The organism is Pseudomonas sp. SK (genome assembly GCF_012975065.1).
Taxonomy (GTDB): domain Bacteria; phylum Pseudomonadota; class Gammaproteobacteria; order Pseudomonadales; family Pseudomonadaceae; genus Aquipseudomonas; species Aquipseudomonas anuradhapurensis.
Genome location: NZ_CP051857.1, coordinates 3,071,542 through 3,521,946, shown reverse-complemented (window position 1 = coordinate 3,521,946; position 450,405 = coordinate 3,071,542). Strand labels below are relative to the sequence as shown.

435 protein-coding genes, 6 tRNA genes, 6 pseudogenes and 1 riboswitch (2 of these 448 cut by a window edge) are annotated in these 450,405 nt (G+C 63.4%); of the genes and pseudogenes, 248 read left to right on the top strand and 199 right to left on the bottom strand.

What is annotated here, in order from left to right; genetic code table 11:
• The 4 genes from HG549_RS16365 to HG549_RS16350 form a co-directional block, all read right to left on the bottom strand.
• On the bottom strand, positions 1–288 hold the 5' portion of the coding sequence (locus HG549_RS16365) for a hypothetical protein (RefSeq protein ID WP_170030525.1). The gene continues 255 nt to the left of window position 1, outside the view; 288 of the gene's 543 nt are visible here — the first part of the coding sequence; its start codon is at positions 286–288; its stop codon lies off the left edge, out of view.
• Between the two features lie 7 nt (positions 289–295).
• The gene (locus HG549_RS16360) at positions 296–859 is read right to left on the bottom strand and encodes a siphovirus Gp157 family protein (RefSeq protein ID WP_170030524.1); all 564 of its coding nucleotides are present in this window, start codon (positions 857–859) and stop codon (positions 296–298) included.
• Complete coding sequence (locus HG549_RS16355) at positions 856–1,587, bottom strand: hypothetical protein (RefSeq protein WP_170030523.1); 732 nt, start codon at positions 1,585–1,587, stop codon at positions 856–858. The genes HG549_RS16360 and HG549_RS16355 overlap by 4 nt, the downstream gene beginning before the upstream one ends.
• 198 nt (positions 1,588–1,785) lie before the next feature.
• On the bottom strand, positions 1,786–2,022 hold the full coding sequence (locus HG549_RS16350) for a hypothetical protein (protein WP_170030522.1): 237 nt from the start codon (positions 2,020–2,022) through the stop codon (positions 1,786–1,788).
• Here HG549_RS16350 and HG549_RS26365 point away from each other — a divergent pair.
• Positions 1,936–2,121, top strand: coding sequence for a hypothetical protein (locus HG549_RS26365; protein ID WP_372241527.1), 186 nt, complete (start codon positions 1,936–1,938; stop codon positions 2,119–2,121). The genes HG549_RS16350 and HG549_RS26365 overlap by 87 nt on opposite strands.
• A gap of 80 nt (positions 2,122–2,201) precedes the next feature.
• Here the strand turns inward: HG549_RS26365 and HG549_RS16345 are convergent, their stop codons facing one another.
• The 6 genes from HG549_RS16345 to HG549_RS16320 all read right to left on the bottom strand — a co-directional run bounded on the left by HG549_RS16345 (position 2,202) and on the right by HG549_RS16320 (position 4,382).
• Positions 2,202–2,468: a hypothetical protein gene (locus tag HG549_RS16345; protein WP_170030521.1), complete on the bottom strand. Its 267-nt coding sequence runs from the start codon at positions 2,466–2,468 to the stop codon at positions 2,202–2,204.
• Complete coding sequence (locus HG549_RS16340; RefSeq protein ID WP_170030520.1) at positions 2,465–2,656, bottom strand: hypothetical protein; 192 nt, start codon at positions 2,654–2,656, stop codon at positions 2,465–2,467. Before HG549_RS16340 ends, HG549_RS16345 begins: the two co-directional genes overlap by 4 nt.
• Positions 2,653–3,081 (bottom strand): hypothetical protein, encoded by a 429-nt coding sequence (locus HG549_RS16335; RefSeq protein ID WP_170030519.1) that lies wholly within the window; start codon positions 3,079–3,081, stop codon positions 2,653–2,655. Before HG549_RS16335 ends, HG549_RS16340 begins: the two co-directional genes overlap by 4 nt.
• A 20-nt stretch (positions 3,082–3,101) precedes the next feature.
• The gene (locus tag HG549_RS16330) at positions 3,102–3,293 is read right to left on the bottom strand and encodes a hypothetical protein (RefSeq protein ID WP_170030518.1); all 192 of its coding nucleotides are present in this window, start codon (positions 3,291–3,293) and stop codon (positions 3,102–3,104) included.
• Positions 3,294–3,319: 26 nt separating this feature from the next.
• On the bottom strand, positions 3,320–3,598 hold the full coding sequence (locus HG549_RS16325) for a hypothetical protein (protein WP_170030517.1): 279 nt from the start codon (positions 3,596–3,598) through the stop codon (positions 3,320–3,322).
• A 535-nt stretch (positions 3,599–4,133) separates the two neighbouring features.
• Positions 4,134–4,382 (bottom strand): hypothetical protein, encoded by a 249-nt coding sequence (locus HG549_RS16320; protein WP_170030516.1) that lies wholly within the window; start codon positions 4,380–4,382, stop codon positions 4,134–4,136.
• Positions 4,383–4,858: 476 nt separating this feature from the next.
• On the opposite strand from HG549_RS16320, the gene HG549_RS16315 reads away from it, so the two are divergent.
• The gene (locus HG549_RS16315; protein ID WP_170030515.1) at positions 4,859–5,185 is read left to right on the top strand and encodes a DUF1654 domain-containing protein; all 327 of its coding nucleotides are present in this window, start codon (positions 4,859–4,861) and stop codon (positions 5,183–5,185) included.
• A gap of 68 nt (positions 5,186–5,253) precedes the next feature.
• Positions 5,254–5,862, top strand: a complete 609-nt coding sequence (locus HG549_RS16310; RefSeq protein ID WP_170030514.1) for a hypothetical protein — start codon at positions 5,254–5,256, stop codon at positions 5,860–5,862.
• A 50-nt stretch (positions 5,863–5,912) separates the two neighbouring features.
• Here HG549_RS16310 and HG549_RS16305 read toward each other — a convergent pair whose 3' ends face one another.
• The 4 genes from HG549_RS16305 to HG549_RS16290 all read right to left on the bottom strand — a co-directional run bounded on the left by HG549_RS16305 (position 5,913) and on the right by HG549_RS16290 (position 8,559).
• Positions 5,913–6,404: a hypothetical protein gene (locus HG549_RS16305; RefSeq protein ID WP_170030513.1), complete on the bottom strand. Its 492-nt coding sequence runs from the start codon at positions 6,402–6,404 to the stop codon at positions 5,913–5,915.
• Positions 6,405–6,590: 186 nt separating this feature from the next.
• Positions 6,591–7,310 carry a hypothetical protein gene (locus HG549_RS16300; protein ID WP_256665929.1) on the bottom strand — a complete coding sequence of 240 codons (720 nt, stop codon included), beginning with the start codon at positions 7,308–7,310 and terminating at the stop codon, positions 6,591–6,593.
• Positions 7,303–7,617, bottom strand: coding sequence for a hypothetical protein (locus HG549_RS16295; protein WP_170030512.1), 315 nt, complete (start codon positions 7,615–7,617; stop codon positions 7,303–7,305). Before HG549_RS16295 ends, HG549_RS16300 begins: the two co-directional genes overlap by 8 nt.
• Positions 7,618–7,716: 99 nt before the next feature.
• Positions 7,717–8,559, bottom strand: coding sequence for a S24 family peptidase (locus HG549_RS16290; protein WP_170030511.1), 843 nt, complete (start codon positions 8,557–8,559; stop codon positions 7,717–7,719).
• 96 nt (positions 8,560–8,655) lie between these two features.
• Between HG549_RS16290 and HG549_RS16285 the strand changes: the two genes are divergently transcribed.
• The 12 genes from HG549_RS16285 (at position 8,656) to HG549_RS16230 (ending at position 14,708) form a co-directional block, all read left to right on the top strand.
• Positions 8,656–8,904 carry a Cro/CI family transcriptional regulator gene (locus HG549_RS16285; RefSeq protein ID WP_170030510.1) on the top strand — a complete coding sequence of 83 codons (249 nt, stop codon included), beginning with the start codon at positions 8,656–8,658 and terminating at the stop codon, positions 8,902–8,904.
• Positions 8,905–8,934: 30 nt separating this feature from the next.
• Positions 8,935–9,129 carry a hypothetical protein gene (locus tag HG549_RS16280; RefSeq protein ID WP_085598710.1) on the top strand — a complete coding sequence of 65 codons (195 nt, stop codon included), beginning with the start codon at positions 8,935–8,937 and terminating at the stop codon, positions 9,127–9,129.
• A 371-nt stretch (positions 9,130–9,500) separates the two neighbouring features.
• Positions 9,501–10,301 (top strand): Rha family transcriptional regulator, encoded by an 801-nt coding sequence (locus tag HG549_RS16275; protein WP_170030509.1) that lies wholly within the window; start codon positions 9,501–9,503, stop codon positions 10,299–10,301.
• 50 nt (positions 10,302–10,351) lie between these two features.
• A complete protein-coding gene (locus tag HG549_RS16270; protein ID WP_256665928.1) occupies positions 10,352–10,594 on the top strand; it encodes a hypothetical protein in 243 nt (80 codons plus the stop codon).
• Positions 10,591–11,496, top strand: coding sequence for a helix-turn-helix domain-containing protein (locus HG549_RS16265; RefSeq protein WP_170030507.1), 906 nt, complete (start codon positions 10,591–10,593; stop codon positions 11,494–11,496). Before HG549_RS16270 ends, HG549_RS16265 begins: the two co-directional genes overlap by 4 nt.
• Positions 11,483–12,289, top strand: a complete 807-nt coding sequence (locus HG549_RS16260; protein WP_170030506.1) for a hypothetical protein — start codon at positions 11,483–11,485, stop codon at positions 12,287–12,289. Before HG549_RS16265 ends, HG549_RS16260 begins: the two co-directional genes overlap by 14 nt.
• Positions 12,286–12,504, top strand: a complete 219-nt coding sequence (locus tag HG549_RS16255) for a hypothetical protein (protein ID WP_170030505.1) — start codon at positions 12,286–12,288, stop codon at positions 12,502–12,504. The genes HG549_RS16260 and HG549_RS16255 overlap by 4 nt, the downstream gene beginning before the upstream one ends.
• Positions 12,501–12,971 carry a hypothetical protein gene (locus tag HG549_RS16250; protein ID WP_170030504.1) on the top strand — a complete coding sequence of 157 codons (471 nt, stop codon included), beginning with the start codon at positions 12,501–12,503 and terminating at the stop codon, positions 12,969–12,971. The genes HG549_RS16255 and HG549_RS16250 overlap by 4 nt, the downstream gene beginning before the upstream one ends.
• Entirely contained in the window at positions 12,968–13,567 is a 600-nt protein-coding gene (locus tag HG549_RS16245) for a recombination protein NinG (RefSeq protein ID WP_170030503.1), read from the top strand. Before HG549_RS16250 ends, HG549_RS16245 begins: the two co-directional genes overlap by 4 nt.
• Positions 13,564–13,710: a hypothetical protein gene (locus HG549_RS16240; RefSeq protein WP_170030502.1), complete on the top strand. Its 147-nt coding sequence runs from the start codon at positions 13,564–13,566 to the stop codon at positions 13,708–13,710. Before HG549_RS16245 ends, HG549_RS16240 begins: the two co-directional genes overlap by 4 nt.
• Positions 13,707–14,396 (top strand): hypothetical protein, encoded by a 690-nt coding sequence (locus HG549_RS16235; RefSeq protein ID WP_170030501.1) that lies wholly within the window; start codon positions 13,707–13,709, stop codon positions 14,394–14,396. Before HG549_RS16240 ends, HG549_RS16235 begins: the two co-directional genes overlap by 4 nt.
• A 108-nt stretch (positions 14,397–14,504) precedes the next feature.
• Entirely contained in the window at positions 14,505–14,708 is a 204-nt protein-coding gene (locus tag HG549_RS16230; RefSeq protein ID WP_170030500.1) for a hypothetical protein, read from the top strand.
• 153 nt (positions 14,709–14,861) lie between these two features.
• On the opposite strand, the gene HG549_RS16225 is transcribed toward HG549_RS16230, so the two are convergent.
• Entirely contained in the window at positions 14,862–15,251 is a 390-nt protein-coding gene (locus HG549_RS16225; protein WP_256665927.1) for a hypothetical protein, read from the bottom strand.
• Between the two features lie 56 nt (positions 15,252–15,307).
• On the opposite strand from HG549_RS16225, the gene HG549_RS16220 reads away from it, so the two are divergent.
• Together HG549_RS16220 and HG549_RS16215 are read left to right on the top strand one after the other, a co-directional pair.
• Positions 15,308–15,634, top strand: coding sequence for an MFS transporter (locus HG549_RS16220; protein WP_170030499.1), 327 nt, complete (start codon positions 15,308–15,310; stop codon positions 15,632–15,634).
• Positions 15,631–15,942: a hypothetical protein gene (locus HG549_RS16215; RefSeq protein ID WP_170030498.1), complete on the top strand. Its 312-nt coding sequence runs from the start codon at positions 15,631–15,633 to the stop codon at positions 15,940–15,942. The genes HG549_RS16220 and HG549_RS16215 overlap by 4 nt, the downstream gene beginning before the upstream one ends.
• 156 nt (positions 15,943–16,098) lie before the next feature.
• On the opposite strand, the gene HG549_RS16210 is transcribed toward HG549_RS16215, so the two are convergent.
• The gene (locus HG549_RS16210) at positions 16,099–16,341 is read right to left on the bottom strand and encodes a hypothetical protein (protein ID WP_170030497.1); all 243 of its coding nucleotides are present in this window, start codon (positions 16,339–16,341) and stop codon (positions 16,099–16,101) included.
• A gap of 122 nt (positions 16,342–16,463) precedes the next feature.
• On the opposite strand from HG549_RS16210, the gene HG549_RS16205 reads away from it, so the two are divergent.
• Genes HG549_RS16205 through HG549_RS16185 form a run of 5 tightly spaced genes read left to right on the top strand, consistent with a single transcriptional unit; the run spans position 16,464 to position 21,335 of the window.
• Positions 16,464–17,072 carry a putative metallopeptidase gene (locus tag HG549_RS16205; RefSeq protein ID WP_256665925.1) on the top strand — a complete coding sequence of 203 codons (609 nt, stop codon included), beginning with the start codon at positions 16,464–16,466 and terminating at the stop codon, positions 17,070–17,072.
• A gap of 31 nt (positions 17,073–17,103) precedes the next feature.
• Positions 17,104–17,565 (top strand): DUF2280 domain-containing protein, encoded by a 462-nt coding sequence (locus HG549_RS16200; RefSeq protein WP_170030496.1) that lies wholly within the window; start codon positions 17,104–17,106, stop codon positions 17,563–17,565.
• A complete protein-coding gene (locus HG549_RS16195) occupies positions 17,552–18,850 on the top strand; it encodes a terminase large subunit domain-containing protein (protein ID WP_170030495.1) in 1,299 nt (432 codons plus the stop codon). The genes HG549_RS16200 and HG549_RS16195 overlap by 14 nt, the downstream gene beginning before the upstream one ends.
• Before the next feature lie 2 nt (positions 18,851–18,852).
• Positions 18,853–20,259, top strand: coding sequence for a DUF4055 domain-containing protein (locus HG549_RS16190; RefSeq protein WP_170030494.1), 1,407 nt, complete (start codon positions 18,853–18,855; stop codon positions 20,257–20,259).
• Positions 20,259–21,335, top strand: coding sequence for a hypothetical protein (locus HG549_RS16185; protein ID WP_170030493.1), 1,077 nt, complete (start codon positions 20,259–20,261; stop codon positions 21,333–21,335). Before HG549_RS16190 ends, HG549_RS16185 begins: the two co-directional genes overlap by 1 nt.
• 32 nt (positions 21,336–21,367) lie before the next feature.
• On the opposite strand, the gene HG549_RS16180 is transcribed toward HG549_RS16185, so the two are convergent.
• Entirely contained in the window at positions 21,368–21,778 is a 411-nt protein-coding gene (locus HG549_RS16180) for a hypothetical protein (RefSeq protein ID WP_170030492.1), read from the bottom strand.
• 260 nt (positions 21,779–22,038) lie between these two features.
• On the opposite strand from HG549_RS16180, the gene HG549_RS16175 reads away from it, so the two are divergent.
• The 24 genes from HG549_RS16175 to HG549_RS16060 all read left to right on the top strand — a co-directional run bounded on the left by HG549_RS16175 (position 22,039) and on the right by HG549_RS16060 (position 41,605).
• Positions 22,039–22,785 carry a DUF6651 domain-containing protein gene (locus HG549_RS16175; RefSeq protein ID WP_170030491.1) on the top strand — a complete coding sequence of 249 codons (747 nt, stop codon included), beginning with the start codon at positions 22,039–22,041 and terminating at the stop codon, positions 22,783–22,785.
• Between the two features lie 9 nt (positions 22,786–22,794).
• Positions 22,795–23,763, top strand: coding sequence for a major capsid protein (locus HG549_RS16170; protein WP_170030490.1), 969 nt, complete (start codon positions 22,795–22,797; stop codon positions 23,761–23,763).
• Positions 23,764–23,805: 42 nt separating this feature from the next.
• The gene (locus HG549_RS16165) at positions 23,806–24,102 is read left to right on the top strand and encodes a hypothetical protein (RefSeq protein WP_170030489.1); all 297 of its coding nucleotides are present in this window, start codon (positions 23,806–23,808) and stop codon (positions 24,100–24,102) included.
• Positions 24,102–24,470: a hypothetical protein gene (locus HG549_RS16160; protein WP_170030488.1), complete on the top strand. Its 369-nt coding sequence runs from the start codon at positions 24,102–24,104 to the stop codon at positions 24,468–24,470. Before HG549_RS16165 ends, HG549_RS16160 begins: the two co-directional genes overlap by 1 nt.
• Position 24,471: 1 nt before the next feature.
• A complete protein-coding gene (locus tag HG549_RS16155; protein ID WP_170030487.1) occupies positions 24,472–24,858 on the top strand; it encodes a hypothetical protein in 387 nt (128 codons plus the stop codon).
• A gap of 2 nt (positions 24,859–24,860) precedes the next feature.
• Positions 24,861–25,532 (top strand): hypothetical protein, encoded by a 672-nt coding sequence (locus tag HG549_RS16150; protein ID WP_170030486.1) that lies wholly within the window; start codon positions 24,861–24,863, stop codon positions 25,530–25,532.
• On the top strand, positions 25,529–25,957 hold the full coding sequence (locus HG549_RS16145) for a phage tail terminator-like protein (protein WP_170030485.1): 429 nt from the start codon (positions 25,529–25,531) through the stop codon (positions 25,955–25,957). The genes HG549_RS16150 and HG549_RS16145 overlap by 4 nt, the downstream gene beginning before the upstream one ends.
• Before the next feature lie 39 nt (positions 25,958–25,996).
• Positions 25,997–26,656, top strand: coding sequence for a phage tail protein (locus tag HG549_RS16140; RefSeq protein WP_170030484.1), 660 nt, complete (start codon positions 25,997–25,999; stop codon positions 26,654–26,656).
• Positions 26,657–26,665: 9 nt separating this feature from the next.
• Positions 26,666–27,049 (top strand): phage tail assembly chaperone, encoded by a 384-nt coding sequence (locus HG549_RS16135; RefSeq protein ID WP_170030483.1) that lies wholly within the window; start codon positions 26,666–26,668, stop codon positions 27,047–27,049.
• Positions 27,050–27,141: 92 nt separating this feature from the next.
• Complete coding sequence (locus tag HG549_RS16130; RefSeq protein ID WP_372241525.1) at positions 27,142–27,363, top strand: DUF1799 domain-containing protein; 222 nt, start codon at positions 27,142–27,144, stop codon at positions 27,361–27,363.
• 3 nt (positions 27,364–27,366) lie between these two features.
• Positions 27,367–30,804, top strand: coding sequence for a phage tail tape measure protein (locus HG549_RS16125; RefSeq protein ID WP_170030482.1), 3,438 nt, complete (start codon positions 27,367–27,369; stop codon positions 30,802–30,804).
• On the top strand, positions 30,804–31,142 hold the full coding sequence (locus HG549_RS16120) for a phage tail protein (RefSeq protein WP_170030481.1): 339 nt from the start codon (positions 30,804–30,806) through the stop codon (positions 31,140–31,142). The genes HG549_RS16125 and HG549_RS16120 overlap by 1 nt, the downstream gene beginning before the upstream one ends.
• Positions 31,143–31,151: 9 nt before the next feature.
• Positions 31,152–31,901 (top strand): phage minor tail protein L, encoded by a 750-nt coding sequence (locus HG549_RS16115; protein WP_170030480.1) that lies wholly within the window; start codon positions 31,152–31,154, stop codon positions 31,899–31,901.
• 2 nt (positions 31,902–31,903) lie between these two features.
• The gene (locus HG549_RS16110; RefSeq protein ID WP_170030479.1) at positions 31,904–32,659 is read left to right on the top strand and encodes a C40 family peptidase; all 756 of its coding nucleotides are present in this window, start codon (positions 31,904–31,906) and stop codon (positions 32,657–32,659) included.
• A 29-nt stretch (positions 32,660–32,688) separates the two neighbouring features.
• Complete coding sequence (locus HG549_RS16105) at positions 32,689–33,039, top strand: hypothetical protein (RefSeq protein WP_170030478.1); 351 nt, start codon at positions 32,689–32,691, stop codon at positions 33,037–33,039.
• 42 nt (positions 33,040–33,081) lie between these two features.
• Positions 33,082–33,711 (top strand): tail assembly protein, encoded by a 630-nt coding sequence (locus HG549_RS16100; protein WP_170030477.1) that lies wholly within the window; start codon positions 33,082–33,084, stop codon positions 33,709–33,711.
• A gap of 57 nt (positions 33,712–33,768) precedes the next feature.
• Positions 33,769–37,761: a phage tail protein gene (locus tag HG549_RS16095; protein WP_170030476.1), complete on the top strand. Its 3,993-nt coding sequence runs from the start codon at positions 33,769–33,771 to the stop codon at positions 37,759–37,761.
• The gene (locus HG549_RS16090) at positions 37,758–38,072 is read left to right on the top strand and encodes a hypothetical protein (RefSeq protein WP_170030475.1); all 315 of its coding nucleotides are present in this window, start codon (positions 37,758–37,760) and stop codon (positions 38,070–38,072) included. Before HG549_RS16095 ends, HG549_RS16090 begins: the two co-directional genes overlap by 4 nt.
• Positions 38,072–38,944, top strand: coding sequence for a hypothetical protein (locus HG549_RS16085; protein WP_170030474.1), 873 nt, complete (start codon positions 38,072–38,074; stop codon positions 38,942–38,944). Before HG549_RS16090 ends, HG549_RS16085 begins: the two co-directional genes overlap by 1 nt.
• 12 nt (positions 38,945–38,956) lie before the next feature.
• Positions 38,957–39,736 (top strand): phage tail protein, encoded by a 780-nt coding sequence (locus tag HG549_RS16080; protein ID WP_170030473.1) that lies wholly within the window; start codon positions 38,957–38,959, stop codon positions 39,734–39,736.
• The gene (locus tag HG549_RS16075; protein ID WP_306092889.1) at positions 39,736–40,329 is read left to right on the top strand and encodes a tail fiber assembly protein; all 594 of its coding nucleotides are present in this window, start codon (positions 39,736–39,738) and stop codon (positions 40,327–40,329) included. Before HG549_RS16080 ends, HG549_RS16075 begins: the two co-directional genes overlap by 1 nt.
• Before the next feature lie 56 nt (positions 40,330–40,385).
• Positions 40,386–40,829, top strand: coding sequence for a structural protein P5 (locus tag HG549_RS16070; RefSeq protein ID WP_170030472.1), 444 nt, complete (start codon positions 40,386–40,388; stop codon positions 40,827–40,829).
• Positions 40,826–41,338 (top strand): DUF2514 family protein, encoded by a 513-nt coding sequence (locus HG549_RS16065; RefSeq protein ID WP_170030471.1) that lies wholly within the window; start codon positions 40,826–40,828, stop codon positions 41,336–41,338. The genes HG549_RS16070 and HG549_RS16065 overlap by 4 nt, the downstream gene beginning before the upstream one ends.
• Positions 41,339–41,380: 42 nt before the next feature.
• Complete coding sequence (locus HG549_RS16060; protein WP_170030470.1) at positions 41,381–41,605, top strand: hypothetical protein; 225 nt, start codon at positions 41,381–41,383, stop codon at positions 41,603–41,605.
• Here the strand turns inward: HG549_RS16060 and HG549_RS16055 are convergent.
• Complete coding sequence (locus HG549_RS16055; RefSeq protein WP_170030469.1) at positions 41,599–42,264, bottom strand: SOS response-associated peptidase; 666 nt, start codon at positions 42,262–42,264, stop codon at positions 41,599–41,601. The genes HG549_RS16060 and HG549_RS16055 overlap by 7 nt on opposite strands.
• Positions 42,265–42,374: 110 nt before the next feature.
• On the opposite strand from HG549_RS16055, the gene HG549_RS16050 reads away from it, so the two are divergent.
• The 5 genes from HG549_RS16050 to HG549_RS16030 all read left to right on the top strand — a co-directional run bounded on the left by HG549_RS16050 (position 42,375) and on the right by HG549_RS16030 (position 45,447).
• Positions 42,375–42,668, top strand: coding sequence for a hypothetical protein (locus tag HG549_RS16050; protein ID WP_170034212.1), 294 nt, complete (start codon positions 42,375–42,377; stop codon positions 42,666–42,668).
• Positions 42,668–42,877, top strand: a complete 210-nt coding sequence (locus HG549_RS16045) for a hypothetical protein (protein ID WP_170030468.1) — start codon at positions 42,668–42,670, stop codon at positions 42,875–42,877. The genes HG549_RS16050 and HG549_RS16045 overlap by 1 nt, the downstream gene beginning before the upstream one ends.
• A gap of 223 nt (positions 42,878–43,100) precedes the next feature.
• The gene (locus HG549_RS16040; RefSeq protein ID WP_256665923.1) at positions 43,101–44,738 is read left to right on the top strand and encodes a diguanylate cyclase; all 1,638 of its coding nucleotides are present in this window, start codon (positions 43,101–43,103) and stop codon (positions 44,736–44,738) included.
• A gap of 366 nt (positions 44,739–45,104) precedes the next feature.
• Positions 45,105–45,230: a hypothetical protein gene (locus HG549_RS26135; protein WP_306092888.1), complete on the top strand. Its 126-nt coding sequence runs from the start codon at positions 45,105–45,107 to the stop codon at positions 45,228–45,230.
• 130 nt (positions 45,231–45,360) lie between these two features.
• Positions 45,361–45,447, top strand: a tRNA-OTHER gene (locus HG549_RS16030).
• Between the two features lie 88 nt (positions 45,448–45,535).
• On the opposite strand, the gene HG549_RS16025 is transcribed toward HG549_RS16030, so the two are convergent.
• The 4 genes from HG549_RS16025 to HG549_RS16010 all read right to left on the bottom strand — a co-directional run bounded on the left by HG549_RS16025 (position 45,536) and on the right by HG549_RS16010 (position 49,231).
• Positions 45,536–45,721 carry a hypothetical protein gene (locus HG549_RS16025; RefSeq protein ID WP_170030467.1) on the bottom strand — a complete coding sequence of 62 codons (186 nt, stop codon included), beginning with the start codon at positions 45,719–45,721 and terminating at the stop codon, positions 45,536–45,538.
• A gap of 294 nt (positions 45,722–46,015) precedes the next feature.
• On the bottom strand, positions 46,016–47,059 hold the full coding sequence (locus HG549_RS16020) for an alpha/beta fold hydrolase (RefSeq protein ID WP_170030466.1): 1,044 nt from the start codon (positions 47,057–47,059) through the stop codon (positions 46,016–46,018).
• A 149-nt stretch (positions 47,060–47,208) separates the two neighbouring features.
• Positions 47,209–47,787, bottom strand: coding sequence for a cysteine hydrolase family protein (locus tag HG549_RS16015; RefSeq protein WP_170030465.1), 579 nt, complete (start codon positions 47,785–47,787; stop codon positions 47,209–47,211).
• Between the two features lie 538 nt (positions 47,788–48,325).
• Positions 48,326–49,231: a LysR family transcriptional regulator gene (locus HG549_RS16010; RefSeq protein WP_170030464.1), complete on the bottom strand. Its 906-nt coding sequence runs from the start codon at positions 49,229–49,231 to the stop codon at positions 48,326–48,328.
• A 98-nt stretch (positions 49,232–49,329) separates the two neighbouring features.
• On the opposite strand from HG549_RS16010, the gene HG549_RS16005 reads away from it, so the two are divergent.
• Positions 49,330–50,091 (top strand): TSUP family transporter, encoded by a 762-nt coding sequence (locus tag HG549_RS16005; protein ID WP_170030463.1) that lies wholly within the window; start codon positions 49,330–49,332, stop codon positions 50,089–50,091.
• A 1-nt stretch (position 50,092) separates the two neighbouring features.
• On the opposite strand, the gene HG549_RS16000 is transcribed toward HG549_RS16005, so the two are convergent.
• The 5 genes from HG549_RS16000 to HG549_RS15980 form a co-directional block, all read right to left on the bottom strand.
• On the bottom strand, positions 50,093–51,517 hold the full coding sequence (locus tag HG549_RS16000) for a GGDEF domain-containing protein (protein WP_170034208.1): 1,425 nt from the start codon (positions 51,515–51,517) through the stop codon (positions 50,093–50,095).
• A gap of 139 nt (positions 51,518–51,656) precedes the next feature.
• Positions 51,657–53,486, bottom strand: coding sequence for an SLC13 family permease (locus tag HG549_RS15995; protein ID WP_170030462.1), 1,830 nt, complete (start codon positions 53,484–53,486; stop codon positions 51,657–51,659).
• A gap of 138 nt (positions 53,487–53,624) precedes the next feature.
• On the bottom strand, positions 53,625–54,011 hold the full coding sequence (locus HG549_RS15990; RefSeq protein ID WP_170030461.1) for a glycine zipper domain-containing protein: 387 nt from the start codon (positions 54,009–54,011) through the stop codon (positions 53,625–53,627).
• Between the two features lie 71 nt (positions 54,012–54,082).
• The gene (locus HG549_RS15985; RefSeq protein ID WP_170034206.1) at positions 54,083–54,277 is read right to left on the bottom strand and encodes a hypothetical protein; all 195 of its coding nucleotides are present in this window, start codon (positions 54,275–54,277) and stop codon (positions 54,083–54,085) included.
• A gap of 132 nt (positions 54,278–54,409) precedes the next feature.
• Entirely contained in the window at positions 54,410–54,700 is a 291-nt protein-coding gene (locus tag HG549_RS15980) for an RcnB family protein (protein WP_170030460.1), read from the bottom strand.
• 114 nt (positions 54,701–54,814) lie between these two features.
• On the opposite strand from HG549_RS15980, the gene HG549_RS15975 reads away from it, so the two are divergent.
• Positions 54,815–55,165, top strand: coding sequence for a hypothetical protein (locus HG549_RS15975; protein WP_170030459.1), 351 nt, complete (start codon positions 54,815–54,817; stop codon positions 55,163–55,165).
• Positions 55,166–55,358: 193 nt separating this feature from the next.
• Positions 55,359–56,180 (top strand): bifunctional 2-polyprenyl-6-hydroxyphenol methylase/3-demethylubiquinol 3-O-methyltransferase UbiG, encoded by an 822-nt coding sequence (locus tag HG549_RS15970; protein ID WP_170030458.1) that lies wholly within the window; start codon positions 55,359–55,361, stop codon positions 56,178–56,180.
• On the opposite strand, the gene HG549_RS15965 is transcribed toward HG549_RS15970, so the two are convergent.
• The 4 genes from HG549_RS15965 to HG549_RS15950 form a co-directional block, all read right to left on the bottom strand.
• On the bottom strand, positions 56,181–56,948 hold the full coding sequence (locus tag HG549_RS15965; protein ID WP_170030457.1) for an SDR family oxidoreductase: 768 nt from the start codon (positions 56,946–56,948) through the stop codon (positions 56,181–56,183).
• Between the two features lie 35 nt (positions 56,949–56,983).
• Positions 56,984–58,051: a phosphotransferase family protein gene (locus HG549_RS15960; protein ID WP_170030456.1), complete on the bottom strand. Its 1,068-nt coding sequence runs from the start codon at positions 58,049–58,051 to the stop codon at positions 56,984–56,986.
• Positions 58,052–58,400: 349 nt separating this feature from the next.
• Positions 58,401–58,718, bottom strand: a complete 318-nt coding sequence (locus HG549_RS15955; RefSeq protein ID WP_003257405.1) for an SCP2 sterol-binding domain-containing protein — start codon at positions 58,716–58,718, stop codon at positions 58,401–58,403.
• A gap of 56 nt (positions 58,719–58,774) precedes the next feature.
• Positions 58,775–59,485 carry a histidine phosphatase family protein gene (locus HG549_RS15950; protein ID WP_170030455.1) on the bottom strand — a complete coding sequence of 237 codons (711 nt, stop codon included), beginning with the start codon at positions 59,483–59,485 and terminating at the stop codon, positions 58,775–58,777.
• Positions 59,486–59,682: 197 nt separating this feature from the next.
• On the opposite strand from HG549_RS15950, the gene sohB reads away from it, so the two are divergent.
• Positions 59,683–60,708, top strand: a complete 1,026-nt coding sequence (gene sohB / locus HG549_RS15945) for a protease SohB (protein ID WP_170030454.1) — start codon at positions 59,683–59,685, stop codon at positions 60,706–60,708.
• A 154-nt stretch (positions 60,709–60,862) separates the two neighbouring features.
• Positions 60,863–60,936: transfer RNA gene (locus HG549_RS15940), tRNA-Cys, on the top strand.
• Between the two features lie 97 nt (positions 60,937–61,033).
• Here HG549_RS15940 and HG549_RS26040 read toward each other — a convergent pair.
• Positions 61,034–61,147 (bottom strand): annotated as a pseudogene (locus tag HG549_RS26040) (integrase); the annotation flags it as partial.
• Between the two features lie 326 nt (positions 61,148–61,473).
• Between HG549_RS26040 and HG549_RS15935 the strand changes: the two are divergent.
• Positions 61,474–61,902, top strand: a complete 429-nt coding sequence (locus HG549_RS15935) for a hypothetical protein (RefSeq protein WP_170030453.1) — start codon at positions 61,474–61,476, stop codon at positions 61,900–61,902.
• 435 nt (positions 61,903–62,337) lie between these two features.
• On the opposite strand, the gene trbK is transcribed toward HG549_RS15935, so the two are convergent.
• The 6 genes from trbK to HG549_RS15905 form a co-directional block, all read right to left on the bottom strand.
• Entirely contained in the window at positions 62,338–62,583 is a 246-nt protein-coding gene (gene trbK / locus HG549_RS15930) for an entry exclusion lipoprotein TrbK (RefSeq protein ID WP_170030452.1), read from the bottom strand.
• A 127-nt stretch (positions 62,584–62,710) separates the two neighbouring features.
• The gene (locus tag HG549_RS15925) at positions 62,711–62,947 is read right to left on the bottom strand and encodes a hypothetical protein (RefSeq protein WP_170030451.1); all 237 of its coding nucleotides are present in this window, start codon (positions 62,945–62,947) and stop codon (positions 62,711–62,713) included.
• A 418-nt stretch (positions 62,948–63,365) separates the two neighbouring features.
• Positions 63,366–63,602: a hypothetical protein gene (locus tag HG549_RS15920; protein ID WP_170030450.1), complete on the bottom strand. Its 237-nt coding sequence runs from the start codon at positions 63,600–63,602 to the stop codon at positions 63,366–63,368.
• 51 nt (positions 63,603–63,653) lie between these two features.
• Complete coding sequence (locus HG549_RS15915; RefSeq protein ID WP_170030449.1) at positions 63,654–63,875, bottom strand: hypothetical protein; 222 nt, start codon at positions 63,873–63,875, stop codon at positions 63,654–63,656.
• A gap of 157 nt (positions 63,876–64,032) precedes the next feature.
• Positions 64,033–65,043 (bottom strand): alcohol dehydrogenase AdhP, encoded by a 1,011-nt coding sequence (gene adhP, locus HG549_RS15910; RefSeq protein WP_170030448.1) that lies wholly within the window; start codon positions 65,041–65,043, stop codon positions 64,033–64,035.
• A gap of 223 nt (positions 65,044–65,266) precedes the next feature.
• Positions 65,267–65,941, bottom strand: coding sequence for a polysaccharide lyase family 7 protein (locus HG549_RS15905; protein WP_170030447.1), 675 nt, complete (start codon positions 65,939–65,941; stop codon positions 65,267–65,269).
• A 259-nt stretch (positions 65,942–66,200) separates the two neighbouring features.
• Here HG549_RS15905 and HG549_RS15900 point away from each other — a divergent pair, with 259 nt between their 5' ends.
• Positions 66,201–66,398 (top strand): hypothetical protein, encoded by a 198-nt coding sequence (locus HG549_RS15900; RefSeq protein WP_170030446.1) that lies wholly within the window; start codon positions 66,201–66,203, stop codon positions 66,396–66,398.
• A gap of 1 nt (position 66,399) precedes the next feature.
• Here HG549_RS15900 and HG549_RS15895 read toward each other — a convergent pair whose 3' ends face one another.
• Together HG549_RS15895 and HG549_RS15890 are read right to left on the bottom strand one after the other, a co-directional pair.
• Positions 66,400–66,813, bottom strand: coding sequence for a DoxX family protein (locus tag HG549_RS15895; RefSeq protein ID WP_170030445.1), 414 nt, complete (start codon positions 66,811–66,813; stop codon positions 66,400–66,402).
• 104 nt (positions 66,814–66,917) lie between these two features.
• Positions 66,918–67,002, bottom strand: a tRNA-Leu gene (locus HG549_RS15890).
• A gap of 200 nt (positions 67,003–67,202) precedes the next feature.
• Between HG549_RS15890 and HG549_RS15885 the strand changes: the two genes are divergently transcribed.
• The 4 genes from HG549_RS15885 to HG549_RS15870 all read left to right on the top strand — a co-directional run bounded on the left by HG549_RS15885 (position 67,203) and on the right by HG549_RS15870 (position 70,551).
• Positions 67,203–67,478: a hypothetical protein gene (locus tag HG549_RS15885; protein ID WP_170030444.1), complete on the top strand. Its 276-nt coding sequence runs from the start codon at positions 67,203–67,205 to the stop codon at positions 67,476–67,478.
• A gap of 98 nt (positions 67,479–67,576) precedes the next feature.
• Positions 67,577–68,734: a nitrogen regulation protein NR(II) gene (locus tag HG549_RS15880; protein WP_170030443.1), complete on the top strand. Its 1,158-nt coding sequence runs from the start codon at positions 67,577–67,579 to the stop codon at positions 68,732–68,734.
• 5 nt (positions 68,735–68,739) lie between these two features.
• Positions 68,740–70,185: an ATPase domain-containing protein gene (locus HG549_RS15875; RefSeq protein WP_170030442.1), complete on the top strand. Its 1,446-nt coding sequence runs from the start codon at positions 68,740–68,742 to the stop codon at positions 70,183–70,185.
• Positions 70,186–70,197: 12 nt separating this feature from the next.
• Entirely contained in the window at positions 70,198–70,551 is a 354-nt protein-coding gene (locus HG549_RS15870; RefSeq protein WP_170030441.1) for a response regulator, read from the top strand.
• 45 nt (positions 70,552–70,596) lie between these two features.
• On the opposite strand, the gene csrA is transcribed toward HG549_RS15870, so the two are convergent.
• The 8 genes from csrA to HG549_RS15830 all read right to left on the bottom strand — a co-directional run bounded on the left by csrA (position 70,597) and on the right by HG549_RS15830 (position 76,458).
• Positions 70,597–70,794, bottom strand: a complete 198-nt coding sequence (gene csrA / locus HG549_RS15865) for a carbon storage regulator CsrA (RefSeq protein WP_004375914.1) — start codon at positions 70,792–70,794, stop codon at positions 70,597–70,599.
• A 253-nt stretch (positions 70,795–71,047) separates the two neighbouring features.
• The gene (locus tag HG549_RS15860) at positions 71,048–72,070 is read right to left on the bottom strand and encodes a DNA topoisomerase IB (protein WP_170030440.1); all 1,023 of its coding nucleotides are present in this window, start codon (positions 72,068–72,070) and stop codon (positions 71,048–71,050) included.
• Positions 72,071–72,128: 58 nt separating this feature from the next.
• Positions 72,129–73,220 (bottom strand): molybdenum ABC transporter ATP-binding protein, encoded by a 1,092-nt coding sequence (gene modC, locus HG549_RS15855; protein WP_170030439.1) that lies wholly within the window; start codon positions 73,218–73,220, stop codon positions 72,129–72,131.
• Position 73,221: 1 nt separating this feature from the next.
• Complete coding sequence (gene modB / locus HG549_RS15850; RefSeq protein WP_170030438.1) at positions 73,222–73,902, bottom strand: molybdate ABC transporter permease subunit; 681 nt, start codon at positions 73,900–73,902, stop codon at positions 73,222–73,224.
• Positions 73,902–74,660: a molybdate ABC transporter substrate-binding protein gene (gene modA / locus HG549_RS15845; RefSeq protein WP_170030437.1), complete on the bottom strand. Its 759-nt coding sequence runs from the start codon at positions 74,658–74,660 to the stop codon at positions 73,902–73,904. The genes modB and modA overlap by 1 nt, the downstream gene beginning before the upstream one ends.
• A gap of 185 nt (positions 74,661–74,845) precedes the next feature.
• Entirely contained in the window at positions 74,846–75,934 is a 1,089-nt protein-coding gene (locus HG549_RS15840) for a nitronate monooxygenase family protein (RefSeq protein ID WP_170030436.1), read from the bottom strand.
• A 43-nt stretch (positions 75,935–75,977) separates the two neighbouring features.
• Complete coding sequence (locus HG549_RS15835) at positions 75,978–76,148, bottom strand: hypothetical protein (protein WP_170030435.1); 171 nt, start codon at positions 76,146–76,148, stop codon at positions 75,978–75,980.
• A 7-nt stretch (positions 76,149–76,155) separates the two neighbouring features.
• A complete protein-coding gene (locus HG549_RS15830; RefSeq protein WP_004375922.1) occupies positions 76,156–76,458 on the bottom strand; it encodes a DUF1883 domain-containing protein in 303 nt (100 codons plus the stop codon).
• A 160-nt stretch (positions 76,459–76,618) separates the two neighbouring features.
• Here HG549_RS15830 and HG549_RS15825 point away from each other — a divergent pair, with 160 nt between their 5' ends.
• The 11 genes from HG549_RS15825 to HG549_RS15775 all read left to right on the top strand — a co-directional run bounded on the left by HG549_RS15825 (position 76,619) and on the right by HG549_RS15775 (position 88,049).
• The gene (locus HG549_RS15825) at positions 76,619–76,978 is read left to right on the top strand and encodes a hypothetical protein (RefSeq protein WP_170030434.1); all 360 of its coding nucleotides are present in this window, start codon (positions 76,619–76,621) and stop codon (positions 76,976–76,978) included.
• Positions 76,979–77,055: 77 nt separating this feature from the next.
• Complete coding sequence (locus HG549_RS15820) at positions 77,056–77,706, top strand: cytochrome c (RefSeq protein ID WP_170030433.1); 651 nt, start codon at positions 77,056–77,058, stop codon at positions 77,704–77,706.
• The gene (locus tag HG549_RS15815; protein WP_170030432.1) at positions 77,703–78,617 is read left to right on the top strand and encodes a c-type cytochrome; all 915 of its coding nucleotides are present in this window, start codon (positions 77,703–77,705) and stop codon (positions 78,615–78,617) included. Before HG549_RS15820 ends, HG549_RS15815 begins: the two co-directional genes overlap by 4 nt.
• A 298-nt stretch (positions 78,618–78,915) precedes the next feature.
• Positions 78,916–79,755: a UTP--glucose-1-phosphate uridylyltransferase GalU gene (gene galU / locus HG549_RS15810; protein WP_013973181.1), complete on the top strand. Its 840-nt coding sequence runs from the start codon at positions 78,916–78,918 to the stop codon at positions 79,753–79,755.
• Positions 79,756–79,851: 96 nt separating this feature from the next.
• Positions 79,852–81,207: a glutathione-disulfide reductase gene (gene gorA / locus HG549_RS15805; RefSeq protein ID WP_170030431.1), complete on the top strand. Its 1,356-nt coding sequence runs from the start codon at positions 79,852–79,854 to the stop codon at positions 81,205–81,207.
• Positions 81,208–81,404: 197 nt separating this feature from the next.
• The gene (locus HG549_RS15800; protein ID WP_170030430.1) at positions 81,405–81,929 is read left to right on the top strand and encodes a fimbrial protein; all 525 of its coding nucleotides are present in this window, start codon (positions 81,405–81,407) and stop codon (positions 81,927–81,929) included.
• A gap of 60 nt (positions 81,930–81,989) precedes the next feature.
• A complete protein-coding gene (locus HG549_RS15795) occupies positions 81,990–82,727 on the top strand; it encodes a molecular chaperone (protein WP_170030429.1) in 738 nt (245 codons plus the stop codon).
• A gap of 63 nt (positions 82,728–82,790) precedes the next feature.
• Positions 82,791–85,220, top strand: a complete 2,430-nt coding sequence (locus HG549_RS15790; RefSeq protein WP_170030428.1) for a fimbria/pilus outer membrane usher protein — start codon at positions 82,791–82,793, stop codon at positions 85,218–85,220.
• A 139-nt stretch (positions 85,221–85,359) separates the two neighbouring features.
• Positions 85,360–85,923, top strand: coding sequence for an alkyl hydroperoxide reductase subunit C (gene ahpC / locus HG549_RS15785; protein ID WP_054884952.1), 564 nt, complete (start codon positions 85,360–85,362; stop codon positions 85,921–85,923).
• 126 nt (positions 85,924–86,049) lie between these two features.
• Complete coding sequence (ahpF, locus tag HG549_RS15780; RefSeq protein WP_170030427.1) at positions 86,050–87,612, top strand: alkyl hydroperoxide reductase subunit F; 1,563 nt, start codon at positions 86,050–86,052, stop codon at positions 87,610–87,612.
• A 248-nt stretch (positions 87,613–87,860) separates the two neighbouring features.
• The gene (locus HG549_RS15775; RefSeq protein WP_170030426.1) at positions 87,861–88,049 is read left to right on the top strand and encodes a hypothetical protein; all 189 of its coding nucleotides are present in this window, start codon (positions 87,861–87,863) and stop codon (positions 88,047–88,049) included.
• A gap of 4 nt (positions 88,050–88,053) precedes the next feature.
• On the opposite strand, the gene HG549_RS15770 is transcribed toward HG549_RS15775, so the two are convergent.
• The 3 genes from HG549_RS15770 to nhaR all read right to left on the bottom strand — a co-directional run bounded on the left by HG549_RS15770 (position 88,054) and on the right by nhaR (position 91,049).
• Positions 88,054–88,701, bottom strand: a complete 648-nt coding sequence (locus tag HG549_RS15770) for a YceH family protein (RefSeq protein WP_170030425.1) — start codon at positions 88,699–88,701, stop codon at positions 88,054–88,056.
• A gap of 136 nt (positions 88,702–88,837) precedes the next feature.
• On the bottom strand, positions 88,838–90,049 hold the full coding sequence (gene sstT, locus HG549_RS15765) for a serine/threonine transporter SstT (RefSeq protein WP_170030424.1): 1,212 nt from the start codon (positions 90,047–90,049) through the stop codon (positions 88,838–88,840).
• A gap of 106 nt (positions 90,050–90,155) precedes the next feature.
• Positions 90,156–91,049 (bottom strand): transcriptional activator NhaR, encoded by an 894-nt coding sequence (nhaR, locus tag HG549_RS15760; RefSeq protein ID WP_170030423.1) that lies wholly within the window; start codon positions 91,047–91,049, stop codon positions 90,156–90,158.
• A 131-nt stretch (positions 91,050–91,180) separates the two neighbouring features.
• On the opposite strand from nhaR, the gene HG549_RS15755 reads away from it, so the two are divergent.
• Together HG549_RS15755 and HG549_RS15750 are read left to right on the top strand one after the other, a co-directional pair.
• Positions 91,181–91,420, top strand: coding sequence for a hypothetical protein (locus HG549_RS15755; RefSeq protein WP_170030422.1), 240 nt, complete (start codon positions 91,181–91,183; stop codon positions 91,418–91,420).
• Positions 91,421–91,448: 28 nt separating this feature from the next.
• Complete coding sequence (locus HG549_RS15750) at positions 91,449–92,201, top strand: TerC family protein (protein ID WP_170030421.1); 753 nt, start codon at positions 91,449–91,451, stop codon at positions 92,199–92,201.
• A gap of 128 nt (positions 92,202–92,329) precedes the next feature.
• Here HG549_RS15750 and HG549_RS15745 read toward each other — a convergent pair whose 3' ends face one another.
• Positions 92,330–92,506 carry a hypothetical protein gene (locus HG549_RS15745; protein WP_170030420.1) on the bottom strand — a complete coding sequence of 59 codons (177 nt, stop codon included), beginning with the start codon at positions 92,504–92,506 and terminating at the stop codon, positions 92,330–92,332.
• A 222-nt stretch (positions 92,507–92,728) separates the two neighbouring features.
• Between HG549_RS15745 and HG549_RS15740 the strand changes: the two genes are divergently transcribed.
• The gene (locus HG549_RS15740; protein WP_170030419.1) at positions 92,729–93,415 is read left to right on the top strand and encodes a peptidase C39 family protein; all 687 of its coding nucleotides are present in this window, start codon (positions 92,729–92,731) and stop codon (positions 93,413–93,415) included.
• A gap of 121 nt (positions 93,416–93,536) precedes the next feature.
• On the opposite strand, the gene HG549_RS15735 is transcribed toward HG549_RS15740, so the two are convergent.
• A complete protein-coding gene (locus tag HG549_RS15735; protein WP_170030418.1) occupies positions 93,537–94,820 on the bottom strand; it encodes an FAD-binding oxidoreductase in 1,284 nt (427 codons plus the stop codon).
• Positions 94,821–95,023: 203 nt separating this feature from the next.
• On the opposite strand from HG549_RS15735, the gene HG549_RS15730 reads away from it, so the two are divergent.
• The 4 genes from HG549_RS15730 (at position 95,024) to HG549_RS15715 (ending at position 96,691) form a co-directional block, all read left to right on the top strand.
• A tRNA-Val gene (locus tag HG549_RS15730) sits at positions 95,024–95,100 on the top strand.
• 189 nt (positions 95,101–95,289) lie between these two features.
• Positions 95,290–95,366: transfer RNA gene (locus HG549_RS15725), tRNA-Val, on the top strand.
• A gap of 131 nt (positions 95,367–95,497) precedes the next feature.
• On the top strand, positions 95,498–96,067 hold the full coding sequence (locus tag HG549_RS15720; protein WP_170030417.1) for an SPOR domain-containing protein: 570 nt from the start codon (positions 95,498–95,500) through the stop codon (positions 96,065–96,067).
• Between the two features lie 198 nt (positions 96,068–96,265).
• The gene (locus HG549_RS15715; protein WP_170030416.1) at positions 96,266–96,691 is read left to right on the top strand and encodes a GTP pyrophosphokinase; all 426 of its coding nucleotides are present in this window, start codon (positions 96,266–96,268) and stop codon (positions 96,689–96,691) included.
• 21 nt (positions 96,692–96,712) lie between these two features.
• Here the strand turns inward: HG549_RS15715 and HG549_RS15710 are convergent, their stop codons facing one another.
• Entirely contained in the window at positions 96,713–96,955 is a 243-nt protein-coding gene (locus HG549_RS15710) for a DUF1654 domain-containing protein (RefSeq protein WP_170030415.1), read from the bottom strand.
• Positions 96,956–97,355: 400 nt separating this feature from the next.
• On the opposite strand from HG549_RS15710, the gene HG549_RS15705 reads away from it, so the two are divergent.
• From HG549_RS15705 to HG549_RS15675, 7 genes are all read left to right on the top strand, one after another.
• Positions 97,356–98,312 carry a sugar ABC transporter substrate-binding protein gene (locus HG549_RS15705; RefSeq protein WP_170030414.1) on the top strand — a complete coding sequence of 319 codons (957 nt, stop codon included), beginning with the start codon at positions 97,356–97,358 and terminating at the stop codon, positions 98,310–98,312.
• A 21-nt stretch (positions 98,313–98,333) separates the two neighbouring features.
• A complete protein-coding gene (locus HG549_RS15700) occupies positions 98,334–99,887 on the top strand; it encodes a sugar ABC transporter ATP-binding protein (protein WP_170030413.1) in 1,554 nt (517 codons plus the stop codon).
• Positions 99,884–100,879 (top strand): ABC transporter permease, encoded by a 996-nt coding sequence (locus HG549_RS15695; RefSeq protein WP_170030412.1) that lies wholly within the window; start codon positions 99,884–99,886, stop codon positions 100,877–100,879. The genes HG549_RS15700 and HG549_RS15695 overlap by 4 nt, the downstream gene beginning before the upstream one ends.
• 4 nt (positions 100,880–100,883) lie before the next feature.
• Entirely contained in the window at positions 100,884–101,906 is a 1,023-nt protein-coding gene (locus tag HG549_RS15690) for a LacI family DNA-binding transcriptional regulator (protein ID WP_170030411.1), read from the top strand.
• Between the two features lie 15 nt (positions 101,907–101,921).
• A complete protein-coding gene (rbsK, locus tag HG549_RS15685; RefSeq protein ID WP_170030410.1) occupies positions 101,922–102,830 on the top strand; it encodes a ribokinase in 909 nt (302 codons plus the stop codon).
• Complete coding sequence (gene rbsD, locus HG549_RS15680) at positions 102,827–103,225, top strand: D-ribose pyranase (RefSeq protein WP_170030409.1); 399 nt, start codon at positions 102,827–102,829, stop codon at positions 103,223–103,225. The genes rbsK and rbsD overlap by 4 nt, the downstream gene beginning before the upstream one ends.
• 167 nt (positions 103,226–103,392) lie before the next feature.
• On the top strand, positions 103,393–104,394 hold the full coding sequence (locus HG549_RS15675; RefSeq protein WP_170030408.1) for a nucleoside hydrolase: 1,002 nt from the start codon (positions 103,393–103,395) through the stop codon (positions 104,392–104,394).
• Here the strand turns inward: HG549_RS15675 and HG549_RS15670 are convergent.
• Positions 104,366–104,578, bottom strand: coding sequence for a hypothetical protein (locus tag HG549_RS15670; protein WP_170030407.1), 213 nt, complete (start codon positions 104,576–104,578; stop codon positions 104,366–104,368). The genes HG549_RS15675 and HG549_RS15670 overlap by 29 nt on opposite strands.
• A 272-nt stretch (positions 104,579–104,850) precedes the next feature.
• Between HG549_RS15670 and HG549_RS15665 the strand changes: the two genes are divergently transcribed.
• A complete protein-coding gene (locus HG549_RS15665; protein ID WP_170030406.1) occupies positions 104,851–105,171 on the top strand; it encodes an I78 family peptidase inhibitor in 321 nt (106 codons plus the stop codon).
• Positions 105,172–105,383: 212 nt separating this feature from the next.
• Here the strand turns inward: HG549_RS15665 and HG549_RS15660 are convergent, their stop codons facing one another.
• Entirely contained in the window at positions 105,384–105,596 is a 213-nt protein-coding gene (locus HG549_RS15660) for a cold-shock protein (RefSeq protein WP_003250656.1), read from the bottom strand.
• 162 nt (positions 105,597–105,758) lie between these two features.
• Positions 105,759–106,064 (bottom strand): hypothetical protein, encoded by a 306-nt coding sequence (locus tag HG549_RS15655; protein WP_170030405.1) that lies wholly within the window; start codon positions 106,062–106,064, stop codon positions 105,759–105,761.
• Between the two features lie 337 nt (positions 106,065–106,401).
• Between HG549_RS15655 and thrS the strand changes: the two genes are divergently transcribed.
• The 15 genes and pseudogenes from thrS to glsB all read left to right on the top strand — a co-directional run bounded on the left by thrS (position 106,402) and on the right by glsB (position 124,041).
• Complete coding sequence (gene thrS / locus HG549_RS15650; RefSeq protein WP_170030404.1) at positions 106,402–108,324, top strand: threonine--tRNA ligase; 1,923 nt, start codon at positions 106,402–106,404, stop codon at positions 108,322–108,324.
• A complete protein-coding gene (gene infC / locus HG549_RS15645; protein ID WP_170030403.1) occupies positions 108,324–108,875 on the top strand; it encodes a translation initiation factor IF-3 in 552 nt (183 codons plus the stop codon). The genes thrS and infC overlap by 1 nt, the downstream gene beginning before the upstream one ends.
• Positions 108,876–108,936: 61 nt before the next feature.
• Positions 108,937–109,131, top strand: coding sequence for a 50S ribosomal protein L35 (gene rpmI / locus HG549_RS15640; RefSeq protein WP_003250667.1), 195 nt, complete (start codon positions 108,937–108,939; stop codon positions 109,129–109,131).
• Positions 109,132–109,158: 27 nt separating this feature from the next.
• Complete coding sequence (gene rplT, locus HG549_RS15635; protein ID WP_003250671.1) at positions 109,159–109,515, top strand: 50S ribosomal protein L20; 357 nt, start codon at positions 109,159–109,161, stop codon at positions 109,513–109,515.
• Between the two features lie 109 nt (positions 109,516–109,624).
• Positions 109,625–110,641, top strand: coding sequence for a phenylalanine--tRNA ligase subunit alpha (pheS, locus tag HG549_RS15630; protein WP_170030402.1), 1,017 nt, complete (start codon positions 109,625–109,627; stop codon positions 110,639–110,641).
• Between the two features lie 33 nt (positions 110,642–110,674).
• Positions 110,675–113,056 carry a phenylalanine--tRNA ligase subunit beta gene (pheT, locus tag HG549_RS15625; protein ID WP_170030401.1) on the top strand — a complete coding sequence of 794 codons (2,382 nt, stop codon included), beginning with the start codon at positions 110,675–110,677 and terminating at the stop codon, positions 113,054–113,056.
• A gap of 4 nt (positions 113,057–113,060) precedes the next feature.
• Positions 113,061–113,363, top strand: coding sequence for an integration host factor subunit alpha (gene ihfA, locus HG549_RS15620; protein WP_003250679.1), 303 nt, complete (start codon positions 113,061–113,063; stop codon positions 113,361–113,363).
• A complete protein-coding gene (locus tag HG549_RS15615) occupies positions 113,344–113,700 on the top strand; it encodes a MerR family transcriptional regulator (RefSeq protein ID WP_170030400.1) in 357 nt (118 codons plus the stop codon). The genes ihfA and HG549_RS15615 overlap by 20 nt, the downstream gene beginning before the upstream one ends.
• Before the next feature lie 100 nt (positions 113,701–113,800).
• A tRNA-Pro gene (locus HG549_RS15610) sits at positions 113,801–113,877 on the top strand.
• Positions 113,878–114,422: 545 nt separating this feature from the next.
• On the top strand, positions 114,423–116,216 hold the full coding sequence (locus tag HG549_RS15605) for a DNA methyltransferase (protein ID WP_256665916.1): 1,794 nt from the start codon (positions 114,423–114,425) through the stop codon (positions 116,214–116,216).
• Complete coding sequence (locus HG549_RS15600) at positions 116,213–118,339, top strand: N-6 DNA methylase (protein WP_170030399.1); 2,127 nt, start codon at positions 116,213–116,215, stop codon at positions 118,337–118,339. The genes HG549_RS15605 and HG549_RS15600 overlap by 4 nt, the downstream gene beginning before the upstream one ends.
• A 1,254-nt stretch (positions 118,340–119,593) precedes the next feature.
• A pseudogene (locus HG549_RS26360) lies at positions 119,594–119,662 on the top strand (hypothetical protein); the annotation flags it as partial.
• A gap of 2,042 nt (positions 119,663–121,704) precedes the next feature.
• A pseudogene (locus tag HG549_RS15590) lies at positions 121,705–122,066 on the top strand (DDE-type integrase/transposase/recombinase); the annotation flags it as partial.
• 57 nt (positions 122,067–122,123) lie between these two features.
• Complete coding sequence (locus HG549_RS15585; protein WP_170030397.1) at positions 122,124–122,918, top strand: NYN domain-containing protein; 795 nt, start codon at positions 122,124–122,126, stop codon at positions 122,916–122,918.
• A 214-nt stretch (positions 122,919–123,132) separates the two neighbouring features.
• Positions 123,133–124,041: a glutaminase B gene (gene glsB, locus HG549_RS15580; RefSeq protein ID WP_170030396.1), complete on the top strand. Its 909-nt coding sequence runs from the start codon at positions 123,133–123,135 to the stop codon at positions 124,039–124,041.
• Positions 124,042–124,138: 97 nt separating this feature from the next.
• Here the strand turns inward: glsB and HG549_RS15575 are convergent, their stop codons facing one another.
• Positions 124,139–124,402: a DUF3077 domain-containing protein gene (locus HG549_RS15575; protein ID WP_170030395.1), complete on the bottom strand. Its 264-nt coding sequence runs from the start codon at positions 124,400–124,402 to the stop codon at positions 124,139–124,141.
• 85 nt (positions 124,403–124,487) lie between these two features.
• Positions 124,488–124,730 (bottom strand): hypothetical protein, encoded by a 243-nt coding sequence (locus tag HG549_RS15570; protein ID WP_170030394.1) that lies wholly within the window; start codon positions 124,728–124,730, stop codon positions 124,488–124,490.
• A 366-nt stretch (positions 124,731–125,096) separates the two neighbouring features.
• Here HG549_RS15570 and HG549_RS15565 point away from each other — a divergent pair, with 366 nt between their 5' ends.
• The gene (locus tag HG549_RS15565) at positions 125,097–125,759 is read left to right on the top strand and encodes an HD domain-containing protein (protein ID WP_170030393.1); all 663 of its coding nucleotides are present in this window, start codon (positions 125,097–125,099) and stop codon (positions 125,757–125,759) included.
• A gap of 48 nt (positions 125,760–125,807) precedes the next feature.
• Here HG549_RS15565 and HG549_RS15560 read toward each other — a convergent pair whose 3' ends face one another.
• Positions 125,808–126,530, bottom strand: coding sequence for a FadR/GntR family transcriptional regulator (locus HG549_RS15560; protein WP_170030392.1), 723 nt, complete (start codon positions 126,528–126,530; stop codon positions 125,808–125,810).
• Between the two features lie 1,098 nt (positions 126,531–127,628).
• Positions 127,629–129,362 (bottom strand): IlvD/Edd family dehydratase, encoded by a 1,734-nt coding sequence (locus HG549_RS15555; RefSeq protein ID WP_170030391.1) that lies wholly within the window; start codon positions 129,360–129,362, stop codon positions 127,629–127,631.
• A 181-nt stretch (positions 129,363–129,543) separates the two neighbouring features.
• Here HG549_RS15555 and HG549_RS15550 point away from each other — a divergent pair, with 181 nt between their 5' ends.
• From HG549_RS15550 to HG549_RS15530, 5 genes are all read left to right on the top strand, one after another.
• Positions 129,544–130,851 (top strand): MFS transporter, encoded by a 1,308-nt coding sequence (locus HG549_RS15550; protein ID WP_170030390.1) that lies wholly within the window; start codon positions 129,544–129,546, stop codon positions 130,849–130,851.
• Between the two features lie 28 nt (positions 130,852–130,879).
• Positions 130,880–131,869 (top strand): AraD1 family protein, encoded by a 990-nt coding sequence (gene araD1, locus HG549_RS15545; protein WP_170030389.1) that lies wholly within the window; start codon positions 130,880–130,882, stop codon positions 131,867–131,869.
• 209 nt (positions 131,870–132,078) lie between these two features.
• Complete coding sequence (locus tag HG549_RS15540) at positions 132,079–133,653, top strand: aldehyde dehydrogenase (NADP(+)) (protein WP_170030388.1); 1,575 nt, start codon at positions 132,079–132,081, stop codon at positions 133,651–133,653.
• 189 nt (positions 133,654–133,842) lie between these two features.
• The gene (locus HG549_RS15535) at positions 133,843–134,142 is read left to right on the top strand and encodes a hypothetical protein (protein ID WP_170030387.1); all 300 of its coding nucleotides are present in this window, start codon (positions 133,843–133,845) and stop codon (positions 134,140–134,142) included.
• A 91-nt stretch (positions 134,143–134,233) separates the two neighbouring features.
• Complete coding sequence (locus HG549_RS15530) at positions 134,234–134,398, top strand: hypothetical protein (RefSeq protein ID WP_170030386.1); 165 nt, start codon at positions 134,234–134,236, stop codon at positions 134,396–134,398.
• A 44-nt stretch (positions 134,399–134,442) separates the two neighbouring features.
• Here HG549_RS15530 and HG549_RS26035 read toward each other — a convergent pair whose 3' ends face one another.
• The 4 genes from HG549_RS26035 to HG549_RS15510 all read right to left on the bottom strand — a co-directional run bounded on the left by HG549_RS26035 (position 134,443) and on the right by HG549_RS15510 (position 140,723).
• A complete protein-coding gene (locus tag HG549_RS26035) occupies positions 134,443–135,234 on the bottom strand; it encodes a DUF6708 domain-containing protein (RefSeq protein ID WP_256665915.1) in 792 nt (263 codons plus the stop codon).
• A gap of 13 nt (positions 135,235–135,247) precedes the next feature.
• Positions 135,248–138,472 (bottom strand): T6SS effector BTH_I2691 family protein, encoded by a 3,225-nt coding sequence (locus tag HG549_RS15520; RefSeq protein ID WP_170030385.1) that lies wholly within the window; start codon positions 138,470–138,472, stop codon positions 135,248–135,250.
• A 144-nt stretch (positions 138,473–138,616) separates the two neighbouring features.
• Entirely contained in the window at positions 138,617–139,381 is a 765-nt protein-coding gene (locus HG549_RS15515; protein WP_170030384.1) for a hypothetical protein, read from the bottom strand.
• Positions 139,382–139,445: 64 nt separating this feature from the next.
• A complete protein-coding gene (locus tag HG549_RS15510) occupies positions 139,446–140,723 on the bottom strand; it encodes a bifunctional O-acetylhomoserine aminocarboxypropyltransferase/cysteine synthase (protein WP_170030383.1) in 1,278 nt (425 codons plus the stop codon).
• Positions 140,724–140,960: 237 nt separating this feature from the next.
• Here HG549_RS15510 and HG549_RS15505 point away from each other — a divergent pair, with 237 nt between their 5' ends.
• Both HG549_RS15505 and HG549_RS15500 read left to right on the top strand, forming a co-directional pair.
• Positions 140,961–141,866: a LysR family transcriptional regulator gene (locus HG549_RS15505; RefSeq protein WP_170034200.1), complete on the top strand. Its 906-nt coding sequence runs from the start codon at positions 140,961–140,963 to the stop codon at positions 141,864–141,866.
• Between the two features lie 149 nt (positions 141,867–142,015).
• Positions 142,016–142,777, top strand: a complete 762-nt coding sequence (locus HG549_RS15500) for an SDR family NAD(P)-dependent oxidoreductase (RefSeq protein ID WP_170030382.1) — start codon at positions 142,016–142,018, stop codon at positions 142,775–142,777.
• A gap of 36 nt (positions 142,778–142,813) precedes the next feature.
• On the opposite strand, the gene HG549_RS15495 is transcribed toward HG549_RS15500, so the two are convergent.
• The 3 genes from HG549_RS15495 to HG549_RS15485 form a co-directional block, all read right to left on the bottom strand.
• Positions 142,814–143,713 (bottom strand): AraC family transcriptional regulator, encoded by a 900-nt coding sequence (locus HG549_RS15495; protein WP_170030381.1) that lies wholly within the window; start codon positions 143,711–143,713, stop codon positions 142,814–142,816.
• A 96-nt stretch (positions 143,714–143,809) separates the two neighbouring features.
• Positions 143,810–144,064 carry an Atu4866 domain-containing protein gene (locus HG549_RS15490; RefSeq protein ID WP_170030380.1) on the bottom strand — a complete coding sequence of 85 codons (255 nt, stop codon included), beginning with the start codon at positions 144,062–144,064 and terminating at the stop codon, positions 143,810–143,812.
• A gap of 27 nt (positions 144,065–144,091) precedes the next feature.
• Positions 144,092–144,829 (bottom strand): SDR family oxidoreductase, encoded by a 738-nt coding sequence (locus HG549_RS15485; protein ID WP_170030379.1) that lies wholly within the window; start codon positions 144,827–144,829, stop codon positions 144,092–144,094.
• 275 nt (positions 144,830–145,104) lie between these two features.
• On the opposite strand from HG549_RS15485, the gene HG549_RS15480 reads away from it, so the two are divergent.
• The 5 genes from HG549_RS15480 (at position 145,105) to HG549_RS15460 (ending at position 149,220) form a co-directional block, all read left to right on the top strand.
• Entirely contained in the window at positions 145,105–145,536 is a 432-nt protein-coding gene (locus HG549_RS15480) for a DoxX family protein (protein WP_170030378.1), read from the top strand.
• A gap of 52 nt (positions 145,537–145,588) precedes the next feature.
• On the top strand, positions 145,589–146,512 hold the full coding sequence (locus HG549_RS15475; RefSeq protein ID WP_170030377.1) for an NADP-dependent oxidoreductase: 924 nt from the start codon (positions 145,589–145,591) through the stop codon (positions 146,510–146,512).
• A gap of 366 nt (positions 146,513–146,878) precedes the next feature.
• The gene (locus HG549_RS26030) at positions 146,879–147,280 is read left to right on the top strand and encodes a phage infection protein (RefSeq protein ID WP_372241579.1); all 402 of its coding nucleotides are present in this window, start codon (positions 146,879–146,881) and stop codon (positions 147,278–147,280) included.
• A 132-nt stretch (positions 147,281–147,412) separates the two neighbouring features.
• Entirely contained in the window at positions 147,413–148,327 is a 915-nt protein-coding gene (locus HG549_RS15465; protein WP_170030375.1) for an AraC family transcriptional regulator, read from the top strand.
• Positions 148,328–148,368: 41 nt separating this feature from the next.
• Positions 148,369–149,220, top strand: coding sequence for a LysR family transcriptional regulator (locus tag HG549_RS15460; protein WP_170030374.1), 852 nt, complete (start codon positions 148,369–148,371; stop codon positions 149,218–149,220).
• A 14-nt stretch (positions 149,221–149,234) separates the two neighbouring features.
• Here the strand turns inward: HG549_RS15460 and HG549_RS15455 are convergent, their stop codons facing one another.
• Together HG549_RS15455 and HG549_RS15450 are read right to left on the bottom strand one after the other, a co-directional pair.
• Positions 149,235–150,689 (bottom strand): MFS transporter, encoded by a 1,455-nt coding sequence (locus tag HG549_RS15455; protein ID WP_170030373.1) that lies wholly within the window; start codon positions 150,687–150,689, stop codon positions 149,235–149,237.
• Positions 150,690–150,865: 176 nt separating this feature from the next.
• Positions 150,866–151,831 carry a DMT family transporter gene (locus tag HG549_RS15450; RefSeq protein ID WP_170030372.1) on the bottom strand — a complete coding sequence of 322 codons (966 nt, stop codon included), beginning with the start codon at positions 151,829–151,831 and terminating at the stop codon, positions 150,866–150,868.
• A 74-nt stretch (positions 151,832–151,905) separates the two neighbouring features.
• On the opposite strand from HG549_RS15450, the gene HG549_RS15445 reads away from it, so the two are divergent.
• Complete coding sequence (locus HG549_RS15445; protein ID WP_170030371.1) at positions 151,906–152,760, top strand: LysR family transcriptional regulator; 855 nt, start codon at positions 151,906–151,908, stop codon at positions 152,758–152,760.
• A 97-nt stretch (positions 152,761–152,857) separates the two neighbouring features.
• On the opposite strand, the gene HG549_RS15440 is transcribed toward HG549_RS15445, so the two are convergent.
• A complete protein-coding gene (locus HG549_RS15440) occupies positions 152,858–153,217 on the bottom strand; it encodes a hypothetical protein (RefSeq protein ID WP_170030370.1) in 360 nt (119 codons plus the stop codon).
• Between the two features lie 284 nt (positions 153,218–153,501).
• On the opposite strand from HG549_RS15440, the gene HG549_RS15435 reads away from it, so the two are divergent.
• Together HG549_RS15435 and HG549_RS15430 are read left to right on the top strand one after the other, a co-directional pair.
• A complete protein-coding gene (locus tag HG549_RS15435; RefSeq protein WP_170030369.1) occupies positions 153,502–153,834 on the top strand; it encodes a hypothetical protein in 333 nt (110 codons plus the stop codon).
• A gap of 223 nt (positions 153,835–154,057) precedes the next feature.
• On the top strand, positions 154,058–154,375 hold the full coding sequence (locus HG549_RS15430) for a hypothetical protein (RefSeq protein ID WP_170030368.1): 318 nt from the start codon (positions 154,058–154,060) through the stop codon (positions 154,373–154,375).
• 1,054 nt (positions 154,376–155,429) lie between these two features.
• Here HG549_RS15430 and HG549_RS15425 read toward each other — a convergent pair.
• Positions 155,430–156,086 carry a hypothetical protein gene (locus HG549_RS15425; RefSeq protein ID WP_170030367.1) on the bottom strand — a complete coding sequence of 219 codons (657 nt, stop codon included), beginning with the start codon at positions 156,084–156,086 and terminating at the stop codon, positions 155,430–155,432.
• A 325-nt stretch (positions 156,087–156,411) separates the two neighbouring features.
• On the opposite strand from HG549_RS15425, the gene HG549_RS15420 reads away from it, so the two are divergent.
• From HG549_RS15420 to HG549_RS15405, 4 genes are all read left to right on the top strand, one after another.
• Entirely contained in the window at positions 156,412–157,032 is a 621-nt protein-coding gene (locus HG549_RS15420; protein WP_170030366.1) for a tyrosine-type recombinase/integrase, read from the top strand.
• Between the two features lie 466 nt (positions 157,033–157,498).
• Complete coding sequence (locus HG549_RS15415; protein WP_170030365.1) at positions 157,499–158,707, top strand: MFS transporter; 1,209 nt, start codon at positions 157,499–157,501, stop codon at positions 158,705–158,707.
• Positions 158,708–158,862: 155 nt separating this feature from the next.
• Positions 158,863–159,468, top strand: coding sequence for a TetR/AcrR family transcriptional regulator (locus HG549_RS15410; RefSeq protein WP_170030364.1), 606 nt, complete (start codon positions 158,863–158,865; stop codon positions 159,466–159,468).
• Positions 159,469–159,769: 301 nt separating this feature from the next.
• On the top strand, positions 159,770–160,225 hold the full coding sequence (locus tag HG549_RS15405; protein ID WP_170030363.1) for a hypothetical protein: 456 nt from the start codon (positions 159,770–159,772) through the stop codon (positions 160,223–160,225).
• A gap of 220 nt (positions 160,226–160,445) precedes the next feature.
• On the opposite strand, the gene HG549_RS26025 is transcribed toward HG549_RS15405, so the two are convergent.
• A complete protein-coding gene (locus HG549_RS26025; protein ID WP_256665914.1) occupies positions 160,446–160,913 on the bottom strand; it encodes a hypothetical protein in 468 nt (155 codons plus the stop codon).
• A gap of 251 nt (positions 160,914–161,164) precedes the next feature.
• On the opposite strand from HG549_RS26025, the gene HG549_RS26020 reads away from it, so the two are divergent.
• The gene (locus tag HG549_RS26020) at positions 161,165–161,404 is read left to right on the top strand and encodes a hypothetical protein (protein ID WP_256665913.1); all 240 of its coding nucleotides are present in this window, start codon (positions 161,165–161,167) and stop codon (positions 161,402–161,404) included.
• 517 nt (positions 161,405–161,921) lie between these two features.
• Here the strand turns inward: HG549_RS26020 and HG549_RS15395 are convergent.
• The 3 genes from HG549_RS15395 to HG549_RS15385 form a co-directional block, all read right to left on the bottom strand.
• A complete protein-coding gene (locus HG549_RS15395; RefSeq protein ID WP_170030362.1) occupies positions 161,922–162,938 on the bottom strand; it encodes an alpha/beta hydrolase in 1,017 nt (338 codons plus the stop codon).
• A gap of 31 nt (positions 162,939–162,969) precedes the next feature.
• Positions 162,970–163,215 carry a DUF2790 domain-containing protein gene (locus tag HG549_RS15390; protein ID WP_170030361.1) on the bottom strand — a complete coding sequence of 82 codons (246 nt, stop codon included), beginning with the start codon at positions 163,213–163,215 and terminating at the stop codon, positions 162,970–162,972.
• Between the two features lie 167 nt (positions 163,216–163,382).
• Complete coding sequence (locus HG549_RS15385) at positions 163,383–163,901, bottom strand: carboxymuconolactone decarboxylase family protein (protein WP_170030360.1); 519 nt, start codon at positions 163,899–163,901, stop codon at positions 163,383–163,385.
• 129 nt (positions 163,902–164,030) lie between these two features.
• On the opposite strand from HG549_RS15385, the gene HG549_RS15380 reads away from it, so the two are divergent.
• Positions 164,031–164,855: an AraC family transcriptional regulator gene (locus tag HG549_RS15380; RefSeq protein ID WP_170030359.1), complete on the top strand. Its 825-nt coding sequence runs from the start codon at positions 164,031–164,033 to the stop codon at positions 164,853–164,855.
• 12 nt (positions 164,856–164,867) lie between these two features.
• Here the strand turns inward: HG549_RS15380 and HG549_RS15375 are convergent, their stop codons facing one another.
• Entirely contained in the window at positions 164,868–165,746 is an 879-nt protein-coding gene (locus HG549_RS15375) for a LysR family transcriptional regulator (RefSeq protein WP_170034196.1), read from the bottom strand.
• A gap of 106 nt (positions 165,747–165,852) precedes the next feature.
• Here HG549_RS15375 and HG549_RS15370 point away from each other — a divergent pair, with 106 nt between their 5' ends.
• Positions 165,853–166,854, top strand: a complete 1,002-nt coding sequence (locus HG549_RS15370) for a zinc-dependent alcohol dehydrogenase family protein (RefSeq protein ID WP_170030358.1) — start codon at positions 165,853–165,855, stop codon at positions 166,852–166,854.
• Between the two features lie 80 nt (positions 166,855–166,934).
• Entirely contained in the window at positions 166,935–167,900 is a 966-nt protein-coding gene (locus HG549_RS15365) for a LysR family transcriptional regulator (RefSeq protein ID WP_170030357.1), read from the top strand.
• A 16-nt stretch (positions 167,901–167,916) separates the two neighbouring features.
• Here the strand turns inward: HG549_RS15365 and HG549_RS15360 are convergent, their stop codons facing one another.
• A complete protein-coding gene (locus HG549_RS15360; RefSeq protein ID WP_170030356.1) occupies positions 167,917–168,384 on the bottom strand; it encodes a RidA family protein in 468 nt (155 codons plus the stop codon).
• Between the two features lie 229 nt (positions 168,385–168,613).
• Between HG549_RS15360 and HG549_RS15355 the strand changes: the two genes are divergently transcribed.
• The 4 genes from HG549_RS15355 (at position 168,614) to HG549_RS15340 (ending at position 173,298) form a co-directional block, all read left to right on the top strand.
• On the top strand, positions 168,614–169,300 hold the full coding sequence (locus HG549_RS15355) for a hydrolase (protein ID WP_170030355.1): 687 nt from the start codon (positions 168,614–168,616) through the stop codon (positions 169,298–169,300).
• 161 nt (positions 169,301–169,461) lie between these two features.
• Positions 169,462–169,866 (top strand): helix-turn-helix transcriptional regulator, encoded by a 405-nt coding sequence (locus HG549_RS15350; RefSeq protein ID WP_170030354.1) that lies wholly within the window; start codon positions 169,462–169,464, stop codon positions 169,864–169,866.
• A 178-nt stretch (positions 169,867–170,044) separates the two neighbouring features.
• Positions 170,045–172,753, top strand: coding sequence for an AAA domain-containing protein (locus HG549_RS15345; protein WP_170030353.1), 2,709 nt, complete (start codon positions 170,045–170,047; stop codon positions 172,751–172,753).
• Positions 172,754–172,905: 152 nt separating this feature from the next.
• Positions 172,906–173,298 (top strand): YkvA family protein, encoded by a 393-nt coding sequence (locus tag HG549_RS15340; protein WP_170030352.1) that lies wholly within the window; start codon positions 172,906–172,908, stop codon positions 173,296–173,298.
• A gap of 99 nt (positions 173,299–173,397) precedes the next feature.
• Here the strand turns inward: HG549_RS15340 and HG549_RS15335 are convergent, their stop codons facing one another.
• Complete coding sequence (locus HG549_RS15335) at positions 173,398–174,612, bottom strand: aldose 1-epimerase family protein (RefSeq protein ID WP_170030351.1); 1,215 nt, start codon at positions 174,610–174,612, stop codon at positions 173,398–173,400.
• A gap of 299 nt (positions 174,613–174,911) precedes the next feature.
• Here HG549_RS15335 and HG549_RS15330 point away from each other — a divergent pair, with 299 nt between their 5' ends.
• Both HG549_RS15330 and HG549_RS15325 read left to right on the top strand, forming a co-directional pair.
• On the top strand, positions 174,912–175,472 hold the full coding sequence (locus HG549_RS15330) for a hypothetical protein (RefSeq protein WP_170030350.1): 561 nt from the start codon (positions 174,912–174,914) through the stop codon (positions 175,470–175,472).
• On the top strand, positions 175,472–175,858 hold the full coding sequence (locus tag HG549_RS15325) for a hypothetical protein (protein WP_170030349.1): 387 nt from the start codon (positions 175,472–175,474) through the stop codon (positions 175,856–175,858). Before HG549_RS15330 ends, HG549_RS15325 begins: the two co-directional genes overlap by 1 nt.
• 230 nt (positions 175,859–176,088) lie before the next feature.
• On the opposite strand, the gene HG549_RS15320 is transcribed toward HG549_RS15325, so the two are convergent.
• Positions 176,089–176,466 (bottom strand): histone-like nucleoid-structuring protein, MvaT/MvaU family, encoded by a 378-nt coding sequence (locus HG549_RS15320; protein ID WP_170029410.1) that lies wholly within the window; start codon positions 176,464–176,466, stop codon positions 176,089–176,091.
• 467 nt (positions 176,467–176,933) lie between these two features.
• Here HG549_RS15320 and HG549_RS15315 point away from each other — a divergent pair, with 467 nt between their 5' ends.
• The 9 genes and pseudogenes from HG549_RS15315 to HG549_RS15275 all read left to right on the top strand — a co-directional run bounded on the left by HG549_RS15315 (position 176,934) and on the right by HG549_RS15275 (position 185,685).
• The gene (locus HG549_RS15315; RefSeq protein ID WP_170029411.1) at positions 176,934–177,137 is read left to right on the top strand and encodes a hypothetical protein; all 204 of its coding nucleotides are present in this window, start codon (positions 176,934–176,936) and stop codon (positions 177,135–177,137) included.
• Positions 177,134–181,810 carry an RHS repeat-associated core domain-containing protein gene (locus tag HG549_RS15310; RefSeq protein ID WP_170030348.1) on the top strand — a complete coding sequence of 1,559 codons (4,677 nt, stop codon included), beginning with the start codon at positions 177,134–177,136 and terminating at the stop codon, positions 181,808–181,810. The genes HG549_RS15315 and HG549_RS15310 overlap by 4 nt, the downstream gene beginning before the upstream one ends.
• Positions 181,811–181,900: 90 nt before the next feature.
• Positions 181,901–182,230 (top strand): hypothetical protein, encoded by a 330-nt coding sequence (locus HG549_RS15305; protein ID WP_170030347.1) that lies wholly within the window; start codon positions 181,901–181,903, stop codon positions 182,228–182,230.
• A gap of 256 nt (positions 182,231–182,486) precedes the next feature.
• Positions 182,487–182,771: pseudogene (locus HG549_RS26355) on the top strand (hypothetical protein); the annotation flags it as partial.
• A 321-nt stretch (positions 182,772–183,092) separates the two neighbouring features.
• Complete coding sequence (locus tag HG549_RS15295) at positions 183,093–183,425, top strand: hypothetical protein (RefSeq protein ID WP_170030345.1); 333 nt, start codon at positions 183,093–183,095, stop codon at positions 183,423–183,425.
• Between the two features lie 205 nt (positions 183,426–183,630).
• Entirely contained in the window at positions 183,631–183,936 is a 306-nt protein-coding gene (locus HG549_RS15290; RefSeq protein ID WP_256665910.1) for a hypothetical protein, read from the top strand.
• Positions 183,937–184,200: 264 nt separating this feature from the next.
• Positions 184,201–184,746 carry a hypothetical protein gene (locus HG549_RS15285; protein WP_170030344.1) on the top strand — a complete coding sequence of 182 codons (546 nt, stop codon included), beginning with the start codon at positions 184,201–184,203 and terminating at the stop codon, positions 184,744–184,746.
• A gap of 194 nt (positions 184,747–184,940) precedes the next feature.
• Positions 184,941–185,288: a hypothetical protein gene (locus tag HG549_RS15280; protein ID WP_170030343.1), complete on the top strand. Its 348-nt coding sequence runs from the start codon at positions 184,941–184,943 to the stop codon at positions 185,286–185,288.
• Complete coding sequence (locus tag HG549_RS15275) at positions 185,254–185,685, top strand: DUF4265 domain-containing protein (RefSeq protein ID WP_170030342.1); 432 nt, start codon at positions 185,254–185,256, stop codon at positions 185,683–185,685. The genes HG549_RS15280 and HG549_RS15275 overlap by 35 nt, the downstream gene beginning before the upstream one ends.
• Before the next feature lie 365 nt (positions 185,686–186,050).
• Here HG549_RS15275 and HG549_RS15270 read toward each other — a convergent pair whose 3' ends face one another.
• From HG549_RS15270 to tssB, 10 genes are all read right to left on the bottom strand, one after another.
• Positions 186,051–186,560, bottom strand: coding sequence for an Hcp family type VI secretion system effector (locus HG549_RS15270; protein ID WP_170030341.1), 510 nt, complete (start codon positions 186,558–186,560; stop codon positions 186,051–186,053).
• Between the two features lie 128 nt (positions 186,561–186,688).
• Complete coding sequence (gene icmH, locus HG549_RS15265; RefSeq protein WP_170030340.1) at positions 186,689–187,558, bottom strand: type IVB secretion system protein IcmH/DotU; 870 nt, start codon at positions 187,556–187,558, stop codon at positions 186,689–186,691.
• Between the two features lies 1 nt (position 187,559).
• Complete coding sequence (tssK, locus tag HG549_RS15260) at positions 187,560–188,897, bottom strand: type VI secretion system baseplate subunit TssK (protein ID WP_170030339.1); 1,338 nt, start codon at positions 188,895–188,897, stop codon at positions 187,560–187,562.
• A 51-nt stretch (positions 188,898–188,948) separates the two neighbouring features.
• A complete protein-coding gene (tssJ, locus tag HG549_RS15255; protein ID WP_170030338.1) occupies positions 188,949–189,743 on the bottom strand; it encodes a type VI secretion system lipoprotein TssJ in 795 nt (264 codons plus the stop codon).
• On the bottom strand, positions 189,740–190,300 hold the full coding sequence (locus HG549_RS15250) for an FHA domain-containing protein (protein ID WP_170030337.1): 561 nt from the start codon (positions 190,298–190,300) through the stop codon (positions 189,740–189,742). The genes tssJ and HG549_RS15250 overlap by 4 nt, the downstream gene beginning before the upstream one ends.
• Positions 190,297–191,313 carry a type VI secretion system baseplate subunit TssG gene (gene tssG, locus HG549_RS15245; RefSeq protein WP_170030336.1) on the bottom strand — a complete coding sequence of 339 codons (1,017 nt, stop codon included), beginning with the start codon at positions 191,311–191,313 and terminating at the stop codon, positions 190,297–190,299. The genes HG549_RS15250 and tssG overlap by 4 nt, the downstream gene beginning before the upstream one ends.
• Positions 191,277–193,043, bottom strand: a complete 1,767-nt coding sequence (gene tssF / locus HG549_RS15240) for a type VI secretion system baseplate subunit TssF (RefSeq protein WP_170030335.1) — start codon at positions 193,041–193,043, stop codon at positions 191,277–191,279. Before tssF ends, tssG begins: the two co-directional genes overlap by 37 nt.
• Before the next feature lie 3 nt (positions 193,044–193,046).
• Positions 193,047–193,457: a type VI secretion system baseplate subunit TssE gene (tssE, locus tag HG549_RS15235; protein ID WP_170030334.1), complete on the bottom strand. Its 411-nt coding sequence runs from the start codon at positions 193,455–193,457 to the stop codon at positions 193,047–193,049.
• On the bottom strand, positions 193,454–194,944 hold the full coding sequence (gene tssC / locus HG549_RS15230) for a type VI secretion system contractile sheath large subunit (protein ID WP_170030333.1): 1,491 nt from the start codon (positions 194,942–194,944) through the stop codon (positions 193,454–193,456). Before tssC ends, tssE begins: the two co-directional genes overlap by 4 nt.
• Before the next feature lie 16 nt (positions 194,945–194,960).
• Positions 194,961–195,464, bottom strand: a complete 504-nt coding sequence (tssB, locus tag HG549_RS15225; RefSeq protein WP_170030332.1) for a type VI secretion system contractile sheath small subunit — start codon at positions 195,462–195,464, stop codon at positions 194,961–194,963.
• 362 nt (positions 195,465–195,826) lie between these two features.
• Between tssB and vasI the strand changes: the two genes are divergently transcribed.
• From vasI to tssM, 3 genes are read left to right on the top strand one after another with little or no spacing between them, the layout of a single operon-like run.
• A complete protein-coding gene (vasI, locus tag HG549_RS15220) occupies positions 195,827–196,447 on the top strand; it encodes a type VI secretion system-associated protein VasI (RefSeq protein WP_256665905.1) in 621 nt (206 codons plus the stop codon).
• Complete coding sequence (tssA, locus tag HG549_RS15215) at positions 196,435–197,901, top strand: type VI secretion system protein TssA (RefSeq protein ID WP_170030330.1); 1,467 nt, start codon at positions 196,435–196,437, stop codon at positions 197,899–197,901. The genes vasI and tssA overlap by 13 nt, the downstream gene beginning before the upstream one ends.
• Positions 197,898–201,518 carry a type VI secretion system membrane subunit TssM gene (gene tssM / locus HG549_RS15210; protein WP_170034194.1) on the top strand — a complete coding sequence of 1,207 codons (3,621 nt, stop codon included), beginning with the start codon at positions 197,898–197,900 and terminating at the stop codon, positions 201,516–201,518. The genes tssA and tssM overlap by 4 nt, the downstream gene beginning before the upstream one ends.
• Before the next feature lies 1 nt (position 201,519).
• On the opposite strand, the gene HG549_RS15205 is transcribed toward tssM, so the two are convergent.
• The 4 genes from HG549_RS15205 to HG549_RS15190 are packed head-to-tail and all read right to left on the bottom strand — an operon-like array spanning position 201,520 to position 206,103.
• Positions 201,520–203,220, bottom strand: a complete 1,701-nt coding sequence (locus HG549_RS15205; protein WP_170030329.1) for an FAD-dependent oxidoreductase — start codon at positions 203,218–203,220, stop codon at positions 201,520–201,522.
• 31 nt (positions 203,221–203,251) lie between these two features.
• On the bottom strand, positions 203,252–203,572 hold the full coding sequence (locus HG549_RS15200) for an NIPSNAP family protein (protein WP_170030328.1): 321 nt from the start codon (positions 203,570–203,572) through the stop codon (positions 203,252–203,254).
• Entirely contained in the window at positions 203,557–205,290 is a 1,734-nt protein-coding gene (locus HG549_RS15195; RefSeq protein WP_170030327.1) for an FAD-dependent oxidoreductase, read from the bottom strand. The genes HG549_RS15200 and HG549_RS15195 overlap by 16 nt, the downstream gene beginning before the upstream one ends.
• A gap of 3 nt (positions 205,291–205,293) precedes the next feature.
• Positions 205,294–206,103, bottom strand: a complete 810-nt coding sequence (locus HG549_RS15190) for a shikimate dehydrogenase (RefSeq protein ID WP_170030326.1) — start codon at positions 206,101–206,103, stop codon at positions 205,294–205,296.
• 150 nt (positions 206,104–206,253) lie between these two features.
• Between HG549_RS15190 and HG549_RS15185 the strand changes: the two genes are divergently transcribed.
• On the top strand, positions 206,254–207,024 hold the full coding sequence (locus HG549_RS15185; protein ID WP_170030325.1) for an IclR family transcriptional regulator C-terminal domain-containing protein: 771 nt from the start codon (positions 206,254–206,256) through the stop codon (positions 207,022–207,024).
• Between the two features lie 74 nt (positions 207,025–207,098).
• Here the strand turns inward: HG549_RS15185 and HG549_RS15180 are convergent, their stop codons facing one another.
• The 7 genes from HG549_RS15180 to HG549_RS15150 are packed head-to-tail and all read right to left on the bottom strand — an operon-like array spanning position 207,099 to position 213,616.
• Positions 207,099–208,142, bottom strand: coding sequence for an ABC transporter substrate-binding protein (locus tag HG549_RS15180; protein ID WP_170030324.1), 1,044 nt, complete (start codon positions 208,140–208,142; stop codon positions 207,099–207,101).
• The gene (locus HG549_RS15175) at positions 208,139–209,275 is read right to left on the bottom strand and encodes an FAD-binding oxidoreductase (RefSeq protein ID WP_170030323.1); all 1,137 of its coding nucleotides are present in this window, start codon (positions 209,273–209,275) and stop codon (positions 208,139–208,141) included. The genes HG549_RS15180 and HG549_RS15175 overlap by 4 nt, the downstream gene beginning before the upstream one ends.
• Entirely contained in the window at positions 209,272–210,630 is a 1,359-nt protein-coding gene (locus HG549_RS15170; protein ID WP_170030322.1) for an NAD(P)/FAD-dependent oxidoreductase, read from the bottom strand. The genes HG549_RS15175 and HG549_RS15170 overlap by 4 nt, the downstream gene beginning before the upstream one ends.
• Positions 210,627–210,917, bottom strand: coding sequence for a (2Fe-2S)-binding protein (locus HG549_RS15165; RefSeq protein WP_170030321.1), 291 nt, complete (start codon positions 210,915–210,917; stop codon positions 210,627–210,629). Before HG549_RS15165 ends, HG549_RS15170 begins: the two co-directional genes overlap by 4 nt.
• Before the next feature lie 14 nt (positions 210,918–210,931).
• Entirely contained in the window at positions 210,932–211,726 is a 795-nt protein-coding gene (locus HG549_RS15160) for an ABC transporter permease (RefSeq protein ID WP_170030320.1), read from the bottom strand.
• Positions 211,727–211,730: 4 nt separating this feature from the next.
• The gene (locus tag HG549_RS15155; RefSeq protein WP_170030319.1) at positions 211,731–212,600 is read right to left on the bottom strand and encodes an ABC transporter permease; all 870 of its coding nucleotides are present in this window, start codon (positions 212,598–212,600) and stop codon (positions 211,731–211,733) included.
• Entirely contained in the window at positions 212,597–213,616 is a 1,020-nt protein-coding gene (locus tag HG549_RS15150) for an ABC transporter ATP-binding protein (RefSeq protein ID WP_170030318.1), read from the bottom strand. Before HG549_RS15150 ends, HG549_RS15155 begins: the two co-directional genes overlap by 4 nt.
• A 250-nt stretch (positions 213,617–213,866) precedes the next feature.
• Here HG549_RS15150 and HG549_RS15145 point away from each other — a divergent pair, with 250 nt between their 5' ends.
• The gene (locus HG549_RS15145; protein ID WP_170030317.1) at positions 213,867–214,694 is read left to right on the top strand and encodes an IclR family transcriptional regulator; all 828 of its coding nucleotides are present in this window, start codon (positions 213,867–213,869) and stop codon (positions 214,692–214,694) included.
• 148 nt (positions 214,695–214,842) lie between these two features.
• On the opposite strand, the gene HG549_RS15140 is transcribed toward HG549_RS15145, so the two are convergent.
• Positions 214,843–216,696 carry an ABC transporter ATP-binding protein gene (locus HG549_RS15140; RefSeq protein ID WP_170030316.1) on the bottom strand — a complete coding sequence of 618 codons (1,854 nt, stop codon included), beginning with the start codon at positions 216,694–216,696 and terminating at the stop codon, positions 214,843–214,845.
• 377 nt (positions 216,697–217,073) lie between these two features.
• Here HG549_RS15140 and katG point away from each other — a divergent pair, with 377 nt between their 5' ends.
• The 12 genes from katG to HG549_RS15080 all read left to right on the top strand — a co-directional run bounded on the left by katG (position 217,074) and on the right by HG549_RS15080 (position 241,147).
• Positions 217,074–219,332, top strand: coding sequence for a catalase/peroxidase HPI (gene katG, locus HG549_RS15135; protein WP_170030315.1), 2,259 nt, complete (start codon positions 217,074–217,076; stop codon positions 219,330–219,332).
• A gap of 113 nt (positions 219,333–219,445) precedes the next feature.
• On the top strand, positions 219,446–220,774 hold the full coding sequence (pssA, locus tag HG549_RS15130; RefSeq protein ID WP_170030314.1) for a CDP-diacylglycerol--serine O-phosphatidyltransferase: 1,329 nt from the start codon (positions 219,446–219,448) through the stop codon (positions 220,772–220,774).
• A 114-nt stretch (positions 220,775–220,888) separates the two neighbouring features.
• Positions 220,889–223,438 carry an EAL domain-containing protein gene (locus HG549_RS15125; RefSeq protein ID WP_170030313.1) on the top strand — a complete coding sequence of 850 codons (2,550 nt, stop codon included), beginning with the start codon at positions 220,889–220,891 and terminating at the stop codon, positions 223,436–223,438.
• Positions 223,439–223,549: 111 nt separating this feature from the next.
• Positions 223,550–224,332 carry an efflux RND transporter periplasmic adaptor subunit gene (locus HG549_RS15120; protein WP_170030312.1) on the top strand — a complete coding sequence of 261 codons (783 nt, stop codon included), beginning with the start codon at positions 223,550–223,552 and terminating at the stop codon, positions 224,330–224,332.
• Positions 224,329–225,648: an efflux RND transporter periplasmic adaptor subunit gene (locus HG549_RS15115; protein WP_170030311.1), complete on the top strand. Its 1,320-nt coding sequence runs from the start codon at positions 224,329–224,331 to the stop codon at positions 225,646–225,648. Before HG549_RS15120 ends, HG549_RS15115 begins: the two co-directional genes overlap by 4 nt.
• Positions 225,645–227,741, top strand: coding sequence for a biotin/lipoyl-binding protein (locus tag HG549_RS15110; protein ID WP_170030310.1), 2,097 nt, complete (start codon positions 225,645–225,647; stop codon positions 227,739–227,741). Before HG549_RS15115 ends, HG549_RS15110 begins: the two co-directional genes overlap by 4 nt.
• A 24-nt stretch (positions 227,742–227,765) precedes the next feature.
• Positions 227,766–228,566, top strand: a complete 801-nt coding sequence (locus HG549_RS15105) for an aspartyl/asparaginyl beta-hydroxylase domain-containing protein (protein ID WP_170030309.1) — start codon at positions 227,766–227,768, stop codon at positions 228,564–228,566.
• Positions 228,554–229,552, top strand: coding sequence for a sulfotransferase family protein (locus HG549_RS15100; RefSeq protein WP_170030308.1), 999 nt, complete (start codon positions 228,554–228,556; stop codon positions 229,550–229,552). The genes HG549_RS15105 and HG549_RS15100 overlap by 13 nt, the downstream gene beginning before the upstream one ends.
• A 155-nt stretch (positions 229,553–229,707) precedes the next feature.
• Entirely contained in the window at positions 229,708–230,211 is a 504-nt protein-coding gene (locus tag HG549_RS15095) for a GNAT family N-acetyltransferase (RefSeq protein WP_170030307.1), read from the top strand.
• Positions 230,212–230,277: 66 nt separating this feature from the next.
• A complete protein-coding gene (locus HG549_RS15090; RefSeq protein WP_170030306.1) occupies positions 230,278–230,868 on the top strand; it encodes a phage tail protein in 591 nt (196 codons plus the stop codon).
• 124 nt (positions 230,869–230,992) lie between these two features.
• Positions 230,993–239,581, top strand: coding sequence for an Ig-like domain-containing protein (locus tag HG549_RS15085; RefSeq protein WP_256665903.1), 8,589 nt, complete (start codon positions 230,993–230,995; stop codon positions 239,579–239,581).
• A gap of 69 nt (positions 239,582–239,650) precedes the next feature.
• Entirely contained in the window at positions 239,651–241,147 is a 1,497-nt protein-coding gene (locus HG549_RS15080; RefSeq protein WP_170030305.1) for a TolC family protein, read from the top strand.
• Between the two features lie 6 nt (positions 241,148–241,153).
• Here the strand turns inward: HG549_RS15080 and cysC are convergent, their stop codons facing one another.
• On the bottom strand, positions 241,154–241,765 hold the full coding sequence (gene cysC / locus HG549_RS15075) for an adenylyl-sulfate kinase (RefSeq protein ID WP_170030304.1): 612 nt from the start codon (positions 241,763–241,765) through the stop codon (positions 241,154–241,156).
• 856 nt (positions 241,766–242,621) lie between these two features.
• Between cysC and HG549_RS15070 the strand changes: the two genes are divergently transcribed.
• The gene (locus HG549_RS15070; protein WP_170027521.1) at positions 242,622–242,825 is read left to right on the top strand and encodes a hypothetical protein; all 204 of its coding nucleotides are present in this window, start codon (positions 242,622–242,624) and stop codon (positions 242,823–242,825) included.
• A gap of 5 nt (positions 242,826–242,830) precedes the next feature.
• Here the strand turns inward: HG549_RS15070 and ppnN are convergent, their stop codons facing one another.
• Together ppnN and HG549_RS15060 are read right to left on the bottom strand one after the other, a co-directional pair.
• Entirely contained in the window at positions 242,831–244,204 is a 1,374-nt protein-coding gene (gene ppnN / locus HG549_RS15065; protein ID WP_170030303.1) for a nucleotide 5'-monophosphate nucleosidase PpnN, read from the bottom strand.
• Between the two features lie 192 nt (positions 244,205–244,396).
• A complete protein-coding gene (locus HG549_RS15060; RefSeq protein ID WP_170030302.1) occupies positions 244,397–245,458 on the bottom strand; it encodes a YeiH family protein in 1,062 nt (353 codons plus the stop codon).
• Positions 245,459–245,569: 111 nt separating this feature from the next.
• Between HG549_RS15060 and HG549_RS15055 the strand changes: the two genes are divergently transcribed.
• On the top strand, positions 245,570–246,457 hold the full coding sequence (locus HG549_RS15055; protein WP_170030301.1) for a LysR family transcriptional regulator: 888 nt from the start codon (positions 245,570–245,572) through the stop codon (positions 246,455–246,457).
• Positions 246,458–246,569: 112 nt separating this feature from the next.
• Here HG549_RS15055 and pncB read toward each other — a convergent pair whose 3' ends face one another.
• Both pncB and HG549_RS15045 read right to left on the bottom strand, forming a co-directional pair.
• A complete protein-coding gene (gene pncB / locus HG549_RS15050) occupies positions 246,570–247,769 on the bottom strand; it encodes a nicotinate phosphoribosyltransferase (protein WP_170030300.1) in 1,200 nt (399 codons plus the stop codon).
• A complete protein-coding gene (locus HG549_RS15045) occupies positions 247,766–248,416 on the bottom strand; it encodes an isochorismatase family protein (RefSeq protein ID WP_170030299.1) in 651 nt (216 codons plus the stop codon). The genes pncB and HG549_RS15045 overlap by 4 nt, the downstream gene beginning before the upstream one ends.
• Positions 248,417–248,557: 141 nt before the next feature.
• Between HG549_RS15045 and HG549_RS15040 the strand changes: the two genes are divergently transcribed.
• On the top strand, positions 248,558–249,262 hold the full coding sequence (locus HG549_RS15040; RefSeq protein ID WP_170030298.1) for an NUDIX hydrolase: 705 nt from the start codon (positions 248,558–248,560) through the stop codon (positions 249,260–249,262).
• 46 nt (positions 249,263–249,308) lie between these two features.
• Here HG549_RS15040 and HG549_RS15035 read toward each other — a convergent pair whose 3' ends face one another.
• Both HG549_RS15035 and HG549_RS15030 read right to left on the bottom strand, forming a co-directional pair.
• Positions 249,309–250,721, bottom strand: a complete 1,413-nt coding sequence (locus HG549_RS15035; RefSeq protein WP_170030297.1) for a cytosine permease — start codon at positions 250,719–250,721, stop codon at positions 249,309–249,311.
• A 388-nt stretch (positions 250,722–251,109) separates the two neighbouring features.
• Positions 251,110–251,562 carry an Lrp/AsnC family transcriptional regulator gene (locus tag HG549_RS15030; protein ID WP_170030296.1) on the bottom strand — a complete coding sequence of 151 codons (453 nt, stop codon included), beginning with the start codon at positions 251,560–251,562 and terminating at the stop codon, positions 251,110–251,112.
• Between the two features lie 113 nt (positions 251,563–251,675).
• Here HG549_RS15030 and HG549_RS15025 point away from each other — a divergent pair, with 113 nt between their 5' ends.
• Positions 251,676–252,290 (top strand): LysE family translocator, encoded by a 615-nt coding sequence (locus HG549_RS15025; protein WP_170030295.1) that lies wholly within the window; start codon positions 251,676–251,678, stop codon positions 252,288–252,290.
• A gap of 70 nt (positions 252,291–252,360) precedes the next feature.
• The gene (locus tag HG549_RS15020; protein ID WP_170030294.1) at positions 252,361–252,993 is read left to right on the top strand and encodes a LysE family translocator; all 633 of its coding nucleotides are present in this window, start codon (positions 252,361–252,363) and stop codon (positions 252,991–252,993) included.
• 42 nt (positions 252,994–253,035) lie between these two features.
• On the opposite strand, the gene HG549_RS15015 is transcribed toward HG549_RS15020, so the two are convergent.
• From HG549_RS15015 to HG549_RS14975, 9 genes are all read right to left on the bottom strand, one after another.
• Positions 253,036–253,599 (bottom strand): NUDIX hydrolase, encoded by a 564-nt coding sequence (locus tag HG549_RS15015; RefSeq protein ID WP_170030293.1) that lies wholly within the window; start codon positions 253,597–253,599, stop codon positions 253,036–253,038.
• Positions 253,600–253,601: 2 nt separating this feature from the next.
• Positions 253,602–254,354 (bottom strand): GntR family transcriptional regulator, encoded by a 753-nt coding sequence (locus HG549_RS15010; RefSeq protein ID WP_170030292.1) that lies wholly within the window; start codon positions 254,352–254,354, stop codon positions 253,602–253,604.
• A 90-nt stretch (positions 254,355–254,444) separates the two neighbouring features.
• Positions 254,445–254,834 carry a carboxymuconolactone decarboxylase family protein gene (locus HG549_RS15005; protein ID WP_170030291.1) on the bottom strand — a complete coding sequence of 130 codons (390 nt, stop codon included), beginning with the start codon at positions 254,832–254,834 and terminating at the stop codon, positions 254,445–254,447.
• A gap of 140 nt (positions 254,835–254,974) precedes the next feature.
• Positions 254,975–255,460 (bottom strand): flavin reductase family protein, encoded by a 486-nt coding sequence (locus HG549_RS15000; RefSeq protein WP_104881861.1) that lies wholly within the window; start codon positions 255,458–255,460, stop codon positions 254,975–254,977.
• 13 nt (positions 255,461–255,473) lie between these two features.
• Complete coding sequence (locus HG549_RS14995; RefSeq protein ID WP_170030290.1) at positions 255,474–256,955, bottom strand: aldehyde dehydrogenase; 1,482 nt, start codon at positions 256,953–256,955, stop codon at positions 255,474–255,476.
• Positions 256,952–257,785 carry an alpha/beta fold hydrolase gene (locus HG549_RS14990; RefSeq protein WP_170030289.1) on the bottom strand — a complete coding sequence of 278 codons (834 nt, stop codon included), beginning with the start codon at positions 257,783–257,785 and terminating at the stop codon, positions 256,952–256,954. The genes HG549_RS14995 and HG549_RS14990 overlap by 4 nt, the downstream gene beginning before the upstream one ends.
• A gap of 63 nt (positions 257,786–257,848) precedes the next feature.
• A complete protein-coding gene (locus HG549_RS14985; protein ID WP_016715710.1) occupies positions 257,849–258,445 on the bottom strand; it encodes an amino acid synthesis family protein in 597 nt (198 codons plus the stop codon).
• A 515-nt stretch (positions 258,446–258,960) separates the two neighbouring features.
• Positions 258,961–260,001, bottom strand: coding sequence for an LLM class flavin-dependent oxidoreductase (locus HG549_RS14980; protein ID WP_170030288.1), 1,041 nt, complete (start codon positions 259,999–260,001; stop codon positions 258,961–258,963).
• 84 nt (positions 260,002–260,085) lie between these two features.
• On the bottom strand, positions 260,086–260,571 hold the full coding sequence (locus tag HG549_RS14975; RefSeq protein WP_170030287.1) for a flavin reductase family protein: 486 nt from the start codon (positions 260,569–260,571) through the stop codon (positions 260,086–260,088).
• A gap of 319 nt (positions 260,572–260,890) precedes the next feature.
• Here HG549_RS14975 and HG549_RS14970 point away from each other — a divergent pair, with 319 nt between their 5' ends.
• Positions 260,891–262,297, top strand: coding sequence for a cytosine permease (locus HG549_RS14970; RefSeq protein WP_170030286.1), 1,407 nt, complete (start codon positions 260,891–260,893; stop codon positions 262,295–262,297).
• Between the two features lie 55 nt (positions 262,298–262,352).
• Here HG549_RS14970 and HG549_RS14965 read toward each other — a convergent pair whose 3' ends face one another.
• Positions 262,353–263,264 (bottom strand): AraC family transcriptional regulator, encoded by a 912-nt coding sequence (locus HG549_RS14965; RefSeq protein ID WP_170030285.1) that lies wholly within the window; start codon positions 263,262–263,264, stop codon positions 262,353–262,355.
• A 102-nt stretch (positions 263,265–263,366) separates the two neighbouring features.
• Here HG549_RS14965 and HG549_RS14960 point away from each other — a divergent pair, with 102 nt between their 5' ends.
• From HG549_RS14960 to HG549_RS14940, 5 genes are read left to right on the top strand one after another with little or no spacing between them, the layout of a single operon-like run.
• Positions 263,367–263,927, top strand: a complete 561-nt coding sequence (locus HG549_RS14960; protein ID WP_170030284.1) for a carboxymuconolactone decarboxylase family protein — start codon at positions 263,367–263,369, stop codon at positions 263,925–263,927.
• Positions 263,928–263,976: 49 nt separating this feature from the next.
• Positions 263,977–265,041 carry an acyl-CoA dehydrogenase family protein gene (locus tag HG549_RS14955; protein WP_170030283.1) on the top strand — a complete coding sequence of 355 codons (1,065 nt, stop codon included), beginning with the start codon at positions 263,977–263,979 and terminating at the stop codon, positions 265,039–265,041.
• A complete protein-coding gene (locus HG549_RS14950) occupies positions 265,038–265,859 on the top strand; it encodes an ABC transporter ATP-binding protein (protein WP_170030282.1) in 822 nt (273 codons plus the stop codon). The genes HG549_RS14955 and HG549_RS14950 overlap by 4 nt, the downstream gene beginning before the upstream one ends.
• Positions 265,846–267,051: an ABC transporter substrate-binding protein gene (locus HG549_RS14945; protein ID WP_170030281.1), complete on the top strand. Its 1,206-nt coding sequence runs from the start codon at positions 265,846–265,848 to the stop codon at positions 267,049–267,051. The genes HG549_RS14950 and HG549_RS14945 overlap by 14 nt, the downstream gene beginning before the upstream one ends.
• Entirely contained in the window at positions 267,051–267,806 is a 756-nt protein-coding gene (locus HG549_RS14940) for an ABC transporter permease (RefSeq protein WP_170030280.1), read from the top strand. The genes HG549_RS14945 and HG549_RS14940 overlap by 1 nt, the downstream gene beginning before the upstream one ends.
• Before the next feature lie 48 nt (positions 267,807–267,854).
• Here HG549_RS14940 and HG549_RS14935 read toward each other — a convergent pair whose 3' ends face one another.
• The gene (locus HG549_RS14935; RefSeq protein ID WP_170030279.1) at positions 267,855–268,541 is read right to left on the bottom strand and encodes a GNAT family N-acetyltransferase; all 687 of its coding nucleotides are present in this window, start codon (positions 268,539–268,541) and stop codon (positions 267,855–267,857) included.
• A gap of 79 nt (positions 268,542–268,620) precedes the next feature.
• The gene (gene argC, locus HG549_RS14930) at positions 268,621–269,562 is read right to left on the bottom strand and encodes an N-acetyl-gamma-glutamyl-phosphate reductase (RefSeq protein ID WP_170030278.1); all 942 of its coding nucleotides are present in this window, start codon (positions 269,560–269,562) and stop codon (positions 268,621–268,623) included.
• Positions 269,563–269,674: 112 nt separating this feature from the next.
• On the opposite strand from argC, the gene HG549_RS14925 reads away from it, so the two are divergent.
• Positions 269,675–270,556, top strand: a complete 882-nt coding sequence (locus HG549_RS14925; RefSeq protein WP_170030277.1) for a LysR family transcriptional regulator — start codon at positions 269,675–269,677, stop codon at positions 270,554–270,556.
• A gap of 23 nt (positions 270,557–270,579) precedes the next feature.
• Here the strand turns inward: HG549_RS14925 and HG549_RS14920 are convergent, their stop codons facing one another.
• Both HG549_RS14920 and HG549_RS14915 read right to left on the bottom strand, forming a co-directional pair.
• Entirely contained in the window at positions 270,580–270,786 is a 207-nt protein-coding gene (locus HG549_RS14920) for a 4-oxalocrotonate tautomerase family protein (RefSeq protein ID WP_063913650.1), read from the bottom strand.
• 18 nt (positions 270,787–270,804) lie between these two features.
• Positions 270,805–271,539 (bottom strand): SDR family NAD(P)-dependent oxidoreductase, encoded by a 735-nt coding sequence (locus HG549_RS14915; protein WP_170030276.1) that lies wholly within the window; start codon positions 271,537–271,539, stop codon positions 270,805–270,807.
• A 124-nt stretch (positions 271,540–271,663) separates the two neighbouring features.
• Here HG549_RS14915 and HG549_RS14910 point away from each other — a divergent pair, with 124 nt between their 5' ends.
• Positions 271,664–272,584, top strand: a complete 921-nt coding sequence (locus HG549_RS14910) for a LysR family transcriptional regulator (RefSeq protein WP_170030275.1) — start codon at positions 271,664–271,666, stop codon at positions 272,582–272,584.
• On the opposite strand, the gene HG549_RS14905 is transcribed toward HG549_RS14910, so the two are convergent.
• Positions 272,585–273,235, bottom strand: a complete 651-nt coding sequence (locus HG549_RS14905) for a TIGR04211 family SH3 domain-containing protein (RefSeq protein ID WP_170030274.1) — start codon at positions 273,233–273,235, stop codon at positions 272,585–272,587. It lies immediately after the preceding gene.
• A 225-nt stretch (positions 273,236–273,460) separates the two neighbouring features.
• Here HG549_RS14905 and HG549_RS14900 point away from each other — a divergent pair, with 225 nt between their 5' ends.
• Positions 273,461–273,940 carry a VOC family protein gene (locus HG549_RS14900; RefSeq protein ID WP_170030273.1) on the top strand — a complete coding sequence of 160 codons (480 nt, stop codon included), beginning with the start codon at positions 273,461–273,463 and terminating at the stop codon, positions 273,938–273,940.
• Positions 273,941–274,025: 85 nt separating this feature from the next.
• Here the strand turns inward: HG549_RS14900 and HG549_RS14895 are convergent, their stop codons facing one another.
• Positions 274,026–275,774, bottom strand: coding sequence for a BCCT family transporter (locus HG549_RS14895; RefSeq protein ID WP_170030272.1), 1,749 nt, complete (start codon positions 275,772–275,774; stop codon positions 274,026–274,028).
• A 313-nt stretch (positions 275,775–276,087) separates the two neighbouring features.
• On the opposite strand from HG549_RS14895, the gene HG549_RS14890 reads away from it, so the two are divergent.
• The 4 genes from HG549_RS14890 (at position 276,088) to HG549_RS14875 (ending at position 278,240) form a co-directional block, all read left to right on the top strand.
• The gene (locus tag HG549_RS14890; protein WP_170030271.1) at positions 276,088–276,405 is read left to right on the top strand and encodes a hypothetical protein; all 318 of its coding nucleotides are present in this window, start codon (positions 276,088–276,090) and stop codon (positions 276,403–276,405) included.
• Between the two features lie 8 nt (positions 276,406–276,413).
• Complete coding sequence (locus tag HG549_RS14885; protein ID WP_010954468.1) at positions 276,414–276,614, top strand: DUF1289 domain-containing protein; 201 nt, start codon at positions 276,414–276,416, stop codon at positions 276,612–276,614.
• Between the two features lie 53 nt (positions 276,615–276,667).
• The gene (locus HG549_RS14880; RefSeq protein ID WP_170030270.1) at positions 276,668–277,309 is read left to right on the top strand and encodes a LysE family translocator; all 642 of its coding nucleotides are present in this window, start codon (positions 276,668–276,670) and stop codon (positions 277,307–277,309) included.
• A 139-nt stretch (positions 277,310–277,448) separates the two neighbouring features.
• Entirely contained in the window at positions 277,449–278,240 is a 792-nt protein-coding gene (locus tag HG549_RS14875; protein WP_170030269.1) for an ABC transporter substrate-binding protein, read from the top strand.
• Between the two features lie 126 nt (positions 278,241–278,366).
• Here the strand turns inward: HG549_RS14875 and HG549_RS14870 are convergent, their stop codons facing one another.
• From HG549_RS14870 to HG549_RS14855, 4 genes are all read right to left on the bottom strand, one after another.
• Complete coding sequence (locus HG549_RS14870) at positions 278,367–279,386, bottom strand: XdhC family protein (RefSeq protein WP_170030268.1); 1,020 nt, start codon at positions 279,384–279,386, stop codon at positions 278,367–278,369.
• 151 nt (positions 279,387–279,537) lie between these two features.
• The gene (locus HG549_RS14865) at positions 279,538–280,881 is read right to left on the bottom strand and encodes a cytochrome c (RefSeq protein WP_170030267.1); all 1,344 of its coding nucleotides are present in this window, start codon (positions 280,879–280,881) and stop codon (positions 279,538–279,540) included.
• Positions 280,882–280,898: 17 nt separating this feature from the next.
• Positions 280,899–283,148 carry a molybdopterin cofactor-binding domain-containing protein gene (locus HG549_RS14860; RefSeq protein WP_170030266.1) on the bottom strand — a complete coding sequence of 750 codons (2,250 nt, stop codon included), beginning with the start codon at positions 283,146–283,148 and terminating at the stop codon, positions 280,899–280,901.
• Complete coding sequence (locus HG549_RS14855; protein WP_170030265.1) at positions 283,148–283,603, bottom strand: (2Fe-2S)-binding protein; 456 nt, start codon at positions 283,601–283,603, stop codon at positions 283,148–283,150. Before HG549_RS14855 ends, HG549_RS14860 begins: the two co-directional genes overlap by 1 nt.
• 245 nt (positions 283,604–283,848) lie before the next feature.
• On the opposite strand from HG549_RS14855, the gene HG549_RS14850 reads away from it, so the two are divergent.
• The gene (locus HG549_RS14850; protein ID WP_170030264.1) at positions 283,849–286,035 is read left to right on the top strand and encodes an OsmC domain/YcaO domain-containing protein; all 2,187 of its coding nucleotides are present in this window, start codon (positions 283,849–283,851) and stop codon (positions 286,033–286,035) included.
• 229 nt (positions 286,036–286,264) lie between these two features.
• Positions 286,265–287,068 carry a class I SAM-dependent methyltransferase gene (locus HG549_RS14845; RefSeq protein WP_170030263.1) on the top strand — a complete coding sequence of 268 codons (804 nt, stop codon included), beginning with the start codon at positions 286,265–286,267 and terminating at the stop codon, positions 287,066–287,068.
• A gap of 111 nt (positions 287,069–287,179) precedes the next feature.
• Here the strand turns inward: HG549_RS14845 and HG549_RS14840 are convergent, their stop codons facing one another.
• On the bottom strand, positions 287,180–287,479 hold the full coding sequence (locus HG549_RS14840; protein ID WP_170030262.1) for a hypothetical protein: 300 nt from the start codon (positions 287,477–287,479) through the stop codon (positions 287,180–287,182).
• Between the two features lie 155 nt (positions 287,480–287,634).
• Between HG549_RS14840 and HG549_RS14835 the strand changes: the two genes are divergently transcribed.
• Both HG549_RS14835 and HG549_RS14830 read left to right on the top strand, forming a co-directional pair.
• The gene (locus HG549_RS14835) at positions 287,635–288,063 is read left to right on the top strand and encodes a DUF2231 domain-containing protein (protein WP_170030261.1); all 429 of its coding nucleotides are present in this window, start codon (positions 287,635–287,637) and stop codon (positions 288,061–288,063) included.
• Positions 288,060–289,352: a sorbosone dehydrogenase family protein gene (locus HG549_RS14830; protein ID WP_170030260.1), complete on the top strand. Its 1,293-nt coding sequence runs from the start codon at positions 288,060–288,062 to the stop codon at positions 289,350–289,352. The genes HG549_RS14835 and HG549_RS14830 overlap by 4 nt, the downstream gene beginning before the upstream one ends.
• A 163-nt stretch (positions 289,353–289,515) precedes the next feature.
• On the opposite strand, the gene HG549_RS14825 is transcribed toward HG549_RS14830, so the two are convergent.
• Positions 289,516–291,645, bottom strand: a complete 2,130-nt coding sequence (locus tag HG549_RS14825; protein WP_170030259.1) for a TonB-dependent siderophore receptor — start codon at positions 291,643–291,645, stop codon at positions 289,516–289,518.
• A 225-nt stretch (positions 291,646–291,870) separates the two neighbouring features.
• On the opposite strand from HG549_RS14825, the gene HG549_RS14820 reads away from it, so the two are divergent.
• Positions 291,871–292,452 (top strand): hypothetical protein, encoded by a 582-nt coding sequence (locus HG549_RS14820; protein WP_170030258.1) that lies wholly within the window; start codon positions 291,871–291,873, stop codon positions 292,450–292,452.
• A gap of 2 nt (positions 292,453–292,454) precedes the next feature.
• Here HG549_RS14820 and HG549_RS14815 read toward each other — a convergent pair whose 3' ends face one another.
• Entirely contained in the window at positions 292,455–293,246 is a 792-nt protein-coding gene (locus HG549_RS14815; protein ID WP_372241523.1) for a hypothetical protein, read from the bottom strand.
• Between the two features lie 145 nt (positions 293,247–293,391).
• On the opposite strand from HG549_RS14815, the gene HG549_RS14810 reads away from it, so the two are divergent.
• Positions 293,392–293,910, top strand: a complete 519-nt coding sequence (locus HG549_RS14810) for a DMT family transporter (RefSeq protein ID WP_170030257.1) — start codon at positions 293,392–293,394, stop codon at positions 293,908–293,910.
• Here HG549_RS14810 and HG549_RS14805 read toward each other — a convergent pair whose 3' ends face one another.
• On the bottom strand, positions 293,911–294,819 hold the full coding sequence (locus tag HG549_RS14805; protein WP_170030256.1) for a LysR family transcriptional regulator: 909 nt from the start codon (positions 294,817–294,819) through the stop codon (positions 293,911–293,913).
• 602 nt (positions 294,820–295,421) lie between these two features.
• Positions 295,422–295,751 carry a hypothetical protein gene (locus HG549_RS14800; protein ID WP_170030255.1) on the bottom strand — a complete coding sequence of 110 codons (330 nt, stop codon included), beginning with the start codon at positions 295,749–295,751 and terminating at the stop codon, positions 295,422–295,424.
• Positions 295,752–295,946: 195 nt separating this feature from the next.
• Between HG549_RS14800 and HG549_RS14795 the strand changes: the two genes are divergently transcribed.
• Positions 295,947–296,696, top strand: coding sequence for a FadR/GntR family transcriptional regulator (locus HG549_RS14795; RefSeq protein WP_170030254.1), 750 nt, complete (start codon positions 295,947–295,949; stop codon positions 296,694–296,696).
• 88 nt (positions 296,697–296,784) lie between these two features.
• On the opposite strand, the gene HG549_RS14790 is transcribed toward HG549_RS14795, so the two are convergent.
• The 11 genes from HG549_RS14790 to HG549_RS14740 all read right to left on the bottom strand — a co-directional run bounded on the left by HG549_RS14790 (position 296,785) and on the right by HG549_RS14740 (position 309,728).
• Positions 296,785–298,365 (bottom strand): aldehyde dehydrogenase (NADP(+)), encoded by a 1,581-nt coding sequence (locus HG549_RS14790; protein WP_170030253.1) that lies wholly within the window; start codon positions 298,363–298,365, stop codon positions 296,785–296,787.
• Between the two features lie 180 nt (positions 298,366–298,545).
• On the bottom strand, positions 298,546–300,099 hold the full coding sequence (garD, locus tag HG549_RS14785) for a galactarate dehydratase (RefSeq protein WP_170030252.1): 1,554 nt from the start codon (positions 300,097–300,099) through the stop codon (positions 298,546–298,548).
• 76 nt (positions 300,100–300,175) lie between these two features.
• Entirely contained in the window at positions 300,176–301,537 is a 1,362-nt protein-coding gene (locus HG549_RS14780; RefSeq protein ID WP_170030251.1) for an MFS transporter, read from the bottom strand.
• 101 nt (positions 301,538–301,638) lie between these two features.
• Complete coding sequence (gene kdgD / locus HG549_RS14775) at positions 301,639–302,550, bottom strand: 5-dehydro-4-deoxyglucarate dehydratase (protein WP_170030250.1); 912 nt, start codon at positions 302,548–302,550, stop codon at positions 301,639–301,641.
• A gap of 566 nt (positions 302,551–303,116) precedes the next feature.
• Positions 303,117–303,926 carry a gamma-glutamyl-gamma-aminobutyrate hydrolase family protein gene (locus HG549_RS14770; RefSeq protein WP_170030249.1) on the bottom strand — a complete coding sequence of 270 codons (810 nt, stop codon included), beginning with the start codon at positions 303,924–303,926 and terminating at the stop codon, positions 303,117–303,119.
• Between the two features lie 492 nt (positions 303,927–304,418).
• The gene (locus HG549_RS14765) at positions 304,419–305,201 is read right to left on the bottom strand and encodes an amino acid ABC transporter ATP-binding protein (protein ID WP_170030248.1); all 783 of its coding nucleotides are present in this window, start codon (positions 305,199–305,201) and stop codon (positions 304,419–304,421) included.
• A 23-nt stretch (positions 305,202–305,224) separates the two neighbouring features.
• Entirely contained in the window at positions 305,225–306,469 is a 1,245-nt protein-coding gene (locus HG549_RS14760) for an FAD-binding oxidoreductase (protein WP_170030247.1), read from the bottom strand.
• A 17-nt stretch (positions 306,470–306,486) separates the two neighbouring features.
• The gene (locus tag HG549_RS14755) at positions 306,487–307,197 is read right to left on the bottom strand and encodes an ABC transporter permease (protein ID WP_170030246.1); all 711 of its coding nucleotides are present in this window, start codon (positions 307,195–307,197) and stop codon (positions 306,487–306,489) included.
• Positions 307,194–307,913 carry an ABC transporter permease gene (locus HG549_RS14750; protein WP_170030245.1) on the bottom strand — a complete coding sequence of 240 codons (720 nt, stop codon included), beginning with the start codon at positions 307,911–307,913 and terminating at the stop codon, positions 307,194–307,196. Before HG549_RS14750 ends, HG549_RS14755 begins: the two co-directional genes overlap by 4 nt.
• 168 nt (positions 307,914–308,081) lie before the next feature.
• The gene (locus HG549_RS14745; RefSeq protein ID WP_170030244.1) at positions 308,082–308,834 is read right to left on the bottom strand and encodes a transporter substrate-binding domain-containing protein; all 753 of its coding nucleotides are present in this window, start codon (positions 308,832–308,834) and stop codon (positions 308,082–308,084) included.
• Between the two features lie 21 nt (positions 308,835–308,855).
• Positions 308,856–309,728 carry a MurR/RpiR family transcriptional regulator gene (locus tag HG549_RS14740; protein ID WP_170030243.1) on the bottom strand — a complete coding sequence of 291 codons (873 nt, stop codon included), beginning with the start codon at positions 309,726–309,728 and terminating at the stop codon, positions 308,856–308,858.
• Between the two features lie 143 nt (positions 309,729–309,871).
• Between HG549_RS14740 and HG549_RS14735 the strand changes: the two genes are divergently transcribed.
• The 9 genes from HG549_RS14735 to HG549_RS14695 all read left to right on the top strand — a co-directional run bounded on the left by HG549_RS14735 (position 309,872) and on the right by HG549_RS14695 (position 326,003).
• Positions 309,872–310,897 carry an Ldh family oxidoreductase gene (locus HG549_RS14735; protein WP_170030242.1) on the top strand — a complete coding sequence of 342 codons (1,026 nt, stop codon included), beginning with the start codon at positions 309,872–309,874 and terminating at the stop codon, positions 310,895–310,897.
• Between the two features lie 215 nt (positions 310,898–311,112).
• Positions 311,113–312,309 carry an amino acid aminotransferase gene (locus HG549_RS14730; protein ID WP_170030241.1) on the top strand — a complete coding sequence of 399 codons (1,197 nt, stop codon included), beginning with the start codon at positions 311,113–311,115 and terminating at the stop codon, positions 312,307–312,309.
• 326 nt (positions 312,310–312,635) lie between these two features.
• Positions 312,636–313,916 (top strand): serine/threonine transporter, encoded by a 1,281-nt coding sequence (locus HG549_RS14725; RefSeq protein WP_170030240.1) that lies wholly within the window; start codon positions 312,636–312,638, stop codon positions 313,914–313,916.
• Between the two features lie 167 nt (positions 313,917–314,083).
• Positions 314,084–314,584, top strand: coding sequence for a thiol peroxidase (gene tpx, locus HG549_RS14720; RefSeq protein ID WP_170030239.1), 501 nt, complete (start codon positions 314,084–314,086; stop codon positions 314,582–314,584).
• A gap of 230 nt (positions 314,585–314,814) precedes the next feature.
• On the top strand, positions 314,815–316,128 hold the full coding sequence (locus tag HG549_RS14715) for an MdtA/MuxA family multidrug efflux RND transporter periplasmic adaptor subunit (protein WP_170030238.1): 1,314 nt from the start codon (positions 314,815–314,817) through the stop codon (positions 316,126–316,128).
• Positions 316,125–319,223: an MdtB/MuxB family multidrug efflux RND transporter permease subunit gene (locus HG549_RS14710; protein ID WP_170030237.1), complete on the top strand. Its 3,099-nt coding sequence runs from the start codon at positions 316,125–316,127 to the stop codon at positions 319,221–319,223. Before HG549_RS14715 ends, HG549_RS14710 begins: the two co-directional genes overlap by 4 nt.
• Positions 319,220–322,327 carry an efflux RND transporter permease subunit gene (locus tag HG549_RS14705; RefSeq protein ID WP_170030236.1) on the top strand — a complete coding sequence of 1,036 codons (3,108 nt, stop codon included), beginning with the start codon at positions 319,220–319,222 and terminating at the stop codon, positions 322,325–322,327. Before HG549_RS14710 ends, HG549_RS14705 begins: the two co-directional genes overlap by 4 nt.
• A complete protein-coding gene (locus tag HG549_RS14700; RefSeq protein ID WP_170030235.1) occupies positions 322,324–323,811 on the top strand; it encodes an efflux transporter outer membrane subunit in 1,488 nt (495 codons plus the stop codon). Before HG549_RS14705 ends, HG549_RS14700 begins: the two co-directional genes overlap by 4 nt.
• Positions 323,812–323,912: 101 nt before the next feature.
• Positions 323,913–326,003, top strand: coding sequence for a bifunctional diguanylate cyclase/phosphodiesterase (locus HG549_RS14695; RefSeq protein WP_170030234.1), 2,091 nt, complete (start codon positions 323,913–323,915; stop codon positions 326,001–326,003).
• Here the strand turns inward: HG549_RS14695 and HG549_RS14690 are convergent.
• Both HG549_RS14690 and HG549_RS14685 read right to left on the bottom strand, forming a co-directional pair.
• Positions 326,000–326,260 (bottom strand): DUF1652 domain-containing protein, encoded by a 261-nt coding sequence (locus HG549_RS14690; protein WP_170030233.1) that lies wholly within the window; start codon positions 326,258–326,260, stop codon positions 326,000–326,002. The two genes, HG549_RS14695 and HG549_RS14690, sit on opposite strands and share 4 nt — an antisense overlap.
• Positions 326,261–326,534: 274 nt before the next feature.
• Complete coding sequence (locus tag HG549_RS14685; RefSeq protein WP_170030232.1) at positions 326,535–327,182, bottom strand: DUF1345 domain-containing protein; 648 nt, start codon at positions 327,180–327,182, stop codon at positions 326,535–326,537.
• A 234-nt stretch (positions 327,183–327,416) separates the two neighbouring features.
• Between HG549_RS14685 and pgm the strand changes: the two genes are divergently transcribed.
• Positions 327,417–329,054 (top strand): phosphoglucomutase (alpha-D-glucose-1,6-bisphosphate-dependent), encoded by a 1,638-nt coding sequence (gene pgm / locus HG549_RS14680; protein ID WP_170030231.1) that lies wholly within the window; start codon positions 327,417–327,419, stop codon positions 329,052–329,054.
• A gap of 151 nt (positions 329,055–329,205) precedes the next feature.
• On the opposite strand, the gene HG549_RS14675 is transcribed toward pgm, so the two are convergent.
• Positions 329,206–329,622 (bottom strand): RidA family protein, encoded by a 417-nt coding sequence (locus tag HG549_RS14675; RefSeq protein ID WP_170030230.1) that lies wholly within the window; start codon positions 329,620–329,622, stop codon positions 329,206–329,208.
• Entirely contained in the window at positions 329,622–330,941 is a 1,320-nt protein-coding gene (locus HG549_RS14670) for an NAD(P)/FAD-dependent oxidoreductase (RefSeq protein WP_170030229.1), read from the bottom strand. The genes HG549_RS14675 and HG549_RS14670 overlap by 1 nt, the downstream gene beginning before the upstream one ends.
• Positions 330,942–331,246: 305 nt before the next feature.
• Between HG549_RS14670 and HG549_RS14665 the strand changes: the two genes are divergently transcribed.
• Together HG549_RS14665 and argE are read left to right on the top strand one after the other, a co-directional pair.
• On the top strand, positions 331,247–331,924 hold the full coding sequence (locus tag HG549_RS14665) for a DUF1028 domain-containing protein (protein ID WP_170030228.1): 678 nt from the start codon (positions 331,247–331,249) through the stop codon (positions 331,922–331,924).
• A complete protein-coding gene (argE, locus tag HG549_RS14660; RefSeq protein ID WP_170030227.1) occupies positions 331,917–333,077 on the top strand; it encodes an acetylornithine deacetylase in 1,161 nt (386 codons plus the stop codon). The genes HG549_RS14665 and argE overlap by 8 nt, the downstream gene beginning before the upstream one ends.
• Positions 333,078–333,117: 40 nt before the next feature.
• Here argE and HG549_RS14655 read toward each other — a convergent pair whose 3' ends face one another.
• The 3 genes from HG549_RS14655 to HG549_RS14645 all read right to left on the bottom strand — a co-directional run bounded on the left by HG549_RS14655 (position 333,118) and on the right by HG549_RS14645 (position 337,480).
• Entirely contained in the window at positions 333,118–334,386 is a 1,269-nt protein-coding gene (locus HG549_RS14655; protein ID WP_170030226.1) for a carbohydrate porin, read from the bottom strand.
• Positions 334,387–334,496: 110 nt separating this feature from the next.
• Complete coding sequence (locus HG549_RS14650) at positions 334,497–336,914, bottom strand: glucose/quinate/shikimate family membrane-bound PQQ-dependent dehydrogenase (RefSeq protein ID WP_170030225.1); 2,418 nt, start codon at positions 336,912–336,914, stop codon at positions 334,497–334,499.
• A gap of 215 nt (positions 336,915–337,129) precedes the next feature.
• Positions 337,130–337,480, bottom strand: coding sequence for a cupin (locus tag HG549_RS14645; RefSeq protein WP_170030224.1), 351 nt, complete (start codon positions 337,478–337,480; stop codon positions 337,130–337,132).
• Between the two features lie 117 nt (positions 337,481–337,597).
• Between HG549_RS14645 and HG549_RS14640 the strand changes: the two genes are divergently transcribed.
• Both HG549_RS14640 and HG549_RS14635 read left to right on the top strand, forming a co-directional pair.
• Entirely contained in the window at positions 337,598–338,503 is a 906-nt protein-coding gene (locus tag HG549_RS14640) for a LysR family transcriptional regulator (protein WP_170030223.1), read from the top strand.
• 105 nt (positions 338,504–338,608) lie between these two features.
• Entirely contained in the window at positions 338,609–339,808 is a 1,200-nt protein-coding gene (locus HG549_RS14635; protein ID WP_170030222.1) for an MFS transporter, read from the top strand.
• A gap of 34 nt (positions 339,809–339,842) precedes the next feature.
• Here HG549_RS14635 and HG549_RS14630 read toward each other — a convergent pair whose 3' ends face one another.
• The 9 genes and pseudogenes from HG549_RS14630 to HG549_RS14595 form a co-directional block, all read right to left on the bottom strand.
• Entirely contained in the window at positions 339,843–340,454 is a 612-nt protein-coding gene (locus tag HG549_RS14630; RefSeq protein ID WP_170030221.1) for a LysE family translocator, read from the bottom strand.
• 179 nt (positions 340,455–340,633) lie between these two features.
• A complete protein-coding gene (locus tag HG549_RS14625) occupies positions 340,634–341,485 on the bottom strand; it encodes a CAP domain-containing protein (protein WP_170030220.1) in 852 nt (283 codons plus the stop codon).
• A gap of 194 nt (positions 341,486–341,679) precedes the next feature.
• Entirely contained in the window at positions 341,680–342,285 is a 606-nt protein-coding gene (locus tag HG549_RS14620) for a cell wall hydrolase (RefSeq protein ID WP_170030219.1), read from the bottom strand.
• Positions 342,286–342,318: 33 nt separating this feature from the next.
• Positions 342,319–343,236, bottom strand: a complete 918-nt coding sequence (locus HG549_RS14615) for an AEC family transporter (RefSeq protein ID WP_170030218.1) — start codon at positions 343,234–343,236, stop codon at positions 342,319–342,321.
• Between the two features lie 241 nt (positions 343,237–343,477).
• Positions 343,478–344,341: a LysR family transcriptional regulator gene (locus tag HG549_RS14610; protein ID WP_170030217.1), complete on the bottom strand. Its 864-nt coding sequence runs from the start codon at positions 344,339–344,341 to the stop codon at positions 343,478–343,480.
• A 100-nt stretch (positions 344,342–344,441) separates the two neighbouring features.
• Positions 344,442–345,458 (bottom strand): ABC transporter substrate-binding protein, encoded by a 1,017-nt coding sequence (locus tag HG549_RS14605; RefSeq protein ID WP_170030216.1) that lies wholly within the window; start codon positions 345,456–345,458, stop codon positions 344,442–344,444.
• A 109-nt stretch (positions 345,459–345,567) separates the two neighbouring features.
• A pseudogene (locus HG549_RS26350) lies at positions 345,568–346,080 on the bottom strand (methyl-accepting chemotaxis protein); the annotation flags it as partial.
• Between the two features lie 393 nt (positions 346,081–346,473).
• A pseudogene (locus HG549_RS26345) lies at positions 346,474–347,391 on the bottom strand (chemotaxis protein); the annotation flags it as partial.
• 387 nt (positions 347,392–347,778) lie between these two features.
• Entirely contained in the window at positions 347,779–347,970 is a 192-nt protein-coding gene (locus HG549_RS14595; protein WP_170030214.1) for a hypothetical protein, read from the bottom strand.
• A gap of 72 nt (positions 347,971–348,042) precedes the next feature.
• Between HG549_RS14595 and HG549_RS14590 the strand changes: the two genes are divergently transcribed.
• Complete coding sequence (locus HG549_RS14590; protein ID WP_170030213.1) at positions 348,043–349,362, top strand: Na+/H+ antiporter family protein; 1,320 nt, start codon at positions 348,043–348,045, stop codon at positions 349,360–349,362.
• An 8-nt stretch (positions 349,363–349,370) separates the two neighbouring features.
• Here the strand turns inward: HG549_RS14590 and HG549_RS14585 are convergent, their stop codons facing one another.
• From HG549_RS14585 to HG549_RS14575, 3 genes are all read right to left on the bottom strand, one after another.
• Positions 349,371–350,378 (bottom strand): FecR family protein, encoded by a 1,008-nt coding sequence (locus HG549_RS14585; protein WP_170030212.1) that lies wholly within the window; start codon positions 350,376–350,378, stop codon positions 349,371–349,373.
• A 235-nt stretch (positions 350,379–350,613) separates the two neighbouring features.
• A complete protein-coding gene (locus tag HG549_RS14580; protein ID WP_170030211.1) occupies positions 350,614–352,383 on the bottom strand; it encodes an acyl-CoA dehydrogenase C-terminal domain-containing protein in 1,770 nt (589 codons plus the stop codon).
• A gap of 133 nt (positions 352,384–352,516) precedes the next feature.
• Complete coding sequence (locus tag HG549_RS14575; RefSeq protein ID WP_170030210.1) at positions 352,517–354,139, bottom strand: acyl-CoA synthetase; 1,623 nt, start codon at positions 354,137–354,139, stop codon at positions 352,517–352,519.
• Positions 354,140–354,333: 194 nt separating this feature from the next.
• On the opposite strand from HG549_RS14575, the gene HG549_RS14570 reads away from it, so the two are divergent.
• The 6 genes from HG549_RS14570 (at position 354,334) to HG549_RS14545 (ending at position 360,730) form a co-directional block, all read left to right on the top strand.
• On the top strand, positions 354,334–355,740 hold the full coding sequence (locus HG549_RS14570; protein WP_170030209.1) for a sensor histidine kinase: 1,407 nt from the start codon (positions 354,334–354,336) through the stop codon (positions 355,738–355,740).
• Positions 355,737–356,381 carry a response regulator transcription factor gene (locus HG549_RS14565; protein WP_170030208.1) on the top strand — a complete coding sequence of 215 codons (645 nt, stop codon included), beginning with the start codon at positions 355,737–355,739 and terminating at the stop codon, positions 356,379–356,381. The genes HG549_RS14570 and HG549_RS14565 overlap by 4 nt, the downstream gene beginning before the upstream one ends.
• A gap of 219 nt (positions 356,382–356,600) precedes the next feature.
• Positions 356,601–357,074, top strand: coding sequence for a MarR family winged helix-turn-helix transcriptional regulator (locus tag HG549_RS14560; protein WP_170030207.1), 474 nt, complete (start codon positions 356,601–356,603; stop codon positions 357,072–357,074).
• 30 nt (positions 357,075–357,104) lie between these two features.
• Positions 357,105–358,298, top strand: a complete 1,194-nt coding sequence (locus HG549_RS14555) for an HlyD family efflux transporter periplasmic adaptor subunit (RefSeq protein ID WP_170030206.1) — start codon at positions 357,105–357,107, stop codon at positions 358,296–358,298.
• Positions 358,295–359,830, top strand: a complete 1,536-nt coding sequence (locus tag HG549_RS14550) for a DHA2 family efflux MFS transporter permease subunit (protein ID WP_170030205.1) — start codon at positions 358,295–358,297, stop codon at positions 359,828–359,830. The genes HG549_RS14555 and HG549_RS14550 overlap by 4 nt, the downstream gene beginning before the upstream one ends.
• 153 nt (positions 359,831–359,983) lie before the next feature.
• Positions 359,984–360,730: an SDR family oxidoreductase gene (locus HG549_RS14545; RefSeq protein ID WP_170030204.1), complete on the top strand. Its 747-nt coding sequence runs from the start codon at positions 359,984–359,986 to the stop codon at positions 360,728–360,730.
• Between the two features lie 7 nt (positions 360,731–360,737).
• On the opposite strand, the gene HG549_RS14540 is transcribed toward HG549_RS14545, so the two are convergent.
• From HG549_RS14540 to HG549_RS14520, 5 genes are all read right to left on the bottom strand, one after another.
• Positions 360,738–362,804: a PAS domain-containing protein gene (locus HG549_RS14540; RefSeq protein ID WP_170030203.1), complete on the bottom strand. Its 2,067-nt coding sequence runs from the start codon at positions 362,802–362,804 to the stop codon at positions 360,738–360,740.
• Between the two features lie 62 nt (positions 362,805–362,866).
• Positions 362,867–364,522 carry a PAS domain-containing sensor histidine kinase gene (locus HG549_RS14535; protein ID WP_170030202.1) on the bottom strand — a complete coding sequence of 552 codons (1,656 nt, stop codon included), beginning with the start codon at positions 364,520–364,522 and terminating at the stop codon, positions 362,867–362,869.
• A gap of 57 nt (positions 364,523–364,579) precedes the next feature.
• Positions 364,580–365,989: a GntR family transcriptional regulator MpaR gene (mapR, locus tag HG549_RS14530; RefSeq protein ID WP_170030201.1), complete on the bottom strand. Its 1,410-nt coding sequence runs from the start codon at positions 365,987–365,989 to the stop codon at positions 364,580–364,582.
• A 50-nt stretch (positions 365,990–366,039) separates the two neighbouring features.
• Positions 366,040–367,443, bottom strand: coding sequence for a cytochrome c oxidase accessory protein CcoG (gene ccoG, locus HG549_RS14525; protein WP_170030200.1), 1,404 nt, complete (start codon positions 367,441–367,443; stop codon positions 366,040–366,042).
• Positions 367,444–367,707: 264 nt separating this feature from the next.
• Positions 367,708–367,947 (bottom strand): DUF3203 family protein, encoded by a 240-nt coding sequence (locus tag HG549_RS14520; protein WP_170030199.1) that lies wholly within the window; start codon positions 367,945–367,947, stop codon positions 367,708–367,710.
• Positions 367,948–368,130: 183 nt separating this feature from the next.
• Here HG549_RS14520 and HG549_RS14515 point away from each other — a divergent pair, with 183 nt between their 5' ends.
• Positions 368,131–368,655, top strand: coding sequence for an MgtC/SapB family protein (locus HG549_RS14515; protein ID WP_170030198.1), 525 nt, complete (start codon positions 368,131–368,133; stop codon positions 368,653–368,655).
• A gap of 531 nt (positions 368,656–369,186) precedes the next feature.
• Here HG549_RS14515 and HG549_RS14510 read toward each other — a convergent pair.
• The 3 genes from HG549_RS14510 to HG549_RS14500 all read right to left on the bottom strand — a co-directional run bounded on the left by HG549_RS14510 (position 369,187) and on the right by HG549_RS14500 (position 371,486).
• A complete protein-coding gene (locus HG549_RS14510; protein WP_170030197.1) occupies positions 369,187–370,086 on the bottom strand; it encodes a hydroxymethylglutaryl-CoA lyase in 900 nt (299 codons plus the stop codon).
• Between the two features lie 19 nt (positions 370,087–370,105).
• Complete coding sequence (locus tag HG549_RS14505) at positions 370,106–370,504, bottom strand: MerR family DNA-binding transcriptional regulator (RefSeq protein WP_013972930.1); 399 nt, start codon at positions 370,502–370,504, stop codon at positions 370,106–370,108.
• 103 nt (positions 370,505–370,607) lie between these two features.
• Positions 370,608–371,486, bottom strand: coding sequence for a helix-turn-helix domain-containing protein (locus HG549_RS14500; RefSeq protein ID WP_170030196.1), 879 nt, complete (start codon positions 371,484–371,486; stop codon positions 370,608–370,610).
• A gap of 172 nt (positions 371,487–371,658) precedes the next feature.
• Here HG549_RS14500 and pobA point away from each other — a divergent pair, with 172 nt between their 5' ends.
• From pobA to HG549_RS14480, 4 genes are all read left to right on the top strand, one after another.
• Positions 371,659–372,846 (top strand): 4-hydroxybenzoate 3-monooxygenase, encoded by a 1,188-nt coding sequence (gene pobA, locus HG549_RS14495; RefSeq protein ID WP_170030195.1) that lies wholly within the window; start codon positions 371,659–371,661, stop codon positions 372,844–372,846.
• Between the two features lie 221 nt (positions 372,847–373,067).
• Positions 373,068–374,858 carry a gamma-glutamyltransferase gene (gene ggt / locus HG549_RS14490; RefSeq protein ID WP_170030194.1) on the top strand — a complete coding sequence of 597 codons (1,791 nt, stop codon included), beginning with the start codon at positions 373,068–373,070 and terminating at the stop codon, positions 374,856–374,858.
• A 70-nt stretch (positions 374,859–374,928) separates the two neighbouring features.
• On the top strand, positions 374,929–375,810 hold the full coding sequence (locus tag HG549_RS14485) for a LysR substrate-binding domain-containing protein (protein WP_170030193.1): 882 nt from the start codon (positions 374,929–374,931) through the stop codon (positions 375,808–375,810).
• A gap of 192 nt (positions 375,811–376,002) precedes the next feature.
• Positions 376,003–376,239 (top strand): hypothetical protein, encoded by a 237-nt coding sequence (locus tag HG549_RS14480; RefSeq protein ID WP_170030192.1) that lies wholly within the window; start codon positions 376,003–376,005, stop codon positions 376,237–376,239.
• 71 nt (positions 376,240–376,310) lie between these two features.
• Here the strand turns inward: HG549_RS14480 and HG549_RS14475 are convergent, their stop codons facing one another.
• The 4 genes from HG549_RS14475 to HG549_RS14460 all read right to left on the bottom strand — a co-directional run bounded on the left by HG549_RS14475 (position 376,311) and on the right by HG549_RS14460 (position 380,328).
• On the bottom strand, positions 376,311–376,910 hold the full coding sequence (locus HG549_RS14475) for an START domain-containing protein (RefSeq protein ID WP_170030191.1): 600 nt from the start codon (positions 376,908–376,910) through the stop codon (positions 376,311–376,313).
• Between the two features lie 88 nt (positions 376,911–376,998).
• Positions 376,999–377,835 (bottom strand): bifunctional allantoicase/(S)-ureidoglycine aminohydrolase, encoded by an 837-nt coding sequence (locus tag HG549_RS14470; RefSeq protein ID WP_170030190.1) that lies wholly within the window; start codon positions 377,833–377,835, stop codon positions 376,999–377,001.
• A gap of 136 nt (positions 377,836–377,971) precedes the next feature.
• Positions 377,972–379,333, bottom strand: a complete 1,362-nt coding sequence (locus tag HG549_RS14465) for an LLM class flavin-dependent oxidoreductase (protein ID WP_170030189.1) — start codon at positions 379,331–379,333, stop codon at positions 377,972–377,974.
• A 14-nt stretch (positions 379,334–379,347) separates the two neighbouring features.
• A complete protein-coding gene (locus HG549_RS14460; RefSeq protein ID WP_170030188.1) occupies positions 379,348–380,328 on the bottom strand; it encodes an aliphatic sulfonate ABC transporter substrate-binding protein in 981 nt (326 codons plus the stop codon).
• 228 nt (positions 380,329–380,556) lie between these two features.
• On the opposite strand from HG549_RS14460, the gene HG549_RS14455 reads away from it, so the two are divergent.
• Positions 380,557–381,228, top strand: coding sequence for a TetR/AcrR family transcriptional regulator (locus tag HG549_RS14455; RefSeq protein ID WP_170030187.1), 672 nt, complete (start codon positions 380,557–380,559; stop codon positions 381,226–381,228).
• A 30-nt stretch (positions 381,229–381,258) separates the two neighbouring features.
• Here HG549_RS14455 and HG549_RS14450 read toward each other — a convergent pair whose 3' ends face one another.
• Positions 381,259–382,266 carry a GlxA family transcriptional regulator gene (locus HG549_RS14450; protein ID WP_170030186.1) on the bottom strand — a complete coding sequence of 336 codons (1,008 nt, stop codon included), beginning with the start codon at positions 382,264–382,266 and terminating at the stop codon, positions 381,259–381,261.
• 160 nt (positions 382,267–382,426) lie between these two features.
• On the opposite strand from HG549_RS14450, the gene HG549_RS14445 reads away from it, so the two are divergent.
• Positions 382,427–382,897 carry an FAD/FMN-containing dehydrogenase gene (locus HG549_RS14445; RefSeq protein WP_170030185.1) on the top strand — a complete coding sequence of 157 codons (471 nt, stop codon included), beginning with the start codon at positions 382,427–382,429 and terminating at the stop codon, positions 382,895–382,897.
• Positions 382,898–382,998: 101 nt separating this feature from the next.
• Positions 382,999–383,211 carry a PLDc N-terminal domain-containing protein gene (locus tag HG549_RS14440; RefSeq protein WP_170030184.1) on the top strand — a complete coding sequence of 71 codons (213 nt, stop codon included), beginning with the start codon at positions 382,999–383,001 and terminating at the stop codon, positions 383,209–383,211.
• 43 nt (positions 383,212–383,254) lie between these two features.
• Here HG549_RS14440 and HG549_RS14435 read toward each other — a convergent pair whose 3' ends face one another.
• Positions 383,255–383,575, bottom strand: coding sequence for a hypothetical protein (locus HG549_RS14435; RefSeq protein ID WP_170030183.1), 321 nt, complete (start codon positions 383,573–383,575; stop codon positions 383,255–383,257).
• Between the two features lie 190 nt (positions 383,576–383,765).
• Here HG549_RS14435 and HG549_RS14430 point away from each other — a divergent pair, with 190 nt between their 5' ends.
• Both HG549_RS14430 and HG549_RS14425 read left to right on the top strand, forming a co-directional pair.
• Positions 383,766–384,176 carry a RidA family protein gene (locus HG549_RS14430; RefSeq protein WP_170030182.1) on the top strand — a complete coding sequence of 137 codons (411 nt, stop codon included), beginning with the start codon at positions 383,766–383,768 and terminating at the stop codon, positions 384,174–384,176.
• Between the two features lie 108 nt (positions 384,177–384,284).
• Complete coding sequence (locus tag HG549_RS14425) at positions 384,285–385,157, top strand: DMT family transporter (protein WP_170030181.1); 873 nt, start codon at positions 384,285–384,287, stop codon at positions 385,155–385,157.
• Here the strand turns inward: HG549_RS14425 and HG549_RS14420 are convergent.
• Both HG549_RS14420 and HG549_RS14415 read right to left on the bottom strand, forming a co-directional pair.
• The gene (locus HG549_RS14420; RefSeq protein WP_170030180.1) at positions 385,154–385,873 is read right to left on the bottom strand and encodes a TorF family putative porin; all 720 of its coding nucleotides are present in this window, start codon (positions 385,871–385,873) and stop codon (positions 385,154–385,156) included. The genes HG549_RS14425 and HG549_RS14420 overlap by 4 nt on opposite strands.
• A gap of 81 nt (positions 385,874–385,954) precedes the next feature.
• Positions 385,955–386,206, bottom strand: a complete 252-nt coding sequence (locus HG549_RS14415) for a hypothetical protein (RefSeq protein WP_170030179.1) — start codon at positions 386,204–386,206, stop codon at positions 385,955–385,957.
• 129 nt (positions 386,207–386,335) lie between these two features.
• Between HG549_RS14415 and HG549_RS14410 the strand changes: the two genes are divergently transcribed.
• The 3 genes from HG549_RS14410 (at position 386,336) to HG549_RS14400 (ending at position 389,520) form a co-directional block, all read left to right on the top strand.
• Positions 386,336–386,995 carry a hypothetical protein gene (locus HG549_RS14410; RefSeq protein WP_170030178.1) on the top strand — a complete coding sequence of 220 codons (660 nt, stop codon included), beginning with the start codon at positions 386,336–386,338 and terminating at the stop codon, positions 386,993–386,995.
• 171 nt (positions 386,996–387,166) lie between these two features.
• Positions 387,167–388,630, top strand: a complete 1,464-nt coding sequence (locus HG549_RS14405) for a DUF3300 domain-containing protein (RefSeq protein WP_170030177.1) — start codon at positions 387,167–387,169, stop codon at positions 388,628–388,630.
• Positions 388,627–389,520, top strand: coding sequence for a DUF2950 domain-containing protein (locus HG549_RS14400; protein WP_170030176.1), 894 nt, complete (start codon positions 388,627–388,629; stop codon positions 389,518–389,520). The genes HG549_RS14405 and HG549_RS14400 overlap by 4 nt, the downstream gene beginning before the upstream one ends.
• A gap of 250 nt (positions 389,521–389,770) precedes the next feature.
• Here HG549_RS14400 and HG549_RS14395 read toward each other — a convergent pair whose 3' ends face one another.
• A complete protein-coding gene (locus HG549_RS14395) occupies positions 389,771–390,625 on the bottom strand; it encodes a LysR family transcriptional regulator (protein ID WP_170030175.1) in 855 nt (284 codons plus the stop codon).
• Between the two features lie 93 nt (positions 390,626–390,718).
• Between HG549_RS14395 and HG549_RS14390 the strand changes: the two genes are divergently transcribed.
• The gene (locus HG549_RS14390; RefSeq protein ID WP_170030174.1) at positions 390,719–391,174 is read left to right on the top strand and encodes a multidrug/biocide efflux PACE transporter; all 456 of its coding nucleotides are present in this window, start codon (positions 390,719–390,721) and stop codon (positions 391,172–391,174) included.
• Between the two features lie 80 nt (positions 391,175–391,254).
• On the opposite strand, the gene HG549_RS14385 is transcribed toward HG549_RS14390, so the two are convergent.
• Complete coding sequence (locus HG549_RS14385; protein ID WP_170030173.1) at positions 391,255–392,274, bottom strand: branched-chain amino acid aminotransferase; 1,020 nt, start codon at positions 392,272–392,274, stop codon at positions 391,255–391,257.
• Positions 392,275–392,654: 380 nt separating this feature from the next.
• Positions 392,655–392,868, top strand: a riboswitch (cobalamin riboswitch).
• A gap of 99 nt (positions 392,869–392,967) precedes the next feature.
• Here HG549_RS14385 and cobW point away from each other — a divergent pair.
• From cobW to HG549_RS14365, 4 genes are all read left to right on the top strand, one after another.
• Positions 392,968–394,035 (top strand): cobalamin biosynthesis protein CobW, encoded by a 1,068-nt coding sequence (gene cobW / locus HG549_RS14380; protein ID WP_170030172.1) that lies wholly within the window; start codon positions 392,968–392,970, stop codon positions 394,033–394,035.
• Positions 394,036–394,038: 3 nt separating this feature from the next.
• Positions 394,039–397,800 (top strand): cobaltochelatase subunit CobN, encoded by a 3,762-nt coding sequence (cobN, locus tag HG549_RS14375; protein ID WP_170030171.1) that lies wholly within the window; start codon positions 394,039–394,041, stop codon positions 397,798–397,800.
• A 1-nt stretch (position 397,801) separates the two neighbouring features.
• Entirely contained in the window at positions 397,802–398,824 is a 1,023-nt protein-coding gene (locus tag HG549_RS14370) for an ATP-binding protein (RefSeq protein WP_170030170.1), read from the top strand.
• Between the two features lie 101 nt (positions 398,825–398,925).
• Positions 398,926–399,492: a VWA domain-containing protein gene (locus HG549_RS14365; protein ID WP_170030169.1), complete on the top strand. Its 567-nt coding sequence runs from the start codon at positions 398,926–398,928 to the stop codon at positions 399,490–399,492.
• Between the two features lie 109 nt (positions 399,493–399,601).
• Here the strand turns inward: HG549_RS14365 and HG549_RS14360 are convergent, their stop codons facing one another.
• Positions 399,602–399,868 carry a hypothetical protein gene (locus tag HG549_RS14360; RefSeq protein ID WP_170030168.1) on the bottom strand — a complete coding sequence of 89 codons (267 nt, stop codon included), beginning with the start codon at positions 399,866–399,868 and terminating at the stop codon, positions 399,602–399,604.
• Positions 399,869–400,210: 342 nt separating this feature from the next.
• Between HG549_RS14360 and HG549_RS14355 the strand changes: the two genes are divergently transcribed.
• Positions 400,211–401,536 (top strand): sigma-54 dependent transcriptional regulator, encoded by a 1,326-nt coding sequence (locus HG549_RS14355; protein WP_170030167.1) that lies wholly within the window; start codon positions 400,211–400,213, stop codon positions 401,534–401,536.
• Between the two features lie 64 nt (positions 401,537–401,600).
• Here HG549_RS14355 and HG549_RS14350 read toward each other — a convergent pair whose 3' ends face one another.
• Entirely contained in the window at positions 401,601–403,601 is a 2,001-nt protein-coding gene (locus HG549_RS14350; protein ID WP_170030166.1) for a U32 family peptidase, read from the bottom strand.
• Between the two features lie 234 nt (positions 403,602–403,835).
• Positions 403,836–404,216: a RidA family protein gene (locus HG549_RS14345; RefSeq protein WP_170030165.1), complete on the bottom strand. Its 381-nt coding sequence runs from the start codon at positions 404,214–404,216 to the stop codon at positions 403,836–403,838.
• Between the two features lie 137 nt (positions 404,217–404,353).
• On the opposite strand from HG549_RS14345, the gene HG549_RS14340 reads away from it, so the two are divergent.
• A complete protein-coding gene (locus HG549_RS14340; RefSeq protein ID WP_170030164.1) occupies positions 404,354–405,046 on the top strand; it encodes a tRNA (adenine(22)-N(1))-methyltransferase TrmK in 693 nt (230 codons plus the stop codon).
• A gap of 1 nt (position 405,047) precedes the next feature.
• On the opposite strand, the gene HG549_RS14335 is transcribed toward HG549_RS14340, so the two are convergent.
• Complete coding sequence (locus HG549_RS14335) at positions 405,048–405,308, bottom strand: DUF2790 domain-containing protein (protein WP_170030163.1); 261 nt, start codon at positions 405,306–405,308, stop codon at positions 405,048–405,050.
• Between the two features lie 119 nt (positions 405,309–405,427).
• Between HG549_RS14335 and HG549_RS14330 the strand changes: the two genes are divergently transcribed.
• Positions 405,428–406,360: a LysR family transcriptional regulator gene (locus HG549_RS14330; RefSeq protein WP_170030162.1), complete on the top strand. Its 933-nt coding sequence runs from the start codon at positions 405,428–405,430 to the stop codon at positions 406,358–406,360.
• A gap of 157 nt (positions 406,361–406,517) precedes the next feature.
• Here HG549_RS14330 and HG549_RS14325 read toward each other — a convergent pair whose 3' ends face one another.
• Positions 406,518–407,669: an acyl-CoA dehydrogenase family protein gene (locus tag HG549_RS14325; RefSeq protein WP_170030161.1), complete on the bottom strand. Its 1,152-nt coding sequence runs from the start codon at positions 407,667–407,669 to the stop codon at positions 406,518–406,520.
• A gap of 16 nt (positions 407,670–407,685) precedes the next feature.
• Complete coding sequence (locus HG549_RS14320) at positions 407,686–408,756, bottom strand: enoyl-CoA hydratase/isomerase family protein (protein WP_170030160.1); 1,071 nt, start codon at positions 408,754–408,756, stop codon at positions 407,686–407,688.
• A gap of 299 nt (positions 408,757–409,055) precedes the next feature.
• On the opposite strand from HG549_RS14320, the gene mdcA reads away from it, so the two are divergent.
• The 13 genes from mdcA (at position 409,056) to HG549_RS14255 (ending at position 422,278) form a co-directional block, all read left to right on the top strand.
• Entirely contained in the window at positions 409,056–410,717 is a 1,662-nt protein-coding gene (mdcA, locus tag HG549_RS14315) for a malonate decarboxylase subunit alpha (protein ID WP_170030159.1), read from the top strand.
• Positions 410,717–411,619, top strand: coding sequence for a triphosphoribosyl-dephospho-CoA synthase (locus HG549_RS14310; RefSeq protein WP_170030158.1), 903 nt, complete (start codon positions 410,717–410,719; stop codon positions 411,617–411,619). Before mdcA ends, HG549_RS14310 begins: the two co-directional genes overlap by 1 nt.
• A 1-nt stretch (position 411,620) precedes the next feature.
• Complete coding sequence (locus tag HG549_RS14305; protein WP_170030157.1) at positions 411,621–411,920, top strand: malonate decarboxylase subunit delta; 300 nt, start codon at positions 411,621–411,623, stop codon at positions 411,918–411,920.
• On the top strand, positions 411,913–412,761 hold the full coding sequence (locus tag HG549_RS14300) for a biotin-independent malonate decarboxylase subunit beta (protein WP_170030156.1): 849 nt from the start codon (positions 411,913–411,915) through the stop codon (positions 412,759–412,761). Before HG549_RS14305 ends, HG549_RS14300 begins: the two co-directional genes overlap by 8 nt.
• Positions 412,758–413,549 (top strand): biotin-independent malonate decarboxylase subunit gamma, encoded by a 792-nt coding sequence (gene mdcE / locus HG549_RS14295; protein WP_170030155.1) that lies wholly within the window; start codon positions 412,758–412,760, stop codon positions 413,547–413,549. The genes HG549_RS14300 and mdcE overlap by 4 nt, the downstream gene beginning before the upstream one ends.
• Before the next feature lies 1 nt (position 413,550).
• Complete coding sequence (locus HG549_RS14290) at positions 413,551–414,165, top strand: malonate decarboxylase holo-ACP synthase (protein WP_170030154.1); 615 nt, start codon at positions 413,551–413,553, stop codon at positions 414,163–414,165.
• On the top strand, positions 414,162–415,082 hold the full coding sequence (gene mdcH, locus HG549_RS14285; protein ID WP_170030153.1) for a malonate decarboxylase subunit epsilon: 921 nt from the start codon (positions 414,162–414,164) through the stop codon (positions 415,080–415,082). Before HG549_RS14290 ends, mdcH begins: the two co-directional genes overlap by 4 nt.
• Positions 415,083–415,172: 90 nt before the next feature.
• Positions 415,173–415,592, top strand: coding sequence for a malonate transporter subunit MadL (gene madL, locus HG549_RS14280; protein ID WP_170030152.1), 420 nt, complete (start codon positions 415,173–415,175; stop codon positions 415,590–415,592).
• 2 nt (positions 415,593–415,594) lie between these two features.
• A complete protein-coding gene (gene madM / locus HG549_RS14275) occupies positions 415,595–416,359 on the top strand; it encodes a malonate transporter subunit MadM (protein WP_170030151.1) in 765 nt (254 codons plus the stop codon).
• A gap of 321 nt (positions 416,360–416,680) precedes the next feature.
• Positions 416,681–418,591 carry a sigma-54-dependent Fis family transcriptional regulator gene (locus HG549_RS14270; RefSeq protein WP_170030150.1) on the top strand — a complete coding sequence of 637 codons (1,911 nt, stop codon included), beginning with the start codon at positions 416,681–416,683 and terminating at the stop codon, positions 418,589–418,591.
• A 1-nt stretch (position 418,592) separates the two neighbouring features.
• Positions 418,593–420,326 (top strand): ABC transporter ATP-binding protein, encoded by a 1,734-nt coding sequence (locus HG549_RS14265; RefSeq protein ID WP_170030149.1) that lies wholly within the window; start codon positions 418,593–418,595, stop codon positions 420,324–420,326.
• Positions 420,316–420,993: a peptidase S8 and S53 subtilisin kexin sedolisin gene (locus HG549_RS14260; protein ID WP_170030148.1), complete on the top strand. Its 678-nt coding sequence runs from the start codon at positions 420,316–420,318 to the stop codon at positions 420,991–420,993. The genes HG549_RS14265 and HG549_RS14260 overlap by 11 nt, the downstream gene beginning before the upstream one ends.
• Positions 420,986–422,278: an NAD(P)/FAD-dependent oxidoreductase gene (locus tag HG549_RS14255; protein WP_170030147.1), complete on the top strand. Its 1,293-nt coding sequence runs from the start codon at positions 420,986–420,988 to the stop codon at positions 422,276–422,278. The genes HG549_RS14260 and HG549_RS14255 overlap by 8 nt, the downstream gene beginning before the upstream one ends.
• 126 nt (positions 422,279–422,404) lie before the next feature.
• Here the strand turns inward: HG549_RS14255 and HG549_RS14250 are convergent, their stop codons facing one another.
• Complete coding sequence (locus HG549_RS14250; protein WP_170030146.1) at positions 422,405–423,898, bottom strand: aldehyde dehydrogenase; 1,494 nt, start codon at positions 423,896–423,898, stop codon at positions 422,405–422,407.
• 493 nt (positions 423,899–424,391) lie between these two features.
• Between HG549_RS14250 and peaA the strand changes: the two genes are divergently transcribed.
• The 5 genes from peaA to HG549_RS14225 all read left to right on the top strand — a co-directional run bounded on the left by peaA (position 424,392) and on the right by HG549_RS14225 (position 430,706).
• The gene (gene peaA, locus HG549_RS14245) at positions 424,392–425,957 is read left to right on the top strand and encodes a quinohemoprotein amine dehydrogenase subunit alpha (RefSeq protein WP_170030145.1); all 1,566 of its coding nucleotides are present in this window, start codon (positions 424,392–424,394) and stop codon (positions 425,955–425,957) included.
• Positions 425,958–426,004: 47 nt separating this feature from the next.
• Positions 426,005–427,435, top strand: a complete 1,431-nt coding sequence (gene peaB / locus HG549_RS14240) for a quinohemoprotein amine dehydrogenase maturation protein (protein ID WP_170030144.1) — start codon at positions 426,005–426,007, stop codon at positions 427,433–427,435.
• A 1-nt stretch (position 427,436) separates the two neighbouring features.
• A complete protein-coding gene (gene qhpC / locus HG549_RS14235; RefSeq protein WP_004375838.1) occupies positions 427,437–427,760 on the top strand; it encodes a quinohemoprotein amine dehydrogenase subunit gamma in 324 nt (107 codons plus the stop codon).
• Between the two features lie 32 nt (positions 427,761–427,792).
• Entirely contained in the window at positions 427,793–428,914 is a 1,122-nt protein-coding gene (gene peaD / locus HG549_RS14230; protein ID WP_170030143.1) for a quinohemoprotein amine dehydrogenase subunit beta, read from the top strand.
• A 118-nt stretch (positions 428,915–429,032) separates the two neighbouring features.
• Complete coding sequence (locus tag HG549_RS14225; protein WP_170030142.1) at positions 429,033–430,706, top strand: fatty acid CoA ligase family protein; 1,674 nt, start codon at positions 429,033–429,035, stop codon at positions 430,704–430,706.
• Positions 430,707–430,835: 129 nt separating this feature from the next.
• Here the strand turns inward: HG549_RS14225 and mobA are convergent, their stop codons facing one another.
• The 3 genes from mobA to HG549_RS14210 form a co-directional block, all read right to left on the bottom strand.
• Positions 430,836–431,411: a molybdenum cofactor guanylyltransferase MobA gene (gene mobA / locus HG549_RS14220; protein WP_170030141.1), complete on the bottom strand. Its 576-nt coding sequence runs from the start codon at positions 431,409–431,411 to the stop codon at positions 430,836–430,838.
• Positions 431,412–431,472: 61 nt separating this feature from the next.
• Positions 431,473–434,601 (bottom strand): efflux RND transporter permease subunit, encoded by a 3,129-nt coding sequence (locus tag HG549_RS14215; RefSeq protein WP_170030140.1) that lies wholly within the window; start codon positions 434,599–434,601, stop codon positions 431,473–431,475.
• A gap of 11 nt (positions 434,602–434,612) precedes the next feature.
• On the bottom strand, positions 434,613–435,788 hold the full coding sequence (locus tag HG549_RS14210) for an efflux RND transporter periplasmic adaptor subunit (RefSeq protein ID WP_170030139.1): 1,176 nt from the start codon (positions 435,786–435,788) through the stop codon (positions 434,613–434,615).
• 209 nt (positions 435,789–435,997) lie between these two features.
• Here HG549_RS14210 and HG549_RS14205 point away from each other — a divergent pair, with 209 nt between their 5' ends.
• A complete protein-coding gene (locus HG549_RS14205) occupies positions 435,998–436,699 on the top strand; it encodes a response regulator transcription factor (RefSeq protein WP_170030138.1) in 702 nt (233 codons plus the stop codon).
• Between the two features lie 6 nt (positions 436,700–436,705).
• Entirely contained in the window at positions 436,706–438,004 is a 1,299-nt protein-coding gene (locus HG549_RS14200) for an ATP-binding protein (protein ID WP_170030137.1), read from the top strand.
• A 115-nt stretch (positions 438,005–438,119) separates the two neighbouring features.
• Here the strand turns inward: HG549_RS14200 and HG549_RS14195 are convergent, their stop codons facing one another.
• From HG549_RS14195 to nrfB, 4 genes are read right to left on the bottom strand one after another with little or no spacing between them, the layout of a single operon-like run.
• The gene (locus tag HG549_RS14195) at positions 438,120–439,211 is read right to left on the bottom strand and encodes a diguanylate cyclase (protein ID WP_170030136.1); all 1,092 of its coding nucleotides are present in this window, start codon (positions 439,209–439,211) and stop codon (positions 438,120–438,122) included.
• A 36-nt stretch (positions 439,212–439,247) separates the two neighbouring features.
• Positions 439,248–440,087, bottom strand: coding sequence for a DUF4434 family protein (locus HG549_RS14190; RefSeq protein ID WP_170030135.1), 840 nt, complete (start codon positions 440,085–440,087; stop codon positions 439,248–439,250).
• Entirely contained in the window at positions 440,087–443,092 is a 3,006-nt protein-coding gene (locus HG549_RS14185; RefSeq protein ID WP_170030134.1) for a phage receptor, read from the bottom strand. The genes HG549_RS14190 and HG549_RS14185 overlap by 1 nt, the downstream gene beginning before the upstream one ends.
• Positions 443,089–445,263, bottom strand: a complete 2,175-nt coding sequence (gene nrfB / locus HG549_RS14180; RefSeq protein WP_170030133.1) for a cyclic di-3',5'-guanylate-activated glycosyltransferase NrfB — start codon at positions 445,261–445,263, stop codon at positions 443,089–443,091. Before nrfB ends, HG549_RS14185 begins: the two co-directional genes overlap by 4 nt.
• Positions 445,264–445,455: 192 nt before the next feature.
• On the opposite strand from nrfB, the gene HG549_RS14175 reads away from it, so the two are divergent.
• Positions 445,456–445,887, top strand: coding sequence for a PACE efflux transporter (locus tag HG549_RS14175; protein ID WP_170030132.1), 432 nt, complete (start codon positions 445,456–445,458; stop codon positions 445,885–445,887).
• A gap of 184 nt (positions 445,888–446,071) precedes the next feature.
• A complete protein-coding gene (gene ilvA / locus HG549_RS14170) occupies positions 446,072–447,634 on the top strand; it encodes a threonine ammonia-lyase, biosynthetic (protein ID WP_170030131.1) in 1,563 nt (520 codons plus the stop codon).
• Positions 447,635–447,764: 130 nt separating this feature from the next.
• Here ilvA and HG549_RS14165 read toward each other — a convergent pair whose 3' ends face one another.
• The 3 genes from HG549_RS14165 to HG549_RS14155 all read right to left on the bottom strand — a co-directional run.
• Positions 447,765–448,946 (bottom strand): hypothetical protein, encoded by a 1,182-nt coding sequence (locus HG549_RS14165; protein ID WP_170030130.1) that lies wholly within the window; start codon positions 448,944–448,946, stop codon positions 447,765–447,767.
• Between the two features lie 63 nt (positions 448,947–449,009).
• Positions 449,010–449,477 (bottom strand): VOC family protein, encoded by a 468-nt coding sequence (locus tag HG549_RS14160; protein ID WP_170030129.1) that lies wholly within the window; start codon positions 449,475–449,477, stop codon positions 449,010–449,012.
• A 111-nt stretch (positions 449,478–449,588) separates the two neighbouring features.
• Positions 449,589–450,405, bottom strand: the 3' portion of a protein-coding gene (locus HG549_RS14155; RefSeq protein ID WP_170030128.1) for an NADP-dependent glyceraldehyde-3-phosphate dehydrogenase. Its footprint extends 803 nt past the window's final position; 817 of the gene's 1,620 nt are visible here — the last part of the coding sequence; its start codon lies off the right edge, out of view — the gene reads right to left on this strand; the stop codon is at positions 449,589–449,591.

Here is a 450,405-nt window from a genome sequence, read left to right as displayed (position 1 = left end):
TGCTGCTCGGAATAGGGCCTGCTTGGATATACCTGTGGCCTCGTGGACCTGCTGGCAGGTCATGGTTTTGGCCATCTCGGCAACCTGGTCGGCGCGGGCTTTCATTTTTTCCTTGCTGGGCGATGGTGCGGCTTTCTTGGCAGCTACCTTTGCGGCCGGCACTGGCTGCGCTTCAGGGCCTTTGTGCGGAGGCAGCGGGCGATAGGTAAAGCCCTCCAGCACGACGAGTTGGCCGCCAGACGCGAAGAAGGCCGCTTTGGCGGCCTCCAGGTCGATGGATTGGTTCATGCTTGCCTCACTTGATGCGGATCGAGCTTTCGCCGCGCTCAAGGTGCGCCCAGGCTGGCTCGGGGATGAGTTCGTCTTCACAGTCTTCGCCGGCAGCCATGCGCTTGCGCACGGCTTCGTTGTGCTCGCGCACGGCCTTGAGCTTGGCGGCGATGGCGTTCTTGTCCGGTGCGATCTTGGTCACCACAGACGTCAGTTCATCCGGTACCGCCTGTTCGTTGTCCACGATTACCTTCTCTTTGCCGGTGACCAGGCTGATGGTGAACAGCGGGCGCTTGATCGTCTTGATGTTGGCCGCGTCCATGTTCCGGCGCAGGTAGTCGGTGATGGCCGTGACGCTGTTGGCCTTGATGCGCTTGAGTTCGTTGAGGCGGTCGATTTCCGCGTCGATCGCGCTGATGTCGCCCTCGATGTTCCGGCGCAGCATGACGATGTTGTCGGCCTTCACCTCGAACTCGCCCTGGATGCCGGCCATGGTGTCCTGAATGGCCTGTTTCAGGCCTTCATCGTCGGTATCACACATGGCGGCCAGTTCGGCCATCTGGCCGGTGAGTGCGTAGAGTTGGGTCATGCTGCAGCCTCCTGTGGCTTGCCGGCTTCGAGGTTCTTCAATTCAAGGGAGATCCGGGCGGCGCCTTTCTCGTCCTTGCGACCGATGAGCTTGCGCACAGCGTGGTCGTGGATCTTTTTGCGCTCATGCGGCGTCACCGCCTTCTGCATGGTCGCGATCGTGTCCTTGATGTAGTTCAGGCGCTCTTCCTGTTGGCGCTCAATCTCGGCCTGCCGGTCTTCGGCCTGTTCGATCGCCTGCTCAGCCTGCAGCTGCTGCACGTAATTCACGTCATCGAACATGCCCAGGAACACGTCGGCGCTGAAGCCCAGCATGGACAGGGCTTTCTTGATGGCATCGGTCAGGGACTTTTTCGGCGCCTCGCCATCAGTGGTCATGCCGTACTTGGTCTTGTACTGGTACCGGGTGCACCCGTACTGCTCGACCTCGCCGCGCTGGCCTTCCTGCATGAACCAGAGCTGGATCTTGACGGTGTGGCCGATCTCCCGGCCCAGGGAGATTCGCTTGTCGCCTTCACCAGCAAACACCTCGTGGCCGTCGTCAAATCGCTCTTCGAGAACCTTCCAGCCCCAGCCGATACCGACCGGGCCGAACATTTCGGTTGCCTTCATTACCATCGCAGTGCCGTTCAGGCTGGTGATCTTCTGACCGCCGACCTCGGCGTTCTTGGTGTAGCGGGTATCGGTGGTCTGCACCTGCTCCCAGATGCGCATGTTGGTAGTGGACATTGGTACACCTCGCGCCAGGCTGGCGCTGTCAGTTGGAATAGGGGAAATGCCAGGTCACGCCCGTGATGTAGGCCAGGCAGCTTGGGGGCGGCTATGGTTGTGCGCTCTTGCGGGCTTTTGTGCCTCGCCGAGACGCGAAGAAAAGCGGCGATTAATTTCTTGCAAATGCAGCGTTACAGCGTCGGCGGATGGTTAGGCTCACGGATGTACAAACAGAATTTGCAGAATTTTGTATTCATTCTGATGGTATTTTTCAGTATCTGGCTCTAATTGCCGCGTGCGCTGCAAATTCCCTGTATATTGACTGCGTAGCCGTTTTCTGCGGCTTCCCACTAAGAGGTAGCTTTTATGCACCAGGCCATATCCCCCGAGACGCAGCGTGCCCATGAGCGCTTGAACGAACAGACCAAGTTGTTCATCAAGCAGGGAGGCCAAATTGAAAGCGTTCCTTCTGGAGTCAGCGGGGTGCTAGCGAGCAAGCCGAAGGTCGTTTGGACGAACCCAAACACGGCCAAACCGATGCAGAAACGATAGCAATTCAAAATGCACTGCTTGGTCGCGGTTCGCATACGATCTGACGACGCAAACTCCCAAGCCTTGTCTCGTTGCGTCGCTCATACCCGCACCTCATACCCGACCGTCCACTCTCCGCAAATGCAGGCCCGGCAGTTCCAGGCCTGCGGATTCTCGATGCTGGCCAGTTCGGCCTGGTGCACCGCAGCGGCAAAGGTTGGCCCCTTGAATAGCATCAGGACGCGGTCGTTCGGCATTCCCATGGACTCGGGAAGCTCATGCGAAACGCCAGCCCCAACATTGGCCAAGCTGCGCTCGATCTGTTCGAGCTGTTCGTCAATCAGGGATTTAACGGGTGCCGTGCTCATGCAATATCCTTGCGCCCATCAACGATCTTGTTGAGGCGCCCGCAGTAGTGGTTGAACTCTTCGATGGTGATGCGCTGGTCGGCCATCATTTCGGTGAGCTGCTTCTGGATCATCACGGACCAGCTCAGTGGGGTTGATGGATGGGCAAGGGCATCAAGCTCTTCGTCGAGCAGAACGTGCGGGCTCAAAACCCGCACTCCAGAATCTCGCGCTCGCGGTCCTGCTCGGCTGCGACGGCCTTGGCCGCTACCGGGCGCAGCAGATCGGCAGCGATCTCCTTGAGGACCTTCGGACCGCCAAGCAGGTAGGTGCACAACTCCATGATGAAGCCCTTGTTGCCGGTACCCATGCCAGCCATGACCAGCTTGCCGAAGGCGTCCTGCTGGTCCAGGCCGTCGATCTGGCGGTTGTTCAAGTGGTCCTGCACCGCCCGAGCGAAGTCGGCCTGGGTGATTTCTCCACACTCGCCGCGGTAACCCCAGCTGACCCGGTAGCCCAGGACCAGCTTCTGCGCGTTGGATTCGATCCACTCCACCTGGTCGGCGTCATCGTCGCTCACCGCCGGCGGCATCCGGTTGTCGTACTCAAACTGTGCTGCTCGAAGTGCGCCCATGGTCGCCTCCAGGTTGTGGGTTACTCGGTGGGTGGAGTGAGGTGTGGCTGCCAGTGCGTCACGCGATGCTCGAAGCGAGAGCCATCGCCGTAACGCCAGTCGATGCCATTCCAGTAGAGGAAGCGGGCGCCGTTGAAGGCGCTTTGCGCTTTTCGCGCTGGTGTGTAGGCGATTACCCAGGCCTTTCCGCCACCCTTAGGCAGCTTAGGCATGCGCTCGGAGCACTTGATCCACCCGCTCATGCTGCCTCCGGCCAATGGTGGTTGATGCTCTCTTTGGCGTAGGGCGAAAGTCGCTCGAAGCTGTTCACTCCGCCACATCCGGGCATGGTTCCTTCCAGCTCGACGCAGGCCTTGATGTCACAGCGCCGGGAGCACACCCAGCCGCCGTAGTGGCAGCGGTGAACTTCTCCTTTCGGGTCGGGGTGATAGGCAAGGCCTGCTTTCCACGACGGCGAGCCGCGCAGCTTAAGGCCGCACCCACGGCATACAGCCTGGGTTTCGGTGCAGTGGTGCATTTTGGTGATCCTCGGCAACCGCATTGGCCAGGAGCCAGGCGCGGGTGACCAAACCCACCGTGAAAGGTGGCCTGGCGCCTGCCAATGCGGTCGTATGTGAAGGGAGGGGGATGCGGGATGCATCGGGAAGCGCATGGCCGGTAACGACATTTGATCCGGACGATTCCATGCGCTTTCCGATGAACCCCGATAGGGAACATCGGGCCTGCTTTTGGCTCACTGCAGGCTGGTGATTGAGATCCGCTGTTCCACCAGCGGACGCCGTGCTCGAAGCTTCCAACATCGAGCGTTTCCCGTTGCTGATACCCGCCGGGATTAGGGCTAGAGAACAGGCCGCTTATGGCGGGGCGGCCTCACTGATCAGCTCAGTGCGATCGGGATGCATCGGGGTGTGATCTGTCGCGTCCAAGCCAGCCGCCGGGTTTAACGCCGCGTAACCGGTTTTCATCTACCCCCGCGCTGGGGCAGCTACTTTCTTAGCAGATCACACACCGATGCAGCCTGCGATGGGGAGCAGGGCATCGGGCAGTTAACGTCAGGCTGACGAGGTGTTGGTTGTAGTTTCGAAGGCATCGAGAACCGCTAGGTGCTCGGTGTCTCGAACGTCCACGCTGTTGGTAGACATTCCTTGCTCACGAATCAGGCGCAGACATTCCTTGCTGCCGGTCTCCAGCATCAGGCGTTCGTGTCTGCCGAAATGGTTGAACTGGCCGGAAGCCAGGTCAGCTAAGCGTTTCTCGTGGTGCAGTCGGTCGTAATGACGCTGCTGCTGTTGAAGGAGCATGGTCTTGCCCTCCAGGGCGGTTGGTTTCCCGGCAGCCACTCGTGGGAATGGCTGCGAGTGAAACCTGCCGCGACCCGCTACTGGCGTCAGTTGCGCGGCAATCTTCTGGTTGTTACTCCAGCCGCGGGCCTCTCGGCATTTCTTCCCGCTGGATAACTGTCTCGGCGCTTTACGCTGCACGCCCGGGGCAGTTGCCACCCCTCTGGACTGTTGAGGCCTGTCCATCGCTGCCTTTGAATTTCGGCCGGTGTCGATCCGGCAAGGTGTGTCACTAAAGAGCGGTGAGGCTTTAGGGCCTCCGCAGTCCTTCGTGAGCGACTGCTTGAGATGAACGATAAGCCAATGCCTAATTCTTGTAAATAGGTAATGCCTAACTTTTTCATGCGTGCCTAATCTGCTATCCGGGCTTGCATCATTCGATGGCTCGGGTAAGCTCTGTCTAATACTGGATGGATGTACAGTTAACGGAGGAAGGAATGGCCAAGCAGAAGAAGTCGGCGTCGCAGGCGCGCCAGGAGATGACCGGGCTGGAACGCTTGGGGCTGCGGGTCTCGTCGATGATCAATCACCCGATCGCGCAGACTCAGCGCTGGGTGACGATCCATCGCCTGGACACGGACGGCGACATGGAGTGGGAGGAGGTGATGGGCCTGCTGGCCGAGACACCCGAGTTGGAGCTGACGTTCAACGACGGCGAGAGCGTGACCGTTCGGTGGGAGCCGCAGAGCGCGGACGACCGAGACGACCCGGTCGCGGAAATGGACTGGGAGGAGGAGAGGGCGGAGGAGGAGGCGCCTTTCTGATCGAAAAAGGCCCTCTGAATGGTGACGGCGCACTGCTACAATGCGTCATCTCAAAACGGAGCATTGCAATGAAAAGGATTGCTACTGCAGCGTTTGTCGCCATGTTACTCAGCGGATGCGCAGCGGGCCCTACCTGGCAAGCAACCGGAAGCACGGATGAGTTCACCGACAAGACCACCATGATGGTTACCACAAGTGAATTTCCATCGTCCGGCTCAATCGTGACCAGGTCGCTCCATTTCTATCCAGTGGTGCGCAAGGAAGGCGATGAAATCTTCGTCGGGCTCATGTCCGGGGGCCGGTTCAAGATCCCAGTTGGGACAGTTCAACTGCGCATTGATCAGAATGAAGCCTGGACGATCACGCCACAGGAAACGCCCATTAGCATGATGCCTTCAGCGCCTCAATATGCCCTGAATCTTCCGCCCGAGCAGGCTGCCCTCGTTAAGCAGGCCCAGGATCAGGCAATGCTCAACGTGACCCAGCTGATGAGTCCATACACAGTGACTGGGGGCGAGAAGGCCAAGAAGATCCTGAAGCAGATGCTGGCCGGAAAAAACCTGAAGTACCGGACTGTAGGTATAAACCAGGCCGCATCAACCACTGGCGAGACTGTGATCGACCCATCGCTAGCCGAGTCTCTACGGCTGATCGGTATCGATCCGGCTTCTTTATAAAGCAGACAGCGAAAGCCCGCTTCGATAGCGGGCTTTTACTTTATGCAAGGCTACTTCGTCAGCATTTCTCGGGCTTGGGTACCATTTGAGATTGTAACGATTTTGGCAACCACCCCGCCTTGTGGCAGCAGGCCGTATTGAGAGGGGGCTTGCCAAGTGACGGTTGAGCTCAGGAAGTACTTCCCCGGTGGTACGTTGGAAAAGCTGAAGTTACCGCTGCCATCAGCTTGCGTAGTCAGCAGCCCTTGAGATGCACGCGGATCTGGGGCGGCGAGAGGCTGGCCGCCTAGATAATTCACGTCATACCACTGCTGGGTGTACGAGGTAACTGGCTGGAGGTGGACATCGCTTCCCGCGCCAAATTTAACGTCGCCGCCAACAGTTCGCATGAAGACCTGGCCGGTCAGTGAGCCGGTTCCGGTTTTGGGAAGCGCATCGTACTCGGCTACAGGAAATGGGACCCGTGGCACGGCTTGCTGCTGAGGAATGGCACATGCGGACAGGGCAAGAGTCAGTACCAAAGGTATCCATACTTTTTTCATCGTGAAGCAGACCTGTGTTGGTTTGGCCCATATCCTAACACTCTGGCCATCCGCCATCACGCAGGCAAAGAAAAGCCCGCACTGCTATGCGGGCTAACGTAGGGAAGCGGATGAGCCTTCACTGTGCAGAGTAGGGCATGAAAAAAGCGTGAAGGCATGAAAAAGCCCACCGAAGCGGGCTTCTATTCACTTTGCAGGTGCAGCTTTTTGAGCGGGATCTTTCACTGCCGACTGCTGCTGGACTTGTATTTTCTGAAGAAGCTTGAAGGTCTCCTCGCTTTGCAGCTTCGAGGCCTGGACTAGCTTTTCGATTCCTTGTTGGGTTTCGACTGAAGCCTTACCTGCATCGAAGAAGCCAGTAACGCTGCCAATAATCGTCGAGTTCACGCCCCAAATGCCGACTACCGTGGCAGCAGCTATAGCAAGCATCGCCCAAGCAGCGTTCCGGTTGGAGCTTTTAACTTCAGCCAATTTGCCATCGAGCTGCTTTTCGAATCCGTCAACTTTTTCGCTCATTCGGAGAACAGAAGAGCTCATAGCATCTAGCTTTGCATCGATGACAGTGTCACGGTCTTCGATGCGCTTATGCATCGCTTCAAAGCGCTCAGAGTACAGCTTATCCCGGGCCTCTTGCTCGCGGCGATAGGCGGCCTGCTCGCGTGCATTTGTATCAATCATCTGACTGATACGCCTATCCATCCGCTCTTCAAGGGCGGTTAGGGTGTTGCGAAGCTCTTCTGGGGTGATGTCTGTCATGCGAGCAGTATCTGCCTTCCTCTCCCGACTGTCACCAGCGTTTTGACGACCCTCATAAATCTCGTCATTCCCCACTGTATATCGGATTTGAGGGGTGTGCGCTTCAAAGCGCCGCTTGATATCCCCCTCCATGCTTGAGAATTTACTCATCGCAGCCCTCAGGTTGCGAGCTGGTTCCAGTGTCCGTTTTTGCCCGCTGAGTTGCCACCCACTCATCCACCACGATTGCGTTGTGAGCTCTCAAATACCCACATTTTTCGCAAAACATCATGTACATAGGCATAGCAAGCTCACGATTCATCACGTCCACTTCGAATCGCCAAGCGCCATGCGAATCAGATGCGCAAACCTTGAATTGGTCATGTTTGCAGCTGGGGCAGCTACCCTCGACTGTAACTTCGTTCAGGAACGAAATTAGCTCGTCAGAACTTGTTGCCCTGTCTTTTTCGTCTTCCATCGTCACTCCTTGGGCATAGATCGTCAGATAGGAATTGGCAGGTCATGAATCACCGGCACGCCAGACCACCTTGCCAATGATTTAGTGCCAGTTCCCAAATCAAACCAGGTGAGCATTCCAGACCAGCAGTACCCTGGCCTGGATGTAGGTCATGTCACGACGGATCATCCGATCCTTGTGCCGCGGGTTGTCCGAAATCATCTCGTAGTGCTCCTCATCAGCCACCTGCAGGCGCTTGATGTAGAGCAGGTCATCCCAGACGAAGAGGTAAATCCCGTCGCCCACGAATTCGCGAACGTTGATGTTCACGATCAGCGGGTCGCGGTGCTTGATGGTGGGCTCCATCGACTGGCCCCAGCCGGTGACAACCTTCAAGTGGAAGTGCTCTTCGAACTCAACACCCAGCTCGCGGAGATGGCTCGGGCTGACGCGGATGTCCTTGAGCATTTCCGGGTAGTCGTGCGTGGCCTGGCCGTTGCCCATGGCCGCACGCACGTCGTAGTGGGCAATCCGAACCTCATCCCCAACGAGCCCAGGGCGTGAGAAGTCGACGGTGATTACGTTGCCCTGGTCGGAAGCTTCAGCAGCTGCCATCAGCTGCGCACGAGCACTTTCCGGAAGGTTCTTTCCCTGCTTGGCGAGCATGTTGCGAACCATGTCCGCGGCCGAGGTTGGTGCCTGTTCTTCAACCACTACCGAGGCGACGTCCGGCAGGCTCTCGTAGGTAAAGCCTGGGCGCAGTCCCCAATGTTCAGGGCCTACAACGTCAGCGAAGTAGGCGATGACATCCATCAGCTTCGACTTGTCGATCCGGCCGTTTTTCACCCAGCCCTGTACCGACGGAGGCTTCACCTGGAAGTCGTCTGCGAGTTGTTTCTTCGATACGCCCTTGGCGATCCGCGCTGCCTCAATGGCTGCGCCTAATTCTGGTCCGGTAAGCATTGCCTAATTAGGCCTATCACGTTGCTGATTAGGCAATGACTTGTGCGCGATAAGGTAATGCCTTATATTCATCGATAAATCTCCAGGAGAGAACTCATGAAATCAGCAGAAGCAGCCAAGGAAGCATCCCGCGTGCTGGGCAGCCAGGCGGAATTGGCGCGCCGGCTGAATGTGGCGGCGCCGACCGTCAACCAATGGTGTTCAGGAGAGCGCACGGTCCCAGCCAAGCGCGCACTCCAGATTGAGGTGCTTACGAATGGCGCCGTGAATCGTGCCGACCTGTGTCCTTCGTTTCCGTGGAACCAGATCGACAGCAATTCGAACCACGCGCTTTCCGCCGCTTAACCACTTTCCCATGCAAGGAGCCACCACTCAATGAGCTACGACGATAGCCGCCATCTGAAAGACCGGGAGATTAAGTCTCGTTACGACGAGGACACCTACGAGGCTGTCAGGGCGGTTGCAAAGCTGCATCGCCTTCAACCAGCGGTGTTCGTGCGCATGTGTGTAGAGGAGAAGCTCGCTCTGCTGATTGCTCAGGATGATAACGAGACTGCGCACACGGCCTGAAGGCCCGCAAGGGGGACTCATGGCCGAAACGTTGATTTGTCACTGCCTCGAGGAGCGCTTCCACCGAAAGCTTGAAGAGATGGCGAGCAAAGCCGGGGTGACCCCCGAGCAGTACGCCGTCCAGTTAGTACGGGAAAGCCTCCTCGAGAAAACGAGGCCTAAAGGCGCCGGGAAACTCCGGCATCTGCCTCGGCCTTAAAAGGCCCTGAAAAGGGTAGGCCTGGCTACAGGCAGCGCAACCGGAATGGCGTCATTTTTCCGCGCATGCGCGGATCGGTGCCCATGGGCTTCGCACTATCAAAGTACGAACCCCGGGCACAAAAAAACCGCCTGGCGGGGCGGTTTCTTCTAATACTGCTTCGAGGACGATTATGCATACCTCCTTCCCTCATGTACAGGCCCTCTCCAGGGCCGCTCCACAAAATGCGAACCACGATTTTGTGGCGCGCACGATGTCGTCGCGTGAAATCGCCGAACTGACTGGTAAGCAGCATCAGCATGTCAAGCGTGACATCGAGAAGATGCTCGGCGACCTGAAAGAAGATGCGTCCAATTTTGGACAGATCTATTTCGACTCACAAAACCGGGCTCGGCGCGAATACTGTCTGGACCGCGAGCACACCGACTGCCTGCTCACAGGCTACAGCGCCGCTATGCGCATGGCCGTCATCAAGCGCTGGCGAGAGCTCGAAGCCCAGAATGCGCCTGCCGCCCCCGCCGACCTCAGCAAGCTGGAAATCCTCCAGATGGCCCTGGAGTCGGAGAAAGCCCGCGTCCTGCTCACCGTCCAGGTCGAGGCCCAGGCCAAGAAGATCGACCACCTGGAGAACCTGTTCAAGGAAGGCATGAGCCACGTCCAGTTCTGCAAGGGCCTCAATGGGGTCAACGTGATGCAGGTCGGCCATTTCCTTGAGCGCCGCAACTGGCTCTTCAACGAGAGCAAGTCCGGTACCCGATACCGCGTCGCCGCCTATGCCCGCGACAAGTACATGACCGAACACCAGCAGGAGATCACCCCGCACGGGAAAGAGGCGTTCATCACCTACACGCCCATCCTGCTGCGCAAGGGCGCCGTGCGCCTGTACGAGCTGTACCTGGCCGGCGAGCTGCCCATGAAGAAGAACTGGAACGGCCTGCACACCCACGACAAGGCCGTGCGGGGTGCAGCATGAAGACCTACCCGCTGAGTATCGAATCGGTAGGTGAGGACACTTACATCGTCATGAGTCGTGGCCACCACGACCTGGGACTTTTCATGGCCGAGGCGGTGAAGGAGCGGCCGCGCTGGTGCTTGGGCGGCCCTGAGCACGTATGGGTCAAAACTCTTCCTGGCCGGGGTAGCTACGTCAGCTTCTACCACTTCGTGCCGCAGAGTACTCGAGGTTCGTGGCCGGCGACCTACTGCTACGAGTACGGCGAGGGCTACGAGCGCTACAACGGCATGGCCGAGGAGCGTGCCCAGTGAGCATGGAACTGATGGTCAAGGCCATGAAGACCAAGGTGGGCAATCCGCTGCGCAAGCTGGTGCTCATCAAGCTGGCCGACAACGCGAGCGACCAGGGAGAATGCTGGCCGTCGTATCAGCACATCGCCGATCAGTGCGAGATCAGCAAGCGCTCGGTCATGAACCACATCAGCACCCTGTGCGGTGCCGGCCTATTGCGCAAAGAGATCCGCAAGGGTGGCCCTAAGGGTAACTCCTCGAACGTCTACTACCTGACGTTGAGTGGTGCAGCAGATTCACTAGGGGTAGTGCAGGAGATTCACCAGGGTAGTGCAGCAAGTTCACCCCCTAGTGCAGCAGATTCACTAGGGGGTAGTGCAGGAGCTGCACCCAGAACCAGTCACTCTTTTGAATCAGTAAAGGAACCAGTCACTGAACCAGTTGCGACCCAGGCTGAAGCCGTGGTCGCGGAGGGTATCGTGGTTCCGTTTACGGCTCAGCAGCCGCGCTGCGAAATCCCTGCAGATATGCCAGGGCCGAAGGACCAGTCCTGCAAAACGTTCAAGGCCTGGGCGAACTATGCCATGGCCTACCGCAAGCGCTACCACGCATGGCCGGTATGGAACGCCAAGGCAGGCGGGCAGGTTGGGCAACTGATCAGCCGGCTCGGCATTGACGTTGCCCACCATGTGGCCGCGTACTTCCTGACGATTAACGACGCACGCTTGATTAACGGCTGCCACAACCTGGGCGACCTGCTGGCTAAGGCCGAGGCCTACCACACCCAGTGGGTGACCAACCGCCAGATGAACGCCACGATCGCCCGCCAGCAGGAGCAGACCCAGGCCAATATCAACGCGGCCCAGGAAGCGGCTGATGCTATCCGCAACCGTCAGCGAGGTAAGCGCAATGCTTTCCTCTGACGAACAAGCCGAACTGGCCGTAGCTATCTGCGCTACTGCCGAGGCAATGGGGCAGGCAATCAGCGCTGGAGGCGCTGAGCTGATCGCTGAGGACCTTTCGGCCTACGAGCCGGACGTGATCATTGGTGCACTGCGCGCATGCCGTAGAGAGCCTGCCGGGCGCCTTTCGCTCGGCATGGTCCTCAAGCACATCCACGCGGCCGACACGCGTCCAGGGAAGGATGAGGCGTGGTCAATTGCTCTGGCTGCCAGTGACGAGCATGAAACCGTTGTGCTCACCACTGAAATCCGCCAGGCCATGATCGCCTCCGAGCCAATCCTTGAAGCCGGCGACAAGGTCGGCGCACGGATGGCGTTCATGAGCGCCTACGAGCGCCTGGTCAGCTTCGCTCGCGCCGAGGACCAGCCGGCCAAGTGGGAGGTGTCGCTGGGATATGACGCTGGGCGCCGAGTGATGGCTATCGAATCCGCCGTCCGCGCGCAGCTCATCACCCAGGAAACCGGGGCCAAGTACCTGGCCGACCTACGCATAGCGCCAATCACGGATGACGGCCAGGCCATTGCCGGCCTGCTGACTGGGGAGGTGCAGCCGCAGGCCAGCGCCAAGACACGTGAAAAGCTCGCCGAGGTGCGCTGCATCCTCAAAGCGGCCAAGGCCAAGAAAGACCGCGAGTGCGCCAAGGAAGACCAGCGCCGCCGCATCGAAACCTATCTGCGCAAGCGGCAGACACGCGTCGCCATTGCTCAGTTGAACATCAAACGCGCCGGGCAGCCGGCCGGGGAGGGCGTATGACCGTCGACAAGAAAAAACTCCAGCCCTTGCTTTGGTCCGTTGTGGCGTCCTGGCGGTCGGGTAGTGATGCCTTTGAGCGACACACCGATGCGCTGGACAAGTTCCTTGGTGAGACGACGGTTGAGGAGGTCGCCCTTGGCCTGCTCGACGAGATCAGCCAACTCACCGCTCGGGTGCGCGCCGCGGAGAAGCAGCTGCAGGAGGTGGCGGCATGACGGAGAAGATCAGCGTCAACAGCCAGGCCAAGCTCTCCGAGGCCGTAACCATGCTCACCCGTATGTTCCGCGAGAAGAAGTTCGTCGTGGTCAGCATGCGCCCGGGCAAGGACCGCACCCTGGACCAGAACGCATTGTGGTTTGCGATGTACGACCGCATCGCCAAGAGCACTGAGATGGGTGACATCGAGGACGTCCGCCGTTACTGCAAGCTGCACTTCGGCGTGCCGATCATGCGCGCCGGCTGCGAAGAGTTCCGCACCGGCTGGGCCGAGTCATTCATCCACCTGCCGTATGAGGTGAAGCTTCGCCTGATGGGACCGTGCGCGATGTTCGGGCCGGATGGCTTCCCGGTCACCCGGCTGTTCGACCGGGCCCAGGGCTGCCAGTACACCGACCGCATCGTGGCCGAGTTCGCGCCGCAGGGCGTGGTGTTCAGTGACCTGCTGAGCGAGGAGGCGGCATGACACTGGCCAAGGAAATCAAACCGAAGAAGTGCAAGGCCCCAGGTTGCGGCAAGCACTTCAAGCCGGCCATGACCACGCAGAAGGTGTGCAGCATTGCCTGCGCCAAGGCCATGGCCAAAGATCCGAAGCTGCAGAAGATCGCGGCCAAGGCCATCACCAAGCAGGCCCGCCAGGACCTGCAGGAGCGCCGGGAGAAGCTGAAGACCAAGGGTGACCACCTGCGGGAGGCTCAAGCCAGTTTCAACGCATACATCCGCGAACGGGACCGCCTCGCCGGGTATCCATGCATCTCCAGTGACCGCCCGCTCGACTGGAACGGTAACGCCGTAGATGCCGGGCACTATCGCAGCATAGGGGCGGCGCCACACCTCCGCTTCGATGAAAACAACTGCCACGCCCAGTCGAAGCACGACAACCGGTACCTGTCGGGCAACGTGGCGGAGTACCGCATCGGGCTCATCAAACGCATCGGCCTGGAAGCTGTAGAGGCCCTGGAAAGGGACCAATCAGTCCGGCGCTACACGATCGAAGACCTGCAGGCCATCAAGGCCCTGTACAGGCAAAAACTCAAAGACCTACGGAGGGCAGCAGCATGACACCAGCATGGGCATTTCTGATTTTGGCGGTGCTGATCGTGGTGTCGGGCGGTGCGCTGTCCTGGGCCGGTGCGGTACGGCGCAAGCGCAGCTCCGAAGACTTCATCACGAAAAAGGACAAGCGAGCAGGGGGTAAGCCATGAAGTACCAGAGCGTTTTGGCGGCGGTAGTGCGTGCCCTTGCGGCAGAGACCATGAGTGGCGTATGTGGCGGCGACTTCGAGCCGAAGGTCCAGGCCTCGAAGCTGAAGGGGGAGATCGCCGGCAAGGATGCGGCGATGCTGGTGGATTGCTGGGTGCACGCCCGCCTGCACAGCAAGCTGATCCCGCGGCACTGGAATGCACTGACGGCCAGGTTCTCGACCCACAAGGCCAAGAAGGTGGATGCGATCGGCAAGCTGGTGCCGCTGATCGCTACCCAGGCGCCGAACCTGTTCCGGTACAAGGCGGTCACCGCCTGGGCCATTCCGCCGGTGAAAGGCGTGCAGGCGCAGTCGGGGCATGAGGTGGCCAGTCGGGCCGCCCGCGAGCGTGCAGAGTTCGATTCGCTGCACGCTGGCCTGATCCAGCACTTGGCGAATGGGGTGATGCCCGAGGATGCTGGCCAGGCGCGCCGGGAACAGTACGTGAAGCGCTCCACCGACATGATCGTCCTGCCGGCCGAGTTCTACGACATCAACACCTGGGACAATCAGGGACTCAATAGGACCACTTACTGGCGCTGGAAGAAGGCGATCGAGAAGGTGTTGGATGAGATGGTTGCAGAGGCCCTGGCCGCAACTGGCAAGATTCTGGAGGACGAAGGCATTTTGATGGCAGATGCCGCTTGACACCCGTGCAACGATGCAACATCATTTGTTCATCCTGTCATTCCTGCGTGTGTGAGGAATGGTGACCGAGCACTGGCATGCGGTTATGTCACACCCGGGTGGTTGTTGATGGTAGTGGGTCTTTTGGTTCTGTTCGTTATCTGGTTCCTACAAGCACTCACTGATTCACCTAAAGCAGTACAACAACTTGGACAAGAAGGGGAAAAACGTATGTGTGAGGCTATTACTAAAGCAAGTGTCAATCTCGCAGCAAATGCTTCTACAGCCTACTACGTCAACAACCTGCCCGCAGTAACCATTGGGGCCGACTGAGAGTTCTCAGGGGCCCAGAAGAGCACCAAGCCACTTGTCCGGCTGCCTCAATACGAAACCCGGCTTCAAAAGCCGGGTTTTTTATTGTCCGAAAAAGCCCTGATGAGGGCCTGCACCTGGCATCTTCTTCTGACCGGAACCGCTTCCGCGGATTCAGAAATCTGATTTTCTGAAGGTTTGGTCGCCCGACTGGTCATTTCGGATCGTTAGTTCGCCACCCGACACCGAGTAGGTGGTTGTGGCGTCGCCTTCTGAATAACGGTTCCGCCAGCGCCCCCAGGTCCGGGTGTCGTTCAAGAACGTTGACCAAACGACACTGTCGGCGCTCACCTGGCATCGGTATCTGAACGAGTCTCCGTCAGGACGCTTGTAATAGATCTCGGGTACCGCGCCCTGCGATCTGGTCTTCATGGCTTTGGTGGGTCGGCTCATTTCCACGGAAATCGCAGCCTTGCAAATTTCTACGCTTGTGAAGTCGCTTGCTTGCGAGCTCGAAGCCAGGCCCAGCGCTGCGAGCGATACAGCCACCATATACTTTTTCATGCCCTTGTCCTCAGAGTTGGCGAAGGGATTCTACATGCCCCTACGGAGTCGAGCGCATGGAGCTTTTTCACCGCCTGCTCGATAAGCTCGACTGGGCTATTGCGGGCCTACTGGGGGCCTTGGTTGCCACCCGGTGGCATAAGGACGATCTGACGGACCGGAAGGCCTGGATTCTGTTCTTGCTCACCGGCATGGCCTGCGCCCACTACCTCACCGGCATGGTGAGCGGGTACTTCGGCATCACCGAGCCTCGTAGCGTGGCCGGGGTAGGGTTCCTGCTCGGCACCTTCGGAGGCTCGCTCATCGCCGCCGTTACCCGAGCGATCAAAGCCGCCGATCTGTGGTCTGTCATCAGGTCCAAGTTCGGAGGGCCTACCCCATGATTCTCGAATACATCAACGCGATCGCCGCCGGCATCATCGCGCTGTGGGCGTCCTGGGCAGTCCTGAGTGGGAAGGTGCGAGACGGGGTGATCGGCAAGATCCTGTACTCGATCATCGCGCTGAGCGGCTACGCCATCCTGGCCCGCTCGGATCGGATGTTCTTCACGCCAAACACTGCAGGCGTAACGATGCACGTTGCCTTGGCCCTCGCTGGGGTGCGCCACATGTTTGTGGTCACCTACTGGCCGCGGGTCAAGCGCTGGATCTGCCGGCGCCTGGCGTGCGACATGTGCAAGCCGGCTGAGTGATCCGCGCCTTGAAATCGAGTGGATTCATTTCGCGGCGCGGGGTGCCAGTCACCACCAAATGACCAGACTCCGAGGTAATGGTTGTATGCCCCGGGCTTATACCGTCGAGTCATTTGATGGTGTTGGTGTGCCGCAGTCTATTGCGGCATACCTTGATCAGACAGCGGCAGGGGGTCGGTTAATCATGTCGATGACTGCCACGATGTCGAAAGCAGTGCGGCTTTCATGGCTGTTGCCTTGGAAGTTCACGGTCCCTGTCGTGACAAAAATATTCATGATCAAGCCGCATACGAACTTGAACTGATGCTGGGTGGCGGTTGGATGGCTCTCTTTAACGTCCGGGTGCTTCTGCCTGACGACGCTGATGAGAAAATTCGGGTCATTACACTTGATAGCCATTTTTATTACTCATTGGTTGGTTGGGGTGCAGACCAACGAGCGGCGTAACGCTTGAGCCCTCCTTGGCCGGCTATCTATACATGATGGCACACAGACACTATTTCAAGCGCAGAGGCATATAAATGTTCAGGCCAATGCCGCCGGCCGATCTACTCGAATCACTATGGCTCACCCTACGCCCGGCTCCCGAGATATGGGGCTGGATAGGCCAAGAGATCCTGGCCACCGCAGGCAGGATTCACAACGAAGACCATGCGCACCTTATCGACGCCAACATCGGCGTGCTCTGGGCATCCACTGGTTTCGCCAAACAGGGGCGGGTAGTTCTCGGCCAGGCTGAGCAACTGATGTTCCGTGCTGGCGGATGGCAGAAGGCTCGGCAAGAACAGCAGATGCGGCAATGGTTCGGCGAGGAGCCGGACTACCTCATAACTCTGGCCGCCGACTACTGCTCCCAGTGCACCGATGCTGAGTTTTGCGCCCTGGTCGAACACGAGCTGTACCACATCGCCCAGGCGACCGATGAGTTCGGCGCTCCCAAGTTCAGGCAGGACGGAATGCCCAAGCTCTACCTGCGTGGCCACGACGTCGAAGAGTTCGTCGGGGTGGTGAGGCGCTACGGTGCCAGCGAAGAAGTTCAGCAGCTGATGGACGCTGCAAGCCGGCCGCCTGAGGTGGCCAAGATCAACATTTCGAGGGCCTGCGGAACCTGTCTGCTCAAGTCGGCCTGATGTGAGACAGGCATGAGACGGAATCCAACCTATGGCAGCCCTGACAAGCGATGTAAAAGCCTTCATCGTTCAGGCTTTGGCGTGCTTTGACACGCCTACCCAGGTCTCACAAGCCGTCAAGCAAGAATTCGACATCGACGTGACCCGTCAGCAGGTCGAGCAGCACGACCCAACCAAGCGTGCTGGGGCGAACCTGGCGGCCAAATGGCGAACGCTATTCGAGGACACCCGCAAGCGTTTCCGCGAAGAAACCTCTGAGATTCCCATTGCCAACCGGGCATTCCGGCTGCGTGTGCTTGGGCGGATGGCCGAGAAGGCCGAGAACATGAAGAACATGGCCCTGACTGCCCAGCTTCTGGAGCAGGCGGCCAAAGAGGTCGGCGATGTCTACGTGAACCGCCAGACCAAGAACGAGAATCCCCACGATAACGTGCCGCCCACCCGGGTGCAGGTCGATGTGGTGGATGCGAGGAAGCCTGATGCCGTCGCTTAACGTGCCCCAGGCCAACTTCCTCCGGATGGAGAACAAGTTCCGCGGCTTCGTGGCCGGGTTCGGCTCGGGCAAGACCTGGGTCGGCTGTGCCGCGCTGTGCAAGCACGTGTGGGAGTGGCCCCGGATTGACTCCGGCTACTTCGCCCCGACGTACCCGCAAATCCGCGATATCTTCTTCCCGACCATTGAGGAGGTCGCCTTCGACTGGGGCCTGAAGGTCAAGACGAAGGAGAGCGACAAGGAGGTCGAGTTCTACAGCGGCGGCCAGTACCGCAGCACGACCATCTGCCGCTCGATGGAGAAGCCGCAGACCATCGTCGGCTTCAAGATCGGGCACGCCCTGGTCGACGAACTCGATGTCCTGCCCGCGCTGAAGGCCGAACACGCCTGGCGCAAGATCATTGCCCGGATGCGCTACAACGTGCCTGGGTTGAAGAACGGCGTGGATGTGACGACCACCCCCGAGGGGTTCAAGTTCGTCTACCAGCAGTTCGTGAAGCAACTGCGCGAGAAGCCGGCCCTGCAGGGCATGTATGGCCTGGTGCAGGCCAGCACGTTCGACAACGAGCTGAACCTGCCGCCCGACTACATCCCGTCGCTGATGGAGTCGTACCCGGCCCAGCTGATCCTGGCCTATCTGAACGGCCAGTTCGTCAACCTGAACTCCGGGTCGATTTACCACGCTTACGACCGGAAGCTGAACTCCTGCTTCGACACCGTAGAGCCTGGAGAGCCCCTGTTCATCGGCATGGACTTCAACGTCGGCAAGATGGCGGCGATCGTCCATGTCAAACGGCCTGACGGCAAGCCCAGGGCAGTGGATGAACTGATCGATGGCTTCGATACCCCGGACATGATCCGGCGGATCAAGGAGCGCTACTGGCGGCACAACGGACGGGACTACGCGAAGACCTGCGAGATCAGGATTTACCCTGACGCCTCTGGCGGGTCGCGCAAGTCGGTGAACGCCAGCGAGACCGACATCGCCATCTTGCGCCAGGCCGGCTTCAGCGTGATCGCCCCCGACGCCAACCCGCCGGTGAAGGACCGTATCAATGCCATGAACGCGATGTTCTGCAACGCGAACGGCGAGCGCCGATACCTGATCAACCCGCTGCGCTGCCCTACCTATGCGGACGGGCTGGAGCAACAGGTATGGGCCGCCAACGGCGAGCCTGACAAGAAATCCGGCGTGGACCACGCGAACGACGCGGGCGGCTATTTCATCCACCACGACTACCCAATTGAACGACCGATCTTCACGACCCAGTCCCTGAGAATGTGAATATGAGCGATAACCCGAGCATCACGCTGCCCGCTGTCGACGCGATGCGCGCCTACTGGGCCGTGATCTCGCCGCTCATGGGCGGAACCATGGCAATGCGCGCCGCGGGCAAAGCCCTGCTGCCGCAGTACCCAGCCGAAGACGACGAAGCCTACAAAGAGCGCCTGCGCCTTTCAACGCTGCTGCCGGCGTACTCCGAGACCGTGGGCAACATGACCTCCCGAGTGTTCGCCGAGCCGCTGCAGGTGGGCGACGATGTGCCAGAGGCCATTGTCCAGATGACCACGGACATTGATCACGCCGGCAACGACCTGAATTCCTGGGCGGTTGGCTTCTTCACCGAGGGGCTGAGCCACGGTCTGTGCCATGCCTTCGTCGATCACCCGCCCGCGGGCGAACTGAAGACCCAGGCCGACGAGCAGGCCGCCGGTGTTCGCCCCTATGTGGTGATGGTGAGGCCTGAGCAGGTGCTGGGATGGCGCTCTAAGGGCGGCGTGCTGACCATGGTCCGCTACATCGAGGTGGTCGAGGAAGAGGATGGGGAGTTCGGCGCCAAGTGCATCGAGCAGATTCGCGTGCTGGAGCCAGGATCATGGCGAACCTATCGCAGGTCGGCCAAGGCCGTACGGGGCAAGCAGTCCGCAGATGGCGGTACCTGGGAGCTGCACGAGGAAGGCACCAACAGCCTGACCGCGATCCCATGGGTCACGTTCTACACGGGCCGGACCGGCTTCATGACGGCCAAGCCGCCGCTGATTGAACTGGCACACCTGAACGTGAAGCACTGGCAGAGCCAGAGCGACCAGGACAACATCCTCCACGTTATCCGCGTGCCGATCTTGGTGCGCATCGGCATCCAGACCCAGTACGACAACCAGGGGAAGGTGATCCCGCCAGAGTTCAAGGTGGGCACCGGCCAGCTGACCGATCTGCCCAAGGATGGTGACCTCAAGTACGTCGAGCACACCGGCCAGGCCGTTGAATCTGGCCGCACGGCACTGCAGGACCTGATCAACGAGATGCGCATGACCGGGGCAAAGCTGCTGACGCCGGACAAGACGTCCACCAAGACCGCCACCCAGGCGGAGGATGAGGCGGCGCAGGAACTGTCCCCGCTCGCACGCATGGCGCACCACTTCGCCGACTGTCTGGCGCAGCTGCTCCAGTTCATGGCCGATTATCGCGGCTTGGGCGATGGCGGAACCGTCGAGATGCGCGGCAATTTCGATGTCGACTACATGCCGGAGGTGTCGCTGCCGACGCTGGTGTCCATGGCCAATGCCGGGATGATCAGCAAGGAGACGCTGTTCACCGAGATGCAGCGGCGCGGAGTGATCAGTGATGAGTACGACTGGGAAGAGGAGCTGGCGAAGATTGAGGCCCAGGGCCCGGCCCTCGGTACGCTGTGATGAAGACGGCCAACGAGAAGCTGCTGGACGAGCTAATCGGCCATGAGGTTGACCTGTCCAGGCTGAGCAACAGCCAGGTCGTGGCGATCATCAGGATCCTGAACAGCAAGGATGCCGATCTGCGGGCCGCCCTGATTGAGGCGATCGAGAACCTGGGGGCGGATCTCTCGGCTGCAGCCGTGGATATCGCACTGTCAACGGTACTGCGGATCAACCAGCAGACCTTCGTCGAGATCCGCCTGGCTATGTACCAGGTGACCGACGGGCTGATCAGCTACGAGTTGGCGTTCCAGCAGAGCGCGCTGCGGGCCGTTCTCCCGACTCTGGTGCAAGAGGCATATCCGGTCGTCTCCCCGGCGTTCAGTGTAGTGAAGGCGATCGCACAGGCGCGACCGTTCCAGGGTCGCCTGCTGAGGGAGTGGATGGCCGGCATCGAGTCCAGCCGTGCTGCGGCAGTGCGCGACGCTGTACGCTCGGGCGTGGTCGAGGGGCGTACCACTGCCGAGATCGTGCGCACGGTCATGGGCAGCCGGGCTCAGCAATACGCCGACGGCGCCCTCCAGAAGGCCAGGCGCGACGTTCAGGCGGTAGTGCGGTCTGCGGTATCCCACACGGCTGAGACAGCCAGCGACGCAGCGTACGAGGCAAACAGCGACATCATCAGCCACGTTGAGTGGCTGAGTACGCTGGACAACCACACATCAAGCGACTGCCGGATACGTGACCGACTGCCGTACACGCTGGGCAACTACAAGCCCATCGGCCACACGATCCCGTGGCTGGCCGGGCCTGGGCGCATCCACTTCTGTTGCCGGTCATCCAAGGTTCCAGTGCTCAAGAGCGCCAAGGCCTTGGGCTTCAGCGACGGCGCAACGCGGGCGAGCATGGACGGGCAGGTTCCGGATTCGACCACTTATGCCGAATGGCTGAGCAAGCAGTCAGCAGCGCGCCAGGATGAGATCCTAGGCCCGGAGCGTGGCCGGCTGATGCGTGAGGGCGGGCTGAAACTCGGCGCGTTCTACAACGACAAAGGGAAGTTTCTTACCCTTGACCAACTGCGTGAGCGCTTGAAGTAGCCCGCATTACGATTTCGTGTGGCTATGCCAAGTTATCGTAAACAAGCCGTTCTTCTCTCGCTGTATTTGCTCATCAGGTCGTAGTACGCCTTGGGCCAGCCTGACATTGCAGTAGTCGCTTGTTCTATTGACGCAAGCTTTTGCTCTGTCGTGCGAGCCATCAACCCGAGCTGTATAACCCCGGCCAGCTTGTAGGTTGGGGCCGCAAGCTCGACCGGCGAATACGCAGTAAAGCGCATGGCCTTATCTAGAACGTCTTGAGCCAAAGAGTGAAAACCCTCTGGTGTTAAGTTCGGGGCCTGAGACTTGCTGCCCATGGCTGCAATGCTTGCCAAGAGCAGTTCGGCTTTCTGTCGAATGAGCATTTCCTGCTCGTCTACGCGTTTTATGCAGCTTTCAGCGGCAGCTTGCTTTGTCGACCGATAGCTGGCGTACCAGGTCATAACGCCGCCAGAGAGAGTCACAACTAGTCCCAACACAGTAATGAGTGTGGGCCATCTAACGCTCGTTGCATTTTCAACCATCAAACCATCCTCTTGAATCCGGCTGTTTTGGACGGGCAGAAGGCTAGCTCTGATTTTTTTAAGTGACTACCACGCAGCCTCGGTTAGTTCCGGGGTTTTTTATGCCTGCAGTCCGGATGGGCGGGGCGCAACTGGGGCCGGATGGCTCACCAACTGGCCGGATGGCCCAGAGAGACGACATGAAACTCAAAACCGTTGAAGTGGATGGCAAGCAGTACGCCGTGATCGAAGATGGCAAGCCGGTCTACGTCGAGGACGATGGCAAGGAGGTCGCCTTCGACGCTGTAGGCACCCGCAACACTATCACCCGGCTGAATGCCGAAGCGAAGTCGCACCGCGAGCGCGCCGACGGCTTCGAGAAGACCGCCAAGGCGTTCGAAGGTATCGAGGATGCCGCGGCTGCCAAGAAAGCCCTGGAGATCGTCGCCAACCTCGACGCCAAGAAGCTGGTGGATGCCGGCGAGATCGAGAAGGTGAAGGGCGAGATCAGCAAGGCCTTCCAGACCCAGCTCGACGAAGCCAACACCAAGGCGCAGGGCTTCGAGCAGCAGTTGTATGCCGAAAAGATCGGCGGCAGCTTCGCCCGCTCCCAGTTCATCGCCGAGAAGATGGCGGTACCGGCCGACATGGTCCAGGCCACCTTTGGCAGCAGCTTCAAGATCGAGGAGGGCAAGGTCGTCGCTTATGACGCCCAGGGCCAGAAGATCTTCAGCCGCAGCCGCCCAGGCGAGCTGGCCGACTTCAACGAAGCGCTCGAAACCCTCGTCTCGCAGTACCCCCATCGCGACCACATCCTGAAGAGTTCCGGCGCCAATGGTGGCGGCGCTCCGAATGGCGGTGGCAGCACCAAAACCACCAAGGGCAACTTCGGCGGCACCAAGGCAGAGCGCCTGGAAGCCATGAAGGGCCTGATCGCAAGCGAATAAGGAGGCCCAATGGCCCTTTCGAACATGAAGGTGTTCAACGAATACCTTCGCCACGCCACCATCGAAACCCTGACCCAGGATGTCGACAAGTTCAATGCCGCCTCGGCTGGATCGATTCGCCTGACCACTCAGGGCATCGACGGTGACTTCCTGCAGGAATCGTTCTGGGCAGGCTTGCACGGCGCTCAGCGTCGCGTTGACCGCTACGCCGCGAACGGCAGCCAGGCGGCGACCCCGCTGTCGCAGAAGCAGTACGACTCGGTGAAGATCGCCGGAGGCTTCGGCCCGATCCTGTGGGAGCCTGCACAGCTGTCCTGGGTGCAGAAAAACCCCGAGGAAGCGCTGGAGGTCATCAGCCGCAACCTGTCCGAAGCAATCGTCTCGGACCAGCTGAATACTGCCATCGCCGCCTTGGTCGCAGCCATCGGCAACCAGCCGGGCGCGCTCAACGACGTGTCGGCAACCGCTGGCGTCGATTACATCGCCATCAACGGTGCCCACGCGCTGTTCGGCGACGCTTCGGCACGGCTGATCGCTCAGGTCATGACCGGAGCCCAGTACCACGCCCTGATTGGCAAGAACCTGGCCAACAGCCAGCAGCTGTTCCAGGCCGGTGGTGTTCTGGTCGTCGACGTCCTGGGCAAGGCGGTCATCGTCACCGACGCCCCGGCGCTGTACGAGGCCGGCACCCCGAACAAGCAGAAGGTGCTCAGCCTGGCCGACGGTGCGGCCATGGTTATGGATGGTTCCGACCTGATCACCAACATCGAGACCTCCAACGGCAAGGAGCGCATCGAGACCACCATGCAGGCCGACTACACCTTCGGCCTGGGCCTCAAGGGCTACACCTGGGACACCGCCAACGGCGGCAAGTCGCCGACCAACTCCGAACTGTCCACCGGCACCAACTGGGACCTGGTGGCGAGCAGCATCAAGGGTTCGGCCGGCGTCATGACCATCGGCGACGCCACCAAGTAACCGGTACTGCGCCCTTCGGGGCGCCATCCTAAGGAGATCGCCATGAGCGAGAGCATCATTTACGAGCGGCACCCGGTCTCGGCAGAGCGCAAGAACTACCTGCGTCGCAAGGGCTACAAAATCATCGACGCCAAGTTCGCTCCGGAGGGCTATGAGCATCCCGAGCCGATCAAGGAGGGTAAAGCCTCCAAGGCCAGCAAGTCCGCTGCTGAAAAGAAAGCTGTTGAAGAAGCCGAGCTGAAGGCAAAGCTGCAGGCCGCGCTGACCGATAAGGGCATCCAGTTCGCCCCTGACGCCAGCCTGGAAGACCTGCAGAAGCTGCTGGGCGAGGCCGCGTAATGACGACCTACATCGGCATCGAGCAGGTGGACGCACTGCTGGGCCAGACCTGGGCGCCGGATGAAAAGAAGGCGCGCGCGGTGCTGATGGCCAACACCTGGCTTACCAACCAGGGCCTGCCCGAGTTCGACACGGTTCCCGCCGATGTCGTGCAGGCAGGCGCGGAGGTGGCGGTGGAGGCGGCAGCAGGCAACCTGTACCAGGCGAAGGAAACCGGCGTGCTGAGCAAGTCCGTAGATGCTGACGGCGTGTCGAGCAGCAAGACCTACTCGAGTACGTCCAAGGCCATCAGTGCGGGCGAATCCTTCGCCTTGGCCCTGTTGGCGCGGTATCTGGGTACCGGTCAGGTCAAGATCGTCAGGGGGTGACATGGGGCTTCGAAGCGAGTTGCAGGCCGATCTGGGGCGAGCCTTCGATACGGACCTGGCCGACGCGGTGACGGCGGTGGATGGCAGCCGGTCGGTGCCTGGGGCGTATGACCCCGAGAAGGGCGGGAATACGCCGGCGACGACGCTGCACTATGCCGGCCGCGGTGTCTTCGGCCAGTACAGGGCCCGGGAGATCGACGGTACACGCATCCTGGCGTCAGACGTGCGCCTCAAGGCGCTGCAGAACGAGTTGCTCATGAAGGATGGCGACGCGGTCACGGAAGAGCCTGCCACGCCCGCCATGGGTGACCGCATCAGCGGCTACCGGGTGATGGATGTCGGGCAGGACGCGGCCAAGGCCACCTGGACCATTCAGCTGAGGAAGTGACCATGCCCCGCGGCTCGAATATGACCAGCCGCTACGGCGGCCTGGACGGAGGATTCACCGCGCAACTGGAACAGTTTGCAGAGGCGGCCAAGGAGGCGATGGACCTGACCTTCCGCGAGGTTGTGATCATGGTTGGCCGCAGGTTGGTGACCATGTCGCCGGTCGGCAATCCTGATCTCTGGAAAGTGAACGTCGAGGCTCAGGGCAGCGCAGCTGAGCAGATCGCGGCCTACAACGCGAAGGCGGCGGCCATCAACGCCGGCATTACGTCCGACCAGGCTAACTACACCAAGAGCGGCAACCTGAAGGGCGGCCTGCGGTTACGCAAGCCACTGACCAAGCGGGAGGAGCGCGAGAACTTCGGGTTTGGCGTTCGAAGGGTTGGCCAGGGCTATGTGGGTGGACGCTTCCGCAGCAACTGGCAGCTCACCACCGGCGTCCCCGCTGTAGGCGAGATCGAGGACGTCGAAAGCGCCGGAGAGACGCTGGACAGGCTTCTTCTGGCTGCCGGTGATCTCTCCGCTGGCGAGGTCGCCTACATCGTCAACAACCTGCCGTATGCCATCCCCCTGGAGTACGGCCACAGTTCACAGGCGCCTGGCGGCATGGTGCGCGTCACCGTCGCCGACTTCCAGCGCATCGTCGAAGAAGCCATCAGGACACATCGAGCATGAGCCAAGCACGTGCCAGACAGGCCATCGAGATCAAGTTGATGGCCTGGGCCTCGGCGCGCCCTATTCGGGTCGCGAACTTCGAGCAAGGATTCGAGGCCGGGCCCGACGAAACCTATCTGCAGGCATTCCAACTGCCGGCGGGCACCACCTGCCGCTACCTGGGCGGCGAGGCCTACGAATACACCGGTGTCTACCAGGTGAGCATCGTCTGCCCTGCGGGCCAGCCACTGGCAACCGCGGAGACACTGGTCGATGAGCTTTCGAGCCTCTTCCGGGTTGATTCGTCGCTCAGTCGCAACGGCTTCGAGGGCCTGGTCACCGAACCGGTTGACCAAGGCCCAACCATCACCGAGTCGGCAACCTACACGGTTCCGGCCAGCTTCACCTACCGCGGTGTCGCGGAGCAACCGCCCGCTGGGGCATAACCAACCGCCGCCCGGCGGGCTATCAAGAGGAAACACAACATGGCCGCACGCTTCCCGCTGCCAAACGGCGCCGTGCTGGAAATCGCACGCGTCATCGGCGCCGCCGTCCCGTTCACCGCGCTATCCAACGCAAAGCCGCCGGTTGCTACCGCAGTCGGCCACAACATCGCGAACGGCGACATTCTGCTGGTTAACTCCGGCTGGGCGCTGATCAACGACCGAGCCGTCAAGGCTTCCGGTGTCGCCGCCGACGCCTTCTCTTTGGCCGGCCTGGACACCAGCGACGCCGAGTTCTTCACCGCTGGCGCAGGCGTCGGCTCCGTTCTGCCTGTGTCGGACTGGGTGCAGATCTCCAAGGTGACCGGTTTCAACTCCGCAGGTGGTGAGCAGCAGTACACCACCGTCGGGTATCTGGAGGATGACGACGACAAGCAGTATCCGTCGAACCGCAACCCGCGGTCCCTGACCATCTCGGTTGAGGACCAGCCCAGCGCTGCCTACGTCGAAACCGTGGAGGGCTACGACGCCTCGAAAGAGCTGACGGTGATCCGCATGAAACTCCGCAACGGCGACCAGATCCTGTACCCGGGCTATGTCAGCATCACGCCCGACCCAACCATGGAGCGGAACAACGTGATGACCCGAACCATCAGCGTCGGCCTGTCGGCTCGCTCGCTTCGTTACCTGGCCGGCGCGTAAGGAGTACTCATGGCGAAGATCAAGATCGCGCAGAACCCCACGTTCACGGCGGTGGTGCAGGTTCCGCGCATTGGCGCCGATCCGGCGCCCGTGGAATTCCAATTCCGCTACATGGACCGCGTGGCCCTGTCCTCGATGTTCGATCGTTGGAACAAGGCCCGCGACGCCTGGGCGGAGAAGGCCCAGAAGGGCGGGGCAACCTGGGAGGAGGTCACCACCGGTGAAATCGCCCTGCAGGCCGAGCAGTTGGGCGAGATCGTCACTGGCTGGGATCTGGAGGACGAGTTCAGTGCCGAGGCCATCGCAGATCTGGTGCGCACCTGCACCGGCGCTCCGAAGGCGGTCGTCGATGCGTTCCAGGCCGCCTACAGCCCGGCCCGCCTGGGAAACTGAGGGCGGCGGCCCGGGCATGCTATGAGCGGGGTCCCTCCATCGAGCAACTGGCGGCGCTGGGCCTGACGCCTGATGACATCGAGGAGGAGGTGGTGGAGGTCTGGCCAGACGCATGGTCAGCCTTCCGCCTGTTCGATGCCCTGGGAACCCAGTGGAGGGTGTCTTCTGGCGGCCCGTCTGGCCTGGACTACACCGCTATCCCAGCAACTGCTTCGATGCTCGGCATCAAGCGCCGCAACCTCACTGACATTTTTCCCGATCTCCGCGTCATGGAGGTTGAGGCCTTGGCCGTCATGGCCGAATCGATGGAGTAGATCATGACCACCATTGCCTCTCTCGGTCTTCAGATCGACTCCGGTGATGCCGTTGAGGCCAAGGACAACCTCGATCACCTCACGGACGCCGGTAAGCGCAGTGAGGAGTCGGCTGGACGAACCGGGCGTGCCTGGGAGGCTGCCCTGGGCAGCCTACAGGGTGACACCCGACAGATCGTTCAAGAGCTGCAGGCGCTCAACGCCAAGCAGACCGAGCTGGCGCAGCAGATGGCTACGGTGGGGCGCGCTGTTACCAGCGCCTCCACGGCGTTCAGCAGCGCCGCAGCGAACATGGTGGCGTTTCGGACTGAGGCCGCGCAGGCGGGCAAGGTGCAGGAGGCGCTCACCAGCGCCACGGATGCTGGCGCTCAGGCCGGCCGGCGTGCCGCCGAATCCGCCGACGAGCAGCAGGCCAGGATCCTGGCCGTGGCCAAGGCCTCGCTGGAAGCCAGCCAGTACGTCCAATCCCTGAACCGGGCGACCGAGCAGAGCGCCGAGGTCACCGCCCAGGCAAACGCCGTTCTGTCGGACAGTGCCAGCCGTCAGGCGGCTATCAACAGCCGGGCCCAGGCCCTCATCGCTACAGAAGAGCGCCAGGCGGAGGCAGCGAAGAAGGCCGCCGGCGCGCATCGTGAAGAAGGCCAGGCGCTGGAAGAGCTGCTGGGCAAGATCGATCCTACCGTCGCAGCCATGAGCCGCCTGGATCAGATGGAGCAGAAGCTGAAGGGCTTCCGCACCAGCGGCGCGCTCGATGCGGAGACGTTCGGCGAGTACCAAGCGAAGATCGACCAGGCTCGCACAGCCTTGGGCGGCGCCGACACTGCGCTGAGCAAGACTGGAATGACGGCCAAGGCCACGGCTGCTGCATTGCGCGGCGTGCCGGCGCAGTTCACCGACATCGTCGTGTCCCTGCAAGGCGGGCAGGCCCCGCTGACAGTTCTTCTGCAGCAGGGCGGCCAGCTCAAGGACATGTTTGGAGGCGTCGGACCGGCCGTTAAGGCCCTGGGCGGCTACGTCTTGGGGCTGGTGAATCCCTTTACTGTCGCGGCTGCCGCGATGACTGTCCTTGGCTACGCCTACTACTCGGGCAGCGAGGAGGCGGTCGGGTTCCAGAAGGAACTGATCAAGACTGGCAATGCCGCCGGCACGACGGCAGACCAGATGTCAGGAATGGCGCGTCAGGTCGCGGCGACCGTCGGCACCACTGGCGCCGCGGCGGAGGTGCTCACCCAGCTGGCCGGTAGTGGGAAGATCGCCTCTGACAGCTTTGTTGGAATCACTGAGGCGGCCCTGGAATGGCGCTCGGCGACAGGCAAGGCGGTCGAGGAGACCGTGGCCGAGTTCGTGAAAATCGGCAAGGACCCGGTGGCTGCTGCCAAAGACCTCAACGAGCAGTACAACTTTCTCACCGCTGCGACCTACTCGCAGATCGTTGCCCTAAAGGAGCAGGGCGACACCATCGGGGCTACAAAGCTCCTCACGGATACCTACGTCGACACAATCAAGTCCCGCAGTAAGGAGGTCACCGAGAACCTTTCGCTGTGGGAGCGCGGGTGGAAGTCGCTGAAGGGCGAGGTTGCCGCAACTGTCGACGCGCTGAATGATGTGGGCCGGGACCAGGACATAGCGAGTCGGATCGTAGAAATGCAGCGCCAGGTCGCAGCGGCGCAGAGCGCAGTAAATGCCGACGCTGACGACATCGACGCCCAGAAAAAGCTCACCAACGCCAGCCTTGAGCTGAAGGGGCTGATCCAGCAGCGCGACACACAGCAAGCGATTGCCAGGGCCCGGGAGCTGGATGTTCAGCAGCAGCAGGCAGCCGTCATTGCGATAGGCAAGATCGATGCGTTGGAAAAATCAGCGAGGACAAACGCCGAGAAGCGGGCTGATGCTCTGAAGGAGTACAACCGGTCGCTGGACGCGATCCGGAAGGTCAGCCCGAACGACGAGCGCCTGAAGCCCGAGAACATCGCCCGGGTGCAAGCCGACATCGCCAAGCAGTTCAAGGATCCGGTCGGGCGCACAGGGTCTGTCGACCTCTCGGGGTTCAACGATCAGAAGAACGCGCTCAGCGCCATCCTGGCAGAGTACAAGAACCACCAGAAGGAACTGGAGGCGGCGCAGAAGGCTGGGCTGATATCCCAGGAGTCCTACGCCTCCCAGCGGGCGGCGATCATCGAGCAGCAGAAGGCCGAGGTCACGAACGCCTACGAGGCTGAGATCAAGGCATTGGAGGAGGCCAAAGGGCGTAGCAGCACCACCGCCCAGCAGCGCATCCAGTTGGATCAGAAGATAGCCGATGCTAGGACAGCCATGGTCAAGGCTCAAAAGGACGCCGACACCGAGCTTGCTGTGCTGGCGACCAACGAGCAGGGCCGGCTGGCCAAGCAGGCCAGGGCAGTGCAGACCTACACCGATGCTCTCGACCAGCAGGTCCTGGCGCTGAGGTTGCAGGGGCAGCGCTCCGCTGACGGTCTTGGGCTTGGCGACCGCCAACGCGGCTTGCAGGATCAGCAAAACGGCATCACTGATCGGATGAACCAACAGCGCCTGGACCTGGCCAACCAGTACGGCGACGGCTCGCGCGGCATGAGTCTCGATGAGTACAACCAGAAGCTGGCGGCCCTGAGCAAGACCGAGAAGGACCTACAGGAAACCACCATCGCCAACTACGACCAGATGACAGCCGCGCAGGGTGATTGGCGCAAGGGTGCGTCGTCGGCCTTTCAAAACTACCTGGAGCAGGCTCGGGATGTTGCCGGGCAGACGCGATCCCTGTTCACGAATGCCTTTAGTTCGATGGAGGATGCGGTCGCGAACTTCGCCATAACCGGCAAATTCTCGTTCGCTGATTTCACTAAATCGGTACTGGCCGACATGGCCCGGATTGCTACGCAGCAGGCTGCTTCTGGCCTGTTGGGTAGCCTTGTGAACTTTGGCGCATCGGCAGCGGCCAGCTACTTCGGTGGCGGAGCAACCTCGGCAGGTTCGACCCAGGCGGGATACAGCCCAGAAATCATCAATGCCTGGGGTGCTGCACAGGCTGACGGCGGCGCATGGAGTAACGGGGTGCAGCTGTTCGCCAATGGCGGCGCCTTTACCAACTCGATCGTGAGCACTCCGACGGCCTTCGGCATGGCCGGAGGCAAGATAGGCGTGATGGGCGAGGCAGGCGACGAGGCAATTATGCCGCTTACTCGAACTTCGGGCGGGCAGCTTGGGGTTATGGCGGTCGGAAGGGGGGGCGGTGGCACCGCGATAAGCGTGTCCGCGCCGGTCAGCATAGTCGTTGAAGACCGTAGCAACGAAGGCATGGAACTCGACCACACGCTTCTACAGCAGAACTTGCAGAAGCAGGTTCAGCTCGCTGCGGAGAAAGCCGTGACGGACTCTTGGCGGCCTGGCGGCGTGAGCTACCGAAACACTAAAGGAGGGCGCTGATGGCTATCGAGACGTTCACCTGGCCGACGCAGCGCGGCGAAACGCCAGACATCACCTACCGGGTCCGCGAGTCCAAGTTTGGCGGCGGGTACCGGCAGGTGGTTGGAGATGGTCCCAACAACAAAGAGGACAGCTACCCAATCACCGTAACCGGCACGAAGGCCCAGGTCCGCAAAATCATGGAATTCTTCGACCGGCACGGCGGCGCCAAGGCCTTTCTATGGTCTACGCCGCTTGGCGATCTGGGGCTGTTTACCTGCGCCGATCCGAAGCCCACCCCCGTGGGGGGCGGTCGGTTTAAGGTCTCCGCAACCTTTGCGCGGGCATTCCACCCGTAAGGAATACGCATGTCATTGATCAAGGACATCCAGACCCTGGAGCCTGGCAGCGAAATTCTACTGTTTGAGCTGGATGGCTCGGACTTCGGTGCCGATATTCTTCGGTTCCACGGACATGCAATACCGCACACGCCAGAAGAGCTGGCCGCAGCCGGCGTCGATGCGGATCAGCTTCCAGCCAAGTCGATCTGGTGGCAGGGCAATGAGTACGGCGCCTGGCCGATGCAGATCGAGGGCATCGAAGCGAACTCGGACGGTACCGCCGTGCGCCCCACGCTGACCGTGGGCAACGTCAACGGCCGGATCACAGCCCTGTGCCTGGCCTTCGACAACCTGCTCGAGTTCAAGCTGACCATGCGCCACACGATGGCGCGGTACCTAGATGCGGTGAATTTTCCGGCAGGCAACCCAGAGGCCGACCCGACCGAGGAAGCCATCGAGGTCTGGTACATCGACCAGAAGGTTTCCGAGAACGGCACCACGGTTTCTTGGGAGCTGGCCAGCCCTGGCGATGTGGGTGGGGAGACGATCGGCCGACAGATGACCCAGCTATGCCACTGGGCCATGACCGCTGGCTACCGTGGCCCGAACTGTGGATACACCGGCCCCTATTACGACTTGGACGGCAACCCCACGGATGACCCGGCCAAGGATCAGTGCAACGGTTGCCTCGACTCAGGCTGCACCGTCCGGTTTGGCCAGGGCAACCAACTGCCCTTTGGCGGCTTTCCGGCCGTTTCCCTCATCGCACGGAGCTGAACATGCGCAAACACATCTTGGCCGCCGTGCAAGCGCACGCCGCGGCGGAATATCCGCGGGAGTGCTGCGGGCTGCTCATCGCCGTGGGACGCACCCAGCGGTACATCCCGTGCGAGAACACCGCGACCGATCCGGCGGAGGAGTTCCGCATTCCGCCCGAGCAGTACGCCGCAGCCGAAGACCAGGGCGAGGTGATCGGCATCGTGCACTCGCATCCGGATGCCTCCAGCAGGCCGTCACCCCGTGACCTGGCCATGTGCGAGGCCACTGGGCTGCCCTGGTACATCCTGTCCTGGCCGGAGGGTGACCTGCGCACTGTCACGCCGACCGGTCACGCACCGCTGCTTGGGCGGCCGTTCGTGCACGGCGCCTGGGACTGCTGGCAGGTCTGCGCGGACTGGTACAAACGAGAGTGGGGCCTGGATTTCCCGGCCTATACCCGGGAAGAGGGCTGGTGGGAGCAGGCGGACGGCCCGAGTCTCTACGAGCAGGCCTATGAGGCAGCCGGCTTCTACCAGGTCAGCCAGCCGCAACGCGGCGACATGATCGTCATGGCCGTGGGCCGCACGGCTCACCCGAATCACGCCGGCATCTACTTGGACGCTGACGCTCGGCTGCCGGAGGAAGCGGCGGAAGTCTTCGGGCCTGGCCCGTTCCTGCTGCACCACCTGCTGGGGCGGCCATCAGAGATCGTTGTTTTCGGCGGGCCATGGCTCGATAGAACGCGGATGGTGCTGCGTCACCGCGGCGCCAAGTGATACATTCCGCCTTTTCAAGGAGTGATGCCATGCGCGTAATGGTCACGATACTGAGCCTCGTGCTCTTGGGTGGGTGCGCTTCGATGAATGAGAAGCGGGCTACGGGGCCGGCCTTTACCGCCAACAGTTCGAAACCCGTAGACAAGGTCGCAGAATGCGTCTTGTTTGCCTGGCAGAACCAGTCTTTGATGGGGGCTCATTACGCTGCGGCATTACAGCCATTGGCTGGTGGAGGGAAAACGGTCATCAGCGCTGGAGAGGTTGAATTCGCGGACTTTGAGGCTGCGAACGGCAAAACTCAGGTGCGCCTTTACTTCCAGACTGGCTTAATGGACTGGAGGAAAAATCGACGAATTGAGGCAGTTCAGAGCTGCCTTTGATCAAACCGCCTTCGGGCGGTTTTTTATTGTCCGGAGGCAGGTATGTCTGGCTCAGCTATCTACTACACCCCCATGACAACCATTATGTTGTCCGGCTCCTTGGCTCAAAAGTTTGGCCGTATCCACCGCCGGCAGCTGGATACTGGCGATACCTGGGAGGCGTTCCAGGCGTTGAAAGCCACACTATCTGGATTCGAAGACGAAATCCGCCGCCTTGATGGCTTGGGCTTGCGGTTCGCGATATTCCGGAATCGACAGAACGTCGGGACGGATGCGTTTGACCGCGGTGGTGTTCGCGAGCTGCGTATTGTACCGGTGATCGGCGGGAGCAAGCGCGGTGGCTTACTGCAAACCGTTGTTGGAATAGCCCTTATTGCTGCAGCAACATTCGCGACTGGTGGGCTCGGTGCGGCCTTTGCTGCCGGTGCTGGTGGTTGGGGGGTTGTAGCCGCGGTGGGCGCATCGATGGCCATCGGCGGCGTCATTCAGTTGCTCAGTCCCCAGGCCCAAGGCCTGTCATTGAGCGCTGCGGCTGAAAACAAGCCGTCCTATGCCTTCGGCAGTGCCAGGAACACGACAGCCAGCGGCAACCCTGTGCCGATCTGTATCGGCAAACGCCGTTGGGGCGGAGCGATTATCTCCGTATCAATCGAAGCGCAAGACAAGGCCTGAAGCCAATTCAGTAAGCAGACCGCCCCCGGGGCGGTTTTTTTATGTCTGGAGGAAAGCATGGGAGCAGCAGCTCACTTGGATATCAGCGGCGCCAAGGGCGGCGAGAGCAAGCCGAAGACGCCGGTAGAGGCGCCGGACAGCCTTCAGTCAACGAACATCGCGAAGATTCTCCTGGCGGTCGGAGAGGGAGAGTTTGAAGGTAAACCGACTGCTCGCGATATCTACCTCGACAACACGCCAATCATGGACGCCAGTGGCAACGTGAACTTCCCAGGTGTGAAGTGGGAATGGCGCCGTGGCAGCGTCGAGCAGGACTACATCCAGGGCATTCCTTCGGTAGAGAGTGAGAATACCGTCAACGTCGAGCTGCGCAGCGACAGCCCATTTACCCGCTCGCTGAGCAATACACAGCTATCGGCGGTGCGCGTGCGCATGTCCTGGCCTCGCCTGGTTAAGCAGGACAGCGGCGGTAACACCAATGGCTACCGCATCGAGTATGCCATCGACATCGCAACCGACGGCGGGGCTTACGTGGAGGCCCACCGGGGCGCCGTAGACGGGAAGACAACCAACGGCTACCAGCGCTCTGTTCGCGTGAACCTCCCTCCGGCCACTTCAGGCTGGATGCTGCGTGTCCGTCGCATTACCCCAAACGCCAATAGCGGTACCGTCGGCGACACGATGACCATCGCCGGTTACACCGAAATCATCGACGAAAAATTGCGGTACCCGAACACCGCACTTCTGTACGTCGAGTTTGACGCCCAGCAGTTCCAGAACATCCCTGCGGTGACCGTCGATTGCAAGGCCAAGCGTTGGCCGGTGCCCAGCAACTACGACCCCGAGACGCGCACCTATACGGGCGTGTGGGATGGCACCTTCAAGCAAGCCTGGACCAACAACCCGGCGTTCGTCACCTACGGCCTGTGTGTCGAGGACCGTTTTGGCCTGGGTAAGCGCATCAAGTCGTGGATGGTGGACAAGTGGGAGATGTACCGCATCGCCCAATATTGTGATCAGTTGGTGCCGGATGGGCGCGGCGGGCAGGAACCGCGCTACCTGTGCGACATGAACCTGCAGGGGCGTGCCGAAGCCTGGACGCTGCTGCGCGACTTGTCGGCCATCTACCGGGGCATGGTGTACTGGGCCCACGGATCGCTGTTCATGCAGGCGGACATGCCGCGCGCCCAGGACATCGACTACGTGTTCACCCGTGCCAACGTCATCGACGGTGAGTTCGTGTATGGCGGGGCCGAGCGCAACACCCACTACAGCCGCGCCCTGGTCAGCTACGACAACCCGGCCAACAACTACGACACCGACGTTATCCCTGTAACCGACCCGGCGCTGCAGCGCCGGTACCGTGACCGGCCAATCGAAATATCGGCCATCGGCTGCACCCGTGCCTCCGAAGCCCAGCGCCGCGGGAAGTGGGCTTTGCTGAGCAACAGCCAGGACCGGACTGTCACCTTCAGGACCGGCATGGAGGGCCGTATTCCGCTGCCTGGGTTCGTCATCCCGGTGGCAGACGAGCTGGTGGCGGGGCGCCCCAATGGAGGCCGGATATCTGCGGCTGCCGGGCGCGTCGTGACGCTCGATCGTGACACGCCCATCAAGGCTGGCGACCGGCTGATCCTGAACCTGCCGAACGGTACCGCCCAGGCCCGGACGGTCCAGTCGGTCAGCGGCCGTGCCGTCACGGTGACCGTGGCCTACAGCGTGCAACCAGAGCCGGAGCTGCAATGGGCGATTGATTACGACGACTTGGCTGTTCAGCTGTTCCGTGTACTCAAGACCACTCGCACCCAGGAAGGCGAGTACGAGATCACCGCGCTCGAGTTCAACCCGAGCAAGTTCCCAGCGATCGATACCGGCGCGAAGCTGGATGAGCGCCCGATCAGCGTGATTCCGGTGACCACAGTGCAGCCGCCGGCCAGCGTGTCGCTGACTTCAGCCTATGCCGTGGATCAGGGGATCGCCGTCAGCACCATGACCATCGCCTGGCCTGCAGTACAGGGTGCCGTGGCGTATGACGTGGAGTGGCGCAAGGACAACGGCAACTGGGTTCGACTGCAGCGCACCGGTACGACTTCTGTCGACGTCGTCGGCATCTACGCCGGTGCCTACTTGGCCAGGGTGCGGGCTGTCAGCTCTTTCGATATCACGTCGACCTGGCGTGATTCGCAGCTCACTGAGCTGAAGGGCAAGGAAGGTGCACCGCCGTCGGTAACCTACCTGCGGGCCGATCCGCTTATTTTTGGTATTTCGCTTAAATGGGGCATCCCACCAGGTGCCGAGGACACTCAGCGGACAGAGATCTGGTACGGCCCAACGAACAGCCTGGAGGCAGCAACGAAGCTGGCCGACCTGGCTTACCCGCAGACCGAATACGTGATGCAAGGCCTGAAGGCCGGCGTCTCGTTCTTCTTCTGGGCGCGCCTTGTGGACCGGACCGGCAATGTCGGCCCATGGTATCCCGTCGATGGCGGCGTGCTTGGCCAGTCTGGGGCGGATGCCAGCCCGGTATTGGAACTGATCAGTGGCCAAATCACCGAGAGCGAACTGGGGCAGGAGCTGCTGGAGGAGATTGAGAAAATCTCCGGCGACTTCCCGGGCTCCGTGAACGACCGGATCAACGAGGCCAAGCAGGAGCTGGAAGGCCTGATCACCGAGTTGACTGATCCGCTGGAGTACGTGCCCACCAACGCCTATGCCAAGAACGATGCGGTGCGCAGCGGCCACCGCCTGTACATGGCGATCGCGCCGGTGCCGGCAGCAGCTGACGGGAGCAACGCGCCGCCGAACCCAACTTACTGGGTCGACATCGGCAGCATTGCCGAAACCGCAAACGGTCTGGCACAGGCGGTAGCGAAAAACACCACGGACATCGCGACGGTAGACGGGAAGGTGACGGTGAACGCGGCCATGCTTCAGGCCGTGCAGTCGGCGTACCGCGACGAAAACCCGGAAGGCGCGCTCACTGATGCGCTACGGGGCTGGGATACGCTTGCCAAGGTGTCCGAAGAGTCGCGCACCAGGGCGACACAGAACGAGGCGATGGCCACTCGGGTGACAGGTGTGGAGGCTAGAGTCGCGGACAACACCGGCAGTATCCGCAGCCTTGAGCAAACCGTTGTCACGAACGAGCAGGCCACGGCCAGCAGGTTCACGGACGTCAACACCAAGGTTGGTACCAACTCGGCCAGCATCTCAGCGCTGGAGAAAACGGTCACCGACAACGAATCGTCTACGGCATCCAGGCTGCAGCAGGTCAACGCCCGGGTCGACGACGCGGAAACGGCGATCAGCGAGGAAGAGCTAGCGCGGGTATCCGCGGATGAGGCCTTGGGGCTGCGCGTGGGCTACATGGAGGCGTCTTTCACCTCGCCACAGGGAGAACGCGACGACAACGGCGAGGGAGCGCTTGCTGGCGCACTGAAGGGTTGGGAGAACACCGCCAAGATCGCCGAGGAGGCCAAGGTCCGGGCATCCGAGATCGAGGTCCAGGCGAAGAAAACGGAAACGCTGGAGGTGTCGTTCAACTCGGCACTGGATAAAACCAACGGCGAGGTGCAGAAAAACAGTGCGGCAGTACAGACCACCAGCCAGGCCCTGGCGGCGCTTGATGGCACGGTGCGCACCATGTGGTCGGTCAAAATGGAGGTGCATTCATCGGGCAAGTACGTACTCGCCGGGCTTGGCCTAGCCATCGAGAACGGCAAAAGCCAGATGGTGGTCCTGGCGGATCAGTTCGCTGTGACCAGTAGCCTCAACGGCGAAATCAGAACGTTCTTTGCCGTGCAGAACGGCCAGGCGTTCATGGATTCGGCTTTCATCCAAGACGGCACCATCACCAACGCCAAGATCGGCAGCTACATCAGCTCGACGAACTACGTGGCCGGCCAGCAGGGCTGGATCCTGAACAAGAGCGGGACGTTCGAGATCAACGGCACGGTAGCGGGGCAAGGCCGCTTGCTGATCAACAACCAGCGCCTGCGCATCTACCACGCCAACGGCAACCTGGCGATCGACCTAGGAGTGAACGTATGACGGCAGGCCTGAAGGTCTACGACCCGAGCGGCCTGGCGCTGCTGGATATGACCAGCTCGATCAGCCAGATGATGGGCTATGTGGACACGGGAGCGGCCAATGGGTCGCTCTCGATTCCCCTCGCCCCCGCTGGAAAGACGCTGTTCTACGCCATCACCGAGCTTTCGGTCCAGAACAAGTACCTCGGGAAGCGGCCTGGGGTCACCCTGACGGAGGGAGCCTCCACGGCGACCTTGTCCTGGCAGTACTCCTATCCGAGCGGCTGGGGGTTCTATTCGCTCAACTGCAGAATTCACTACGGATACTACTGATGTCAGCCGGACTGAAGGTGTACAAGGAGGACGGAAGCCTCCTGTTCGACACCGAGAAAATCACCTATGGACTACTGAAGAGCGGCTACCTCTCATACATACTGAACTGGCCACGGCTGGACCATAGGTCGATCCAACTACCACCCAATGAAGGGAGTAGTTTCGCCGAGTCTTCCATCACTGACCCTATCCATGGTTTCAGCGTTACGGGGGCAATAGCGCCGCTCGTTTTCATAACGGGGTCAGGGATTTCTTGCGGGTCGTCAAAGTCGGGTGACACCACGACGTTCTACTTCATCGGGGCCAGTCCTTCGACCAAGTTCTACTACTTCGACACCATGCGCGACACGCTCAATGGCGCTGGGTTGAAGTGCTATGACGAAAGCGGCGTACTCACATTCAACTCGTTGCAGTACCCGTTGAATATCGTCGACACGATCAGTGCGCCGGCGCCGCCCACGCCCATAGTGTGGAACGGGATAAAGCTCTACGGCGTGCCTTTCGCGGGGGCCACCAAAACCGGGACGCGGTTTATCAACAGCGGCCCCTATTACTGCGTAGCACGCCTATTCATCGCCATTGGGTCTGGGGAATTTGCGGTCAGCACCACGTTTTCAAGGTCGTTCGGGCAGGGCGTTATGGACAACATGTCTGCACCTGGAAATCCGTTCCCTGCAAGGGTGTACATGCAAGCCCACATGGATGGCGCCTATGGCGCCACTGGCGGGATTTACTTCATGTCCTGCGATGCAGCCCGGACAACGATGGTGCAAAGCACGACTGCGGCACAAAGCTACTTCGACATTCCCACCAATCGGTATCCGCAGGCGATCGTCATCAAGACGGACAACCTGCCATTCCCATTCAACTAATCGGAGCATCCTATGCCTTGGTACAGGACAGGCACGGTCGCGATCACGGCTGGCCAAACAACGGTGACCGGTACCGGCACCAACTTTTCCGCAAACGCCCGGGTGGGCGATGCGTTGATGGGGCCGGACGGCAACTGGTATGAGGTGACAAACATTGCCAGCGGCACGGTGTTGAGCATCTTGCCTGCGTACAAGGGGGCAACCGTGTCCGGCGGTACCTATGCGATCACGCCGGTGCAGGGCTACACCAAGACCTTGGCCGACAAGTTCAACGACATCGCGAACAACTGGGGTTCGACGCTGGCCGGATTGGGCTCGGTGTCGACCGAAAACGTCGTACCGGTATCAAAGGGTGGTACCGGGGGCACGACCCAGGCCACGGCCCGAAATGGTCTCGGCCTGAAGACGGCGGCCGTGGCTGACATTCTCGGGACAGTCAGCCAGAGCGGTGGGGCGGCAACTGGCGCAATCATAGAACGCGGCAGCAACGCCAACGGCGAGTACGTCAAGTTCGCTGATGGCACCATGATCTGCACCAACAAGTTTGCTGCAACTGTGGCGGCCACAGCGAACGGATCGATCTTTCGAGATGCTGCGCCCACTCCGTCCTCTTGGGCCTATCCTGCGACATTTGCCGCCGCTCCATCGGTCATGTACACGAGCGCTCATGGCTCTTGCTGGTGCGCGACTTTCTCGCCAACCACAGCTTCAGCTCCGCTAATTATCTACGCATCTTTCGCATACAGCGGCTCGGCAAACTTTCACGCTATAGCCATAGGGCGGTGGTTCTAATGATTATCAAGCTTTCTCCAGTCCGGTCTGATCTGCTGCTCGCAGTGGTCAAGGTTGGCGAAACTCTAGAAGTGAACGGCGTGGGGCTGGACCTCTCCCGACTGGCTGAGGGCTCGACCCTGCCTGCAGAAGCGGTCGGATGCGGGTTCGTGATTGCTCCCGTTGAGCGCATCAACGGTGACCTGGTGCTGACTCTCATGCTCCCGCACTCGGCCGACGCCCCTCAGGCGGCGCGCTTCCCGGTCGACCTGTACCCGGCTGATGGCCAAGTCCAACTTCCGGGCCTGGATCTTGGCGAACGTCCGCCAACGACTGTAGGCATCATCGATTGGTCTCAGGTGATTACTGCCGAGGCTAAGGCCCAGGCCGCCGCCGAGCAGTTGCTAGCCGCAGTGGTTTCCGACATAGCCCACCGCCGCGCTGTTGCTGATACCGCTATCGCTCCGCTGCAGGATGCCTTCGATATTGGCGAAGCAACGCCTGACGATGAAGCGCGTCTCAAGCTCTGGAAAAAGTACCGCGTTGCGCTGAGCCGGGTGCCAGAGCAGGAAGGCTACCCGAACGAGATCGACTGGCCAGCGCCGCCGGCTTGACCCGAACAGAACACACCGACCGCCGCCTGGCGGTATTTTTTTGCCTGGAGAAACCCATGACGCAATCCCAGCCCCGGGGCGTACGCAACCGCAACCCCGGCAACATCGATTTCAACCCCCGCAACGACTGGCAGGGCCAGATAGGCAAGGAACCTGGTGGCCGCTTTGCCATCTTCGACACTCCCGAGAACGGCATCCGCGCCCTGGGCAAGCTGCTAATCAACTACCGCGGCAAAGACGGTATGCCTGGGGTAGGCGGGCAGGGCATTGATACCGTGCTGGAGACCATCAGCCGCTGGGCGCCGAGCAGCGAGAACGACACCCAGGCCTATGCAGCTGCTGTAGCCAAGCGCATCGGCGTTCGCCCAACCGACCCAATCAACATCAAGGACCCGGCCACGCTGCGCGGGATGGTGGTCGGCATCATTGTGCATGAAAACGGTGACAACCCGTACCCGGACCTGGTGATTGACGAAGGTGTGCGGAGAGCGCTGGCATGAGCTGGCTCGGCGCGGTACCGGTTTGGTGCTGGTGGCTGATCATCCTGGTTCTGATCTCCGGTGGCCAGCAGTACCGGGTGGTGGTTGCCCAGGGCGACGCCGAAACTGCCCGGATCGAGTTGTCCGACTACCGCCTGCAGGTGGCTGAGCGTGACCGGCGCGCCGCGGCCCAGGCCAGAACCGAAGAACAGCGCCGCCAGGCCGTGGCGGACAAGGAGGGTGAGAGTGCACGACAACAACTGGAGCTGGCCCAAGGCCGCGCCGCTGCTGCTGAGTCTGCTGCTGGCGGGCTGCGCGGGGAAATCGCCAGACTGCGGGACGGCCACCGAGACACCTGTGGTGCCATTGCTGCCCAGCAGCGCCAGGCAGGAACCTCTGCCGTCGTGGTGCTCGGGGGATTGCTTGAAGAGTCTGACCGAATGGCGGGAGACCTCGCGGCAGCGCTTGAGCGAAGCCGAATAGCTGGGCTGGCGTGCGAAGCAGTGATCGACGGCATGAATAGGCCGTAAATCCAGCCTATAGTTGTCTGCTCATCGACACGGAGCAGGGAAGTGGAAAAGCGCAGCTTTATAGGGCTGATTGAGGCAGGCGAGCCGCTGATTCAGCAGGCCGTCGACGCCATGCGGGAGTACCACCAGGCCCAGGACCGTGGCGCGCCGCCTGAGGAAATCGAGCGCCTGCGGCTATTGGCCGAATCTCTATTCCAGGCGGTCTCCGATTACCAGTTGCGCGCTGTTGCCAAGGCGCGGGGAAAGGAACTTCCACTCCTTCACTGAACCGGTTCGATTAGCTCGGCGCCTTGGTTGCGCACATTGCCAACGGCCGTGTTGACCCGGTACCACTCGAATGCGTCGGCCGGCTCGCCTAGGTTAAGCACCAGTTGCTCGGCATGCTCGCGTGGCATCTCTGCTCCAATCCACTCGTAGGCCAGTTCTGGCGACAGCACGACAGGCCGACGATCGTGAACATCGACCATGCCGCCCTGGGCATCAGCGGTGATGATGACAAACCCGTCGTGCTCGCTGCCGGTGAACTGGCCGATGCTGGCGCATAGGGCAGCGCGCCCGTCGCGGCGCCGAATGTAGTACGGCTGCTTCTTCGGCCCGCCTTCGTCCACCCATTCATACCAGCCGTCGATAGGCGTGATGGCCCGGTTTGGCCAGATCGACCGGAAGAACGGGCCGTGTGCCACTTTCTCCAACCGAGCGTTGATCGGCGCAGCCCGGTCGGTTGCCCAGTGCGGCCGCCATCCCCACCTCACCAGGTCCGCTCGAGGGCCTGCCTCATCCACCCGCAGCACTGCCACTGGCGAGGTCGGCGCGACGTTGTACCGGCCAAGCGGCTGGTCGCCTACGTTGTTCCGCCAGGCCTCTGGTAGGCTCAGGGTTTCAACGAAGTCGCGTATCCCCCGGTACTGGCTCAACCTTCCACACATGTGCCGCCCTCCTGCCTGAGCAAACAAGCATAGTCCGCCGAGCGGTACTGGCGCGTTTGCGTTTCCTGATGCTGAAATACTGTATCCATATACAGTATTTCGGTGCAGGTATGTACTATTTCCTCGTTCGCCGCCGCTTGAAGGGCGTGGCCATCCCTTCCGATCAGCTCAGGAAGGTCCAGCCCATGCGGGCCGATATTCACATCGGTGATAACCACAGTGAACCGCTGGGGCGAGTGTCCACCCAGGCCTGGGTGTTCAACCCGACCCCTGGCCCTGATCCCATTCCTCGGCTGCATGATGCCAAGGTCAACGGCATGGCCCAGCTCGGAATGAACATCAACGGCATCGAAGAGATCGACGGCGTGCTTTACGCACAGTCGTGGTGGTGCAGGTTGGAATGATGGACGGGCTACCTCTGGCCTGGCTGGCCGAACTCAATGATCAACCCGCTCTGATAGCCGATCCGGATGGCCGAGCCGGGGTGCTTGCCGAGCTCGCGATTTCTGCGCACCGACGCGGGGACGTTGATTCGAGCGAGTTGGCCGACATGCTGGAGTTTGCCGAGGCGGCTAGGCTGTGGGCGTTGATTGAGGCTGAAGTGGTAGCGTGAGCCGCTCGATGCGCCCGGCGACTAAGGAACGTTAGTTGCCGGGCGTGAATGGCTTCTTTCGACCCTTAGCTATCGTCCGCGGGTAACAGATTCCTAGCAGATGCGCATATAGTTAATGATGTCAGAATGGTGGCCAACGAAAAAATGTGAGATCATCGACTCGAAACCTTCTGTGGTTTGATGTAGGGGCTTCATCGGATACGCCATCAGGCGCAAGGAAAGCGTGTTTAGCCAATGGCGACGCCGCTTCACCAAACCGCATGCCTACAGCATCCGGACACATCCAATGCCTACTCGGCCACGCCCCAAGCTCAATCTACGCATCCTCCTGCTGGCGTTCGCCCTCATCGCAGCTTTCTCAACGCTGGCTAACACATTCTGGGTAATGCTCTCGACTCAGAGAGCTGAACTGATTGAAAACGCTCTCCAAACCAATGAGGCCTACGCCGCTCGGGTCGCTGATAGCCTGGAAGGGGTACTAGCCTCAGACCTCGACCGCTTGCGTTACGCAGCCACCTCGATTGGAGAGAGTTTCACCGACCAACGCAGTTTAACAAAAGAGGCGCATCGCCTTCTGAGCCAGGACCGTAGTTTCAACTCGGTACTCATTGCAAATGCCGAAGGAAAAGTCGTCGTCTCCGCTCCCGACAGTATGCGGCTGGACGGGCGGCTGCTTCAAGATCGATTGCCTCTGTCGAAGCGGGAACCCATGATTAGCGATGCCTTCCAATCATTGGCTGACCATCTGGTGGTATTCGTTTCACATCCCGTTTTCGGTCCTAATAAGCAATATCTCGGTTTGGTGGGCGGAAGCATTAGACTGGAGCAGAAGAATACCATCCAAGCGCTGATGGACCTGAACGTACGCGAGGACGGAGCATATATTTTCCTCGTTGATAGCCAGCGCCGAATACTGTATCACCCCGATCCGAAGAGGATTGGAGACGTCTTGATTGATAACCGTCTTGTCGATGCCGCGCTAGCGCACAGCAACGGATCGATACAAGCGCTCAATGAAAGTAGCAATGAAGTGCTGGCGGGATACGCCAGAATTCCTAGTAGTAACTGGGGGGTAGTGTCTCAGCAGCCGCTCGCAAGTATACAGGCGAGCTTGATGACCACCGCGAAGAGAGTAGCAAAGGGTGTTGCGCCACTGGGTCTCTTTGGCCTTCTAATGGTCTGGTGGATAGGACGGAAGATTTCTGTTCCCCTTTCATGCTTGGCCGAGAACGCTAGGCGCCTGGACGCTCCAGAATGCTACGAACGCATTACAGCGATACCAACCGATTATATTGAAAGCTGGCAGATTCGCCGTGCTTTGCTCTTAGCGGCCAATCTCCTTCAGGAGAAGATTGGCAGGCTTAATCTTGAGGCTCAAAGCGATCCCTTGACCGGCCTAACAAATCGTAGGGGAATGGATGAAGCGATAGGTTTATGGCAAGAAACCCTTAAGTCATTCGCAGTGATCTCCGTAGACATAGATCACTTCAAAGTCGTCAACGATACTTATGGCCACGGAGTTGGTGATGAAACTCTACGCGAGGTGGCCAGGCTGATGAAACAAGCTTCGCGGCCAGATGATTTGGTCTGTCGAATAGGGGGTGAAGAGTTTGTATTGTTACTGCCAAATAGCACGACCTCTGTTGCAGCGGAGGTTGCGGAAAGACTACGAGCGGTTGTAGCATCGGCGCAGTTCGATACTGTTGGCCATCTAACAATATCGCTAGGCGTCGCCATCTGGAAAACGGGTGAGTCAGTGACAGCGACCTTTGAAAAGGCAGATCAACTTCTTTACCGAGCCAAGTCTCTGGGCCGTAATCGTGTTGTTTGTGAAAACATAAACTTACAAATAGCAGGTTGATGAGAAGGCGCTATAGTGCAGTTGCGCCGCCCATATGCTGGAACATCTCCAGCTAGGCTGCGAAGTCTAGGTCATGACTCGCAGAGCGTCGTTGTTAGCTAGTCAAGCGACCTCCGAGCCGGACGCTTAAGTGGTGCTGTGGATAGATGCGTAATAGAGACCAGATGTTTCCTCCGGGCTCTAGCAATATGAATGGACGTCTGCTGACTGCGGAACGTCCGCTATGGAGCAAAAGCGGACGGTGGTCTGTGGGTGATTTTGGTGAGAGAGGAGTGATGGCCGGGCAACTTTGTGCTTGGCTGGCCGAACAGAGCACCAGGTTGCCTTGGTTGCGGGCCCTGATGGACGCGCAGCCGTCTCAGCGAGATGGCCAATGCCGCGCACCGGCGTCAGGAGATCGACGAGGGCGACCTGGTGGACATGCTTGAGCTGGCAGAGGCGGCCAGGCTATGGGCGCTCGAGCATGAGGGGCTGGGCGAGGTGTCAATCTGAAGGGAAAGTAGGTCGGCAGAACGCCAGAGTAGGGCGAAAATCGATTCCAAAACCGAAACGGCGACCCTTGCAGTATGCGGCCTGTAGCCGTGCCGTTTCGTCTTTGTTTTGGAATCGATTTTGCCTTGCAGGCAGCATGGGATGAGGGTTTATAACGCGGTCTTGAAAACCGTCGATGGGCAACTATCCTAGAGTTCGAATCTCTACGCTTCCGCCATATTCCTTCAACAAAAGCCCCGATCATTCGGGGCTTTTGTTTTTCTGCGGCCGGGAAAACCGGCCCCCGCACGGGTACCTCCCGCCGCCTATTGCAAGGTCATCGGCTTCATGTCGTCGGGTAGTTTGCGCATCGTCTCTTCTATACGGGCAATCGTTTCCGCGAGTTCGTCCGCTTCCTTGTCCTTGCCCTCCCTCCTCAGGCGATCACGCTCCAGGCGCAGGTTGAGTAGATTTTTCTGCAGTTTCAGGGCCGAGGCATTGAATGGGTCCATGCTGTTCTCATGCTGTAGGCCTCCTTGCCGTTGTAGGAAAACTGGACCGTAGCAGCTCGAATTTGCTGGAGAAACTGATGTTTCATACAGGCGTTGCTTATTGATGGGAAACGTCCTACACCGGCTGGGAAAGTATCCTGCAACCTTCGTTTCAACCCGTGTCTAACCAACCTGTCTCCACCCCCCGTACTAGCTGGCCGCCATCGGTTGCGAGCAGGGCAGGCCATCCACTCGGCTCAATCCTCGGCCTGCCGTGCTTTCTGAAACGTTCTGTAGCAATTGCTGGCCGTGACGTTAAAGGTGATCCGCATCCACTACCGCCTGGGTGAACGCCTGCGGTGCTTCCTGGGGCAGGTTGTGGCCAATGCCGCCGCTGATCAGTCGGTACTGGTACTTGCCGGTAAAGCGCTGTGCATACGCTTCGGCCGGTGGATGCGGGGCGCCGTTGGCGTCGCCCTCCAGGGTAATGGTCGGCACGCCGATGCTAGGCAAGCGGGCCAGCCTGGCTTCAAGCGGGTCGTAGCGTGTTTCGCCTTGGGCCAGCCCCAACCGCCAGCGGTAGTTGTGCACGGTGATCGCCACCTGGTCGGGGTTGTCCAGGGCCTTGGCACTGCGCTCGAAGGTGGCATCGTCGAAGGCCCACTTGGGTGAGGCGGTTTGCCAGATCAGTTTGGCGAAGGCATGGCGGTTCTGCTCATAGCCGGCCTGGCCGCGCGCGGTGGCGAAGTAATACTGGTACCACCATTGCAGTTCGGCGCTGGGGGGCAGGGGGGCCTTGGCGGCTTCCTGGCTGCTGATCAGGTAACCGCTGACCGACACCAGCGCCTTGACCCGCTCGGGCCACAGTGCCGAGACGATGTCGGCCGTGCGTGCGCCCCAGTCGAAGCCGGCGAGCACGGCACGCTGGATGTGCAGCGCGTCCATCAACGCGATGACGTCGCTGGCCAGCGCCGCAGGCTGGGCGTTGCGTGGGGTGGCGGCAGACAGGAAACGGGTCTGGCCATAGCCGCGAACGTAGGGCACCAACACCCGGTAGCCTTTGGCGGCGAGGGCAGGTGCGACATGTTCGAAACTGTGGATGTCGTAGGGCCAGCCATGCAACAGGATCACCACCGGGCCGTCGGCCGGGCCTTGCTCGACATAGGCTACGTCGAGCACGCCGGCGTTGATGTGTTTCAGTGGGCCGAAGTCATCCGCCACGCTGGTGGCTGGCTGGGCCTTCTGTGGCGCAGCCGTGGCGGTATTCGCCGCCATCGGGCCAAGCGGCAGCAGGGCACAGGCAAGCAGCGTACGGCTGAAACGGCGTGGCAGGGCAGTGCTCGAGTGGCGGGCAGGCATTGGGCATCTCCTTGGCGAAGCCATCGGTGCGGGTTGATGGTTACCAGTAAAGATGAAGGCTGTATCAGGGATATGTCCGCACGGCCTGCAGGCGCATGGTTGTGTATCAGCGTTCAGTCTGTACACATGAAGATACAAACACTGGAGGGTCAGCGGCCGCCCGCAAGCCTGCTGCCAGCCAGTACCTGTTCCGTGCGCAAGATGCGTGCATAATCCAGGGCCAGGTTCGCCAGCGAAAGCGCATGCACGTCCTCCGCAGGCCACAGCCGGCCTTGCAGGTCGCGCTGGTCAAAGGTGAAGCAGGCATCTTCGACCACCACCACGTCGAAACCGAGGTTGCCCGCCGAGCGGGCGGTGGACTCCACGGAGTTGTTGGTTATCACCCCGGCGATCACCAGCTGGTTGATGCCGCGGGTGTGCAGCCAGCGCTCCAGCCCGGAGTTGGCGAAGGCGTCGGGCACATGCTTGTCGAACACCGTTTCGCTCGCCAGTGGCGTGAACGCAGGCTGGAATTCGCAACCGGACTGGCCTGGCCAGAACACCGAATCCACCGCGCGTGACAGGTGGCGCACATGAACCACCGGGCGCGCTGAGTGACGCCAAGCAGCCAGCAGCTCGCCCATGCGCAGTTCGGCTTCCGGGTTGTTGCGCCGGCCCAGGCGTGGGTGGTGAATGCCCGCCTGAAGGTCGATCAGCAGCAGGGCTGTGTTGTCGGCGAAAGCGATCATGACGGGGTGGCACTCCTTGGCGGGTTCGAGCGGTTGACCCTAGCACAGCGTGAATGCCTGGGCAGCCTTCCGAACCTCGGGATCCGGGCGCTGCTGCGCAACCAGCGACACAAAGCAGGGCTGGGCATCTGATCCGCTTTTTTTCCACAAACCTGAATCTGTAACCGTATCAGCCCAAGCCGGACAATAGGCCCATTCCCGCATCCACACTGTTGAGGTTCCGATGGGCAAGCTCGCGCTGTTCCTGGGTGGTTTTCTGCTGTTGACCCTGCTGATAGGTATTCTTGGCACCATCCCGCCAAGCTGAACTCGATTCCTGCACACCCCACATCTGCGCGGCCTGCCCGGCTTTCGGGCGGGCCTGTCGCTGTTGTCGTTTGGCCGATTCACCCTACCGATTTGTACGATAAGTCGTTCTTTACGCTGGGAAATCTGTCCACAAAAAACGTGGGTAGATCTGTGGATAAAGTGCTGCAAGCCAAGCGTACGGCGGGCTCTGTTAAATTGAGCAGAATTTGAACAGCCGTTTCCAGGTGTTTCAATAGGCCATGCCGGCGCGGCGCAGCGCCGCGAGCAAGTCTCGTACCCGTGCCGGTAGTTCGCCGGCAGGGTAGACGGCATGCATCTGTGGGTCCTGGCCGCTGCTGGAGGTCAGGCGGTAATGCGGGCATACCCGCACCAGGCGCCCAGCCCTGACCTGCGCTTCGCCGACCCAGGCAGCCAGGCGGGCGATACCGGCACCGGCCAGCGTGCAGTGATACACCGCGTCGCCTGAATCCAGGCGCAACCTCGGCCTGGGCCGCAGGCTGGTGATCTGGCCGTCACGGCAAAAGTGCCAGGCTTTGAGGATGCGTGGGGCGGTGTGCAGGATCAATGCATGCCCTTGCAGCTCTTCGGGGTGCTGTGGCGCACCTGCCGCTGCCAGGTATGCCGGGCTTGCATACAGGTGGCGCTGGTAATCCCACAGCGGGTAACCGATCAATTCGCTCGATTGCGGAAAGGCGCCGCGCACCACGAAGTCGAATTTGCCCTGCAGCGGGTCGAGCGCCCCGTCGCTGTACTGCACGTCCAGTGTCACCTGGGGGTGGCGGCGGGAAAACTCGGCCAGTACCTGAGGCAGCACATGTTCACCCAGCAGCTGGGGCACGGCGAAGCGGATCCAGCCCTGTGCACTGCCGCTGAGCGCGGCCAGCTCATCGGCGGCGTCACGTTGCACATCCAGCAAGCGCTCGGCGTGGGGCAACAGGCGCTCGCCGGCTTCGGTCAGGGTGACGGCGCTGGCGTTGCGGTTCAGCAGCTTGCTACCGGCGTTGTCTTCGAGGGCCTGTACTGCGCGTGTCACCGCGCTTGGCGAGCGGCCCAGCGCGCGGGCGGCAGCGACGAAACTACGCTTGTGCGCCACGCTGACGAACGCCTGGATTTCCCGCAGCATGTCCAATGCCATTGGCTGTTCCTTGTTGCAGTTTTCGCAATGCGGCATTTCAACACAAGCGCAGCACTTTGATTAGCCTTGCGGGCGTCTTCACTGCCTGGAATCGCATCATGCTGGATATCGCTGTGCTCTCCGTGTTCGCCTTTGCCGCCGGGCTGATCGACGCTGCCGTCGGCGGCGGCGGGCTGATCCAGATTCCGGCCTTGTTCAACGTGCTGCCCACCGCGCAACCGGCGGCACTGCTCGGCAGCAACAAGTTGGCGTCAGTCTGTGGCACGGCCTTCGCGGCCCGTTCGTTCATCCGCAAGGTGACCCTGGACTGGGGCCTGATCGTGCCGGCGGCGCTCAGTGCCTTTGTCATGTCGTTTGCCGGCGCTGCCACGGTGTCGCGGGTGCCACCCAGCGTGATGCGCCCGGCGGTGCTGGTGCTGATCGTGCTGATGGCCATCTACACCTTCTGCAAGAAGGATTTCGGCACCTTGCACACACCGGCGAAGATCGGCCGCAAGGAGCAGTGCCTGGCAATACTGATCGGCGGTGCGATCGGCTTCTACGATGGCCTGTTCGGGCCGGGCACCGGCAGCTTCCTGATCTTCCTGTTCATTCGCTTCTTCGCCTTGGACTTCCTGCACGCCTCGGCGTCGGCCAAGGTGGTCAACATCGCCACCAACCTGGCGGCGCTGGTGTTCTTCGTGCCCTCGGGGAATGTGCTGTACGCCATCGCCCTGCCCATGGCCGCGTGCAACGTCCTTGGCGCGCTGACCGGTACCTGGCTGGCGGTGCGCAAGGGGGCGGGTTTTGTACGCGGGCTGTTCCTGGTGCTATTGTGCGTGCTGATCGCCAAGCTGTCATGGGACTTGCTGGCCGGCTAGCTCAGATCACCTGGCGCTGGGCCTCGGCTTGCTCCACGCGGTTGCGGCCATGCGCCTTGGCCCGGTACAGCGCCTGGTCGGCGCGCGCCAGCAGTTCGTCCAGTGTGGGTGCTGGCGTGTCGGCGGCACAACCGGCCAGGCCAATACTCACGGTAATCTGCAGGCGCTGGTCGGCCTGCAGCACATGCAGGTCCTGCACCGCGCGGCGCAGGCGTTCGGCAGTGAACTTGGCGCGGTCGGGCGCCAGGCCCGGAATGATCACCACGAACTCCTCGCCGCCCAGGCGGGCGAACAGTTCGCTATCGTGCAGCTGGTCTTGCAAGGCAGCGGCGAACTGGCGCAGCACCTGGTCACCCACCGCATGGCCATGGGCATCGTTGATCGCCTTGAAGTGGTCGATGTCCAGCATCATCAGGGTCAGGGGCAGCGCCTGGGCGTGTTGCTGACGGCTGTCCAGCAGGGCATTGGCGCGGCGGGTGAAGGCACTGCGGGTGAGCACGCCGGTGAGGTGGTCGATGCTGGCCTGATGCGCCAGGCGCGCCATGAGGCTGCGGTTGGCCTGGCTGACGCAGGCGACCACCAGCGGCCCGAGCACCAGCATGGCGATGCCCAGGCGCGCAGACATCAGGGTGGTCACGCCCGGCTCGCTCTGCGGCACGATGAAATGCATGAGGTTTTGCGCCACTGCGACAATCAGCGTGCTGCCCACGGTAAGCGTCAGCAGGGCAACCAGAAACGGTGAATACGTCCAGGCGCACCACAACAGCGCGGCAATCGGGAACGCAATGGCCCCGGGGCCGCCGAAAGCAATGCCGAGCGCCAGCGAGGCGAGCAGTACCAGCAACGGCGCCAGGCGGATCGCCTGGGCGCCGCCACGCACCAGGGCACGCGCCGAGGGGGCCGTGAGCAGCACCGGCAGCACCAGCACGCTGGTAGAGAACTGTTCGCTGAACCAGGCCAGCCAGGTAGCACGCAAGGACTGTTCGAACCAGGGGGCAGCCATCACGGTTGCCATGCTGGCCGCTACCATGGCGCCGGCGGCACAAGCGGCGAACACGCTGACCACGCCGTGGGGGGTACGCATGCGCTGGTGCAGGCGTGGCAAACGCGAGAGCAACAGCCACAGCGTGACCACCATGCCCAGGTTGCACAGGTTGAACCACAGGGCCGGTACCCAGGCGCTGCCGCACAGCAGGTCGGCGCCAACCATGGCCAGCCAGACCAGGGCGAAGCCCGCCAGCGTGGCCTGCCGGGGGAAGCGCAGCAGCACCCCGGCCAGTACCGCATTGACCGGCCAGAACAGCGACAGCGATTCGATCGGGCGGGCCAGGATGCCGCCCAGGGTGAGGGCGAAGGTCAGGGCAAGCAAGATGACGACGTGCAACAGGCGCGATTGGGCTGGAAAAACCATGGGCTCGACCGGCAGAGCGGAAACGAAATCCAGGACAACGGCTTGAAGCACCTGGGGCAATGACGTATCAGTGTGTTTCGTCAGGGTACTTGATGTCAATCTGCCGCGATCGGCCGGGATAATGTCAAACTGCCTTCATTGCGTGCCAGTTGCCTCACAGCCCGAACAACCACGGCACCATCAATACGGTCACCAGCATCACCAGTAGCGTGAATGGCACGCCGACCTTGACGAAGTCGGCAAAGCGGTATTGCCCGGGGCCCAGCACCAGTGTGTTGACCGGCGAAGAAACCGGGGTCATGAACGCGGCCGAGGCGGCCAGCGCCACGGTCATGGCGAACGGGTAGGGTGACATGCCCAGCTGTGCGGCGGTGCTGACGGCTACCGGGGCCATTAGTACCGCAGTGGCGGTGTTGGAGATGAACAGGCCGATCAGCGCGGTGACCGCGAACAGGCTGGCCAGGATGGCGCCTGGGCCGGCACCGCCGAGTAGGCTGACCAGCCCGCTTACGGCCAGGTCGATGCCGCCGGTTTTCTGCAGCGCCTGGGCAAAGGGCAGCATGCCGACAATCAGTACCAGGCTTTGCCAGTGGATGGCCCGGTAGGCGCTGTTCATGTCGATGCAGCGGCCTGCGCCCATCAGCAGGCAGCCGATCAGCGCGGCGATGACGTTGGGTACCGCGCCGCTGACCATCAGGCCGACCATCACCGCCAGGCTCAGCAGCGCCTGCGGTGCGCGCCTGCGCGCGGGCGCGACCAGGTCGATTTCCGCAGGCAGGCTCAGGACCAGGAAGTCCTTGGGCCGGCTTTGCAGCTGGCGCACCGCCTTCCATGGGCCGACCACCAGCAGGGTGTCACCCAGGCGCAGCTTCTCTTCCACCAGTTGCGCGTCGATCGCCGCCTGTTCGCGGCGCAGGCCAACCACGTTGAGGTCGAAACGGGTGCGAAAGGCCAGTTCGAGGATACTCTTGCCGATCAGTTGCGAGCCGGGTGGTAGCGACACCTCGGCCATGCCCAGCTCCTGGGACTGGTCGATGAAGTACGCTGCCTTGAAGTGCAAGGGCTCCAGCTGCATGGACTGGCACAGGCTGCGCAGGTCGTCATGGTTGGCAAACAGGTCCAGCAGCAACACGTCACCCTGCTGCAGCACGCTAGCCGAGTCGGCAGCGATCACCCGCGTGGTGAACTTGTGCAGGCGCTCGATGCCGATCACGTTGGCGCCATGCCGGGTACGCAGTTCCAGTTCGCCCAGGGTATGGCCGATCAGCGGCGAATGCGGGCGGATGCGCAGGCGCCGTTCGCGGCCATTGAGCTTGTAGTCCAGCACCAGGTCGAGCAAGGTGCGCCGGCTTTCCACCCGGCCATCCTTGCGCACCTCGCCATTCAGCCAATGCCGGGTCAGCAGCATGTAGCCGATGCCCAGCACCAGCACCACCAGGCCGAACGGGGTGAAGCTGAAAAAGCTGAAGCCTGCTTCGCCATGGCGCACCAGCTCGCTGTGCACCACCACGTTGGGCGGCGTGGCCACCAGGCTGAGCATGCCGCTGATCAGGCCGGCGAAGGCCAGTGGCATCATCAGCCGGCTGGGCGAAAGCTGCAGGCGCGCGGCGATGCTCAGCACCACCGGAATGAAGATCGCCACCACGCCAGTGGAGCTCATGATCGACCCCAGCCCCGCCACGGCCACCATCAGCAGCACCAGCAGGCGGGCTTCGCTGTTGCCGGCGCGCTCGCTCATCCACTCGCCGATGCGGTAGGCGATGCCGGTGCGCACCAGGCCTTCACCGATCACGAACAGGGCGGCGATCAGCACCACGTTGGGGTCGCTGAAACCGGCCAGCGCCTGCTCCACGCTGAGGATGCCCGACAGCGGCAGGGCGAGGATCACCAATAGCGCGACCACGTCCATGCGCGGGCGGTTGATGACGAACAGGACGATGACGATGGCCAGCAGGCCGAGGACCCAGAGCAGCTCTTGGTTCATGGGGAGGGGGTGTTCCTTCACACAGGGGCACGTTAGACAGTAGCAGGCAGTGTGCCGGATTGTGCTGAAGGGGGTATTGATGTACTGCAGGGTTTGCAAAACAGAAGGGGCCGCATTGCGGCCCCTTGGTCACCGGGATCAGTGGCGGTGACGGCGGTGGTGCCTGCCGCCATTGTCGCCCAGGTGGTTGCCGATGGCGCCACCGGCCGCGCCGCCCAGGCCGGCGCCCACGGTGGAGCCGGTCTTGCCGCCCACCGCGCCGCCTAGCAGCGAACCGCCAGCCGAGCCCAGGCCACCGCCGATGGCAGCTTCGGTACGGTTGCCTTTGCTTGCGCCTACCGCACTGCCGGCTGCGCCGCCGAGGCCGGCGCCAATGGCCGCCCCGGTGCGGCCGCCGATCTGTTGGCCAACAACGTTACCCAGAACACCACCCAGGCCACCGCCAATGGCGGCAGTACCGTCACCGGCGAAAGCGCCCTGGCACAGCAGCAGGCCAAGGGCAAGGGAAGGCAGAGTCACACGCATGATACGAACCTCGAAGGAATCATCAGGTAAAGGTGCCGCGCACGGGCGGCGAATCTGGGGGAGAAGACGCTTCAGCGGTAGTAGCGGTCACCGCGGTAATCACGATCGTCATCATCATCGTCGTCATGGCGATCATGCCGATGGTGGTGACGGTGCTCATGGTCGCGGTCCCGCCAGCCATCGTCGTCGTCATGGTAGCGATGGCTATGGCAGCCTGCGGTGAGCAGGACAACGGCGATCAGCGAAAGGCTTGCAAGACGGGGTATCACGATATAGGTCCTTGATCCGCAACGGTTTGCGGCACACCTCCTGAGACTGGAAACGCTCCATTTGGTTTCGCTGGCAGGCAAAAATATTTGCCATGCCAGCGCTGAGCGGAAGGCCTGATGCGGGCAGGTTCAGCGCGCTGGCCGGATCGCCAGCACGACACCGTTGGTAATCTGCACCAGTACGTAGTGATCGCCCATGCGCACCCAGTGGCTTTCCTTCTCCGGTGCCGGCAGGCCTTTGCCTTTCCAGTCCTTCAGGGCCTGGTCATCGCGCTTGTACTGGTCAGGCGCCTTGTCGCCGACCTTGAGTTCGCGGTTGTGGGTTTCCGGGGCAGTGATGCTTTCTTCGCTGGACGGCGCGGCGCCGACAGCCAGGGGCAGGCAGGGCAGTGCAGCAAGTAGCAGGTAGTGCAGTTTCATGACGATTCCTCGTGGCGGCATGTCTTAGCTGCGACAGCGGTTTGCGCCAGGCAATTCACTCGCGATGCCTGCCAGTGCTAGAGTCGCCTTCTTTTTTTACCCTGAGGATGGAACATGCATGCGATTCTGCCGATGGCCGCGGCACTGATGCTGGTGGGTTGTGCTTCTGCAACCATGGAAACGGCCCGCGGCGGCAAGCCGACCGCGCAGCTCGACTCGCACAAGGCGCCGGAGCTGGTGGCCCAGTGCATCCAGTTCAGTTGGCAGGAGGAGAGGGTGTTCGGCGACGACGCCAGCGGCTATCTGGAACCGCGCAAGCAGGGCGGCTTCACGGTTTATACCCGTGAAGCCGAAGCATTCGTGGATGTGTACCCGCAAGCCGGTGGGGCACGGGTGGATTTCTACGCGCAGAAAAACGATGGCGTGGCGCTACAGCGCCGGGCCGCGGCGGCGACTTGCCTGTAACCAGCGGACAGCACAATCGCAGCCTCTGTGGGAGCGGGTATGCCCGTGCCTGCGCCAGTACCGGCAATGCCGCCTTCGCGGCTGCACAAGCTGCCACAGGACCGCGTTGGCTTTACAATTTTTCGCAAGGTGGTCCTGTCGCCGTGAGCCTGGTGGAGGCTAGCATGAGCGCCTGCCACTCAGGGAAAACAGCATGGACCGCTCACTGCAACTCAACCGCGCCAGCTGGGACGAACGCGCGCCGCTGCACGCCGCCTCGAAGGACTACCAAGTCGAACGGTTTGTCCAGCATCACGACCACCTGTCCGATACCGTGCGCTTTGATCTGCCATTGCTCGGCGACATCAACGGGCTTGATACCGTCCACCTGCAGTGCCACATTGGCACCGATACCCTGTCGCTGGCGCGCCTCGGCGCCAAGGTCTGTGGCCTGGACTATTCGGCGGCATCGCTGGCCGAAGCGCGGGCTTTGGCCGAGCGCTGTGCTGCACCAATCAGGTATGTCGAGGCCGAGGTCTACGCCGCCAGCGAGGTGTTGCCGGCCGGCACCTTCGATCTGGTCTACACCGGCATAGGTGCGCTCTGCTGGCTGCCGCGTATCGAGCCATGGGCGCGTACCGTCGCTGCGTTGCTGAAACCGGGCGGGCGCCTGTTCCTGCGTGACGGTCACCCGGTGCTGATGGCGGTCAATGAAGACCATCAGGACCGCCTGCAGCTGGAATACCCCTACTTCGAGCAGCAAGCGCCGACGGTCTGGCATAGCGACCAGACCTACGTCGACACCGAGCAGCGTCTTATCCACTGCGAAACCCACGAATGGAACCACGGCCTGGGCGAAGTCATCAGCGCCTTGCTCGGCCAGGGCATGCAACTGACTGCTCTGGTCGAGCACCAGAGCATTCCGTGGGAGGCGTTGCCGGGGCAGATGGCCAAGGGTAACGATGGCGAGTGGCGCTTGCGTGACCGGCCTGCGCGCCTGCCACTGAGCTATACGCTGATGGCAATCAAAGCCTGATCAGGACAGATACCCGCCATCGACATTGAGCGCTGTGCCGGTGGTATAGCTGGAGGCATCGCTGGCCAGGTACAACACGGCGCCGGCCATTTCCTTGGGGTCGGCTACGCGCTTGAGCGGGATCTGCTGCAGTGCGGCATTGCGGATAGCGTCGTTCTTCACCAGTGCCGAGGCGAACTTGGTGTCGGTCAGGCCCGGCAGCAGCGCGTTGCAGCGGATGCCGAACGGCGCGCATTCCTTGGCGAAGACCTTGGTCATGTTGATGACCGCGGCCTTGGTCACCGAATAGATGCCCTGGAACAGGCCAGGTGAAACCCCGTTGATCGACGCGACGTTGATGATGCTGCCGCCACCCTGCTCGCGCATCAGCTTGCCGGCCTCCACCGACATGAAGAAGTAGCCACGGATGTTGACGTCCACGGTCTTCTGGAATGCGCCCGGGTCGGTGTCCAGTACGTTGCAGAATTGCGGGTTGGTGGCGGCGTTGTTGACCAGGATGTCCAGCCGACCGAACTGTTCGCGGATACCGGCGAACACCTGCTGGATCTGCTCCAGTTCGCCGATGTGGCAAGCCATCGCCGTGGCCTTGCCTCCCGCGGCGATGATGGCCTCGGCAACCTGCTGGCAGCCGTCGAGCTTGCGGCTGGACACGATCACATGGGCACCTTGCTGCGCCAGCAAGTGGGCAATCGCCTCGCCAATGCCGCGGCTGGCGCCGGAAACGAAGGCGATCTTGCCGTCGAGGTCGAACAGGTGGGTCTTGGACATGCTGTTTTCCTTGTTATCCGTTGTCGAGGTCGGGCTCAGAGGCTGGACTTGGCAATGACCTGCAGGGTCATGTGCTCCAGCAGGCGGTTCATGTGGATGAACTGGGCGAAACGCTTGTCCTGGGTCTGGCCGTGGTAATAGCGGTAGTAGATCTGCTGGACGATGCCAGCCAGGCGGAACAGCCCATAGCAATAGTAAAAGTCAAAGTTGTCCAGGCGGATGCCGGCGCGCTCGGCGTAGTAGTCGACGAACTGGCGGCGGCTGAGCATGCCCGGTGCATTACTGGGCTGGCGCCGCATCAGTTGCACCGGCGCCGGGTCATCGGCCTCGATCCAGTAGGCCAGGCTGTTGCCCAGGTCCATCAGCGGGTCGCCAAGGGTGGCCATTTCCCAGTCCAGCACACCGATGATGCGCATGGGGTTGGCGGCATCGAGGATCACGTTGTCGAAACGGTAGTCGTTGTGCACGATGGCCGCGCGCGGGTGGTCGGCAGGCATCTTTTCGCGCAGCCAGGCGGTTACCTGTTCCCAGCGCGGGGCATCCGGGGTCAGGGCTTTTTCGTAGCGGCTGGTCCAGCCTTCGATCTGGCGCTGTACATAGCCTTGTGGCTTGCCGAGGTCGGCCAGGCCGCAGGCGTTGTAGTCCACCTGGTGCAGCTCCACCAGACGGTCGATGAAGCTTTTGCACAGGGCCTCGGTGCGCGGGGCATCGAGGTCCAGTTCGGCCGGGATGTCCGAGCGCAGGATGATGCCGTTGACCCGCTCCATGACGTAGAACTCGCCGCCAATCAGGCTGATGTCGGTGCAGTGCACATAGGCCTTGGGGCAGTACGGGAAGCCGCTGTTCAGTTGGTTGAGGATACGAAATTCGCGGCCCATGTCGTGGGCCGACTTGGCCTTCTGGCCGAACGGCGGGCGGCGCAGCACGAAGTCGCGGTCCGGGTAGCTGACCAGGTAGGTGAGGTTGGAAGCGCCGCCGGGGAACTGGGTGATGCGCGGCAGGCCGTCCAGGCCGGGAATATTGGCCTTCAGGTAAGGGTCGATGACGGCTGCATCGAGTTCTTCGCCGGGGCGTACCTGGGTGGACTGGTCGGTGAGCGTCATGCGTTTTCCTTATTCTCGATCGCAAGGACTATTGGCTAATCTAATGCGCTGCTGAGGTTGGAACAAGCGTGCCAGATGCCAAATAGGTAAGGGTGTTGCAGCTTGATCAACTGCCTTGATGAAGCTGCACTGTTCGCCTGGCGCGCAACCGTGCAGGAGCGGCCTTGTGTCGCGATGGGGCGCGAAGCGGCCCCAGGATTGCTGCGCTGATACAAGATCGCCGGGGCCGCGGTGCGCCCCATCGCGACACCAGGCCGCTCCTACAAAAAGCCAGCGCCGCCTGCCGGGGGCAAAAAAAAAACCGAAGCCATTCAGGCTTCGGTTTCTGATCAGCCGGTATCGCCAGCCCTCAGGACGGGAACAGCTCGCTGAGCTTCATCGACAGCATCATGTCGCCTTCAACGCGCAGCTTGCCGCCCATGAACGCCTGCATGCCGTCGGTTTCGCCGCTGACGATACCCTTGAGGGTTTCGCTGTCCATCACCAGCGTGCAGTTGGCATCCGGGTTTTCGCCTTCCTGCAGGTCGCAGGTGCCGTCCTTGACGATCAGCGCGTAGTGCTTGTCTTCGTCGGTGATGTTGAAGCCGAACACCAGGTCCAGGCCGGCGGCAGCGGATGGGTTGAACTTCTCTTGCATCTTTTTGACGGCATCAGCTACGGAGGTCATGGCGCATTCCTTATAGAGTGATTTACACGTCCCCGCAGGGACACAACAAGCCGGGCTCATCGATAGGTGACAAGCTCCGGCGCCTTCAACAGCTGCACATGGGCCTGGCTGTTGAAGGAAGCCAGTGCCACGTCGCGGCCGCGGAACTTCAGCTGGCTGAGCGACGTGTTGATGATCTGCCAGTTCAGCGCGAACGCCTGGCCGGGGGTAATACGGGTAACCAGGTGGAGCAGGGCGGCAATGGTGCCGCCCGAGGTGAAGATGGCGATATTCTCGCTGCCGGCGGCGCCATCGAGTACGCGGTGCAGGCCATCGCGCACCCGAGTGGTGAAGGCCTGCCAGGTTTCCAGGCCATCGTCGGCATGCTCGCCCTCGTACCAACGCTGTACCATCAGTGCGAACAGGCGCTGGAATTCGCTGCGATGCTGTGCACCATTACGCAGGATGTGCAGGGCATCAGGCTCGTCCGGCAGCAGCCCGGGTAGCAAGGCGCGGATCACGCCGTCGGCATCGAACTCATTGAACGCGGCATCGGTCTCAATAGCCGGCACCGCGCAGCCACTGACGTGCAGGGCTTCCAGGGCCAGGCGCGCGGTATCCTGCTGGCGGCGCAGGTTGCCTGCCACGCAGCGGTCCAGGCGCACGCCGAGCTGGGCCAGGTGTTCGCCGAGGGCCTGGCTTTGGCGCACGCCCACCGGCGAGAGGACGTCGTAGTCCTCGGCGCCGAAGGAGGCTTGGCCATGTCGGATCAGGTAGAGGTTGCCCACGGAAGGTTCCGGCCTGTTGGAGGTTGCTGCGAGGTTAGGATGCGGCACACGGGCTGTCAACGAAAAAACATACAAGCGTTTGAAAAGCTTGTTTGAAAGATGTTGCCAGCGTTTGCACCGGCTGGCAGCACCTCAGGCGCAACGGTATGCTTGCTACAGTTACGCGCCGTTGTGGCGCAGGTATTTAAGGAGTCAATGTGGAGTTTCTTGCCGAATACGCAAGCTTTCTCGCCAAAACCGCCACCCTGGTCATCGCCATCCTGGTGGTGCTGTCGGCCATCGCCGGGCTGCGTGGCAAAGGGCGGCGTAAACCGGGCGGGCAATTGCAGGTCACCCGTCTGAACGAATTCTACAAGGACCTGCGTGAGCGCCTGGAGTCCGGCCTGCTCGACAAGGCCGAACTCAAGGCGTTGCGCAAGCAGCAGGCCAAGGCGGAAAAACAGCAGCAGAAGAAGAAAGGCAAGGCCGAGGAAAAGGGCCGGGTCTTCGTCCTGGACTTTGACGGTGACATCAAGGCCTCCGCCACCGAAAGCCTGCGCAACGAAATCACTGCGCTGCTGACCCTGGCCACCCCGCATGACGAAGTGGTATTGCGCCTGGAAAGCGGGGGAGGCCTGGTACACAGCTACGGCCTGGCCGCCTCGCAACTGGCGCGCATCCGCCAGGCCGGCATCCCGTTGACCGTGTGCATCGACAAGGTGGCTGCCAGCGGCGGCTACATGATGGCCTGCATCGGCGAAAAGATTGTCAGCGCACCGTTCGCCGTGCTGGGCTCCATCGGCGTGGTGGCGCAATTGCCCAACGTCAACCGCCTGCTGAAAAAGCACGACATCGATTTCGAAGTGCTCACGGCCGGCGAGTACAAGCGCACCCTGACCGTGTTCGGCGAGAACACCGAGAAGGGGCGGGAGAAGTTCCAGGAAGACCTGGACATCACCCATCAGCTGTTCAAGGATTTCGTCGCCCGTTATCGCCCGCAGCTGCACATCGACGAAGTGGCCACCGGCGAAGTCTGGCTGGGCGTTGCGGCACTCAACCGCAAGCTGGTGGACGAATTGCAGACCAGCGACGAATACCTCAGCGAGCGTGCACGCACGGCCAACCTGTTCCACTTGCACTATGCCGAACGCAAGAGCCTGCAGGAGCGCATCGGCATGGCTGCCAGCGGCACGGTGGAGAACACCGTGGTGGGGTTATGGAGTAAACTCGGCCGCCTGCGCTAACACCTTGAACCCGTTGAAATTTTTTTTCGTTCAGGGGGTTGCAAGGTTAAACGAATGCAGACATAATGGCGCCCATCGAAACGCAGCAAACTTTGAAAAAGGTTCAGCGTTTCAAGGAGATAGCGAAGCGCAAGCAGCTAGATCCGAACTTTGAGGCCGAGTAGCAAAGTGGTTATGCTCCGGATTGCAAATCCGTCTACGCCGGTTCGATTCCGACCTCGGCCTCCACCATTCGAAAGCCCCGCAGATTAACGTCTGCGGGGTTTTTCTTTATGGGTCAAAAAAGCCAAGAGTTCCGAAATAAAAGGCATGGAGTTCCGAAACTTCAGCCTTTCGAGGGCTTGGCAATGGCTCCGACGCGCCGGTAAACGCGCTCGGTGATTCCCTCTTTCGAGTGGCCGAGCAGCACGCTTGCATCGCTCAGATCGTTGATTTCCGAGCGGAGCCTCCTCATACACAGCCAGCCATACCGGTTCGTTGGCGTAGTCAGCCCACTTCAGCTGTCAAAACCGAAACAGAACTGCAAGTTTCGGGTGCATATTTCGCAGCAGCGCTTGAGCTGGGTAAGGCCGGTGTTGCTGCGGCGAGTACACTCACTACCTGGATAGGGTCGTCAAGCCAGCTGCAGAGATTGCTGACAGATGATCGTAGCGCGACGCAAGCGGGCGTGACGGTAGGCCCAGCCTCGTGCTGGGCTTTTTGCATCCGACAGCGCGCGGATGGCGCTTGTGATATCGTTTTGCCTCTAAGCGATGGAGGCGTTCGATGAAAGTCAAAAATTGGGACGGCTGGGAGCCAGAGTGGCTGAAGCTCGTAGATCATTATCAGAGCGCGCCGGCAGTACCTGGTGTGTACATCATCTGTGCAGACCGTGCTATCACGCGAGCGGTGGGCATTGACGATAACGGTATTTTGACTGTTGGAGAGTCGGATAACCTCAAGCGCCGTCTTGCAGCATTCATTCGATGTGCTCGTACGAAAGGCGCTACCGGCCACATGGCAGGATGGCGGTTCAGCTTCGCGTCGTTCGAAAAAATGTTCCCACTGGACACGCTTTGGGTGAGCTGGTATCCCACTGTCGACAAAGCAGCGGCATACGTGAAGGAAGGCGAGATGCTAGGCCTGTATCTGGCAGAGCACTACGAACTACCTCCGTTGAACTACAAGTTCAATTGGTCTCCCCAGGAGCAGTGATTTATAAGCCCAGCCTCGCGCTGGGCTTTTTTGCATCTCGCCATTCTAAATCCGCGCCCTGAGAGTCTTTCACCCACACTGGATGTTTCGTATCTATGTCGATGGTGAAAGCCCCGCAGATCAACGTCTGTGGGTTTTTGAGGGAATGAAATTATGACGCTAAGCGCTTTTCTGCTTATCTCTACTGCGATGCTATCGACGCCCATCATGGCCGCCGATGATCTGAACTATTCCGTGTCGGAAGAGCATTGCACGCCTGAATATTGGGAGAAGCTCCCGGATAACGATAAGGCCGATGACTTGATCGACAGATGTGAGGATTTGAAACCATCCGAGTAGTGGGCGCCTGTGAAGCGCGCTGACTAATCGCCGAAGCTGGAAAAGGAGCCGTCAGGCTCCTTTTCCAGAGGGGCGCGCCTCGACATGCTGAAGGATTCAGTATTTGTCTTCGGCGCTTTTTTCAAACTTCCATGAAGTCATTTTTTTGGCGGCCAGGAAGCTCTTGCAGTTCGCAGTGAACTCGTTCCGGTTCGATTCTTTTGACAAACTAGCGAGGTTTTTCTGGTACATCTCAGGGGCGCAATTGTCTGCCGTTGGTTCAGGCACCTTCTCTTCCGTGCAACCTGCCAAGATCACAGCCAGTCCTAGAGTTGCAGTAAGCTTGGCCAATCTGATGTCCATTTTTCGGTCCTTGTAAATAATATTCCGTCTACATCATTTAGGGGCGATTGCGGATTGCCGGCGACAGCGTCCAGTTGATACCAGTTTTGATAGCAATTATATGGCACTCGCAGGCGAGCACACTCAGTTATCTGATGATGCCCTTGGTTGCAGTGCTCGGCACGAAGCCTTCACTGCCTTGGTTAGGGCATTTGTCTCGCAATTGACGCATGAGCTCTGGATACTTGACGTCCTGTTTCTTCAGCATTTCCTGGTCATTACGCTTTAGATCTGAGCACGTTGGTTCCTTGATATCTTCCGCGCACGCAGAAATCGAGCATGTCGCAATAGCGATAGCGGTGAAACAGAGCATTTTTTTGAGCATGGAATCTATCCTTGAGCGTTAACTTTCGCTACAGAGCACATGTTGCGGTGCACTCGACAGTCAATTCCTCGGCCTGAGGTTTGCGTCCTATCAAGCCCCACCTCCGCTGAACAGCAACCTGCTGGCCCAGTGGCGGCAAATCTGCAGTGGCTGGGTGACGCAGCCGAACCGCTGCTCTGGATGAGAGCAGCGGGGGCGAAATCATATCTCATGTTTTACGAGTCAAGCGCGGGCGCTGCCAGTTTCCAGAGCATCATCGTGGAAAACCACACTCAAGAACATTGCAGGTCCCGGCCAACGCACCCAGAGAGAGGGCATCATACGTTCAATGCTATGGACTAAGTGCCGGCGGGCTGCTCAGGCTGATCGGCAAGATGTAAGGCGGGGCGGCCCCGCGGCCTCGCCTCATGAGCAGGCGCTAGCCTTCAGGCGGGTTTACCCCACAGATGAATTCATCCGACCCCAAGCGGTGCGAACCGAACTCCACAACGTAGCCATGACCACGGCGCTGTGCCTCGGCCCTGGCCGTCTTCTGGTCGGCATAAACATCGACGAAATGCCAAGGATGGCGGTCTCTCAGCACACCCCAACCGAGCACCCAACCTTCATTGCCTGGGTCGGGTGGCAGGTTCTTCGCCAAGCTGCGGATGCTCATGTCTGTACCCCGATTAACTGACCAGTCGCCTGTTCGCGAAGGCGCTCCGACTCACGGCTTGGACATTACCGTGAAGGAAGCATCGCATTTCGGCTGCAGTAACACTGGCCTATCGAACAGCACACCGCCACTGGTGATGAAGCCGCTGGTCTTTTCCAGATAAGCCCATAAGCCCAGATCGTGGATGACGATTTGTGTCGCAGTGTGCGGCTGACCAAGGCTGAGCTCGTATTCGATCCGCTCGAGCACGTCTTTTGCTTCTTCTTCCGTCATGCTGTCCACCCCTTCAAACCACCGTTCATCTCAGGCCCGGCAGGTTGCCAGGCAGAAATTCCTGCGCCTACCAGCAACTAGAGCCCAGGCGGCACCGGTTGGTTCGCTTTTATCAAGGGGTAGCGTGCGCTGCAGTCACAGCCAGCGCACGTGTACGTCAACCTTCGAACTGAATCACCATCCGCCCTTTGATCTTGCCCTCCAGCATTTCCTCGAAGATGTGGTTGATATCTTCGATAGGGCGCAGCGTGACCTTCGGCACCACTTTCCCTTCTGCGGCAAACTGGAAGGCTTCCTGCAGGTCCTGGCGGGTACCGACCAGCGAACCGACCACTTCGATACCGTCCAGCACCAGGCGGGGGATATTCAGGTCCATGGCTTCCGATGGCAGCCCGACTGCCACCAGTCGTCCGCCGGCGCGCAGTGCGTCGACCGCCGAGTTGAAGGCAGCCTTGGCCACTGCGGTAACCACCGCCGCATGGGCGCCTCCGGTCTTTGCCTGGATGACCTTGGCAGCATCTTCGGTACGCGGATTGATCACCAGGTCGGCGCCCATCTCGCTGGCGAAGCGCAGCTGCTCGTCATTGACATCGATGGCGATCACTTTGGCGTTGAACACGTTCCTGGCATATTGCAGCGCCAGGTTGCCAAGGCCACCGAGGCCGTAGATGGCGATCCACTGGCCGGGGCGGATGTTGGAGACCTTCACCGCCTTGTAGGTGGTCACGCCGGCGCAGGTAATGCTGCTGGCAGCCGCGGAGTCGAGCCCGTCGGGCACTTTGACCGAGTAGTCGGCCTTGACGATGCAGGCTTCGGCCATGCCGCCGTCTACCGTGTAGCCGGCGTTCTTCACCTCGCGGCACAGGGTTTCATTGCCGCTGTTGCAATACTCGCAATGCCCGCAGCCCTGATAGAACCAGGCCACGCTGGCGCGGTCGCCTGGCTTGAGCGAGGTGACGCCCGGCCCGACCTCCTGGACCACGCCAATACCTTCGTGGCCCAGCACCACGCCGGTCTTGTCACCGAAGTCGCCGTTTTTCACATGCAGGTCGGTGTGGCACACACCACAGCATTGCATCTTCAGCAGCGCCTCGCCGTGTTCGAGTGGGCGCAAGGTCTTCTCCACCACCTCTACGCGACGGCCTGGGGCAACAACAGCAGCTTTCATATGAGCCTCCGTATCCTGTTCCGAATGGGCTTGCTTATCGCCGGCTAAGCATAGCCCCGGGCCGCTACGGTAAAACTGCTTCAGGTCATGCTCAGGGGCGCTGCGTATGCCGCAAAAAGAAAAGCCCGCGGCAAGGATGCGGCGGGCTGTAAGAACATTAGGGAGCAGGGTCAGTGTGCCCAGCCGGATGTCAGCATTTTGTGAAGCTCAGGTGATGGGAGTGTCACGCATGGCTCAGGTCAAGCTGGCTGATCACGCACACCGAGCCGTCCTCGGGCGGCGTGGTATCGGTGTAGTCCACCTGGTTGTACACCCCGCCATGGAATTTCAGCGTGCGCGTGGCCCAGGTATTGTTCAGTTGGAGGCCCGAGGTCGTGCCGGTGCGGCCATTGCAGCTGGCGCTGACCGTGCAGGCGCCGGCCGCCGTTACCTCGATGGTGATGTCGAAGCGCGCCCCCAGCGGGACGTCGGTCAGTACCGTGCTGCTGCTGGTAGTGAGCTGGTTGAATTCGGTACGGAAACCGACGGTTATTCTGGCCTTGTTCCAGAACACCTTGATAGGTGGGCTGTCATCGTCTTTGACATGCAGCTGGGAAATCACCACTTTCTGCGCCAGGTTGACCTTCTCCAGGACCATGGTCTGGTGGTTGCGGTGCCGGGCAGCGCTGTTCAGTGCCCAGTAGACGGGCTCCTTCCACTCGCAGCGGGTGCGGTGGGTGCTTTTGCTGGAGGCGCCCTTGGTCGGGGCGGTCAGGCGCACCGAGCCATCACTCAGGCGGGCAACCACCTCGGGCAGCGTGGCCAGCGCCTGGGCGCCGGTCAATTCCAGGGCGACCGGGTCGGTGGCGGATTTGGCTACGGGGGTGGTAATGATCAGGGTGTCGATGTTTACAGTCATGGATGCTCTCCTTGAAAAACAAAGGTCCTGCATCATTTGCGAGCGTGGCCAGCATGGGCCGGGTTCCCTGTGATTTTCCTGCATTGGACAGGGGGAGAGTGGCAGCCATAAAAAAGCCCGCCGGGAAAGGCGGGCAAGCAACGTTTGAAGGGAGAGCCTGCAGGTTGGACTCGGCCGGTTAACCCAGCATTAAACGGTAATGCATTGACCTGTGCGGTTGATCAGCCTATACAGGCCTGCCACGAGCCCAGGAGCCAGCATGCGCGACGAAGACGACCTGCACGAACCCGAGCATGATCACCTGCTTGATCACGAATTCCTGTACGACGACAGTGAAGCAGAAGCCGATGCCCGAGGCATCGAGGATGACATCGAGGAAGACGAAGAATCGCTGGATGACCTCGATGACGAAGAGCGCGATCACCCAGCGTGGTTCGACGACTGCGAAGAGGAGTGATTCAGCGACCGTCTACTGAAAAACGCCCGGGGCCGCTGACGGCCAGCGCCAGCAGACCGCCCATGATGCTGAGGTTTTTCAGGAACTGGGTCAGGTTGGCACTGCGCTCCGGGTCGACCATGTTCCAGAACGGGTGGCCCAGCAACGCGGTGCCCAGCACGAACAGGGCGAACAGGAACGCCAGTGGCCGGGTGTAGAAGCCGAGGATCAGCAGGATGCCGACAACGAATTCCATGAGCACGGCAACTGCTGCTGCCAGCATCGGGGCAGGGGCACCCAGCGAGGTCATGTAGCCGACCGTGCCATCGAAACCGGTCAGCTTGCCCCAGCCAGACAAGAGGAACAGGATCATCAGTGTCACTCGGGCGACCAGCAGGAGTATGTCGCGTTGACCATCGAACAGTGAGTAGCGCATGGCAGCGTTCCAGTGGACCAGTACATGCTCCACTCTAGCAGCTGCGCCGAGGCTTGCTGGCGCGCAACAAAAAGGCGCCTTGAAGGCGCCTTTTCAAAGGAATTTGGTGCGAGTGGCGGGACTCGAACCCGCAAGGCTCACGCCGACAGATTTTAAGTCTGCTGTGTATACCAATTCCACCACACTCGCACGCTTGAAGGGGTCGTGAGGACCGGCTCGCTTCTAAGCAGAAGGGCTTCGCATTCAAGCGCGCTTTATAACCCATCGTTATAGTTGAGTCAACCGCAGCACCTATGATCAACAGAGAAGGGGTCGATCGAAGGGGTAATTGACACCTTGCTGTCAATGCGCCACTGTCCCTTTTCATTGGATCCAATGAGTGTGCGGCGATGACTCAATCCGAAGCTTCGCAGCGTATCCTGTACCAACGGCTTTTGTGGCGGCTGCTGTTCGCGCACGTGCTGGTGTTGGGCGCCTTTCTTTATGTTTGCCTGATCAGCCTCGGCGTGTACTTGGTGATGCTGGGGTTCGATGCCGAACACGCGCAGTCGCAGCAGCTGATGGCTTTGGCCGGTGGTGGCTTTATACTGCTGGTCAGCCTGTGGCTGCTCAAAGTGACGATGCCGTGGTGCATCGGCTCGGTATCGGTTGACGCCGAGCACTGAGCTTCGCTCACCCTGCGGGCCCAGCCACGCGCGAGCAGGCTGGTGGGTTCGTTCGGCCGCGTGTATTTTTCCTTTCCTGCCGTACCGGTGGAGTTTGCATGGTTTCAGCCGACTGTCTCGACCCCGTCATGCCTGACCACCGCTATGAGCAATTGGTCCAGTCGGTGGTGGATTACGCCATCTATATGCTCGACCCGACCGGCCATGTGGTGTCGTGGAATGCCGGTGCGCAACGCATCAAGGGCTACCGCGCCGATGAAGTGATCGGCCAGCATTTCTCGTTGTTCTTCACCACCCAGGATTGTGCCGAGGGCCGCCCCGAGCATTTGTTGCGGCAGGCATTGGAGCAGGGTAGCGCGCAGGACGAAGGCTGGCGGGTGCGCAAGGATGGCACGCAGTTCTGGGCCTTGGCCGTGCTGCATGTGATCCATGATGACCTTGGCCAGGTTGTTGGCCTGGCCAAGGTCATCCGCGATATCACCGATCGCCGCGAGGCGGCGCTGCAACTGGATGCGGTACGCGCCCAGCTGTTCCAGGCCCAGAAGCTGGAAGCACTGGGCCAGTTGACCGGCGGTCTGGCCCACGATTTCAACAACCTGTTGACCATCATCATCAGCTCGGCGCACCTGGCCCTGTCCACCAAGGACCCGGCACGCGCCCAGCGCATGCTGCAGCACATTCTCGACGCCGGGCAGCGGGGGACTGAACTGACCCAGCAGTTGCTCAGCTTTGCCCGCCATCGCACGTTCGATGTGACCCGCGTCGCCCCGGCCAGCCTTGTCGCCGCCACGCGCGGCCTTCTGGAGCATGCGCTGCCGGGTTCGATCGAGCTGAAGGTGCTGCTGCAACCGGACCTGCCGCTGATCGAGGTGGATGCCGGGCAGTTGCAGATGGTGCTGCTCAACCTGCTGTTCAATGCCCGCGATGCCATTGCCGGGCAGGGCCGGATCGGCTTGACCGTCGATGTGGTCGAGCTGGCTGGCGAGGTGGAAGGGCTGCACGGCGGTTTTGTGCGTTTCGAGGTGGAGGACAGCGGCGAAGGGATTGCACCGGCGGTACTGCCGCGGATCTTCGAGCCGTTCTTCACCACCAAACCCTTTGGCAAGGGTACCGGCCTGGGCCTCTGTCAGGTATACGGCTTCGCCAGGCAGAGCGGTGGCGCGATCCGTGTCGAGAGTGAACCCGGCCAGGGAACTTGCATGCAGCTTTACTTGCCAATCTATCAGGACCAGACACACAGCCAACTCGACAGGTAGATACCATGGCTCAGGCACTCAGGCGGCTGGTGACGGGCATCGAAGGGCTCGATGCGTTGTTGAAGGGTGGCCTGGTGGCCGGTGCGTCCTATATCGTGCAGGGCCCGCCGGGGGCCGGCAAGACCATTCTTGCCAACCAGCTGGCCTGCGGGCATGTGCGCGGCGGTGGCCGGGTACTGGTGGCGACCTTGCTCAGCGAGTCGCACGAGCGGCTGTTCCAGTACCTGGCGACCCTGGAGTTCTTCGACCCGTCGCTGGTCGGCGACCCGATCCAGTTCGTCAGCGCCTTCGACACCCTGGAGCAGGAGGGCCTGGACGCGGTGGTGCGGCTGCTGCGCCAGGAAATCGCCCGGCAACAGGCCAGCCTGTTGATCGTCGATGGCGTGCTCAATGCCCGCGTGCGCGCAGAAACCACGCTGGATACCAAGAAGTTCGTCTCCGAATTGCAAGGCCATGCGGCGTTTGCCGGCTGCACCGTACTGCTGTTGACCAGTGCGCGCCTGGAAGAGGGCAGCCCGGAGCACACCATGGTCGACGGCGTGATCGAGCTGGGCGAGCAACTGTTCGGCAGCCGTGCCGTGCGCCATATTCAGCTGCGCAAGACGCGCGGCAGTGCGGCGCTGTCGGGGCGCCACGAATGCCTCATCGATGAAGCCGGCCTGCACGTCTACCCGCGCCTGGAGTCGCTGTTCGGCCACCCCAGCTCTGCGGGCACTGCCACCCGGGAGCGGGTCAGCTGCGGCGTGGCAACCCTGGATGAAATGCTTGGCGGTGGCCTGGCCACGGGCTCGGTCAGCCTGCTGATCGGGCCCTCCGGTATTGGCAAGACCTCATTGGGCCTGGCCTTCCTCGGTGCCAGCAGCCCGCAGGCGCCGGGGCTGCATTTCGGCTTCTACGAAACGCCGGAACGCTTGCGTGTCAAGGCCGCGTCGTTGGGGCACGATTTTGTCGCGATGGAGCAGCGCGGCAGCCTGCAGCTGTGCTGGCAGCCAACCACAGAAGGCCTGCTCGATCAGGTCGGGGCGCGCCTGCTGGAGCGGGTCGAGGCACAAGGCAGTAAGCGCGTGCTGATCGACAGCCTGGGGGCGTTCAGCCGCCTGGCCATCGACCCGGCGCGGCTCAATGCATTTTTCCGCGCCTTGACCGGCGAGCTGCGCGCGCGTGACGTCAGCGTGATGCTCACCTGGGAAATGCGCGATATCTTCGGTGCGGAAATCAGCGCCCCGGCGCCAGACCTGTCGAGCATCGTCGACAACCTGATGCTGATGCGTTTCGTCGAGCTGGATTCGCAGCTGCGGCGCATGCTGTCGATCCTCAAGGTGCGTGACAGCCATCACGACCCGGCCTTGCACGAGCTGCAGATCGGGCCACAAGGCCTTACCTTGCGCAAGGCGTTCGAAGGCGCCTGTGGAGTGCTTTCAGGAACGCCGGTGCCACAGGGAAGTGGCTGACGGGGCGGGCCAATGAACACCATCCTGATCGTCGATGACGAATACCTGATTGCCGATATCCTCGGTTTTGCCCTGGAGGACGAAGGCTTTCTGGTAGAAAAGGCCAGCAATGGCCTGAAGGCCCTGGAAGCGCTGAAGGAAAAGCGCGTTCAACTGGTAATTACCGACTACATGATGCCGCTGCTCAACGGTGAGGAACTGGTGCGTTCGATGCGCCAGGACCCGGACTTGAGCGACCTGCCGGTCATCCTCATGAGTGGGGCGCAAGCCAACCAGGGGCGCCCGGAACTGTTCGCCGCGGTGTTCGACAAGCCGTTCGACATGGACGGTATGATCGCCAAGGTGCGCGAACTGCTCGGCACCTGAGGCGCGGGGCGGTCAAGCGCGTCCGTGCGGCTTGAGGCGGGTCGCTCAGTGCGAGTCGTCGTGCTTTTCCGGGGCCGGGCTGCCGGCCTGGATACGCTTGAAGATCTCTTCACGATGGACCTGGACATCTTTCGGTGCATCGATACCGATCCTCACCTGCATCCCCTTGACGCCCAGAATGGTGACTTTGATGTCATCATTGATGACGATGCTTTCGCCAACCTTACGGGTGAGTATCAGCATGTAGTTCTCCTTGGTGATGTAAAAGTCCGTCGGGCTAGTTGCCACGGCGGCGGGAGCTTGTCCCTCTTCCTTCTCATTAAAGACGCTTTCGGCGGATAGTAATTCCCCGACAGACAAATTCTGTTGCGTGTCTTCAGTCGCAGGTGCCGAAGCAAACCGCCAGGGGTTTGTCGGCCAAGGTGCTCGGTGGCAAGAATAGGGGGCTTGGCGCCCAATGGGAAATTTCTTCGCATCATGGGCTGAATAGACCAGGTTAATGGTCCGGCTGTTCCTCAAGTGCCTGAAGAAATAGCAATAAAGCCACTTCTTCTCGGTCCAGGCCCTTGCGCACGCGGCTTTTTGGCAAGTTGGCCAGGCGCCCTGCGGCAAAGTGTTCCAGTACTGCCGGGTGGATATAACAGCGCCTGCACACCGCCGGTGTGTTGCCCAGGCGCGTGGCCACCTGGCGGACGATGGCGCTGACCTGGCGCCGGGCTTCGCTCTCGGGCTCCCAGGCCAGCGGCCGCAGCAGGTCCAGGGCCAGGCGGCTGCCGGCCCAGGTGCGGTAGTCCTTGGCGGTGAAGTCGGCACCGGTCAACTGTTGCAGAAACTGGTTCACCTCGCTGGAGCCGACGCTATGGCGTTGGCCGTCTTCATCCAGGTACTGGAACAGCGCCTGGCCGGGCAACTCCATGCAGCGCTTGAGCAGGCTGGCCAGGCGCCGGTCGTTGAGGGTGACGTTGTGTTCGACGCCACGCTTGCCACGGAACTGGAAGCGAATGGTGCTGCCTTTGACTTGCACGTGGCGGTTGCGCAGGGTAGTCAGCCCGTAGGACTGGTTGTCACGCAGGTAGCGTTGGTTACCGATGCGGATCAGCGTGTGGTCGAGCAGGCTGACCACCAGGGCCATGACCTTTTCCCGATCCAGGCCCGGGCGGGCCAGGTGCGCCTCCAGTTGTTCGCGCAGCTTCGGCAACGCCTGGGCGAAGGCCAGCATGCGCCCGTACTTGTGCTGGTCGCGCAGCTCTCGCCATTGGGCGTGGTAGCGGTATTGCTTGCGGCCACGGGCGTCGCGCCCGGTCGCTTGCAGGTGGCCCTGTGGGTCGGCGCATATCCACACGTCGGTGTAGGCCGGGGGAATCACCAGTGCGGCGATACGTGCCAGGGTGTCCGGGTCACGTACCCGCTGGCCTTCGGCGTCCAGGTAGATGAAGCGGTCCCGCCAGTGTCGGCGGCTCAGGCCAGGCTGGCTGTCATCGACGTAATGCAGCGTTGCGGGGAGCGGGCAGTCGGGCATCGGCAGCAGGCCTCGATCAGGTTGACTGATCAATGGACAGCGGCCACGCGGTGGATGCTCAGCCCAGCAAGGCCACCGACTTGATCTGGGCGAACAGCAGCTGGCCCGGGTGCAGGCCGAGCTGGTCTGCCGAGAAGCGGGTGATACGCGCCAGCAGGGCATTGCCGTCGGCATCCAGGCTGACCAGCACATGGGCCGGGTTGGCCGCCGGCTGGCTTTGGCGCACGCGCACCGGCAGGCGATTGAGGATACTCGAGGTGCCATCGGCGGTCAGCGCAAGGCTGATGTCACGCGCCTGCACCTTGACCCGCAAGGTGCTGCCCATCACCTGGGGCGGGTGGGCGATGCGCAGCAGCGGCCCATTGGCGCCGGGCAGGCGCAGGGTGAGCAGGTCGTAGTGTGGGTCGTGGCCCACCACCAGGCCGTCGAACACCACGCCGGCGTCCTCGCCCTGGGCCAGCGCCAGGTCGAGGCGGGCCAGGGTTTCGCCGACCGGGCCGCTGGCCACCGCCTGGCCTTGCTCCAGCAATACCAGGTGGTCGGCCAGCCGCGCCACTTCGTCCTGGGCGTGACTGACGTACACCAGGGGGATGTCCAGCTCGTCGTGCAGGCGTTCCAGGTAGGGCAGGATCTCGCGCTTGCGTGGCCCGTCGAGGGCCGCCAGCGGCTCGTCCATCAGCAGCAGGCGCGGGCTGCTGAGCAGTGCGCGGGCGATGCCCACCCGCTGCGCCTCGCCACCGGACAAGGTCGCAGGCCGGCGTGCCAGCAAATGGCCGATGCCGAGCAATTGGTAGGCCTGGTCGAGGTTGACCTTGCGCTCGGCAGGGGCCACCCGGCGCCAGCCGAATTCCAGGTTGCCGCGCACCGTCAGGTGGGCAAACAGGCTGGCCTCCTGGAACACATAGCCTACCGGGCGCAGGTGCGGGGGGCGGAAGTAGCCGCGCGCGCTGTCTTCCCAGACCTCGCCGTTGACCTCGATATAGGCACTGGCGGCCCGTTCCAGGCCGGCCAGGCACCGCAGGCAGCTGGTCTTGCCAGAGCCCGAGTGGCCGAACAGTGCGCTGATGCCACGCCCGGGCAGGTGCAGGTCGACCGCCAGGGTAAAGTCGTCGCGGGCCAGTTCCAGGCGCGCCACAATCGATTTGCTCATGTCAGCTCCAGCCAGCTTTGCCGCGCCGTCCGGCGTACAGCATCAGCAGCACCAGGAAAGAGAACAGCAGCATGGCGCCAGCCAGCCAGTGCGCTTGCGAATAGGCCATGGCCTCGACATGGTCGAAGATCTGCACCGAGACGACCCGGGTCTTGTCCGGGATATTGCCGCCAATCATCAACACCACGCCGAACTCGCCCACGGTATGGGCAAAGCCGAGGATGCTGGCAGTGATGAAGCCTGGGCGGGCCAGTGGCAACACCACGTGGACGAAGCTATCCCAGGGGCTGGCGCGTAGCGTGGCAGCCACTTCCAGCGGGCGCTGGCCGATGGCGGCGAACGCATTCTGCAACGGCTGGACCACGAACGGCATGGAGTAGATCACCGAGCCGATCACCAGGCCGCTGAAGCTGAACACCACGCTGCCCAGGCCCAGCGCCTGGGTCGCCTGGCCCAGCCAACCTTGCGGGCCAAGGGCGATCAGCAGGTAGAAGCCGATCACCGTGGGCGGCAGCACCAGCGGCAAGGCCACCAGCGCGCCCACCGGGCCGCGCAGCCACGAGCCCGTGCGCGCCAGCCACCACGCGATCGGCGTGCCGACGATCAGCAGGATCAGGGTGGTCAGGCTGGCCAGTTTCACGGTCAACCAGATGGCCCCCAGGTCAGTGGCGTCCAGCGGCATCAGATTTCATAACCGTAGGCTTTGATGATCGCCGCGGCCTTCGGGCCTTTCAGGTACTCGACCAGGGCCTTGGCGGCGGGGTTGTCCCGGCCTTTTTCCAGGACCACTGCGTCCTGGCGAATGGGCGCGTGCAGGGACGATGGCACGATCCACGCCGAACCGCTTGCAAGCTTGCCATCCTGGTAGATTTGCGATAGGGCGACGAAGCCCAGCTCGGCGTTGCCGGTGGAAACGAACTGGAACGCCTGGGTGATGTTCTGCCCCTCGACCAGCTTGGGCCGGGTGGCCTCGGTGAGTTTCAGCTTGTCCAGCACCTGGACGGCGGCTAGGCCGTAAGGCGCGGTTTTCGGGTTGGCGATGGCCAGGTGCTGGTAGGCGTTGTGCTGCAGCACCTGGCCTTGGCTGTCGACATAACCAGGCTTGGCTGACCACAAGGCCAGGGTGCCGATGGCGTAGGTGAAGCGCGAACCTGGAACGGTGGCCTGTTCCTGTTCGAGCTTGGCCGGTGTGCTGTCGTCGGCGGCGAGGAATACCTCGAACGGGGCGCCATTGCTGATCTGGGCGTAGAACTGCCCGGTGGCGCCATAGGCGGCGATCAGCGTGTGGCCGGTGTCGTGCTGAAAGTCCCGGGCGATAGCCTGCATGGGGGCGGTGAAGTTCGCTGCGACCGCAACCTGGACCTCGGCGGCCCAGGCTGTGTTGAGGGTGAACAAGCTGGCCAGGGCGGTGGCAGCCAAGTGGAGAAGGCGGGTACGCATGAACGCAGCTCCTTGGGCTTATCGTTATATCCTCAACTATATAGCGATAGGCAGTGGGGCTGGAAGGGGGCATCGGCAGGCCCGGCCTGTTCGCCGGTAGATCCGCCCCCACAGGTACTGCACAGCGTCCGAATGTTGTGATGGCCCTGTAGGTGCGGGTTCAGCCGCAATGAGGCCGAGCCTGCCTACGAGAAGGCCGGCCGCCCGACCACGGCCAGCGCTTTCTCGGCAATTTCGCGGGTCAACTGGCCCGCCGGGTGGTGCCGGCCCAGGCGCAACGCTTGCCCCGACCACAGGTTGCTGAAGTCGCTGTTGCCCTGTGGCTCGGTGATCGCCCGTAACGGCATCAGTGCACCACCGGCCAGCGGGAAGCGCGGTGCCAGTTCGCTCATCGGCCCCAACTCGCGCATGATGCGGTTGTTGATGCCGCGCGCCGGGCGGCCGGTGAACAGGTTGGTCAGCGCTGTGTCGCTGGCGGGTGCGCTGTCCAGTGCCTGGCGATGCGCCGGCGAGACCTTGGCCTCGGGGCAGAACAGGTAAGCCGTCCCGATCTGCACCGCCGAGGCACCCAGGGCCAGCGCTGCGACCAGGCCGCGGTGGTCAGCGATGCCGCCAGCGGCAATCACCGGTACGCTGACCGCATCGGCCACCTGCGGCACCAGGGCGAAGGTGCCGATCTGGCTGGTGATGTCGTCGCTGAGGAACATGCCGCGATGGCCGCCCGCTTCATACCCCATGGCGATGATCGCATCACAGCCATGGCCTTCCAGCCATACCGCTTCTTCCACGGTGGTGGCGCTGGACAACACCTTGGCACCGCTGGCCTTTACCCGTTGCAGCAGCTCGCGCTGGGGCAGGCCGAAGTGGAAGCTCACCACCTCCGGGCGCAATTGCTCGACCAGTTGGCAGCTCTGCTCATCGAAAGGCGCGCGGTTGGACACGGGGGTGGCGGCTGCGAAATCCGCACCCACTTCCTGGTAATACGGCTCGAGTGCCTGCTTCCAGCGTGCATCGCGCTCGGCATCGGGCGCTGGCGGCTGGTGGCAGAAGAAGTTCAGGTTCAGCGGCCGGCCCGGGCAGCCGGCACGGAAGGCGGCGATTTCGGCGCGCACCTGGTCACCCGTGAGCATGGCGCAGGGCAGGGCCCCCAGCCCACCCGCAAGGCCCACGGCAATGGCCATGGGCGCACCGCTGGCGCCCGCCATCGGCGCCTGGAGAATGGGCAGTTCAATGCCCAGCAGGTCGAGGATACGGCGGTCGGGCCAGTGGCTCATGCGGTTCTCCTTGCGCGGGCGAGCGGTGCGGCGGGGGCGGGGGTTACAAGGCTTTGCTGACCTGGATGTCGCTGATCTTCTCGGCGTCTTCGCCGTGGATCTTGCGCAGGGCTTCCAGGGCTTGCTCGAGGGAGGCGTCGGGCATCTGCGCGAAGTCCCAGCGGCGCTGGCCGTCGAGTTTGTATTTGATGACGTACTTGATGGTCTGGGTCATGGTGGCCTTACCTGAGTTTCGACGACGAACGACGGACGATCTTGATCTTGTGGGTCAAGGTTGGCTTGCGGGTCACCGAGATCGGGCGCGTGGTCACGGTATCGATGGTGATGTTCCAGAAGCCGGTACTGGGCACGGTGATCTTCGCCGGGAACTTGTCGAAATGGCCGCCGTGGTAGGTGTGACGGCCGCCGTTCTTGAAGCTGCGGAAGTTGGCGTCGTTCATCAGGCGGATGTTGCAGCGCTGGGAGCACTCGATGACGACGATGTCGTCCTCGTTCAGGTGCTCGCGCTGGTGTACGAATTTCATGTGATGCTCCGCAAGGATTGGTTCTGCAAAGGCAAACGATACCACGATGTCGGGTTACACTGCCGCGCTGTTCGGCCAGGCGCAGATAAATCTGCCAAAGCAGGGAGCAAAACCGCCTGGTCGTGGTCGAAGCGGATTCTTGATGGCAGAGGTGCTGCAAATGAAGTGGATGGTGGCGGCGTTGTCGCTGACGCTGGGTGGCTGCGTAAGTGTCGCGGAGCTGGAACAATCGCATGAGACGCTGGACGTTATTTCTGGCAAGTCTCCGCGCGCCTATGCCGATTGCGTCAAGCACAAGCTGGCCGATACGCGTGACCCGCTGCAGGAAGAGCAGCGTGGCGATGGCCTGCGCCTGATCGTGCCGCAGAAGCTCAGCGCGGGCGCGGGCCCGGCGGCGCTGGTGGACATCGACAAGCGTGGCAGCGGCAGCAGCATCAAGCTGCACGAACGGCTGAACAACTTCCCGCTGCGCCTGGGCGACGTGCGCACCGCGGCCACCCAATGCATCTCCGGGAGTTGATCCAGGGCAACTGATCGTGCTCCTTTTGCTTATATGTTTTAGGCCTAAGCATATAACAATAGAAAAGGAGATTCGTGATGACACCCTTGGGACGTGTCGTGGTCGGCAGCCTGCTGATCCTGGCCTGGCCTGCGGCGCATGCCGCCGATGGCCAGAAGGTGTTCACCCAGGGCGGGGCCAACCCCGCCGCCATGGCTTGCCTGGGTTGCCATGGCCCGGACGGCAAGGGCATTGCCGCTGCCGGCTTTCCGCGCCTGGCCGGGCTGCCGGCCGGCTACCTGCGCAAACAGTTGCATGACTGGCGCAGCGGCAGCCGCAAGCAGCCGGTGATGGAGCCGTTGGCCAAGGCGTTGAGCGATGACGAGATCGACGCGGTCAGCAGCTACCTGGCCAGCCTGCCGGCCAGCCCTGCTGGCGAACTGCGCCGTCAGCAGATCGCCAATGACCCCACCACCCGCATGGCCCTGTACGGCGACTGGAGCCGGCAGATCCCCGGCTGCGTGCAATGCCACGGCCCGGGCGGCAGTGGCGTTGGCGAGCACTTCCCGCCCTTGGCTGGCCAGCCCGCCAGTTACCTGATGGCGCAGCTCAACGCCTGGCGCGATGGCAGCCGCAGCAATGACCCCAACCAGTTGATGGTCGGTGTGGCCAAGGCCATGACCGATGCCGAGGTCAAGGCCATTGCCGAGTTCTTCGCCCGCCCCGCCAGCCAGGAGGTCACGCCATGAAACCGCTGCTGCCAAGCTTGTTGCTGCTGGCCATGGGCAGCGCCCAGGCTGCCCAGATCGCCATGGAAGACCAGTCGCAATTGAAAGTGCCAGGCGTGCAGGCCGCGCCGCAGTTCGTGCCGCCTGCCGAAAGCGACTTGCCCGACAATGCCTTCGGCAAGATGGTGCGCGAGGGGCATGCATTGTTCGTCGATACCCGCCGGCTGATGCCTGAGGCCGTGGGCAACGGCATGAACTGCAGCAATTGCCACCTCGACCAGGGCCGGCTGGCGCATTCCGCGCCGATGTGGGGGGCGTACCCGATGTACCCCGCGTACCGCAAGAAAAACGACAAGGTCAACACCTACGCCGAACGTATCCAAGGGTGTTTCCAGTTCAGCATGAACGGCAAGCCGCCGGCCGCCGACAGCCCGCAGATGACTGCGTTGGCAGTGTATTCGTACTGGTTGTCGACCAAGGCGCCGACGGGCGTGGAGATTGCCGGGCGCGGTTACCCGGAGGTGGCGCAGCCCAAGGGCGGCTACGACTTCAAGCGTGGCCAGCAGGTGTACCGCGAACAATGCGCGATCTGCCATGGCGACAATGGCGAAGGGCAGAAGGTGGCCGGCGAATACGTGATGCCGCCGCTGTGGGGCAAGGACTCCTACAACTGGGGGGCCGGCATGCACCGCATCAACACGGCGGCGTCGTTCATCAAGTACAACATGCCGCTGGGCCAGCCGGGCAGCCTCAGCGACCAGCAGGCCTGGGACGTGGCAGCCTGGATCAACCGCCATGAACGGCCGCAGGACCCGCGGTTGGTGGAAGGCTCCATCGAGAAGACACGGCTGAAATTCCACGCCAATGACGGCGTGAACCTGTATGGGCAGAAGGTGGACGGGGTGCTGATCGGCCAGGGCAGCGGTAGCTGATGGCCTGTACCGGACTCGTCGCGGGTGGGCCTGCTGCGACCAGGGGCTGCACAGTTTCGAAGGCTGTTGCAGTACCCTGTGGCAGCGGGTTCAACCGCGAAGAGGCCGGTGCGGTCGAACGCCACGGCTGTCATCCAGCGTTCATGTATGACAGCAATATTTACCTTCCCTTGGAACTATCTACACTGGGTTATCTCTATCTTCCCAACGGTCGGCCAGCGGTAGGGCATTGTAAGGTGCCTGCCGCCTGATTAGACTGCGCCGAATTCCACAGGCCTAGCCTTTTGTAAGGACGTATATGATCAAAAAATGCTTGTTCCCGGCAGCCGGTTACGGCACCCGCTTCCTGCCCGCTACCAAAGCCATGCCCAAGGAAATGCTGCCGGTGGTCAACAAGCCACTGATCCAGTATGGCGTTGAAGAGGCACTGGATGCCGGTCTGAACGAGATCTCCATCGTTACCGGGCGCGGCAAGCGTGCCCTGGAAGACCACTTCGACATCAGCTACGAGCTGGAAAACCAGATCAAGGGCACCGACAAGGAAAAATACCTGGTCGGTATCCGTCGCCTGCTCGACGAGTGCTCGTTCTCCTATACCCGCCAGACCGAAATGAAAGGCCTGGGCCACGCCATCCTCACCGGCCGCCCGCTGATCGGCGACGAGCCGTTCGCCGTGGTGCTGGCGGACGACCTGTGCGTCAACCCGGAAGGTGACGGCGTGCTGACCCAGATGGTCAAGCTGTACAACCAGTTCCGCTGCTCGATCGTCGCCATCCAGGAAGTCGACCCGCAGGAAACCAACAAGTACGGCGTGATCGCCGGCGACATGATCCGTGACGACATCTTCCGGGTCACCAACATGGTCGAGAAGCCGAAGCCGGAAGACGCCCCGTCCAACCTGGCGATCATCGGCCGCTACATCCTCACCCCGGATATCTTCGATATCATCGCCAACACCGAGCCGGGCAAAGGTGGCGAGATCCAGATCACCGACGCGCTGATGCAGCAGGCACAGAACGGCTGCGTGATTGCCTACAAGTTCAAGGGCAAGCGTTTCGACTGCGGTGGTGCCGAAGGCTACATCGACGCGACCAACTTCTGCTTTGAGAACTACTACAAGACCGGCAAGGCTTACTAATAAGCCTGCTGGCCGCAAAGCCACCCTTCGGGGTGGCTTTTTTGTTTGCGGCCGCCAACGGCGTTATGCTGGGCGCCTGCCTAGGAGACTGAATACATGGCCTACGATTTTGATCTGTTCGTGATTGGCGCCGGGTCCGGCGGTGTGCGCGCGGCGCGCTTTGCTGCTGGCTTCGGGGCGAAAGTGGCAGTGGCCGAGAGCCGCTACCTGGGCGGTACCTGCGTCAACGTCGGCTGCGTGCCGAAAAAACTGCTGGTGTACGGCGCCCACGTTGCCGACGAACTGGAGCAGGCGGCAGGTTTCGGCTGGACCCTGGAGGAAGGGCACTTCGACTGGGGAACGCTGATCGCCAACAAGAACCGCGAAATCGAACGCCTCAATGGCATCTACCGCAACCTGCTGCTAAACAGCGGGGTCACCCTGTTGCAGGGCCATGCGCGGCTGACCGGTGCCAATGAAGTGGAAGTGGAAGGCCAGCGCTACAGCGCCAAGCACATTCTCATTGCCACCGGTGGCTGGCCACAGGTGCCGGACATCCCCGGCAAGGAGCTGGCCATCACCTCCAACGAAGCGTTCTACCTCAAGGACCTGCCTCGCCGGGTGCTGGTGGTCGGCGGCGGTTACATCGCGGTCGAGTTCGCCGGCATTTTCCACGGCCTGGGCGCCACCACCAGCTTGCTGTATCGCGGCGATCTGTTCCTGCGTGGCTTTGACGGCTCGGTGCGCACCCACCTCAAGGAAGAGCTGGAAAAGCGCGGCCTGGACCTGCAGTTCAACGCCGACATCCAGCGCATCGACAAGCTCGAAGATGGCAGCCTCAAGGCCACCCTCAACGACGGCCGCGAGTTGCTCGCCGATTGCGTGTTCTACGCCACCGGCCGCCGCCCGATGCTCGACAACCTGGGCCTGGAGAACACCGGCGTGGAACTGGACGCGCGCGGCTTCATCCGGGTCGATGATCAGTACCAGACCACCGCAGCGTCGATCCTGGCCATTGGTGACGTGATCGGCCGCGTGCAGCTCACCCCGGTCGCCCTGGCCGAAGGCATGGCCGTGGCACGGCGCCTGTTCAAGCCCGAGCAGTACCGCCCGGTGGATTACCGCAACATCCCCACGGCAGTGTTCAGCCAGCCACCGATCGGCACCGTGGGCCTGAGCGAAGAGCAGGCCCTGGAAGCCGGGCACAAGGTGCAGATCTTCGAAAGCCGCTTCCGCGCCATGAAGCTGACCCTTACCGACATCCAGGAGAAGACCCTGATGAAGCTGGTGGTCGATGCCGAGACCGACAAGGTGCTGGGCTGCCACATGGTCGGCCCGGACGCCGGCGAGATCATCCAGGGGCTGGGGATTGCCCTCAAGGCCGGCGCCACCAAGCAGCAGTTCGACGAGACCATCGGCGTTCACCCGACTGCCGCCGAAGAGTTCGTTACCCTGCGCACCATCACCCGCTGATGGCAACCGGTGGGAAGCATGGTCTCGTCTGCATGAGGTCATGTTTCCTACGTCGGGGGGGTGGTTTTCAACTGCCCGACTGCTGAGTCACCCTACATTCTTCCCGCGTCACCTTACTGATACTGCACCGCGCCGCATCCAGCGGCAGGGGCCCGGCAGCCAATGCCTGGCTATTTTCACGAGTAAAGAAGGTGACTATGAACTCGAAGTCGTTGTTTGCAGGCTGCTGCATGCTGTTGTTCTGGGCGCAGGCGGCACACGCTGATACTGGCGTAATCAGTTTCGATGGCCGCGTAGACGCACCAACCTGTCAGGTCAATGGTGGTAACGGCGACCTGGCGGTTTCGTTGCCTCCGGTGAACGCGACACGGCTTGTCAAACCCGGCCAAACATACGGAGACACGCTCTTCCAGCTGAATCTCAGCAACTGCTCCCCAGGCGTTACCAGCGTGTCGACCTATTTCGAGTCTGGCTCGACCATCAGCCCGGAAGGGCGCCTCATCGTGGATGCGGGCGGTAGCGAGAATGTCCAGGTGGAACTGCTCAACGATCAGCAGGCACCGATGAACCTGGCGGCGCCGAAGGGCGCGCAGAACTCGCAGTGGGTGGCGATCGTCAGCGGCAATGCCACATTGCGTTACACCGCGCGTTACTACTCCACCGGTGGCACTACGCCTGGTTTGGTGGCTACCCGCGTGGCGTACTCGCTGGACTACAAGTGACATTTCCCTGAAGGCAGCCCGCTCCAGGGCTGCCTCTTCTTCGTTCCAGAGCACCTACTCATGCGATTTCTCTTCACCGCCTTGCGGCGCGGCTTGCTGCTGGCCGTCTGCCTGGCATCGCCGCCGCTTGTCGCCGATGTGGTCATCGCCAACACGCGGGTGGTCTTCCCTGCCGATCAGTCGGAAGTCACGGTCAAATTGAGCAATGTCGGCAGCAAGCCCTCGCTCGTGCAAGCCTGGGTCGACGATGGCCGGCCCCAGGCCCAGGTGCTGGATCTGCAAGTGCCGTTCAACGTGATGCCCGCCATGTTCCGCCTGGATGGCGACAAGGGCCAGAGCCTGAGGCTTTTTCATGACGGTGATGGCATGCCGGCGGACCGCGAAAGCCTGTACTGGCTCAATGTCCTTGAAGTGCCGACCAAGCAGTCGGGTAATGCCATGCAGGTGGCTATACGTTCGCGCATCAAATTGCTGTATCGGCCGGTGGGGCTGCGGGGGAAAGCCGTCGAGGCCCATCAACGGGTCACCTGGCATTTGCGCCCTGATGGCAAGCAATGGGTACTGATGGCCGAGAATGCCAGCCCTTATGTCGTCAACCTGGCCAGCGTGAGCCTGCAGCAGGACGGCAAAGCCCCGCTGGAGCTGGAACCTCACCATCTGCTGCCATTCGCCAGCACCCGCTTTGACGTCGAGCGCCTGGCTGGCCAGGCAACCGTTCGCCTGCGCTATGCGTTCATCGATGACTACGGCGCGGTGCGTGATGCGTCGCAAGCGGTGACCGTGCGCCAGGGAAACTGAGGTCGGTGTACGATGCGTCAGCAAGTGCGATCCAATTGTCATTACCCTGTGGCCGTAGCTGTGTTGAGTGGTCTGCTCGCCACCCCGGCAAGCGCCGTCGAGTTCGATGCCGGGCTGCTGCGCCAGGGAACCTCAGCCGACCTGAGCCGTTACGAGCACGATGCAATAGTGCCAGAGGGCACCTACTCGCTCGATGTGACGCTGAACCAGCAGTGGCTGGGCCGCCACCTGGTGCCCTTGCGAGTGCAGGGGCAAAGCGATCAGGCGACACCTTGCTACAGCGAAGCGTTGCTGCAAAAGCTCGGCGTCGACCTGCGCCGCCTCGGCCGGCAGAGTGCCGATCGGCTCGCGCAGGACGGGGCCTGCGCAGGCCTTGGCAGTATCGTTGCAGATGCCACGGAAGCGCTGGACTTCGCCGACCTGAAGCTGGACCTGAGCATCCCGCAGCAAGCCCTGCGGCGCCTGCCCAGCGGTTACCTGCCAGCAGAGAACTGGGACAGCGGGGTTACTGCCGGCTTCTTCGACTACCGCCTGAACCTGTATGAGCAGCATGATCTCGAGCAAGGCGATGCCACCCGCCAGGCCTATCTGGGCGTGCGCTCCGGCTTCAATATTGGTGCTTGGTACTGGCGGCACGAAGGCAGTTGGCAGGCGTCCTCCGGCATCCCTTCGCGTTATCAGGCCACTGCAACCTCGTTGCAGCGGGATATTCCCGCCTGGGCTGCGCAATTGACCATCGGCGACAGCTATAGCCGCTCGGACGTATTCGAGAGCAGCGCCATGCGCGGCCTACTGCTGGGAAGTGACCAGCGCATGTTGCCGGAGCAGCAACGCGGCTTTGCCCCCGTGGTGAGAGGGGTCGCGAACAGCGTCGCGTTGATCAGCATTCGCCAGCGCGGCGTGCTGATCCATGAGTCCACCGTTGCGCCGGGCCCGTTCGAGATCGACGACCTGTACGCCAACGACTTGCAGGATGACCTCGAGGTGACGCTGCGCGAGGCCGATGGCAGCGTACGCACCTTCATCCAGCCCTACGCTGCCGCGCCGCTGGCATTGCGCCCTGGCGCGAGGCGGTTTGAACTGGCCAGCGGCGTCTGGCGTCAAGCGTATGGGCGCTCAGGCCCAGGCTTTGTGCAAGGCAGTTGGCAGCAAGGCCTGGACAATCATTTGAGCGTACACGGCGGTACCTGGTTGGCCGAGGATTACCTGGCCAGTGCCATGGGTGTCGCGATGAACACCGGGCTGGGTGCCCTGGGCCTGACCGGGTATCACGCCAGCGCCGAGCCTGCCCGCCATCGCCAGGTGCGTGGCCAGGCCTGGCGCTTGAGCTGGCGTCAGCGCTTGAGCGCTACCGATACCGACCTTAGCGCGACGCTGATCCGCAGCGAGGGGCCAGGCTATTACAGCTTCAACGACTATGCCCGCGCGGTGGAGGGTGCGCGGATCGACCCGCTACGTTGGCAGGCCGGCCTGGGTGTGGATCAGCCCGTAGGGGCGCGCGGCGGTCGTTTCACCTTGCGCGCCAGCCTGCGACAGCGTTGGGCCAGCAGAGGCCGTAGCGAAAGCTACAGCGTTGGCTACAACAACCACATCGGGTCGCTCAGCTATGGCATCAACCTGAGCCGCGAGCAGGCTGTGGCGGGCCATGCCGTCGACGCCCTCATGTTGAATGCCAGCCTGCCACTTGGCGAGCGCCGTCGGTCCTCGCTCAGTACCGCGCTGAACAGCGACTCTCGCGGCCACGGCAGCACCAGCGTTCGTTGGCGAGGCGTGTCCGGTGAGCATGGCCAATGGGGCCATGGGCTGGCGCTGGTGCGCCAGGAAGGCGAGCGGGCCGACAGTGGTTTCGACGCCAACCTGCAGCACCGCGGGGCGAGTGGCGATATCCAGGGGTCGTTGTCGAGCCGGCGTGGCTATCGCCAGGCGACGCTGGGCGCGCAGGGGGCCGTGGTCGCCCATGCCGGTGGCCTGATCAGCGCACCGCCGTTGGGCGAGAGCTTTGCCATCGTGCATGCGCCTGGCGCCGATGCTGCGCGCCTGCGCCAGCACACGCAGGTCAGCCTCGACCGGCGCGGTTACGCGGTCATGCCGGCGCTGGTGCCTTACCAGGTCAATACGGTCGAACTTGACCCCAAAGGCATGTCCCGCGATACCGAGTTGCAGCTGACCGCCCAGTCGGTGGTGCCACGCGCCGGTGCTGCCTCGTTGCTGCGTTACCCGACGCGCAGCGGTCGCCAGTTCACCCTGCGGGCGCGTTTCGAGGATGGCAGCGCGCTGCCGTTCGGCGCGCTGGTGTTTGCCGGGCAGGCCACTGGGCAGGATGAGTTGGGCATGGTCGGGCAGGGGAGCCGGCTGCATGTGCGCACCGACAGGGATGCCGGCACGCTGCTGGTCAAGTGGGGGGACGCACCGGATGAGCAATGTTCATTGGCCTACCAGCTGGCCGACAGCCAGCCGCAGCGGGTGCACACGTGCAGGCGCGGGGAGGCTTAGAAGGCAAAGCCTCTATCGAGGCCGGCGCTTTATAGCCAAAACCAATGACGCGCATGAGCTTTGCCAATGAGCCTAATCACCGACCAGCGGTTAGGATTCTCTCCGTCAACTGATTCCAACCCATGAAGGAGCATCTCTCATGCCTATCATCAACAGCCAGGTCAAACCGTTCAACGCCACCGCCTACCACAAGGGCGAGTTCGTCCAGGTCAGCGAAGCCGACCTGAAAGGCAAGTGGTCTGTCGTGTTCTTCTACCCGGCCGACTTCACCTTCGTCTGCCCGACCGAACTGGGTGACCTTGCTGACAACTACGCCGAGTTCCAGAAGCTGGGCGTGGAAATCTACGGTGTGTCCACCGACACCCACTTCACCCACAAAGCCTGGCACGACACTTCGGAAACCATCGGCAAGATCCAGTACCCGCTGATCGGTGACCCGACCCACGTCATCTCGCGCAACTTCGACGTGCTGATCGAAGAAGCCGGCCTGGCCGATCGCGGTACCTTCGTGATCAACCCGGAAGGCCAGATCAAGATCGTCGAACTGAACGACGGTGGTGTAGGCCGCGATGCTGCCGAACTGCTGCGCAAGGTGAAGGCTGCCCAGTACGTTGCCGCCCACCCGGGCGAAGTGTGCCCGGCCAAGTGGAAAGAAGGCGAAGCCACCCTGGCGCCGTCGCTGGACCTGGTCGGCAAGATCTAAGTCCGTGAGCAAGCCGTGGGCGGCGAGCAGCCGCCAAAGCTGAATGCTCTACCGCCCCGTATAAACGCCCGGGCGCTATCGCCTGGGCGTTTTTGTATCCGAGTTTTGAAAAAGGAATCGCCCCGTATGTTGGACGCCACGCTTAAATCGCAACTGAAAACCTACCTGGAGCGGGTCACCCAGCCGATCGAGATCGTTGCTTCCCTCGACGACGGCGCGAAGTCCCGCGAATTGCACGACCTGCTGGTGGAGATCGCCGGCCTGTCGAACCTGATTACCCTGCGCGTGGATGGTGATGACGCCCGTCGTCCATCGTTCTCGCTCAACCGCCCGAATGGCGAGATCAGCCTGCGCTTTGCCGGCATCCCCATGGGCCACGAATTCACCTCGCTGGTGCTGGCCCTGCTGCAAGTCGGCGGCCACCCGTCCAAGGCCAGTGCCGAAGTGATCGAGCAGATCCAGGCACTGGAAGGCGAATTCACCTTCGAAACCTACTTCTCGTTGTCGTGCCAGAACTGCCCGGACGTGGTCCAGGCGCTGAACCTGATGGCCGTGCTCAACCCCAACGTGCGCCACGTGGCGATCGACGGTGCGCTGTTCCAGGCCGAAGTGGAATCGCGCAAGATCATGGCGGTGCCGAGCATCTACCTGAACGGCGAAGTGTTTGGCCAGGGCCGCATGGGCCTGGAAGAAATCCTCGGCAAGATCGACAGCAACGCCGGTGCTCGCCAGGCCGAGAAGATCAACGCCAAGGATGCCTTCGACGTGCTGGTGGTCGGTGGTGGCCCCGCCGGCGCCTCGGCAGCCATCTATGCCGCACGCAAGGGCATCCGCACCGGTATCGCCGCCGAGCGGTTCGGCGGCCAGGTGCTCGATACCCTGGCCATCGAGAACTTCATCTCGGTGCAGGAAACCGAAGGGCCGAAACTGGCCACGGCCCTGGAAGAACACGTCAAGCAGTACGACGTCGACATCATGAACCTGCAGCGCGGTGAAGCGCTGATCCCGGCCACCGATGGCGGCCTGCATGAAGTCCGCCTGGCCGGCGGCGCCTCGCTCAAGGCCAAGACCGTGATCCTGGCCACCGGTGCGCGCTGGCGCGAAATGAACGTACCCGGCGAGCAGCAATACCGCGCCCGTGGCGTGGCCTACTGCCCGCATTGCGATGGCCCGCTGTTCAAGGGCAAGCGCGTGGCGGTGATCGGTGGTGGCAACTCGGGCGTGGAAGCGGCCATCGACCTGGCCGGTATCGTCGCCCAGGTGACCTTGATCGAATTCGACAGCCAACTGCGCGCCGATGCGGTATTGCAACGCAAGCTGCACAGCCTGCCGAACGTCAAGGTGATCACCAGCGCGCTGACCACCGAAGTGTTGGGTGATGGCGAGAAAGTCACCGGCCTGCGCTACCAGGACCGCACCACGGAGCAGCAGCACGAGGTGGCGCTGGAGGGTATCTTCGTGCAGATCGGCCTGCTGCCGAACACCGACTGGCTGAAGGGCACCGTCGAGCTGTCGCCGCGTGGCGAGATCATCGTCGACGCCAAGGGCCAGACCAGCATCCCGGGGGTGTTCGCTGGCGGTGACGTGACCACGGTGCCGTACAAGCAGATCGTGATTGCCGTGGGCGAGGGCGCCAAGGCTTCGCTGGCGGCCTTCGATCACCTGATCCGCACTTCGGCACCGGCGTAAGCCTGGGCCGGCCTCTTCGCGGGCAAGCCCGCTCCCACAGGTACTCCACACTTTTTCAATGCCAGTGGAAAACCTGGTGGGAGCGGGCATCTCTTCGCGGGCAAGCCCGCTGCTACAGGTACTCCACACTTTTCCAATGCCAGTGGAAGACCTGGTGGGAGCGGGCTCGCCCGCGAATGCGTCAGAACTGGCAAAGCTCATCTTGAGGGTGTCTATGATTACTGCAGACACCTTCAGGAACCCGACCCATGACCCTGATCAGCCGCGAACCCTGGTGGCTAGTCCCGCCCAAGCCCGGGCAACAAGAGCAGGACCTGCACTGGGGCTACCTGGAAATCTACGCCGACGGCCGCACCGTGTTCGTCGACCAGCGCCCCACTGACCGGGAGCTGGCCGAGCGCAAGAGCTGCCGTAACTTCCCCGACCCGGAGCCGTGACGGCTCAGCCTTCCAGCGCGGCCAGGCGCGCCTCCAGCGCTGCAATGCGGGCTTCGAGGGCTTCGATACGTTCTTCCGATACACTGCCGGCACTGCTGCGCGGGCTGCCTTCCTGCTGCCGCGCGGCCAGGATCGCCTCGATTTCCGCCGGGTCGCCCAGCGCGTGGGTGTAACGGTCTTCGCGCTGCCCGGCCTGGCGTGGCAGGTGCAAGGCCAGGCCGCGGGCGATCAGGCGCTCCAGCTGGTGCTGGACCTGTTCAATGTCGTCGAAGTCATGCAGGCGGTTGCTGCGGGTCAGCAGTTCGTTGAGGGTTTGCGGGCCGCGCAGGAACATCAGGCCCATCAGCACCAGCTGCGCCGGCACCAGCTCCAGCGCCTTGTCCACCCTATGTTCCCAGCGGTCGGCGCGGCTGCCCATCTGCAGCCGGGCCATGTCTTGCCCTTCGAGGGCGCGCAAGGCCTGGCCGACCTGGCCTTGGGTAAGGTTCATCACCGGCTCGCGGCTGGTTTTCTGGTTGCACGCCAGCACCAGGGCATTGAGGGTCAGCGGGTAGCTTTCCGGGCTGGTGGCCTGCTTTTCGATCAGCGCGCCGAGAATGCGGATCTCGATGCTGTTGAACCGGCCTTCGCCTGCGGTTTGGTGTTCTGACATGGCCCTGCCTCGTTGCTGGGGAAAGGCCACTAGGGTAGGTAATGCCACCGTACAAGGCAATTGGGACCGCAGTGCGGTCCTTCGCGTGCAGGAGCGGCCTTGTGTCGCGAAGGGCCGCAATGCGGCCCCGGCCAGCTCAAGCGTTGCGCCGATCTTCGGCCTGGCACGCCGCCGCGGTGAACAGCACATCGGTCGAGGAATTCAGCGCCGTCTCGGCCGAATCCTGCAGCACGCCGATGATGAAGCCTACCGCCACCACCTGCATGGCAATCTCGCTGGGGATGCCAAACAGGCTGGCCGCCAGCGGAATCAGCAGCAGCGAGCCGCCAGCCACCCCAGAGGCGCCGCAGGCACAGACTGCAGCCACCACGCTGAGCAGCACGGCGGTCGGCATGTCGACCACGATCCCCAGGGTGTGCACCGCCGCCAGGGTCAGCACGGTAATGGTGATGGCCGCACCGGCCATGTTGATGGTCGCACCCAGCGGGATCGACACCGAGTAGGTGTCTTCATGCAGGCCAAGGCGTTCCGACAGGGCCAGGTTGACCGGGATGTTGGCCGCCGAGCTGCGGGTGAAGAACGCGGTGATGCCGCTTTCGCGCAGGCACAACAGGGTCAGCGGGAAGGGGTTGCGGCGAATCTTCCAGAACACGATCAGCGGGTTCATCACCAGCGCCACGAACAGCATGCAGCCGATCAGTACCGCCAGCAGGTGCAGGTAGCCGAGCAGGGCGTCCAGGCCGGACTGGGCGAGGGTGGCGCTGACCAGGCCAAAGATGCCCAGCGGGGCGAAGCGGATGACCACGCGTACGATCAAGGTGACGCCGGTGGACAGGTCTTCTACCACCTTGCGGGTGGTTTCGCCGGCATGGCGCAGGGCTACGCCCAGGCCGATGGCCCAGGTCAGCACGCCGATGAAGTTGGCCTTGAGCAGCGCGTTGATCGGGTTGTCGACCGCACTCAGCAGCAGGTTCTGCAGCACTTCGCCGATACCGCCCGGGGCGCTCAGCGAGGCCTCGCCGGCGCTCAATGCCAGGGTCGAGGGGAACAGCATGCTGGCGACCACGGCAACTACCGCGGCGCCGAAGGTGCCCAGCAGGTACAGCCAGAGAATCGGCCGAATGTGCGTTTCCTGGCCGTGGCGGTGGTTGGCGATCGAGGCCATGACCAGGATGAACACCAGTACCGGCGCCACCGCCTTGAGGGCGCTGACGAACACCTTGCCGAGGAACGCCATGTCACCGGCGATGGCAGGCGCAAGCAGGGCCAGGGCGATACCGGCGATCAGGCCGATGACGATCTGGGTCACCAGGCTGGTGCGGTTGATGAAGCGGAGGACAGGAGTCATGTGCAGCGGTATCCCGGCATGTTCGAAAAAGGCGCGACTTTACCATAGACCTTGGTCGAGCAGGGGCGGCCCTTTCGCAGGCTTGCCCGCGAAAGGGCTCTCATGGCTACCAATGAAACAACTCCCGCCGCGCCCCCTCGGTAATCGCCACGATCCCTGGGTGCTTGACCTTGCGCTCCACGGAAATGGCATAGAACGATTCGTGTACGGCCTCGGTCTGCCCGACCAGTTGCACACCGTACTGGCGGCACACTTCCTCGGCGATCACGCTCGGGGCGACGAAGATGCCGCTGCCCGATTGCCCGAACGCCTGCATCAGCGCGCTGTCATCGAACTCACCGACGATCCGTGGCTGCACCTGCTGCTCGCCCAGCCAGCGCAGCAAGCGGCTGCGTACCACGGTCTCCTGGCCGGGGATCAGCAAGGGCGCATCCTGCAAGCAGCCAGGGAAGGGCCCGGCATGCTGGCGGGCCAAGGCCGGGGTGGCGAAAAAGCTCAGCCCGCATTCGCCCAGCTTCTGGCTGTAGCCCTTGATGTCCAGGTGGCTGGGCATGGGGCTGTCGGAGATGACCAGGTCCAGGCGCTGGATCGCCAGGTCGGCCAGCAACCGTTCCAGCTTGTCTTCACGGCAATTGATGCGCAGCACATCGTCCAGCTCCATGGTCGGCGCCAGCAAGCGGTAGACGATCGACTTGGGCACCACGTCCGCGACGCCGACGCGGAACAAGATCTGCTCCTGCGGGCCGGCCTGCAGCATGGCCTCCAGTTCGCTACCCAGCTGGAACATCTGCTCGGCATAGACCAGCGCCTGGCGCCCGGTTTCGGTCAGCTCCAGCTGGCGCCCGACGCGCTGGAACAGTTCCAGGCCGTAGGTCTGTTCGAACAGGCTGATCTGCCCGCTGATGGTTTGCGGGGTCAGGTTCAACTGTTCGCTGGCGCGGGCGATGCTGCCGGTCTTGGCCACGGCCCAGAAGTAGTGCAATTGCCGGTAGTTGAGCATCGGTGCGTTCCGGATTCGTAAAAACCGAAGTATAACCGCTGAAAAAACGAATTTTCCTGATGTATTGCGCTCTTTAGAATGCGCTCCATCAGGCGCCCTGTGCGCCACCGGAACACACAAGCGAGGAACCCATGCTGCAATTCAAATCCATCGGCACGCCGCTGGTGCTAGCCTTGGCCCTGTTCGCCCTGGCCGGTTGCGAGCAGGCCGAGAAGTCCGCCCAGCAGATGCTCGACCAGGCCGCGCAGTCGGCCAAGCAGGCGATCGACGACACCAACAAGGCCGCCCAGCAGGCGTTGAGCGAGGCCATCGGCAGGGAAGGGCATGCGCCCGAGGATGCCGACAAGCACAAAGACACCCAGGAAATCTGACCCCAACCGCTGCTGCAGGATGTGAACAATGGAATATTTGCTGGAACTCGTCGCTAGCCCTACTGCCTGGGTTGCCTTGGCTACGCTGGTGGCCATGGAAGTTGTACTGGGCATCGACAACCTGATCTTCATCTCCATCCTGACCAACAAGCTGCCGGTGGAATATCGCTCCAAGGCGCGCCGTATCGGTATCAGCATGGCCCTGGTCATGCGCCTGGCGTTGCTCAGCACGGTGGCCTGGATCGTCCAGCTGACCGACCCGGTGTTCGAAGTGTTCGGCAACGCCTTCTCCTGGAAGGACGTGATTCTGATCGCTGGTGGCCTGTTCCTGCTGTGGAAGGCGACCAAGGAAATCCACGAGAACGTCGACCCGCATGGTGCCAAGGAAGAAGCCAAGATTTCCTCGACGGTCACCCTGGGCTTTGCCGCGGCGATCTTCCAGATCCTGTTGCTGGACATCGTCTTCTCGGTCGACAGCATCATCACCGCCGTGGGCATGACCGAGCACTTGCCGATCATGATCATTGCCGTGATCACCGCAGTAATCGTCATGATGGTGGCCGCCGACCCGCTGGCCAACTTCATCAACGACAACCCGACCGTGGTAATGCTGGCCCTGGGCTTCCTGATCATGATCGGCATGACGCTGATTGCCGAAGGTTTCGGCGCCCATGTACCGAAGGGCTATGTGTATGCGGCCATGGCGTTCTCGACGGCGATCGAGATCCTCAACATCCTGGCCCGCCGGGCGCGGTTGAAGCGCGAAGCGGCGCAAGGGTGATGTATCGGGGGCGCTTTGCGCCCCCATTCGCGGGCAAGCCCGCTCCCACAGAACAGCACAGGCATTGAAAACTGTGCAGCATCTGTGGGAGCGGGCTTGCCCGCGAATGGGGATAAGGAAATTGCTGCTCAGTGCACCCCGGCATGCCGCCGGGCCCGGTGTGCAGGCTGCGCTCTGGCAGGGGCCTGCGGCGGCAGGTGATGGTGGGAATGGCGCCGCACGATACGCATCACACCCCACAGCATGGCGGCTGCGACGCTCAGCCACATGCCCACCAGCATGAGAATTGCCACGGTCAGGCTCATCTGTGCCTCCAACTCTACGGGCTGCGCTCGGCCAGCCCGCGCTTGCCCTACAGACACTGGTTTAGTCTAGCTGTTCGCCTGTGACGTTCCATTGACCGAAGGTCTACTGCTTGGTCCGTTTGGCTCCTAGCCGGTGCCGGGCTATACCCGCGCCGCCGTCCGCCCTATGATCGCTGGCAGAGCCGGGCGCTGCCTGCCTGGCGTTGGAACAAGCGAGTGTCCATGGAGCAAGATTCCTTCAAGTCGGCAATCCTCAGCCCGCGCCGGTTGCTGCTGGCCTGCCTGATGGCAGCCAGCCTGGCCGGCTGTGCCGGCACGCCGTCCGCCAGCCTCAATGGCCTGCCGCAGCGGGTCGAAATCAGCAGCGTGCCGTTCTACCGTGGCAACGCCAACCACAGCGGGGCCATGGCCCTGGCGGCAGTACTGTCGCAGCAGGGTGCGCCTATTACCCCAGGGCTGCTGGACAAGCCGTTGAACCTGCCCCAGGGCGCCGACGCACTGGACAGCAGTATCCCTCGGGTGGCGCGTGACTACGGCATGGTGGTGTATCCGCTGGACAAGCAGCTGGACGCGCTGCTGACCCAGGTGGCGGCGGGCAACCCGGTATTGTTGCGTTATGAGGACGGCGCGGCCTGGTGGGGTGAGCCACGTTACGCCGTGCTGATCGGTTATGACCGCTACAAGCAGCGTGTGCTGTTGCGCTCGGGCATGCACCGGCGGCAGCTGATGGCGTTCGATGACTTTGCTTCGGCGTGGGCCAGCCAGGGGAGTTGGGCGGTGCTGGTGCAGCCACCGCGGCAACTGCCGGCCCAGGTTGACCGCCAGCGCTGGTTGCAGGCTGCCGATGAACTGGCCCGGGCGGGCCAGGAGATTGCGGCGAAGCAGGCTGTGAGCAGCCTGAACAAATAGCGTTTATCTGTACCGGCCCTTTCGCGGGTGAACCCGCTCCCACAGGACACCCGCTGCCCTCAGGTCCAGTGATGTCCCTGTGGGAGCGGGTTTACCCGCGAAGAGGCCAGGCCTAGCTACATCAGAAGCCCAGGCGATCGCGCAGGCTGTAGTACCAGGCACCCAGGGCGCTGAACGGCACCCGCAGCATCTGCCCGCCCGGGAACGGGTAGTGCGGCAGGCCGGCGAAGGCATCGAAGCGCTCGGCCTGGCCACGCATGGCCTCGGCCAGCACCTTGCCTGCCAGGTGGGTATAGGTCACGCCGTGGCCCGAGCAGCCCTGCGAGTAGTAGATGTTGTCGCCGATGCGGCCGACCTGTGGCAGGCGCGACAGGGTCAGCAGGAAGTTGCCGGTCCAGGCGTAGTCGATCTTCACGTTCTTCAGCTGCGGGAAGGCCTTGAGCATCTTCGGCCGGATGATCGCCTCGATGTTGGCCGGGTCACGCGCGCCATACACCACGCCACCGCCGAAGATCAGGCGCTTGTCACTGGTCAGGCGGTAGTAGTCGAGCAGGTAGTTGCAGTCCTCGACGCAGTAGTCCTGCGGCAGCAGGGTGCGCGCCAGTTCCTCGCCCAGCGGCTCGGTGGTGATCACCTGGGTGCCGCATGGCATGGACTTGCTGGCCAGCTCCGGTACCAGGTTGCCCAGGTAGGCGTTGCCGGCGACGATGATGAACTTGGCGCGGACCTTGCCCTGCGGGGTGTGCACTACCGGGTTGGCGCCACGCTCGATACGCACGGCCGGGGTTTGCTCATAGATGATGCCGCCCAGCGACTCGACCGCCGCCGCCTCGCCCAGGGCCAGGTTCAGCGGGTGAATGTGACCACCGCTCATGTCCAGCATGCCACCCACGTAGTTGTCGCAGGCAACCACTTCGCGGATACGCTTCTGGTCCATCAGCTCCAGCTGGTTGTGGCCAAAGCGTTCCCACAGGCGTTTTTGCGACTCCAGGTGGCCCATCTGCTTGCTGGTGAGGGCCGCGAACACGCCGCCGTCCTTCAGGTCGCACTGGATGTTGTACTTGGCCACGCGCTCACGAATGATGCGCCCGCCTTCGAAGGCCATGTGGCCCAGCAGTTGCGCCTGCTTGGGGCCGACCGTGCGTTCGATCACGTCGATGTCACGGCTGTAGCTGTTGACGATCTGGCCACCGTTACGGCCCGACGCGCCGAAGCCGACCTTGGCCGCTTCGACGATGCTCACCTTGAAGCCGTTCTCCAACAGGAACAGGGCGCTGGACAGGCCGGTGTAGCCGGCACCGATGATGCACACATCGGTTTCCACCTCACCCTGCAGCGCCGGACGTGGCGGCACCGGGTTGGCCGAGGCGGCGTAGTAGGACTGGGGGTAGGGGGTGTTAGCCATGCTGCAGGAACCTCGTGTTTTATATTTTTAACGAATGTACCGATGCTATCAATAATAATAAACACCCGCTAGTCGTCCGTTGAAAATCCTTTACTCGGCCCTTGCCCGTGCACCTTTCTATAAAGAGTTTATGATTCAGTAGCTTAGCGCGAAAAAAAGTGTTGACAGGGTTTTTGGAATGAGTAGAATGCGCACCACACGACAGGCACATAGCTCAGTTGGTTAGAGCACCACCTTGACATGGTGGGGGTCGTTGGTTCGAGTCCAATTGTGCCTACCAAATCGAAGAAGGGGTGATCCGCAAGGGTCACCCCTTTTTTCATTGCGATTCTACCTGGCGCCAGGCGGCTGTGCTGGCGCTTGCGACGCGAGGCTGCCTCGCCCTGGGCGGCTCCCGAAAGTTTTTGATTTTTCTGAAAAAAACGCTTTACAGGTGTGTGTTTGATCTCTAATATGCGCACCACACGACAGGCACATAGCTCAGTTGGTTAGAGCACCACCTTGACATGGTGGGGGTCGTTGGTTCGAGTCCAATTGTGCCTACCAAATCCGAAAAGGGCGATCAGCAATGATCGCCCTTTTTGCTGTGCGCGCGAAGCAGGCTGTAACGTTTGGTCGCGCTTCGGGGCATTGCCCGGCGTGCTAGAATCCGCCCCTTCGAATCTGGAGGTACACGCGTGCGCAAACTGGCTGTGGTAATGGCAGTGCTCGCCCTGGCGGGCTGTGAGAACGAGGTCGAAGGCGTGCACAAGCAGGTGGCCGAACACCTGCACAACCCCAACACGGCCAAGTTCGGCAACGTGCGGATCGACACCCAGGGCACCATCTGCGGCCAGGTGCGCGGCAAGGATGATGCCGGGCAGTACGAGCCCTACCGCAGCTATGTGGCGATCAAGCGTGATGGCCAGTACGAGATCATTGTCGATGACAGCGGCAACAACCTGCGCATCCGCGAGATGTGCGGCGGCGCCGACCTGCAGCGCCGCGCCGAGGCCCTGGCTGGCCAGCCGGCCCCGCAGGGCTGGGACGTGGAAGTGATCCAGGGCGCCAACATGGGCGCGCTCAGCGACATGACCGCACGCCTGATCGAAAAGGGCATTCCGTCCTCGGTGGAGTACCGCAACGGCAAGCCGGTGGTGCTGATGGGGCCGTTCCCGACCCGTGAAGAAGCCGAAGCCCGCCAGGCCGAAGTCATGGCCAAGCTGGGCACCGATTCGGTGGTCATCCAGCACGGCGCAGCCCGCTGACTGCACAGCCTTGCACGGCCTCTGTAGGAGCGGCCTTGTGTCGCGATGGGCTGCGTAGCAGCCCCGCAGAGTCTGCCGTGACGGCGAACCCCTGGGGCTGCTACGCAGCCCATCGCGACACAAGGCCGCTCCTACACGGACCGCGGTGGCCCAAGTTTGGCTATGCTTGGCAGGAAGAAGCCGAACGGGGAGGGCCTCATGTCTACACTGGAGCGGGCCATTGCCGTGGCCGCCAGGGCGCATGAAGGGCAATACGACAAGGGTGGGGCAGCGTATATTCTCCACCCGCTACGCGTGATGATGCGGGTTTCCACACCTGAACAACGGATTGTCGCGGTGCTTCACGATGTGATCGAAGATACCCCGCTGACCCTTTCCGACCTGGCGCGCGAAGGTTTCGCGCTGAAAATCCTTGCCGCCTTGCTGGCGCTCAGCCGCCGCAAGGGCGAGGCTTACCAGGACTTCGTGGTGCGCCTGGGCGATGACCCGCTGGCGCGCACCGTCAAACTGGCCGACCTGGCCGACAACAGCGACCTTTCGCGCATTCCTTGCCCAGGCCCTGCCGACCTGGCGCGGTTGGCCCGTTACCGCGAGGCCAGTGCCTACCTGCAGGCGCTGGCCTGAGGGCGGCGGGCGCCTGTGCGGTCAATCTTCCTTGGGCACGGTCCAGAAAATCTGCACGCCGCCATCGTCGCGATGGGCGAGGGTGACGTTGTCGTTTTCGGCGATTTCCTCGAGCAAGGTTTCCCAGTCCTCGGGGGTTTCCTGTTCCAGGCGGAAGATCAGCGCCGCCCGGCTGCGCTGGGCGGTGGGGCTGTTGATGATCTTCTGGATGCGCATACCCAGTTGTGCGTAGCTGTCGGGGGTGGCGGAGGCAGTGTTGGACACAAGCGTTTCCTTGTTATTGCTGTATGTGCGTACAGTATTTGAGTGTAAGTTATTTCGCAACAGGTTGCCGATAGCTTAACGGGCCGGAACAGCGGTTTTTGTAAGAGCGGCCTTGTGTCGCGACGGGCTGCGCAGCAGCCCCCTTTCCCTGGCTTGGTAGAAATTGCCGGGGCTGCTGCGCAGCCCGTCGCGACACAAGGCCGCTCCTACAACCGGGCAGTTTCCGGCCCAAGCGTGGGAAAGGTATTCGGTTTTGCACAAGTTTTCGGGATAATCCTCCCGGCAGTTCGTTGACCTCCGACAGCCAAACGGATTTGACAAACCCCGGTACTGTTTCCATAGTTAGGTACCGCAAACGTTTGCTATCCGATAAAAACCACAAGATTCGGAGTCATCGTCCATGAAACTGCCGTTCCCCGGCCGTCTGTTGGCCCTCGCTGTCGTTACCTCGCTGTCCTTCGCCACGCCATTCTCCGCAGCCCACGCCGAAGACAAACCCAAGGTTGCCCTGGTGATGAAATCCCTGGCGAACGAGTTCTTCCGCACCATGGAAGACGGCGCCAAGGACTACCAGAAAGCCCACCCTGACGAATTCGAGCTGATCGCCAACGGCATCAAGAACGAGACCGACACCGGCGAACAGATCCGCATCGTCGAACAGATGGTCAATGCCGGCGCCAAGGCGCTGGTGATTGCCCCGGCCGATTCCAAGGCGCTGGTCTCCGCAGTGAAAAAAGCCATGGACAAGGGCGTGGTGGTAATCAACATCGACAACCGCCTGGACCCCAAGCTGCTCAAGAGCAAGGGCATCAGTGTACCGTTCGTTGGCCCCGACAACCGCAAGGGCGCGCGCCTGGTTGGCGACTACCTGGCCAACGAGAAGCTCAAGGCCGGCGACCAGGTCGGCATCATCGAAGGCGTGCCGACCACCACCAACGCCCAGCAGCGCACCGCCGGCTTCAAGGACGCGATGGACGCCGCGCAGATCAAGATCGTCTCGGTGCAGAGCGGCAATTGGGAAATCGACAAGGGCAACGCCGTCGCCGCCTCCATGCTCAATGAATACCCAGACCTGAAAGCCCTGCTGGCGGGCAACGACAGCATGGCCCTGGGCGCCGTGTCGGCGGTGCGCGCCGCTGGCAAGACCGGCCAGGTGCAGGTGGTGGGCTACGACAACATCAATGCCATCAAGCCCATGCTCAAGGATGGCCGTGTGCTCGCCACCCTCGACCAGGCGGCCAGCCAGCAGGCGGTGTACGGCATCCAGGCGGCGCTGAAAATGGTCAAGGGCGAGAAACCCGACGTGGATGCCGACAACGTCATCCAGACCCCGGTCCAACTCATCACCAAACCCTGATTGCTGGCAGGAGAAACGGCCATGCCTGCATCGGCCAACGAAGTGGTACTCGCCGCCAGCGGCCTGGGCAAGACCTACGCCCAGCCAGTGCTGGCCGAGGTCAGCCTGAGCCTGCGCGCCGGCGAAGTACTGGCCCTGACCGGCGAGAACGGCGCGGGCAAGAGCACGCTGTCCAAGCTCATCAGTGGCCTGGAAACCCCCACCAGCGGGCACATGAACTACCGCGGCCAGGCCTATGCGCCCGGCAGCCGCAGCGAGGCCGAGCGCCTCGGCGTGCGCATGGTCATGCAGGAGCTGAACCTGCTGCCCACCCTGACCGTGGCGGAAAACCTGTTCCTCGACAACCTGCCCAGCCGTTTCGGCTGGATCAGCCACAAACGCCTGCGCCAGCTGGCCACGGCCGCCATGGCCCAGGTCGGCCTCGACGCCATCGACCCGGATACCCCGGTGGGCGAGCTGGGCATCGGCCACCAGCAGATGGTCGAGATCGCCCGCAACCTGATCGGCGACTGCCATGTGCTGATCTTCGACGAACCCACCGCCATGCTCACCGCGCGTGAAGTGGAGCTGCTGTTCACCCAGATCGAGCGTTTGCGCCGGCGTGGCGTGGCCATCGTCTACATTTCCCACCGCCTCGAAGAGCTGCAGCGCGTGGCCCAGCGCATCGTCGTGCTGCGCGACGGCAGGCTGGTGTGTGACGAGCCGATCCAGCGCTACAGCAGCGCCGAACTGGTCAACCTGATGGTCGGCCGCGAACTGGGCGAGCACATCGACCTGGGCCGTCGGCAGATCGGTGCGCCGCTGCTCAGGGTCGACAAGCTCAGCCGCGCTGACAAGGTGCGTGAGGTGTCGTTCGAGGTCAGGGCAGGAGAGATCTTTGGCATCTCCGGCCTGATCGGCGCCGGCCGTACCGAGCTGTTGCGCCTGATCTACGGCGCCGACCGGGCCGACAGCGGCAGCATCGCGCTCGGCCAGCCACCGCAGGCGGTCACCATCGACTCGCCCAAGGCCGCCGTGCAGGCCGGTATCGCCCTGATCACCGAAGACCGTAAAGGCGAGGGCCTGCTGCTGACCCAGTCGATCAGCGCCAATATCGCCCTGGGCAACCTGGGCGCGGTGTCGCGCGCCGGAGTGCTCGATAGCCAGGCCGAGCAGGCCCTGGCCACCCGGCAGATCCAGGCCATGCGCATCCGCAGTGCCGGCCCGCAGCAGGTGGTCGGCGAGTTGTCCGGTGGCAACCAGCAGAAGGTGGTGATCGGCCGCTGGCTGGAGCGTGACTGCCAGGTGCTACTGTTCGATGAGCCTACCCGTGGCATCGACGTCGGTGCCAAGTTCGACATCTATGGCCTGTTGGCCGAACTGGCGCGCCAGGGCAAGGCCCTGGTGGTGGTGTCCAGCGACCTGCGCGAGCTGATGCTGATCTGCGACCGCATTGCCGTGCTCTCGGCCGGCCGCCTGATCGATACCTTCGAGCGCGACCATTGGAGCCAGGACCAGCTGCTGGCCGCCGCCTTTGCCGGTTATCAGAAACGTGACGCACTGCTGCACGATGCAGCCCCCAGGATGGACGCATGAAAACCACCCCGCTCGACAGCCAGGGCGCCGCACCGCTGCGCCGCAGTGGCACCTACTTTGGCCTGGGTACCTACCTGGGCCTGGCCGGCGCGTTGCTGGCCATGATCGTGCTGTTCTCGTTCCTCAGCAGCCACTTCTGGTCATACAACACCTTCAGCACCCTGGCCAACCAGATCCCCGACCTGATGGTGCTGGCGGTGGGCATGACCTTCGTGCTGATCATCGGCGGCATCGACCTGTCGGTGGGCTCGGTGCTGGCGCTGGCCGCCTCGACCGTCAGCGTGGCGATCCTCGGCTGGGGCTGGGGCATGTTGCCTGCGGCCCTGCTGGGCATGGCCGTGGCGGCGTTGGCCGGCAGCATCACCGGCGGCGTTACCGTGGCCTGGCGCATCCCGTCGTTCATCGTCTCGCTTGGCGTGCTGGAAATGGCCCGTGGCCTGGCCTACCAGTTCACCGACTCGCGCACCGCCTACATCGGCGATGCCTATGCCTGGTTCTCCAACCCCATCGCCTTTGGCATCTCGCCGGCGTTCATCATCGCCTTGCTGGTGATCGTGCTGGCCCAGCTGGTGCTGACGCGTACGGTGTTTGGCCGCTACCTGATCGGCATCGGCACCAACGAAGAGGCGGTGCGCCTGGCCGGTATCGATCCGCGCCCGTATAAGGTGCTGGTGTTCGCCCTGATGGGCCTGCTCGCCGGGCTGGCCGCGCTGTTCCAGATCTCGCGCCTGGAGGCGGCCGACCCCAACGCCGGCGCCGGCCTGGAGCTGCAGGTGATCGCCGCCGTGGTGATTGGCGGCACCAGCCTGATGGGCGGGCGTGGCTCGGTGATCAGTACCTTTTTCGGCGTGCTGATCATCTCCGTACTGGCCGCCGGCCTGGCGCAGATCGGCGCCAGCGAACCGACCAAACGCATCATCACCGGGGCGGTGATCGTCATCGCCGTGGTGCTCGACACTTACCGTAGCCGGCGCGCGGCCCGGCGGAACTGAAAACATGGCAACCATCAAAGACGTCGCGGCACTGGCGGGCATTTCCTACACCACCGTGTCCCATGTGCTGAACAAGACTCGCCCGGTCAGCGAGCAGGTGCGGTTGAAAGTCGAAGCCGCCATCGTTGAACTCGACTACGTGCCCAGCGCCGTGGCGCGTTCGTTGAAGGCGCGCAGCACCGCCACCATCGGCCTGCTGGTGCCCAACAGCGTCAACCCGTACTTTGCCGAACTGGCGCGGGGTATCGAGGATGCCTGTGAGCGCAACGGCTACTGCGTGATCCTGTGCAACTCCGATGACAACCCGCAAAAACAGCGCAGCTACCTGCGCGTGCTGCTGGAAAAACGCATCGACGGCCTGGTGGTGGCCTCGGTGGGCCAGGACAGCGACCTGCTGCAGAGCCTGGCCGGGGTGCGCACGCCGATGGTCATCGTCGACCGCGAACTGGAAGGCGTGGACGCCGACCTGGTGCGCATCGACCACGAACTGGGCGCCTACCTGGCCACCCGCCACCTGCTGGAGCTTGGCCACCGCGACATCGCCTACATCGGCGGCCCCGCCGAAACCGGGGTGTCCCAGCTGCGCCTGAGCGGCTTTCGGCGCGCCATGGCCGAGGCCGGCGCAACGGCCGCGGGCAACCGCGTGCTGCACTGCGACTTCACCAGCCTGGGCGGTTATGCGGCGGCGGCGCAGGTGCTGCAGGGCCAGCGGCCAACGGCGATTTTCGCCGGCAACGACATGATCGGTTTCGGCGTGCTGCGCGCTGCCGCCGAGCGCCAGCTCAACGTGCCTGCCGAGCTGTCGGTGATCGGTTTCGACGATATCGAGCTCAGCCGTTATGTGTATCCGCCGCTGACCACCGTCGGCCAGTCGATCCGCGAGCTGGGCGAAAGCGCCGCCTCGCTGTTGCTGGCGCGCATCGGTAGCCCTCGGCAGGGGGCGCCGGAGCAGCGCATCGTCACCCCGCGCCTGGTGCTGCGCGAGTCCACCGGGCCACGCCCGGACCTGTTCAATGATTACCGCTAACGCTAAGGAAATGTCATGAGTGCCAAGGTCGTGGTGGTCGGGAGCCTCAACATGGACCTGGTGGCCCGCGCCCAGCGCCTGCCCCGGGCCGGCGAAACGCTCCCCGGCGACAGTTTTTTCACCGTGCCCGGCGGCAAGGGCGCCAACCAGGCCGTGGCCGTGGCGCGCCTGGGCGGCAGCGTGGCGATGATCGGCAACGTGGGTGACGATGCCTACGGCCAGCAACTGCGCCAGGCCTTGTATGTCGAGGGCGTCGACTGCCGGGCGATCGAAACCTGCCCGGGCGTGTCCAGCGGTGTGGCGCTGATCACCGTGGATGCGGCCAGCCAGAACTGCATCGTCATCATCCCGGGGGGCAATGGCCTGCTGACACCGCAGTCGGTGCAACGCTTCGATGCGCTGCTGCAGGCGGCCGAGATCATCATCTGCCAGCTGGAAGTGCCGGCCGAGACCGTCGCCTGGACCCTGGCCAGGGGGCACGAGCTGGGCAAGCAGGTGATCCTCAACCCGGCGCCCGCCACCGGCCCGCTGCCCGCGGCCTGGTTCGCGCATATCGACTACCTCACCCCCAACGAAAGCGAGGCCGAAGCCCTGAGTGGCGTGGCGGTGACCGACCTGGACAGTGCCCGGCGCGCCGGCGAGCGCTTGCTGCAGCTGGGCGCGGGCAAGGTGATCATTACCCTGGGCGCGCAAGGTGCGCTGCTGGTCACCGCCCAGGGCCACCGGCACTTCCCTGCGCCGGTGGTGCAGCCGCTGGATACCACCGCTGCCGGTGACACTTTCATTGGCGGCTTTGCCGCCGGCCTGGTGCGCGGCCTGGAGGAGGGCGAAGCCATCGCCTTTGGCCAGCGCGCCGCAGCGTTGTCGGTTACCCGTGCCGGGGCCCAGCCGTCGATTCCCTACCTGGCGGAGCTTGCGCCATGAAGAAAACCCCGCTGCTGAACGTCGCCCTGTCACGCACCATTGCCGGCATGGGGCATGGCGACATCCTGGTGATTGGCGATGCCGGCTTGCCGGTACCGCCGGGTGTCGAACTGATCGACCTGGCCGTAACGCCAGGCCTGCCGGATTTCGCCAGTGTGCTGCGCGTGGTGCTGAGCGAGCTGCAGGTAGAGCGCCACGTGCTGGCCGAAGAAATGCAGAAAGTGGTGCCGCCGGCGCTGGTCGAGATCGAGCGGCTGAAAGGCAAGCTGGGCAAGCGTGAGTGGCTGAGCCATGAGGAGTTCAAGGTGCTGTCGCGCAGCGCCCGTGCGATGGTGCGTACCGGCGAGTGCCAGCCCTACAGCAACATCGCGCTGATTTCCGGCGTCACGTTCTAACCGTCAGGACACGCTGTTTTTTGTAGGAGCGGCCTTGGGTCGCGATGGGGCGCGAAGCGGCCCCGGCAATGTTGGTTGCGAAGCTGAAAAACTGGGGCCGCTTTGCGGCCCATCGCGACGCAAGGCCGCTCCTACAGACGTTCGCTTTGGCAACAGGAGTGCCAACCATGCTCAAACCCCTGCTACAAGGAATCGCTTTCATGGTCACCGCCGCCACCGTCCAGGCCGCCCCGATCGACCTGATCATCGACACCGACCCCGGCGCCGACGACGTGGTCGCGCTGTTCCTGGCCATGGCCTCGCCCGATGAACTGAAAATCCGCGCCATCACCACCGTGGCAGGCAACGTGCGCCTGGAAAAGACCGCGCGCAACGCCCGCCTGGCCTGCGAATGGGCTGGCCGCGACGACATCCCGGTGTACGCCGGTGCCGGCCGCCCGCTGGTGCGCAAGCCGATCTACGCCGCCGAGGTGCATGGCGAGGAAGGCCTCACCGGCGTCGAGGTCAAGGAGCCGAAAACACCCCTGGCCCAGGGCAATGCCGTGCAATACCTGGTCGACACCCTCAGCGCCGCCAAGCCGCACAGCATCACCATCGCCATGCTCGGCCCGCAGACCAACCTGGCCCTGGCGCTGGTCCAGCGCCCGGACATCGTCAAGGGCATCAAGCAGGTGGTGGTCATGGGCGGTGCCCATTTCAACGGCGGCAACATTACCCCGGCGGCGGAATTCAACCTGTACGCCGACCCGCATGCGGCCGAAGTGGTGCTGGCCAGCGGTGTGCAACTGACCTACCTGCCGCTGGATGTCACCCACAAGCTACTGACCAGTGACGCCCGCCTCAAGCAGCTGGCGGCAGTGAACAACCAGGCCAGCAAGCGCGTGGTGGACATCCTCAACGCCTACATCACCCACGACATGGACCTGTACGGCATGCCCGGCGGCCCGGTGCACGACGCCAGCGTCATCGCCTACCTGCTCAAGCCCGAGCTGTTCAGCGGCCGGCGTATCCACATGAGCATCGACAGCCGCGAAGGCCCTACCTTCGGCCAGACCATTGCCGACTGGTACGGCGTGCTCAAGCAGCCTGCCAATGTGCTGTGGGTGCAGGAGGGCGATGCCCAGGGCCTATTCGACCTGCTCAGCGCCCGTTTGGCCCGATTGGAATAGCCGCATGCGGCGCGTAGCGTTCGAACACCTGGTCGATGAAGCTGCGCGCCGCCTCGCTGCCGCGGTCGCGCACCAGCAGGTCGATGGCAATCAGTAGCAACTCTTCCGGTGTGCCGGGGCTGTACGCGCTCTGGCCTTCGGCCCATTTGACCTTGATATCGGCAACAATGCTGTGGCTGCTCATTAACGCTCTCGTTGGGGGCCCGGACGAAGGACGAACACTGACCCTGGTGTTCGATGGAGGCGGGGTGCGCTCCACTTCTTGCACTAAATCATGACTTTGCGTCATTGACCTTGCGACTTAAGCATATGGCAAATGCGGCGGCTTGTGCAAAATCCGGTCACGATTGCGTTTTCGCCTGTGCCGCTTGGTTGAGGCAAACTTGACCGGTTTTGCAACAAAAGAACAGTGGAACTGTCGGATCAGGCAGTTCCCGGACCGATTTAGGAGGCTTCATGTTCCGTACCCGTGCTTACCTGGCAACCCTGGCGGTGGCTGTAGTCCTGGCTGGTTGCAGCACTGGTGGCAATGCTGGCGGTGGCGCTACGCCGGCCGCGCCGGCTGGCAACGATGGCCGCTGCGACGCCAGCGGCGCCGATTTCACCATTGGCAAAGTGGCCAGCGCCGAACTGCTGGAGCAGGCGCGCAAGGCCAGTGGCTCGCAGATGGCGCGCATTCTCAAGCCGCACGATGTGGTCACCCTGGAGTACCGTTCCGAGCGCCTGAACCTGAATGTGGACGAGCAGGGCAAGGTGACCCGGGTCAACTGCGGCTGACCTGCTCGCCGCGGTCCGTTGTAGGAGCGGCCTTGTGTCGCGATGGGCCGCGCAGCGGCCCCGGCAATCTTTGCTGCAGGGCTGAGAATCTGGGGCCGCTGCGCGGCCCATCGCGACGCAAGGCCGCTCCTACAGGAAGCGAGCGGGGCTGGCCTGGCAAGCGGCCATAAAAAAACCCGCCACGAGGGCGGGTTTTTTTACAGCTATCCGAATTACTCCGGACGAACCTGTGCAGCCTGCATGCCCTTCTGGCCGCGCTCGGCGACGAAGGAAACAGTCTGGCCTTCTTTCAGGCTCTTGAAGCCGTCGGATTCGATGGCCTTGAAGTGAACGAACAGGTCGTCGCCGCCGCCTGCTGGGGTGATGAAGCCGTAGCCTTTCTCATCATTGAACCATTTGACGGTGCCTTGTTGGCGATTGGACATGGGTGAATCTCCAGAACATTTAGTTTTTTCAGTGGTGCAATGCGGCCGAGGCTACGGAGCACGGGACACATCATAGTCTAATTCTGCGCATCTAGCGCCTTTTACCTTCGCAGGATATTGATCCAGGGCAAAGATTGGCTCATCCGCTCTGGCTGCAAGGTTTCAGCTCTTCGGTGCGCAGGCTTGTTTCACCACGGTCTGCGCCTTCTGCATCAGCTTGGCATCAACACCATCCTTGCTGTCCAGGTCGGCGATTTCCGCGTCGGTGAAATTCTTTTTGATGGCTTGGGCACCGCAATCGCAGTGCTTTTTCGCGGTTGCGGCGTCAACGCCCTGGCCGCTGGCCACCTGGGTGCACTGGGTCATGTAGGCGGCCTCCTTCCCGGCTGGGAAGTTGCCGGCGTTCGCAGCCACGGGCAGCAGCAGGGCGCCAGCGGCCGCCAGGGCCAGAAGAGACGGAACTCGCATAACCAGTTACTCCTTGGGTTAAGGTCTCATCAAGAGTAGGTTGCTTCCCAAGGTCTGATAGGAATTTTTCCGTGTAAGTTCACCCAAACACTGTAATTTCCAAATATTTCTGCGTGGCCCACAAGCCGCGTGCTAGCATGCTCGGCTTGTGGTCACGCCGTTGCGCGCCCGCAGCTATCTTTTTTCTTTCCAGTCACTCTGGTTCGTCCCCGCAAGCCGAAAGGCTTCTGCCACTGTGAGGCAGGCTTCCTGTACAGGAAGGCAGGTCGGATCTTGTACTGGCTCATCCCAACCCACGTGACCTTTGGTAGGGGTCACCACTAGGAGAGGAGGCGCCATGCCCGTTATTACTCTTCCCGATGGCAGTCAACGTTCGTTCGATCATGCCGTATCCGTAGCCGAAGTCGCCGCTTCCATCGGCGCCGGCCTGGCCAAGGCCACCGTGGCCGGCAAGGTCGACGGCAAGCTGGTCGATGCCTGCGACCTGATCCACAACGACGCCACCCTGCAGATCATCACCCCTAAAGATGAAGAGGGACTGGAGATCATTCGCCACTCGTGCGCCCACCTGGTCGGCCACGCGGTGAAGCAGCTGTACCCGAGCGCCAAGATGGTCATCGGCCCGGTCATCGACGAAGGCTTCTACTACGACATCGCCTACGAGCGCCCCTTCACCCCTGAAGACATGGCCGCCATCGAAAAGCGCATGATGGAGCTGATCGACAAGGACTACGACGTGGTCAAGAAGATGACCCCGCGTGCCGAGGTCATCGACGTGTTCAAGGCCCGTGGCGAAGACTACAAGCTGCGCCTGGTCGAAGACATGCCGGACGAGCAGGCCATGGGCCTGTACTACCACGAAGAATACGTCGACATGTGCCGCGGCCCGCACGTGCCGAACACCCGCTTCCTCAAGGCGTTCAAGCTGACCAAGCTGTCCGGCGCCTACTGGCGCGGCGATGCCAAGAACGAGCAGCTGCAACGCGTGTACGGCACCGCCTGGGCCGACAAGAAGCAGCTGGCCGCGTACATCCAGCGCATCGAAGAAGCCGAAAAACGCGACCACCGCAAGATCGGCAAGCAGCTTGACCTGTTCCACCTGCAGGAAGAAGCCCCGGGCATGGTGTTCTGGCATGCCAACGGCTGGACCGTGTATCAGGTGCTCGAGCAGTACATGCGCCAGGTGCAACGCGCCAACGGCTACCAGGAAATCAAGACCCCGCAGGTGGTCGACCGCATTCTCTGGGAGCGTTCCGGCCACTGGTCCAACTACGCCGAGAACATGTTCACCACCTCGTCGGAAAGCCGTGACTACGCGGTAAAACCGATGAACTGCCCGTGCCACGTGCAGGTGTTCAACCAGGGCCTGAAGAGCTACCGCGACCTGCCGCTGCGCCTGGCCGAGTTCGGTGCCTGCCACCGTAACGAGCCGTCCGGCGCCCTGCACGGCATCATGCGCGTGCGTGGCTTCGTGCAGGACGACGCGCATATCTTCTGCACCGAAGAACAGGTGAAGAAGGAAGCCGCCGACTTCATCAAGCTGACCCTGGACGTGTACAAGGACTTCGGCTTCACCGACATCGCCATGAAGCTGTCGACCCGCCCCGCCAAGCGCGTCGGTTCCGAAGAGCTGTGGGACCGTGCCGAAGGTGCACTGGCCGATGCCCTGAACGAATCGGGCCTGGAGTGGGAATACCAGCCGGGCGAGGGCGCCTTCTACGGGCCGAAGATCGAGTTCACCCTGCGCGACTGCCTCGGCCGTAACTGGCAGTGCGGTACCCTGCAGTACGACCCGAACTTGCCCGAGCGCCTGGATGCCAGCTATATCGCCGAAGACAACAGCCGGGTGCGCCCGGTCATGCTGCACCGCGCCATCCTCGGTTCGTTCGAGCGCTTCATCGGCATGCTGATCGAGCACTACGCCGGTGTGTTCCCGGCCTGGCTGGCGCCAACCCAGGCGGTGATCATGAACATCACCGACAAACAGGCCGATTTCGCCCTCGAGGTGGAAAATACCCTGAACGGTAGCGGTTTCCGTGCCAAGTCGGACTTGAGAAATGAGAAGATCGGCTTTAAAATCCGCGAGCATACTTTGCTCAAGGTCCCGTACCTTTTGGTTATAGGGGATCGCGAAGTCGAAACGCAGACCGTCGCCGTACGCACCCGTGAAGGCAAAGACCTCGGCTCCATGCCGGTGGCTGAATTCACGCAGCTGCTCAACAGCGCTGTTGCCCAGCGCGGTCGCCTAGAATCGGAGTAATGACTATTAAGCGTGAAATGAGAAACGATAAACGAACTGCACCGAAAGCCCCGATCAACGAGAATATCTCGGCACGCGAGGTTCGGTTAATTGGCGCTGACGGCGAGCAGGTTGGCATCGTCTCGATTGATGAAGCGCTTCGTATCGCTGATGAAGCGAAGCTGGATCTGGTAGAAATTTCTGCCGACGCGCAGCCGCCCGTCTGCAAGGTGATGGACTACGGCAAGCACCTCTTCGAGAAGAAGAAGCAGGCCAACGAAGCCAAGAAGAACCAGAAGCAGATCCAGATTAAAGAAATCAAGTTTCGTCCAGGGACGGAAGAAGGGGATTACCAGGTAAAACTACGCAACCTGGTACGTTTCCTTACCGATGGGGACAAGGCCAAGATCTCTCTGAGATTCCGCGGCCGTGAGATGGCCCACCAGGAGCTGGGCATGGAGCTGTTGAAGCGGGTCGAAGCCGACCTCGCCGAATACGGCTCCGTTGAGCAGCATCCGAAGATGGAAGGACGCCAGCTTATGATGGTCATCGCCCCCAAAAAGAAGAAGTAATCTCCCGGGCACGGCAGGCCTGATGATTATTGTGTAATTTTATCGAATGCGGAGTTCCAACATGCCAAAAATGAAAACCAAGAGCGGTGCTGCGAAGCGCTTCCTGAAGACCGCTTCCGGCTTTAAGCACAAGCACGCTTTCAAGAGCCACATCCTGACCAAAATGTCGACCAAGCGTAAGCGTCAACTGCGCGGTGCCAGCCTGCTGCACCCGTCTGACGTGGCAAAAGTCGAGCGCATGCTGCGCGTACGTTAATTCTGGTTTAGATAGAGGAAGTTACTCATGGCTCGTGTTAAGCGTGGCGTCATCGCTCGTAAGCGTCACAAGAAAATTCTGAAACTGGCTAAAGGCTACTACGGTGCACGCTCGCGCGTATTCCGCGTTGCCAAGCAGGCGGTCATCAAGGCTGGTCAATATGCCTACCGTGACCGTCGTCAGAAGAAGCGTCAGTTCCGCGCACTGTGGATCGCTCGTATCAACGCCGGTGCCCGCACCAACGGTCTGTCCTACAGCCGTCTGATTGCTGGCCTGAAAAAGGCTTCGATCGAAATCGACCGTAAGGTTCTGGCCGATCTGGCAGTGAACGAAAAAGCGGCGTTTGCTGCGATTGTCGAGAAAGCTAAAGCCGTTCTGGCTTAAGTACCCGCGACAATCACCCGGCGGCGCTAGCGCCGTCGGGCATTGAACGTCATCGATAGGGGAAGAGCCTTCAAAGCTCTTCCCCTATTTTCGTATCTGGAGTCTGTACATGGAAAACCTGGATGCGCTGGTCTCCCAAGCCCTGGAAGCTGTGGAGCGCGCTGAAGACATCAATGCCCTGGAACAGATCCGGGTTAATTATCTCGGCAAGAAGGGCGAACTGACCCAGGTGATGAAGACCCTGGGCAACCTGCCAGCCGAAGAGCGGCCGAAAGTCGGCGCGCTGATCAACGACGCCAAAGAGCGCGTTACCGTGGTGCTCAATGCCCGCAAGGCGGCCTTCGAAGAAGCCGAGCTCAGCGCTCGCCTGGCGGCCGAATGCATTGACGTCACCCTGCCAGGCCGCGGCCAGGCCACCGGTGGCCTGCACCCGATCACCCGTACACTCGAGCGCATCGAGCAGTTCTTCACCCACATCGGCTACGGCATCGCCGAAGGCCCCGAGGTGGAAGACGACTACCACAACTTCGAAGCGCTCAACATCCCCGGCCACCACCCGGCGCGGGCGATGCACGACACCTTCTACTTCAATGCCAACATGCTGCTGCGCACCCACACCTCGCCGGTGCAGGTGCGCACCATGGAGTCCAGCCAGCCGCCGATCCGCATTGTCTGCCCGGGCCGCGTGTACCGTTGCGACTCGGATATCACCCACTCGCCGATGTTCCACCAGGTCGAAGGCCTGCTGATCGATCGCGACATCAACTTCGCCGACCTCAAGGGCACCATCGAAGAATTCCTGCGGGTGTTCTTCGAGAAAGAACTGGCGGTACGTTTCCGCCCATCGTTCTTCCCGTTCACCGAGCCGTCCGCCGAAGTCGACATCCAGTGCGTGATGTGTTCCGGCAAAGGCTGCCGCGTGTGCAAGCAAACCGGCTGGCTGGAAGTAATGGGTTGCGGAATGGTGCACCCGAACGTGCTGCGCATGTCCGGCATCGACCCTGAAGAATTCCAGGGCTTTGCCTTCGGCATGGGCGCCGAGCGCCTGGCCATGCTGCGCTATGGCGTCAACGATTTGCGTCTGTTCTTCGACAACGACCTGCGCTTCCTCGCGCAATTCCGCTAGGTCAATGCCCGACGCAACTTTCAGGAGAACAGCATGAAATTCAGTGAACAGTGGCTGCGCGGTTGGGTAAACCCGCAAGTCTCCCGTGATGAACTGGTCGCCCGCCTGTCCATGGCCGGCCTCGAAGTCGACAGCGTCACCCCCGCTGCCGGCCAGTTCAGCGGCATCGTCGTGGGCGAGATCCTCGCCACCGAGCAACACCCGGACGCCGACAAGCTGCGCGTGTGCCAGGTCAGCAACGGCCAGGAAACCTTCCAGGTGGTGTGCGGCGCCCCTAACGCCCGCCCAGGCATCAAGATCCCGTTCGCCATGATCGGCGCCGAACTGCCCGGCGACTTCAAGATCAAGAAGGCCAAGCTGCGCGGCGTCGAGTCCTTCGGCATGCTGTGCTCGGCTGCCGAGCTGCAGATCAGCGAAGAGAACGACGGCCTGCTGGAACTGGCCGTCGACGCCCCGGTCGGTGAAGACATTCGCCAGTACCTGAGCCTGGACGACGCCAGCATCGAGATCGGCCTGACCCCGAACCGCGGTGACTGCCTGTCCATCGCCGGCCTGGCCCGCGACGTCAGCGCCCTGTACGACACCCCGGTCACCCGCCCGGCGGTGCCAGCCGTAGCGGCTGCCCACGACGAAGTGCGCCCGGTCGAAATCAGCGCCCCGGCGGCCTGCCCACGCTACCTGGGCCGCGTCATCCGCAACGTCGACCTGAGCAAGCCGACCCCGCTGTGGATGGTCGAGCGCCTGCGCCGCAGCGACGTGCGCAGCATCGACGCTGCCGTCGACATCACCAACTACGTGATGCTCGAACTCGGCCAGCCGATGCACGCCTTCGACCTGGCAGAAATCAACGGCGGCATCCGCGTACGCATGGCCGAAGAAGGCGAGAAGCTGGTCCTGCTCGACGGCCAGGAAGTGGCCCTGCGCGCCGACACCCTGGTCATCGCCGACCATACCCGCGCCCTGGCCATCGCCGGCGTCATGGGTGGCGAGCACAGCGGTGTGAACACCGAAAAAACCCGCGACCTGTTCCTGGAAAGCGCCTTCTTCGAGCCGATTTCCGTCGCCGGTAAAGCCCGTTCCTACGGCCTGCACACCGATGCCTCGCACCGCTACGAGCGCGGCGTCGACTCGCAGCTGGCCCGCGAAGCCATGGAGCGCGCCACCCAGCTGCTGCTCGACATCGTCGGCGGCGAAGCCGGCCCGGTGGTCGAAGCCGTCAGCGAACAGCACCTGCCGCAAGTCGCCCCGGTGACCCTGCGCGCCGAACGTATCACCCAGATGCTCGGCATGGAAATGGACCCAGCCCAGGTCGAGCAACTGCTCAACGCCCTGGAACTGACCACGACTCGTAACGGGGAAGGGCAGTGGACCGTCAACGTCCCAAGCCACCGCTTCGACATCAGCCTGGAAGTGGACCTGATCGAAGAGCTGGCCCGCCTGTACGGCTACAACAACCTGCCGGTGCGCTACCCGCAAGCCCGCCTGGCGCCGCAAGGCAAGCCAGAAACCCGCGGTGACCTGCCGACCCTGCGCCGCCTGCTGGTTGCCCGCGGCTACCAGGAAGCCATCACCTACAGCTTCATCGACCCGAAACTGTTCGAACTGTTCAGCCCGGGCGTAGAGCCGCTGCTGCTGGCCAACCCGATCTCCAGCGACATGGCCGCCATGCGCGCCTCGCTGTGGCCGGGCCTGGTCAAGGCACTGCAGCACAACCTGAACCGCCAGCAAGACCGCGTGCGCCTGTTCGAAAGCGGCCTGCGCTTCGTCGGCCAGCTCGGCGACCTGCAGCAGCAACCGATGATCGCCGGCGTGGTCACCGGCAGCCGCCTGCCGGAAGGCTGGGCCAACGGCCGCGACGGCGTCGACTTCTTCGACGTGAAGGCCGACGTGGAAGCCCTGCTGGGCTACTCCGGCGCGCTGGGCGACTTCACCTTCAGCGCCGGCAAGCACCCCGCCCTGCACCCGGGCCAGACCGCCGCCATCGAGCGTGACGGCAAGCTGGTCGGCTACCTCGGCGCCATCCACCCAGAGCTGGCCAAGGCCCTGGGCCTGGACCGCCCGGTGTTCCTCTTCGAGCTGGTGCTGGGTGACGTGGTCGAAGGCCGCCTGCCGAAGTTCAGCGAGCTGTCCAAGTTCCCGGAAACCCGTCGTGACCTGGCTTTGATCGCAGGACGTGATGTAGCTTCTAGCGCGGTGCTTGAAGTAATTCGTGACAATGCAGGCGAATGGCTCACAGACCTCAGGCTGTTTGATGTCTACCAGGGTAAAGGCATTGATCCTGATAGAAAAAGCCTGGCCGTCGGCTTGACCTGGCAGCATCCATCGCGCACTCTTAACGACGATGAGGTGAACGCCGCACTGCAAAACATCCTCACCTCGCTCGAACAAAGGTTGAACACCACGTTAAGGAAATAACGGCATGGGTGCTCTGACGAAAGCTGAGATGGCCGAAAGGCTGTACGAGGAGCTAGGGCTTAACAAGCGTGAGGCCAAGGAGCTGGTCGAGCTGTTTTTCGAAGAAATTCGGCACGCACTTGAAGAGAACGAGCAGGTCAAGCTGTCCGGTTTCGGCAACTTCGACCTTCGCGACAAACGCCAGCGGCCGGGCCGCAACCCCAAGACTGGGGAAGAAATCCCGATCACTGCACGGCGCGTCGTCACCTTTCGTCCAGGGCAGAAGTTGAAGGCCCGGGTTGAGGCCTATGCTGGAACCAAGCCATAACGACGAACTGCCCCCCATACCGGGCAAAAGGTACTTCACCATTGGTGAGGTGAGTGAGCTTTGTGCGGTAAAACCGCACGTGCTGCGGTATTGGGAGCAGGAGTTCGACCAGCTCAATCCCGTGAAGCGGCGGGGGAACCGGCGGTATTATCAGCGCCAGGACGTGCTGATGATTCGCCAGATTCGTGCGCTGCTTTATGACCAGGGCTTCACCATTGGTGGGGCGCGGTTGAGGCTCTCCAGTGAGGAGGCCAAGGATGAGTCAAGCCAGTACAAGCAGCTGATTCGGCAGATGATTGTCGAGTTGGAGGATGTGTTGGTGGTGTTGAAGAAGTGACCTGATTGGCGATGAGTGAAAATTTTTTGAGAAAAAGCTTTCATTTATCAGGAGGTTAGGGTAAATTCTTCATCGTTCTCAGAGGTTGTGAGAATGTAGTCGGGGCGTAGCGCAGCCCGGTAGCGCACTTGCATGGGGTGCAAGGGGTCGAGTGTTCGAATCACTCCGTCCCGACCAAAAATCCCTAAAAATCCAGTCACTTAGTGGTGGCTGGATTTTTTATGCTTGATGGTTTTCGTTCTCGATGCGAGGGTGGTCGTTTTTTAGTTGCCAAATGGTTGCCAATTGAGATTCACTGGCCTGAAGTGTGGAGAAATCTGAATCTCGCTTTTTACCGTTGCGTCAATGCTACGCCTATGAGGGTGGCCAATGCCTTCCAACATTGCATTGAGCTGTGTATTGAGGTGCTGGGGCACCATAAGGCGCTTGCTCGGACAATTGTGAGGCAATCATGGAATTTCGGCTATTGGAACGAAACCCTGGGCATCTGATTGCTGCCTTTTTTAGCTTGCTAGAGGGCGACTGCTGCGCATGAGCAGTGCAGCATTTGAACATCCTGAGGTGTTCGCCACTAATTGCTGCGTGCCAAGGGGGACTCTTGAAGAAGAGGTGGTCTATGGGCGGAGCTCGAAGGTAAGCGCCTGAGCAACCATGAGTTTTGAATTTGAAGCGACCTGCACGACGTGCGCGTGCCAGAGGTTTGCATTGAGAACACTCCAGCTGTGACCAATATTGCCGAGCTTTACGCGACCCCTCTACCTTCCACACGTACGGGGCCGCTCTACAACGCCTTTTCATATCCGACAAAGATATCGCCAGAGGCTATCGCAGTCTACATCGCTGTTCATACCGAGCCCGGCGCAACGGTGCTGGATGCTTTCGCAGGTAGCGGAACTACAGGGCTTGCTACCTTGCTTTGCGACAAGCCAACTCCAGAGATGGAAAAAATGGCAAACGCGCTGGGTGTAGTTCCGAAGTGGGGCCCGCGTACGGCGCATTTATTCGAGATTGGTACGCTGGGTTCCTTCGTTTCGGAAACGCTTTGCCATCCTCCTGCCTCAGATGAGTTTCGGGCAGTTGTAGATGAGTTTTGCAGGCAAGCTGAGGCCCGAATTGGGTGGCTCTATGAGACGCATGATGCTTCCGGCCGGCCGGGCGTGCTTCGACATACCATATGGTCAGATGTTCTCATCTGCCCCTACTGTAAGGCGCAGATTTCTCTTTGGGATGCCAGCGTTAAGACGAACCCGCTGGTCATGGCAGACTCGTTCCACTGCGAGGCTTGCCGCAGCCAGGTTGCTATAGACGCCTGCGAGCGAGCTACTGAGACGGTCACGGATGCATTTGGGTACAAGTCCCTCACAAAGAAGCGGGTATTAGTGCGGGTCCATGGCCGTACTGGCACATCGAAGTGGCAGCGGCCGCCCGCCGACGAGGATTACAAGCTTTTAGCAGCAGTATCCAAGACGAAACCGCCCTCATCTGCGCCGCTTGCGGACATTGAGTGGGGAGAGCTGCGTCGCGCAGGCTACCACCTCGGTATTGAAAAGCTCCATCACTTCTACACGAAGCGTAACTTCATTGTAATGGCGACGTTGATGGAACTCGCTTCGGAGTTCCCTGCTGAGATGCAGGCTCCGCTGCGCCTCTTGATTCTGAGCTATAACGCCAGCCACTCGACCCTAATGACTCGAGTGGTACTAAAAAAAGGTCAAAATGATTTTGTCCTGACAGGTGCGCAGAGCGGCGTTCTCTATATCAGTGGCTTACCCGTCGAAAAGAACATCCTGGAAGGGTTGCGAAGAAAGTCGAAAGCTTTTGTCGATTCCTTCCATATGCTGCATGGGAGCCGAAGCAATATCGTGGTTCACAATAGCAGTAGTGAAAGAATTGCGCTTAAAGCGGGCTCGGTAGACTATATCTTCACCGACCCGCCCTTCGGCGATTACATTCCCTACGCCGAACTAAACCAAATCAACGAGCTGTGGCTTGGGCGCACAACTGATCGCTCGCAGGAAGTAATTGTGAGTCCATCGCAATCGAAGGGTGTAGCTGAATACGGCGCAATGATGGGGGGCGTATTCAAGGAAATGGCGCGAGTGTTGAAAGCCGACGGTAAGGCTACGGTCGTTTTTCATTCGGCGCACTCAAAGATCTGGCGAGCGTTGGTGCAGTCATACGCTACCGCTGGTTTCACCGTTGAGGCGACCAGTGTCTTAGATAAGATCCAGGCGAGTTTCAAGCAAGTGGTTTCCTCGGTGTCGGTAAAAGGCGATCCATTGCTCCTTCTTTCAAAGCGAGAGGCGGAGCGATCCACTTCGATTCCCTGTTCGAAGATTGCCGAAGAGGTGATCCGTAGCGCTCGCAGCGGCGGAAAGGTTGATCCCCAACGTCTCTACTCGCAATTTATCGGCAGATGTCTCGAGCTCGGGCGCGATGTGGATATTGACGCAAAGACGTTTTATGCGCTAGCTAAGGTTCGGGCGGACTCTGAGGAGGCCTTTCCGTCGTCATGAAGGAAGCGCATAAGCATTCTCTCGAGCTGGACCTAACTGCAAGCGCGGAACTGCGCAAAAGACTTGGTCAGTATTTTACAGGGCTTGGTCTTGGACGGGTACTGGCCTCCCTTGCTCAAGTGGACCGGGCGAAAACTATAATAGATCCAATGGTCGGCTCTGGCGACCTGCTCGCTTCGTGCCTCGATATCGGCGCGAAGCCTGAAGTCTTGGCAGGCATTGAGATTGATGCGACTGCTCATAGTGTATGCCTCCGCCGTTTGCCAAGCGCCGATATCCTGCTTGGCAACGCTTTCGATCCAGATGTCCTGTCTCGCTTGCCAGCAAAAGCGTGGGATGTCGTCATTGCTAATCCTCCTTATGTTCGATATCAGTCGTTCTCAGATAAGTCGGAAGCGGCGCATGCATTGCCTAATGCGGAGCAGATTCGCTCGGGATTACTAAAGGCTATTCAGATTCTTCCCTCGCTCGAGGCTGAGGATAAGCGACTCTTTTCGCACCTCGTCGAGGGATACTCGGGGTTGTCGGACCTTGCTGTGCCCTCATGGATCCTTTGCGCAGGACTTGTCAAGCCTGGCGGCAGGCTCGCCTTGGTCGTTCCCGAGTCCTGGCTTAGCCGAGACTATGCCATAATCGTCCACTACCTGCTTTTTCGTTGGTTCGAGATCGAGTTTGTCGTAGAGGACGAACATGCAGCCTGGTTCGGGGATGCTCAGGTTAAGACGACTCTTATTGTGGCAAGGCGAGTAAAGCGCAGAGCGATAGCGCTCTCTCAGCCTGAGGGTGCTGCTTACTGCCATATTGCGATATCCGCAGCAGCTGCTACTCCCGAAAGCCCAATCGGCAGAATTGCTTTGCCGGGGCAAAGCGTCGAGGAGATCTTCGCCACACAGGCTCAGTCTTGGTTGCGCAACGCGTCTTCCCACTCGACTGGGCTCGTTCGGGCGCACCCCGTCTACTTGGCGCGCGGACACGCTAATGTCATTGCTTGTGCGTCGCGCCAGAAATGGTTCGCGGCAATGGGTGAAGAGCCTGTAGAGAAGGGTGATGGTGTATTTATTCCGCATTCGATCCACGAATGGCTTTCTCGCCAATGCATCGCGCCAGCTTTCAAGACTTTCGAATCCCAAGGGGTTGCAATTGGTCAGGGATTGCGGACTGGGGCTAATGGCTTCTTCTACGCTGATGGCGAGCGGCAAGGGAACATGGTTCGGCTAACTTTCTCGGGGCCGCTGGCAGGGCACGTAGCCAATGTATCGCTCGAAATCGCAAGGCCAGTTCTAAGGCGTCAGGCAGAATTGCCGGCAGGTTTCGTCGTCTCGCCTGAGATCACGACAGGTTGGGTGTTGGATCTGCGTCGACACGCTCTCCCAGAAGACAGAGGGGCAGGTGACTTACTCTCGCCGCCGTATGAGGAAATGCCCACCGAGTTAGCAGACGTGGTTCGAGCCGCGGGGTTGGTAAATTTTGGTACCGATACGAAACAGCAAAAAGTGTGGGAGCTAACGGCGGTCGCGCCCAACATTAGGTCTGCCGCTCATGGTACACCGGCCCGGCACTGGTACATGCTGCCGAGTTTCGCTCCACGACATAGGGCTGACGTCATCTTGGCGCGCGTCAACTCGGCAACTCCTACTGCCTACCTGAACCGAGAACGCGCCTGCCTGATTGATGCGAATTTTTCGACTATGTGGACGCTACCCGCAACCAATTGGAATGCGCTAGGCCTGTTCGCCTTCATGAATAGCGCATGGTCGCAAGCCATAATCGAGTGCTCTGGGGCTGTGATGGGCGGGGGGGCACTTAAGGTAGAGGCTACCCATTTGCGCCGGCTCCCTGTCCCTGTGTTTACCGAACAGCAGTTGCGGCTACTTGGCGAGCTGGGCGAGCAGCTCACTGCAGCGGTAGTGGAGAGGGCAGAGGAAACAATTAACCAGATTGATGTTGTCGTCGCCGATGCTCTCGGTAGCGACAAAGTAAACATATCAAGTCTTAGAGACATTGCACGTGCGGGACAAGCACAGCGGACAAAACACAAGGGAAGAAAGGGGAAGAAGCATGGGGGCAACTTATGTCGAGGTGCAAGGCCAAGCATTCCTGAAGGAAGCGGTTTCCCTCATTAATCAGGGCAAGGCGGAGGACACACTGCGCCATGCGCTCTCAGCCAAGTTGCCACTGATGTTTCCCGAGCAACCGTGGTGGATCAGGTCCCACGTAACGGGCACAGAGGCGTTGGCTAAGTTCCACGAAAAAGGTAAGAGCCGGCATGGTTTCGTGGACGTGCTGGTAGGATCCACGGTAATTGAATATGAACGCAATTTACAGGTGATCGGCACCTTCGCCCATGGTATGCACCAAGTCAAACAGTACTGCGCAGCCCAGTTGAATGCTGGCGCTCGCGCCGACTTGCTGTTGGGTGTGCTGTCCGATACTGTGCGGTGGCACGCGTTCTGTGTCTCCAATGTCAAGGAACTCTCTACTGTTTCTGGCGCAACTAGCTATGGCCCTGAACACATTGGGCTTACGGAGTTGGATTCTTGCGACTTGTCAGCAGCAAGCGAAGCTGACAGCAAGCGGCTAGGAGAGTTTCTAACCAAATATTTAGGACGCGAAGGAGGTCGGACACTGGCGGCCGATATGCTATCGGCCGACTTGGGCTTTGGCAGTTCTTTCTGCAGCTCGCATCTCGATCCCATCAAGAAGCTCGCTGAAGCTGCGTTTGCGGCAGATCCGACCTACGCGAAACTGATCACGAAGCTTTGGGCAGATTTCGTTTCCTATCTCGGAGGCGAGTCAGCAGCTGGGAAATTTGACATGGAGTCTTATGTTGGCGAGCTCTACATTCTCACCCTTGCTAAGCTCATTTGCGCAAATGTCCTGACTGAAAGCGGTCTTGTCAGCGAGGATGCCGAGTTAAGAGCCATTCTTGATGGAGCATTCTTCAAGGCGAGAGGACTACCCAATCTCGTTGAGTACGACTACTTTGGCTGGCTCAATGACAGCCCCTATGTCCATGATTTGGTTAAGGTGGCTCGAGAAATCCAGGACGACATTCGCGCCTACGACTTCGAAACTTCTCCCGCTGAAGACCTGTTTGGAGCTTTAATGGCGCAGTTGGCGGCTCGGTCGCAACGTATCCTCTTGGGCCAGGAGTGGACTCCGTCATGGCTCGCAGCAAAGCTGGTAGGCGTCGCGATGTCCATGCTTCCGGTAGACGAGCAGCCCCGTTTTTTAGATATGTGCTGCGGTTCGGGTGCGATGGTTGTCGAAACGGTTAAGTGCGCTCAAACGCGATTGCTGGCTGCCGGACGCTCTCCCGGTGATGCAGTAGCGTTGAACGAGCTCTCGAGTTCGATCACTGCTTTCGATATCGATCCCCTGGCGGTGATGCTTGCGAAAGTTGGTTGGGTATTAGCAAGCAAGAAATGGTTGGTCGCGGGCCATGAAGTACAGATCCCTGTTTACCATGCAGACTCGCTCTTCGCGAACACCCCTGTCACGAAAGTTTTCGGCACAGCGGGCGAAGAGCATAGGGAGTTGCTCTTGGACACCGAGCAGGTAGATTTACCCCAGTTTCTAATCAAGTCAGGTAGTCAATCACTCTTCGATGCGTTGCTGTCGCGTGGCTACGCAATGGCGATGAGCAGCGCCAGCTATCCGCAAACAGTATTAACCGGTGACGACATCACCTTTATGGTAGATGCAGTCGTTGCTGAAAGCGGTGCAACGCTTACCGCGGAAGAGAGGATGGCTGTAATTCAATTTAGCTCTGCCCTGCTGAGTGCACTCGAAAAACTGCAACGAGCAGGCCGCAATGGAATTTGGGCGTTCGTGCTAAGAAACAGCTTTCGGCCTGCGCTAGTTGCCGGGCGCTTTAACGGTATGGTAACGAATCCACCGTGGCTTGCCCTCAGCAAGATCGGCAGCAATCCCTACCGAGATGCGCTGAAATCCAAAGCTGCCACATACGGAATCAAAGCTCCGGGGGCGTCACACCTCCATGTCGAAATAGCCACTATATTTCTGCTCCATGCGATTGATCGTTACTTGGCATCGGGAGCCATAGTTGCCTGTGTTCTTCCAAATACCGTTTTGAATGGCTCTCACCATGAGCCATTTAGAAGAGGTGGGTATTTATCTGCGTCGCGGTCCGTCCCATTTTCACCACAAGAAATTTGGAAAATCGAATCGCAAACCTTTAAAAACGAAGCAATTGTCTTGCTTGGGAGAAAGGTTCTTCCGGCGAAGCCAATCAACTCCTTTGTAGGACGGACTATTGGCAGATTGGTGGAAGTGCCTTCGACTTACCATGTTGTCAGTTCTGGCGGCAAGACTGCGTGGTCAACAAAACCTCCGGCCGCTACTGCGGCAATGGTCGCTACAGACATTTCCGTTGGGCGGCTATTCCGTCAGGGGGCGGACGTGATGCCCCGGGGAGTCGTATTCCATGCCGCGACGAAGAGTGGCACAGGATGGAATTTAAGGCCGATCCCAGCCGGCTCAGGTCTTTACTTTCTTCGCTCTGAAGGCAAAGTTCTCAAGAACTTCAAGCTAACGGCGAATGGTGTCAGTGACCAAGTCATGTTCGATGTATTGCTTTCTAAGCATTTGGCGCCCTACGAATTGGCCGCAGGATCCAAAGGCCTATTGCCGTTCAAATATGGCGCGAGCGGGTGGGAGTCCCGGACAGGTCCAGCAATTGCGGCGCTTGGCGCAGCCACTAAGGAAGCTATCGATGCCTCACTTGCTGCAGTATCGGAAACTGAGATGCAGTTCTTCACTCGGGTAGAGACGGACCGAAAAAAATTGACCAGCCAAGGCTGGAGTAGTGATGAATGGCTGGTGTTCGCTTCCGCTGGCGGCAAACTGCCTTGTGCCGCATATGTGCGCGGCGACCAGATTCCATGCAAGAAGACTGTGATCGACCAAACACTTTATTGGGGCAGGGTGGGGAGCGAGGATGAGGCAATCTATATCACCGCCCTGATCAACAGTCCCGCAGTCATCGATGTGATCCAGGCTCACCAGCCGCGTGGATCATTCGGGGAGCGCCATATCCACAAGCTAGCCTTCAATCGGATTCCTACTTATGTCCCTAGCAATCCGAAACACATGGCACTAATTGACGCTGCGAAAGCTTTGTTGTCGCAGTGGGCTGACCGCCGAGCGTCGATGGATCTTCAGCCATTTCTAAGCGCAGAGAAGCACTTGATCACCCGCCGCAAGAAGATCCGAGTCGCGCTGGAGGCTTTACCTGCATGGGAAGGCTATGTGAACGCGGCCGTAGCCATATATGCTAAATAACTTGATGTGAAATACTGCCTGCAATGGCCGACCCAGGACCTCTAGATTTGGATGCTACAAGACGTTGGGGGCCTGATTTTTATCCGTTGGTATGAAATCGCTCTTGGCTTCGTGGACACCTCCAAGCCTTTTAAGGAGGCCCAAAAGGAGGCGCCATAAGTCGTCAGCGTTATGCCAGAGAACTCAAGAGCTAGGAGAAATCTGTAGGTGAAATCGTGTCGGTCGCTTGATGCACACAGAGGGGCTGTGTTCGCAAATGGATATCGCCGTCGTCCTGGGTTTCACGGCGGAAAGACAACAGTGCCATCTCTCTACCACCGGTCCCGGCAGTTCAAGGTCAGTGAGCCGAATAATGTCTGGATGACCGATATCACCTACGTTCGCACCTATGAAGGGTGACTGTGCCTGGCGGTAGTACTGGATCTGTTCTCTTGCCAAGTCATCGGTTGGTCAATGAAGCCCAGGATGACCAGCGAATTGGCCATCGACGCCATACTGATGTCAGTATTTGCCGGCTTTGGAAGTCCCGTAAGCCGATCGGATTGGATTAAAAGGGGCGGATTTCTGCAGCCGTTCAAGTTATGGTTTTTTTAAGGACAGACCATGGCCACTCACAGCGCGAATCATACCCAAAAACACCTAGCTGTACTGATTGACGCCGACAACGCCCCAGCCGCCATCGTTGAAGGTTTGTTCGAAGAGATTGCCAAATACGGCGTGGCCAGCGTCAAGCGTATCTATGGAGACTGGACCGGCCCCCAACTAGGTGGCTGGAAAAAGGTCCTCCTCGACTACTCCATCCAGCCCATCCAGCAATTCGCCTACACAAAAGGCAAGAACGCAACCGACAGCTCGTTGATCATCGATGCGATGGACCTGCTCTACACCCGACGTTTCGATGGTTTCTGCCTGGTTTCGAGCGACAGCGACTTCACCCGCCTAGCTTCGCGCCTGCGTGAGGAAGGCCTGACCGTTTATGGGTTTGGTGAAGAGAAGACGCCGAAGCCATTCGTGGCCGCCTGCGACAAGTTTGTCTACACCGAGCTGTTGCGCGAGGAGGTGTTGCCGCCTGTTTGCGAGCAAGTGGCAGGTGACGCTGACGCCGCTTCCGGCGCCGGCAAGCCGAACAAAGACGTAGTTGCTCGCAAAAAGCCGAAAGTCCCGGTTGGCTTCATCAACAAGATTCTGGACGACCTTGCTGACGAGGAGGGCTGGGCGAGCTTGGGGATGCTGGGCGCAAACATAACAAAGCTCCGACCGGAGTTCGATCCGCGCACCCATGGTTTCAAGAAGCTGAGCGATTTGATCAAGGGGCATCCACATGCGTTCGAGCTGCAGGCACGGCACCTTTCAGGTGGTGCGAGTGCGCTTTACGTTCGCCACAAAACCGCCCGCTAGGTGCGACCTGCATCGAGCCGTTTGCGTTGTATCCGCCGAAGACTTGCCCAGTGCCACCTGGAGGCACAGGGCTGGCTGATCCTGCTGGCCCCGTGGCCGCAGCCCACCATGGTAGTCTCGGCCATTTCTTGTCGAATGTGTGATTTCTCCCGCTTGACCTTCGTCAAGAACACTACCCCTAAGCCGTCGTCTGGGGATTGATACAGGGCCCTCCATGCAAACGCTGTTGAACGAGATTCTCGAAGAAGTACGTCCCTTGATCGGCAAGGGCAAAGTGGCTGACTACATCCCTGCGCTGGCCGACGTGCCGGCGAACCAGTTGGGCATCGCCGTCTACGGCAACGATGGCAGTTATCACTGCGCAGGCGACGCCCTAGTGCCGTTTTCGGTGCAGAGTATTTCCAAGGTGTTCAGCCTGGTTCAGGCCATTGGCCACTCGGGCGAGGCCATTTGGGAGCGGCTTGGCCATGAGCCCTCCGGCCAGCCGTTCAACTCGCTGGTGCAGCTGGAGTTCGAACGCGGGCGCCCGCGCAATCCGTTCATCAACGCGGGTGCGTTGGTGATCTGCGATATCAACCAGTCGCGTTTTGCAGCACCTACCTTGTCGATGCGCGATTTCGTGCGGCGGCTGTCGGGCAACCCGCATATCACGATCGATGCGCGTGTCGCCGATTCGGAGTACCAATTCCGCGCGCGTAACGCGGCCATGGCGTACCTGATGCAGTCGTTCGGCAACTTCCATAACGAAGTCGAAACGGTACTGCGGAGCTATTTCAGCTACTGCGCGCTGCAAATGAACTGCCTCGACTTGGCCCGGGCGTTCTGTTTCCTGGCTAACGATGGTTTCTGCAAGCACAGCGGCTCGCAAATTCTCACCCCGCGCCAGACCCAGCAGGTGAACTCGATCATGGCCACCAGCGGGCTGTATGACGAGGCGGGCAATTTCGCCTACCGTGTGGGGCTGCCGGGCAAGAGTGGTGTGGGCGGTGGCATCGTGGCGATCGTGCCGGGGCAGTTCACTGTGTGCGTGTGGTCACCTGAGCTGAACGCTGCGGGCAACTCTCTGGCCGGGATGGCGGCGCTTGAGCTGTTGAGTTCGCGGATCGGATGGTCGGTGTTCTGATCAGCAGCATTGCTGACTAGCCATGTGGCAGGGCTTGCGAATTGCCTTCAAGTCTGTGTTTCGCTCCAGATCTTGAAGGCAATTCAGTGAGTGATGTTCAGCGCATCATGCCCAGCTCGGCATCATCCATCAGCGCCTTGGCTAACGCGCTCAGGTAGTGCGAGGCCCATATCAGCTGAGGCTTGTTTTCCATCAAGCCGTCCAGGGTCAGGTCCCGAGCGTAGCCCATCAATTCCGAGGCCTGTTCGCGGGCGCTCTGGCAGGGGATGCCGGCTTCGATGCGGAAGAGGGGATGGGTCTGGTTTGCACCTTGGTAGAAGGTGGTCTGGCCGACGGTGCATTTGGTTTCTTCAGTGGGCATTGTTCAATCTCCCCGAAAATCTTTAGTGCCTGCGCTGGCCCTATCGCCGGCAATAAGGCAGCCCAGGCGACACATCGTTAAGGCCTTAGTGCAAGGTCCGTGGCTCAGAAGGCATTTGCACCTGGATCAGCGCTTGCTCAAGCAGGGCTCGCAGCGTCTCCAACTCATGCATCGAGGCCATCATGAGAATTGACGCCGATGACTTGGGATGCAGCAGCATTGCCTGATGTACGACAGTCGATGCGCACAATGCGTAGTCCGTTGCCTGGATCAGGGTGTCTTCAAGGGATTGGTGGGTGTGGGGCGGATCGGGGACGATCTTGAGCATGATGGACTCCAACGTAGTAGATGGAGCTGCCTCGTCCTTGCTGTCAAACAAGAGGGTGGCAGCTGTACGCGGGTTGACAGACCGAGACGTTGGCACTCGGCGCACCAGAGGTGCCCGCACGTACAGCCGCCATGAAAGCGTGCACATGAGGACAACGTCAGCAGTCTGTCAAAACCGGTCGCTGAATTTGCAGCGACCAGCCGAGACTAAAATCCACGTTGCCCCTGTGCAACGAAAAACAGGCGCAGGGAGTATCTTTGGGAAACGGCCTACATGGAAGTGCCTGTTTCTGATTTTTCGCACGTTATCCTTCACAGCTTGTAGCGCTTGCTGCAGCGCATTCAACCGAAATGGAACGCACCAGCGATGACCAGCGAAGCTTTCGCCCCTTTTCAACACCTCGCCGCTCAACTGCTGAAACATCTCCCACCAGACCACCACGATGGCTCCCACGACCTCGCCCACATCCACCGCGTATGGGTAAACGCGCAGCGAATCCAGCGGGCACAGGGCGGCGACCTGGAAGTACTGTTGGCCGCGACGGTACTGCATGACTGTGTGCCGGTCGAAAAGAACTCACCTTTGCGCAAGCAGGCGTCGAGCTTGTCGGCCGAAAAAGCCACCGCCATCCTCACCGCGCTTGGCTGGCCGTTGCCGCGTGTCGAGCGAGTAGCCCATGCGATCAAAACGCACAGCTATTCCGCAGGTTTCGAGCCAGCGAGCCTCGAAGCCCGAATTCTGCAGGACAGTGATCGCCTGGACGCCATCGGTGCGGTGGGTATTGCCCGCTGTTTCTACGTTTCCGGGCGGATGGGCTCGGCGCTGTACGATTTCGAGAATCCCGCTGCGCAGGGGCGGGGGTATCAGGATACGGCCTACGCCATCGAGCACTTTTATACCAAGCTGCTCAAGCTCGCATCGGGCTTCAAGACCCCCGAAGGGGCGCGCCTGGCTGCCGAACGGCATGCGCGGCTGGAAGCCTATCTTGCGGATTTCATGGAGGAGGTCGGGGCTAACGGCGTTGGCTGACGCCAGTGGAACCTGGCTAAACGTCTACGCCCCCGTTCAAGCGCCGCCTCAGCTAGCCGGGTCCTGGCCCAGCACCTTGGCCAGGGCCACGCGGGCATCCTCCAGTTGCACCAGTGAAGCATGCCGCGCGCCCAGCGCGTCGCCGTTCTGGATGGCGGTGAGGATTGCCTTGTGCCGGGGCAGGGCGAGTTCGTCGAAATTCGCCCGTTGGTTGGAATAGCGCACCGACTCGCGCAGCGCCATCGACAGCATGTTGCACAGGTAGGCCAGCAGGTCGTTGTGGGTGGCGTCGGCGATGCGGGCGTGGAAGTCCAGGTCGGGTTGCAGGCGCTCTTCATGGTTGCGTGCGGCTTCCATGCGCTGGTAGGCCTCGGCGATCGAAGCGACGTCCTCGGCGCTGGCGTTGGTGGCGGCCAGCGCGGCGGCGGCGGGCTCGATAACCCAGCGCACGCTGGACAGCATGTTGAAGAATTCCTGCTGCGGCGTGGCCTGCATCAGCCAGTGCAGCACATCGGGGTCGAGCATGTGCCAGTCGTGCCGGGGCCGCACTAGGGTGCCTGTACGCGGGCGGGCTTCGATCAGGCCCTTGGCGGTGAGGGCGCGCATGGCCTCGCGGAATACCGGCCGGCTGATCGCGTAGGTTTCGCACAGGCTGGCCTCGGAGGGCAGCTTCTGCCCGGGTGCGAGTTGGCCGGATACGATCTGTACGCCAAGGTCCTGGACCAGGGTGGCGTGCATGCTCTTGCGCGTGGTGGGCTGGCGGTAGTTCATGTGCGGCGGGGGCGATCCTTCGGGCGGGGGCAGCATCATAGCATTAGCGCGTCAACGCGGTGCATGGCACCGGCTTTGCCGGTGTTCGCGGCCACGGCGGCTCCCACAGGTATAGCGTCAACGCGAAGCCAGCGCAGTACCTGTGGGAGCGGGCATGCCCGCGAAGCAGGCGGAGCGGAGGATGGCACCGGCTTTGCCGGTGTTCGCGGCCGCGGCCGCTCCCACAGGTGTGGCGTCAACGTAAAGCCAGCGCAGTACCTGTGGGAGCGGGCGTGCCCGAGAAGCAGGCGGCGCGGAGGATGGCACCGGCTTTGCCGGTGTTCGCGGCCGCGGCCGCTCCCACAGGTGTAGCGTCAACGCGAAGCCAGCGCAGTACCTGTGGGAGCGGGCATGCTCGCGAAGCAGGCGACGCGGAGGATGGCACCGGCTTTGCCGGTGTTCGCGGCCACGGCCGCTCCCACAGGTGTAGCGGCAACGCGAAGCCAGCGCAGTACCTGTGGGAGCGGGCATGCCCGCGAAGCAGGCGGCGCGAAGGATGGCACCGGCTTTGCCGGTGTTCACGGCCGCGGCCGCTCCCACAGGTGTGGCGTCAACGTAAAGCCAGCGCAGTACCTGTGGGAGCGGGCATGCCCGCGAAGCAGGCGGCGCGGAGGATGGCACCGGCTGCGCCGGTGTTCGCGGCCGCGGCCGCTCCCACAGGTGTAGTGTCAACGCGAAGCCAGCGCAGTACCTGTGGGAGCGGGCATGCCCGCGAAGCAGGCGGCGCGGAGGATGGCACCGGCTGTGCCGGTGTTCGCGGCCGCGGCCGCTTCCACAGGTGTAGCGGCAACGCGAAGCCAGCGCAGTACCTGTGGGAGCGGGCGTGCCCGCGAAGCAGGCGACGCGGAGGATGGCACCGGCTTTGCCGGTGTTCGCGGCCGCGGCCGCTCCCACAGGTGTAGCGTCAACGCGAAGCCAGCGCAGTACCTGTGGGAGCGGGCATGCCCGCGAAGCAGGCGGCGCGGAGGATGGCACCGGCTGTGCCGGTGTTCGCGGGCACCTGATGCCAGTCAGTCAAGCGATTTGGGACTGCGCAGCAGCCCCAAATGACCTCAGGCCTCAGTGCGAGTGCTTGGGCACCGCCGCGCCGCGGCAACCGACCAGGAAGTCGAAGTCGCAACCTTCGTCGGCCTGCATAACGTGGTCCAGGTACAGCCTGGCGTAGCCACCGCTGATCAGCTGCGGCGGGGCTTGCAGGTCGGCCAGGCGGCCGGCCAGTTCCTGGTCGGAAATGTCCAGGTGCAGACGGCCTTCCTTGCAATCCAGTTCGATCCAGTCACCTTCACGCACGGCCGCCAGTGGCCCACCCGCCGCAGCCTCCGGCGCCACATGCAGCACCACGGTGCCATACGCCGTGCCGCTCATGCGCGCGTCGGAAATGCGCACCATGTCGGTCACGCCCTGGGCCAGCAGCTTGGCCGGCAGGCCCATGTTGCCGACCTCGGCCATGCCCGGGTAGCCCTTTGGCCCGCAGTGCTTCATCACCAGCACCGAATTGGCGTCCACCTCCAGCTCGGGGTCGTTGATGCGGGCCTTGTAGTCCTCGAAGTTCTCGAACACCACCGCCCGGCCGCGGTGCTGCATCAGCGCCGGGGTGGCCGCCGACGGCTTGAGCACGGCTCCCTTGGGCGCCAGGTTGCCGCGCAGGATGCAGATGCCGCCATCTGCCACCAGCGGCTTGTCGATCGGGCGGATGACCTCTTCGTCATACAGCGGCGCAGCCTGGCAGTTGTCCCACAGGCTCTTGCCGTTGGCGGTCAGCGCGCCGGGGTTGGGCAGCAGGCCGTGTTCGCCCAGTCGGCGGATGACCGCGGGCAGGCCACCGGCATAGTAGAACTCTTCCATCAAAAAGCGCCCCGAAGGCTGCAGGTCGACCAGGGTCGGCGTGCCGCGGCCGATGCGGGTCCAGTCTTCCAGTTGCAGGTCCACGCCGATGCGCCCGGCGATGGCCTTGAGGTGGATCACTGCGTTGGTCGAGCCACCGATGGCGGCGTTGACGCGGATGGCGTTTTCGAACGCTTCGCGGGTGAGCAGCTTCGACAGGCGCAGGTCTTCGCGCACCATGTCGACAATGCGCATGCCCGACAGGTGGGCGAGCACGTAGCGGCGTGCATCCACCGCCGGAATGGCGGCGTTGTGCGGCAGCGAGGTGCCCAGCGCCTCGGCCATGCAGGCCATGGTCGAGGCGGTGCCCATGGTGTTGCAGGTACCCGCCGAGCGCGACATGCCGGCTTCGGCTGAGAGGAATTCGTTGAGGTCGATCTGCCCGGCTTTGTAGGCCTCGTGCATCTGCCAGACGATGGTGCCGGCGCCAATGTCCTTGCCTTTGTGCTTGCCGTTGAGCATCGGCCCGCCGGTGACCACGATCGCCGGCACGTCGCAGCTCGCCGCCCCCATCAGCAGCGCCGGGGTGGTCTTGTCACAGCCCGTCAGCAGCACCACGGCATCCACCGGGTTGCCGCGGATCGCTTCTTCCACATCCATGCTGGCCAGGTTGCGGGTGAGCATGGCGGTGGGGCGCAGGTTGGATTCGCCGCTGGAAAACACCGGGAACTCCACCGGGAAGCCGCCCGCTTCCAGCACGCCTTTCTTGACGTGCTCGGCAATCTTGCGGAAGTGCGCGTTGCACGGGGTCAGCTCCGACCAGGTGTTGCAGATGCCGATGATCGGCTTGCCCTGGAACTCGTGATCCGGGATGCCCTGGTTCTTCATCCAGCTGCGGTACATGAAACCGTTCTTGTCAGCGGTACCGAACCATTGGGCGGAGCGCAGCGGGCGTTTGTGATCAGACATGGGGACACCTAATTAGTATTACTATTTGTCGTTGTGCAGCTGACTGTATCGACAAAAATGCGCTATGTGAAGGCTTGTTGTTTTAAATAGTAATACTATAAGATCGATTTTCCGGTCGATGGCCTGCCAAAAAGCCCGACCAGGTGCTCTGCCCATTACAAGAACAATCGGAGACATCGCCATGATTCAGGAGCAGCGGCTCGTCCGCCTGATCACACTGAAACTCATCCCTTTTCTGGTCCTGCTGTACCTGGTGGCCTATGTCGACCGTTCTGCGGTGGGCTTTGCCAAGCTGCACATGGGCGCCGACATCGGCCTGGGTGACGCGGCCTATGGCCTGGGCGCCGGGCTGTTCTTCATCGGTTATTTCCTCTTCGAGGTGCCCAGCAACCTGTTGCTCGACCGCTTCGGCGCGCGCCGCTGGTTCGCCCGCATCCTGGTCACCTGGGGCGCGATCACCGTCGGCATGGCGTTCGTCAGCGGGCCCAACGGCTTCTACCTGATGCGCTTTCTGCTGGGGGCGGCCGAGGCGGGCTTCTTCCCGGGGGTGCTGTACTACATCACCCAGTGGTACCCGGTGCGCCATCGCGGCAAGATCCTCGGCTTCTTCATCCTTTCCCAGCCGCTGGCGATGCTGATTACCGGGCCGCTTTCCGGCGCGCTGCTGGGGCTCGATGGCAGCTACGGCCTGCATGGCTGGCAATGGCTGTTCATCTGCATCGGCACCCCGGCGGTGCTGCTGGCCTGGCCAACCCTGCGCCTGCTGCCGGACGGCCCGGCCAAGGTGCGCTGGCTCAGCGACGAGCAACGCAGTTGGCTGCAGGAGCAGCTGGCCAACGACCTGCGCGAGTTCGGCCAGACCCGCCACGGCAACCCCCTGCATGCCCTGAAGGACGGCCGCGTGCTGTTGCTGGCGCTGTTCTACCTGCCGGTCACCCTGAGCATCTACGGCCTGGGCCTGTGGCTGCCGACGCTGATCCACCAGTTTGGCGGCAGCGACCTGGTCACCGGCTTCGTTTCGGCGGTGCCGTACCTGTTCGGCATCATCGGCCTGCTGATCGTGCCGCGCAGTTCCGACCGCCTGAATGACCGCTACGGCCACCTCGGCCTGCTGTACGCCCTGGGGGCGCTCGGCCTGTTCCTCAGTGCCTGGCTGAGCGTGCCCGGCCTGCAGCTGGCGGCGCTGTGCCTGGTGGCCTTCGCGCTGTTCTCCTGCACGGCCATCTTCTGGACCTTGCCGGGGCGGTTCTTCTCCGGAGCCAGTGCCGCTGCCGGCATCGCGCTGATCAACTCCATCGGCAACCTTGGCGGCTACCTCGGCCCGTTCGGCATCGGCGCGCTCAAGGAGCACACCGGGCAGCTGTCGTCGGGCCTGTATTTCCTGGCCGTGGTGATGCTGTTCGGCTTGCTGCTGACCGGGGTGGTCTACAACCGCCTCGAACGCCGCCAGCGCCTGGCTTCCACGCGGGTAGCCCCGGCCCCCCGCTAATTTTCGCAACCGAAAAGCGAGCACAAGCATGCGATTGATTCAATTCGAAACCGCCACCGGCGCGCGCCGGGTGGGCGTGGTGGAAGGCGAGTACGCCCTGGAAGTACGTGGCGCCGGCAGCACCCGTGAGCTGGCCTTGCAAGCCATTGCCGCCGGCCGTGACCTGGCCGCCGAAGTGCAGGCCGCCGGCCTGGGCGAGCGCCACGACTACCTGGCCCTGCTGGCCGAAGGCCGGGTATTGCCACCGCTGGACCATCCGGACCCGGCGCACTGCCTGGTCACCGGCACCGGGCTGACCCACCTGGGCAGCGCCGCCACCCGCGACAAGATGCACCAGCAGCAGGCCGAAGGCACCGTGACCGACAGCATGCGCATGTTCCAGTGGGGCCTGGACGGCGGTCGACCGCCGGCAGGCGAGGAGGGCGCGCAGCCGGAGTGGTTCTACAAGGGCGACGGCGGCATCGTCGTGCGCCCGGGCGCCGACCTGCCGCTGCCGGCGTTTGCCGAGGATGCCGGCGAGGAGCCGGAGCTGGTCGGGCTGTACCTGATTGCTGCCGACGGCACCCCGTATCGCCTCGGTTATGCGCTGGGCAACGAGTTTTCCGACCATGTGATGGAGCGGCGCAACTACCTGTACCTGGCCCACTCCAAGCTGCGCGCCTGCAGCTTCGGCCCCGAGCTGCGGCTGGGCGCGCTGCCGGCCCACCTGGAAGGCACCAGCCGCATCCTGCGTGACGGCAAGGAGCTGTGGCGCAAGCCGTTCCTGTCGGGCGAGCAGAACATGTGCCACAGCTTCGAGAACCTGGAATACCACCACTTCAAGTACGCCCAGTTCCTGCGCCCTGGCGATATCCACGTGCATTACTTCGGCACCGCCACGCTGTCGTTCGCCGACGGTATCCAGGCACGCCCGGGCGATACCTTCGAGGTCAGCCTCGACGCCTTTGGCCAGCCGCTGCGCAACGGTATTGCGGCCGCACCCGGACAGGTCCGCCCCGGGGTGGTGAAAAGCCTTTGAGCAGTCAGGCGAGCAGTGTGTCAGGTTCGCCCGCATACCTGTGGGAGCGGCTTTAGCCGCGAAGGGCCCGGCGCGGTGCATGGCACCGGCTGCGCCGGTGTTCGCGGCTGAAGCCGCTCCCACAGGGGTTCTGCTGACGTGGCGGGGCATGTGCACTCCATGGCTGACATGAACCTTTGAATCTTCTTTCCTCATTACAGGAGTCAACCATGACCGGAAGCAACTTCATTGGCGGCCAGCGCAGCGCCGCCGGCAGCGTGCGCCTGCACAGCCTCGATGCGCGTACCGGCGAAGCCTTGCCGCTGGCCTTTGCCCAGGCTACACCTGAAGAAGTGGACGCCGCCGCGCAGGCAGCCGAAGCGGCGTTTGCTGAATACAACGCCATGGCGCCGCAGCGCCGTGCGCACTTCCTCGATGCCATTGCCGACCAGCTGGATGCGCTGGACGACACCTTCATCGCCACTGTGTGCCGCGAAACCGCGCTGCCGCCCGGGCGCATCCAGGGCGAACGGGCGCGCACCAGCAACCAGATGCGCCTGTTCGCCACGGTGCTTCGCCGTGGCGACTTCCTCGGCGCGCGCATCGACCGCGCCCAGCCACAGCGCCAGCCGCTGCCACGCCCGGACCTGCGCCAGTACCGCACCGGTGTCGGCCCGGTGGCGGTGTTCGGCGCCAGCAACTTCCCGCTGGCCTTCTCTACCGCTGGCGGTGACACCGCCGCAGCGCTGGCCGCCGGCTGCCCGGTGGTGGTCAAGGCGCACAGCGGGCACATGGCCACCGCCGAGCAGGTGGCCGAGGCGATCGAGCGCGCCGTGCTCGCCACCGGCATGCCTGCCGGTGTGTTCAACATGATCTACGGTGCCGGTGTCGGCGAAGCGCTGGTGCGCCACCCGGCGATCCAGGCGGTGGGCTTCACCGGCTCGCTCAAAGGCGGCCGAGCCCTGTGCGAGCTGGCGGCGGCACGCCCGCAGCCGATCCCGGTGTTCGCCGAAATGAGCAGCATCAACCCGGTGCTGGTATTGCCGGCGGCCCTGCAGGCCCGGGGCGAGCAGGTGGCCAAGGAACTGGCCGGCTCGGTGGTGCTGGGCTGCGGGCAGTTCTGCACCAACCCCGGGCTGGTGCTGGGTATCGCTGGCGAAGCGTTCAGCAGCTTCCTCACCGCGCTTGGCGCGCAACTGGCCGACCAGCCCGGGCAGACCATGCTCAATGCCGGCACCCTGCGCAGCTATACCCAAGGCGTGCAACGCTTGCACCAGCACCCGGGCGTGCGCCATCTGGCCGGCGCCGAACAGGCGGGTGAGCAGGCCCAGGCACAGCTGTTCCAGGCCGACGTGAGCCTGCTGCTGAACGGTGACGCCTTGCTCCAGGAAGAGGTGTTCGGCCCGGCCACGGTGGCCGTCGCCGTTGCCGACGAAGCCGAACTGCGCCGCGCCGTGCAAGCCCTGCATGGGCAGCTGACCGCCACCCTGATTGCCGAGCCGCAAGACCTCCAGCGCTTCGCCGCGCTGGTGCCGGTGCTGCAGCGCAAGGCCGGGCGACTGTTGGTCAACGGCTACCCGACCGGCGTGGAAGTGTGCGATGCGATGGTGCATGGCGGGCCGTACCCGGCCACGTCCGATGCGCGTGGCACCTCGGTCGGCACCTTGGCCATCGACCGCTTCCTGCGCCCGGTGTGCTACCAGGACTACCCCGATGCGCTGCTGCCCGACGCCCTGAAAAACGCCAACCCGCTGGGCCTGCAGCGCCTGGTCGATGGCCAGCACAGCCGCGAGGCGCTGGCCTGACCCCAGCCCCATCAGCTTGCCCCCGCCAGGCTCGGCCTGGCGGGCTTTCCCGAGCCATCCGCCAAGCGGGCCCCGCACACCCAGTGCCCCGGCTTTTCGCGCCGCCGGTCGAACCCCAGGCACTCCAGCAGGCAGCGTTCCCTCACAGCTGTAAGTGCGCCTTCGTTGCGCCAAACCAGGAGAACGCTCATGGCAATCGACCAGAACGGCCCCGAGGCATCTGCACCCACCGCGCCCGACACCGGCGTCGGCGAGGCCTGGTCCAAAAATCGCCCCGTCGATTGGGACCCGCCACCTGGCAACCCCGGCTCGGACCAGGACGGGCAGCTGGATCGGGACAATGGCAGCGCAAGGACCCAGGACGAGCAAGCCGGCAGCGGTGACGGGGAAGTCCCGCTACCTGCGGATGACGAGGGCCCTATCGAGGAAGAGATGCACGACGTGGAGGCCAACAATTCGGTGTCTGCCGAGCATCCGCAATCGCGTTGATGGGTGGCCCGAAAATGGTTCACACAGTTTTCTTGAGAGGTATGCAGCGATGAACCCCGATCCGAGTGCACAAGGCGGTACGAACCCTGGCTTGCCCACTTCACCCGACCCGGCAGTTGACCCCGATCGGCCGACCGTCCCCGACCCTGATGACGACCCGCTCATGAACGAAGAGGAGGGCGGCGATGGCCAGGCGGATGATGGCAGGCAGAGCGTGGAGCAGCCTGCCGTAGGGACGGACCAGCGCAGGGAATGATTGGTTGGGCAGGCGAACAGTAAGGCTGCCCAACCGCGGCAAGATCATTGATCTTCTACCTCAGAAGGGGCAGTGCGGGATTCACGGTCAATGTCTTCCGGCCAATGAACCTTTGGTGCCAGGCAATGCATGTGGCTCAGGCCATTGTCGTCGTTCCAGTCACGGGATGGGTGGACGAATGCCGGCAGGGCTTCGGGCCCTTGCTGCATGAACAATCGCGCAATGGCCCAGTAGGCTTCGCCTCGGTGAAGGTCTTCGGTGAAGAGCACGCGGTCGATGACTTCGTCGGTTTCCGGGTTACGGACCGAAAGCATGACGTTTTCAATAAGCCCACCGTGACCGGGGGCGTAGACTCTGTAAACTTCGGCGGTTATGTCGTCCCAGTTGTAGGCGACCGGTTTAACACCCCAGTGTCTACGGCTGAGCAGGTACAGGTAGTGGTACCTGAATTTATACACATAGATTTTTCGGCGTAAGCGATTAAAACGTATTGGCTCGTCCCGTGGAAGTGTTAAATCTAGCCTGACAAATGCGCTGACGACCCATATGCAAATCAGAGGGCCGAATATTGAAATTATCACCATCATCCAATCGAAGGTATGGCCGTAATCAATGAGGCTCCAGTACACTCGTGCCGCTATACCAAACAAGAACAACAGCGTCGGAACACCAAGCAAAGCCAATACGCCGCGTAGAAGTACAGTGGAACGAGGTAGCTCCATGTACACGCCATTGACACGATTGGGAGGCGGGTTGACGCTGTCCAGAATAAGGTCGGATACGGGGGCTTCGTTAATGCTCGGTAGATCGTAGCTCCAGCCTAGCGCTCGTTTCATTATTGCCCTTGAATCACGCGTCCTCATTTTCCCTCCATTGACATACCTCAATATACGCACTTTCAATTTTTCGGTCTGGCCAATACATTACCAGCAATGTTGCTGCGGCAATGGAGTGTGCTCCAATCGTTGGCAGGAGTTCTATAAGCCCAGAGATGGTCAGTTGGAGCAGGTCATTGTGTTCTGAAAGAGAAGCGTATTCCTTGTTAATGTTAAAATCGCTCTTATAGTCAGGCAGTTTCGGCGGAAAAAAACTAGGGAAGTTGACCGATTTGGAAACGCTCGTTGACCGAGGTGCATAAAACTCATCCACAATCAGCGTCTCCCCGCCCGTATAGTCTGGGAACTCGCCATCACCTCGGCGATGAACTATTAGGCACCACCGATACGCCGATACTCCATCTCTATAGTGAGGTAGCGCGATTTTGAATTTGAGTTTCTGTTCCCGTTCAAGACCGATCAGCCCTCCTATACGCGGAACCGCAGGGTCGCTCAACTTCGACTCAAAGTGGAATTCTGCCTGTACACCCAGCGTGGCGGCGTTGAGCTCTGCAAATGCAATGTCTGCATATTCCGGACTATTCCAGTGGATGACTGGCGTCTCATCGGCCTTTCCAAAACAGCATCGTCGAGCCCACCGCTCCAGAGCGGATGACTCATTTTCTTCAGCGCTTTTGCTTAGCGCGTATGCATTCAGCGCCAGCATCACAGCGAGGCCTATGGGTCCCAATACAGTGGACGTCACTACTGCTCCAGCGAAGGCAATGGCACTGGCACCGTAAAAGCCCACAGCCAACCAATATTGCGTCGCTGCTGGACCATCTCCCGCAGCCGCTGAGCGTTTAGCAGCAGAAATTGTTTGTGCTGCTTCAACGAAGCCGACGACAGCGCCTACCACAGCGCCGATCCTCATCAAGGTCTTGCCTGTCGCAGTAGCATCGTTAGCCCATGGCATACCGCTGTAAGCACTTGCCCTCAGAATGAGTCCCACCAGCTCAATCTGCCCACCCAACACGCCCAACTGAGATCCTTGCAACGCCAACTTGGCCTCATGCGCCTTCGGCCCAACTTCCTCTTCCGCCTTTTCCTGATTCCTACCCAGGCTGTCCTGCTGCAGATACAACCCACCTATCGCCAGCAGGAGTTCCCAGCTGCCAGCCACCCCGCGCAACCCGGAAAACCCAGTCCTTACCAATCGCGCCGCCTGCTGCGAGGTGATCTTCATCCCGTGCAACAACCTGCGCGCATCGCTTTCCAACGTCCCCGCCGCCACCGAGATATCCACCAGGGCAAGCTGCGCCGCGCTGCTCGCCTGGTTCACGCCCATGCTGGCTTCCTTGAACAACCGCCCATGCACCTCCTCGGCCGTGCCCTCGACCCACACCGTCACGCTAATCATCGTGTGGGTGAAGCGCGGGTCGAGCACGGCCAGGCTCATCAGCCCGTGCTGGATGATCGGTCGCACCTTGCGCATCGACTTCATCGAGCCAAACTCGAAATCGTCGATGTTGCGCTGCATCCGGTCCCGCGCCGCGGCGATGGAGGCATTGGCCTTGTGCTGCAATTCCCGTAGGTGCTGGCTCTGCAGGGCGTAGTATTCGCCCAGCTTCATCTTCACCTCCAGCTCGATCAGCTGTACGCCGTTGTAGAGATACTGCGTGGCGCTGTTCAGATGCCGCACGGCTTTCTGGATGCCAGGCGACAGGCAGGGCGCCAGCCGCTGACTGGCCGCATTGAGCGCGCTTTGCGTTTCGGCGATGGCCTGCTTGAGGGTCGTGCGCAGGCGCAAGCCGGCGTCGTCGCTGGCAATGATCTTGCTCAACATCGCGTAGAGTTTGTCGCTGTCATTCCAGCTGATGCCTTCATCCGCGGCAAAGCTCGGCAGCAGCCCGGCCAGCAATGCCCGGTCGCGCATCAACAAGGCGCGGTAGGGTGGGCTGTCAGGGTCCTGCAGCCATTTCAGCCAGAGGGCCTCGCTGGTTCCGGCGGCGGGAATACGCGGCTCGGTGGCCGGTAGCATGGCTTCGGTAACGCCGCCACCCAGGCACAGGGCCATGGTCTTGGTGTAGGCCACCCCGGACTCACGATCGTTTCCGTCGTAGTCGTACGCCTCGACCACCTGGAACATGGGCGTATCGAACAAGGCAACGTACGCCTGCGCGTCCTGGTCGATGTAACGCTGAAACTCGCCTTCCTGCTGGTCGTAAGCCGCCTGGAACGCCGCGCGCTGCGGTTCGTGGTAGCGCTGTTCAAGCCGCTCGTCACTCTCCTGCTGCTTCCGCTCGACCAACTGTTGTCGCGTGACTGCCGGGTCGGTGAACACCGGCGGGCCATCACCGGTCATCGGCTCCAGCGACGGTACTTCCTGCGCGGCCCGTTCCCTGTTGGTGGCACGAATGATCTGCAGGATCTGCGAGGTCTGCAGCTGATAGGCCCGCATCGGCTCTTCGCGCCAGGCCTGACGCTTCAGTACCCAGTTCAGGCGTTGGTGGTTGTACTCCTGGATCAGCCCGACGGTGTCGTCGAGCACCACCGCCAGCGCGCCGTTTTCCAGCTGGTGGCGGTTCATCGCATTGATCAGGTAGCCACGCAGGGCGAACCGGCGCAGCCAGCGGCTATGGAAACCGTGCGCGCTGTCGAAGGGTGAACACGCCTGCTGTGCGTACTCGAATACCTGCTTGTCGACCTGCAAGTTGTCAGGCGTCATGGCGATGCCCAGCAGTTCGGGATGGTTAAGCGCCTGGCTCAGGTCCAGCCCTTCGAAGCGTTGCGCCGGTGCCTGGCCCCGCTTGTAGGCGTTCAGCACACTGACCGGCCAGGCGTCGCTGGAAAAGGCCAACCAGGCGCTGCTGTATCGATCGGTATCGATGTTGAGAAAGGCCGAGGGTATGTCGTGGTCTTCATGCACGCACTTTTCTGGCAGGGGTGCTGGCGGGCCATCCGGTGGCTCGTACGGGTTGAAGCGGCGCAGGTGGCCCTGTGCGCTGACGGCGTAGGCCTGCCAGACCTGCTGGTCGAGCAGCACGTACAAGTAGCCCATGCGCAAGGTGCGCAAGCCGATCTTGGTCGAGATATGCAGGTTATCCGCCACGGTAACGACACACTCGGGGCGGGGGTCTGGCACCAGCGCGCGGCGCAGCGGCAGGATCGGCAGGCCCTGCCGCTCACAGGACATGCACTGATCGTGCGGCAGGCCGGCTTCGGCCGCCGCAATGGCGATGCGTTGACTGATGCTCATGAGCGTTCCTCGTGTTGGCCTGGGCCTTGTCGGCCTCTAGACACTAACGGGGAATCGCTTTCCAGCGCGGCTTTGGTCTTCCTAAAAGGTTGTAGGAAACTTCTCTAAGTGATGGATGCCGCTCGGGCAGGCGCGTCGGATGGCTCAGCGCTGTCGCAACGCAGCCGCCAACCCGATGGTCAGCCCCACGGCACAAACCATGGCCAGGCTGATGGCAATGGCTACACCCCAGGCCTCCAACAGCCCCGCGACCACCAGATAAAACGCAATCACGCCCACCGCACCAATCGCATTGCCGCGCACCATCGCCGCCATCCCGGCGCGGCCATGCTGCACATGGGCAAACACCACCAGCGGCCAGGCAATGACCGGGATCGGCGCCAGCATCCCGCTGGTCGCCGGCCCCAGCCAGCCGGCCAGGCGGGTGGTGAGCATCAGCAGCGCGGTTGCCGACACCATGCGCAGGGGGATCTCCCAATAGCGATGCCGGGAGCGGGCCAGGGTATCCGGTTTTGGCTCGCGGCCGCTGGCGCGTATCAATACGCCGATCAGCAACAGCGCCACGCCAATGGACAAGTACAGGCTGCCCCAGTGGGTAAACGCGTAGGCAGCCAGGCCGTAGAACAGGATTGCCAGCAACACGGCCGGGGCAATGCCGAGCCGGCGCGTGGCGAACAGGTAGAACGTGTAGGTGGCCTGCACCGCGGCCAGGCCGCCCAGCGCGCCGGGCACCGCGCCCAGGGCAAAGGCCGTGCCTTGTTCCAGGCACAGGAAGGTCATCACCAGCGCCGAGGTCACCGGCAGGCCGGATAGCAACCCGCCCAGCAGGCCACCCCAGCGCCGCGAGGCGAGGGAAATGGCCCACATCAGCAGCGGGGTCACCATGAGTTTCAGGTAGAACAGGGTCATTGCAAGGGAATCCGCTGTTGCACAAGGTGCGCCCGCCGTCGGCATTGGGTGGGGCGCGGAAGGGTCAGCCGCGGCTGGCCTCGAGGGCCTGGGCCAGGTCGGCGATGATGTCGTCGCTGTGCTCGATGCCGATCGACAGGCGCACCATGTCGCGGGGCACGCCGGCCTTTTCCAGCTCTTCGTCGTTGAGCTGGCGGTGGGTGGTGGAGGCGGGGTGGCAGGCCAGTGACTTGGCATCGCCGATGTTCACCAGGCGCACCACCAGTTGCAGCGCATCGATGAAGCGCGCCCCGGCCGCCTGGCCGCCCTTGATGCCGAACGACAGGATCGATGCCGGCTTGCCGCCGGTGTAGCGCTGCGCCAGGGCATGCTCGGGGTGGTCGGGCAGGCCGGCGTACTTCACCCAGGCGACCTGCTCGTGGGCCTGCAGGTAGCGGGCGACCTTGAGCGCGTTCTCGGTGTGGCGTTCCATGCGCAGGGCCAGGGTTTCCAGGCCTTGCAGGATCAGGAAGGCGTTGAACGGCGACAGTGCGGCGCCGGTGTTGCGCAGCGGCACCACGCGGCAGCGGCCAATGAACGCGGCCGGGCCGAAGGCTTCGGTGTAGGTGACGCCGTGGTAGGACGGGTCGGGGGTGTTGAGCAGGGCGAAACGCGCCTTGTGTTCGGCCCAGGGGAACTTGCCCGAGTCGATGACGATACCGCCGATGCTGGTGCCGTGGCCGCCGATGTACTTGGTCAGCGAGTGCACGACAATGTCCGCCCCATGCTCGAACGGCCGGCACAGTACCGGGGTGGCCACGGTGTTGTCGACGATCAGCGGCACCCCATGGCGGTGGGCGGCTTCGGCCAGCGCGGCGATGTCGACGATGTTGCCGGCGGGGTTGCCGATGGACTCGCAGAACACCGCCTTGGTGCGCTCATCGATCAGCGCTTCCAGGGCGGCGATGTCGTCATGCGCGGCGAAGCGGGTGTGGATGCCCATGCGCGGCAGGGTGTGCGCCAGCAGGTTGTAGGTGCCGCCGTACAGCTTGGCCACCGAGACGATGTTGTCGCCCGCTTCGGCGACGGTCTGGATGGCATAGGTGATGGCCGCCATGCCCGAAGCCACCGCCAGCGCACCGACCCCGCCCTCGAGCGCCGCCATGCGCTGTTCGAGCACGTCGTTGGTAGGGTTCATGATGCGTGAGTAGATGTTGCCGGCGACCTTCAGGTCGAACAGGTCGGCGCCGTGCTGGGTGTCGTCGAAGGCGAACGAGGTGGTCTGGTAGATCGGCACGGCCACGGCCCGGGTGGCCGGGTCGTGGCTGAAGCCTGCGTGGATGGCGAGGGTTTCCAGCTTCATGCAATCGTTCCTTGAGCGTGGGTGGAGTGGCCGAGCATGTGGCGCGCGGAGGGCGTGGGTCAAGGGTGAGTGGCTAGATGTCATGACGCTGGGCCCGATAGTGGCTGATAGAGCCCGTGGACGGCAGATCACCCCCCGGTGCCAGCGAGTTGCTGATAACTGGCGATCACCACGTTATCGACATAGGGTTGAGCCCCAAATAGGATGCTGCAATCCAACATGCTCGAGCGGGTGAAAATGATTTCGGACCCTGGCACCCCGACCCTGGACCAGTTGAAAGTGTTCCTGACGGTTGTAGAGGTGGGAAGCTTCGCCGGTGCGGCAAGAACACTGCACCGCGCTACTTCGGTAGTGAGCTATGCCATTTCAAACCTGGAGATGCAGCTTGGCGTATCGCTTTTTGACCGCAACACCACACGCAAGCCACAGCTGACTGAGGCTGGACGAACCGTGCTTGCCGAAGCACGAACGATCATCAACGGCGTTAACGGGCTGCGCTCGAAGGTGTCCGGGCTATTGCATGGGCTTGAAGCAGAAGTTCACCTTGCGCTAGACGTGATGTTACCTGCAGAGCGGGTGGTAGATGCGCTCAAGACCTTCAGCCAGGTATTTCCAACGGTGACCTTGCACCTTCACATGGAAGCACTGGGTGCGGTCACTCAGCGGGTTATCGAAAAGCAAGCTGTGATCGGGATCAGCGGCCCGCTGGACATCGGGCGTGATGGCCTTGAGCGTGTCGGCGTGGGTAGCGTGCAGTTGGTACCCGTCGCTGCCCCCGCGCACCCACTCGCCAGCGGCGGCGGCAATGAACCGGGTGCGGCGCGAAATTTCGTTCAGCTGGTGCTATCAGACCGATCAGCGCTGACCGGCGACCGAGATTTTGCCGTGGTGAGCCCGCACACGTGGCGGCTCGCGGACCTGGGCGCGAAGCACATGTTGCTCAAGGAAGGCATCGGCTGGGGCAATATGCCGGTCGCCATGGTGCAAGCGGACCTCGATGCAGGGCACCTGGTCGAACTCGATCTGCCTGATTGCAAAGGCGGCGCTTACGCATTTGATGCTATTTACCGCACTGACTCACCGCCTGGGCCGGCGGGGCGGTGGCTCATCGAGCGCTTCAGCCAGCAAGCTGGCGAACTCTGAGGTGTCCACCTGAGTGGAACCAGTCCTCCCAGGTCGAAACAAGCAAAACTCCGACAGCCAGAGCAAGGTCGCCAGGGCGGCCTACGTCGAAAAGGAAGAAATTGGCACCGTCGAAAGCGACAACCCATTCCTGACTTGGAGACGAGAAAATGACCGACTTCACCCCAACCCCAAACGAAGTGGCAGGCAAAGTCGTGCTGGTCACCGGCGCGGCCAGCGGCATCGGCAAGGCCACCGCCGAACTCCTTCACGCTCGCGGTGCGAAGGTGATCGCCGAGGACATCGACCCCGCAGTCAACGCACTCGAGCGTGCTGGCCTTGTTCCGTTTGTCGCTGACATCACTGTCGACGGTGCTGCCGAGCAGGCAGTGGCGCTTGCGATCGAGCACTTTGGCAAGCTGGACGTGCTGGTCAACAACGCCGGTCGCATTCTGTACAAACCGCTGATCGAGATGACCCGCGAAGACTGGGAATGGCAGATGCAAACCAACGTGACGGGGGCGTTCCTGCATTCCCGGGAAGCGATGAAGGAAATGATCAAGAACAAGAGCGGGGCGATCGTGAATATTGCCTCCTACGCCTCCTATTTCGCCTTCCCCGGTATCGCGGCCTACACCGCGTCCAAGGGCGCACTGGCGCAATTGACCCGCACCCAGGCGCTGGAGGCGATCGAACATGGCATCCGGGTCAACGCCATTGGCGTCGGCGACGTGGTGACCAACCTCTTGAACCATTTCATGGAGGATGGTCGCGGCTTCTTGCAGGAGCACGGCAAGTCTGCGCCTATCGGCCGAGCGGCAGCACCGCAGGAAATCGCCGAAATCGTCGCCTTCCTGGCATCGGAGCGCGCCAGCTTCATTGTCGGTTCGGTGGTCATGGCCGACGGCGGCATGAGCGTCGCGGTGGGGTGATGCTCGCCGGAACCTGTGGATGGCGTTGCCCACTCACTACTTGCGGTATTGAGTGGGCGTAACGCCAACCTCTCGTTTGAACACCTGGGAAAAATGGCTGGGGCTGCTGTAGCCAACCTCAAGCCCTATATCAATGACGCTCCGGTCCGTTTCCACAAGCAGTTGCCGCGCCCTTGCCATCCTCAGCCGGATAAAGAACTGGGAGGGCGAGTAGCCCGCAGCCTTCTTGAACAGCCGGCTGAAGTGGTACTCGCTCATCCCGGCTATCTCGGCCAGCTGCCCGAGCTGGAATTCCCCGGCCAGGTTGGCTTCCATCGCCGATAGTACGCGGCGTAGCTTGTAAGCGGGTAGGGCGTTGCGGCACACGATATCGTCCGCTGAACTGTCCAGGTAGTTGCGCGCAAGGTGAATGGCAAGGCACTGGGCCAGCCCCTGAAGATAAAGCGGGCTGGGCCGTTGCCCGGTCAGTTCCCGCTGCACTTGTTGCAGCAGAACGGACAAACCTTCATCGCGCCCGCCCGAGACTTCACGCAGGCGAAGCGCTTGCACAACGCCGCCCAACACCTCGTGAATGGCTTTCTCCAGCAGCGGAATGCCGAGGTAGATGTGCATCACTTCGAAGGGTGCTGTGCCGTCCACTTTCCAGCGCATTTCGTAAGGTTGTGCCGAGGTCGTCAGGAAGAAATCACCCCTGGCCACCCGGCTGCTTTGCCACTCGCCGCCAAGCTCGCGTTCCTCCACGGTAGCGTCTCCAGAGATGATCCATACCAGCAGGGGCTCGGCAACTGCGGGGACGATGAAGCTACGTTGTTCGCGCTCACGGTTGAAGATCTGCACCAGCATGTCGCGATCGGCCAGGACATCCGAGGCGGCAAGCCGCTGCCCACGGATATAGGCCTCCAGACCATGGGCAGAAGTCCGCTCGATGAGGTTCATGGGTAGCGTCGCCTCTCTTGCTGATAGTCGCCTGGAAAACGCCAGTTTAGCGACGCCGATAAAAAAAGCCGGAATGTCTCCATTCCGGCCTGCGCTTCAACGCTCGGGATAAAGGATCATCCCCGCGTGATACAACACGTTGCTGCGAAACTCCCCGTCAGCAGTGAACCCGGTGTCATCCACATACTCGATGTGGTCACCCTCCAGCCAATAACGACCTTGATAGGCGCTTTGTTGCCTTCCGCGGGCTTCGTCGTAGCGGCCGCCTGGCAATAGTTCATGGCGAATATGGCCATCAGCCGTCACCCACATGCCAACGTATTTGTCCTGATCTCCAAATGGTTTAGCCATGGCTTTTCCTCGCTGTCGGCAGGGCATTCAGAATGGACTTGCGGTTGGGCGCACGATCAGTTCGCTGACATCGACATCCGCAGGCTGTTCTACGGCGTAGGCGATCGCCCGGGCAATGGCCGAGGCTGGAATCGCGATCTTGCGGAACTCGCGCATCTCGGCACGCCCGCCCTCATCGGAAATGCTGTCGGCCAGTTCGGACTCGGTGACGCCCGGGGCAATGACGGTGACCCGGATGTCACCGCCCACCTCCTGGCGCAAGCCTTCGGAAATAGCCCGTACGGCATATTTGGTGGCGCAGTACACCGCAGCGGTAGGGCTCACGGCGTAGGCACCGATCGAGGCAATGTTGATGATCTGCCCGGCACGCTGTTGTTGCATGAGCGGCAGCGTTGCGGCAATGCCGTGCAGTACGCCGCGAATGTTGACATCGATCATTCGGTTCCACTCATCGACCTTGAGCGCTTCGAGCTTGGAAAGCGGCATGACGCCGGCGTTGTTGATCAGCACATCGACGCGGCCATGCAGTTCGACGGCGAAGTCGATGAACGATTGCATGTCATCCAGGCGGGTGACATCCAGCGCGAGGACATCAGCAATGCCGCCTGCGGAACGAATCTCCCTGGCCAGTGCTTCCAGGCGATCGGTGCGGCGGGCACCCAGGACTACACGTGCGCCTTTGCTGGCGAGCAAGCGCGCGGTTGCTTCGCCGATACCACTGCTGGCGCCGGTGATCACGATGACTTTTTGTTCAATGCCGTGCATTTTTCTCACTCCTGTTCCTGGCTGAAGAAACCCCCGCCGACAGGCAGGTGGTGAAGCAAGAGTAAGAAGCCTGGGCTGGGCCGGGTTATGCAGATCCTGCGGATGGTATGCACGATTCTGCATGAGGGATCGATGGCATCAGTTTGAACGCAGCTTTTCTATTTTTTCGAACATAAACACAGAAATTAAACGGCTATTAAGCCAAGGCGCGCTGGCCCACACTTCCCTTCAACCCGCGTTTCATTTCGAAATGCTGCATTGAAGGAATACAAGCCATGCCCGATAGCGCCACTCCCAGCAGTTCTGCCTCGCACTCCTCGCTTGCAACGGCCAGCGCTGCCGCACTCGCAGGACGCATTTTTCTCAGCGCGATTTTCATTCTTTCTGGCGTATCCAAACTAAGTGCGCCGGCCATGACGATCGGCTACATCAACGCTGTCGGTTTGCCGTTTCCCACTTTGGCTTTGGCTCTGGCCGTGCTGGTGGAACTGGCGGGTGGCGTAGCGCTGATTGCCGGCTATCGCACCCGCACTGTCGCTGCAGGGTTGGCACTTTTCAGTGTGCTTACTGCAGCGATCTTCCACGGTGCCCTGGCCGACCAGAATCAGTTCATTCACTTCTTCAAGAACATCGCGATGGCCGGTGGCTTGCTGCAGATCGTCGCCTATGGCGCAGGCCGCTTCAGCTTCGACGCGCGTCGCCAGTAACCGAAGCGCGGCGCCACACCAGACACATCATTACCTACAGGCGGAACTACTTATGAAAGCTATCCAGGTTGCACAGTACGGCCAGGTTGAAGGGCTGGCGCTTCGGGAATTTCCAGATCTGCTGCCCAGCGATGATCAGGTTCTGATCAACGTAGCCGGCAGCGGAATCAATCCGATCGACTGGAAGATCGTCTCCGGGGCCATGCAGCAGTTCATCCCGCTGCCATTGCCTTTTACACCCGGAGTCGAGGTTGCCGGCACCGTTGCAGCAGTTGGAAAGAACGTTCGCGAATACAGGGTGGGTGATGAGGTGTTCGGCTTCATAGGGATAGTTGGCGGCTATGCGACCCAGGTTCTGACAACCGCCGACAGGCTTGCACATAAGCCCGCCAGTATACCGCGCCTCCATGCCGGTGGTGTTCCTGCCGCAGCGCTCACGGCATGGCAAGCACTGCATGAACAGGCCAACCTTCAACCCGGCCAGAAAATACTGATTCATGGTGCTGCGGGGGGAGTCGGCAGCTTCGCCGTCCAGCTGGCACACCTGGCCGGCGCGTACGTACTGGCAACAGGTTCGGCCAGAAACCGAGAATATCTAGAGTCACTCGGCGCCCAGCAATTCATTGACTACACCGCGCAACAGTTCGAAGAACTGGCCACAGATGTCGACGTGGTGCTCGACCTGGTTGGCGGAGAAACCCAAGCCCGGTCCTGGACAGTTATCAAACGAGGCGGGGTACTTGTGTCACCCGTCAGCGCACCCGACCCCCAGATAGCTGCCGAACACGGCGTCGCTGGCAAGCATTTCGCTACCCGCTCGGATGGGCACCAGTTAGCGCAGATCGCGAAATTGTTCGCTGACGAGAAGCTTCAGATCGAAGTTGAGGTCGTTCCGCTCTCCAACGCGGCGCAAGCTCTGGCACTGAGCCGGAGGGGACATACCCGCGGCAAACTGGTTTTGGATGTGCATCGTTGACCCGCACCAACCATGCCCTGTGCTCGAGTCAAAGTGGCCTGCAGGAGCGCGCGGCGCAGAAATGAGCAAACTCCGCGCAGGAAACAAATAACGACCGTATCACCGCGGCCTTAATCTGAGCCCATGCAGCAAGCGAACCCGCTTCTGCCGCCGGCCATCAGAGCGACCGCGCCTGCAGTATTCAGGAATCAACGTCACGCTTTGCACTGACAAACCGGCAACGAATCCATCGCCAATTACGGAGACGCTGTCATGAACCAAGTCAACCACATGATGATTGGAATCGCCTTGTCTGTACTGAGCGCAAGTTCGATGGCGCTGCCCGCCAAGGAGATCGGCATTTGGAAGCAGTCTTGCAAACACACCATGGCGCCACTGGTGGCTGAGGATGGTGCCGACCGCCTCAATGATCGTCGGGTGGCAGAAGGAGGTGCCGATCGCCTCATTGATCGTCGGGTGGCAGAGGGAGGTGCCGATCGCCTCATTGATCGTCGGGTGGCAGAGGGAGGTGCCGATCGCCTTAATGATCGTCGGGTGGCAGAGGGAGGTGCCGATCGCCTCAATGATCGTCGGGTGGCGGAGGGAGGTGCTGATCGCCTCAATGATCGTCGGGTGGCGGAGGGAGGTGCCGATCGCCTCAATGATCGTCGGGTGGCGGAGGGAGGTGCCGATCGCCTCATTGATCGTCGGGTGGCTGAGGACGGTTCGGACCGTCTCAAAGCTGGCCAAATGGCTGAAAATGATGCGGTTCATTCCCGCTATGTCTGATGCCCATGAGCTAACCTCCCACGAAGCCCGGCGACGCCGGGCTTTTGCATTTGAATGTGTTCGCTGGAGCCTCTACCCAAACTACTGCAAACCCACCTATCCTCTGCAATCGGCACAGCCTGACGGGAGGTAATGGTGGTGATTGAACGGGATGAAGAGCTGACCCGCCTCAGGGCCGAGCTGGCATCGACCATGCAGCGTTTCGCACCGACCTATGGCGTGTACCCGACAGCGATCGATCCGCTGCACTTCATCCGCAGCGACTCGCCAACCGATGTCATCCACACGGTTCATAAACCTGGGTTATGCGTAATCGTGCAGGGCCGCAAACAGGTCCAGCTGTGGGATGAGAGCTATACCTACGATCCATTGAACTACCTGGTCGTCTCTGTGACGCTGCCTCTGGCCGGGCAAGTGACTGAGGCATCGGCGGAGCTGCCCTATTTCTGTATCCGCCTGGATATCGACCCGGCGGAAATCGCTCAGCTGATCGCAGACCTCAGCCCGATCGGCGTGCCAGGGCAACCGCCCCACCGCGGGCTGTACCTGGACAGGATCGATGCCTCGTTGCTGGAGGCCATGTTGCGACTGGTGCGTCTGCTGGATACGCCAGCGGACATCCCGGCATTGGCACCTTTGGCCCTTAGGGAAATCTTCTACCGGCTGCTCAAAGGCCAGCAGGGTCAGCGTTTGCACGAGATAGCCATTGCCGACAGCCAGACCCACCGCGTCACCCGGGCTATCGAATGGCTGAACATTAACTATGCGCAGCCGTTGCGCATCGATGAGCTCGCCAGCTACGTCAATTTGAGCAACTCCACGCTACATCATCGGTTCAAGGCGGTTACCGCCATGAGCCCCTTGCAGTACCAGAAACAACTGCGCCTGCAGCATGCGCGCCGGTTGATGATGTCGGAGGGGCTTGATGTATCCACGGCCGGGTTCAAGGTGGGCTATGAAAGCCCGTCACAGTTCAGCAGGGAGTACAGCCGGATGTTCGGGGCGCCGCCAAGCCGCGATATCGCGAAGTTTCGGTCTCTCGGGTGAGGTGCGGCTTGTCATCACGCATTCTGGCACGAGAGGGCAGCATGGACTGGAGTGACATGCGGATCTTCCTGGCGATTGCCCGCAGTGGCTCGTTGGGAGGGGCCGCCAAGGCGTTGGGGGTCAGTCACCCGACGGTCGGTCGGCGTTTGCAGGTGCTCGAACAGGCCAGTGGGCAAGCGTTCTTTCTGCGTACCGCCCAGGGGCTGGTGCTCACCGACAATGGCGAGCGGATTCTCGACCTGGCACTCGCCATGGAGCACAATGCGCTGGCCATCGAACGTCGCCTGGCGGGGCATGGCGATCAGCCGGAGGGGCTGTTGCGCATCTCCTCGGCCGACTGGTTCGCCTGCCACGTGCTGTCGCCGGTGCTGGCCGAACTGGCACGACGGTATCCATTGATCGTGCCCGAAGTCATTGCCGGGCATCGTCTGTTCGACCTTGCCCGTCGCGATGCCGACATCGCTTTCCGGATCGTGCCCTTCACCGAGCCTGACATCGTCCAGCGCAAGCTCACGACCTTGCCGTACGGGCTCTACACCGCAGTGCATGCCCCGGCACCACACCCGGACGGCGAGGGGCTGGGGCTGATCCTGATGAACGTTGCCCAGGCCCATTACCCGGATGTGCACTGGCTACAGCAGCGCTACCCGCAGGCCCGCACCGTGTTCACCAGCAGCAGCCGGACGGTTCAGGCACAGATGTGCGCACAAGGGCTTGGGGTTGCCGTGTTGCCACGTGTGCTCGGCGACTCGGTACCCGGCCTGCGGCTGCTGGACGAGCATCAGCCACCGCCGGGGCGGGACATCTGGATGGGCTATCACCGCGACATGCGTCAGCTGGACCGGCTGCGCGCCCTGGCCGACCTTGCCTCCAGCATGATCGGCGCAGGGTAGCAGGTTGCCGGCGCTCAGCTCGGGCGCATCGCCGCTGCCTCCGCCAGCGGTGCCGGCTGCCGCGCCAACGTCAGGCTCAGCGCAACCCCTACAGCCAGGCAGGCGGCCATGCATAGCACGGCGACCATGAAGGCGTGGCTGATACGAGCTGCCGTTACCTGGTCCCCCAGCACGGTGTAGAACACGCCGCCGATGACGGCCACGCTCAGCGAGGTGCTGATCTGCAAGGTCGCGCTGGTGATGCCTGCGATCATCCCGGCATACGCCGGTGCGACCCGGCCCGTGACCAGGCGCATCAACGTCGGCAGGGCCAGCCCCTGTCCCAGCCCGATCAGGAACAGGATGACCGACAGGGACGTGAAAGGCGGGGCAAGGCCAGGGGGAGTCACTGACATCAGCCAACCCAGCCAGAGCAAGCCGATGACCTCCAGCGCCATGCCTACCGGGTTCACGTAACCGCCGAGCACGCGCCTGAGCAGGGGAACCGAGAGCGGTCCGATCAGGAAGCCGGCGCCGAACGGCAGGAAGACCAGGCCGGCATGCAGTGCAGTCATTTGCAGTGCGCCTTGCAGGTAGATGGAAAACAGCAGGAAGAACACGCCAATGGCGTAGAAGCACAGCGCTATGGATAACGCCCGGCCCAGCCCGGGGGCTTGCAGCGCGGCCGGTGCCAGCAAAGGGGTTCCGCCGGCGCGGTGCAGGCGCGCCTCGTAGCGCCAGAACAACGCCCCCAGTACAGGCGCAGCGGCGAGCGACAGCCACGCCCACCACGGCCATCCCGCTTCGCGGCCCTCGATCAGCGGCACGACCAGGGCGCCAAGGGCCAGCATCGACAACGCCGTGCCCACCAGGTCCAGCTTGCTCGCCTGCAGCGCACGGGTGTCCTTGAGCAGGGGGATACCGAATGCAATCACCAGCGATGCGATCGGCAGGTTGACCAGGAATATCGCGCGCCAGCCCATGCCGAACAGGTCGAGCGCGATCAGCACGTCACCCAGCGCCTGGCCGATCACTGACGCCAGGCCAAACACGGCGCCGTACAGACTCAGGGCCAATGGTCTTTCCGCTGCCGGAAAAATCGCCTGCACCGAGGCAAGTGCCTGCGGCGCCATCACGGCGGCGCTCACGCCTTGCAAGGCGCGCCCGAGCACCAGTACCCATGGCGTGGCCGCCACGCCGCACAGCAGCGAAGCAGCGGCGAAGCCCAGCAGGCCGATGAAAAACATCCGGCCGCGACCGTACAGGTCGCCGAGTCGGCCGCCGGTGATCAGCGTCACGGCATAGAGGGTCGCGTAGGACGCGATCACCAACTGCTCGGCAGAGGCATCTGTACCCAGGTCGGCCTGTATCGAGGGCAGCGCAACGTTGACGATGAAGAAATCCAGCGGCGGTAGAAACGCGCCGACCAGCAAGATGGCGAACATCGACCAGCGCCGGGGTTCGGTGGCTTCACTTTCGATCCGAGACATGACGGGCATCCTGTGTGGCAACTCCGGTTCGATACGCGGGCAGACTAGGTTTCCTGGAGCTGGGCTATTGCCCGCTCATGCCTGGCCGATGGGCCACACTCTAGAGAATCACATCCCGGCGCGCGCCTTACGAAACTGCACGGGCAACGTTCATTGCTGTCAGTCTCACCGACACCTCAGCGCGGGGTAGGGTGGTTGGGCTTGCGCTCATCGCGGCTGGCTTGCCGGGCCTCGGTGCGTACCACCAGGCAGATGCCGACCGCCGATAGCGCCATCCCCGCTGCCATCTGCCAGGACAACGGCTCATCGAACATCGCCCAGGCCCAGAGCAGGGTGATCGGCGGGCTGAGGTACAGCACGCTTGCGACACGGGTGGCCGAGGACCTGCGCAGGCAGGCCCAGTACAACCCATAGCCGCCCAGCGTCGACAGGACTGCGGTCCATGACACGCTCAATGCAAAGCCTGCGCTGGCAACCGGTGCCAGGCTGCGTTGGCTGCCTTCGATGGCGGCGAAGGCGAAACTGGAGACGAAACACTGCAGCCAGAGGTTGGGCAACAAGCCCATGGCCTGCACTTTGCTGCGTTTTTGCCACAACGTGGCGACCGCCAGCGAGCACATGCCGGCCACTGGCAGGCCATACGCCCACAGCGGTGCCGTGCCCAGCATCAGCGCATCATGAGTCACCCACAGCACCCCCAGCAGCCCGACGATCAGGCCGACCCACACCTGCAGCGGCAGGCGCTCGCCCAGCACCAGCGCTGCGAGCAGCGCCATGCCCAGCGGCAACAGGTCGGCACATAACGCGGCCAGGCCGGCGGGTACACCCAAGGCAATGCCTTGCGTCACGCCGGTCAGGTAGCCCGCCATGGCCAACAGGCCGATGCCGGTGTGGCTCAGCAACACGGCAAATGGCGTTTGGCGCAGGGCGCGCCAGACGAACGGCAACAACAGCAGGCTCACCACGAGGCAGCGCCAGAACACCACCAGCAGGGCGGGGGCATGATCGATGGAAAACCGTGCACCGATGAACCCGGAACTCCAGGTCAGCAGCAACCCGGCTTCAAGCATGGGCAGCGGCAAGGCTCGCTGCCAGGGGCGACGGGTCGGCGTGGGGGGCGGGGTCGGCAGGTGCTGGTTCATACCCCGACACTACGAAATCGGGCTAATCTGATAAATCAAAAATATGTGCAGCAGTTCTTTACGGATATTGAATCATGGCGACCACGCTCGATATCGACCTCCTGCGTACCTTCCATGCCGTGGTGCGCATCGGCAAGTTCAGCGCAGCGGCCGAGCAGCTGCATAAAAGCCCGGCGGCGGTCAGCGTTCACATTCAACGCCTGGAGACCGTCGCCGGCGGCAGGTTGCTCAATCGCGACAACCAGTCCATATCGTTGACGGCCCTGGGCCGGCGGCTACTGAATTCGACCGCCGAGCTGTTACGCACCCACGATCAGGTGCTGGCAGAGCTGCACGGGCCGGATCTGGTCGGGCGTATCACGCTCGGTGTCCCTGACGAATACGCGGCCCACGTGATTCGCGATATCTTGCCGATGTTCAGCGCTGCCTGGCCGAATGTGGTGCTCGAACTCAGGACCGGGCCGAGCCATGCCCTGAGGGAGCTGGTCCGGCGCGGCAAATTGCAGGCAGCGGTCATCGCCCAGGTCGAAGATACGCTCGGGCCCGATGCCGAGCGACTGCTGTCGACCACGCCGGTCTGGGTCGGGCCGATGAACGCGGCAGCGGTACTTCACGACCCGTTGCCGCTGGCTGCCCATGCCTTGCAATGCCCCTATCGTGAGGCCATGGTCGAATCACTCAAGGCCTCGGGACGCCGCTCGCGCATCATCCTTGAAAGCCACTCCAACCAGGCCGTCAAAGCCTGTGTGGAGGCCGGCTTGGCCATCAGTGTGATCGACCGGGCCAAGGTCACCGAGCGTATGCAGATCCTCGAGGGGCTGCCGGCCATTCCCGACCACGACATCCTGTTCGTGCGCAGCCCGGCATCGGGCGGGGATGCCGCCGTGACTTTGCTGGCGCGGGCGATGCGGCAATCGTTTCGGTTGTAGGCAAGGGGCGCGTGTTCAACCCCCTGGCTTTCCCACGGGTGTTCAATCGCCTTACAGGGGGCGCGCGAGCAAGGCCGATGGGATGACCGATCGATCCTCAGGACGCACTGGGGTTTTTCTCGAATGCGGCCTCCAGTGCCTGCTCGATCTCGGCAAGCCTGTGTTCGGTGCCTGCCCCCACGGCCGCAGTCTGATTGGCGCAATTCACCAAGAGCTCCAGTGTCGCCGGGAGGTGATCGCCCGGAAATTTCCGGAGCACGAAATGAACCGTCGCATCACTGCGCCAGGTGGCCTGATCCATGGACCAATGCGGGTTGGTGAATGCAAAAATGACCGCCTGGGTGTGCGTATCAAAGAGGGAGGGCACATACACCCATTGGCTGTTGCGCGCTTCCCAGGCGGCGACCCTGACTTCGAATCTGCCGCCTGGAGCGACGATTTTTTCCATTTCTTCCATTTACCACAGCTCCTGGGGCGGATGTTCAGCATCTGGAGGTAGGCTGCAGCAATTAGTCGGCAATGGATAGCGAAGCCGTAAAATCGCTGGCCGTTTCTTTGCGACTGGCCGCTTTCGACCCATAGCAGGCATTTGGCGGGGTATACTGACGGCCAGCAGCGTAGGCAACCACCTGCTGGCTATGCACTTACGAGGGAATTGAAAAAGTGACGGGATTCTCATGCCTGATTTGCCATTGGTATGGAGAGGAGCAGCACGAACGCATTGCTGCTGTGGATCACGCCATGGTTGCCGTTGAATTTCTCGCGATGCAAGCGAAGCAACAACAACAGATCATCCCTGACTGTCCAGTCTGCGAAGCCTGGTCATCGAAGGTGCTGCCGATCCACGATTTGCTCAGTACCTGCGGCGATGCCTTGCCGGATGACATCCGAACCCCTCTCGAGAGTCTCTGGGCTGCCTGCTGCACTTTGAAGACGCTTGAGATGCCCTGCCACGACAGAGGCATCTTCGAGCATGGCGCATGGCAAACAGTAAGAGCAGCTGCCCATGAGGCACTCACGGCCATGGAGTCAACCTTGATAAAACCGCTCCTGGTGGATCTTGTCCCTAAGTGATGCGTCGATGACTGCCGCCTGATCGAGAGCAGAGACAATACACGAAGGGCTGCGACGAGACAGGAGCAGACGTTCTACTACCAGTAGTGCGATGAAGAGAGACACAAGGATGGCTATACGGTCGGCCAATAACGCATGGAACCCCGCCTGGGTCTGGCTGGACGTCTGACCTGATCGAATGATCCACGGCACGTAGGTCACCACAATCTGAGGAATGACTGTCATGAGCCCACTTAACAACGACGTGAGGGCCGCTTTCGTTGAGGCACTTAAGGAAATCTCGACGCAGATGTCGATTGCATACGAACAACTCGGTCCTGTACCAGAGGGCCATGTATTTGCTCAGGCAGGTTTGCAGAATGGCGCTGAAATCGTTCTGGACTATTTCGACCACAACGAGGCTGGAATAGCGTTCGAACACCTGCTTTACATGATTAAAGAACCACCGCTCGTCGTTTCTGAACAATGCATAAAAACTCTAGCTGGGATCGCAAGCGCCTTGAAGATGCCATTCACGATAGGACAGCGTTTACCCTGCTGAACGTCAGCTTTGGGTCGATAGCGGTCATTCGTTACCAGCAGCCCCACTGCGGACGCTCGCAGATGTCTGCAGTCGGCCACAAACGGTCGGTAGGCAGTCTAGTGGCAAATAGATGGTGTTCTACTACCTTTAAGGTAGTCGAGCTTGCCGTCACCTCTGTCGGGGGTTACCCCCGAATAGATCTCGCGCTTACTGCGACAAGAAACGCGATATGGCATGTCACCTAATCAGAGAGTGTCAGGATAGCGCCATGAAAGTTCGATGCCCTGATTGTGGTTATATCACAGACTACCTTCCGCCAACCCATAGGTGCCCTAATTGCGACAGTTTCTCTCACGAGTGGCTGATCTATGATTGGGAAAGCTATTCTTCAAACAAGCGCCTGCTTGTTAGATATAACCTTTTAATTATAGGCATAACCTTAATTAACACACTTGTGGCGATCATCTCTGAATCAACAGATGCGCGCCAATGGTTGTTCAGCTTTTTATTTATACCGGCAATGATCAGTTTATTTAGTTGTCGAAGGCAGCTTAAAAGAAAATCGGAGTATGAAGGGCACAAAAGCAGAGGGGCCTGGTTTATCGGTGGTTCCGGCCTCTAAAGCGGCTAACAAACTTGTATATGGACGCTATCCCCACAAGTGATGAGTAATGCTTTTCCAACGCTGTCGACAGTGCGATTGCATTCGTACATCTAGCCGGTGTTGAGCTTGTTCGCCCTGGCCATACTATGGTTCGCGCAACGAGGGCCAGTCGTTCATGGACGATGGCTAGTAGCTGCCAACAGTGCACGACCGCAAAGGGTCGATAGCGGCCACTCGTGACCAGCAGCTTCCGACCCAAAGCGGCCGTTCAGACAGTCAACGTACCCGTACGGATAGTTAAGCAAAAGAGCTATAGGAGGAGCTTCAGTCAAAATTCTGCTCTCCCAAGCGCTAGTCCCTAAGAGCTACATTCTCAAAGTGCTGAAAGACGTTTCGCGACAAATAACGCAAGCCGTTGTTAACATTTCGCCTGGATTTGCGCTCACAACAAGTCGATCTTAACTCCCATTAGGGGATCAGTTTTGGAACGTTGACTGGATCAAGTGACCCATCAATAAGTTTTCGAAGAATAACCGTCCAGTGCTCAGCCTCTTTGGCAGTCATATTCATGACGATCTTTGGATGCTGAAGATCGTTTACTTTTATGTGCACTCCCCGTGCTTCCGCACGCGCACCGATCGCTTTGAGATTATCGGTGAGCACTTCCTGTGCCACGGCCATATCCCTGCCGTAATACTTTGTAGTGGTCATTCCAGGGTCATAGAAATAAAACTCGATAACATCAGAGGCGTTGATAATAACGGGAGGCAGAACCTCCATCGTCGGCAAAACCTTTATATAACATATTTTGGCAGTGCGAGAGTCTACAGAAATGGAGCCATTAACATTATAGTGAAAATAGTCAACGTTTTGTAGGGACGCCAATGACTTGGCGTGGACGTCGACCAGTAATTTATTTATAACAACTATTTTTTTATCAACCCCCCACTTTATTAAAAGTGCGGGGATTGCAATGGCTAATCCAAAACCAATTAGAGCGCTTTTCGAGAGGTACCATACTGCAACCATGATGATGCAAAAGAGCGTAAACCAAACCGTGATGTGAGGCACCAATGCTAGAACATACATTTGCTTCTTTGACATTTCGTCTGTAATAGTTTTCACGATAGCGCCTTACTGTCGAGATCTTAGTGGTAGTACTTGGTCAAATATTGAGGCAGTCCGGAATGTAAGCGTGACGCCTCAGGGAAGTGCGTCTTGGCATCGATCTACGGGCTATTAATTAGATGTGCCAAATTGACGCGCTTGGTGTGGCATATTGCCATCGAGCCCGTTCGAGTGGAAGAGCCCGCATTTTTTTTGCGATCAAAACCATGTGCGTTGCAATGCGAAGCGTTAGCTAACCATTTCTAAATGGCCGCTTTTGGCCGGTTAGCGCCCCCTTTCCTGGCTAACCATCCTTGTCTTCCCGTAAGCGGAGGACAAATCCATGAACACCACTGCTACCTACAGTCATCAGCCCTGGAACAAAGGAAAATTAGTAGGACAGAAAGCCCCACTTCGCCTGAGAGACATCTGGGCGATCCGGGTGAGGCCGCAAATTGCCGAGAGAGCCAGAGATCTGGCGCTCTTCAATTTAGCCATCGATAGCAAGCTGCGAGCCTGCGATTTAACCAAGCTCCGTGTGCGCGACGTTGCTCATGGTGAGCACGTTTCATCGCGTGCCATCGTGATGCAGCAGAAAACGCAGCGGCCAGTGCAGTTTGAAATCACGGAGCAAACCCGGGCTGCTTTGGAAGCCTGGATCCGCCAAACACACTTACGCACCGAAGACTGCCTTTTCCCTAGTCGCCTACATACCCCCGATCATCTCTCCACGCGGCAATACGCCCGTATCGTCAAAGCGTGGGTGCGTGCCATTGGACTTGATCCAGCCATGTACGGCACTCACACAATGAGGCGTACGAAAGCATCATTGATTTATCGCAGGACGAAGAACCTGAGAGCGGTTCAACTGCTGCTCGGCCATACCAAGCTTGAGAGCACCGTTCGATATCTCGGGATCGAGGTGGATGACACCCTGGAGATGGCTGAGCAGACAGAGGTTTGACTCGGCACATAACGACGGCTCACAGCCAGGCCGTCGCTAACCGGCCATGAGCAGTCATGGAAGTACCTACGAAACTATGAACCACTCACTACTTGCAGATTGAGCCCCTTTACAAAGCGCTCTGGGCTCTCACCGCCCACCCGACGGCATGGATTTTTCTGAAGCCGAGCTGGCCGATCGGGATGTAGAGAGGCGTTTTCAGCTGCGTTTGACCTTGGCACGGATTGCGTCGCGGTTCATCCGGGGCCAGCCGTCGAGGGCCACTGGGCCAGCATGAAGAAACCATGCTGACCCTTCTGACGATTGGTCGCGTCAGGGAGTAGGGGAGCTGCACAAGGGGGATCAGGCCCGATCATGTAGGTTTACAATCAGTGCGTATGATAATAAGGTTTTAATCATACGGAGTGTATGTAATTTGGCCCTGGCGCATGACTGCGCAAGGGCCTTTCGATAAGGAGAGTCGAGCATGTTCAGTACCTACCGCGAGTTGTTCCAGGCCAGGGGGGCCAAGGGCTTTGCCCTGGCTGGCCTGTTGGCCCGGCTACCGTTGCCCATGACCGGTATCGGGATCATCACCATGCTGTCGCAAATAACCGGCAGTTACGGCTTGGCCGGTGCCGTGGCAGCCACCTTTGTGCTGACCTATGGGCTGATGTCGCCGCAGATCTCGCGCCTGGTTGACCGCCATGGCCAACGTCGGGTATTGCCAGCCGCCGCCGGGCTCAGCGTGCTGGGCATCCTCATGCTGCTGGCTTGCAGCTATTGGCGGCTGGCGGAGTGGACGCTATTCATCGGGGCCGCGCTTGCCGGCTTCATGCCCAGCATGTCAGCGATGGTGCGCGCACGCTGGACCGCGATCTACCGCGGCAACGCGCAACTGCAGGCCGCCTATTCGCTGGAAACCGTTCTCGACGAAGTCACCTTCATTGCCGGTCCGCCGATTTCGGTGGGGCTGAGCGTGGCGGTACTGCCGCAGACCGGGCCACTGGCTGCCGCCGTGCTCCTGGCCATCGGCGTGCTCGCCTTGGTGGTGCAGGTCGGCACTGAGCCGCCGGTAGAGGCCGAGGCCTTGACCGGGCAAGGCAGCAATTCGGTGTTCCGAGTGGCCGACGTGCGCCTGCTGACCTTGCTGATGGTCGCCATGGGCGTGATCGTGGGTACCGTCGACATCGTCAGCTTGGCATTCGCCGAGCAGATGGGCATGCCGGCCGCGGCAAGTGTGGTGCTGTCCTGCTATGCCATCGGTTCCTGCGTCGCCGGGATGGTATTCGGTGCGCTGAAACTCGATACCCCGCTACATAAGCTGCTCCTGCTGGGCGGGCTGGCGACCGCGGCGACGACCTTGCCGCTGCTGCTGGCGGGGAACATTGTCGGACTGGCCGGCGCCGTGCTGATCGCAGGCCTGTTCTTTGCCCCGACCATGATCGTGGCGATGTCTCTGGTAGAGCGCATCGTGCCCGAAAGCAAGCTGACCGAAGGCATGACCTGGTTGCTTGCCGGCCTCAACGTTGGCGTGGCCGGCGGCGCAGCGGCATCTGGGCAGGTGGTTGATGCATGGGGCGCCAAGGCCGGATTCAACGTGGCCTTGGCCGCTGGGGCCGCAGTGTTGCTGGTTGCGCTCTGGGGCTACCAGCGCATGCGCGCCCGAGCCCAACAGGCGTCGTATTCGTTTTGATCGGCTTCAGGCTGGCGATGGGCCATGCGGACTGAGGTTCGCTCGGCGCGCGACGAGGCGACAGGCTTGTCAGTGCGCCTCGCGCCCAAGACAATGCGCGCGAGGCATGAATACGTTTTGCCCACCCCATGCCGTTGAAGACAAGGAATAGCTTGATGGTTCGTCGCACCCGCGCCGCAATGCAAGAAACCCGGGCCCTGTTGCTGGCCACCGCCCGCCAGATGTTCAGCGAGCTCGGGTATGCGCACACTTCGATGGACGATTTGACCGCCCGTGCGGGTTTGACCCGGGGGGCGCTGTACCACCACTTTGGTGACAAGAAGGGGTTGCTGGCGGCTGTCGTCGAGCAGCTCGACGCCGAAATGGACGAGCGCCTGCGCGCCATCACCGACACCGCCGAGAACGCCTGGGACGGTTTTCGCCAACGTTGCCGCGCCTATCTGGAGATGGCGCTGGAGCCCGAGATTCAGCGCATCGTGCTGCGCGACGCCAGAGCGGTGTTGGGCGGCGGCTCGCCTGAGGCCCAACGGCATTGCATAGAGTCGATGCGCCAGTTGATTGAGAACCTGGTGCTGCAGGGTGTACTTGTCCAGGCACAGGCTCAAGCGCTGGCCGTATTGATATACGGCAGTTTGGCGGAAGCGACGGTATGGATCGCGGAGGCCGAGAACGGCGACACGCGGCTGGCGCAGGCAAGCCAGGCGTTCGACCTGCTGTTGCGCGGGGTGCTAAAACGGCCTACAGACTCTACGGACACGTGACCGCACTCGACATTCAGCGCGTTGCCATCGCGATTTTGTGCCCATCATCAGCCGTAATCATCTCGCAGCGGTTCGTCTAGCTGAAACGTGCTCAAACCTGTTGGAGGTCAACCCACCGCAGGTATTCGCGCCTAGCCCTTCCTACCCGAAGCAGACCTTGGCTAAGGGCTGCTAACGGCCATAGCAGCCCGTCGCGGCAGGTAAAAAACGTCTCAGCGGACAGTCGTCGGTGCCCTCTGCACTTGCGTGAGTCACGCCCAATGTGTGTAATCGTGACCATATCGAAGTAAGGAACAAAGGCATGCACCGCAACACCATAACTTTTCAGGATGCGATTCGCTCTGGAGGTGCATCAAACGGTTGTACCAGCGTTGAGCGTTATTTTGCCGACTTTAGAATCGACGAGCGTTCTCTATTGGAAATTTTAGTAAGCGCTGACGGTGGGCACTCTGACTATATGAGTGGTTTCGTATCGGGATATCCAGAACAAAATCTTCTCTTTGCCAATAGCCTGATCCGAAGCGGCCTGCCCGAGACAAGGTCCAATCGGGTAATCATCTACATTTGCCCTGAATGTGGAGACATCGGCTGCGGAGCATACTCAGTGCACATTCGCAGTTCTGGTGACGAGATCATCTGGGAGGAGTTCGCTTACGAAAACGGATATGAAGAGCCTCGCATAATCCTTGATGTTGGCCCTTTTTTATTCGGCTCTGCCTCCTATGAGCGCGCCGTTAAAGCCGCGTCTGAGATTTGATTTGGCCGTGTTAGGAAGCTGCCCCTTGGTCTTACGTCCCCGATCTTGGGCGAGGCGACCACTTGCGAATGGCTACCTGAATCCCCCCCTAGTTTCGTATACGCCTTCAAGCCTCTAGGATAGTCTGTTCACTCGAGGCCGGTCGCTTCTGGCCGCTTGCTGCCCTCGGCGATGGCAGCTAAGGGTCGAGTGTGGTCGCTCGCACAGACAGCAACCCGCGTTAGTCCCAGTCCATTTTGATGCTCTCTTGTTTCCTGAACGCATCCAGCACACTCTCGAAACGGGAGCGCTCGAAGGTCAGGCTCGGTATTGAGTCATACCAATCAACGGCAGGGCATTGCAAAGTGATTAAATCCCTCAGCAAACCAAATCGGCGCCACTGGACATGGTGCTCATCGGCGTGCTGCTCAGCAACAATGACGGTACATGTCAGGTCCAAGTCATCAGAGCAAACAAGCAGGGGGACCAAGGTCTCCCAGCCCGGCGCTGTGGAATAGGTCCGATCCCATACCAAATAGGTGTCGTCATCGTCGCTCAAGCCTGAATGCGCTGATACGAGGTGTAACTCAGCTTCCCGATTGTGCTGAGGTAGCCAAACCTCCAAAGGTACTCCGTCAACGGCAAACGTCGGGTAGAAGCCGAGACTGTACTTGGATTTGTGCCTTGTGATGGATAGCAAATTACTCATTCCAGCTCTCGAATCCCTGAAGTCTGTAGAGCTTACTTTTGCCAGGTGCGCATGTCTGCTTTTGGCAGATAGTGGGCCCTCCGCGTGAAGGGCTGATTAGGGTCGAAAGCGACCCTTCGCGAGTGGCCGCTGACGCCCCCTAGCGGTACGCCATATCCATGCAGCCGTGATCGGTACTCGCTTTGCATTTTTTGCTCAGCTCCTACAATCTGCACTACTGATTTCTATTACTACCCGCATGAGGCTAACCGTTGTCTACAGACCCGTTATGTCTGATTTTTATACCGGCGTTGGTCACTCTACTAAAGGCGGCGGAGGATCGGAAAGGCTCTGCGCTCAGCGAAGCTGAGGTGCTTGAGATTCGAGATAATGCCACCACGATGGCAGTGCCCTTCAGTGCTGCCTTCGCGTTAGAAAAAGATCGGGGTTATGAGGACATCGTTCCAGAGGATTGCTGGGAAGAATGGCTGCGGGTCCGTTCATCACTCTGATCACCATCATTCAAAGCTTAACCCGGGAGACAAGAATATTGCTGTTCCAGAATTTCACAGCGTCTCGGTCGTGATAGGTCATTAAGCCGATCGGCAGCTATCGACCCGTAGCGGACTGTCCTGCCTTGGGGCTTGCGTGGTGGATGATGTGTGCCTGAAGATCTTCGTTGCCTATGAGATCGAGCGCCGCCCGCGCGGCGCATCGCGGATAAATCCGCTCCTACATTTTGTTGCAACGTGGCCATGCCTGTGAGGCCATGGTTGTCAGCCTTGTTGGCATGACGGGATTTTTCGCTGGGTATTGATGCCGCCTCGCATGCCTTGAGACACGCACCAAGGCAGGCAACCATGGCGTAACAGGTTCGGCACGTTGCAACAAAATGTAGGAGCGGATTTATCCGCGATGCGCCGCGCGGGCGGCGCTCGATCTCATAGGCGCTACATACCGTTAGGCGAACACATCCGAATCCACGCCGCGCTACGATCCCAGGAAGATGTCAGTAAGCCGCAACCCCGATCACTGCAGGTGCTGTCTGATCGCCTGGGCCGCCTGGTCCATCGCACTGCGGGTAGCGGGCACCTGGCCGAGCACGTTGAGCAGGCCGAAGTCATGGATCATGCCGTTGTAGCGCACGGCGGTCACCGGGACACCGGCAGCACCCAGCTTGCGCGCATAGGCTTCGCCTTCGTCGCGCAGCACATCCATCTCGGCAGTCTGTACCAGCGCGGGTGGCAGGCCTTTCAACTGCTCCAGGCTGGCGCGCAGCGGCGAAGCATGGATGTCGTCACGCTGCCTGGGGTCGCTGGTATAGCTGTCCCAGAACCACTGCATCATGTTGCGCGTCAGGAAATGGCCCTCGGCGAACTGGTTGTACGAGCCGTTGTTGAAGTTGGCATCGGTCACCGGCCACAGCAGGGCCTGGAAGCGCAGCTTCGGCGTGCCGGCCTCCTTGGCCTTGAGCGCGACAACCGCTGCCATGTTGCCACCAACGCTGTTGCCTACCACCGCCAGACGGCTGCCATCGACGCCAATCTGCTTGCCGTTTTCGGCAACCCAGCGGGTGGCGGCGTAGGCCTGGTTGATGGCGGTGGGGAACTTCGCTTCCGGCGACGGGGTGTAGTCGACGTACACCGCCGCCGCACCGGAGCCGAGCACCAGGTCGTGGATCAGGCGTTCGTGGGTCGGGTAGTCACCGAGCACCCAGCCACCGCCATGGAAGAACATGAACACCGGCAACTCGCCTTTCGCCCCCTGTGGGCGCACCACGCGGATCTCCAGGGCCTGGCCGTCGACCGCAATAGTGCGGCGCTCGACCTGGGTGCCGGAAACGTCGACCTTCACGCTGGCCTGGGCGCCAGTGAGCACGGCACGCGCGTCTTTCGGCGCCAGGGTTTCCAGCGGTTTGCCGCCACCGGCTTCAAGGGCCTGAAGGAAAGCCTGGGTAGTGCTTTCCACACCGGGGCTACCGGCGGCGAAGGCACTGTTGACGGCGAGCGCAAGCAGGCCGGCGGAGAGGGGGCGGGAGAGTTTCATGGTCAAGCTCCTGGGGCGCTGGGTAGGGTGATCAGTTCTGGTTGGCGGAGGTGGTCGGGCGCAGGTAGCTGACCTTCTGCACCTTGCCGTCACTGTCGCGGTAGGTCAGGGTGGCGGTGCTGGTGTGCCCGCTGGCGTTGGCCGGGGCATCTATGGCGATGACTTGAGCGATGTCCAGGTGCGTGCCGTACTGGTACGGCGAGGCGGTCTGGGCGAAGGCACCGAAGCTGGCGCCGAAGGTCAAGGTGGCGATGGCGATTGCTTTGCTGAAGTTCATGGTCATGCTCCGTTAGCTGGGATAGTGGAATCAGCATCTGCTTGCTGGTTGATTGGTATGTTGCGCGATAATAGTTAGCGCGCAAAATATATTTCCGTAATGGTCCTGATTGAAACGCTGCATCAGCCCCGGGCATCGCCGCTGAGCGGCGACGTCGGGTGGTTTGGCTAGCGTGCTGCCGGCGGGAAGTCGATATCGGTAATGGCGATGTTGTTCAGGTAGTTTGTGAGGGTTAACAGCGTCACCTGCGCCACCACCTCGACGATCTTGCCATCGTCGATACCCGACTCACGGGCTGTTGCAATCTGCTGGTCGCTCAGCTGGCCGCGGCTTTCGGTGACCTGGCGCGCCAGGGCGGCAACGGCGCTGAGCGTGCCGCTGCGGGCCTGGCTGATTGCCTCTTCGCTCAGGCCCGCTTTGCCTGCAAAGAAAGCGTGCGCGGCCAGGCAGTAGTCGCAACCGTTCACCTGCGAAGCGGCGAGGGCGACCACTTCACGTTCAGCGGCGCTCAGCGAGGTTTTGCCCAGGGCTTGGGCCAGGCCCAGGTAACCGTTCAATACAGCAGGGGAGTGGGCCAGGGTGCGGAAGGCGTTGGGGATGAAGCCGAGGCCTTTCTGAATACCTTCCAGAGCGGTGCGCGAGGCAACAGGTGCCTGGTCCAGCGAGAGGGCAGCGATACGAGTCATGGTCATTCTCCAAGGGGTTGATTAACGGGCTTGTCGATCAAGCTTGGAGTCAATGTTAGGGAGCTGGGCTTTCCTTTCGGCTGCAGATCATCGAAATTATGCAACAGATCGTCTAAACCCGAGTGTGCCATGGACCGATTGTCGACGTTGCTCAAACACTTCAACCTGCATGCCGCCACCTTTCACCAGGGCGGCTTCTGCGGCACCACCGACCTTGATGGGCAACAGCGGGTGGGGTACGCCCACCTGCTGCGTGCCGGCCGCCTGGCCTTCAGGGACAAGCACGGGCAGGTTGTTGAACTGAACGAACCGAGCCTGATCCTGGCGGTGCGCCCGCAGGCACACCGGTTGGTGGCGACCGAAGCCGATGAGGCGGAGCTGGTTTGTGCCACCTTGCAGTTCGAAGGTGGTGCCAACAACCCGCTGACCTTGGCCTTGCCGGATTTCATCATCAAGCCGCTGCGCGAACTGCCAATGCTGACCGGTACCCTCGACTGGCTGTTTGCCGAAGCCTCCGGCGACGAATGTGGCCGCGATGTCATGCTCAATCGCCTGTTCGAGCTGATGGTGGTCCAGCTGCTTCGCCACCTGATTGCCAGCCGCAGCATTACCTCGGGGATGATGGCCGGGCTGGCCGACGCCCAGCTCTCGCGCGCACTGGTCGCCATCCACAGCGAACCACAGCACAACTGGTCGGTGGCGCAGATGGCTGATCGTTCAGGCATGTCGCGGGCCAGCTTTGCCGCGCATTTTCGCCACACCGTGGGCATGACTCCGGCCGACTACCTGGCCAACTGGCGCATCAGCCTGGCCCAGAAGCGCCTGCGCGAGGGCCGCCCGATCGCGCTGATTGCCGATGAGGTGGGCTACGAAAGCCCGTCGGCCTTGGCCCGGACTTTCCGGCGCAAGGTTGGCGCTAGCCCGAAGGCCTGGCTGAAGCAGGGTTCGGCATAGGGCCAGGGGCGCCTACAGGTGCTCCCGGAGAAAGTCGACGAACGCCTTGGTGCGGGCGGAACGCCGTCGCTCGGGGCTGAACACGGCGCTGACCGGCAGTGCGGTGGCCTGGTAATCGTCAAGCACGCTACGCACGCGGCCTTGCGCGGCATCGGCTGCGAACAGCCATTCGGGCGACAGGGAAAGGCCCAGGCCGCCGAGCACCATTTCGCGGATGGCCTCGCTACTGTTGCTGGTGACATTGCCTTTGATGGCAACCTCGAGCGCTTGCTCGCCGCGGCTGAACTGCCAATTGTCATAGTGCGTCAGCAGGGTGAAGCCGATGCAGTTGTGGCCGGCCAGTTCGGCGGGCTGGCGTGGCTGCCCGTAGCGCTCCAGGTAAGCCGGCGCAGCGTAGACCCGGCGCACGCTGCTGCCCAGGGGCACGGCCACCAGGCCGTCGTTTTTCAGCACCCCGATGCGGATGGCGACGTCGATGTTTTCCGTCAGCAGGTCTTCGTTGTGATCGTTCAGCCGCAGGTCGATCCGCACTTCAGGGTAGCGCTGCAGAAAGCTGCCAATCAGCGGTGCTATGCACAACCGCCCGTAGCTCACCGGCGCGGCGATCCGCAGCGGCCCTGCAATCTGCTCCTGGCCACTGGCAAAGCTGCGCGTGGCGGATTCCAGCTGGCCGAGAATCTCCTGGCAGTGATGGTAGAACCGCTGCCCTTGGTCGGTCAGGGCCAGCTGACGGGTACTGCGGGCAAATACCGGCCCGCCCAGGTAGCGCTCCAGGGCGCGGACCTGTTTACTCACCGCAGGCTGCCCGATGTTCAGTTCGCGAGCGACCGCTGAAAACGACCCACGCTCCACCACGCGTACGAAGACGCGCATGCTGTCGAACAGATCCATTGCCATCTGGCCTCTCTGCGGAATAAGTCCTATGCCAATCTAGTGTCTTATCGGAATGAACGTGGCGGCGCAACCTGTAAGCGTCCACTCAATCGAGGTTGCCATCATGAAACCGACCATGCTCGCCGCTATCGCAGAATCCGCCCAAGCCCCGCTGGCTGTGCGCCACATTGCCCGCCCGATACCCGGGAAGGGCCAGGTGCTGGTGCGGGTCCATGCCGCAGGCGTCAATCCGCTCGATACCAAGATCGCCACCGGCGCAGGCGCGCATGCTCGCCAGCCGCTGCCGGCGGTACTCGGCCTGGACCTCGCCGGCACGGTCGTCGAACTGGGCGAGGCGGTCGAAGGGTTTGTCGTCGGTCAGGCAGTGTTCGGCATGGCCGGTGGCATCGGTGGGGCCCAGGGCACCATGGCCGAGTACATTGCGGTGGATGCCCGGCTGATCGCAGCCAAGCCGCATGCACTCGCCATGAGCGAGGCGGCAGCGTTGCCGCTGGTATTCATCACGGCGTGGGAAGGGCTGGTCGATCGCGCCAATGTCCGCCCTGGCCAGCGCGTGCTGATTCACGGTGGGGCAGGTGGGGTCGGCCAGGTGGCGGTGCAGTTGGCCAAGGCACGCGGCGCCGACGTCTATGCCACCGGTTCGGCGGCCAGTCTCGATTTCATTCGCGCCCTGGGCGCCACGGCAATCGATTACCGGGCGCAGAGCGTGGAAGCCTATGTGCAGCAGTACACGGCCGGGGAGGGGTTCGATATCGTCTATGACACCGTAGGCGGCAGCACCCTGGATGCTGCCTTCCTGGCGGTCAAGCCTTATACCGGCCACGTGCTCAGTTGCCTCGGTTGGGGCCAGCACAGCCTCGCGCCGTTATCGTTCCGAAGCGCCACCTACTCAGGCGTGTTCACCCTGGCCCCGTTGCTCACCGGCCAGGGGCGTGAACACCACGGGGCTATCCTGCGCGAGGCGGCTGCGTTGGCAGATGCCGGGCAGTTGCAGGTAAGGGTGGACCCGCGGCAGTTCGCCCTGGCAGATGTCAACGAAGCGTTTCGCCAGGTAGCGGAAAGTCGTGGTACGGGCAAGACGGTGATCCGCTTGTCCAGCGACTAGCTACCGCGACCGTGCAGACGACTTGGTTCAACCCGGTCGCTTCTCGTATCATCGGCGCATTCGCCTGTGGATCGGAACCTGTGCAATCACTCACCGGAAAACTTCAGCCTGCTTCGGCAACCCCTGCGAAGTGGGACGCAGGCGAGGCCGTCAGCCAGCTGTCGTGGGACGACTTGCGCATCATCAAGACCCTCAGTGAGTGTGGCAATCGTGCCGCCACGGCCAAGAAGCTCGGGGTGAACGTGTCCACCGTTTCGCGGCGCATTGCCCAGGTCGAGCGCACCCTGGGTATCGCCCTGTTCGATCACCGCAAGTCGGGCTACCTGCTCACGGCCGAAGGTGCCGAGCTGCGCGCGCTGGCCGAGCGTGTGGAGCTGGACATCGTCAGCGTCACACGGCGTGTTTCACGTGCTGGCCAGGGCCCCCTCGGCAAGCTGCGGATCACCACCAGCGACTCGCTGCTGCTGTATTTCCTCACCCCGATCATCGCCGAATTCAAGGCGCTGAACGAGGGCATCACCCTGGAAGTACTGGTCGGCAACCAGACCTTGAGCCTGGCCCGGGACGAGTCGGATATCGCCATCCGGGCGACGCGCAAACCTGCCGACAGCCTGGTCGGCCGCAAGCTGGCCAACATCGCCTGGGCGCCGTACTGCTGTGCCGGCCAGGCAGGCGCAGCCGCCCTTTTCGAAGGGGAGCAGCCATGGGTCTCGTATGCTGCCGCGCTATGCGGTTTGCGGGCAACGAGTTACGTCGAGAACCGAGTCGCCCCCGAGCGCATCGTGTACCGCACCGATTCCGTCGCTGCAGCGAGCGCGGCCATCGCGGCAGGGCTCGGGTTCGGTTTTCTCCCCTGCATGCTGGGCGACATCACCCCGGGGTTGGTCCGTGCCGGCCCGGTGGTGCCCGAGCTGCAGGATGAACTGTGGCTGTTGACTCACCAGGACATTCGCAAGTCGTGGCGAGTCAAAGCCTTCATGACCTTCTGTGCCGCCGCCGTGGCCGAGCAGAAGCCCTTGGTCGAAGGGCACCTCCCAGCCAGCTGAGGCCAGCCCGGGCGAGCTAGCGCCCGGATGCGCCGGTGCCAATCACGGCCTTGCAGGCGATCTCGATCAACTGCGGGCGCTGGGCAAGCCTGGAGACACCAATGATGTTGCTTGCGCACTGAGGCCGCTCAGTGCCGTATGCCGCCTTGCGCACCTTGCCGACGACGGCGAAGGCCGCGTCCATGTCCAGCACGTAGAGCGTCTCCTCGACCACGTCCTGCAGGGTTGCGCCATACAGGGCGAGCAGCTTGGCAATGTTGGCGTAGGAGGCCCGCATCTGCTCGCCCATGCCCGAAAAGTCACTGGGCCTGCCGTCGGCATCGAGCGGCGCCGGGGCGACCAGGTTGCCGTCCTCGTCGTGGTTGAACTGGCCCGACACATGGATCTCGTTACCGACCCGGCGTGCCTGCGGATAGCCATAGGCATCCTCCCAGGGAACGCCCCAGTAGGCGGTGTCTTTGTTGAGTGGTTGTGAAGCTGCCATATGCGTTTTCCTGCAGATGAGCGGGCCGGATTGACCCGCATGGACAGGCGAATGCTAGCAGCGCATCGCCACGCCTGATGGCGCAAAAAAGAGCTTCCGCGAGCGCAAAAGTGCGCCACCGATGCCTGCCGGGTTTCGCTATCTTGTGTTCCACCTCAAGCGGCGACGACGCCGAGGCATGCACCACGAACGGTGCGACTGACCATCATCCAGCGGAGAGGAAGCAACCATGCGCAACCCTAAAACCGAAGTTCTGACCCCCCTCAACAGCCAGCTGATCTTCATCGACCAGCAGCCGCAGATGGCCTTCGGCGTGCAGAGCATCGACCGCCAGACGCTGAAGAACAACACCGTGGCCCTGGCCAAGGCGGCGAAGATCTTCGACGTGCCCACCACCATCACCACGGTCGAGACCGAAAGCTTCTCGGGGCACACCTACCCGGAGCTACTCGCGGTGTTCCCGGACGCTCCGCTGCTGGAGCGCACCTCGATGAACTCCTGGGATGACCAGAAGGTACGTGACGCGCTCAAGCACAACGGCCGCAACAAGGTGATCGTGTCCGGCCTGTGGACCGAAGTGTGCAACACCACCTTCGCCCTGTCGGCGATGCACGACGCCGGTTATGAGATCTACATGGTGGCGGACGCCTCCGGCGGCACCAGCAAGGAAGCCCACGACTACGCCATGCAGCGCATGATCCAGGCCGGCGTGGTGCCGGTGACCTGGCAACAGGTGCTGCTGGAATGGCAGCGCGACTGGAAGAACCGGGCCACCTACGACGCCGTGATGGCGCTGGTGAAAGAACATTCCGGCGCCTACGGCATGGGCGTCGACTACGCCTACACCATGGTGCACAAGGCGCCTGAGCGTGTTCAGCATGGCCCGACCCTGGCACCGGTCGCGGCAGCTGTCTGAACCGTCACCAGTAGCCCCCTGAACGGGGCTGGTGATTGATGCAAGGGTGCGCAGCAGGCCGAGCCACCTGGGCCTGGTCTTCCCCTGGGAAGCCCAGTGCCTGGTTTGTGACCGCGGAAAGGCGCGCACCCGGTTACCTGGATGTGTGAACGGGTGAGAACATGGAACAATTCACCGCGCCGGCGTCAGTGCCGGCGGCAACGGCGCCGCTCGGTGCCTGGCAAATAGAAGCTGCCAAACAACTCATGCTGGAAAAGCTGGACAGCGGCATCTCGGTTGCCGAAGTCGCCGAAGCGTGCGCATTGTCACGCAGCCACTTCTCGCGCATGTTCAAGCAGGGTACCCATATGCCCCCGCAGCAATGGTTGCGCGAGCAGCGGGTGCTGAAGAGCAAAACGCTGCTGAAAACTTCCACCATGTTGCTTGTGGACATCGCACTGACGTGCGGCTTCTACGATCAATCCCACTTCTGCCGGACCTTTTTCAGAACTGAAGGCATGACCCCGCAGAGGTGGCAGCAGCAGCTGTTCGGCGGTCATCGTCGGCAAGCACGGCGTCTGCAGTGACAGGGCGCGGTGGCTAGTACCGCGGTGTAGGCCGGCTGCCGGGTGAGTGACATCTTGATACAGGGACAGGCGCAACCAGCTACCGGCCTTGCGCACAATAGTGGCACTATGGTGTTTCACAGTAAGGGAAACATCCGGTACGGATATCCGGGTGTCATGCGCACAGGACCAAGGGAATATGGTTTCGATTCAGGTGGATGGTGAGGACAAGACCGCAAACATAAGCGACTGGTCTATATTCTGGAGCGACAAGTTCGAAGCCCTGGCACTGACCTGTCATTTTCCATCTGGAAAATACATTCGCCCGCTCAGTAACTGCAGGGTGTCACCCTCTCGCGAACTGAGCAATGTGCTGCTGATCAGACCCGGCAGCACGATCGTCAAGCCCATCGAAAAAGCGGTCATCTACGGCGAGCAATACGCCGTGGTGCATTATCCGGGTACCGACAAGCCCTATATTCACAAGATGGACGGCATTGTCTTCAGCGCGCCTACCGCGATCAGCGATACGCCGGTCTTCGCTTATTTCAAGGCTGTTGCAAGTGCCCGCCAGGCTCAAGCGCAGTCAGAGTCCGATCGTGAAATAGCCAGCAATGTCGTGGCTCAACTGGGGAAACTGCCTGCCAGCGCCAGCACGGCCTTGCAAGCCTATTGCTCCGGGCGGAACGGCACGCTGGCGCCAGGCCTGGGGCTCATTTATCCGTTCGGGCTGAACGAAAGCCAGTACCAGGCCGTCGAGCGGGCGTTCAGCGCGCAGATCAGCGTGATCGAAGGCCCACCGGGCACCGGCAAGACCCAGACTATCCTCAACATCCTCGCCAATATCCTGTTGCGCGGGCAGACGGTGGCGGTGCTGTCCAACAACAATGCGGCTGTGGCAAACGTCTACGAGAAGTTGGAAAAGTGCGGCCTGGACTACCTGGTAGCCAAGCTTGGTAAAAAGGAAAACCGCGAGGCCTTTTTCGCCAACCTGCCGGCGTGGCCCGCCAGCGCGCCCGGGCCGGCACCGTCCCTGGAAGAAATACAGGCCTTGCTGGCCCGCTTGAAGCAGCACCTGCAAGACCACAACCGGGCGGCACAACTGCAAATCGAACTGGACGAGCTGGTCATCGAGCGGCGCTACCTGCAGCAGTGGCAGGCAGAAAACGGTGTGCAGGCCACGGGCTCGTTGGACAAATACGGGCTGACCCCGCGCAAGACGGCCGACCTCATGGCCTACCTGGCGCACCTTGGCGAGCAGCGCGTGCAGCTCAAGGACCGCATCGAGCTGCTGTTCAAATTCAGAATCTTTCGCACCACACCATTCGCCGCGGGCGAGGCGCGCATGGCTGCGTTCCATGCCCTGCAGATGCATTATTACGACAAGTCGCAACAGGCCAAGGAAGCCGAGCTGCGGGCGTGCCGTGAGTCGTTGGCGCGGGCCAACTTCACGACGCTGCTGGAAGCGCTGACAACGGCATCGATGCAGCATCTGAAGCAGCATCTGCAAAGCCGGGCAGCGCCGCGAGGCAGCTTCGATGGCAAAACCTACCGCAGCGATTTCGATGCCTTCGTGCAGCGTTTCCCTATTCTAGGCAGCGGCACGCATTCCATCGTCAACTCGATCGCGGCGGGGGCGATCCTCGACTACGTGATCATCGACGAAGCGTCTTTGCAGGACATCGTGCCGGGCATCCTGCCACTGGGCTGCGCCAACAACCTGATCGTTGTCGGTGATAACCGCCAGTTGCCCTACATCCCGGTGAAACTGGGGCTTCAGGCGCCGGCCGAGGCCTACGATTGCGAGCGCTACAGCCTGCTGGATTCGTGCATTGCCGTGTTCCGGGACGCACTGCCAAGGACGTTGCTGAAGGAGCATTACCGATGTCACCCGAGGATCATCCAGTTCTGCAACCAGCAGTTCTACGATAATGCGCTGGTGCCCATGACCGTGGATAACGGCGAACAGCCCCTGCGCCTGGTGGTCACCGCCAAGGGCAACCATGCACGCAAGAATACCAACCTTCGCGAGTTGGAGTCGTTGCTGAAGGTGCTCGAGGACGAAGGGCAGCCTGTCGTCGTGGACGCTGGAGGCCGCGGTTATATCGCCCCGTTCCGGGCCCAGGTCAGCCTTTCCGACAAGCACCTGCCGACGGACTTCGTCAATGACACTGTGCACAAGTTCCAGGGCCGCGAGTGCGACGAAATCGTCTTCTCGACCGTGCTGGACAAGAAACGCTACAACCAGGCGCAAGGACGCCTGGACTTCGTCGACGACCCTTGCATGATCAACGTGGCAGTGTCGCGGGCCAAGCATCGCTTCACCCTGGTGACCGGTGATGATGTATTCACCAGCAATAATGGCCACCTGGCCGCCTTGATCCGCTACATCAGCTATTACGCGCAGGATGAGCAGATCGTACGTGCACCGGTGGTGTCGGCATTCGACTTGTTGTACCGCGAGTACGACCAGTCCCTGGCACGCCTGAATGCTCGTCTGCGGCCGGAGGATTCACGCTACAAGTCCGAGCAGATCGTGGCACAGTTGCTGCGCGAGGCGCTGTCGGCCCCGGCGTGCCAGGCGCTGAAGTACCACACGCAGATCCGTCTGGATAAGCTCGCATCGCCTAGTAATCCCGCCTGGACGGCAGCCCAGCGGGCGTTCATGAGGCGCGCCAGTTGCGATTTCGTGATCTATTACAAAGTTGGCAAGACACCGGTAGGGGTGATTGAGGTCGATGGCGGCTATCACGACCACCCCGTGCAGGCGGCGCGGGATGCCATGAAGAACGAAATCCTGGCTGGAAGTGGCATTCCCATTTTGCGGCTGCGGACGGTTGAGAGTGATATCGAGCGCAGAGTTGGCGAATTTCTTGGGCAATGGGCCAAGCCGGTTCCGGACGCCTGAGCAGCTGAGTCTGAGGTTGGCACTGAACAAATGCCACGCGTTTATCTCCCAGAAGCATGGATAATGCGCTGGATTGACCATTGCCGAGAACCGTTTGCCAGGCGGTTGGCTGTGAAGGGCACATAACAACTGACTGCAAGGACATTTGGTACATGAAAGCTTTGCTGGACCGTGCACGCCAATGGGCCAAGTCGCTCAAGCGGCAAACCATGGTGCTCTGGTTCTGTTACCAGCACTCCGATACGCCGTGGCTGCCCAAATGGATAGCGGTGTTCGTGGTGGCCTACGCGCTGAGCCCGATCGATCTCATTCCAGACTTCATACCCGTGCTGGGCTATCTGGACGATGTGATCATCTTGCCCCTTGGCATCCTGTTGGCAATTCGCCTGATGCCGCCGGCCGTGCTCGCGCAGTGCCAGGAGCAAGCCCTGGCGTGGGAACAGAGCCAGGTGAAGCGACCGGTCAGCGTTACCGCAGCGGTGTTCATCGTACTGATCTGGATAGCCGTGCTAACGGGGGCGTTACTGGCTTTCGCTCATTACTGAGCGCTTGTCCGAGCCTCGCGAATCCCACCCTTTGATGACTGCTCACCCGCTCAACAGATGACCTGAGGCCAGCCATCGGCTGGCTGGCCTCAACCGACATCAGCCCTTGTTCAGATCAACCAATGGCGTCTGCCGCACCTCGGTTTCCCGCCCGCTCTGGATCTCTTCCACCTGCTGCAAGGCCTTGTCCACCGCTGCCTTGTCCGCCAACAAGCTGTAGCGGATATGGAACTGCCGGTGTTCCTTGGGGCCGATGGTCGGCACCAGGTTCAGTGGCCGCTGGTAACGGCGGTTGTAGGAAAAACTTGTCCCCGGCTCCAGCCCCGTGACATAGCCCTGGCCTTGGGTGTCGGTATTCTTCCACAGCGAGAACACCGGCAGCGTGCCGGTATTGAAACCGACCGCAACGCCCAGGTTGCCAGCCTTGTTGTGCAGCACGGTCAAGGTATCGCCCTTGGCATCGGCATACGGCACCACGTTGTAGACCGTCTCGTCATAGTCCCGGGTCGGCGCGCGGTAGGTCTGCCAGTCGGGCAGGTCGCCCTTGGCCTTGTCGTTGAACGGCGACACCTGTTTCACCGGCGCGGCGAAACGCGCGCCTTGCTCGAGGAACGGCGTGCTGAAGTTGCTGTGGTACAGCGCCTGGTATTCCTTCGCATAGTCGCCATTGTTGGTCAGCGTGTCGTTCACGGTGAACGCCACGCTGCCGGGCTCGGTGACCAGTTCGGTGGCGACGGCGAAGTCGACCTTCTTGAACGCCTGTTCTTTCAGTTCGCCACGCAAGCTGATGGCGTACGGTGGTTTCTCGTCGATGTGCAGGGTGACTCTGCTTGCAGGAATGTTGGCGGCGCGGCCGTGCAGGGTCAGCAGCTCGCCATTGTCGATGCCGGGGTGGCCGACCCATTCGTAACCGCAGCGGGTGACCAGCTCGTTGAAGCCTTCCAGCCAGCCCAGGCCATTGCGCCCGTTGAGTTCGATGAAGGACGGGTTGACCACCTCCTTGACCGGTGAATCCCAGCCCAGCCGCACCGTGCCGACCGAGGCCTGCAGGATGTTCATGCCGCGCGTCGGCACGACCGACAGTTTCATCGTGCCGTTATCGATGTCGACGATGCTGACACCTTCCTGCCGGCCCCCGTGCAAGGTGCGCAGGGTCACGCTGAACGGCTGGTCGGTGTTCAGGCCCAGTTGCTGGCTGGTGATCTGCCAGTCCTGGGCGGCCTTGTCGGTGTCGAGCAGGACGTAATCCCAGGCCATGGCGTGGGAGGTCGCGCACAGGGCGCTAAGCGCAACGAAGCGTTTGAGGCGAAACATGGGCAACATGCCTTTCTTGGAATTGTGCCCATTTTATAGACCTACAAAAACGTTTCAGCAAGCGCGCCAGACGGTGTTTTCGGCGAAGCCCTGGTCAGCTGATTGATGATGGGGTTCGTAACGCTTTGCCAGCACGGAATTCTTCGTCGATGGCCGGGGGACGCTACAAAATCTCCGAGGGGCCGCGGTTGGGTTTCTCGGGATTTCATACAGAGCCTAGTACGAACGTGCTAATTGACCCTGTCTTCGCCGGTTTCGTATAGTCCGTGCAGGATTAGTGAAATCGGGATAGGACATCCATGAGCTACAGACTTCTACCACTTAAGCGATGGCTGGCCATCGTGTCCATGACTTGTAGTGGCATGGCCATGGCCGCACAAGCGCCAGGCGATTACTGGATCATCTACGGCAAAGGGGAACGTTTGCACAACGAAGTGTACGTTGCCGATAGTGCCGGCATCCTGCAAAAGCCGGGTGGTGTGCAGTCGGCGCAGGTCATGCAGTTGTTTGAAGACCCTGCCTATCCAACCCTCGTCGCCTATGAAGTACAGGTCAAATGTAAACAGCGCCAGATCCGCCTGGACAGCGCCCGGGCGATACGACGCTTCGACGGCGCGGTGAAGGATGTGAAAACCAATGCCCGCAGTTGGGTCGCACCGAAGGACTATTGGTTACAGCGCACCTTTGCCTTCGTTTGTGTCCCTGATAATCGAGCACGCAACCAGATGTTGTCGATCGGTAAAATGCCGGCCACGCAGATGGTTGCCACCGTCCAGGCCATGTTCAGTCAGTTGGTCGGTGTCCAGGCAAACAGCCAGGCGGTACAAAAACTGGACGACATGCTGAGCAACAGCCCGTGATGAACATACGTTTTCTGCCACTCGGCCTGATGCTGTTGACTCTGACTGGTTGTATCCCGACCCTGCCGGAACTGCGCGCTAGCCACCAATGGCAGGGGCGTGACGCCAAACAGGCGATTGACTTCTTCGGCCCGCCTGGGCACATGGAGCCGTTGCCGGGCGGAGGTGGGGTGCAGTTGGGCTGGTACCGCGACACCACCTACGTGCGTAAGGAAGTAGTCGGCAGCACCGCTGAAATGCAAGGCAACGTGATGGTCCATACCAATTACTGGGATGACGTGACGCATGCTGGTGGTTGCACGATCCTGATGAAGGTGAACAAGGCACGGCTGATCAGCGACTTCTCTACCAAGGGGCGCTGTAACGGCGTCAGCCTGGCGCCTTAGGCTCTGTACGAAATCCCGAGAAACCCAATCGCGGCCCTCGGAGGCTGAGATTTTGTAAAGTCCCTATCGTTATTGGCCGTCCACGCCTGGTGCGCGCCTACCGCCAGCGCGATGGCGGCCACCGCGACCCACAGGCCACTGGCGTTGGCGGCGCCTCGTAACTCGCCAGCGCAGGCCGGAAAGCTACAGGGCATTTGTTTTCCTGGCAGAGTAGGCGTTGCGCCAGCGTGTCAGTACCACACAGTTGTCCAGCGTTTCACCACCTCGCGGCCGTATTGTTGAATCCACAGTTGCAGCGTTTTATTCAACGTGCTCTTCGCTTCGATCATCTCACCGGTGTACGGGTTTCTGTAGTACTTGCTTTGTCGTGCCTTGAAGCGGTGGCGTGGCGGAGGGGGCGACCATGAGTGTCGGGTGTCTTCGTATTCGATTCCACTGATCGCCAATATATCCGACAGGTCGAATTGGTACTCGGCGAGCAAGTCGTGGAGTTTACCTTCGAACTCGAATTCTCGTTTTAAATGAGGGTCGACCTTTATGAAGGACAGATCGGTTTTCTTGGCAGCGAGCAAGTATTCGAGTGCACGGAACTCTGCGAGGCGAGACATGGGATTCCTCCATTGCGTGATGAGGCTAGTGTTAGCGCCCAGCAGGCAAGAATGCAAGTGTCGAAATGTTTTGTGAAATCTTCGTTCCGAATTTAACTGTGGAGGTGGGTTTCATGTTTAGTGATTCTCTTTGGCTGTAAGTTAATTCCCACATTGAACATTGCGCAGAGGTCGCTGAAGCTCAGGGAGTTGTCTTTGGAGGGTTTGATCGGTACATTCTGGAGTTATGCAAGACGCCTGGGTCTATGCCGCTATGCTCGCGTAGGGTATTCGATGCCTAAATTATTGATGGGCTCAATTAGATAAGCGATTTACCGCAGGTGAAGTTCGGTTACCCCAATAAAACAAACCAAATTGGTTTCCGATAGGTATTCGGTGGTTGATTAATAAATAGTCGGAAGCCGCATCTACACGCGCCAGGAAGAGCGCGTATTACAGGCACAGTTTCTTATTAAAGGAGGACAGGGATGTTTGTCCGCGCGAACCAGACCCCTTTCAGCTTGCACCTCAGCCGCCTGGAGCATGATGTCCAGGGCCTCGTCCATGCCGCTGGTCGCAGGCTGGCCAGTGAACGCCGGTCGCTGCACCTGAAGCACCTGCTGCTGCAACTTACTGCGTTCCAGTCCGGCAACGCCTGCTACGGTCTGCCGAACAGTGCGGTGCTGGCATGACCGACGCCAAACAACGCGAACCCCAGGTCGCCGTCGCCCCGCTCAACACCATCGACGCCAAGGACGTCGGCCGTGGCGCCGCCGCCTTCGATGCCTGGCTGCAGTCGGTCAGCGGCGGCTACGTCACCCTCGAACGGATCAAGACCGTAGCCGGCGCGTTGCCGGTGGTGGGCAACATCATGGCCCTGGTCGATGCCCTGGGCGACGTGGTGACGCTGGTCAAGAGCAAGAACCGCCAGCTGCTCGACTGGGTCAGCCTGGGCATCAACCTGATCGGCGTGCTGCCGGCACCGCCGACCATGGCCGCGGCGCGCATGAGCCTGCGCCCGACCCTGTTCCTGGTGCGCCAGGAGCTGCGCAACAGCGCCAAGATGCTGCTGGGCGATTCGCTGATCCAGGTACTGATCGGCCACCTCAACGCGACCATCGCCGGCACCATCGACGACTTCGTGGCCAAGGCGCAGCCGAAGATCGCCGGCATCCTGGCCGACGCCGGCGCGTTGGGCATAAAGATGACCAGCGAGATCGCCACCGGGCTGGAGAAGGTCGCCCTGGGCCAGCTGGACGCCAAGGGTGACCTGTCGAAGGCGGGCAAACAGGTGTCCGCCGCCGCCGACAAGCTGCTCAACGACCCGAAGGCGGCGTTCAGCAACATCTTCGGTGCCGTGCACAACGCCTACAAGGCCGCCGGCAAGGGGCTGGCCAACAGCGCCACGAGCAAACTGCTGCCGGACCAGATCAAGACCAAGGTGCTGGCCAACACCGGGCAACTGCGCGCGCTGGGGCCGGAGATGGCGCGGCAGTTGAACAAGCTGGCGGACCCGGGCACGCAGATGAGCATCGGCTGGATGCTGAATGTGCTGAGCGGGGCGGTGAAGGGCTTTCGCAAGCGCAACAGGAACGGGCAGCCGGGGGTGAGCAAGCCGGGGACCGTGACGCAGGTGCAGCGGGAGAAGGGCAAGGGTGAGTTGGCGGTCAGCAGCTCCCAGGCGAAGGCCCAAGGCGCCTCCAGCCCGGTGAAAAGAGGCTGTCCGGAAGAAACGATGGCATTCACTCCGCGCAGCATCAGTTTTGCCCTGGGCTCGGAGTTCATCATCCACACGGATTTCTGCCTGCCAGGCCCATTCCCGATCGAATGGCAGCGCATCTATCACTCGCGCCTGGCCGAATACGACCAGGGCAACCTTGGGGCGCGCTGGATCACTGAGTTCACTACGCGCATCGATGTCGTCGACAAGGGCATCCTGTTCCACGACTTCGACGGTCGTAGCCATGCCTTCGAACTGCCCAAAGTGGAGCAGTCACTGTTCAACGCCATCGAGGACCTGCTGCTGATCCGCAGCCGCGAAAACGAGCTGGTGATCTGCCGAGGCTTCGACCGCAAGGAGCACTACCTGCGTGTCGGTGATCGCTATTACTTGCAGAGGATCACGCTCAACAATGGCGCCGGTTGTATGTTGCATTATGAGCACCGCCACGAGGGGCGGCCGGTGCTTTCAGACGTCATCACCTATCAGGATGAGCCGAGCCAGATCCACCGCCACCTCGGCACCTTGATCGATGACCGCGGCCATATCACCGGCCTGTGGGAAATGCGTGACGGCCAACCGCTGCGTCAGCTGTGCGCCTACCACTATGACAATCAGGGCGACCTCATCGCCGCCCAGGATGAGGACGGCGCTGCCTGGCACTACCAGTACCAGAATCACCTGGTCACCCGTTACACCGACCGCACGGACCGCGGCATGAACCTGGAGTGGGATGGTAGCGCGTTTGATGCCAAGGCCATCCGTGAGTGGGCCGACGACGGCAGCTTCGACACCAAGCTGGAGTGGGATGAGAACATCCGCCTGACCTACGTCACCGACGCCCACGGCCAGGAGACCTGGTACTACTACGACATCCTTGGCTACCTGTACCGCATCCGTTATCCGGACGAGCGTTCGGAATGGCTGTTCCGCGATGAGCGCAAGAAATTGCTGCGCCACGTTCACCCGGATGGCAGCGAAGACCGCTATGACTACGACGAGCAAGGCAGTGTCATTCGCCATATTCGCCCTGACCACAGCCAGACGCATTTTGCCTACGACAGCCGTCGCAACCTGATCAAGATATGCGACGCTGAAGGTGGCCTGTGGCTGCGGGACTACGACCAGAAGGGCAATCTGGTCGAGACCGTCGACCCACTGGGCAACAAGACCGAGTTCGCCTACACACCCTCCGGTCTGGTGAAAGCGATCAAGGACGCCAACGGCAATGAGAAAAAGCTGGCATACAACGCAGCGGATCAGCTGATCGCGTACACCGACTGTTCGGGCAAGACCAGTGAGTGGGTATACGACGATCTGGGTCACTTGGTGTCGTTCATCGATGCCGCTGGCAACAAGACGGCTTTCGAGCACAAGGCTGGCCAGCTGGCGAAGGTCACCCACCCGGACAACACCGAAGAGCGTTTCGAGCGTGACGCCGAGGGCCGTCTGCTGGCCCATGTCGATGCGCTGTATCGCTGCACCACCTGGGCTTACAACGCCGCCGGCATGCTTGCTGAGCGGGTCGATGCCAACGAGCACACCTTACGCTATCGCTGGGACAAACTCGGGCGCTTGATCGGGCTGGAGAACCAGAACGACAGCAAGGTCAGTTTCCTCTATGACCCCATGGACCGCTTGCTGGAAGAGAAGGGCTTCGATGGCCTGATTACCCGCTACCGGTACGACCCGGACAGTGGTCGGCTGGCCAGCACCCAGGTCGGCCAGCGCCGAATCGATATCACCTACGATGCCGTGGGCCGTATCACGTCCCGAGTCGCCAGCCAGGGCGACCAGCGTCAGGAAGAAACCTTCGCCTATGACCGCAACGGCAACCTGATCCAGGCGATCAACGCGGCCAGCAAGCTGCAATGGTTCCATGACGAGGCGGGCAACCTGACCCGCGAGCACCAGTACTACCTCGGTACCGAGGTGCCGATGGTTGCGGTGTGGCAGCACGAGTACGACGTGCTCAACAACCGCGTCGCGACCATCCGCCCGGACGGGCACAAGGTCAGCGTGCTCACCTACGGCAGCGGCCACGTGCTGGGCATGACCCTCGACCAGCATGAACTGCTGGCCTACGAGCGTGATGACCTGCACCGTGAAGTGGTCCGCCATCAGGGCAACCAACTGATGCAAACCCAGACGTGGGACCCGGCAGGGCGTCTGCAAGAGCAATTGCTGGGTAGTCACGACGGCAAGTCCACGTTGCTCAAACGCCAGTATCAGCACGACGCCGTGGGTCAGCTGACCGATATCCACGACACCCGTCGTGGCCACCTGGCCTATCGGTACGATCCGGTTGGCCGCCTGCTGCAAGCCACCAGTCGCCTGGGTGTCGAGACCTTCGCCTTCGACCCTGCCGGTAACCTGCTGGACGACAAGGCCCAGGCGCTGAATCGCCCGCTGGAAAGCGACCCGCGGCGCAACAAGCTGATGGACAACCTGCTGCGTGAATACGCCGGGACCCACTACCAGTACGACGAACGCGGCAACCTGATCCATCGCCTGCACAACGGCGAAAAGGCGCGCCTCAGCTGGGACCTGTTCGACCGTTTGGTGCGCTTCGACGATGACAAGCTCAGCGTGGTGTACAGCTACGACGCGCTGGGCCGCCGTCTGCACAAGCACTCCACCGCGCACCACCAGGATGATCCGCGGGCGGGTAGCGGTTGGAACCAGATGCAGCGGGCCAAGCGCCAGCGCGAACTGGGTTGTGGTTACACCTTGTATGGCTGGGATGGCGATAACCTGGCTTGGGAAAGCTCACCGCCGCAGGGTGAGGGCGAGACCGGGCGCACCGTGCATTACCTGTATGAGCCGGGCAGCTTCGTGCCGGTGGTCCAGGCACAACGAAACAGCCCGATCCGCCTGCTGCGCCAGCCAGACTGGAGCGACCGGGAATACGATTTTGATCAGGACCCGCTGTGGCACACCGAGGTCAAGCCGCAGGCATTCGATGCGATTCTCTGGTACCAGTGTGACCACCTTGGTACGCCGATGGAGCTCACCGACCACAATGGCGAAGTGGCGTGGACGGCGCAGTACAAGGCGTGGGGTGAGGCCAAGGAAACCCGCTCGGATTGGGCCAAGCAAGTCGGTCTGAGCAACCCGATACGGTTCCAGGGGCAGTACCACGATCACGAGACCGGGCTCCATTACAACCGCTATCGGTACTATGATCCGAGGGCTGGGCGGTTCATCAATCAGGACCCGATCAGCTATACCGGTGGCCTGAACCTTTTTGCGTATGCGCCGAACCCTATCGAGTGGGTAGACCCGTTAGGGTTGTGGAAAGGGCAGCCGCGTCAGGCGGATGGTAAGTTTGGGGCGGGGAAAGATCCATCGAAGCCATGTCCGTGTAAGTCGGATGGTACTCATGGGAATAGTCTTGATTCGACTAAGCCTGCTACCGGTTACACATTGAGAGATGCAGATACTGATGAAGTGATGAAGTATGGTGAGACGACGCGCGAAGAGCGGCGATATACTCAAAGGTATTTATCTGAAAACAAAGTTTACATGCAGCGAGAGGCGAGCGGGACAAAAAGGGAGATGCACGCTTGGCAGAATCAGAAAATTACTGCATATAAAGCGGCGCGCGGCGGGAAGAGGCCGCCATTAAATAAGAATGATTATTAGAGGTATTTTATGATTTTTCATTCTTCAAGTGAGCAGGATGTTTTGGTTGGTCCGGGGGCGCAGGTGGCCCGGAGGAAGGTAGCGGCTGTCATGTCTGATCTGCTCGAAGGAGTTACTCTTGAATGTGGTGCAAGTACATGGAGTTATATTTCAATAATGATGCCGGACGACATTATAAAGAGTTATCCTGAGGTCAGAAGATATCATAAGCAGCGAAGCGTTATTGAAGTGCGTGTGCAACTCCCGTTTTATGATTTCAAAGACGCAGATGGCGTTGGAAGGATGAAATATATGCTTGATGGATTAAGTCGCTCGGTTGATATGATGGCTGGAATAAAAAGTCTAAAAATGTCCGGTTCCGATGCTGATCTTCTCAGGGGGGTCGTCTGCCAAGCTAAGCATAAGCTCGGAGTTGATTAGATATATCATTATGGCTATTGTCTGGCCGGGTGCTTGTACAGATCGAAGGAGTACAGTAGTTCCATGACCAGACGGGCAACCTGATCCGCGAGCATCAGTAACATGCTGGTCGAGGGGCATGCCCAGCACGTGACCGCTGCCGTAGGTCAGCGCGCTGACCTTGTGGCTATCGAAGCGAACGGTCGCGATACGGTTGTTGAGCAAGTCGTACTCGTACTGCCACACCGCAACCATCCGCACCTCGGTACCGAGGTAGCTGGCCTACGAGCGCGATGACCTGCACCGCGAGGTTTTGCGGCATCAGGGCAACCAGCTGATGCAGGCCCAGAGCTGGGACCCGGCTGGCCGCCTGCTAAAAGCCACCAGCCGTCTCGGTGTCGAAACCTTTGCCTTCGACCCGGCCGGCAACCTGCTGGACGACAAGGCCCAGGAGCTGAATCGCCCGCTGGAAAGCGACCCGCGGCGCAACAAGCTGATGGACAACCTGCTGCGTGAATACGCCGGGACCCACTACCAGTACGACGAACGCAGCAACCTGATCCTAGAAGGCATAGAGAGTTTGACGCGGAGCTGCTTCAGAAGAATCCAAATGCAAAAATCCAAAGTGAGTGTTACTTGCGTGGATCTGACAGACGGTCGGTTGTCGATACTGATACGGGAGAACATCGGCGTGTGGATACGATAGTCATTGAAAATGGGCAGGCCACTGCGTATGAGATAACCAGTATGACCGCTGACAAACAGGCGCAGATAGAGAAAGAAGCTAGGATTAGAGCCAAAGGTGGAACGTTCGTGAAAGACAGGACCACAGGAGACCTGGTGCTAGTTGTCGGGATTTCTAGACTTGTGAGGAGGCCTTAATATGGATGATTATATTCTTTGGGATGTGGATGAGATAATTAGCGCCTACTCAGAAGTTCCAGAGTGGCAGCTGCGTACAGAGGAAGGCTTTCGATATCTGTTCAAGTTTTTACAAGATAATGGATTAGTTGTATGTGAGCTGGTTGACGATAAGCTCTCTTTCATCAAAAGAACCGTAAAAATTAGCGAGATGACGGATGAAGGGCGAAAATTGGTAAGCGGTGCGAAGAGCCCTTATCTCCGTTGGATTAAGTCTAAGGCAAGGGATAATGTTCCGCCGGACATGAAAATTTTAGAAAAGGCGTTGACGCAAATCAGAGCAATTAATCAATGAGGGTGCAGAGTTGCAATATTTTGAATTTGTGTGCAGAGCACTTTTAGTTGCGTGGTGTTTGAATTAAGGGCTACAGGTCTATTCGGGTGTGATTAAAATCACTTGCGTAAATTGATCAGCGGAAAAAGGGTTTGATTATAGCCAAGCCCTGCCCTCATTACGGAAGAACATGGCGATTGTGGTGCATGATCGGTAATCAGGCGGGATGCCGTTGGCACCCGGTGTAGTCGACATTGAGATCCGCGCGCTGAAGGACAACATCAACCTCCTGGCCAAGCTGGACATCACTGCCCACGCCGCGCAGTTCGCCCAAATCGGCGCGGCGAGCGAGGCCGGCACTTTCCCTGAGCCGCCGAAACCCGGCAAGGGCGACCTGGAGTTGCTGTACCAGTACGCCAACAGCAATGGCGTGAAGACCGGCGACTACGACGTGATCGACGCCCTGGGCAACATGAGTACGACGTGCTCAACAACCGTATCGCGACCGTTCGCCCCGACGGCCACAAGGTAATCGTATTCCTGGTCGCTCCAGTCCGGCTGGCGCAGCAGGCGGATCGGGCTGTTTCGTTGTGCCTGGACCACCGGCACGAAGCTGCGAAGACGTCAACGGTAAATTAGTTTACGGCAACGTAGGGAAAGTTAAGGCGGATGGTGTAATGCCTGTTGCTCGTGAGAAGAAGGCAATGGAAGACTTGAGGACCAAGACTCAGGGAAAAGATGTGCCGGATGAAGTGCAGTTTCGCGCTTATAATAAACCGTGTCCATAAGGTGGTCTGTGGAAAAGACAATATTTATTACTTTTGCAGAGTATGCCTGTCTTGTTAATAAGCTTAAAGAGGAGTCGGGGCTTGACTTGTTCATGTCTGTCAGTTCTGAGGAACCCTTCGCGCTTATTGAGTCGGTGGACGCTAGTAGTGAGGTTTTAATTAACTCATCCCGAAAGCTTAGGATTTTAATTGGGGCAAAGAAAGATTTTACATTTTCAGATAAGCCTAAAAAAGAAGTTAGTCGTGCCGATATAGTGGGTTTTGTTGATGTGACTTATGGGCGCGATGATGAAAATGCTATTGGTGCGACCATTTTTAATGGTGACTCATCTGAAAGTGAAAAACTAGTTGGGAAGGTTTTGAATAAGTTGCTCAAGAAGTGTGCGAATAAGGGGGTTGTTAGTTCTGAGGGTGGAACGGGTGGGCTTTGGGATAGGTATTATTGGACGGACGGTGCGCTGGCGTCTGGTAAAAACTGGCACCTGTTTTTAGGGTTTGGGGTGAGGAAACCTCTAAATGCCAGCCCTGGGTATGCACCGAAAGTATCACACTGATATATAAGCTTGGCCCGCGAAGCTACTGTAACTAGCAAGATGATTTTATTCGTTTGATTGTGCCAGCACAGTTAAGGCGCTATGCCTAAACTGTGCCACCAGGACGGCCTTTCGAGCGCGGCTCCGAAAACCGTCTGCTGGACCATGTCGATGCGTTCGATCGCTGTACCACCTGGGCCTATAACGCCGCTGGCATGCTGGCTGAGCGGGTGGATGGCAACCTGATCCATCGCCTGCACAACGGCGAAAAGGCGCGCCTCAGCTGGGACCTGTTCGACCGTTTGGTGCGCTTCGATGATGACAAGCTCAGCGTGGTGTACAGCTACGACGCGCTGGGCCGTCGTCTGCACAAGCACTCCACCGCGCACCACCAGGATGACCCGGGGCCGGGCGGTGGCTGGCACCAGATGCAATCTAAAGGTGGTTCTGGTACGCCAGAAAATGGACAAGTACTGTGTAGGCTATGCAATATTGAAAAAGCGACTCCTGTGAACTTTGGGTTAAGCGATGGAAAAAGTGTTTCTAAAGCTGGAAGTTTTTGATGGTTATCCGCCAGTCTCTATGGAGAGCGTGTGGGCTGAAAAAAAGGGCAAAAATAAATATAGAATAAAGAATATACCATTTTATTCTAAGAAAATATGTCTGGGTGATGAGGTTAGTACTTCTATAGGTAGTGACAATGAGTTGCTGTTCAATGCGGTAATCTCCGATGAAGGGGGTAGTACTGTGCGGGTGATTTTTTATAGTAATGACGAAAGCGTGTCGCGGCTGATAATGGATGATATCGCTAATATGGGTTGCTCGTGGGAAGGCATGAGCAAGAAATTTTTTGCGATAAATGTTCCTAAGCATGTTGATTTTGATTTGGTTGTGGGTTTTCTAGAAGAAAAAAGTAATGTTGGGGTGTTGGACTACGAATATGGAATGGTTCGCCAATAAAGTGGGGCAGGTTGTAGACAAATCTAGCACTATACCTCCCCCTCTACCTATGGAATTGCAACGGCAGTCACGACGCCCGCTGGAATTGGAGGAAAACTTTCGTCTGACCTTGTCGCAGATGCCAAAGAACAGGACGCCTGGTACTACTACGACATTCTTGGCCACTTGTACCGCGTGCGCTATCCGGATGAGCGCTCGCAGTGGATCTTCCGTGGCGAGCGCAAGAAATGTGGTGCGCCATGTGCACGCCGATGACAGCGAGGACCGTTACGACTACGACGAGCAACGTAGCGCCGCCTGCCATCCAGGTGTCCGGGCGGCGAAGCCGTCCGGATCATCCAATGCCCTGGACGCGTGGTTGGGTGTCAGGATTGTTGCCAGTCGTCAGACCCTTCGGTGCCGCAGATTTCGTGGCATTCCGTTATCTTTCGATAGGAAAACCAAAGTTCCACCTCTTGATGCCGGGGCGTGGAGGTTACTTCTTGTGCATGAGGCTGCTCGGTGCGCATCTTGATAATTGTCGCGTCCGTAAGTGTCGTTGTGTAATAGTGCTCATTGGGGTCTTCGCTGGTGGCGCGAAATTGCTTGATCGTCACTTCTGGCAATAGCTCTGCCTTGCAGATTGCTTCCAGTAACAGCGGCTTGGATTTGTTCGTCGTGAAGGTCACCTTGTACGGCCCATGCACACGCTTGCCAGACGGTTGGCCGTTCTGTGGATCGATCGGTGTATTGATTTCATGTTCGACCTTCTGCAACATGATTTCACTTTCAAATTCGGACTGATAGATATTGCCGATCGACGCCGCAGTGCTTGCACCTTCGCTGATATCGCCTTGCACTTTGCCGTTGACTTTCAAATATGCGGGTGAGGCCATTATGTACTCCAGATTTACACGGGTTACATGCCGTTGTTTCGCAAGGGCATGGCCATCGGGAACGATGGGCTTGTCAACGAGGCGCACGCCTCGCTAATTCGTTGAAGCCAAGGATGGGTTCCGCTGGATTACGGCTGCAAAATGCCGTTGAGGGATTCCAGTACTTCGGTGGTAATCAAGTGCAGGCGATAGCTGTAGATCCCGTAGGCCACTGCCATGGCGACCAGGGAAATCACCAGGGGACTCCACCACGGCCATTGCCGGTTCACGCGGAGGTTTCGCGGCGCGACATGGGTGTAGGGGTCGCATACTGCTTCGGGGGCAGGGCCCCGTAGCTTACGGAGCATCCCGTGAAGTTGGTGGATCAGCGCGTTCAGCGTTTCTTCGCCTTTTGGCGCGATGGCGTACTTGCCCTTCAGCCCTAGGCACAATGCGAAGTACATGAACTCCAGTACGTCCTGATAACGTGCGGGTTCCTGCATCAGGCGAGCCAACACCGTGAAGAATTTTTCGCCACCCCAGGTTTCGTCGTGGAAGATGCTCAGCAGGGGTTCCTGGCTCCAGCAACTGTTCTTGCCCCACGGCCTTTCCATGACCGCTTCATCGATGTACAGGCACAGGGCGTAGGAATAGGCGAGCGCCTGGGCGGGCTCGTAGCCATGCTGGCGGATCTCCTCCTGGATATTTTCGATCTGGTTGCGCACTTGCTGGTGCACTCGCTGGATATCGGGCAGCTGATCCAGCGTGCGCAGGCGTATGACCAGCCCGAACAGTGGTGCCGCAGCATCCAGCATGAGGTTGTCATAGCCGCCCCGTAGTTGAAATTGCGGATCTGCCGGGTAGCCTTCATCAACCTGTTCCGGCGGTGGCGTTTGCGCTGAGGCTTCGGGCTTGGCCGAGGCAGTTGGCTCAAGGGGCAACGGCTTGCCGAGCAGCGCCTGCAGCAGTGTGCTTTCAACACCTGTGGCGTCGGTGGAGATGATGTGGCTGCCTTTCATCTCATTCACTCCTGATCGCCCAGAACTGCAGTTCAAGCCCGGGGAAGTCCCCTGCGATATGGATGCCGAAGCCGTTTGCCGTTCTCATGCATGCCCAGGCTGGATCACGCCGGTCCAGTTCGAAGTAGCTGAAGCCTGCATGGAAGGGCAGGTCGCGGGGCGCCACCGGCAAGGGGTTCAACGGGATGCCGGGCAGTTGCAACGGCACCAGTTCCTCCAGTGAGTCCAGCGAAGTGATCTTGGCTTTGTGCACGAACATCTGGCGTAACACCGGCGGTGGCAGATGGGCGCCCACCGCGATGACGAACTCGGCCTCATCAATCAGCCGGCGGTCGTCCAGCGTGGCCTTCATCACGCCGTAGCCCAGCGTTTCCAGTGGCAATGACACGGCACGTGGTTGCAGCACGGTACTCAGTGCCCGGCGTAGCGTGTCCTGCAGTGGCTGGAACGAGGTGCGCAGCGCGGTGTGGTGATAGGCGGGGTATTCCTGCGGCAACCGATTGGGGTCGGTGAACGTCACGAATTCACCGCAGGCCTGGCTCATGCACAGATAGAGCTGCTCGGGGTGTGTCTGGGCTTGCCTGGCCAGGTGCTGGAAGCAGGGCCACCAGCGGTTCATGGCTTGCAGCAGGTTGAAGTCGCGGATGTCGGCAATACCCGACTGGCGCCCCCCGCCGAGGCGTGCGGCAAGGTTGCGCCCACGTTCGCGCAAGGTATTGGTGATTTCTTCCAGGAAGCGCTGCAGCGCCGGTATCGCCCGTACCGAGACACAGGTGGGGTAGAACGCTTCGTCCAGCTGCAGGCTGCCGTCGGGACGACGCTCCAGGATACGTGCCAGGGCCAGGCGGGTATAGGCGCCGCTGTCTTCGGTCTTGCGTTTGAGCTGCAGGTTGGGGACGGCCAGGTCGACCTGTACCAGGTCACCGTCAGCGCTGTGAGTGTCCTTGATTTCATGGGCCTGAGCGATGTAGCGCAGATTTCCAGCGTTGTCGGGCCAACTCACTTCACGGCCGCCATTGGTGCGCAAGGGCAGGCATAGATAGACCTCGCTGTCTCTCGAACCGTCATCTTCGATTTCCAGCGGTGGGGGCGGCGGCAGATCAGCGGGAATATCGAACACCGTGCCATCTGGCATGATGCCCCGGGCTCGGGTAATGGCGATTTTGCCAAGGCTGAGATATTCGTCATTCAGCTGCAGTTCGCTGAAGCCATAAAAGGCTGCGTTGAGGTTACCCAGGCGTTGCTGCAAGGCAGCTTCGCTGGCCCGGGCTGCCTGCTGAAAATGCTGCGGCTTGACGAACAGGCCTTCGGGCCAGAGAACAGGATTACGTGTAGTCATGGGCACTCCAGTCAGCGCGAGTAAGCGAAATGGGAAGGATTGCCGGCCTCATCAATCCTCCTCCTTGAGCAGGATCTGGGTGTCGTTTACCAACACCGACAGGATGATCTGGTGCCCACGTGGCGGAATGCGGAGCACTTGCTGCCAGGTGGCGTTTTCCTGGCTTCGGTAGTCGCCGATGACTGCAACGAAGCGAGTGTCAGGCTCAATCGGGGCAAAGGGGATGAACTTGAACTGGCCGGGCCGCAGCAGGTAATCGTCGTCACGGATGTAGGTGCTGCGCAGGGCTTTGGCAGGGTCCTGGTCCAGCAATTGATAGACGCTGTTGCGTAGCAGCGAGTCGTCACGCAGCTGCAGGATCTTGATGGCGATGGGTGTCGCCACTGCCTCGCTGGCCACGGTCGTGGTACGCGGCACGCTCAGGACTACCGTCGAGTCGTCGTAATTGCCGGGTGTGCTTTCCTCCAGCGGTGAGCGAACCGGACCAGTGCCGTCTTCCTCGGCCAGTACCACGGCCGGGGTTGCAGGAAATTGCTCCTGAAGGTATTCGAACAGGGTCCCGACATTTTCGGCCAGAACGTAAGGGTCACTCGCGCTCAGGCTAACGGCGTAGGGGCTGGGTTCCAGAGCTGTCTCAGGTTCGGCGCTTGGGTCAAGGCTGTTCGGGTTGCTATTGAGGGTCGGGCTGGCGTTGATGCTGAATGCAACCGTGGTCGGGTGATCCTTGGGCAGCCCGATGGGCAGCGTAGGGTCCATGGCCACCTGGCTCATCCTGCTCAGGGTGGTACAGCCAGCAAGCGCAATCAGCGCGGTGGAAAGGGCGGCGGTGAACAGGTGTCGGGTCATGCGCCTTCTCCTGCAATCAGACGCTGCAGCGGGTTCTGCGACGATGGCCCGGCCACTGCAACGGCGTCCAGTGCCGCCAGAGGATCTTTCCCGGTGTCGCAGTTGAAGACCGAGCAGATCTCGCTGGTCGCCTGGGGCGCTGCAGGGCTGGGTTGCCAGGCCAGCGCCGACGTCTCGGCGAGCAACTGGTCCAGTACGCTGTGGTCAGGGGCGAACAGCGCTTCCAGGCATGCGTCGGCGTGTACCCTCTGAACCAGCAGCCGATAGCTGCCGATACGAAGCTGGTCGCCCTCGACAAGCCGTCGCGCAGGGCGCTTGCCCAGGCTGACATTGCTGTCGTTCAGGTAGGTGCGGTTACAGTGGTCAATTACACAGAAGCTGTTCTCGATCCAGCGGATTTCGCAGTGGATGGGCGCCACGCTCTGCTCGCGGTCATTGATCAGCCAAGTAGCCGCTTCGCTGCCGATGGTGCCGCCCGTGCGGTCAAACCGGTGCCGCGCTGTTACGCTGTGCTGCAATTGGTCGAGATTGATAACGCTCAAGGTCAAGCTGCTCATGCGCGCCCCCGAAAGCGGACAACAGGGCTGACCCGGCCGTGGCGGTCATCGACAAAGCTGGTCCAGCCCAGGTAGGCCCCTTGGCTGCGGTGCAGGCAGAATGGCGATAGCGCGTTGCGCTTCAGGCGCAGCTCCAGGTCATAGGCCAGGCCATCGCGCAGCAATAGATCGATCAGCGCGCGCAAGCGGTCGAAGTTGACGCCGCCCGGAAGCAGATCATGCAGCTGCGTCTGGTCGAGTTCGCCAATCACGATGGTGAACTTGCTGCTGCGGGTACGCGTGCGGCTGCCCAGCATGAATGTGCGGCCCAGTTCGCCATTACGCCGACCAAGGCAGGCCAATTGCTTCAGCGTGGTGGATACCGAACGCGTTTCGAACTCGCGAATGTGGACCTGCTCGAGGTCGAAACAGTGGGCAATGATGCCGGCGACGGTTCCTGGCGCACGGCTGCGGCTGGCAATGACTCCAGCGAAGCTGAGCAGGCGGCTCCACGGCAGCGCGGTGTTTCCCCGCAACTGCCTGTCGTTCAGGCCGAGCAGCGCAAAAATGTACTGTGAGAAGCCATCGGTGGCTCCCGGCTGGAAACGGATGTAGTAGCGGTATTTACGCCAGATGCGATGCAGCAGGCTGAGCAGGTAATGGTTGAAGAAGTCGAAGAATGCCGGGCGTATACCGATACCCTGTGCATGTTCGTACGCCACCTGTTCCAGGTAATAGGTCGGCAACGGCGAGTCGGTGCCGTGCAAGCCCATGAAGGTAGTGCACACACGGTAGCGCTGTTCCTGGCCAGGCATGCGTTCGGCCTTGTATACGTCCGAAACGGGGAAGGTCAGCCGCGGGTCGCTGGCAAGTCGCACTCGCAACCGGGTGGCCTCGCTTGGCCAGCGCGGTTCAAGGTCATCGCCGTGCAGTCCGTACAAGCGCTCCAGCAATTGGAAGAAGTTGTACTGGTGCGCATCGGCGAGCAGTCTGTCGGCTAGATCAGTGGTTGTTTGCCGGTCTGCAGTGGCCATGTGTAGTGCTCGTTGTTGGTGATGTTGATTACTTCCAGTTGGTGGAAGGAGTTGATGCTGGCGTACAGCGCGAAGAAGTGGGCCAGCGCGCAACTGAACAGGTAGAGGTCGCCTTCACAGAGAAAGGCAGCCTGGTCCAGCTTCAGGCGGGTAAGCAGCCCGCGAATGGGCTGCCCTTGTATCAGCCAGTCCAAGGGCTCTGTATGGATCTCGCGGATGCCGTCGAGGTGCTTGCGCGTGGTGCGAGCGTGCTGGATGTCGTGCAGAGCGGCGAAGTCATACGCGCGTATCACCGCTTTCAGTGGATCGACCGATAGCAGCGACAGGTAGTTGAGTGACATGTTGGAAATCAACGCCCATTGCAACTGTCCGTCCAGCACCGGGCGATAAGGGCGGGACGGCGCACAGATGTTGGTGTAGGTGGCGAGAGGAGGCGTGGCCTCGGTGAGCACGTTGATGTCATCGATGCCCAAGGCCAGCGGCAGGTCGCGATTGGTGCAGGTCAGGTCGATGGACGCGGTTTCCAGCTCGCCGATATAGGCGTTGGCATCCGCGCGGACAAAGGCGATGCGGTGAGTGACGCCATGGCCGCGCAAGGATTCTTCGAGCGTGTAGCGGTAATACAACGCCGTTCGGCCTTGAACGTGTTCGATTTCGTGGGCGAACGACTCGAATGGCCTGAAGGTTCTGAGGTGTTCGCCGATGCTCCCGTCTGCGGTGGTGCGGGTGCTGGTGACCGCATCGACGCTGAAGATCTCGTGAGCATACTGCTCCGTGCCTTTGGGCTTGAGCTCGAACTGGGCCTTGCTGCTGGACAGGTCGATGGGCTCGGCGCTGTGTTCGAACAGGTTGACCGCCGGGGTGCAGAACAGCTTGAAATCTGCTTTGCCGATACGCAGCGAATCAGGTAGCAGGCGGCTGAAGTGGAACTCGATGTCGACCTGCTTGCTTTGCTCTGCGGGCCAAAGCCTGTCCAGCCCGGTGATGGTGAAAAAATGGAAGCGCTGCGCGAACATGAAATATTCCTGCAGGATCCGGTAACCATCAAAGACATTTTTCGGGTAAGGCAGCAGGGCTTCATCAGCGCTGAAACCGGGGAAAACGAGGCTGCTGGCCGGCAACCGGCGGACTTGGCCATTGACGGTGACGCAGACATGCTCGAGGTACTGCGAGATCCATAGGTACAACGTACGGGCGGTACGCTGATCGCCGCCGAGGTGAAAGTCGAGGCTGGTACAGCCCAGGGTATCCAGGGGGCGTTCGACCAGCGTTTGCAGGCGGATGCGGACCACTGCGCTGTCGAGGGTCTGGGTTGTGCCAACCGCGTCGATTTCGAACGGATGGATACTCACCGGGGTGCAGGTGCGAAACTCGCAGGCGACACCGTCCACCGGCTTTGAGAACAGCCGCGAGCCTTTGGCAATCTGTTGTGCCTGGCTGAGCGCCTGCATGCGTGGCATGAACTGGATAATCGTCACGCTGGGCAGGGGCCGAAGGTAGTTGGGCCACAGCAACTGCAGCATGGGGTGGATCAATTCCGGCAGGTCGTCTTCCAGCTTCAGCCTCAACCTGGCTGTGAGAAATGCGAACGCTTCCATCAGGCGCTCGACGTCCGGGTCGCTTCCCCCGTTGCCAAGCAACCGCGCCAGTTGTGGGTTGTCCTTGACGAAGTCGTTTCCCAATTCGTGCAGGTAATGCAGTTCTTCGCTGAATCTGTCCTTCAGGGACATGGGTTACCTCACTCGGGTGAAGCGGTTGTGCCCGTTGACCAGCAGTTCCAGTTGCAACTGCTCTGCCTGGTCATTGACCTGTACCTGGCAGTCCAGCCGGAAATGCAGCTCCAGCGGGGTGTAATAATCGGGCACGGCTTTAAGCGCACAGACTTGTATGCGTGGTTCAAAGCGTCGGATGGTGCGGCGGATATCAAGGCTCACTTGTTCCAGCAGGTCGCCGCTGCTCGCATCGTGTCCATTGAAGTCTCGCAGGCCCAGCTCAGGGCTGCTCTGTGAGCAACCTTGTCGGGCGTTGAGCAGTGTTTCGAGATGGCGCTTGATGGCGGCGATCTTGTCAAAGGCGTTTTCCTGCCGGGAGTGCCCGCTGAAAGTGGATTGATCAGCCGTCAAACGGTCAAAAAAGCCAGTCATTGGGTGTCGAGCCGTCCGACCAGCGAGATCTCGAAATTCGCGCCCATGTACTTGAAGTGAGGGCGCACGGCGAGCGAAACCTGGTACCAGCCCGGATCGCCGGCAACGTCCGAGACTTCAACCCGGGCAGCACGCAGTGGACGGCGGCTGCGGACATCCGCTGAGGGGTTCTCCTGGTCGGCAACGTACTGCTTGATCCACTTGTTGAGTTCGGCTTCGAGATCGCGTCGCTCCTTCCAGCTGCCGATCTGCTCGCGCTGCAGCACCTTGATGTAATGGGCCAGCCGGTTGACGATGAACAGATAGGGCAGCTGCGTACCGAGCTTGTAGTTGGTCTGGGCTTGCAGCCCTTCGGGCGTCTTTGGGAAGTTCTTGGGTTTCTGTACCGAGTTGGCCGAGAAGAACGCGGCATTGTCACTGTCTTTGCGCATGGTCAGGGCGATGAAACCCTCTTCGGCGAGTTCGAATTCCTTTCGATCGGAAATCAGCACTTCGGTAGGAATCTTCGCCTGCAACTGGCCCATGGCCTCGTACAGGTGCACTGGCAGGCCCTCGACGGCGCCGCCCGACTGCGGGCCGATGATGTTCGGGCACCAGCGGTAGCGCGCGAAACTGTCGTTGATGCAGCTGGCTAGCAGGAAGGCGGAGTTACCCCACAAGTAGTTGTCATGGCACCCGGCAATGTCTTCTTCGTAGTTGAAACTTTCAATCGACTGTTCCGTGGGGTGGTAGGCGGAGCGCAGCATGAAGCGCGGGCCGGTCAGCGCGACGTGGCGGGAGTCTTCGCTTTCGCGGAAGGCACGCCATTTGGCATGGCGCGGGCCGGCAAAAAGGTCCTTGATCTCCTTGAGGTTGGGCAGATCCTCAAAGCTGCCGAGGTTGAAGAACTCTGGGGATGGCGCGGCCAGGAAAGGCGCGTGCGACATGGCGCCGACCGAGGCCATGTAGCTCAGCAGCTTGATGTCGGGAGAGGAGGGCCCGAAGCTATAGTTACCGACCATGGCCGCCACGGGCTCGCCACCAAACTGGCCATAACCTGCGGTGTAAACGTGTTTGTACAGGCCGCTGCAGGTAATGTCGGCAGCATTTTCGAAATCCTCGAGCAGGTCATGCTTGCTGACATGCAAGACTTCGAGCTTTATATTTTCGCGGAAGTCCGTGCGCTCGACCAAAAGTTTGAGGCTGCGCCAGGACGACTCCAGTTGCTGGAACGCAGGCTGATGAAGAATGGCGTCCATCTGCTTGCTGAGCACCCGATCAATTTCGGCAATCATCTGATCAACGCGGTGTTTGTTGATCAGTTGGTCCGGGTCATTACTTTTCAGGATTTCTGCAATAAAGGCAGAAACACCCTGGCGGGCTACCTGGTAGCCCTCTTGCGCGGGTACCAACTTGGTCGCGGCCATGATCTGGTCGAGCAGGGTAGCGTTGCTCAACGCTTCGCTGGTTGTTTCAACTGCTTGGGTAGTGCTGCTTGGTTTTGGCATCGGACGCTCCGTTATCTCAATCTTGTCGTGGCGCCGCGAGCGCCAATTCGAGTTCTTCGGCGAGTTGTTTGCGCGCTTGCTCGTTATTCAGCAGCTGTTGCAGGTGTTTGCGGAAAGTTGGCACGTTGCCAAGTGGCCCCTTCAAGGCGACCAATGCTTCGCGCAACTGCAACAGCTTATTGAGTTCTGGTACCTGCTGGACAAGCTGGTCTGGGCCGAAATCCTTGATGGACCTGAATTGCAGATCGACCGCCAGCTCTGTGTCGGCTGCGGTGCTGAGCAGGTTGGGTACGGACATGGCCAGGCTGACGTCGGCGTCGTGCAAAACGTTGTTGAACGTGTGTTTGTCAATGCGCATCACCGAACGGTCTTCAAGCGCACGGCTGTCATCCAGGCCGAAGTCGCCGAGGACAAGCATCTTGTGTGGCAGCTCCACTTCGGCCTGTTCATCACGGGTGGCTGAAACGTACTTGATGTTTATACGTTCTTTGGGTGCAACGGATCCCGAGTTTTTAGACATCGGCACATGGCTCTCTAATCAGGTTGTAGGATATTTCCGAATTGTTTTATTTATTGTGGATTCTGTTTGTAGGAAGTTTCATGTGTGGTGTTTTTGGCTCCCTTACTTGCCCCGTGCCTATAAAAACCATGCATGGAAGAACTCCCCTTGGTCGAGGGTTAAGATGTAAATAAATATTTGTTTTGTATGCGCGGCACGCGATGTACTAGGCTCGTGCCGGTTTCGTTTGGAGTGGTTAAGCACGTGAGGGTGTAAGTGGGTATTTACTTGTCAGAAAAACAGTGTGTATGGCCGTGCAGGGCTTATGTATCAATCGTTCGGGTGAACCTGGAATGATATTCCGCCGTGCATGTTACGCATGCGTGCCGTTGCTGTTCTGTCTGCAGCCGGTGTTGGCTGACCTTGATCGCGACTGCCCGCGGATAGTCTCCGACATCGCGCGCCTGGCGTGTTTTGACCGGGCTGCGGGTACTCCGGCACATGCGGCAACCAGACCGTGGTCAGCACAGGAGCAGGAAGCGCCCACGGTGGTGCGGGTAATGGCAAACGAGGCTTCGCGAGCGGCAGATGACCTGACGTTTCGCATCGGTAGTGGCAGTGAAGCCGGCTCAGGACCATCCGAACTGGTGGTCTCGGCGCCTGCCATAGCCTCGAACAACGAGCGCCCCTATCTCGCCATCAGCTGCATACAGAAAATATCGCGGCTGCAGCTGATTACCACGCGGCCCATCGACGCGAGCTGGGTGACCGTGAGGCTGACAAGCGAGGGTGGCGCCACCCGCAACACGCCGTGGCGGGTAATGGAAAACGGCCAGGTACTCGACGCCGGTCGCGGCTTGCCCGCAATCGAACAGATCAGGCAACTGATCGGTGCCCACCGGATAGTGGTGGCGAGCGATCGCAGCGAGGTCGACGGGCTGGTGTTCGATGCCCAGGGCCTGGGTCCGTTGATCGCACAGGCGCGAAGTGCATGCCGGTGGTAGTACAGACATCAGCGGATGAGATCAGTCGGCTGCTCGCCCCGATCGAGCCAGCTGCCCCGGCTGGGTTATTCGATATCGAGGATGAAACCTACCAGGCGATAGACCAGGAGATGGTCAAGCTGGGCGGGTTGCAGGAGGCTTCAATCGACTGGGCCTACATCGAAGAGGCGTCCTGTCAGTACCTGTGCCGACAGTGCAAGCACATGCGGATCGTTGCGAACCTGGGCGCTGCGTGGCTGCGCAGCGGTTGTTGGCAACGTTGGGGGCACACCCTGGCGTTGCTGGCCGGCATGGTCGAAGGCTACTGGGAAAGCGCTCATCCAAAGCCGGGACCTACAGGTTTGCTCGGCAAACGGAAGCTGGTCGGCCTTGTACTCAGTCGCTTGATCGACGCGCTACCGCGCCTTGACCTGTTCACCTACAGCCCTGCCCATGCAGCGGCGGCGCAGGCGGCCCTGACGCGGCTGAAGCAACAGCAGGACGGCGCCCAACTCGATGCAACGGGGTTGGGCGAACTGGAACGCTTGTTACACCTGCAAACGGAGTTGGCCAACGGTGTTGGCGAGGCTGTTGCGCCGACCACGACCGCTGCAAGCAGGCAGCCCGTGCCACTGGCAGACATGATTGCCATGCCAGCGTCGCGGGTTTCCATTGGCAGCGAGCGGGAAACACGGCGTGCCGTATTGACCATGGCCGAGCTCATCAATCAACAGGATCCGTACGATCCGACCGGTTACCAGTTACGTCGTTTCGGCCTGTGGTCGCATATCCAGGCGGCGCCAGCCGTCAGGCAGCGGCACTGCACTGGCCTGATGGCGGTGCCGCCAGAGGTGGTTGCGGGCTACGAAAATCTCGTAGCGGGTACTTCGGTGGACGTCGCGCTACTGCATCGGATCGAGAAGAGCCTCACGGCAGCCCCTTATTGGTTTCGAGGCAGCTTCCTGGCGGCAAGCGTAGCGTCTCAGCTGGCGCTGAACGAGGTCAGCGAGGCCATTCGCAGTACGACCGCGCGTTTTGTCCAGCGCCTGCCTTCGTTGCAGCAATTGTGCTTCAGCGATGGCACGCCGTTCCTCGACGATCAAGCCCTGGCATGGCTGAACGGTTGTCAGGGTGCATCAGCCCAAGGCGCTGCTTCCCAGGAGTTCGGCAGCCTGCGAGAGGAACTCATGGGCCAACTTGACGGCACGGGTGTAGAGCCCGTGCTCTTGAGGTTGCAGGGGCTTCAGGCGGAACTGAACTCGCCGCGCGAGCGCTCGCACACCACGCTCATCGCCGCTGATCTGCTGGCAGCGCGCGGCGTGTCCTGGCTGGCCCGGGACCTATGCGCCGGCGTTGCGCGGACGATGCAGCAAACCACTGCCGATGCGTGGGAGCCCGAGGTATTCCAGCGGCTCCGGCACTACGCGACATCCATCGCATTGGCAGCTCAGAACAAAGATTCGGAGCCCACATGAACCTACTACGCAAACAACTGAAACACTGGGGCTTGCGCCTTGCTATCCGTATCGGCCTGGCGATGCCCTTGCTGCTTGGGCTGGGCGCCGTGCTGATGCTGATCGCCCTCTGGTGGCTCGGCCCGCATTGGACGTGGCGTGAACAACAACCGCTGGCCAACGTCGCACATCGTGTTGTTGCGAGCCTGGGGTTGGTGGTGGTGCCGTTACTGGGCTGGCTTATCGTGTTGCGCAGACGTGTTCGCCGCCTGCAAGCGGCCCGCAAGCAGGCCGTGGCTGTCGCGCTGGACCCCACGCTGGCGCTGGTCCAGGCACAAGAGTACGCCTTGGACCAGAGGCTTGCCTGCTATCTGGACAATGCTGGCGGGCGAAGCGCCTTGTACCGGCTGCCATGGTATCTGGTATTGGGTGATGTACAGGCTGGCAAGAGCAGTTTCATTGATCGTGGCGACCAGAGTTTCTCGCTGACGCGCATCGACAGGGCTCAGGCCCGTGGCGTGCAAGCTCAGGCGCTGGCTTACCCAGTAGGCTGGTGGGTCAGCAACGACGCAGTGATCATCGACCCTCCGGGCGTCTTCATCAATCAGGCTGCAGCGGCGGGCTCGTTGCCTGGCCCTGAGCAGGCTGAAATTTCCTCGCCACCTGAAGCCCCGGCCAGGCTGTGGGAGCACCTGCTGGAATGGCTGCTGAACAACCGCAGTCAGAGGGCGCTGGATGGGCTGGTGCTGGTCATTGACCTGCCTGCCCTGTTGCATGGTAGCTCCGAGCAGCGCCTGGCGTTGGCCCGTATGCTGCGCGCGCGCCTGTACGAGGTCAGTGGCCGGCTGGGCGCGCGGCTGCCGTTGTATGTAGTGCTGTCCAAGTTCGACTTGCTCGATGGCTTCGATCAGCTCTATGGCAGGCTCTCGGCTTCCAGCCGGGAGGAGTTGCTGGGCTTCACCTTCAAACTGGATGCGGCCGGTTCGTCCGATGCCTGGCTGGACGAATGCCGTGGCCATTACGATCGTTTGCTCAGGTTGCTGTTCGAGCAGGTGTTCGATCAGCTTGACGGACTTGACAGGGCGCCGGCGCGCGCACGCCTGTTCTCCTTGCATGCGCAGCTGGTTGGATTGCAGCCGATATTGCTGTCGTTTCTGCGTGAAACGCTGGGCAGTGACCGCTTTACCACGCCCGCCTTGGTGCGTGGGCTGTATTGGTCGTCGGTGGTGCAGCAGGGCGATATGCTCAACGCGTTCGTCCGTGAGGCGGCACAGCCCTACAAGACACAACTGCCCTTGCGTGAAGGCAAGGCGCAGGGCAAGGCGTTGGTCTACTTCATCCAGCAGGCCTTCAGGCGCGTCATCTATCGGGAAGTCGGTCTCGCCGGCGATAACGTCAGGGTGGCGCGCAGCAAGCGCCAGTTGTTCCGGATGGGTTGCGCAGTAGGCATGCTGGCGCTCTGTGTCGCAATCGCCAGTTGGCAGCGCTACTTCGATAGCAATGCGTCCAAGGCCGCCAGTGTGCTCGCCAAGAGCAGGGAGTACAGCCACCGACAGCTGGACCAGCAGCTTGATCCGACAGGGCGCAACCTGCTGGAGCGGTTGGATCAGCTTGGTGATGCAGTGTCGGTGTTTGGTGACTATCGCACTGCTTGGCCAGCTGTTGCTGATGCGGGCCTCTATCAGGGGCACGCCATTGGTCCTCGTGTCGACGAGGCCTATCTGAACTTGCTCGGCAGACGCTTCTTGCCGGCATTGGCCAGTGGTATGGTCGATGCGATGGACGCCGCGCCCCCTGGCAGCGAGCAGCAGATGGCCGCCCTCAGGGTTTACCGAATGCTTGAGGATCGCCAGAACCGCCGCCCCGAATGGGTCGAGGACTGGATGGCCCGCCAGTGGCAGCAAGCCTTCCCGGGCCAGGGGCAGCTGCAACGCGATCTCATGCGACATCTGCACTATGCCTTGGCTTATGCCGACGCCGAGCTGCCCCAGTACCAGCAACGTGTTGCCGAAGTACAGCAGACCCTGCGCAGATTGCCGCTGCCGGAGCGGGTCTATGCGGGCCTCAAGCAGCGCGCTCACGAACAGCTGCACCAGGGCCTGGACCTGCGTCACCAGGTTGGGCCAGCCTTCGATGTGGTTTATCAGCCGGCTTCCGGTGTCATGCACGGGGAGGCTGGCGTAGTAATTGCGTCGATGCTCACCGCCAAAGGTTTCAAGGCGTACGTTGCACCGCTCGGCCAGCGCTTCGTTGAGATGGCGATGATCGACCAATGGGCGCTGGGCGAGCGCGGCCAAATCGAATATTCCGATGCCGACCAGGAGGTGCTTGCTGCTCGCCTGCGCAGCCTGTACAGCAGCGATTACATTGATAGCTGGCGACGGGCACTGAGCGCGTTCTCGCTGGTGGATTTCCGTGATCTGGACCATGCGGTCGCAGTCCTCGAACAATTGACCGGGCCTGCGGCACCGTTGCAACGGTTGCTGGATACAGTGAACGACAACACCACGCTGTGGTCGCCAGCAGACCTGGAGGTGCCAGGCGAGACAGCTGTCCTGCTACCAGTTGGCCGCTCCCCTGAACAGCAGCAGACCTTGGCCATCCAGCGCGCCTTCGCCGGGCTCAGTGGCATGTTGCAAGCGACAGGTGACAAGCCGAGCGGCTACCAAGAAACCGTTGCCGCGCTGGCGGCGGTGCACGCCTATGCCAAGGCGGTGCAGGACAGTCCCGACCGCGGCAAGGCGGCTCTGCAGGCTGTGCGTCAGCGCTTCTCGATGACCGCTCACGACCCGATCGGCGCCTTGCAGCGGTTGGCGGCAGGTTTGCCGGAGCCGCTCAACCAGCAGCTCGGAAAGGTCGCGGAGCAGGCTGCGCAGGTGCTGAACATTCAAGCACTGCTTGAGCTGGAGCGCCGCTGGGATGCTGACGTCTACAGTTTCTTCCAGCAACGACTGGCAGGGCGATACCCCTTCGTGGTGAGAGCACCGGATGCTTCCCTGGAGGATTTCGAAGCGTTTTTCGGGCCCAAGGGGCGGCTGCAGCAATTCCGTGACCAGTACCTCAAGCTGTTCCTCGAGGACAACCTGGAAGCCCTGCAAGCCGGACACCAGCAGCCCTTGATCCGCGGCGATGTGCTCGAACAGCTGGCGCTGGCAGACCGCATCCGCGAGACCTTCTTCGATCAACGCGGAAACCTGAGCGTGCAGTTCAGCATCGAGCCGTTGGGGCTGAGCGCGAACCAGCGTACGAGCCTGCTGGACCTGGACGGTCAGTTGATTGCCTACACCCATGGTCCGAGTCAGATCACCGGCATCGTCTGGCCCAATACGCTGGGGCAGCAGGTGCGCAGCAACCTGACCTTGCTCAGGCAAAACGGCAATAGCAGCAGCTTGGGGTACCGCGGGCCGTGGTCGATGTTCCGCTTGCTCAGTCGCGGCGCGCTCAATGGGCGTACCGCCACCAGCGTGGACCTCAGCTTCCGCACGGGTGATGGCGTGATGCGCTATCGGCTGAACGCGGAAAAAGCCTTCAACCCCATCACCCAGCAACCGTTCAAAGGCTTCCACTTGCCGCGCGGTTTGTTGCAACAGCCAGTCAATGTGGCGCAGGCGACGGTCTTGGACGCGCACGCTTTATGAATCAGCTGTCGGCCAGATCCTCTTGCGCCGGCAAGCCGCTCAATGCTCTGCCGGCCAGGTAACCAAAGGTCATGCCCGGGCCAAGCGTGATGCCGCCACTTGGATAGTACCCGCCCATCACACTGCTCATGTCGTTGCCCACCGCATACAGCCCGGGCAGCGGCTGGGCCGCGTGATCCAACACGCGGGCCGAGGCATCTGTACGCAGCCCGGCGAAGGTGCCGAGGCTGCCCGGCACCAGCTTCACCGCATGGAAGGGCCCGTGCAGCAATGGCCGCAGCGACGGGTTTGGGGTTTGCGTCGGTTCGCCCTGGGCGCGGTTGTAGGCCGATACGCCGCGTTGGAAGGCTGGGTCGTCGCCGACGGCGGCATGCTGGTTGAAAGCGTCCACCGTGCGCTGCAACTGTGCGGCGTCGATCCCGCAACGCAGGGCCAGGAGTGCCAGGCTGGCGCCAGTGTGCAAGTAGCCACGGCGTTGATAAATGCCGGTCGGGAAGGGAAAGGGCTTGGCCCAGCCGAGGCCATAACGGCGCTGTGCACGGTGATCGCAGATCAGCCAGGCTTCCACCGGTTCGCCTGCCGGGGTGGCGGTAAAAAGTGCGTTCATGAAGTCGTGGTAGCAATCGGCTTCGTTGGCAAACCGCCGGCCATCGCGGCGTACGGCAATGAAGCCGGGTTTGCCGCGTTCGATCAGGTGCGGGAAATGGCTGAAGCGGCCATCGCCACGCGGTACCCTGGACACTGGCGCCCATGCAGCGGCATGGGCCAGTGCCGTATCAACCACCGCACCCGCCTGTTCGCCAAGGCGCAGGCCATCGCCGGTGTTTTCAACCGGCGCGGCGGAGTAGTGCCGAAGGCCGTCCGGCGCGTGCGGCATCAGTTGCGCGATGCGTTCACGGTCATGCGGGAAGCCACCGCAGGCCAGCACCACACCACGGCGGGCGTGGATCGCCTGGCCGTCGGTAAAGCGTGCGCCGCTGACCCGCCCTTCGCCCAGCAGGTGGCTGGCCGGCTTGTCGGTCAGCAGCGTTACGCCAAGGTCCAGCGCGCTGCGCAGCAGGCGGGCCACCAGGGCGTTGCCGTTGACCAGTTGCCGGCCGCGACGGTGCAGCAACAGGTCGCGGCCGTGGCGCAACAGGCGCTTGCCCACATGCAACGCCGCCGTGGGCGAGCGGGTGGCGTTGAAGAATGCGGCCATGTCGGCACCGCCGGCAATGCCCATGCCGGCCAGGCTGACGATATCCAGCGGTGGCCGCAGCTTGTGCAGCCAGGGCCCGAGCAGGCCCCCGTCATAGGGCAGTGCGCAGAGCGAACGGCCACCGCGTGCGCTGCCATCACCTTCGCGCATGTCGGGCATGCGGCTGCCGGATTGAAACTGCACGGCGGTGTGCTGCTGGAAGAACGCTACCATCTGCGGGCCATGGCGCAGGAAGGCGCGCTGGCGCGGGTCCAGCTCGCCGACATGGGTTTGTGCACGCAGGTAGCGCTCCGCGGCATCGTCGGCCTCGACGATGCCCTCGGCGAGCGCCAACGGGTTGCGCGGTATCCATAGCCAGCCGCCCGACCAGGCGCTGGTGCCGCCCAGTTGGCTGGCTTTTTCCGCGACGATCACTTGCAGGCCGTGATGGGCAGCAGTAACGGCGGCGGCCAGGCCAGAGGCGCCGGAGCCGATGACCAGTACGTCACATTCGAGGGGTTGCATGATGGTATCGCCCTGGCGGTGGAAGAAGCTGCTACTGCAGCGGTGAAAAGCCGGTAGGCCGCAGCAGCCGCGACTGCAAGCGCAGCACCGCACCCAGCTCGCGGTTGCGCCGTGAAAATTCTGCCCAGCGCGGGTCCGCAGCCATGGCGGCGCGGCGTGCCATACGCTCGTCGAGGCTGGCATAGCCCCAGATGTGCAGCACCTGGTTGGCTTCGCCGAACTCGCTGGTGAAAAAGCCGACAAGATGGCCGAGGTGCTCGCGCTGCACCTCCAGCGCATGGCTTTGGTAAAGGGCCAGCCAGTCGGCCATTTTCAGCGGGTCGAGGGTGTAGGTTCTCAGTTCGTAGTACATGCCGGGTTCTCCGTGGCGGTGGTCGGCGCCTGCAGGCGCGCGGCGATGTGGTTGGCAGCGAGCCAGCCAAAGGTGAGGGCAGGGCCCAGGGTGATGCCGGGGCCTGGGTAGGTGCCTTTCATCAGCGAGTTCATGTCGTTGCCCACGGCGTACAGCCCGGCAATTGGTTGGCCATCGCGGTTCAGCACGTTGGCCTGGGCGTTGGTCACCAGGCCGCAGGCCGAACCAAGGTCGCCGGTGTGCAGGCGGATGGCGTAGAACGGCGGGCTGGCCAGTGGCGCCAGGCACGGGTTGGGGGTGTGCTGCGGGTCGCCCATGTAGCGGTTGTAGCTGTTGCCGCCTTTGCCGAATGCGCGGTCGATGCCATTGCGCGCATCGGCGTTGAATTGTTCCAGGGTCTGCATGAACACCTGCGGGTCGGCGCCGATGGCCTGGGCCAGGGCTTGCGCGGTAGGTGCGCGGTGCAGGTAGCCGGCGTCGATCAGTGCCTGATTGTTCACTGGCTTGGGCCGCGCCAGGCCAAGGCCGTAACGGTTCATCGCCGTGGCATCGCAAACCAGCCAGCAGCTGTCGATGCCGTTGGCGAACATGGTGTGGACGAAGTGGTGGTAGGAGTCGGATTCGTTGACGAAGCGCCGTCCGCCCGCTGTCACCGCGATCACTCCCGGTTTGGCGCGGTCGGTGACCAGGTGCGGAAAGCGTTCGCGCTCGCCGTTGGCATGGCGCAGTTCGGATACCGGCGCCCAGAAAAAATTGGCCGCCATGCCCTGGCCCCGGGCCGCGGCGACGGCCTGGGCAAGGCGCAGGGCTGCGCCGTCATTGCCGGGCGGTGACATGCTCAGGTGCGGCCCGTGCTGGGTTGGCCGGTAGCTGGCGGCCAACGCGCCGGCAGCGAACCCGCCCATTGCGCACACTACGCCGCCACGGGCCCGCACCCGTTCGACGCGCCCTTCACGTTGAACCACCACGCCACTGACGACGCCGCGTTCGACGATCAGTTCCAAGGCCTCGCTGCGCAACCACAGCTGGGCGCCATGCTCGAAGGCGCTGGTCGCCAGGCGCGCGATCAAGGCATTACCGGTGGTAAGCCGCGTACCGCGATGATGGCGCAGGCGGTCGGCCGCGTAGCGGGCCATCAGCTTCAGGCAGTGCCACAGTGAACGGGGCGAGCGGCGCATGCTGAGGAAGTGCTGGATGTCCACGCGGTTGACCATCATGCCGCCGAACAGCAGCATGCCTGGCGGGGGCATTTGCAGGTCCTTGAAGCGCTGGCCAAGGCGCTTGCCATCATACTCGACCATCTCCAGCGCCCGGCCGAACTGGGTGGCGCCGGGGGCGTCCGGGTAGTAGTCGGGCGAGTGTGGGCGCAGCGCATAGCGCAATTCGCTGTGCTGCTCCAGCCAGCGCAGCGCCCGCTGGCCGTGTTCGATGAAGGCATCGACGAGGGCGGGGTCGTAGCCATCGCCGATCACATGCCGCAGGTAGTTGCGAATGGCTTCGGGGGAGTCCTCGGCCCCGGCGGCGCGGGCCTGGTCGGTGCCATACAGCCACACCGCCCCGCCGGAAATGGCCGAGGTGCCGCCAAACTGCGCGGCTTTTTCCACCACCAGTACCTTCAGGCCAAGGCAGGCGGCTGTGGTGGCCGCGGCAAAGCCAGCGGCGCCGCTGCCAAGCACCACCAGGTCAAACTGATGCTGCGCGTGTTCAAGCGTGGGCATGGCTCAGATCTCCAGCGGTGTGACGCCCATGAAGGCGCCCAGGTGGCCGAGTTGGGCAAACGCCATTTCCGGTCCGGTCTGGACCTTGCAGCCCACTTCGCGTGCGCGTTTCAGCAGCGGCGTGATTTCCGGCGAAGTGACCACGTCGGCGACCAGCGTGCCTGGCTGCAAGGTGGCGAGCAGGGCGGCCGACAGCGGTAGCGCTGCGTTGCCGCCCATGCCGACGGGGGAGGCGTTGACCAGCAGATCGAAGCCTTCCAGGGCGTCGACCCGGGTGGCGATCGCAACTTCAGGGAAGGCTTGGCCGAGTAGTTCGCACACTGCGCCCATACGGGCCGTGCAGGGGTCACTGAGCGCCACGCTGGCGATGCCCGCCGCACCCAGGGCGTAGGCGATGGCACTGCCGACCCCGCCACAACCGATCACCAACGCACGCTTGCCCGCCGGTTCGAAGCCATGCTTGCGTGCGGCACCCAGGAAGCCAGCACCGTCGACGTTATCGCCGAGCAGGCGACCGTCACGCTCGCGGCGAATCACGTTGACCGAGCCCAAGGCGGCTGCGCGTTGGCTCAGGCCGTCCAGGCGACTGGCCACGGCCTGCTTGTACGGCACGGTGACCACGCAACCGCGCAGGTTGTGCCAGCCATGCAGGGTGCCGATGAACGCATCGAGCGCGCTTGCCTGCAGGTCGATCGGCAGCATGGCGAGGTTGCATTGGTTGTTGGTGAACCAGGTGTTGAAGTTCTGCGGGGACTTCACCTGGGCAATGGGCGAACCGACGATGGCGACCAGTTCAGTGGAACCACGAATCATGCTGACCTCCTTATTGGCGTTGTTATGGAGGCAAGGGTGCGGCAGGGGTGAACAGTCAACAATGCGCTTGTCGCCGTTCTGATGCGATAATCGCATTGCTGGTGCGTTTATCGCATTGGTTGCTGTTTTTCCTGCCTGCGAGTCGAATAGATGAACTCTTCAGTGATCCACCCCCGCGACCTGATTGCAGGTTTGCAGAAAGGCCTGGCCCTGATGCAGCTGTTCAGCACCGAGCAGCCGCGCCTGAGCGTGCCGCAGGCGGCCAGGCTGTCCGGTCTTACTCCCAGTGCCGCCCGACGGTTCTTGCTGACGCTGGTGCACGAGGGCTTTGCCGAAACCGATAGCCGCGAGTACTGGCTGACACCCAAAGCCTTGCGCATTGGCCAGGCCTATGTGGACTCGGCACAGTTGCCGCGCATGCTGCGGCCGATCGTCGAGCAGGTGGCGCGGCAGACCCAGGAGCATGTGTCGGTGGGTACCCGTGATGGCGACGAGATCATTCACCTGGTACGCAGCCGCTACAGCCATGTGGCCTCGCTGTCGATCCGACCGGGCTCGCGGGTGCCGATGTATTGCACGGCTGGCGGGCGGATCTGGCTGGCCTGGCTGGATGAGCAGGCGCGGGCGGATTACTTTGCGCGCAACCCGCTACAGGCATTGACGCCTTATACCCAGACGGACGGCGGGCAACTGCAAACGGAGTTGCTGCGAGTCCGGGAACAGGGGTTCTGCATCGTCGACCAGGAATTTGAAATCGGCATGCGCGTACTGGGTGTGCCGCTGCTGGACCGCGCCGGCCTATTGAAAGCGACGCTGACCATTACCACCGATGCTTCGCGGTTGAGTGTGGATGAAATGCGCTTGCGCTACCTGCCCAGGCTGTATGAGGCGCAGGCGTTGTTGCGGCCGGTGCTGGGTTGAGCTGAAGGCCCGTTCCAGCAGGTACTGCAGCGACCTCTGCGGCGTGCAGCACCCTGCCGGACGGGCCTGGCTGGCTATCGTTCGATCTGGCGATTCCAGCGCGCGTTCCATTCCGGGCGTTGGCTGTTGACCTGGTCCCAGTCGATGGTCACGGCGGTTTGCAGATACCTGTGCATGGCCTCGACCTGGCCACGGGTCTTGTCGCTGGTGGGGGTGTTGGGGTTGGAGGGGATCTGGTCACCGAGCTCCAGGGCCGGCGCCTGCGCCTCGGGGCTGAGCAGGAATTCCGCAAGCTTCTGCGCCAGCTCGGGCTGGTCGTTGTTGGCCGTGACGCATTCTGCCTGGTTGAGCACCACGGCGCCTTCCTTGGGCGCGGCGTATTCGACCGGGATGCCTTTGAGCTTCAGTGCCGTCACCTGGGTGGGGGTAAGCGGGAACAGCGCGGCTTCGTCGGTCTGGACCATTTCCGAGAGCTTGGCCGAGTTGGGGATGTACTCGAGCACGTTCGGGCCAACCTGTTTCTGCCACGCCGTGAAACCTGGGTTGACATCGGTATCGCTGCCGCCCTGCAGGCGGTTGTACATCAGGAAACCGTGTAGGCCGAAGGTGGATGACGCCAGCGACTGGAAAACCACCTTGTCCTTGAACCGCGGGTCGGCCAGGTCGTTCCACGAGGTGGGTGCGGCCCAGCCTTTCTCCTTGAACAGCCGGCTGTTGTAGGCAAGCCCGGTCACGCCCAGGCTGACCGCGGCGGCCTTGTCCTTGATCAGGGCTTTTTCCGGCAACTGCGCCAGCGTCGGGTTGGGCTTGAGCGTGCTGCACAGGCCCATGCCGATGGCGCGGTACATGATGCCGTCGTCCAGCACCATCACATGCACCGACGGCTTGTCCGGCGTGGCCTGGACCTTGGCCAGGATGTCTGCCGAGGTGCCGGGAACGATCACCACCTTTACCCCGTTGGCCTGCTCGAACCTGGGCAGGATGCTGTCGCTGAACAGCCGTTCCATGGTGCCGCCGTTCATGCCCAGGTACAACGTGGGTTGGGCCATGGCGGGCAGGCAGGCGAACAGGCCGGGCACGGTGCTGAACAGGGCGAACAGACGTTGCTTGTGCGTCATGACAGGTGTTCCTTGTAGTGGTGGTTGGGCTGAAAACGCTGGATGGAAAAGGCCGCCAGGCTGATTGCCGGCGCGCCGAGCAGGATGCATTGCGCCAATGCTTCGCCGGCAGCCGGGCCAATCTGGAAACCTGCGCCGGCAAAGCCGAAGCCGTGCAACAGGCCTGGCTGGCGCAGGCTGGGGCCGAGCACCGGTTCGTCATCGGGCAGGTAGCCTTCGGTGCCGCTCCAGGTGCGGATGGCCTGGGCACCGGCCAGCGCCGGGTACAGCTCGGTGGCGTTGCGCAGGATGTCGAGCAGCGCCGCCTGGCCCGGGCGTGAGGTGGTCGGGGTCAAGGCAAAGCCGCGACCGCCGCCGAGCACACAATTGCCCCGGGCCACCTGGCGGGCATAGATACCGCCGCCTTCGACCCCGGTGCTGGCGGTCATGAACAGCGGTAGCGGCTCGGTGACCAGCATGGCCGGGTGGGCCGCGCTCAGCGGCACCGGTTCGCCGAACTGCTCGGCCAGGCGTGCCGACCAGGCACCGGCGCAATTCAGCAGCCAGGGCGCCTTGAAGCATTGGCCGGTGCTGGTGCGCACATGGAAGCGTTGGCCGTCGTGCTCTACCGCCAGCACCTCGCACTGCTCGTGCAGCCGGGCGCCGCTGTCGCGGGCCGCCTGGGCGAAGGCCGGTGATACCAGGCGCGGGTTGGCATGGCCATCCTCGGGGCAGTACGAGGCACCGACGGCGATGTCGCCGACCCAGGGGAAACGCCGGCGCAGTTCCTGGCGTTCCAGCAATTGCAGGCGCAGGTCGAAGGCCTGGGTATGCCGGGCATAGGCTTTCAGGGCATTGAAGTCGGTTTCGCTGCGCGCCAGTTTCAGGTGGCCGCTGCGGCTGTATTCGCCATCGATGCCGATCCACTCGTGCAGGCGCCCCCAGATGGCATGGGCGCGCATCGCCAAAGGCAGCTGGGCCAGCGAGCGGCCCTGGCGGCGGACACCGCCGTAGTTCACCCCGCTGGAATGCGAGCCGCAGAAGTCCCGTTCGAGCAACGCCACCCGCTGGCCACCACGGGCCAGGTTCAGTGCCGCGCTGCTGCCGACAATGCCGGCGCCGACGACGATGGCGTCCACTTCGATCAGCGTCATGGCTTTATCTCCAGGCCAAACGGCAGTGGCTTGACCGGCGCCTGGCCGCGCAAACGCCCGATCTGGTCGAGTGGGCGGCCGCTTTCGCAGGCGATCAGTTCGGCCGCGGCGGCACCGCACACGCGGCCCTGGCAGCGGCCCATGCCGACCCGGCACATGGCCTTGACCCGGTTGATGTCCCAGTGCCCGGCGCGCACCGTGGCGCGGATCTCGCCGGCGCTGATCTGTTCGCAGCGGCACACGGTGAGCTGGTCCGGGGCGTGCCGGGCCCACTGCTCGGGGAACGGGAAGGCCTGCTCCAGGCCCTGGCGGAAACGCTGCAGGGTGGCCAGGCGCTTTTCCAGCTGCTGCTGGCGTTGCGGGTTGCCGGGCTGGCCAAGGTCGGCCAGCAGGCTGAGGGCGGCCAGCTCACCGCTTAGCTCGGCGCCGTCGGCACCGAGAATGCCGGCACCGTCGCCGGCCAGGTAGACACCGGGGCGCGATGCCCGGCCCTGGGCGTCGCGCACGGGTAGCCAGGCGCGATTGAGGGCGTTCCAGGCGAACTGACAACCCAGCAGGTCGGCCAGCTGGGTTTCACTGCGCAGGGAGTGGGCGAAGGCCACGGCGTCGCAAGGCAGGTGGTAGTGCTGGCCGTTGCGTGACCAACGCACGCCGCTGGCGCGTTGCTGGCCGTCGATGCCCAGCAGGGTCACGGCCTGATGCACCGGCACACCGTGGGCGGCCAGCCAGGCGCGGTAATACAGGCCTTTGGCGAAGGTGCCCGGCTGCAGCAACAGGCGTGGCAGGGCACGGGCCTGCGCGCTGAATGGCGACGTATCGAGTACCGCGCTGACCGTGGCGCCGGCCTTGGCGTACTGGTAGGCCACCAGGTACAGCAGCGGCCCGCTGCCGGCCAGCACCACCTGGTCGCCGATGGCGCAGCCCTGGAACTTCAGGGCGATCTGCGCCGCGCCCAAGGTATAGACCCCGGGCAGGGTCCAGCCCGGTATCGGCAACACCCGGTCGGTGGCCCCGGTAGCGACGATCACCCGGTCGAATGCCAGGCGGTCGGCCAGTTGGCCCTGCTGCAAGGTGTCGAGCACCTGCCGTTCGGCATTCCATACCAGGGTTTCCGGGCGGTAGTCGATGTGTTCACGTAACTGCTCGAGCGTGCTGTGCAGGGCCTGGGCCTTGCCCGCCTCGAAGCCATACAAGGCTTTGCCCGGGCGCTGGAAGTTGGCCGGTTGCTGGCGGTAGATCTGCCCGCCGCCGCGGCTGGCTTCGTCCAGCAGCACCGGGCGCAGGCCATGCGCTACCAGGGTCTGGGCGGCGCGGATGCCCGCCGGGCCGGCACCGATGATCACGATTGCACTCATGCCTGGCGCCCCGGATCGCGGGTCACGCACTGGCCGGGCTCGAGAAAGGTCGAGCAGGCCCGCACCCGGCGGCCATCCTGCAGGCGCACCCAGCAATCCTGGCAGGCACCCATCAGGCAGAAGCCGGCGCGTGGCTCGGCGCTGAAGTCGCTGCCGCGCAGGTGCCCGGCATTGGTCAGGATGGCGGTCAGCAGGGTGTCGCCACGCATGCCCCTGGCCGGTTGGCCGTCGAGCAGGAACGGCAGTGGCTCGCGGTCGTGTTCGGCCACGCGCTTGAACAGCGGCATAGGGGCACTCCTTGTCATTGCTTGCCCACCAGCACGCGGTCCAGGCCGTACACCCGGTCCAGGGCGACCATGGTCAGCGCGGTGACGGCGATGACCAGTGCCGAAACGGCGGCCATCATCGGGTCGATGGATTCGGTGGCGTACACGTACATGCGCACCGGCAGGGTCTGGGTGGCGGGCGAGGTGACGAAGATCGACAGGGTGACTTCGTCGAAACTGTTGATGAATGCCAACAGCCAGCCGCCGGCCACGCCGGGCAGGATCATCGGCAGGGTGACCTTGCAGAACAGCGTGGCGCGGCCGGCCCCCAGGCTCTGCGCGGCCTGTTCGGCACTGCGGTCGATACCGATGGCGGCGGCCAGTACCAGGCGCAGCACGTAGGGGGTGATCACCACCACATGGGCGAATACCAGCCAGGCGAAGGTGCCATTGACCCCGAGCAGGGCGAACAGCCGCAGCAGGGCCACGCCCAGCACCAGGTGGGGGATGATGATCGGCGACAGCAGCAGGCCGTTGAGCCAACCCTGGCCGGGGAAGCTGTAGCGGGTGAGCGCCAGGCCCGCCGGTACGGCGATGAGGGTGGCCAGCGAGGCCGCCAGCGCTGCGAGCTTCAGGCTGTTGTAGAACGCATCGAGGAAATCGGCACGTTCGAAAACAGCGTGGAACCAGCGCAGCGAAAAACCGGCCGTAGGCAGGCTCAGGGTGTTTTCCGGGGTAAAGGCCACCAGGCACACCACTACCAGCGGGGCCAGCATGAACAGCATCACCAAGGTGTGAAAGGACAGGGCCAATGGGCCGTTGCGGGTCATGAATTCAGACTCCAAGTGCACGTTTGTAGCGGCGTTCGACCAGCCGGTTCCAGCTGAGCATCACCAGCAGGTTGATCAGCAGCAGGGCCACGGCGAGGGTGGCCCCCATCGGCCAGTTCAGTTCGGCCAGGTACTGGTCGTAGATCATGGTGGCGACCATCTTCAGCCGGCGCCCGCCCAGCAGGCCGGGGATGGCGAACGAACTGGCGGCCAGGCCGAACACGATCAGCGTGCCCGACAGCACACCGGGCATGATCTGTGGCAGCACGATGCGGCGGAACACCGTCCACTGGCTGGCGCCCAGCGACAGCGCGGCCTGCTCGGCAGCGGGGTCAAGCTTCTGCAGCGAGGTCCACACCGGGATGATCATGAACGGCAGCATCACGTGGACCAGGCCGATGATCACCGCGAACGGCGTGTACAGCAGCTTTACCGGCTGCCCGCCCAAGGCGCTGAGGCCCTGGTTGACCAGGCCATCGGCACCCAGCAGCAGGCTCCAGCCAAAGGCCCGCACCACGACCGAAATCAGCAGCGGCGTCAGCACCAGGATGAGGAAGATCGAGCGCCACGGCGGGCCCATGCGGCTCAGCACCAACGCCTCTGGAATGCCGATCAGTACGCACAGCAGGGTGACCACGGCGCTGATCCACAACGTGCGGAAGAAGATCTCGTAATAGTAGGTATCGGTTATCAGGTTCAGGTAGTGGCCCAGGGTGTACTGGCCGGCCTGGATGCCGCTGCTGTAGTCGAAGGCGTTGAACGACAGCAGTACGGTCAGCCCCAGGGGCACCACCAGCAAGGCCAGGAACAACAGCAGGGCCGGGCTGCTCAGGCCGTAGCCCCAGGCGCTGCTGCGCAGCTTTGCCGTAGTCATGCCGCCACCTCGTCGGCGTTCAGCACGCGCAGCAGGGCATCGTTCCAGTCCAGGCCGACCTGGGTCCCTTCAGCCAGCGGCATGCTGCCATCGTTGGCACGCACCACGGCCAGGTTGCCCAGGGCGGTGTCGACCCGATACAGCCATTGGCTGCCGAGGAAGTAGCGGCAGCTGATGCAGCCGGCGAGCTTGCCGCTGCCGAGCGGGCCGAGGCTGATCTTTTCCGGGCGCAGGCTGAGGGTCAACGGGCCCTGGGCCTGCGCCTGCGGTTGCCCGCCCGGGCCGGTCACACCACGCAGGCGGTTGGCCTTGCCGACAAAATCGGAGATGAATGGCGTGCCAGGGTGCTCGTACAGGCGGTAAGGGTCGTCCACCTGGGTGATGCGCCCGGCCTCCATCACCACCACCCGGTCGCTGATCGACAGGGCCTCGGCCTGGTCGTGGGTGACCATCAAGGTGGTGATGCCAACCTCGTTCTGGATGCGGCAGATCTCGAACTGCATTTCCTCGCGCAGGTGCGCGTCCAGGTTGGACAGCGGCTCGTCCAGCAGCAGCACCGGCGGCTCGATCACCAAGGCGCGGGCCAGGGCGACACGCTGGCGCTGGCCGCCAGAGAGTTCGCGTGGGTAACGCCCGGCCTGCTGCTGCAGGCGTACCAGCGCCAGGGCCTGGTCGACGCGACGGGCGATGTCGGCATTGGCCACCTTGCGCATGCGCAGGCCGAAGGCGACGTTGTCACGCACGGTCATGTGCGGGAACAGCGCGTAGCTCTGGAATACCACCCCGAGGCCGCGGCTGGCCGGCTTGGCATGGGTGATGTCGCGGCCATCGAGAACGATGCGGCCGCTGGTGACCTCGACGAAGCCGGCAATCATTTGCAGGGTGGTGGTCTTGCCGCAGCCGGAAGGGCCAAGCAGGGAGACGAACTCGCCTTTGTCGATGGCCAGTGACGAACTGGCCACTGCCTCCGTGGCGCCATAGCGCTTGCAAAGCTTGTCGATCAACAGAAAGGTCATGGCTGTGCTCCATCGCAAACGGAACCGGGGTCAACCGGCAGTTTCAGGGTGGGCAGAGCGCCAGCGGCGAAAAGCAAGGCTTTTACGGACGTTGGCGCTCGCGGCAGTGGCGGCGGCCGATGTTGTGATATCGCCCTATGGACCGGAGAGTAGGGCACTGATTAGGATGGCGACAAAGGGTAATTTCACTGAGTGACAGCTATTTTGAAATTATTCCACTGAATGAAATTGCCTAGGGGTTTAGGGGAAAATGGATTCCGATAAGCGAAATACGCAAGGCAAGGAAGTTGGCGTCAGTGCGGTCTCCCGTTTGTTCGCCGTGTTGCGCGCGCTGGGTGACTGTGGTGGCGAGGGCGAGAAGGTCAGCCAGCTCGCGCAGCGGGTCGGCCTGGCACAGCCGACCACGCACCGCTTGCTGCGCAGCCTGATCGAAGAGGGCATGGTCGACCAGTGCGCAACCAGCAAGCGCTACCGCCTGAGCCTGGATTTCTTTGCCCTGGCGGCCAAGGCCGGGCAGGCCGGCAACCTGCGCGACGTAGTGCGCCCCAGCCTGTTGCGGCTGTCGGCCTCGCTGGGCGACTCGCTGTTCCTGCTGGCGCGCTCGGGGTTCGATGCGGTGTGCCTGGACCGCAGTGAGGGGCCGTACCCGATTCGTACCTTCACCGGAGATATCGGCGGCCGTGTGGCGTTAGGGGTGGGGCAGGGCAGCCTGGCGATCCTGGCCTTCCTGCCCGAGGAGGAACGTGACGAGGTGATCCGTTACAACCTGCCGCGCCTGAAGGATTTCCACCATTACGACGAAGTCATGCTGCGCGCCGAAATCGATAACGTGCGCAGCCTTGGCTATGCCGGGCGCAATACCGGTGTACTCGACGGCATGGCCGGCCTGGCGGTGCCGATTCTCGACCGCAATGGGCATGCCGTGGCGGCCCTGAGTGTGGCGACCATCAGTGACCGCCTGGGCCCCAACCGCATGCCGACCGTGGTGGCACTGCTCAAGCGCGAGGCGGCGGCGGTAGGCGAGCGGATCAACCCGTTCGACCCGGTGCTGCGTCGGCCTTCGCATGTGTTTGGTTAGGCTGCGGATCCAGCATAGGGTGCCAGGCACCACGTCGCCTGCTTCGCGGATAAATCCGCTCCTACAGTTGACGCGGTACCTGTAGGAGCGGCTTCAGCCGCGATCACCGGCGCAGCCGGTGCCATCCACCGCGCCACCTGCCTTGCGCCTATTCCACCGCCTCGGCCACGCCCTGGTCCTCACCCAGGAACCCGCCGCTCTGGTGCTGCCACAAACGTGCGTACGTCCCGTTCTTCGCCAGCAACTGCGCATGGGTACCTTGCTCGATGATGCGCCCTTCATCCATGACGATCAGCCGGTCCATGGCCGCGATCGTCGACAATCGGTGGGCGATGGCGATGACGGTCTTGCCCTGCATCATTTCGTCCAGGCTTTCCTGGATCGCCACTTCCACTTCCGAATCCAGCGCGCTGGTGGCCTCGTCCAGCAACAGGATCGGCGCGTTCTTCAGCATCACCCGGGCGATGGCGATACGCTGACGTTGCCCGCCGGACAGCTTGATGCCGCGCTCGCCCACCAGCGTGTCGTAACCGCTGTGGCCCTGGCGGTCGCTGAGTTGGCTGATGAAACCATCGGCCTGCGCATTGACCGCAGCAGCGCGGATCTGCGCCTCGCTCGCATCAGGGCGGCCATAGGCGATGTTGTCGCGAATCGAGCGGTGCAACAGCGAGGTATCCTGGGTGACCATGCCGATGGCGCTGCGCAGGCTGTCCTGGGTAACCAGGGCGATGTTCTGCCCGTCGATGCGGATTTCGCCACTGTCCACGTCATAGAAGCGCAGCAGCAGGTTGATCAGCGTGGATTTGCCGGCACCGGAGCGGCCGACCAGCCCGACCTTCTCGCCAGGCTGGATGTGCAGGCTCAGGTCGTTGAGTACCTGGCGCTCGCCGTTGTAGTTGAAGCTGACCTTGTCGAAGGTCACCGCGCCGCCGCGGGTCACCAGTTCGCCGGCATCCGGCGCGTCCTGCACCTTGGGGCCGCGGGTCAGGGTGGCCATGCCGTCCTGCACGGTGCCGATGTTCTCGAACAGCGAGGTCATCTGCCACATGATCCAGTGCGACATGCCGTTGATGCGCAAGGCCATGGCGGTGATGGCCGCCACCGCGCCGGTGCCGACCTGGCCCTGGTGCCATAGCCACAGGGCATAGCCGCCTGCGCCGAGGATCAGCCCCACCACCAGTGCCTGGTTGACGATCTCGAACTGGCTGACCAGGCGCATCTGGCGAAAGCCGGTGTGCTTGAAGTCCTCCATGGCGGCGCGTGCAAAATGCGCTTCCCGTTTGGAATGCGAGAACAGTTTCACCGTGGTGATGTTGGTGTAGGCGTCCGACACCCGCCCGGTCATCGACGACCGCGCATGGGCCTGCTCCTGCCCGACCTCGCCCAGGCGCGGCACGAAATACAGCATGGCCAGCCCGAACAGCAGCACCCAGGCAATGAACGGCAGCATCAGCTTCAGGGCAAAGCCACCGGCCAGGGCGATAATCGCAATGAAATACACGCCGATGCCAGGCAGGATCTCGATGACGGTAAACAGCACTTCACGCACCGCCAGCGCCGTCTGCATCACCTTGGTGGTGACCCGGCCGGAGAACTCGTCGGAAAAGAACGACAGGCTCTGGCGCAGCATCAGCCGGTGGAAATCCCAGCGCAGGCGCAACGGCAAATTGATCGCCAGTACCTGGTGCTGGACCATCGTGCGCAGTGCCACCAGCCCGACGCTGGTCACCAGGACGATGCCGATCCCCCACAGTACGTGGCTTTCCTGGGGGCTTGCGGCATCACCGGCCTGCCAGGCCGCAAGCAGGTCGACCACCTGGCCGAGGAAGGCGAACAGCCAGGCTTCGTAGACTGACACCGCGGCGCTGAGCAAGGCCAGTGCCAGAATGTAGCCGCGCGCGCCGCGGGTGCAGGCCCACATGAAGCGCAGCAGGCCCACCGGTGGCGGTGGTACCTCGTCGGGGGGGAAGGGGTCGAGCCATCGTTCAAAAATACGCAGCATGCTTGTCTCCGGAAATCAGCTTTGCCCTGGCCGCTAACCATACAGAACACGCAGCGCTCCGTGGGTTCTAGTTGCCAGCGCGGCTCGTTGTGGCGCGGAGCCGGCGAGCCTGCAAGCTGACAGAGCCAGCCTATCAGCCCCTAACAGTCACTCTATTAGATCTCTGCCCAGGCTCGGCTAGTCTTTTCTCTGGCTTCGCCAATTGCGCGAGCGGGCGCTGTGTCAGCACTTGTGTGCAAGACCGCCGGCGCTTGCCGTGGCAGTTTCGCAGGCCCTCGTACAGACCTGATGAGGGGTAGCACGGGCGCACGCGCTCGGCTGAAAGAACACCTGGCACAGACCGGAAATCTGGATAAACGACCCGAAGGTACACGCAGATGTCGAACGCATCGAAATGCCCGTTCCATCAAACCGCAGGTGGCGGCACCACCAACCGTGACTGGTGGCCTGACCAGCTCAATCTGAGGATTCTCCACCAGCATTCCTCCAAGTCCGACCCGATGGACCCGGGCTTCGATTATGCCAAGGCGTTCAAGAGCCTCGACTTCCAGGCCCTGAAGCAAGACCTGACCGCCCTGATGACCGATTCCCAGGACTGGTGGCCAGCCGACTTCGGCCATTACGGGCCGCTGTTCATCCGCATGGCCTGGCACAGCGCCGGTACCTACCGCATCGGCGATGGCCGCGGCGGTGCCGGCTCTGGCCAGCAGCGCTTCGCCCCGCTCAACAGCTGGCCGGACAACGTCAGCCTGGACAAGGCCCGGCGCCTGCTGTGGCCGATCAAGCAGAAGTACGGCAACAAGATCTCCTGGGCTGACCTGATCGTGCTCACCGGCAACGTCGCCCTCGAATCCATGGGCTTCAAGACCTTCGGCTTTTCCGGCGGCCGTGCCGATGTGTGGGAGCCGGACGAAGACGTGTACTGGGGGTCGGAAAAGGTCTGGCTGGGCGGCGACCTGCGTTACGGCAAGGAGCAGGTCAAGGCCCAGCCGCCGGGCCAGGGTGACCTGGTCGCCGAGCCAGCGAAGCACCCGGAGGAGCAAAGCCGCGCGCTGAGTGGCGAACGCAACCTGGAAAACCCGTTGGCCGCGGTGCAGATGGGCCTGATCTATGTAAACCCGGAAGGTCCGGACGGTAACCCCGACCCGGTCGCCTCGGGCCGCGATATCCGCGAAACCTTCGGCCGCATGGCCATGAACGATGAAGAGACCGTGGCCCTGATCGCCGGCGGGCATGCCTTCGGCAAGACCCACGGCGCCGGGCCTGCCGACAATGTCGGGGCCGAGCCGGAAGCGGCCGGCCTGGAGCTGCAAGGCCTGGGTTGGGCCAACCGCTTCGGTACGGGTAAAGGCGCAGACACCATCACCAGCGGCCTGGAGGTTACCTGGACCTCCACCCCCACCCGCTGGAGCAACGAATACCTCAACAACCTGTTCAACTTCGACTGGGAACTGACCAAGAGCCCGGCAGGGGCGCACCAGTGGCGGCCAAAAGAGGGCAAGGGGGCAGGCACCGTGCCAGATGCGCACGACCCGGCCAAGCGCCACGCGCCGTCGATGCTTACCTCGGACCTGGCGCTGCGTTTCGACCCGATCTACGAGCCGATCGCGCGCCGCTTCAAGGATAACCCCGAGCAGCTGGCGGACGCTTTTGCCCGCGCCTGGTACAAGCTGATTCACCGCGACATGGGGCCGCTGGCGCGCTACCTGGGCCCGGAAATGCCCAACGAGGAGCTGCTGTGGCAAGACCCGCTTCCCAAAGTCGACCACCCACTGGTGGGCGAGCAGGACATTGCTGCACTCAAGGCCAAGGTGCTGGCGGCGGGCCTGAGCGTTGGCGAGCTGGTGGCCACCGCGTGGGCGGCGGCGTCGACCTTCCGCGGCTCGGACAAGCGTGGCGGGGCCAACGGTGGTCGCCTGCGCCTGGCACCGCAGAAGGACTGGCCGGCGAACCAGGGCACCGACAAGGTGCTGGCGGCGTTGGAGAAGATCCAGGCCGAGTTCAATGCCGGTGGCAAGAAAATTTCCCTGGCCGACCTGATCGTCCTCGCCGGCGCTGCTGCAGTGGAAAAGGCTGCCAGGGATGCCGGGCACGACGTCAGCGTGGCCTTCCGCCCGGGGCGTACCGATGCCTCGCAGGCGCAGACCGACGTCGAGTCGTTCGCTGTGCTGGAACCGCTGGCCGATGGCTTCCGTAACTTCACCAAGGCCCGCTACAGCGTCAAGGCTGAAAAGCTGCTGCTGGACAAGGCCCAACTGCTGACCCTTACCGCCCCGGAGTTGACCGTACTGATCGGCGGCCTGCGTGTGCTTGGCGCCAACCATGGCGGCAACCAGCAGGGTGTGTTCACCGACAAGGTCGGCACCCTGAGCAACGACTTCTTCCGCAACCTGCTGGACATGGGCGTGGAATGGAAGGCGACCTCGGCCGACAACGAGGCTTTCGAAGGCCGTGACCGCAAGACCGGGCAGCTGAAGTGGAGCGCCAGCCGGGTCGACCTGGTGTTTGGCTCGCATGCCCAGTTGCGGGCGCTGAGCGAGGTGTATGGCAGCAGTGATGGCGGCGACAAGTTCGTCCGCGACTTCGTGGCCGCCTGGGAGAAGGTCATGGAGCTGGACCGCTTCGACTTGCAGTAACGGTGTTGCGGCGGAGGGCGCCTGGCGCCCTCTACCGCGTCGGGGCTGGACCATTGCGATGTTCCTGTGCAAGCTGATGCACGACAGTGATTGCACAGAGAAGGTGAGCGTCAGTGAACCCCGAAACCCTGCTGGCAGGCTTGCCAGGCTACGCCCTGACGCCTGAGTCGATTCAGGTATTGGCCGATGCCAAGGCCTATCATGCTTGCCTGCTCGAGCAGATCCGCACCGCGACCCGACGCATCGTCATCGTTGCGTTATACCTGCAGCAAGACGAGGCAGGCCAGGAGGTGCTGGATGCCTTGTACCAGGCCAAGGCCGCACGGCCAGGCCTGGATATCACCATCGTGGTCGACTGGTTCCGTGCCCGGCGCGGCTTGCTGGGAGCGGGCCGCCAGCCGGGTAATGCCGCCTGGTATCAGGCCCAGCGCCAGCAACACGGGCTGGATATCGTGATCCATGGCGTGCCGGTGCAAACCCGCGAGCTGTTCGGGGTGCTGCACCTGAAGGGCAGTATCATCGACGACTGCGTGATCTACACCGGCGCCAGCCTGAACAACGTCTACCTGCACCGCTTCGACCGCTACCGCCTGGACCGTTACCACCTGTTCCACGCACCAGCGCTGGCCGACGCCATGGTCGACCTGGTCCGGCGCTTGCTGCACCACACCGCTACGCCACGCCTGGACCTGCCGGCGCCGCCTGCCACCCGCAGCCTGCGCGGTGATATCCGGCGCTTGCGTGCGCGCCTGCGGCGCATGAAGTACGAGGCGCCGGCCGACGGGGCGGGGCAAGGCCTGCGGGTCATTCCGCTGCTCGGCGTAGGCCGTGGCAACCCGCTGAACCGGGCGCTGTGCGCCTTGCTGGCGGCGGCGCGTACCCAGGTCATCATCAGCACGCCGTATTTCAACCCGCCACGGGTATTGATGCGTGAGCTCGATGCTGCGCTGGCGCGGGGCGTGCGGGTGGAGCTGATTGTCGGCGACCGTACGGCCAACGACTTCTATATCGCACCCGGCGAACCGTTCAGCGCCAGTGGTGCCTTGCCGTACCTGTATGAAGACAACCTGCGCACGTTTGCCCGGCGCCGGCAGGCCGCGATTGCCAGTGGCCAGTTGCAGGTGCGGATCTGGAATGACCCCGGGCATACCTTCCATGCCAAGGGGGTGTGGGTCGACCAACGCTATTCGATGCTGACCGGCAACAACCTGAACCCACGCGGTTTCAACCTGGACCTGGAGAACGGCCTGCTGATCGATGACCCGCATGGCCAATGGCTGGCGCCTCGGGAGGCCGAGTTGAGCGAGCTGCGCCGGCATGCGCCGCAGATCGACCCGGCGCAGGCGCTGGGGGCCAAGGCCGAGCATCCCAAGCAAGTACGCAAGTTGCTGCGCCGGCTACGCTTCAGCCGGTTGGAGCCGTTGATCAAACGGGTACTTTGAGGCTCGTTCGAATCTGCAGGGCTGCAGAGGTTGGTCGCCCGGTCGTCGGCCGGATCGATCGGTGCCAATCGCTGGCAGTCCATTCTCTGGAGTCCGGCAAAAGGCGCCCACTGAATGGATGCAACCTTCGGCAGTAATTCGTCACGCAGTCAGGTGGTTCGGCAGTTGACGCTGGTCTTTTCCAGCCTGCTGTTGCTGATATTGCTACTGGGCCTGGTTTCCTTGTACCGCATCGCCGAGTCACTTGACGCGCGCGAGCGAACCCAGAGCCGTTTTCACGCCGAGTCGGCACTCACTCAATTGCACAAGAGCGAACGCAACTACCTGGTTTCATATGCCGTGTGGCAGGCCGCCTACGAGCACCTGGCGGGCCGTGTGGACCGGCACTGGGCCTACGACGAGGATAACCTGGGCGAGACGCTCTACAGCACCGACGGCTATGAAGGCGTGTTCGTCCTGGATGATGACGGCACCCCCTACGCGATGCTCGAAGGGCGCCTCAGCGAACAGGGCTTCGAAGACTTCAGCGGCAGCCGCGCCCAGGTTCTGCAACGGGCTCGGCAGGCGATGACGCAGGAGGACCAGGCTGCCTCCGGCTACCTGGTGTTCAACGGCCAACCGGCGCTGTTCACCGCAGCCGTCATCCGCCCGCCGTCGGCGCGGCCCTCCCTGCCGAATGCTGGCGCAGTACTGGTCTTCGTGCGGTTACTCAAGCCGAAGGTGCTCGGGCAACTGGGCCGCTCTGCGGGGCTGTCAGGCTTTGCCGTCGTGGCCGCGCCTCAGCTGCAGGCAGACCAGGGGCGTTTGCCGCTGGAGGACAGTGGCTATGCGCTGACCTGGCAGATCGAACAGCCCGGGACCGACCTGCTCGAGACGGTATTGTTGCCCCTGGCCCTGGCATTGCTGATCATCGCCCTGGTCATGGCCCTGTGCGCTCGCTACGCCATGCGCGCCAGTACCAGCATGGACCGCAGCCACTACGCGCTGGCCGCCTCGAAAGCCGCCCTGCAAGCCAGTGAAGCGCGCTTCAAGGCGGTGGCCGAAGCCGCCTCGGACTGGATCTGGGAAACCGATGCGCAGCAGCACCTGACCTATCTCTCACCGCGTTTCACCGAACTCACCGGGCATCCCCTGGAGCGCTGGCTGCAACGCCCCATCAGCGATCTGTTCGACTGCGCTACCGGGCAGGTCGAAACCTGGCTGCACGGCCTGGCGGGCAGCGAGTCGACGGGCAGCCTGCGTTGCCAGTACCGCGATCACCACGAGCAACGGCGAGAGTGCCGGGTTGCCGCCAAGGCCATTATCGATCACAAGGTTTGCCAGGGTTTCCGCGGCACCTGCACGGACATCACCGACGAAGTGGCGGCCCATGCGCAGGTCCAGCACCTGTCGTTACACGATGCGCTCACCGGCCTGCCCAATCGCAACAAACTGTTCCGCTTCCTCGAGGATGCCGGGGTAGGGGAGCTGGCCTTGCTGATGCTCGACCTGGACAATTTCAAGCCGATCAATGACAGCCTCGGCCACCCGGCCGGGGACGCCGTGCTGATCGAAGTGGCGCGTCGGCTAGGGCAGGTGACCCGCGACACCGACCTGGTGGCACGCCTGGGCGGTGACGAGTTCGTCATCGTCCTGGCCCGGCCGGGCAAACATGATGACATGGACCGCTTCTGCGCGCGGGTCATCGAAAACCTCAAGCGCCCGATCAGCCTCGAACAACACAAGGTACAGGTTGGGGTCAGCCTCGGGGTGGTGTTGTCCGCAGAGTATTCCGGTTCGCCCAGCGACCTGATCCGTTATGCCGATGTGGCCTTGTACAGCGCAAAACAGGCTGGCAAGCATACCTGGCGGTACTTCTCGGCACAGTTGAACTCGGCATTGCTGGAAAAGCGCGAGCTGGAGCGTGAACTGCGCGAAGGCATCGCCCGGGGTGAACTGCGCTTGCATTTCCAGCCGCGCTACAAGGTGGACGGGGTGACGGTGGCCTCTGCCGAGGCGCTGGTGCGTTGGCAACACCCGCGGCTCGGCTTGCTGCGGCCTGACCGCTTCATTGCCCTGGCCGAGGAGTCCGACCTGATCGTGCAACTGGGCAACTGGGTACTCCAGGAGGCATGCACCCTGGCGCGTGGCTGGCCGCTGGAGATCCTGGTCTCGGTCAACATGTCGCCGGCGCAGTTCAGCCGCAGCGACGTGGTGCGCGACGTGGCTGAAGCACTACGGCACACGGGCCTGCCTGCCCATCGCCTGGAGCTGGAGATTACCGAGAACGTCATGCTCAATGACGTAGAGGGTGCCCTGCAGACCATGAACGCATTGAAGGAGTTGGGGGTGCGCCTGAACATGGACGACTTCGGCACGGGCTATTCTTCCCTGGGCTATCTGCGCACCTACCCGTTCGACAGCATCAAGATCGACAAGCGTTTCGTCCAGTCGCTGGGCACCAGCAGCAGTGATCGCAGCGTGGTGCAGGCTATCATCAACCTGGGCAACGCGATGGGCATGACGGTCACCGCCGAGGGCGTGGAGACCGCAGAACAGCTGGCCTTGCTTTGCGACGACCAGTGCCATGAGGTGCAGGGCTACCTGCTTAGCCGGCCGGTGGAAAACCGGGCGTTGATGCAACTGATGGGTGCCGACGAAGGGGTAGATCGTGGAGTGTCCTGACGGCCACGTGCGCATGACCTGGAGTGCAGGTCAGCGTCGGTCAGTGTGATATATCCGTGCCATCATCTTTGTCGTACACTCCGGCCACCGAGTTCACAAGGAGTGTGCACCATGCGTCCTGCCATCCGCCTGGCCCTGGTCTTGGCTGTGTTGCAGGTGCCGCTGGCCGTTGCCAGTGACGCACCAGGCGACCCGTTGCTGGACACGCCAACACGCAGCGATGCAGGCACCGGGCAGAACGCCCGTGGCGTGTTGCGCGCCCGCGATCACGCGGTGCTGGCCAGTGAACTGGCCGGGCGCATCGTCGAGATGCCCTATGCCGAAGGCGAAGACTTCAAGAAGGGCAGCCCCCTGGCGCGTTTCGATTGCGCTGCTTACCAGGCCCAGCTCAACGCCGCCCAGGCGGCAGTACGCGCTTCCCGCGAAGAACTCGAGCACAATCGGCAACTGGCCGCCCTCAAGTCGGTCGGCCGGTACGAGGTTTCCCTGGCCGAGGCCAGGCAGGCCCAAGCCCAGGCCGAAGCGCAGGTGTACCAGGTGCAGGTCAGGCGTTGCGTGGTCAATGCACCGTTCGATGGCCGTGTGGTGCAACGCCGTGCCCAGCCACACGAAAGCGTACCCAGCGGGGCGCCGCTGCTGGAAGTGGTGGACAACCGCTCGCTGGAGATCCAGCTGCTGGTGCCATCGAACTGGCTGGCACGTCTCAAACCCGGCCAACCCTTCCAGTTCACCCCGGATGAAACCGGCCGACCGCTGCAGGCGCAGGTCAAGCGCGTGGGCGCGCGGATCGATGAAGGCAGCCAGACCCTGCTGCTGATCGGCGAGCTGCCGCGAGACGCCCAAGGGCTGTTGGCGGGCATGAGCGGTACGGCCATTTTCCCGGCACAACCATGACGGCCGCCGCCAACGGCATGGCTGAGCATGCCTTCGCCCGGTTTCTGGGGTTGGAACGGCAGGCTCGCCAAGCTGCCAGCAGCGAGCAGTTGGCCTATGCCATGGTCAACGATGGCCAGGCGCTGTTCGGCTTTCGTCATGCCGCGCTGTTGATCGAAGGCAAGGTCCAGGCCCTGACCGGTATCAGCGTGGTGGAGAGCAATGCGCCGTTCGTGGCCTTTGTCGAGCGCGCCGCCAGGCAGTTGCAGGCCGCCGGTGCTGCTGATGCCGCCGCAGCGGTCAACCCGGCGATACTCGATGCGCAGGTGCGCGACGACTGGCAGGCTTTGTCTGCTGCGCAGGCCTTCTGGCTGCCATTGCACAACCGTGAAGGGCAAACCTTCGGCGGCCTGTGGCTGGCACGCGATAACCCGTTCAACGCTGCCGAGCAGGCCCTGCTGGTGCACCTGGCAGAAACCTATGGCCATGCCTGGCAGGCCTTGCGCCCGGCGCGCCCCTGGCGCCTGCGCTGGCCACGGCGGCGCCTGCTGGCGCTTGTGGCGGTGGCCGTGGTGGTGCTGTGCATACCGGTACGTCAGGCGGTGCTGGCGCCCGCCGAGGTGGTGCCGCGCGGTGGCCAGGTGGTAGCCGCGCCGCTGGACGGCGTGATTGCCGAGTTCCGGGTCAAACCCAACCAGACGGTGACCGCCGGTGAACTGCTGGTGCGTTTCGATGACACCTCGCTCAAGGCGCAGGCGGATGTTGCCGAGCGTACCTTGGGGGTTGCCGAGGCCGAACTCAAAGCCAGCACTCAGCGCGCCTTCTCCGATGCGGATTCCAGTGCGCGCCTCGACCTGCTGGCTGCACGGGTGGAGCAGAAGCGCGCCGAACTCGACTACGCCCGCCAGTTGCTGGCGCGCAGCGAAGTGCGCGCCGAGCGGGATGGCATTGCCGTGTTCGCCGATGCCCAGCGCTGGACCGGCAAGCCGGTGCAGACCGGCGAGCGCTTGCTGCAACTGGCCGATCCCGCCAAGGCCGAGCTGCGCATGGAGTTGCCGGTGGGCGACGCCATCGCCCTGCAACCAGGGGCCGAGGTGGCGCTGTTCCTGGACAGCGATCCGTTGCACCGGCACCCCGCGCAGCTCGAGCGTGCCGCCTACGAAGCCCAGGCTACGGCTGCCGGGCAGTTGGCCTATCGGCTGGATGCGGCGTTCGTCGAGGCGCCGCCACGCATCGGCCTGCGTGGCACCGCCAAGCTGTATGGCGAGCGTGCGCCACTGGCCTATTACCTGCTGCGCCGCCCGCTGGCGGCCGTGCGCCAAGGGCTGGGCTGGTGATGCTGCCGGCCCTGCGAGCCGACCTGCAACTGTCGCCAGCGGCCCCGGCGCTGGACGGTTCAGCGCAATGGACCCTGGCCGACCCGCTGCGCGGTCGTTACTTCAAGCTCGGCGCAGCCGCGGTGCGCTTGTTGCACCACTGGGGCCTGGGCGATCCGCAGCAGGTACTGGCGGCGGCCAATGCCGAACCAGGCGCGCGACTGCAAGCCGACGAACTGGAGACACTGCGAGGGTTCCTTGCTCAACATGACCTGCTGAGCGCGCAGGATGCCGAGCAGCGTCAAAGCTACGCCAGCAAAGCCGCGGCCACCCGGCAGAGCATCTGGAAGAAGGCGCTGCACCAGTACTTGTTCTTCCGTATCCCGTTGTGGCGTCCGGACGCGTTCCTCAATCGCACTTGGCCGCTGCTCGAACGCCATGCCGGCTGGCTGTTGCGCTTTGGTCTGCCCGCGTTGCTGGTACTCGGCCTATTCCTGATGGCCCGCGACTGGTCGCGTTTCATCGCTACCTTCCCGCACCTGTTCAGCCTGGGCGGCATGCTCGTCTTCGGCCTGGCCCTGGCCTTTGCCAAGCTTTGCCACGAGTTCGGCCATGCCTATATGGCCAAGCGGGCCGGCTGCAGGGTGCAGAGCATGGGGGTGGCCTTCATGGTGATGCTGCCGATGTTCTATACCGACGTCAGTGATGCCTGGCGGGTCAGTGATCGGCGCTCGCGGCTGCTGATCGATGCCGGGGGCATCTTCGCCGAACTGGTCCTGGCGGTGCTGGCCCTGCTGGCCTGGTCGCTGCTGCCCGATGGGCCGCTGCGCACGGCAGCGTTCATGCTCGCCAGCGCCACCTGGATCACTACCTTGCTGGTCAACCTCAACCCGTTCATGCGGTTCGACGGTTATTTCCTGGTCAGTGACCTGTGGGGCGTCGAGAACCTGCAGCAACGCGCCTTCGCCCTGTGCCGCTGGCGCCTGCGCGAGGCGCTGTTCGGCTACGGCGACGCAAAACCCGAGCCTTGGCCCGAAGGCATGCACAAGCGCCTGCTGGTGTGGGGTTATGGTGCCTGGTTGTGGCGTGCAGTGCTGTTCTTCGGTATCGCCCTGGCGGTGTACCACCTGTTTTTCAAGCTGCTGGGCATTTTCCTGATGCTGGTCGAACTGGCGTGGTTCATCGGCCTGCCAGTGTGCAAGGAGCTGCAGCAGTGGTGGCAGCGGCGCGGCCAGGCCCAGCCGCACAAGGCCTTGCGCAGTGGCCTTGGGTTGTTGCTGCTGCTGGCGCTGCTGGTCGTGCCTTGGCGCGGTGCGGTGGAAGTGCCGGCAATGCTCGAAGCGTCCCGCGTGAGTGCCTTGCACGCCCCGCTGGCGGCGCGCTTGAAGCGTTTGCTGGTGGAGGATGGCCAGCAGGTCAGCCAGGGCCAATTGCTGCTGGAGCTGGAGTCGCCCGACCTGGATTCGCGCCAGGCGATCGTTCGCCGTGAAATTCAGATTCTCCAGTTGCTGCTGCGCCGGCAGTCCGGGCGCAGTGCCACCGCCGGCGACGCTGGCGTGCTCGAACAACAACTGGCCGAGGCGGTGGCGGAGTTCCGCGGCCTGGCCGCGCAGCGCCAACGGCTACTGCTGCGCGCCCCGTACGACGGGGTGGTGCGCGACCTGCCGACCGGGCTGGCGGCTGGGCAATGGCTGAATACCGCCCAACCCCTGGGGCGTATCGTCGAGCCTGGGGTGCGCTTGCGTGGTTACCTGGCCGAGGCCGAGTTGTGGCGAGTGGCGGCGGGCATCGAAGGCCGTTTCATTGCCGATGACCCATTGCGTGCCGCAGTGCCAGTGCGCCTGGAACAGGTCGATGCCACCGGGGCGACTTACCTGGAACTGGAAGCCTTGGCCTCTGATCGCCACGGCCCGATTGCCGTGCGCCGCGACAGCCAGCAGCGTGCGGAACCGCTGCACGCGCAGTACGGCGTATGGCTCAGCCCAATGACAGCAACCGCCGAGGTTGCTCAGCCGCTGCGCGGCGTGGTGGTGCTCGACGGTGCCCGCGAGTCGTTGCTGGAAGCAGCCTGGCGTCGGTTGGCCGCGCTGGGCGTGCGTGAGAGTGGTTTCTAGAACTGTTCAGTTGAAGGAGTGCCCATGCCCGAACTGCTTTTGCCACGCTGCGCTCGCCTCGACCTGGCCATCGACCTGCCGGCAGTGCTGACGGCATTGCAACGGGTAGCCAGCGATGCCTGGCAGCCTCACTTCAACAGCGGCTACCACCAGGGTGACTGGAGCGGCGTGGCCCTGGTGGCCGCCGAAGATGCCGTTGTGCCGCTTGCTCCCGGCCAGGGCGCTGCGCTGCGGTTGGCCTGGTGGCAGGAAGAAGCGGCCTGGCAGGCCCTGCTCGCGCCGTTTGCCAGCTCGCTGCGCGCTGCCCGTCTGCTGCGCCTGGGGGCGGGCGCGCGCATCCATGAACACCGTGACCCGGACCTGGGCCGGCCAGGCGGTTGCCTGCGCTTGCATGTGCCGTTGCTCAGCCCGGCTGGCGTGGAATTTCTGGTCGATGGCCTGCAAGTCCCCATGCGTCCAGGCGAGTGCTGGTTCATCGACCTGTCACGACCCCACCGGGTCGACAACCCAGGGCCAGGTGAGCGCATTCACCTGGTGCTCGATTGCCTGCCTGACCCGTGGCTGTTGAGCCTGATCGAAACTGGCCGTGCACAGACCCCAGGCTTGTGCCTGGGCCGGGCGGGGCAGGCGTTCGAAGATTTTCGCCAGCAGGTGGCGCAAGACCCGGCCCTGGCCGCTCGCCTGAAGGCCCATCAGCAAACCCAGGCCTTCGTGGCCGAGGCCATCAGCCTGGGCGCAAGCCTGGGGCTGGCATTTTCCGAGGCCGAAGTGCTCAGCGCCATGCGCCGGGGCCGGCAAGCATGGAGCGAGCAATGGCGAGCCTGATCAACACGGCTGATTTCCACGGTTGGCTGCCCATCCGCCTGTGGCGCAGGGACGGCGACTGGCGGGTGGACTGGTGCTGGTTCGCAGAGCGTCACCTGAGCAAGCCGTTTTTCCGCGACGAGGTCGACTTGGCCCTGCGCCTGCCGTTCAACCAGGCGCTGCGCCGTGACAGTGATATCCAGGCGCTGCTTGACTGGCACGCACGCAGCCCGGGCCTGGCACCGTCGGCGTTGCTGTTCCATGCCTCGCGTTGTGGCTCGACCCTGGTCGCGCAGTTGTTGGCCAGCCAGGCGCACAACATAGTGCTGTCCGAGCCACCCCCACTGGACAGCCTGTTACGCGCGCCGCTGCAGGATGCCGCTGCCGCAGCCTGGCAGGGCGCGGCGCTGCAGGCGCTATTGTCCGCCTACGGCCAGCGCCGTCAGGGCGATGAGCGCCAGTTGCTGGTCAAGCTCGATGCCTGGAACGTGTTCGAGGCTCCCGTGCTGGCGGCGTTGTACCCCCAGGTGCCACGGCTGTTCCTGTACCGCGACCCGCTGGAGATTGTCGCCTCGCAGTTGCGTCAGGCGGGCATGCAACGGGTCCCGGGCCTGCTCGGGCCGTCGGCTTTCGATGTGCTGTTGCCGCAGGCCGGGGCCATGGGCGTGGTGGAGTACACCTGCAGGATGGTCGGCGAAATCCTCAACGCAGGGCTGGCGTTGTGCCGGCAGCATGGCGGTATTGCGGTCAACTACAACGAATTACCCGATGCGACCTGGGGCCGGCTTGGCCCGCTGCTAGGGCTGGCACCCGGCGTTGAACAAGCCTTGCGCGAGGTGGCAGCCTTCGATGCCAAGCAACCGGCGATGACCTTCAGCGCCGACAGCCAGCGCAAACGCCAGGAAGCCAGCGAAGCGGTGCGCGAGGGTGTGCGCCAATGGGCCATGGAACCGTACAACGCCCTGGAAGCCCTGCGCTTGAGCCAGGCGCAGGCGCTGGCGGGGTGAGCCCTCGAACAACTGTTTGATAAAAGTGCATGGCGAGCCTGAGGTAGTGGTGGCGATTTGCCGCGGTGTTCGGCTACGCTGTTTCCGATATGCAGGGCAATCCACAGGATGTGCGCCCCTTACCAAGGGGCTGACTATTGCAAGGACGCGACACCATGGCCAGCTCCGAAGTGCACCTGCGCCCCATCACCGACGCCGACCAGGCGTTCTTGCGTACCCTCTACGGCACCACCCGGGCTGACGAAGTGGCCATGCTGCCGTGGGACCAGGCTGCCATCGAGGCGTTTCTCGACCAGCAGTTCCAGGCCCAGCACGCCCATTATCAGATGCACTTTGCCGACGCCGATTTCTCCATTATCGAAATCGCCGGTGAAGCGATCGGCCGCGCCTACCTGCTGTGGGCCGACAGCCATCTGCAAATCATCGATACAGCCTTGATGCCCGCCTGGCGAGGCCGGGGCATCGGCAGTGGGCTGATCCGGCACTGGTTGGCCCAGGCCGATCGACAAGGCCTCGGCGTCGGCCTGCACGTGACCTTGCACAATCCGGCGCTGCGCCTGTACCAGCGCCACGGTTTCGAAGTGGTTGGCGACAACGGCCTGTACCTGCAGATGCGCCGGCCGGCGCGCGCAGTTTTTCACGTCGACAGGCCTGCCTGACGATGCGCGTCATATTCCGCGGGGCTGTGTGGCCCGCTCTATAGCGTAGTGATAGGAGATCGGAAAATGAGTGAGCCATTCCTCGGTGAGATCAGGATGTTCGCAGGCAATTTCGCGCCGCGTGGCTGGGCACAGTGCCAAGGGCAGCTGTTGAGCATCTCGCAGAACAGCGCATTGTTCGCCATCCTCGGCACCACTTACGGCGGCAATGGCCAGACCACGTTCGGCCTGCCTGACCTGCGCGGCCGCATGCCCGTTGGCGTGGGTACCGGGCCGGGGTTGCCGACCGTGGACCAGGGTGAAATGGCCGGGGTCAACCAGGTCAGCCTGCTGCCGCAGAACCTGCCGCCCATCACCGTGGCGATCCCTGCCAGCAAAGCCAGTGTCGCCATCCCGGCGGTGGTCACCGATGCCAACCTCGGTGAGCCCACCACCGCCAGCGTGCTGGCCACACCTTACGACACCACCGGTTCGGGAGCGGCAGCGAGCATCTACTCCGATGCTGCCGCCAGCACCACCCTGAAGCCGTTCGATGCCAACATTCCGGCAGCGAACGTGGTGGCGGGCGGCAGCTCGATACCTGTTCCGGTACAAGCGCCTTACCTGGGCATGAACTTCATCATTGCCCTGGAAGGCATCTTCCCGACCCGCAACTGAACCAGGGCGGGGTGGCATCGCGGGGCTGTTTGCTGCCCTGCGATGCCTGGGGGTCGATTACACGCACGCCGCCGCACGGGCACAACGACAGGAACAACCAGCTGCAAGGCTGAATGAGGTCGACATGGCTTTCTGGAAACGCAACCGTTCGCACGCACAACCCACCGTTTCCATGAACCGTCCGAGCCTCATCCAGGCGCTGGAACCGCGCATGATGTTTGACGCCTCGGTAGCCGTGGTCGCCGACCAGGGCGCCCAGGCCGTGGCAGCCGCAACGGCCAAGGACCCCAGCGTGGCCAGCGATGCCAGCAGCACGCAGGACACTGCAGCTGCGCACGACGCCGCCCCCGCCACGGCGCCGGCCACCACGGCTGCGGGCAGCCACGAAGTGGTGTTCGTCGACTCTGCCGTCAGTGACTACCAGAAGCTGATTGCCGGCCTTCCCGCAGGGGTCGAGGTGGTGGTGCTGGAAAACGGCAAGGATGGTTTCAAGCAGATTGCCGATTACCTCGATGGCCGTAGCGACGTGACCAGCATCGATATCATCAGCCACGGTGACAGTGGCTACGTCTACCTGGCCGGCAATGCCGTGTGGACCAACCAGCTGGCCAGCCATGCCAGCGACCTGGCGCGCATCGGCGCCAGCCTGGCGGACGGTGGCGACATTCGTTTCTTCGCCTGTAACACCGGCGCGGGCAGCGATGGCCAGCTATTCGTTGACCAGGTGGCGCGGCTCACCGGCGCCGATGTCGGCGCTTCGGCGAACGCCACCGGCAATCGCGCCGGCGAGGACTGGCAGCTGGAAACCGTCTCCGGGGTGCTGGCGACAGATACCGGCGTGCAGCGCGGGGACCTGTCGGCGTTCACCACTTCGCTGGCGACCATTACCGTTACCGACACCGATGCATCTTCCACGGCGCTCAACGGCAAGGTGTCGCTGGCCGAGGCCATCCAGGCCGCCAACACGGATGCTGCGGTGGATGGCTCCAGCGCCGGCAGCGGCAGCGATATCATTGTCTTCCACCAATCGCTGAAGGGGCAGACCATCCGCTGGTCCACGGCCTCGGCGCTGCTGGTCACCAGCAACGTCACCATCAATGGCGACGTCGACGGTGACGGCCAGGGCGATATCATCCTCAGCGGCGACGTCAACAACAACGGCTTGCGCGACTCACTGGAATCGTCGGGCCTGCAAAGCAACACCAACGGTGCACTGACCGTGCGCAACCTGGATTTCCGCTATTTCTCCGGTAACCTGGCCGGCGGTGCAATCCGGGCCAACTCGGGCTCGATCACCGTCGAAGACTCGAATTTCCAGGACAACGCCGGTGCCGTGATCAACTCGGCGACCACGCTGGGCTCCACGGTGATCGTGCGCAACACGACCATTCACGACAACGATGGCAGTATCGCCAGCGCTACGGCCATGTCGTCGCTGGTGCGTCTGGGCGGGGCCAACAACCACGTGCTGGAAAACGTGGCGATCTACGACAACATCGGCGAATACGGTGCCACCGGCGTCGTCGCCGCCGGTGCGGTGATCGTGCTGAACAATACCGGCGGCTCGGTGAGCATCGTCAACAGCACCATCGTCAACAACAGCTTCAGCACCAGTACCGGCACGATCAGTTCGGCCGGCCTTGGCTGGTCGCCGGGCAGCGCTGGCACGGTGACGGTGCAGAACAGCATCCTCACCGGCAACACGGTCAATGGTGTCGCGCTGGATGCCGCCACCAACAACGGCACCGGTGGCGGCTATACCAGCACCACCAACCTGATCGGTGTTTCGGTCGACTTCGTCAATGCTGCAGGCGGCGACTACCGCCTGGCCTCGACCGCCAGCAATGCCATCGACCAGGGCACTGCTGCCGGTGCCACGCTCACCGACCTGCGCGGCTTTGTCCGGCCGCGTGGCGCCGGGGTGGACATCGGTGCCTACGAGGTGCTGTATGCCGCGCCTCCCGTGGTCGACCTGGACACCAGTAGCGGCGGTAACGACAGTACGGTGAACTTCACCGGCACACCGGTGGCGATCGTACCCAACCTCAGCCTCACCCAGACCGACGGCGACACCCAGGTCAGCGGCGCCACCCTGACCCTGAGCGGTGTGGTGGATGTCGGCAACGAAACCCTGTCGCTGAGTGCCGGGCAGATTGCCAGCGCAGCCAGCTTCGGCATCACGGTCAGCGGGTCGGGCAGCACGGTGCTGACGTTGAGCGGTGTCGCCACCCTGGCGCAATACCGCGCGGTGCTCGCCGCAGTGGCCTACGGCAACGCGGCCGTGGCCTACACCAGCGGTACCCGTAGCGTGTCGGTCAGCGTCAACGATGACATGGGCAGTACCAGCCGCACAGCCTCGGTGGTGGTGCAGCCACTCAACAGCGTGCCGGTGATCGGCAACCTCAATGGTGACGGCGTCACCTTCACCCAAGGCAGCGGCGCGGTGCTGATCGACAGCGGTGGCAATGCCACCGTCAGCGACAGCGATTCCGCCGACTTCGCCGGTGGCAACCTGAGCGTGGCGATCAGCGCCAATGGCGTGGCCAGCGAGGATCTGCTGGGGCTGCGCAACCAGGGCACTGGCGCCGGGCAGATCGGTGTCAGTGGCAGCACGGTGAGCTATGGCGGGGTCACCATCGGCAGCCTGTCTGGCGGCAGTGGCGGGGCCAACCTGGTGGTCACGTTCAACGCCAATGCCAATGCGGCGGCGGTGCAGGCGCTGGTGCGCAACCTCACCTACGAAAACAGCAATGCCGGCAACGCCATCGGCCAGGCCAGCCGCACCCTGAGCATCACCCTCAATGACGGTGACGGTGGCACATCCGCTGCAGCGGCGGTGCAGGTGGCAATCCAGGAAACCATTGCCCCGACCGCCACGATCAGCATCAGCGACACGGCCTTGAAAATTGGCGACACGGCCACCGTGACCATTACCTTCAGCGAGGCGGTGAGCGGCCTGACCCTCGCCGACCTGAGCGTGGCCAACGGCAGCCTGAGCGGTCTCGCCAGCGCTGACGGCGGTATCACCTGGACCGCGATCCTGACGCCGAGCAGCAATGTCAGTGATGCCAGCAACCTCATCACCCTGGACAACAGCGGGGTCAGCGACCTCGCCGGCAATGCCGGCAGCGGCACCACCGACTCGAACAACTATGCCATCGATACCGTGCGCCCGACCGCCACCATCGTGGTAGCCGACAGCGCCTTGCAGGCCGGCGAGACGTCGCTGGTCACCATCACCTTCAGCGAGGCGGTAAGCGGTTTCACCGTTGCCGACCTGAGCGTGGCCAACGGTAGCCTGAGCGGCCTCGCCAGCGCCGATGGTGGTATCACCTGGACCGCTACCCTGACCCCGGGCAGCAACGTCAGCGATACCAGCAACCTGATTACCCTGGATAACACCGGGGTGACCGACATGGCGGGCAATAGCGGCAGCGGCACCACCAGCTCCAACAACTACGCCATCGACACCCAGCGCCCGACCGCGACCATCGTGGTGGCTGACAGCGCCCTGCGCATCGGCGAGACCACCACGGTGACCATCACCTTCAGCGAGGCGGTAAGCGGTTTTACCCTTGCCGACCTGAGCGTGGCCAACGGCGCGTTGAGCGGGCTCGCCAGCGCGGACGGCGGCATCACCTGGACCGCCACGCTGACGCCGGACAGCAGCGTCAGCGATACCAGCAACCTGATCACCCTGGATAACACCGGGGTGACCGACGCGGCTGGCAACAGCGGCAGCGGCACCACCAGTTCCAACAACTACGCCATCGACACCCAGCGCCCGACCGCGACCATCGTGGTGGCTGACAGCACCCTGCGCATCGGCGAGACCACCACGGTGACCATCACCTTCAGCGAGGCGGTAAGCGCGTTTACCCTTGCCGACCTGAGCGTGGCCAACGCTAGCCTGAGCGGTCTCGCCAGCGCCGACGGTGGTATCACCTGGACCGCGACCCTGACCCCGAGCAGCAATGTCAGTGATGCCAGCAACCTCATCACGCTCGACAATACCGGGGTAATCGACCTGGCGGGCAATGTCGGCAGCGGCACGACAGACTCGAACAACTACGCCATCGACACCCAGCGCCCGACTGCTGTGATTACGGTCGCCGACACCACCCTCACGGTCGGCGAGACCACCACGGTCACCATCACCTTCAATGAAGCAGTGACCGGCTTGAGCACCGCCGACCTGACGGTGGCCAATGGCTCCCTCGGCGGGCTCAGCAGCGTCGATGGCGGCATCACCTGGACTGCCACCCTGACGCCTGCCAGCGGTATCAGCGACACCAGCAACCTCATCACCCTGGACAATACCGGTGTCGCCGACCTGGCCGGCAACGCGGGGGTGGGCAGCACTCAGTCAACCAACTACATCGTCAACACCGTGGCCCCGACCGCCACTGTCGTGGTAGCCGACAACGCGCTGCGCGTGGGCGAGACCACGCTGGTCACCATCACCTTCAGCGAGGCAGTGAGTGGTTTCGACAACAGCGACCTGAGCGTGAGCAACGGCAGCTTGAGTGCCGTGAGCAGCAGCGACGGCGGCATCACCTGGACGGCGACCTTCACCCCGGCCGCCAACGTCGAGGACGCCAGCAACCTCATCACCCTGGACAACAGCGGTGTGGTTGGTGCTGTCTCCGGCAACGCCGGGGTTGGTACCAGCGACTCCAACAACTATGCCATCGACACCCAGCGCCCGACGGCCAGCATCGTGGTTGCCGATAGCCAGCTGGGCATCGGCCAGACCAGCCTGGTGACCATCACCTTCAGCGAAGCGGTGAGCGGCTTAACGCTGGCCGATCTGACGGTGGCCAACGGCACCCTCGGCGGGCTGAGCAGCGCCGATGGCGGCGTTACCTGGACCGCGACCCTGACGCCGACCAGCGGGATCACCGACACCAGCAACCTGATCAGCCTGGACAACAGCGGCGTTTCCGACGCGGCAGGCAACGTCGGCAGCGGCAGTACCGCATCCAACAACTACAGCATCGATAGCCAGCGCCCGACTGCGACCATCGTGCTGGCCGACAGCGCGCTGCGTGCTGGCGAGACGACCCAGGTCACCATCACCTTCAGCGAAGCGGTGAACGGCCTCGACCTGGCCGACCTCACCGCGCAGAACGGCACCCTGGCCAACCTGGCCAGCAGCGACGGTGGCATCACCTGGACCGCAACCTTTACCCCGGCACTGGCGGTGCAGGATGCCAGCAACGTCATCAGCCTGAACAACAGCGGCATCGCCGACCTGGCCGGCAACGTCGGCACTGGCACCACCCAGTCGGCCAACTACACGGTCAACACCGTGCTGCCCAGCGCCACCATCGTGGTCGCCGACAGCGCCCTGCGTGCCGGCGAGACGAGCCTGGTGACCATCACCTTCAGCGAGGCGGTCAGCGGCTTCGACAACAGCGACCTGAGCGTGAGCAACGGCAGCTTGAGTGCCGTGAGCAGCAGCGATGGCGGCGTGACCTGGACCGCGACCTTCACCCCGGCGGCCAACGTCGAGGACGCCAGCAACCTGATCAGCCTGGACAACAGCGGAGTGGTTGGCGCCTCCGGCAATGCCGGGGTCGGCACCACCGACTCCAACAACTATGCCATCGACACCCAGCGCCCGACGGCCAGCATCGTGGTTGCCGATAGCCAGCTGGGCATCGGCCAGACCAGCCTGGTGACCATCACCTTCAGCGAAGCGGTGAGCGGCTTAACGCTGGCCGATCTGACGGTGGCCAACGGCACCCTCGGCGGGCTGAGCAGCGCCGATGGCGGCGTTACCTGGACCGCGACCCTGACGCCGACCAGCGGGATCACCGACACCAGCAACCTGATCAGCCTGGACAACAGCGGCGTTTCCGACGCGGCAGGCAACGTCGGCAGCGGCAGTACCGCATCCAACAACTACAGCATCGATAGCCAGCGCCCGACTGCGACCATCGTGCTGGCCGACAGCGCGCTGCGTGCTGGCGAGACGACCCAGGTCACCATCACCTTCAGCGAAGCGGTGAACGGCCTCGACCTGGCCGACCTCACCGCGCAGAACGGCACCCTGGCCAACCTGGCCAGCAGCGACGGTGGCATCACCTGGACCGCAACCTTTACCCCGGCACTGGCGGTACAGGATGCCAGCAACGTCATCAGCCTGAACAACAGCGGCATCGCCGACCTGGCCGGCAACGTCGGCACCGGCACCACCCAGTCGGCCAACTACACGGTCAACACCGTGCTGCCCAGCGCCACCATCGTGGTCGCCGACAGCGCCATGCGTGCCGGCGAGACGAGCCTGGTGACCATCACCTTCAGCGAGGCGGTCAGTGGCTTCGACAACAGCGACCTGAGCGTGAGCAACGGCAGCTTGAGTGCCGTGAGCAGCAGCGATGGCGGCGTGACCTGGACCGCAACCTTCACCCCGGCGGCCAACGTCGAGGACGCCAGCAACCTGATCAGCCTGAATAACAGCGGAGTGGTCGGCGCCTCCGGCAACGCCGGGGTCGGCACCACCGACTCCAACAACTACGCCATCGATACCCAGCGCCCGACGGCCAGCATCGTGGTTGCCGACAGTCAGCTGGGCGCCGGCCAGACCAGCCTGGTGACCATCACTTTCAACGAGGCGGTAAGCGGCCTGTCCCTGGCCCAGCTCCAGGCCGATAACGGCGTGCTGAGCGGCCTGGCCAGCAGCGATGGCGGTATCACCTGGACGGCCATTTTGACGCCGACCACTGGCAGCCAGAGCAACGGCAACCGGGTGTACCTGGACACCGGCCTGGTCACCGACGCCCAAGGCAACCACGGCGACAGCACGGCGCAGTCCAACGCCTATCTCGTCGATACCCGTGCGCCGAGCGTGACCAGCGTTGGCGGGCCGGTTGCTGGCGTGACCTACAATGCCGGCGATGCGTTGGTGTTCGTGGTCAATGCCAGCGAGGCGGTCGAGGTCAATGGCTCTCCGCGGCTGCTGCTGGAGGTGGGGGGGCGCACGGTCTACGCCGAGCTGGTGGCCGGTGCGGGCACGGCGACCCTGGTGTTCCAGTACATCGTCCAGGCCGGCGACAACGACAGCGACGGCATCAGCGTGACGGGCCTGGCGGCCAACGGTGCGAGCTTGAACGATGCACTGGGCAATGCCATGAACCTCACCTTGAACAACATTGCCGATATGCGCCAGGTACTGGTCGACACCCAGGCACCGGCCGCGCTTGCCATCGTCACCCTCGACCCATCGCCAAGCAATGCGCAGAGCGTGCGCTTTACCGTGACCTTCAGCGAACGCGTCAATGGCGTGGACCTGAGCGACTTCAGCCTGGCCAGCAGCGGTTCCGCCAGCGGTACGTTGAGCGGCCTGCGCCAGCTTGGCGAAGGTGTCTACGAAATCACCGTCAGTGGCGTGAGCGGCACCGGCACCTTGGGCCTGAACCTCAAGGCCAGCGGTACCGGCATCAGCGACGTCGCCGGCAACCTGCTCAGTGGCGGCCTGGTGGGCGCCACCTACAGCATCGATCGCGATGCGCCCACGGTAAGCAGTGTCGGCGTGCCGGCCGCGGTCGCCTACAACGCCGGTGATGTGCTGACCTTCGTGGTCAATACCAGCGAAGCGGTCATCGTCGATGGCGTTCCACAGCTGGCCCTGGATATCGGTGGGCGTACGGTGTTTGCCGACTTCGTCGCCGGATCGGCGACCACCACGCTGGTGTTCCAGTACCGCATCCAGGCCGGCGACAACGATGCCGATGGCGTGCAGGTACTGGGCCTTTCGGCCAATGGTGCGAGCCTGCATGATGCGCTCGGCAATGCGCTGAATCCGGGGCTCAATGCGGTGGGGGACAGCGCCGGGGTGACGGTCGACACACGTCTGCCAAGCGTCGAGTCGATCGTTCCGGTGCCGCTTTCCACGCCTGGCAGCCAAGCGTTCACGGTCACCTTCAGCGAGGAGGTCAGGGGTGTCGACCTGGCTGATTTCCAGCTGCTCGCGACCGGCAGTGCCACCGGCACCTTGCAATCGCTGGTGCGTATCGACGGCCACACCTGGCAAGTCAATGTCGCTGCAGTGGCGGGTAGTGGCACGCTGGCACTGGCACTGAAAGCCGATGGCACCGGCATCAGCGACATTGCCGGGAATGCCTTGGTGGGCGGTTTCAGCGGCCAGGGCCAGCCATTGCCGTCCAGCGATGGCGACCCGGAGTACCGTGCCTATCCGCCTGCAAAACCGGGCCTTCCCGGCTCGACTGCAGCGGTGCACGCGCCGCTTGCAGTGCCGCTGCCGCCGTTCCAGTCGCCGCTGGTGCCGCAGCCATTGTTCGAGGTGCCGAGCCCGGGCGGTGGCTTGCCGACCGTTGGCGATATCTTCATTCGCAACGGTGCCTTGGCACCGAGCTACCTGGCCCAGGTTTTCGTGGGGCAGCAGCATGCCCTCGGCGATGGTTCCGGCGCGGGCTTCCTCGGCTTCGGCGGCGGCGATGCCAATGTCTTCGGTGCCAGCAGCCTGGCCAACATCTTTGACAAGACGCTGCCGGATGATGGCGGCCAGTACGAGCTGAACGGGGGTAAACCGTGGCGCCAGGGCGCCGAGGCCGGGACAGGCAAGGGCCTGTCAGGGGCACCGACCCTCAGCCAGCAATTGCAGGCATACAAGGACGCTGAGCAGCGCCAGGTCAGCAAGCTGGCCCAGGCGCTGGGACAGATCGAGGCAGCTACCCCTCAGGCGTGAACGTCGGCCATGAGGGGGCGACAAGACCAGAAAAACAAGCAATTTGCCGTGCCAAAGGGGGCGGAAGGGATGAGTAGAGCGTCAAGGATATTTGCGGTGAGCCTGTTGGCATTGGCGGTGACCGGCTGTGCCGTCAAGACCCAGCCGATCGAGCGCAGCGTCAGCGAGCAGCGGGCACGGCAGGATCTGGCCAGCATGTTCAAGGGCCAGGAGGCGTTGCAAGGCCCGCTGACACTGCACCAGGCGATGGCGCGGGCAGTCAAGTACAACCTGGAAGCTCGCCTGAAGGTCATGGAAGAAGCCCTGGCCCAGCGTCAGGTGGACCTGGCCACGTTCGACATGCTGCCCCGTATGGCGGCCTCCGCGGGCTATGCCGGGCGTAGCAACGTCAGCGCCTCCAGCAGCCGCAGCGTGCTGACCAATACCCAATCCCTGGAACCCTCGACTTCCCAGGACCGCGACCGGGACGTGGCCGACCTGACCATGGTCTGGAACGTGCTGGATTTCGGCGTCAGCTATGTCAGTGCCAAGCAGCAGGGCGACCAGCGCCTGATCGTGCAGGAGCGCCGCCGCAAGGTGGTACAGACCATCATTCAGGACGTGCGTTCGGCATACTGGCGGGCAGTCGCCGCCGAGCGCCTGCTCAAGCAGATCGACACCTTGATGGCGCGGGTCGAGCAGGCTCGCGACAACAGCCAGCGCATGGGCGACCAGCGTATCGGTGACCCGATCCAGGCGTTGACCTACCAGCGTTCGCTGATCGAGGCGACCCGCCAGCTGGAAGAGCAGCGCCGGGCCTTGTCGCTGGCCAAGACCGAACTGGGCGCGTTGATCAACCTGCCGCCGGGCAGTGAACTGACCCTGGCGGAAAATACCGATTATGCCGTGCCCCAACTGAAGGTGGGCCTGGACAGCCTGGAACAGCAGGCCTTGGCATCGCGCCCGGAACTGCGCGAGCAGGACTACCAGGCGCGTATCAGCGCCGCCGAGGTGCGCAAATCGATGTTGCGCATGTTGCCGGGCCTGGAGTTCTCCGCAGGTGGCCATTACGACAGCAACAGCTTCCTGACCAACCAGCACTGGGCCGACTATGGTGTGAAAATCACCTGGAACCTGTTCAATGTGCTGTCTGGCCCTGCCTCGATCGATGTGGCCAAGGCCGGCGAGCAGGTGGTCGAGGCGCGCCGCCAGGCGATGTCGATGGCCATCCTGGCCCAGCTTTACGTGGCCAATGCCAACTTCAGCGAGGCCCGCCGGCAATTCACCACGAGCCAGCAACTGGTCGCTCTCGACCAGCAGATCGTCGAGCAACTGCGCAACCGCCATCAGGCCGAAGGCATTGGCGAGCTGGAGCTGATCCAGGGCGAGCTGAACGCCTTGCAGGCAGATCTGCGCCGCGACCTGGCCTATGCCGAGCTGCGTAACAGCTATGGCCAATTGTTCGCCAGTGCCGGCCTTGATCCGCTACCGGCGACCTTGCCGTCCGGCGAGCTTGCCGACATCGCCCAGGCCCTGAGCAGCAGCGAGGCGCGCTGGCAGCAAGGGGACATCACGCCGGGCTCCTGAGCCTGGTCATCGAGCGGGCTGGGGTGACTGCTGCTCCAGCACCTGCTCGAGTGCCTGATGCAGTACATGCTCCTGCACATAGCGCAGCAACTGCTGCTGCGATACTGCTGCTGCGACACCGGCAGTGTCTATTACCAACTCGGCGTGCAGCGGCGTCTCGTAAGGTGCATCGATGCCGGTGAACCCCCGCAGTTCGCCGGCCCGTGCCCGTCGATACAGCCCCTTGGGGTCACGTGCCTCGCAGGTTGCCAGGTCGGCGCTGACATGCACCTCATGGAACCCCGTTTTGCAAGCCTTGCGCGCGGCGGCACGATCGGCGCGATAGGGTGAAATGAGCGCGGCGATGCAGATCAGGCCGGCATCGGCGAACAGCGCGGCCACCTCGCCGGCCCGGCGGATGTTTTCATGCCGGTCGGCGGGGGAGAAGCCAAGATCGGCGTTCAGGCCGGTGCGCAGGGCATCGCCATCGAGGACATAACTGGCGTGTCCCTGGGCGTTCAGGCATTGGGCCAGGGCGACGGCCAGGGTCGACTTGCCGGCACCGGATAGCCCGGTCAACCAGATGACTGCACCACGTCGGCTCGGCTGTGGGTGTTGTTCGCTTCCTGCGCTGTGCACGTCGAACCCTCCGGGTAGAAAGACCGAGTGTACTGCGCTGTAGCGGGTGGTGTCAGTCTATGCTTGAGGGGTAGGGTGGTAGCGGGGCGCTGGTCGGGCAGGGAAGTGGCGTTGTACCGGTCCAAGCGCGGTGGCGTGCCAGCGTGTGGGTTGTCGAGAGGCCGATGGCCGACCTCACCTAGTCCAGATGCTGCTGATGTCTCTGATGTCTCTGATGTCTCTGATGTCTCTGATGCGTCTGCATCTGCTTTTGATCTGGCTTCTAAGCGCGCGATAGTTCAGGCGCCGCCGAATGCGACTTCAGGAGGCCGAGCGAAGGGCTTGCGGAGGGAGGTGACGGGCATGGATGCCCGTCAAGCGCTGAGGCCCCATGGATGGGGCCTGCAGCGCGTCCTCCCGGGAGCAAGCCCGTAGCGAGGGGACCCCGGAGCGCAGCGTAGGGGCCGGATGATGGGAGCCAGCGTTTTTTGGTTACTTTTTGCCGCGTTTGGCAAAAAGTGACCCGCCGTAAGGGCGGAAAGGTGACTAAGCGCCGCCTTTGAAAACGAATGTTGACCTCATTGTTGAAGCCCACGCTTGAAAGCGAAAAGCGAAAAGCGAAAAGCGAAAAGATTGAAGCGGGATAGCGCTGGTTTTTATCGCGCGCAAAGTCCATTGGCGATGGCGACGCTGACTCACCTTTTCGCCCTTACGGCGAGTCACTTTTTGCCAAACGCGGCAAAAAGTAACCAAAAAACGCTGCGCTCCCATCATCCGGCCCCTACGCTTCGCTGCGGGGTTCCCTCACTCCGGCCTTGCTCCCGGGAGGACGCGCTGCAGGCCCCATCCATGGGGCCTCAGCGCTTGACGGGCATCCATGCCCGTCACCTCCCTCCGCAAGGCCTGCGTTCGGCCTCCTGAAGTCGCGAAGATCAAGATCAAGATCAAGATCAAGATCAAGATCAAGATCAAGATCAAGATCAAGATCAAGATCAAGATCAAGATCAAGATCAAGATCAAGATCAAGATCAAGATCAAGAGCTTCTGCCGGCGATGGCCGGTGGTTCTGCTATCCCTTTGACAGGATCAGGTCACCACCTGATAGCACGGTACATACGCGGCGCCGCCAGGCAGCTTCATCCGATGCTGGTCGACGAAGGCCTGCAACAGCCGGCCCAGAGGATTCAGCACGGCCTGGTCACCACGGATCTGATACGGCCCGTGTTCCTCGATCAGGCGAATGCCCTTGTCCTTCACGTTGCCCGCAACAATCCCCGAGAAAGCCCGGCGCAGGTTGGCGGCCAGTTCATGCGCAGGCAGTTCGCGCCGCAGGTCCAGGTCCGCCATGGCCTGGTGGGTCGGGTCGAACGGGCGCTGGAAGCTTTCCTCGATCTTCAGTAGCCAGTTGAAATGGAACGCATCGTTGCGCTCACGGCGGAACTGCTTGACCTCCTTGAGCCCTTCAACCATGTGCCGGGCAACTTCCGCCGGATCGTCGATGATGATCTGGTACAGGCGATGCGCCGCTTCACCGAGGGTAGCGCCGACGAACGCGTGCAATTGCTGCAGGTACGGCTCGGCGCTGCGCGGGCCGGTGAGCACCACCGGGAACGGCAGGTCCTGGTTGTCCGGATGCATCAGGATGCCCAGCAGGTAGAGGAATTCCTCGGCCGTACCAGCACCACCCGGGAAGATGATGATGCCGTGGCCCACACGGACAAAGGCTTCCAGACGCTTCTCGATATCCGGCAGGATCACCAGTTCGTTGACGATCGGATTGGGCGCCTCGGCGGCGATGATGCCAGGCTCGGTAAGGCCCAGGTAGCGGCTGCCATGCATGCGCTGCTTGGCGTGGGCAATGGTTGCCCCCTTCATCGGGCCCTTCATCACACCCGGGCCGCAGCCGGTGCACACGTCCAGTTTGCGCAGGCCCAGTTCGTGGCCGACCTTCTTGGTGTACTGGTATTCCTCGCTGCTGATCGAATGGCCACCCCAGCACACCACCATCTTCGGTTCCACGCCCGGACGCAGGGTGCGGGCATTGCGCAGCAGGTGGAATACGTAGTCGGTGATGCCCTGGGAGCTTTCCAGGTCGATGCGCTGGCTGGCCAGCTCGCTTTCGGTGTAGACGATGTCGCGCAGGGCGCTGAACAGCATTTCACGGGTACTGGCGATCATCTCGCCATCGACGAAGGCGTCGGCTGGGGCGTTCAGCAACTCCAGGCGCACGCCACGGTCCTGCTGGTGGATACGTACCTCGAAGTCCTGGTAGGCCTCGAGGATGGTCTTGGCATTGTCGACATGGGCGCCGGTGTTGAGAATGGCCAGGGCGCACTGGCGGAACAAGGTGTAAAGGCTACCGGTACCGACTTCACTCAGCTGCTGCACTTCACGTTGTGACAGCGTCTCCAGGCTGCCTTTGGGGCTGACGGATGCATTGATGACATGGCGTTGAGGCATCTAAGTCTTTCCTGTGCGGGTAAAACATCCTTCTTTGACAACACCATACCGAGAAATGTGGGCGGCAACGAGGGGGAGGCTAAAAAAGCTTGAGGCCCGTTTGCCTTCTTCGCGGGTAAACCCGCTTCCACAAGGATCGCGCTGGACCTGTGGGCGCGGGTTTAGCCGCGAACAAGCCAACCAGGTTTCACCTCATCCCAGCAGCTTCTGTACGCCAAGGGTTATCGCCAGCCCGCCACCGATCAGCCACAGGTTCAGGAGCGCCCCGGTGGCCAGCGCTCGCGGCCCGGCCTGGCGAATCTGGCTGAAGCGCGTTTCCATCCCCAACGCGGTCATGGCCATGGTCAGGGCGAAGGTATCCAGGCTGTTGAGCGCCTGCGTCACGCTGCCCGGCAGCACCTGCAGCGAATTCACCAGTACCAGCGCCAGGAAGCCGAGGGCGAACCAGGGCATGGCGATGCGCCCGTTGCCTTGTGCCTGGCCTGGCTGGCGTGCACGGCTGATCCACCACCCGGCCAGCAACAGCACGGGCACCAGCAGCATGACCCGGGTCATCTTGACGATCGTGGCGATATGCGTGGCATCGGCGCTGATGTTGCTGGCCGCGCCAACCACTTGCGCCACTTCGTGAAGGGTGCCGCCGAGGAACAGGCCAGCGCCCAGGGTGTCCAGTTGCAGCCAGCCGGCGTTGATCGCCAACGGGTAGAGGAACATCGACAGGGTGCCGAACAGCACGACACTTCCGACCGCCATGGCGCTCTTGTGCGGGGCGCTGCGCAGGGCCGACTCGAATGCCAGTACCGCAGCGGCGCCGCAGATCGCGCTGCCGGCAGCGGTCAGCAAGGCCGTATCGCGGTCCAGCTTGAATACCTTCATGCCGCACCACAAGCCGAGCAGCAGGGTACTGCCTACCACCAGCACGGATACGATGAGCCCCGACCAGCCGACTTCGGCTATTTCCTGCAGGCTGATGCGCAGGCCGAAGAAGGCAACGGCAATGCGCAGCAGGCTGCGAGCGGAAAAGTTGATGCCTGCCGCCCAGCTCGCGGGCACCCCGTCACGCAGCGCGTTGGCATACAGCGCCCCAGCGACGATACCGACGATCAGTGGGCTGATACCCAGGTTGGCGATGGCCGGCAGGGCGGCCAACTGGGTGACTGCCAGCGCGAACAGCGCGACGAACAGGATGCCGTTGAGCCGCCCACGGGTGGAGAGGGTAGGTGCAATAGCAGGGTTGGACGGAACCGTGGCCATGTGAGTCCTCCGGAAAGGTGTTTCGACAGGGCCTACGTTAATCTGGTTATAAGCTTATAAAAAATCGTAATTTGGGATGGCAAATATCCGCACATCTGATATTTTCAATTCATGACCCCGGAACAACTGATAACGTTCGCCACCGTCGCCGAGCATGGCAACATCAGCCATGCGGCTCAGGCCCTGCACCTGTCGCAACCGGCGGTGTCGGGCCAGCTCAAACTGCTCCAGGAGACTTTTGGCGAGCCCCTTTACCAACGCGCCGGCCGCGGCGTGCGGCTGACCGCGGCCGGTGAACAGTTGCTGGCCTATGCCGAGCGTCTGCGCGAAACCTTCCGCCAGGCCCAGGCGCTGCGCGAGGCCATGCGCGGGCTGGAGCGTGGGACCCTGCGCATCGGCGCGAGTACCACACCGGCCAGCTACCTGCTGCCGTATCTGATTGCCGATTTCCATGCCCGCTATCCGGAGGTGCAGGTAAGCACCTCTCATGGCAACACGGCGGAAATCGTCGCTGCGCTGGACAGCATGGATATCGCCCTGATCGAAGGGCCCCCTGGGCAGGAGCTGCCATTGGGCACGGCAGTGACGGCGTGGCGCCAAGACGAGATCGTTGCCATCGTGCCGCGCGGGCATCCGCTGGCGGGCAGCGAGCAGCAAACGCTGGCCGCGCTGGGGGCTTACCCGCTGGTGTTGCGCGAAAGCGGCTCGGGCGTGCGGCAGATCGTCGAGCGGGCCTTTGCCCGCAGTGGCGTGGCCATGCGCGTGGCGCTGGAGATTGCCGGGGTGGAAGGGGTCAAGGAGGCGGTGCGGGCCGGGATGGGCATCGGTTTCGTATCGGCAATGTCGATCCGCCACGAAGACGGTGCGCTACGCCGGTTGCAGGTTGTGCCGCAGGCGCTGGTGCGGCGGTTTTCCATCCTGGTGCCGCATGCAGCGACGCCGTCGCGGGCGGCGGCGCGGTTTCTGGAGTTGTGTGTCGGGCTGCAGGAAGCAGGTTGACTGTACTGGCCTCTTCGTGGGTAAGCCCGCTGCCACAGGACCTCCACAAGCTCGACGGTGGTGATACTCCTGTGGGGGCGGATTACCCGTGAAGAGGCCGGTGCAGGTGCCCTCAGCTCACCTGAAAGACATGCTTCAGATAAGCCACGAAGTTCTCATCCCGGCACTGGGTCTTGCCCGGGCTGTCGGAGATCTTCGCTACCGGCGCGCCATTGCACGCGGTCATCTTGATCACGATATTCATCGGTTCCACACCTGGAATATCGCAGGTCAGCCGCGTACCAATGCCAAAGCTCACATTGATCCGCCCATGCAGCGCCCGGTACAGCCCCAGCGCCTTGGCGAAATCCAGGCCATCGGAAAAGATCAGCGTCTTGCTCTTCGGGTCGATGCCCAGCCGCTCATAGTGTGCAATGGCCTTTTCCGCCCAGGCCAGCGGGTCGCCCGAGTCATGCCGCAGGCCATCGAACAGCTTGGCAAAGTACAGGTCGAAATCGCCGAGGAACGCGTCCATGGTGATGCAATCGGTCAGGGCGATGCCGAGTAACCCGCGGTATTCCCGCACCCAGCATTCCAGCGCGGCAGCCTGGCTGTCGACCAGCCGTGGGCCGAGCTGCTGGTGGGCCATGAACCACTCGTGGGCCATGGTGCCGATCGGCTTGAGCTGGAACTCCCGGGCCAGGTGCACGTTGCTGGTACCGACAAAGCGGCCCGGGAAGTCACGCGTGAGAATGTGCACCACCTCTTCCTGCACCCGATAGGAAAAGCGCCGCCGGGTACCGAAATCGGCCAGTTGGAAGCCGGCCAGTTCTTCGTTGCTGGCCTCGGCCTTGAGCCAGTCGAGTTTCTGGTACAGGCGCTCGCGAACCTGCTCGATCACCACCTCGCGATAGCGGTAGCGGTTGCGCACCTCGCTGATGATCGCCAGCAGCGGGATCTCGTAGAGAATCACGTGCAGCCATGGCCCACGCACGCGGATCGCCAGTTGCCCGGCATCATCCAGGTACACCTGCACATAGCGCAGGTTGAAGCGGAACAGGCTGAGAAAGCGGATGAAATCCGCCTTGATGAAGGGGATTTTCTCCAGGTAGGCGAGCTGGTCGTGGGTGACGCTGACCTCGGCCAGTTGTTCCACCTGGTAGCGGATTTCCGCCAGGTAGGGGGCGAGGTTCTCGTTATTGCGGCAGCGGAACTCCCACTCCACCTCGGCGTTGGGGTAGTTGTGCAGCACTGCCTGCATCATGGTGATCTTGTAGAAGTCGGTATCCAGCAGGTTCTGGATGATACGCGGACCGAAAACGCTATCGCTCATGGGCGGTCTTCCTTGATTCGGGCAAGCTGGTGGTCGAGTGCCGCTGCGTCCCCACAGAGGATCACGCCCTCGGCGGCCAGCGCACCACACGCCTCGATCGCCCCCGCCTGGGTGAGGGCGCGGCAGGCGGGCAGGTACAGCAGCACCTGGAAGCCGGCCTGGCGCAGTTGCCGGGCGGTGGTCCTGACACAGTAGTCCAGGGCCAAGCCGCCGACGATCACCGCACCCACCTGGTTTACCTTGAGGTACTCGATCACCCCGGTGGAGCGGCGCTCGGCCAGGTCGTGGTAACAGGCACCGTAGGGGTGCAGGTCGGGCTCGACGCCTTTCCAGACGAAGTAATCATAATCGATGGGGGCGGGCAGGCCGGGCAGCAGTTCGAAGCCCGCAGTGCCGGGTACGCAGTGGCTGACCCAGGTCAGGTCGGCATCGGCCAGTGGCAGCGGCTGCAACATGTCGGCGTGGTCGGCGACCACCCAGGCGGCGTTGGCCGGGTGGGCGTCCTTGCTGCCCAGGCGCAGGTCGGCGCGCTGCGCCATGGCATTGAGATCCGCCACGATTTCGTCACCTTCGGGCACGGGTAGCTCTTGCGGGGCGTTGGCGGTGAAGCCATTTTGCGCGTCGACATCGAAGCTGGCGATCTTCATGACGGTACTCCTTGCTGAGGGCTGGCGATATAATTCACCTGGTGCATTAAGTATGTCAAGTGCTTTTTGTTTTGCGGTTGATGCTTGTATTACTTAACCTCTCTGGTGGAATATGAGCGGATTCCTGAGCGGAGCCATCCCGTGAGTAACACCGAAGTCCTGGCCAGCGTCGATATCGTCGCCCTGCGCATGGCCCCTGAAGCGCAGCATCTGCAAGTGTTGTTGCACCGTCGTGAGCGAGAACCGCATGCCGGCCAATGGGCCTTGCCCGGGGTCATCGTCAATGGCCGAACCCCTGATACCAGCCTGGAAGGCGCTGCCGACCGGGCCCTGCGCGAAAAGGCCAAGGTATTGCCGCGTTACCTGGAACAGGTGGGTACCGAAGGCAATGCCTTCCGTGACCCCAGGGGCTGGTCGCTGAGCACTTTCTACCTGGCGCTGCTCGACCCGCAACAGCAGGTCGAGGGCGAGCAGCTGGCGTTCTTCGATCTGGACAGCGTGCTGGAGCGCAAGGTGCTGCTGCCGTTCGACCATAACCTGCTGGTCGGCCGCGCCCGCGAGCGCCTTGCCGCGAAGACGGTGTACAGCAGCTTGCCGCTTTACCTGCTGGCAGAGAAGTTCACTGTGCTGGATGCACTGGGGGCCGTGCAGGCCTGCCTGGGGCAGGCGGTGAACAACACCTCGCTGCGCAAGCGGCTGGAGCGCTTGCGCGAGCTGGGGTGGGTGAGGGATACCGGGGAGAAGAACCAGCCGCGGCTGGGGCGGCCGCAGCAGTTGTATGCCTATACGCCGCAGGGTGAGCGGGCGTTCATGTTCGACCGTAGCCTGTTGCCCGAGGGCGCCTGACAGGCTTGCCGCTCACCCCTTGATGCCTGATCGAGCGCAGAAGGGCTCAGTGCCCCATGGCTACCTTGGCGCCGGCCTGGCGACGACGGTAGGCGCTGTCGCGGCTGGCCAGCCACCAGTAAAGCGGCGAAGTGACCGCCAGGCCCACCAGCCACGACAGGTCTGCACCGTTGATGTGCTCGGCAATCGGCCCGACATACAGCGGCGTGTTCATGAACGGGATCTGCACCACGATGCCCACCGCATAGGCAACCAGCGCCTGCGGGTTGTAGCGCCCGTAGATGCCTCCATCGACCTGGAAGATCGACTGGATGTCGTAGTCCCCCTTGTGAATGGCGTAGAAGTCGATCAGGTTGATCGCGGTCCACGGCACCAATACCACCAGCAGCACCAGCACCATGTCGACGAAATGGCCGATGAAGTCTGCCGAGGCGAACACCGCCACCACGCAGCAGGCGCTCAGCACCACCAGTGACAGCACCGCGCGGCTGTTGGCGGTGGGGATCCAGCGGTAGGCGAAGGTTTGCACCAGGGTGATGATCGACAGTACCGCACCATACAGGTTGAGGGCGTTGTGGCTGATCACGCTGAGCAGGAACAGCACCAGCATGATCGGCCCCAGGGTGCCGGTGGCCAGCTTGACGGCGTCCATGGTATCCATGCCGGCCGGGATCGCCAGTACCGCCACCGCGCCGAAGATGAACGACAGGCTCGAACCCAGCGCGGAACCCAGGTAGGTGGTCCAGAACGTGGCGCTGACCTTGACGTCCGCCGGCAGGTAACGTGAATAGTCCGACACGTATGGGGCGAAGGCGATCTGCCACAGCGCCGCCAGCGACACGGTGGCCAGCCAGCCGGCCAGGTTGAAGCCGCCGCGGGTAAGGAAATCGTCGCTTTGCACATGGCTGAAGATGTAGCCGAAGCCGACCACGATGCCGATGCCCAGTACCCAGGTACCGATACGGTTGAGCACGTGGATGAAGCGGTAGCCGATGATGCCGATGATGCCCGAGCCCAGTGCGCCGATGACGATGCCCACCGGCACGGGCACGGCATCGACCACACCGTGCAGCGACTTGCCGGCAAGGACGATATTGGAGGCGAAGAAGCCGATGTACATGACCCCGGCGATCACCACGACCAGCAGTGCGCCAAGCGAGCCGAACTGGGCGCGGCTCTGGATCATCTGCGGGATGCCCATCTGCGGGCCCTGGGCCGAGTGCAGCGCCATCAGCACACCGCCAAGCAGATGGCCGACCAGGATGGCGACGACGCCCCACAGCAGGTTCAGGTGGAACAGCTGCACGCCCAATGCGCCGGTAACGATGGGCAGCGGCGCGATGTTGCCGCCGAACCACAGTGTGAACAGATCCCTTACCTTTCCATGGCGGTCTTGCGGGGGCACGTAGCCGATCGTGTGTTTTTCTATCAGGGGTGCCGAATTGGCTGCACTGGTCATGACTGACTCCAAGGCAAGGTAGGGCATTGGGAACTGCCCGGGGGCGTGCCGGCGAAGGGCGACGCGTTCTTGTTGGAGCGATGATGCGGGGCGCGGGGATAACGAGAAATTAGTAAATATGTGCCCATAAACCTTAAAAAACCTAAGGCTGACAAAAGCTTAAGCGGGTGACGGCAGCAAGAAGAATGCCAGTGGGCGGGAGGGCCTGGAGTAGACGGGGTGGGCTGCTGGCGGGCGATTTGCGCTGGGCTGTGGTGGTGCGCTGTGCGCTTTTGCGGGGCAGCTGGAATGCGCGCCTGGACTGGCCATCTCGCGGGTGGACCTGCTGCCCCAGGTGCAGCGCAGGGGCATGGGCTGGGGAAGGCAAGCAGGCAGCAGAAGCCAACCGCTACATCGGCAACAAGCGATCCTGAATCACCTCTTTCATCACCAGGGTCGAACTCAACCGCTTCACATTGGGAATGCTGGTCAGCTGCTCGTCGTACAGCTTCTGGAATGCCGGCAAGTCCCTGGCTACCACATGCAGCAGGTAATCCGGGTCGCCAAACAGCCGCTGTGCTTCGACGATCTGCGGGATCTCGGCCAAGGCTGCTTCAAAGTCCGCCACCGGCTGGCGGGTCACTTCGCGCAGGGTCACGAATACCAGCGCGGCAAAGTTCAGGCCCAGCGCACTGGGCGCCAACCGGGCGTGATAGCCAAGAATCGCGCCGTTTTCCTCCAATGCCTTCAAACGCCGATGGCAAGGCGACAGGCTGAGCCCGACGCGGTCGGCCAGCTCAGTCACCGACAACCGACCGTCTTTTTGCAGCTCGGCAAGGATTTTTCGATCGATCCTGTCCATTGAGAAGAATCTTCCAGTAACTGAAGGCAGGGAGGGAATATACGAAAGAAAATGCCGCAGCGGAATACGTAATCTTTTGCTCATCCCAAAGCAGTGGAAGAAGGAAGATTCAAGTGGCTCTCAGTGTTCTGGCGGCGTTCTGGGCCGTGTCGATGCTGTTTGTGATAACCCCCGGCGCGGACTGGGCCTATGCCATTTCGGCGGGCATGCGCGGACGCTGGGTGATGCCTGCGGTAGCGGGGATGTTGTCGGGGCATTTCCTGGCGACCCTGGTGGTGGCGGCCGGCGTCGGCAGCCTGCTGGCGGGTCACCCGCTGGCGCTGACCCTGCTGACCCTGGCAGGGTGCAGCTACCTGCTGTGGCTGGGTGGCAACCTGCTGCTGAGCCCGGCATTGCCGGCGGCCGGGCAGGGCGGCGCGGGGGATTCGAGGTCGCGCTGGGCGTTCAAGGGGTTTTGTGTCAGTGGCCTGAACCCGAAAGTATTCCTGCTGTTCCTGGCCCTGCTGCCGCAATTCACCGACCCGCAGTCGAGTTGGCCGGTGCCGGTGCAGATACTGCTGCTGGGGTTGGTGCACCTGTGCAGTTCGCTGGTGATCTATTCGCTGGTCGGCTATGGCGCCAAAGCCGTGCTCAGCACCCGACCGCAGGCGGCGAAGCTGGTCGGGCGGGTTTCCGGCGTGGCGATGATCATGGTGGCCGTGGGCTTGGTCGCCGCGCAGCTGGGGTGAGGCTGGAGCAGACGACAGGCGAGGCCTCGGATAAACTCGCAGCACTGCAACGCACAACCAGGACGTGCCCATGCCCGACACCGCGCAACTGCTCACCTTCGCCCTGATCTGCCTCGGCATGGTCCTGACCCCTGGGCCGAACATGATCTACCTGATCTCCCGCTCGATCTGCCAGGGCCGCAAGGCCGGGTTGATCTCGCTGGGCGGTGTGGCCCTGGGCTTCGTCATCTACATGGTCTGCGCCGCCCTGGGGATCACTGCCCTGGTGATGGCGGTGCCCTTGGCCTACGATGCGCTGCGCATCGGCGGCGCGCTGTACCTGTTGTACCTGGCCTGGCAGGCGCTGCGCCCTGGCGGCCGTTCACCCTTCCAGGTTCGTGACCTGCCTGCCGACAGCCCGCGGCGGCTGTTCACCATGGGCTTTGCCACCAGCCTGCTCAACCCCAAGATCGCCGTGATGTACCTGTCGCTGATGCCGCAGTTCATCGAGCCGGGCCATGGCAGCGTGCTGTTGCAGTCGCTGGTGCTGGGTTCGACGCAGATCACCATCAGCGTCACGGTGAATGCCCTGATCGCGATCATGGCCGGGTCGATCGCGGTGTTCCTGGCCGGGCGCCCATCGTGGCAGCAGCTACAACGCTGGCTGATGGGCACGGTGCTGGCGGGCCTGGCCGTGCGCATGCTGGCTGAGGGGCGGCGCTGAACGTGAGCCTGCGGATGGCTGCGGATGAGAGGCCGGCACAGGCTAGCGAATGAAGTGCACCTTGCCGGTGTCGTCATTGCCCATGTAGATGCCATACACCCCAGCTTGCCGCTCGAGAATGTAGCGCTCCAGAATCTGCCGGATCGCCGGGTAGTAGATGTCGTCCCAGGGGATGTCGTCCGGCTCGAAGAACTTGCAGGCCAGTGTTTCCGCCCCGTATTGCCCGGTTTCCTCGGTGGCGATGGCGCGGAAGATGATGTACACCTCGCTGATCTTCGGCACGCTGAAGATCGAGTATGGCGAGACGATCTCGGCGCGTACGCCGGTTTCTTCCCAGACTTCGCGCAAGGCTGCCTGTTCGGTGGTCTCGCCGGCCTCCATGAAGCCGGCGGGCAAGGTCCAGGTGCCCGGGCGCGGCGGGATGGCGCGCTGGCATAGCAGGTATTTGCCATCGCGCTCGATGATGCAACCGGCAATGATCTTCGGGTTGATGTAGTGGATGTAGCCGCAGCCGGTGCAGTGCAGGCGTTCGTGGGTGTCGCCTGTGGGAACGCCCCGGGCCAGTTCCGTGGTGCAGTGCGGGCAGTAGCGCGGGGCGTTGGGCATGGTCAGCGGCCTATGCGGGGTTCCTTGAGGGCCAGGGGCTCGACGATATCGCGCACCTTGGTATTGTCATCCTGCTTCTGGCGCAGGTAGTCCAGGGCGACCTTGGCCGCGGCGCGGACGTGATCGACCGAGGCCTGGTGGGCTGCCAGCGGGTCGCCGCTCTTGATCGCCTCGACGATCTTTTCCATTTCCCGGTTGCTGGCGCCGCGGCGGTTTTCCTGCGATACCGAGGTGGCGCGCAGGTAGCTGATGCGGGCCTGCAACTGGCGCAGCTGCTGGGCTGCCACCTGGTTGCCGGAGCCCTCCAGCAGCACATCGTAGAAGCCTTGTACCGAATCCAGCACCTGTTGCAGCTCGCCTTCTTCGAGGGCCTCGCGGTTGACCTCCAGTGCGCGCTCCAGGGCGCGGATGTCCTTGGCCTTGGCATTGAGGGTGAACAGTTGCACGATCAGGCCTTCGAGCACGCAGCGCAGTTCATAGATGTCGCGGGCGTCTTCGAGGGTGATGATGGCCACGCGCGGGCCCTTGGCGTCGGCGAACTCCACCAGGCCTTCCGACTCCAGGTGGCGCAGGGCTTCACGCACCGAGGTGCGGCTGACGCCGAGGCGGTCGCAGAGGTCGCGTTCGACCAGGCGGTCGCCTGGCAGCAGGTGGAAGTTCATGATCGCGGCGCGCAGCTTGTCGAGCACGATTTCGCGCAGGGTAACGGGGTTGCGGTTGACCTTGAAACTGTCGTCGAGTGGCTGGCGTTTCATCGAGTGCGCTCTGAAAGAGGCTGCCCGACCGCAACTGCAACAGCACCACGAACCTCGGGTGCTCCTTGCAAGGGTTCGAACAGCCCGGTGTTAACGGGTTGACTCCGCATCGGCTTCAGCGAACGCTTCGCGGGCCAGGCGGAAGCTGTCCACCGCCGCGGGCACGCCGCAATAAATGCCGACCTGGAGCAGGATCTCGCGAATCTGTTCACGGCTCAGGCCATTACGCAAGGCGCCGCGAATGTGCAGCTTGAGCTCGTGGGGCCGGTTGAGCGCGGAAATCATGGCCAAGTTTATCATGCTGCGCTCTTTCAGCGAGAGGCCTTCGCGGCCCCAGACGTGGCCCCAGCAGTACTCGGTGACCAGCTCCTGCAGTGGCTGGGTGAACGCGTCGGCGTTCTGGATGGAGCGATTGACGTATTCCTCGCCCAGCACCTGGGTGCGGATCTGCAGGCCTTTCTCGTACTTTTCAGTGCTCATGGGCAGTGCTCCGGAAAAATAGGGTCATCGGTGTGGGCTTCTTCGCGGGTTTGCCCGCTCCCACAGGGATCGCATAGATACTGAAACCTGTGCAGGACCTGTGGGAGCGGGCGAGCCCGCGAAGAAGCCAATCAGGTCTCTCAGCCCAATGGCGGCAGGGCGCCCAGCTTGCCCTTGTGGTAGACCATCGGCGTCACCGGCTCGGCCGGCAGCACCAGGTTCTTCACCGCACCAACGATGATCGCGTGGTCGCCGCCATCGTATTCGCGCCACAGTTCGCATTCGATGATCGCCGTGGCCTTGCTCAGCAGCGGGTTGCCCAGCTCGCTCAGGTGCCACTCGATGCCCTTGGCCTTGTCCTTGCCCTTGCCGGCGAACGCGTAGGCCTCGGCGGTCTGGTCGGCAGACAACAGGTGGATGGCGAACTGCTTGCTGTCACGCAGGATCGGGTAGGTGTCGGAGGCGTAGTTGGGGCAGAACAGCACCAGTGCCGGGTCGATCGACAACGCGCTGAACGCGCTGGCGGTGATGCCGACGATGGCACCGTCGGCGTCCAGGGTGGTGACCACCGTGACGCCGGACGGGAAAGAGCCCATCACGTCTTTGTAGATGCCGGGTTCGATCATGGGCGCAGTTCTCCTAGCGCATGACAAAGGGATCGGGCATGGGCGTGGTGGACAGGTTGATCCACACCGTCTTCAGCTCGGTATAGGCCAGCACCGAATCGATGCCGCTCTCACGGCCGTAGCCGCTGTTCTTGAAGCCGCCGATCGGCGCCATGGCCGAGACGGCGCGGTAGGTGTTGACCCAGATGATCCCCGAGCGCACGTCGCGGGCCAGGCGGTGGGCACGGCCCAGGTCGCGGGTCCAGATACCGGCGGCCAGGCCGAACTGCGAGTCGTTGGCGATGGCCAGGGCTTGTTCTTCGGTCTTGAAGCGGATCACCGCGGCAACCGGGCCGAACACTTCTTCCTGCATGATGGTCATCGAGTTGCTGTCGCACTCGAACAGGGTCGGCTCGTAGAACCAGCCGTCACCCTCGACCTCGGCGCGCTTGCCGCCCATGTGCAGCTTGGCGCCTTCGGCCTTGGCCGCCGCTACCAGGCCTTCGACCACGGCCAACTGTTGCGCGGTGGCCATCGGGCCCATTTCGCTGGCGTCGTCCTGCGGGTTGCCGATACGGATGCGCTTGGCGCGGGCGATCAGGCGCGCGACGAACTCGTCGAAGATCTCGTCCTGCACCAGCAGGCGCGAGCCGGCCACGCAGCTTTGCCCGGAGGCGGCATAGATGCCGGCCACGGCGCCGTTGATGGCGCTGTCCAGGTCGGCGTCGGCGAAGATGATGTTTGGCGACTTGCCGCCCAGCTCCAGCGACAGCTTGGCGAAGTTCTCGGCACTGCTGCGCACCACGTGGCGGGCGGTGGCGGCACCGCCGGTGAAGGCGATCTTGCGCACCAGCGGGTGGCGGGTCAGCGCCGCGCCGGTGCTAGGGCCGTAGCCGGTGACCACGTTGACCACGCCGGGCGGGAAGCCGGCTTCCAGGGCCAGGCGGGCCAGCTCGAGGATGGTCGCCGAGGCGTGCTCGGACGGTTTGAGCACGATGGTGTTGCCGGCGGCCAGGGCCGGCGCCAGCTTGATCGCGGTGAGGTACAGCGGGCTGTTCCACGGGATGATCCCGGCCACCACGCCGATCGGCTCGTGCACGGTGTAGGCGAACAGGTCGGTCTTGTCCAGCGGCAGGGTGCCGCCTTCGAGCTTGTCGGCCAGGCCTGCGGTGTAGTGGAAAAACTCCGGCAGGTAGCCGACCTGGCCGCGGGTTTCGCGGATCAGCTTGCCGTTGTCACGGCTTTCCAACTGCGCCAGGTGTTCCTTGTTTTCGGCAATCAGGTCGCCCAGGCGGCGCAGCAGCTTGCCACGCGCGGTGGCGCTGAGGCTGCGCCATTGCTGGCTGTCGAAGGCCCGCTGGGCGGCCTGCACGGCCAGCTCCACATCGGCTTCGTCGGCATCGGGCAACTGCGCCCAGGCCTGGGCAGTGGCCGGGTTGAGGCTGTCGAAGGTCTTGCCGCTCTGGGCATCGCGCCATTGGCCGTCGATGCACATCTGGAAACGAACGAGGGTCATGCAACAATCCCCTTGGCGGATTCGGTGAGGGTGCGGGCTTGCGCGAGGAAGTCCAGCAGCATCTTGTTGACTTCGCGCGGTGCTTCCACCGGCATCATATGCCGTTGCTCGGCAAGGACCACACAGTGCGCACCCGGAATGCTGGCGGCGAGCTGGCGAGCCATGGCCGGGGTGGAGCCCGAGTCGAGCTCGCCGGTGGCGATCAGCGTCGGCACCTGGATGCTGCCTAGGTCGCCAGCGCGGTACATGTCCTGGGTGGCGAACAGCGAATACGTGGTGTGGTAGCCCTGCGGGTCGTTGCTGGCCAGGACCTGGCGAATGGCAGCGACCTGCGCCGGGTTGGCAGCCTTGTATTCACGGCTGAACCAGCGGTCGAGCGCGGCGTCGACATTGGCGTCGGGGCCTTGCTCGGCCGCCTGGGCGGCGCGGGCGATAACCCCGGCACTCTGTTCGGGGGTGCGGTTGAACACACTGTTGAGTATCACCAGTGCCGCCAGACGCTGCGGGTAATGCAGGGCGAACGCGCGGGCGACCAGGCCACCCATGGAGAAGCCGATCACGGTGGCCTGTGCGATCTGCAGGTGGTCGAGCAGTTCGGCAAGCTGGGCGGCATAGCCTTCCAGGCCGATGTCGGCGGCCGGCAGGGCGCTGTGGCCGTGGCCTAGCATGTCGTAGGCGATGACGCGGTAGTCGTTGGCCAGGCCAACGAACTGACCGCCCCACATTTCCTTGTTCAGGCCCACGCCATGGATCAGTACCACGGGTTGGCCCTGGCCAACGGACAGGTAGCTGGTGCCGGCGGGGGTGCGTTCAGCAACAGGCTGAATCATGGAGGGCGCTCCTTCAGGGGCGGGCGCGGCGGGTAGGTACGTCACGCCCCGTCCTGGTTGTTGTTATTGAGCGTTGGCTTTTTCGGCAGCCAGTTCTTCCAGGTCGATGTAGCGGTTACCGATGCGTGGGTGCAGGCGGCCACCGTCGGCAGCGCCCAGGACCACGACGATTTCATCGGCGCGCGGGGCGTCTTCGATCTGCATTTCCAGGGTGATGTAGTGCGAACGCAGGCCTTCGTCGTCCTTCTGCATCATCGGGATCTGGATCGACGTGCCCGGGCCGCCGCGCTTGTTGGTGAAGCTCAGGTAGCTCTTGGCCTGCACCGCTTCGCGGTAGTGGTTGCCGAAGCGCAGGGTGTGGATCACCGCCGAGGCGTGCTCGATTTCGCCATCGGCGCCGACCACGGCCGCTTTGCCATAGGCTTCGATCTTGTCGGCACCACCGATGGCGGCGGTCAGGCGCTCGACCATCAGGGCCCCCAGGTCCGAGCAGTTGGCGCGGATTTCCGGCTTCAGATCTTCAACGAAACCGCGACCGGCCCATGGGTTCTTGATCACCACGGCCAGGCCGACCATGGTCACCGGCTTGTCGGTGGCCTTGCCGCCTTCGATGCGGGTCTCTTCGGAGTAGGTGACGATCTTGCGGATTTCGAAACTCATGGATGGCTCCTGGTGAGGGTTATCAGCTCTTGTTGTCTGATGGTATACCATAATATTTGTTGTGCAAGAGGGGGCGCGAAATTTCTCTTGCGAGGGGGATGAAAGGCTAGGGGATGAAAGGTGAGGGGATGCCTTGGGTTTTGTGGTGTCGTCGAGATCGAGCGCCGCCCGCGCGGCGCATCGCGGATAAATCCGCTCCCACATTTGTTGCAACGTGCCGAACCTGTTACGCCATGGTTGCCAGCCTTGGTGCATGTCTCAAGGCATGCGAGGCGGCATCAATGCCCACCCAAGAATCCCGTCATGCCAACAAGGCTGACAACCGTGGCCTCACAGGCATGGCCACGTTGCAACAAATGTAGGAGCGGATTTATCCGCGATGCGCCGCGCGGGCGGCGCTCGATCTCAACCTCCCCACAAAACCCAGGCCCTACACACCAAAAAAAACCCGCTCCCGCAGGCCACGATGACCTACGCAAGCGGGCGCATCCCGCAATAATTCAGGCAAAGGGAATTCAGGCGAACGCCGGCACCACTTCCTTGATGAACAGCTCGAGCGACTTCTTCTTCTCGGCATGCGGCAGGCTGTTGTCGCACCAGAAACTGAACTCGTCGACGCCCAGCGCCTGGTAGTACTTGATGCGGGCGATGATCTCTTGCGGGGTGCCGATCATGGTGTTCTTGCGGATGTTCTCCAGCTCGAACGCCGGCACTTCGGCAAACTTCGACTCCGGGCTTGGCTCAAGGAACCCGTTGACCGGGGTGGTCTTGTTGCCGAACCAGGCATCGAAGGTGCGATAGAAGCGCGAGATGGCCTGGGCGCCGACCTTCCAGCCGTCCGGCTCGGCCGGGCTGTGCACGTGGGTGTGGCGCAGTACCATCAGTTGCGGGCGCGGCACGCCCGGGTTGTTGTCGCAGGCGGCCTGGAACTTGTTCTTCAGGTCCAGCACTTCTTCGTCGCCCTTCATCAATGGCGTCACCATCACGTTGCAGCCATTGGCCACGGCAAAGTTGTGCGAGTCCGGGTCGCGGGCGGCGATCCACATCGGCGGGACGGCGTTGTAGGGCTTCGGCACGCTGGTGGAGGTGGGGAACTTGTACACCTCGCCGTCATGGGCGTAGTCGCCTTCCCACAGCTTGCGCACCACCGGCACCATTTCCCGCAGGGCCTTGCCGCCGTCGGTGGCCGGCATGCCACCGGCCATGCGGTCGAACTCGAACTGGTAGGCGCCTCGGGCCAGGCCCACTTCCATGCGGCCCTTGCTGATCACGTCGAGCAGGGCGCACTCGCCGGCGACCCGGATCGGGTTCCAGAACGGCGCGATGATGGTACCGGCGCCCAGGCGGATCTTTTCGGTGCGTGCGGCCAGGTAGGCCAGCAATGGCATCGGGCTTGGCGAAATGGTGTATTCCATGGCGTGGTGTTCGCCGATCCACACGGTGCTGAAACCGCCGTTTTCGGCCATCAGGGTCAGTTCGGTGAGGTCTTCGAACAACTGGCGGTGGCTGACCTGTTCATCCCAACGTTCCATGTGCACGAACAACGAAAATTTCATGGGGCTTTCCTCAACGCTTGTTGTTTTCGCCCGCCAATGCAGCGGGCTTCAGTGTGGGAGCGGGCCTGCGTCTGGCTGCCAGGCTCAGGCAAAGGCGGGCAGGCTGGCCATCTTGCCGCGGCAGTACACCATTGGCCGTGGCGCCTCCGCCGGGACGATCAGGTTGTGCACCTTGCCGACCATGATGGCGTGGTCGCCACCTTCATATTCACGCCACAGTTCGCACTCGATGACCGCGGTGGCGCCAGCCAGGATCGGGTTGCCCAGTTCACTCAGGGTCCATTCGATGCCGCTGGCCTTGTCCTTGCCTTTCTTGGCGAACGCATAGGCTTCGGCTTGCTGTTCACCGGAGAGCAGGTGGATGGCGAAGCGCTTCTGCCGGATCAGTACTGGGTAGGAGTCGGAGCTGTAGTTGGGGCAGAACAGCACCAGCGGCGGGTCCATCGACAGCGAGGAGAAGGCGCTGGCGGTCAGGCCGACGACCGCGCCGTCGTCGTCCAGGGTGGTGATGACGGTAACGCCGGACGGGAAGGAGCCCAGGACGTGCTTGTAGACGGTTGCGTCGATCATCGGGGTGTACCTCTGAAGGGCTGCGGTGGTCCGCGGTTTTTATCGTTGATGTGTCTGATGGTATACCGTAATACCTATTTTGCAAGCGGAATTTTCACGCTCACGGTTATCGCGATGGGCGGCGCAAGGCCACGAATGCCGTGGGTTTGGCTGCCAAGCAGGTTCGCCGCCATGGCTTTGCAAACAGATCAGTGGGCAGTTTTTCCTGCGGATCAGTGTTGTCAAAAGTTTGGAATACCATAATATGGTCCGCAGCTGAGAGGCCGCCTTGATGCGGTTTCCTTACAAAGATAAAAACGACCTTTCGAGCTGAAATCCTATGTCCCAACCGTCGTCGCAACACCCGTTTGTCGAGAACCACACGGTCGATTACGTTCCACCTGCCGAGCGCCACGGGAAGGCGCGCGACCTGTTCACCCTCTGGTTCAGTACCAACATCGCGCCACTGCCCATCGTCACTGGCGCCATGGTGGTCCAGGTGTTCCACCTGAACCTGCTGTGGGGGCTGGTCGCCATCGTGCTGGGCCATCTTGCCGGGGGCGTGGTGATCGCCCTGGCCTCTGCGCAGGGACCGCAGCTGGGCATTCCGCAGATGGTGCAGAGCCGTGGCCAGTTCGGCCGCTACGGCGCGCTGCTGATCGTGTTCTTCACGGCGCTGATCTACGTCGGCTTCTTCATTTCCAACATCGTGCTGGCGGGCAAGACCATCCATGGCATCGCCCCGAGCGTGCCAATGCCGGGCGCGATCGTGATCGGCGCCCTGAGCGCCACCGCCATCGGCGTGATCGGCTACCGCTTCATCCACGTGCTCAACCGCATCGGTACCTGGGTGATGGGCTCGGCGCTGCTGGCCGGCTTCATCATGATGTTCGCCCAGGCGCTACCGGCCGATTTCTTCAGCCGTGGCGCATTCAACCTGTCGGGCTTCATCGCCACGGTGTCGCTGGGCACCATCTGGCAGATCAGCTTCTCGCCCTACACCTCCGACTATTCGCGCTACCTGCCGCGTGAAGTAGGCATCGCCAAACCGTTCTGGGCGACCTATTTCGGCGCCACCCTGGGCACCATCCTGTGCTTCAGCTTCGGTGCAGTGGCGGTGCTGTGCGTGCCCGAGGGCACCGATGCGATGGATGCAGTCAAGCAGGCCACCGGCTGGCTGGGCCCGATCCTGATGGTGCTGTTCCTGCTCAACATCATCAGCCACAACGCCCTCAACCTGTATGGCGCGGTGCTGTCGATCGTCACCGCGATCCAGACCTTCGTCGCCGCGTGGACGCCGAGCATCAAGGTGCGGGTAATGCTGGCAGCGGTGATTCTGCTGGGTTGTGGCCTGGTGGCGCTGAATGCTTCGGCAGACTTCATCGGCCAGTTCATCGGCCTGATCCTGGCCCTGTTGCTGGTGCTGGTGCCGTGGGCGTCGATCAACCTGATCGACTTCTACCTGATCAAGAAAGGCCAGTACGACATCGCCTCGATCTTCCGTGCCGACGGCGGCATCTATGGCCGCTTCAACCACCACGCGATCATCGCCTACGCCTGCGGCATCCTGGTGCAGCTGCCGTTTGCCAATACCTCGCTGTATGTGGGGCCATATTCGAACATCGTCGAAGGGGCCGACCTGTCGTGGCTGTTCGGCTTGCTGGTGACGGTGCCGCTGTATTACTGCCTGGCCACTCGTGGCAACGCTGGCGAGAAGGCGGGGCGGGTAGTGAGTGTCAATGACTGATAGACGGTTGTAGCAACACGGGCTGCGTTGCAGCCCATCGCCGGCGCAACAAGGCTCAGCGCCCTTCATGCTGGCGCCGGTACGCTCCCGGCTGCATACCCACCGCCTTGGCGAACGCCCGGGTAAACGCCGCAACCGATTGATACCCCACCTGTGCGCCTACCTGCTCGACGGTGTGCCCCGCCTGCAGCAGCTGGCGGGCATGGCGCATGCGCAACGCCAGCAGCACCTGCCCTGGGGACTGCCCAGACAGTTCATTGAAACGCTTGAAAAAAGCCGAGCGTGACAACCCGGTGCAGGCCGCCATGCTGGCCAGCGTCCAGGCTTGCCCCGGTTGCTCTATCAATTGCGCCAGCAGCCCGGCAAAGGCCGGCTGGCGGGCAAGCGCGACCAACCCGCCCAATGGGCGCCCGGTATGCACCTGTTGGCGCAGCACATAAAGGAACAGCAGGTGGGTCAACCGCTCCAGCAAGGTTTGCGACGGGCCGGCGGGACGCCGGCATTCCTCCAGGATCAACTCGAACAACGCCCGCGCTGCATGGCCAGCCGGTTCGTCGGCGCGCAGCAGTATCCAGTCGGCCAGGCCTTCGACGATCAGCGATGACAAACCCGGCTTGAAGTGAAAGAAGCCGCACACCAGCCCCACGCCATCGACTGCCTCGGCGTCCAGCGGCTGCATGGGCTGGCGTGGCTGGGCACAGGCAGCGGCCAGGTCTGGTTCACTGGCCAGGCGATAGCCAAGGTCGCGCAGCAGGAACACCGCATCGCCGGCTGCCAGGTGTATGGCAGCGGGTTGGCCGTCGATGTGCAGCCAGCAATGCCCCTGCACCACCAAGTGGAAGCTGGCGCGGCCCATGCCCTGGGTGCTGGCGTGCCAGCCACCACAATAGCGGCCGACATGAAACAGGCTGGCATCGAGTTCCAGGCCCTCTAATAACCCATCGACAAGGTGGCTGGACGAAATCATCTAAGGCAAAGACTCAAGAGCAAGGAAAGGCGACTGATGAATATGGAGGGTAATGCTTATAACCAACAGACTGTAGTGACACCCATCACAGGAGACCACCGCATGTCGTCGCGCATTACTTTACACACCCTGCACAGCGCCCCGGAAGCGGCCCGCCCGTTCCTCGAGAATGCCCAGCAGAATTCCGGCTTCATCCCCAACCTGCTGGGTGTGCTGGCCAACGCCCCGGCGGCACTGGAAACCTACGTGACCGTTTCGGCCCTCAACGGCAAGGCCGACCTGAGCCTGGCCGAGCGCGAAGTGGTGCAACTGATTGCCGCCACCCAGCATGGCTGTGACTTCTGCGTGGCCGGCCATACCGCGGTGGCGCTGAACAAGGCCAAGCTGCCGCCGGCGGTGGTCGATGCCCTGCGGGCCCGTGGCGAACTGCCGGATGCGCGCTACGAAACCCTGGCCGCCTTCGCCCGCGAAGTGATCGCCACCCGTGGCAATGTCAGCGAGGCCACTTACCAGGCCTTCCGCGCGGCCGGTTTCAGCGAAGGGAATGCGCTGGAGGTGATTCTGGGGGTGAGCCTCGCAACCCTGTGCAACTTTGCTAATGTGTTCGCCCAGACGCCGCTCAATGACGAGCTGAGCAAGTACCGCTGGCAGCCAACCGCGTAACTGTGCGCCTGGCGCTGGTGGCGCCTGTGATATCAAAAGGAGTAGGGACATGCTTGATGCTGCATTTCGTCAATGGCTGGATGCCAATGCCGAGGCAATCGACCAGGGGCAGTGCGACCCGCAACTGGTGCTGGCGCACATCGCCGAATCGCAGCTGCTGCGCATTGGCGTCGACCCCGCACTGGGGGGCAACGGTGGCACGGTCACCGATGCGGTCGAGGCCATCGCCGCCATCGCCAGCCGCTCACTGGCCGCAGCCTTTGTCTGCTGGGGCCAGCGGGCGTTCATCGAATACCTGCTGCAAAGCCCTAACCAGGCCCTGCGTGAGCGCCTGCTGCCCGGCCTGCTGACCGGCGAGCTGGCGGGGGCCACCGGATTGTCCAACGCCATGAAATTCCTTTCCGGGATCGAGGCGCTGCAAGTGCGTGGCCGCCCCGGGGCGGCGGGCTGGACACTGGAAGGCCGGCTGCACTGGGTGACCAACCTGCGCAAGAGCGGGTTCGTGGTGGCGGCAGCCATCGAGGACGATACTGGCGGTTCACCCTTCGTCTTGGCCATTCCCTCCGACAGCCAGGGGCTGGAGCGTTCTGATGACCTGGAGCTGATGGGCCTGCAATCGAGCAATACCGCAGCGCTGGCGTTCCACCAGGTAGAGCTCGGCCGTGACTGGCTGCTGCACGACAACGCCCGCGCGTTCCTGCCCAAGGTGCGCCCGGCGTTTCTTGCCTTGCAGTGCGGCATGGCCATCGGCCTGGCGCGGCGTTCGCTGCACGAGGTGCACGACCACCTCCATGGGCGGCTGTCGTTCCTCGAAGAGCATCGCCAGGTCCTCGACGAGCGGCTGGAAAACACCGTGGCCGAGCTCAAGCACGGTTTGCTCGAAGGGCGCTTCCAAAGCCAGCCGGCGGCGCTGTTCAAGTTGCGCATCATCCTCGCTGAATGTGCTGCCGATGCCGTGCAGCTGGAGCTGCAAGCCAGCGGCGGCAAGGCGTACCTCGATGAGTTCGGTGCCGGTTTCGCCCGCCGCTGGCGCGAGTCGGCGTTCGTGCCCATCGTCACCCCAAGCCTGGTGCAGCTGCGTGCCGAGCTGCATCGCCAGGCTGCCAGCGCATGAGCCAGGTATTGCTCGAAGCCTGCGAGATCAGCCTGGGCTACCCACGCGACGGCGGCTGGCAGCAAGTGCTGGCGCGCTTCGACCTGCAACTGGCGCCAGGGGAGGTGGTGACCATACTTGGCCCCAGTGGGGTGGGCAAGTCCAGCCTGCTGCGGGTGCTGGCCGGCCTGCAGCAGCCGCAGGGCGGCCGCGTGACCCTGCACGGTGAGCCGCTGCAAGGGCCCCATCCACGCCTGGCGGTGGCCTTCCAGGACCCGAGCCTGCTGCCCTGGCTGAGCCTGGAAAAGAACGTCGCCTTTGGCCTGGATTTCGCCCGCCAGCCCAAGCTGGCCGCTGCCGAGCGCCATGCCCGCATCGACCATGCCATCGGCGCGGTGGGCCTGGCCCATGCGCGCAGCCAGTACCCGGCGCAGCTGTCCGGCGGCATGGCCCAGCGCACCGCACTGGCACGCTGCCTGGCGCGCCAGCCTGAGGTGCTGCTGCTTGACGAGCCGTTCGGTGCGCTCGACGAAGTGACCCGTGCCGACATGCAGCAATTGCTGCTGCAGCTGATCGCTACCCATAACACCGCAGCCGTACTGATTACCCACGATATCGACGAAGCCTTGTTGTTGTCCGACCGGGTGCTGCTACTGGGCGATCACCCGGCGCACATCCTCGGCCAATGGCACATCGACCTGCCACAACCGCGTGCGCAGCGGGTCGAGGAACTGGGCGCACTGCGAATCGAGATTCTCAAGACCCTTCGGCGGGCCAGCCGCACCGCTGCACCTTCCTCTACCTCGTTGCCTTCGGAGCCTGTACATGTGCATGGATGACTGCTGTTCCTCCACCTCGCGTCGTGATTTCCTCAAGCTCAGTGCCATGCTGACTGCTGCCGGGGCCGTGCCGCTGCTGTCCAGCCTGCAGGCCCGTGCCGCCGCCGAGCCCGACGCGCCGGTGCGCATCGGCTACCTGCCGATCACCGATGCCACGCCGTTGCTGGTGGCGCACAACAACGGCCTGTTCGAGGCCGAAGGCATCAAGGCCGAGCGCCCGGTGCTGTTGCGCAGCTGGGCGCAAGTGATCGAGGCGTTCATCTCGGGCCAGGTCAACGTCATCCACCTGCTGTCGCCGATGACCGTGTGGGCACGTTATGCCAGCAAAGTGCCGGCCAAGGTGGTGGCCTGGAACCATGTGGGGGGCTCGGGCCTTACCGTGGCGCCGGACATCACCGACATCAAGCAGCTGGGCGGCAAGACCGTAGCCATCCCGTTCTGGTATTCGATCCACAATGTGGTGCTGCAGCAGATGCTCGGCGACAACGGCCTGACGCCGGTGTCGAAGCCCGCCGACAGCCAACTAGCGGCCAACGAGGTCAACCTGCTGGTGCTGCCGCCCTCGGACATGCCGCCGGCCCTGGCCAGCAAGCGCATCGCCGGCTATATCGTCGCCGAACCGTTCAACGCCCTGGCCGAGAACCTCAAGGTCGGGCGTGTACAGCGCTTCACCGGCGATGTGTGGCGCAACCACGCCTGCTGTGTGGTGTTCATGCATGAACATGACCTGAACAACCGCCCGGAGTGGTCGCAGAAGGTGGTCAACGCCATCGTCAAGGCCCAGCAATGGACCCGCGACCACCGCGCCGAAGCGGCGGCGCTGTTGTCCAAGGCCGGCCCCAACAAGTACACGCCGCATGAACCGGCGGTGCTGACCAAGGTGCTGGCCCCGGCTGCCGACGACCGCGCCAGCTACATTGCCAGTGGGGCGATTCAACATCGGCAGTGGGATGAAAAGCGCATCGACTTCCAGCCCTACCCGTACCCCAGCTATACCGAAGAGCTGGTCAAGCGCCTCAAGCACACCTTGATCGAGGGCGAGCACAGTTTCCTTGCCAGCCTGGACCCGGCGCACACCGCCCGCGACCTGGTTGACGATCGCTTCGTGCGCAACGCCATCGCCGCCGTCGGTGGCCCCTCGGTGTTCGGCATTGCCGAGAACTACCAGCGTAGCGAGGAGTTCGCGGTCTGATGCGCAAGCATGTCGTACATGCCGGCCTCGGCCTGGCCGGCCTGCTGGGGTTGCTGTTGTTGTGGTGGGCGGGCGTGCAGGTATTCGGCGAGGCCGATGGCCTGTCGGCACGCTTCTCGCCCCAGGCGACCCTGGCCAGCCTGGCCGAGTTGCTGGGGCAGGGCGAGGTCTACGGGCATATCTGGGTCAGCCTCAAGCGCATCCTGATCGGCTTGCTGCTGGCGCTGCTGATCGGGGTGCCGCTGGGCTTGCTGGTGGGCAGCTACCGGCACCTGGAGGCCGCGACCACCCCGGCGTTCCAGTTCCTGCGGATGATCTCGCCGTTGTCGTGGATGCCGGTGGTGGTGATGCTGATGGGGGTGGGTGACCAGCCGATCTATTTCCTGCTGGCATTTGCCGCGTTGTGGCCAATCCTGCTGAACACCGCCGCCGGGGTCCGGCAGCTGGACCCGCGCTGGCTGCAGTTGACCCGCAGTTTGAGTGCCACCCGTTGGGAAACCTTGTGCAAGGTGATCGTGCCGGGGGTGATCGGCCATGTGCTCACCGGTGTGCGCCTGGCCATCGGCATTCTGTGGATCGTGCTGGTGCCGTGCGAGATGCTCGGGGTGAGCGCCGGGTTGGGCTACTTCATTCTCGATACCCGCGACCGCCTGGCGTATTCCGAACTGATGGCGATGGTGTTGCTCATCGGGGTGTTGGGGTTCGTGCTGGATGCCCTGGCGCGAGGGCTGCATCGGCGCTGGGTGCATGGTTGAAGGTCCATGGGGCTTGTTCGCCGGTAAACCCGCGAACAAGCCCTTGGATCAGTGCACGGTATGGCGCTGGTGCACACACGCCTGTGCCTGAGCGGTCAACTCATCCAGCCGCTCATCACGCTGCTGTTCCGCTTCGAGCATGGCATCCTCACCCTGCTGGTTGAGCAGGTAGGTATGGATCTGCATCACTTCGGCCGTCTGGTAGATCGGCGCGATATCCAGCCGCCCGATCAACGCACCGCTGGCGCGCCCGGTGCTGCTCATCAGCACTTGTGGGCCATTGGCGGCCACCACCTGCATGCCCATGGCCTCGAACCACGGCACCTGGCTGGCAAAGGCATTCAGTTCGACGCAGGCGTGGCGTGCCTGCAGCTCGGCCAACAGGGCGCGGGCGATGCCCTGGCGGCGATGGCTGGGGCGCACGGCCAGAAAGGCCAGCGCACACACCTGCCTGTCATCCTCGGCTGGCAGTGACAGGGCAAAGCCCAGCAACTGGTCCGGCGCTTCGGCATCCAGCGCCAGGGTCAGCGCCACGGCCAGGCCGCGGCTGCCGTCCAGCGCCTGCAGGTACTGGTGCACCTCCATGCCGACGCCGTACTGGTACAGCGGATACAGCGGGTTGTCGGCGCTGATGGCAACACTGCTCAGTGCGCCGACATTGTGGATCACCAGCTCGCGGATCTGGTTCTGGAAAGATTCGGGCGGCACGCTGTCGAGGCGGCTCAGGATGAACATCGGGGGGCGGGCTCCGGCGGTTGGATAGACGGCCCGCGCCGTGTCGGCGCAGGCCCTGTAGTCTAACCGTTTTTTGCCATCAGCCTTGTAGCTGCAACGCACCGAGCATCAGGTCGAGGTTTTGCACTGCCGCACCCGAGGCACCTTTGCCAAGGTTGTCGAACACGGCGGTCAGCAGCACCTGGCCATGTTCGGGGTTGGCGAACAGTGCCAGGCGCAGGTCGTTGCTGTCGTTCAAGGCCTCCGGGTCCAGCGTTGGCGCTGCACCGTGCTGATGCAGGGGCATGACCTGGACGTGGCGGGCACCTTGGTAATGCTGCTCCAGGCAAGCCTGCAACTGCGCGGCGCTGACCTGGCCGGGCAGCAGGCGCAACTGCAGCGGGATGCTCAGCACAATACCCTGGCGGTAGGCCGCATAACCGGGGATGAACATCGGCCGGGCCGACAGCCCGGCGTGCTGCTGAATTTCTGGCACGTGCTTGTGCGCCAGCTCCAGGCCATACAGTTGCAGGGTCGGGGCCTTGTCGGTGGCGGGCTGCTCATGCCGTTCGACTGCCGCGCGGCCACCACCGGAATAGCCGGAGATGGCGTGGATGTTCAGCGGGTAATCCGCTGGCAGCAGGCCAGCCTGGACCAGTGGCCGCAGCAGGGCGATGGCCCCGGTGGGGTAGCAGCCGGGGTTGCTGACGCGCTTGCTGTGGGCAATGCGTTCGGCTTGCTGCTCGTCGAGCTCCGGCAGCCCATAGACCCAGCCTGGGCTCGTGCGGTGCGCAGAGCTTGCATCGATCACCCGCACCTGCGGGTTTTCAATCGTTGCCAGCGCTTCGCGTGCGGCGTCATCGGGCAGGCACAGCAGGGCGATGTCGGCGCTGTTGATCGCCTCGCGGCGGCGTTGCGGGTCTTTGCGTTCGGCATCCGGCAAGGTCAGCAGGCTCAGGTCGCGACGCCCTTGCAGGCGCGCGTGGATCTGCAGGCCGGTGGTGCCTTGGTCACCGTCGATGAAGACAACAGGGGTGTGCATGGTCAGCGTCCGCTCGGGGAAGGATGGCCTATGCTCGCCTGTGGTATTGGTAAAGGAAATTTGAATATCATGATGGCAACATTCAGATTTGCTGAACAACACGGCCCTTGATATGCGCGAAATCAGCCTCGACCGCCTGCGCACGCTGGTGGTGATCGTCGACCTCGGCTCGTTTGCCGAGGCCGCCCGCCAGCTCAACCTGGCGCCGCCAACCATCAGCCTGCACGTGGCCGAGCTGGAGGCGCGCATCGGCGCGCCGTTGCTCACCCGTGCTCGCGGCCAGGTGCGCCCGACCGCCATCGGCGAAACCCTGCTGGCCCGCGCCCGGCGCTTGTTGGCCGATGCCGACCAGGCGCTGGATGAAGTGCGCCGGCAGGTCGAGGGGCTGACCGGCAGGGTGCGCCTGGGCGCCTCGACCGGTGCCATTGCCCACCTGCTGCCGCAGGCGCTGGAGCATTTGCGTGCCGTGCACCCGGGGGTCGATGTGCAAGTACAGGTACTGACGTCCCAGGCATCGCTGGCCCGCTTGCGCGAGGGCACCCTGGATATCGGCCTGGTGGCCCTGCCGCAGGTGGCTGGCAAAGGGCTTGAAGTCACCCCTTGGCGGCGCGACCCGATCCTGGCCTATGTGCCGGCCGACTGGCAGCCGCCGGCCAAAGTCACGCCGGCCTGGCTGGCGCAACGGGCATTGATCCTCAACGACAGCAGTACCCAGTTGTCGCGGGTGACTGGCGAATGGTTCGCGGCGGCAGGGTTGTACCCCGAAGCACGCATCGAGCTTAACTACAACGATGCGATCAAGAGCCTGGTCGGGGCCGGGTACGGGGCAACATTGTTGCCGCAGGAAGGCGAGGCGGCCGAACTGGACCGGCGCATCGTCCGCCGGCCGCTGCGCCCGGGGCTGTGGCGGCAACTGGGTATCGCCTGCCGCAAAGGGCAGGTGGAGCGGGCCACCGGATATGTGCTGCAGGCATTGGAGCGGCTGCGGCAGTAGGGGGCTGCCGCAGCCCCCAGGTTTCACCCCCGTTCTCGCGCTCGCACCGCGGTCACCGTCTCGCCACCTACCCCCCAGTTATCGGTCGGCACTTCCTCGATCACCACGAAGGTACTGGCCGGCGGCTTGCCCAGTACCTGCTGCAACATGTGCGTGGTCTGTTCGATCAACTGGCGCTTGTGTTCCGCGCTCACCCCTTCATCGGTAACACGAATATGGACATACGGCATGGCTGTTCGCGCCTCCACTCAGTGCCAGGTGCCAGCGGTGCTACCGCCATCCACCGGCAGGATGACACCACTGACGAAGCGTGAGTCGGCCAGGTACAGCACGGCGTCCACCACATCCTGCGGCGAGCCGGTGCGGCCACTGGGTGACAGCGCGCCCATCCCCTGCATGTTGCCGCCATGCAGCGGCGTGTCGATGATCCCCGGCGCCACGGCATTCACCTGCACGCCGCTGGCCGCCAGCTCCAGTGCCAGGCCTTTCACCGCCTGGTTCAGGCCGCCCTTGACCAGCACCGGCAGCAAGGCCGGCACGCGGGTGTCCGGTTGCAGGGCGATGGAGGCGGTGATGGCGATGATCTTGCCATGCCCCTGGCGGGTCATGAGCCGCGCCGCCTCTTGGGCCGGGTAGAAGAACCCCTTGAGGTTGGTGCCGACCAGCGCGTCGACATCCGCTGCGCTGTACTCCGTGGCTGGTTTGGCAATGAAGATGCCGGCATTGTTGATCAGCAGGTCGACACCGCCGAAGGCCTCCACGGCGCGGGCGAACAGGCGCTGTGCGGTGCCTGGCTCGGCGATGTCACCGGCTACGCCGATGAAGCGCGAAGGCTGGCCGAGGCGGGCGGCGGCCTGCTCCAGGCGGGCCTGGCTGCGGGCGTTGCCGATCACGTTGTCGCCGCGTTCGAGGAAGGCCTCGGCCAGGGCGAAACCCAGGCCGCTGGAGGCCCCGGTGATGATGACGGTACGTGCGGTGTTCATGTGGCGGATCTCCAGTGAAGTGAGCCGTGAGCTCGGTGTGGAGCCACTCTAGGACGTTACCGCTACTTGAAAAATGAGGCGCATGGTATTTCAATCGATACACCATGTAATCAATCGAACCGCCATGAGCCGCCATTTCGATGACCTGCAACTGGGCAGCCTGGAGCTGTTCTGCCTGGCTGCCGAGCGGGGCAGCTTCAGTGCTGCCGCCACCGAGGCTGGCGTCACCCCGGCGGCGGTCAGCCGCAGCGTGGCACGCCTGGAGGAACGCCTGGGGGTGCGCCTGTTTGTCCGAACCACCCGGCAGATGCGCCTGTCCGCTGCGGGCCAGGCCTATTACCAGCAATGTCGGCAGGCGCTGGGGCAGCTGGTCGAGGCCGAGCGCCAGGTTACCGGCGGGCAGGTCGAGCCGAGCGGCCGCTTGCGCATCAGCGCGCCCACGCCTTATGCCCACCACCGCTTGCTGCCGCTGCTGCCGCGGTTCCGCCAGCGCTACCCGGGCGTGCAGGTGGATGTACATGTCAGCAACCGCAATGTCGACTTTGCCGAGGAACCGTTCGACCTGGCGATTCGTGGCCGCGAGCCGGCCGATTCGCGCCTGGTGGCGCGGCGTCTGGAGGATGCCGAGCTGGTGGTGGTGGGCACGCCGGGTTACCTGGCCCGTGCCGGCACCCCGCAAACCCCGCATGACTTGCTGCAGCATGAGTGCATCCAGTTCGAGCTGCCCAGCACTGGCCGTCGCCCAGCCTGGACCTTTCGCCAGGGTGGGGTACAGGTGGAGCTCGACACCCAGGGGCCGTTCACCTGCCAGGGCGACTTCCTCGCCACCGCCACGCTGGTGCGTCATGGCGGCGGCCTGATGCAGGCTTACCGGTTTACCGTGGCCGATGCCCTGGCCAGTGGCGAGCTGGTGGAGGTACTGAGCGCGTATGGCGGGACGTCAAGGCCGTTCATGCTGCTCTACCCGCAGGCTCGGCATATGCCGTTGCGGGTGCGGGTATTGATCGACTTCCTGTTCGCCGAAGCCGGCTCAGCACGCGGCTGATCAGAACCAGCGATCGTTCTTCTTGCGCCCACGGGTCAGCGACGGCAGGATCAGCCCCGCCAGCAGGCCAGCGCCAGCAATGCTGCCGCCATACACCATGTAGCGCATCATCACCTGCTTGTTCTCGTCACCCAGGCGGGCCTTGGTATCGCGCAGGTCCGACTGGCTCTGGTCGAGCTGTTCGTTTAATGCCTGGTTGCGCGCCTGCAGTTCATCGATCAGCTTTTTCCGTGAATCGAGCGTCTCCTGCATGCCCTGGACACGGTTCTTCCAGCTGTCGTCGATGGTCTTCAGCTGCCCGGTCAGGTCCGCGACCTGGGCATCGAGCTGCGGCAGGCGCTCGCCCTGGCCCGGCACCGCTTGCAGGTCGCTGCTGAGAATCCACACCACGTCGCCATTCTGGCCACGCACCTGGCTGTAGTTGCCCTGGGTGCCGATCAGGGTCAGTCTCTGCCCGGACTTGAGGGTACCGACGATGCGGTGGCCATCGGTCGGGCCGCTGCGCACATAGGTGCTCAGGCTGTCGCTGACCCAGCGTGCATCGCTGGCGGGCTCTTCGGCGTGCACCGGCGCGGCAAGGGCCACAAGGGTGGCAATCAGGCCGCTGCGCAGGGCAGTGAGGGCGGAAGCAGTCGGGCGGGAATCGGGCATGTTGGTCTTCGCTGAAACAGGACAAAGGTAGGCCCGGTGACTGGGCCGATGAACCGGTCGGTGAGTTGACCGCCAGCGAAAGACCGTTTTTTTATCGGCAGGTTCACCACCTGACGTCGGAAATGTCTGCAGAATATTGCAGAAGCAGCCACTTGGCCGGGCTCGCGCCGGTGTTTGATGCGGCGCGCTAGACTCAAGTGTTCACCTCTTTCATGGAGCAAGACCATGACTGCCAAGAACACCATTTGCCTCTGGTACGACAACGATGCCGAGGCGGCGGCGACCTTCTACGCCAGCGTTTTCCCCGATACCCGGGTGACGGCGGTGCACAAGGCACCGAGCGACTACCCGTCGGGCAAGCAGGACGATGTGATCACTGTCGAATTCACCGTCATGGGCATACCTTGCGTGGGGCTCAATGGCGGCAAGGCCTTCAGCCATTGCGAGGCGTTTTCGTTTCAGGTCAGTACCGAGGACCAGGCCGAGACCGACCGCTACTGGAATGCCATTGTCGATAATGGTGGCGAGGCCAACGTCTGCGGCTGGTGCAAGGACCGCTGGGGGATTTCCTGGCAGGTCACCCCACGCGTCCTGATCGAAGCCATCGGCCACCCGGATCGCGCGGCGGCCAAGCGCGCGTTCGAGGCCATGATGCAGATGGGCAAGATCGATGTGGCCAGGATCGAGGCCGCCCTGAAGGGCTGAGCCGAGGGGTAGGTAGCCGCGAACACCGGCGAAGCCGGTGCCAGGGGGTGGATGATTCGCGGCTATCGGCCCCACACAGGCCGCGTCAGGTTTCGGACACTTCGCTTGCCGCTGGCGTGGCCTTGCTGGATGCCTTCTTCTCCTGCACCACGATGTAGAACTCCTCGCCGTGCTTGACCGCGCCATACAGCACGGCCTTTTCGATCAGTTCGTTACCGCGCAGGTGGCGCAGCATCATCGGGTCCTTGCGCAGGTCGCGGTACAGCGCCAGGCACAGCAGCACCATCACCACCACGAACGGCAGGGCCACGACGATGGTCAGGTTCTGCAGCCCGGTGAGCGCCTCGCCGGGGTCGCGTGGGTCGCCGATGGCCAGCATGATCGCCGCCACCGTACCGGTCAGCGCGCCCCAGAAGATCACTGTGCGGCGCGATGGCGTGGTGGTGCCGTGTTCCGACAGTGTGCCCATGACCAGCGAGGCAGCGTCGGCCCCCGAGACGAAGAAGATGCCCACCAGGATCATTACCAGCACCGAGGTCGCCGAGGCCAGCGGGTAGCTGGCCAGCAACTGATACAGCGCATGGTTGCTGTTGACTGCGCCATTGGCCAGTTGGAAGGCACCATCGCGCAGGGCCTCGATGCTCGCGCCGCCGAAGATGGTGAACCACACAAGGCTGACCAGGCTCGGAACCAGCAATACGCCGGTGACGAACTGGCGGATGGTACGGCCACGGCTGATGCGGGCGATGAACATGCCCACGAATGGCGTCCAGGAAATCCACCAGGCCCAGTAGAACACGGTCCAGCCGGCCAGCCAGCTGTTCATCTGCTCGCCGCCGCTGGCATTGGTGCGGGCCATCATTTCCGGGAGCATCTTGATGTAGATGCCGATCGAGGTCGGCAACAGGTTGAGCATCAGCAGGGTCGGGCCCACCATGAACACGAACGCCGCCAGCACCAGGGCCAGCACCATGTTGGTGTTGGACAGCCACTGGATACCCTTGCCGATGCCGGAAACCGCCGAGGTGACGAAGGCGATGGTCAGCAGGGTGATGACCGAGATGTAGAACAGCTTGCCGGGGTTGTCGATCCAGCCGTTGTATTCCAGGCCGCCGGCAATCTGCAGGGCGCCCAGGCCGAGTGAGGCGGCCGAACCGAACAGCGTGGCGAAGATCGCCATCATGTCGATCATGCGGCCCAGCGGGCCATTGGCATGCTTGCCGATCAACGGCCGGAAGGCGGCGGAAATCAGCTGCGAGCGGCCGCGACGGAAGGTGCCGTAGGCAATCACCAGGCCGACGATGGCGTACATGGCCCATGGGTGCAGGGTCCAGTGAAACAGCGTGGTGGCCATGGCCACCTGCATCGCTTCGCTGGTCTGCCCAGCGGCTGTCCCTGGCGGTGGTGACACGTAGTGCGAAAGGGGCTCGGCAACGCCGAAGAACATCAGGCCGATGCCCATGCCGGCGCTGAACATCATCGCCACCCAGGACACCGTGCGGAACTCGGGCTGTTCGCCATCCCGCCCCAGTGGTACCCGGCCGTAGCGGCTGGCGGCCAGCCATAGCACGAACACCACGAACAGGGTGGAGGTCAGCACGAAGAACCAGCCGAAGTTGAGGATGACCCAGGACTGCGCGCTGGAGGCGTTGCGGGCGAGGCTGGCCTGGTTGAGGAAGCCCCAGAGGACGAAAGCGATTGCCAGGAGGCTGGTGAAGCCAAAGACGATCCAGTCGAGCTTGCCCTCGAAATGCCGGTCCTGGCGTGCTTCCGCGGTTTTCGAGGGGTCTGTCACGCCAAGGTCGAGCGTTTCGGTGATGTGTTCCTTTGCCATGAATTTCAGGGCCCTTTTTCTGGCTTACCTGCTGGTGCAGGCTTGTTGTCGTGTGGGCTACCGGGCTCGCGCACTGCCTCGGCGGGAAACTGCTGACGCGATTATCCTGCGCGGGAAATGCCAGCGCCTGTCCCGACAGCGCCGTGGGGCGTCCATTGCGCGACCTGGCAAATACTTTTAGTTCTGGGGGTGATGGCCCTTTCTGCTTCGCGTTCTGGTACCCTGAAGGGCATTAACCGGGCCCGCCCATCCAAGCACCGTAGAAGCGCTGCTGCGTGGGCCTGGCCGTACCAGGAAACGGAGATTCGTCAACATGGCCACTGACCGTGTGAGCCTGATTCATTTCGATAAATTGAGCATGAGCCCTGCCGCTGCCGATCGGTTCCAGAAAGCCCTCGATGCGCTGGAAGCGCTCAAGCTGCAGGACCGTTACGTGTACCTCATCGCTCCTTATCTGGGTGATATCGCCGACGCCTCCGACAGCGAGCAACTGGCCACCGCCCTGGAGCAGGGCTTGCGCGTGGTCGACGAACTGCTGGCTGCAAGGTCGGTCAGCAAGGTCAAGGCCGAGGACGTACGCCAGGTGTTCCACGGCGCCGCGGCACAAGCGCGGGCAGCCATGCCTGGCTAAGTGGCAGCATGGCCAAAGACATCGACAACCCTTGCGTCTCGTTGTGCCAGCTCAATAGCGAGCTGTGCGTGAGCTGTGGCCGCACCCGCGACGAAATCCGCAAATGGCGGGGCATGAAGCGCCCCGAGAAGATGGCCACCGTGCAGCGGGCGGCCACGCGCATGAAAGCTATCGCCAAGAAGGCGGCCAAGCGGCAGAATGCCGGCTGAACCTGCGTACCCTGCACGCGGCCCTTCCTGTTTTGTTGTCTGACGAGCCTGAAATGGATTCTCACTCGCTGTTAGCCTTTACCCTGGTCGCGGCCATCGCGATCGCCAGCCCTGGCCCTGCCACCCTGATGGCCATCAACAACAGCCTTGCCCACGGCCAGCGCAGCGCGATCTGGTCGTCGCTGGGCAATGGCTCGGGCCTGTTCTGCCTGTCGGCTGCAGCCATGCTCGGGCTGGGCGCACTGCTGGCCAGTTCTGAAATGCTGTTCAATGCCGTGAAGATTCTGGGCGCCGGCTACCTGTTCTACCTGGGCGCGCGGCAATTGCTGAAAACCAGCCCGATGCTGGCACAGGGTGGTGCAGAAGGGGTGCCCAAGGTACGACCGACGCCGCTGAAACTGTACAAGTCAGCCTTCTTCACGGCCGTCACCAACCCCAAGGCGACCATGTTCTTCACCGCGCTGTTCCCGCAGTTCATCGACCAGGGGGCGGCATTGCTGCCACAGTTCCTGATCCTGACCGGGATCTTCGTGGCCTTGTCGCTGGTTTCGCTGAGCCTGTACGCCGCGTTGGCGGCACGCGCCAAGGGCGTGCTCACTCGGCCGTCGCTGTCACGCTGGGTCAGCCGGGTAGTGGGCACCACCTTCATCGGCTTTGGCGCAGCGATCCTGGCGATGCGCCGGCAGGGCGCCTGAGGTACGGGTGGTGCAGGCGTGACGCCTGCCGCTTCGGGCCACCCGTGCTGGCCGACAGACGGCCAGCGGGGGGAGCGCAGGTGATCCAGACTGTTCATGGCGCGCACAGACAGATGCTGCAGCCGACCGAGGGTTGTCCATGATCAAGCGTTGCTTTCGCCACGCCTTGCGGCGGTTGCCGTGCCTGTTGCTGCTGCCGCTGGCAGCAGTGGCAGATGAACCATGCCGGCGGCTGACGGCCACCGGCAACCCGGAATACCCGCCTTATCTGTGGCGCGACCCGCAAAACCCGCAGCAACTGATCGGTGTCAACGCCGACCTGCTGAAATACCTGGGCAAGCAGCTGGGGCTGGAAATCGAATTGATCTATACCGGGCCGTGGTCGCGCGCGCAGGAAGAAGTGCGCACCGGCCGTATCGACCTGATGGCCGGGTATTTCCTGACCCAGGCCCGCCAGCAACAGATGGACTTCATCGCCCCGCCATTCCTGCACACCCCAAGTGTGGTCTGGGTGCGCCAGGACAGTGCCTTCGCCTACCAGCAATGGGCTGACCTGAAAGGCCGCAAGGGCGGCATACTGGTCAGCAACAGCCATGGCCAGCAGTTCGACGATTACGCCAGGGCCAACCTCACCCTCGAAGCAGTACCCGGCGCCAGGCAGGCGTTCGAGAAGTTGCTGCACAAGCGCAGCGATTACGTGGTGTACGAGCAGTATCCTGGCATGGCCCTGGTGCGCAGCTTGGGCATCGCCGGGACTGTGCGGGTGCTGGAGCCGCCGATTTCCAGCGAAGGGCTGTACCTGGCGATGTCGCATCACTCGCCCTGCAACCAGCCGCAGTTGCGTGAAGCGCTGGCGCGGGAAATGGAAAAGATCGTAGCCGGGGCGTTGCCGGAACAGCTGTTGCAGCAGAACCTGGAGCGTTGGCAGTAGGCCCTGCTGCGTGGTCCTTGTAGGAGCGGCCTTGCGTCGCGATGGGGCGCGAAGCGCCCCGGCAATCTCCGCTGCGAAGCTGAAAGCCAGGGCCGCTTCGCGCCCCATCGCGACGCAAGGCCGCTCCTACAAGGTCCGTGACAGCTGCTCGGCTTCCTTGGCCCGGGTCACATTGACCGCGCCGGGCAGGCTGACGGCGTTCTTCGCAGCGAGGAGCTCGGCCATCACGCTGACCGCGATCTCCGCCGGTGTCTTGCTGCCGATATAGATCCCGATGGGGCCATGCAGGCGCTGCAGTGACGCTTCGCTTTCGCCGAAGTGTTCGATCAGGCGCTCACGGCGCAGTTGGCTGTTGCGCCGCGAGCCAATCGCACCGATGTAGAACGCCGGGCTGCGCAAGGCTTCGAGCAGGGCCAGGTCGTCCAGCTTGGGGTCGTGGCTGACGGCGACGATGGCGCTGCGCAAGTCCGGGGCAAAGGCGCGCACCACGTCGTCCGGCATGCCGGCCAGGTGATTGACGCCAGCCAGGTTCCAACCCGCCCGGTACTCGGGGCGCGGGTCGCACAGGGAAACACTGAAGCCGTTGAACAGGGCCATGGTCGCCAGGTATTCGGCCAGCGCACCGGCACCGATCAGCAGCAAGCGGTAGCCGGGGCCGAGGGTGTGGCACAGGCGCTGGCCATCGAAGCTGAACAGCTCGGGCGTGCTGGTGGCGGCGAGGCTGGCCGTGCCGCTGCGCAGGTCGAGGTCGCGGCGCACCAGGCTGCCGCTGTCGAGGCTGGCCAGCAGCTGTTCCAGCTGCGGCAGCGACGGGGCGAACTCCAGCACCAGTTCGAGGGTGCCGCCGCAGGGCAGGCCGAAACGGTGGGCGTCGTCGGCGCTGACGCCATAGCGCACCACCTGCGGCAGGCCTTCAGGCATCCCGGGGCCGCCACGGGCGCTGGTGTAGCGGTGGATGAGGTCGTCTTCGATACAGCCGCCGGAGACACTGCCGACTACCCGGCCATCGCTGCGCAGGGCCATCATCGAGCCCACCGGGCGCGGTGAGGAGCCCCAGGTGCGCGCGACCGTGGCGAGCAGAGCGCGGTGACCGGCGGCGAGCCAGTCGCGGGTGGTGCGCAGCACCAGCAGATCGATGCTTTCCATGGTTACTCCGCTAAATCGGATGTGCAAGGGTGGCTATGCCGGCCTCTTTGCGGAGAAGCCCGCTGCCACAGCTAGCGTTCCGCTTTGATACGGTTGGCAGCCCTGCGGGAGCGGGCGTGCCCGCGCAGGGGCCGCTACAGACATCGGCATTTCAGCGCATATGCAAGATGATCGGGCTGCTGCTGGCCGGGTCGGTATGCCCACGCAGCTTGCTTACCGCCTGTGCACTAACCGCACCGCCCTGGTTGCCCCAGGCCGTGCGCACGAAGCTCAGCACAGCGGCAATTTCCTCATCGCTCAATTGCTCGCGGAACGCCGGCATGCGGTAGGCATCCGGCAAGTCTGCCGTGACCACCCGCTGCGAACCGTTGAGGGTGATGTTGATCGCCGAGGCGTCTTCCTTGGCCAGTGCCGAGGTGGCACCGGCCAAGGGTGGCATCCATTCGGCCTGGCCCTTGCCATCCAGGCCGTGGCACGATGCGCAACGGGTCACATAGGCATGTGCCCCGGGGCTGTCGAGCCGCATTGCCGCCGATTGGGCCTGGTACTGCCACGGTGGGCCGTCGCGTTGTGGATCGCCAGGCAGCGACTTCAAGTAGTGCGCGATGGCGGCCAGGTCAGCGTCGCTCATGAACTGCGTGGAATTGTTGAAGGCCTCGGTCATCGAACCGAATACCACGGCGTGGCGGTTGCGCCCGGTCTTGAGGAACTGCGCTATTTCCGCCTCGCTCCAGCGCCCCAGCCCGGTGTTGTGGTCGGCGCGCAAGCTGGGGGCGTACCAGCCATCGAGCAGGGCGCCGGCGAGGAACGGCTTGCCACTGTCATCCAGGGCCTTCTCGTTGAAGGCCAGGCCGCGTGGGGTGTGGCAGCTGCCGCAGTGGCCTGGGCCCTGGACCAGGTAGGCACCGCGGTTCCACTGTGCATCCTGGCCGGCCTGCTCGGCGTATGGCGTGCTGGTGGCGAACAGGCCGTTCCACACGGCGATGGGCCAACGCAGGTTCAGCGGCCAGGGGATGGCACCGGGCTGGTTGGCCTGCGGCACCGGTTGCACACCGAGCATGAAGAAGGCGTACAGCGCCTTGACATCGTCATCGCCAAGCTTGGCGTAGGACGGGTAGGGCATGGCCGGGTACAACCGCCGGCCGCCGGGCGCAACGCCGTGGCGCACGGCGCGGTCGAAGTCGGCCAGGCTGTAGCGACCGATGCCGGTGTCGCGGTCGGGGGTGATGTTGGTGGCATGGATGGCACCCAGCGGGGTAGCCATTTCCAGCCCGCCGGCGAACGGCTTGCCGTCCGGCACGCTGTGGCAGGCCACGCAGTCGCTGAGCCGGGCCACGTACTCGCCACGGCTGACCAGCGCCGGGTCGGCGGCCGTGGCCGGTGCGCCGGCAAACGGCGAAACCGGCTCGCGGGTGACATACCAGGCCAGCAGGCCTGCCGCGACCAGGCACGGCAACGCCAGCCAGCCGGCGGTTCTTGCGAAACGATGGGTCATGCTGCGTCCTTGTGCGGTCAGCTGAAGGTATGGCGGCTCAGCGGCAGGCTGCGCACGCGCTGGCCGGTCAATTGCGCGACCGCGTTGACCACTGCCGGAGCGACGGCGGGCAACGGTGGCTCGCCGATACCGCCCATCTTCGCCCCGCTCTCGACGATCCGCACATGCACCCGGGCCATGCGCGAGGGCGGCAGGATCGGGTACAGGTCGAAGTTGCGCGCGCGTGGCTTGCCGTCGACGTATACCGCTTCTTCCAGCAGCGTCTGCGACAGGCCCAGGGCGACAGCGCCGTTGACCTGGTGCTCGATGATCGCCGGGTTGACGATGCTGCCCGGGTCGATGGCCTGCCAGATGTCGTGCACCTTGACCTGGCCGTTCTCGATCGACACCTCGGCAATGACCGCTGCCTCCGAACCGAACGGCGAGGCCATGGCTACGCCGCGTGCGCGCTTGCTGCCGTCCTCGGCAGTGAACGGCCCGCGCTTCCAGCCACCGGACAGTTCGGCAACCGCCTGCAGCAGGGTGGTCAGGCGCGGGTTGTCGCGCAGCAGGTGCAGGCGCAGTTCGAACGGGTCCTTGCCGCCCTTGTCGGCCAGTTCGTCAAGGAACGATTCGTAGAAGAAGTCGTTCAGCGAGTTGCCCACCGAGCGCCAGTAACCAAGCATGGCCGGGCCTTTGACGTAGACCTGGGCGATGCGTTTGTTGGCGATGGCGTAGGACTTGCCCGACAGCCCTTCGAGCGCAGTCGGGTCGAGCTTCTCGCCCTGTTTGCCGGCGAGGGCTTCGGTCGGGCCTTCCGTGGCGCTCACGGCCTCGAGGGCCACCGGCAGGCCGTCGGCGTCCAGCCCGGCACGGAATTTCACCACGGCCACCGGGCGCAGTACGTCACGCAGGAACTCTTCCTCGCGACTCCAGATCAGCTTCACCGGGCGGCCGACCGCCTTGGCCAAGGCAATCGCCTGAGGGTAGGGGTTGGCCGAGTCGTAGAGGAAGTGGCGGCCGAAGAAACCACCCAGCAACGGCGAGTGCAGGGTGATCTGTGCCGGAGCCAGGCCGGTGCGCCGGGCGATGTCGTCACGGAACATGTCCGGCGCCTGGTTGGGTAGCCACACCTCCAGCGAACCGTCGGCATTGAAGCGCGCCAGCGCCGAGGGTGGCTCAAGCTGGGCATGGTTGAGGTACTGGTTGTGGTAGGTCGCCTCGACGCGGGTCTTGGCACTGGCCAGCATGCCGGCCACATCGCCCTGGTTTTCTTCGTCGCGGGCCGGGGCTTCGACCGTAGCCAGGTGGTCGCGCCAGCCATCGCTGGAGAAGTCGGCCGGCATCGGCCGTACCGGGCTGTCGGCGGCAGGCTCCTGCCAGTCCACCTGGATGGCTTCCACCGCACGCTTGGCGTGCCACCAGCGCTCGGCAACCACCGCCACGGCGCCTGGCAGCTGATGCACCGAGTGCACACCCGGCATGGCCTTGACCTGCTCTTCGTTGCGCAGGCTGCCGACGGTCATGCCCAGGCGTGGCGCGTGCTGCACGGCAGCATGGAGCATGCCGTCGACCTTGACGTCGATGCTGTACACGGCCTTGCCGGTGGACTTGTCATAGGCATCCAGGCGGCGTACCGGTTTGCCGATCCAGCGAAACTGGCTGGGGTCGCGCAGCTTGACGCTGGCCGGGTCGGGTACCGGCAGGTCCATGGCCCGCGCGGCCAGTTCACCATAGGGCACGGAACGCCCACTCGTGGTATGTACCACGTTACCCGGGGTGGTGGTGAGTTGCTCAACCGGTACGCCCAGCTGCTCGGCGCCTGCCTGCAGCAGCATGGCGCGGGCGAGGGCGCCCAGGCGGCGCATGGTCGGGTAGCTCATGCGTACCGACATGCTGCCGCCGGTGATGCGCATGCCGTTTTCCATCACTACATAGGCTTCCCCAGGCGGCGCGCTATCGACCACGAACCTGGCCGGGTCGACATCCAGTTCCTCTCCGACGATCTGGGCCATGGCGGTGAATGGGCCTTGCCCGCCTTCCATGAACGGGCTGAGCAGGCGCACCGTGCCGTCCGGGCGGATCTCGAGGAATGCCGGTACCTGAGTGCCGCGTTCGGCGCTGGTGGCGGCCGCTGCCTGCACGCGGGCCGGGCCCAGCGGCAGGCCGAAGCCAAGCACCAGGGCGCCGACCGCCGTGCCGGCCAGAAAGCGCCGACGCGACAGGTTGAGGGTCGCGCCCTGCTGCAACTCGAGCAGGTCGGCAGGTGTATCGACGGGCGTGCGCATCAGGCCTTCTCCCCTTGAGCCAGGTCATGCATGGCGGCATGGATGGCGTTGTAGGTGCCGCAGCGGCACAGGTTGACCATTGCCGCGTCGATCTGCGCGTCACTGGGTTTGGGCGTGTGCTTGAGCAACGCGGTGGCCGCCATCACCTGGCCGGACTGGCAATAGCCGCACTGGGCAACCTGGTGTTCGACCCAGGCCGCGACCACCCGCTTGCCCACGGCGTCGGCCTCGATCGCCTCGATGGTGGTCACCTCGCGCCCGACCACACCGGCCACCGGCGTGACGCAAGCGCGCACCACGTTGCCGTCCACCAGCACCGAACAGGCGCCGCACTGGGCCAGGCCGCAGCCATACTTGGTGCCGGTCAGCCCCAGGTCATCGCGGATCACCCACAGCAAGGGTGTATCGGCGTCTGCCTCGACCTGGTAGGTCTTCTGGTTGATGCGTAGTTCCATGGTTCACCTGCCCGTCTACGGTTACTGTCGCGCTGTCTTTGCGGTCGGGGAATACGCTGTTCCCCAGTCCGAAAACGCTAGCACAGGGGGCGGACCGTTGATCTGCTGGATAGGCCAGGTTCAGAGGATCAGGCAAGTAATCCGGTGGAATGCGCAAGCTGGTCGCGCAAACAGGACTTCCGCGGTGAAAACCCGGATAATGCCGGCCACTTTCGTTTTGCACGTTTAAATCACGGTAATCCCGCATGGAAATCAAGGTCAATTTTCTCGACAATCTCCGTCTCGAAGCCAAGTTCGACGACTTCACGGTGATCGCCGACCAACCGATCCGTTACAAAGGTGATGGCTCGGCCCCGGGGCCGTTCGACTATTTCCTGGCGTCCTCGGCCTTGTGCGCGGCTTACTTCGTCAAGCTGTACTGCCAGACCCGTAACATCCCGACCGAAAACATTCGCCTGGCACAGAACAACATCGTCGACCCGGAAAACCGCTACAACCAGATCTTCAAGATCCAGGTCGAGCTGCCCGAGGACATCTCCGAGAAGGACCGCCAGGGCATCCTGCGTTCCATCGACCGCTGCACCGTGAAGAAGGTGGTACAGACCGGCCCCGAGTTCGTCATCGAAGTGGTCGACAACCTCGATGCCGATGCCCAGGGCCTGTTGATGCCGGTGTCGGACACCAGCACCTACATCCCTGGCAAGGACCTGCCGCTGGAGCAGACCATCGCCAACATGTCGGGCATCCTGGCCGGGCTGGGGATGAAGATCGAGATCGCTTCGTGGCGCAACATCGTGCCCAACGTATGGTCGCTGCACGTGCGCGACGCCCAGTCGCCAATGTGCTTCACCAACGGCAAGGGCGCGACCAAGGAAGCCGCGCTGGCCTCGGCGCTGGGCGAATTCATCGAGCGCCTGAACTGCAACTTCTTCTATAACGACCAGTACTGGGGTGAGGACTTGGCCAACGCGCCGTTCGTGCACTACCCGAACGAGCAATGGTTCAAACCGGGCCCGCGGGACGCGCTGCCGGTCGAGATCCTCGACGAGCACTGCCTGGCCATCTACAACCCGGACGGCGAGCTGCGCGGCTCGCACCTGTACGACACCAACTCGGGCAACACGGCCCGTGGCATCTGCTCGCTGCCGTTCGTGCGCCAGTCCGACCAGCAGGTGGTGTACTTCCCGTCCAACCTGATCGAGAACCTGTTCCTCAGCAACGGCATGAGCGCCGGCAATACCCTGGCCGAAGCGCAGGTGCAGTGCCTGTCGGAAATCTTCGAACGGGCGGTGAAGCGCGAAATCCTCGAAGGCGAGCTGTGCCTGCCGGACGTGCCGCAGGAGGTATTGGCCAAGTACCCGGCCATTGTTGCCGGCATCCAGGGCCTGGAGGAGCAGGGCTTCCCGGTGCTGGTCAAGGATGCTTCGCTGGGGGGCTCGTTCCCGGTCATGTGCGTGACCCTGATGAACCCGCGTACCGGTGGCGTATTTGCCTCGTTCGGTGCCCATCCGAGCCTGGAAGTGGCGCTGGAGCGCAGCCTTACCGAACTGCTCCAGGGGCGCAGCTTCGAGGGCCTGAACGACCTGCCGCAGCCGACCTTCGAAAGCCACGCGCTGACCGAACCGAACAACTTCGTCGAGCATTTCATCGACTCCAGCGGCGTGGTGTCGTGGCGTTTCTTCAGCGCCAAGGCCGACTTCGAGTTCGTCGAGTGGGACTTCTCCGGCCATGGCGAGGATTCCAACGTGCAGGAGGCCGCGACCCTGTTCGGCATCCTCGAAGACCTGGGCAAGGAGGTGTACATGGCCGTGTACGACAACCTTGGCGCCACCGCCTGCCGCATCCTGGTGCCGGGTTACTCGGAAATCTACCCGGTGGAGGACCTGATCTGGGACAACACCAACCGCGCCCTGTCGTTCCGCGCCGATATCCTCAACCTGCACAGCCTCGACAACCGCGCCCTCAAGCTGCTGCTCAAGCGCCTGGACAACTGCGATGTCGATGACTACACCACCATCACCACGCTGATCGGCGTGGAATTCGACGAAAACACGGTCTGGGGCCAGCTGACCATTCTTGAACTGAAGCTGCTGATCTGCCTGGCAGTGCAGCGCTTCGAGGATGCCAAGGAACTGGTCGAGGCGTTCCTGCAGTTCAACGACAACACCGTCGAGCGTGGGTTGTTCTACCAGGCATTGAACGTGGTGCTGGAAGTGTTGCTGGACGACGAGCTGGAAATGGACGACTACGAGGCCAACTTCCGGCGTATGTTCGGCAACCCGCGCATGGACGCGGTGTTGGGCTCGGTGGATGGCAGCGTGCGCTTCCATGGCCTGACCCCGACCAGCATGAAGCTCGAAGGCCTCGACCGCCACTTGCGCCTGATCGAGAGCTATAAAAAGCTGCATGCGGCGCGGGCCAGGCTGGCCTGATCAGGCGTTACTGGCTGATATCGCCGGGGGCCGCTTTGCGGCCCCTCGCGACACAAGGCCGCTCCTACAAAACGCGCGCCCGTATAGATCGCTTTCAAATAGCCGCTATCCCCAATCTGTCTTGTCGCTTCGCCTGCCAGGCGCGTAGCTTTTTGCTTCCATCCCCTCAATCCATGGCGCGTTGACCGCCAGAAGGATCTCGGCCGCGCACCTTGCAAAAGCGCAGACCATGAATACCTCTTTGGATACCAATGCCCTGAAAGCCCGCCAGCAAGCCATATGGGCCAGTGGCGACTACGCGGTAATCGGCACCACCATGCAGATCGTTGGCGAGCGCCTGGCCGAGGCCTGTGACCTGCGCTGGGACGAACAGGTGCTGGATGTTGCCGCCGGCAATGGCAACGCCACCCTGGCCGCAGCCCGACGCGGTTGCCGCGTCACCTCCACCGACTATGTGCCCGAGCTGCTCAAGCGCGGCGAAGAACGGGCGCGGGCCGAGCGCCTCGATGTGGTGTTCCAGACCGCCGATGCCGAAGCACTGCCGTTTGCCGATGGCACCTTCGATGCGGTGCTGTCGACCTTCGGCGTGATGTTCGCCCCCGACCAGGCCCAGGCTGCGCGCGAACTGAGCCGGGTGTGCCGGCCCGGTGGCCGGATCGGCCTGGCCAACTGGACCCCGCAAGGCTACGTCGGGCAGATGTTCAAGACCCTGGGGCGGCATGTACCGCCGCCTGCCGGGGCCTTGCCGCCCTCACGCTGGGGTGATGAGGAACAATTGCGCGTGCTGTTCGCAGGCGCGTTTGACGAGTTGCAGGTCAGCCGCTTCCGCTATCGCTCGGCGGCGCATTACCTCGAGGTGTTCCGCACCTGGTTCGGACCGATGCGCACGGCCTTTGCCTCGCTGGAGCCGCAGGCGGCTGCGGCGCTGGAGCGTGACCTGACCGAGTTGTTGAATGCCTGCAATGTGGGCGGCCCGACATCACTGGTGGTGCCGAGCGAATACCTGGAGGTGGTGATCACGCGCGGCCGTTAGCAAGGGCGCTTCGAGTCAGCGCGGCCCCCAGTGGGTTAGCCGTGAGAGGGGGCTTGTCCGAGGCGTGACCCGTGAAGTGGCGCAGGGGCCTTGGTTGCGGTTCATCCAAGCTCAATTCTTGCACTTGGCCATGACGACCTGGCAAGTTCTCGGCGAGCCCCCCGACCGGCTGGCATAACGCACGCAGTTGTCCAGCGACTTCTTGCGGGCGATGCTCAAGGTATCGCCCCATGCCAGGCCACCTTCGCCAGTGGTGGGGACGGCTTTGGCGAAGCAGTTGGAGCCTATTGTGCGTGCCGCGTAGTGGGTCTTGCCGGTGTTGCAGGAGCAACCGGCCACGAGCACCAGGCCGAGCGCCAGCAGGGTGGTCAACGCCCAGGGTGAACGCGGGCGAATCGGGTTGCTGCTCATCGGTTGTCTCCTTGCGCCAACGCCTCGCAGCATAGGCCATTCAAACCAAACGGTGAACTATCGCCTTGTCGAGAGGCTCCTTTGCTAGGCGCGCCCTGCGCACGCCTGGTGGCCACGCCATCAGCCCTTGGGTCACTGAATGAAAAGGAGGCACCGTGACCGCATCCGAGCAAACCTTCTACCGCCATACCCCCAGCCCGCTGCATGCCTTGCTGCTGGCCGGCAGCGTTCCGTTGTTTCTCGCTGCGCTACTGAGCGACATCGCCTACTTCAACAGTTACCAGATCCAGTGGAGCAACTTCGCCGCCTGGCTGATCGCCGGCGCCCTGGTATTTTGCGGGCTGGCACTGTTGTTTGCGTTGGCCAACCTGATCCGTGCCGAGCACAAGGGCGGCCGGCCGACGCTGTACTTCGTGCTGCTGCTGGTGACCTGGGTGCTGGGGCTGATCAATGCCTTCGAACATGCCAAGGACGCCTGGGCGGTAATGCCGTCCGGGCTGGTGCTGTCGGTGATCGTGAGCGTGCTCGCGACAGTGGCCGCCTGGACCGGTTTGAGCGGCCTGCGCTCGGGAGGTGCGGCATGAAGCTTGTACCTGCATTGAGCCTGTTGAGCATGGCGTTGCTGTTGACTGCGTGTGGCGGTGATGGCGAGCCGAACCAGGCCCTTGGGCCCGACCCGAAACTGCCGGCGCCACAACGTGGCCTGCTGCCGAGCATGAAAATCGCCCAGCCGGTAGCCTGGGGTGAGCAGAAGCCGACGGTACCTGAAGGCTTTACCGTCACTGCCATCGCCACCGGCCTGAAGATCCCGCGGCAGACCCTGGTGTTGCCCAATGGCGATATCCTGGTCGCCGAGGGCCGCGGTGGCAGCGCGGCCAAGCTCAAGCCCAAGGATGTCATCGCCAGCCAGATCAAGGCCAAAGGCAATACCCAGGTCAAAGGGGGCAACCGCCTGACCCTGCTGCGCGATGCCGACGGCGACGGTACCTATGAGCTGCAGACGGTGTTTGCAGAAAACCTCAATGCGCCGTACGGCCTGGCCTTTGCCGCTGGCAAGCTGTACGTGGCCAACCAGGATGCCCTGGTGCGCTTCGACTACCAGGACGGCCAGACCCGCGCCGATGGCCCGCCGACCAAGGTCACCGACCTGCCGGCCGCGATCAACCACCATTGGACCAAGGCGCTGACCATCAGCCCGGATGGTCGCTACCTGTACGTGGGCATCGGCTCCAACAGCAACATCACCGAACGCGGGCTGGAGGTGGAGATCGACCGGGCCATGGTTTGGCAGGTCGATGCTGCAACCGGCGCGCACCGGCCCTATGCCACGGGCCTGCGCAACCCGACGGCGCTGGCCATCCAGCCGCAGAGCGGGCAGCTGTGGGCGGTGGTCAACGAGCGCGATGAGCTGGGCCCCGACCTGGTGCCGGACTACCTGACCTCGGTGCGTGACGGTGGTTTCTACGGCTGGCCTTACAGTTACTGGGGGCAGAACGTGGATCAGCGGGTACGGCCGCAGAACCCGGACAAGGTAGCGGCGGCGATCAAGCCGGATTACAGCCTCGGTTCGCACGTGGCGGCATTGGGCGTGGCCTTCTCCATCCCGGCCATGGGTGAGCGCTTCGCCGACGGTGTCTTCGTCGGTGAACATGGCAGCTGGAACCGGCCCAATCCGGTCGGCTACAAGGTCATCTTCGTGCCGTTCGGCAATGGCAAGCCGGCAGGTGAGCCGATCGACTTCGCCACCGGCTTCCGCGGTGAGGATGGCAAGACCCGCGGGCGGCCGGTGGGGGTGACGGTGGACCCGCGTGGTGCATTGATCATCGCCGATGACCTGGCCAATACGGTCTGGCGGGTAAAGCGCAACCGCTGATGGCATGGGGGGATGCGCCCGTGCTGGAGCGGCCTCGTGTCGCGAAAGGGGCGCGCAGCGGCCCCGTATTGCAGCTTCGCCGCGATGATCACTGGGGCCGCTTTGCGGCCCTTTCGCGACACGAGGCCGCTCCTACAAGGGGCGCGGGCCGCCTGCCCGGCGATCAGAAGCGGTAGTTGAAGCTGGCTTCCAGTGTACGCGGTGCACCTGGAGTGATCAGGTCCACCGAGCCGTGCGCAGAGGCATAGTAGTCGCGGTCGAACACGTTCTTCAGGCGCAGCGCGGCGTCCCACTGCGGCACGCTGTACAGCAGCGCGGCGTCGAAGGTGGTGTAGCCCGGCATCACTACCACGTTATCGAGTGCGGTGTAGCGCTCGTCGACGTAATTGGCACCGGCGGCCACGCGCCACTGCGGGGTCAAGGTACGCACCAGCCAGACGTTGGCGCTGTTACGCGGCGTCAGGGTAGGGGTCTGGCCTTCGTTGGCCACGCCATTGGTCTTGCTGTTGGATTTGCTGATTTCGGCGTCCAGATAGGCATAGCCGGCATAGATCTGCCACTTGTCACTCAGCTGGCCGCTGACGGTGGCTTCGAAGCCGTCGGTGCGCTGTTCGCCTGCCAGCACGGTGAGGTTGGGGTTGGCCGGGTCGGCGGTCTTCATGTTGGTGCGCTCGAGGCGGAACAGCGCTGCTGTCAACGACAGGCGGCTGTCGAGCAGGTCCCACTTGGCGCCGATTTCGTAGTTGGTGGTTTGTTCCGGCTCAAGGTGCTGGTTGCTCGGGCTGACCGCGAACACCTCGCCCGAGGGCTGGTAGCTGCGGCTGACCGAAACATAGTAGGACTGGATGGCATCCGGCTGGTAGACCAGGCCAGCGCGCGGGCTCCAGGTCTTGTCGGTGCGGTCGAGGTCGACATTCTGCGCGCGGTCGTCGTCGTATTCCTGGCCAAAGATGTCATAACGCACACCGACCAGCGCTTTCCAGTGTTCATTCAGCTCGATCAGGTCCTGCACGTACAGGCCAGTGGTCTGCTGCCAGTTGGTGCCCTTCGACGACAGGTTGGCGGCGTGTTCCGGCACCGCTACCAGGGCGTCTCGGTACACCGGCACCTGGGCCACGTTGTTCTGGCTCAGCACCCGCTGGTGCTTGTCCTGGAAGCCCACCTCCACGCCATACAGCAGGTTGTGCTGCATCCCGGCCAGCTGCGCCTGTTGCTTGAGCTCGGTCTGGTTGAACAGGCCGTACTCGTCGCGGGCGACATTGCCGCGGTTGAGCTTGACCAGCAGCTCGCCATCGGGCGCAGTGACGAAGCGCTTCGGGCTGCTGTCGGCGAGGGTGTTGTTGCGGTCCAGGTCGTAGCGGTAGTAACGGCTGGTGTTGGTCAGGGTAAAGTCGTCGTTGATGCGGTAATCAAGGCTTGCGGTCAGCGAGAACACTTCACTGCGCGCATAGTCCTGGTCGGCATCGCCGGAACCGAAGCGCTTGTCACGGTGCACATCCACCGGGCGGTTGCCCAGGGCCGGGATGCCGAAGTCGATCAGGCGCTTGTCGTACAGGTAGGTGGCGCCCAGGTTCAGTTCCAGGTCGTCGGAAAGGCGGAAATACGCCGATGGCGCGATGGCCTTGCGGTCGATGTAGCCATCGTCACGGAAGGTGTCGCTGTCTTCGAAGGCACCGGTCACGCGGTAGGCCTGGTTGCCCTGCGGGTCGGCCCAGCCACTGTCGAACTGGGTGCGGCGCTTGCCTTCGCTGTCGAAGCTCATGCCCACTTCGCGCTTGGGTGTGAAGCTGGGTTTCTTGCTGATGCTGTTGATCAGGCCACCCGAAGATCCACGGCCATACAGTACGGCGGCAGGGCCCTTGATTACCTCCACCCGCTCGATGTTGGACAGGTCGCGGAAGTACAGCGCATCGTCGCGCACACCGTCGATGTACATGTCGCCAATGGCGCTGAAGCCACGGATGGTCACCTGATCGCGCTGGCCATCGCCGTTGGACAGGCCGACGCCAGGCACGTTCTTCAGCACATCTTGCATCGACTGGGCGCCCTGGTCCTTGATCACGCTTTCCGGCACGACGTTGACGGTTTGCGGGATGTCGCGCAGCGGCGCGTCGATCTTCAAGGCGCTGCGGCTTTCACTGGCCTTGTAGCTCTGCTGCTCATAGGCGCTGGTGACGGCGGTGGCGGGCAGGGCGAGGGAACCCTGCGACTCAGGTTGAGCTGCATGAGCAGCAGGCATGACCAGCAGGCCGAGCATGGAAAGCGAAGCCGGCGCAACAGACTTTTTTGCCATTACAGGTGACTCGTTGTTGTATTCGAGGTTGCGAATACTAACGATTCTCAAATGTAAAGCAAGTGTAAAGAATTCGCATTTGCTATTGCGACGGCCTGCCTGGTTGCACGCGGGCTGAACCTGTCGCCAAGGGCCGGCCCGGCAAGCCAACCGGGAACGGCTATGCTTGTCAGCGCGTGAGCATCACGCGCAATCGTCCGGTCTTGATTACAGGGAAGCAGGCCTATGAATCCAATTCGCTCCATCGCTCGTGCTATCGCCCTTGCCACGCTGGCCTGCGCTGCCAGTTTCACGGTGCAGGCTGCCGGTATTCCCATCGGCAGCGAGGCGCTGGAAAGCCACGTCACCACGCAAGTCACGGCCATCGACCTGGGCAAGCGCCAGGTCACGGTGAAAGGTCCCGATGCCAAGAAGGATGTGACCTTCCAGCTCACGGAAAAGGCCAAGGCACTGCACAACCTCAAGGTGGGTGACCAGGTCGACATCTATGTCACCCGCGCGGTGGCCTATGTGTTGAATCCCGAAGTAGGCGGGGCGCCAAAGGCGACTGACGAGTCCGGTACCATCCGCGCCACGGCGGACAACCCCAACCCTGGTGGCGAGGCATTCCGTCAGGTCAAGATCACCTCGCAGATCAAGAAGATCGACCTCGATAAGCATGAAGTCAGTTTGCTGCCGCCGGAAGGCAAGCTGCAGGTGGTCAAGGTCGAGAACCCGGACCTGCAGGCACGCATGAAGAACCTCGAGGTCGGGCAGACCGTCGACGCGATCTACACCGAAGTGCTGCGCGTCGAAACCTCACGCTGATCTCAGCCGGTGCCGGCCTCGGCTGCTGCCGGGGTCAGGCTTCGGCTGGCCCGGGCCTGTATCCGCCGCGAGGCCTTGCAGGCGGGAGGGTATTGTTGAAACAGCCGTAGCACCCAGTCAGGGCGGGTCTTGCTGGCATCGTTGAGCCAGTTGGCGACCGAGTCCTGGGCATACTTCTCGGGTTCGGCCAGCAGTGGCACCAGCATCGGCTCGGCCACCTCCGGCTGTTGCTTGAGTGCGGCAATGTGTTCGCACCAGACCCCGCGGGGGCGCAGGATCTCGATGCAAAACCGCCGCACCAGCGGGTCGGCATCGCCAACATGGCGGCCGAGCAGGAGCAAAGCGGCGTCAAGGTTCTGCGCCAGGCGCGGGCGCAGGGCAATCCAGGCCCACTCGCGTACACCGAAGTGTTCATCACGAGCGAAGCGCAACTGCGCCTGCAGGGCCTCTTCCAGGGGCAGCGAGCGGGACAGGTGCGCCTGGGCAAATGCCGCCCAGCTGCGCACGGTATCGGACGGGTGGGTGCAGCATCGCTCGAACGCCTGTTGGCGCCAGGGCGCGGCAGCCTGCTCCAGCCATTGCCCCAGCGCCAGGCCAATGGCTGCGACCTTTTTCGACAGGCCCAGCGCCTGGGCCAGTTCGGCGCTGGCGGTCAACTGCTCCAGCAGTGCCTCGGGAAGCTGGCCGGCCAGGGCGTGGGCGAGGGCCGCCTGGTCTACCGCCAGGCATTCGGCCAGGTTGCGGGTGGGCAACTGGCCAAGGTCGATCAGGGTCTTGCGTTGCTCCTGCAACATGTTCCACCTCCATGTGGTCGGCCAAGGTACGACAGTACCCTCAGGCATGCATGCTACGAATAGTGCGCGTGCAGGGTTTTGATTTCCATCACTTCGGCGGGTTGTACGATCATGGCCGTCATCGACACGCTGAAGGAGAGCGGCCATGTTCAGTAAATCCATGCTCCTGCTGGCACTGCCGGTGGTGATGGCGTTGCTTGCCGGTGCCGTGTTGCCGTTTCAGGCTGCAGGCAACGCCGCCGTTGGACGCGCACTGGGGCACTGGTTGTGGGCGGCGTTCACTTCGTTGACAGTGAGCTCGCTGGTGGTAATTGCTGCATTGCTATTGCTCAGGGTGCCGGCACCGGACCTGGGCAAGGCCCTGCAGGGGCCGTGGTGGCTGTGGATCGGAGGGGTACTGGGGGCCCTCTACGTGGCCGCAGCGGCAGCGCTGACGCCCAGGCTTGGCGCTGCGGGGTTTCTGGTGTTGGTGGTGGCTGGGCAAATCATCACGGCAGTGCTGGTCGACCATTTCGCCGTGATGGGCCTGGGCGGCAAGCCACTCAACCTGGCCAGGCTGGCAGGCCTGGTGCTGATCCTGGTGGGGGTGCTGCTGGTGCAAGGCAATTGGGCGGCGGGTTCACTGCCCGGCACCGCTGTGATCACGAAGCCGCCGCAGGGCTGATCAGTGCTCCGGCTGGCTGCAGGCCCGCACGGTCTCGCGCAGCCAGCGGTGTCCCGGGTCGCTGTCCTTGCGAATATGCCAAGCCTGCTGGTAATCGAACGGGGCGATAGTCAAAGGAAGCTCGAACTGACGCAGCGTCGGGTGCTGCTGCAGGGGCCCTGCCGCCCGCCGCGCTACGGTAAGGATCAAGTCGGTGCCCGGCAGCACTTCGATGGCCGCGCTCCAGTGGGGCAATGCCAGGGCAATGCGACGGCGCAGCCCTAGCGCGGCAAGCGCACGCTCGATCTCATCGAAGGCATCGGGGCGCATGGCCATCAACACGTGCGGGCGGGCCAGCCAATCCTCCAGGGCCAGGCCGCCGTCGACGGGCAGTACCTGGCAATCGGCAACGCTGATGAAGTCCTCGGCAAACAGCGCCTGGGTGGTGATTTGTTCGGGTGGGTCGGGGAACAAGCCCAGGGCCAGGTCCAGTTCGCCGTCAAGCAACTGCGCCAGCATGGTTTCGCGGCTGGCCTGGCTGATGGCCAGGTCCACGCCAGGGGCGACCCGGCGCAGATGGCGGACCAGCGGCGGCAGGACAATCCGTGAAGCGTAATCCGACAGCGACAGACGGAAGCGGCGCTGGGCCTTGGCCGGTTCGAACAGCGGCGTGGCCAGCAGGCCGTTGAGGGCGTTCAAGGCGTCCTGCAGCGGGCTGGCCAGCGATTCGGCACGCGGGGTCAGGACCATGCGGCCGTTCTGGCGCACCAGCAAAGGGTCGTCGAAATGCTTGCGCAACTGCGCCAGCGCGTGGCTGACCGCAGGTTGGCTACGGTGCAGTCGCAGGGCTGCGCGCGTGACGTGCTTTTCGCTCAGCAAAGCATGCAGGGCCAAGAGCAGGTTGAGGTCGATTCTACGCAGTTCATCCATATTGTGAATGGTCTCGATCCGATACGACGGTTGCGATCAGCTGAACAAATACCCGTTGAAGCGATGCCGCTGCGTCATGTTGCCTTTTCGTACTGGTGTATCCGCAGCTGACGTGAAGGTCGAGTCCGCCAAGCCAGCGTATCCCTGCCCGCCAAGGCAACCGATACAGCGGAGGATTCTGGATTAAACTCTATGTGTTTCAATCGGTTGCGATGATCTATTGAAGTGAAACCGAAGATATCCAGGCGGCAGGTGACTGCTTGGCGGATAAGAATCTGGCGCACTTGGTGCTTGGTGCGGGCGCTGCCATCGTGGCACCCGGACGTGGCAGCAGGCACTTAGCTGATGCGGGCTACTGCGCGCCTCGACACCGCGCCTTGGGGCCTTCAGAACCTGGCTGGAAGCCCGCTTCGAGGCTGGCGCCTCCTGGCGCGCCAGACGCGGTTCTTGTAGGAGCGGCCTTGTGTCGCGATGGGCCGCAAAGCGGCCCCAAGAATCGGGGGTTTTGCCGCACATTCTCGGGGCCGCTTTGCGGCCCATCGCGACACAAGGCATCTCCTGCAAAACGTTAAGTTTATTTGCTAACTTATTGATAAAACAGACTAACGTCGTGCTACAGCATGCTGCACACACTGCTCGTAGTAAGTCTGCCTGATCGCCGCCGGCTTGAGCCGCGAGCGGCTGTTGTAGGTCTGCTCGGTAATCCCGAAGGCGGTCATGCGCATCCACGGTTGGGCGAACTTGCGTACCTGCAGTTTCTTGCGAGTGGCATACAGCGTTACCCCGGAAAGCTTGGCCTGCTGGGCCTCGGCGGCGATCTGCGCGCCCCAGTCGCAAGTGTGGCGATCGTTCTGGCTCAATGCCCGTGCCTGGGCGCCGAAAGCGAGCGTAGCCAGCAGGCAGCCGGCCATCGTTGCTAGAATTACGCGCATGTTGCTGTCCTAAACGTCTGACGGAACAGGGAGTTTGCCTTCGCTGCAGGACGCCGGGGGCCAGCAATTTGCCGTCAGTGACAAACGCCGTGTCGCCACCGGTGGCGAGGTCGAGAAATACCGCACCGTATGTATGTGATCGTACAACTGCTTGCGCTATGATGACGGCTGTCTTTCTAGGTGAAATACAGCGTAATGACAGAGCAGCAGGTACAGCCAAGGACCCGGCGCAAGCCGCGCAGCCTGGCGCAGGAACTGGTCACGGTGCTGACCGAGCGGATTCGCAGCGGCCAGCTCAAGCGTGGCGACAAGTTGCCGACCGAATCGCAGATCATGGCCGAAGAGGGCGTCAGCCGCACCGTAGTGCGGGAGGCAATCTCGCGGCTGCAGGCCGCCGGGCAGGTCGAGACCCGTCACGGTATCGGCACCTTTGTCCTGGATGCGCCAGCCACCGGTGGCTTCCGCATCGACCCGGCGACTGTCGTCACATTGCGCGAAGTGCTGGCGGTGCTGGAGTTGCGCATTGCCCTGGAGATCGAGTCGGCAGGCCTGGCAGCACAGCGCCGCAGCGATGAACAGCTGGCCGGCATGCGTGCGGCACTGGATGAAATCAACGAAGGGGCAGCCCACGCCAGTGATGCGGTGTCTGCCGACTTCCAGTTTCACCTGCGCATCGCCCAGGCCAGCGGCAACCACTACTTTGCCGACATCATCAACCACCTGGGCACCAGCATCATTCCGCGTACCCGGCTGAATTCGGCGCGGCTGGCGCATGATGACCAGGCACATTACATGAGCCGCTTGATGCATGAGCACGAGGCGATCTACGAAGCCATCGCCCGGGGTGACAGCGAAGGGGCCAAGATGGCCATGCGCATGCACCTGAGCAATAGCCGTGAGCGTTTGCGCCAGGCTCATGCCGAGGCCGAGGCCCAGGGGGCCTGAACCCCTGGCTGGCAGCGCCGGCCTGTTCGCCGGCACGCCGAAAGAAAAGCCCCGCCATGCGCGGGGCTTCGTTGTTGCGGGCAACCGGTCAGATCGGCCCTTCACGCCATTGGCCATTCACCAGCCGACGTAGCCCCAGCGGGTTGTCATCGCGCAGTGCTGCGGGCAACAGCGCCTGCGGGTAGTTCTGGTAACACACCGGGCGCAGGAAACGGTCGATCGCCAGGGTGCCGACCGAGGTGCCGCGGGCGTCCGAGGTTGCCGGGTACGGCCCGCCATGCACCATTGCCTCACAGACCTCGACACCGGTCGGGTAGCCGTTCACCAGAATCCGCCCGACCTTTTCTTCCAGCAATGGCACCAGCCAGGCAAAGGCCTCGAAGTCCTCGGGCTCGCCGATCAGCGTTGCGGTCAGTTGCCCACGCAGGCCGAGCAAGGCGCTGCGCAATTGCGCGTTGTCCTGCACTTCGACGGCCACGGTGGCAGGGCCGAACACTTCTTCCTGCAGCAACGGGTCGGATTCGATCAGCAAGCGGGCATCGGCCCTGAACAGCTGCGCACGGGCCTGGCTGCCTGCCTGAGCCTGGCCGGCCAGGTGCTGGATACCGGCGTGGGCCTGCAAATGCTCCAGGCCAGCAACGTAGCTGCGCAAGCCTGCGGCGTTGAGCATGGTCTGGCCGGCTTGTTGAGCCAGGTGGTGGCCAAGCTCGGCCAGCAACTGGCTGTACTGCGGCGACTGCAGGCCGATCACCAGGCCCGGGTTGGTACAGAACTGGCCAGCGCCGAGGCAGACCGAACCCGCCAGTTCGCGGGCAATCGAATCACCACGCTTGGCCAGGGCGCCGGGCAGGATGATCACCGGGTTGATACTGGACATTTCAGCGAACACCGGGATTGGCTGTGGGCGTTCGGCGGCCATGCGGCACAGCGCGTCACCGCCTTTCAGCGAGCCGGTAAAGCCAACTGCCTGGATCGCCGGGTGCTTGACCAGCCACTCGCCGACGCCGCCACCGAAGACCATGTTGAATACCCCGTTGGGCATCCCGGTGCGGTCGGCGGCGCGCTGGATGGCGCAGGCCACCAGGTCGGCCGTGGCCATGTGGCCGCTGTGGGCCTTGAACACCACCGGGCAACCGGCAGCCAGGGCGGCGGCGGTGTCGCCCCCGGCGGTGGAGAAGGCCAGCGGGAAGTTGCTGGCGCCGAACACCGCAACCGGGCCGACGCCGATGCGCATCTGGCGCAGGTCTGCGCGTGGCAACGGCTGGCGCTCTGGCAGGGCGAGGTCGATGCGCGCCCCAAGGAAATCACCGCGGCGCAATACCTGGGCGAACAGGCGCATCTGGCCACTGGTACGGCCGCGCTCGCCGTGGATACGTGCGGCGGGCAGGGCGGTTTCGCGGCAAACGATGCTGACGAAGACGTCGTCCAGCTCATCCAGTTCGGCGGCAATGGCGTCGAGGAACTCGGCGCGCCGCGTCGGGGCCACCTGGCGGAATTCGGCAAAGGCCGCCGCGGCAGCCTTGGCAGCCTGGTCCACTTCGCCTTCGGTAGCCTGGAAGAAATTGTATGGCAGCGCCTCGCCAGTGCTGGCGTCCAGGCTCTGCAGGCGCTGTTGGCCCGCGGCGCTGCGCTGGCCGGCGATGAAGTTGTGGCCGAGGATTTCAGGCATGGGGTGCTCCTGTGGGCTTTAGGGGAAAAGTGGAACGCATTCGGGGCGCAGCCCTGTTGGAGCGGGTTTATCCCGCGAACAACCCAACGCGATGGATGGCACCGGCTGCGCCGGTGATCGCGGGTGAACCCGCTCCTACAGGGGTGGTGAACTAGCGGACGGCCGAGCAACCTCGGGGCATCAGGTAATCGGCGCCGGGTTGAACAGGGTGATGTCGTTATGCAGGCGGTGCTGCTCGGCCCAGGTCCGCTTGCGGCCGCTGGCCACGTCCAGGTAGTAGTGGAACAGCTCCCAGCCCAGCTCTTCGATGGTCGCGCCGCCGCTGGCGATGCGCCCGGCATCGATGTCGATCAGGTCGGGCCAGCGCTGGGCCAGCTCGCTGCGGGTGCAGACCTTGACCACCGGCGCCATGGCCAGGCCATAGGGGGTGCCGCGGCCAGTGGTGAACACGTGCAGGTTCATGCCAGCGGCCAGCTGCAGGGTGCCGCAGACAAAGTCGCTGGCCGGGGTGGCACAGAAGATCAGGCCTTTGCGCTTGACCCGCTCGCCCGGGCCAAGCACGCCCTGGATGGCACCGCTGCCGGACTTGACGATCGAGCCCAGGGCCTTCTCGACGATGTTCGACAGGCCGCCTTTCTTGTTGCCTGGTGTGGTGTTGGCGCTGCGGTCGGCGGCGCCCTGTTGCAGATAACGGTCGTACCAGTCCATCTCGCGGACCAGCGCATCGGCAACTTCCTGGTCTTGCGCGCGCGAAGTCAGCATGTAGATCGCATCGCGCACTTCGGTCACCTCCGAGAACAGCACGGTGGCACCGGCGCGAACCAGCAGGTCGGCAGCGTAGCCCAGCGCCGGGTTGGCGGTAATGCCGGAAAAGGCATCGCTGCCCCCGCACTGCATGCCCAGGATCAGTTCGCTGGCCGGTACGCTTTCGCGGCGGCGCTGGTCGAGTTTCTTCAGGCGGGTTTCGGCCAGCTGCATGATCTGTTCGATCATCTCTGCAAAGCCCAGGCTGGCGTCCTGCAGGCGGTACAGCCAGGGCTCGCTGAGGTCGACCGAGGGGTCGTCGGCGTGCATCACCTGGTCGGCCTGCAGCTTTTCGCAACCCAGGCTGATGACCAGGGCCTCGCCGCCAAGGTTGGGGTTGCGCGCCAGGTTGCGCACGGTGCGGATCGGGATGTAGGCATCGCGCGCGTTGATCGCCACGCCGCAGCCGTAGCTGTGGGTGATGGCGACCACATCATCGACGTTCGGGTAGCTGGGCAGCAGCTCGCTGCGAATGCGCTTGACGGCGTGCTCCAGTACCCCGGCCACGCACTGCACGGTGGTGGTGATGCCCAGAATGTTGCGAGTGCCGACGCTGCCGTCGGCATTGCGGTAGCCTTGGAAGCTGAAGCCTTCGAGCGGCGGCAGCGGCTGCGGCACAGCATCGCAGCGGGGCAGGCTGTCCAGCGCCGGGGCCGCCGGCATGGCCAGCTGGCTCTCCTGTACCCAGCTGCCCTGGCGCAGGTCCTCCAGTGCGTAGCCGATGATCTGCCCATAGCGGCGCACGGGCTCGCCCTTGGCAATGGCCACGGTGGCCACCTTGTGGCTTTGTGGCACGCCTTCGACCAGGGTCAGGCCATCGGCGAAGCGGGCACCTTCGCCCAGGCCGCCGGCATTGACCACCACCACGACGTTGTCGTCATCGTGCAGGCGGACGTAGCGGGGCGAGTCGGAATGTTCGATCAACTGCATGTTCGGGCCCTACTTGTCAGGTTCTCAGGCGTTTGTCCATCCGCCTGCGCCGGGGGGCCGGCACAGGCGTGCTCAGTCAGTGCTGCGAGCTGGCCAGTTCGCCGCTGGCGACTGGCCCGGCGTCAGGCTTTGGCGGTTCGCGCAGCTCGATGCGCTTGATCGGGCCGACGATGACCAGGTAGCTGAATACCGCCACCAGGGCATTGGCGCCCACATACACCAGTGCCCACTTGAACGAGCCGGTGGCGCTGATGATGTAGCCGATGACGATCGGGGTGGTGATCGAGGCGATGTTGCCGAAGGTATTGAACAGGCCGCCTGAAAGCCCGGCGATCTGCTTGGGCGACGTGTCGGCGACTACCGCCCAGCCCAGTGCGCCGATGCCTTTGCCGAAGAACGCCAGGGTCATGAAGCCGACCACCATCCATTCGCTGTCGACGTAGTTGCAGAACACCATGCTGGTCGACAGCAGCAGCCCGCAGACGATCGGCAGCTTGCGCGAGAAGGTCAGCGAGTTGCCGCGGCGCAGCAGCCAGTCGGAAATCACCCCGCCGAGCACGCCGCCGATGAAACCGCAGATTGCCGGCAACGAGGCGATGAAGCCGGCCTTGAGGATGGTCATGCCGCGCTCCTGTACCAGGTACACCGGGAACCAGGTAAGGAAGAAGTAGGTGATGGCGTTGATGCAGTATTGGCCCAGGTACACCCCCAGCAGCATGCGGCTGGTCAGCAGTTGCCTGATGTAGCCCCATTTCGGGCCGTCGCTGCCGCGTTTCTGGTCCATGTCCACCAGACCGCCATTTCGCTCTATGTGCTCGAGTTCGGCCGGGCTGATGCGCGGGTGCTGGCGCGGGTTGTAGATGGTCTTCAGCCAGACCATGGAGAACACGATGCCCAGTACGCCCATGACGATGAACACGTGCTCCCAGCCGAAGCGGAACACGATCCAGCCCATCAGCGGAGCGAACAGGGCAGTGGCAAAGTATTGCGCCGAGTTGAAGATGGCCGAGGCGGTGCCGCGTTCCTGGGTCGGGAACCAGGCGGCGACGATGCGGGCATTCCCCGGGAACGACGGGGCTTCGGCAAAACCGACCAGGAAGCGCAGGGTGAACAGCGTGACCACCGCCCAGGCCACCGGCAGGCCACCGACAAAGCCCTGCAGCAAGGTGAACAACGACCAGGTGAAGATGCTGAAGGCGTAGACGTTCTTGGAACCGAAGCGATCGAGCAGCCAGCCGCCGGGAATCTGCCCGGCCACATAGGCCCAGCCGAAGGCGGAGAAGATATAACCCAGGGTGACGGCATCGATGCCGAGGTCTTTCTGCAGGCTGGAACCTGCGATGGCAATGGTGGCGCGGTCGGCATAGTTGATCGTGGTCACCAGAAACAGCATGAACAGGATCAGGTAGCGCACATGCGTCTTTTTGCTCGCTTGCATGCTGGCAATACTCCCACTAGTTATTTTTGTGCGGGCTCATCAAGGATAACCGGAGTGGCTGGCCACTCCGGGCGCGGCGTCGGGCAGGCCGCGGGCAGTGCCTACTGCGGGCCCATCTTGTCCATCAGCGCAGCGAGCTGCTGGTACTCGTCGGCAGTCAGGTCGGTCAGCGGGGTACGCACCGGGCCTGCATCGTAACCGGCAATCCTGGCACCGGCCTTGACGATACTGACGGCGTAACCGGCCTTGCGGTTGCGGATGTCCAGGTAGGGCAGGAAGAAGTCGTCGATCAGCTTGGCCACGGTGGCCTGGTCGTCACGGGCAATGGCGTTGTAGAAGGCCATGGCGGTCTTCGGCACGAAGTTGAACACGGCGGAGGAGTACACCGGCACGCCCAAGGCCTTGTAGGCAGCCGCATAGACCTCGGCGGTCGGCAGGCCACCCAGGTAGCTGAAGCGCTCGCCCAGGCGGCGACGGATCGACACCATCAGCTCGATGTCGCCCAGGCCGTCCTTGTAGCCAATCAGGTTCGGGCAGCGTTCGGCGAGCTTTTCCAGCAGGTCGGCGTTCAGCCGGCAGACGTTGCGGTTGTACACCACGACGCCGATGTTCACCGCTTTGCACACTGCCTCGACGTGGGCGGCAACGCCTTCCTGGCTGGCTTCGGTCAGGTAGTGCGGCAACAGCAACAGGCCCTTGGCACCCAGCCGCTCGGCTTCCTGGGCGTACTCGATGGCCTGGCGGGTGGCACCACCAACGCCGGCGAGAATCGGTACCGAGGTGGCGCAGGTGTCGACTGCGGTCTTGATCACCTGGCTGTACTCGCTGGCGGCCAGGGAGAAGAACTCACCGGTGCCGCCGGCGGCGAACAGGGCGCTGGCGCCGTAGGGAGCGAGCCATTCCAGGCGCTTCACGTAGCCCGCCGGGTTGAAGTCGCCCTGGGCATTGAAGTCGGTGACCGGGAAGGACAGCAGGCCGTGGGAGAGGATGGATTTCAGTTCTTGTGGGGTCATTGTTGTAGGCATCCTGTGGCGCTTGGGGGTGAAGGGTGTTGTTCTGCGCTGGAGGTAAGTTATCGTACAACTAGTGCGATGACTAGTGCCTTTTGGGAATTTTTTGTGGGGATGGCAGGGGGATGCCAGGGCGGATTGGTTTTAGATGTGTGTGGTTGCGGAAATCGAGCGCCGCCCGCGCGGCGTATCGCGGATGAAATCCGCTCCTACATTTGTTGCAACGTGGCCATGCCTGACAGGCCATGGTTGTCAGCCGGTATGCAAGGCTCAAGTCATGCGCCAAGGCTGGCAACCATGGCGTAACAGGTTCGGCACGTTGCAACAAATGTAGGAGCGGATTTCATCCGCGATGCGCCGCGCGGGCGGCGCTCGATCTCACAGGCGCAGAAAATCCAACGACAACCACTCGGCAGTCATCATATCTCTTAAAAGAAAAAAAGATCGCGGAGACAGGCACAAGCCCGCCGCCCGCTTCCACGGGAAGTGTTCTGGGACCAGCAGAGGGTGACCGGGGAAACGGGGGCGACCTTGCGCCGCCCCGCGATCAAAGCGCAGTGAAACGAAGGTCAGGCAGCCTGCTGGCGCTTGATCTGCGCCTTGCGTACCTGGGCCCGGCAAGCATCGCCGAAGGCCTGGAAGATCTTGATCGAGTCCGGGTTGCTCGCCGCTTGCCACTCTGGGTGCCACTGCACGGCGAACAGGAACGGCGAGAGGCTCGGGGCGTGAATCGCCTCGACCAGGCCGTCTTCGGCGTGGGCGATGGCCTCGATGCCGGCGCCGAGCTTGCGCAGGCCCTGGCCATGCAGCGAGTTGACGCGAATTTCGTCGGTACCCAAGGTGTCACGCAGCCAGCTGCCAGGCTCGATCTTCACACCGTGCACCTGGGCGTATTGCACCTCGACCGGGTCTTCCGGGTTTTCCCGATGGTCGTTGAAGCCAGGCTCGGCGTAGACCTTCTGGTAGATGTCGCCACCCAGGGCCACGTTGATTTCCTGCATGCCCCGGCAGATGCCGAAGATCGGCAGGCCGCGCTTGATCGCTGCCTTTACCAGGGGGATGTCGAACAGGTCGCGGTGCTTGTCCTGGCCTTTGCCGGGGGTCTGGTTTTCCTGGCCGTACAGGGCCGGGTCGATGTTGCTGCCAGCGCCGGTCAGGTACACGCCGTCGGCCATGTCCAGGTAGGTTTCGAGGTCATCGATGCCGCAGCAGGTGGGGACCAGTACCGGTACGCAATCGGCGAATTCGACCAGCGGAGTGATGTATTTGTGGGTCATGACCTGGTAGTCATGGCCTTTGCGCTCTTGGCTGCCCATGGTCATCAGGACGACGGGTTTGCGCAGGGAAGGTTGCTTGTTGCCAATGTTGCTGTTGGACATATGTCACCTTGGGACAGGTTCGGCCTGTCGTTGTTGTGCAGGTGCACGGCGCGTGGCCTTGGGTGCAGCCTGTAGCCCCGAGCACTGCCGGCTCGTCAGAGGCGACGATTCCGGTCGGGGCTTGTAGATAGCTTGCCAGAGCCGTTCGATATGTCAAACGACGGAACAGGGCTTGATGCCAGGGAATGCGCCGGTTTTTGGGGGCTGAAACCGATGCGGGCCTGTGCCGGCGTGGGTTTGGCGGGGGTTAAGGTCAATAATATTTAACGATGCAGTCGGGTCTTTGCAGCGGTGCAATGAAGGCCCTGTAGAGTCGCTCACGCCGTCGCTGACGCGGAACCTGTGTAGGAGCGGCCTTGTGTCGCGAAAGGGCTGCATGGCAGCCCCAGAATTCTCAGCGCAGAAATACAAATTGCCGGGGCTGCGTTGCAGCCCTTTCGCGACACAAGGCCGCTCCTACACAGGTATCGCGCCAGCTTGCATGATTTTCAATCAGTGCAGTATCTGCGCCAGGAACCCTTTGGCCCGCTCGGTACGCGGCTGGTTGAAGAACACCTGCGGCGGGCTGTCCTCGATGATCTGCCCGCCCTCGAGGAACAGCACGCGCTCGGCGACCTGCCGGGCAAAGCCCATTTCATGGGTGACGCAGAGCATGGTCATTCCGGTACCGGCCAGTTGCACCAACACGTCCAGCACCTCGGCGACCATCTCCGGGTCCAGTGCCGAGGTGGGCTCGTCGAACAGCATGATACGGGGCTTCATGCACAGCGCCCGGGCGATCGCCACCCGCTGCTGCTGGCCACCGGACAGCTGGCTGGGGTACTTGTGCGCCTGGCTTTCGATACCGACCTTGCTCAGGTACATGCGTGCGCGCTCTTCGGCATCCTTGCGCGACAACCCGCGCACGCTGGTGGGGGCCAGCAGGCAGTTGTCCAGCACGCTCATGTGCGGGAACAGGTTGAAGTGCTGGAACACCATGCCGATATCGCTGCGCACCCGCGCCGCTTCGCGGCTGCTGGCAGCCAGGTCGATGCCGTCCACCTTGATGCTGCCCTGCTGGGCCACTTCCAGGCGGTTGATGCAACGGATCAGCGTCGATTTGCCCGAGCCGGAAGGCCCGCAAAGCACGATGCGTTCGCCTTCGCGCACCTGCAGGTTGATGTCGCGCAGTACATGGAAGGCACCGTAGTGCTTGTTAAGGCCCTCGATGCGGATCAGCACCGGGCGTGGGTCGGGGTCGGGGGCAAGGCTGGCAAGGCTCAGTGGTGCGGTCATCTTTGTTGTTCTCCCGCGTGGGTTCAGTCGAAACGGGTCGCGCTATAGGGCGCGGGGTCGGTGAAGGGGCGTTCGCCGGTGACCAGTTCGGCCAGCAGGCGGCCGCTGACCGGGCCCAGGGTGAGGCCATGGTGGGCATGGCCGAAGTTGAACCACAGCCCCGGGTGGCGCGGAGCCGGGCCGATCACCGGGCGCATGTCGGGCAGGCAGGGGCGGCGGCCCAGCCATGGGCTGTCGTCCAGGCGCTCGCCCAGCGCCGGGAACAGCTTGCGGGCCAGGGCTTCGCAGCGGCCCAGCTGGATCTGGTTGCCCGGTGCGCTGCTGGCTGCGAACTCGATGCCGGTGGTCAGGCGCACGCCGCGGGCCATGGGCGCCAGCACGTAGCCGCCCTGGGTATCGCAGATGGAGTGCTCCAGCTGCGCGCCGTCACGGGTGCTGTAGTGCATGTGGTAGCCACGCTTGATCGCCAACGGGATTTCATAGCCCAGGCCGCTGAACAGATCGGCGGACTGTGGGCCGAGGCAGGCCACCACTTCATCGGCGGTGATCGGGCCGCGGCGGCTGTCGACCTGCCATTGGCCATCGAGCTGGCGCAGGCTGCGTGCATCGCCGTGCAGGAACTGCCCGCCGCGTTGCAGGAACAGGCTGGCATAGCCACGGGTGAGGGCGCCAGGGTTGTTCACGGTCTTGGGGTCGAGCCAATGGATGCCACCGACCACGGTGGCGTCCAGCTGCTGTTCGCGGGCCTGCAGCTGCCCGCATTCGAGGATTTCGAACTGCAGGCCATAGCGGCTCAGGCCTATGGCGTCGGCCTTGGCCTGCGCGAACAGCGCCGGGTCACGGAACACTTCGATCCAGCCTTTGGCCTGCACCAGGCCTTCCAGGCCGGCGGCAGCGATCAGCGCGTCGTGTTCCTCGACGCAGCGCTGTACCAGCGGCAGCATGTCGGCGGCAGCCCCGGCCAGGCGCCCAGGGGCCGACTGGCGCCAGTAACGCCATAGCCACGGGGCCGCCTTGGGCAGGTGCAGCAGGCTGTAGCGCACATCGGGCTGGCGGTTCAGGCCGTAGCGCAGCAGCGCGCCCAGTTGCCGCGGGAAGGCGTAGGGGATGACGCTGGAGCGCTCGATCAACCCGGCATTGCCGTGGCTGGTGCCGCTGCCCGGTTCGTCGCGGTCGATCAGGATCACCTGGCGCCCGCGGGCCTGCAGGTGCAGCGCGGTGCTGACGCCGACGATGCCGGCGCCGAGGACAAGGGTCTGGCAATGCATTGGAACGTATCCTTCGGTCAATTCAGGTGGCGGCCCAGGCGGGCTTCCAGGTGCTTCAACAGGCGCCGCACCAGTTCGACGATCAGCAGGTAGAGCACGGCGGCCCACAGGTAGATCTGGAAGTCGAAACTGCGCGAGAAGGCCAGCTTGGTCACGCCCATCAGGTCGTAGATGGTCACCAGCGAGGCAATCGCGCTGGCCTTGATCATCAGGATCAGTTCGTTGCCCAGCGGGCCGATGGCCACCAACAGCGACTGCGGCAGGATCACCTTGAAAAAGGTGGTCGAGCGCTTCAGGTTCAGGGCTCGCGCTGCTTCATGCTGGCCAGGAGCCACAGCCATCAGGCTGCCGCGGAAGATCTCGGCCTGGTAGGCGGCAGTGTTCAGGGTGAATGCCAGCAGGGTGCAGAACCACGCCTCGCGGAAGAACCACCACAGGCCGACGTCCTGCCAGAAGCCCTTGAGCGAGCCCAGGCCGTAATACAGCAGGAACAGCTGGGCCAGCAGCGGTGAGCCGCGGAAGAAGTACACGTAGCCTGCAGCCACGCGTTGCAGCAGCAGGCTGCGCGACATGCGCGCCAGGGCCAGCAGCAGGCCCAGCAGGGCACCCAGGCTGAAGGAAATCGCCACCAGTTTGGCGGTCACCAGCAGGCCATCGAGGAAACGCGGGCCGTAGCGCTCCAGCAGGTTGGGGTCGACCACCAACGCCAGCAGTTGTTCGAGGCTCATGCGCGTGCTCCTTGCAGGTGGCGGTTGCTGCGCCGTTCGATGAAGGCGAACACGCGTCCGGAGAGGGCGGCGAACAGCAGGTAGCCCAGGCAGGCGACGCCATAGAAGAACATCGGTTCCTTGGTCACGCTGACTGCCAGGTTGGTCTGGCGCATCAGGTCGACCAGCGAGATGGTGGAAACCAGTGAGGTGTCCTTGAGCAGCGACAGCCAGTTGTTGGACAGGCCGGGCAGGGCGATACGGGTCAGTTGCGGCAGCAGCACCTTGAAGAAGCCCGTGCGTTTGCTCAGGCCCAGCGCCGAGCACGCTTCCAGCTGGCCCTTGGGCAAGGTCTTGAAGGCGGCCAGCCAGATTTCGCTGGAAAAGGCGGCGAACACCAGGCTGAAGGCGATCATCGCGGCAAGGAAGGTGTTGATCAGGAACTCACCCGGATAACCCATGGCGGCGAGGATCTTCTGTGCCGCGATCTGGCAGCCGTAATAGATGATCAGCAGCGTCAGCAGTTCGGGGAGGCCACGGAACACGGTGGAGAAGGTGGTGGCCCAGAGCCGAGGCAGGCGCTTGCGCGAGCGTGCCGCGAGGGCGACCAGCAGGCCCAGCGGCAGGCCGACGGGCAGGCAGGCCAGGGCCAGGGACAGGGTGACCAGGGCGCCGGCCAGCAGCGCCTGGCCCCAGCCTCCGCTGGCGAAGGACAGCAAGGACAATTGATCGAGCATGACAAACCCCTAGGATGGGCAACGCGGACTCTTTGCAGGAGCGGCCTGGTGTCGCGAAAGGCTGCGCAGCAGCCCCAGGATCTATGCCGTGGCAGGGAGTGCCGGGGCCGCCTTGCGGCCCTGTCGCGACGCAAGGCCGCTCCTACAGATTGCGCAGTTTCCTGAAGATCAGTTGTAGATATCGAAAGCGAAGTACTTGCTGGCGATCTTCTGGTAGGTGCCGTTGGCCACGATCTGTTGCAGCGCAGTATTCAGGCGCTGGCGCAGGGCCTCGTCGTCCTTGCGCACGGCAATTGCGGCGTCGGCCTTGGTGTTGGCCACGTCGCCGAGGATCTTGCAGCAGTCCCCGCCGTTCTTGGTCATCCACTCCTGCAGCGGGAACTTGTCGGCGATCACGCCGTCCAGGCGGCCAGCGGCGAGGTCGGCGTTGGCTTCGTCCATGGTCGGATACAGCTTCACGTCGGCGCCTGCCTTGGCATAGACGTCTTCGGCGTAGATGGCCTGGGTCGACGACGACTGCGCGCCCACGGTATAGCCGTCGAAGTTGGTCTGGGCGTCGCTGATCTTGCTGTCCTTGGCCACGGCGACGGTCAGCGGTGTGCGGTAGTAGTGGTCGGTGAAGGCGATCTTCTTGCGCCGCTCCTCGGTGTTGATCATCGAGGCCACCACCGCGTCGTACTTGCGTGCCATCAGGGCGGGGATGATGCCTTCCCAATCCTGTGCCACCAGCGTGCATTCGACTTTCATCTGCTCGCACAGGGCGTGGGTGATGTCGACATCGAAGCCATGCAACTGGTTATTGGCGTCGACGTAATTGAAGGGCGGGTAGGCGCCCTCGGTGGCGAAGCGCAGGGTTTCGGCACTGGCGGCGCCCGACAGCAGCAGGGCGCACGCACCCACCAAGGCCATGGTCTTGTTCATCTCGCACCTCTTGCACTCTTGCTATTGTTGTTTTCCCGCCGACCACGAGGTGTAGCCGACGAATTCGTTATGTAGAGCGGCAGTTGCTTCCAAGCGTTTTTCAACATCCGGCCCGAGCTTCTTGCAGACCTCGTTGACCATCAGGTGCACCCACGACAGCATGGTCGAGGTGGATTCCCAGAACAGGTTGAATTCGGTGGGGATGCGGAACACCTCGTCGGCATTGGCATCGGCCCAGTCACAGAAGGTGTCGGTCACCAGGGTGACCGCAATGCCGGCCTCGCGCGCCTTCTGGCACAGCAGCAGGGCATGGCGGGAATAGCGGCGTGCCTCGAATACCACCAGGGCGCTGTCCTCGGCGCGGCCCAGCAACACGTCGCCGAAGTGGCCGGCGCCGAGATCGACCAGTTGCACGCCATCGCGCAGGTACTGCAGCAGATGGCTCATGCACATGGCGATGCCGCGCTCGGTCTGGAAACCGGCAATGAACACCCGCTGCTTGCTCGCCAGGCGTTGCGCGACGGTGTGCCAGGCGCTGCCCTGGCGATACTCGTGCACACGCACCAGGGCGGCGATTTCCAGCTCCAGGCTGCCAGCGTTGTCGCCGGCGTCCTGATTCTGGCGGTAATCTTGCAGGCGGTCGCCCACCAGCCACGGGCCGTCACCCAGGTCGTTCTGCAGGTCTTGCTTGAGCGCCTTGAGATGGGCATAACCCAGTGAGCGGCAGAAGCGGCCAACGCTGGATTCGCTGACGCCCAGCTTGGCAGCGATGCTGGCCGAGGTCTGGAACGGCAGTTCATGCAGGTTGGCGAGCATGTAGGTGGCGATCTTGCGGCCGGAAGCTGCGGCCCCTTCGAGGCTGTGTTCCAGGCGTTGCTTGATCATTTGGCTCATGCTGCGGCTCCAGGGGTGAGGCTTGTGGAAGAAAATGAATGTTTTCTGTCACCAAGTCAACAATTGACAGATAGCTGTCACATGCAGGAAAGTTTTTGTCGTTGCACGCTGTCGCCATTCCAAATCCAATAAAGGAGCTTCAGATGTCCGCACCTTCCACCAGCACTGTCGTGCGCGTGCCTTTCACCGAGCTCCAGGCCTTGTTGCAGGCTATTTTCCAGCGCCATGGCTGCAGCGATGGCGTGGCCCGTGTATTGGCTCACAATTGCGCCAGCGCCCAGCGCGATGGTGCCCACAGCCATGGGGTGTTCCGCATGCCTGGCTATGTCTCGACGCTGGCCAGTGGCTGGGTCGACGGCCAGGCCACGCCGCAGGTCAGCGACGTGGCGGCTGGCTATGTGCGTGTCGATGCCGCAGGCGGCTTTGCCCAGCCGGCACTGGCGGCAGCCCGTGGCCTACTGGTGGCCAAGGCGCGCAACGCTGGCATCGCGGTACTGGCGATTCACAACTCGCACCACTTCGCCGCGCTGTGGCCAGACGTGGAACCTTTCGCCGAGGAAGGCCTGGTGGCCCTGAGCGTGGTCAACAGCATGACCTGCGTGGTGCCGCATGGTGCGCGCAAGCCGCTGTTTGGCACCAACCCCATCGCCTTTGCCGCGCCCTGTGCCGAACACGACCCGATCGTCTTCGACATGGCCACCAGTGCCATGGCCCACGGTGACGTGCAGATTGCCGCGCGCGCCGGCCAGCAGCTGCCTGAAGGCATGGGCGTGGATGCCAATGGCGAGCCGACCACCGACCCCAAGGCAATCCTGGAAGGTGGCGCCTTGCTGCCGTTTGGCGGGCACAAGGGCTCGGCGCTGTCGATGATGGTCGAGTTGCTGGCGGCGGCGCTGACCGGCGGGCACTTTTCGTGGGAGTTCGACTGGTCGGGGCATCCGGGCGCGAAAACCCCCTGGACCGGGCAGCTGATCATCGTCATCGACCCGAGCAAGGCCGAGGGCGAGCGCTTTGCCCAGCGCAGCCGCGAACTGGTGGAGCAGATGCAGGCGGCAGGGCTGACCCGTATGCCCGGTGAACGGCGCTACCGCGAGCGCGAAGCGGCCGAGGAGGAGGGGGTGGCGCTGACCGAACAAGAGTTGCAGGGCTTGAAAGCGCTGCTTGGCTGACCCGGCCTCTTCGCGGGCACGCCCGCTCCCACAGGGATATCACCGTCCTCGCAGTACCGGTGGGGGCGGGCTTGCCCGCGAAGAATTCGCCACTGCCCCGAGCCATGCATCGTTGCATGGACAACCTTGCACAATAGTTGATGTTCCTGACCGTGCACTCCGGGTATGCTCAGGGCTGACTTTTCGTACTGTCCTGATCCAAGGAGCTGCACGCTGTGTTCAAACATGTCGATGCCTATGCCGGCGACCCGATCCTCTCGCTGATGGAAACCTTCAAGGCCGACCCGCGCGCCGACAAGGTCAACCTGAGTATCGGCCTGTACTACGATGAGGCCGGCGTGGTGCCGCAACTGGCGGCTGTGGATGCGGTGGAAAAACGCATCGCCGGCCAGGACCATGAAGCTTCGCTGTACCTGCCGATGGAAGGCCTGGCCAGCTACCGCCAGGCCATCCAGGCGCTGCTGTTCGGGGCCGATCACCCGGCCGTGACCTCTGGCCGGGTGGCCACCGTGCAGACCGTGGGCGGTTCCGGTGCGCTGAAAGTCGGTGCCGACTTCCTCAAGCGCTACTTCCCGCAATCCGAAGTCTGGGTCAGCAACCCGACCTGGGACAACCACCGCGCCATCTTCGAAGGCGCCGGTTTCAAAGTGCACACCTACCCGTACTTCGACCAGGCCAGCCGTGGCGTGGACTTCGACGGCATGCTGGCCACCTTGCAAACCCTGCCGGCCAACAGCGTGGTGCTGCTGCACCCGTGCTGCCACAACCCGACCGGGGCCGACCTGGACCAGCAGCAGTGGCAGCAAGTGGTCGAAGTGGTCAAGGCGCGCCAGCTGATCCCGTTCCTCGACATCGCCTACCAGGGCTTCGCCGAAGGCCTGGTGGAAGATGCCTATGCCATCCGCGAAATGGCCCGCGCCGGCGTGCCGTGCCTGGTCAGCAACTCGTTCTCGAAAATTTTCTCGCTGTATGGCGAGCGCGTCGGTGGCCTGTCGGTGGTGTGTGACGACGAGGCTACCGCCCAGAGCGTGCTCGGCCAGCTCAAGGCCACCGTGCGCCGCAACTACTCCAGCCCGCCCAACTTCGGTGCCCAGCTGGTCGCTGGCGTGCTCGGCGATGCCGGCCTGAATGCCCAGTGGGCGGCGGAAGTCGAAGTGATGCGCAAGCGCATCCTCGACATGCGCCAGGCGCTGGTCGATGCCCTGGCGGTGCTGCTGCCAGGCCAGGACTTCCAGTTCTTCCTGCGTCAGCGCGGCATGTTCAGCTACACCGGCTTCAGCGTCGAGCAGGTACGCCGCCTGCGTGACGAGTTCGGGGTGTACCTGATCGACAGCGGCCGCGTGTGCATGTCCGGCCTGCGCCCGGCCAACCTGCAACGGGTTGCCGAAGCCTTCGCTGCGGTCCAGAAGTAAACCTTCTCCCAGGACGACGCGCCCTTGTAGGAGCGGCCTCGTGTCGCGATAGGGGCGCACAGCGCCCCGCATTTTGCAGCTTCGCCGCAAATATTGCCGGGGCCGCGTCGCGGCCCATCGCGACGCAAGGCCGCTCCTGCACAATCCCCTCCAGCCTGTAGGCACAACCCGCTTGTAAAGACAAGTGCAACCGTCCCTCGGATAGGGCTTCGCAAGTGCAACCTTTCCGTGCACAATCGCGCCCCTCTTTCCCGGTTGAGTTGGGCGGAACGTCTAGTCCGCCATTCTCAGCCTGTTGCAGTCTTGCGAGTGGAGCTTCACCCGGAATGAATGAGCAGGCCCCGAGCGTTGAACAGCGCTTTGCAGAATCGACCCCCGCCACCCTCGGCAGCTGGTCGCGTCACGACACCACCTGGATGCTGGGCCTGTTCGGCACAGCCATCGGCGCCGGAACCCTGTTCCTGCCGATCAACGCGGGCCTCGGCGGCTTCTGGCCGCTGCTGATCCTGGCCGCGCTGGCCTTCCCGATGACCTATTTTGCCCACCGCGGGCTGACCCGCTTCGTCCTCTCGGGGCGCGCGGGTGGCGACATCACCGAGGTGGTCAAGGAGCACTTCGGCGCCTCCGCCGGCGGCGCGATCACCGTGCTGTACTTCTTCGCGATCTTCCCGATCCTGCTTATCTATAGCGTGGCGCTGACCAACACCGTGGCCAGCTTCATGGAGCACCAGCTGCACCTGGAGCCGCCGCCGCGGGCCATCCTGTCGTTCGTGCTGATCCTCGGCCTGCTGGCCATCGTGCGTTGCGGCGAGCAGGCCACGGTGAAGGTCATGAGCCTGCTGGTCTACCCGTTCATCGTCGCCCTGGGGCTGCTGGGCCTGTACCTGGTCCCGCACTGGACCGGTGGCATCCTCGATGGCGCCCACCAGGTACCGCCGGCATCGGCGTTCCTGCATACCGTGTGGCTGGCGATCCCGGTGATGGTGTTCTCGTTCAACCACTCGCCGATCATCTCGGCCTTTGCCGTTGACCAGAAACGCCGCTACGGTGAGCACGCCGATGAGCGCAGCGGCCAGATCCTGCGGCGCGCACACCTGTTGATGGTGCTGATGGTGCTGTTCTTCGTGTTCAGCTGCGTGCTCACCCTGAACAGCGCCCAGCTGGCCGAGGCCAAGGCACAGAACCTGTCGATCCTGTCGTACCTGGCCAACCACTTCAGCAACCCGACCATCGCCTTCGCCGCGCCGCTGATTGCCTTCGTGGCCATCGCCAAGTCGTTCCTCGGCCACTACATCGGTGCCAGCGAAGGCCTCAAGGGCATCATCAGCAAGACTGGCGCGCGCCCGGGGGCCAAGGCCCTGGACCGTGTGGTAGCCGCGCTGATGCTGGTGGTGTGCTGGATCGTGGCCACCCTCAACCCGAGCATCCTCGGCATGATCGAGTCGCTGGGCGGCCCGATCATCGCGGTGCTGCTGTTCCTGATGCCGATGTATGCCATCCGCCGGGTACCGTCGATGCGCAAGTACAGCGGTGCGGCGTCCAACCTGTTCGTCGTGGTGGTCGGCCTGGTTGCGCTGACCTCGGTGGTGTACGGCCTGGTGAGCTGATGCACTGCAGGCGATGAAGCATGCCCGGGGCGTTTGTCGCTACCCGGGCATTTTTTTGTCCACAAGTTTTGTCAGGCAATAGAACAATTTCACCTGCCCCATAGGCACCCGACCGCCTTCATGCTTAACTCAGTGTCCTTTTCAAACCCCCGCATAAGGAATTCGTCATGGCTCAAGTGACTCTCAAAGGCAACCCGGTTCAGGTCAACGGCAACCTGCCACAGGCCGGCGCCCAGGCTCCGGCCTTCTCCCTGGTCGGTGAAGGCCTGGCCGACAAGTCGCTGCAGGACTACGCCGGCAAGCGCAAGGTGCTGAACATTTTCCCTAGCGTCGATACCCCGACCTGCGCCACTTCCGTGCGCAAGTTCAACGCCCAGGCCAACAAACTGGACAACACCGTGGTGCTGTGCATTTCCGCCGACCTGCCGTTCGCCCAGGCCCGCTTCTGTGGCGCCGAGGGCCTGGACAACGTGAAGAACCTGTCGACCCTGCGTGGCCGCGAGTTCCTCGACAACTACGGCGTTGCCATCGCCGACGGCCCGCTGGCCGGCCTGGCTGCCCGCGCCGTGGTGGTGCTGGACGAGAACGACAAGGTGCTGCACAGCGAGCTGGTTGGCGAAATCGCCGACGAGCCGAACTACGATGCGGCGCTGGCTGTACTGAAGTAATTTCAATCTGGGGGCGGTACAGGCAACGGAACTTTCCAGCCCGCCACCGCTCCAGGTAACACCCTGTAAACGGCCCGGAACGCGTTCCGGGCCGTTTTCATTTAAAGTTCAGGGTTTTGGCAACGTCAGGCAAAGGTAAACCTCTGGTAAAGGCCCTTTGCTAAAGCGATGCCAGTGCTTATCGTTTCATCCTCCCCAAGTCGTCATTCCGAACAAGGTTCGTTCAACCCATGCAAGCGTCCAATTCCCGTTCCCCCCGTCGCTGGCTCGTCGGCCTGCTGATCCTGCTGCTGGTGGCTGCCCTGGCCTGGTGGCTGTGGCCGGCAGCGACGCCTGCGCACAAGGACAGCAGTGGCGGGCGCGCCGGCAAGGGCACGGGCATGGGCATGATGGGCGGCCGCCCGGGCTTCGGCGGCTCCAGCGACCCGGTACCGGTGCGTGTCGAGCCGGTGCGGGTGGGCGATTTCCCGCTGTACTACAAGGCCCTGGGCACGGTTACCGCGACCAATACGGTGAACGTGCGCAGCCGCGTGGCCGGCGAGCTGGTGAAGATCCACTTCAAGGAAGGCCAGCAGGTCAAGGCCGGCGACCTGCTCGCCGAGATCGACCCGCGCCCCTACCGCATCGCCCTGCAACAGGCCGAAGGCACCCTGGCGCAGAACCAGGCGCAGCTGAAGAACGCCCAGGTTGATCTGGCCCGCTATAAAGGCCTGTACGCCGAGGACAGTATCGCCAAGCAGACCCTCGACACTGCCGAAGCGCAGGTGGCGCAGTTCCAGGGGCTGGTCAAGACCAACCAGGCGCAGGTCAACGACGCCCGCCTGAACCTCGAGTTCACCCAGATCCGTGCGCCGATCAACGGCCGCGTTGGCCTGCGCCAGCTCGACCTGGGCAACCTGGTGGCGGCCAACGACACCACCGCGCTGGTGGTGATCACCCAGACCGAACCGATCAGCGTCGCCTTCACCCTGCCGGAAACCGAGCTGAGCACGGTGCTGGAGCGCTACCGCAGCGGCGCCAGCCTGCCGGTCGAGGCCTGGGACCGCAGCGACAGCAAACTGCAGTCCACCGGCGTGCTGGGCAGCATCGACAACCAGATCGACACCACCACTGGCACCCTCAAGTTCAAGGGCCGCTTCGAGAACAAGGACCTGGCCCTGTTCCCCAACCAGTTCGTCAACGTGCGCCTGCTCGCCGACACCCTCAAGCAGGTGACCTTGGCCCCGGCGGCAGCCATCCAGTTCGGCAACGATGGCACCTTCGCCTACGTGGTCAACGAGCAGAGCACGGTGAACGTGCGCAAGCTCAAGGTGGGGGCCAGCGACGGCGAGCACAGCGTCATCCTCGAAGGCCTCAAGGCCGGTGAGCGCCTGGTGCTGGAAGGCACCGACCGGCTGCGCGAAGGCACCAAGGTGGAAGTGGTCGAAGACAGCTCGCAAGTGCCGACCAGCCCCGGCCAGCAGCTGCAGGGGCAGGAGGCCAAGGGCTCGGCGCAGGCCGGTGAAGCCCAGCCCGGTCAGGCAGCAGGCAAGGCCGGCGCATGAACCTCTCGCGCCTGTTCATCCTGCGCCCGGTCGCCACCACGCTGAGCATGCTGGCCATCGTCCTGGCCGGCCTGATCGCCTACAAGCTGCTGCCGGTTTCCGCCTTGCCGCAGGTGGATTACCCGACCATCCGGGTCATGACCCTGTACCCCGGCGCCAGCCCGCAGGTCATGACCAGCGCCGTCACTGCACCGCTGGAGCGCCAGTTCGGGCAGATGCCGGGCCTGCAACAGATGGCCTCGACCAGCTCCGGCGGCGCCTCGGTGCTGACCCTGCGCTTCAACCTCGACATGAACATGGACGTTGCCGAGCAGCAGGTGCAGGCCGCGATCAATGCCGCCAGCAACCTGTTGCCCAGCGACCTGCCGGCGCCACCGGTGTACAACAAGGTCAACCCGGCCGACACGCCGGTGCTGACCCTGGCCATTTCCAGCAAGACCATGCCGTTGCCCAAGCTCAACGACCTGGTCGACACCCGCGTGGCGCAGAAGCTCGCGCAGATCAGTGGCGTGGGCATGGTCAGCATCGCCGGTGGTCAGCGCCAGGCGGTGCGGATCAAGGTCAATGTCGATGCCCTGGCTGCCAACGGCCTGAACCTGGATGACGTGCGCACCCTGGTCGGCGCCTCCAACGTCAACCAGCCCAAGGGCAACTTCGACGGGCCGACCCGGGTATCGATGCTTGATGCCAACGACCAGCTGCGCTCTCCCGAGGAGTACGCCAACCTGATCCTGGCCTACAACAACGGGGCACCGCTGCGCCTGAAGGACGTCGCCGAAATCGTCGATGGCGCGGAGAACGAACGGCTGGCCGCCTGGGCCAATGACAACCATGCGGTGCTGCTGAACATCCAGCGCCAGCCGGGCGCCAACGTCATCGAAGTGGTCGACCGGATCAAGGACCTGTTGCCATCGATCACCGACAACCTGCCGGCCGGCCTCGACGTCTCGGTGCTGACCGACCGCACCCAGACCATCCGTGCCGCGGTCAAGGACGTGCAGCACGAGTTGCTGCTGGCCATCGCCCTGGTGGTGATGGTCACCTTTGTCTTCCTGCGCCGTTTCAGCGCCACCATCATCCCGTCGATTGCCGTGCCGCTGTCGCTGATCGGAACCTTCGGCGTGATGTACCTGGCCGGCTTCTCGGTCAACAACCTGACGCTGATGGCGCTGACCATCGCCACCGGCTTCGTGGTCGACGACGCCATCGTCATGCTGGAGAACATCTCCCGGCACATCGAGGAGGGCGAGACACCGATGCAGGCGGCGCTCAAGGGCGCCCGGCAGATCGGCTTCACCCTGGTTTCGCTGACCTTCTCGCTGATTGCGGTACTGATTCCGCTGCTGTTCATGGCCGATGTGGTCGGCCGCCTGTTCCGCGAGTTCGCCATCACCCTGGCGGTGGCCATCCTGATTTCCCTGGTGGTGTCGCTGACCCTCACGCCGATGATGTGCGCGCGCCTGCTCAAGCGTGAGCCCGAGCCCGCAGAGCAGGGCCGTTTCTACCGCGCCAGTGGCGCCTGGATCGACTGGCTGATCAGGCACTACGGCAGTGCCTTGCAGTGGGTACTCAGGCACCAGCCGCTGACCTTGCTGGTGGCCGTGGCCAGCCTGGCGCTCACCGTGTTCCTGTACATGGTGGTGCCCAAGGGCTTCTTCCCGGTGCAGGACACCGGGGTGATCCAGGGCATTTCCGAGGCGCCGCAGGCCACCTCGTTCGCCGCCATGAGCGAGCGCCAGCAGGCCTTGAGCAAGGTGATCCTGCAGGACCCGGCGGTGCAGAGCCTGTCGTCCTACATCGGCGTCGATGGCGACAACGCCACGCTCAACAGTGGCCGCCTGCTGATCAACCTCAAGCCGCATGGCGAGCGCGATGTCAGCGCCAGCGAAGTGATCAGCCGCCTGCAGCCGCAACTCGATCGCCTGGTGGGGATCCGCCTGTTCATGCAGCCGGTGCAGGACCTGAGCATCGAGGATCGGGTCAGCCGTACCCAGTACCAGTTCAGCCTGTCGTCACCGGATGCCGACCTGCTGGCGCAGTGGAGCGGCAAGCTGGTGCAGGCGCTGCAGCAACGCCCGGAACTGGCCGATGTGGCCAGTGACCTGCAGGACAAGGGCTTGCAGGTCTACCTGGTCATTGACCGCGACATGGCAAGCCGCCTGGGAATCAGCGTGTCGCAGATCACCAACGCCTTGTACGACGCGTTCGGCCAGCGGCAGATTTCCACCATCTACACCCAGGCCAGCCAGTACCGTGTGGTGCTGCAGTCGAAAGACGCCGCGGTCATCGGCCCGCAGGCGCTGGAGTCGGTCCACGTCAAGGCCGCCGATGGCGGCCAGGTGCGCCTGTCGGCGCTGGCTCGGATCGAGCAGCGCCAGGCCCAGTTGGCCATTTCCCATATCGGCCAGTTCCCGGCAGTGACCCTGTCGTTCAACCTGGCTCACGGGGCGTCGCTGGGCGAAGCGGTGCAGGTGATCGAGCAGGCACAACAAGACATCGGCATGCCGCTGGGCGTGCAGACCCGCTTCCAGGGTGCCGCCGAGGCCTTCCAGGCGTCGCTGTCGAGCACCTTGCTGCTGATCCTGGCGGCGGTGGTGACCATGTACATCGTGCTGGGCGTGCTGTACGAAAGCTACATCCACCCGGTGACCATCCTCTCCACCCTGCCGTCGGCAGCGGTCGGGGCCTTGCTGGCGTTGCTCATCAGCGGCAATGACCTGGGCATGATCGCCATCATCGGCATCATCCTGCTGATCGGCATCGTCAAGAAGAACGCGATCATGATGATCGACTTTGCCCTCGAGGCCGAGCGCCAGCAGGGCATGAGCCCGCGCGATGCGATCTACCAGGCGGCACTGTTGCGCTTCCGGCCAATCCTGATGACCACCCTGGCCGCGCTGTTCGGCGCCGTGCCGCTGATGTTCGCCACCGGTTCCGGTGCCGAGCTGCGCCAGCCGCTGGGCCTGGTGATGGTCGGCGGGTTGCTGGTCAGCCAGGTGCTGACGCTGTTCACCACCCCGGTCATCTACCTGTACTTCGACCGCCTGGCCCGTCGCTGGCGCCCGGCCACCGATGCCACGCAGGCCCAGGCATGAACCTGTCCGGCCCGTTCATCCGTCGCCCGGTGGCAACCATGCTGCTGAGCCTGGCGATCATGCTGCTGGGCGGGGTCAGCTTCGGCCTGCTGCCGGTGGCACCGTTGCCGCAGATGGATTTCCCGGTGATCGTGGTATCGGCCAACCTGCCTGGCGCCAGCCCCGAGGTGATGGCCTCCACCGTGGCCACGCCACTGGAGCGCAAGCTGGGCAGCATCGCCGGTGTGACCACCCTGACCAGCAGCTCCAACCAGGGCTCCACGCGGGTGATCATCGGCTTCGAGATGGGCCGCGACATCGACGGTGCAGCGCGCGAGGTGCAGGCCGCGATCAACGCCACCCGCAACCTGTTGCCCAGCGGCATGCGCAGCATGCCCACCTACAAGAAGATCAACCCGTCGCAAGCGCCGATCATGGTGTTGTCGCTGACCTCGGATGTGCTGCAGAAAGGCAAGTTGTACGACCTGGCCGATACCATCCTGGCGCAAAGCCTGGCACAGGTGCCGGGGGTAGGGGAGGTGCAGATCGGCGGCAGTTCGCTGCCGGCGGTGCGGATTGCTGTGGAACCGCAACTGCTCAACCAGTACGGCGTGTCGCTGGACGAGGTACGCACGGCGGTATCCAACGCCAACCAGCGCCGGCCCATGGGCTTTGTCGAGGATGCCGAGCGTAACTGGCAGGTGCGGGCCAACGACCAGCTGGAAAGTGCCAGGGACTATGAGCCGGTGGTGATCCGCCAGCAGAACGGCACCATCCTGCGCCTGGCCGATGTGGCGACCATCACCGATGGCGTCGAGAACCGCTACAACAGCGGTTTCTTCAATGACCAGAGTGCGGTACTGCTGGTGGTCAACCGCCAGAGCGGCGCCAACATCATCGAAACCGTGGACCAGATCAAGGCGCAACTGCCAGCCCTGCAGTCGCTGCTGCCGGCCAGCGTGCAACTCAACGTGGCGATGGACCGCTCGCCGGTGATCAAGGCTACCCTGAAGGAGGCCGAGCACACCTTGCTGATTGCCGTGGTGCTGGTGATCCTGGTGGTCTACCTGTTCCTCGGCAGCCTGCGCGCCTCGCTGATCCCCAGCCTGGCCGTGCCGGTGTCGCTGGTGGGGACCTTCGCGGTCATGTACCTGTGTGGCTTCTCGCTCAATAACCTGTCGCTGATGGCGCTGATCCTGGCCACCGGGCTGGTGGTGGACGATGCCATCGTGGTGCTGGAAAACATCTCCCGGCATATCGAGGACGGCCAGCCGCCGATGAAGGCAGCCTACCTCGGGGCCCGGGAAGTGGGCTTCACCCTGCTGTCGATGAACGTCTCGCTGGTGGCGGTATTCGTGTCGATCCTGTTCATGGGCGGCATCGTGCGCAACCTGTTCCAGGAATTCTCCATCACCCTGGCGGCGGCGATCATCGTGTCGCTGGTGGTATCGCTGACCCTCACGCCGATGCTCTGCGCCCGCTGGCTGCAGCCACACCGGGCCGAGCAGAGCCGCCTGCAACGCTGGAGCGACCAGCTGCACCAGCGCATGGTCGATGCCTATGACCGCAGCCTTGGCTGGGCCTTGCGCCACAAGCGCCTGACCCTGATCAGCCTGCTGGCCACCATCGGCCTCAACATCGCCCTGTACGTGGTCGTGCCCAAGACGCTGATGCCGCAGCAGGACACCGGCCAGCTAATAGGCTTCATCCGCGGCGATGACGGCCTGTCGTTCGGCGTGATGCAGCCGAAAATGGAAACCTACCGCCGCGCCTTGCTGGCCGACCCGGCAGTGCAGAGCGTGGCCGGCTTCATCGGCGGCAACAGCGGCACCAACAACGCCGTGGTACTGGTCCGCCTCAAGCCGATCAGCCAGCGCAAGATCGACGCGCAGAAGGTCATTGAGCGCCTGCGCAAGGAAATGCCCAAGGTCCCGGGTGGGCGCCTGTTCCTGATGGCCGACCAGGACCTGCAACTGGGCGGCGGCGGTCGCGACCAGACCTCGTCGCAGTATCTGTACAGCCTGCAAAGCGGCGACCTGGCCGCCTTGCGCGAATGGTTCCCGAAGGTGGTGGCGGCACTGCGTGCCCTGCCGCAACTGACCGCCATCGACGCCCGTGACGGTGCCGGCACCCAGCAGGTCACCCTGGTGGTCGACCGCGACCAGGCCAAGCGCCTGGGGATCGACATGGACATGGTCACCAGCGTGTTGAACAACGCCTACAGCCAGCGGCAGATCTCCACCATCTACGACAGCCTCAACCAGTACCAGGTGGTGCTGGAGATCAACCGCAAGTACGCCTGGGACCCGAGCACGCTGGAACAGGTGCAGGTGATCACCGCCGACGGTGCCCGCGTGCCCCTGTCGACTATCGCCCATTACCAGAACAGCCTGGCCAACGACCGGGTCAGCCACGAAGGCCAGTTCGCCGCCGAAAGCATCGCCTTCGATATCGCCGAAGGCTACAGCCCCGACCAGGCCATGGTGGCGCTGGAGCGCGCGGTGGCCAAGCTGGGCCTGCCGGAGGAAGTGATTGCCAGGCTCGGTGGCAGTGCCGATGCCTTCGCCAAGACCCAGCAAGGCCAGCCGCTGATGATCCTGGGCGCGCTGGTGCTGGTGTACCTGGTGCTGGGTATCCTCTACGAAAGCTACATTCACCCGCTGACCATCCTGTCGACACTGCCCTCGGCTGGCGTCGGCGCCTTGCTGGCGCTGTACGTCACGGGTGGCGAGTTCAGCCTGATCTCGCTACTGGGCTTGTTCCTGCTGATTGGCGTAGTGAAGAAGAACGCGATCCTGATGATCGACCTGGCCTTGCAACTGGAACGTCACCAGGGCCTGTCCCCGGAGGCGTCGATCCGCCGTGCCTGCCTGCTGCGCCTGCGGCCGATCCTGATGACCACCCTGGCGGCCATCCTCGGTGCCTTGCCGCTGCTGCTGAGCAGTGCCGAAGGCGCGGAAATGCGCCAGCCGCTGGGCCTGACCATCATCGGAGGGCTGGTGTTCAGCCAGGTCCTCACCCTTTACACGACGCCGGTGGTGTACCTGTACCTGGACCGCCTGCGTCATCGTTTCAACCGTTGGCGCGGCGTGCGCAGCGACGCCGCCCTGGATACCCCGCTATGACTTTTGCCCACACCCCGCTTCACCGAACCCTGCAAGTGCTGGCGCGTGCGCGTGGCTCACACCTGCTCGCTGCCGGGTTGTGCGTGGCCTTGCTCAGTGCCTGCACCCTGAGCCCGGATTATCAGCGCCCCGCGATGAGCGGCACGGCGCAGTTCAAGCACGCCGAAGGCTGGACCCAGGCCACGCCGTCCGATGCCATCGCCCGCGGGGCCTGGTGGGAGATCTACGGCGATGCCGGGCTCAATGCGCTGGTCGAGGAACTGAACCGCAGCAACCAGACGGTGGCGCAATCCGAGGCCCAGTATCGCCAGGCCCAGGCGCTGGTGCGCAGCAGCCGCGCGGCACTGTTCCCCAGCCTCGACCTGAGTGTCGGCAAGAACCGCTCGGCCCAAGGCACCGGCAGCTCCAGTTCGAGCCTGTCCAATAACAGCAGCGGCATTCGCAACACCTATAACGCCCAGCTCGGCGTCAGCTGGGAAATCGACCTGTGGGGCAAGCTGCGCGAGACCCTCGATGCCAACCAGGCCAGTGCCGAAGCCAGCCTGGCCGACCTGGCCTCGATCCGCCTCAGCCAGCAGTCGGAACTGGTGCAGAACTACCTGCAACTGCGGGTGATCGATGAGCAGAAGCGCCTGCTGGAAGCCACCGTGGCCGCCTATGAACGTTCGCTGCGGATGAACCAGAACCAGTACCGCGCGGGCGTTGCCGGCGCGGATGCGGTGGCCCAGGCGCGTACCCAGCTGAAAACCACCCAGGCCGACCTGATCGACCTGGCCTGGCAGCGCGCGCAATTCGAGAACGCCATCGCCGTGTTGCTGGGCAAGACGCCGGCCGAGTTTGCCCTGGCCGACAGCAAGAGCATACCGGCGCTGCCGCAGATACCGGTGTCCCTGCCTTCGCAGTTGCTCGAGCGGCGCCCGGACATCGCCGCCGCCGAACGCAATGTGATGGCTGCCAACGCCAACATCGGTGTGGCACGCGCGGCATATTTCCCCGACCTCAGCCTGAGCATGAATGGTGGCTATTCCAGCAGCAGCTTCAACAACTGGATCGAACTGCCCAACCGCTACTGGTCGGTGGGCCCGCAGCTGGCGCTGACCCTGTTCGACGCCGGCAAGCGCAGCGCCGAGGTGGACCGCACCGTGGCGGTGTATGACCAGACCGTGGCGCAATACCGCCAGACCGTGCTCGATGGCTTCAAGGAAGTGGAGAACCTGCTGGTGCAGTTGAAGGTGTATGGCGATGAGGCAGTGGTGCGCCAGGAAGCGCTGGATGCTGCGCGCGAGTCGCTGCGCCTGACCGAAAACCAGTACCGCGCGGGGCTCATCGGCTACCTCGATGTGGTCAATGTGCAGACCACCGCGCTGAGCAACGAGCGCAGTGTGTTGAACCTGCTGCAAGGGCGTCTGGTGGCCAGCGTGCAACTGATCGCCGCGCTGGGCGGGGGCTGGGACGCCGGGCAGGCGTTCGCCAGGCAGGACTGATCTGCTGGCGTTCGCCGGGCGCAAAAACCCCGTGCGTTTCGCCTAAGCTTGAGTACAATCGTCAGCTTTTTCCGGGCCTGGCCCGTCGCTGGTACCTTCCAATGCTGACCGGTAGCTACTCCTCTTCGCTGGTGTTGATTTCGCTGTGCGTGGCGATTCTGGCGTCCTATACCGCCCTTGACCTGACCGGTCGCATCGCCACGGCAAAGGGCCGGGCGGCGTTGCTGTGGATGGGGGGTGGCGCACTGGCCATGGGCATCGGTGTGTGGTCGATGCATTTCATCGGCATGCTCGCCTTCAGCCTGCCTGTCGAGCTGGGCTATGACCTGGGCCTGACGGCGTTTTCGCTGCTGATTGCGGTAATGTCTTCGGGTTTTGCCCTGTGGCTGGTCAGCCAGCCGAGCCTGCCGGTGTTGCAGCTGGGCTTCGGTGCGCTGGTGATGGGGGCCGGCATTGCCTGCATGCACTACACCGGCATGGCGGCGCTGCGCATGCTGCCAGGCATCGACTATGACCCGAGCCTGTTCGGCGCCTCGTTGCTGATCGCCGTGGGCGCCTCGGCAGCGGCCTTGTGGATTGCCTTCCGCCTGCGTACGCACACGCCCTACGTCCGGCAGATCCGTGGTGTGGCGGCGGTAGTGATGGGGATTGCCATCGTCGGTATGCACTACACCGGCATGGCCGCGGCGAATTTCCCCGAAGGCAGCTTTTGCGGCGCGCTGGCGGGTGGCGGCTTGCAGGGCGATGGCCTGGTCTACCTGGTGCTGATCACCACCCTGGCGGTGCTGGCCGTGGCCTTGCTCACCTCGGTGCTGGATGCCCGCCTCGAAGCGCGCACCGCCGAGCTGGCCCGTTCGCTGACCCTGGCCAACCAGGAACTCACCCAGCTGGCCCTGCACGACACCCTCACCGACCTGCCCAACCGTACCCTGCTGGCCGACCGCATCGAACAGGCCATCGCCAAGGTGGCGGAGCAGGGCGGTTGCTTTGCCTTGATGTTCATCGACCTGGACGGTTTCAAGCCGGTCAACGATGCCTTCGGCCACCACATCGGCGATCTGCTGCTCAAGGCCGTTGCGGCCCGCCTGCGCGGTCACCTGCACAGCCAGGACACGCTGGCGCGCATTGGCGGTGACGAATTCGTGTTGTTGGTGGAATTGCAGGAGCCGAACGATGCCGTGGACGTGGCGGTGAAGCAGGTCAACCTGGTATCGCGGCCGTTCCGCGTGGCCGAGCATGACCTGCAGCTGTCGGCGAGCCTGGGCATCGTCCTGTACCCGGGTAACGGCCAGGACCAGCACGAGTTGCTGCGCAATGCCGACGCCGCCATGTACCACGTCAAGAGCGCCGGCAAGAACGGCTACAGCTTCTTCGACGCGTCGATGAACAGCAACGCCCGCCAGCAACTGCAACTGCTGCAGGACTTGCGCCAGGCGCTGGAGCTGCGCCAGTTCCGCCTGCACTACCAGCCCAAGTTCGACGCCCAGGCTTGCCAGCCGATCGGCGCCGAGGCCTTGCTGCGCTGGGAACATCCGCAGCAGGGCCTGCTGCTGCCCGATCGCTTCATTGGGCTGGCGGAAAAGACCGGCCTGATCATCCCTATCGGTGAGTGGGTGTTGATCGAGGCCTGCCGGCAGATGCGTCAGTGGCTGGACCAGGGGTATCTGGACTGGCGCATGGCCGTGAACCTGTCAGCCATCCAGTTCTGCCATGCCGGGTTGGTCGAGAGCGTGGCCCGGGCGTTGCAGCAGACCGGCCTGCCAGCCAACTGCCTGACCCTGGAAATTACCGAAACCACCGCCATGCACGACGCCGATGCCAGCCTGACGGTGCTGCAGCGCCTGTCCGACATGGGCGTGGACCTGTCCATCGATGACTTTGGTACCGGTTATTCCAGCCTGATGTATCTCAAGCGCCTGCCGGCCAACGAGCTGAAGATCGACCGCGGGTTCGTCCGCGACCTGGAGCAGGACAGCGACGATGCGGCGATCGTTTCGGCAATCGTGGCGTTGGGCCAGGCACTGGGCCTGCGGATCGTTGCCGAAGGGGTGGAAACCGACAAGCAGCAGGCCTTCCTGACCCGCCTGGGTTGTGATTCGCTGCAAGGTTACCTGCTGGGCCAGCCGGTGCCGGCCGAGCAGTTCATGGGCAAGTTGCAGGCCATGCGCGAGAGCACTACGGCAGTGGGTTAGACCGCATCGCGCAGGGGGATGGCGGGGATGAAGGCGTCCATTTCCGCTTCGACGGCTTCGATGATGCGTTCTACGTCCGCCGCGGCCATGATCGCCGCACAGGGGATGCCGGCAATCGCCAGCAGGGTTTCGCCGGTGGCGCGGTCGAACAGCCGCGCGACCATGCTGCGTGGCGCATCCATGCTGGCTTCGAAGCCCAGTGGGTGGAAATGCCAGCGCATCACCTGGCAGGCGTTGGGGAACGTCATTTTGTTCATGCCAGCCTCCTTGTCCGTACCCGGACGTGGTGAGCGGGTGGCCACCTCGCTGTGGCCGCCGGGAAGGTAACCATAGCACCTGTCACGCGCTATTCTCGCTGGCAAATGCGACAAAAGTACTAATGCATGATGGCGGTCACATCTTTGTGCGCCACGCCGGCCAGCGAGGCGCCTTCTTGCAAACGTTTTCCTCGCCGGATGGCCGCACTTACCCCGCTGTTTGCCGTCATTCCTCACGTGGTTCGGTCGGCGCTTTTTCAGACGAATGGTGCGCTCAGCCCAGCAGCCCTGCGGCGATGTTGATGGTGAAGCCGAGGATGGCGGTATTGAACACGAACCCGACCACTGAATGTGCCAGCACCACCCTGCGTAAGCTGCGCCCGGCGACGCCGACGTCCGAGGTTTGCACCGCGATGCTGATGGTGAACGAGAAGTAGTGGAAGTCCCAGTAATCCGGGTTGCGCTCGCCGTCGGCGAAACGCAGCGGCGGCTCATGTTGTTGCGCGGTGTAGAACAGCCGGGCGTAATGCAGGCTGAAGATGCAGCCGATCAGCAACCACGAGCCGGCCACGGTCAGGCCGGTATAAAGGTAGTGCAGCGCCTGTGCGGTGCCTTGCAGGCCGCGACTGGAGACCAGTTGCAAGGTGACTGCAGCGAGGCTGGCTATCGCGGCGATGCACACGGTGAGCAAGACCAGGCCGGCGTTTTCATCTTCGACCCGGGCAACCTTGCGCACCTTGTCCGGGTTGGCATTCCAGGTCAGGTAGAACACCAGCAGCAGGTAAAGCCATACACCCAGGTTCCAGCCGGCAAGGATGCGCTGAACGGTGTCGTCTGCAGGAATCAGCCAGGCGCCGAGCAGGCCGGCCAGGGTGGCGACAGTCAGGCGCGGGTGGGTGTGGGTCAGGCGGTGGAAAGCCATGTGGCCTCGCTGGCAAAGGGTGTGGCTACTACTCTGGATGGTCATGACAGAGACGAGCGGCACGCCCCGGTCCATTGTGCGCGAGCATGCCCGCTCGCACAGGGTGGGCGCAATCGTCGGGCGGCGTGGCCGGGTGTTTCTTTGATGTCGCCCATCGCACGGCATTGCAACTCTCAGTACACTGCATGCTCCAATCCCAACATCCCCACCATCCGTTGAACTCGAGGTTTTTGCATGACGCTCAGTCCTTTGGCAGGCAAGCCGGCTCCGGCCAGCGTGCTGGTCGATATCCCACGACTGCTCACCGCCTACTACACCGGCCGCCCCGATGCTGCCGTGGCGGCCCAGCGGGTGGCCTTCGGCACCTCGGGGCACCGGGGCACTTCACTTGAGTTGAGCTTCAACGAATACCACGTCCTGGCCATCACCCAGGCCATCTGCCTGTATCGCCAGGAGAAGGGCATCGACGGCCCGCTGTTCATCGGCGCCGATACCCACGCCCTGTCGGCACCGGCTACCGCCAGCGCCCTGGAAGTGCTGGCGGCCAACGGCGTGCAGGTGATGCTGTCCAAGGACGACGAGTACACGCCGACCCCGGCCGTGTCCCACGCCATCCTCTGCCATAACCGTGGCCGCGTGCAGGGCCTGGCCGATGGCATCGTCATCACCCCGTCGCACAACCCGCCGCAAAGCGGTGGCTTCAAGTACAACCCACCCAATGGCGGCCCGGCCGACAGCGATGTGACCAAGTGGATCGAAGCCAAGGCCAACGAACTGCTGACGGCGAACCTGGCGGGGGTCAAGCGCATGGCGCATGCCCAGGCGCTGCAGGCCGCCACCACCCAGCGTCACGACTACGTCAGCAACTACGTGGCCGACCTGGAAAATGTCATCGACTTCGAGGTCATCCGTGGCGCCAAGCTGCGCCTGGGTGTCGACCCGCTGGGCGGGGCCGGGGTGCGCTACTGGTCGGCGATTGCCGAGCGCTACCAGCTGGACCTGGAAGTGGTGAATACCGAGGTCGACCCGACCTTCCGCTTCATGACCGTCGACTGGGACGGCCAGATCCGCATGGACCCGTCGTCGCCGTACGCCATGCAAGGCCTGATCGGCCTGCGCGAGCGCTTCGACGTGGCGTTCGCCTGCGACCCGGACCATGACCGCCACGGCATCGTCACCCCGGATGGCCTGCTGCAGCCCAACAACTACCTGGCCGTGGCCATCGACTACCTGTACCGCCACCGCCCGCAATGGCGCAGTGACGCGGCAGTGGGCAAGACCGTGGTGTCCAGCGGCCTGATCGACCGCGTTACCCAGCGCCTGGGCCGCGAGTTGTACGAGGTGCCGGTGGGCTTCAAGTTCTTCGCCCAAGGGCTGTTCGACGGGACGCTCGGCTTTGGTGGCGAGGAGAGTGCAGGGGCTTCGTTCCTGCGCCGCGATGGCTCGGTCTGGGCCACCGACAAGGACGGCCTGATCCCGGCCTTGCTGGCTGCCGAGATGACCGCCCGCACCGGGCGCAACCCGAGCCAGGCCTACGCCGACCTCACTGCGGCGCTGGGCAAGCCGTTTGCTACGCGGGTCGAAGCCAAGGCCGATGCCCGGCAGAAGGCGCTGCTGAGCAAGCTGGCACCAGAGCAGGTGAAGTCGACCGAACTGGCCGGAGAGCCGATCGTGCAGATCCTCAGCCACGCGCCGGGCAATGGCCAGGCGATTGGCGGGCTGAAGGTGATGACCGCCAATGGCTGGTTCGCCGCGCGGCCGTCGGGCACCGAGGACATCTACAAGATCTACGCCGAAAGCTTCATCGACGAGGCGCACCTGCAGCGCCTGGTGCAGGAAGCGCAGGTGTTGGTGGACGCCGCGATCGCCTGATCAGGGCAAGTGCAATCCGTGTAGGAGCGGCCTTGCGTCGCGATGGGCTGCGCAGCAGCCCCCGGATTTCAGCGAATATGCACATTGCCGGGGCTGCTGCGCAGCCCATCGCGACGCAAGGCCGCTCCTACAAGCGACCGCGTCAAACCGCTCAGGCGGGGTCGGGCACCACGGCGATCACATCGATCTCCATCAGCCACTCGGCCTGGGCCAACCCGGCGACTACCAGCCCGGTGGAAATCGGGAACACGCCCTTCAGCCATTTACCCACTTCCTTGTACACCGGCTCGCGAAAGCGCGGGTCGGTGATGTAGGTGGTGGTCTTGACGATGTGCGACAGCTCCGAGCCGGCCTCTTCAAGCAGTTGCTTGACGTTCTTCATTGCCTGCTCGGCCTGCGCCCGCGGGTCGCCCAGGCCCACCAGGTTGCCGTCGAAGTCGGTGCCGACCTGGCCGCGCACATAGATGGTATTACCGGCACGCACCGCCTGGCACAGGTCGTTGTCCAGGGTCTGGTTGGGGTAGGTGGCCTTGGTGTTGAACATGCGGATGCGAGTATGGGTAGGCATCAGTGGGCTCCGAAAGTGCTGACGTTGCTGAGCGGTGGGTGTTGCTGCTCATCCGCGGCGCGTTGCTGGCGGTCGCGGTAGGCGCTATAGGTGCGTTGCGTGGCGATGTGGCCGGCGACGTGCTTGGCGTCGTGCCAAACGCCCCAGATGAACGATGAGCCACGCCGCGACAGCCACGGCAGGCCAAGGAAGTAGATGCCCGGCTCGCGGGCCACGCCGCGCTGGTGCTGGGGCTTGCCGTTGGCGTCGAAGGTGTCGACCTGCAGCCAGCTGAAATCCACGCTGTAACCGGTGGCCCAGATGATGCTGGTGACCCCAGCCTTGGCCAGGTCCAGTTGCAGCAGCGGGTTGCGCATGCATTCCGGGTCGGCCAGGCGTTGACGGGCTTCGGGCTCTTCCGGCAGGTCGAGGCCGTTGCGCTGGACATAGGCATCGGCGGCATCCAGCAGGGCCAGGTAGTTCTCGTCGCCGCGGTTGATGTTCTCGACCAGGTTGTCCTGGAAGCGTGCCACACCGTTTTCGAACGACTGGGTCAGGCCGACCAGGGTCATGCCTTGGTGGGCGAGGGCGCGGAAGTCCACGGTATGGCCGCCACCGGCACCGCTGACGGCAATGGTCACATGCTCGCGGCCGGGCTTGGCGACTTCCGCATCCCATTCACCCAGCACTCCCAGCCACCAGCAGAAGTCACGGTTGCGGTAGGCACGTGGCGGGCGGTCGTGGGCACCGACCGACAGGTACACCTGACGCCCGGCGCGCATCAGTTCTTCGGCGATCTGTACACCCGAGGAGCCGGCGCCGACCACCAGCACAGCCCCTGCGGGCAATTGTGCGGGGTTGTAATAGGCCGCCGAATGGATCTGGTGCAGGCTGCTGTCTTGCGGCGCGATCGCCGGGATCACCGGTTTCTGGAACGGGCCGGTGGCAGCGACCACGCGGTTGGCGCGGATCACGCCTTGATTGGTGTCGATGGTGAAGCCGGGGCGGTCGCTGTTGCGCACTACCTTGGTCACTTCGATGCCGGTGCGTACCGGCAGGTTGTACTTGCGTACGTACTGCTCGAAGTAGTCGGCCACCTGCTCCTTGCCGGCGAAGGCATCGGCGTCGAGGTCGAATTCCAGCCCCGGGAAGCGGTCGTGCCAGGCCGGGCCGTTGGCCACCAGCGAGTCCCAGCGGCCACTGCGCCAGGCCTCGGCGATTCGCTTGCGCTCCAGCACCAGGTGCGGCACGCCAAGCTTGCTCAGGTGTTCGCTCATGGCCACGCCGGCCTGGCCGGCGCCGACCACGAGGGTGTCGATTTCGAGATTGTTCAATGTCATGTCCGAGCCCTTGTTCAGGCGGTTTTTGTCAGGTCGGTTTGGAGGACCGCCGTTACCTGGGGCCAGACTAGGGATGCCGTGGAAACGGCGAAAATAGTATTTAGCTGGGGCTTGCCGATAAAACGGCGAAGGCCCCGGTTCCTGTGGCCTGCAGGGCTGAGTACAGGAGCATTTGCGGGGATTCTGGGGAGGCTTGGCCTGGCCTTAGTTTTTTCCTCTGCAAGCCCTCGGAAAAAGGTGGTTTCGTCTGCCGGAAGGTTCCACCCAGAATGCCCTGCATCGCACAGCACAACAGGAACCATGACATGACTTTCTCCATCATCGGCCGCTGTCAGGAAACCGGGCAGGTCGGTATCGCCATCAGCTCGTCGAGCATCGCGGTGGGCGCCCGCTGCCCGTGGGTGCGGGCCGGCGTCGGCGCTGTGGCCACGCAGAACATCACCTTGCCGGCGCTGGGGCCGCAGATCCTTGATGCCCTGGAACAGGGCCAGTTGCCACCCGCCGCAGCCCTGGACCGGGTGCTGAGCGCCAATGGCTGGAGCGAATACCGCCAGGTCACGGTGATCGACAGCCACGGCCAGGTCGCGCTGTTTACCGGGAAAGAAGCCCTGGGCACGCATCACGCCGTGGCCGGTGAACAATGTGCGGCCGCGGGCAACCTGCTGGCCTCGCCCCAGGTGATCGAGGCGATGGTGCAGGCTTTTGAACAGGCTGAAGGGCACCTGGCCGATCGCCTGCTGGCGGCCATGCAAGCGGCGCTGGCCGCTGGCGGCGAGGCCGGGCCAGTGCATTCGGCAGCGTTGAAGATTGCCGGCGAACTGACTTGGCCGTTGGTGGACCTGCGGGTGGATTGGGCCGACGCCGACCCGATCGGCGTGCTCGACGGCCTGTGGCAGGCGTACCGGCCGCAGATGCAGGACTACGTCACCCGTGCGCTCAACCCGACGGCGGCGCCAAGCTACGGGGTGCCGGGCGATGAGTGAAGATGCCAGCCGCACGCTGCTGGCCCGGCTGATCGGCTTTGCCACGGTCAGCCGGGACTCCAACCTGGCGCTGATCGGTTTCATCCGCGATTACCTGGCCGGGCTGGGAGTTGAAAGCGAGCTGTTCCATAACCCGGAGGGCACCAAGGCCAACCTGTTCGCTACCATCGGGCCGAGGGACGTTGGCGGCATCGTGCTGTCCGGGCATACCGATGTGGTACCGGTCGACGGCCAGGCCTGGACCGTCGAACCGTTTGCCCTGAGCGAACGCGACGGTCGCCTGTATGGCCGCGGCACGGCCGACATGAAGGGCTTCATCGCCTCGGTCCTGGCGGCTGTGCCGGCGTTGGTCGCGCAGCCGTTGCGCCTGCCAGTGCACCTGGCGTTTTCCTATGACGAGGAAGTTGGTTGCCTGGGTGTGCGCTCGCTGTTGGCCGCACTCGAACAGCGCCCGCACAAGCCTCGGCTGTGCCTGATTGGCGAGCCCACCGAACTCAAGCCGGTACTCGGGCACAAGGGCAAGCTGGCGATGCGTTGCCAGGTGCAGGGTGCGGCCTGTCATTCGGCCTATGCGCCGTACGGGGTGAACGCCATCGAGTATGCGGCGAAGCTGATCGGCAAGCTTGGTGATATCGGTGAGGCCCTGGCCTTGCCGGAACATCACGACGCGCGCTTCGATCCGCCGTTCTCCACGGTGCAGACCGGTGTGATCAAGGGCGGCAGGGCGCTGAACATCGTGCCGGCAGAATGCGAGTTCGATTTCGAAGTACGCACTTTGCCGGGGTTTGCAGCACAGGCGGTGGCCGACCAGTTGCAAACCTATGCCGAGGCCGAGTTGCTCCCGCGCATGCGCAAGGTCAATGCCGCCAGCGCCATACGCCTGCAACCGTTGAGCGCCTATCCGGGGCTGGCCACCCCGGCAGACAGCGAAGCGGCGCGCCTGGTGGCGTTGCTGAGCGGTTCGGAGGCGTTCGCTACTGTGGCGTTTGGCACCGAAGGCGGGTTGTTCGACCAGGCGGGTATCCCGACCGTGGTGTGTGGGCCGGGAAGCATGGACCAGGGGCACAAGCCGGATGAGTTCGTCAGTGTCGAGCAACTGCAGGGCTGCGATGCCATGCTGTCGAGGCTGGTGGACTACCTCAGGCAGGCCTGAGAGGGTGGCCGGCGAATGGGCCGCACTGCGGCCCCGCACTTCAGAAGCTCGCCTTGACCTGCAGGCCAAGCACCAGCGCATTGTCGATGGCTTGCCCGGAGAACGCCCCCGGCTCGATGATGTACTGCACGTCCGGGCGCAGGTTCAGCCACGGCGTGGCCTGGTAGCCATAGCTCAGCTCGATCAACTGCTCGGCGCTGTCGAGATCGGGGAACGGCTGGCCAGCGTTGTACGCGGCATCTTCCAGCACGTCGCGGCTGCGCGGGTTGGGCACGGCGCGGCCATAGCCCAGCGCCACGGTATCCTTCGGGCGCCCCGCGAACGGCTGGTACAGCACCACGCCGGCACCATACCAGCGGGTGAACGGCGAAGCGGCCTTGCTCGACGCCGAATACTGGCCGAAGGCATGCAGGCTGCGGCCCGGCGAACCCTCATCGTTCCACAGTGCCTGGTCGACCAGCAGGTAGTGGCCGCCACGGCCTGACACCTGCTCATGGCTGCCGATGCGCTTCACATCGGAGCTGTCGTAGTAGTAGCCCAGCTTGTACTCGCCAGGCAGCGCGCCCTGCAGCTTGTACACCAGCTCGACCGGTGCCACGGTGCCCGTCGTGTGCTTGGGCCCCGGGTGCCAGGCGCGGCTGGCGTTGCCGTTGCTCTCGGGGTCGACGTTGAACGCCGCCACGCGCAGTTGCCAGGCCGGCGACAGGTCGTACTTCACCCGTGCGCCCAGGTGCGCATTGGGATAATTGGTCCAGCCACTGCCGCCGGACATGTTCAGCGGGTGGCCGCAGAAGCCGGCGTTCATGAAATTGCACAGGATGCCGCTGTCCAGGCCGCCGAGGTCGTTGCCCATGGCCATGTAGCCAAGCTTGACGTTGAGCGCCGGGGTAAACAGGGTGCGCTCGTAGCTCAGTTCGGTCAGGCGGGTGTAGAGGCCGCCGTAGTTTTCCTGGATCGGCAGGCGGTTGCCCACCAGGTCTTCCGAAGCGCTGTTACCGCGCCGGTCGTTGATGGTCAGCTGGACCTTGCCGCCGTTGTCCAGGCCATACAGTTTCGACAGGTCGAACTGCACGCCCAGTTTCAGGTTTTGCGAATAGCGCGCCGAGCGGTGCAGGCCGCCATCGGCGTTGTAGGCGGTTTCGCCGCTGTAGTCGCCAGTGAACCTGACGCCGTCTGCTTCCAACTGATGGCGCAAGCCGCCCCAGTCGCCGGTAAGGGTGCTGCGGGTCGCCAGGTCGCCGTCGGCCAAGGCGCTGCTGCTGGCCAGCGCCAGCAGCAGGGTGGGGGTGATGCGGGTTACGCAGGGCATTACTGAATCTCGGTGAGTGTTCCAGGGGTATTCGCAAGCAAGCCCGCGTCCCACCAGGGCCACTGGTGCCCTGTGGGAGCGGGCGTGCCCGCGAAGCAGGCGACGCGGTGTCACGGCAGCGCGTAAGCCATCACGTAGTCGCCACGGTCAGTCGACTGGCGCGCGCCGCCAGCCGTGACTACCACGTATTGCTTGCCGGTTTTCGGCGAGACATAGGTCATCGGGCCGCCCTGGCTGCCCACGGGCAGGCGGGCCTTCCAGATTTCTTTGCCGTTGCTGCTGTCGTAGGCACGCAGGTAGAAGTCCTGGGTGCCGGCGATGAACACCAGGCCGCCTTGGGTCGACAGGGTGCCGCCGAGGGTCGGCAGGCCGATCTTGATCGGCAGGTGCATGCGGATGCCCAGCGGGCCGGTGTCTTCGACAGTACCGACCGGCACCTGCCAGGCCACCTGGCGGGTTTTCATGTCGATGGCGGTCAGGGTACCGAATGGCGGCGCCTGGCACGGAATGCCGGCCACCGACAGGAAGCGGTTCTTGTTCACCGCATACGGGGTACCCTTGAGCGGTACGGCGCCCATGCCGGTATTCAGCGCCTCGCCGCCGGAGGCGGCACCGCCCTTGTTCTGCGACGGGATCATCTGGATCCACAGGCCCAGGCGCATGTCGTTGACGAAGATGAAGCCATGCACCGGGTCGGTGGAAATGCTGCCCCAGTTCATGCCACCCAGCGAACCCGGGAAGCTCAGCGCCAGGTCGGTGCCCGGTGCGGTGTACAGGCCGTCATAACGCATTTTCTTGAAGTCGATACGGCACAGCAGCTGGTCATACGGGGTAGCGCCCCACATGTCGGATTCGGTCAGGGTCTGCGCGCCGATCTGCGGCATGCCCACCGACTTCGGCTGGGTTGGGGAATAGGGTTCGTTGGGGATATTGCCGGGCTTGACCGGTACTTCGTCGACCTGGGTCAGCGGCTTGCCCGTGGCGCGGTCGAGCACGTAGATCTGCCCGGCCTTGGTGCCGATCACCACCGCCGGTACCGACTGGCCGTCGTCCTTGATGAAGTCGATCAGGCTCGGTTGCATCGGCAGGTCGAAGTCCCACAGGTCGTTGTGCACGGTCTGGAACACCCACTTCTGGTTGCCGGTGGTGGCGTCCAGGGCCAGCACCGAAGCACCGTAGGTGTGGTCCAGCCGGGTGCGTTCGACGCCGTAGATATCGGTGGACGACGAGCCCATCGGCAGGAACACGGTGTTCATCGCCGGGTCGTAGGACATCGGTGCCCAGCTGTTCGGGGTGCTGCGCACGTAGGTCTTGCCGCCCTCTGGCGCCCGCCGGTCGTCCGGGTTGCCCGGGTCGAAGGCCCAGCGCATTTCACCGCTGAATACGTCGAAACCACGGATCACGCCGCCAGGCATGTCGGTCTGCACGTTATCGGCGATACGCCCGCCGACCACCACCGTGGTGCCGGCCATCAGCGGTGCAGAGGACAGCTGGTAGTAGGAGTCCGGTACGTTGCCCAGGCCGGCCATCAGGTTGACTTGGCCGTTGTCGCCGAAGCCCCGGCAGAACTCGCCGGTGTCGGCGTCTACGGCAATCAGGCGGCCATCGATGGTGTTGGTCAGCAGGCGACGCTGGCAGTTGGCACCGGCCGGCACGCTACCGACGGTGACCGGCGTGCTGTTCGGCTGGGTTGGCTGGGCGATCGGCGCGCTGGCGTCGAAATAGGCCATGCCACGGCAGCGCTGCCAGACCTTGGACTGGGCGTTGATCTCGTTCTTCCACAGTTCCTTGCCGGAGTCGGCGTCAAGCGCGATCAGGTTGTTGTGCGGGGTGCAGATGAACACCTTGTTGCCGACCTGCAGCGGGGTCAGTTGGTCCTCGGCGCCGTTGCCGTCGCTGATGGCCACGTCACCGGTGTGGTAGCTCCAGGCCACCTGCAGCTTGCTGACATTGTCGCGGTTGATCTGGTCGAGCGCGGCGAAGCGGCTGCCGCCTTCGCTGTTGCCGTAGTGAGCCCAGTCCTTCTGCTGCTTGCCGGCTTCCACCGGAGTCATGCCCGGGCCCTTGCCGGCAGGGGCGACAGTGGGGTGGGCAACGAACATGTTGCCGACGGCTACGACCAGCGCCACGGCCATGACAGCGGCCACGCCATAGGCACCACGGCCGCTGCTGGCGCCGTTGGCACGCGCCAGCAGCGGGTACACCAGCGCCACCACCAGGCCGATGGCGCCGAACATGAACAGCCGCGAGAACAGCGGCCAGAACACCAGGCCGGCGTCGGCCAGCGCCCAGATCGCAGTACCCACCAGGAACGCTGCGTACAGCCAGGCGCCAGCCGGCTTGCGACGTGCGATGAGTACGCCGGCCATGGCCATGGCCAGGCCGCCGATCAGGAAGTACCAGGAACCGCCCAGGCCGGCCAGCTTGATGCCGCCCGCAACCAGGAGGAGGCCAAGCAGGGCGATGATCACGCCCAGGCCGACCAGGATGATGTTTGAGGCGCCGGAAGCGCGCGGAATTGCTTTCATGCCAGGGATCTCAGCAGGTGGAATGCGCGCAGTTTAAACGCTTAGCTTGCTAATTAACAAGTTGGTACATAATTTTGTGAGGCTGATTGTCGCAGGCAGGAACTTGCCGAGTTGTGGCGAAAAGTATTGAACAGGTGGTTAAAAATGCGAAAAAGAAACTATTCATGCAGCCAAGGTGACGTGTGGCCAAGATCGCTGGTTTGGAAAGGGCCGGGCTATGCCGGCCAAGGGCTGACACTGCTGTAGAACACGGCCAGCCAGATGGTGGCCGTGCCGGGGGCCGTCCATTCCACGCGGTGGCGGTAGTGTGCCGGGATGTCCAGGCAATCGCCCGGTGCCAGCAGGCGGGTGTGGTCCTCATGTTCGAAGCGCAGGGCCGCGGCGCCACTGAGCAGGACTACCCATTCGCCTTCGGCCTGGTCGTACCAGAACCCGGAAGGGCTGGCCTGGCCAGTGGAAACAATGCGCTCCACGCGCAGGCCGGGGCGGCTGAGCAGTTCATCGATACGCTCAGCGCTGTTGGCAGCGCAAGCGGGTAGGTTGGTCAGCAGATTGTGCACGGTCATGGAACGCCTCGCTTGAAGGGGAGTGGTTCCACTATGGACGAGATTTCCGGGTGCCGCGCTGCTTGACCTGCCCGGCCGTTTGTAAGAACTTTCCGAGATTTGAAAGACGGGCAGCAGATGGACAAATTCCTGGCGATGAAGATGTTCGTGGCCACCGTCGAGGCCCAGGGCTTTTCGGCTGCTGCGCGCAGGCTTGGGCTGGCGACTTCGTCGGTGACGCGCCTGGTCGACGCCCTGGAAACCGCGCTGGGTGCCACCTTGCTCAACCGCTCCACGCGCCAGGTCAGCCTGACCGAGGCCGGGGCCCGCTATTACGAGCGTGCCCGGGGCATTTTCGAGGCACTGGACGAGGCCGACGCCAGCGTCGCCGACCGTGGCGAGGAGCCGGTCGGCGTGCTGCGCCTGTGCTTGCCGGTGGAATTCGGCAGGCGGGTCATTGCCCCGCACCTGGGACCGTTCCTGGCGCAGCACCCGGCACTGGAACTGGACATAGACCTCAGCGACCGCCTCGATGACCTGCTTGATGGCCGCTACGACCTGTCGATCCGCCTGGGTGACCCTTCGCCCAACGATGAGCTGGTGTGTCGCCAGCTGGGCCGCTTCGAGCGGTGGCTGGTGGCCAGCCCGGCCTACCTGGCCGGGCGTGATGCGCTGCAGCATCCCCGGCAGCTGCTCGAGCACGCTTGCCTGCGCTTTCGCTATGGTCAGAAAGGCCGCCCCTGGCGCCTGAGCCGGGCGCAGGAGAGCCTGGAGCTGGAAGTGAGCGGGCCGTTGCGCAGCGCCAATGCCGACCTGCTGCGCGAGACCGCGTTGGCTGGCAGCGGCATTGCACTGCTGGCCGACTGGTTGGTGCGCGAGGACGTGGCGGCCGGGCGCCTGCAGCGGCTATTCCCCGATTGGCGGGCCAGCCCCGGGGCGGCCAACGACAGTATCAATGCCCTGTACCTGCCCAACCACCGTGGCTCCAGGCGGGTGAACGCGTTCATCCACTTTTGCGAAGCTGTGCTGGCACAGCGCGCCTAGCGTTGCGCAACGCGCAAAAGCCCGTTGCGCCGGCGCCGGATTCCCGCTGCCGATGCCGCTGGGTAAGGTGATCGGCATATTCCATCCGTTGCCGAGGAACCTCGCATGAATCCCTCCCTTGCCGCCGCCCAGCCGGCAGCCACCGGCCTGAGCCGGGCCCTGGTCGCACTGCTGGCGTTCTGCTGTGGCGCGATTGTCGCCAACATCTACTATGCCCAGCCCATTGTCGGGCTGATTGCCCCCGACCTTGGGCTGTCCACCGAACACGCCAGCCTGATCGTCTCGCTTACCCAACTGGGCTATGCCTTGGGCCTGTTGCTGCTGGTGCCGCTGGCCGACCTGCTGGAAAACCGCCGGCTGATGGTCGCCACTGCGGTACTGGCCGGGGTCAGCCTGCTGCTGGCAGGAACCAGCCGCAGTGGCCAGGGCCAGCTGTTCCTGGGCTACGCACTGCTGATCGGCTTTAGCTCGGTGGCGGTGCAGATGCTCATCCCGCTGGCGGCGCACCTGGCGCCGGAGCAGCAGCGTGGGCGCGTGGTCGGCAACATCATGGGCGGCCTGCTGCTGGGCATCCTGCTGGCGCGGCCGTTGTCGAGCCTGGTGGCCGACCACTTTGGCTGGCGTGCAGTGTTCATCGGCGCCGCCGCGGTCATGCTGGCGATCATCCTGTTGCTGGCGTTGACCTTGCCGCAGCGCCGCCCCGAGCACAAGGCCAGCTATGCCGGGTTGATGCTGTCGCTGCTGACGCTGCTGCGCCGTTACCCCTTGCTGCGCCAGCGCTCGCTGTACCAGGCGTTGATGTTCGCGGCGTTCAGCCTGTACTGGACCGCAGTGCCGATGGCCTTGGCCGGTGAGCATGGCTTGTCGCAGAGCCAGATTGCCGTATTCGCCCTGGTCGGCGCGGTGGGTGCCGTCGCCGCCCCGCTGGCCGGTCGCCTGGCCGATGCCGGGCATGCCCGGGCTGGCTCGCTGCTGGCGCTGCTGCTGGCACCGGCGGCCCTGCTGCTGGGGCTGACGGCGCCGGGCTACAGCGTGATTGGCCTGGGGCTTACCGGTGTGCTGCTGGATTTCGCCGTGCAGATGAACATGGTGATCGGCCAGCGCGAGGTCTACGCACTGGACCCGGCCAGCCGCGGGCGCTTGAACGCGGTGTACATGACCAGCATCTTCCTCGGCGGGGCGCTGGGCTCGGCGGTCGCCAGCGCGCTGTTCAGCCAGTTCGGCTGGCAGGGTGTGGCGTGGGTGGGGGCTGGGTTGCCGGGTGTAGCCTTGGTCATTTTCCTGGCCAAGGCCCGCCGCAACTGAAGGACGACGCGCGCTGCTGCGCAAGCTGCCTGGCTCATCGCCCAAGCGGCAGCGCCACGCCGATCAGGGCGAACAGGCTACCACAGCAGCGATTGAAGCCTTTGCCGCCCTTGGCCAGCCAGGGGCGGATTCGAAACGCCAGGCGGGCCAACAGGTACTCGACCATGAACTCGACGCTGGCAAAGGTTGCCGCCATGACCACGAACTGCGAGAACAACCCACGCTGCGGGTCGATGAATTGCGGCAGGAACGCACCATAGAACAACAGCACCTTGGGGTTGGCCATGGCCGACAGCAGGCCCTGGCGGAACAGGCTGGCATTGCCCAGCCGGGCGCTTTGCCCGGTCAACTCAAGGTGCAAGCCCGGGCTGCGCCACAGCTGGATTCCCAGCCAGATCAGGTACACGCCCCCCACCCACTTGAGCACGCTCAGTACCGAGGCCGAGGCCTGCAGCAGTGCGCTGAGGCCGAACATGGCCAGGGCGATCAGGGCGCTGAAGCCGAACACCCCGCCGATGATGGTGAACAATGTCCGCCGCGCCCCATACAGCGCGCCATGGCTCAGGGCCAGCAGGCTGTTGGGGCCAGGGGTCAGCGACAGGCCGATGCTGGCCAGCAGGTAGATCAGCCAGGTGTCGAGTGCCATGGCGGGATGAGCCTCGTTGAGAAGAAACTAGCGCCAATTGTAGGAGCGGATTTATCCGCGAAGCAGGCGACGCGGAGAATGGCACGGGCTCTGCCGGTATTCGCGACCATGGAGGGATACAACGATGTGAGCTGAGCCCCTCATGCCGAACGGCTGAAACCAGGCTATCTCCGCCTGCCTCATTGCGGGGCCCCGAACACTCCCGTCCAGTAGATGCCCGCATCGCTCTTCGGATCCACCGCGTAGGCAGCCCCCAGTTCGCGGAAGTCCGGGTTCATCAGCGTGGCGCAATGCCCCGGGCTGTCCAGCCAGCCATCGACCACCTTGTGCGCAGTGTCACGCCCTGCAGCGATGTTTTCACCGATCTGCCGGTACAGGTAGCCGGCCAGTTCGGCCCGGTCACCGGGGGTACGGCCATCCTTGTCGATATGGTCGAAGAAGTTCTGGTTGGCCATGGCCCGGGTGTGGTTGGCGGCGACGCCGGCCAGCACGCCGCTCCAGCTCAGCGCCGGGGCCGCGGCAAAGGGTTGGCCTCCGCACTGGCGCGGCACTTTGCGCGCAGCATTGATTTCCTGCAGTACTTTCTGCCCTTCGGCCTGCCAGTCGCCCAGGCGGCCACTGAGCAGCGGCCGCGCCAGCACGATACGCCATTCGCGGCCTTCCTGGCTGACGCCGATATCGACGAACTGCGGGTCGAGCACCACCTGGCAGAAGCTCTCCTCGATGGCGTGCATGGCGGCGCGTGCATCGCGCGGCCCGGACAGGCTGATGGCCTGCACGTTGACCATGGGGTAAGCGGCACGGGTCATCGCCTGCTGCAGGTCGCGGGTGCCTTCCGGTGACAGCGCCAGGCGGGTATCGCTGTTGAGCGGCGGCAGCTCCAGCGACGCTTCGCCACCGCAGGGCTGGGCCTTGCTGCGGTAGGTATTGATCGAATCGATCAGCTGCGCCTCTTCGCCGGTGGCAGCCAGCGCCCCGGTCGAGACGACCAGGGCCAGCGCCAAGGTGGCAGCAGATGACAGGACGCGCATGTGGATCTCCCTATGACTGGCAGCGTCGTGGTTTGCGCTGCTCATCCTACACAAGCCCGGGGCTTTTGGCCCGGGATCGTGCAAAGCAATGAAAACGCCGGCAATCGTTGCTGGCGGCAAAAGAGGGAGTAGACCTGCCAGCGGCGGAAAAGTGCGATCAGGCGCCTCATACCCGTGACCAACCTGGGCGAGTGTCAGCGGGCCAGTGCCTGGTTGGGCTTGTAGAAGAGAAAATGCCGGGTCTGAGCTGTCCTGCGATAGGCTTTGGCCCAGTCCGGGCGGACGTTGCGGTCATGAAAGTACAACGCCCCGCCGGTGGTGTCCTTCAATTGCTGGTTGAGCGCCTTGCGCGCGATCTCCTTGGCAATGCCATAGCGCTGCGGTTCCTCGACCTGGTCAGGGCGCCCGTCGCACCACCAGGAGAACTGGCAGGCCTTGCTCTCGACACCTTGTTTGACCACGCCGCAGATGCTGTCGGGGAAGCCCTCGCTACCCAGCCGATTAAGCACCACGCTGGCCACGGCAGCCATGTCTTCGGCGTCGGCGCCCTTGGCCTCCCAGTAAACGGTCCGGGCCAGGCAGGTGATGCTGTCATCCAATGCTGCCTGGCCCGCCGGGTCCACGGCCTGCGCTTCCGCCGGGGTAAGGGTTTCTGCCTTCTTTGGCGGTGGCGCGTCGTTCACCACCTTGTCCTCGAGCCGCGCGGCCTTGTCTTCGGCGATCGCTGCCTTGGCGGGGGCGGCCGCGTCCACTGGGCCTGAGAGCATGGCCAGGCCGGTCAGTATCCAGAACAGGCGCATGAGCGGGCTCCGAACCGTGAGGTGGTTCACAGTCTAGTCAAGCGCAAGCATCAGTACCAAGGGCAACGTTGCAGCGGCAGCCACGGTCTGCAGCGCGATGATGGCAGCCATCAGCGGTGCGTTGCCGCCCATCTGCCGGGCCATCACATAGGAAGAGGAAGCCGTGGGCAGCGCCTGGAACAACACGGCCACCACTGCCGCCTGGCCACCCAGGCCCAGCAAGCGACACAGGCCCCAGGTCGTCAGTGGCATGATCAAGAACTTGAACGCCGAGGCGGCCAGCAACGGGCGCAGCTGCTGGCCCAGGCTGGCGCCGCCAAGGGCGGCGCCGACACACAGCAGGCCCAGCGGCAGCGCCGCCTGGCCCAGCGCCTTGACGGTGGGCTCGATACCCGCCGGCAAGCCCAGCCCGCTGGCGCGCAGCAGCAAGCCGCCAGCGCAACCGACGATCAGCGGGTTGGCGAAGATTGCCCGCAGTACCGTGGCGGGTGAGCTATGGCGGGCGCTGAAGCGGGCGAACACCAGCACGCAAAGCAGGTTGACCAGGGGCACGATGGCGGCGTTGGCCACCGCGGCCAGGGCGATGCCGGCGCTGCCGTAGATGCCAGCTGCCAGGGTGGCGCCGATGTAGTTGTTGAAGCGGATACCGCCTTGGAACACTGACGTGAAGTCGGCACCAGCGTAGTTCATTGCGCCCTGGTACAGCACCAGCAGCACGGCCCCGGCCAAGGTCGAGAGCATCAGCACGCCGACCATGCCGAGCACCGGTACGCCATCGAGGTTGGCGCTGGCCAGGCCGTGCAGAAACAGCGACGGCAACAGCACGTAGTAGCTCAGGCGCTCGGCGCCAGGCCAGAAGCTTTCTGCGAGAAAACCACGCCGCCGCAGGAACGTGCCCAAGGCAATCAGCAGGATGATCGGTAGCAGGGTGGTCAGCAGCAAGTGGAGCATGGTCAGCGTTCCGTGGCCGGGTACCGGGCAAGATTACGGAGGCTGTTTGATTTATAAAAACGTTGTTTTCTTCATTGACCGTTGAGCAAAAATGCATGTTCGCCCAGCCACTGAGTGTGCAGGAGCGGCCTTGCGTCGCGAAAGGGGTGCGAAGCGCCCCCAGCGCTTCATTTTCGCCACCACCTTTTTTCGGTTCTTTCACGACAAAAGGCCGCCCCTGCACCTAGCGGTCACCCGTAACTCAAGCATCCAACGCAGTCTTCAGCACAGCACTCAAGTGCCGCCGTTGGCTTTTCTGATGCTCCAGCAAGACCACCCGCCGGGTCAGCTGCGGTTCGCCAAACGGCAGGCAGGTCGCTGCTGGCAGGCGGGCAAGGTCTTCGTCGGCCATGGGCACGATCGCCACACCCAGGCCCATCACCGCCATGCGCGCCAGGGCTTCCTGGCTATCCAGTTCCATCTGTTCACTCACCTGCAGGTGCTGGCGGCGCAGTTCCTGCTCGATCTGCCGGCCGGCCCAGGCACGCTTGTCGAAGCGCAGGAAGGGCTGGCTGGCCAGCAACTGCGCCACACTGTGCCCGGCCAGCTCGGCGCTGGCGATGGCCCAGAAGCGGTCCTCGAACAAGGGCGTGTAGTCCAGGCTCTGCGGGTAGGGGTTGACCGGTTCGGTGGTGATCGCTGCATCGAGCTCGCCATCTTCCACGCGCCGTGCCAGTTCGGCCGACATGCCCGATGCCACGCTGATGTGCAGCTGTGGGTGGTGCGCCTTGAGCCACACCAGCGCCTTCGGCAAGCGCCGCGCCAGCACCGTGTGGATCGCCCCCAGGCGCAGGCGGCCGCGCAGGCTCGGGCCGCTGGCCAGGGTATCGGCCAGTTCGTCATAGGCAGCCAGGATGGACTCGGCGCGGGCAACCGCCAACTGGCCGGCCTCAGTCAGCGCCACCTGCCTGCGGCTGCGGTCGAACAGTGTCACTTGCAGTTCGTCTTCGAGGATCTTGATGTGCAGGCTCACCGCCGAGGGCGTGAGGCTGAGCAGGTCGGCGGCACGGGCAAAGGTGCCATGCCGGGCGATGGTCACCAAGGTGCGCAGGGCTTTGAGAGACATGCGGGTGGGTCCGGGCTGGTCGGTCGGTGTGGCATTGTCAGGCGCGGCCCTGTTGGCGGCAAGCCAGGACCTTGCTGGCCAAGCCTGCGCCAGCCGCTGCTCAGAGGCTGGCCTCGACCTTGCTGGCGACGTCCGCAGGCAGCCAGGCCTTCCACACTTGGCGGTTATCGCGCAGGAAGGCGAGGGCGGCATCACGGGGTGGGGTGCGCTTTTCGCTCATGTCGGCCAGCGCCTTGTTCAACCGATCGATGGGCAACTCGACCTGTTCGAACACGCTCACCAGCTCCGGGTAGTGTTGATGAAACGCCTTGGACACCCCGATCGACAATTTCGCCGGCAGCGAACGGCTGCCTTTGGGGTTGGGGTTGCCGGGATCGGTGAGGGTGGCCCAGGCCTGGGCGTCGAACGGCGGTTCTTCCAGGCGTATGAGCTTGTAGCGGCCCATCAATGGGGTCGGGTTCCAGTAATAGAACAGCACGGCTTGGCCGCGGCGGATAGCCGAGCCGATCTCGGCATCCATCGCCGCTCCCGAGCCCGTACGGAAGTTGTTGTACAGCGTTTCCAGGCCATAGGCCTTGAGTTTCTGGCTGTTGACGGTTTCCGACGTCCAGCCGCTGGGGCTGTTCAGAAAGCGCCCTTTGCCGGGCGATTCCGGGTCGCGGAAAACCTGCGGGTAGCGCTTGAGGTCCTCGACACTGCGAAGTTCGGGTGCCATGGGCTTCAGCTTGCGGGCAGCGTCGCCTTCGATCACATAGGCGGGTACCCACCAGCCTTCCTCGGCGTTTTTCACGGTATCGCCCAAGGCATACACCTGGCCGGCCTGCTCGGCCTTGACCCATGCGGGGCTGCGCCCGGCCCATTCCTCGGCGATCACCTGCAGGTCGTTACGGGCCAGCGCCACCTCCATGCTGACCGTGCTGCCGGGCAGGGTGTCGGTGGGGTAGCCATAGCCACGCTCCACGATCAGCCGCAGGATTTCGGTGGTCAGGGCGCCGCTTTCCCAGCCTATGGCGCCAAAGTGGATGGGCTCGCTGCGTTCAGCCGAGGCGGCACTGTCGGTACTGGCCAGGCCTAGGGTGAGCAGCAGGCCGGCCAACAGTGTAGGGATCTTCTTCATCCAGGCCCTCGTCGGTTGCCGTTGAGTGGTGCGGCAAGTGTAGACGACCCGCCCGCGTGCCCGGCAACCACGAGGTGGCAGGGCCGGCGGGCGCCGGCCCTGCCTGCGGTCATACGCGGAACTGATCCATCAGCGCCTGCTGCTGGTTGGCCAGGCTGTTCAGCGACTGGCTGACCCGCGCCGATTCGTTGGCCTGCCCCGACAGCGATTCGGTGACGTCGCGGATGGTCGCCACGTTGCTGTTGATTTCCTCGGCTACGGCGCTCTGTTCCTCGGCGGCCGAGGCGATCTGCAGGTTCATGTCGGTAATCACCGTCACCGCCTGGCCGATGCGTTGCAGCGCAGTGACCGCCTGGCCAACCTGCTCGACACCACCCTGGGCCTGGCGGTGGCTGTTGTCCATCGCCCCGACCACTTCACGGGTACCGTTCTGCAGCGCCTCGATCACCTGGCGGGTTTCTTCCACGGACTCCTGGGTACGCTGGGCCAGGTTGCGCACTTCGTCGGCTACCACGGCAAAACCACGTCCTGCCTCACCGGCGCGGGCGGCCTCGATGGCGGCGTTGAGTGCCAGCAGGTTGGTCTGTTCGGCGATCGAGCGGATCACCTCCAGCACCGAACCGATCTTCTCGCTGTTCTGCGCCAGGCCTTCGACTTCGGCCATGGCTTCGCTCATGTTGGCAGCCAGCGCATCGATGCTGGTGGTTGTACGCTCGATCACCGCCAGGCCCTCGCGGGTCGCCTGGTCGGCGTCGCGGGCGGCCTGGGCGGCCTGCGCGGCGCTGCGGGCAACGTCCTGGGCGGTGGCGCTCATTTCGTGCGAGGCGGTGGCCACCTGGTCGACCTGGCGATACTGCTGCTCCATGCCAGCGCTGGTCTGCGTGGCAATTGCCGAGGACTGGTCGGCGGTGCCGCGAGCGGCCTGCACCGAGCTCTTGACCTCGGCAATGGTCGGTTGCAACTTGTCGAGGAAGCGGTTGAACCAGCCAGCCAATTCGCCCAGTTCGTCACGCTTCTGGTAGGTCAGGCGGCGGGTCAGGTCGCCTTCGCCGCTGGCGATGTCCTTGAGCATGGCCGCCACGCCGAGGATCGGCCGGGTCACGCCGCGAGCCATCAGCCACACCATCAGCAGGCCGGCCACTGCCGCGGCCAGGCCGAGGCCCAGCTCCAGCAGGGTGCCGCTGGTGTTCAGCGCGTCCAGTTCCTGCTTCAGCGCCTCGGCCGGCCCGGTCAGGGCATCTTCCGGCACGTCCAGCAACACGCCCCATGGCTGGGCATCCGGGATCGGGCGGAACGCTGCCAGCACTTTCAGGCGCTGCTGGTCGTGCAGGGTGGTCAACTTGCCATCGGCCAGCGTGCGCACCAGTTCGGCGCCCTTGGCCGTATCGACCTGGTCGAAGCGCTGGGCCAGCTTGCTGGCATCGGCGCTGTAGCCGGCCAGCAGGCCGACCGGGCTGAGGATACCGACCGTGGTGCGGCCTTCGTACAGGCTGCGGCTGGCCTCCTGGCTCAGGGCCTGCAGGCTGTTGAGGTTGATGTCCACGGACAGGGTGGCGATCACCTTGCCGTCTACCCGCAGCGGGAAGACGATGCTGGTCATCAGGACCTGCTGGCCATCGATGTCATAGAAGTACGGTTCCACCACACAGACCTTGCCGGACGTACGCGGGCAGACCCACCAGGTGTTGGCCGGCTGGCCGCTGGGGCCGATCTCGGTGTTGGCCATGTCGGTTTCAGGCAGGGCCATGGAGGTCAGCTGGCCGACCCGCGGCTGCGACCAGTACAGGGCGAAACGCCCGGTGGCGTTGCTACCCAGTTCCGCCTTGCCGGCGAACAGGCTGTCCTTGTTGTCCAGCGCGTTGGGTTCGAATACCAGCGACAGGCCGAGCAGGTCCGGGTTGGCCTGCAAGGCGGCGCGTACCTGGCGGGTCATGTCCTCACGCAGGTCGAAGGCATCGAGAAAGCGCTTTTCGGCCTGTTCACGCAGGAACAGCACCTGGCGGGCGAAGCCAGCGCCGTACTGGTAGGCGTCCATGAACTGGCGGCGGATGTTCAAGGCCTGCACCTCGCCTTGCGATTCGATGCGCGACTGTGCCGACTCGGTCAGCATCTGCATGCTGCTGGCCTTGACCAGGTCCGAGCTGTGCTCCATGCGGTACAGCGACAGGCCGACGAGCAGGGTGACGATGCCGGCCAGGCAGAGACCGGCGAGCAGGGTAATTTTCCACTGGATGGAAAGTTGTCGCAAAGGCATGGGATGGGTCCCTTGTAATAGGAGTGTGGCTGACGTCTGTGTCGGCCAGCGCAGGTTTTTCTTTATTCAAACGTTCAATTTAACCTGCAGGCCCGCGTGGCCCTTGTAGGCGCGGCCTGGTGTCGCGAAAGGGCCGCAACGCGGCCCCAGGATTTCAGCATCAGCAGACGAATGGCTGGGGCCGCGCCACGCCTCAATCGCGACACCAGGCCGCTCCTGCAAAGGATCGCGCCGGGCATTGGTAATCTGCCGCAGCATGGCGCTTTTGACTTCTGTCGCCCACTGCTTCAGAGTGCCGGCTTTTTTCTGTCGCAACGAGGTAAGCCAACCATGAATGCAGTGATCGCCGCGGTCGGCATCATGCTGATACTCAGCCTGTCCCGCGTGCACGTGGTCATCGCCCTGATCATTGGCGCCCTGGCCGGTGGGTTGGTCGGTGGCCTGGGTATCGAGGGGACGCTCAAGGCCTTCAACGGCGGCCTGGGGGGTGGTGCCACGGTGGCCCTGTCCTATGCACTGCTGGGCGCCTTTGCCGTGGCCATCGCCAAGTCTGGCCTGGCGCATGCCCTGGCCGACCGTGCCCTGGGCATGATCGAGCGCCAGGGCCATGCCAATGGCGGCAAGGTGAAATGGCTGCTGATCGGCCTGATGCTGGTGGTGGCGGTGTCGTCGCAGAACATCCTGCCCATCCACATCGCCTTCATCCCGCTACTGGTGCCGCCGCTGCTCTATGTGCTGACTCGCCTGCGCATCGACCGTCGGTTGATCGCCTGCGTCATCACCTTCGGCCTGATCACCCCGTACATGTTCCTGCCGGTGGGTTTTGGCAACATCTTCCTCAATGAGATCCTGCTGGCCAACGTCGCCCGCGCAGGCGTCGATGTGAGCGGCGTCAATGTCACCCACGCCATGGCCATCCCGGCCGCCGGCATGCTCGCCGGGCTGTTGCTGGCGGTGTTCGTCAGCTACCGCAAGAAGCGTGACTACGACCTGGCGCGCATCGAGCAGGTGGAGCAGGTGAGCGTGCAGTACAACCCGCTGACGCTGCTGGTGGCCGGGCTGGCCATTGCTGCGGCGTTCGTTGTCCAGTTGTGGCTGGACTCGATGATCATCGGTGCCATGGTCGGCTTCCTGATCTTCTCGCTGTCGGGCATCGTGCGCTGGAAGGACACTGACGACCTGTTCACCGAAGGCATGAAGATGATGGCCATGATCGGCTTCATCATGATTGCCGCCTCGGGCTTTGCCGACGTGATGAAAGCCACCGGCGAGGTGAAGAGCCTGGTGGAAGCGTCGGCGCAGTGGATCAACCACAGCAAGGCTGTCGGTGCGGTGCTGATGTTGCTGGTGGGCTTGCTGGTGACCATGGGCATCGGCTCGTCCTTCTCCACGGTACCGATCCTGGCGGCGATCTTCGTGCCGCTGTGCGTGCAACTGGGCTTCGACCCGCTGGCCACGGTGTGCATCGTGGGTACCGCCGGCGCCCTGGGCGACGCGGGTTCGCCGGCCTCGGACTCGACCCTGGGGCCGACTTCGGGGCTCAACGTGGATGGCCAGCATCACCACATCTGGGACACCGTGGTGCCCACTTTCATCCACTACAACCTGCCGCTGCTGGCGTTCGGCTGGCTGGCGGCGATGACCCTGTAGGGCAGGCGTCAGCCCTTGTCGGGTGGCGGCGAGATGCGGTTGAGCACAGTGCTGCCATCCTTGCTGCGGGTCAGGTAGACCGGCAGCACCTTGGGCAGGTTGTTGACCAGGCGCCCCACCTCACGGGTGTTGTAGATGCCGCTGATACGAATGCGGCCGGTGCTGGCGTCGGCCAGCAGCAACGGCGCGTCGAGGTAGCGGTTGATCATCGGCAGCGCCTGCTCCAGGCTCAGGTTGTCGAGCACCAGCTTGCCGTCACGCCAGGCCAGGCTGTTGCCGTAATCGTCGCTCTGTGCCAGCTGCGGCTCGAAGTCGCCCTGGCGATAGCTGGCCTGCATCCCCGGGCCGAGGCGGTAGCCGCCGTCGCTGCCGTCGCTGGAGACCAGTACCGAGCCCTCCACCAACGTCACCTTGACCCGGTCCTGGTACTTCCACACGTTGAACTGGGTGCCGGTGACACGAGTCTGGCCACGGCCGGCATGCACGATGAAGGGGTGGTTGCTGTCGTGGCGCACCTTGAAGAACGCCTCGCCACGCTTGAGCGTGACCTGGCGCTGGTCCTTGTAGTTCAGGTAGGTGAGCTCGGTGTTGAGGTTGAGCTGCACCGTGCTGCCGTCGTTCAGTTCCACGGTCTGCATGCGCTCGCCGGCGGCGAAGTGCTGGTAGTGGTTGGGCAGCCAGCCTTGTTCCCAGCCCAGCCAGCCGGCCAGCGGCAGCACTGCCAGGGCGATGGCGGCAGCAGAGGCGAATGGCCGCCAGCCACGCGGGCGTGCCGGCTGCTGAACGGGCGCGTTGAAATCGATGACGGTGGCGGTGCGTGGCAGCAGGTCGGCGGTGTGCCAGATCTCCAGCATTGCCTGGTATTCCTCGGCATGCTGCGGGTCGGCCGCCAGCCAGCGGCTGAACGCCTCGCGCTCGGCCAGCGTGCAATCCTCGGCATGCAGGCGCATGCACCAGTGCGCGGCGGCGTCGGTGATGGCATCGTCTGGGCTGGGGTTGCGGCGGTCGTGGTTCATTGCGGCTCCGGGTTTTGCGCATTCTACCCTTGGCGCAGGGCTCCGGAGAACCGCGGTAATGGCGAGTGATTCTCTGTTGTGCCGGTTTTTCGTCGGATTGGCAACGGTTTTCCAGCGTTTGAGAACCCTTCGCGGCAGGAACCAGCTCCGCCTGGTCGCCATCGCCGGCAAGCCGGGCTCCTACAGGGCCAGCCTGTGGGAGCCGGCTTGCCGACGCTGAGGGCGGGCGGGGCGATCAGAATTGTCCGGCGGTCATCCGATAAAGGCTGGCGCTCCCTGCGCGAATACTCGCGTCCAGGCCCAAGCCACGCGGCAGGACGCGCTGGAAGTAGAACTCCGCACAGGCCAGCTTGGCCGCATGAAACGCATCGTCCTCGTCACGCTTGGCCAACGCCACCGCGGCCATCCGCGCCCACATGTAGGCATACGCGGTCAGCCCGAACAGCTGCAGGTATTCCACCGCCACGGCGCTGACCAGGTTGGGCTCCTCGCCAGCGCGCGAGCGCAGCCAGGCGCTGGTCGCTTCCAGGCGTGCCAGGCTCGCTTGCAGGGCTTCGCGGTGCAGCGGCGCGTCGAGGCTGAAGGCACGTACCTCGGCAGCAAAGCTGGCCAGTGCCTGGCCGCCGTCGGCCAGCACCTTGCGCCCGAGCAGGTCGAGGGCCTGGATGCCGTTGGTACCTTCATAGATCTGGGCGATGCGCACGTCGCGCACGCGCTGCTCCTGGCCCCATTCACGGATGTAGCCATGGCCACCATACACCTGTTGGCCGAGCACACAGCTTTCCAGGCCGTTGTCGGTGAAGAATGCCTTGGCCACCGGCGTCAGCAGTGCCACCAGGCGCTGGGCGTGCTCGCGTTCGCCGGCGTCGTCGGCGTAGCGCGCCAGGTCCAGCTGTTGGCCAACGTAGGCGGCGAACGCCCGGCCACCCTCGGTGAGGGTGCGCATGGTCAGCAGCATGCGCCGCACATCAGCATGCTGGATGATCGGGTCGGCCACCTTGTCCTTGGCTTGCGGGCCGCTTGCTGCGCGGCTTTGCAGGCGTTCATTGGCATAGCGGGCGGCGCTCTGGTAGGACGCTTCGGCACAGCCGATGCCCTGCAGGCCGATGGACAGGCGCTCGTAGTTCATCATGGTGAACATCGCGGCCAGGCCCTTGTTCGGCTCACCCACCAGATAGCCGACCGCACCGTCGAAGTTCATCACGCAGGTGGCCGAGGCCTTGATGCCCATCTTGTGTTCGATCGACCCGCAATGGGCGGGGTTGCGCCTACCCAGGCTGCCATCGGCCTCGACCAGGTACTTGGGCACCAGGAACAGCGAGATGCCTTTGGCACCGGCCGGCGCATCCGGCAGCTTGGCCAGTACCAGGTGGATGATGTTCTCGGTCAGGTCCTGCTCGCCGCCGGTGATGAAGATCTTGCTGCCACTGATGCGATAGCTGCCGTCGGCCTGGGGCTCGGCGCGGCTGCGAATCAGCCCCAGGTCGGTGCCGGCATGAGGCTCGGTGAGGCACATGGTGCCCGCCCAGCGGCCTGCGTAGAGGGGTGGCAGGTAGGTGGCCTTGAGTGCTTCGCTGGCGTGGGCATCGATCGCCAGGCAACTGCCGGCGCTCAACGCCGAATACAGGCTGAAGCTGCAGTCGGCGGCATAGAGCATTTCCTCGAACAGCACGCCGAGCATTTTCGGCATGCCCATGCCGCCATGCTCGGGGTTGCCACCCAGGCCGACCCAGCCACCTTCGCGGTAGGTGTGCCAGGCCTCGCGGAAGCCATCGGGGGTGGTGACGGTGCCGGCCTCGAAGCGCACGCCTTGCTCGTCGCCGTTGCGGCTGAGCGGGGCGATCAGCTGGCCGGTGACCTTGGCTGCTTCCTCGAGGATGGCATCGGCGGTTTCGGCGTCGATGCGCTCGGCCAGGGCGGGCAGGCGGGCCCACAGGGCGGGGGCGTTGAACACATCATGCAGGACGAAGCGCATGTCGCGCAGGGGGGCGGTGTAGGTGGTCATCGTGTGCTCTTGGAAGATTGAGGTTGTCTGTGCGGGCCCCACCACCGGCCAGCTGCCACAGGCATTGCACAAGGCTCGAGGCTTGCATCAACCCTGTGGCAGCTGGCTTGCCGGCGATCGGACAGCTGCGGCTTCAGAGGGCCTTGGCCCGGTCGCGCAGCACGTACTTCTGGATCTTGCCGGTGGAGGTTTTCGGCAATTCGCCGAACACCACGGTCTTCGGCACCTTGAACCCGGCCAGGTGCTCGCGGCACCAGCCGGTGATGTCGGCTTCGCGGGTGTCTTCGCGGCCCGGCTTGAGGGCGACGAAGGCGCATGGGGTTTCCCCCCATTTTTCATCCGGGCGCGCCACTACTGCGGCTTCCAGCACGGCCGGGTGCTTGTACAGGGCGTCCTCTACCTCGATGGTGGAGATGTTCTCGCCGCCGGAGATGATGATGTCCTTGAGCCGGTCCTTGATCTCGACATAGCCGTCGGCATGCCACACGGCCAGGTCACCGGTGTGGAACCAGCCGCCACGGAAGGCTTCGGCGGTTGCTTCGGGGTTCTTCAGGTAGCCCTTCATCACGGTGTTGCCACGCATGAAGATCTCGCCCAGGGTGTTGCCGTCGCGCGGTACCGGCTCGAGGGTCTGCGGGTCGGCGACCATCAAGCCGTCGAGGGTCGGGTAGCGCACGCCCTGGCGCGACTTGATCCGCGCGCGTTCTTCCAGCGCCAGTTGGTCCCATTCGTCATGCCAGGCACAGACGGTCACCGGGCCGTAGACTTCGGTCAGGCCGTAGGTGTGGGTCACCTGGATGCCCATTTCCTCCACGGCGCCGATCACCTTGGCGGGTGGTGCGGCGCCGGCGACCATGGCCTGCACCGGATGGTCGATGGCCGCCTTGGCCGCCTCGGGCATGTTGACCAGGGCGTTGAGCACGATCGGCGCGCCACACAGGTGGCTGACCTGGTGTTCGCGGATCAGGTTGAGGATTTTCTGCGGGTCGACCCGGCGCAGGAAAACGTGGGTACCGGCCAGCGCGGTGATGGTCCACGGGTAGCACCAGCCGTTGCAGTGGAACATCGGCAGGGTCCACAGGTACACCGGGCGGTGGCCCATGGCCCAGGTCATCTGGTTGCCCAGGGCATTCAGGTAGGCGCCACGGTGGTGATAGACCACGCCCTTGGGGTTGCCGGTGGTGCCGGAGGTGTAGTTGAGCGAGATCGCCTGCCACTCGTCATCGGGCCATTCCCAGGCAAATTCCGGGTCGCCTTCGGCGAGGAAGGCCTCGTAGTCGAGCTCGCTGAGCGCGCGGCCTTCGCCATACTCGGGGTCATCCACATCCACCACCAGGGGCGGGTGTTCGAGCAGGGCCAGGGCAGCCTCGATGACCGTGTGGAACTCGCGGTCGGTAATCAGCACCTTGGCCTCGCCATGCTGCAGCATGAAGGCGATGGCCTCGGCATCCAGGCGCACATTCAGCGTGTTGAGCACAGCGCCGGTCATGGGCACACCGAAGTGGGCCTCGAGCATGGCCGGAATGTTCGGCAACATCACCGCCACGGTATCGCCGCGGCCGATACCCCGGCCGGCCAGGGCGCTGGCCAGGCGTCGGCAGCGCTGGTAGGTTTCCTGCCAGTTGCGGCGGATGGCACCGTGGACCACCGCAGGATAATTGCCGTATACGGCAGCGGTGCGTTCGATGAAACTCAGCGGGGTGAGGGCGACATGGTTGACGGCAGCGGGCATCAGGCCCTGGGCATAGATCGACATGCGGTAATCCTGTAGGGGAGGCAGGCGCAGCCAGTGCGCTTGGCCCCCGGTGGCTGATTGTTAGCTCTGATCAGGGTGCAGGGTGACGGACGGTGGGCCGTTACCCTTGTCGCTGTTTTACGCGAGTCGCTATGGTATTAGGAATATCGACTATAGCAATATAGTAAAACTACTATAACAACGAGCCGCTCATTTTGGACAAGACCGCCTACCCCTTGCTTGCCAAGGACCCTCAGCCCAGCCTGATGCTCTGCGCCGATGCCACGCCGCTGGCGCTCAACCCGGCGTTGCAGGCGTGGCTCGATGAGGGCCCCGCACTGGCCAGCTGGCTGCCGGCCAACTGTGCCTCCCTGGTGCGCGCCTGCCTGCGCCAGCACCGGGCGATTGCCGACGTCGAGGTACAGGTTGGCGAGCGCATCGTGCTGTGGAACTTCATCCCCGACGATCAGGGCCAGCAAGTGCTGGCGCGTTGCCGCGACGCCAGTGACGAGCGCCACGGTGCGCGCGAGGCCAGCCGCGCCCGGCGCCTGTACCGGTTGATCATCGAGAACACCACCGACCTGATCTCCCGGCACAGCCCTGATGGCCGTTTTCTCGATGCCTCGCCGGCGGCCTTCCGCCTGCTCGGGCTGTGGCCCGAGCAATTGCGTGGCAGGCCGGTGCATACCCTGCTGCACCCGCGCGAACGTCGCCAGGTGCTGCGCCAGGCCGCCGCTGCCCTCGACCAGGACGGCTACCACACCATGACCTGCCGGGTGCGCCAGGCCGCAGGCGGTTACCGCTGGTTCGAGATCGCCAGCCGGGCCATCCGCGAAACCTATACCGGCGCAGTGGTCGAGGTGGTCAGCGTGTCCCGCGACATTACCTTGCGTATCGAGGCCCAGGAGAGCCTGGCGCACAGTGCCCGCTTGGCCACCCTGGGCGAGCTGGCGTCGGGTATCGCCCACGAGATCAACCAGCCATTGGCCGCGGTGGTCAACTATGCCAATGCCAGCCAGCGTTACCTGCAGGCTGTGGCACACGACCCGCAGGCGCGCGAGCGGGTTGGGCAGGGCCTGCAGCGCATCAGCGAGCAGGCCACCCATGCTGCCGAGGTGATCCGCCGCCTGCGCGCCTTCCTGCGCAAAGGGCCGCGCCGCCTGCAGGCACTGGACGTGGCCGAGGTGGCCGGTGAAGCCATGCGCCTGTGTGCCTGGGAAGCTGCGCGCGACCAGGTGCTGGTCGAATTGCGCATGAGCGCGCAACTGCCCTCGGTGTACGCCGACCGGGTACTGCTGGAGCAAGTGCTGCTGAACCTGCTGCGCAATGCCATTGATGCCAACCGCGAGCAGCACGGCGAGCGGCCGTCGCGTATCCTGCTGAGCGCCGCGCGCGATGGCGACGGCGTGCTGGTAGAAGTGGCCGACCAGGGGCCGGGCGTGGCCCCCGAGCGGCTGGATGAAATCTTTACCCCTTTCACCACCAGCAAGGCCGACGGCCTGGGCCTGGGTTTGAGCATGAGCCGCAGCCTGATCGAAGGCTTTGGCGGCAGCCTGTGGGCGCGGGCCGGTGACAAGGGTGGTCTGGTGCTGTGCTGCCGCCTGGCGGTAAGCAGGGGATGAGGGGAGGCGCGGTGCAAGCGAAAGTGTATGTGGTCGATGACGACCAGGGCATGCGGGATTCGACGGTGTGGTTGCTGCAGTCGGTAGGTTTGCAGGCACTGCCGTTTGCCAGCGGGCAAGCGTTTCTCGATGCCTGCGTTGATGACGGGCCGGCCTGTGTGCTGCTGGATGTGCGCATGCCGGGGTTGGGTGGGTTGGCGGTGCAGCAGGCGATCCGCGAGCGCGGCCTGGCGCTGCCGGTGATCTTCGTCAGTGGCCATGCCGATGTGCCGATCGTGGTGCGGGCGTTCAAGGCTGGCGCCTGCGATTTCATCGAAAAGCCGTATAACGATCAGTTGCTGCTCGACAGCGTACAGGCTGCGCTGGACCAGGCCGGGCGGGCGCGTCAGGACGATAAGGCGCTGGCTCAGGTGCAGGCGCGCGTCGATGCCCTGACGCCGCGCGAGCGCGACGTGTTCGTGCCGTTGGCGCAGGGCTTGAGCAACCGTGAGGTTGCCGAACGGCTGGGAGTCAGCGTGAAGACCGTGGACCTGTACCGTGGCCGGGTGATGAAACGCTTGCAGGCGCAAAGCCTGGCCGAGCTGGTCGGTATTGCCATTGCCTGCGGGGCGGTGCAGGCATTGGGCCTGCGAGCCTTGTAGGAGCGGCCATGCGTCGCGATGGGCCGCGCAGCGGCCCTGGATCTGTGTTGCGGCACAAACTGTTGGGGGCCACTGTGTGGCCCATCGCGACGCAAGGCCGCCCCTACACAGGCCGCGAATCGGGCGAAATCATGAAATATTTCATAGCTTGCTAATCAAGGCTTTGACATTCACTGCCTAAGCAGTAATATTTTTACACACTTACCCGAGCAGTCGCTGATGGCCCACTTCACCCCAGACAACTTCCAGACCTGCGCCATTGGCATGCTGCTTGGCCGTGCGGCAATCCTCAAGGACCGCATCCTCGACTGGCACCTCGAATCCGAAGGCGTCACCGCCGCACAGTTCAAGGTGCTGATCATCGTCACTCAGTACCAGGTGGATACCCCGGCCGAATTGTGCCGCTACCTGGGCCTGGACAGCGGTTCGATGACGCGCATGCTCGACCGCCTCGAGCAGAAGGAGCTGATCGTGCGCACCCGTTGCGCCGACGACCGTCGCCAGGTGCGCCTGGCCTTGACTGCCGACGGCCAGCGCCTGGCCGACCGGCTGCCGGAAATCGGCGCCGCCGCCATGAACGAGTTGTGCGGCGCGCTCGACGGCGAAGAGCTCAAAGCCCTGGAAGGCCTGTTGGCCAAGGTGTTGCTCGCTGCCGGCGACCCGTTGACGATCCGCCGCTTCGGTGATCGTTGAACCCTGTCACGAATTATCCAAGGTACTGTCATGGCCACTTCCGCAGACACCCCGTCTCCCTCCGCAACGCCCGAGCCCTCGCGCAAGCGCAAGGCCTGGCTGCTTGGCCTGTTGTTGCTGGTGATCCTGGCTGCCGCAGGCGCCTGGGCCTGGTACAGCCTGGTCGGGCGCTGGCACGAAAGCACCGACGATGCCTACGTCAACGGCAACGTGGTGGAAATCACCCCTTTGGTCAGTGGTACGGTCACCAGTATCGGCGCCGATGACGGCGACCTGGTACATGCCGGCCAGGTGCTGCTGCAGTTCGATCCGGCCGACAGCGAAGTGGCCTTGCAGTCCGCCGAAGCCAGGCTGGCGCGCAGCGTGCGCCAGGTGCGCGGCCTGTACAGCAACGTCGACTCGCTCAAGGCCCAGCTGGAAACCCGCCTGGCCGAACTGCGCAAGGCCCAGCAGGACTTCAACCGGCGCAAGGTGCTGGCCGACAGCGGCGCCATTGCCGCAGAAGAGTTGTCCCACGCCCGCGACGACTTGAGCGTGGCCCAGGCCGCCGTCAACAGCGCGCGCCAGCAGCTCAGCACCAGCAGCGCGCTGGTCGATGACACCGTGGTGTCCTCGCACCCCGAGGTGATGGCTGCCGCCGCCGACTTGCGTCAGGCGTACCTCGACCATGCCCGTACAACCCTGGTGGCACCGGTGACCGGCTACGTTGCCAAGCGTACCGTGCAGCTGGGCCAGCGCCTGCAGCCCGGCACCGCGACCATGGCGGTGATCCCACTGGACCAGGTGTGGATCGATGCCAACTTCAAGGAAACCCAACTGCGCGACATGCGCATTGGCCAGCCGGTGCAGATCAGCGCCGACCTGTATGGCAGCGAGGTCAAGTACAGCGGCACGGTCGACAGCCTTGGCGCCGGCACCGGCAGCGCCTTTGCCTTGTTGCCGGCGCAGAACGCCACCGGTAACTGGATCAAGATCGTCCAGCGGGTGCCGGTACGCATTCATCTCAGCCCCGACCAGCTCAAGCAACACCCGCTGCGTATCGGCCTGTCCACCGTGGTCGAGGTCGATCTGCACGACCAGAGCGGCCCGGCACTGGCCCAGCAGCCACCCCAGCAGGCCAGCTATACCACCCAGGTCTATGACCGTCAGCTGGTCGAAGCCGACAACCTGATCGCCCGGCTGATCCACGAGAACAGCGCAACCGGCAAGACGGCGCAGCGATGAGCAATACTGCTGCGGCCCAGTTCACCCCGCCAAGCCTGCTGCTGACCACCATCGGCCTGTCGCTGGCGACGTTCATGCAGGTGCTCGACACCACCATTGCCAACGTGGCCCTGCCGACCATTTCCGGCAACCTGGGGGTCAGCTACGAGCAGGGTACCTGGGTCATTACCTCGTTCGCGGTGAGCAACGCCATTGCCTTGCCGCTCACTGGCTGGCTCAGCCGGCGGTTTGGCGAAGTTAAGCTGTTCATCTGGGCCACACTGCTGTTCGTGCTGGCCTCGTTCCTGTGCGGGATTGCCCAGTCGATGCCGGAGCTGGTTGGCTTTCGCGTGCTGCAGGGGGTGGTGGCCGGGCCCTTGTACCCGATGACCCAGACCTTGCTGATTGCGGTGTACCCACCGGCCAAGCGCGGGATGGCCCTGGCGTTGCTGGCGATGGTGACCGTGGTGGCGCCGATTGCCGGGCCGATCCTCGGCGGCTGGATCACCGACAGCTACAGCTGGCCGTGGATTTTCTTCATCAACGTACCCATCGGCCTGTTCGCCGCCGCCGTGGTGCGCCAGCAGATGCGCAGCCGGCCGGTGGTCACCAGCCGCCAGCCGATGGACTACATCGGCCTGCTGACGCTGATCATTGGCGTCGGTGCCTTGCAGGTGGTGCTCGACAAAGGCAACGACCTGGACTGGTTCGAATCGTCGTTCATCGTCACCGGCAGCCTGATTTCGCTGGTGTTCCTGACGGTGTTCGTGATCTGGGAGCTGACCGACCGTCACCCGGTGGTGAACCTGCGCCTGTTCGTGCACCGCAACTTCCGGGTTGGCACCCTCGTGCTGGTCGGCGGTTATGCGGGGTTCTTCGGCATCAACCTGATCCTGCCGCAGTGGTTGCAGACGCAGATGGGCTATACCGCCACCTGGGCGGGCCTGGCGGTGGCGCCGATCGGCCTGCTGCCGGTGATGATGTCGCCGTTCGTGGGCAAGTACGCACACCGTTTCGACCTGCGTGTGCTGGCGGGCCTGGCATTTCTGGCGATCGGCGCCAGCTGCTACATGCGTGCCGGCTTCACCAATGAGGTGGACTTCCAGCACGTGGCGTTGGTGCAGCTGTTCATGGGCATCGGCGTGGCCTTGTTCTTCATGCCGACCTTGAGCATCCTGCTATCCGACCTGCCGCCGCAGCAGATTGCCGATGGCTCCGGGCTGGCGACCTTCCTGCGTACGCTGGGCGGGAGTTTTGCGGCGTCGTTGACCACCTGGATCTGGATTCGTCGAGCGGACCAGCACCATGCCTACCTGAGCGAACACATCAGCCAGTTCGACCCGGCGACGCGGCATACCCTCGAGCAGTTGGGCGGGGCCAGCCCGCAAAGCTATGCGCAGCTGGAGCAGATGCTGAACGGCCAGGCCTACATGATGTCGACGGTGGATTACTTCACCCTGATGACCTGGGTGTTTGCCGGGTTGATCCTGCTGGTGTGGTTTGCCAAGCCGCCCTTTACCGCCAAGGCGGGGCCGGCTTCCGCGGGGCATTGAAGCGACCGGGTGCCTGGCATGGGATGTTGGCTGGGGCGCAATCGAACGCCAGCCAACCGCTCGAGCCAGGCACCTGCCAGGCCCCGCCTTCTATTCCCATACCGTCCCTTTTCCCCTATTGTCGATCGTCCCTTCCCAACGATCGGCATATCCATGCAGAACGTCATCGTCATTACCGGTGCCAGCCGTGGCATCGGCGCCGCCACAGCGCTGCTGGCCGCCCGCCAGGGCTACCGCATCTGCATCAATTACCACGCTGACGATCAGGCTGCGGCAGACATCCTCGGCCAAGTCCGCGCCCTGGGCGCCGAGGCCATTGCCGTGCGGGCCGACGCCAGCGTCGAAGACGAGGTCATACAGCTGTTCCTGCGTGTCGACCAGGAACTCGGCCCGGTCACCGCGCTGGTCAACAATGCTGGCACCATCGGCCAGCAGAGCCGGGTCGAGGACATGTCCGAATTCCGCCTGCTCAAGGTCATGAAAACCAACATCGTCGGCCCCATGCTCTGCGCCAAGCACGCCTTGCTGCGCATGGCGCGCCGACACGGCGGCCAGGGTGGCGCCATCGTCAACGTGTCATCGGTGGCTGCACGCCTGGGCTCACCCAGTGAATACGTGGACTACGCCGCCTCCAAGGGCGCGCTCGATACCTTTACCATCGGCCTGGCCAAGGAAGTGGCAGGCGAGGGCGTGCGGGTCAATGGCGTTCGGCCAGGCTATATCCATACCGGGTTCCACGCGCTTTCCGGCGACCCCGAGCGGGTCAGCAAACTTGAGCCCGGCTTGCCCATGGGCCGCGGCGGGCGCCCCGAGGAAGTCGCCGAGGCCATCCTCTGGTTGCTCTCGGACAAGGCGTCGTACGCTACCGGCAGCTTCATCGACCTGGGCGGCGGGCGCTGAACCGCCGTCAACCGTCCAGCAGTGTGCGTATCCGCTCGGTCAGTACCTGCAGCTCGAACGGCTTGGTCAGCACCAGCGTGCCTTGTAGCAGCTGGCCGTCTCTGAGCGCCGCGCTTTCATCGTAGCCGGTGATGAACAGTACCTTGAGGTCGGGGTAGCGCTCGCGGCAACGTTCCGCCACCTGGCGACCATTCAGCCCTCCCGGCAGGCCGATATCGCTCAGCAACAGGTCTGGCCGCGCGCCGGTTTGCAGGTGGGCGAGGGCGGCCGGGCCGTTCTCGAAAGCATCGACCTGGTAGCCCAGCTCTTGCAGCACTTCGCAGACCACCACGCGCAAGGCGATCTGGTCTTCGATCAGCAGGATGCGTTGCGCCGCCGGGCTGGGTTTTTCCGGCGCCGTGCGCTGCGGCGTGGGCGCCGGTACTTCAGCTGGCTCATGGTGGCGGGGCAACAGCAGCTCGATGCGGGTCCCTTCGCCAAGCGTCGACAACAGCCGCAATTGCCCACCCGACTGGCGCACGAAACCGTAGGTCATCGACAAGCCCAGGCCAGTGCCCTGGCCCATCGGCTTGGTGGTGAAGAACGGGTCCACTGCACGCTGGGCCACCTCTGCCGACATGCCCTTGCCGTTGTCGCTGATGCTCAGCCGCACGTATTCACCGGCGGGCAGTTCCAGGGCGCGGGCGTGCTCGTCGTCCAGCAGCAGGTTGTCGCCATGGATATCGATCACGCCACCGTCAGGCATGGCATCGCGGGCATTGATGCAGACGTTGAGCAGGGCGCTTTCCAGTTGCGGCGGGTCGATGAACGTCGGCCACAGCTGGCAGGGAAAGCAGCTGGTAAGGTTGATGGACGGGCCGATGCTGCGGCGCAGCAGGTCTTCCATGCCAGCCACCAGCGTGGCCACCTGGGTGGAGCGGGGTTGCAGGGTTTGCTGGCGGGAAAACGCCAGCAGCCGGTGCACCAGCGCAGAAGCCCGTTGCGCCGAGCCACTGGACAATGCCAGCAACGGCTCCAGGCTGTCGAACCGCGACTGCTCCAGGTGCTGGCGCATCAGTTCCTGGGCACCCAGGATGCCGCCCAGCAGGTTGTTGAAGTCGTGGGCGATGCCACCGCTGAGCTGGCCTACTGCTTCCATTTTCTGCGCCTGGCGCAGGGCCTCCTCGGCCTTGGCCAGCCGCGCTTGTTCGTGCACCCGCTGGCTGATGTCATAGGCGAACAGATAGGCGCCCTGGATCTCGCCTTCATGGTCGCGCAGGGCGTTGAAGCGCAGCTCGTAATGGCGCTGCGCGGGTGCCTGGCCAAAGGCGCCGGTCTCGATGAACTGCTCGCCCTGCAGTGCGCGTTGCCACAGGGGCAGGATCGGCGTCTGCTCGGGCTGGCCGTCATCGATCAGCCCGGGCATGTAGTCGCCGATCTCCGGCGTTTGCCCGTACAGCAACTGGAAATCGTGCCTGGCCTGCCGATTGACCGCCAGCCAGCGCATGTCCTTGTCGATCACATGCACGTTGACCACGCTGTGATCGACCAGCTCGGCAAACAGCCTGCGCTCTGCCAGCGCAGTGCTTACCCGCTGCTCGAGTTCTTCGTTCAGGCGCTGCACGGCCTGCTCTGCCCGGCGCCGTTCGGTGACGTCCTTGAACAGCACGGCCACCTGGCGTTTCTCGGCGGGCTCCACGCGGAACGTGGTGATGGACAACACCCGCCCGGTAGCCACCAGTTCCTGTTCGAAATGCAGGGGTTCGCCGGTGCGCAGCACGGCGCCATAGCGCGCTGCCCAGTCATCGGCCTCGTCAGGCACCATTTCGCGCAGCTTCTGCCCGACCACATTGGCAATGCCGGCATGCTTGGTATAGGCCGCGTTGGCCAGCACGTGCACGTAGTCACTGAGCGGGCCGTGCGGGCCGTCGAAGAACTCGATGATGCAAAAGCCTTCGTCCATGGTGTCGAACAACCAGCGGTAGAAGTCCTGGCCGTGGTCCTGCTGGCTCGAAAGCTGTGCTTCCAACAACGCGTTCTGCCGTTGCAGGTCTTCGACTTGTTGACGCAGTGTGAGCAGGTCGCGATGAGGCATGTCGCTATCCGACAAAAGGTAACGCCCTGACTTTAGCGTGTTAACCCGCCGCCGAATAGCGTTCAGCGCGGCTGCGCGTGGGGGCCCAGCAGCTGGCCAATCCGTTCGCCAAGGGTTTGCAGGGTGAACGGCTTGGCCAACAGGGCGGTGCGCTGGCCAAGCCCGGCCTCGGGTAGTGCATCGGTCATTTCGTAACCGGTAATCAGCAGTACCGGGGCGTCTTTCACAAGCTTCTGATAAATCTCTGCCAGCTGATAGCCGTCGGTTCCTCCGGGCAGGCCGATATCCGCGACCAGCAAGTCTGGCGGTGGGCTCTGGCGCATCGCCTCGACGGCCTGTCGACCATCCTCCAGGGCCTGTACCTCGTGGCCCAGTTCGGTCAGCACCTCGACCAGCACCAGGCGCAGCGCCGGCTGGTCCTCTACCAGCATGATGCGCTGCCCGCGTGGGCCTGCGGATTCGCCATGGGCTGCGCCAGCCAGCGGGCTGTCCGCAACACCTGGGCGTTGGTGCCGGGGAAAGTACAGATGAACGCAGGTGCCTTGCCCGGCAATGCTGTCGATCAGCAACTGCCCACCAGACTGGCGAGCAAAGCCATAGGCCATCGACAAGCCCAGGCCGGTCCCCTGGCCCAGTGGCTTGGTGGTGAAGAACGGTTCGAGGGCGCGCTGCAGTACCGCACTGGGCATGCCCAGGCCGTTGTCCTCGACAGCAATGTGCAGATAGTGGCCTGGCGGCAGGTCCAGGCGCTTGGCCTCGGCCGCTGCGACATCGACGTTTGCACAGCTGATGCGCAGGTTACCGCCGCGTGGCATGGCGTCACGGGCGTTGATGCACAGGTTGAGCAAGACGCTTTCCAGCTGCTGCGGGTCGATACGGATCGGCCATTGCTCGGCCAGCGTCTGGTCCTGGAACTCGATGTGCGGGCCGGTCGAGCTGCGGATCAGGTCGTGCATGTCGGCAATCAGCTGGTGCACATCGACGGCTTGCGGCACGAGGGTCTGCTGGCGTGAAAAAGCCAGCAGGTGCTGCACCAGGGCAGTGGCGCGCAAGACGTTGTTGCGACTGAGTTCGAGCATCCGCGCGGTGTCAGCGAGGCGCTGCTGGCCCAGGCGTTGCCCGGCGAGTTCCAACGAGCCCAGCAAGCTGCCCAGCAGGTTGTTGAAGTCGTGTGCAATGCCCCCGGTCAACTGGCCGACGGCTTCCATTTTCTGCGAGTGGCGCAGTGCTTCCTCGGCCTGGCGCAGGCGCTCCTGGTTGGCCATGCGCTCGGTGATGTCATAGGCGAACATGTAGCCGCCCTGGATCCGCTGCTCAGCGTCGCGCCACGGGTGGTAGCGGATTTCGTAATGGCGCGGGGCGTCAGGCGGCCCGAGGGTAATGGTATCGATGAACGCTTCACCGGCCAGCACCCGTGGCCACACCGGTGCCAGGCGGCCCATGAGGTCGGGTTGGTTAAGCAGAAACTGCGGCACGTAGTCGCCAATCTGCGGCACAAAGCCACGATAACGCTCGAAGGTTTCCCGGGCCGTCCGGTTGATCGCCACCAGGCGCAACTTGCGGTCGGCGGCAAACACGTTGGCCCGGCTGTTGTCGAGCAATTCGCCCAGCAAGCGGTTGTGGGCCAGGGCGCCGTCGTCACGCTCGGCCAGGCGAGCCTCCAGTTCGGCGACACGCGCCTGCAGCTGCGCCAACGACGGGAGTGAATCTGGTTGCATGGCGAAGTCCCGGTGAGCGGATCGGGCAACTATAGTCGCCTACCGGGTCATCAGCCATCAGAACGAACGAATGATCCGCCCCAGGGTCTCCATGGCGCGTTCGGCGTCGTCATGCCAGGGGCTGCCGTAGTTCAGGCGGATGCAGTTGCCGAAACGCCGGGTGGGCGAGAAGATCGGCCCTGGAGCGATGCTGATGCCTTGGGCCAGGGCCATGTGGAACAGCTTCAGCGCATCCATCTGTTCGGGCAGCTCCAGCCACAGGAAGTAACCGCCGCAGGGCTGGCTGACCCGCGTCTGCGCCGGGAAATGCCGAGCGATGGCCGCCAGCATGTTGGCCTGCTGGCCTTCCAGGGCATAACGCAGCTTGCGCAGGTGGCGGTCGTAGCCGCCATGCTGCAGGTAGTCGGCAATGGCTGCCTGGGCCGGCATCGATGCACACAGCGAGGTCATCAGCTTCAGGCGCTCGATTTTTTGCGCAAAGCGCCCGGCGGCGACCCAACCGATACGGTAGCCCGGTGCCAGGCTCTTGGCGAACGAACCACAATGCATCACCAGGCCCTGGGTATCGAAAGCCTTGGCCGGTTTGGGGGCCTGCTGGGCGTAGTACAGCTCGGCATACACATCGTCTTCGATCAACGGTACCTGATGGCGCGTCAGCAGCTCCACCAGTGCCTGTTTTTTCGCTTCCGGCATGCTGGCACCCACCGGGTTCTGGAAATTGGTCATGCACCACACGGCTTTGACCGGGTGTTTTTCCAGGGTCTGCGCCAGCACGCCCAGGTCCATGCCTTCGCGCGGATGCACAGGTATTTCCACAGCCTTGAGCTTGAGCCGCTCCAGCACCTGCAGGCAGGCGTAGAACGCCGGTGCCTCGATGGCCACCAGGTCGCCGGGCTGGGTGACTGCCTGCAGGCACAGGTTCAGTGCTTCCAGCGCGCCGTTGGTGATCAGCAACTCTTCCATCGGCAACATCAGCCCGCCGACCATGTAGCGCAAGGCGATCTGCCGGCGCAGCTGCGGGTTGCCGGGCGACAGGTCGGTGACCACCATGCGCGGGTCCATGCTGCGGCTGGCGCTGGCCAGCGAACGCGACAGGCGTTGCAGCGGGAACAGCTCGGGGCTGGGGAAGGCCGAACCGAACGGCACGGTGTTGGGGTCCTTGATCGAGTCGAGGATCGAGAACACCAGCGCGCTGACGTCGACACTGGTGGACTCGCTGACCGGCTGCAAGGCCTGCGGCTCGCTGAACTGGCGTGGGGCGTAGGCGTTGACGAAGTAACCCGAACGCGGCCGTGCGCGGATCAGGCCGCGCCGCTCCAGCAGGTAGTAGGCCTGGAACACGGTGGACGGGCTGACCCCGTGGGTCTGGCTGGCATAGCGCACCGAGGGCACGCGCTGGCCGGGGCCCAGCACCCCGGAGCGAATCAGTTCGGCAATGTCATCGGCAAAGCGTTCGTAGCGTTTCATTCTGGCCTTCTGTCGAAGCCTGGCAGGCAAGGTGGGGTCAGTGTAAGGGATCAACGGTTCAGCGGTGCGACGAAGCGGCTGAGGGCTACACTGCGGATGGCCGGATCGTCGCGCTCGCTGATTTCGAAGCTCAGCGTCTGCGAGCTGCTGGCCGGGCGCTCGGTCAACAGCGCCACCGACACCGGCAGTTCGCTCATTTCGCCGGCCGCGAGGGTGAATGCGGTCTTGCCCTGCAAGCGCAAGCCATCGGCATCCAGCAGGCGCAACGCGTAGTGCTGCGGGCGGGCGGTCTTGTTGATGACCTTGAGCAGATAGATGTTCTCGATCTGGCCGAGGGCATTCTCGCGGAACAGGCTGCGGTCCTTGATCACGTCCAGCGATACCATTGGCCGCAGGTGCAAGGCCAGCACCAGTGCCGCAATCATCACCCCCAGGGCGGCGGCATAGCCCAACAGGCGCGGGCGCCACCAATGGGTGGTGCCACCTTGCAGGCTGTGTTCGGACTTGTAGCCGATCAGGCCACGGGCGTAGCCCATCTTGTCCATGACTGCGTCACAGGCGTCGATGCAGGCGGCACAACCGATGCAAGCCATCTGCAAACCGTCACGGATATCGATGCCGGTGGGGCATACCTGCACGCACAAGGTGCAATCGATGCAATCACCCAGGCCCTGCGCGCGGGCATCGCTGCCTTTCTTGCGCGCGCCACGGGCCTCGCCACGCCGCGGGTCATAGGCGACCGCCAGGGTGTCCTTGTCGAACATCACGCTCTGGAAGCGGGCATAGGGGCACATGTGCAGGCACACCGCTTCGCGCAGCAGGCCGGCGTTGAGGTAGGTGGCGGCGGTGAAGAAAAGTACCCAGAACAGCGCCACACCGCCCAGTTGCAAGGTGAACAGCTCTGCGGCCAGTGGGCGGATCGGGGTGAAATAGCCGACGAAGGTCAGGCCGGTGAGCAGGCCGATGGCCAACCACAGGCTGTGCTTCAGCGCGCGGCGGCCCAGTTTGTTCAGGCTCCAGGGGGCGGCGGCCAGCTTGATGCGCTGGTTGCGGTCACCCTCGGTGACCTTTTCGCACCACATGAACAACCAGGTCCAGGTGCTTTGCGGGCAGCTATAGCCGCACCACACGCGGCCGGCGTACACCGTGATGGCGAACAGGCCGAAGGCACAGATGATCAGCAGCGCCGACAACAGGATGAAGTCCTGCGGCCAGAAGGTGGCGGCAAAAATGTGGAACTTGCTGTTGCCCAGGTCCCAGAGCACGGCCTGGCGACCGTCCCAGTCCAGCCAGGCCGTGCCGAAAAACAGCAAGAACAGGGCGCCGGCGAAGCCGATGCGCAGGTTGCGGTACCGCCCGGAGAAGCTGCGGGTATGGATGCCGGTGTCGGTGCGTCGTGGCTGGGGGCTGGCTGGGGCAGTGGCGATCTCTGTGCAAAGGATTCTATCGGTCATGGCTCGGTGCTCATCAGGCCTCGATCAGGCGTGAACACTATGGCCTTGAGCCTGTTACCAGCACAGGCTCAGATTTTACGATAAAAACCGTATCAGATTGCCCGGCTTGCCCCGCCAGGCCCTAGGCTCTGTACGAAAAGCCTTGATACTTGTTCATGCTGCGTTGAAAACAGCCTCGGAATGCTCATGTACTCCAGTACACTCCGCTTCCTCGGCTGTTTTCGCCTTGCCTGACCTGCGTCTCAAGACTTTTCGTACAGAGGCCTAGATTACCGAGCCTGGCGCGCTGGCCTTCAGATGCCTGCGGCTATCCACTGCACCCGCGACGGTCAGCGCATCGGCCTCGGCCTCGGTGATTGGCACGCGCTGGCCGGCGAGCAGGGCTACCGACATGCGCAGTTGTTCATCGGTGATGATCTCGATGGCCGGGCCTTCGCCTTCGATGCGCAGATCCTCGCCGACGAGGGTGCAGCGGCGGGTGGTTGGGTCGATTTCAACGGGCATGGGGTGGTCCTCCTGCAGCGGTTAAAGGGTGGACCACGGAATCGGGCCGGTTGCTGCATCGGCAGGTTCAGCGGCACTTTGCCCTGGGTATGCTGGTCAATCATTGCAGATGCCAGGCCCGGCCTCTTCGCAGGTGAACCCGCGGGCCTGGTAACACCAAGCTCAGGCATGGGAACGACCGCGATGGATCTCATCTGGCAAGCAATCCAGGCCGAATTCGCCGATATCACCGACGCCCGCGAAGTCACGCAGATACTCGTGCGCCTGCTGATGGCCGCCTTGCTCGGTGCGGTGCTGGGCTTCGAGCGTGAACACAAGGGCAAGTCGGCTGGCGTGCGCACGCATATGCTGGTGTCGCTGGGGGCGGCACTGTTCGTGCTGGCGCCGAGCATGGCCGGAGCCGAGGAAGATGCCTTGAGCAGGGTGATCCAGGGTATCGTCGCCGGTATCGGCTTTCTTGGTGCAGGTACCATCTTGAAAGGTAACGGCCAGGACCCCAGCCATGTCAAAGGCCTGACGACGGCCGCCGGGTTATGGATGACTGCCGCCATCGGCACGGCCGCCGGCATGGGCCGCGAAGCCACGGCACTGATCAGCACGGTGCTGGCCCTGCTGGTGCTGGGCACGATGCCGTTGCTGGTAGAGAAGCTTGAAGGGCAGGATGAGAAAAAGCAGGAAGAGGAAGAGGAAGAGGGCAGGAAGCACTGAGGGGAGCCGAAGCTCCCCTCAAAGCGTTGTTGCCTGCTCTATTTTTATTATTGGGACCGGCCTGTTGTTGTTTTTGTCAGCCTGTCCGGGTGTTGCGGGCGACCCCCATTCGGGGTCAAGAGCAAACGTATTTTTTTGAGCGCTGACCTGCTTTCATCATGGCTGATCCGAACCTGGCTGCCGCTACCTTGAGGTAGTTTTATTGTTCTGTGCCAGACCGCGGGGCGTACCCCTGAAAAGCGTGTCGACTCCAAAAAAATCTGCTTGCTACGCCTCTGCCGTGTTGTTCTTGTTATGTCAGAGCCGTTACCTGTTGTTTTTATTGGGTGTCACGTTTTTTTTGTTGTTGTGCCAGAGATATAGCAGGGTGCGTGCCAACTTTTTAAATTCCTTCAAAAACAATCACTTAGTGATTTTCATCGGAATCGCCTGGCCTGAGATTTTGCCGATTTGTTTCCCTGTTACCCGATTTTTTGCTGTGAAACGTGGCGGCGGTAACACTTCACCCACATCGATGTGACACCCGTATGACTATCGTGCGCTGCACGCGCGTGCGACCCGCGACCCGTTGTCGCGGCCCAGCACAGCGCTGATGCGCTGGCCGGCAGCGATCAGCCGCTGCAGGTCGATGCCGGTTTCGATGCCCAGCCCCTGCAGCAGGTACACCACATCTTCGCTGGCGACGTTGCCAGTCGCGCCCTTGGCGTAAGGGCAACCGCCCAGCCCGGCGACCGAGCTGTCGAACACGCTGATGCCTTCGAGCAGGCTGGCATACACATTGGCCAAGGCCTGGCCGTAGGTGTCGTGGAAGTGCCCGGCCAGCCGCTCGCGCGGTACTTGTGCCGACACTGTGTCGAACAGGCGTCGGGTATCACCTGCGGTGCCGGTGCCGATGGTATCGCCCAGCGAGACCTCGTAGCAGCCCATGTCGTACAGGGCGCGAGCCACCGGCGCGACCTGGCCGGCATCGACCTTGCCTTCATAGGGGCAGCCAAGTACGCAGGAAACATAGCCCCGCACACGCACGCCGTGGTGACGGGCGGCTTCCATGATCGGCTCGAAGCGCTTGAGGCTGTCGCTGATCGAGCAATTGATGTTGCGCTGCGAGAAGGCTTCCGAAGCCGCGGCGAATACCGCCACTTCCTTTACCCCGGCAGCCAGGGCATCTTCGAAACCGCGCAGGTTGGGCGCCAGCGCGGCATAGGTGACACCCGGGCGTTGCTGGATACCGGCGAACACTTCTGCGGAACCGGCCATCTGCGGCACCCATTTGGGCGAGACGAAACTGCCCACCTCGATGTAGGCCAGGCCCGCCTCGGTAAGGTCATCCACCAGGCGTACCTTGTCGGCGACGCTGATGGGCTGGGCTTCGTTCTGCAGGCCGTCGCGAGGGCCGACTTCGACCAGGCGGACGTGTTTGGGCAAGGACATGGCGGGTTTCCTGTGGCTTTCAGCGGTTGTCTTTGTTGTTCAGGGTGGCGGCCAGGGCCTGTTCGCAGCGCTCCTGGGCGGTATCCAGTTCCAGTTGCATCTGGTGGATGTCGAGCATCTGCTGTTCCAGCTGGGCGCGGCGCTCGGCGATTTTCGCCAACATGCTGTTGAGCTGCTTGAGGTTGCCGCTGGACGGGTCGTACAGCTCGATCAGCTCACGGCATTCGGCCAGCGAAAAGCCGATGCGCTTGCCGCGCAGGATGAGCTTCAGGCTGACCTTGTCGCGCGCCGAATAGATACGTTCCAGGCCACGGCGTTCAGGGCTCAGCAGGCCCTGTTCTTCATAGAAGCGGATGGCGCGGGTGGTGATGTCCAGCTCGCGGGACAGGTCGGAAATGCTGTAGGTCTGGGTGCTCATGCTGGGGCTCGGCGTGGTGTATGCGGGTATCCTGACCGCAGCTTGACGTAAACGTCAAGCAGAGAGGGTGAGTGTGTTTATCGGCTGTAGCGGCGATAGCCAATCAGCCCAGCTGCACCGCCCGCCGATAGCCATTGGGCGTCTGCCCACTCAAGCGCTTGAACCAGCGGGCAAAGTAGGTCGGGTCGGTGAACCCCAGGCTATCCGACAATTGCCCGATGCTCATCCGCGTATAGACCAGGTTGCGCCGTGCCTCCAGCAGCAGCCGCTGGTGCACCACCTGCAGCGCCGTTTGCCCGCTCAGCGCCCGGCACAGCTGGTTCAGTTGCAGGCTGGGAATGTTCAGCCGGGTGGCAAACTCCTCCACCGACAGGTGCTCGCGGTAATGCGCCTCGACCAGGCGCAGATACTGCCCGAGCAAGTGCCGGTCCCGCTCATCCCGGTTGCGCGGTGCCTGCCCTGACTGCTGACGACGGCTGATCCACACCATCAGCGCCGTCACCAGGGCCTCGAGCAGTGCTGCGCGTCCCGGTGCGTTGCCCTGGTACTCCTGCTGCAGGGTGTCGATCAGGCTGCGCAGGCGTACACGGTCCTGGCCCAGCGGATAACACGCCGCTTTCGCCAGCACCGCCAGTGGTGCCTCCAGGCGCTGTTCCAGGTTCGCCACCAGCGCCGTACCGAAGGTCAGCACATGCCCCTGGATGTCGGCACTGAAGCGAAAGCCATGCACGGTCAGCGGCGGCACCACCTGGATCGCCGCTTCGCCGATGGTACTGCGTAGCCCCTCGATTTCCACCTCGGCCCGGCCGCGCTGCAGGTACAGCAGCTGGAACAGCTCGGCATGCTGGTGCGGCTTGATTTCCCAGTGGTGCAGGCGGCTACGCGCCGGGATCGACTCGCAGTGCAGCAGGTCGGTGCCGGGCCAAGCCTGGTTTTCTCCGTACAGCTTGAACAACGGAACACCGGGGAGCGGAGATTTCATGCGGGAGCGCCTGTCCGTTAATCGAACGTTATTTGTAAAAGTGCAGTTTTTGCATGGAATAGCACACTTCAGTGGCGGTTTTTGCCCGTAAAAATGCACAGGCAAACCCTAACAGCAGATGCCGCTCCGCTGCCAGTCCGGGGCCGGTATCGTCCGCACAGAGACAACAACAATGAACACTCAGGTTGCAATTATTGGTGCAGGCCCGTCTGGCCTGCTGCTCGGCCAGCTGCTGCACAATGCCGGGATCGATACGCTGATCGTCGAACGTCAGACCCCGGCATATGTACTGGGCCGCATCCGTGCCGGCGTGCTGGAGCAAGGTACGGTCGATCTGTTGCGCGAAGCCGGCGTAGCCGCGCGCATGGACCGCGAAGGCCTGGTCCATGAAGGCGTCGAGCTGCTGGTCGGCGGGCGCCGCCAGCGCCTGGATCTCAAGGCCCTCACCGGCGGCAAGACGGTGATGGTGTACGGCCAGACCGAAGTCACCCGTGACCTGATGCAGGCACGTGAGGCCAGTGGGGCGCCGATCATCTACGCGGCGAGCAATGTCCAGCCGCATGAGCTCAAGGGCGAGCGGCCCTACCTGACGTACGAAAAGGACGGCCAGGTCCATCGGGTGGACTGTGACTACATCGCCGGCTGTGACGGCTTCCACGGCGTCTCGCGGCAAAGCATTCCCGACGGCGTGCTGAAGCACTACGAGCGGGTCTACCCGTTCGGCTGGCTGGGCCTGCTGGCCGATACCCCGCCAGTCAATCACGAGCTGATCTACGCGCACCACGCGCGCGGGTTCGTGCTGTGCAGCCAGCGCTCGCCGACCCGCAGCCGCTACTACCTGCAAGTGCCGCTGGACGAGCAGGTGGAGGCGTGGTCCGACGAGCGCTTCTGGAACGAGCTCAAAGCGCGGCTGCCCGAAGACGTGGCGGCGCGCCTGGTGACTGGCCCAGCCCTGGAGAAGAGCATCGCGCCGCTGCGCAGCCTGGTGGTCGAGCCGATGCAGTACGGTCGCCTGTTCCTGGTCGGTGATGCCGCGCACATCGTCCCGCCGACCGGGGCCAAGGGCCTGAACCTGGCGGCCTCGGACGTCAACTACCTGTACCGCATCCTGCTCAAGGTGTATCGCGAGGGGCGCACCGACCTGCTGCAGCAATATTCGCCGCTGGCCCTGCGCCGGGTGTGGAAGGGTGAACGCTTCAGCTGGTTCATGACCCAGCTGCTGCATGATTTCGGCAACCACAAGGACGCGTGGGACCAGAAGATGCAGGAGGCCGACCGCGAATACTTCCTGACTTCGCCGGCGGGGTTGGTGAATATTGCCGAGAACTATGTCGGCCTGCCATTCGAGGAAGTTGCCTGAAGCCCAGTGCCGGCAGTCTGTCCTCGTCGCCGGCACGCCAGCTGCCACCCAGGTACTGGGTGAACCGCAGGGCCTGAGTGCAACCCTGTGGCTGGCTTGCCGGCGATCATGGGCGAAGCCCGCGCCTGATTGCCAGCAGGCAAAAAAACGCCAGGGCTTGCAGTCAAGTTTGCCTATGCCCGACAGTGCCGTGCTGAACAGCTAATGGCAGGAAGCAAACAATGACATTCTACAAGTCCCTGACGGGCACCCTGTGCCTGCTGGCTGCCAGTGGTTGGGCCTGTGCCGACCCGGTGCTGCCCGCGCCACCCGAACTGGCCTCTGGCTACCGCACTGGCCTGCAGCCGGTGCACGCCAGCCGGCACATGGTGGCTGCCGCCAATCCACTGGCCAGCGAGGCGGGGCGAGCGATGCTGCGTGCCGGTGGCAGCGCCATCGACGCGGCCATCGCCATGCAGATGGTGCTGACCCTGGTCGAGCCGCAATCCAGTGGTATTGGTGGCGGGGCGTTCATCCTGTACTGGGACGGCCAGCGGGTGCAGGCCTACGATGGCCGCGAGACGGCCCCGGCGGCGGTGTCGGAAAATCTGTTCCTGCAAGCCGACGGCTCACCGATGCCCTTCCGGGCCGCGCAGATCGGCGGGCGTTCGGTGGGGGTGCCCGGCGTCCTGCGGGCGTTGCAACTGGCCCATGCGCAACACGGCAAGCTACCCTGGCGTGAGCTGTTCAGCCCGGCGATCAGGTTGGCGCGCAACGGTTTCCCGGTTTCCGAACGCCTTCATGCCCTGGTGGCGAGCGACCCGTTCATTGCTCAGTCAGCGGCCATGGCCCGCTACTTCCTGGATGAGCACGGCAAGCCGCTGGCGGTCGGCACGACCTTGCGCAACCCTGAACTGGCGCACACCTTCGAGCAGATTGCCGCGCATGGCGCCGAGGCGTTCTACACCGGCGCAATCGCCGAAGCCATGGTGGCCAGGGTGCGCAGCCATGCCAACCGCGGCTACCTGTCGTTGCAGGACCTGCAGCAGTACCAGGCCAAGGTGCGCGAGCCGGTCTGCGGCCCCTACAAGGCCTGGCGCATCTGCGGCATGCCACCGCCGTCGTCGGGCGGGGTGGCGGTGCTGCAGACCCTGGGCATTCTCGAAGCGTTGCAGCGGGCTTCGCCGTCACGCGACCTTGCCGCCATGCGGCCGTTGCCCAGCTCATCTGCGGCCGGGCTGGAGGCGCCGGCGTTGGCCGTGCACCTGGTGGCCGAGGCCGAGCGCCTGGCCTATGCCGACCGTGCCCAGTACCTGGCCGACAGTGATTATGTGCCGGTCCCGGTGAAGGCCTTGACCGACCCCGCCTATCTGGCCGCCCGCGCCGCACACGTCGGCCAATACAGCATGAAGCGCGCCCGCCCTGGCCAGCCGCAGGGCGCCGACCTGGCGATGGCCCCCGACCGCTCGCCACTTCGCATTGCCACCTCGCACCTCAGCGCGGTGGATGACCACGGCCAGGCGCTGGCCATGACCACTTCCGTGGAAGCGGCGTTCGGCGCGCACCTGATGGTCAAGGGCTTTCTGCTCAACAATCACCTGACCGACTTCTCGTTCATTGCACAGGAGCAGGGCAAGCCTGTGGCCAACCGGGTGCAACCGGGCAAGCGGCCGCTGTCGTCCATGGCGCCGACCCTGGTGTTCTCGCGGGCCTCTGGCGAGCTGGTGGCCAGCCTTGGCTCGCCCGGCGGCTCGCAGATCATCGGTTACGTCAACAAGGCGCTGGTCGGCCTGCTGGATTGGCAGCTTGACCCGCAGCAGGCCGCAGGCCTGCCCAACTTCGGTAGCCGCAATGCCGCCACCGAAGTGGAGGCGGGGCTGGCCAGCCCGGCGCTGATCCGCCAGCTGGCGGCCTGGGGGCATGCGCTGACGCCGATGACCATGACCAGCGGCATGCAGATCATCCAGCGCAGCGGCGATGGCTGGTCGGGCGGTGCCGACCCCCGGCGCGAAGGCGTGGCACTGGGCGACTAGTGGTGCGCGTTGCGGTGCGGGGAGGGGCGTGATAGAAAACAGCCTTGCCATTCAAAAGTTGAATACCAGGATGTCTACTGGCGTGAAATCGAATAGGGCGCTGTTCGACCTCGACCTGCTGCGTGCAATCGTGGTGGTGGCCGATTGTGGCAGTTTCACCACGGCTGCGGCCCGCCTGCATTCGACCCAATCGACCATCAGCCAGAAAGTGCGGCGCCTCGAGGACATGGTTGGCCATCGCCTGCTGGTGCGGGGCAATCGGGATGTGTTGCCGACCGACGCCGGGCAGACCTTGCTCGGCTATGCCCGGCACATGCTGGCCCTGAACGACCAGATGCTCGAAGCCCTGGCCGGGGCGATGGTCGGGGTGACCGTACGCCTGGGGGTGCCCGAGGACTTCGTCGGCGGGCGCACCACCAACGCGCTGTCGGCATTCAGCAGGCGCAACCCGCAGGTAAAGCTGGAAGTGACCAGCGGCCTGTGCCGCGACCTCAGCCAGGCCTACGACAACGGTGAACTCGACTTGGTGCTGCTCAAGCAGCGGCGCAACGCCCGCGAGGGCGTGGCTTGCTGGCCGGAGCGCCTGCAATGGATCGACAGCGCGCGCACGCCGGCCTTCGAGCTGGACCCGATCCCGCTGGTGACCTTCCCGCCACGGGGCCTGTACCGCGACGATATGATCAACGCCATCGAGGGCATCGGCCGCCGCTGGCGCATCAGCTTCACCAGCTCGAGCCTCAGCGGCATCCAGGCTGCGGTGGCCGACGGCATGGGCATCAGCCTGCTGCCACCGCGGGCGGCGACCGGCGAGCACCGGGTGCTGGGGGCAGGCCAGGGGCTGCCGGAGGTCGACAGCTACGAAATCGTCATCGTCCACCGGCCGACCGCGGATGTCATGGTCAAGGCCCTGGCCGAAGTGATGACGCAATTGTTGGCGGGTGGCGGCATCTGAGCGCTGCAACTGCGCTAGCGGGGTTCGGTGACGCGGCGATTGCCTTGGGACTATGACTGCTGCCTCGATCGTTCCCACAAGGCAGGTGCGGGTTTCTGATTGATTCGCGGGGAATCTGGCTAAAGCCATCCAGACTGGGCGGAACATAGGATCTGCTGCGCAACCCCCCTTTGATCTCATTCCGGAGACCCTATGAAAAAGATTGCATTCATAATCTTGCTGGCCGCCGCAGGCCTGGTTCAGGTAGCCCATGGCAACGAGCCTGAAGATGCGGATACTGCTGTCAGCGAAACAACTGCAGCGTCTACCGAGCAGCCTGAAGCCCGGCGCCGGACCATCCGCAGCATTGGCGTGCCAAGCACACCCTGCCCTGACGGCACCTACCCGACTGAAGCCGGTCATTGCAACCCGTCCTTCGAGTTTGACTGACGCCCGGGCTTTCTGGCGGGCGGCTCTCCGGCAAGCATTTGCCGGGGCGCTTGACTACCGCGAAGTGGGCCTCATGGCTGACGCTCGGCCACGGCCCGCAGGGTTCTGAGGGTTACCACCGGCGCATCCACCACGAACCGATTGGCCAGCCAACCCGGCACATCCCCTGCCGGGTCGGCTTGCAACTGGTAGATCACCTCGGTCTTGCGCTTGCCCAGCGGCTTCATGATCCATTCGCCCGACAAGTGCTGCACGCGGATCAGCCCGGGCTCTTCGGGCAAACGGCCCGGCTCGGCGCTGAGGTGCCGCACCAAGGTACCGTCGTCAAGCCGCTCGGTGGTCACCTTCAGCACGATGTCGCGCGGCATTGTCGGCCATGGCAGGTCGGTGGTCAGGTACACCCAGGTATCGGCACCGTTCACTTCCAGCAGGCGCATCTGGGCGCAGGCATACAGCCATTTGCAGGCGACTCGCAGGTTCTCCTGCAGGTCGGTGAGCGTGCGCAGGCTGGCTTGCATGGTACTGACACCACGGAATTGCTGGTACGGCGAATCGGCAACGCCACTCAGGTACACGCGAATGCCTTCGCGGTCGTAGGCCAGGTTCCAGTCATCGGCGGCCGGGGCGTGGGCGCAGAGCAGCAGGGCGGCGAGCAGCAGGCAGCGGTTCATGACAGGCACCGCGCAAGGACGGGGTTCCAGTATGCGCGGCAGACACAAAGCCCGCCAGATTGGCGGGCTTGTGGGCATCAGCCGGAGCTTAGCGCTTGGGGTTCAGCGTCAGGTGCACGTGGCGGTTCACATCCTTGTACAGCAGGTAGCTGAACTTGCCTGGGCCACCGGCGTAGCAGGCTTGCGGGCAGAACGCGCGCAGCCACATGAAGTCGCCGGCCTCCACTTCGACCCAGTCCTGGTTCAGGCGGTATACCGCCTTGCCTTCGAGCACGTACAGGCCGTGCTCCATCACGTGGGTTTCAGCAAACGGAATCACACCGCCCGGCTGGAAGGTGACGATGTTCACGTGCATGTCATGGCGCATGTCGGCCATGTCGACGAAGCGGGTGGTGACCCAGCGGCCTTCGGTGCCCGGCATTTCGATGACGGTGGCGTTGTCGCGGTGGGTGACGAAGGACTCCGGAACGTCGAGGCCCTCGACCTTCTGGTAATGCTTGCGCAGCCAGTGGAAGGTGACGTTGGCCTTGCTGTTGTTGCGCAGGCTCCACTCGGCGCCCGGGGCCAGGAAGGCATAGCCGCCCGGTACCAGGGTGTGGTGCTTGCCTTCGACGGTGATGTCCAGTTCGCCTTCGACGATGAACACCACGGCTTCGGCGTTCGGGTCCAGCTCAGGGCGCTCGCTGCCGCCTTCCGGGGCGACTTCGACGATGTACTGCGAGAAGGTCTCGGCAAAACCGGTCAGCGGGCGGGCGATGACCCACATGCGCATCTTGTCCCAGAACGGCAGGTGGCTGGTGACGATGTCACGCATCACGCCCTTGGGGATGACGGCATAGGCTTCGGTGAACATGGCACGGTCAGTCAGCAGCTCGGTTTGAGCCGGGTGCCCACCGTGGGGGGCGAAGTAGGAATGGTTCGACATGGACGATCTCGACTTGTTGTTCTCTCCCCATGCCGTGAACCGCACCGGCCGGTGCGGCGCAGGGGATGTGGCGACAGAATAGGGGCGAGTGCGTGCCATCCACAAATTAAATGTTGGAATACCCGGTATTTGTTAGCTAAATGCTTACCTGGCGGCCTGCGTGCGCTTCCGGCAGACGGTCACCCTGGCCGAACAGCTTGTGCCGCAAGCTGCCCTCGGCGTAGCTCAGCGGATAGCGGCCACGGCGCTGCAACTCGGGCACCAGCAACTCGACCACCTGGGCGAGGTCGTCCGGTTGCACGGCGTAGGTCAGGTTGAAACCGTCGATACCGGTCTGCTCCAGCCAGGTTTCCAACTGGTCGGCGACTTCGCTGGCAGCGCCGACCAGCACCGGGCCACGGCCACCCAGGCCGATGAACTCGGCGGCCTCGCGCACGCTCCAGCGGCGGTTTGGGTCGGCGGCAGTAAAGGCGGCCAGGGCGGCGCGGCCGGCATCGTTGTCGACGTATTCGATGGGCGCATCGGGGTCGAGGCCGGCGAAGTCGATGCCGGTCCAGCCCGACAGCAGCGCCAGGGCGGCGTCCAGGTCCACATAACGGCGGTATTCGGCGAAGCGTGCCTCGGCTTGTTCCCGGGTGGGCGCGACAATCACCAACGCCTGGGCGTAGATCAGTACTGCGTCACGCTCACGCCCGACGGCCTCGCTGGCCTGGCGGATGCCGTCGACGTAGCGGCGCAGCACCGTGGGTGTCGGCCCGCTGATGAACACGCACTCGGCGTGCCGCGCCGCGAACTGCTGGCCGCGCGCCGAGGCGCCGGCCTGGAACAGCACCGGCGTGCGTTGGGGCGACGGCTGGCACAGGTGCATGCCGGGCACCTGGAAATGCTCGCCGGCATGCTTGATAGGGCGCACCCGGGAGGGCTCGATGTAGCGCCCGCTGTCACGCTCCAGCAGCACGGCATCGTCGTCCCAGCTCTTTTCCCAGAGTTTGTACAACACCTGCAGGTACTCCTCCGCCAGGTCGTAGCGCTGGTCATGGCCCAGCTGCTGCGCCAGGCCCAGGTTCCTGGCGGCGCTGTCGAGGTAGCCGGTGACGATGTTCCAGCCGACCCGGCCATTGCTCAGGTGGTCGAGCGTGGACATGCGCCGGGCGAACGGGTAGGGGTGTTCGTAGGTAAGCGAAAAGGTAACGCCAAAACCCAGGTGTTCGGTAACCCCGGCCATGGCCGGCACCAGCAGCAACGGGTCGTTGACCGGTACCTGCACGCCGCCGCGCAGGGCGGCTTCGGGGCCGCCCTGGTATACGTCGTAGATGCCCAGCACATCGGCAATGAACAGGGCGTCGAACAGGCCGCGTTCGAGCAGGCGGGCCAGGTCGGTCCAGTAGTCCAGGCGGTTGAAGGCCACACTGGTGTTGCGCGGGTGACGCCACAGGCCGGGCGACTGGTGGCTGGCGGCGTTCATGCTGAAGGCGTTGAAGCGGATCGGGCGGGGCATGCTGGAGGCTCCGTTCAAGGCAACACGGAAGCCGGGTAGACCGCGTCGGCCACCTGCAGCTTGCGCGGAATCAGGCCCAGGCCCTGGAAGGTATCGGCCAGCTTCTGCTGCTCGGCAACGATCTGCGGGGTGATCGCCACGGCGTTGTAGTTGCGGCGTTCGCTGGCCACTTGCAGCACGCTGGCGCTGATCCCCAGTTGGGGGGCCAGCAGCGCGGCGACTTCGCCAGGCTTGGCATTGGCCCACTGGCTGACCTTGCCCAGTTCGCTGAAGAAGGTTTTCAGCAGGTCGCGGTGCTGGTCGGCGAAGCTGGCGGTGGACAGGTAGAAGGTGCGGTTGTTGGACAGGCCGCTGCCATCGCGCAGGTTTTTCAGGCCTGGCTGGCTTTCTGCCGCAGCCAGGAACGGGTCCCACAGGGTCACGGCCTGGACGCTGCCTGATTGCAGGGCGGCCACGGCATCGGCGGCGTTGTTGACGTAGGCCGGGGTGATGTCACGGTAGCTGAGGCCGGCCTGCTCCAGGGCAACCGCGAGCAGGTACTGGGCATTCCAGCCGCGACCTGTGGCGACGCGCTTGCCCTTGAGGTCCTGGACGCTGGCCAGGTGGTCCTGCTCGCGCACCACCAGGCCGATGCCACGTGGGTAGGGTTGCTCGGCAGCCAGGTACACCACCGGCTTGCCTGCGGCCTGGGCGAACACCGAGGGGGCGTCGGCGGCATGGCCAAGGTCGATGGCGCCGGTGCTCAGCGCTTCGAGCAGTTGCGGGCCGGCGGCGAACTCATGCCAGCTGACGGTCACGCCTTGCGGTGCCAGGGCCTTCTCCAGGGCGCCGCTGCCCTTGAGGATGTTGATGCTGTTGAACTTCTGGTAGCCGATGCGCAGGGTCCTGGTGTCGTCGGCCAGGGCTTGCGACCAGGGCAACAGGGTGCTGACGACACTGGCCAGCAAGCCGCCGAGCAACAGGCGGCGCAGGGGAGAGAAAGCACGGGCGGGCATGGGCGTGGCTCCTTGGATCGGTTGGGAAGCGATGCAACCAGACTAAGGAGGTGGCGTTTGGCTTTCAATTTTTATATTCCATTTAATTAGATCATTTAGGCATGTCTATATCGTTTTGTTTTATGTCGATCGGTCCACGCCAGCAGGCACTCCATCAACAGCGTGCTTCCCTGCGTGGCCGCGCTCACGGATAATCCGCTCAATCCAATAAGCAGCCTGTGAGTGGGTATGAGTGATTCCGTAGTCAGCCTCGGCCAGCCTGAAATCGAAGGGGGGCGCAAGACGCGCAAGAACAACCCCGAGAAAACGCGTGAGGACATCCTTCAGGCCGCCATCAACGAGTTCGTCCAGCAAGGGCTGGCCGGTGCCCGTGTTGACGCCATCGCCGAACGCACCGCCACCTCCAAGCGCATGATCTACTACTACTTCGGCAGCAAGGAGCAGCTGTACTGCGAATGCCTGGTCAAGTTGTACGGGGATATTCGCAAGACCGAGCAAAGCCTGGACCTGGAGTCGCTGCCGGCCGAGCAGGCGATCCGCCGGCTGGTGGAGTTCACTTTCGATCACCACGACCGCAACGTCGACTTCGTGCGGATCATCTGTACCGAGAACATCCACTATGGCGAGTACGTGAAGCAGTCGCCGGCGATCCGCGAAATGAGCAGCCTGGTGCTCGAGGCCCTGGGCAATACCCTGCGCCGGGGTGTCGAGGAAGGTGTGTTCCGCGCCGGCATCGAGGTCATCGACCTGCACATGCTGATGAGTTCGTTCTGCTTCTACCGGGTATCGAATCGCCATACCTTTGGCGAGATCTTCCAGATCGACCTCTCCGCTGACGAGGTCAAGCAGCGCCACAAAGCCATGATCTGTGATGCAGTGCTGCGCTATATCCGCGCCTGATCGGTATTTTCTGAATGCCTGGGCGGGCCGTCATTCGCCCAGTCGCTGCTCACGCGATGGTGGGTAGCCGAAGTACGCCGCATAGCACTTGCTGAAGTGTGATACCGAGACGAAACCGCAGGCCACTGCCACCTCCATCACCGACAGGTCGGAGTACTGCAGCAGGCGGCGGCTCTTGGTGATGCGCAACTCCATGTAGTAGCGCCGCGGCGAGGTACCCAGCTGGGCCTGGAACAGGCGGTCGATCTGCCGGCGCGAGCGCCCACTGTAGGCGGCCAGCTGGTCGAGGCTGAGGGTTTCCTCGAGGTTGTTCTCCATCAGCTCGACGATGGTGCGCAAGTGCAGGCTCATGGATTTCTTCGCCCCTGGGCCAACCTGGCGGTAGCGCGCGCCGGAGAACGACAGGATCTCTTCCACGCCCTCGGCCAGGCCGTCGCCATACAGCCGGCGCACCAGGCCCAGCATCAGCTCCATGGCGCCATTGGGGCTGGCGGCACTGAGACGGTCTCGGTCGAGGGTGAAGCTGGCCGGGGTGATGCGGGTTTGCGGGCTGCGTTCACACAGGCTGGCGCGCTGTTCGGGGTGGATGCTGCACCCGTAATCGTCCAGCACCCCGGCGCGGCCAAGGAACCAGGCACCATTCCACAGGCCGCCCAAGGCCATGCCGTGAGCTGCGCAGTCACCCAGCAGGCGGTCCAGCTCGGGGTATTTCAGCGGCGTGCGCAAGCCGCCGCAGATAATCAGCAGGTCCAGTTCCTTCAGCGCCTCGGCAGACATTTCGCTGGCCACCAGCTCCAGCCCCAGGTCGCTGAGCACACGGTCGCCGTCCAGTGACAGCGGGGTGAAGCGGAAGCTGTCGGCACGCAGCAGGTTGGCCGTGACCAGCACGTCCATGGCCACGGTGAAGCTGGCCATCGAGAAGTGTTCGAGCAATACGAAATCGACCCGGTAAGGGGCCTGGGCACTGGCGCTGTTGGACTTCAGCCGCAGCATGTTGCTGGTACTGGTCTTCTTGCTGAACTGGCGTGGCGTGGGCACTCTGGACTCCGCTCCCGGGCTGGCCAGGAGAGTGTGGCGGGTGGCCGTGGGAAAGACAATCACGTGGGTGGCGCTGGCATATTCGAGGTCGTGTTCAGGCAAGCTGTCTGGCTTGGTCGGTTACCGTTATGCTGATACTCCCGTCACTGAGGATGCCTTGATGAAGTACGCCGCTGCCGTGTTGCTTTGCCTGATGCCACTGCTGGCCAATGCCCTGGAACCGGGTGAAAAGCTCGCACCGTGGACGTTGCTCGACCAGTACGACCAGGCCTACAGCCTCGATGCCGGCACGCATATCCTGCTGGTGGCGCGCGACATGGACGGTGCCAAGCTGGTCAAGGCGGCGCTGGCCGAACAGCCCAAGGGCTACCTGGAAGCGCGTGATGCAGTATTCGTCGCCGATATCCAGCGCATGCCGGTGCTGATCAGCAAGCTGTTCGCCATTCCCGCCATGCGTGACTACCACTACCGCGTGCTGCTTGACCGCGATGGGCGGGTAGCCAGCCGTTATCCTGGGCAGGACGGCCAGGTGCAGTGGCTGCAGCTGGAACAGGGCAAGTTGGTGAGCCAGCAGGCGTTTGCCGATGCGCCAGCGTTGAAGGCGGCGCTGGAGAATGCACCACGGCACTGAAGCCGGCCTGCGCAGCCTTGAAGGCGTAAGCCAGACAAATCAATCTGAACCCCGGGCGTCCTCCGCAACCCAAAGCAGTACATGCCATTGGGAGGATGCTCATGGAAATCGGAACGATCTGGTTCATCGTCGCCATTCTGGTGATCATGCTGGAAATCTGGGCCATCTGGCACATCATCGGCAGTGACCGGCGCGCCGAACGCAAGATGCTGTGGATTGTCTTCGTGGTCTACGCGCCATTCCCCGGCCTGCTGTTCTGGGCCTGGCGTGGGCCGCGGGCGGTGAAGGGCAGGGCGGTGCTGGAGGAAAAATAAGCTGGTCGGCATCAGGCGCGGGGGCGCCTGATGCCATGCGGTACTACAGGATATCGAGGCGAATGGCCGGGCCCAGGCCACTCACCATCAGGCTGCCGTAGAACTTGACGCTCGACAGTACATGCAAGCGCTTCAGTTCGGCGTGGATCCGCTCACGGACCACGCGCTCCGCTTCCCTGACCCGATCATCCGCGGTTGTGCTGGCCAGTTGCACAAGGCCCAGCAGTGTGGTCTCGATATGCTCCACGGTGTCCAGGCCAAGGTTTTCACGCAGGTGGTGGCGCGCCTGGGCTGCATCCGGCTCATCCCGCTCAGGGTCTCGCGGCTTGATGGTATAGGCCAGTTGAAAGTCGTGTTTGCTCATGGTTTTTCCTTGTTGCGTGCAGGCCTCCGTGCCGGGGCATGCAATCTAGCGCCTAACAGCCACCGCGCATACATACGCGTGGTTCACGGGTGCCTGCGCCCTGTGCGAAACGTCCTACGCACTCCGCTTGACCTCGAGTTAACTCGAGGTCCGATACTGCGCCCTTCTTGTAACCGATCGAGGGCTTACCGTGACCCATCCAACCGCGTTCCAGCTGAGCAATCCCGAAGGCCTGTACGACCCTAGCGACAATGCCTATTCCCACGTCGCCGAGGTCCGTGCCGGCAGCCGTCTGCTGTTTATCGCCGGCCAGGGCGGGGAAGACTGCCACGGGCAGCTGTCGCCGCTGTTCGCCGAGCAGGCACGCCAGGCGCTGGCCAACCTGGAGCTGGCCCTAGGCTCGAAGGGCGCCAACCTGTCCCAGGTGTTCAAACTGACGCTGTTGGTCGTCGACCACTCGCAAACGCGCCTGCGTGAGTGGGTCGCCGAGGCCGACAAGGCCTGGGGCCCGCAGCCGAAACCGACCTGTACGTTGATCCCGGTAGCGCGGCTGGCGCTGGACGGCATGCTGGTGGAGATCGAGGCGGTGGCTGCGCTGTAGCGCCGACGATGCGCTGGTGGCGGCAACGGAACAGGCTGTTGTATATCGGTGCTGGTCAGATCAGCATGGCCGCTATAACAACAATTCCTTCTCAGAGGTGACCACACCATGAGTACCGGCACCACCACGCTCTACCACCGCAAGGCCCGGCCCTGGCTGTGGCCTGCACTGTTCAGCCTGGTGGCCTTTGCTGCCAACTCGGTGTTCTGTCGCCTGGCGCTGAAGGATGGCGCCATCGACCCGGCATCCTTCACGGTGGTGCGCCTGGCCAGTGGCGCACTGTTTTTGCTGGTCCTGATCCGCCTGCGCAAGCCGGTGTTCGCCATGGGCGGCAGCTGGCGGGGTGGCCTGGCCTTGTTCCTCTATGCGTTCCTGTTTTCTGCCGCGTACCTGCAACTGGGAGCCGGTGCCGGTGCGTTGCTGTTGTTCGGTGCAGTGCAGATCACCATGTTCGGTTTCGCCTGGTACTCCGGTGAACGGATTACCGCGCGGATGTTGCTGGGCATGCTGATTGCCTTTGCCGGGCTTTTGCTGCTGCTGTTGCCCGGCAGCGCAGCGCCACCCTTGGCCAGTGCCTTGCTGATGGCGGCGTCCGGCGTGTCCTGGGGGGTGTATTCGCTACTCGGCAAAGGCTCGCCCAGGCCGCTGGCGGACACTGCTGGCAATTTCGCCCGGAGCCTGCCGTGCCTGGTACTGCTGGCGCCGATGCTGTTACTGGGCGCCGAGCTGCAGGTGACCCCATTGGGCGTGTTGTATGCCCTGGGCTCCGGCGTCCTGGCATCAGGTGCCGGCTATGCCGTGTGGTACAGCGTGGTCAGGCAGATCAGTGCACAACAGGCGGCAACTTTGCAGCTAAGCGTACCGGTGATCGCCGCACTGGGTGGGGTTGCCCTGATCGGTGAAACGTTGTCGTTGCGCTTGCTGCTGGCGTGCGTCGTTGTGCTCGGCGGCATAGCCCTGGCCCTGGTGCGAAAACGCTAGAAGAACCTGCGCTGCGCCTTCAGCGTGACCATGCTGTCGCAATAGCTGTTGCTGCCGGAATACGCATCGCAAGCGCCACCACTGAGGTTGGAGTCGCTGTAGATCAGGTCCAGGTCAATGCCAAGCCAGGGCCGGGACAACGCCAGCGACCAATCGGAAAAGCCGTTCACCTGGCTACCATCGCCAAGGGTGAAGGGCTGGCCCAGGCGGTGATGAGCGAGCTTGGCGGTGAGCTCGACGCCGAACAGCGGCAATTGGCCGAAATCGGCGAACAGCGTGCCGGTGCGATGGTCAGGGCTGTCGCGCAGCGCGCCACCGAAACGGCTGCCCAGTACCGACACCCCACCGTACAGGGCATAACTGTCGGGGCCGGCTATGGTTGGCTGGCTATACTGGATCAACCCCACCTCGTAGCCCAGGCTGCTGTCGAAGCGCTGCTTGTAGCCGAGGTAACTGTCCAGGCGCAGGGTGGAATCAGGTGACACGCCCATGCTTGGGGCGTATTGGCCGAGGTACCAGCCACTGCGGTGGTTGAAGTCGAGACCACCGTGGAACGCACCGATCGCCGTGGGCGAGATCAGCCCTTGGGCCATGCTGCGTGAGGGGCTGGTGCCGAGGGTGAAGTCGAATTCGCCCAGTTCGCGTTTGATCTGTTGGGCCAGCAGCACAGGGCAGAACAGCAGTGCCGCACCCAACAACAGAAGGGGCCTGGTCATGGTCTCCATCCTGGAAGGCTTGTGCTTGAGCGCTAAAGCATACCGGTGCGGGAGGACGGTGGGAACCTCTGGCGGGCCTGTTCAGCCGTTGCGCGAACCGTCGCTGTCGGCGGCTTCGGTCACCACAGGCAGGCTGCCGGCACGCTGGATCACCCGCCGTTGCTGCTCGTAATCGTCCAGCGACAGGCCACGCCGTTGCAGCGCCTCGAGTTGCAGCTGGCGGGTCTCTTCGGCGCTGTAGGGGCGCAGTTCGGGGTGGTTGGCACAGCCGCTGGCGCTGGCGATCGCAACAGTGGCAAGGGTGGCGGACAGCAGGCGGGCCAGGGTGTTCATCGGGTAGCTCCAGGAACGGTGTGGTGAAGGTCAAGTCGATGGAGCCAGGGTATTCGGCCAGGCCATTGGGCAGAAATTGCCGTTCTCGATAGTGACTATCGATGGTTACTGCGGAACCGGGAGGGCGTGATGGGGCAAGACGAGCAACCGCGCAAATGGGGAGTGCTGGAGCCGATTGACCGGATTACCGAAGTGATCTTCGGGCTGTTGATGGCCATGACCTTCATCGGCTCGCTGAGCGTCGCCACGGCGGGGCGCGAAGATGCCCGGCTGATGCTGATTGCCGCGTTCGGCTGCAACCTGGCCTGGGGCCTGGCCGATGCCGTCATCTACCTGCTGCGCACCTGGACCGAGCGCACCCGCAGCCGTACGTTGCTGGCCCGCATGCAGGCCGGCGAGGGCAGCCAGGCGCGCAGGCTGATTGCCGCTGCGTTGCCGGCGCGCATCAGCCTGGCGTTGGATGAGGACGGACTCGAAGTGCTGCGCGAGCGTATGCTGCGGGATGCCGCCCGCCCGATACCGGCCCGCCTGGGGCTGGACGATTTCAAGGCCGCCCTGGCCACGTTCCTGCTGGTGGTGCTGGCGACGTTCCCGGTGGTGATCCCGTTCTTGTTGATCGATACCACCGCCACGGCCATCCGCGTATCGCACCTGGTGGCCCTGGCCATGCTGTACCTGGCAGGCTGGCTGCTGGCGCGGTATTCCGGTGGTCGCACCCAGTTGACCGGAGTGGTCCTGGCGGCTGTCGGGGCGGCGTTGATCCTGGCGATCATTGCCCTGGGGGGGTGAGGCGCCTTCTCCAAGGACCTGGATGGGCACTGCATCACCCGCGAAGAGGCCGGTAACGAGCTGCTGCAACTGGCAACTTTGGTGCATGAAAAGTTTGCGCCTGTGCATCTGGCCAAAAGCATGGCCGTTGCTACCCTTAACCCACGCGGTCCGGCCTCATGGAGAGAAGCGATGCGCAAGCCATTGTCAATGGTGTTGTCGGTGCTGCTGTATCTGAGCGCGATGCCTGGCCCGGTGTCGGCAGAAGACGTACCCGCCCCGGACCCGGCACCGCAAGCCGAGACGCTGGTGGCCAAGGACCCGGTGTTCAGCCAGGAACAACTGGACCAGATGCTCGCGCCCATTGCCCTGTACCCCGATGCCTTGCTGGCCCAGGTGCTGATGGCCGCCACCTACCCTGGGCAGGTCAGCGAAGCGGTGAGTTGGTCCAAGGCCAACCCCAAGGCCTCTGGTGATGCGGCCGTCAAGCAGGTGGCGAACCAGCCCTGGGACCCCAGCGTACAAGCGTTGGTGGCCTTCCCCCAGGTTTTGGCCACCTTGGGCCAGGACCCGGTGTGGGTGCAGCGGCTGGGCGATGCCTTCCTCGCGCAGCCCGACGATGTCATGGGCGGCGTGCAGCGCCTGCGTCACCAGGCCCAGGCGGCGGGTAACCTGCAGAGCAACCAGTACCAGAACGTGACCGTGCAGGCCGCCCCGGCACCAGCGCCGGCCGCCAGCAGTGGCACAACCCAGGGGGGCGCGGCCAGCAACCCGCCCACCACCATCGTCATCGAGCCGGCCGACCCGCAAGTGGTGTACGTGCCCAGCTATAACCCGACCACCGCTTATGGCAGCTGGGCGTACCCAGCTTCGCCGCCGCCGTATTACCCGCCGCCGCCCATGTACTACCCCGGTTCCGCGCTGGTTGCCGGCCTGGCCTTTGGTACCGGCGTGGCGATCGTCGCCTCGTTGTGGGGGGACTGCGACTGGGACAACCACGACATCGATATCGACGTCGACCGCTACAACAACATCAATGCCAACAACCGCATCAGCAACACCCAGAACAAATGGCAGCACAACGCCGCCAATCGCGACGGCGTGCCGTACCGCGATGCCCGCAGCCGCCAGCAATATGGTCGCCAGCTCGACGGTGCCAGCCAGCGTACCGCCTTCCGTGGTGATGACGCCCAGCGCGCCCAGGCCCGCGACAAGGCCCGTGCGTCCATGGACCGGGCTGGTATCGAACGGCCGGCCACCAGCAATCGCCAGGCGCGCCAGCAGATGCGCGAGGCGCAAGCAGGCAATACGGTCGGCAACCGCCTGCAAACGCGTGACAACGACACCAGGGCAGCCGAGCGCCGTCAGGACGCCCGCAGCACTCAGGCGCGCCTGCAGAACAACCAGGTGACCCCGCGCAGGCAGGGTGAAGGCCAGGCGCGGCAACTCGCGCAGAACCGGCCCGGCAGCAGTGCCGGTCGGGCCCGCAACAATGCCTTTGATGGCGTGCGAGCGCCGTCGCGCAACAGCATGCAGGCCAGCCGTGGTCGCACCAGCCAGTCGTTCGCCCAGCGGCCAGGCGCGTCGCGTGCCGCCGGGCACACGATCTCGCGGCCCAGTGCGCCTGTACGCCGCGGGGGAGGTGGCCGTCGATGAACCGTCTATCGATAGCGGCGCTGCTAATCGCAGCGGGTCTGCTCTGGCCAACCGTGGCTGCGGCGCAGGAAGCCTTCGCCACGCCAGAAAAGGCCGTGGACGCCTTCGTTGCGGCGCTGGGCGAGGAGAAGCCCGATGAAGCCCGTCTGGCCCAGCTGCTGGGCGATGACTGGCGTATCTACATTCCGCGCGGCGGTGTGCAACGCAGTGACGTGGACACGTTCCTGGAGCAGTATCGCGCGCAGCACAGCATCGACAGGTCGGGGGATGGCAAGGCCATCCTCGCGGTGGGCAGTGAACACTGGACGCTGCCCATCCCGCTTACTCAAGGTAGCCAGGGCTGGCGCTTCGACCTCAAGGCCGGCAGTGCCGAAATCCGCGCTCGGCGTATTGGCCGCAACGAGTTGGGGGCCATGCAATCACTATTGGCCTACCACGACGCGCAGATGGACTACGCCACTCAGGACCGTAACGGTGACGGCGCGCTGGAATATGCGCAGAAGATCTTCAGCGAACCTGGCAAGCATGACGGGTTGTACTGGGATGATGACGGCGACGGGCAAGTCAGCCCACTGGGCCCGCTGTTTGGCCAGGACGTGGTCGGCGACGCGTGGTATGGCTACCACTTCCGCATCCTCGACGCGCAAGGCCCATCCGCCCCCGGCGGTGCCTACAGCTACCTGATCGGCAAGCACATGAGCCGCGGCTTTGCCATGGTCGCCTGGCCGGCGAAGTACGACGACAGCGGGGTGATGAGCTTCATGATCAGCCATGACGGCGAGGTGTTCGAGAAGGACCTCGGGCCGCAAGGTGACCACCTGGCCAGGCAGATGAAGCGCTTCGACCCGGATGACAGCTGGAAGGTGGTGGAAGTGCCGGCGGAGGATTGAGGGGGCGAGTCCCGTGAGGGTTCAGGGCGCGGTTCGCGAGGTCCATGTCGACCGGCCAGTTCACCTTCGGGGCCAAACGCAGAGCGAATTCACACCAAAGCACGTCGTCGTGGTCTCTGGGTTCGCCGGGTGGCGGCAGGGCTGAAGGGCGAGCAACAAGCTTCCTAAAACATCGTAGGAATCTTCGGTTTAGCGCTCTTGTGCGAGCGGGCTGCCCAGCAGCTTCGGCTGGCTGCCGGCCGCGATCCGCCTATTGCCTCAACATCTGCCGCACCAGCCACTGCCCAGCAGGCCCCAGCGCCTGCCTGCCTGACCAGACCACATCCATGGCGACACGCCGTGGGTAACCGGCCACCTGCAGCTCCAGCAACCCGTTGCCAAACCGCGCCACCAGCGCCCTGGGCAGTTCGGCCCAGCCGAATCCGCGCACGGCGAACTCCAGCAGGGTGAGGTAGTCCGGCGCCGACCAGGCCTGGCCGCGGCCTTGATGCGGGCTGGGGGCATAGGTCCTGATGTACAGCTGGCGCGTGCTTTCAAGGTGCTGCATTTGTAACGGAGCCCGGTTCGCCAACGGGTGATCGCTGGCCACGTACACACCGAACTCCGCCTGCTCCGGCAAGCGGGCGACGGCCACGTCTGCGGGGTATCCAGGTTGCGCGGCAAGGATGCCGATCTGCGCCAGGCCCTGCTGGATCAGCTCGATGACATCGGCATCTTCGGACGGGCCGCAGCGCAGTTCGGTATGCGGATAACGCTCGGCAAAGCGGGCCATCAGCGCGCCCTGGAAGGTGACGCTGTAACTGTCCGACATCACCACCGACACCAATGCCTCGACCTTTTCCGCCAGCCGTACCGCCAAGGCATCGAGCTGGGCGCTGGCATCGAGAATCGCCTCGACATGGCTCAACACTTGCCGGCCCGCTTGGTTCAAGGTGGGGTGGCGACCGCTGCGGTCGAACAATGGGCAGCCGATATCGGCCTCGAAATTGGCGATGGCGATGCTGATGGTGGACTGGCTTTTACGCAGCTTGCGCGCTGCCGCGGAGAACGAGCCCAGCGATGCGGCTTCGACAAAGGCGAGCAGAGCTTCGGGTGAGTAGCGCATGGTATTGATAAAACCGATGGTAGCTATGTCGCGAGTATCAGTTTTAACAAAGAAAATGGGAAGCACGACTCAAGCAATATGATGGGCTTTGCCATGAAAAACGTTTCCTTCATTGAACGCCTGGTTCATGCCGTTGGTTATGAAGTGTTCGCCGTGCTGCTGTGTGCGCCGCTGTTGTCCTGGATCATGGGCAAGCCGCTGGCAACGACAGGGATGCTGGCGGTGATGCTGTCGCTGATCGCGATGCTGTGGAACATGGTCTACAACGCGCTTGTCGATCGCCATGTACGGCTTGAGCGGATCCACTGGACGGCCCGCGCACGCTTTGTGCACGGCCTGGGTTTCGAGGCTGGGCTGGTGGTCTGGTGCCTGCCGCTGGCGGCGTGGATGCTGGATATTTCCCTGGTGCAGGCGTTCATGGTGGAGCTGGGCTTCTTCGTGATCATCCTGCCTTACACCGTGCTTTACAACTGGGTGTTCGACAAGGCGCGGCACCTGTTTCTGCAGCGCCGTGCTGAACAAGTCACCCGCTCGACACCAACCCTGTAGCAGCGCGCAAGTTCCATGAATGCAAGTAAAAACGGGGCATGCCATCGCTGGCATGCCCCGTTTCATTCCACCAAGGCGCCTCAGGCGACTTTGACGATCCAGCCTGCCGGTGCTTCGATATCACCGCTCTGGATGCCGGTCAGCTCGTTGTAGAGCTTCTGGGTAACCGGGCCGACCTTTTCCAGGTCATGGAACACGTGCAGCTTGCCGTTGTACTCGATGCCGCCGATCGGGGTAATCACCGCAGCAGTACCGCAGGCGCCGGCTTCGACGAAACGGTCCAGCTTGTTGATTTCGACATCGCCTTCGATCACGGTCAGGCCCAGGCGGGTTTGTGCCAGTTCCATCAGCGACAGGCGGGTGATGCCTGGCAGCACCGAGGCCGATTTCGGCGTGACGAACTCGTTGTTGGCGGTGATGCCGAAGAAGTTGGCCGAACCGACTTCCTCGATCTTGGTGTGGGTCAGCGGGTCGAGGTAGATGGCGTCGGCGAAATTGGCCTTCTTCGCTTCGGCGCCTGGCTGCAGGCTGGCGGCGTAGTTGCCACCGACCTTGGCCGCGCCAGTGCCTTGCGGGGCCGCGCGGTCGTAGCTGGAAATCTGGAAGTTGTGCGGCTTCATGCCGCCCTTGAAGTACGAGCCCACCGGGATGGCGAAGATCGAGAAGATGAACTCGGGGGCGGTGCGCACGCCAATGTTGTCACCGGTGCCGATCACGAATGGGCGCAGGTAGAGGGCGCCTTTGCCATGTGGCGGGACGAACTTCTCGTTGGCCTTGACCACTTGCTTGCACGCCTCGATGAACACATCGGTCGGCACCTGCGGCATCAGCAGGCGGGCGCAGCTGCGTTGCATGCGCGCGGCGTTCTGGTCCGGGCGGAACAGGTTGATCGAACCGTCCTTGCAGCGGTAGGCCTTCAGGCCTTCGAAGCATTGCTGGCCGTAGTGCAGGGCAGTGGAGCCTTCACTGATGTGCAGCACGTTGTCTTCGGTCAGGGTGCCTTTGTCCCACTCGCCATTGCGCCATACGGACAGGTAGCGTTTGTCGGTCTTGATGTAGTCGAAACCCAGCTTGTCCCAATTAATGCTTTCGTTGCTCATGACACCCTCATTGTCTTGCAAGTGCCCAATCACTCGGGCTGCTGTTATATGCGCACCACGCCACCATAATACATCCGCGGCAGATCGGGAACGGCCAGTCACGAAACTCCCTGCTGACGGAGGTCTTTCAGCGCCTGAGGGCCGGGCGCCGCCTGGCGGCGCATCGCGGATGAATCCCCTACGGGGGATTTGCGCGCCGACGCTTTGGCGTATGACCGGATACCACAGCGTACGACCAGGCGCGCGCGCCTGCTGGGCCGAGACAAAGGTAGGAGCGGATTCATCCGCGATGCGCCGCGCGGGCGGCGCCCGGTCTCCCAAGCGCTGAACATATCGAGGCAAGCCCCAGCGGCAATGGTTGACCACCCGCCAACCACTGCGTAGCCTTGCCACTTCGAGGTTCTTCGGCCAGGCCGAAGCTAAGACGGGAACGCGGTACAAGCCGCGGCTGCCCCCGCAACTGTAAGCACCGACAACGGATCGACACAGCCACTGCGCCCGCGCGCGGGAAGGCGTCATCCCGCCAGCCTGCCGCATTGGCGAGCAACTGGAACGGTGCGAGCCAGGAGACCTGCCTCGGCACGTTTTCGACTTTCAACCGGGCGGGGTGATCCGGTGGCGAACAAGCCCGGCCGGCCTGGCCTGCGGCTGTCGTCCTGCATGCCCGCGCCAATCTGCCAAGGGCAATGCGACATGAAAACACTGGCCAAGCTCCCCGTCACCATCGTCACCGGCTTCCTCGGCTCGGGCAAGACCACCTTGCTGCGGCACATGCTCGACAATGCCCAGGGCCGCCGCATCGCGGTAATCGTCAACGAGTTCGGTGAATTGGGCATCGACGGTGAAATCCTCAAGCAGTGCAGCATCGGTTGCACCGAGGAAGAAGCCAGCGGTCGGGTCTACGAGCTGGCCAACGGCTGCCTGTGCTGCACCGTGCAGGAAGAGTTCTTCCCGGTCATGCGCGAACTGGTGGCGCGCCGTGGCGACCTTGACCACATCCTTATCGAAACCAGCGGCCTGGCCCTGCCCAAGCCACTGGTGCAAGCCTTCCAGTGGCCGGAGATCCGCAATGCCTGCACCGTCGATGCGGTGATTACCGTGGTCGACAGCCCGGCCGTGGCCGCCGGCACCTTTGCCGCCTACCCGGAGCAGGTCGATGCCCAGCGCAAGCTTGACCCCAACCTCGACCACGAGTCGCCTCTGCACGAACTGTTCGCCGACCAGCTGGCCAGTGGCGACCTGGTGGTGCTGAACAAGGCCGACCTGATCGACGCTGCTGGCCTGGCCAAGGTCCGTGCCGAAGTGGCCGAAGAGTTGCCGCCGGCAGTCAAGGTGATCGAGGCCAGCAGCGGCAAGTTGCCGCTGGACGTGCTGCTGGGCGTGGGCGCCGAAGCCGAGGCGCACATCGATGGCCGCCGTACCCACCATGACGCGCACCATGACGGCGATGACCATGACGATCATGACCACGACGCCTTCGACTCCATTTCCATCGACCTGCCAGAGGCCGACGAAAGCCTGCTGCTCGATGCCCTGACCCAGTTGGTGGTCGACTTCGGCATCCTGCGTGCCAAAGGTTTCGCCGCCATTCCGGGCAAGCCGATGCGCCTGCTGGTGCAAGGCGTGGGTACCCGTTTCGACAAGCACTTCGACCGCGCCTGGCGGGCCGACGAGCCACGCATCACCCGCCTGGTGCTGATCGGCCAGGACCTCGACGCTGCCCGCCTGGAAGCGCGCCTGCGCCAGGCCCTGGGCGCCTGACCCATGCACCTGCTGCGGACCCAGCCCGGCGGCTTCGTGCCGGATGACAGCATTGCCGACCTTGGCCAGACCCCCGCCGAGCTGGTGATCCTCTGCAGCGGCGATTCGCACCTGGCATTGCTCGCCGATACCGCCGAGCTGTTGCCCGAGGATTTCCCCAGCCTGCGCCTGGCCAACCCGATGCAGGTGCAGAACCATGCCTCGGTCGATCTGTACGTCGACCAGGTGTTGCGCCATGCCAAGGTCATCCTGGTGTCGTTGCACGGTGGTGTGGGGTACTGGCGCTACGGCGTCGAGCAACTGGTCGAGCTGGCTGCCCGCGGCGTGCAACTGATCCTGGTGCCGGGCGATGATCGCCCGGACCCGGAACTGACCCGCCTGGGCACCGTCAGCGGCGAGCAGGCCGAGCGCCTCTGGCATTACCTGCGCCAGGGTGGCAAGGCCAACGCCATCAACCTGTTCAACTGCCTGGCCAGCCAGTTGCTGGGTCGCGATTATGCCTGGGACGAGCCGCAGCCGTTGCCACGCACCGCGGTGTATCACCCGGCCAAGGGCAGTGCCACGTTGCAGGACTGGTACCCGCAGTGGCACCCCGAGCAGCCGGTGGCACCGCTGCTGTTCTACCGCTCGCACCTGCAGGCGGCCAATACCGCATTCATCGACGTGTTCTGCCAGCGGCTGCAGGCTGCGGGGCTCAACCCCTTGCCGATCGCCGTGGCCAGCCTCAAGGAAAGCGCATGCCTGGAGCAGGTCGAAGCCTGGCTGGACGAGGTCGGCGCCGAGGTGCTGGTCAATACCACCGGCTTTGCCCTGTCCAGCCCCGAACGGCCCAACCTGCGCCCGTTCCGTCGCGACATCCCGGTGCTCCAGGCCATTTGCGCGCAGGACAACCAGCCCGGTTGGGAAGCCAGCGAGCAGGGCCTGGGCGCGCGCGACCTGGCCATGCACATTGCCTTGCCGGAACTGGACGGGCGCATCATCACCCGCCCGGTCAGTTTCAAGGACATGGCCTGGCACAGCGAGCGCAGCCAGTCCGACGTGGTCTGCTACCGTGCCCACCCCGAACGCATGGATTTCGTCGCCGAGCTGGCCCGCCGCTGGGTCGAGCTGGCCCGTTTGCCCAATGCCCAGAAGCGGGTGGCCCTGGTGTTGGCCAACTACCCGACCCGGGATGGTCGCATCGGCAACGGCGTCGGCCTGGACACGCCAGCGGCTGCGTTGAACATCCTCAAGGCGCTGCGGGCCGAAGGTTACCCGTTGGCCGATTTGCCGGGCAGCGGCACGCAATTGATTCAGCAACTGCTGGGTGGCGTGACCAATGACCTTGATCAGCTGGACCTGCGCCCCTGCGCGCAAAGCCTGAGCCTGGCCGATTACCAGGCCGCCTTCGACCGCCTGCCCGAAGCCAACCGCCAGGCAGTGCTGGAGCGCTGGGGGCCGCCACAGCAGGACCCGATGTACCGCAGTGGCCGGTTGATGGTCGCCGGCCTGCGCTTCGGCCTGACCTTCGTCGGTATCCAGCCGGCCCGCGGCTACCAGGTGGACCCCAGCGCGGTGTATCACGACCCCGACCTGGTGCCGCCCCACGGCTACCTGGCGTTTCACTTCTGGCTGCGCCATGCCTTTGCCGCCGACGCGGTGATCCACGTGGGCAAGCACGGCAACCTCGAATGGCTGCCGGGCAAGGGCGTCGGCTTGTCGGCGCAGTGCTGGCCGGATGCGCTGCTCGGCCCGCTGCCGAACATCTACCCGTTCATCGTCAATGACCCGGGCGAGGGCGCCCAGGCCAAACGGCGTACCCAGGCGGTGATCATCGACCACCTGATGCCGCCGCTGACGCGCGCCGAAACCTACGGCCCGTTGCGCCATCTGGAGCAACTGGCCGATGAATTCTACGAAGCGCAGCTGCTCGACCCAAGGCGCGCCCGCGAACTGCAGCGCGACATCCTCGAACTGGTCAAGGCCAACCACATCGACCGCGAACTGCAACTGGAAGGGCAACTGGACGACGCCGCCGTATGGCTGCCGCGCCTGGACACCTACCTGTGCGACCTGAAGGAATCGCAGATTCGCGATGGCCTGCATGTGTTCGGCCAGTCGCCGCAAGGGCGGCTGCGCGTGGATACCCTGCTGGCGCTGTTACGGGTCGAGCGGGGCGATGGTCGCGGCGGCAATGCCAGCCTGCTGCGCGTGCTGGCCAAGGCGCTGGTGCCGGGCTTCGACCCGCTCGATTGCGACCTCGGCCAGCCATGGCAGGGTGCGCGCCCCGAGCGCCTGCAGGCCATCAGTGATGAACCTTGGCGCACCTGTGGCGACACCCGCGAGCGTCTTGAGCTGTTGGCGCTGCAGGCGATCGAACAGGCACTGGACGGCACTGTACAGTTACCGGCGCAGGGCGAATGGCAGCCGGTGCACGATGTGGTGCAGGCCCTGCGTGAAGCGGTGGCGCCCAGCCTGGACGCCTGCGGCGCCGCCGAAATCAGCGGCCTGCTGGCTGCGCTGGCAGGGCGTTTCGTGCCTGCCGGCCCGAGTGGTGCACCCAGCCGTGGGCGCCTGGATGTGCTGCCCACCGGTCGCAACTTCTATACCGTGGATGTGCGCAACCTGCCGACCACCACGGCCTGGCGCCTGGGTTTCGCCTCGGCCAACCTGATTCTCGAACGCCACCTGCAGGACCACGGCGACCACCTGCGCCAGCTCGGCCTGTCGGTATGGGGCACGGCGACCATGCGCACCGGTGGCGACGACATCGCCCAGGCCATGGCACTGATGGGCGTACGCCCGGTCTGGGCCAGTGGCAGCCAGCGTGTCGACGATTTCGAAATCCTGCCGTTGAGCCTGCTCGACCGCCCGCGGGTGGACGTGACCTTGCGCGTTTCCGGGTTTTTCCGCGATGCCTTCGGCAACCTCATTCGCCTGTTCGATGCCGCTGTGCAGGCGGTCGCGGCGCTGGACGAGCCGGACGATCTCAACCCCCTGGCTGCCCGTGTGCGCAGCGAACGTGCCACGCTGCAGGCGCAGGGGCTGGATGCCGAGCAGGCTGCGCGCCAGGCTGGTTGGCGGGTGTTCGGCGCCAAACCCGGGGCCTATGGCGCCGGCGTCCAGAACGCTATCGACGGGCGCCTGTGGCACAGCCGCGACGACTTGGCCGAGGTCTACCTCAACCATGGCGGCTATGCCTACGGCGGCAGCGACGACGGGACACCGGCCCGCGCCCAGTTCGCCCAGCGCCTGGCCAGGGTGCAGGCGGTGTTGCAGAACCAGGACAACCACGAGCACGACCTGCTCGACTCCAACGACTATTACCAGTTCCAGGGTGGCATGCTGGCGGCGTCGGAGACCTTGTCCGCTGCGGCCGTGGCCAGCTACCACGGCGACCACAGCCAGGTCGACCGACCGCGCATCCGTACCCTCAAGGAAGAGCTGAACCGGGTCATCCGCGCCCGCGCGCTCAACCCGAAGTGGATCGACGGGGTCAAGCGCCATGGCTACAAGGGCGCGTTCGAGATGGCGGCGACGGTCGACAACCTGTTTGCCTTCGATGCCACCACGCACCTGATCGACGACCATCATTACCAGTCGCTGGCCGATGCCTATGTGCTCGACCCAGCGACCCGCAACTTCATGCGCGAGCACAACCCCGAGGCCTTGCGCGACCTTACCGAGCGCCTGCTGGAGGCCCAGCAACGCGGCCTGTGGCAGGCGCCGGGCGATTACCGCGAAGCCCTCGAGGAGCAACTGCTCGACGGCGAGGAACAGGCTTGAAATGAGTGAACCCGTGCAATTTCCGTTGGCCGCCGTGGTCGCTGCCGACGACCTCAAGCTGGCGCTGTGCCTGACGGCCATCGACCCGAAGATCGGCGGTGTGCTGATCGAGGGGCCGCGTGGCATGGCCAAGAGCACCCTGGCCCGTGGCCTCGCCGACCTGCTGGGGGAGGGGCCGTTCGTCACCCTGCCGCTGGGGGCCAGCGAGGAACGCCTGGTCGGCACTCTCGACCTGGATGCTGCGCTCGGCCAGGGCAAGGCGCAGTTTTCCCCGGGCGTGCTGGCCCAGGCCGATGGCGGCGTGCTGTACGTCGACGAGGTCAACCTGTTGCCCGACACCCTGGTCGACCTGTTGCTCGACGTGGCGGCCAGCGGTACCAACCGGGTCGAGCGTGACGGTATTTCGCACCGGCACAGTGCCCGCTTCGTATTGATCGGCACCATGAACCCAGAGGAAGGCGAACTGCGCCCGCAGTTGCTCGACCGCTTCGGCCTGAACGTGGCCCTGGAAGGCTTGCCCGAGCCCGCAGCGCGTCAACAGATCATTCGTCGCCGCCTGGCGTTCGACAGCGACCCGCAGGCTTTCTGTGCGCAATGGGCCCCGGCCCAGGCGCAATTGCGCGAACGCTGCCAGGCCGCCCGCCACGCCCTGGCCGATATCGCCCTGGACGACCGGGCGCTGGCCTGGATCACCGAGCGCTGCTATGCCGCCGGGGTCGATGGCCTGCGTGCCGACCTGGTCTGGTTGCGGGCTGCGCGCGCGCACTGCGCCTGGCGCGGTGCTGCAGCCATCGAAGAGGCCGATGTCGAGGCGGTGGCCGAGTTCGCCCTGCGCCATCGTCGCCGGGTTACTCCCCAGGCCAACCCGCCTTCGACGCCGTCGCAAGCTGGGCAGCAGCCTGTGCCGCAGGGTGCCGGTAACCCGGGCGAACAGGCCGGGCAGGGCGACTGGGGGGCATTGCCGGCGCAGCCGGTCGCCAGCGGCGCCCGCCGTGAGGTGCCGAACTGGGCAAAAAAGCCCTGAGCATCCCCCAGCCAACTGCCAAGGGGCCGGATGCCAAAGCAGGCGCAGGCAAGCAGGACGGTACCCGCACGGGCCGTGCGCGGCATGCCGCCAGCGGTCGGGTGGCCTGGCTGCCGACCTTGCTCAAGGGCCGGCCACGGCTGCGCCAGGACCTGTGCTGGCAGCTGCGCCAGGCCAGGCCAGCCGAGTTGTGGCTGGTTATCGTCGATGCCTCGGCCTCGACCCGGCGCCACCAGGCGCTGGCGCAGACCAAGGGGCTGCTGGCGACACTGTTCGACCAGGCGTACCGCCAGCGCGCCCGGCTGGCCTTGCTCACCGCCAGCGGGCGCACGCCGCAGTGGCAGCGCCATGGCCTGAAGGCGTCAGCCGCCTTGCAGCCTTGGCTGCAGGCCTTGGGTGCCGGTGGCGGGACGCCGTTGCTAGCTGCACTGGAACAGGCCCGGCATTGGCTGCAGGCGCGGCAGCGCGCCCACCCGCAGGAAGCGTTGCGTTGCCTGGTGTTTACCGACGGCCGCCTGCAGCACTGCAATGGCGTGCAGCCGATGCCGTGTGCGACGTTGCTGGTGGATATGGAACTGGCGCCGGTGCGCCTGGGGCGCGCGCAGCGCCTGGCGGAACAACTGCAAGCGGATTATCAGCACTTGCAACAGTTCAAGGTGCGGGAGTGAAAAGTATCGGCGCGACACAATGTCGCAACAAGCAGCGTTGCCACAACAGCAACTGGGGAAGTTGTACAAGTGCGTGGCAATGCACGCACTTGGTTGTGGCCGGCCTATATTATTTCGGCATCGACCACGGTTGCAGGTCGTAACCTTTTTCGCACAGTTCCGCGCGCACTTCTTCAATCAGGCTGGCCCACTGGGCCGGGTCGGAATAAATGTTCGACGACACTTGCTTGCTGCCGATGCGGGTGCTGGTCCGGTCGATCACTGCCAGGCTCAGTTCACCAGTACCGTTGGGGGCATCCCAGGCTACGCACTGGAAGGGTTCGAAGGCGTGGTCGGCAATCAGCAGTGCTTCGTTGACACGGAGCGGGGCATTCATGGTTCGGTCTCTCTATGGTCCCAAACATCCAGATGAAGTCCGCGTTGCTTTAAAGTCGCCTCAGTGGTCGCGAAGTGCAGCGCGGGGTTATGTGTACTGATGCTCAATGTCCGGGGGCAAGTCACACAGGGTTGGTAAAAATTTTTTCAGGGCGGTGTTTCATCCCGGCCCTTGCCGCCATGTGATGTCGATAAAGTGCGAAAATTCCCATGGCAGATTGTAAAAAAATGATTCGGCAGACAGACGGTACTGGGCACCGTCAACTTCGTTGCTACTGTTAATCGGGCGCCACAACTTGCTGTTTTATTTCACAAAACCAAAAACTGGCGCCAAGGATCGGTCATGCAACAGCCAGCCGCCCAACGCCGTCTGCTCATCGTCGACCCTTGCGACGACTGCCACCGCTTGTTGCCAGGCCTGCGCAGCGCAGGCTGGGATGTGGACAGCTGCAGGCTCGGCGCCGCGCTGGATCAACCTTGCGATGTGGGCCTGTTACGCTTGCAGGCTAGCCACCTGAGGCATCCGGATGCGGTCAAGGACCTGATCACGCGCAGCAACACCGAATGGATTGCCGTGCTCAGCGCCGAACAGCTGCGCATGCCGGCGGTCGGCGATTTTGTCTGCGAATGGTTTTTCGACTTCCATACCCTGCCATTCGACGTATCCCGGGTGCAGGTCACCCTGGGCCGTGCCTTCGGCATGGCCCGCCTGCGCGGCAGGGGCGTGCGCAAGGCCGAGGAAACCACCCACGAGCTGCTGGGTGAAAGCCGCCCGATCCGCGAGCTGCGCAAGCTGCTGGGCAAGCTGGCACCTACCGAGTCGCCAGTGCTGATCCGTGGTGAAAGTGGCACCGGCAAGGAGCTGGTCGCGCGCACCCTGCATCGCCAGTCGCAGCGCAGCGAGCAACCGTTCATCGCCATCAACTGCGGGGCGATACCCGAACACCTGATCCAGTCGGAATTGTTCGGCCACGAAAAAGGGGCGTTCACCGGTGCCCACCAGCGCAAGACCGGGCGCATCGAAGCCGCCCACGGCGGCACGCTGTTCCTCGACGAAATCGGCGACCTGCCGCTGGAGCTGCAGGCCAACCTGCTGCGCTTTCTGCAGGAAAAGCACATTGAGCGCGTGGGCGGCAGCCAGCCGATCCCGGTGGACGTGCGGGTGCTGGCGGCTACCCATGTGGACCTGGAAAAGGCCATCGAACAAGGGCGCTTCCGTGAGGACCTTTACTACCGCCTCAACGTCCTGCAGGTGGTCACCGCGCCACTGCGTGACCGGCATGGTGACCTGGCCATGCTGGCCAGCCACTTTGCCCAGTTCTACAGCCTGGAAACCGGGCGTCGCCCGCGGTCGTTCAGCGACAACGCCCTGGCGGCCATGGGCCGGCATGACTGGCCGGGTAACGTGCGTGAGCTGGCCAACCGGGTACGCCGCGGGCTGGTACTTGCCGAGGGCCGGCAAATCGAGGCGCAGGACCTGGGGCTGGAGACGCTCGACCTGGCACAACCGCCATTGGGCACGCTGGAGGATTACAAGCACCGGGCCGAGCGCCAGGCGCTATGCGACGTGCTCAACCGGCACAGTGACAACCTGAGCGTGGCGGCCAAGGTGCTGGGTATTTCGCGACCGACATTCTATCGGTTGCTGCACAAGCACCAGATACGCTGACGGCGGGTTGCCCGGGCCTTGCCGGCCTGGGGCAACCCGCTGCTGGGCCATTGCAGGCCCATGCTCAATGCGGCCCGCGTGGAATGGTCTTGAGCAGGTCTTCCGGGCTGATGTGCCCGACCACCTGGGCCACCGCGCTGCCTGGGGTCGGCAGGTCGATGATGTGGCTCTTCATCTTGCCGATCACATGCATTTCGCACGGCTTGCAGTCGAACTTCAGGGTCAGTACTTCGTCGCCCTGAATCAGCTGCATCGGCGCCACCTTGGTGCGCACGCCGGTCACGCCCTTGGCCTGCTTGGGGCACAGGTTGAAGGAGAAACGCAGGCAGTGCTTGGTAATCATCACCGGCACTTCGCCATGCTCTTCATGGGCCTCGTAGGCTGCGTCGATCAGTTGCACCCCGTGGCGATGGTAGAAGTCACGGGCCTTCTGGTTGTACACGTTGGCCAGGAACGACAGATGCGACTCGGGGTACACCGGCGGTGGCGTGGTCTCGGCCTTGCGCCCACCACGCGGGTGCGCCTGCACACGTGCCGCGGTCAACGCCTCGATGGCTTCGCGGCGCAGGGCCTTGAGCTGCGAGTTGGGGATGAAGTACGCCTGCGGGGCGTCCAGCTCGATGCTGTCGGCGTGGTACATCGTGGTACCCAGCTGGCCAAGCAGGTCGTGCAGCTGCTCCAGTGCCTGCTGCGGCTTGTTGGCCGGGCCGAACGGGCCGTCCAGCGCCACCTGCGCGTTCACACCTTCTTCGCTGGTGACGGTCAGCGCCAGGCGCTGCTCGCGCAATACCGCGTGCCAGTGCACGCCGACCCGGCGTTCGGCCGAGGTGCGTTGCAGGGCCTGCTGCCAGTTGTGGTCGAGGTTGCGCGACAGCGGGTGGTTGGGCCGCAGCTTGTGCAGGCCTTCGGGCATTTCGTTGGGCTCGACGCGGTAACGGTAGCGCTTCTCGCCGTCTTCCTCGAACGCACTGCGCAGCTCGGCGATGTTGGCGCGGAAACCCACCACTTCGCGCTTGACCAGCACGTTGAGGCCGTCGCCATTGGTCAGCGGCACTTCGGTGACTACCTGCAGGTCGCGCTTGCCGACCTTCTCCACCACACCTACCGGCAGGCCGGTGAAGGTTGGCGAGTCGAAGGCACCGATGTCGACCTTGCGCTCGGTGACGAAGTAGTCGGTGCTGCCACGGTGGAAGGTCTTGTCCGGGTCGGGCACGAAGAAATGCTCGGTGCGACCGCTGGAGGCGCGGGCCAGCTCCGGGCGGTCTTCGAGGATGGCGTCGAGTTCCTTGCGGTAGTGGGCAGTGATGTTCTTCACATAGCCCATGTCCTTGTAGCGGCCTTCGATCTTGAACGAGCGTACGCCGGCATCGACCAGGTCGCGCAGGTTGGCGGTCTGGTTGTTGTCCTTCATCGACAGCAGGTGCTTCTCGAAGGCCACCACGCGGCCCTGGTCATCCTTCAGGGTGTAGGGCAGGCGGCAGGCCTGGGAGCAATCGCCACGGTTGGCGCTGCGGCCGGTCTGCGCGTGGGAGATGTTGCACTGGCCGGAGAAGGCCACGCACAACGCGCCGTGGATGAAGAACTCGATGGCGGCGTCGGTCTCGGCGGCAATGGCGCGGATCTGCTGCAGGTTCAGCTCGCGGGCCAGCACCAGCTGGGAGAAGCCGGCCTGGTCGAGGAACTTGGCCCGCTCCAGGGTGCGGATGTCGGTTTGGGTACTGGCGTGCAGCTCGATCGGCGGGATGTCCAGTTCCATCACGCCCAGGTCCTGCACGATCAGGGCGTCGACGCCGGCGTCGTACAACTGGTGGATCAGCGTGCGCGCGGGTTCCAGTTCGTTGTCGTGGAGGATGGTGTTGATGGTGGTGAAAACGCGTGCGTGGTAGCGATGGGCGAACTCGACCAGTTCGGCGATATCGCTGACTTCGTTGCAGGCGTTATGGCGCGCGCCGAAGCTCGGGCCGCCGATATAGATGGCGTCAGCGCCGTGCAGGATCGCTTCGCGGGCGATGGCAACGTCACGGGCAGGGCTGAGCAGTTCCAGGTGATTCTTTGGAAGGGACATGTCGTTATAGGTTCGGGCTGTCACGGTTTAGGCGGGCATTGTAGCGGCGAAAGCGGGCGGCGACATCATTGCGCTGCCCAGAGGTGCAGGTCGGTAGCGGATACAGTCCTGTGCAGGAGCGGCCTTGCGTCGCGAAAGGGGGGGGCGCAGCGCCCCCAGGCCATCAGCTGCGCCGCCGATATCGCCGGGGCCGCGTTGCGGCCCATCGCGACGCAAGGCCGCTCCACGGACCGCTCAGCGCTTGGCGGCCATCGCGGTCACCTCTACGCGCATGCCTTCGACCGCCAGCGCGGCCACGCCCACGGCGGCGCGTACTGGCCAGGGCTTGCTGAAGTAGCGCTGGTACACCTCGTTGAATGCCGCGCGGTCGGCCATGTCGGTCAGGTAGATGGTCAGGTGCAGCACGCGGTCCATGCCGCTGCCGGCTTTTTCCAGCGCCACCTTCAGCGCCTGCAGGGTGCACTCGCTTTGCTCGACGATGCCACCCAGCTCCAGGCTGCCATCGGCGTGGGTCGGGATCTGGGTGGTGACCAGCACGCCATTGTATTCGGCGACGTCAGATGAGATCGACTCGGCGTCCAGGTCCGGGGTGTAGATGATGTCTGCATTTGCCATGGTGTGTCTTGCCTTGCAACGGAAGGAAAGCGGCAAGCCTACGCGAGCGCGCTGGCCCGGTCGAGGGCGCCCCGGTGTTTGAAATGCCTGGCGTTCGCCGTCACAATCGCGCCCCATTGCAAAGCCAGGGGTTTACCGTGAACGAACAGACATTGTCCAGGCGCCTGGAGCGCGTGGCCGCCCATGTGCCACAAGACGCGCGCCTGGCCGACATCGGCTCGGACCACGGCTACCTGCCGGTGGCCCTGATGTTGCGTGGCGTGCTGGCGGCAGCGGTTGCCGGCGAGGTGGCACAGGCACCGTTCGCCTCGGCCCAGCGCAACGTGCGCAGGAACGGCCTGGACGGCCGGGTCAGCGTGCGCCTGGCCGATGGCCTGGCAGCGATCGAGCCGCAGGACCGCATCTCGGTGGTGAGCATCTGTGGCATGGGCGGCGACACCATGTGTGACATTCTCCAAGCCGGCAAGCAGCGCCTGGCTGGCGTCACCCGCCTGGTGCTCCAGCCCAATGGCGGTGAGCGCGAGCTGCGCCAATGGCTGATGGACAATGGCTTGCGCATCGTCCACGAAGAACTGCTGCGGGAGAACCGCTTCGACTACGAGATCATCGTCGCCGAGCCAGGTGTGGCGGCGTACACCGCTGAACAGCTGTATTTCGGCCCGCTGCTGTTGCAGGAGAAAAGCGAGGCATTCCTGGTCAAGTGGCGGCGCATGCTGCGGCAGAAGCAGCAGACCCTGGCCAACTTCGAGCGGGCTCGCGATGCGGTGCCTCAAGCGAAGCTCGACCACTTCAGGCAACAGGTGGGCTGGATCAGCGCAGTCCTGGCCTGAGTCATTGCTGCGAGCAGTTGCCCATCTCCCGGTAGTCGATTTCACGCTGCTGGCCCTGGTGGTCGACATACACCATGTGCGCGGTGCCGACCTGGCAGTCGGCGGCATTGCTGGCCGGGGTGATGGAAATGACCTTGGCCACGTCCAGCGGCATGCCGTATTCGTAGTGGGTACTGGCGGGCTGGCTGCCAGCGGTGTCGGCGAGCGCGCCGAACGAGGCGAGGCTGGCGGCTATGGCAAGGACAGTGATCGAGCGTTTCATGGCAGGCTCCTGTGAATGGATGACTCATGATCCATTCGTTGGTCATCCACAATAAATGGGCTAATCCGTGATAGATTCCTGCCTATGGCGCAAGAATAATGTGATCAAGGAGCCCATTCATGGACATGCTGCATGCCATGCGTACCTTCGCCCGGGTAGTGGAGTGCGGCAGCTTCGCTGCGGCTGCCAATGCCCTGGACATTTCCGCGGCGCAGGTATCGCGCATTGTTGCCGAGCTGGAAAACCAGCTGCAGACCCGCCTGCTGCACCGTACGACGCGGCGTTTGCGCATGAGCGAGGCCGGCGAGCGATTTCTTGAACGCTCGCGGCAGATCCTGTTGCTCACCGAAGAAGCGGTGGGCGAAGCCCGTGGTGCGCACCTGACCCCGCGTGGCCACCTGCGTCTGCATTGCCCGCACGGCCTGGGGCTGTTGCTGATGCCGCTGGTGGCCGGCTACAACGCGCTGTGCCCGGAGGTGGTGATCGAGCTGACCCTGTCGCAGCGCAACCCCGACCCACTGGCCGAAGGGCATGACGTGGTGATTACCGTAGACGGGGCCCTGCCGGACTCGCAGCTGATCGCCGTGCCGCTGGGCAACATCTTCAGTATTCCGTGTGCGGCGCCCAGCTATCTGCAGGCCCACGGCGTACCCGAGCGCCCGGAAGACCTGCACCAGCACCGCTGCCTGCGCATGGCCTACCCGATGTACGAAGGGGACTGGGTATTCCCGCAGGGGGTGGACCAGTGCGTGATCGCGCCGAGCGACAGTTTCTCCACCAACGTTGCCGACGCCATGCTGGTGGCCAGCGAGTTGGGCATGGGCATTGGCCTGCTGCCGTTCTATACCGCCAGCCAGGCGATCGAACAGGGGCGCTTGTGCCGCTTGCTGGCCCCGTACCGGCTGCGGGAGAACGCGCTGTACGCGGTATACCCGTCACGCCATTACCTGGATGCCAAGGTGCGGACCTGGATCGACTACCTCAAGGAGCAGTTGCCGGCGTTGTTCGAGGGCCATGCCAGCGTGGTGGATGATGCGCGCTATTGGCGATAGCCGAGTGGGGCGCGGTTAACGCTGGACTGTGTAGGAGCGGCCTGGTGTCGCGACAGGGCCGCATGGCGGCCCCAGCAATGTGTGCATCAAAGCTGACACCTGGGGCGGCGTTGCGGCCCTGTCGCGACACGAGGCCGCTCAGGGCGCGTGCAAGGCTTTAAATCGGGTAGTGCTTCAACTCGCGGGCAATCAGCATCCGCTGGATCTCGCTCGAGCCTTCATAGATCTGCGTGATCCGCGCATCGCGGTAGTAGCGCTCCACCGGGTAGTCCTCCAGGTAGCCGTACCCGCCATGCACCTGGATCGCCATCGAGCACACCCGCTCGGCCATTTCCGAAGCGAACAGCTTGGCCTGTGACGCTTCCGACAGGCACGGCTTGCCGGCGCTGCGCAGGCGCGCGGCATGCAGGATGAGCAGGCGCGCGGCATTCACCTGTACCTGCATGTCGGCCAGCAGGTTGGCGATGCTCTGGTGCTCGTTGATCGGCTTGCCGAACTGTACGCGGTCACGTGAGTACAGCAGCGCGGCTTCGAAGGCGGCGCGGGCAATGCCCAAGGCTTGCGCGGCAATGCCGATGCGGCCGCCTTCGAGGTTGGACAGGGCGATGGCCAGGCCCTTGCCACGTTCACCGAGGATATTGGCAGCGGGGATGCGGCAGTTGTCGAAGGTCACGGCGCAGGTATCGGAGGCGCGGATGCCCATCTTGTGCTCGCTGCGGTCGACCTTGAAGCCCGGGTTGTCGGTGGGCACCAGGAATGCCGACAGGCCCTTCTTGCCCAGCTCAGGGTCGGTCACCGCGAAGACGATCGCCAAGCCGGCGCGGCGGGCGTTGCTGACGAACTGCTTGGCACCGTTGATCACCCACTGGCCGTCCACCAGCTCGGCGCGGGTGCGCAGGTTGTGCGCTTCGGAGCCGGCCTGCGGTTCGGTCAGGCAGAAGCAGCCGATCACTTCGCCACTGGCCAGGCGCGGTAACCACTGCTGTTGCTGCTCGGCAGTGCCGTAGGCCAGCAGCGGGCCACAGCCCACCGAATTGTGGATGCTCATCATCGCCCCGGTGGCGCCACAGCCGGCGGCGATCTCTTCGACGGCCAGGGCGTAGGCGACATAGTCGGTGTAGCTGCCGCCGAATTGTTCCGGCACGACCATGCCCAGCAGGCCCAGTTCGCCCATCTTGCGCACCACGCCATCGTCGATCCAGCCGGCCTTTTCCCAGGCCTGGGCATGCGGGGCGATCTCGCCGCGGGAGAAGTCCCGGGCCATGTCGCGGATCATGATCTGCTCTTCGCTCAGTTCCAGGTCTTGCATCTGTGTACTCCCCGGCTCACAGGCCTTCGAAGAATTGTTCGACGCGCTGGCGCTGCAACGCGGCCAGGGTCGGTGGGTTCCAGCGTGGCTGCTTGTCCTTGTCGATGATCAGCGCACGCACACCCTCGATGATGTCGCCGTGCTGGAACCACTGGCGGTCCAGGTGCAGTTCCATGGCAAAGCAGTCCTCCAGGCCCAGGTGACGGCCACGGCGCAGCATTTCCAGGGTAACCGCCATGGCCAGCGGCGAGCGGCTTTCCAGCTGGTCGGCGGTGGCCACGGCCCAGGCGTGGCTGTCGCCAATGCTGACGGCACGCAGTTGTTCGACGATGGCCGGCACGTCGGGCAGGGCGAAGAAGTGGTCGATGACCGGGCGCAGCTGTTCCAGCGGGGCATCGTCGAGCACCTGGGTACCGAGCCTGGCCAGCAGGTTCTGCAGGTCCTTGAGCGGGTGATCGCCAAAGCGCAACTGGTCGAGACCGTGGTCGAGGGCGGCGAGCTTGTCGCTGGCCAGGTACCAGTCGGCCAGGCCGCAGTACAGCGCATCGGCTGCCTGGATCTGCGCGCCGCTGACGCCCAGATAGGTGCCCAGCTCGCCAGGGATGCGCGACAGGAAGTAGCTGCCGCCGACATCCGGGAAGTAGCCGATACCCACTTCGGGCATGCCCAGGCGGCTGCGCTCGGTGACCACGCGCAGGTCGCAGCCCTGGGCCAGGCCCATGCCGCCGCCCAGGGTGAAACCGTCCATCAGCACCAGCACCGGCTTGCGGTAATGGTGGATGACCAGGTCGAGCGCATATTCCTCGACGAAGAACGTCTCGTGCAGCGTTTCGCCCGCTTTGAAGCTGTCATGCAGCGAACGGATGTCGCCACCGGCGCAGAAACCTTTGGGGCCCTCGCCACGCAGCACCACGGCCTGCACCTGTGGATCTTTGGCCCACAGGTCGAAGTGTCGGCGCAGGCTACGCACCATGTCCAGGGTCAGGGCATTGAGGCCGGCAGGGCGGTTCAGGGTCAGGTGGCCGATGTGGTTGCGAACTTCGGCCAATACAGGGTCGGTGGCTGAGGTAGTAGCGTGCGCAGTCATTGCGTTCTCCCTGCTTTGTTATTGATTTTCCAAGTGAAGTCTGGAATTCGCTGGAGGATCGCAGAATCCTGTCATGCGAATTTGCCGTGCACAATCGACAAATCTGCAGGGGGATTCTGCATTTTTGCCTTGGCCGACGCCACCAACACTCTAGCAAGGTTTCGCCTGGTCCCCGAATTCGGGCCACCGCCCGCTGGCATTCGTTAACCTGGGCGTAACGATAAGCCCCTGAGCTTGATTGATGCGGCAACCCGCTCAGCCCTAAGGTGGCTCCACGACAGCGAACCCGTGGAGTCAGCATGACAACAACACAGAATCCACCGCCGCAATGGTCGCGACGGCGCGCCGAGAAGCAGCGCCGCCTCGACCGGGTACGCCACCTCGCCGATGGCGTGGTGCTGCCCAGCGAACGTATCGTCGAAGCCCTGGAGCTGCTGCTTGCCCCCGGCGACCGGGTGGTGCTGGAAGGCAACAACCAGAAGCAGGCCGACTTTCTTTCGCGTGCCCTGGCCAAGGTCGACCCCGGCCGCCTGCATGACCTGCACATGATCATGCCCAGCGTCAGCCGCGCCGAGCACCTGGAGCTGTTCGAACGTGGCATCGCGCGCAAGCTGGACTTTTCCTTTGCCGGCCCGCAAAGCCTGCGCATCGGCCAGCTGCTGGAAGACGGCCTGCTGGAAGTGGGGGCCATCCACACCTACATCGAACTGTACTCGCGGCTGCTGGTGGACCTGATTCCCAATGTCACCCTGGTGGCAGGTTTCATGGCCGACCGCGACGGCAACCTGTACACCGGCCCCAGCACCGAGGACACCCCGGCGCTGGTGGAGCCGGCCGCCTTCAGTGACGGCATCGTCATCGCCCAGGTCAACCAGCTGGTGGACCGCACCGCTGACCTGCCACGGGTCGATATCCCCGCATCCTGGGTGGATTTCGTGGTGGTTGCCGATCGGCCCTTCTACATAGAACCGTTGTTCACCCGGGACCCGCGCCATATCAAGCCGGTGCATGTGCTGATGGCGATGATGGCCATCCGCGGCATCTACGAAAAGCACCAGGTGCAGTCGTTGAACCACGGCATCGGCTTCAATACCGCAGCCATCGAACTGATCCTGCCGACCTACGGTGAGTCCCTGGGGCTGAAGGGCAAGATCTGCCGCAACTGGACGCTCAACCCGCACCCGACCCTGATCCCGGCCATCGAGACTGGCTGGGTGCAAAGCGTGCACTGCTTCGGCACCGAGCTGGGCATGGAGGACTACATCGCCCAGCGCCCCGATGTGTTCTTCACCGGGCGCGATGGCTCGCTGCGGTCAAACCGCATGATGTGCCAGCTGGCTGGGCAGTACGCCGTCGACCTGTTCATCGGCGCCACCCTGCAGGTGGATGGCGATGGCCATTCCTCGACCGTGACCCGTGGCCGCCTGGCCGGTTTTGGTGGTGCCCCGAACATGGGCCACGACCCGCGTGGCCGGCGCCATGCCACCCCGGCGTGGCTCGACATGACCGTGCCGGACACCTTGCTCGAACGTGGCCGCAAGCTGGTGGTGCAGATGGTCGAGACCTACCAGGAGGGCGGCAAGCCCACCTTCGTCGAAACCCTGGATGCCGTGGAGGTGGCCAGGAAAGCCGGAATGCCGCTGGCGCCCGTGATGATCTATGGCGACGACGTCACCCACCTGTTGACCGAAGAGGGGATTGCCTACCTGTACAAGGCGCGCAGCCTGGAGCAGCGCCAGCAGATGATCGCCGCTGTAGCCGGGGTCACCGTAATCGGCCTGCGCCACGACCCCAAGGACACCTTGCGCCTGCGCCAGCAGGGCCTGGTTGCCTTGCCGGAAGACCTCGGCATCCGCCGCACCGACGCCAGCCGTGAGCTGCTGGCCGCGCGCAGCATTGCCGACCTGGTGGAATGGTCCGGCGGCCTCTATAGCCCGCCTGCACGGTTCAGGAGCTGGTGATGAAAGCACTCGACATACAGAATACCGGCGCGGTGCCTGTGGCTGCGAGCCTGCCCGCGAAGAGGCCAGCCCAGGTAGCCGCAATTTCCCTGGCCGAACACCTCGCCGACCTGGCGGTGGAGGCCCTGATCGACGAAGCCGACCTGTCTCCCAAGCCCGGCCTGGTCGACCGCCGCGGCACCGGCGCCCACGGCGACATGACCCTGGCCCTGATGCACGCCTCGGCGCTTTCCCTGTGGCCATGCCTGCGGCAAATGGCCGAAGCCGCTCAGGCCATCGGCACCGTCAGCCAGGCCCTGCGTGCCCGCCTGGGCCACCTCGGCCGCGAAGGCGAGGCGGCCATGCTGGCCGTCACCGGCGGGGTGAACACCCACCGTGGAGCCATCTGGGCACTGGGCCTGCTGGTTGCCGCCAGGGCCCTCGATACCCGCGCCGACGCCGCTACCCTGGCCGCTCGCGCCGGGCGCATCGCCGTGCATGACGACCCGGTTACCGCTGCGCACGACAGCCATGGCCAGCAGGTGCGCCGCCGCTATGGCTTGGCAGGCGCCCGCGAACAAGCACAGCAAGGCTTCCCGGCGGTCATCGAGCACGGCCTGCCACAACTGCAGCGCAGCCGCGGCAACGGTGCCAGCGAGGCGCATGCCCGGCTTGACGCCTTGCTGGCGATCATGGCTGTGCTCAGCGACACCTGCGTGCTCTGGCGCGCCGGCCCACAAGGGCTGCAAACCCTGCAGGAGGGGGCCCGCGCAGTACTGGACGCCGGCGGTAGTGGCAGCCTTGATGGTCGCCGCCAGTTGCGTCTGCTGGACGCCCGGCTGCTACGCCTGAACGCCTCACCGGGCGGGGCCGCCGATCTGCTGGCCGCTTGCCTGTTCCTCGACAAAGCCGGGAGCCTGTGACATGGAAACCCTGACCTTTCAATTCCCTGCCGCCGAACCGGGCCGTGGCCGCACAGTGGTGGGCTGCGTCAGCTCTGGCGACCTCGAAGTGCTGATCGAACCGGGTACCGCCGGCACCTTGCAGATCCAGCTGGTGACCTCGGTCAACGGCAGCGGCGCCCGCTGGAGGCAACTGTTCCAGCGCCTGTTCGCAGGCCACGCCTGGCCGGCCATGAACATCGACATCCATGATTTCGGCGCCACCCCAGGCGTGGTCCGCCTGCGCCTGGAGCAAGGCTTCGAGGAGATCGCCCATGACTGACACCGCACGCTTGCTGCGCAGCCGCAGCTTTGTCGAACTGGGCGCTCGCCAGCGTGCCCGCGCCTTGCTCGACCCGGGCAGTTTCCGCGAACTGCTGGGCCCGTTCGACCGGCTGATGTCGCCGTGGCTGCCGCGCCAGGGCATCGTGCCGCAGGCCGATGATGGCGTGGTCATCGCCAAGGGCCTGCTGAACGGGCGCAACGCCGTGGTCGCGGCCATCGAAGGCGGCTTCCAGGGCGGCAGCATGGGCGAGGTGGGTGGGGCCAAGATCGCCGGTGCACTGGAGCTGGCCATCGAAGACAACCGCAACGGCATCCCCACCTGTGCCGTGTTGCTGCTGGAAACCGGCGGTGTGCGCCTGCAGGAAGCCAACCTGGGGCTGGCCGCAATTGCCGAAATCCAGGCAGCGATTGTCGAGCTGCGGGAGTGGCAACCCGTGGTCGGGTTGATCGCCGGCGCGGTCGGCTGCTTCGGCGGCATGGCCATCGCCGCTGGCCTGTGCAGCCATTTGCTGGTGACCCGCGAGGCGCGCCTGGGCCTCAACGGCCCACAGGTGATCGAGCAGGAGGCCGGCATCGCCGAGTACGACGCCAAGGACCGGCCGTTCATCTGGAGCCTGAGCGGTGGCGAGCAACGCCATGCCAGCGGCCTGGCCGATGGCTATGTGTCCGATGATATCGAGGCCCTGCGCGAGCGCTTGCTGCAGCTGCTCGAGCAGCCCTCCAGGAACCGCGCCAGCCAGCACGGCTGGTTCCTTGCGCGCCTGGCCCGGCTGGGTGCTGCCTGCCCGCAACTGGACGCCGCCGCTGTGTGCGCCCTCTACCAAGGAGAAGCCCAATGAACCGCGCCTTGAACTGGCTGGCGAGCCTGTCCGGCAGCCAAGCCCTGCCGGGTTACCCGGCGTCGTTGCGGGTAGCCGACGGTGAACTGGACAACTGCCTGGCGCGCTTCATCGCCGTGGTGCCGGATGCCGACAACCCGTTCCCCCGGGCCCGCTCGGGCGAAGTCGGCTTGCTGGAGGGTTGGGGCCTGGCCAAGGCTGTGAGCGAGGCGGTCGAGGCTGACCGTGACAGCCGCAAGCGGGCTATCGTTGCGCTGATCGACGTGCCCAGCCAGGCCTATGGCCGCCGTGAAGAGGCGCTGGGCATTCATCAGGCGCTGGCCGCTGCAGTGCAGGCCTATGCCCAGGCGCGCCTGGCCGGGCACCCGGTAATCGGCCTGCTGGTCGGCAAGGCCATGTCCGGTGCGTTTCTGGCCCACGGCTATCAAGCCCAGCGCCTTGTCGCGCTGGATGATGCCGGGGTCATGGTGCACGCCATGGGCAAGGCGGCAGCGGCGCGGATCACCCTGCGCAGTGTCGAGCAACTGGAGGCCTTGGCTGCCGAGGTGCCGCCGATGGCCTACGACCTGGCCAGCTACGCGTCCCTCGGCCTGTTGTGGCGCCGGTTGACGGTGGATGACGCCGAGGCGCCGAGCGCCGCCGACATCGACCGGGTGCGCGCATGCCTGGCCGAAGCAGTGCACGATATCGGCACTTCGACCGATCTGTCATCGCGGCTGGCGGGCGAGCAGCGCAACGCTTCGCGCCAGGTACGCGAACAATTGCGCCGCCAATGGCAGGGCGCTTGAAATGAACGCGCCAAGGCCGCACGACCTGCTCTGGGGGATGCCTGCCTGCGGCTTGCCAAGCGATGCGCCGCAATGGGCGCGAGAGGTGTTGCTTGGCGGCCAGCCGGTGGTGGTACGCCGAGCCATGGCTAGAGACGGCTGGGTGGCGGTGGGGGTGCGCGGCCAGGGCCGGGCGCAGCGCCTGGCGGCAATGATGCGCCTGGCGCATATCCAGCGTCAGCAAGGGCCGGAAGCACTGCACTGGCAAGCGCAGAGCCGGTGGCCGGCCTTGCAGGCATTGGTCTCGCTCGCGCCAGTACTGAATGCCAGCGGGCTGGCCTGGGGGCCTACCGGCTCGGTCGGCTACCAGATCGCTAGTGGTATCGAAGTGGTCCACGCCGAGAGCGACCTCGACTTGCTGCTGCGTGCGCCACAACCGCTGTCCCGTGCGCAGGCGCGGGGCCTGCTGGCTGCCCTCGACTGTGCGCCGTGCCGTGTCGACGTGCAGCTGGAAACGCCGGCGGGCGCTGTCGCCCTGCGCGAGTGGGCCGGCCTGGCCCGTCGCGTGCTGCTCAAGGCAGCCCATGGCCCACGCCTGGTCAGCGACCCGTGGGCAGTCATGGAGCGTGTCGCATGAGCAGCCTGTTCGCCTTCCCCGGCCAGGGCGCCCAGCAGGTAGGCATGTTGCAGCACTTGCCTGATGGCGCCGGACCGTTGCTCGAAGAGGCCAGCGACATCCTTGGCCAGCAGGCGCTGGCGCTGGACAGCCAGCAGTCGCTGCAGACCACCCGTGCCGTGCAACTGTGCTTGCTGCTGGCCGGCGTGGCCTGGGCACGCTGGTTGATGCAACGTAGCCCCGCGCCGGGCTATGTCGCGGGCTTGTCGATCGGGGCTTACCCGGCGGCAGTCACGGCGGGCGCCCTGGGCTTTGCCGACGCCGTGCGCCTGGTTGCCCTGCGGGGCGAGCTGATGCAGCGCGCCTATCCGCAAGGTTATGGCATGACAGCGCTCAGTGGCCTGGACCTGGCCAGCGTCGAGCGCTTGCTGAAGGCGGTGGGCGGCGAGGTGTATGTCGCCAACCTCAACAGCGACAACCAGATCGTCATCGCCGGTAGCGACTCGGCGATGGCGGCGGTGGCCAACCTGGCGCGGCGGTCGGGGCAGGGCAGTGCCCGGCGGCTGGCGGTTGGCGTGCCATCGCATTGTCCGCTGCTGGACGGCCCGGCAGCTGAACTCGCCAGTGCGTTCGCCCGGGTCGAGCTGCAGCGACCGCGTATTACCTATCTCAGTGGCAGCAGCGCGCGGCCGGTGTTCGACCCGCAGCGGCTGCGCGACGACCTGGCCGGCAACATGGCGCGGCTGGTCGACTGGCGTGCGACGTTGCGCAACGCCTACGAGCGCGGTGTGCGCCTGCACCTGGAAATGCCACCTGGCAGCGTACTCAGCGGGCTGGCCAGGCCGGTGTTCGAACAAGGCCGGGTGATGGCTGTTGAAGGCACCCGATGGGACAGCCTGGATGCGCTATTGCGCCAGGAGGTGGCCAGCGATCGATGATGGCACCCCCCCACACATCGGCCATGCGGCACACGTGTGCTTACGAAGGACAACAACAAGCAACTTCGACACTACCTGAGGACAACAACAATGATTATCTATGGTGTGGCTCTGCTGGCGGTCTGCACGCTTGCCGGCGTCATCGTCGGCGACTTCCTGGGCGTGCTGCTGGGTGTCAAATCCAATGTGGGCGGGGTCGGTATCGCCATGATCCTGCTGATCTGTGCGCGCCTGTACATGCACCGCAACGGCGGCATGAGCAAGGAGTGCGAATTCGGCGTGGGCTTCTGGGGTGCCATGTATATCCCGGTGGTGGTCGCCATGGCGGCCCAGCAGAACGTGGTGACCGCCTTGCACGGCGGGCCGGTGGCGCTATTGGCAGCGGTAGGCGCGGTACTGGTATGCGGTGCGACCATCGCCCTGATCAGCCGCAGCCATCGCGGCGCACCCTTGCCGGCAGACACCGGCGCCGAAACCAGCGGGCAGGCTGCCCCTGCCGGAGGGCACTGAGCATGTGGCCGATCATTGACAATGCGCTGCAACATAACGCCCTGATCACGGCATTCGCAGTGGTGGGCGCCATCATGTGGCTGTCGGTGCTGCTGTCGAAGTACCTGACCTTTGGCCGCGTGCATGGCTCGGCCATCGCCATCGTCATTGGCCTGGTCCTGGCCTGGGTGGGCGGTACCCTGACCGGCGGCCAGAAAGGCCTGGCGGACATGGCGCTGTTCTCCGGCATTGGTCTGATGGGCGGGGCCATGCTGCGTGACTTTGCGATTGTCGCCACGGCCTTCGAAGTGCAGGCCACCGAGGCACGCAAGGCCGGCCTGATCGGCGCGCTGGCGCTGTTGCTGGGCACGGTGCTGCCGTTTGTGGTTGGTGCGGCGGTGGCCTATGCCTTCGGCTACCGCGATGCGGTAAGCATGACCACCATTGGCGCCGGTGCGGTGACCTATATTGTCGGCCCGGTGACCGGCGCGGCGTTGGGCGCCAGTTCGGACGTGATGGCCCTGTCGATTGCCACCGGGTTGATCAAGGCGATCCTGGTGATGGTGTTCACCCCGGTGTCGGCGCGGCTGCTGGCGCTGGACAACCCGCGTTCGGCGATGGTGTTCGGTGGCTTGGCAGGGACGGTATCGGGGGTGACCGCCGGGTTGGCGGCGACGGACCGGCGCTTGGTGCCGTATGGCGCATTGACGGCCACCTTCCACACTGGGTTGGGCTGCCTGATGGGGCCTTCGATCCTGTACTTCTGTGTTCGCGGCCTGGTCGGCTGAGGCTGCTGCCACGCCAGTGTCGCAGGCACCAGCCGGATGTAGCCGAAACCATCATGCGCGGGAGGCCAGCCCCCACAGGTTCAGCGTGACCCAGCACAACGCCGTCCCTGTGGGAGCGGGCTCACCCGCGCAGAGGCGCCCGCATCGAACCCAGGAAATTTCCCAAACTTGAAAGTGGCTGGCCGAGGTCGGCCGAGCCAGGGCATGCCCTGGCCACTCATCACGCATCCACCAGATGACGCCCGGCGTTTTCTCGCGCACACTGCGGAAAATTCCCAAGCCCGTTCCCCGCCACCTTGCGGGGCACAGCCGGAGTAGAACATGGCGCGACAACTTATAACAAACGCCCACGATCCGTTGCACGAATCCCGCCAGGCCCGCCTGAAGCTGGCCCGCGAAGGCGAGCTGCCGCTGGGCATGCTGCGCGACGAGATAGACGCTTCCTGGCGCCGTAGCCTGGGCCATGGCCTGGACTGCCTGCAGGGCGAGCAGGTCGGCCTGGGCCTGGAGCAAGGCCATGACCTGCGCCTGCTGCTGGAGCGCAACCGCCTGCTGCTCGATGCTGTCACCCCCGAACTGGACTACCTGGTCGCGCGCCAGGGCAAGGCCGGTATCGTCATCCTCGGCGATGCCCAGGCCAATGTGCTGGCCATCGAAGGGCAGAAGCACGTGCTGCAGCGCGAAGGCCTGCGCGACCTGCACCCGGGCAGTTGCTGGAGCGAGTCGCTGCGCGGCACCAATGCCATTGGCACGGCGGTGGTGGAAGGCCGGCCAACGCTGATCAACTGCGGCGAACATTACCTGGACCGCCTCAGCCCGTTCTCCTGCACCTCTGTGCCGCTGCGCGACCCGCGAGGCGAAGTGATCGGTGTGCTCGACATCACCCGCGAGGGCGTGATGGCGCAGCCCCAGGACAGCTTGTCGACGCTGATGCTGGCAGCCGGCAACATCGAAAGCCGGCTGTTCGGCTTGTGCCACCCGGAGCAGTGGGTGCTGGCTTTCCACAGCCGCCCGCAGTACCTCAACAGCGCCTGGCATGGCCTGCTGGCACTGAGCCTGGAGGGTGAAGTACTGGCCGCCAACGACAGTGCCTGCCAGTTGTTGCAGGTGCCGCGCCGTGAGCTGATCGGGCGGCGCAGCAGCGACCTGTTGGGCGAACGTGCACCGGCCTTCATCGCCCGCCTGTGGCAGGGCGGCGTGAGCAGTGTGCAAACGGCCAAGGGCGAGTTTCATTTCCGCGCCCTGCAGTTGCCGCGCCATGCCCGGGTCAATGGCAGCACCCCGGCCAGCAAGCCGGCGCCGAGCAAGCAGTCGCCGGCACTGGATGCCCTGGCCGGTGGCGACCCGCGCCTGGCACGCAACCTGCGCATGGCCGGCCAAGGCTTGGGCAGTGGCCTGCCGGTGCTGCTGCTGGGCGAGACCGGCACCGGCAAGGAAGTGGTCGCCCGGGCCTTGCACCAGGCCAGCGCGCGGGCCGGCAAGCCGTTCGTGGCGGTCAACTGCGCGGCCATTCCCGAAGGGCTGATCGAGTCCGAGCTGTTTGGCTACCGCGAGGGCGCGTTTACCGGTTCGCGCCGGGGCGGCATGGTCGGGCGGCTGATGCAGGCTCATGGCGGCACGCTGTTCCTCGACGAGATCGGCGACATGCCCCTGGCCCTGCAGGCGCGCCTGCTGCGCGTGCTGCAGGAGCGACGGGTGGCGCCGCTGGGGGCGGGTGACGAGCAGGACATCGACGTGGCGCTGATCTGCGCCACCCACCGCGACCTAAAGCGCCTGGTCCAGGAGCAGCATTTCCGCGAGGACCTGTACTACCGGGTCAACGGCGTGTCGCTGCGCCTGCCGGCGCTGCGCGAGCGCGATGACCTGGCGGCGATCATCCAGGGGCTGCTGGACAAGTCCGAGGCGCGCGGCGTCACGCTTGACCCGGCGCTGAGCGCGTTGCTCGCAGGGTTCGACTGGCCGGGCAACATCCGCCAGCTGGAAATGGTCGTGCGCACGGCACTGGCCATGCGCGAGGACGGCGAGCAAGTGCTGACCCTGGACCACCTCACCGATTGCCTGCTGGACGAACTGGCCAGCGCCACGCCAGCCTCCGGCAGCCTCAAGGACAACGAACTGGAAATGATCCGCGGCGCCCTGGCGCGCCACCAGGGCAACGTGTCCGCCGCCGCCGAGGCGCTTGGCATCAGCCGGGCCACGTTGTACCGCAAGCTCAAACAGTTGCGGGGCTGACATGGGCAGCCTGTTCGCCCGGCTGGTGGAGTCCAGCGACCCGGTCCTCATGCGCCAGGCGTTGGCCTGGTTGTACGGTTTCGTGCGCCCGCATCGGCGCGCCATCGGCTTGTTGCTGGGCTTGTCGCTGGGCGCCTCGCTGCTGGCCCTGGCGCAACCCTGGCTGGTCAAGACCTTGATCGACGAGGGCTTGCTGGCCAGGGATTACCAGACGCTCTGGCACATCGCGGCGTTGATGATCGCCGCCGGCCTGCTGGGTACCGTGCTGGCCGGGGTCAACCGCTACCTGCACACGCGCCTGTCGGGGCGCATCCTGTTTGCCCTGCGTGATGACCTGTACCGGCACCTGCAGCAATTGTCGCCGACGTTCTATGGCCGGCGCCGTATCGGCGACCTGCTGTCGCGGCTGGATGGTGACGTGGCGGAGATCCAGCGCTTTGCCGTGGATTCGCTGTTCTCCGCCGTGTCCGCCGTGATTGGCCTGGTGGGCGCGGTGGCGTTGATGCTGATGCTGTCGTGGCAGTTGTCGCTGCTGCTGGTGCTGCTGGTGCCGATCGAGGTGCTGTGGCTGCGCTGGATGCGGCGCAAGGTCGAGCATGAAGTGCGCAACCTGCGCGAACGCTCGGCGGATGTGTCGGCGTTCCTGGTGGAAACCTTGCCGGCGATGAAGTTCATCCAGGCGGCCGGCCAGCAGCACCGCGAGGCCGGGCGCCTGGACCAGCTGGGGCAGGGCTACATGCGCCAGTTGCTCAAGGTACAGGTGACCGAGTTCTTCACCCAGGCAATCCCCGGTACGCTGACTTCCTGGTGTCGCGCCTGTGCGTTCCTGGTCGGCGGCTGGTGGGTGATCGAGGGTACCTGGCAACTGGGCGCGCTGATCGCTTTTTCCACCTACATGGGCATGGCGGTCGGGCCGGTGCAGAGCCTGCTGGGCCTGTACGTGGCGGTGCAGCGCATGGCGGTGAGCTTGGGGCGGGTAATGGAGCTCAAGCAGGAGGCGGTAACCGTGCGCTCGCCGGCCAGCCCGCAGCCGATACCCGCAGGCCCTGGCGAACTGCGCCTCGAGGCGCTGAGCTTTGCCCATGCAGGGCGCCAGGGCGCGGTACTGAACAACGTGCAGCTGTGCGTGCCCGGTGGCCTGAAAGTGGCCATCAGCGGTGCCTCGGGGGTCGGCAAGTCGACCCTGATCGATCTGTTGCAGCGCTTCTACGACCCGGATACCGGGCGCATCCTGCTGGATGGCACCGACCTGCGCGAACTGGACCTGGTCGCATTGCGCCGGCGCATTGCCGTGGTCAGCCAGGACATCGTGCTGTTCCGTGGCACCCTGGCGCAGAACCTGGCCTACGGCATGCCCGAGGCCACCCGCGCAGAGCTTGAGCGGGTCGTGCAGCTGGCACGCCTGGGCAGCCTGGTCGAAAGCTTGCCACAGGGCCTGGACGGCATGCTCGGTGAGCGTGGCCAGCAATTGTCCGGCGGCCAGAAGCAACGCATCGCCATCGCCCGCGCGGTGCTGCAGGCCCCGGCGATCCTGGTGCTGGACGAGGCCACCTCGGCGGTGGACGAAGCGACCGAGCGTGAAGTGATCGCGGCCATCGACCAGTTGTTTGCCGGCCGTACGCGGATCCTGATCAGCCACCGTGCATCGACCCTGGCCGATGCCGACCTGCACCTGCAACTGCACGATGGCCAACTGCAGGTGTTGCCGCGGGAGGTGCTCACCCATGGGCACTGACCTGTGCGTTGGCATCATCGACAGCGGCTGCTCGCCGGAGCAGGCCAGCGCGCTGCGGGGGGCGCGACGTTTCTGGCTGGAGGATGGCCAGTTGCGCGAAGGTGAAGCGCTGCCCGACCCGCTCGGGCACGGGGGCGCGGTACTGGACGCCTTGCAGCGTGAGGCCGGGCCGGTACCAGTGCTGGTGGCCCAGGTATTCAATGGCCAGGCCAGTACCAGTGCGTTGCAGGTGGCGGCCGCGCTGCTGTGGCTGGTAGAGGCGGGGGCCAGGTTGGTCAATCTCAGCCTTGGCCTGCAGCAGGACCGGCCCGTGCTGCACCAGGCGTGTGCCGAAGCCTTGGCCGCCGGCGTGCTGCTGTGTGCCTCCAGCCCGGCACAAGGCGGGCCGGTGTATCCGGCCAGCTACCCAGGGGTGATTCGGGTCACCGGCGATGCCCGCTGCGCGCCGGGCCAATGGTCGTGGCTTGGCACCCGCCAGGCGGACTTCGGCGGCTATGTGGGGGCGGGTGGCAGGGCCGGCGCGAGCCTGGGGTGCGCAGCCCTGAGCGGGCGGATCGCTGCGCTGCTGCGGGAGGCGCCCGGCATGGGTCGCCCGCAGGTGCATGACTGGTTGCGCCAGCACGCGGCGTTTGCCGGCCCCGAGCGACGGGGGGGCGGGCATGCCTGAACCGCACATTGTAGTGCTGGGTGCCGGCCCGGCGGGCGCGGCCACGGCCATTGGCTTGCGGCGCCTGGGCTACCCGGTCACGGTGGTGTCCGAGTGGCGGCGGTTCGCGGCGGTCGAAGGGGTTTCGCAACGAGTGCTGGAGGGCCTGCGTCACGCGGGCCTTGGCGCTGCCCTGGGCCAGGCGGCGATGCCGGCCACGCGACGGGTGCAGTGGAACGGCCAGCAACTGCAGCTGAACCAGGAATTCCTGCTCGACCGGCAGCGGTTTGACCGGGCGCTGCGCGACGACCTTCAGCAGGCGGGCGTAAGCGTGGTCGAGGGGCGCGTGCGCGACGTCTCTCGCGACGGCGGCTATCAGGTGCGCGTGGACGATGGCCAGGTACTGCTGGCCGATTTCCTGGTCGAGGCCCGCGGCCGTCAGGCGCCGTTGACGGCTGATCGCCTGCGCGGGCCGGAGACGGTCAGCCTGCTCAATGTCTGGCAGGGCAGCCCGGGGGCACCGGCATCGGCGGTCGAGAGCGTGGAGGATGGCTGGGCGTGGATGGCGCGACTGGAAGATGGCCGTTGCTACTGGCAGGTCACCCTGGACGCCGCCGGCCTGCCGGGCAAGGCCGGATTGCCAGCGTACTGTGCAGCGCGGCGGGCCCGCAGCGCGCTGGTGGCAGAGCTGTTCGACGCCCAGGCATTGGCGCCGGCACAGGTGCATGCGCGCAGTAGTACGGCAATCCTGGCTGGCGACTGCGTGGGGCAGGACTGGATACGGGTAGGCGATGCCGCGATGGCTGTTGACCCGTTGTCGGGCAATGGGATCTTTCAGTCGCTGTCTTCAGCGTTGCAGGCGCCGCTGGTGATCAATACCTTGCTGGGCCGGCCCGAGCGGGCTGCATTGGCGCGGCGCTTCCACCAGCAGCGGGTCGAACAGCTGTTCTTGCGCTTTGCCAGGATCGGGCGGGATTTCTATGGCCAGGAACAGACTCGGGCGGGGCAGCCGTTCTGGGACCAACGCCAGGCATGGCCGGATCGGCAGGCGTTGCATGTGGCGGCAGACTGGCAGACGCTCAGGGTTGAGCGGCGGCCGGTATTGCGCGATGGCTGGGTGGACGAGGCCGATGTGGTGGTGACGACGGATCAGCCGTTGGGGGTGTGGCATTTGCAGGGGGTGGAGTTGGCGCCAGTAGTACGGGCGTTGCAGGCTGGCCGGCCACTTGAGGCGCTGCTGCACGATCTGCCGGTCGCGCAGCAGATGATGGTGCGGCGGTGGCTGGCAGAGCAAGGTTATCGCTGAGAGCCCGGGGCCGTTTTGTGGCCCGGGCGCCGTTAAGCCAGTTCCACAGGGACAGCACAGGCCGCGAGGGCAGTGGTTGAGCTGTGGAGCTGGCGGGCCGTCGAGCGAGCCAGATCTGAGGTTTGGTCAGAGCTTGATCAGCACCGACTTCAGTTCGGTGTAATGCTCGATGGCCGCCGCGCCCATCTCGCGGCCGACACCGGACATCTTGTAGCCACCAAACGGCAGGGCCGGGTCCAGCGCGCTGTGGCAGTTGACCCACACCGACCCTGACTTGATGCGCGGGATCATCCGGTGCACGGCGGCCAGGTCGTTCGACCAGATGCTCGCGCCCAGCCCATAGGGGTTGTCATTGGCCAGGCCGATCACTTCGTCGATGTCGTCGAACGGCATCGCCACCAGCACTGGCCCGAAGATTTCTTCCTGTACCAGACGATGGTGCTGGTCGACGTCGACGATCACCGTCGGCTTGACGAAATAGCCCGGCCCGAAACCTTCGCCACCACAGGCGATGGTCGCGCCCAGTTCACGGCCAAGTTCGATATAGCCGGTGACGCGGTCCTGCTGCTTGGCCGAGATCAACGGCCCCATCTGCACCGCCGGGTCCAGTCCGTTACCGAGTTTCATGCCGTTGGCGATGGCGGCGATGTCGGCCACCACATTGTCGAAATGCTTGCGGTGTACATACAGCCGGGAACCTGCGCAGCACACCTGGCCCTGGTTGAAGAAAATCGCCGTGGCAGCACCGGCAGCCGCCTCCTGCAGGTTGGCATCGGGCATGACGATGGTCGGCGACTTGCCGCCAAGTTCCAGGGTGACGCGGGTCATGTTGTCCATGGCCGCCTTGCCGATCAGCTTGCCAACTTCGGTGGAGCCGGTGAAGGTCAGCTTGTCCACGCCGGGGTGGCGGCTGAGCGCGGCGCCGGCGTTCAGGCCGGTGCCGGTGACCACGTTGAATACCCCGGCCGGATAGCCGGCTTCATCCACCAGTTCGGCCAGCTTGAGCACGCTCAGCGGTGTTTCATCGGCGGGCTTGAGCACTACGGTACAACCCGTGGCCAGCGCCGGGCCGAGTTTCCAGCAGGCCAGCAGCAACGGGAAGTTCCAGGCGACGATGGCGCCGACCACGCCGACGGCTTCGCGGCGGACGAACGCGTGGAACTGGTCGTTGGGCAGCAACGGCAGCGAGGGTTCGACGGTGCTACCCTCGATCTTGGTGGCCCAGCCAGCCATGTAGCGCAGGAAATCGATGGCCAGCTGCACGTCCATCACCTGCGCAACGGCGGCACTCTTGCCGTTGTTCAGGCATTCCAGTTCGGCCAGTTGGCGGGCGTCGCGCTCCATCAGGTCGGCCAGGCGCCACAACAGGTTCTGCCGCTCTCGCGGGCGCAGGCGGCTCCAGGCGGAATCGTCGAAGGCCTGGCGTGCTGCGCGCACCGCGCGGTCGACGTCTTCGGCGTCGGCGGCGGGCACCTCACCCAGCACCTCACCGGTGGCCGGGTTGCGGAAGGACAGGGTGCGACCGCTGGCGGCGTCCTGCCAGTCGGCGCCGATGCGCATCTTCAGCTTGCGTTCGAGGAAGGCGCGGGTGGCGGGCAGGATGGGCAGTTCGGAAAGCATTGGGCTGTGCCTCTTGTCATTGGGTGTGACGGGCATAGGCGCAATGGCCGTGCCAAGCTGGGCAAGTGCCGGTAAAGCCTTGAAGGCGCTGGTTTTTGCTTGCGAGCAAGGTTGTCGGTGCAGGGTGGCGCTGTTGCACATTGAGACGCTGTGAGACGGTGTTGCAACACTGGCCTCCCGGGCCGTTCGCCGGCAAGCCAGCGCCCGCGGGTACAGCGCCGAACCCAGGCATTGTGCAATTTCTGTGGGCGCTGGCTTGCCAGCGATTGGCCTGCGCCGCGGGCCCTGTCTCAAGCTGAAACACGCTGTCGCGAAATGGCACGCTGCACTCGGCCATCGCTGCTGGCATCAAACGCCCGGAAACCGCCTAAAGGATTGAAAGAAAACGCTTTTGCAACATCTGGCACAGTTCCTGTATCGCCATAGTCACATGCACACCTGCTGTTCCAAAGCGTGCGAAAACGATAAGAACAACAACCGTGGAGGTCTGACCTTGAAGACGACTCGACTCCGGCGGCATGCGGGCAAACTGGCGCTGGTCGCCGCCGCGCTGCTGAGCACCCAGGCCATGGCGGCCGAGCAGGGCCCGAGCCTGTTGCAGAACAAGTGCATGGGGTGCCATATCCCCGAAGGCAACGACAGCTACAGCCGTATCAGCCACCAGCGAAAAACACCGGAAGGCTGGCTGATGAGCATTGCGCGCATGCAGGTGATGCACGGCCTGCAGATCAGTGACGATGATCGCCGCACGCTGGTCAAATACCTCGCCGACAAGCAGGGCCTGGCACCCAGCGAAACCGAAGGTGTGCGTTACGCCATGGAGCGCCGGCTGAACACCGTCGAGCAGTTCGACACCCAGCTCAGCGAAACCTGTGGCCGTTGCCACTCCGGTGCCCGCGTTGCCTTGCAGCGCCGTCCGGCCAAGGAGTGGGAACATCTGGTCAACTTCCACCTCGGCCAGTGGCCATCCCTCGAGTACCAGGCCCAGGCGCGTGACCGCGACTGGCTGCCGATCGCCCTGCAGCAAGTGGTGCCCGAGCTGGCCAAACGCTACCCACTGGAAAGCCCGGCCTGGGCTCAATGGCAGCAGGGAAAACCGAAAGCCGACGCGCTGCCGGGGCAGTGGCCGTTCAGCGGCCACATGCTGGCCAAGGGCGATGTGCGCGGGGTGATGAGTGTGACCGCGGACCAGGGCGATACCTTCAAGGTCGAGATCAACGGGGCCTACGCCGACGGCACGCCGTTCAATGGCAGTGGTACGGCAATCCTCTACAACGGCTACGAATGGCGCGGCACCGTCAAGGTTGGCGAGGTCAACCTGCGCCAGGTGTTCGCCGCGCTGGACGGTGAAATGAAAGGCCGCATGTTCGAGGCCGAGCATGATGAGCGCGGCCTGGACTTCACTGCGGTGAAAGCGGGCCAGGCGCGCCTGCTGGCCGTGCAGCCGGCCTTCATCAAGGCCGGCGGCGAAAGCGAGATCACCCTGGTCGGCAGCGACCTGGCTGGCAGCGCGGACCTGGGCGCCGGGGTGCAAGTGGTCGAAGTGCTGGAGCAGACGCCAACCCTGCTCCGGGTCAAGGCGCGCGCCGCGGCCGACGCCAGGCCTGGCCAGCGCGAAGTCGCGGTAGGCACGCTCAAGGGCGCGTACCTGGCGGTGTACGACAAAGTCGAGGCCGTGAAGGTGGTCCCGGCGTTCTCCATCGCCCGCATCGGCGAAAACGGCGCCTCGGTGCCCAAGGTGCAGGGCCGCTTCGAGGCCGAGGCCTGGGGCAAGGACGCCAACGGCCAGCCACTGCGCATCGGCTACCTGCCGGCCAGCTGGAAGGTCGAGCCGTTCAACGAGCGTGCAGTCGAGGACGAAGACGTCAAGTTCGCCGGGCAGATGCAGGCCGATGGCGTGTTCGTGCCCGGCGGCGCCGGCCCCAACCCGGCGCGCAAGATGATGACCAACAATGCCGGCAACCTGAAGGTCATCGCCACCCTGGCCGACGGCGGCCAGACCGGCGAAGGGCACATGATCGTCACCGTACAGCGCTGGAACAACCCGCCGCTGCCGTAACGGCAGGGGCTGACGGTTTGCCAACGGATCGATTATCGGAGGTCGCCATGGGCGCACTACTGAACCTGGTCGAACGCAACCTGCACGAAGTGCAGGTCGATGCCGACCGCATGCTGTTCCACATTCCCAGCAGTTCGCTGTTCACCGCCGATGCGGTGACCGCTGGCATCATCGACACCCTGCGCCAGCAAGGCTGCTCGGCCGAGGAGTTGCTGCAGCGCCTTGGCCAGCAGTTTGCCGGCGATGATATCCACGACACCCTGCGCGAGCTGATGGCGCTGGAGCTGGTCAGCGACGGCTCGCCGCTGACCCCGGAAATCGCCCTCAAGCAGGTCGAGCGCACCGCGCTGAACACCGTGGTGCTCAACGTCAACACCGGTTGCAACCTCAGCTGCACCTATTGCTACAAGGAAGACCTGGACAAGCCCTCGGCGGGCAAGAAGATGAGCGTTGCCACCGCCGAGGCTTCGGTGGAGATGCTGCTCAAGGAATCGCCCGACGAGCCGCGCTACAGCGTGGTGTTCTTCGGTGGCGAGCCGCTGTCCAACCGGCCGTTGATCGAGCATATGGTGGCCTACTGCGAGCGGCGCTTCGCCGAAGCCGGCAAGCAGGTGGAATTCATCATGACCACCAACGCCACCCTGCTGAGCGAAGAAATCATCGACTGGCTCAATGCCCATCGCTTCGGCTTGTCGGTGAGCATCGACGGCCCCAAGACCGTGCATGACCGCAACCGCATCACGGTGGGCGGGCAGGGTACCTATGACGTGGTGCGGCGCAAGGTCGACCTGCTGCTGTCGCGTTACCACAGCCGCCCGGTGGGCGCGCGGGTGACCCTGACCCGGGGCATCACCGACGTCGAGACCATCTGGAACCACCTGTTCAACGAGCTGGGCTTTGCCGAAGTCGGTTTTGCCCCGGTGACCTCCGGCGACATGGCCGCTTTCAACCTCACCGGCGACGAGCTGGTACAGGTGTTCGCCAACATGAAGGCGCTCGGTCGCAAGTACCTGCAGGCGGCGCTGGAGCACCGCAACATCGGTTTCTCCAACCTGCACCAGCTGATCACCGACATCCATGAAGGGCACAAGAAGGCGCTGCCGTGTGGTGCCGGGCTGAAGATGCTGGCGGTGGATCACCAGGGCGAGTTGAACCTGTGCCATCGCTTCACCGGTTCCAGCCTGCCGACCTTCGGCAATGTGCACCAGGGGGTGAAGCAGGCGCAGCTCAACGACTTCCTGTCGCAGCGCCTGGACCGCAGCAACACCGGCTGCGACAGCTGCCGCATCCGCAACCTGTGCTCCGGCGGCTGCTACCACGAAAGCTACGCCCGCTATGGCGACCCGCAGCACCCGACCTACCACTATTGCGAACTGATGCGCGACTGGGTCGACTTCGGCATCGAAGTCTACAGCCGCATCATGGCCGCCAACCCGGCCTTCATCGATCGCTACATCACCCCGCGCAAGGCACACTGACATGAAGCACTTGAAGCCCCTGAACAACAAGGCGCGCATCCTCGAGCAGGCCGCCGCCGAAGACCGCGTCGAAGAGGTCATGGCCATGAGTGCGGTGGCCGGCTGTACCGCCACCACCGACCCGGGCTGGGAAGTGGACGCCTTCGGCGGCGTGAGTTCGCTGTGCCAGCCGATGGAGGCCGACCTGTATGGCTGCTCCGACCCTTGCTGGTGGCCGGCCCAGGTGCCGGACATGATGAGCACCTACCAGGACTGGAACGCCCAGGCGAGCAATTCTGCCGAAGACTGGCGCAACCTTGGCACCGTGTTCCCGAAAGACAAGTGACCGGCCCAACAAGAACGACAAGGGGAAACCGCATGAAAGCTGGACGCTGCGCGTCACTCGCGCTCACCATCGCCGCCACGGCCTGCGCCGGGCTGGTACAGGCCGCCGACACCGGGCCGGCGCTGAAGGCTGGCCACGAATACATGATCGTGACCAACTACCCGAACAACCTGCATGTGCTCGATGTGGCCAGCGACACGGTCTACAAGAGTTGCACCATGCCGGACAAGTTCGGCCCCGGCACCGCAATGATGGCGCCGGACAACCGCACCGCCTATGTGCTCAATAACCACTACGGCGACATTTACGGCATCGACCTGGACACCTGCAAGACCACCTTCCATGCCAGCCTGTCCAACGTGGCGGGCGAGGTCGGCAAGTCGATGTACTCGTTCGCCATCAGCCCCGACGGCAAGGAAGTCTATGCCACGGTCAACCCGACCCAACGGCTGAACGACCACTACGTGGTCAAGCCACCGCGGTTGGAAGTGTTCAGCACTGCCGATGGCCTGCAGGCGAAGCCCGTACGCACCTTCCCGATGCCGCGCCAGGTGTACCTGATGCGCGCGGCGGACGACGGCAGCCTGTACGTTGCCGGGCCGGACATCTACAAGATGGATGTGCACACCGGCAAGTACACGGTGGCGCTACCGCTGCGCAACTGGCACCGCAAGGGCTACAGCGCCCCGGACGTGCTGTACTTCTGGCCGCACCAGAGCCCGCGTCACGAGTTCTCGATGCTGTACACCATCGCCAGGTTCAAGGACGACAAGCAGGACCCGGCCACTGCCGAGCTGCTGTATGGCTACCTGAGCGTCGACCTGAAGACCGGCAAGACCCACACCCAGGAATTCGCCGACCTCACCGAGTTGTACTTCACCGGGCTGCGTTCGCCAAAAGACCCCAACCAGATCTACGGTGTACTCAACCGCCTGGCCAAGTACGACCTCAAGCAACGCAAGCTGATCAAGGCGGCGAACCTGGACCACACTTACTACTGCGTCACCTTCGACCGCAAGGGCGACAAGCTGTACCTGGGCGGCACCTTCAACGACCTGGCGGTGTTCGACCCGGATACCCTGGAGAAGGTGAAGAACATCAAGCTGCCGGGCGGGGACATGTCGACCACTACGCCGCAGGTGTTCGTCCGCTAGGCAGGTGTTGGCTTCATCGCGGATAAATCCGCTCCTACAGGCCAGCGGTGACCCTGTAGGAGCGGATTTATCCGCGATAAGGCCGGTACAACCAACAAAAGAACAACAAGAGAACGCCATGCCCCAGCCAAGCTACTCCCAGGGCAACCAGACCAAGGCCCTGATCAGCCAATGCATCGGCGACGCCTTCGACAGCACCGTTGCCCGCTTCCCCGATCGTGAAGCCCTGGTGGTCCGCCACCAGGCCCTGCGCTACACCTGGCGGCAATTGGCCGAGGCCGTCGACCAGCACGCCCGGGCACTAATGGCCCTGGGCGTGCAGCCCGGCGACCGCCTGGGTATCTGGGCACCGAACTGCGCCGAGTGGTGCATCACCCAGTTCGCCAGTGCGAAGATCGGCGCGATACTGGTCAACATCAACCCGGCCTACCGTTCCAGCGAACTGGACTATGCCCTTGGCCAGTCCGGCTGCAGTTGGGTGATCTGCGCCGATGCGTTCAAGACGTCCGACTACCATGCCATGCTGCAGGGCCTGGTGCCGGGCCTGGCCTGCGGCCAGCCGGGGGCCCTGGCCTGCGAGCGCTTCCCGCAACTGCGCGGGGTGGTCAGCCTGGCCGCCGCGCCACCGCCGGGCTTTCTCGCCTGGCACCACCTGCAAGCCCGTGCCGCAGCCGTCAGCTGCAAGGCCCTGAGCGAGCGCCAGGCGCAACTGCGTTGCGATGACCCGATCAATATCCAGTACACCTCCGGCACCACGGGCTTCCCCAAGGGCGCCACGCTCAGCCATGCCAATATCCTCAACAACGGCTACATGGTCGGCGAAAGCCTCGGCCTGACCGAGCATGACCGGTTGGTGGTGCCGGTACCGCTGTACCACTGCTTCGGCATGGTCATGGCCAACCTCGGCTGCATGACCCACGGCAGTACCCTGATCTACCCCAGCGACGCATTCGACCCGCTGGCCACGCTACGTGCGGTCGCCGAAGAACGGGCCACTGCGCTGTATGGCGTGCCGACCATGTTCATCGCCGAACTGGATCACCCGCAGCGTGGCGAATTCGACCTGTCCAGCCTGCGCACCGGGATCATGGCGGGTGCCACCTGTCCTATCGAGCTGATGCGCCGGGTGATCGGCGAGCTGCACATGGCCGAGGTGCAGATTGCCTATGGCATGACCGAGACCAGCCCGGTATCGCTGCAGACTGGCGCCAGCGACGACCTGGAACGTCGCGTGACCAGCGTCGGGCGCACCCAGCCGCGGTTGGAAAACAAAGTGATCGATGGCGACGGCAACACCGTGCCGCGCGGGGAGATCGGTGAGCTGTGTACGCGCGGTTACAGTGTGATGCTGGGCTATTGGAACAACCCCGAGGCCACCGCCGAAAGCATTGACCAGGACGGCTGGATGCACACCGGCGACCTGGCGGTGATGGACGAGCAGGGCTACGTGCGCATCGTCGGGCGCAGCAAGGACATGATCATTCGCGGTGGCGAGAACATCTACCCGCGGGAACTGGAGGAGTTCTTCTTCACCCACCCGGCGGTGGCCGATGTGCAGGTGATTGGCGTGCCCTGCAGCAAGTACGGTGAAGAAATCGTCGCCTGGGTGCGGCTGCATCCGGGGCAGGTGGCCAGCGAGGAACAACTGCGCGAGTGGGCGAAGGCGCGCATCGCCCACTTCAAGGTGCCGCGGTACTTCCGCTTTGTCGAAGAGTTTCCCATGACGGTGACCGGCAAGGTGCAGAAGTTCAGGATGCGTGAGATCAGTATCAAGGAGCTGACGGCCAGTTGATGTATTGCCTGTGCCGGCCCTCTTCGCCGGCTCGCCCGCTCCCACAGGTACAGCGCATAGCTCAAGTAAAGCGCAATTCCTGTGGGAGCGGGCGAGCCCGCGAAGAGGCCATCAAAGGCAGTAGAGGTTTCAGCCTTGTAGCAACTCCGGGCTATTGAAGTTGCTCAACCTGCGATCATCCTCGGCACACTCCAGCCCTTGCACGGTCTCGCGCAGCAAGGCCTTCTGCAAACTCCGCTCACCCGCCGCCCAGGCCTGCTCCAGCACCGGCAACAGCCGACGTGGCAACACGCTGAACATTGGCTGCCAGTAGCCACCCTGGCGCACCATGGCCGCACTGTCACGGGTCACCGCCAGCCGCAGCAGGTCCTCGATCAACCCCCGGTCAACCAGCGGCGCATCACAGGCCAGCAGCACCACCCATTCATGCCGCGCCACCTTGAGCCCGGCAATCACTCCCGCCAACGGCCCGGGGTAGTCCGCCTCGGCATCGCCCACCAACTGGTCGGCATACGCCCGGTAGGCCTGCTGGTTACGGTTGCAGGAAATCACCAGGTCATCGCTGAGCGGGCGTACCACGCGCTGCACATGCGCCACCAGCGGTTCGCCCTGCCAGTCGATCAGGCCCTTGTCGCGGCCGCCCATGCGCTGGCCGCGGCCGCCGGCAAGAATGAGGATCGAGCAGGGTGGCAGTGCATCAGGCATGAAAAAGGGTTCCGGGCAGTCATTGCCGGGAACCCTCCCATGTCACGCGCTGCTTGTCCAGTCAGCGCTCGCTGGCCACGCTCGGTATGTCGCTATCACGCGCTTGGCGGCGCCCGGCCAGGCGCATCACCACGACGAAGAACACCGGCACGAACACCACCGCCAGGGTGGCGCTGAGCATGCCGCCGATCACCCCGGTGCCGATCGCCTGCTGGCTGGCCGAGCTGGCGCCGCTGGCGATGGCCAGGGGGACCACGCCAAGAATGAACGCCAGCGAGGTCATCACGATCGGGCGCAGGCGCAGGCGTGCGGCTTGCACGGCGGCGTCAACGGCATCGACGCCCTGGTCGACCAGGCTCTTGGCGAACTCGATGATGAGAATGGCGTTCTTCGCCGACAAACCGATCAGGGTGATCAGGCCAACCTTGAAGAACACGTCGTTGGGCATGCCGCGCAGGGTCACGGCCAGCACCGCGCCGAGTACCCCAAGCGGCACCACCAGCAGCACTGCGGTCGGGATCGACCAGCTTTCGTAGAGTGCCGCCAGGCACAGGAACACCACCAGCAACGACAGCGCCATCAACATCGGCGCCTGGCTGCCGGACAGCCGTTCCTGCAGCGACAGGCCGGTCCATTCCAGGCCGGAACCGGCCGGCAGCTGGGCCACCAGGCGCTCGATCTCGGCCATGGCTTCGCCCGAGCTGTAGCCGGCCGCCGGCTCGCCGGAAATCGACACTGCCGGGTAGCCGTTGTAACGCGTCAGCTGCACCGGGCCGCTGACCCATCTGGCCTGGACGAATGCACCCAACGGCACCATCTTGCCGCTGTCGTTGCGCACGTGGATCCTCAGCAGGTCCTCGACCTGGCTGCGCTGGTCGCCTTCGGCCTGCACCACCACCCGCTGCATGCGGCCCTGGTTGGGGAAGTCGTTGACGTAACTGGAGCCCACGGCCACGTCCAGGACCGTGCCGATATCGGCGAACGATACGCCCAGGGCGTTGGCCTGGCGGCGGTCGATTTCCAGCTGGATCTGCGGGCTTTCCGCCAGCGACGCTTCGCGCACGTTGGCCAGGACCTTGCTCTTGCCCGCATTGGCCAGCAGCTCGTCGCGGGCGGCCATCAGTGCAGCGTGGCCCATGCCGCCGCGGTCCTGCAGGCGGAACTCGAAGCCGGTCGACTCACCGAGGCCGTCGATCGGTGGCGGCAGCACGGAGAACGCCACGGCATCCTTGAGCTGGGTGAAGGCCAGGGTGGCACGGTCGGCGATCGACTGGGCGCTGTCATCGCCACCGCGCTCGGACCAGTCCTTGAGCGTGGTGAAGGCCAGCGCCGCGTTCTGCCCGCTACCCGAGAAGCTGAAGCCGAGAATCAGCGTGGTGTTGCCCACGCCCGGCTCCTCGGCGTTGTGTGCCTCGATCTGGGCCGCCACCTGTTCGGTGCGCATGCGGCTGGCGCCTGGCGGCAGCTGGATGTCGGTGATGGTGTAGCCCTGGTCTTCGGTGGGCAGGAACGCCGTCGGCAACTGGCTGAAGCCATAGCCCAGCACGGCCAGCAGCACCGCGTACACCAGCAGGTAGCGGCCACTGCGCCTGAGCGCCTGCATCACCCAGCGCTGGTAGCCGTTGCTCATGCCCTCGAAACGGCGGTTGAACCAGCCGAAGAAACCTTTGCGCTCATGCTGCTCGCCCTTGGCTACCGGCTTGAGCAGGGTGGCGCACAGTGCCGGGGTGAGGCTGAGGGCAAGAAACGCCGAGAACAGGATCGACACCGCCATCGACAGCGCGAACTGCTGGTAGATCACGCCCACCGAGCCTGGCATGAAGGCCATGGGCAGGAACACTGCGACCAGCACCAGGGTGATGCCGACTATCGCGCCGCTGATCTGGCCCATGGCCTTGCGCGTGGCCGCTTTCGGCGGCAGGCCTTCCTCGGCCATGATCCGCTCGACGTTCTCCACCACCACGATGGCATCGTCGACCAGGATGCCGATGGCCAGCACCATGCCGAACAGGGTCAGTACGTTGACCGAGAAGCCCATGGCCAGCATCACGGCAAAGGTGCCCATCAGCGCCACCGGCACCACCAGGGTGGGGATCAGGGTGTAGCGCAGGTTCTGCAGGAACAGGAACATCACCGCGAACACCAGCAGCATGGCCTCGAACAGGGTGTTGATCACCTGCTCGATCGACACCTTGACGAACGGTGAGGTGTCGTAGGGGATGTCGTACTTCACGCCTGCGGGGAAGTAGCGCGCCAGGTCGTGCATCTTTGCCCGCACCAACGTGGCGGTTTCCATGGCGTTGGCCCCCGGCGCCAGCTGCACGCTGAAGGCGGTGGCCGGCTTGCCGTTGAGGCGGGTGCCGTACTGGTACTCCTGGGCGCCGATCTCGACCCGGGCGACATCCCCGATGGTAACGCTGGAGCCGTCCGGGTTGGCGCGCAGGACAATGGCGGCGAATTCCTCGGGGGTGCTCAACTGGCCCTTGACCACCACGTTGGCGGTGATTTCCTGGGTGCTGCGGCCGGGCAGGTCGCCGATGCTGCCAGGCGCAACCTGGATGTTCTGCGCCGCGACCGCCGCAGCCACGTCGTTGGGCGTGAGGTTGAAGCCGATCAGCTTGCGCGGGTCGATCCAGATGCGCATGGCGCGCTCCGAGCCGTACAGCTGGGCCTTGCCGACGCCCTTGAGGCGGCGGATCTCATCCATCACGTTGCGCGCAAGAATATCCGACAGCGCGGTTTCGTCGAGCTTGCCGTCCTCGGAGGTGAGCGTGGCCAGCAGCAGGAAACCGGTGGATACCTTCTCCACCTGCAGCCCTTGCTGGGTGACCGGGCGCGGCAGGCGCGACTCGACCACTTTCAAGCGGTTCTGCACGTCGACCTGGGCCAGGTCCGGGTTGGTGCCCGGGGCGAAGGTGGCGGTGATGGTGGCGCTGCCCAGGCTGCTCTGCGACTCGAAGTACAGCAGGTTGTCGGCGCCGTTGAGCTCCTGCTCGATCAGGCTGACCACGCTTTCGTCCATGGTCGCCGCCGAGGCGCCCGGGTACACGGCGTAGATCTCCACTTGCGGCGGTGCCACATTGGGGTACTGGGCCACCGGCAGCTGCGGGATGGCCAGCGCGCCGGCGAGCAGGATGAACAGTGCGACCACCCAGGCGAATACCGGGCGGTCGATGAAGAATTGCGGCATGAATCAGGCCCTCACTGGCCAGTGTGCTGTGCGATGGGCGGCGCCCCGGATGCATTGTCGACCTGCACCTGGTCACCGGCCTTGACGTGTTGCAGGCCCTCGACCACCACCCGCTCGCCGGGCGCCAGGCCTTCGCTGACGATCCAGCGGTCGCCCTGGGCGCTGCCCAGGACCACCTGGCGATCGCTGACCCGGGCCTGCGGGTCGACCACCAGCACCTTGGGCACGCCAGCACTGTCGCGCAGGATGGCACGTTGCGGCACGCTCAGGCCCTGGGGCTGCACGGCCTGCTCCAGGCGCACGCGCACGTAGCTGCCGGGCAACAGGTCGAGGTCCGGGTTGGGGAACTCGCTGCGCAGGGTGATCTGGTTGGTGCTGGGGTCAACGCTGATATCGGAGAACAGCAGCTTGCCTGGCAGCGGGTAGGCGCTGCCGTCGTCCTGGATCAGCGTGGCACGGGCCTGACCATCGCCGACCTGCTGCAGCTCACCCGCCCGCAGGGCCCGGCGCAAGGCGTTGAGTTCACGCGTCGACTGGGTGACATCGGCGTGGATCGGGTCCAACTGCTGGATGGTCGCCAGCGGCGTTGTCTCGTTCTGCCCGACCAGCGCGCCTTCGGTGACCAGGGCGCGACCGATACGGCCGGATATCGGCGCGGTCACGGTGGCATAGCCCAGGTTCAGGCGGGCACGCTCCAGGGCGGCCCTGGCTTCGGCGACGGCGGCATCGGCCTGCAGGAACGCCGCCCTGGCGTTGTCGTATTCCTGGCGGCTGACGGCCTTGTCGTCGACCAGCTCGCGGTAGCGCTGCTCTTGCAGGCGTGCCTGGTACAGCGTGGCCTCGGCCTTGGCCAGGGTGGCGCGGGCGCTGTCATGGTCGGCCTTGAACGGCGCCGGGTCGATCAGGAACAGCACATCGCCTTGCTTGACGTCGCTGCCTTCGCGGTACACCCGCTTGAGCACCACGCCAGCCACCCGGGCGCGGACTTCGGCGGTGCGCGGCGCCAGGATGCGACCGCTGAGTTCGCTGCTGATGGCCAGTGGCTGCAGCTGCAGGGTTTCCACCCGTACTTGCGGGGTGGCGGCCTGTTCGTCTTGCTCGGCGCTTTCGCCGCAGCCAGCCAGGGACAGGCTCAGAAACGCCAGAAGCGCCACGGGGCGCAGGCATTGGGGGAGGGTAGTAGACATACGGATCTTCCGATGATGACCACCCATATGCTAAGGCAGGCGCTGCTTGGATGGCTGTTAATACCTGTAGGACGAGTGTGAAAAAGTGTGAAGAACAATCCTGTGGTGCTATCGGGTTCTATATTCTGCGTACGTCTGCACCGGGCTGTTCGCGGAGTTTTCCGCGCACAGCCCGGTAAGGTCTACCAGCCCTGGATGCCCAACCGCCTATGCCGAACATTTTCCTGGTCGAAGACGACAGTGCCCTGTCCGAGTTGATCGCCAGCTACCTGCAACGCAACGACTTCCATGTCCAGGTGATCGCCCGTGGCGACCACGTGCTGGACGAGTACCGTCGGCAAAAGCCCGACCTGGTCATCCTCGACCTGATGTTGCCGGGCATCGATGGGCTGCAGCTGTGCCGCCTGTTGCGCCAGGAATCGCAGAGCCTGCCGATTCTGATGCTGACCGCCCGCGATGACAGCCATGACCAGGTCCTGGGCCTGGAAATGGGCGCCGACGACTATGTGACCAAGCCCTGCGAGCCACGCGTGCTGCTGGCCCGCGTGCGCACCCTGTTGCGCCGCAGCAGCATCCACGAACCGCGTCTGGACAACGAGCTGATCCTGATCGGCGGCCTGCGCATCGACCTGGCCGAGCGCACAGTGAGCTGGCGCGGCGAGGAGGTGGAGCTGTCCAGCGGCGAATACAACCTGCTGGTGGTGCTGGCGCGCAATGCCGGCGAGGTGCTGAACCGCGACCGCATCCTGCAGCAGCTGCGCGGCATCGAGTTCAACGGCACCGACCGTTCGGTGGACGTGGCCATTTCCAAGCTGCGACGCAAGTTCGACGACAACGCTGGCGAGGCGCGCAAGATCAAGACCGTATGGGGCAAGGGCTACCTGTTCAGCCGCGTCGAGTGGGAGTGCTGATCGGCCATGCTCAAGATCCTGGTGCGCCTGTACCTGGTCATCATCGTCGCCTATGCCGGTGCGCTGCTGTTCATCCCTGACACCATCGTCGGGCTGTTCCAGGAGCGCTTCATGGCCTACAACCTGGACCAGGCCAAGGGCGTGCAGTCACTGATCGTGCGCCAGTTCCGCCAGGCCCCGCGCGAGCAGTGGCCGGCAGTGGAACAGGAGCTGGCCAGGGATTTCGCGCCGTTGCAATTGCAGCTGCTGCGCATGGACCAGGCCGGCTTGAGCGAGGCCGAGCAGGCGCGCCTGGAGCATGGCCTGCATGTGGTGCGCATCGCCGAGTGGGGCTACTACGAAACGGTGCTGGCACCGCTGGACAAGGAATGGCTGGTGCGCCTGCACTCACCCCCCGACCCGCTGGACATCAACGTGCTGTCGTGGGGGGTGACCGTACTGATCGGTGCGGTCATGCTCGGCTGCCTGCTGCTGTGGGTATGGCCGCACTGGCGCGACCTGGAGCGTTTGAAAGAAACCGCCCGGCGCCTGGGCCAGGGGCAGATGGCCGAGCGCACGCACATCTCGCCGCATTCCAACATCGGTGAGCTGGCCAGGGTGTTCGACACCATGGCTGGCGACCTGGAGCGCCACGTCAACCAGCAGCGCGAGCTGCTCAATGCGGTGTCGCACGAGTTGCGCACACCGCTGACCCGGCTGGATTTCGGCCTGGTGCTGCTGTTCGACGAAGTCCCTCCGGCCAGCCGCAAGCGCCTGCTGGAGCTGGTGGGGCACGTGCGCGAGCTGGACGAGCTGGTGCTGGAGTTGCTGTCCTACAGCCGTTTGTACAACGCCGACCAGGCCCGCGAGCGGGTCGAGGTGTCGTTGCTGGAGTTGGTCGACAGCGTACTCGGCGGCTTTGCCGAGGAGCTCGATGGCCGCGGCATCAAGTGGGAAGTGCGCGCCGAAGGTGATTTGCCACGTTTTGTCCTGGACCCCAGGTTGACGGCGCGCGCGGTGCAGAACCTGGTGCGCAATGCCATGCGTTATTGCGACGAGAGCTTGTTGCTGCGTTTGCGCCGGGAAGAGGATGGTACCTGCCTGGTGACGGTGGAAGATGACGGGATTGGCATACCGGTGGAAGAGCGCGAGCGGATCTTCCAGCCGTTCTACCGGCTGGACCGCAGCCGTGACCGCAATACGGGTGGGTTTGGCCTGGGGCTGGCGATCAGCCGGCGGGCGATCGAGGGGCAGGGCGGGACCTTGACCGTGGCGCAGTCGGCGCTGGGCGGGGCGCAATTCCGGATTCGTCTGCCTGCCGGGTGAGGTGTCGCCTGTGCCGGCCGCTTCGCAGGTAAACTCGCTGCCGCAGGTATTGCGCTGAACCCGAGCGCGATGCAGATGCAGCAGCAGCGGTTTACCCGCGAAAGGGCCGAGCCTGCTAATCACTGTCTGCCAGCGTGCCTGACCACAGCACAAAGCGGTCCTTGCCACTGTGCTTGGCTTCATACAGCGCCCGGTCGGCGCGCACCAGCGCCGTGGTCAGGCTGTCTCCCGGGGCTACCCGGGCCAGGCCGATGCTGACGGTCACCGGGTGCTCGGCAATGTCCTCGCGCACCCGTTGGCACAAACCCGCCACCCGCTGCTCGACGCCTTGCTGGTCCAGCCCCTGGAAAAACACCGCGAACTCCTCACCGCCCAGCCGGGCAAATTCGAAACCGGCCATGCTCGCCTTGATATGCATGGCCACGCGCTTGAGCACTTCATCACCCACGTCATGGCCAAAGCGGTCATTCACCCGTTTGAAGTTGTCGATGTCGATCATCGCCAGGTACTGCCCGGCGTTGGCCAGGCGCAGTTGGTCACCCGCCTGGGTCATGAACGAGCGGCGGTTGGGGATTTCGGTCAGGGTGTCGACATAGGCCTGCTCCAGCAGCACCTTGGACAGATAGAAGTTGTGCAGCTTGGCCTTGCGCATCTGCACGTAGCTGTAGATGACCAGGCCGCTGAGGAACACTGCGTAGCTCAGCAGCATGGCCCCTTCGAGTTCGTCCGCGTCGATACGGGTGTGATAGAACGGGCTGAGCAGCACCCAGGTGATGGCCATGGCGCAGAAGAACGACCAGCGCCGAACCGGTAGCACCGACACGGCATACAGCACGGTGGACACGCCGAGGACCAGCCACACCGGGCGCTGGGCCACCGGGATGCCTTCGATCACCAGGCGCATGCCCAGGGTGATCACCGCGACGAACAGCAGGTTGAGCACATCGAAGTGATGGCTGCGGCGGGTGAACCGCAGCACCAGGGTGAGGCAGCCGAGCAGGGCGAGGAACACGCACGACAGCCAGGTGAAGCCCTGGCCGCCGAGGAAGCTGACGATCAGGTCGAAGACCAGCCAGATCAGGATGCTGACGCAGAACACCAGCAGGCAGAACGGGCGCATGGACTCGAATTCGTGCTGGCGGAACTCGGCGCGCAGGGCGGCTGGGGCGACCTGCTTGCGTACGTGCGCTTCGATGGTCTTGAACATCGCTGGGCTCCTGTGAGTACCGCCAGGCCTGGCGACTCAATTGTTGGGCAGAACACCCCGGGCCCAAGGCCGGTAACGCAAGTCGAACACGGCCTCGGCATGGCAACCGCCGCCCAGCTGCGGTTCAGCGGGCTCGGCGCGGAACGGCTGCCCTGGCGCGCTTACCTGGCGGAACGCCTCGCGCACCACGCCCACCCGGCACGGCAAGGCCTGCTCATAGTTCTGGCGTACCAGTGCGGGCAAGCGCCCGGTGCCAGTGCCGTCCTGCCACCACACGGTCACGCCCAGGCCGGCCAGCTGATCCAGCCAGGCGCCATTGACCCGCGGCGACAGTTTGCCCGCGCTGAAGGCACTGATGTGCAAGGGCTTGTCGAGCTGGCGGTTGAAGGCCTGCAACTGGCTGAACAGCGCAGCGCGCCGCTCGGCTTGACGAAAATGCAGGTCGTCCAGTTCCATCGGCAGGTACCAGCCATCCACCGGCAATTGCCACGTCTGGCGCAGTTGCTGGTAGTGGCTGAGCGAGCGCCCCAACTGCGCCTGCCAGTACCTGGTGAGGCCATCACCATCGAGTTGGTCAAGGCGCTGGTAATAGGCCGGGTCCATGTACAACCCCAGCACCAGCTGCAAGCCTTCGGCGCGGGCGCTGCGCAGGCTGTTGGCCAGCCAGCCGTTCGCGCCGCCAAAATCGCTGTCGCCGTAGGCGCTCCATTGCACGATCAAGGTCTTGCCGCCCTGCGCGGCGGTGGCATGCCACAGCTGTTGCCATTGGCCAGGGGTGATGCTGGCGTCGCGGTTGAGCGGTTGGTAGAACAGGCGCTGGTCGGCGCTGGCCGGCAACCACAGGGCGAGCAGGCACAGGGCAAGGAGCGTACGCATCAGAAGGTCATCTCCGCACCGACCAGCACGCCATTGGCGCGCTCGTAGAGGTTGCCGCCCAGCGATTGCTGGTACTCGGCACGCACTTTCAGCGAACCGCGGTAGGCGTTGTAGCGGTCGTCATCGAACCACCATTGCCAGCGCACACCGACCCCGGCCCGGGCGTCCTGGCGCCAGTCGTTGCTCGGGTCCTGGCTGGAGAACTCGACAAAGCCATACGGCATGAGGGTCTGCGGCGAACTGCCCGGCAGCTTCCAGGCGTGGCCCTGCTGGTAGCGCGACAGCCAGGCGTGGTCACCGGCACGGGTCCACCAGGCGGCGTCGAGGTAGAGGAAGCGCTCGTTCCAGTCGTCCTCATCGACCCGCCAGTCGTTGCGCCAGGCGCCCTGGTCGAGGAACGAGGCGGTGGCGCGCAACAGCAGGTCATTGCTCGATTCGGCGTGGTGGCGCAGGTCGCCCCAGTTGCCGCCGACCTTGGCCGGGCTCAGCAGCTGCCCCAGGCTCAGGCCGCGGTAGTGCGCCTCGTCGACCTGGCGCTGGTGGTACAGCTCTGCGTACAGGTTGAGGTTGGCCTGGCCGAGCGGCTTGTAGCGCAGGCCGACGCCGGTGCCCATGCTTTGTGCGTAGTCGGTACGGCTTTGCCCGCCGAACAGCACCCGGCCATACACCGACAGGGTGCTGCCATTGCGGCTGGGCTCTTCACCCAGGGCATGGTCCCACATCGCCAACTGCACGTTCTGCGATTGTGCGTGGCGCGAAGTGCCACTGCGCTGGCCATTGTCGAGGAACCTGTCGTTGGTCGAGGTACCGGCCGGCGACCAGGTGCTGGCCAGGGTGATGGTGTCGCGCCGCGACAGGCTTTCATGGGCCCGCCGCTGGCGGTACTTGCGGGCCTCCAGGCTGCCGTACTCGTCATCGCCGTCGACCAGGTTCTGCTCGACATCGAGCACCCGGCGCAGCTCGCGACGTGCCGCGGCGCTGTCTTCGGCCTCGTCGTAGCGCAAGGCCAGCGTCTCGCCCAGGCGGTAATCCTCGGGAAAGTCGTGGGTGGCACGTTCCAGCAAGGGGATCGACTGGCGGCGCTGGTTTTTGTCTGCCGAGCCGGCCAGGCGCATGCCGTAGTCGGCGCGGTAGCGCGGCTGGTCGGGGGCCAGGCGTACGGCTTCGGCCAGCCAGGCGCTGCTTTGCGCGGGGTCGCCGGCCAGTTGCGCGGTGCTGGCGGCGGCGTAGTAATGGTCGGCTCGCGGCGCATGCGCCAAGGCCTGGCGTTGCAAGGCCAGCGCGCCCTGGTAATCGCCTTGCTGCTCGGCGATGGCCGCACCCAGCGCCCAGTCGTCGGCGCTATGCTGCCCGGCGGCCTCCCAATAGCGGCGGGCCGCCTGCGGGTCGCCGGCGTTCAGCGCGCCACGCGCAGCGGTGAGGCGCGCGTTCTCGGTCCAGGTACTGTCCGGCAGGCTGCGCCAGATGGCCAGGGCGGCCTCGGAGTCGCCGGCAGCCTCGAGGGCATAGGCCAGCGGCAGACGGCTACCACGGTCGCCCAGGCGCTCGGCGGCCTGATAGTAGACGACTGCTTCACCGGGCTGGTCAGGCATGGCGCAGCGACCCAGCGCGCGGTACTGGCCGGGCTCGCTGGGGGCGGCCGGTATGGCCTGGCGCACGGCATCGCAGTGGCCGGCCTCGGCCAGGCGGCCGAGCAGCTGGGCGCGGGTATTGGCGTCGACCCGGGGGACCAGGCCGAGCATGCGGCGACGGTCCAGCGGCCCGTCGTTGCGTGCATACAGGTTGCCCAGGCGCTGCAGCAGCGACGGGGCCAGGCGCCCCTGGTGGCGGTCGTAGGCTTGCTCCAGCAGTTGCCGTGCGTGATCAGTGCGGCCCTGTTGGGTCAGCAGGAAGGTGGCTTGCTCCAGCGCCGCCAGGTCACCGCTTTGCCGGTAGCGGTTTTCCCATTCGGCGGCAGTGCGTGGTTGCGCAGGCTGTGGCGGGTCACCGTACAGACGCTGCCTGAGCACGGCGTAAGCCTTGGGATCGGTGCTGGCCGTGCAACCCTTGAATTGCTCGCGGGCCAGCGCCGGGTCGCGGCGCGACAGCCAGTCGACGGTTTCCAGGCAGGGGCGTTGCAGTTCGTTGCTCAGGCGCTGCACCAGCGCGGCATCCTCGCCTTCGCGGGCCAGTTCCCACAGCTGCTGGCGCTGCACCGGCTGGTTCAGTTGCTCGGTCGGCAGCGCCTGCAGCCAGCGCTGGGCCTGCTGGTTGTGGCCGACGGCGATGGCTCGGTTGGCCATGGCCAGGCGGGCCTGGTCGGCGGCTGCGGCGGATGGGGCGCTGGGCAGCAGTGCGTTCAAGCCGTTTTCGTCCACCTGCTGGATATAGGCATTGGCCAGGCGCTGCCAGTCCTGGGCCGGCAACTGGCGCTTATCGGCGAGCGGCTGCAGCTGTTCGATGGTTTCCTTCCAGTTGTGCAGCTGTTCGGCAAAGTTGGCCCGGGCCAGGCGCAGGACCTGGCCGTCCTCCCGTAGCGGCAGGTGATTGAGCCAGTCCAGGGCCTTGGCGGCGCCAGCGGACTTGGCCAGGCTCAGGCTGTAGGCCTGCCACAGGCGCACGCGCTGGGCGCCATCGCTGCTGGCCAGCCAGCGCTCCACCTGGCTGGCCGCGGGCGGGTCCTGCTCGATCCAGGCCAGACGCAGTTCGAGCAGGGCGTTGGCCTGCGCCGGGTCGTCCCCCAGTTGTTCGGCCAGCGCTTCGGCTTCCTGGTAGCGGCGTTGGTGGGCCAGGGCTTGCACCAGCAATGCGCGGGCTTCGTCATTGTTCGGTACCCGCTCGAGGACGTGCCGGGTCAGGCGCTCGACCTCGGCCCAGTTGTCCTTCTTCGCCTCTCGGTAGCTACGTTCCATGAACGGGTAGCTGGTGAACCGCTGGAAGTCGGTCATCGGTGTCGATGCTGCGGCGGGCAGGGCGGCGGAACACAGCAACAGGCCAGTGAAAGTGAGGGAAAAGCGCGGCTTCATGCCACCTCCCGGGTCAGGTCAAAGGCGGCCTGCTGTTCGCTGGCCTGTTCGATCAGGGCTTCTTGCAGCACCTGCTCGGTGATGATGCCGCGGGTGATCAGGTATTCGCCCAGGCTCTGGTGGTCGGGGTTGTAGTCGATCAGCGCCTGGTTGAACAGGGTCACCGGCACCATGCCGCGTACCTGCAGCAGGGCACCGAGCATCACCTGGTGATGGCTGACCCGTTCCAGCAGCGCTTCATCGTCCTGGTAGCGTTCCAGAATGGCCAGCATGTCGCGGGTTTCGGCTTTCTGCCAGGGGCTCGGGTAGTGGTAACGCAGGCCCAGGGTCACCCGGCCCTGGGGGGCTAGGCGTGCACTCACCGGGCGTTTCAACTGCCGGCTTATCACCCCCAGCGACACCTGGCTGACCGGGCTTTCGCTGGCCAGGATCAGCGTGTCACCGTCTTCGGCTACCGGTAGCACGCCGTAGTGCGTGGCCAGCTTGCGTGGCAGCTTGGCGATCAGCTGCGGGTCGAGCTTGAACGGGTTCAGCGGTGCCCAGGGCAGGTCGAGTTGTTCGGCCAGGGTAGCCACCAGCTGTTCGCTGTTCAGCCAGCCGCGCAGCAGCAGTTCACGGCCCAGGCGCCGGCGTACCGGGCTGATGATCGCCTGTTGCAACTGCTCGTCGCTGATCAGGCCCTTGGCGATCAGGCGCTGGCCCAGCGGGGTGCGGGCCGGGGCGGCGATGGCGGGGAATTCGTGAGTGGTCTTGTCCCAGGCCACGCGCCGCGAGTCGCCCATTTCCATCACCTGGCGCAAGGCGCGCAAGTTGGCGAAGAAGTTGACGAAGTTGCTCCACATCATCCGTGGTGCCGACAGCAGACCCTCGCCGATACCATAGAAGCGGGTGACGAACCAGGCGCGCTGGAACAGGCGGTTGACCAGCAGCAGGCCGTTCAGCCAGAGCAACGTGGCCAGCAGCGGGCTGTCATCGAGGATCGACATGAAGCGCCACGACTCCGGTGCAATGACCGTGACCAGCCACATGGCCAGCAACACCAGCAGCAACAGGTTGACCAGGAAGCTCAGCAGGTAGGCGAACAAGCCACGGCGGTCGCGCCAGAGAAAGTAGTTGAGCGCGCCCTTGCGGCTCCAGCCAAGGTTGCTGGTGCCCTGGAACACGATGCCGACGATCCAGCGTGACTTCTGCCGGATGGCGTGTTGCCAGTCGCGCGGGAAGTGCTCGCGCACGCAGATCACCTGCGAGAATTCGCGGCTCATGCCCGGGCGCCACTCCTGCTTCAGGGTCAGGCTCGGGTCGGTGATGGAGTAGCGGGCGAAGATGCACTTCATGCCCTTTTGCTTCAGGCGAAAACCGATGTCGTAGTCTTCGGTCAGGCTCTGCACGTCGAAGGCGATGCCGTCGCCGTCCTCGAGCAGCGCAGCGATGGCGCGGCGGCTGAAACAGGTACCCACGCCAGCACTGGGCACCTGGCCGGTGAGGGCCTCGCGCACGATCACGTCCTTGCCGTGGTTTTCGGCAAACTCGTCGACATAATGGCCGGCGGTGAAGCCTTTCCATTCCGGTGCATAGGGGTACACCGGAATCTGGATCATGTCCTTGTTCGGCAGCAGGTAGTTGAACAGGCGCAACTCCATGGGGGAAATCACGTCTTCGGCGTCATGCAGGATGAAACCGGCGAATTCGATGCCGGCGTCCTGCTGGAAGCGCAGCAGGGCGTCGATGATGTTGTTCAGGCAGTCGGCCTTGCTGGTGGGGCCGGGGCGCGCGCAGACTACCTTGTGCACGTTGGGGTAGTGCAGGCACACCGCGTCGACATCGGCCTGGGTTTGCGGGTCGTTGGGGTAGGTGCCGACGAAGATCTGGTAATTTTCATAGTCGATGGTCGAGGCGGCAAGGCGCGCCATTTCTCCCACCACGCCCACTTCGTTCCAGGCCGGGACCATGATCGCCAGGGGCTTTTCCGGTACCTCGAACAAGCGTTTTTCGTCGGCTCTTTCGTACTTGTCATAGATACGAAAACGCCGGACCAGCTTGCGGCACCAATAGCACAGGTCGATGAACAGGTCGTCCAGGCCCAGCAGGAACATCAGCGAGGCCAGCACGATCGCGAAGATCTTCAGGCCGAACAGCACATAGGTAAGGAAATCGATGAATGCCAGGCTCATGTGCCGGCCACCAGTAATAAGGCGTAAGCCATTGTCTTTATCCTCGTTCGATTCCTTGGACGAAGTAGTACGACATGTCGGCGTCTGTCCTCGATAGATACAAGCAGCCGGATGCAGTGTTGTCCAAATTTCAGGCTTTTTCTTACAAGCCAGTTCTAGTAGTTTACAGGTCGTTCACCCAGGGAGCAGAACATGCAAGGCAAGGCACGCAAGATCGTCCAGGCCATTCTCTACGAAGCCATCGCCGTTGCCTGTGTGGCGCCCGCGCTGGAACTGGCGTTCGGCGCAGGCATGGCGCAGTCGACCGTGTTGTCGGTGCTGATGTCGGGCATCGCGATGAGCTGGAACATGGCCTACAACTGGGTATTCGAACGCTGGGAAGCGCGTCAGCGGCGGCGCGAGCGTACCTTCCTGCGACGTCTGTTGCATGCCCTGGGCTTCGAAGGCGGGTTGGTGCTGATCCTGCTGCCGCTGGTGGCCTATTGGCTGGATGTCAGCCTGTGGGCGGCGCTGCTGACCAACCTGGCGTTGTTCGTGTTCTTCTTCGTTTATGCGTTTGTCTTCCAGTGGGGCTTCGACAAGGTGTTCGATGTGCCGCTTTCGGCGCAGCACGCCAAGTGTTGACTTCATGCCGCAGGACCGGCTAAGTTCTTGGGCATGAAAACCTTCCCGCACGCGCACGCCATTATTATTACCGCCATTATCAGCTTGGCGGGCTAGCGCGTACGTGCACCGAACCCGCCCTGGAGGCGGGTTTCTTCTCTCTGACTCCTGGGCACCGTGAATAAAAGCCAAGGAGTTGCAATCGATGACCAGCCTCAATGTCAGCCCTCGTACCCCGACCTCCACGCAGCAACTGCTGTCGGAACAGGTGCGCCGTATTCTCTCTGCGCCCGTGTACGACCTGGCCATCGAGACACCCTTGCAAGGCGCCCCGGCGCTATCGGCAAGCCTTGGCAACCAAGTGTTGCTCAAGCGCGAAGACCTGCAACCGACCTTCTCGTTCAAGATCCGTGGTGCCTACACGCGTCTGTCACGCCTGAGCAGCCTGCAGCGCGAGCGCGGGGTCATCACCGCGTCGGCAGGCAACCATGCCCAGGGCGTGGCCCTGGCAGCCTCGCACCTGGGCATGAAAGCCACCATTGTCATGCCTACCACGACACCGTCGCTGAAAGTGGAGGGTGTGCGTTCGCGCGGTGGCCATGTCGTGTTGCACGGTGAAAGCTTCCCTCATGCCCTGGCCCACGCGCTGAAACTGGCCGATAGCGAAGGCGCTACCTTCGTGCCGCCGTTCGATGACCCGGATGTGATTGCCGGGCAAGGTACCGTGGCCATGGAAATCCTCCGCCAGCGCCGGGGTGCGCTGGACGCCATCTTCGTGCCGGTGGGCGGTGGCGGGCTGATCGCGGGGATTGCTGCCTATGTGAAGTACCTGCGCCCGGAGGTGAAAGTGATCGGCGTCGAGCCAGAAGACTCCAACTGCCTGCAGGCGGCCATGGCCGCTGGCGAACGGGTGATCCTGCCACAGGTCGGCACCTTCGCCGACGGGGTGGCGGTGGCACAGGTGGGTGCCCATTGCTTCGAACTGTGCCGGCATTTCGTCGACGAGGTACTGACCGTGAGCAGCGATGAGTTGTGCGCGGCGATCAAGGATATCTACGATGACACCCGTTCCATCACTGAACCGTCCGGCGCCCTGGCTGTGGCCGGGATCAAGAAGTACGTGGCGCGCGAAGGCGTGCAGGGTCACACCCTGGTGGCCGTCGACTCCGGGGCCAACGTCAACTTCGATCGCCTGCGCCATGTGGCCGAGCGCGCCGAACTGGGCGAGCAGCGCGAGGCGATCATCGCCGTTACCATCCCGGAACAGCCGGGTAGCTTTCGCGCCTTCTGCCAGGCGCTGGGCAAGCGGCAGATCACCGAATTCAACTACCGCTACTACCCGGGCAAGGAGGCGCGCTTGTTCGTGGGGGTACAGACACACCCGCTGCACGATCCGCGCGAGCGCTTGCTGGCCAGCCTGCGTGAGCAAGGCTACAGCGTACTCGACCTGACCGACAACGAACTGGCCAAGTTGCATGTGCGTCATACGGTGGGTGGCCACGCCGCGCCAGGTGCTGCCGAGCGGGTGCTGCGCTTCGAGTTTTCGGAACGACCGGGGGCGTTGCTGGGCTTCCTGGAGCGATTGGGCAAGCGCTGGAACATCAGCCTGTTCCATTACCGCAACCATGGTGCGGCAGAGGCACGGGTGTTCGCTGCACTGGAAGTGCCGGGGGATGAGCTGGCGAGTTTGCCGCTGGCGCTGGAGGAGATGGGGTACCGCTATTGGGACGAGACCGACAACCCGGCGTACAAGCTGTTTCTTGGCTGAGCCGTTTGTTTGGTAACGGGGTGCATGCCGTTTGATTTGTAGCGCCTGGCAGATCGAGCGCCGCCCGCGCGGCGCTCGATCTCACAGGCGCTACAAAGGCTCCGGCGAGCCCCCCAAGCGCCAATGGCCCTTAGCGCTCACGCATGAAGAACCCCGCAACGTACTTGCGGAAGGTTTCCGGGCTCTTGAAGTCGGCGTAGCGCTTGAAGTTCTCGGTATCCGGCTCGGGCCCGATCGGCTGCTCGAGCAGCGATACCGACAGCACCCGGTCCTGGTCCGAGGTCAGCACCAGTTCATCCATCACCTCGCCGCCGATCACCGGGCGGCGCATCTGCACTTTCACGCCCTTGCTGGCCATCCAGTCGATCAGTGACACCAGCGCCTTGAGCGGTTCGCGCTCTTCATCGCGATAGACCGGGAACAGGTGCGCCCGCGACAGCACCGGCACGCTGGCCACATGAATCAGCTCGTAGAAATGGCTGCCAGCGCTGGTCGGCGAGTACAGCGCCAGGGCCAGCAACGGCCCGGCGGTGCGGCTGCCACCCCAGTACAGGTGGTGCCCCTGGAAATCGAAGCCGTCGGCATTGCCGTGGTTGAACAGCTTGCGTCCTCTGACCTGGTCCAGGCAGTCCAGCAGCAGGCCGTGGCGGCGGTGGTTGCCGAACACCGTGGCTTCGCGCAGGCGGGACTTGAGCATCATCATGTGCTTCATGTCCAGGCGGGTTTCCAGGTAGTTGCTGGCCGGCACCCGCTCCAGCAGCGGGTAGCGGCTGGCCACGCTGCGCAGTTCGGCAAACTGCCCGGTCAGGTCCCGTTTCAGGTGGGTGGCATACAGGTTGAGGCCGCTGGTTTCGATCCAGGTCAGCAGCAGCGCCAGCAAGCGCTGCTGCTCGCGCCGTTCGTTGCTGTCGCCGCCAGCACCGGCAGCGCCGCTGTGGAAGTCACCGATCAGGCGCAGGGGCGTGTCCGGAGGCAGCCAGGCAGCAGGCGGGGCGGGGTGGTTTTCGCGCTCGGCGGCTTCCCGCTCGTCCTTGCTGAACGGGCAGCCAGGCGCATGCTCGGCGGTACCGGGGTTGTTCTTCAGAAACAGCGTACCGGTATTGCCGTTCAGGGTGACATTGAGCACCGGCAAGGCATCGCTGCGGCAGTCGCAGGCCAGCCACTGGTTGGCGCTGCGCACTTTCATCAGCATCTGGTTGGCTTGCAGCAGGCGCGGGCCGGCGAGGGTGCCGCTGGCAAAGCCGACCAGCAGCTCCTCTTCCGCGGGGGTCAGGCTGCGCACCTGTGCGGCGGTTTTGTCGATGATTCGCATGAAGCGGCTCCAGGCTACGAGCGCCAAGCTTCAGGCAAAGTCGCGCCGCTTTCAACCTGCCGTTCAGTTGCCGCCGAACAGCTTCGCGGCACGGGCGCGAATTTCCTCGGGGGTCAGGTCCTCCTTGTGGGTGGAGACGAACCAGATATTGCCGAATGGGTCTTTCAGCGTGCCGCTACGGTCGCCATAGAACTGGTCGGTCACTGCGCTCAGCTGGGTGGCGCCGGCTGCCAGGGCCTGGGCATGGACCTTGTCGCTGTCCTCGACATACAGGTGCAGCCCTACACCCGCGCCGGTGAGCTTCTGGCTGGCGGTGAGGCCGCCTTCCATGTCGCACGGGTCGCCAAGCATCAGCGACGAGTCACCGATCTTCAGCTCGGCATGGCCAATGCGGCCACCCGGGGCGTCGAGGCGGAACATCTCGACGGCACCGAAGGCCTTCTTGTAAAACTCGATGGCCGCGGCGGCATCGTTGATGGCCAGGTAGGGGGTGATGCTGTGCTGGCCTTCGGGAATGGGTCTGGCTGGCATGTTCGACGCTCCTTTGCAATTGGGCGCCGGCGGGCGCCCTGTTGCTTAGAGTCGTTTGCGCGGATGGAAAATCGACCGTATTGATAGATCGATTGTCTATAAGCGCGCTGGTCAGAAGATGTAGTCGGTAGTCAGGAAGCTCGACTGCCGGTTGCGGATGATCTCGCTGATAAGCGCCTTGTTGGCCGCCTGGAAGCGTGTTGCCACCAGCGTCCGGATCGAGAACACGCGCAGGGCGTCATGCACCGACAGGGTGCCTTCGGCGCTGTTCTTGCGGCCATTGAACGGGTAGGTGTCCGGGCCGCGCTGGCATTGCGCGTTGATGTTGATCCGGCCGACCTGGTTGGCGAAGGTGTCGACCAGGCTGCCGATGGTTGCCGGGTCGTTGCCGAACAGGCTCAGTTGCTGGCCGTAGTCGGAGTCGAGCACGTAATCGATCACCGTCTGCAGATCGCGGTAAGGCACCACCGGCACCAGTGGGCCGAACTGTTCCTCGTGGTACACGCGCATGTCGGGCTGCACCGGGTACAGCACGGCCGGGTAGAAGAACGAGCCGCGGCTGTGCCCGCCACCTTCGTTGACTACCCGTGCGCCCTTGGCCTTGGCATCGGCCACCAGGCCGTCGAGGTAATCGACCTTGCCCGGCTCCGGCAGTGGCGTCAGCGCTACACCAGGCTCCCAGGGCATGCCGGGCTTCAGTGCGGCCAGCTTGCGCTGGAACTTGTCGAGGAAGGCGTCCACCACGTCCTCGTGGACGAACAGGATCTTCAACGCCGTGCAGCGCTGGCCATTGAACGACAGCGCGCCGGTGACGGCTTCCTCGACGGCGTTGTCGAGGTCCACCTGGGGCAGGACGATGCCCGGGTTCTTGGCATCCAGGCCCAGCGCGGCGCGCAGGCGGTGCGGGCGCGGGTGCAGTTTTTTCAGG

Coding starts and splice junctions, on each gene's coding strand:
- HG549_RS16360 (WP_170030524.1), bottom strand. CDS start 859: ATGACCCAACTCTACGCACTCACCGGCCAGATGGCCGAACTGGCCGCC.
- HG549_RS16355 (WP_170030523.1), bottom strand. CDS start 1,587: ATGTCCACTACCAACATGCGCATCTGGGAGCAGGTGCAGACCACCGAT.
- HG549_RS26365 (WP_372241527.1), top strand. CDS start 1,936: ATGCACCAGGCCATATCCCCCGAGACGCAGCGTGCCCATGAGCGCTTG.
- HG549_RS16345 (WP_170030521.1), bottom strand. CDS start 2,468: ATGAGCACGGCACCCGTTAAATCCCTGATTGACGAACAGCTCGAACAG.
- HG549_RS16335 (WP_170030519.1), bottom strand. CDS start 3,081: ATGGGCGCACTTCGAGCAGCACAGTTTGAGTACGACAACCGGATGCCG.
- HG549_RS16330 (WP_170030518.1), bottom strand. CDS start 3,293: ATGCCTAAGCTGCCTAAGGGTGGCGGAAAGGCCTGGGTAATCGCCTAC.
- HG549_RS16325 (WP_170030517.1), bottom strand. CDS start 3,598: ATGCACCACTGCACCGAAACCCAGGCTGTATGCCGTGGGTGCGGCCTT.
- HG549_RS16320 (WP_170030516.1), bottom strand. CDS start 4,382: ATGCTCCTTCAACAGCAGCAGCGTCATTACGACCGACTGCACCACGAG.
- HG549_RS16315 (WP_170030515.1), top strand. CDS start 4,859: ATGGCCAAGCAGAAGAAGTCGGCGTCGCAGGCGCGCCAGGAGATGACC.
- HG549_RS16310 (WP_170030514.1), top strand. CDS start 5,254: ATGAAAAGGATTGCTACTGCAGCGTTTGTCGCCATGTTACTCAGCGGA.
- HG549_RS16305 (WP_170030513.1), bottom strand. CDS start 6,404: ATGAAAAAAGTATGGATACCTTTGGTACTGACTCTTGCCCTGTCCGCA.
- HG549_RS16300 (WP_256665929.1), bottom strand. CDS start 7,310: ATGAGTAAATTCTCAAGCATGGAGGGGGATATCAAGCGGCGCTTTGAA.
- HG549_RS16295 (WP_170030512.1), bottom strand. CDS start 7,617: ATGGAAGACGAAAAAGACAGGGCAACAAGTTCTGACGAGCTAATTTCG.
- HG549_RS16290 (WP_170030511.1), bottom strand. CDS start 8,559: ATGCTTACCGGACCAGAATTAGGCGCAGCCATTGAGGCAGCGCGGATC.
- HG549_RS16285 (WP_170030510.1), top strand. CDS start 8,656: ATGAAATCAGCAGAAGCAGCCAAGGAAGCATCCCGCGTGCTGGGCAGC.
- HG549_RS16280 (WP_085598710.1), top strand. CDS start 8,935: ATGAGCTACGACGATAGCCGCCATCTGAAAGACCGGGAGATTAAGTCT.
- HG549_RS16275 (WP_170030509.1), top strand. CDS start 9,501: ATGCATACCTCCTTCCCTCATGTACAGGCCCTCTCCAGGGCCGCTCCA.
- HG549_RS16270 (WP_256665928.1), top strand. CDS start 10,352: ATGAGTCGTGGCCACCACGACCTGGGACTTTTCATGGCCGAGGCGGTG.
- HG549_RS16260 (WP_170030506.1), top strand. CDS start 11,483: ATGCTTTCCTCTGACGAACAAGCCGAACTGGCCGTAGCTATCTGCGCT.
- HG549_RS16255 (WP_170030505.1), top strand. CDS start 12,286: ATGACCGTCGACAAGAAAAAACTCCAGCCCTTGCTTTGGTCCGTTGTG.
- HG549_RS16250 (WP_170030504.1), top strand. CDS start 12,501: ATGACGGAGAAGATCAGCGTCAACAGCCAGGCCAAGCTCTCCGAGGCC.
- HG549_RS16245 (WP_170030503.1), top strand. CDS start 12,968: ATGACACTGGCCAAGGAAATCAAACCGAAGAAGTGCAAGGCCCCAGGT.
- HG549_RS16240 (WP_170030502.1), top strand. CDS start 13,564: ATGACACCAGCATGGGCATTTCTGATTTTGGCGGTGCTGATCGTGGTG.
- HG549_RS16235 (WP_170030501.1), top strand. CDS start 13,707: ATGAAGTACCAGAGCGTTTTGGCGGCGGTAGTGCGTGCCCTTGCGGCA.
- HG549_RS16230 (WP_170030500.1), top strand. CDS start 14,505: ATGGTAGTGGGTCTTTTGGTTCTGTTCGTTATCTGGTTCCTACAAGCA.
- HG549_RS16225 (WP_256665927.1), bottom strand. CDS start 15,251: ATGAAAAAGTATATGGTGGCTGTATCGCTCGCAGCGCTGGGCCTGGCT.
- HG549_RS16220 (WP_170030499.1), top strand. CDS start 15,308: ATGGAGCTTTTTCACCGCCTGCTCGATAAGCTCGACTGGGCTATTGCG.
- HG549_RS16215 (WP_170030498.1), top strand. CDS start 15,631: ATGATTCTCGAATACATCAACGCGATCGCCGCCGGCATCATCGCGCTG.
- HG549_RS16210 (WP_170030497.1), bottom strand. CDS start 16,341: ATGGCTATCAAGTGTAATGACCCGAATTTTCTCATCAGCGTCGTCAGG.
- HG549_RS16205 (WP_256665925.1), top strand. CDS start 16,464: ATGTTCAGGCCAATGCCGCCGGCCGATCTACTCGAATCACTATGGCTC.
- HG549_RS16200 (WP_170030496.1), top strand. CDS start 17,104: ATGGCAGCCCTGACAAGCGATGTAAAAGCCTTCATCGTTCAGGCTTTG.
- HG549_RS16195 (WP_170030495.1), top strand. CDS start 17,552: ATGCCGTCGCTTAACGTGCCCCAGGCCAACTTCCTCCGGATGGAGAAC.
- HG549_RS16190 (WP_170030494.1), top strand. CDS start 18,853: ATGAGCGATAACCCGAGCATCACGCTGCCCGCTGTCGACGCGATGCGC.
- HG549_RS16185 (WP_170030493.1), top strand. CDS start 20,259: ATGAAGACGGCCAACGAGAAGCTGCTGGACGAGCTAATCGGCCATGAG.
- HG549_RS16180 (WP_170030492.1), bottom strand. CDS start 21,778: ATGACCTGGTACGCCAGCTATCGGTCGACAAAGCAAGCTGCCGCTGAA.
- HG549_RS16175 (WP_170030491.1), top strand. CDS start 22,039: ATGAAACTCAAAACCGTTGAAGTGGATGGCAAGCAGTACGCCGTGATC.
- HG549_RS16170 (WP_170030490.1), top strand. CDS start 22,795: ATGGCCCTTTCGAACATGAAGGTGTTCAACGAATACCTTCGCCACGCC.
- HG549_RS16165 (WP_170030489.1), top strand. CDS start 23,806: ATGAGCGAGAGCATCATTTACGAGCGGCACCCGGTCTCGGCAGAGCGC.
- HG549_RS16160 (WP_170030488.1), top strand. CDS start 24,102: ATGACGACCTACATCGGCATCGAGCAGGTGGACGCACTGCTGGGCCAG.
- HG549_RS16155 (WP_170030487.1), top strand. CDS start 24,472: ATGGGGCTTCGAAGCGAGTTGCAGGCCGATCTGGGGCGAGCCTTCGAT.
- HG549_RS16150 (WP_170030486.1), top strand. CDS start 24,861: ATGCCCCGCGGCTCGAATATGACCAGCCGCTACGGCGGCCTGGACGGA.
- HG549_RS16145 (WP_170030485.1), top strand. CDS start 25,529: ATGAGCCAAGCACGTGCCAGACAGGCCATCGAGATCAAGTTGATGGCC.
- HG549_RS16140 (WP_170030484.1), top strand. CDS start 25,997: ATGGCCGCACGCTTCCCGCTGCCAAACGGCGCCGTGCTGGAAATCGCA.
- HG549_RS16135 (WP_170030483.1), top strand. CDS start 26,666: ATGGCGAAGATCAAGATCGCGCAGAACCCCACGTTCACGGCGGTGGTG.
- HG549_RS16125 (WP_170030482.1), top strand. CDS start 27,367: ATGACCACCATTGCCTCTCTCGGTCTTCAGATCGACTCCGGTGATGCC.
- HG549_RS16120 (WP_170030481.1), top strand. CDS start 30,804: ATGGCTATCGAGACGTTCACCTGGCCGACGCAGCGCGGCGAAACGCCA.
- HG549_RS16115 (WP_170030480.1), top strand. CDS start 31,152: ATGTCATTGATCAAGGACATCCAGACCCTGGAGCCTGGCAGCGAAATT.
- HG549_RS16110 (WP_170030479.1), top strand. CDS start 31,904: ATGCGCAAACACATCTTGGCCGCCGTGCAAGCGCACGCCGCGGCGGAA.
- HG549_RS16105 (WP_170030478.1), top strand. CDS start 32,689: ATGCGCGTAATGGTCACGATACTGAGCCTCGTGCTCTTGGGTGGGTGC.
- HG549_RS16100 (WP_170030477.1), top strand. CDS start 33,082: ATGTCTGGCTCAGCTATCTACTACACCCCCATGACAACCATTATGTTG.
- HG549_RS16095 (WP_170030476.1), top strand. CDS start 33,769: ATGGGAGCAGCAGCTCACTTGGATATCAGCGGCGCCAAGGGCGGCGAG.
- HG549_RS16090 (WP_170030475.1), top strand. CDS start 37,758: ATGACGGCAGGCCTGAAGGTCTACGACCCGAGCGGCCTGGCGCTGCTG.
- HG549_RS16085 (WP_170030474.1), top strand. CDS start 38,072: ATGTCAGCCGGACTGAAGGTGTACAAGGAGGACGGAAGCCTCCTGTTC.
- HG549_RS16080 (WP_170030473.1), top strand. CDS start 38,957: ATGCCTTGGTACAGGACAGGCACGGTCGCGATCACGGCTGGCCAAACA.
- HG549_RS16075 (WP_306092889.1), top strand. CDS start 39,736: ATGATTATCAAGCTTTCTCCAGTCCGGTCTGATCTGCTGCTCGCAGTG.
- HG549_RS16070 (WP_170030472.1), top strand. CDS start 40,386: ATGACGCAATCCCAGCCCCGGGGCGTACGCAACCGCAACCCCGGCAAC.
- HG549_RS16065 (WP_170030471.1), top strand. CDS start 40,826: ATGAGCTGGCTCGGCGCGGTACCGGTTTGGTGCTGGTGGCTGATCATC.
- HG549_RS16055 (WP_170030469.1), bottom strand. CDS start 42,264: ATGTGTGGAAGGTTGAGCCAGTACCGGGGGATACGCGACTTCGTTGAA.
- HG549_RS16050 (WP_170034212.1), top strand. CDS start 42,375: ATGTACTATTTCCTCGTTCGCCGCCGCTTGAAGGGCGTGGCCATCCCT.
- HG549_RS16045 (WP_170030468.1), top strand. CDS start 42,668: ATGGACGGGCTACCTCTGGCCTGGCTGGCCGAACTCAATGATCAACCC.
- HG549_RS26135 (WP_306092888.1), top strand. CDS start 45,105: ATGGCCAATGCCGCGCACCGGCGTCAGGAGATCGACGAGGGCGACCTG.
- HG549_RS16025 (WP_170030467.1), bottom strand. CDS start 45,721: ATGGACCCATTCAATGCCTCGGCCCTGAAACTGCAGAAAAATCTACTC.
- HG549_RS16020 (WP_170030466.1), bottom strand. CDS start 47,059: ATGCCTGCCCGCCACTCGAGCACTGCCCTGCCACGCCGTTTCAGCCGT.
- HG549_RS16015 (WP_170030465.1), bottom strand. CDS start 47,787: ATGATCGCTTTCGCCGACAACACAGCCCTGCTGCTGATCGACCTTCAG.
- HG549_RS16010 (WP_170030464.1), bottom strand. CDS start 49,231: ATGGCATTGGACATGCTGCGGGAAATCCAGGCGTTCGTCAGCGTGGCG.
- HG549_RS16005 (WP_170030463.1), top strand. CDS start 49,330: ATGCTGGATATCGCTGTGCTCTCCGTGTTCGCCTTTGCCGCCGGGCTG.
- HG549_RS15995 (WP_170030462.1), bottom strand. CDS start 53,486: ATGAACCAAGAGCTGCTCTGGGTCCTCGGCCTGCTGGCCATCGTCATC.
- HG549_RS15990 (WP_170030461.1), bottom strand. CDS start 54,011: ATGCGTGTGACTCTGCCTTCCCTTGCCCTTGGCCTGCTGCTGTGCCAG.
- HG549_RS15980 (WP_170030460.1), bottom strand. CDS start 54,700: ATGAAACTGCACTACCTGCTACTTGCTGCACTGCCCTGCCTGCCCCTG.
- HG549_RS15975 (WP_170030459.1), top strand. CDS start 54,815: ATGCATGCGATTCTGCCGATGGCCGCGGCACTGATGCTGGTGGGTTGT.
- HG549_RS15970 (WP_170030458.1), top strand. CDS start 55,359: ATGGACCGCTCACTGCAACTCAACCGCGCCAGCTGGGACGAACGCGCG.
- HG549_RS15965 (WP_170030457.1), bottom strand. CDS start 56,948: ATGTCCAAGACCCACCTGTTCGACCTCGACGGCAAGATCGCCTTCGTT.
- HG549_RS15960 (WP_170030456.1), bottom strand. CDS start 58,051: ATGACGCTCACCGACCAGTCCACCCAGGTACGCCCCGGCGAAGAACTC.
- HG549_RS15955 (WP_003257405.1), bottom strand. CDS start 58,718: ATGACCTCCGTAGCTGATGCCGTCAAAAAGATGCAAGAGAAGTTCAAC.
- HG549_RS15935 (WP_170030453.1), top strand. CDS start 61,474: ATGAAAGTCAAAAATTGGGACGGCTGGGAGCCAGAGTGGCTGAAGCTC.
- trbK (WP_170030452.1), bottom strand. CDS start 62,583: ATGGACATCAGATTGGCCAAGCTTACTGCAACTCTAGGACTGGCTGTG.
- HG549_RS15925 (WP_170030451.1), bottom strand. CDS start 62,947: ATGCTCAAAAAAATGCTCTGTTTCACCGCTATCGCTATTGCGACATGC.
- HG549_RS15920 (WP_170030450.1), bottom strand. CDS start 63,602: ATGAGCATCCGCAGCTTGGCGAAGAACCTGCCACCCGACCCAGGCAAT.
- HG549_RS15915 (WP_170030449.1), bottom strand. CDS start 63,875: ATGACGGAAGAAGAAGCAAAAGACGTGCTCGAGCGGATCGAATACGAG.
- adhP (WP_170030448.1), bottom strand. CDS start 65,043: ATGAAAGCTGCTGTTGTTGCCCCAGGCCGTCGCGTAGAGGTGGTGGAG.
- HG549_RS15905 (WP_170030447.1), bottom strand. CDS start 65,941: ATGACTGTAAACATCGACACCCTGATCATTACCACCCCCGTAGCCAAA.
- HG549_RS15900 (WP_170030446.1), top strand. CDS start 66,201: ATGCGCGACGAAGACGACCTGCACGAACCCGAGCATGATCACCTGCTT.
- HG549_RS15895 (WP_170030445.1), bottom strand. CDS start 66,813: ATGCGCTACTCACTGTTCGATGGTCAACGCGACATACTCCTGCTGGTC.
- HG549_RS15885 (WP_170030444.1), top strand. CDS start 67,203: ATGACTCAATCCGAAGCTTCGCAGCGTATCCTGTACCAACGGCTTTTG.
- HG549_RS15880 (WP_170030443.1), top strand. CDS start 67,577: ATGGTTTCAGCCGACTGTCTCGACCCCGTCATGCCTGACCACCGCTAT.
- HG549_RS15875 (WP_170030442.1), top strand. CDS start 68,740: ATGGCTCAGGCACTCAGGCGGCTGGTGACGGGCATCGAAGGGCTCGAT.
- HG549_RS15870 (WP_170030441.1), top strand. CDS start 70,198: ATGAACACCATCCTGATCGTCGATGACGAATACCTGATTGCCGATATC.
- csrA (WP_004375914.1), bottom strand. CDS start 70,794: ATGCTGATACTCACCCGTAAGGTTGGCGAAAGCATCGTCATCAATGAT.
- HG549_RS15860 (WP_170030440.1), bottom strand. CDS start 72,070: ATGCCCGACTGCCCGCTCCCCGCAACGCTGCATTACGTCGATGACAGC.
- modC (WP_170030439.1), bottom strand. CDS start 73,220: ATGAGCAAATCGATTGTGGCGCGCCTGGAACTGGCCCGCGACGACTTT.
- modB (WP_170030438.1), bottom strand. CDS start 73,902: ATGCCGCTGGACGCCACTGACCTGGGGGCCATCTGGTTGACCGTGAAA.
- modA (WP_170030437.1), bottom strand. CDS start 74,660: ATGCGTACCCGCCTTCTCCACTTGGCTGCCACCGCCCTGGCCAGCTTG.
- HG549_RS15840 (WP_170030436.1), bottom strand. CDS start 75,934: ATGAGCCACTGGCCCGACCGCCGTATCCTCGACCTGCTGGGCATTGAA.
- HG549_RS15835 (WP_170030435.1), bottom strand. CDS start 76,148: ATGACCCAGACCATCAAGTACGTCATCAAATACAAACTCGACGGCCAG.
- HG549_RS15830 (WP_004375922.1), bottom strand. CDS start 76,458: ATGAAATTCGTACACCAGCGCGAGCACCTGAACGAGGACGACATCGTC.
- HG549_RS15825 (WP_170030434.1), top strand. CDS start 76,619: ATGAAGTGGATGGTGGCGGCGTTGTCGCTGACGCTGGGTGGCTGCGTA.
- HG549_RS15820 (WP_170030433.1), top strand. CDS start 77,056: ATGACACCCTTGGGACGTGTCGTGGTCGGCAGCCTGCTGATCCTGGCC.
- HG549_RS15815 (WP_170030432.1), top strand. CDS start 77,703: ATGAAACCGCTGCTGCCAAGCTTGTTGCTGCTGGCCATGGGCAGCGCC.
- galU (WP_013973181.1), top strand. CDS start 78,916: ATGATCAAAAAATGCTTGTTCCCGGCAGCCGGTTACGGCACCCGCTTC.
- gorA (WP_170030431.1), top strand. CDS start 79,852: ATGGCCTACGATTTTGATCTGTTCGTGATTGGCGCCGGGTCCGGCGGT.
- HG549_RS15800 (WP_170030430.1), top strand. CDS start 81,405: ATGAACTCGAAGTCGTTGTTTGCAGGCTGCTGCATGCTGTTGTTCTGG.
- HG549_RS15795 (WP_170030429.1), top strand. CDS start 81,990: ATGCGATTTCTCTTCACCGCCTTGCGGCGCGGCTTGCTGCTGGCCGTC.
- ahpC (WP_054884952.1), top strand. CDS start 85,360: ATGCCTATCATCAACAGCCAGGTCAAACCGTTCAACGCCACCGCCTAC.
- ahpF (WP_170030427.1), top strand. CDS start 86,050: ATGTTGGACGCCACGCTTAAATCGCAACTGAAAACCTACCTGGAGCGG.
- HG549_RS15775 (WP_170030426.1), top strand. CDS start 87,861: ATGACCCTGATCAGCCGCGAACCCTGGTGGCTAGTCCCGCCCAAGCCC.
- HG549_RS15770 (WP_170030425.1), bottom strand. CDS start 88,701: ATGTCAGAACACCAAACCGCAGGCGAAGGCCGGTTCAACAGCATCGAG.
- sstT (WP_170030424.1), bottom strand. CDS start 90,049: ATGACTCCTGTCCTCCGCTTCATCAACCGCACCAGCCTGGTGACCCAG.
- nhaR (WP_170030423.1), bottom strand. CDS start 91,049: ATGCTCAACTACCGGCAATTGCACTACTTCTGGGCCGTGGCCAAGACC.
- HG549_RS15755 (WP_170030422.1), top strand. CDS start 91,181: ATGCTGCAATTCAAATCCATCGGCACGCCGCTGGTGCTAGCCTTGGCC.
- HG549_RS15750 (WP_170030421.1), top strand. CDS start 91,449: ATGGAATATTTGCTGGAACTCGTCGCTAGCCCTACTGCCTGGGTTGCC.
- HG549_RS15745 (WP_170030420.1), bottom strand. CDS start 92,506: ATGAGCCTGACCGTGGCAATTCTCATGCTGGTGGGCATGTGGCTGAGC.
- HG549_RS15740 (WP_170030419.1), top strand. CDS start 92,729: ATGGAGCAAGATTCCTTCAAGTCGGCAATCCTCAGCCCGCGCCGGTTG.
- HG549_RS15735 (WP_170030418.1), bottom strand. CDS start 94,820: ATGGCTAACACCCCCTACCCCCAGTCCTACTACGCCGCCTCGGCCAAC.
- HG549_RS15715 (WP_170030416.1), top strand. CDS start 96,266: ATGTCTACACTGGAGCGGGCCATTGCCGTGGCCGCCAGGGCGCATGAA.
- HG549_RS15705 (WP_170030414.1), top strand. CDS start 97,356: ATGAAACTGCCGTTCCCCGGCCGTCTGTTGGCCCTCGCTGTCGTTACC.
- HG549_RS15700 (WP_170030413.1), top strand. CDS start 98,334: ATGCCTGCATCGGCCAACGAAGTGGTACTCGCCGCCAGCGGCCTGGGC.
- HG549_RS15695 (WP_170030412.1), top strand. CDS start 99,884: ATGAAAACCACCCCGCTCGACAGCCAGGGCGCCGCACCGCTGCGCCGC.
- HG549_RS15690 (WP_170030411.1), top strand. CDS start 100,884: ATGGCAACCATCAAAGACGTCGCGGCACTGGCGGGCATTTCCTACACC.
- rbsK (WP_170030410.1), top strand. CDS start 101,922: ATGAGTGCCAAGGTCGTGGTGGTCGGGAGCCTCAACATGGACCTGGTG.
- rbsD (WP_170030409.1), top strand. CDS start 102,827: ATGAAGAAAACCCCGCTGCTGAACGTCGCCCTGTCACGCACCATTGCC.
- HG549_RS15675 (WP_170030408.1), top strand. CDS start 103,393: ATGCTCAAACCCCTGCTACAAGGAATCGCTTTCATGGTCACCGCCGCC.
- HG549_RS15670 (WP_170030407.1), bottom strand. CDS start 104,578: ATGAGCAGCCACAGCATTGTTGCCGATATCAAGGTCAAATGGGCCGAA.
- HG549_RS15665 (WP_170030406.1), top strand. CDS start 104,851: ATGTTCCGTACCCGTGCTTACCTGGCAACCCTGGCGGTGGCTGTAGTC.
- HG549_RS15660 (WP_003250656.1), bottom strand. CDS start 105,596: ATGTCCAATCGCCAACAAGGCACCGTCAAATGGTTCAATGATGAGAAA.
- HG549_RS15655 (WP_170030405.1), bottom strand. CDS start 106,064: ATGCGAGTTCCGTCTCTTCTGGCCCTGGCGGCCGCTGGCGCCCTGCTG.
- thrS (WP_170030404.1), top strand. CDS start 106,402: ATGCCCGTTATTACTCTTCCCGATGGCAGTCAACGTTCGTTCGATCAT.
- infC (WP_170030403.1), top strand. CDS start 108,324: ATGACTATTAAGCGTGAAATGAGAAACGATAAACGAACTGCACCGAAA.
- rpmI (WP_003250667.1), top strand. CDS start 108,937: ATGCCAAAAATGAAAACCAAGAGCGGTGCTGCGAAGCGCTTCCTGAAG.
- rplT (WP_003250671.1), top strand. CDS start 109,159: ATGGCTCGTGTTAAGCGTGGCGTCATCGCTCGTAAGCGTCACAAGAAA.
- pheS (WP_170030402.1), top strand. CDS start 109,625: ATGGAAAACCTGGATGCGCTGGTCTCCCAAGCCCTGGAAGCTGTGGAG.
- pheT (WP_170030401.1), top strand. CDS start 110,675: ATGAAATTCAGTGAACAGTGGCTGCGCGGTTGGGTAAACCCGCAAGTC.
- ihfA (WP_003250679.1), top strand. CDS start 113,061: ATGGGTGCTCTGACGAAAGCTGAGATGGCCGAAAGGCTGTACGAGGAG.
- HG549_RS15615 (WP_170030400.1), top strand. CDS start 113,344: ATGCTGGAACCAAGCCATAACGACGAACTGCCCCCCATACCGGGCAAA.
- HG549_RS15600 (WP_170030399.1), top strand. CDS start 116,213: ATGAAGGAAGCGCATAAGCATTCTCTCGAGCTGGACCTAACTGCAAGC.
- HG549_RS15585 (WP_170030397.1), top strand. CDS start 122,124: ATGGCCACTCACAGCGCGAATCATACCCAAAAACACCTAGCTGTACTG.
- glsB (WP_170030396.1), top strand. CDS start 123,133: ATGCAAACGCTGTTGAACGAGATTCTCGAAGAAGTACGTCCCTTGATC.
- HG549_RS15575 (WP_170030395.1), bottom strand. CDS start 124,402: ATGCCCACTGAAGAAACCAAATGCACCGTCGGCCAGACCACCTTCTAC.
- HG549_RS15570 (WP_170030394.1), bottom strand. CDS start 124,730: ATGCTCAAGATCGTCCCCGATCCGCCCCACACCCACCAATCCCTTGAA.
- HG549_RS15565 (WP_170030393.1), top strand. CDS start 125,097: ATGACCAGCGAAGCTTTCGCCCCTTTTCAACACCTCGCCGCTCAACTG.
- HG549_RS15560 (WP_170030392.1), bottom strand. CDS start 126,530: ATGAACTACCGCCAGCCCACCACGCGCAAGAGCATGCACGCCACCCTG.
- HG549_RS15555 (WP_170030391.1), bottom strand. CDS start 129,362: ATGTCTGATCACAAACGCCCGCTGCGCTCCGCCCAATGGTTCGGTACC.
- HG549_RS15550 (WP_170030390.1), top strand. CDS start 129,544: ATGATTCAGGAGCAGCGGCTCGTCCGCCTGATCACACTGAAACTCATC.
- araD1 (WP_170030389.1), top strand. CDS start 130,880: ATGCGATTGATTCAATTCGAAACCGCCACCGGCGCGCGCCGGGTGGGC.
- HG549_RS15540 (WP_170030388.1), top strand. CDS start 132,079: ATGACCGGAAGCAACTTCATTGGCGGCCAGCGCAGCGCCGCCGGCAGC.
- HG549_RS15535 (WP_170030387.1), top strand. CDS start 133,843: ATGGCAATCGACCAGAACGGCCCCGAGGCATCTGCACCCACCGCGCCC.
- HG549_RS26035 (WP_256665915.1), bottom strand. CDS start 135,234: ATGAAACGAGCGCTAGGCTGGAGCTACGATCTACCGAGCATTAACGAA.
- HG549_RS15520 (WP_170030385.1), bottom strand. CDS start 138,472: ATGAGCATCAGTCAACGCATCGCCATTGCGGCGGCCGAAGCCGGCCTG.
- HG549_RS15515 (WP_170030384.1), bottom strand. CDS start 139,381: ATGACCCTGTTCTACCTGAAACTCATGGTGACCCCGCTGCTGATGTGG.
- HG549_RS15510 (WP_170030383.1), bottom strand. CDS start 140,723: ATGAAGCTGGAAACCCTCGCCATCCACGCAGGCTTCAGCCACGACCCG.
- HG549_RS15505 (WP_170034200.1), top strand. CDS start 140,961: ATGATTTCGGACCCTGGCACCCCGACCCTGGACCAGTTGAAAGTGTTC.
- HG549_RS15500 (WP_170030382.1), top strand. CDS start 142,016: ATGACCGACTTCACCCCAACCCCAAACGAAGTGGCAGGCAAAGTCGTG.
- HG549_RS15495 (WP_170030381.1), bottom strand. CDS start 143,713: ATGAACCTCATCGAGCGGACTTCTGCCCATGGTCTGGAGGCCTATATC.
- HG549_RS15490 (WP_170030380.1), bottom strand. CDS start 144,064: ATGGCTAAACCATTTGGAGATCAGGACAAATACGTTGGCATGTGGGTG.
- HG549_RS15485 (WP_170030379.1), bottom strand. CDS start 144,829: ATGCACGGCATTGAACAAAAAGTCATCGTGATCACCGGCGCCAGCAGT.
- HG549_RS15480 (WP_170030378.1), top strand. CDS start 145,105: ATGCCCGATAGCGCCACTCCCAGCAGTTCTGCCTCGCACTCCTCGCTT.
- HG549_RS15475 (WP_170030377.1), top strand. CDS start 145,589: ATGAAAGCTATCCAGGTTGCACAGTACGGCCAGGTTGAAGGGCTGGCG.
- HG549_RS26030 (WP_372241579.1), top strand. CDS start 146,879: ATGGCGCCACTGGTGGCTGAGGATGGTGCCGACCGCCTCAATGATCGT.
- HG549_RS15465 (WP_170030375.1), top strand. CDS start 147,413: ATGGTGGTGATTGAACGGGATGAAGAGCTGACCCGCCTCAGGGCCGAG.
- HG549_RS15460 (WP_170030374.1), top strand. CDS start 148,369: ATGGACTGGAGTGACATGCGGATCTTCCTGGCGATTGCCCGCAGTGGC.
- HG549_RS15455 (WP_170030373.1), bottom strand. CDS start 150,689: ATGTCTCGGATCGAAAGTGAAGCCACCGAACCCCGGCGCTGGTCGATG.
- HG549_RS15450 (WP_170030372.1), bottom strand. CDS start 151,831: ATGAACCAGCACCTGCCGACCCCGCCCCCCACGCCGACCCGTCGCCCC.
- HG549_RS15445 (WP_170030371.1), top strand. CDS start 151,906: ATGGCGACCACGCTCGATATCGACCTCCTGCGTACCTTCCATGCCGTG.
- HG549_RS15440 (WP_170030370.1), bottom strand. CDS start 153,217: ATGGAAGAAATGGAAAAAATCGTCGCTCCAGGCGGCAGATTCGAAGTC.
- HG549_RS15435 (WP_170030369.1), top strand. CDS start 153,502: ATGGTTGCCGTTGAATTTCTCGCGATGCAAGCGAAGCAACAACAACAG.
- HG549_RS15430 (WP_170030368.1), top strand. CDS start 154,058: ATGAGCCCACTTAACAACGACGTGAGGGCCGCTTTCGTTGAGGCACTT.
- HG549_RS15420 (WP_170030366.1), top strand. CDS start 156,412: ATGAACACCACTGCTACCTACAGTCATCAGCCCTGGAACAAAGGAAAA.
- HG549_RS15415 (WP_170030365.1), top strand. CDS start 157,499: ATGTTCAGTACCTACCGCGAGTTGTTCCAGGCCAGGGGGGCCAAGGGC.
- HG549_RS15410 (WP_170030364.1), top strand. CDS start 158,863: ATGGTTCGTCGCACCCGCGCCGCAATGCAAGAAACCCGGGCCCTGTTG.
- HG549_RS15405 (WP_170030363.1), top strand. CDS start 159,770: ATGCACCGCAACACCATAACTTTTCAGGATGCGATTCGCTCTGGAGGT.
- HG549_RS26025 (WP_256665914.1), bottom strand. CDS start 160,913: ATGAGTAATTTGCTATCCATCACAAGGCACAAATCCAAGTACAGTCTC.
- HG549_RS15395 (WP_170030362.1), bottom strand. CDS start 162,938: ATGAAACTCTCCCGCCCCCTCTCCGCCGGCCTGCTTGCGCTCGCCGTC.
- HG549_RS15390 (WP_170030361.1), bottom strand. CDS start 163,215: ATGAACTTCAGCAAAGCAATCGCCATCGCCACCTTGACCTTCGGCGCC.
- HG549_RS15385 (WP_170030360.1), bottom strand. CDS start 163,901: ATGACTCGTATCGCTGCCCTCTCGCTGGACCAGGCACCTGTTGCCTCG.
- HG549_RS15380 (WP_170030359.1), top strand. CDS start 164,031: ATGGACCGATTGTCGACGTTGCTCAAACACTTCAACCTGCATGCCGCC.
- HG549_RS15375 (WP_170034196.1), bottom strand. CDS start 165,746: ATGGATCTGTTCGACAGCATGCGCGTCTTCGTACGCGTGGTGGAGCGT.
- HG549_RS15370 (WP_170030358.1), top strand. CDS start 165,853: ATGAAACCGACCATGCTCGCCGCTATCGCAGAATCCGCCCAAGCCCCG.
- HG549_RS15360 (WP_170030356.1), bottom strand. CDS start 168,384: ATGGCAGCTTCACAACCACTCAACAAAGACACCGCCTACTGGGGCGTT.
- HG549_RS15355 (WP_170030355.1), top strand. CDS start 168,614: ATGCGCAACCCTAAAACCGAAGTTCTGACCCCCCTCAACAGCCAGCTG.
- HG549_RS15350 (WP_170030354.1), top strand. CDS start 169,462: ATGGAACAATTCACCGCGCCGGCGTCAGTGCCGGCGGCAACGGCGCCG.
- HG549_RS15345 (WP_170030353.1), top strand. CDS start 170,045: ATGGTTTCGATTCAGGTGGATGGTGAGGACAAGACCGCAAACATAAGC.
- HG549_RS15340 (WP_170030352.1), top strand. CDS start 172,906: ATGAAAGCTTTGCTGGACCGTGCACGCCAATGGGCCAAGTCGCTCAAG.
- HG549_RS15335 (WP_170030351.1), bottom strand. CDS start 174,612: ATGTTTCGCCTCAAACGCTTCGTTGCGCTTAGCGCCCTGTGCGCGACC.
- HG549_RS15330 (WP_170030350.1), top strand. CDS start 174,912: ATGAGCTACAGACTTCTACCACTTAAGCGATGGCTGGCCATCGTGTCC.
- HG549_RS15325 (WP_170030349.1), top strand. CDS start 175,472: ATGAACATACGTTTTCTGCCACTCGGCCTGATGCTGTTGACTCTGACT.
- HG549_RS15320 (WP_170029410.1), bottom strand. CDS start 176,466: ATGTCTCGCCTCGCAGAGTTCCGTGCACTCGAATACTTGCTCGCTGCC.
- HG549_RS15315 (WP_170029411.1), top strand. CDS start 176,934: ATGTTTGTCCGCGCGAACCAGACCCCTTTCAGCTTGCACCTCAGCCGC.
- HG549_RS15310 (WP_170030348.1), top strand. CDS start 177,134: ATGACCGACGCCAAACAACGCGAACCCCAGGTCGCCGTCGCCCCGCTC.
- HG549_RS15305 (WP_170030347.1), top strand. CDS start 181,901: ATGTCTGATCTGCTCGAAGGAGTTACTCTTGAATGTGGTGCAAGTACA.
- HG549_RS15295 (WP_170030345.1), top strand. CDS start 183,093: ATGGATGATTATATTCTTTGGGATGTGGATGAGATAATTAGCGCCTAC.
- HG549_RS15290 (WP_256665910.1), top strand. CDS start 183,631: ATGCCGTTGGCACCCGGTGTAGTCGACATTGAGATCCGCGCGCTGAAG.
- HG549_RS15280 (WP_170030343.1), top strand. CDS start 184,941: ATGCTGGCTGAGCGGGTGGATGGCAACCTGATCCATCGCCTGCACAAC.
- HG549_RS15275 (WP_170030342.1), top strand. CDS start 185,254: ATGGAAAAAGTGTTTCTAAAGCTGGAAGTTTTTGATGGTTATCCGCCA.
- HG549_RS15270 (WP_170030341.1), bottom strand. CDS start 186,560: ATGGCCTCACCCGCATATTTGAAAGTCAACGGCAAAGTGCAAGGCGAT.
- icmH (WP_170030340.1), bottom strand. CDS start 187,558: ATGAAAGGCAGCCACATCATCTCCACCGACGCCACAGGTGTTGAAAGC.
- tssK (WP_170030339.1), bottom strand. CDS start 188,897: ATGACTACACGTAATCCTGTTCTCTGGCCCGAAGGCCTGTTCGTCAAG.
- tssJ (WP_170030338.1), bottom strand. CDS start 189,743: ATGACCCGACACCTGTTCACCGCCGCCCTTTCCACCGCGCTGATTGCG.
- HG549_RS15250 (WP_170030337.1), bottom strand. CDS start 190,300: ATGAGCAGCTTGACCTTGAGCGTTATCAATCTCGACCAATTGCAGCAC.
- tssG (WP_170030336.1), bottom strand. CDS start 191,313: ATGGCCACTGCAGACCGGCAAACAACCACTGATCTAGCCGACAGACTG.
- tssF (WP_170030335.1), bottom strand. CDS start 193,043: ATGTCCCTGAAGGACAGATTCAGCGAAGAACTGCATTACCTGCACGAA.
- tssE (WP_170030334.1), bottom strand. CDS start 193,457: ATGACTGGCTTTTTTGACCGTTTGACGGCTGATCAATCCACTTTCAGC.
- tssC (WP_170030333.1), bottom strand. CDS start 194,944: ATGCCAAAACCAAGCAGCACTACCCAAGCAGTTGAAACAACCAGCGAA.
- tssB (WP_170030332.1), bottom strand. CDS start 195,464: ATGTCTAAAAACTCGGGATCCGTTGCACCCAAAGAACGTATAAACATC.
- tssA (WP_170030330.1), top strand. CDS start 196,435: ATGCCGGTGGTAGTACAGACATCAGCGGATGAGATCAGTCGGCTGCTC.
- tssM (WP_170034194.1), top strand. CDS start 197,898: ATGAACCTACTACGCAAACAACTGAAACACTGGGGCTTGCGCCTTGCT.
- HG549_RS15205 (WP_170030329.1), bottom strand. CDS start 203,220: ATGCAACCCCTCGAATGTGACGTACTGGTCATCGGCTCCGGCGCCTCT.
- HG549_RS15200 (WP_170030328.1), bottom strand. CDS start 203,572: ATGTACTACGAACTGAGAACCTACACCCTCGACCCGCTGAAAATGGCC.
- HG549_RS15195 (WP_170030327.1), bottom strand. CDS start 205,290: ATGCCCACGCTTGAACACGCGCAGCATCAGTTTGACCTGGTGGTGCTT.
- HG549_RS15190 (WP_170030326.1), bottom strand. CDS start 206,103: ATGATTCGTGGTTCCACTGAACTGGTCGCCATCGTCGGTTCGCCCATT.
- HG549_RS15185 (WP_170030325.1), top strand. CDS start 206,254: ATGAACTCTTCAGTGATCCACCCCCGCGACCTGATTGCAGGTTTGCAG.
- HG549_RS15180 (WP_170030324.1), bottom strand. CDS start 208,142: ATGACGCACAAGCAACGTCTGTTCGCCCTGTTCAGCACCGTGCCCGGC.
- HG549_RS15175 (WP_170030323.1), bottom strand. CDS start 209,275: ATGACGCTGATCGAAGTGGACGCCATCGTCGTCGGCGCCGGCATTGTC.
- HG549_RS15170 (WP_170030322.1), bottom strand. CDS start 210,630: ATGAGTGCAATCGTGATCATCGGTGCCGGCCCGGCGGGCATCCGCGCC.
- HG549_RS15165 (WP_170030321.1), bottom strand. CDS start 210,917: ATGCCGCTGTTCAAGCGCGTGGCCGAACACGACCGCGAGCCACTGCCG.
- HG549_RS15160 (WP_170030320.1), bottom strand. CDS start 211,726: ATGACCCGCAACGGCCCATTGGCCCTGTCCTTTCACACCTTGGTGATG.
- HG549_RS15155 (WP_170030319.1), bottom strand. CDS start 212,600: ATGACTACGGCAAAGCTGCGCAGCAGCGCCTGGGGCTACGGCCTGAGC.
- HG549_RS15150 (WP_170030318.1), bottom strand. CDS start 213,616: ATGACCTTTCTGTTGATCGACAAGCTTTGCAAGCGCTATGGCGCCACG.
- HG549_RS15145 (WP_170030317.1), top strand. CDS start 213,867: ATGGATTCCGATAAGCGAAATACGCAAGGCAAGGAAGTTGGCGTCAGT.
- HG549_RS15140 (WP_170030316.1), bottom strand. CDS start 216,696: ATGCTGCGTATTTTTGAACGATGGCTCGACCCCTTCCCCCCCGACGAG.
- katG (WP_170030315.1), top strand. CDS start 217,074: ATGTCGAACGCATCGAAATGCCCGTTCCATCAAACCGCAGGTGGCGGC.
- HG549_RS15125 (WP_170030313.1), top strand. CDS start 220,889: ATGGATGCAACCTTCGGCAGTAATTCGTCACGCAGTCAGGTGGTTCGG.
- HG549_RS15120 (WP_170030312.1), top strand. CDS start 223,550: ATGCGTCCTGCCATCCGCCTGGCCCTGGTCTTGGCTGTGTTGCAGGTG.
- HG549_RS15115 (WP_170030311.1), top strand. CDS start 224,329: ATGACGGCCGCCGCCAACGGCATGGCTGAGCATGCCTTCGCCCGGTTT.
- HG549_RS15105 (WP_170030309.1), top strand. CDS start 227,766: ATGCCCGAACTGCTTTTGCCACGCTGCGCTCGCCTCGACCTGGCCATC.
- HG549_RS15100 (WP_170030308.1), top strand. CDS start 228,554: ATGGCGAGCCTGATCAACACGGCTGATTTCCACGGTTGGCTGCCCATC.
- HG549_RS15095 (WP_170030307.1), top strand. CDS start 229,708: ATGGCCAGCTCCGAAGTGCACCTGCGCCCCATCACCGACGCCGACCAG.
- HG549_RS15090 (WP_170030306.1), top strand. CDS start 230,278: ATGAGTGAGCCATTCCTCGGTGAGATCAGGATGTTCGCAGGCAATTTC.
- HG549_RS15085 (WP_256665903.1), top strand. CDS start 230,993: ATGGCTTTCTGGAAACGCAACCGTTCGCACGCACAACCCACCGTTTCC.
- HG549_RS15080 (WP_170030305.1), top strand. CDS start 239,651: ATGAGTAGAGCGTCAAGGATATTTGCGGTGAGCCTGTTGGCATTGGCG.
- HG549_RS15070 (WP_170027521.1), top strand. CDS start 242,622: ATGCCCGTCACCTCCCTCCGCAAGGCCTGCGTTCGGCCTCCTGAAGTC.
- ppnN (WP_170030303.1), bottom strand. CDS start 244,204: ATGCCTCAACGCCATGTCATCAATGCATCCGTCAGCCCCAAAGGCAGC.
- HG549_RS15060 (WP_170030302.1), bottom strand. CDS start 245,458: ATGGCCACGGTTCCGTCCAACCCTGCTATTGCACCTACCCTCTCCACC.
- HG549_RS15055 (WP_170030301.1), top strand. CDS start 245,570: ATGACCCCGGAACAACTGATAACGTTCGCCACCGTCGCCGAGCATGGC.
- pncB (WP_170030300.1), bottom strand. CDS start 247,769: ATGAGCGATAGCGTTTTCGGTCCGCGTATCATCCAGAACCTGCTGGAT.
- HG549_RS15045 (WP_170030299.1), bottom strand. CDS start 248,416: ATGAAGATCGCCAGCTTCGATGTCGACGCGCAAAATGGCTTCACCGCC.
- HG549_RS15035 (WP_170030297.1), bottom strand. CDS start 250,721: ATGACCAGTGCAGCCAATTCGGCACCCCTGATAGAAAAACACACGATC.
- HG549_RS15030 (WP_170030296.1), bottom strand. CDS start 251,562: ATGGACAGGATCGATCGAAAAATCCTTGCCGAGCTGCAAAAAGACGGT.
- HG549_RS15020 (WP_170030294.1), top strand. CDS start 252,361: ATGCCCGACACCGCGCAACTGCTCACCTTCGCCCTGATCTGCCTCGGC.
- HG549_RS15015 (WP_170030293.1), bottom strand. CDS start 253,599: ATGCCCAACGCCCCGCGCTACTGCCCGCACTGCACCACGGAACTGGCC.
- HG549_RS15010 (WP_170030292.1), bottom strand. CDS start 254,354: ATGAAACGCCAGCCACTCGACGACAGTTTCAAGGTCAACCGCAACCCC.
- HG549_RS15005 (WP_170030291.1), bottom strand. CDS start 254,834: ATGAGCACTGAAAAGTACGAGAAAGGCCTGCAGATCCGCACCCAGGTG.
- HG549_RS15000 (WP_104881861.1), bottom strand. CDS start 255,460: ATGATCGAACCCGGCATCTACAAAGACGTGATGGGCTCTTTCCCGTCC.
- HG549_RS14995 (WP_170030290.1), bottom strand. CDS start 256,955: ATGACCCTCGTTCGTTTCCAGATGTGCATCGACGGCCAATGGCGCGAT.
- HG549_RS14990 (WP_170030289.1), bottom strand. CDS start 257,785: ATGATTCAGCCTGTTGCTGAACGCACCCCCGCCGGCACCAGCTACCTG.
- HG549_RS14985 (WP_016715710.1), bottom strand. CDS start 258,445: ATGAGTTTCGAAATCCGCAAGATCGTCACCTACTCCGAAGAGACCCGC.
- HG549_RS14980 (WP_170030288.1), bottom strand. CDS start 260,001: ATGAAATTTTCGTTGTTCGTGCACATGGAACGTTGGGATGAACAGGTC.
- HG549_RS14975 (WP_170030287.1), bottom strand. CDS start 260,571: ATGATCGACGCAACCGTCTACAAGCACGTCCTGGGCTCCTTCCCGTCC.
- HG549_RS14970 (WP_170030286.1), top strand. CDS start 260,891: ATGTCCCAACCGTCGTCGCAACACCCGTTTGTCGAGAACCACACGGTC.
- HG549_RS14965 (WP_170030285.1), bottom strand. CDS start 263,264: ATGATTTCGTCCAGCCACCTTGTCGATGGGTTATTAGAGGGCCTGGAA.
- HG549_RS14960 (WP_170030284.1), top strand. CDS start 263,367: ATGTCGTCGCGCATTACTTTACACACCCTGCACAGCGCCCCGGAAGCG.
- HG549_RS14955 (WP_170030283.1), top strand. CDS start 263,977: ATGCTTGATGCTGCATTTCGTCAATGGCTGGATGCCAATGCCGAGGCA.
- HG549_RS14950 (WP_170030282.1), top strand. CDS start 265,038: ATGAGCCAGGTATTGCTCGAAGCCTGCGAGATCAGCCTGGGCTACCCA.
- HG549_RS14945 (WP_170030281.1), top strand. CDS start 265,846: ATGTGCATGGATGACTGCTGTTCCTCCACCTCGCGTCGTGATTTCCTC.
- HG549_RS14940 (WP_170030280.1), top strand. CDS start 267,051: ATGCGCAAGCATGTCGTACATGCCGGCCTCGGCCTGGCCGGCCTGCTG.
- HG549_RS14935 (WP_170030279.1), bottom strand. CDS start 268,541: ATGTTCATCCTGAGCCGCCTCGACAGCGTGCCGCCCGAATCTTTCCAG.
- argC (WP_170030278.1), bottom strand. CDS start 269,562: ATGCACACCCCTGTTGTCTTCATCGACGGTGACCAAGGCACCACCGGC.
- HG549_RS14925 (WP_170030277.1), top strand. CDS start 269,675: ATGCGCGAAATCAGCCTCGACCGCCTGCGCACGCTGGTGGTGATCGTC.
- HG549_RS14920 (WP_063913650.1), bottom strand. CDS start 270,786: ATGCCGTATGTCCATATTCGTGTTACCGATGAAGGGGTGAGCGCGGAA.
- HG549_RS14915 (WP_170030276.1), bottom strand. CDS start 271,539: ATGAACACCGCACGTACCGTCATCATCACCGGGGCCTCCAGCGGCCTG.
- HG549_RS14910 (WP_170030275.1), top strand. CDS start 271,664: ATGAGCCGCCATTTCGATGACCTGCAACTGGGCAGCCTGGAGCTGTTC.
- HG549_RS14905 (WP_170030274.1), bottom strand. CDS start 273,235: ATGCCCGATTCCCGCCCGACTGCTTCCGCCCTCACTGCCCTGCGCAGC.
- HG549_RS14900 (WP_170030273.1), top strand. CDS start 273,461: ATGACTGCCAAGAACACCATTTGCCTCTGGTACGACAACGATGCCGAG.
- HG549_RS14895 (WP_170030272.1), bottom strand. CDS start 275,774: ATGGCAAAGGAACACATCACCGAAACGCTCGACCTTGGCGTGACAGAC.
- HG549_RS14890 (WP_170030271.1), top strand. CDS start 276,088: ATGGCCACTGACCGTGTGAGCCTGATTCATTTCGATAAATTGAGCATG.
- HG549_RS14885 (WP_010954468.1), top strand. CDS start 276,414: ATGGCCAAAGACATCGACAACCCTTGCGTCTCGTTGTGCCAGCTCAAT.
- HG549_RS14880 (WP_170030270.1), top strand. CDS start 276,668: ATGGATTCTCACTCGCTGTTAGCCTTTACCCTGGTCGCGGCCATCGCG.
- HG549_RS14875 (WP_170030269.1), top strand. CDS start 277,449: ATGATCAAGCGTTGCTTTCGCCACGCCTTGCGGCGGTTGCCGTGCCTG.
- HG549_RS14870 (WP_170030268.1), bottom strand. CDS start 279,386: ATGGAAAGCATCGATCTGCTGGTGCTGCGCACCACCCGCGACTGGCTC.
- HG549_RS14865 (WP_170030267.1), bottom strand. CDS start 280,881: ATGACCCATCGTTTCGCAAGAACCGCCGGCTGGCTGGCGTTGCCGTGC.
- HG549_RS14860 (WP_170030266.1), bottom strand. CDS start 283,148: ATGCGCACGCCCGTCGATACACCTGCCGACCTGCTCGAGTTGCAGCAG.
- HG549_RS14855 (WP_170030265.1), bottom strand. CDS start 283,603: ATGGAACTACGCATCAACCAGAAGACCTACCAGGTCGAGGCAGACGCC.
- HG549_RS14850 (WP_170030264.1), top strand. CDS start 283,849: ATGGAAATCAAGGTCAATTTTCTCGACAATCTCCGTCTCGAAGCCAAG.
- HG549_RS14845 (WP_170030263.1), top strand. CDS start 286,265: ATGAATACCTCTTTGGATACCAATGCCCTGAAAGCCCGCCAGCAAGCC.
- HG549_RS14840 (WP_170030262.1), bottom strand. CDS start 287,479: ATGAGCAGCAACCCGATTCGCCCGCGTTCACCCTGGGCGTTGACCACC.
- HG549_RS14830 (WP_170030260.1), top strand. CDS start 288,060: ATGAAGCTTGTACCTGCATTGAGCCTGTTGAGCATGGCGTTGCTGTTG.
- HG549_RS14825 (WP_170030259.1), bottom strand. CDS start 291,645: ATGGCAAAAAAGTCTGTTGCGCCGGCTTCGCTTTCCATGCTCGGCCTG.
- HG549_RS14820 (WP_170030258.1), top strand. CDS start 291,871: ATGAATCCAATTCGCTCCATCGCTCGTGCTATCGCCCTTGCCACGCTG.
- HG549_RS14815 (WP_372241523.1), bottom strand. CDS start 293,246: ATGTTGCAGGAGCAACGCAAGACCCTGATCGACCTTGGCCAGTTGCCC.
- HG549_RS14810 (WP_170030257.1), top strand. CDS start 293,392: ATGTTCAGTAAATCCATGCTCCTGCTGGCACTGCCGGTGGTGATGGCG.
- HG549_RS14805 (WP_170030256.1), bottom strand. CDS start 294,819: ATGGATGAACTGCGTAGAATCGACCTCAACCTGCTCTTGGCCCTGCAT.
- HG549_RS14800 (WP_170030255.1), bottom strand. CDS start 295,751: ATGCGCGTAATTCTAGCAACGATGGCCGGCTGCCTGCTGGCTACGCTC.
- HG549_RS14795 (WP_170030254.1), top strand. CDS start 295,947: ATGACAGAGCAGCAGGTACAGCCAAGGACCCGGCGCAAGCCGCGCAGC.
- HG549_RS14790 (WP_170030253.1), bottom strand. CDS start 298,365: ATGCCTGAAATCCTCGGCCACAACTTCATCGCCGGCCAGCGCAGCGCC.
- garD (WP_170030252.1), bottom strand. CDS start 300,099: ATGCAGTTGATCGAACATTCCGACTCGCCCCGCTACGTCCGCCTGCAC.
- HG549_RS14780 (WP_170030251.1), bottom strand. CDS start 301,537: ATGCAAGCGAGCAAAAAGACGCATGTGCGCTACCTGATCCTGTTCATG.
- kdgD (WP_170030250.1), bottom strand. CDS start 302,550: ATGACCCCACAAGAACTGAAATCCATCCTCTCCCACGGCCTGCTGTCC.
- HG549_RS14770 (WP_170030249.1), bottom strand. CDS start 303,926: ATGTCCAACAGCAACATTGGCAACAAGCAACCTTCCCTGCGCAAACCC.
- HG549_RS14765 (WP_170030248.1), bottom strand. CDS start 305,201: ATGACCGCACCACTGAGCCTTGCCAGCCTTGCCCCCGACCCCGACCCA.
- HG549_RS14760 (WP_170030247.1), bottom strand. CDS start 306,469: ATGCATTGCCAGACCCTTGTCCTCGGCGCCGGCATCGTCGGCGTCAGC.
- HG549_RS14755 (WP_170030246.1), bottom strand. CDS start 307,197: ATGAGCCTCGAACAACTGCTGGCGTTGGTGGTCGACCCCAACCTGCTG.
- HG549_RS14750 (WP_170030245.1), bottom strand. CDS start 307,913: ATGCTCGATCAATTGTCCTTGCTGTCCTTCGCCAGCGGAGGCTGGGGC.
- HG549_RS14745 (WP_170030244.1), bottom strand. CDS start 308,834: ATGAACAAGACCATGGCCTTGGTGGGTGCGTGCGCCCTGCTGCTGTCG.
- HG549_RS14740 (WP_170030243.1), bottom strand. CDS start 309,728: ATGAGCCAAATGATCAAGCAACGCCTGGAACACAGCCTCGAAGGGGCC.
- HG549_RS14735 (WP_170030242.1), top strand. CDS start 309,872: ATGTCCGCACCTTCCACCAGCACTGTCGTGCGCGTGCCTTTCACCGAG.
- HG549_RS14725 (WP_170030240.1), top strand. CDS start 312,636: ATGAATGAGCAGGCCCCGAGCGTTGAACAGCGCTTTGCAGAATCGACC.
- tpx (WP_170030239.1), top strand. CDS start 314,084: ATGGCTCAAGTGACTCTCAAAGGCAACCCGGTTCAGGTCAACGGCAAC.
- HG549_RS14715 (WP_170030238.1), top strand. CDS start 314,815: ATGCAAGCGTCCAATTCCCGTTCCCCCCGTCGCTGGCTCGTCGGCCTG.
- HG549_RS14710 (WP_170030237.1), top strand. CDS start 316,125: ATGAACCTCTCGCGCCTGTTCATCCTGCGCCCGGTCGCCACCACGCTG.
- HG549_RS14705 (WP_170030236.1), top strand. CDS start 319,220: ATGAACCTGTCCGGCCCGTTCATCCGTCGCCCGGTGGCAACCATGCTG.
- HG549_RS14700 (WP_170030235.1), top strand. CDS start 322,324: ATGACTTTTGCCCACACCCCGCTTCACCGAACCCTGCAAGTGCTGGCG.
- HG549_RS14695 (WP_170030234.1), top strand. CDS start 323,913: ATGCTGACCGGTAGCTACTCCTCTTCGCTGGTGTTGATTTCGCTGTGC.
- HG549_RS14690 (WP_170030233.1), bottom strand. CDS start 326,260: ATGAACAAAATGACGTTCCCCAACGCCTGCCAGGTGATGCGCTGGCAT.
- HG549_RS14685 (WP_170030232.1), bottom strand. CDS start 327,182: ATGGCTTTCCACCGCCTGACCCACACCCACCCGCGCCTGACTGTCGCC.
- pgm (WP_170030231.1), top strand. CDS start 327,417: ATGACGCTCAGTCCTTTGGCAGGCAAGCCGGCTCCGGCCAGCGTGCTG.
- HG549_RS14675 (WP_170030230.1), bottom strand. CDS start 329,622: ATGCCTACCCATACTCGCATCCGCATGTTCAACACCAAGGCCACCTAC.
- HG549_RS14670 (WP_170030229.1), bottom strand. CDS start 330,941: ATGACATTGAACAATCTCGAAATCGACACCCTCGTGGTCGGCGCCGGC.
- HG549_RS14665 (WP_170030228.1), top strand. CDS start 331,247: ATGACTTTCTCCATCATCGGCCGCTGTCAGGAAACCGGGCAGGTCGGT.
- argE (WP_170030227.1), top strand. CDS start 331,917: ATGAGTGAAGATGCCAGCCGCACGCTGCTGGCCCGGCTGATCGGCTTT.
- HG549_RS14655 (WP_170030226.1), bottom strand. CDS start 334,386: ATGCCCTGCGTAACCCGCATCACCCCCACCCTGCTGCTGGCGCTGGCC.
- HG549_RS14650 (WP_170030225.1), bottom strand. CDS start 336,914: ATGAAAGCAATTCCGCGCGCTTCCGGCGCCTCAAACATCATCCTGGTC.
- HG549_RS14645 (WP_170030224.1), bottom strand. CDS start 337,480: ATGACCGTGCACAATCTGCTGACCAACCTACCCGCTTGCGCTGCCAAC.
- HG549_RS14640 (WP_170030223.1), top strand. CDS start 337,598: ATGGACAAATTCCTGGCGATGAAGATGTTCGTGGCCACCGTCGAGGCC.
- HG549_RS14635 (WP_170030222.1), top strand. CDS start 338,609: ATGAATCCCTCCCTTGCCGCCGCCCAGCCGGCAGCCACCGGCCTGAGC.
- HG549_RS14630 (WP_170030221.1), bottom strand. CDS start 340,454: ATGGCACTCGACACCTGGCTGATCTACCTGCTGGCCAGCATCGGCCTG.
- HG549_RS14625 (WP_170030220.1), bottom strand. CDS start 341,485: ATGCGCGTCCTGTCATCTGCTGCCACCTTGGCGCTGGCCCTGGTCGTC.
- HG549_RS14620 (WP_170030219.1), bottom strand. CDS start 342,285: ATGCGCCTGTTCTGGATACTGACCGGCCTGGCCATGCTCTCAGGCCCA.
- HG549_RS14615 (WP_170030218.1), bottom strand. CDS start 343,236: ATGCTCCACTTGCTGCTGACCACCCTGCTACCGATCATCCTGCTGATT.
- HG549_RS14610 (WP_170030217.1), bottom strand. CDS start 344,341: ATGTCTCTCAAAGCCCTGCGCACCTTGGTGACCATCGCCCGGCATGGC.
- HG549_RS14605 (WP_170030216.1), bottom strand. CDS start 345,458: ATGAAGAAGATCCCTACACTGTTGGCCGGCCTGCTGCTCACCCTAGGC.
- HG549_RS14595 (WP_170030214.1), bottom strand. CDS start 347,970: ATGCTGCGGCAGATTACCAATGCCCGGCGCGATCCTTTGCAGGAGCGG.
- HG549_RS14590 (WP_170030213.1), top strand. CDS start 348,043: ATGAATGCAGTGATCGCCGCGGTCGGCATCATGCTGATACTCAGCCTG.
- HG549_RS14585 (WP_170030212.1), bottom strand. CDS start 350,378: ATGAACCACGACCGCCGCAACCCCAGCCCAGACGATGCCATCACCGAC.
- HG549_RS14580 (WP_170030211.1), bottom strand. CDS start 352,383: ATGACCACCTACACCGCCCCCCTGCGCGACATGCGCTTCGTCCTGCAT.
- HG549_RS14575 (WP_170030210.1), bottom strand. CDS start 354,139: ATGTCGATCTATGCCCAGGGCCTGATGCCCGCTGCCGTCAACCATGTC.
- HG549_RS14565 (WP_170030208.1), top strand. CDS start 355,737: ATGAGGGGAGGCGCGGTGCAAGCGAAAGTGTATGTGGTCGATGACGAC.
- HG549_RS14560 (WP_170030207.1), top strand. CDS start 356,601: ATGGCCCACTTCACCCCAGACAACTTCCAGACCTGCGCCATTGGCATG.
- HG549_RS14555 (WP_170030206.1), top strand. CDS start 357,105: ATGGCCACTTCCGCAGACACCCCGTCTCCCTCCGCAACGCCCGAGCCC.
- HG549_RS14550 (WP_170030205.1), top strand. CDS start 358,295: ATGAGCAATACTGCTGCGGCCCAGTTCACCCCGCCAAGCCTGCTGCTG.
- HG549_RS14545 (WP_170030204.1), top strand. CDS start 359,984: ATGCAGAACGTCATCGTCATTACCGGTGCCAGCCGTGGCATCGGCGCC.
- HG549_RS14540 (WP_170030203.1), bottom strand. CDS start 362,804: ATGCCTCATCGCGACCTGCTCACACTGCGTCAACAAGTCGAAGACCTG.
- HG549_RS14535 (WP_170030202.1), bottom strand. CDS start 364,522: ATGCAACCAGATTCACTCCCGTCGTTGGCGCAGCTGCAGGCGCGTGTC.
- mapR (WP_170030201.1), bottom strand. CDS start 365,989: ATGAAACGCTACGAACGCTTTGCCGATGACATTGCCGAACTGATTCGC.
- ccoG (WP_170030200.1), bottom strand. CDS start 367,443: ATGACCGATAGAATCCTTTGCACAGAGATCGCCACTGCCCCAGCCAGC.
- HG549_RS14520 (WP_170030199.1), bottom strand. CDS start 367,947: ATGCCCGTTGAAATCGACCCAACCACCCGCCGCTGCACCCTCGTCGGC.
- HG549_RS14515 (WP_170030198.1), top strand. CDS start 368,131: ATGGATCTCATCTGGCAAGCAATCCAGGCCGAATTCGCCGATATCACC.
- HG549_RS14510 (WP_170030197.1), bottom strand. CDS start 370,086: ATGTCCTTGCCCAAACACGTCCGCCTGGTCGAAGTCGGCCCTCGCGAC.
- HG549_RS14505 (WP_013972930.1), bottom strand. CDS start 370,504: ATGAGCACCCAGACCTACAGCATTTCCGACCTGTCCCGCGAGCTGGAC.
- HG549_RS14500 (WP_170030196.1), bottom strand. CDS start 371,486: ATGAAATCTCCGCTCCCCGGTGTTCCGTTGTTCAAGCTGTACGGAGAA.
- pobA (WP_170030195.1), top strand. CDS start 371,659: ATGAACACTCAGGTTGCAATTATTGGTGCAGGCCCGTCTGGCCTGCTG.
- ggt (WP_170030194.1), top strand. CDS start 373,068: ATGACATTCTACAAGTCCCTGACGGGCACCCTGTGCCTGCTGGCTGCC.
- HG549_RS14485 (WP_170030193.1), top strand. CDS start 374,929: ATGTCTACTGGCGTGAAATCGAATAGGGCGCTGTTCGACCTCGACCTG.
- HG549_RS14480 (WP_170030192.1), top strand. CDS start 376,003: ATGAAAAAGATTGCATTCATAATCTTGCTGGCCGCCGCAGGCCTGGTT.
- HG549_RS14475 (WP_170030191.1), bottom strand. CDS start 376,910: ATGAACCGCTGCCTGCTGCTCGCCGCCCTGCTGCTCTGCGCCCACGCC.
- HG549_RS14470 (WP_170030190.1), bottom strand. CDS start 377,835: ATGTCGAACCATTCCTACTTCGCCCCCCACGGTGGGCACCCGGCTCAA.
- HG549_RS14465 (WP_170030189.1), bottom strand. CDS start 379,333: ATGCCCCGCCCGATCCGCTTCAACGCCTTCAGCATGAACGCCGCCAGC.
- HG549_RS14460 (WP_170030188.1), bottom strand. CDS start 380,328: ATGCCCGCCCGTGCTTTCTCTCCCCTGCGCCGCCTGTTGCTCGGCGGC.
- HG549_RS14455 (WP_170030187.1), top strand. CDS start 380,557: ATGAGTGATTCCGTAGTCAGCCTCGGCCAGCCTGAAATCGAAGGGGGG.
- HG549_RS14445 (WP_170030185.1), top strand. CDS start 382,427: ATGAAGTACGCCGCTGCCGTGTTGCTTTGCCTGATGCCACTGCTGGCC.
- HG549_RS14440 (WP_170030184.1), top strand. CDS start 382,999: ATGGAAATCGGAACGATCTGGTTCATCGTCGCCATTCTGGTGATCATG.
- HG549_RS14435 (WP_170030183.1), bottom strand. CDS start 383,575: ATGAGCAAACACGACTTTCAACTGGCCTATACCATCAAGCCGCGAGAC.
- HG549_RS14425 (WP_170030181.1), top strand. CDS start 384,285: ATGAGTACCGGCACCACCACGCTCTACCACCGCAAGGCCCGGCCCTGG.
- HG549_RS14420 (WP_170030180.1), bottom strand. CDS start 385,873: ATGACCAGGCCCCTTCTGTTGTTGGGTGCGGCACTGCTGTTCTGCCCT.
- HG549_RS14415 (WP_170030179.1), bottom strand. CDS start 386,206: ATGAACACCCTGGCCCGCCTGCTGTCCGCCACCCTTGCCACTGTTGCG.
- HG549_RS14410 (WP_170030178.1), top strand. CDS start 386,336: ATGGGGCAAGACGAGCAACCGCGCAAATGGGGAGTGCTGGAGCCGATT.
- HG549_RS14405 (WP_170030177.1), top strand. CDS start 387,167: ATGCGCAAGCCATTGTCAATGGTGTTGTCGGTGCTGCTGTATCTGAGC.
- HG549_RS14400 (WP_170030176.1), top strand. CDS start 388,627: ATGAACCGTCTATCGATAGCGGCGCTGCTAATCGCAGCGGGTCTGCTC.
- HG549_RS14395 (WP_170030175.1), bottom strand. CDS start 390,625: ATGCGCTACTCACCCGAAGCTCTGCTCGCCTTTGTCGAAGCCGCATCG.
- HG549_RS14390 (WP_170030174.1), top strand. CDS start 390,719: ATGAAAAACGTTTCCTTCATTGAACGCCTGGTTCATGCCGTTGGTTAT.
- HG549_RS14385 (WP_170030173.1), bottom strand. CDS start 392,274: ATGAGCAACGAAAGCATTAATTGGGACAAGCTGGGTTTCGACTACATC.
- cobW (WP_170030172.1), top strand. CDS start 392,968: ATGAAAACACTGGCCAAGCTCCCCGTCACCATCGTCACCGGCTTCCTC.
- cobN (WP_170030171.1), top strand. CDS start 394,039: ATGCACCTGCTGCGGACCCAGCCCGGCGGCTTCGTGCCGGATGACAGC.
- HG549_RS14370 (WP_170030170.1), top strand. CDS start 397,802: ATGAGTGAACCCGTGCAATTTCCGTTGGCCGCCGTGGTCGCTGCCGAC.
- HG549_RS14360 (WP_170030168.1), bottom strand. CDS start 399,868: ATGAATGCCCCGCTCCGTGTCAACGAAGCACTGCTGATTGCCGACCAC.
- HG549_RS14355 (WP_170030167.1), top strand. CDS start 400,211: ATGCAACAGCCAGCCGCCCAACGCCGTCTGCTCATCGTCGACCCTTGC.
- HG549_RS14350 (WP_170030166.1), bottom strand. CDS start 403,601: ATGTCCCTTCCAAAGAATCACCTGGAACTGCTCAGCCCTGCCCGTGAC.
- HG549_RS14345 (WP_170030165.1), bottom strand. CDS start 404,216: ATGGCAAATGCAGACATCATCTACACCCCGGACCTGGACGCCGAGTCG.
- HG549_RS14335 (WP_170030163.1), bottom strand. CDS start 405,308: ATGAAACGCTCGATCACTGTCCTTGCCATAGCCGCCAGCCTCGCCTCG.
- HG549_RS14330 (WP_170030162.1), top strand. CDS start 405,428: ATGGACATGCTGCATGCCATGCGTACCTTCGCCCGGGTAGTGGAGTGC.
- HG549_RS14325 (WP_170030161.1), bottom strand. CDS start 407,669: ATGCAAGACCTGGAACTGAGCGAAGAGCAGATCATGATCCGCGACATG.
- HG549_RS14320 (WP_170030160.1), bottom strand. CDS start 408,756: ATGACTGCGCACGCTACTACCTCAGCCACCGACCCTGTATTGGCCGAA.
- mdcA (WP_170030159.1), top strand. CDS start 409,056: ATGACAACAACACAGAATCCACCGCCGCAATGGTCGCGACGGCGCGCC.
- HG549_RS14310 (WP_170030158.1), top strand. CDS start 410,717: ATGAAAGCACTCGACATACAGAATACCGGCGCGGTGCCTGTGGCTGCG.
- HG549_RS14305 (WP_170030157.1), top strand. CDS start 411,621: ATGGAAACCCTGACCTTTCAATTCCCTGCCGCCGAACCGGGCCGTGGC.
- HG549_RS14300 (WP_170030156.1), top strand. CDS start 411,913: ATGACTGACACCGCACGCTTGCTGCGCAGCCGCAGCTTTGTCGAACTG.
- mdcE (WP_170030155.1), top strand. CDS start 412,758: ATGAACCGCGCCTTGAACTGGCTGGCGAGCCTGTCCGGCAGCCAAGCC.
- HG549_RS14290 (WP_170030154.1), top strand. CDS start 413,551: ATGAACGCGCCAAGGCCGCACGACCTGCTCTGGGGGATGCCTGCCTGC.
- mdcH (WP_170030153.1), top strand. CDS start 414,162: ATGAGCAGCCTGTTCGCCTTCCCCGGCCAGGGCGCCCAGCAGGTAGGC.
- madL (WP_170030152.1), top strand. CDS start 415,173: ATGATTATCTATGGTGTGGCTCTGCTGGCGGTCTGCACGCTTGCCGGC.
- madM (WP_170030151.1), top strand. CDS start 415,595: ATGTGGCCGATCATTGACAATGCGCTGCAACATAACGCCCTGATCACG.
- HG549_RS14270 (WP_170030150.1), top strand. CDS start 416,681: ATGGCGCGACAACTTATAACAAACGCCCACGATCCGTTGCACGAATCC.
- HG549_RS14265 (WP_170030149.1), top strand. CDS start 418,593: ATGGGCAGCCTGTTCGCCCGGCTGGTGGAGTCCAGCGACCCGGTCCTC.
- HG549_RS14260 (WP_170030148.1), top strand. CDS start 420,316: ATGGGCACTGACCTGTGCGTTGGCATCATCGACAGCGGCTGCTCGCCG.
- HG549_RS14255 (WP_170030147.1), top strand. CDS start 420,986: ATGCCTGAACCGCACATTGTAGTGCTGGGTGCCGGCCCGGCGGGCGCG.
- HG549_RS14250 (WP_170030146.1), bottom strand. CDS start 423,898: ATGCTTTCCGAACTGCCCATCCTGCCCGCCACCCGCGCCTTCCTCGAA.
- peaB (WP_170030144.1), top strand. CDS start 426,005: ATGGGCGCACTACTGAACCTGGTCGAACGCAACCTGCACGAAGTGCAG.
- qhpC (WP_004375838.1), top strand. CDS start 427,437: ATGAAGCACTTGAAGCCCCTGAACAACAAGGCGCGCATCCTCGAGCAG.
- peaD (WP_170030143.1), top strand. CDS start 427,793: ATGAAAGCTGGACGCTGCGCGTCACTCGCGCTCACCATCGCCGCCACG.
- HG549_RS14225 (WP_170030142.1), top strand. CDS start 429,033: ATGCCCCAGCCAAGCTACTCCCAGGGCAACCAGACCAAGGCCCTGATC.
- mobA (WP_170030141.1), bottom strand. CDS start 431,411: ATGCCTGATGCACTGCCACCCTGCTCGATCCTCATTCTTGCCGGCGGC.
- HG549_RS14215 (WP_170030140.1), bottom strand. CDS start 434,601: ATGCCGCAATTCTTCATCGACCGCCCGGTATTCGCCTGGGTGGTCGCA.
- HG549_RS14210 (WP_170030139.1), bottom strand. CDS start 435,788: ATGTCTACTACCCTCCCCCAATGCCTGCGCCCCGTGGCGCTTCTGGCG.
- HG549_RS14205 (WP_170030138.1), top strand. CDS start 435,998: ATGCCGAACATTTTCCTGGTCGAAGACGACAGTGCCCTGTCCGAGTTG.
- HG549_RS14200 (WP_170030137.1), top strand. CDS start 436,706: ATGCTCAAGATCCTGGTGCGCCTGTACCTGGTCATCATCGTCGCCTAT.
- HG549_RS14195 (WP_170030136.1), bottom strand. CDS start 439,211: ATGTTCAAGACCATCGAAGCGCACGTACGCAAGCAGGTCGCCCCAGCC.
- HG549_RS14190 (WP_170030135.1), bottom strand. CDS start 440,087: ATGCGTACGCTCCTTGCCCTGTGCCTGCTCGCCCTGTGGTTGCCGGCC.
- HG549_RS14185 (WP_170030134.1), bottom strand. CDS start 443,092: ATGAAGCCGCGCTTTTCCCTCACTTTCACTGGCCTGTTGCTGTGTTCC.
- nrfB (WP_170030133.1), bottom strand. CDS start 445,263: ATGAGCCTGGCATTCATCGATTTCCTTACCTATGTGCTGTTCGGCCTG.
- HG549_RS14175 (WP_170030132.1), top strand. CDS start 445,456: ATGCAAGGCAAGGCACGCAAGATCGTCCAGGCCATTCTCTACGAAGCC.
- ilvA (WP_170030131.1), top strand. CDS start 446,072: ATGACCAGCCTCAATGTCAGCCCTCGTACCCCGACCTCCACGCAGCAA.
- HG549_RS14165 (WP_170030130.1), bottom strand. CDS start 448,946: ATGCGAATCATCGACAAAACCGCCGCACAGGTGCGCAGCCTGACCCCC.
- HG549_RS14160 (WP_170030129.1), bottom strand. CDS start 449,477: ATGCCAGCCAGACCCATTCCCGAAGGCCAGCACAGCATCACCCCCTAC.